Genomic DNA, 461,373 nt, shown 5'->3' with positions numbered 1-461,373 from the left:
GTTCAAGAAGCAATAGTAATTTATAAAGTAAATGGTGTAAACTATAAACTTATAATCAAAAAGGATTATATTGCAAGCTTATATCCGGTTAAGTAGAAAGGCGGAATAATATGAATATTAAATTCACTATTTATATCTCAAATATAAAGCATGGTTCTTTTCATTTATTAACAAACGATTCTATTAATGAATTAGATTCTATTTTTGTAACTTCAGAGAAAATGCGATATATACCAATTACTGATTCAGAGGCTATTAAAGCAGCTGTTAAAACAGCTGAGGAACAAGAAGGTCCTGCTTTATATATTCCGGGGTATGTACAACTAACTATCGATAATAATGAAATTTTTACTGAAGATGATTGGACCACTGATATACTTATGACTTGGAAAGGTCTCTCTTTACTTTTAGATCGTGAATATTTTGATAGTTTTAGCAAAAAAGATGAGATAAATATTACATTACTTGATAATCAAACAGAATGCATGATTACTAACTTAGGTAAGGATATTCAATTAAAAATAGCTAGATTTTTAATGCCTGAAATTGAAGATACAACGATTGATATTAATACAATAGAAAATACAATTTTTGAATCACCATTGATTCCTAAAGAAGTATTTCTTAATGCAATTAAAGAAGAATTAGAGAATGTTTTTATATTTTTACAAAGTAATGAACTTTTTAAAGAAGATAGCTCTTACGAAACTATTTTAGAAATATATGATGATATATCTAAAAAATAAGTTGTTAATTAGACAGAATTAAGATTCAGTTTATTTTTGACAACTATTTAATTACCATAAAACGTGTTATCGGAAATAATCTTGTAGTAAGAGAAGCTTATTTCATAAGGTCAATCCCAAAAGTTGAACATAACTTCCCCAACCGTTTTTGGTTTCCAATAAAAGATTTGCTCTAACTCACTGCTGTTCAACTTATTTTTATTTTCTAGGCTTACTTCTCCTTTGCTTTTTCTTATATCTAAAGGTTCATTAAGTTCTTCTTTACTTAAAACTTTATAGAATGGCATAAAATCCTTTGATAAGACAAGATCATCAATAAAATTAATATGTTGAAATTCAAAAGTAGAAGCAAAAGCTAAAAAAGGATAATGTGCATTGAGTAACACATAGATCTCTCGGTTAAAAATATCTACTTTTAACTTTAAAAAATTAGTTGCTAAATTTGCTTCATCAGTCTTTAATATTTTTCCATGATTTTTTCTAACCAAATTGAAGCATATATTTTTAAAATGGTTCTCATCTATGTCATTCGGTTTATTATCTATTGAACTATAAAAACCCGTTACTCCATTAGGAAGATTCATTAAGTGAATAACTCCTTTCAAAATGCTTAGATACATATATTTTATATGTATAAAGGGTTCAATTCTAGTTAACATAATCCAGATTATCAGTAGTAATAAGCTGGATTGTTAGTTCTACAAGATTATGTAAATTTAAACCCAATTCCACCATCTACAATAATGTTTTGACCCGTAACAAAAGATGCATCATCAGAAAGTAACCATTTCACTGCTTTTGCTGCTTCGTATGGATCACCAATTCTCCCTAAGGCATTTAAGCTTTTATATGATTCATCTAGTTTTACCTTTTCTTTTGGAGACAAAGTTGAAAATTTTTCTTCTAGCATAGATGTACGAAATGCACCTGGACAAAGAGAATTAATTCTTATATTTTGATGGCCATATTCTTGAGCAACTGATTTCGTTAATGCAATAACACCACTTTTTCCAGCAGCATAAACGCCAGTTCCTGCCGAACATAAGAGAGCATCCATTGAGGATGTATTCACGATGGCACCATTATTTTGCTTTGTCATTACTTGTAGCTGATACTTCATACAAAGCCATACACTCTTTAAGGTAACATTAATTAAATGATCAAAGTCTTCTTCCTTAAACTGATGGGTAGCAGCAGATGAAGCCTCTGTATTAGCTGCATTATTAAAGCCAATATCTATCTTACCAAATGTAGAATATGTTTGACTAACAAGATTCTTGACATCCTCACTAATCGTAACATCAGTTTTAATAAAAATAGAATTAGGTGACCACTTTTTTATTATAGAAAGGGCTTCTTCTCCTCTTTCAGCACTTCGAGAGGCTAGGACGACACGCATGCCCTCTTTTGCTAATAATTCGGCTGTAGCTAAACCGATCCCCGAAGTCCCCCCTGTAATGATCCCTACCTTTTCTTCAAACATATATTTCTCCCCTTTTGCATTCAATGAGATCCAAATAGATTAATTCTATTAAATTTTTGAATACCCTTTAGTGAAATACTACTTTAAGGGGTAGCGTCACATCGCCATCAACCTAATGAAAGCGAACTACAACCTAAAAAGTCGATTCTTGCTAAGGAATCGACTTTTTAATTTCACTTATTAAGCTAAACTCCATAGTTAGTTCACCAAGAATTTTCTCTTACATCCACTCTCTTCCGTGTTCGCGAATGAACCGAAGTTCCTCTTGATAATGCTCATAATGTCCTTCGTCAATCATTTTTTGAAAAGCCATATCGCCTTCTTTGGCTTTCCTTTGCATGGTTTTACATAATGCTTCTACTCGTAGCAATACCATATCTAAAAATCCTTTTTCTATACCCTCTATACCATAGGAATCAAAAAACAATCTAACCCTTTGTTTGATTCGCTCAGCATCCTTTGATGAATCGTAATAAATGGCTTCGCCTGCTTCCGTATGATACAACCTACTTAAAGGAACGCACGTGTAAAGCGTATAGGCGATATCCCAAAGTCTTGGACCAGGACCAGCCAAATCAAAGTCAATCACACCTACTGGTTTTTCATGGTTAAAAATAATGTTATAGATGGCAAAATCGTTATGGCATATTACCTCGAATGGCTGCGGAGTGTTATCAATGGGTTGCCAACGTTCTTCCATTGGAAAGTCACTCACCGCATCATGATACAGACGGACCATGGTTGCGATCTCTTTTAAAGCCTCATCCGACCACATATATTTTTTTAACGGGTAGTTTCCAGCTTCTCCTTCAATAAATGACAAGATCTCTCTGCCTTTTTCATCAATACCTAGAAACTTTGGCGTATAACGGAAATCTTTTTTCTCCAAATGTTTTAATAATTTATGAATTTTAACACTATCAGGCTTTAAGTCCCGGCGTACGGTATCTCCTGAACGATATACGTTTGAGACATTCCCTCCTGTTAGCATTTCTTCGTTTTCGTACTGATTCTTCATTAAAATTCCCCCTACTTAGGGACGCTATAATTGTGTCAATAGAGATGTATTTTTGCCCATAAATAAAAACAGATATACAAAGGTATCTGTTTGGCAATGGGAATGTAATTGTCCACACCATGAGTCCCTTGAATGATTTTTAGATAGACAAATAAACGCATCCTTAAGAATTAAGGACCGCAGCTGTCTCTATCCAATTACATAATCATTACAAGTTAATCCACATAGGTAGTATAGATTCCCCTTTCTTTACATCTCTACATTATATAGTACCAAAGATCATGAACTAAATAAAGGAAATTCCTCGTAGTTTTTTAATTATTCTTTCAATAAAATACTCGAAAAGGATGACGTTTTTTTATTGATTTCTTGCTTTCTGAAGAATTACACCTATTCTCACGAGAATTACAACGGTTTCTATCTCCAGTAGTGCTACACGACATTGAAACAAGTTGGCTTTGTGCAGCGATCTAGTAAGTACCAAGCCAACGAACTTATTGCCCTTTGTGTATGAAGTATGTTGTATAATGAGTTATTTTTATCTTGTACTGGCCCCGCCTACGCCACATACAATGACAGCCACGCGTGCTATCCAACCTAATTTCATTATAAATGAAAGCGATTACAAATAAAAGTATTTTATTTAAATATTCTGTCTATTAATTTTATTATATCTAACCTTTCTATTAGGAATAACAACAAACATGATGAGCACACTACGCAAGACACCGTGAGGCACCACACCAAATTGTCTATTTTAAACAGGGGAACCCCACTGTGCAGGAGCAGTAAGATTTTTCTCCTTTAGGCTGTATATAACATTTAGTTTTTGTCAACATAATTAAAATTCTAGGAATAAAATAATTGCTAGGGAGGATATTTTACATGCGAAAGAATGGCTAAACGAAAAAGGATTGCCATTCGCACTTCTTTTGGCTTTGATGAACATCGCCAGCCACTTGTATTACCTAACAATCTTCAAGCGCATGCTGCAATCTATTTTGATGCTCCAGATGGTAACTCAATTGAACTAATAACTCCAATTCGACTAGATACAGAAGAAGATTTTGAAGTGATGACATTTGAAGAGTAGTTGAAACGTCAGTAAAAGGTAATACCCTAATCTTTCTCTGCTAAGGAGAAAGATTAGGGTATTATATTCCAGAAAATGTATTACCGTATAACATCTGCATTTTGTCGTCAGGATCCCCTAATAATATAAGCCTTATCTCAAAATTGAGCCTCATTATGGAAGAAGTAAAAATTACTATTAATCATTTCATAATGGTTTAGCGTGTAACATGCAATATATTACTTTTTATTCAAACGATAGATTAGTTGCACAACGCCAGAGGAGAACATTCTTGTATCAACCATTTTTAAATTAAGTCGCTGATTTATGTCGATAAACATTGGTTTTCCTTCTCCCAAAATAAGAGGATGAACGGATAATCTGAATTCATCAATAAGCTCTAAATTAATAAAAGTTGTTATAAGGTTTGCTCCGCCATATAGCCAAATGTCTTTACCAGGCTTATTCTTTAATTTATTTACTTCTTCTAAAATATTATCATTTATAAATACTGCTTTATTTTCTGTCCCTTTTAGCGTTTTGGAAAATACATACTTTTCTTTACTATGAATGATATTCCACATTTCCTTGTCACTATCAGATCCCCCTGTTTTCGGAGTATATTCCCCCCACTCCACGTAACTTTTTCTACCATATAAAATAGTATCAATTTGGTTTAAGAAATTAATAAAATCCATCTCAGAATCCATGATACACCAATCAACTTCCCCATTCTTCCCCTCAATAAATCCATCTAAAGTTACTGCTAAATCTAAAATTATCTTTCTTTGTGCTGTGTTTTGGGACATAATTTTTCCTCTCTTTTATCTAATGAATATACGATATGTGTAGTAATGTAACCAAATATTACAGTAATTATTAACAGACACAAAATAGGAGAAAAAGTAATAGTAAATATTATCATCATAAAATTAGACTTTTATGTCCATTAATTATTGCATAAGTAATTTTTATTCCTACACAGACACCTAGTATAATACTTAATTACGACATATATTGTCATGATTAAGTATCTTTTACATAATTAATGTAATCACTAAATATGAAATACTGTCATAGCAGTGATTTAAAATTAGCTAGTAATAATAGACAATTGCTTCAAGACAAAACATCCTGGATGGAGTATAGAAACGATGATGATAGAAAAAAGCTTCTTAGGGAAAGAAAAAAATAGATTGCTGTATTCTTTCGTTATTTCAACTAAATTATGAAAAATAGCGCTGTACAGTAACCACTTACTTACAGTTAATAAAATAATAGAGGGCTGATAATTTTTCACCTGCTTTAAACCAAGCAAACGTCTTGCAGATTGGTGTTTCAGGAAGATGAAGTTCTAGCTGAACTAACAGATCTTTGGACCAAGCTTCTGTAGAAAGAACCAGTATGATTACTATTTATAAAGGAAAAAAATTATCCCCATTTCCCTTCAGCAATCTTCTCAACCTGTCCTCCTACATACACATCAATTCCATCACTTGTTTGCGAAGCATTTAAATGAAGAAGTGATGGTCTACCAATCTCGTAACCCTGTTCGACTTTTACTGATATTGAATGTTTATTAAAATAATTATGATGAACAAGATAAGAAGCTAAACAGCCGTTAGAACTTCCTGTAGCGGCATCTTCAGGAATTCCATAGTAATGGGCAAAATCTCGCGCATTAATATCATGCATAGAGTCATAGGTTTCCTTTGAGAATACGAACAGCGTCTTCCCTTCTGTTGTTTGAATAAGCTGATTATATTTTAACAGGTTGACCTTTGCTTTTCTCACTGCTTCTAACGAAACGAGTGGAACGATAATGGCAGGAAGTCCTGTTGATACGTCCTGAACTGGAAAACGATGATCAATTTCCTCGACTGCTAAGCCGAGTACATCTGCAGCGACCTTCGAATCTAATACCTTCCCAAAAGTAGGTTGGTTTTGCTTCATCCAGAATAGCTTTCCTTTTGCGTTATATGTAACAGGAATGGTTCCCGCTTTAAAGTGAAGCAAGATATCTTTTTCTTCACCATTTAAATAATCTTGCTGAATAACAAATGCCGTACCTAACGTTGGATGGCCTGCAAAAGGAACTTCTTCATTAGGTGTGAAAATACGGACAGGATACCCTTTTTCAGTAGGCTCATTTGATAGAATAAACGTTGTTTCAGAGAAATTAATTTCCTTGGCAATTTTTTGCATCTCTTCTGTTGATAAATGTCCTGCTTCTTTAAAAACAGCTAGCTGGTTTCCCGTATACTTTCCTTGTGAAAATACGTCTACAATTGAAAATTTCATTATTCTACCTCCCATCTACTTGCTGAGAATAATGATAAGTCATACGGTGTTTTACCTGTAGTCAAAAGATCACTTATTACTTCACCAACAGCGCTGCTGAATTTAAATCCGTGCCCTGAAAAACCTGCTGCGAACACAACGTTTTTATACAATGGGTGCGTATCAATAATAAAGTTTTCATCTGGTGTCATCGTGTACATACACGTTTTGCCGAACTTCAGCTTTCCTACTTGCGGCATATAGCTACGAAATAAGTTTTCCAGTTCTGCACGATCTCCATCGTTAAAAGGCGCCACCTCTTCATTTGGATTTTGGGCTTGCTGAATGCCATCATGACGGCCTAGTTTCAAACCAGCTCCGTCAATGCTTGGAAACCCATAGTACATCCCACTTTTTGTATCAAATGAAAACGCAGGGAATTTCCCTTCTCCGTAAAATTTTTCACCTGCTTCAAACCACGCAAAGGTCTTGCGGATAGGTGTTGCAGGAAGATTGAGTCCTAGCTTAGCTAACAGCTCTTTGGACCAGGCTCCGGCAGAAAGAACCAAACGTTTACCTTCATATACGTTGTCACCTGTATGCACCTTTACGCTATCTTCTGCTACTTTGATATCTTTCACAGGATGATTCGTTAACAGCTCAGCTCCGTATTTTAACGCAAACTCTTTGTAAGTGCGAATAGCATCTTCACATTTTAAAACGCCTGAGGTTGGTTCAAAACAGCCAATGAACGAATCCGGAACAGTGATTCCAGGAAATCTCGTATGTATTTCAACTGCGTTTAACACTTCAAGTGGTAGGTTATACGTTTTTGCACTTGCAATGACTGTTTGAATAAACGATGAGGTCTCTTCTCCTACGCTCAGTACTCCCGTTTTTAAAAAGAACGATTGTCCGCTTTCTTTTTCTAGCTCTTCCCACAGCTCTTTTGCTCGGAGTGCAAGCGGTACGTACTCTTCTCCTTCTCCGTATGCATAGCGAATAATGCGCGTCTCGCCGTGATGGCTTCCGCTCGTATGGGGTGGATCAAAGGCATCAATAAGTAAAACTCTTTGCCCTTTTTTTGCTAAAAAATAACCGGCTGCCATTCCCATCGAGCCGGCTCCAACTACAATTACGTCGTATTTCATAATAGCCTCCAATTTACTTAGTGAATATTTTTACTATTTTAACATATTTGAAGGTTATTACGTATAATAAAACTGCTTGCCATGAAACAAGGCAAGCAGCGAAAAGTTACGCACTTAATTTTGAACAGAGGGTATCTTTGAAAATACAAACCTATCCAACAAATATACCGCAATGATTGAAATTCCAACAAGTGGCATGACGATCCCGAGTCCAAGCATGATAAAGAAAACAACTCTTGTCACTTTGGAGTCCTTTGATTTAGGTGGTGCTCCGGAACTTTCTTGAGGTTTTCGCTTACGCCACATAACATACGAACTAACAATTAAACCAATTAATCCAAGACACGTAATGAGGCCAAGAATTTGATTTGCTACGCCAAATAGCCTTCCTTCATGAAGCGCAACTCCCATTGTAATTCCTTTTCCCATAATACCGTAATCATCAAAGCGAACATCGCTTAAAATAGCACCTGAATATTGATCAACGTGAAGAGTTGCATTATCGCCGGGCTTAGTATGAGATGTTGAAATGGTATAAACACCTTTTTCACCTTGAGGCATTGAAATTGTATATGGCTTTTGAATTTTTTCAGCTTGTGCTATATCAGTCACTTTCTCAAGAGAAAGCGGCACGTAGCCAGTAACAGATGAATTGGGAACTGGAATGTTTTCTGCAGCCCACGGTATATCCTCTGCTACGTCTTTTGTTTTAACAATTGATTCAGGCTTTTCACCAAAGCTATGTGCAAATGGTGGGTAGCCCGTGTTTGAATACGTAGCAAGTCGATTAATTTGCTCTCCCATCACTCCTGACCAAGGAAGTCCTGTTAGAATTAAAATTAACATAAATAAGGATAGCCAAAATGCAGGAACAGCGTGCATATCTCGCCAAAATATTCTTCCTTTTCGGTTAAACCTTGGCAAAACTGTTCCCCATATCGACGCTTTATTTCGTGGCCACCATATGTACAGACCCGTAATTAATAGAATAACAGCCCAGCAGGCAGCTAGCTCTACAAGTCGATTGGCAAGCGTTCCGCCAATGAGCAATTCACTATGAATCTTTTTGAAAATAGTCGTGAATTTCTCGTCATCTGAGAGAGTTCCAGCTACTTCTCCAGTGTACGGATTTATAAATGCTGAAGACATCTCTCCATTTGTCATAATCCCAATCTCAGCTGTACGAAGTGGATCATCATAATATTTTATTGAAGTAATAGCTGCTTCTGGATACGCTTTTTGGACCTCATCTATCTGTTTTGTTGAAGATAGTATATCTCCTTTTTCTTCTACGTAATACAGGTCGTGATAAAGAACTGACTCAATTTGTGGCTTAAATAAATACACCGCACCGCTAAACGCTAATATGATTAAAAATGGTGCAAAAATAAGTCCTGCATAAAAATGCCACCTCCACACTGTTTGATAAATAGCGGCTGAGGTTTTCTTTTTGTGTACCTCTCTTTGTCTTTTTGGTTTTGGTGTTAATTTAACTGCTTCCACCCAATGCTCCCCCTAGTATCAGATCTATACAAATTAAGTAATGAACGCAATAAGTTAACGCTTACAATATTGATATCATTACTTATTCACCTTTAGTTATACTAAATAAATGTGTGGAAAAAATGAAACCTAAAAAAATTGTTGCTTTATTTCGAAAATATACGAAAAACGAATTGACAGACGTTATAGAGATTTATAAAATAAAAGAGAACATACATATCGGGGCGTTAGTTCAGCGGGAGAATACTTCGCTGGCAGCGAAGGGGTCAGGGGTTCGAATCCCCTACGCTCCATAAGAAAAGAGAGGTCTTTCTATAGAAAGACCTCTCTTTTCTTATCATTTTTTTCTTAATTGAAATAGATTAGATTGATGAATTGAAAGCAAAATAAGCACTCAGACTCGAATTTAGTCTAGTTCTCTCACTTCAAAAGGAAGCAATTCTCTTTCAAGCTGAGCTCGATGAGTTTCATACTGCTTAGGCAGCATCAATTTTTCTCCCATTGTTTCGTGTGACTCATCATGTGCAAAGCCTGGTGGATCTGTTGCAATTTCAAATAGAATTTCGCCATGTTCTTTAAAGTAAATAGCATTAAAATAGTTTCGATCTCGAACAGCTGTGACTCCATATCCATTACTAGCTACGTGTTTTTGCCACTCTAACTGGTCCTCATCGTTTTCAGCACGCCATGCAATATGGTGAACGGTTCCAACGCCCATTTGTCCACGACCGATTGGCGTTAGCTTTAAATCAATGATATTTCCGATATCAGCAGATGATTGAAAACGAATGAAATCTCCTTCCTCACCTACTTTTTCAAGACCCATAACATCTTCTAATAACTTGGCTGTTTCTTCAGGACGAGCAGATAATAATGTTGCTCCCCCAAAGCCTTTAATCGCTACTTCAGGTGTAACCTCACCGAATTGCCACGTGTTTTTTTCACCAGCTTCTCTTTCAACAATTTCTAAATGTAAACCATGAGGATCGTCAAATTCTAAATATTGTTCTCCGAATCGTTCCATCTTTGTTATCGGAATATTAAATTTTGATAATCTCTGTTCCCAAAAATCCATGGCGCCCTTTGGCACTACGTATGAAGTTACACCTACTTGACCATCACCTATTACTCCTTGGCGTGCTCCTGCCCACGGGAAAAAGGTAATAATGGTTCCTGGCTTTCCAGCTTCATCACCAAAGTAAAGATGATACGTACCTGGATCATCAAAATTGACTGTTTGTTTGACTAAGCGTAAACCTAGTACACCAGCATAAAAATCAACATTTTCCTGTGGATGACCTACAATCGCTGTAATATGATGGATTCCTGTAGTTTTTTTTGTCATTCTTCATCTCTCCCTTACCATATTTTAATAATTATTTTAATTGTCCTTCATAAAGCAATGGAATATTCAATCTAACCAAAATTACCTAGGTACGCTATATAAAAGATATCCCTTTAACAAACTCAAATGATTAAACTGATAATATCTCGAATTCGAGATATTATCCAAAAATTCATATGTTTAACTTCTAGAGTAACAAAGTATACGTATCTAACTACTTTTAATAAATTATTCTTTACTTGACCATGTTTCCTTTTAGAAAATAAGGGCGTCGATTGCGTAGTATCCTGGACCGATTATAGCAATACTAATAGCAACAACTAATAATGTAAGGTTATATTCATAACCATTTTGTGTTGACCAGTAGCCGTTTGGACCATGTACCTTAATAATAGCTATTAACATTGTTCCCGCAATCATAAGAGCCGCAAGAGGTGTAAGAAAGCCTACAGCAAATAAAGCACCACCTACAAGTTCTGATAACCCAGCTATTAAGGCCATTCTAACACCTGGTTTCATTCCAATGGACTCAAACCACCCTCCTGTTCCTTTTAATCCATGACCACCAAACCATCCGAATAATTTCTGAGCTCCATGGGCCATAAATGACAATCCAATTACTAAACGAATTAATAATAAACCAATACTAATCATTTTTAATTCCTCCTATTTTTTTATAATTTTTATTAACTTTGATGATTATAGTTAGCAATACTGTATTTCCCCAAAATCCTAATGAGAGATTTCTTCTTCATCACTAAAAGCTATAATTAAATCTTCAATAACTTTTTGATTTTAAATTTAGAAGCTTTCTGAAGGGTTAAAAACGGTTTCTGCTAAACTTTTATTCAATATCATCACTTTCTACTTCTAATTTTAATTAAATTTATCTTTAATTAAAATATCTTTAATTCGAGATAATTATAAAACGAACGTCATTTCATTGTCAATATAAATTTTTATTTATGATGAGAATACCTTAATGAAGCTATGATTCCCCGCTTTTTATTGCTTATATTTCCTTTTATGCTCCCTGTATATTGCCAAAAAACGGACGTTACGAAATTCTTGAAGTATGTAGAATAGAACAGCTTTCCTTAATTAAAGGTAATATTGATCGTAAGTTATAGATAGACACCCTAAAACTATTTCGTTTAAATGTCGCTGCTCATAAAGCTAAAGAAATAAACGTTTTAGTTGGTTATTTCGTGACTTAAAACTTTGTTAGCCATTAACGATAAACTGAAAGGTTTAAAACGTTTTTTCATGGAATTAATACTACACCTTGAGACATAATGTCTTTAATGAAAATAGTTGAGCGTAGCAGTACGGCAACGTTACGTAGATACTTGCAATTTAGCGTAGAAGATATTAGCTTGCAACATAGCCGTTTTAGCCCTTCAAATAAGTTGTAATTACTCAACAAATAACAGGGCAGTTTTATGCTCCCGTTTTACATTCATATTCTATAGGAGATAACACGGTAAAAGGCTCACAGTTTAGACAAAAAAAGAGCCGTAACTTCTTGTATAAGCTACGGCGTTAAAACAGTTTGAAAGGTACCCAATGCATAAACACAATAATAGTTTAGCCACCGTTAAAATTAAACCATAACGTAATAAGAAGGCGAATTTCACAACTCCTTTTATAATTTTAAAGTAGCTGAAGGCTATGGCTTGTTATAAGCAATTTTGGGTCAGTAATATTACACATAGCACATTTAGATTGATAGTTATATAGAAATACTTTAGGTAGCTTATATTGACCTTGGTGTGCTTTAATTGTGCGGAATACGTCTTTTCCCTCACTTTCCGTTAAAGTAAAGTTAAATGAAGGCACTTTTTCTTCACTTAGTGCTAAATGATGCTCTTCAATATTTACTTTTATTAAGCTCTCTTTAGTCTTTTTTAACGTTAAGTTCGGGTATTTCACCTTACTATCCCCGTCAAATCCGTAAAATTTAATTACCACCTATACTTACCAACCATCTAATATCCGCTCTATATTACGGTTGCTTGTTCCTTTCCTCAAAAACTCGTATAAAACTTGAGCCTTTACGTCTAAATGAAAAATAAAAAGACTAATTGATTCTTCGCAATTTGACTGCGATTCATCAGTGTCCAGAGCTGTGACACTTTTCCTTTCATTACAATTCACAACTCTCTTTCAGCATGATCTTTTCAAAACGTAAAAATTCATACTCTTCATCTGATTCTGGCTCTTTCCCTTCGACATTTGGTCCTGGATTATTATGGTTATAAAACTCCACAATTTTAAAGCCACATTTATTGACGTAAAAATGAATATTACGCTTTTCAAAATACGGTGTGTGTAGTTCCCACACTTTCGTTTCTGGGAATGCTGCTTCGATTGCCTGCCACGCCTTTGTACCAAGACCTTTACCGTGTGCAGAAGCTAATGTATAGAGGAAATCCACTTCATTTCGCTGCGTTTCCTCATTAATTTTTAAAACAACTCCGCCGATTCTTTCACCGTTGTGTATCAGTTGACGCACGACCGAATCTTTGGCAGTAAGCGAATGCTCGAAGTCCTCATCGGCTGGGATTGGTCCCATTTCTGTTGGATTTTCCGCTTCTTGAAAACTATCTTGTAACCCTTTCATAAACGCTTCTTGTAATTCTTTTTTAAATGTTGCTAGCTCGTCCTGGGATACAGGTACTAACGTAATGTGTTCGTGTGTTGTCATTTATAAAAAACCCTTTCTATCTTTAATTAAAAAATTCAACCGACTGTTAAGAAGAGTAAACTCTATAGGAAATCACTTGTCCCTGTATACAGCGTGTATGTTTTTAAAGGCAAGTGCAAAATGCCACAAAAATATCCCATAAGGTGTCGCATACCAGGTAAAAAGTAGTTCGCAATGATGGCTAGGTCTCCGTATTTTTTAACCCAGTTCTCTGCCTTACCACTCAATATACCTGATAATCTAAACTATTTCCCAAACCAACCTAGTAATGGACGACCGACTCTTTCTCTAGCTCGTAACTCACCAACATGTCGATGAGTAAGCCACTAAAAACCGCCAGAAGGGACAAACTATAATGTAATATGCCGATTTTCATCAAATATCCAACTAGTAATATCAACTCTTCATTGGGAATCGGTATACCAAATAATCCAAGAGCAAGCACAATAAAGATTGCAACGTACCCCTAATTTTCAACTAGCTGATCAATGAAAGCCATGAACTTTTTCCTCAACTCCCTTTATTTTCTTAAAGTGAAGGAATTTAATATGTCTCACCATTAAATACATCAAAAGCTCAACCAAACCTAATCAAAAGAATAGCTGTTCCTGCTTTTTGTTTGAAAACGGCATAGCACAAGCGAGCTTACAAGGCGTAAGCATCGTTGGTAATAGATGAAGTGGTACTATTCTACTCCTCTCATCATTCAAGTCATAATAAATGAACAAGTGGTATCCTTTTACCGTGACTTCTTGCCTAATTTATTGGTACATGTTATCTTCACAATGAACAGTGTAAAGTATGGAGTTGCTCTAGAGTAAAGGGAGTAGTGAAAAGATATGAAAAATAACGTAGAAAAAACATTTTCCACAGGTGAATTTGCCAAATTACTTGAAATTAATAAAGATACGTTGCTCTATTACGATAAAATAGATTTATTTAAGCCTGCGGGCACCCATCCAAATGGCTATCGCTACTACACGTTTGAGCAGTTCGATCAATTTGTTGCCATTCAATCGCTTCGTACAGTTAAGTTGCCCATTAAGGAACTAAAGACGTATTTCGAGGCCCCTAATATACAGGCATTACAGCACTTAGCGATTGAACAACGCGACAGAGTAGCTGTTGAAATTCAAAAGCTACAAGATATTCAATTTTTCCTTGAGCGTGTCGTTACACTAACCAAAGAGATGGAAGACGTTTGTTTTGGGAAAGTAATCATTAAAAAGTTGCAAGAGGAACCCGTTGTATACAGTGAAGAAAAAATTGACTGGTCTGTATCCATGGAGGCGTTATACGATTCTTGCACTCATTTCCTAAAAACGCTTGGTGTAAAAAGTACCGCGGCACACGGAGTTGTTTATTCAAAAGAGGCATTTCTAAAGGGCGATGTAGAAGGATTAAACTACTTATTTTGTCGCTTAGATAATGCTTCAGCTAGGAAGAAGCCCGCAGGACATTACGCCATCATTTATCATCAAGGGTCATATGATGAGATCTATAAAGCGTACTCTGCTTTACTTAAACATTTAGAAAACGAGTGTTTCGAGCTAGATGGTGATATTTATGAGGAATATTTACTCCACTCAATGGTAGCAAAAGAGGAAAAAGATTATATTACAAAAATTAGTGTGAAAGTAAAATCGTTTGAGGTGAATTAGCAACCTCTTTAAAGCATGTCATACGTTACGTCTATCTTGTAGATAGGCGTTTTTAGTGTTTCAAAACCTCGCCCAAAATTATTTCTAAAATAACCCTTTACTCTAGAGTTACTCCATACTTTATACTCACGATTAGTCGTTTTCACAACGACGAATACTTTACCGGAGGTACAAAAATGACACAACTGTTTACTCCCTTACCCGAAAAAAACCGAACAATTGCTATTGACGTTCTACGAGGATTTGCATTAATTGGGATTTTGCTAGTAAATATGCCTACATTTCATAGCCCGTTTCTTTACTTAGACTCATCTACATATTGGCCGAGTATGATGGATCAATTTTTCTCTGGAATCGTTGACTTGTTTGCGCAATCAAACTTTTATCCACTGTTTGCCTTTTTATTTGGCTACGGAGCGATGATTATTGCAGAACGATCACAAATGAAAGGCATCTATTTCCCAACTTTTTTTGCACGTCGATTGACGATTTTACTCGTCATCGGCTGTATACACGCCTTTCTTATTTGGAATGGTGATATTTTAATTACGTATGCTATTACAGGTTTTTTCTTTATTTTGGTTTATCAATTTAGTGGAAAAATGTTGTTACGTATTGGGATCGCGATTTACTGTATTCCTGTTTTACTTACAACCTTTTCACCAATGCAATCTCAAGAGCATTTCGGCGAAAATTCGAAAGCCATCCAGACATCGATTCAAACCTATAAAAATGGAAGTATTTTAGAAATTCTAAAACAGCGTGCCACAGACTGGATATATATGAACGTCGAAATGAGTGCTGTTATACTTGGAATTGGTGTAATAGGGTTAATGCTACTAGGTGCTGCATTTGCAAAACAAAGGTGGCTTATTGATGTAGACAAGCACAAACGCTTATTGATTGGTTTATTAATAACTGGACTTCTTTTGGGGTTTGGCGCGAGAATAGCTTCTTCTTTTTATATCGATAACCTATTCCTTATAAACATACAAGAGCAATTTAGTGGTGCATTCATCGCATTATTTTACATGATGGTAATCGTATTGTCGGCACAAACGCAAGTTGGACAAAAGCTATTAAAACCTTTGGCTAATGTGGGACGTCTATCGATGAGTAATTATTTACTTCAGTCTATTGCCATGACGTTCATTTTTTATAGCTACGGATTGGGGCTATACGGTAGTATTTCTTATACAGTTGGCTTTGTCTTAGTATTTGGGTTCTTCATCATTCAAATACTTGTAAGTAAATGGTGGGTTACACGCTTTCAATACGGACCTGTTGAATACATTTGGCGTTGGGCAACATATGGGCAAAAGCCAATGTTCAAAAAAAAGCCCCATTAACTTCATAATTGTTTAATATTTTAATATCACGATTGAAGGTAAAAGACGATCCTCCACAATCAAACGCTTTAGTTGAAGAAGGTAATAAAATTGGACCACACATATTAGACATGTGTGGTCCATTAAGTGTCAACTGTTTCACTACATATAACCTATTATGACGATGAAAATGATAATCTCATTGAAGCCATTGGATATAAAATGAACAAGGGGTGTGGACATTTTTTGAAGTATTGTTCTGAGGATGATGTTAGAATGTTTGATGCCTTCAGCATGAAAAACTCTGATTACCCTTTACTTTTTACAGTCAAATTAAGAACTGAAGCTGAGGAAAAATGTAATGAATTCGTTGAGATTGTCATTCTGAAACGTAAGAAGGATTAAACTGATTCATCTTAAACAGGGCGTTAGCTAATTAAAGAATGAAGAAAACTCAATTTATTAGGGTCTCCTTAATTCTTATCTAATAATCAATAGTAAAGACTAACAGAGCTAATATCAAAAACAACTCTTCTAAACCATCATCTAATCGAACTGCTCTTAATTTACCGTCTTCTACAACTTCAGTTAAATCAACATTTCCGAACGCTATTTACGTATTTAACAAAACATATATAGCTGGCAGCGTAGAAATCAGTGGTTCATCCCTCCTACTATCCACCATAAAAAAAGAGAAGCCTTCTATAAAAAAGACTTCTCCTTTTTGTTTTTTAGCATTATTTTTATACTACTTATTAGTACCCACTGTTTTACTCAGCTACTAAAGAAACTACCACTCTTCCGTTTTCTTTTATAGTGGTGGTGACCATAACTGTCGTGACGATCATGACTTCTTCTATAGTCGTCACTACTACTGTAGCTCTTAAAAGATTTCGACTTTCTTCTCTTATAATCACTGCTGCTGTAATGCTTATTATTCGTTAATGAATTAAACAGCTTCTTAAACATAAATAGTCACTCCTCATACTCATTTTTAATCGATAAAAATAAAAAAACGCTTTTATCTCTTTAGTAGATAAAAGCGTTTAATTTATAAAGACACACTTTACCTAACTAAAAGCGTAGGCAAAGGTCTTGCTAACAATTAAGATTGCCAACAAAGCCGGAAACTCACTGTTTCGTAATGACGACTGTGTTGTACAGCTACTCCCCTTTGGAGTATTAAGTTTCTTCAATAGTAACGTAGAACATTTGTGGAAGTCAATTAATAACTAATAAGTTTATTGTTCTCTAAATGTTAGTATAACAGGAGGATATTTTGTATTTGGAATGCTGAATGTGCTTTTTTGTTGGAGCAAATGAAATTTCTATTTCTTCAATTCCTAAGAGCCTAGTGAAGAGTTTCTTTCTGGTGGTATACTAAGTGAGTTTTTGCACCGGAAATATAAAACCAATTAAATCGTTTTGCCTTGTCTTTTTTTCTATCGAAATCATTAATCTACTGCTTAATAGATTATTAGAAATTATGACATCTTTGTTAACAAGAAGGTATTCTCCTTTCTTACCTCGAAGTAAGCTATTTGTAGAAAAAAATGGTAAAGGAGAAAAAGCCTTATGCAAAAAATAAAGTCCTCTCTTACAGATCACCTGCGTAATTGTACAAAAGAAATGATGAAAGAGCTAAATGTACCAGGAGCAGCAGTCGCAATCGTAAAAGATGGAGAAATTGTTCTTTCTGAAGGGTTTGGATACCGTGACGTTGAACACAAAAAACCCGTTACACCGAGCACGCTGTTTGCAATTGGCTCATCTACAAAAGCTTTTGGTACCCTTTCTCTAAGTTTACTTGCTCAACAACGAAAGTTTGACTGGGATGAGCCTATTCAAACGTATCTTCCGACATTTTCACTTCATGACCCTCTTGTAAGCTCACAAACTACAGCTCGTGATTTAGCTTCCCATCGTTCTGGGGTAAGTCGTCATGAGTTATTATGGTATCAATCTTCATTCACGCGAAAAGAAATTATGGAGAAAATTAAGCACTTAGAGCTTGATGCACCATTTCGCACATCTTTTCTATATAATAATTTAATGTATGTAACTATGAGCTATATGGTAGAAAAAATCACGAACCAAACATGGGAGAAGTATGTAAGTGAGCATATTTTGCAACCTCTTCATATGGAAAATACAAATTTCTCAGTTACTACTTCACAAGAAAACGATAACCACGCACTTCCATACATTGAAAAAGATAAAGAAATCGTTAAAATTCCGCTGCGTAACATTGATACAGTTGGTGCTGCGGGATGCATAAACTCAACGATAGAAGATATGGCTAAGTGGATTTTATTTCATTTAAATCAAGGGAAAGCTGGGGAGCATGAACTTATTACACCAAATTTACTGCAGCAAATGTATGAACCGCATATTCCAATTCCTGATGATCCGCTGCTATCTACATCAGAAACAACGCTCACTTGCTACGGACTTGGGTGGTTTATTAGTGCATATCGCGGTTACAAAGTCATTCATCACGGTGGGAACATTGATGGATTTTCAGCGCTCATCTCTTTTATACCAGAAGAAAATATCGGCCTTGTTATTCTGACAAACGCTGGAACGACTCTACTCCCAACTTACCTTGCAAATCAAATTTATGATGAGATTCTGGAGCTAAATCCAATTGACTGGCATCAAAGATCTGCGGAAGATACAGCTAAGTTTAAAGAAATAATGAAAGAGTTAGATAAACCTTTTCCACAAGTAAAAGAAACAAGCCCTACACATGAATTAAAAGAGTATACGGGAGTATTTGAGCACCCTGCATATGGGGAAATTGAAGTTGATATACAAAATAACCTTTTACATTTAAAATGGGGATCCCTTCATATGGAGATGAAACATCATCATTACAATATGTTCACCGTAAAGTGGGATATTTCCTATTCAGAAATGAATTTATTAATTGCATATGAAATGGAAACCGAAGGAAAGCTATCCCAGTTAAAATTAAACTTATCACCAATGCTAAGTGCAAAACCGATTGTATTTACTAAACTCGAAGATAGAGATACAGCGTCATAAAATTAAGTGATGATGTACTAGAAAAACAGGAGTTTAACTTTATGCTTAGAAATGAATCACATCCTGAGGGTAACTCAGGTTGGTCTATATTGAGCGCATATAAAAGAAATGATGAAGGCCGTTTTTACAAAATCGATGACACTATTTAAACAATTGAAAAGGAGCGATTTACGCTCCTTTTTTGCTGTCGTTATTGTCTAGGTTAAGCCTTATATAACCCGCTTTTATTTCTGTTTTATTAACTCTTCTTCAAAGAAAAAAGTACTTGGATATTTATCCACGATATAAGAGTATCTTTTCATGTTTTTCACATACTGCCCTTTTAAAATTGTCACGGATTCGTTTGATGCTTTTATGCTTACGGTTTCTCCATCCTTAAACATTTTCTCAGCCATAACCGTTCCCCTTTCTTCGATTAAAATCATAAAGTTTTTTATTTGAATTCATAAGTAAAAAAGACTCCGAGGTGGAGTCTTTTTTACTTAATTTAATTATGCTACTTTGTGAACGTTAGCAGCTTGTGCGCCACGTGGACCTTGTTCGATGTCAAACGTTACTTTTTGACCTTCGTCTAAAGATTTGAAGCCTTCGCCTTGAATTGAGCTGAAATGTACGAATACATCTTCGCCGCCTTCAACTTCGATAAAGCCGAAACCTTTTTCTGCATTAAACCATTTTACTGTACCTTGTTCCATAGTATTGCCTCCTGCTGTGGAATACTCCACATATGTATTACTACCCTTGTCCAACCATACTATCTTAAGATTGAAATTTCGATAGAACAGATTTCTTTTCTCTTGATTCTATACCGAACAAAAATAATTAAGTTAATCGTACCATATAAAGCTCACGATAGCAAATACACGAATGGAAAATAAGTTTTATTTAGGATAAGTCTTACATTCTAAGTGGTATTAAAATGGCTATTCTTAACTCTCTCAAGGTTAACTTTTAATTGTACTTTCACTATTTTTTCATAAACCGTTGATATGATGATATTTTTTAGGAATTCTTCTTAATTTGTTTTTTAAAACAGAGAGGTTATTTAATTGAATTACGAACTTTTCAAGTCCATTCACGGAATGGCAGGACGTCTTGATTTATTAGACAAGTTTATGATTTTTTGGACAAACAATGCTATCTACATGTTTGGCCTTGCACTTTTACTTTTTTGGGTATTTAGAGATGATTATTATAAAAAGAGTGCTTTTTATGCAGGGTTCACTGGTATTATTGCTTTGTTTGTCAACTACCTAATTGCCTTCATTTATTATGAGCCACGTCCTTTTGTCTCTCATGATGTTAACACTTTAATCCCACATGCTGCAGACGCATCGTTTCCAAGTGATCATACAACGGGAGCTTTTGCCATCGCAATGTTCATATGGATGCGTCATCGTAAAGTGGGACTAGTTATGCTGTTCATGGCCTTATTAACAGGCTTTTCACGTATTTGGGTAGGACATCATTATCCTGGGGACGTATTAGGAAGTATAGTAGTGGCTACCTTTGTTGCTATTCTAGTCAATAAGATAACTAAGTGGTTAAATCCACTTGCAGAATTACTTATTTCAATTTATTCTTTTCTCATTCGAAAGAAAAAGAATCCGGACACAGCTAATTATTAACTAAGTTTTCTTTAGCTTAAAACTCACAAATTATATTGGTCCCTCACTTAAAATAAAAATTCCCTTTTTTTCTTTTTCCTAGTAAAATTAATATAAGAACAAATATTCGCCTATAAAAAGGAGTGAATTCATGAGGTTTTTACTGGAATATAAAAATTTTAAGACAAAGCAAACGAGTAACCCTACACTAGAAGTGCTTGAGGTATTTCTAAACCAACATTTAATCGGGACGTTTCATGGCGATGCGTTTGAATGCATCTACATTCACTTTGTTTCAAAAATACCACGTACTAAAAAAACGTTAAAATTACGCTTACTCTATGGAAGCATGGCAGAGATGGAAATCGTGCAGGAGTTTAAAAATGATCAAAAACTGAACCTGGAGGATTTTACCGCTAGTCTATTAGCGATAGAAAAAACCATTCATAAAGCTGAAGAAATAAACGTTAAAAAAGAATGTTACTATGACAAAGAAAGGCTATTATCTCAGTACGAACAGCTAAAGATACATGCTCCTTCTTCTCAGAAAGAGTTAAGCGAGTATGAGGCCAACTTAGAGTTCACCAAAAAGTGTAATTATGCCAAGCGTATCGACTGTATAATGGAACAAGACAAACTTACCAAAAGACCGCTCGATAAGTTAATTGAGGGTTTTACAGTGAATGATCCCTATGATTTATTTAAAGATCTCAGCTATCGCTATTCTGAACTCTTCTCTAATTTACTGCGTTCTGCTGGAGTATACTTACCTTCATACAGCCACATACATATCCATATCGCAGGAAGCTTATTAGAAGCTAAGCAGGAACTTGCTTTGGAGCCTTGGTACAAGATGACTTACGGAAGCATTGACTTAGATCGCTTTAATAAAGCCACAGATACGAAGCAGGAAAAAATGCTGCTCCAAAGCATTTCAGAAGGTTTATTACTGCTTGCAGAAGTTGATCATTTAGATAGAGATAAAATAAAAAGCGTCATCTCCCAAGTCGAAAAAAACGGCTTAAACCAAGAACTTACTTATTTTCAAAGAGAGAATAAAAGATACAAAGCTGAAGTTGTTTACCATATACCAAAGGACCACGTAACCAAAACCGCATTTCATTTAAGAGTTACTGACTTACAAACGAACCAAGTCGCTGAAATCTTTATCGATAACTTACTTACATTCTACGCAGGAGCAAGCTTATACAAGATTGCGATCAAAAAAGATGAAATTGTGATATCAGGCCGATCAGGATACCGAGCCGAATTAATGAGGAAAAGTGACAAACTTCCAGATAAATATCACTTTTTCTTGGAAGAATTGTTTAGTTAAAAAGTAAAACTAAGATAGATTTAATTTTACTATTCAAGGAGGAATAACATATGGTTGGCATTGCAAAAACCCCTGAACCTCCTTATTTTGCAGTGATTTTTGCTTCACAGAGAACCGAAGGAGACAAGGGATATGGAGTAATGGCGGATAAAATGGTAGAACTTGCTTCTAACCAAAAAGGTTTTTTAGGAATAGAAAGCGCCAGAGATAAAGACTTAGGGATTACAGTTTCATATTGGGATTCTTTAGAGTCAATAAAAGCTTGGAAAGAAAATTCATATCATAGAATAGCGCAAAATAAAGGCAAAACAGAATGGTATAAAAATTTTTCTTTTAGAGTTTGCAAAGTTGAGAGACATAGTTTTTCTGAGATGTAATTAACTATTTCGATTAGTATTAATAAAAAGCTCGTTATATCGACTAAGGTGTATGAAAAGAAACCTCCTAACAAAGTAACAGGAGGTTTTTAAGCTATTACAAGAATTTATATATAGTTTTGAAGAGCTCTATACCTTCAGGAAATTGTTTAGCGTATATTTTTAAAAGTTGCTACCAGACTTAAAACTTTTTCAGACATTCAAGATAACTGCCGATGCAACCAAGTAAGTTATTGAAAATAAGCTTACTAAAAAAACGAAGGATGCAAAAAGTAAAACATTGGCGTTTTTCTTTAGTGTGATTCCGCTTCGCGATAAGCTAGAGAAGCCTAATAGTGCTCCTCCTAAGATTGCTATTAATCCAAACAATGGATGAATTATACTTGCCATCCATATCCCCGCTCCAAAAATGATTAAAGCAAGAACTGGATTAAACATACGAGTTACAGTCATATCAACCCACCCTTCCTTCTATATAGTTACTATTTTAACAGAAAGTGGATGGTGGTTAATAGAGGTCTTTTTGCTTTCTAATTGTTTATCTTATTTACAGCTACTTTTCGTTCTCCACGTAACTTATATGTTTTCCAACCGATATATAAAGCAGTGATAATTACAAAGCCAATAAGCAGTACGGATTGGTAATCTGTAATGATTTTAATTACAGTTTCCGTATCGCCATCATAAAAATGACCTATACTTAAAAACAGAAAGGTTGTCGGAGCAATTCCGGCCATGGTTAGTAATGTATACAATCGAAGATTCATGTTGGAAGCGCCCGCTAGGAAAGGAACAACATTCCCTAGATGAAGAGGGCTTGAAATCATGACGCTCCAAATGCCATATTTGCTAAAATGAGCTTTCGCTTTTTTTAACCCTTCCCTTTTCGCAGGGCTTAATCTGTTCTCCAATGAATCTCCTAGTTTGTATCCAATAAAATAAGGAAGATAACTACCTACGGCATATAAGAAGCTGCCTAACAGAGAAATCACAACGATTTCAAACCAAGACAAATCTAAAATAAAGCCTACCGTTACGATAAAGAATGTTCCAATAAAGGGAAACGCGCTTCCTTCAATAAACAAAGAAAGGAGTACACCCCAAATCCCCCACTCTTCTACAAAATTTAATATAATTTCAGTCATACGATCTTCTCCAACTATGTTTTGTATGTACTAAGTATAGAGAAGAATTCAATGTTGAAACAGCAGCCCCAGCATCAATTTCAACTACGTCTTAGGTCTTAGTCAACGTTTAATTGTTAAGGGAGTTAGCACTTCAATATAAGGACATACAAAAAAGAACCGCTGGCTATTTCTATAAGCCATCAGCTCTCTTTTACTATCTTTCAGCTATGTTGGTTTCTATGTTAGAACACAATGAATACCGTTTTCGTTGAAGGCTAGTGGTGGAACAGTTAACAATTCAGCTTGAATAGTAGAAGATGAAGGTAGTAGAAGAAATGAATTAAGCGGTGTTTCTTAATGAACGTTTCTCCTATGCTCTCAGCTCATAATTGAAAAGCTGCTGCAAATAAAAGTTTTCCGTTTCTTCTCGTTTCCCAGTCAGGTATTCTTCTAACCCGACTTCTGTTAATCGAACAACTCCCTCACTTTTCACCCCCGGCATTTCTTTTCCAATGTCCATTACCATGACTAAATTATAATGAGAGGGCGTTACGAGATAGCGTGCAACCGTCACATCTTTGCGCTTTCCTACATGACCATAGCGTAATACGACTTTCCAATACTTCCATTCCATAAAAGCCCCTCCTCAAAATGTTAGTTTGTTTTCAAGCTTTCATTGTTGAGATTAACTTTGTAACCACTTTTATATTTCAGAAAATTCAATCTTTTAATAGTTAATTCCATTATAAACCAAAATACTTATTATCTCAATAAATAATCACGAAAAGAAAAGTTTATCGCTTTTCTTTATAAAAAAACCCATTACCTGCATAAGGTAATGGGTTCTCTTCTAACTATAGTATTCTCTCAATTATAAACTGATTCCTTCTCGCTTAAGCCAAGCGCATGTGAAGTTGATGCGTAAATCTTCTCGAAAAACGCTGGATTGTCAGAAAGCGACATGCCGTATGATGGAATCATTTCTTTGATTTTTGGCTCCCAAGCATTCATTTGCTCTGGGAAGCATTTTTCTAACACTTCAAGCATGACGTGAACAGCAGTTGAGGCTCCAGGTGAGGCACCTAAAAGTGCGGCTACGGTTCCGTCTGAAGAACTTACAACTTCTGTACCAAATTGCAGCGTTCCTCTTCCGCCAGCTTCCGTATCTTTAATAACCTGTACGCGCTGACCAGCTACAACAATATCCCAGTCTTCTCCTTTTGCATTTGGAATAAATTCACGCAGCTCTTCCACACGCTTTTCATTAGACAGCATAACTTGTTGAATTAAGTATTTTGTAAGGGCCATTTCTTTAACCCCAGCAGCAAGCATTGTTAAAATATTGTTTGGCTTCACTGAGCCAATAAGATCTAAATTTGAACCTGTTTTTAAGAATTTCGGTGAGAACCCGGCAAATGGTCCAAACAGCAGCGCTTTTTTGTTTCCAATATAGCGCGTATCTAAGTGAGGTACTGACATTGGTGGTGCACCCACTTTTGCTTTTCCATACACTTTGCCATGATGCTGCTCGATAACCTCCGGGTTGTTACAGACCATGAAGAGTCCACTTACTGGGAATCCACCGATACGCTTTGACTCAGGAATACCTGTTTTTTGTAAAAGCGGTAAGCTTCCTCCACCAGCTCCAATAAAGACAAACTTAGCTTGATGGTATTCAGTTATGCCCGTGTTTAAGTTTTGAACTTTAAGCTCCCAAAGTCCATCACTTGTACGTTTAATGTTTTTCACGCTGTGTCGATAGTTAAGCTCTACATTTTTGGTTTTCAAATGGTCAAATAGCATGCGCGTTAAAGAACCAAAATTGACGTCTGTCCCTTCATCAATTTTAGTTGCCGCAATTGGTTCAGTTACCTTACGACCATTCATAATAAGTGGGACCCATTCTTTTAACTTGTTTGGGTCATCTGAAAACTCCATTCCTTTAAATAACGGATTCTTTGAAAGCGCTTCAAAACGCTTTTTCAGAAAGGAAACGTTTTGATCCCCTTGCACCAGACTCATATGCGGAATCGGCATGATAAAGTCTTTAGGATTACCAATTAAGTTGCTGTTTACAAGATAAGACCAGAACTGCCTTGATAGCTGAAACTGTTCGTTAATCTTTACTGCCTTCGTAATGTCGATAGATCCATCTGCTTTTTCAGATGTATAGTTAAGCTCACATAATGCAGAGTGCCCCGTTCCTGCATTATTCCATTCGTTTGAACTTTCTTCTCCCGCGTCTGTCAGTGACTCAAATACTTTAATTTTCCACTCAGGTGCCAGCTCTTTGAGTAACGAGCCTAAAGTCGCGCTCATAATACCGGCGCCTATTAAGATAACGTCTGTTTTTGTCTGTACGTTGCTCATGATAACCTTCCCCATCCCCTAAATTTTCAAAAAAGATGTAGATGTTCCCTTTTTTAATTAGCTATGCTGAGACGTGATGTTGGAACCTATCTTTTTTGCCACTACTATAACTATATCACAGTCTAATTGTATGATGATTAGAAACTATTCAAAAGTGATGAAAAAGTAAAAAAATTTCGCATCTAAAACACCAAAATCACTTTTAAATAGAGTGTTGATAATAATATCATACTACAACTGTAGCATCTTTTTCCAAACATTTTAAGAAGTAAAACGTCTTTTATGTGCATTTTGTGCATTTTGTTCATTGAATTTTGTCGTTATCTAGCAATCTTCTACATAATCAGGTAGAATATAGAAAATATTAACACTGGAGGTTTTGCATGAGTGAATTAAATATTGATATCGCCTCCCTATTTAGCGTATTCACAAGGGCATGGTCGCTCCACTCTAGCTCAAAATGGACGAAAGAAAATCCAGCCAAAGGTCAGTGTGGGGTCACATCTTTAGTAATCCACGACTTGCTTGGAGGAGATCTTGTAAAAACACCCGCTGCTGAAGGTTGGCACTTCTACAATCGGATTAATGATGAATACTATGACCTAACCGCTTCGCAGTTTAATCAACCTATATCGTATCAGCATATTCCTTCAAGTCGCAGTGAAGCTTTTCAAGATACAAATGCCCAACAGTATGTCTACTTGAAAGAACAAGTTAAAATAAACCTTCTACATAAATGGGGTGAAGTAAGTGAATCGTGCTCCTATTATCCAAGGTGACAAAGTAATGCTTCGTCAACCCATTGATCGTGACGTTGATGATTATCTTCAAATAGAAACACATCCAGAGCTTGTCCGTATGTATGGCGGTACCTCATCCGATATTCAGCCCAAAACAAGAGAGCGTGCATTAAAATTTGTCGAAGCTATTCGTAAAAACAAACTTGAATGGTGTGTAGAACATAACGGCCGCTTCGTTGGTCAAGCCAGACTTGTGATGAATGAACACGACAACCGTGCCCGCTACGCGGTTGGGTTATTTGATCCGTCCGTTTGGAATCAAGGTCTCGGCACTGAAATTACGCGCCTTATCTTACAGTACGCTTTTCACGAACTGAAGCTGCACCGCATTGATTTACGCGTACTCGCTTTTAATAAGCGTGCTATTGCGTGCTATCAAAAGTGCGGCTTTGTGCAAGAGGGCGTTGAGCGTGAAGGTGCGCTCATCAACGGCGTATACGAAACGGACATTATCATGAGTATACTAGACCGAGAATTTGCTGGTTCGCTGTTATAGATTACAGTTACTATTAAATTAATTATGCCTAGCCTACTCACAACATAAAGGATTTTTCTAACAGTTATCGAAATAAATGCTTATTAAAGTTAAAATAAAAACTTATCAATTGGTAGCTATTAGTGGAGGACAAATGAAAAAAGTAATTGATATGATTGATTCAAGCACAAAGGTTTCCGGAGTGTCAAAGCTCCAATTGAAAAGAATAGAAAAAGAATTAGGCGCTTTATTCCCAGATGAATATAAAGAGCTTTTTCTAGAAACGAATGGCGCAACATTTGGTAATTGGGTGCTATTTTCTCTTCCAAGCGATGAACAGCTAGCAGTTTCATCTAACATCGTAAAACACAACACTGTAAAAAGACCTGAACACCTACCCAGCAATATGATTTGTATTGGTAAAAACTCAGATGGAGATAAATTATGTTACCGTGTTAGGAAAAAATTCATGCAGGAACAGATCTATGTTTGGTACGCTAAAACAACAAAAGTGGACTGTAAATCATTAAATTTATTTACTTTTATCGATTGGCATGTGCCTAAAGCGTATACTAAGAAGCCCAAAGTACTTGGGAACTTTACAGTAACTAGTGGAAAGTTAATTGTTTCTGATCCATCTTATATGCCGAATGAAGAACGGGAACTTCAAATCAAGCTGACCAATGTAAAAAACGGAAAATGGACGGCTGCACTATCATATACAGCAGAAGAAGTTGTCAAACATTTAACGGTATATCACGGAGAAAAGAAGCCAGCTGGAAAATGGGCTCTTTTTGACAAGTTAATTGGTGTTGACTCTGCTCAAGCTGGAATTTTTGACTATGCATCGTTGATCAGTAATGAAGTAAATTACGTAGAGGATATAGACGCTTCAGGTGTGCAAGGAATAGCAGTTTCAAACGGCGCAGTCTCAACATCTGGTTATGGTGACGGAATGTACGAAGTAAAAGTAAAATATAATCGCCTAAAAGAAATTGTTGGCGTGATGATTATTTTTGAAGATGAGGGATAACCATCTTCACTTTCTTACAAGCAAGTACTATTAAAACACAAAAAGGACGCTAAAAAATAGCATCCTTTTTGTGTTTAATTTCAACTATACTCGCTTACTTATTATGTATATGTTATTCGCTTTGTTTATCAGGTGATGTTTGCAGCTTCTCCAATGACTCTATCTGTTCATCAATTTCGCCTAAATCCTGCTCAATATCTGTTTTTAAACTATCAAACCGCTCCGAAATATCTTTTTTCATTCTCTCTAATTCTGCGATAATATCTTTCATCTTTTTTCCTCCGCTTTTCGTCAGTCTAACTCAACGTTTTTTGCGCTGATACCAAATAGTAAACCCGTAATTTTAAAAAAACGTTATGCTAAGAAGTAAAATTCCAACCATTATTTAAATGGGGAAACTTCCTAGGATTGGCTTATTATTTATCATTTTACAATTTTAGCATAAGTATCTCTTGTACAGTATGATTCAATTGAACCATATCATCTTACTGTGATAAGTAACTCAATTCCCTTTTGTAAACTTAAACATACTAGCCAGCACATGATACCTATGGCTAAAGCAGCTATAAGCGGAAGTTGATGCTTCAATGCGATGAAGACACCAACAAGCATGACGATAGTCGCAGGCAAGCCAATAATAACCCCCCATATAAACTGCTGAAGCTGAGCGGATGATTGCCCTTGAACAGTTAACCAAACTACGCTTAGCAAGCTGACTAGCGGAAGCGCAGCTAGAATGCCACCGTACAGAGGAAACCTCCTAGCAAGTTCGGTGATAAGTCCTATGATTAGCGCAGAAGTTAAGATTTTAACGGCCGTATACATCTTTAGCTACCTCGCTTAGTCGTTGAAACACATGCATTACCTTTTCTTGCTCAGCAGAAGTGAGTTGATTAATTACATGCTCTAGCTTCCCACTGTCTAACTGCGTATTTAAACGCATAACTTCTTCTCCTTCTTTCGTTAGCTGAATAGTAACAACTCGCTGATCTATTGATGACCTCGTCTTAGAAACCCAGTTATTTTTCTCCAGCTTCTTGATGTGTTCAGAAGCTGTATTATGAGAAATTGAAAATCTCTCTGCAATGTTTCTCACAGTTAATGCTCCTTCTTTTTCAAGCGTTTGTAAAATGCGGACGCTTTGATGTGATATCTTTTCATCGTGCTCAGGTCGTAAATAATAATAAATTGACGTGAAGTGTTCATTTAGCTTTTCCATGTCTGATACCCACCTTTATATCGCATAATAAGATTATATCTGTTAATACGATATAAAACAATAAAAAATGAACCTTCACTCCAATGTGAAAGCTCTTAAATGATAAAGAAATAGGCACCAAATATAAGTGAAATGATAATAATAAATACTCCAAGAAGTATCATACTGATGACGGGAGGACGAAATGTTTGATTATTGATATCTTTAATTTTTTTAACATATACAGCTGCAGATAAAATGATTGTAACAATCCCTACAGCTACAGATACTAGGCCAATTAAAGTTGCCAGTTGATTACCTAGTGGTGATAACGTTGATCTCATTGTAAAGTGTAGATTCGTTACTAAAAATCCTACACCAATAATTGAAATAGCCGTTCGGATCCAAGCTAGAAACGTACGCTCATTGGCGAGATGCTGCTGAATATACTTTGAATCTTTCGTTGTTTCTTTAGCTTTTATATCTTGATTATTCATCTCATCCCTCCTCCTTTTGATTGTCCTAGTAGCTTTAGCTTTTCTTGGATGTGTGGAATAAATTCATTTTATACCCATAAGGGTATATTGGTCAACAGATAAATTATTACTATGTTTCATTCAAGGTATAGATTTCATCTATTCCTTTTTCTACAAAATATGTATATTCATTACTTGTTTGTACATCTTAACATAGTGTACTTATCAGATAAGGAGTGATATGATGTTTTTCCACATAAAAGAACTTCAATATAAAGCAAAACCTACTCAACCAGATCCCGTTTATGCAAAAAAGCTCCAAGAAGTATTAGGTGGACAGTACGGAGAAATTTCTGTTATGATGCAATACTTATTCCAAGGTTGGAATTGTCGAGGAGAACAAAAGTATAGAGACATGCTTCTAGATATCGGCACAGAAGAAATTGGTCATGTTGAAATGCTGGCAACGATGATTGCACAGTTATTGGACAAAGCACCAGTAGAAGAGCAAGAACAAGCAGCTCAAGACCCTGTTATTAAGAGTATTATGGGTGGAATGAACCCGCAGCATGCAATTGTAAATGGTTTAGGAGCGAGCCCGAACGATAGCACTGGTTATCCTTGGACTGCTCGCTATACCATTTCTAGCGGAAACTTATTAGCAGATTTTAGAGCAAACCTTAACGCAGAAACACAAGGAAGACTTCAGGTCGTTCGTCTTTATGAAATGACAGACGACCCGGGAGTTAGAGACATGCTTTCTTTCTTAATTGCTCGAGACACCATGCATCAAAACCAATGGGCGGCAGCTATTGAAGAGCTGCAAGCAAAAGAAGGATTTGTTGTTCCTTCTACCTTTAATAAAGAATATGAAAAGCAAGAAGTATCTCACCAATTCTTGGATTTTTCTAAAGGAACAGAAAGTAAAGAAGGCAGATGGGCAAGCGGACCTTCCATTGATGGCCAAGGAGAGTTCACTTATGTTGAAGATCCTAAAGCAACTGGTCAATCTCCAGTGCTTAATCCAGCTCCTGGTTATATTCACGGAACACCGAAAACAAAATAAATTAAAAGAGGCTGGGACAAACCCCAGCCTCTTTCCTACTTACTTAAAGTTCTTCTCCATTACTTTCAATCACGCGCTGGTACCAATAAAAGCTATCTTTTTTCGAACGGTCTAGCGTTCCGTTTCCTTCATCGTCAAGGTCCACATAAATGAATCCGTAGCGCTTTGACATTTCGGATGTAGAAAAGCTGACTAAGTCGATCGGTCCCCAAGCTGTGTAGCCAAGGAGCTCTACTCCATCGGCAATCGCTTCTTTCATTTGTTCAATATGCTTTTTCAAGTAATCTATGCGATAGTCGTCATGAATGCTGCCATCTTCTTCGACGTTATCAAATGCACCAAGTCCGTTTTCCACAATAAACAACGGCTTTTCATAGCGCTCATAAAACATATTCAATAGGGTGCGCAAGCCAACAGGATCAATCTGCCATCCCCAATCTGATGCTTCTAGGTACGGATTTTTTAAATTAGTTAAAATGTTGCCTACTGCTTGTTCACCAGCTGTTTCAGGTCTTGCTGACACCGTTGACATATAGTAACTAAGCGAAACAAAATCTACAAGGTTGTTCTTTAAAATATGTTCATCTTCTGGATGGATATCAAGCTCAATATCGTGCTCTTTAAAGAAACGATTCATGTATGTTGGGTAATGACCCCGCGCTTGAACATCCGTAAAGAAAAACGTCTTGCGCTGATCCGTTAACGCCGCGTGTACATCTTCCGGGTGCGAACTGTCTGGATAATTAATCATTCCAAGTACCATACAACCAATTTGAGCATCTGGATTTATTTCATGGCATGCTTCTACTGCTTTTGCGCTTGCCACAAGCTGGTGATGAGCTGCTTGGAATGTTGCTTCTAATAACTTTCCTTCTTCAACCTGGTCTCGAAGCATACCTCCGCTAATGAAGGGACTCATTAAAATGGAGTTGATTTCATTAAACGTAATCCAATACTTTACCTTATCTTTATATCGTTCTAACACAGTTCTAGCATAGCGTGTAAAATGCTCGACTACTACGCGATTCTTCCAGCCTCCGTATTCAAGAGATAAATGTAGAGGCATTTCATAATGAGACAGAGTTACAATTGGTTCAATGCCGTTTTTTCTTAATTCATCTAATAAGTCATCGTAATAAGCTAGTCCAGCTTCGTTAGGCTCTTCTTCTACACCGTTTGGAAAAATACGCGTCCACGCAATAGAAATGCGAAACGTTTTAAAACCCAGCTCTTTAAATAACGCAATATCTTCTTTATATCGATGGTAAAAATCAATGCCATAGCGTTTAGGGAAATGTCTATTTTCTTCGTCTGCTAATGCGTCTTTAACTTCTTCTGATGTTGGGAAAGGCAGATGGAATTTCTTGCGGTCTTCCGGTTTCACACGTTCGATTATGTCATCAACTGATAACCCTTTTCCACCTACATCAAATGCACCTTCAATTTGATTTGCTGCCGTTGCTCCTCCCCATAAAAAGTTATCCGGGAACTTTAATGTTACGTTTGCCATATGTGAGCACCACCCTTTTATAATCTAGTGTCATTGTATAAATTTTTGCTGTAAGAATATAGATTATTTTGCAATTTAGACACGTATCTCTCATAATGAAACTTGTTACATAATAAAAACATACTGTTACACAGGGAGATGACTTATGTTTTCAAGTGAAGTTATTTCAACATTTAATGACTTAGATTATAGCGTCTACAATTATATTTTAAACAATGGTAATCAGGTCATCTATATGCGTATTCGAGACTTGGCAACAGCCACTCACGTATCCACCTCAACAATCTTACGTTTTTGTAGAAAAGTAGGCTGTGACGGATTTAGTGAATTTAAAGTAAAGCTAAAGCTGTATTTAGAAAGAGAAAGTGAAGAAGATGTAAAAGGAATGAAAGAGTTCGCGTATGAATTTATGGAGCGTACATTAAAGGGAAATCTTGATGAAATTATTACCGAGGCAGCTCAGGCAATAGTAAAAGCTCACCATGTTTTACTCGTTGGATTTGGAAGTTCAGGTATACTAGCGCAGTACGGAGCACGCTATTTCTCAAGTTTAGGAAAATTTTCAATTGCGATTAATGACCCCTACTTTCCAATTAACGCTCAGCAGCTTGATAATAGTATCACCATTGCTCTTTCTGTGTCAGGAGAATCCCCTCAAACAGTGGGCCAAGTTACACGGTTAAAAGAAGAAGGAAGTAAAATTATCAGCATTACTAACACAAAATCTTCTACGTTAGCCCATCTATCTCATATCGTCATTCCGTACTACGCGACGGAAGAGCGTAGGAAAATTGCTAACCTTCCACTTAACATCACTACTCAGCTTCCTGTCATGTACATACTTGAAGCAACGGCTAGAGAAGTATACAAGCTGACGTAATATGCGTCAGCTTGTTAAAAATAATAGTAAATCCATTCAGGCGTATTCACCAATGACTTTTCCCAAATAGGAATGTCATCAATGATTTCCCTTGTGAGCTTTCTGCTACCTTTCATATCGTGCTTCAGCTCTTTTTTCACCTGTTCAATAAAGTGTTGATCATAAATGAGGCAGCTTGCTTCATCATTTAAGTAAAAACTACGCGGATCCCAGTTAGCTGTACTAACGTTTGCTACCTTGTCATCAATAATCATTACCTTTCCGTGAAAAAAGCCTTTCGTGTACAAATAAACAGCGGCTCCATCATTAAAAAGCTCTTCTATTTTAGGGTAGCTAGGTGGCTTAGTAAACCAAGCGTCCGTATGGTCTGGCACAATTAAGGTAATTGCTACACCACGTTTTTTCGCATCTTTAAGCGCATCCATTATTGTATCGCTTGGAATAAAATACGGAGTGGCAATAATAAGTTCATGTTTCGCTTGTTTTATCAGATCTAACACTTGATTTTCTAGGGTTTCTCCTGTTGTAAAAACAAGCTGATAGGCTGACTGATTTTTCGAAGGAACTGTTCTATTTAAAGCATTGGGGCTTTTAGCATCTCCCGTATCTTCTTCCCAATCTTTTAAGAACTGCTTTTCAATTTCATACGTACCGTTTCCTTGAATACGAAGATGATAGTCCCGCCAATATCCTAGCTTTTCGTTGTTGCCTAAATACTCTTCTCCAATATTAAATCCGCCAATATAAGACGTATGTCCGTCAATCGCAACAAGCTTTCGATGATTTCGGTGGTTAAGACTATAAAAAAGATGAGGAAATTGCAACGGTCGACTAAAAGCAAACTCAATGCCGCTCTCTTGCATCTCTTTAATTAACGATGACGAAATGTCTTTCCCACCAAAGCGATCCACCGAAAATTTCACGTCGACGCCACGTTTGGCTTTTTCTTTTAGTAATTCAATAAACTTCATGCTAATTGGATCATCTCTAAAAATAAAAAATTGAAGGTAAATATAGCTTTCCGCTTCTTTCATATCTGTGAATAATGATGTGTATAGCTTACTTCCTTCCGGAAACATTGTTAGATGTCCGGTATACGATGTAGTTTCTGTGTATGGATGAGCCTTCGTATACTCTTTATATCCTTGTTTTACATCCCATTGAAAAAACAGAAAAAAACAGGTAACCAAAAGGAATATAACCATTATTTTTTTGAACATGCCCTACCTCTTATATGGTGTAGATACGTATAGAATTTGAAAATGAGTGTAGTTTTATAAGCGGGAATATAAGGGAGCAAAAAACCACGGCAGTCGCCGTGGTTCGTTTAATGTAGATTTTCAAATAAAGTAGAAATGCGTTCAAATTCATCATCGTCTTCAATACTAGCCCATTCACCGTTTGGTTCAATGTAAAAGAAAAAGATGTCAATATCTTCTTCTGATTCAATCAATAGCTCTTCAACAAACGCAACAGCGATGTAGTCTTTTCCGTCTACCGTTAGCTTTCCTAAAACTTCGACATCCTGCTCTTGTTCATTTTCATCCACAATGGTAAAAATTTCACCTGTATTCACCGTTTCCATTTGCATTCTCTCCTTTAAAAATATTTTGTTCTTACTGTTTGTATACCCTGTATCCATTGTTTCATTCAGAGAGAAAATATAAAAAACCTACTTATTTAGAATAAGTAGGCCTTGAGAAACAAAGATTAATTAATAAAGCAAATGGTGAATTTAGTATAGCATAGCAGAACACCATTTAGCTAATGACTTAAAGACTATAAAATGCGAACTTTAACCGTTTTACGTCCCCATTTTAAGGCTTCTTTTTGGTTTGGAATAAACACATCGATTTTATTTCCACGAATTGCGCTTCCTTTATCACCTGCAATTGCAGTTCCATAACCTTCTACCCATACTTTAGACCCCAGCTTAATTACTTTTGGATCAACAGAAATGACTTTTAAGTTAGGGTTTTTCTTTAAGTTAATGCCTGTTGCTGTAACTCCACTGCAGCCTTTGCAACTACCTGTATAAGCAGTCGCTGTAACCGTAAATTCTTTTTTCGCAGCAGGAGCAGACGCTTTTGCTGCAGGCTTAGCACTCGGTTTAGCTGCTTGTGGCTTAGCTACTTTTAACACTTGATTCGGACGAATTGTTGCTGATTTTAAGTTATTCCATGACTGGATGTCTTTTACTGACACTTTATGTACAGAAGCAATTTTATATAATGTATCTCCACTTTTTACTTTATATGTAGTTGACGCCGCAGATGTTGCAGTTGCTGTTCCAAACAATGATAATAGAACTAAACTTGACGTAATAATTAGTTTTTTCATCAAAATTTTCCCCTTTTTCCAATTCAGTAAATAAAGAATACTATAGTTTTATTACAGAATTATTTCAAAGGGGTATAAATTTTGTTACAACTTGTTGAAATGATGTCTTTTATGTCATATAACTTAGTTCTAACGACTCTTTATGATTAACTTAAAGCTTTTTTATTACATTACAATATCATTTTTAATCAAATAGTCCCCATTTTGTTTTCTTTAAACGCACTGCGTGTAAGATCAATAAAGGCTTGTAAAGGTGGTGTCATTACTTTACCTTTATGCCATGCTATGTGAGTAAATATAGGCGCTAAATGCGGATGCCAAGGAATCTCTTTCATTTTACCTGCTTCTAGCTCTTTACGAACTGCCATGTCAGGCAAGACAGCAATGCCTATTCCAACCATCACACATTGTTTAATGGCTTCAATGCTGCCGAACTCAAACTTATTCAGTGGGTGAATCTTTGCCTCTGCGAATGCGTCTTCTAAAAGGGTTCGATATGAGCAACCTTCTTCCGTAAGCAAAAACGTCTCCTTTTCAAGGTCCTGCACGCTGAATTTTTTACGCTTCTGAATTGGATGATTGGGAGCCGTCACAATTTTAATCTGTTCTTGAATTAACGGTTCGATGGTAATCATATCGTGTGGTTTTGCTTCATCCATGATAAACGCAAAATCAAGTACCCCTTCAGTTAGATGCCTTCTAGCTCTCTCATTAGAATGAGCAGGCTTAAAAACAATCTCCATATGAGGATACTGCTTTTTAAACTCTAATAAGACCATTGGAAGTCGGTACGTACACTGACTTTCCTGTGCACCAATAGTGAGCTTACCAAAAAATGCAGTTCCTCCTCTTAAAGCCGTTTTTGCCTCTTCTTGTAGAGTGACCATCTGATTGGCATATTGCTGAAACTTACGGCCGGCTTCTGTTAAGACTAATCGTTTTCCTAGTCGTTCAAATAAAGGTGTTTCAAGTTCTGCTTCTAATGCTTTCATTTGTGCCGTTACGCTTGATTGCGCAAAGTTTAACAACTGAGCTGTTTTAGTAAAGTTCAGCGTATCCGCTGCAAGAATAAATGTTTGAAGTTGTTTACTATCCATATCTCGCTCCTTATAATCGGTTTTATCGATTGATATTATTAAAATAATTCGTTTCAATGATTAGTTAATTCATTATAAAATGGAAGTATAGAAATCACAACTACGGAGGAATGAACCATGAGTATTGCTGTTTTATATGGAGGAAATCGACCAGGTGGTAACACCGAAACATTAACTAAAAAAGTTATAGAAGGAATCGAAGTCACAGAAATATACTTAAAAGATTACAGCATTCACCCAATTGAAGACATGCGTCACGATGAAGCTGGTTTCCCGGAAGTCAACGATGATTACAATCACGTTATAGATGAAGTATTGCGTCATGATACGCTTGTTTTTTCGACGCCAATCTATTGGTACACGATGACTGGTGTGATGAAGAATTTCATTGATCGCTGGTCACATTCAATGAGAGATGCAAACTATCCAGAATTCAAGAAACAAATGGCTGGCAAGCATGCCTATGTTGTTACGGTTGGAGGCGACAATCCATATCTAAAGGGACTTCCTCTTATTCAACAGTTTCAGTATATCTTTGATTTTATGAATATGAACTTTCAAGGTTATATCATTGGAGAAGGAAATAAGCCAGGGGACATATTAAGCGATAAAAGAGCATTATTTGCTGCTGATGAAATAAATAAGAAGCTAAAAAGTCACGTATAAACCCTTTATAATCTGCCCATGCTGTGGATAAAAAAAGGTGTGAAGGTATGGCTTCAGAAAACGTCACAAAGCTCATTATTCAGCAACCTCAGCGAAACCGCGTTGCAACGCTATCACTTTTCTTTGGGGTGTTTGGCTTTTTACTAGGCATTATTCCCGTTATCGGCTGGCTAGCAATTCCCATGTTACTACTATCCTTCGTCTTAGGACTTGTAGGATTGTTAGGAAAAGTAAACAAAGTGGCTGCGTTTTCAGGTATTATGCTAAGTACTCTGATGATTGCGTATAAGCTTTGGTTTGTTCAGTTCTTTCTATTATAATGCCCAAACAAAAAAAGTGAGCAATGAGCTCACTTTTTTGTTTTAGGAATAAGAAAATATGTTGAGAAGAGTATGTGTGAAAATGAATGTAATTCATCTATATATATTCGTATATCCTGTGCCTTTTACTAAGAAGATGCTAGTAAAGCTCATTTGTCGGGGAGACAAATAAAACCAAACAAAAAAACATCTGTTTAGTTAAGATGTTTTCCTATCGTTTATTGCACTTCGTCTTCTTCATTCTTTACATATTGAAAGAATGAATCAATCATTTCGTTTAAAAAATCATTGCGATCATCAAAGTCCATGATTTCAAGAAACTCCACTAACTTCTTATCTAACTTAACGGAAGCTGGGGAATAATGCGAAGGTTTTTTCTTAGGAGTAAAAGGAATCACATTATCTCTATTTTTCATAAAACACCATCCTTTTAATATGCTTTACTAGTGTAAGCTTTCTATAAAAGAAAAGCAACCTCGTTTTAGGAAAGAAAGGCATTTTTATTTTTATGAAAAGGGTAGTTATTATGAATAAATTATGATATTGTGGAAAGGTTTTAAGTGCTAAGGTTTTGATATAATATTGTTTATTTAGAACATAGTTTAATAAAATAATTAGTCCTAAAAAAAGAATCAGTATTAACTCACTGATTTTTACTTTATTTGAAGAGTCATTTGAACGGTTTGTAGGAGATGCCCATCAAAATCCTCATCAAACTCATCTGTAACTGAAAACCCTTGTGTACGATAAAAGGACATGCCGTTTTGGTTTTCGCGCTCAACATGGACAATTACTTTTTTGACATGACGGCTTCCTTTTTCAAAAAGTGCTGTGCCAATTCCTTTTCCTTGATACTCTGGCAGTAAGTAAATCGCCAGCAGTTCGCTGTCCCCTTTTTCATTAACTGGCGTAAAGCTTGCAAAGCCTACTACTTTCGTTTCTACGAGCGCTACCCACAGCTCCGACTCTTCCATCCGCTTTTTCAACATGTCTGTGCTATATGCAGCTCGCAAGAAATTGTTTTGTACGTCCAAAGGGATAATGTCTTTATATGTATGATGCCAACTTTCTGTGGCTACTTGTTGCACAGAGTGAATATCTTTCATTTTCATCTTTTCAATTACATGCTTCATTTTGTATTACTTCCTTTCTTGTGAAATTACATTTATCTAATTATAAAAAAACGTGTATTCAACCGTCTGTTCAGGTGTAATTTCGTTATAGTCTTCATCTTCAGTATAGCCGAAAACTAGCTTAACAGAGTTGATATCTTCATTTTTTAAAACAAAACCATCGGTATATTCTTTTTTAACTTTACCGATAAACTGTGAATCTGAATCTCCATCATCAGAAATAAAATCTTTGAGCTGTCCATCGATTTGTTCACCTTTATCTGTAACAACATTCATAATATCGTACCATTCAATATTGCTGTCAGATGTATTTTCTGCAGTGTAATTAACCTGAACGTAAGAAGTTTCTTCTGGGTTAATTTTTGTGTCAGCCATCCACTCTAGACCTTCAGCAAACTCTTCGTCTAGATCTGTTAATTTAATTACTTTAATATCTTCAATTGTCACTTTTAGTGGTGAAATATCAACTGTTTCGTTTACTTTTTTTATTTTTAAAAGTTCTGCCGTAGCACCGTCTTCTTTTACCTTTTGACCAGGAACCTTCAGTATGTAATTCCCGCTTTCATCTTTCTCTGGTTTTGGAACATTATTCTTTAATGGTTGTTGCTCCGATGCCTTTGGCTCTTCTTTTATTTCTGCTGCACTATTAGAACTATCAGAATTGCTACCGCAGCCAGCTAGTAATCCTCCTACAATTAAACTTGATGTTAGTATTTTTTAAAACTTACTCATTACGTATATTGCCCCCTACATAAACTTTTTCACAGTGAAACATTATACTTTGTAAATATTTCTATGTAAATATATTTTTACAATAAAACTAAAACTTTTAGCATAGATATATTTTCATAAGCGAGTTAAGAGGGGGCTATTCTTAACTGTTAACTACCTTCACACCCGTTCCGTACGCCACAATTTCAGAAGCGTTACTGGCAATAGCTGAACTGACTAAACGGAAGCCGACAATGGCGTTTGCGCCCTTTTCTTCAGCATCTCTAACCATTCGGGCAACCGCGATTTTTCGAGCATCATCCATCATTTCCGTATATTCTTTAATTTCTCCCCCTACGATATTCTTTAAGCCTGCTAAAATATCACGACCGATATTTTTAGACTGCACCGTACTTCCTTTTACATACCCAATTGTTTCTGTTACTCGATAGTTTGATACATTATCAGTAGTCACGATAATCATTTGGATCCTCCTCTTTTGTTTTCCGTTTTTTTATAATCAATAAAGGAACTAATAGAATAATTGTTGCCACATAGTAGATAAAAGCCTGAAGGGCGAGCTTGGCATCTATAAATAAAAGAACAATTCCCGTCAGCTGTGCAACAACAGCAATAGTAAATATAATTAAAATCAGTTTATTCATGGAGTTTACTTCCCTGTGTTTGTTTCGTAAGCCATCTTTTGATTACGTCCCGTAACTCTGGAGCAATTGGATCTGAAAACGTCTTCTTATATTGCTTCATCAGCTTCAGCATGGAAGGCTCTTGTGTTTGTATCTTTAATACGTGATTCATATCTTTAATGATTGTTGTTTCAATCGTAGGATACTCATCCAAAGCTTGAAGTGCGTTAGGATCTGCCTGCACATCCTTTGAGCCTGTTATAGCTAAAATGGGTATCGATAATTTTTCATAATAGTGATGCGGATTTACCATCATATGCTCTCTCCACCATGCTGCATTCATGCGAACAAGCTGCACGCGCACAACGTCTTCTTTTGCTTCTTTAAAACGCTTTAAAAGATTATCAGCTTTTTGTCGGTCTTTTTCAATAACCTTTAGCTTTTTAAATAACCAACCTTTAAACCCGCTTTGAGCTGCAATTTCTTTATAAGCGCGTTCCCGCTGATACTCAGTTGCTTCGATGAGGTTTTGTCCTGCACCAGCTAGCAGGATTAATCCGCTAGTCTGAAGCTCTTCAGCAACCACGGTCGCAATTATTGCTCCTTCACTGTGTCCTGCAATAAATAGTTGCTTATCATCTACTTCATCCTGATTTTGTAAAACGTGAAAAGCTTCTTTTGCATCTTGAATGAGGTCCGTTAACGTCGTTTTATAAAACGCATCAAGATTTCGCTTGTCATAACGAAGCGTAACGTAGCCCATTTCTGTAAAGACAGCTGCTAAATCACGATAAACGTTGCTTGCAAACTTTTTGGTGTTTCCGTTATAGTCTACTGGACCACTACCACTAATAATTAATACAGCAGGTTTCTTACCTGATTTCTCCTCAGGAATTGTTAGCATGGCCTTAACAGCTGTAAGCTGAAGTTCTTTTTCCCGCATCTTAGTTCTCTCCTCTTTGACGTTCTGGAATGAATGAAACGGCCATCGTACGCTTACGGCGATCTTCTCGCGGCTTAAACTGATACTTACCTACCAGTTTTTTATAGTCTTCTAAAAACGCCTGCTGCTCACTGTCGCTTAAATGAAGGGGAAGCTGGTGATATCCAAATCCATCTTTCTCAAAGTTAACGTTGCCTTCTAAATATGCTTCAAACTCTTTGGCGAGCATTGTGTAAAAGTTCATAAAGTGCTGTAAGTGCTCTTCTTTTGTTAAATGCTGGACTTCATCTCCTGATAAGATAGCACTCGCCTGTGCTAATGCGTACGTTTTTTCAACTGTTCCTCTAATCTTTTGTTCTTTAATTACCTCAACAACTTCTGCTTTTTTTAACGTGTTTAAGTGTCGATATAGCGTTGCTTGAGGAACATCTTGAAGATACTGAAGTAGCTCTTGTACTGTACAAGGTTTACTGGCTAACTCCTGTATAATTCGCATTCGGATTGGATGTAAAATCGCATCTGCTTTTGATGAACCCATCTTAATCTTCCTTTCATTATTATCATATATGATAATAATAACACATCTATGATAATAATCAATCATTATTATCATTTATGAGAACATTTTAATTCGTTAATCCGCTTCTTTTTGTTATAGTGATTATTTAGAACATAGTTTTATTAATAAATATACTTCAAAAAAATACCCGTTAGCTAATGGGTTTAGGATGTTTCTTTCATATCTACAATTATTAAGTGATCATTTTCATAGTTTGCGGTATATGACTTGTTAAACGTCACTGTTTGTAAACTTTTCCCCTCTTTTGTTTGTTCAAAAGACTCTTCTACTTTAATTACATAACCATTATCTGTTTTTTGGAGGTCCATTAGCTTCACATTCAAAAGTTTATACGAGATTTTCTTTGACTTTAGCTTATTGATTTTTGCAAGCTCTGCATTGTATAAAACACTATCTTTTTTTAAAAAAGAACTTACTTCTTCAATTGACCCTGCTGTCACGGCTTTGGCATAAGCTTCTGCATATTGCTTTATATACGAGTGGATATTTTCATCCGCTGCTTGAACTGGAGGCTGTTTAATTGGTTGTGATGGTTTCGGAGCAGTCACCGTTTCTTCAACTTCTTCCTTAGAATTTGTGGGTGGAGCTTGCTTTTTCTCATCTGCCTGATCTTGGCATCCGGTCAATACAGCTGCTAGAGTGAAGATACCTATAAAGTGCTTCATTCTTTGCACACTCCTTTCTTTTTCATTATTTTCCATCCTACGTGATTTGATTCCTGCTTCCGAAGGTAAGAAATAATAAAAAAGCCCAAATCATGTGAGATTTGGGCTTTCAATGAATGCTATTTTTTATGTTGTTGCTAATTCTTGTACTTCTTTTACTCGTTGTGCAAATTCCTCGTCTGTTAAGCCGTGCTCTTTTACATAGCGGTTGCGAGGATTTACGCGACACTCGTGAGAGCAGCTGCGTAAATATTTGTGCTCGTTTTCTTCAGAAGCTAAAATCTTACGGTTACACGCTGGGTTTGCGCAGTTTACATAGCGCTCACAAGGTTGGCCGTCAAAGTGATCTTTACCAACAATTACGTGTTCTTTTTGGTTTACCGGAACGCTGATACGCTCATCAAATACGTAGCATTGTCCGTCCCATAGTTCACCTTGCACTTCCGGGTCTTTACCGTATGTTACGATTCCGCCATGAAGCTGACCTACATCTTCAAAGCCTTCTTCTTTTAACCAGCCTGAGAACTTCTCGCAGCGGATACCGCCTGTGCAGTATGTTAAGACTTTTTTATCTTCAAACATTTCTTTGTTTTCACGAATCCATTCTGGAAGCTCGCGGAAATTACGGATATCTGGGCGTACTGCACCTCTGAAGTGACCTAAGTCAAACTCATAGTCGTTTCGCGCATCAATTACAATCGTATCTTCCTGCTGCATTGCTTCAAAAAACTCTTTCGGACTTAAATAGTTGCCTGTTGTTTCAAGTGGGTTTATGTCGTTTTCAAGACGTAATGTTACGAGCTCTGGACGATGACGAACGCGTAATTTTTTAAACGCATGCTCATCGGCTTCATCTATTTTGAAGACCATTTCGCTAAAGCGAGGGTCTTGCTTCATTACTTCCATGTAGCGATCTGTTTGTTCTACTGTTCCTGAAACTGTTCCATTAATTCCTTCAGAAGCTACTAAAATTCTTCCTTTTAGTTCAAGCTCTTCGCATAGCGCAAACTGCTCATCGCGAAATTCCTCTGCGTTTTCAATTGGAACATACATGTAATAGAGAAGAACTCTATAAGGTTTGTTAGTACTCATTTTTTGTTTCCACCTATCTGTTCATATTTGCAAGATATAATGCATATAGGTTGTTTTACATTGAAAATCTTACATTTACGTTACGATGTGTAACCTTATATATAATACTAAAAAAAAGAACATCTGTAAAATCAAATGTTCTTAATTCGAAAATTTATGGTACTAAAATAAGTTTTCCTGTCGTTTTTCTTCCTTGCAATAACCGATGAACATGCGCTGCATCTTCAAGTGGATACGTTCCACCAATCAGCAATTCAAGCTCTCCGTTTTTCATATAAGTTAACAGCTCTTGTAAACTTTGCTGATACAAACTAGGCTTTGCCATCATTTGTGGTAAAAAGAACCCCATTACGGACTGGTTTTTCTCCATCAGCCTGCCTGGATTAAATTTCACAGGCTGGCCGCTTGCCATTCCGTAGAATACAAGACGGCCAAACGGTGCAAGACACTGCAGAGAATCGTAAAAAATAGACCCTCCAACCATTTCTAGAATTACATCGGCTCCGTGTTTTGTTTCTTCCATCACTTTGTTTTGCCAACCTGCTTCCGTATAGTTAATAAGAACGTCGGCTCCTAGACGCTTGGCAATAGCTAGTTTTTCATCTGAACTTGCTGTAGCAATTACGTGAGCACCAAATTTTTTTGCAAGCTGCACAGCAAGCGTGCCAACGCCTCCTGCAGCAGCGTGTACCACAACGGTTTCTCCTTTTTCAATTCGCCCCATCGTTTTTAAAATGTGATACGCCGTTAAGCCTTGAAGCGGTAAAGCAGCTGCTTGCTTAAGGTCAACTCCATCTGGCAGCGGAATAAGTCCTCTTGAATCTGCAAGCGTATACTCAGCATATCCAGTTGCTCGGTGTGACCCAAGCAGCGTAACAACTTTCATTCCAACTTTTATTCCTTCTACTTCTTCACCGAGCTCAACAACCTCTCCTGCCACTTCAGAACCAGGAATAAATGGAAGCGGCGTATCAACAACGTATGCTCCTTCTCTTCTAGCAGTATCAGCGTAGTTAACACCAATCGCTTCTACTTTTATTAAAACGTCCTTCTTTTTTGGCACAGGTCTTGCCAAGTTAATCACTCTAAGCACATCTGGACTACCATATTGTTTGAATTGAATCGCTTTCATTTTTACTCCTCCTTTTTAGTTAACACGTATAACGACCACTTTCAATTAATTCATCTGCGACTCTTCGCGTTTTAGTAAACGTGCCTTCGTATTGAAAATCGCGCATTAACGTCTGAAGTTCATAATGAAGAGCTTGATGCTTTTTAGCAGTAGCAATACCATTAATAAGCTGCATTGCTTCATCTCTTACCTCGCGCATCGTTAAATCCACTACTAGCTCTGTCAGATCAACTTTCAGCTGTTCGTTTTCTTTCCCATTTTTCCTGACTGCTTTTTCCGTTCGGATGACGGCTGATTCCATTGCATATAAACCAATAGCAAGGTTTGAAAGCTTCATTAAGGCTTCCTGCTCGTGGACTATATGCTCTTTTGCTACTTTTAATGCTTCACTTAAAAGTAATAGAAGAAGATAGCGCACTGTGTGAACAGCTTTCTTTTCAAGAGGAAGGAGGTGATTTTCTTCTTTTATAGCACTATATGCTTGTTCAACCGTTTCCTGATTTAAAACCAGCTCACCACTTTTCACTTTTCGCAGAAAGTGCGTGGGTAAGACCAGTCTATTAATCTCGTTCGTTCCTTCAAAAATTCGATTAATACGTGAATCACGATAAACCGATTCAATTTCATAGTCTTGAATAAAGCCAGCTCCGCCGTGAAGCTGAAGGGCTTCGTCCACCACCGTGTCGAATGCTTCAGAACTATATACTTTACACACTGAGCACTCCATCGCAAACTGTGCTAAGCTTTTTGCGGCTTCTTTCGGATCATTGTTTTCGTAAGCACCTGCCAGCACGCTTTCTAATAAGCCGCCCGTTCGATATTGTAATGATTCAGCAGCATAAATGCGGGCATTCATCAAAGCTAGCTTTTCTTTCGTTGCAGGAAAATGAGCGATAGCCGTTTGAAATTGTTTTCGTTCTTTCGTATAAGAAAGCGTAAGCTCTAGCGCATGTTTTGCACCTCCTACACACGCAAACCCAAGGTTATAGCGACCGAGATTTAACACGTTTAATGCAATGACGTGCCCCTTGCCAACTTCACCTAGTACGTTGTCAACAGGAACTAAGCAATCTTCATAAATAACAGGGCAAGTGGACGACCCTTTAATGCCCATCTTTTTTTCTTCGGGTCCAATAGATAAACCTTGAAAGTTTTTTTCGACAATGAAAGCTGTAAAATGCTTGCCGTCTACTTTTGCATACGTAATGAACGTGTCTGCAAACGCAGCGCTTGTAATGTATTGCTTGGTTCCGTTTAGAATGTAGTGCGTTTTTTCATTATTTAACACTGCTGTGGTTCGAGCGGAAAGCGCATCTGACCCAGCTTCTGGCTCCGTTAAGCAGTAAGCACCGATATATTCACCACTTGCAAGCTTTGGCAGGTAGCGTTTCTTTTGCGCTTTTGTTCCAAAATACGTAATCGGAAGCGTTGCAATGCACGTATGATTTGCGTGAGCAACGCCATAAGAACCCGTTTTCCCAAGCGCTTCACCCACGATTCCTTTCGTTACTTTATCAAGACCAAGTCCTCCGTATGCTTCGGGCACGCTATGAGCCAATAAGCCAATCTCTCCTGCTTTTTTCATCAGCCTTACCACTAGCTCAAAGTTTTGTTCATCGATTTTTTGTTTATAGGGATATACGTCTTTTTCGGCAAACTGACTAGCAGTTTGCGCAATTAGCTCTTGCTCATTTGTTAAGTCTTCTGGGGTGCATGCATCAGACGCAGCCTTCACTATGAACGTACCGCCAAACGACGATAATTTTACGTCTTGAAACATTGTTTCCACTCCCTTTCCTAAACAGTTTGTAAATAATTCTGTAAAAACGCACACACATCATCTGGAAGCGGTACGCTTTTTTGTAACTCAAAATCAAAATGGACAAGAACTGCTTCGCCTCTAGCAATTAACTCACCTGTCTTACTGTCCGTAATTTCGTGACCGATCGTAAAGCTTTTATGACCGATGCGCGTTACGTACGTAGAAACAGCAAGAGTTTGATTAAAATACCCTTGAGCAATAAAATCACATTTAGTGGAGGCAATTAAATATGACCACTTGCTTGAATCCATTTTCACGCCCATTTTTTCAAAGAAATCAATTCGAGCTTCCTCTAAATAAATGAAGTAGCTTGTATTGTTAATGTGCCCCAGTGCATCCGTCTCGCAAAATCTCACTTTAATTTTCGTATCGCTCATGTTTAACCTCTCCTCTTCTTTGGTGATTGCTCGTTATTTTTTGATATGCTCTTTTTCATACGTATAAAACCCTTTTCCTGTTTTACGCCCAAGCTCTCCTTTTTCTACTTTTTCTTTTAAGAATTGAGGAGGCAAATCGCTTGGATCTCCCGTTTCTGTATAACGTTGATTCATTACGTAGTAGCCAACATCAATACCGGATAAATCCATCAATTCAAATGGTCCAATTGGATGATTAAGTGCTTTTTTACAAATTAAATCAATATCTTTGAAGTCCGCATAACCATTTTCATAAAGAAACATCGCTTCTTTATGAAGAGCGCCTAGAATACGATTAGCGACAAAACCAGAGATCTCTTTTTGAAGCAGAACTGCCGTACGGTTCATTTGCTTACATACGTTCATGGTAATCGCCGCTGTTTCTTGACTTGTTTCTTCACTCATGACAACTTCTACGCAGTCCATGACAACTGGCGGGAAGAAAAAGTGCATATTTACGACTTTATCAGGTCGAGTCGTTGCGGAAGCTAGTAATGAATTAACGATTGTTGAGCTATTGGAAGCTAAAATAGCGTGCTTTGGCGCATACTCATCAAGTTCGGCAAATACGCTTCTCTTTACTTCAAGCTTTTCAACAACCGCTTCAATTACAAAGTCAGTAGCAGCAACAGCTTCTTTTAAATCGGTCGTATACGATAGCTTAACAAGCGCTTCATCCTTTTGCTTTACGGTTAATTTACCTTTAGCAATCCAGCGATCTAACAGCATATGAAGCTGGTTTCTTGAATTATTGAGTGAATGTTCATTCATATCATGAATCGTCGTTTCATATCCTCCTAAAGCCGCTAAGATGGCAATTTGATGACCCATTTGCCCCGCGCCTACAACTGTTATATGCTTAATAATCATCTTTCTATTCCCCTTTCGACTGTAGTCCATCTACTAGCATGTTATAAAAAATCGCTGCTACTTCTTTTGCTGAACGTTCTCCGCTTGGCTGGAACCAGAAATAGCTCCAGTTTGTGATGCCTAAAATTCCAAGCGTTACGATATCAGCTGGCAAGTCATTTCTAAATTCACCGGCTGTTATTCCCGCTTCAATTAAATTTTGAAGATTCATTTTAAACTGATCACGCTTTGGCACAATGCTTAAAAGGTGGTTATCACTCAAATGGCGCATTTCGCGAAAAAACACTTTAGCTCGCAGTCCTTCTTTTTCAATATCGTAAATTAATTTAAAAATCATCTCATAGAGTTTTTCTCCGCAAGACAGCTCATCAGCACGCAAAATGGTTTCTTGGTTTTCAACTAAGTGCTCAATATACGAGCGGTGAATATCAAGCAGCACTTCTTCTTTGCTTTTAAAATAATAGTAAAAGGTTCCTTTGGTCACGTTCAATTCAGCTGCAATATCTTGAATGGACGTTTCTTTAAAGCCTTTTTTCGCAAATAGTAAAATGCTTATTTCCATGATGCGTTCTTTCATTTTCTCCGCCGCCTTTTAAGATTTTAGAAAATTATGTTGCGAGCAAACCACCATCTACAACTAAAACATCACCTGTGACGTAATCAGAGGCTCTTGATGCTAGAAAAACAGCTGCTCCCTTTAAATCAACGTCTGTACCAAAACGCTTGAGCGGCGTTTGTTCTAAAAAGTAATCTCTTCCTTCTCTCATCGTCATCGCCGCCATTTTCGTGGGGAAGAAGCCTGGAGCGATTGCATTTACTTGAATGTTATGTTGTCCCCACTTTACGGCTAAATCCTTCGTGAACGTAATAAGTGCTCCTTTACTTGTATTATAGCCAATAGAATTCATATATTCGGGATGTGAACCTCCAAATCCAGCGACCGATGCGATATTGATAATCTTCCCTTTTTTAGCACCTATCATATGTTTTCCAGCCTCTTGAGCCATTAAAAATGTGCCTGTTACGTTTGTTTGAAGCACTTTCTGCCAAGCTTCTAAAGGCATCTCTTCCACCTTTGATCCCCACGTTGCTCCGCTATTATTGACTACTATGTCAATTTTGCCAAATCGGTCAACAACCGTATCCACAACGTTTTTAACATCTTCTTGACTTGTAATGTCACACTGCATTGCTAGTGACTCAACGCCTAGCTCTCTCAGTTTTTTGGATACGCTTTCACAAGATTCCAACTTTCGAGAGCAAACGATAACGTGAGCGCCCGCTTCAGCTAATCCGGTTGCAAACTGTTCACCAAGGCCTCGGCCTCCTCCCGTTACGATTGCGACCTGACCTGTTAGGTCAAAGAGCTCTTTCACATGCATCTCTTTCCCTCCTCGCAGAATTGTCTATACTTACTAACCGGTTGGTATGTTTCATATTTATCATATACCGAATCATTTTATAACAGCAAGTATTTTTTAGAAAATTTAAACAGTTATTATTTTAAAAAAGCGACTCCTTTTTGATAAGGAGTCGCTTTTCGATTTAAATATTAAAGAAAATACCTATTAATGAATAGATAATAATTGTTGAAAATAACACCGTCATATGAATTAGTGAAAAAATAAACATTGATTTTGCCCATTTTTCTTTATCCATTTTTCGGTACCCCGTAATGCTAAGCACAAACCAAGCTACGCTTAATAGCAAGGCAACGAGCATTAAACCTATGCTTAACGTTCCGAATAAAAAGCTAATGACAACTAAAATTGCGAGGTAAATATTTGTTTGAATGTACGTGCGTTCAAACCCTTTAACTACTGGAAGCATTGGTACATTAGCTGCTTTGTACTCATCGTGTTTACGAATCGCAATGGCATAAAAATGTGGCATTTGCCAAATTACAGTTACAACGAATAATCCTATAATAGCTGGATGAGTCACGTCTGGATAAATAGCTGCCCATCCGATTAACGGAGGCATTGCCCCTGAAATACTTCCGACTTCTGTATTATAAATTGTGCGGCGCTTTGTCCACATTGTATACGGAACCACATAAAAAAACAGCCCTAGAAATCCTAGCAAGGCAGCGAGTGGTGTCGTTAATGCAAGAGCTCCAATTCCCAGAATGGCCATGCTGCTTGCAAGTGCTAATACAAATGTTGGTTTCACTTCACCGGTTACAGTCGGTCTGCTTTTTGTTCTTTCCATAATAGCATCGATGTCGCGATCGTAGAGGTTATTAAAAGCCCCAGCTGCGCCGATCACAAGGAAAGAGCCAATAAAAGCTAAAATAATTTCAGGAATATTATCAAACAGACTCATGTCATATGTGTACAAAGCTAAGGTTAACCCGGCAAACATAGGTATTAAATTAGATTTAATAATGCCTGTTTTAATGGTTTGGGATAAAATCGCCACAAACGTTTGCTTTGGTAACGATGCTTGTTCAGCATGATGATTTGTTTTTGTAGTACTTTGCATGATTGTTTGTTTCATTCCTTTGTCAATTTTACCGCCTTTGCAGTAAAAAAGTAGTTTTAAGTAGTCTCCTACTCCATGCTCTTCTTAAATAATAACAACTCACTATTTATTTGACTAACTTCTAAGAAGAAGTTCACAAAAAATACATTTTTGTACAAGTGTTAACTTATTTTAGTCTTTCTATTCTTTTCAACGTTAACAAACCCTTAGTCACAAAGCAGTTCTAATGAAGCAAGACGAACATAATGATTTTATTTTATCATAAAAATATTCATTTCGGATAGGTATTCATAGCATTTAATGACAAAATTCGACTTTTGTTCACATTTTCACAACAGAAAAAAGCGCAGAATAATTTCTACGCTCACAAAATATCAATCCATATTTTAATTGCCGTTGCTAAAATTAATAGTGCAAGAGCGATTTGTAAAACCTTTGTCTTGATTTTTTGCCCTGCCTTTGCTCCAAGAGGAGAGGCGATTAAGCTTGCAATAACCATAATAAGAGCTGGACCGTAATCAATTTGCCCAGTTGTTACTTTTCCTACCGTTGCGCCAATTGATGAGATAAACGTAATGGCTAGAGAAGAGGCGATTGTCATACGTGTTGGAATTTTAAGAACAACAAGCATAATCGGTACCAATAAAAAGGCTCCCGCTGCTCCGACAATACCAGATCCTACTCCCACAATGAAAGCTAAGCCAGCAGCTAACCATTTATTAAACGTTACTTGATCAAGTGGCAGGTCATCAATGCCTTTCTTCGGAACAAACATCATAATGGCAGCCACCAGTGCTAAAATGCCATATACAAGATTGATTCCTTCTTCTGACATCATTTGTGAGCCAAACCCGCCAATAAAACTACCAGCTAAAATGCTAGCACCCATGTAGAGGATAAGATTCTTATTTAAATAACCTCCTTTTCGATACGCCCATACGCCCCCAATTGTCGCAAAGAACACTTGGACAGCGCTAATTCCTGAGACTTCATGTGCTGAAAAAGCTGTAAGACCAAGTATCGGAGGAATATATAAAAGCATCGGATACTTAATAATTGAACCACCAATTCCAAGCATTCCAGATAAGTATGAACCAATAAACCCAATTAAAAAGATAACCGTTATAAACCAAAGATCCATGTGATAGACTCCTTTCATTAGAAAAGGGAACCGTGCGTGGTTCCCCTCTATTTGTTACGCTTTTTGAATCCAAAATTTGAAGACAGATCCTTCTTCCTCGTGTTTAACAAGCACATGGCCCATTGATTTTGCCCAAGCAGCTAAGTCACTTTTTGCTCCTTTATCTGTTGTATGAATTTCTAGAATTTCACCTGAATTTAGCTCATTCATTGCTTTTTTTGTTTTTACGATTGGCATTGGACATGCTAATCCTGTCGCATCTACAAAAGTTCCCATTATTTCTCCTCCTCTTTATCGAACGGCACAGCGGTTTGGTCCAATTTCCATTTCGCGCTGCTTATCTTCATCTGGAGTCATTTTTCCCATATTTGTTTGACGAATTTCTTGATACGCATTTGGCTGAGGAGGCAGATTCTCCGTTACTAACTTACGGAATTCCTCTTCATCCTCAATGTTTAAGCCGTGATTGTTTGCATATAGCTCATGAAGCGGTTTTGCTACGCTTCCATCTTCATTTAGCTCATCCATAATCATAAAATGAGCCGGCAGAACAATTAATTGAGCTGATAGGTTACGATAGCGAGCGTATAGACTTTCACGAAGATCAGCTACCCAATCTTCAGCCATACCAGCTAAGTCAGGACGACCAATTGAATCAATAAATAAAATATCTCCTGATAATAAGTAGCGATTATCAACGATGAAAGATGTAGATCCAATTGTGTGACCTGGTGAATAAAGCGCGTGAATGTGAATCATTGTATTTCCGATTGTCACGTCGTTACCGTCTTCAAGCGCTTCATATGCAAAAGTGACTTCTGTTGCGTCTTTTGACGGCAACCAATAAGCAGCTCCTGTTTTTTCCGCAATCATGCGTCCACCTGAAATGTGATCTGCGTGTAGGTGCGTATCAAATACGTGAGTAATTTTCACTCCTAGCTCATCGGCAAACTGTAAATACGTATCCGTCATGCGTGTTGAATCAATAATTGCTGCTTCACCGTTTGACACAACCATGTATGATAAACAGCCTTTACCGATACGAACAAACTGATATAGCTCTCCCCCGTCTTTTAATTCGCCTAGCTTAACTGGCTCTAAATGCTCACTCCAAGCGCGCATACCACCAGCTAAATAAAATACGTCTTTTCCTTCATCTGAAAGCATTTCTGCTACCATAATCGATGAGCCTTCTTTTGCACAGACAACTAATATGTCTTTATCTTGTGGAAGTTGATTTAGAATACCTTCTACACCGTCCAATAAGTCAAAGTAGGGAATATTTAAATACATAAAGTTTTCACTTTCAATTTTCCAATCTTGGAATGCATCTTCGTTACGAACATCTAAGATAAATAAAGCCTCTTTGTTAATTGCTTTTTTTGCTACCTCAGCAGCACTCATTTGATTTACTGTCATCCTAATTACCTCCCAGGGTATTTATTTTGATAAAAAAACTTATGCTAATGATTTCGTTTCTCCTGACCATTCACTCATACCAGGTACAACATTTTTTACGCTTGTAAATCCGCTTTCGCTCAGCTTTTGAGCTGCTAAATCACTTCTGCTTCCTGTACGGCAAACAACAAATACCTCTTTACCTTTATCAAGCTCATTCATACGCGCCTCTAGGTCTCCTAGTGGAATATTAACTGCATTCGGAATATGACGGAATCCATATTCTGCTTCTTCTCGCACATCTACTACAAGAATCGATTCGTTAGCTGCTAATTTTGCTTCTAGTTCATCGTTACTAACAAGGTATGGATGTTTCTTTTCAATTCCTTCTTCATTAGATGATTTGCGCAAGAAGTGCTTTAACACGTCGCCTTCTTCAATGACGCCTAAATACTGGTGACCTGTACGCTCTGCCCACGCCTGTAAGTCCGCTTTTGAACCTTTATCCGTTGCCTGCACTTCGAGCACCTGTCCTGGTTCTACATCATTCATTGCTTTTTTTGTTTTGACAATCGGCATTGGGCACGCTAGCCCCTTTGCATCTAAAACTACGTTGGCTTTCATCCTCATTACCTCCTAGGGTATATTAACCTGTAAATTTTTTTATTCTGTTGGTCCTTCCCATGCAAGCATACCGCCCGTCATGTTCTGAACCTTAAATCCTTGATTTTCTAAAAAGCGAACTGCTTGAGAGCTGCGCCCACCTGAGCGACACACCACCGTGTACTCAACTTTTTTATTAAGTTCGTGCAACCGGAATTCAATTAATCCTAACGGAATGTGAAGAGCGTTAGGAATTTTACCTTCCGCTACCTCAGCTGCTTCACGCACATCAAGGACTGTTAGCTCATTTAATTTATTTTCAACTTCTTTTGCTAAAATCTCTTTCATGAATAGTCCTCCTCATTAAATGAATAAGTTTACATTACCTTCTTCAGCGTCTGCTAAATAAGCAGCTACACCAGCATAATCGATTCCATCTACTAACTCTTCTTTTTGTAATCCTAATAAGTCCATCGTCATTGTACATGCTACAAGTTTCACATCTTGTTCCTTTGCCATATCAATTAGGTCTGGTAATGGAACTGCATTATGCTTTTTCATGACGCTTTTAATCATTTTAGGTCCCATTCCTGCAAAGTTCATTTTTGAAAGCCCCATCTTATCTGCGCCGCGAGGCATCATTTTACCGAACATTTTTTCCATAAATCCTTTTTTAGTTGGGACCATTGCTTCTTGACGAAGAGCGTTTAACCCCCAGAACGTATGGAAGATGGTTACTTCATGATCATATGCTGCTGCTCCGTTTGCAATAATATAAGCAGCCATGGCTTTATCGTAATCACCGCTGAATAATACAATTGTTGTTCTTTTCTTTACCATTTCTATGTCCTCCTTAAATTACTAATACTATTAGGGGTATATTTTATTCTAAAAAAATTTAGCCTTTTTGAATCCAAAATGATAGTACGTTATCTGTTTCTTCTGCTTTAACGATTCTGTGTCCCATTGACTTCGCCCACGCTGTTAAGTCACTTTTTGCTCCTTTATCAGTCGCAATAACTTCTAGTACTTCACCCGTTTGTAATTCGTTCATTGCTTTTTTTGTTCGTACAATTGGCATTGGACATGCTAAACCTTTTGCGTCTAATTGTTTTGTTACGTTCATTTCCCATTCCTCCATTTACCTACAGGGGTATATTTTATTCTAAAAAAATTAGCGACTTTTCACTAGTAATCCAACGGCTTCTTGGATCATTTCATCTACAGACTCGCCTGTTCTTTCTGCTTCAAGCGCACATTCTACTAGGTTTGTGCTCACCACAAGACCCATTGTACGGTCAATCGCTGATCGTGCTGCGGAAAGCTGCGTTATAACTTCCTTGCAGTCTTTTCCTTCTTCCATCATGCGCAAAACGCCGCGAAGCTGACCCTCTATACGCTTAACACGATTTTGAATTTGAGTCGTATATTCCATCAGCGTTCCTCCTTTTTTGAAGTGCTGTGTTTCGTTACTCATATAATATACCCCTACAGGTATAATTGTCAACATATTTTTTAAAATGATAAATGTGCCGACCATTTACACCTTTGTTAAAGCTTGATCATCCATAAAACAAAGCACTTATATCATTGATATAAGTGCTTCTAGGTTAAACGTCTTCATCTAAAAAAATACGGCTTCCGGTTGCGTTGCGCTGTTTTTGATACTTTCCTTTATAAGGTTGTTGAGCTGCTTGATCCATCTCTGCAAGCACAAGTTGGCAAATACGCCGACCGCTCACAAGCTTAATTGGCAACCGATTGGCATTATATAATTCCAGCGTAATTTGACCTTCAAACCCTGGGTCCACCCATCCTGCATTTTGAATGAACAAGCCCATTCGTCCAATGGAACTTCTTCCTTCTACAAAAGCAGTAACGTTCTCAGGAAGACGAATGTATTCAAGCGTTGTTGCCAGCAAGAAGGAATGGGGTGGAATGATCACCTCTTCATTTTCAAAATGCTCATACTGTATTTCTTCATCTAAAGACATAAGTCCAACTTGATGTTCTTTCACCTTTAAGTAGCTAAATCCCAGGCGTAAGTCAACAGATGCAGGCTGGATCTGCTCACTTGTAAGAGGTTCAATGGATAGCTTCTTACTATGCAGCTTTTCACTAATCGTTTTATCTGATAAAATCACGCATTATTCTCCTTTTTATGCTTTCTGTAGCTCCCATGTAAAGGGATCCTTTAAATCCTTCCAGTTCCCTTTCATTTCTTCTTCTGTCAATAAACATGCATCAATTTGCTTCATAATTTGTTCAGGGTTTAAATCAATTCCAATAAAAACAAGCTTTGTATGGCGATCACCATATGTTTCATCCCACGTGTCTAGCAAATGCGGATTGGCGCGAATAATCTGCTCTTGTTCAAGGGCTGGAAGCGATGCTACCCAATATGAAACGGGTTCAATACTAACAGATGGACCGGCTTGTGACATTAGAAGCGCAACGTTATTTTGCGTAGCACACCAAGCAATTCCTTTTGCTCTGACAATTTCTTTTGGCAGATTATTAACCCATGTCACAAAGCGCTCAGAGTGAAACGGACGCTTGATATCATATACAAATGAACCAATTCCGTACTCTTCTGTTTCAGGCGTATGCTCATGATGTCCTCCTTCTAATTCACGAAGCCATCCTGCTGATGCACTTGCCGTATCAAAATCAAATAAGCCCGTATTTAAAATCTCGGTAGGATCAACTTTTGAATGAGTTGTGCGAATGATTTTGGCAGTTGGCTGAAGTGTACGAAGCACTCCTTCGAGCTTTTGAAGCTCTTTTTCATCAACAAGGTCACACTTATTTAAAAGCAATACATCACAAAACTCAATTTGATCAATTAATAAATCTGCAATCTCACGCGCATCCTCTTCACCGAGCGCTTCTTTACGGTCTAACAATGAATCTCCAGATTGAAAGTCATGCCAAAAGCGATTGGCATCTACAACGGTTACCATCGTGTCTAATGTACAAAATTGTGTTAAATCAATGCCTAGCTCTTCATCTATATACGAAAATGTTTGAGCAACTGGAACCGGCTCACTAATTCCTGTTGATTCAATTAATATGTAGTCAATGTTTCCTCTTTGAACAAGCTTTTCAACCTCAACTAACAGATCTTCTCGAAGCGTGCAGCAAATGCATCCGTTTGACATTTCAACGAGCTTTTCCTCTGTCCTCGATAAATCCCCACCTTGCTTCACCAACTCTGCGTCTATATTTACTTCACTCATGTCATTTACTATCACCGCTACGCGAAGGCCATCACGATTCTGGAGCACGTGATTTAATAACGTGGTTTTCCCCGATCCTAAATAACCACTTAGTACTGTTACCGGTATTTTTTTCATATCAAATACCTCCTCATTAATTTAAATCGTAATCATTACGATTTAAATTATACTATACTATGTTTTTTTTGTGGAACGCAAGAAGTATTTGTGGAACGCCTTTTAACAATCAACCGCTTTCAGTCTAAAAAAAGAGTGTACATAAGCATAAAGACTCATTATAATTAGAAAGCATTTATACTTTTTTTACTAGAGAGGAACAAAGAAATGAAATCATCAACACCTTGTCCGGGTTGCCAGAAAGATATTACGGTTGAACACTTTGAAGAGTTTTCAACTCCTTTTACCATGGCATGCCCTCACTGTAAGGCTAAATTAAAGGAAACAAAAATGACGCCATTCCTGTTAGCAGGTGCCGTTATTATGGTTCCACTTTTTATTTTTCTTGGCATTTTTATAAAAGAGTTTCTAACAGGTTACTTTCCAATTGTGGAAAAAGTGCCGACCGCTATTGTGTTCTTGGCATTTGGATATCCTGTTTATGCCCTGTATGAATCAATGAATGCTAAAATTTTATTTACTAAAGGCAACCTGCAGCTGAAGAAGCGTGCTTAAACAACGTGGTGTACGCCACGCTTTTTATCTTGATAGCAGATCTATTCCGTTTTATAATAAAGCTAGTTACATACCTTAAAAGCTGCAATTCCTGCAGCAGGTGGATTTTTTACTGCTATTTTTCGCCACCCATCTCCTCGGAGATGGGTGGCTTTTGTATTGTTTAAAGGAGGATTTTTATGAATTTATGGTTTTATGCTCTCCTTGTCTTTTTAGGTGGGTGCTCGTATGGTGTTGTCTCAACTTTTGTGAAGCTTGGATACGCTGCGGGGTTTGGTGTGAATGCCTTAACAGGAAGTCAGTATCTACTAGGTGCACTTCTGCTTTGGATACTGGCTAGCTTTGTGCCCAAAAGTCCTCTTCGGAAAAAAAATTGGGCTGTTTTACTGCTCAGCGGGACGCCAATGGGACTAACAGGGATTTTTTACAACTACGCGCTTAGCTACATCAACGCGTCGTTTGCCATTATTCTTTTACTACAGTTCACATGGATCAGCATGATTTTACAATACGTGTTTGACAAGAAAGCACCTACTTCTAAGCAGCTAGTAGCAGCGGCTATTATTATGGTAGGTTCACTCTTAGCATCCGGCGTTGCTGAAAGTACGATTGCTTTTTCAGGTCTAGGAATACTCTTTGGTCTGCTTGCTGCCGTATCGTTTTCATTTTTTATCTTTTTTAGCGGACGCACGTCTATTTCGATTCATCCAATCCGCAAAAGTGCCATCATGACAACCGGTGCTGCGCTTCTTATCTTTATTGTTATGCCACCGACGTTTATGGTGGAAGAACTCGTATCTACACATCTATGGATGTATGGGCTATTAATGGGGTTATTCGGGTCATTGCTTCCTCCGATTCTGTTTAATATCGGCATGCCAAAAGTCGGTGGAAATCTTGGTGCTATTTTAAGTGCTTCAGAACTGCCAACCGCTGTGTTTATGTCCACTTTTGTGTTACATGAATCGGTTGCTTCTATTCAATGGATGGGCGTTATTCTTATTTTAGTTGGCATTGCTTTTCCAAGTTTAAAGCGCAAAGAGCGCTATGAAGTTCGTCTATAAAAAGAAAATATTTACAACTACTCACCCTTCCCTTATAATAATTGGAAAATAAAGGTAAAAAGAAGGTGCGTTATTGAGAAAAAACATGATGCTCGGGTTGCTTACTGCCATTATACTCTCAGCTTGTAATAGCTCTACAGTAAGCATAAGTGAAGTGAAAGGCGCTCCAAAGTCTATTGAAAAAGAAGCAAAGGCTGCATATGATCTTCAGCTCATTCAAGACGGTGACAATCAAACGTATCTTGTTTATCAAACATCTAAACGAGTATCAGCAGACCTTAAACAGAAAGATGACGTCATTACCATTGAGCTGGATGAGTCAGAATCAGAAAGCAAAACAAAAAAGCCGTTTATCTATAAACTTAGCTTAGATTCGCCTAATCATACGCTTAAAGTCTTTATAAATGGTAAAGAAACGCCGTTTGATAGGATTAAAGGTTAATAGAAATAAGCAGCTGGCTTCTGCCTCGCTGCTTATTTTTATTTAGCCTGTATATCTGCCTCATGCAAAATCATGAGCTGATGAAAAAGCTCCGCTCCAAGGAGCTCATTCAATTCCTTTAGCTTCTTATCGCCTATATCCATCGGATACATATGAAACTGAGTGAGTGCAGACACATGTTTAACGAGCTCGTCTTCGTACCCAAGCACCGTCAGCCAATAAGCTGCCAGCTGGGAAGAAACATAGTCATGACCGATAAAGCTCGCATATTTTGTTTCTTCCCCTTTGTAGTTCACAAATGACTTACACGTCCCTTTTCCGAGATCATGAAACAGGGCTGCCCACAAAAGAACCAGCTTGTTAGGGCCTGAATAGTGCTCTTGTATATACTGATAAACATAATACGTATGTCGACTAACAGAGAAACTGTGATACTTTGAGTCTTGCGGTAAATCAATAATCGCGTTAAAGTCTGGTATATAGCGCGCTAGTTCTGAAAATAACTCATCATGGGGCAAGTATTGGATAAAAAGCTTTTCACAAGCTTCTTTATGTTCATTAAGTTGACGCTCCTTAGCTGAAACATAGACCACTTCGTCCCAACCTTCGTTTTCAACAGGAATATGAACACTTTTATACATCCTGTTAATAGATTCCTCTTTCACCACTCTCGAACGCTGTTGATTGCGTGATTTCACTTCGTCAATATGTTCATTTAAATAGTACGCTTTTTTTTTACTTGCTTTGAACACTTGAGTAATCAAATGCTTTCTCCGTTTGCGATGAACGTTTGTCGCATCATATATCACATGCTGACCGCTTTTTAAGAGCTCCATGGCTCGCTCATTCATCACTTCAAATATCCTTCTATTTTCGTCTTGATTATTCACATCGCCCGTCAGCTCTTGTCTGATGTTATCAGAAGATAAGTGAACATATTTTTTAGTGGCCCTTAGTTCTTCAGCTAATGTGGATTTCCCACTTCCAGGAAGACCCACCAGCATAATTAATTCCCCGAGCTTATTTTCCATCTTACTCACCTTCTTTTGTTTCTGAAACGAATTCACGGTACCCTAACTCTGACATTTTCTTGTAGCCAAGCTTGCCTTTTTTCAGCAAGTTATATTTCACATCTAAATACTCGCTTCGCACATACGGCTTAATGTGCTGAGGAACATTTTGTTCTACCCAAATCATAAACTCTTTCTGCGTCTTCTTGGGAGCTTTTGCGTACCACTCATTAATTTGTTGTTTTGTCTTTTTTAAATAGGTAAAAATAAGGTTTGCGACGTTATTCACTCGCTCTTTGTAGCTATCTGGAATCTTTGACACTAAATCATCAAACGCTTCGTTCGCAATGGCTTCAATAATGACGTTCACAGACGAAACTCGGTCTAATAAGCGGTGCATGTTCACATAGTCATCGCATTTAACCTTTACGTAGTGACCGTCTACGTTTATAACCCAACCTTCTTTTTCGTTTGATCTTACCTGCTTCATTTCTACAAGCAGCTGTTCTAACGTTTTTTGTTCCAGATCAACTACTTTAATCTCGCAGTGGTCGGCTAGCTCAATTAGCTTGTGATAAGGGAGGTGCTCACCCGTTTCTACGCTCCTTGCTCCAATTAAATGCATGCCTTCATTTTTTTCTTCATACACCACAACATGAGCATCTTTTTTGGAAATGTACTCAAAGATGAACGTTAAATGCGGACGAGACTGAATCATACGAACATAGCTTTCAGTCAGCATCGCGTAGCCTTCAGCCAATCGCCAAGAATCTCTTGCATCAAGCGCCATACTTCCCGCTACGAAAAGTTGACCATTATACCAACGCGCATTTTGCATCGAACCGTCCAGCTTATTGGCTACTTCAACAGTCTGTGCTGAACGAAATTTCTCAGCAATCCTCTCTAGCTGATTTTCCTCCACCTCATTTAAGTTAAAAAACTTGCGAAAAGGCGTTAACACCAGCTCTTCTCTTTTTACATCAATCACAACGCTGCGACACTCTCGGTAAATTGAATTGGGATCTTCCCACATTTGCTGTTGAACTTCCGTTAAGTCGTAGCGAATGAGCATAAACTCATCTTTTTGATTTATATGCAAACAGTCAAATATATCGTGATACTCCTGCTTGCCAAGCTTTGCAATCCACGTTTTAAAATCATATGTATCCAAGCCAAACGAAGCTACGTACTTTCTTTTAATCTCTGTGACTAGCTGTAAAACTGGATTCCAAGAAGCCATGTTCTTCTCTCCCTTATTCTAAATCATTCCGTTGTTTCGTTATGAAAATAATAACATATTTTTAATTTAATAGAATATTGCTCTTTATAGGTGTTTAGCCATTATACTGTTTTATAAATTTTTTATATTCTTCTGGTAAGGTTAGATTGTTTTTTCACTTATTTCGTGCTTCTCATGAAACCTAAATATTAAATCAACATTCCATTATGATAACACCTTTATGAAATTTGAAGTCCAACCTGGTCTCATTCATGTTGTTCTTACTTCACCAAAAACAAAAGCACCTGTTGCCTAAAAGGTAACCAAGTGCTTAATTGTTTACTTTTCTTCAAATTTCTTCATTCTCTCTATTAAATCTAAATCTAGCTGTTCTTTATTTTGACTTACATATTTATATTCAAAATACTCAATTCTAGCTGCCGGACCAAATTCGCTATCATGCCAATTTGAGTAATCAAAATGTACATTTAGTTTTCCAAATGAATTAAGTAATAATGTCACTGAAAACCAAGGTTCTTGGTCATTATCAATAAAAACCTGTTGCAGTTTAACTGTTAGTTCAAACAATTTATGCATCTCTTCATCATGGACACTCTCATCTATAGGATAAATATCTGGGATATCATGAGAATAAACTGGTTCATTACTGTCAATAGGGGTAAAAAAGAAGAATACCCCCCCTTCTTTATCCTTCACTTCTCCATTGAAATAAAAGTCGCTCCATTCAATTGGAATTAAATCGTTAACTTGCTGAGCTATCTGTTTATATAATTCATTTAGTTCATTTTCAAAACTCATATTCTCAACCTCCTGATTTATTTTGTATCACTAACCTTACTTGTCGTTTTCCTTCAATTTGATATCTTATAGTAAATGAATCTGGTCGCATTGAGTTACTTGAATAAATTGGTTTAATATTAACGGAGACATTCTTAGGAGGCACCCCTTTTAATGCATTTGCCCATTCTGTCTCCATATTATACCAAACTCCACCTCTCCTATTAATCTGACTATTTTGTGGTACAAGATTATCTATATCCGCAGGGCCATTAAATTGAGCTCCTATTAAATGACCACCATCATCATCTGATAATCTATCTTTATCTCCTACATTCGCTTGTGCATATTTATTTCTATCAGCCTTTTTTAATATAAGTTCAGGAGCCTCAACATGGACTATACGCCCAAGTTCATCGGTAGTATATTTATAATCATCATTAGTTACATACTTTGCATTTGGAAGTAACTGTTTTTTTCCGTTTTTACCTCTTATTATATGTTTTCCGAAATCAATTTCTTTTATTTCCTTTATAATATTATCTTTAACTGTCCCCCTAGAAACACCCTGAACACTCTCAACATTCCAAACGCGCTCAACCTCTTTACCCTTCTTCTCCACTCCAACGGGTTTCTCCACACGCTCCACGTTCGGATTCGCCACAAATCTCCCTGTCTCTGGGTCTTGGTGCCGCTTGACTTTTGGGTTGTAAATGGGCGTAATCATCTGCATCGCTTGCTGCTTGACGTTCTGCAAGGTTTCCCTTACCGTCTGCTGGGCAAGCGCTGGACCGGCTGGCGCTAGTTTAGGCATGAACCTTGGCATGGTGCTGCCTAGAATGCTCGTATACGTTTTATGTAGGGATTGTGCCCACGATGCGGGCGCGGTTTTGACGCTTTGGTACGCTTGTTTGGTTATGTTGGAAACGGTGGTTGTCCGCAAAATGTTGATTTGAACCTAAGTGATTATATATATTTTAATTTGTAAATCTTCATAAAGAAAGCACTTCATTGCCTAGATAGACAATCAAGTGCTTTCTTTTAATTTTATAACGTAATTCATTACTAATTCTATCTATAAACCCACGAGGCTCTTTAATTTCGTAAGATTTTGGTTTGTTCCCTGTAATAAATACAGCGTATGTTTAAAATGTCATCTCGCCCAATTATCGTACTTTTTTTACTATCCAAGTATTAAAACGATACTCCATGATGGTACAACCTTCATGAGTTATGAATTTCATACAATCTTTTTAAATTACCCCTCATCTATTAATTATGTGAAAAAACCTTGAAGGAACTCACTTCCATTCAAGATCAACTTTATCGTCCATAATATTTCGAAAGTTATAATACAATATCTTGATAACCTACTTCTTCTACCATTTCACATTCGATTTTTATTCCCATTCCATTGTCAATATCCCAGGAAACATCACAAAGCAAACCTAATCTTCTTTTTCCATTCTTTCTTACTCTTCTTACAATTAATTCAACTGGCTTTACTATTCCTTTTAAATCTGAGATAGAATCAATCTTTGGTGCAAATTTATCTGCTTCTGATTCATTACCTAACATCTCTCTATACTCTTCATAGTTCTCAATATAGTAATCGTAGACTTGCTTTTCAGCCTCATGTATTATGTTTTTCATTTCTTGATTAAAGTTAATAAATGCTTCTCTTTGTACATTTGAAAAATCAGCATTTTCATGTGCATCAACACTTAAAAGTATTTCCCTTTGTAAATCAAACATTCTAATGGTTGTTTTTCCTCTCCAAAAATTGTTTTTATATTCAAGCTTTCCAAATAATTCATCATTAATTATGGCCATCCTAATTACTCTCCTAACTTAACTTTTATATTATATTCTCCAACTCCACCCAAATGTTTAAAAACACTATTGATTTTACTTGGCACCAATTGTATTGTTTCCAAGTCGTTAAGTTCATGCCAAGTATATTTATTATCTTCTCGCCAATCAGCTATATCTTCTGCTCTCCATTTTTGTTCTGGTGTACTCCACTTTTTAGCCAATTCTTCATCAGCAGTCGAAAAGTTTGATTTTCTATCATTAGTCATATTTTCTAATTTAATTTCACCTTTGGAAAATGGAGAAAAGTCTGGCATTCCGTTTTTATACTCAACTCCATCAACACCAGCTTCATCAAGGTTTTTTTTTATTTCACCGGTCTTATCGGAGATAAATAAAGATTCTGCTCGTTCGTTACTCCATTCACCTTTGTTAAGAGGGGTAGTTTTTACCCTTTGTTCATAAGAACTGTATTTAGGGTCTACGTCAAAACCTCTTGTAAACTCTATTTGGCTATTATTACCCGTACCCTTAGAACCGCCCTGAACCAGCTCAACCTTCCGAACGCTCTCAACCTCTTTACCCTTCTTCTCCACTCCAACGGGTTTCTCCACACGCTCCACATTCGGATTCGCCACAAATCTCCCTGTTTCTGGGTCTTGGTATCGCTTGACTTTTGGATTGTAGATGGGCGTGATCATCTGCATCGCTTGCTGCTTCACGTTCTGCAAGGTTTCCCTTACCGTCTGCTGCGCAAGCGCTGGACCGGCTGGGGCTAGTTCAGGCATGAACCTTGGCATGGTGCTGTCTAAAATACTCGTATACGTTTTATGTAATGACTGTGTCCACGATGCCGGCGCGGTTTTGACGCTTTGGTACGCTTGTTTGGTGACGTTGGCAACGGTGCTTGTGCGAAGCGTATTGCGCATTTGCGTGAGCTTTTTCTGCTTATTTGAATGGTAAATCTAAGCATTATATATTTTAATTTGTACTTTTATATAAAGAAAGCACTTGATTGTCTATTTAGGCAATCTAGTGCTTTCTTTTAATTATATAACGTAATTCATTACTAATTCTATCCTTAAACCCACGAGCAAGTTTAATTTCGTAATTTTTTGGCTTGTTCCTTGTAACAATACTTCATAAGTTTAAAATGTCTAATCTCCTATCATTGCTGCTTCTAAATATTTATATATTTTTTAATTGTCTTGAAGGCCTATTACAATCCATTCATCTACAATATCCCAAAAATCCACATTATATTCAGGCTTATCATTGGTAAACCACAATGTCGCTACATCACCTATACAGTTGTTTAAATCTATAGCAACATATCCTCCCATGCCATTTTCAAAAAAACCATATGTTGTAGCCATATTAACTCCTAATGGCCCATCTAATTCTTCAAGTATTCCCCATTCATGATCCTCAAAATGAGTAATGCGTTCTACTGGTACAAGTCCCATAGCTCTACTTGGCAGATAATAAAAACCATTGTGTAATTTTTCATAGAACTCCTTTATAGATTCTGGAACATTTGACCAATCGTGTTGCATTTCTGGAATAGAATTAGTCGGTATACCACCTTCATAATAAAGTATTTCGTCATTTTCACTTTTTACGCTGTATAGTACTGCATATTGTCCATTATCTACAATTAGTTCAAATTCTAATAAATTCTCTTTCAAGTATGATATAGTATTACTCAATTCTTTTTCACATACACTATTCCATAAAGCTATTAATTTATCTTTCTTTCTAGTTTTATCTGTTTCTTTAAATATCTCTATCCATTTTTCAGGCATATTTTCCTTTTCAATATTGAGTAAGTCTCTGTTAGACACAAACTCTATACTTTTTCTATATTGTTTTAAAAAAGATAATTTATCCACCCGAAATCACTCCTTTTTATTTATCCTATTAAATTCATCTATAATTTTTTGGATCTCAATTTCTAGTTCTTTTTCTTTTAATATCATTTTTTCCCTAAATACAGGGTTTACCGGAATATTTTCTTTTTTGTAGATGTACCAATCTGCAAATGACTTTGAACCTTTAGATGTATTAGCTGCTTCACTAAGACCTATAAAATTCTCTACAAAATTGGCAATTTCCTTCTGTTGATTGTAAGTTAATGTCTCAAAACCTTCCATACGAGCTATTTTCTCTAGGGAAACAATATGATCTGCATGCAGTTTTTTATCAATTATTTTTCCAGGTAAGGCAAAATCCTCAGTTCCAATAATATCATCAATATTTTTGTTAAATACTTTTTGCCCTTTCTGTACTGTATAGCTAAACATGACTCCCCCACCTAAATAGCCACCTTGTTCTGCTTTTTTCTTTCTGCCTATACTCAACTTTAATGCAATTTCGAGCCTTTGATATTGATCTAACAGCTCTAACATGCCATTCACAAAAAAATCATTTGGTTCATGTGTTTATATGCTGTAATTTGGCTGCTCAATCGTTTTAACATCTGCGCCGTATTTTTTAACTCTCGTTGTATCAATACTTTTGCCATATCAGAGCGCCACAAACGAGACGTATTCAGTGCAATTACCTGACTTACTTGATGATATTCTGTATCTGCCAATAGCTCTTGCAAGCCTTCTCGCTCAACAGTTAATCCATCTTCCTCAACTGTCTCTCCACTGATTCCTCTATCTTCATATATGTGAAGCTGTTGGAGTTTATTTTCGTCACAATACCTTTCAATTTCTTCTACTTGATACGCTAAGCTATACCCTTCACGTACTTGCCCTTTAGTTGAAACTCCTACATAACCAACTACCTTCTCTTTCATAATGCTCCCTCCCGTTACAGCAATTAAAGTCCCTGTAACGTTTACCCGTTTTTTGCAGATAACGTGTGCATAACGTCCATCCGTTAAAACGTACTTTACGATGACTTCAAAAAATAATACAACCCTTTATCTTTCCCTCTACTATCGTCGTACGCTGTTCACAGCCACTACAGTCTATAAAACAACAATAAAAATTTAACACTTAGCGCACTTATAAAATTATAATGTGTCTACTCATTTGTATCCTAAAACGCAAAAAAGCACTTGTTTCCTTTAATTGACAATCAAGCTCATTAAGTTCATCTATTTTTAAGTAGCATAAATTTGTAAGTTTTGTAGTAACAATATGACACTTTTTATATTTCATAACAAATACTAAACTTACGAGTTTGTACGAGTTCGTTAGTTTAATATACATTCCATGTGTTTATATTCATTGCCCAGTAAAATGTCATCTCGTCTAATTATCGTACTTTTTACACTAACCAAGTATTAAACAAAACTCCATGGTGGTACAACCATCATGAGCTATGAATTTCACATAAGCAATTTCATATCGTCCAACTTAAGTCTATTTTATTATATTGTTTCATTCATTTTCTCATGTACAATGTATCTCTCCCTTTATCACCACGAGCTTTGTCATTCGTATATCGCTTACCATCATAAGTATTTGATTCAATTGTTAGTTTATTTTTAACCATAAAATTTTATATACCAAAAGCTTTGAAAGGCATATAGCCAATCAAGGTAAAGTAATATATTCGGTTTAATTTACTGATAAATCAAGGGAATACTTATCATTTTCTTCTTTTTTTCTTAAAAATTAGCAGTCTTATCCGTACCCTATGTTGTAATCTAAAAATAAAAAGCACTTGTTGCCTCTAGTTGACAATCAAGTGCTTTAAGTTTCATTGCATCAGAAAAACAGTATGATACCTTTTGTGTCTCGTGCCAAGTACTACCTTTAAAACTTACGAGTTTGTGTTTAGTCGTTAGTTTTTTATGCGTTCCATGTCTTTGTACCCGACAACAAATAAAATGTCATCTTGCCTTAGCTCGTTTATGCTAGCTAACTAAAAAGCTCTTGATTAAGGATACTTCAATCCATTAATAAATTCCTTAAAACTCCCAGCGATTTTATACGTATTTTCTTCTTCACTTGATTCCGGGAAATAAAAAGAGTGATCCCAATAATATACACCATGGTTTTCAGTATCGGTAATGAGTACAATTAATCCTGAACCCGGATCATCACCTATTATTAAACTATTTGTTAACATATCTTCTTCAAACTCTTCATAGCATTCACTTAAATCAAATGTTTTTTTTACACCTAAACCATATAAGACATCTAATGGAATTTCCTGATTTAATTCTTTAACATAAAATTTACTATACCTAACTTTTGAAGTCCCTCCGTTATATTCACTTAAAAATTTTTTATAATCTTCAGGAAGTAAAAATCCTAAAAACTCTTCAAATTCTTCAATCGATTCTTTTGTTGCTTTACCAAAAGCATTTAAATTCATTTTATTTCACTCCCCTTTAATCTTTTTATTTCTTAGATAATGACATTCCACCCATGTGTCGGAATCTTCTGTGCATCTCTTTATCAATTTCTTGCATAGTAGTTAAATCTTGATGATGGTGCCATGTATTTTCATCTGATTTAGGACCATTTGGGGCTAATTCATCAGCCTTAGCAAAGTCAAGATCATATCTCTCAAACTTACCTATTGGAACTTCTTGTTTTACCATCCCAGCAGATTTGAAATCTGGAAAACCACCTGGATAAGAAACACGATTTGGTGGTATCTCCCAATCAGTATAAGTCCACGTTCCTTCCTCATCAATTTCGATTTTCCCACCTTTTTTCTGCCATTTGTCAGGATCTCTAGAATATGGTGGTTTAGTAGATAATTGTTCCTTTGTAAACTTCACTACTTCTTGGTTCTTACCCGTACCCTTAGAAACATCCTGAACACTCTCAACCTTTTTACCCTTCTTCTCCACTTCAACGGGTTTCTCCACACGCTCCACATTCGGATTCGTCACAAATCTCCCTGTCTCTGGGTCTTGGTATCGCTTGACTTTTGGGTTGTAAATGGGCGTAATCATCTGCATCGCTTGCTGCTTCACGTTCTGCAAGGTTTCCCTTACCGTCTGCTGCGCAAGCGCTGAACCGGCTGGGGCTCGTTCAGGCATGAACCTTGGCATGGTACTACTCGTATACGTTTTATGTAGGGATTGTGCCCACGATAAGGGCGCGGTTTTGACGGTTTTGACGCTTTGGTACGCTTATTTGGTTATGTTGGAAACGGTGGTTGTCCGCAAAATGTTGATTTGAACCTAAGTAATTATATATATTTTAATTCGTAAATCTTCATAAATAAAGCACTCATTGCCTAGATAGACAATCAAGTGCTTTCTTTTAATTTTATAACGTAATTCATTACTAATTCTATCTATAAACCCACGAGGCTCTTTAATTTCGTAAGTTTTTGGTTTGTTCCCTGTAATAAGCACAGCGTATGTTTAAAATGTCATCTCGCCTATTTATCGTACTTCTCACAAAATCCAAATATAAAATCAATACTCCATGATGGTACTACCTTCATGAGCTATGAATTTCAGTAAAGCAATATCCAATATCGTACACAGTTAAGATTTCTAAAAAGAAAACAAAAACACCTGATTCCTAATAAGGCAATCAAGTGCTTATAGTTAATTCTGTAACATACTCCCGAATATTACTGAACTGGTCCCATAAATTCAGTAATAATAAGAATATGTTCCTTCAGTTTGACTTTTTTTAGATTCTCTACTTTTTCTGCTCCACCTAAACCTAATAGCGGTGTATAGCCGAAGCACTCATCATAATCCAACTCACTATATTGTTTAAGGGCTTCGGGGTAAGGTTGCCAAGACAAATCCTCATCTCTAAATTCCAAATCATTAATATTTTGAAAGAAAAATTCAAATGTAAACATAATTGTCTTTACCACACCATACCTGTAATTAAGTAGTCTAACATATCCATCTGACCAAATAACTAGGTCACCCATACCTGTAGCAAACAACACAACTGAATCCTTGTATCTTTGACTACTCTCTCCCAAAATCTCTTTAAATTCCTCTGGATTTACACTTTTAAAATACCCTTGCATAAATGTACCAAATCCATAATTACTCCATAAATCTATAATTTCGTTTGGTACCAGTTGCATATATTTTTCAATGATTTCACTCGGAACTTTTTTATGCAATTTAAAATCTTTTAAGTATTTTTCCATTTATACTCCTCCCACTAATGTGTTAATTTCACATTCAAATAAGTATTTTTTAGTTGTTCTGGTGTCATACTTTTTGCTAATTCCTTGATTTGTTCATCAACAATATCAATCCTATATCGCCATTGACTACCTATTGATGAATTTATTCTCTTATCTCCCAAACCTCCTATTACTTCTGCCTTTCCTCCTGCTATCTGGTCTGGGTTGTGAAGTGCAGCTTGAGTATCTAACCACTCCTTAGCTTGTTTCTTAGCTTTCGATAACGTTAATCCTTCTCTTTGTAGTTCATTTATCTTTTGTACATAAGCTTCTTCCCTAGCAGCTTGTTGTGCAGCGTTACCTTCAATTGCACGCCCTTGTTCAATATACTTCTCACGATTTTTTAAATACTCATCAACTGTTAGTTCATTCATACCTTTTTCTTGGTCTTTCAATTGTCTTGCAAACTCTTCGGAGTCATGTTTATCATTTCTTTTAAAATTAACTTCAACTTCTTTTATTCTTGGTACATCATCTAAATGCTTTACATTACCCGTACCCTTAGAAACATCCTGAACACTCTCAACATTCCGAACCAGCTCAACCTCTTTACCCTTCTTCTCCACTCCAACAGGTTTCTCCACACGCTCCACATTCGGATTCCCCACAAATCTCCCTGTCCCTGGGTCTTGGTACCGCTTGACTTTTGGGTTGTAAATGGGCGTAATCATCTGCATCGCTTGCTGCTTCACGTTCTGCAAGGTTTCCCTTACCGTCTGCTGGGCAAGCGCTGGACTGGCTGGGGCTAGTTCAGGCATGAACCTTGGCATGGTGCTGTCTAAAATACTCGTATACGTTTTATGTAATGACTGTGTCCACGATGCGGGCGCGGTTTTGACGCTTTGGTACGCTTGTTTGGTGACGTTGGCAACGGTGCTTGTGCGAAGCGTGTTACGCATTTGCGTGAGCTTTTCGGTTCCTTTTGTCACCACGGCTTGACCCATATTGGCTGCGTAGCGCGTCGATAGGGCACCTGCGCCTGCAATGCCGAGCGATTGGAACAGGCTGTTTTGGCGCTGCTCTTCAGAAATCGCATTGCCAAACATGTCTTTTCCCGTTGTGAATTCGTACATGCCGTTTGCGGCGACTAGGCCGTAGAGACCTTTTTCTGCTTGTTCAAGCGCTTTAAACGATTTGGACGTTTTGTACGCATCAAGCGCATGATCAGCAGCGTTGACACCTTTGGCGGTAACATAGATGGCTTTTCCGCCTTTAGCTGCGCGACCTGCCCAGCCGACAACGGAAATAAAGCGAGTAATTGCTAAAAGAAAAAGGCATTTTTCAAACCAACCAACAAGAAATATTAGTTACTTTCATGAAAAAACACACTGCTTTGATTAAGATACAGTGTGTTAACTTCTATAAAGTACTTTCTACTCGATAAAGTTCAAGATTATTGCTTTACATTGAATTTGTTATTCAAATCCGGATGGTACAACCTTAATGAATTCTAGCTTTTTCACAGCATATTATATTTTAGATAGCAACGTCTTGAAAACCTACTTCAGTTACTTTTTCGTTTAACAAACGAACCCCTAGCCCATTTTCTGTATCCCATGTACAATTAAATGTAATTCCAATATCCCGACCGTCAAAAATATCTGCATAGGGAACAACAATCCCTTCTATACTTATCATTTCTAATATTTCATTAGTTGTTTCAACTAATGGATACTTTTTACTCACTTCAATATCAAATCCTAATTCATTTCTCTTTTGTCCGTAATAAGTTAGAATAGATTTTAATATATATTTTTGTATGTCGTTCCAATTTTTCATTAATGATTGATATGCTATATACTGACCTTCATCAAACTGACCATCCTCCTCACCATCTATTAATAAATTGACTTCTGTTGTATTTCCAAAAAAGTCTATAATGATAACTCTTGACCACCCAAATTCATACTCAATTTCACCAAAAACTTCATCTTTTATAGTCATTATATAATCTCCTCTCCTTACTTATTGGCAAAGCCTCCAGGTCCAAACGCTCCTGCATTTATTTCGCCGACACCACCAAGGTGTCCAAATTCACTATTAACTTTTGTTGGCACAAGTTGCATTGTTTTAACATCATTTAATTCATGCCAAGTAAAATTATTTATTTCTCGGTATTTTTTTATATCTCTTGCTCTGATTGTACCAGGTTCCATTCCAAACTGCCTTGCTAATTCAGCCGAATTATTTAGCTTTTCAGCTAATTTTTGATCTGATTGTATAAAATTAGCACGTCTAGCTTTACCTCCATAAACACTCTTTCCACCTAAAATATAGTTAATTTCCACTTGAGCTTTTGCAACTGGCGAAAAATCAGGAACTCCATTTTTATATTGAATACCTTTAATCCCAGCCTCATCTAATATACGTTTCAATTCAGGATCTGGTGGTGGATTAAGCGTACTTAAAGATTCTCCTCTGATTCCTTCAAATTCAACCTTCGAATTAATGGGTGATGGTGTCTGATTAAGGCGTGCTTCATACGAACTAGCAAATTCATTTTGTCTGAAAGCAGCTGGAATGTCATTACCCGTACCCTTAGAACCGCCCTGAACCGGCTCAACCTTCCGAACGCTCTCAACATCTTTACCCTTCTTCTCCACTCCAACAGGTTTCTCCACACGCTCCACATTTGGATTCGCCACAAATCTCCCTGTCTCTGGTTCTTGGTAGCGCATACAATAAAACAGCACATCTTTACTTTACCCATTGGTTATCGTCACGAACTTTGTCATTGTCGTTAGTTTATTAGCCAATTCCATGTCATGCTACCCCTACCATATAAAATGTCATCTCCCCTAATTATCGTACTTTTTTTACTATACAAGTATTAAAACGCTATTCCATGATGGTACTACCATCATGAGCTCTCAATTCTCAAACAAATTATTTTCTTATTGTCTCACTCAAGTATCAGTTAATTTATTATAAATTAAAGAAAAAAACCTTGAAAGGCGTAAAACCATTCAAGGTATGTTTTATTATCGTTCTTTAATCAACTAGTAACTCCAAATAATATTTATCATTTTCTTCTATCTTTCTTAAAAATTCTTCTAGAGAAGTCGCAATTTGAATATCATAATAGTAAACTACACTTCTATTATTTTCATTCAATTCTATTGACATTAAAGCTGATTCACTGCCTTCAAAAAATATTAGTTTGTTATTCTCAAATTCATCATAGATTTCTATGTCAGGATAAAACTCAAAATCATTAACTCTTAATCGAAAATCCCTTACTGAATATGGGTCCATAATACGATTAATATTAAACTCTGAACCTTTAATAAATCCGTAGCCAACCTCTATATAAAAATTAACTAACTCCTTAGGAAATTTTAAATCGAGTTCCTTCTCAACCTCTTTTATTTCGTTTTCATTCACTTGATAAAAACTATTTTCTTGGTTTTCCTTAATAAATTCATAGCTCATTATTTTTTACCTCCTTTAAATAGTGTATTTGCTGGTGAACCAGCTCCATGAATACCAGCTTGATGCTCATTTGGGAATTTTGCAGGATGCATATTCCACCATTCATGTTCTCCGCCAAAAGTATTTTCAATTATATGATGAGCATCATACTTATCTCCTTGTTTCCTAATTATTTTACCTGTTCTTTCCGAAATAACATTTTCATTATACACAGGCCACTTTTGCCCAGTATTTTCTTCCCACTCTTTAATTACTTTATTTTTTACTTTATCAAATTCTGCCCTATGCTTAGCTGTATCTATTGGTGACATTTTTTTATATTCTTTATTTCTTAAGGCTTCCTTTAACTTCTCTATTTGGTTTTTAGATAACTCTCTGCCGGTTCGTCCTTCTATATCTCTAATATATTTTTTTATTGTATCAGAATCTATCTTATTACCCGTACCCTATGTTGTAATCTTAAAAGCTAAAAATAAAAAAATTCAGCCATTTTACCACCCAATTAAACTACTTCTTTCTCTTCTATTATTGGCAATTCGTAAGCAGTTTGGTGCTTCATCATGCCATAAACAATGTTCACAAGCCTTCTCATTATACATACCAATGCTTGCCCCTTTGTTTTACCTTCTTTAAGTTTGCGTTGGTAGTAAGCATAAAACACTGGGTTCCTTGGTAACTTACTTCCTTTAGCTACTTGCACTTGTTGTACAGCTAGATTGTAAAATAAAGCGTGAAGCGCCCGATTTCCCTGTTTGCTTTTTTGTTCCTTGCCTTTCCCACCAGACCCAAAGTAAACAGGCGCAATCCCCGCAAATCGTGCCAATTTGTTGGCATTTGGAAAACGTCTAACGTCACCAATCTCCGCAATTAAAGCGGAAGCTGTCACAAGGTCAATGCCTGGCATGGAGTCTAGTTGAAAGTCTAGTAAACTCATTAACTGTTTTAGTTCGCCTTCCACATAGTTCATTTCCTTCTTTTTAAACGAAATGTCTCGAACGATGCTTCTTACTAGAAAGTCTCGCGTTTCCTGATGTTCTTTTGTTGTGTTCCCATCTTCTATTACTAGCTTCAATATTTCATTCGCTTTTTTCACCGAACAAGTATTATGGCTCACTTCTAATAAGAAGGTGGTCAATTGTTTTATACTCACACCTTCTAAACAAGACTCGGAGAAAAACTTCTTATAGCTTGGATAATGATGGCTCAATTGAATATGCAGTTGGTTTTTTAAAGCACCTTGAGCTTTCACCAATGCATTTCTTCTAGTAACCAATTGTTGTATCGACCAAAATAAATCATGTGGTTTAGCGTTAGGCAATTGGCTAAGTTGTCTTACCAATATTCTAGCGACACATTCCGCATCCCAGCTATCACTTTTTTGTACGGTAACATAGCTTTTTCGTTCAGCATAAGAAAGAGCTGGGTTAACCTCTTTTACAACTTGTCCATGGTCCGTTAGAAATTGTGCCAATGCTCGACCGTAACCACCCACATCTTCTAAACCGAATATAGGTGTCAAGCCTTCTTCTGTCAGTGCATCAATATCCAGTAAAAACGTGGAGAAAGCAGAGGGTTTATTTTCAAACTTTATTTCATCTAGTTTTTCCTGCCAACAATTAATAATCACTGCCACATGGTGCTGTTTATGTAAGTCTACACCCACATAAATATGTTTCTGCTTTTCATGCATGGCTCATCCTCCTATTCAGTTGTCAATGATTGAATGAAAATGCCGGCAACCTTAGTTCGAGCGTTCACCAATTGGTGCGCATTGGTACGAAAGCCTATCCATTTTCATCGCTTCATAAGAACTTATTAGAAAATGAATCCCTTTTTTAAGTAACCTATTAAATTATTGCTTCATGTTTGCCATTTGCTTGTATTTGTCCGTATGTATAGATCCCTTGATAAAAACTTTCTCGGTCTAAAATACGTTTCACTTGTACTTTCGTAAATGCTTTACCTTGAGTTGTTCGATAACCTTCATCATTTAATGCTTCTGCCAACCTAGACAGTGACCATTTTCTATGTATCTGTTTAAGCTCAAACAACCGTTTCACTACTTCTGCATGATTGTTATGTATCTTTAGTTCCTTTTCACCTTTTTGTTTCATATAGCCAAATGTTACCCTTCCCCCTGCATATCCACCTTCTTTTGCCTTTTTATTTCTTCCTTTCGTTAGCTTCAGCGCTATTTCAAGCCGTTGATATTGGTCTAATAACTCCATTAAGCCATTGACCAAAAAATCGTTTGGGTCTTTTTTGTGAATGCTGTAAAATGGCTGTTCAATGCTTTTAATATCACAGCCGTATTTCTTTAATTCTCGTTGAATCAGTACCTTGACAATATCTGACCGCCATAATCGACTTGTATTGAGCACCACCACATTATCAATTTGGACAGAAGAAAGGTGAGCCAACATCTCCTGTAAGCCCACCCTGTCTATTTCGAATGCTTCTTCATTTAGTTTTGCGCCACTAATTCCTTCGTCTCTAAAAATATGTATCAAGTTAAAATCCTGTTCTTCACAGTATGCTCTAATTTCTTCTTCTTGATATTTCAAGCTATATCCATCTCTTGCTTGCCCTTGAGTGGAGACTCGTATATACCCAACAACGTTCAACTTTTCACCCTCCCGTTACATAAATTTTAATTTTCGTAACGCTTTTTAGCGAATAGCGAGTATTATACGACCGTCTCTTGTAAAAATACAACCCAATTTTTGTCTGCCCTGTTGCTAAACTAGTAACCTTCTTACGTAACCTACCTTTTATCGCCACGAGCTTTGTCAATCTCGTTAGTTTGTCAACCATTCCATATCATAACTATTCCTGCCATGTAAAATGTCATCTCGCCTATTTCTCTTTCCTATTCATTTCCCGTAAAGTATTAAAACGATACTCCTTGATGGTACTATCTTCATGAGCTATGAATTTCACAAAGCATAGTCCAATGTTGCCCAAAGTTAACAATTTCTAAAACAAAAACAAAAGCACCTGTTGCCTAATAAGACAAACAAGTGCTTGTAGTTAATTCTAAAACATAATCCTGAATACTTCTGAACTCTTATACTAATTAAGACATTTCCACTTCAGTAATTTCCACTTTTTACCTCTTCGAACCAAAAATTGAAAATATCATCTGGTAAAAGCTCTTCGTCATTTGAATAAACTAAATCATATCTATATTTTCCTTTTAAACTATTCTGCTTCACATTATAATGTAACTTTATCTCTGTAGGCATTTCTTTTCCATATTCTTTACATTTTTCATGAATTTTTTCTAAATTTTCAAGTCCAATATCTAAAACAGCTTCTTGCCTTTGTTCAGAGGTATCATAAATCAATGCTTTCTTACCTTTTGTGCTTGTGCTATTTACTGCATCATTTAAGTTATGCTTAAAAACAAATTGACTATTTATTTTAAAAAATACGTCAAAAACATACATTTCTGGCTCATAGGAACAGTAAATGTAAATATCCTCTGCTTTATTTTCAACGTATTCTAAACAAATTGCTACCATATCTGCTTGTAATTCAGAAAAATAATCTTCAAATACTTTACTCAAGTCTATCACCCCTAATTTTTTAATTTTACTTTCTTAATAACACCATCTATATTATATTTTATTTCAAAGCTTGTCGGCCTTAATCCAGTTCCGTCATAATTGACTTTAACATTAACGGAAACCTTCTTCCCTTCTTTTATGGCTGTAGCCCATTGATTTTCTAACTTCTTGTATTTACTCAAATTCACATTACTTGATTGAGATACAAGATTATCTAAATCTGGAGAGCCCCCAAACCTATCACCAGCTAAATGTCCAGCATGGTCACCCGTTTCTTTTCCAGGCGTGTTTAATTTATGTGGTAATCTACTATCTCTTTCTGTTAATTTTAAATCATCTGCATTAAACTCTTTAAGTCTCCCCATATTGTCAGTCTCATATAAATACTCATATTCTCCTGTTTTATACTTAACATTCGGTTTCAAAGCACCATCTGTACTCATATGACTTCCGTCTCTAATAACACCATCTGGAATCTTATCTGTTTTATTACCCGTACCCTTAGAAACATCCTGAACACTCTCAACATTCCGAACCAGCTCAACCTCTTTACCCTTCTTCTCCACTCCAACAGGTTTCTCCACACGCTCCACATTCGGATTCCCCACAAATCTCCCTGTCCCTGGGTCTTGGTACCGCTTGACTTTTGGGTTGTAAATGGGCGTAATCATCTGCATCGCTTGCTGCTTCACGTTCTGCAAGGTTTCCCTTACCGTCTGCTGGGCAAGCGCTGGACCGGCTGGCGCTAGTTCAGGCATGAACCTTGGCATGGTGCTGTCTAAAATACTCGTATACGTTTTATGTAATGACTGTGTCCACGATGCGGGCGCGGTTTTGACGCTATGGTACGCTTGTTTGGTGACGTTGGCAACCGCACTTGTGCGAAGCGTATTGCGCATTTGCGTGAGCTTTTCGGTTCCTTTTGTCACCACGGCTTGACCCATATTGGCTGCGTAGCGCGTCGATAGGGCACCTGCGCCTGCAATGCCGAGCGATTGGAACAGGCTGTTTTGGCGCTGCTCTTCGGAGATCGCATTGCCGAACATGTCTTTTCCCGTTGTGAATTCGTACATGCCGTTTGCGGCGACTAGGCCGTAGAGACCTTTTTCTGCTTGTTCAAGCGCTTTAAACGATTTGGACGTTTTGTACGCATCAAGCGCATGATCAGCAGCGTTGACACCTTTGGCGGTAACATAGATGGCTTTTCCGCCTTTAGCTGCGCGACCTGCCCAGCCGACAACGGGAATGAATCCAGCCGCTGCCATTGCCCCTGCCGCTACGCGTTCCGATGTTGAAAGCTCACGTCCCGTAACGGGATCTACGCCTTCGGCTGCTCGTTTATAATCATAATATCCTGTTACCTCTCCTGTAAAGGTTGAAACCGTATCCCACGTTTTTTCATACCACTTTTTATTAGCTTCTTCAACCGCTTGGCGCTCCGCTTCTTTTTTCAGCTCGTGAACATTTTTCATTTCTTCATGATACGTCACGTAGTTCGTTGCGTACTCGCTTGCTTCTTTTTGAACTTTATACAACTCACTTGCATGATACGCTTTTTGATCAAATAAAACTGGATACGCCTGTCCGCCTTGCGTCGTAGCTCCGTGTAAGCTGTTGGTTGCAGCTTGTGTCAGCAAATAATTTGATTCCATTTGCCTATAACCTTCTAACCACTCTGCATCCAATTTTTCAACTGCTTCAACCGTTTCATCCCGCTTTTTTTCTGCTTTATCGATTGAATCGTTAAAATCTTCGGCAGAAAACGCAGACAGTGACACTAAGTCGTCCACTTTATGCAAAATCGTTTGAAGATCTTCTCGCTGCTGAGCAACGAGTTCTTTCGCTTGGCTTACGGACTGTTTAAGATCATGCTCTAAAAACGATAGGTCAACTACTGTGTTTCCTGCTAGGTTCGCGTCTTCTGCTTTTACGTACAGCGCTGAGAAATATGACTTGGTCATTTGGACTAAATCAATCCAACACTTTGCGTTATCAACTTGGTATTCATAGAACTTCTTAATGTTGTCGGCACCTTTTCCTTGAAGGCTATCATCCAGCTTAGACACGGCAGCTAGCGCTTTGTGCAGGGTCTGCAGCTGGTCTTCAAGATTTTTATACGCTTTTTCTCGTTCTTTGGAAAAGGTTGAAATGCCCTTTGCATCGTATATTTTCCCCATTTGATTCACCCTTTTTCATTATGAACGCACAATGGCTTCGTCTTGTTCTTTTAATAATTTCACGTTAGCTTTGGTGTCCTGTACGCTTTTTTCTAAGGCTGTGATGTACGTTTTTAAAAGCTTTCCCAGCTCTTCTTCCTGTGACTTCCACTCATTTGTGGTTGAAAGATTGTTATCCCCGACATCGGAGTTTCCTGGGAGCGATAATTTTTGAATGGCTGTTTCGACGTCTTCAAGCTTTTGCATGACGTCTTCATAGTTGAGCTTGATTGATGTCATTATAGCTTTCTCCTAATCTCACTAATTTTATTCTCTAAATCTGCGACTGCATCTTCCCCTTTATTTAAAAGAGATTCCGCTTCGTTTACAAGGTAGCTAACACCGCTATAAAAGCCTTTTTGAGCCTCGTACCACGTGATTTTATGGTTAATCGCATTTATATAGTCGTCATAATCGTTCGTGATAATATCGTTGATTTCGTTGTATGCTTGCTTTCTGTTATCATCAAAGTCTGTGGATATATCACCTTTCCAGTGATCTCCTAAGTCTGGTTCCTTTACTTCTTTTATTTCTACTAATGACCGTGTCTTTTCGTTTTCAATCTCTGTTTTTGCGGTTTTTAAACGCTGAATTTTCTCTTCAGCATCCGCAACGTTTCCTGAGATTGTGCTTGAAAAATTTTGAAGCATTTGTTCAAATCCCATGAGGTTCACCTCTTTACCACTTTTTCCAATATTTATAGTTTAAAAGTTGCTCTTGATTAGAGAAATAGGAAATTTTTCTCTTTTTTCCACAGTAAGACAACGGTCCCTTAAATCCGCCAAAATAATAGGTATAAAGAATCACAAATGAAAAGCCGCTCTTTAGTCAGCTCTTCTTTCTTTCCATTCCCTTTTTAGTAAGCTATACATATACAAATCATCAAATTTTCCGCACGTGTGCTCATATTCTCTCAGCAATCCTTCTTGATGAAATCCAAGCTTTTCAACAAGCTTCTGCGATGATATGTTTTCTGGTTCAATTAGGGCTTGGATGCGATGTAGCTTCCAGTTTGAAAATCCATACTCGATGACTGCTTTCATAGCTTCAGCTGCAATGCCTTGCCTCCAGTATTCCTGATGAAGCTCGTATCCAACTGACGCTCTTTCATGACTAGATTCATAATCTAAAAAACCACAGCTTCCAATTATGACGCCTTCTTCTTTTAATGTAATGCCCCATCTCATCCCGGTACCTTCATTGACTATATTTCTGTACCAGCTGAGCTCGTTTTTCACATCATCAATCGTTTGAAAAGGCTCTAACCCCATATGCTTCATTACTACAGGGTCAGATAAATACCTTAGCATATGAACGGCATCACTTTCTTTTGACTCACGGAGAGTGAGTCGCTTCGTATCCAATGTAGGTATGTTCATGTGTTTCTTCCTTTCTTAGCTAATATACTAAATCTAATTTTTTCACTTCACATTAGTAAAAAGCGAAACCAAATCCTTACATTAAGCGTATAAACTAGCACTAAGTCGTTTTCAAAAAATGAACGGAGGTGCTTTCTTGAAATTCCGATCTCATATCGACCGCTTTTTTGGTATGTTAATAACCACTTCTTTAGCAACCCTTGGCGTAGTATTTTTTCTTCCTCTTTTTTTAGACAGTGAAACAATTCTGCTTGATATTATTATTTCTATTGCATTATTTTTAGCTTGTGGAGGCGTCATGCTATGGTCTAGTTTTTTTGCGACGTATGAACTTCACTCTGATTATCTTATTGTTAAAGGGGGGGTATTTAAGATTCGTATTCCATATGAAGAAATCACAAAGATAGCCCCAACTCGTAATATTTTTACGGGATATAAAGTTCTCGCTTCAAAGGATGCTATTGAAATCTTTTATACATCTTCTCTTTTAGGAAGCGTAAAAATCTCACCGGCTAAGCGTGATCTTTTTCTTTCAGAGTTGAAAGCACGCTGCAACAGTAGCTCCTTTAAGTTTTAACGTATCTCTTTTATAAACCCAGTGCTTTTCGGCTGGTAGCCCATTTTTTGATAAAAAAGATGCGCAGCCAGCCGCTCATCTCGGTTGCCGCTATTTAATCCAATTGCCATGCAGCCTTGACTCTTCGCCCACCTTTCTGCTTCTTTGATCAACATTTTCCCGACGGCTTTTCTTCTAAATTTCTCATGAACAACAAATGCAACAATACGAGTATAAGAGCCATCGTATTCATAAAAATAGCTTTTACATAAGCCAGCCATTCCCGCTACTTCACCATCTATCTCTGCGATGAGCGTATGATAATCTGACGAAGCTTGAATAGCGGATAGCCTCACTTGCAGATCTTCAAAATTCGTTGGATAACCAAGCTGTTCCATAAGCGGAATTAGCTCTTTAACATCATGGTCTTGTAGAGATCGCACCTTCATCTTTGCACTCCCTTTTACACTATGAAATAATAAAACCAAACCCTAATAATTCCATTTTATCAAAAAAGCGGATGGGAAATAAACGTTTTTAAGAAAGGAGAATGAACGTGCGCAGTAAAGAAGAAGTAATGAATCTTATTTTGAGCTATGCGAAAAACGATGGCCGCGTACGCGCAGTTGGGATGTGTGGTTCACGTGTCAATCCCAAGGCACCTCGTGACCATTTTCAAGATTACGATATTGTTTTTATTGTATCTGAGATGGAAAGCTTCTTAAGTGACCCGACATGGGTTGACTATTTCGGAGAACGTTTTTTGACCCAAATGCCGGAACAAACAACGTTATTTCCGCCTTCATTAGGAGGAAAGTTCAGCTATCTCATGCTGTTTCAAGACTATACGCGAATTGATTTAACTCTTTGTCCGCTTTCACTTAAAGAAGACTGGAACCGTGGTGATGAAGGTATTTCAACCATATTGCTAGATAAAGATGATTTATTTAGGGCACCACAACTTCTAAGCGATAAACAGTATCATCTTCAAATGCCAACCGAAGCTAACTTTCTAGACTGTTGCAACGAATTTTGGTGGGTTTGTACGTACGTTGTCAAAGGCCTTTGCCGCAATGAATTTTTATATGCGGTAGACCATCTTACTTTTCACACACGAACAGAACTTCTTCGCATGATGTCCTGGCGCATCGGCACCGAGCGTGGCTTTACGTTTAGTTTAGGAAAAAACAATAAGTACCTGCCAAACTATCTCGAAAAGCATGAGTTTCTTGAGCTTCAAAGCACCTATGACGTATCGACGAATGAAAAGATTTGGCATGCACTCCAAGCTAGTCAAACGATGTTTATTCGCGAGTCTACGAAAGTGGCAAAAGCGCTTGATTTTCAAATCAATGAGCAGGAAGTAGCTAATAGCCTTACCTATACGCGTGAACATAAGAGAGTGTATGCGTGATGAGAACACAGGTAAACATTATTCAATGGTTTTTATAGAAAATAATTACTAAAATGATATAATAAAGCAACAAGGTGGCGGTGCTTTTTGGTGAAATATATAAAGTGGCCAGATTTACTATTTATGCTGATTCTAACTATTATTTTAGTTTTTGATTATTTTCCTAACCCAATGTTTACAAAAATCCTACCACAAGCTGCTTTTGTTTTATTCGTTAGCGTGATTGGGTTATTGTTTATACTGAGTATCATAATTAGAATCCGCTCGGAAGAAAAAATAGCTGAAGGCTTAATAGGACAACTTATTCTTACTGTCTACATTGTTGTAGTGATGACAATATTGTCGCTTTTAGGCGGTGAGTCTACTTCTGGTGTCTCTTTTAGCAACTGGATTTTCTGGGGCGTTCTCTCTCTTTCTCTGTTTGAAATTTATTCAAGATGGAAGAAAGTCAAACAAAAAGAAGCATAGGTATCGGACTTATGCTTCTTTCCTTTTATCATGCTCATCATTCTTTTCTATTACACTAGCTTATAATAAAACACCGTGGCATCCAGATTACCGTTGGCTGACAATGCATAGTTGGGAATTATCCCTGCTTTTGTGTACCCCATTGCTTGGTATAGTTCGTTTGATGGATCACCTTCTCTTGTATCTAATACAAGCAGTGAAATGCCATGCTTTTTCGCTTGGGCTTCAACTTTCTCCATTAATAAGCGGCCAATTCCTTTTCTTCGAAAACCAGGGTGCGTCATTAACTTTCCAACTTCAGCTCGGTGCTTTCCGTTTTCTTTTCTTTCTAAATATAGCTGAACGGTGCCCACTACTTTGCCTTCACTAGCTGCGATAAGCAGGACGGTATCATTTTGATTGACTCCACTCCAGTACATATTTGCTTGGTCGTTAGACAAAGGAGGCAAAAAGCCAATTGATGCCCCTCCTTCCACGCACGTCACTAAAAGCTCTGACAGATTTGATATATAGTCGGCTACGTTGTCTACTACTTGTAAATCAATCGTTTTAGTCATTCATTTTCTCTCCCAAATTATAAAGTAACATGCCCATTCACAAGGTCATGCTTTTTCATAAACGCTTCAACTTGATTATGAATATCTTCTGCATCTTTTCCAATCCACAGCAAATGTCCCCAATTATCAAGGAGGCAAAGCGTTGACGTTGGAATTGATTTTTTTGCGTGATGTGCATGCTCCAGGGAGACAGCTTGGTCGTTAAGGCTGTGCAGAATCAGAGTTGGGCTTTGGACCGTCGTCAGCAAGTGATTAAACCTCTTGGACGTATGCTGAAGATCTAAGATAAATCCTTCTCCTGAACGATAGCGATTATTCATACGCTGAAATGCTTCTAGATCTGAATCTTTCATCTCCTTCATAACCTCTTCTACAGAAAGTTTACTAAAAGACGGCACAAACTGTTTAAACATAAACTGTACGTAGCGGTTTGACAAACGAGCAACGAGCTTCCACGTCCACTTTTCAGTAAGTGGATGAAATGCCAGTTTCGCTAGCTTATAGTTGAGACTTCTTTTAGACAGCCACTCTTTTGTAATGGCACTTTGTAGAATTAAGCTATTTGTACGGTCTGGATACATTGACGCAAAGCTAATCCCGCTTGGTCCCCCTGCTGAAACTGCAATGATATGTACTTTTTTAATATGTAACTGATCTAACATCTTCCCGTAGCGGCGAGAAGCTAGTTCAAGCGTGTCGCCGAGTTCTTTTGAAGTAGCTCCGTATCCTGGCCTTGATGGTGTGATAATTGAAAAGCCGCTTTTCACAAGACGTTCATACCCTAACTCTTCACGGCAGTTCGAGTGCCCTCCGTGAAACAGCAAGATTGGAGTTCCTGTTCCAACAACTGAATACTCAAGCAGGTGCCCATCGACTTCCATATGATAAATGATTCGTTCCAACTGCTTCACCTCCATTTTCTATTCTTTACAAGATAGCCAAGAATACTAATCAATATTCGTTTATTCTTCTATTTCTCCTTTTCTGATCATCAGAAGATTGTTAAAATACCCCTATACTTCCAGATATCATTTTACACTGAAATGGTCAAATAAGTTAAACTAGAAAAAAGAAAGAAAAAATTACAATATACTGGTATATTGCTAGAAAAGGTAGGTAATGCAGCGTGTCTCACTTTGAAACAAAACTTCAGTTAAAAGCAAATCCTCCACATACATCTTTTCAACTTTTCGACTACATAACTACCCGCTCTCACTTATTTGCGATTGCTTTACACCAAGAACTTGGCTATCCTATAGAGCTTATGTGGAATCAGGAATTTAGATTTAAAGATGAAAGCGCACCAAGAGTTGTGCTTATTCATGCATACTGCGTGTTACCGAATCATCAATGGTTGGATGCAAGAGGCTACGTGACGCACAAACGAATTGTACAAGAAAAGCCACATCAGCACGCTTACTACGAACGTGTGTCTAGTAAGCAAATTGAAGAATTAACGAATCTTGGTCGACTTTGTAAAGAAGAAATGCTTGAGATTGACAGTTTAAGAAATTTTATTAAAGAGCATGTACACGTCTACTCATAAGCTATATAGGCACTTTGAAGTACCTATATCACTTTAAAGTGCGTACTTTTTATTTTATCACTCCTCCCGTATTATAAGTCGTGTATTTACTATTGGAGGTTGATAATATGATTACTCATTTACAAGATACAGTAACACTAAATAACGGCGTAAAGATGCCCGGGTTTGGTTTAGGCGTATTTAAAGTGGAAGAAGGACCTGAGTTAGTTGAAGCGGTAAAAGCTGCGATTAAAAATGGCTACCGCAGCATTGATACAGCAGCCATCTACGAAAATGAAGAAGGCGTTGGTGAAGGAATCCGACAAGGTTTAAAAGAAACTGGTCTTTCACGCGAAGAGCTATTCGTAACGTCAAAAGTATGGAATAGTGATTTAGGGTATGAAGAAACGCTTAAAGCCTACGAAACTAGTCTTCAAAAGCTGGGATTAGACTATTTAGATCTTTACCTTATTCATTGGCCCGTTGAAGGAAAATATAAGGACGCATGGCGTGCACTAGAAACGCTTTATAAAAAAGACAAAGTAAAAGCAATTGGCGTGAGCAACTTCCAAATTCATCATTTAGAAGACTTGCTACAAAATGCTGAAGTGAAGCCGGTTATCAATCAAGTTGAATATCATCCGCGCTTAACGCAAAAAGAGCTTCGTGCTTATTGTGAACAGCAAAATATTCAGCTAGAAGCTTGGTCTCCGCTTATGCAGGGCGAACTGCTTGATAACGATGTGCTGTCTGCGATTGCTGCTAAGCACAATAAATCTACAGCTCAAGTAATCTTGCGCTGGGATGTTCAAAACGGTGTTATTACGATTCCAAAATCAACAAAAGAGCACCGCATTATCCAAAATGCTGACATTTTTGATTTCGAACTAACGTCTGACGAAATGCAAGAAATTGATGCACTAAACCAAAATCATCGAGTTGGTCCAGATCCAGACAACTTTGACTTTTAAGTAAACAAAGAGGATTGATTGCTAATATATTCTCTTGAAAAGATAAAAAAGTAGATAGTAAATTGCTCACATATTCGCATACGTTTGATAGGTGCTTTTCATGGTTATATGGACATTTATTAAACTTGAAGAGACAAGACACCTATTTACTGCAATTTTTTATCGCCACACTAATTTAAAATTTTCACAGAAGCACCATAAGTAAAATATAGATTTATAACACCAAACATGCATTAGAAAGACAATTCTCTAACAATAATAAAACACCCTCATGCAAAGAATTGAATGAGGGTGTTTTATTTATTCTAAATTTGTAATAGCGTAATCAGCTTCTGCTTGTGTAAATTGCTCACCGTGTTGAGAAGTCAGTTGATCTCTTATAGCATCTGGTGACATACTCATTGTTTCCTGATAACTTTTTGCTTTCGCTAAAGCATTTTCACTAAAATTTGCTTTGACATTGTCAACTGCATATTGTGCCTCATCTTCAGTGAATTTTTCACCATGTTCCGAAATTAATTGTCCATAGATTCCTTGCTTTGACATGTTCATTGTTTCTGCATACGATTCAGCTTTTTTTAAAGCATTGGCCTTCCAGTCAAAGTCCAGGTTGTCCATTGCATATTGAGCAGATTCCTTGGAAAATTTTTCACCATATTCGGAAGTTAATTGTTCATAAATTCCTTGTTTTGACATGTTCATTGTTTTTGCATACAATTCAGCTTTTTTTAAAGCAGAATTGTATTCTGTCGGAACGTTATCTTCTGCTTTTGTGTCTTCTATCTTCGTGTCTTCTATCTTCGTATCTTCCGCCTTTAAATCTTCTGTCTTTAGATCTTCCTTTTTCTCATTTGAACCAGTTTTGTCTGATTCAGTAACAGCAGAATTATTTTCTTTTTTGTTTGTATCCGCTATATCATCATCTTTACTGTTTACACCAACAACAATAATAATAGCAATGACCCAAAACCACCATTTTTTATAAAATGGCTTTTTTATTCTTTCTTTTTTACTCACTAAAATGCCCCCTATAAAATTACTATATTTATTTTATCATAAAACCAATACTTTTTACCTATTTATTCTTTATAAATATTAAATATTTACTATTTATGTATAAACTTTTTTACATAAATAAAGAAACAGAATAGGTATATAGTAAACTCTAGCCTGTTTAAATTTAAGTAACCCTTATTAGCAATAAGAATTTGTTTGCTAAGAGGAATAATATTTTTTCATAATTTGATAATTAAATTCTTTAAATACTTTTAAATAAAACCAGAACAATTTAAATACTCTTCATTAATTAACCCCTTATACAAAGACTTGGCACACACTAAATCTATTCTCCTTTTATTACTCGCGCCTAAAATCATAAATGTCATTTGGAACGTGCAGGGAGTGACCGTTAATCTCGACCATATCTTCACTTTGCCAATGAATATCTGCACTGCTTTCTTTATAGTTCCAGTAAATGTTTTTTTCTTTCCTTCCTTTGTTAAAAACAAGCTCCCCTCGAACAGCATAGCCGGTAGTGGCTCCTCCGTCCGAGAGGTATGCTTTTAACGTATAGGTACCATCGGGTGATGTTGATTCGGTAAGATACTCTCCTTCAGGAAGACGGCTCATATCAAAGAATGTTCGATATATGCCGTATCCAAAAAGACTAATGCAACCACAGCACCCGATTAATACCCACTTCGCAAGCTTCTCTTTTGTTTTAATGACCTTTAACAACTTCCATCCTCCGCTTTAGTTCACTTTTAAAACTCCATCTTCAATGTATCTCAGTAAAATTTTTCGCTCTTCTTCAAACAGCATAAATAAATCATCCATTTTTGCTACAGGCTTCCATGCTACATCAACAATGAGGTTATCAGGATCTTGGAGCTTCTTTTCTCCACCTACTAACTGAACAGCAAAATATTTAATATGCACATCAACACCGTATGTGACCGTATCGTATTCATGGACTTGACCTAGGATTTCAACCTCGTATCCCGTCTCTTCCAAAACTTCACGAACGCAGCATTCTTCAAATGTTTCACCGCCTTCTAGCCCACCTGACGGAACAGACCATAGCTCTGGGTGATTTGGCTTCTCTTGCGCCACCATTAATAATTCGTTATTTTCATTGATGCAAATCGCTGCTGCGCCTTTCCAGTTTGACATGCAAAATCCTCCTCCATTCAGTTATAGCTTCTTCATTAACAACAGTTCATCTCGAATTGGAATTTCATCATAACCAACCAAAGGAATGCTTGGCTTTTGTTTTCTTGCTTCTTGAACTGCGTTTGGAAATAGGTAAGCTAAATGATAACCACGTCTTTGATAAAACCGAAGAGCCTTTACGTTATCATTTGTTGTAATGAGCGTTACCTTCGTGCAACCTAGGGATTTTGCTTTCTCTTCTACTGCTTTCATGAGGGCCGTTCCGTATCCGCTGTTTTCCTGCAAGCTATCTAACGAGATTATTTCACACTCTTTTTCTCGTATTTCATAGGTGACTAATCCAATGATGTTATGATGCTCATCATATAAGATAAACCCACACAGAGAGGAACAGTCATACGCACCAACAGAAGTAACCATTTTTGTACTTCCCCAATGCTTTTCTAAGAATCGACTGACTTCTTCTCTGTCTTCCATAACAACGCGGCGAATTTCCATTTTTCAACACCCCTATTCCCATTTTATACTATTGTTCTATTTTTTTACATCCCAAAAGTAAATAAATAACATCTATATTTATTCTTTCTACGACTAAAGATGTATTCCTTTTCATTCGTTGTACCGTCGCTGTTTTAACTGCATTCATCGTAAACTGACGATAAAAGGAGTGAATGAAGATGATTACCCACTATGCCAATCTCGAACTACGTACCTTATCCATTCAAGGTGTGAAGCAATTTTATGAAAAAGCACTACATTTAGAAATTACAAATGAAACAACTGACTTTATTCAGTTCAGACTAACTCCATATAGCACGCTTAGTTTCAAAGAATCCTACGAACCAATTAAGCCAGCACACTTTGCCATTCAAGTGTCCTATCAGTCGTTTACTAATGCTGTTACACTTTTAAAAGAATCTGGGGTGTTTTTGTTAGCTCAAAACGAAGAAAATCCTATTGATGAACATAATGGTCGAAAAAACGTATATTTCCGCGATTGTGACGGTCATTTACTCGAGCTAATTGCGCATGACTATATTCATGAAAATAAGTTAAAGGGGTATGGTAAGCTGAATGCGTTATATATAAGAGAAATAGGCTTTCCAGTAAAAGACGTTGGAAAGTTTCGAAGCTGGCTAAAAGAAAATTTCAACATGAAAACAGTCGAAGATAATGACTACTTTAACTTTGTGATTGGTGGAACAGCCTATGCGGTGGTTGTCTCAGAAAAGCGGCCATGGATTCCTATCGCCATGAAAGCTCTACCTCCTAACATAAAAGTAACGCTCGGTACGCCTTTTACATTAACAGATTCAAATCAATGCTTTGTATGGCATGATTATCAGCTCTCTCTGGTGCACACACCTGAGTTTCAGCACAGCATTCTGCAGGATTTACGGTTGCCACCTGTTTGCTATTAAGTGTATAATTGTAAAAATATAGAAGTTTCACAGATTAGGAGGCGCAGCATGCATACAAAAACAGATACACTTCGCTTACTCGAACAGCTGGCTCCAAATGCTTGGCCAGCTCATACAAATGAAAAACTTGGTGATTGGACGCTGCGCTACACGTTTGGCTATACAAAGCGCGCCAATAGCGTCCGTGCAGTGGGTTCACTGCCTCTTGATCCAAACTGGCTTCAAAAAGTTGAAAATTTTTATGAAAGCAAAAACGCATCATCATGTTTTCATATCTCTCAGCTTTCACCTGCACAGTTAGATGAAACACTGGCGTTAAAAGGCTATCAGAAAATCGATGAATGCTTTACGATGATGGCCGCATGTGAAGATGTGCTCCAAAACGTCAAGCTCGATATTCAGTATGATGCTGATTACTTATCCGAAGCAACTTCAGCTTGGGTTCATGAGTTTCTAACGTTAGAAGACTTTTCAAAAGATCGCTTTGACGCTTATACTCATATCTTTTCCAGCATTAATGCTCCTAAGACGTTTCTGCGCTTATCAGGCACTAATGAAACAATCGGTTTAGGATCCGTGGTAGTTGAACAAGGGTACGGATGCATCAGCAACGTAGTTGTACACGCTAAACATCGCCGAAAAGGCATTGCCAAAGAGCTGGTGAGCGCGCTCGTTCAATGTGCTCAAAGACAAGAAGCTGACTATGTTTACCTGCAGGTTGTAAAAGGTAATCAGCCAGCAGTTGATTTGTATGAAAAGCTTGGTTTTAAAGCAGTGTCTTCTCATCATTATCGTATTCTGAAGAAATAGGTGAAAAAGATGAATGAAATCGATCAATTTTGGCAGGAGTTTTGCCGGAAGAACAATCTTACGAACGTATCGTACAAAGAAGCATTTCAGTTCGGTGCATCTCCTGGTTGGCTTGCTTCCTTAGTTGTTGAAGGTAAAAAAACAGCTACCACATCCGGCTATGTTTTCTATGAACTTGAAAATGAAGAGTTACCGAAAAAAGGAGATTATTCAATTGTTTTAGACGAAAGCAATCAGCCAGTTGCCGTTATTCAAGTTCAATCGGTAGACGTTTTGCCGATGAACGAGGTATCAGAAGAATTCGCATTAGCTGAAGGTGAAGGTGACTATAACTTCTGGTGGCACGCGCACGAAGAATTTTTCACAAACGAGTTAAAGCCTTATGGAAAGACGTTTTCTCCTGATTTAATTGTGGTTTGTGAGCGTTTTGTAAACTTGACTTTAAAAAAGCCTAGCTGCTAAGTTATTAGCAGCTAGGCTTTTTGTGCCGTAATAAGGTTAGCTGACACTTTAATCTTTACATTTTTCTACTCTTACCTTTTTATAGCTTTATGAAACTTTCCCCTTTCCCACTGAGGACTATCAGACATCAAATTAACATCAACCAATAACAACTATTTATTAGAAGGTTAGGTGCCTGCGAAATTGAAGTTGTATTATACCCGACAATAAAGCTAGGTGGAATAGTTGCAGAGGCCCATCCTGTAATAAAAAATTGATTTGCAATCGTATTATTTGAACTGAAAATAGTAGTTGCCCCAACAGAACTTGAATCAATTCCAATGAGACCTTTTCCTGCGGTATTTTGAACAGTATTTCCATCCACTTCTATAAATCTAAATATATTCAAATTTGCGTTAAATAACAATACAGGTACATTTCCCTCATTAATTGTAGTGTTGTTAAGAATATACAATCCAAAATTGGAACCAACAAATTCTTCGATAACTAATAAATGCCTTAAAGTATTTGGCGAAAGAAGCTGTGTATTATTGCTTATTACCAAGTTTCCCTGAAGTGTTCCTGAACTAGCACTTACATTCGTAATAATGATAAACCTGCAACTATTATTACCTGCAGTAGATATAAAAGTATTGTTGTTAATAATACTCTGTCCTGAAGTAGAAGAAATAACAATGTAATAGTGACCATTAGGGCTTGAAGCAAGGGGCGCATAGGTAAAGCTACAGTTTGTTATTTGGAACTCAGTTGCTCTAATTGAAATCCCTAATTCACATATTGAAATTTCACAGCTGTCGACATATATTCCTGTTGCGGTCAAATTATTTATTGCAATTACCGACTCAACACTTAAAACAGATGGGAAATTTTGAACAATTGACATCTGTTGAAACACAACATTTGGAACTGTAACATTAAACATATTAGTTACGGTGTTCAGTGTAGTAATAACGGTAGTTGCCCCTATACCTTGCCCTTCAATCTTTACCGATTTGTTAACATTAATAGTGGAGGTAATTATAAAAGTCTCAGCATCAAGCAATAGTCTATCTCCATTATTAGCAGCAGCTAAAGCCGATTGGATTGTGGTAAAGGTTTGCGTTGAACCAACCGGAATCGTAGCGCCGGTTGGAGGAGGAATATCTCTAGTTGGAGGAGAAACAGGTTGAGAGAGTTTATAATAAGTATTACCTGTAAATAAGTCGATATAAATATCTCCTAAATCCCCAACATCACATGTTGGTGCTCCGACTCCTGTTAAAATTGGCGTACCTGGTGGACCTGGAATCCCTTGCGGACCGGTTTCCCCCTGTGGACCTGGAATCCCTTGCGGACCGATTTCTCCCTGTGGACCTGGAATTCCTTGCGGGCCGATTTCTCCCTGTGGACCTGGAATCCCTTGCGGACCGATTTCTCCCTGTGGACCTGGAATTCCTTGCGGGCCGATTTCTCCCTGTGGACCCGGAACCCCTTGCGGACCGATTTCTCCCTGTGGACCTGGAACCCCTTGCAGGCCGATTTCTCCCTGTGGACCCGGAACCCCTTGCGGACCGATTTCTCCCTGTGGACCTGGAACCCCTTGCAGACCGATTTCTCCCTGTGGACCTGGAACCCCTTGCGGACCGATTTCTCCCTGTGGACCTGGAATCCCTTGCGGACCGATTTCTCCCTGTGGACCCGGAACCCCTTGCGGACCGATTTCTCCCTGTGGACCTGGAACCCCTTGTGGACCGATTTCTCCCTGTGGACCTGGAACCCCTTGCAGACCGATTTCTCCCTGTGGACCTGGAACCCCTTGCGGACCGATTTCTCCCTGTGGACCTGGAATCCCTTGCGGACCGATTTCTCCCTGTGGACCCGGAACCCCTTGCGGACCGATTTCTCCCTGTGGACCTGGAACCCCTTGTGGGCCGATTTCTCCCTGTGGACCTGGAACCCCTTGCGGGCCGATTTCTCCCTGTGGACCTGGAACCCCTTGTGGGCCGATTTTTCCCTGTGGACCTGGAACCCCTTGTGGGCCGATTTTTCCCTGTGGACCTGGAATTCCTTGTGGGCCTCTTGGACCTGGAATCAAACAGCAACATGTATGGCAGTCACAACATGAGCAGCAGTACGAGCAGTAATTACTATGTTTATTTACATTTTTACTCTTTCGATTGAAATACACGAAATTATCTCCTTTCTATTTTTATAAAGTTTATATTTTTGCTAAGTTAAAAACCGTTTTCATAGTTTATTCATATACACAGGGACAGGTATGGACTTATGTTTATCTCCTTATAATAAAAACACTGTGTTTAATAACGTTGAATCATTTTATCAATTCTTTGATGAAAAAGTTTACATTATAAAAACAGCTTCGCTAAATAGCAAAGCTGTCTCCTAGTAAAACCCACTACTCTAACGGCAGTCTCGGCTTTTCATCCTGATAAATTGAATAAGTTTCTCCATACTTTTCGACATCTGTACACTTCTCATCACTACAGCCAAATAAATATGTACCTTCAGTTGTTTGAACGCTTACATTAAAATAATATGGATACCTGCCACCTTTATTTTTATCCATGCTGCTTTCTATAGCTTTAATATCTTTTGTTTTAGCAATCTCTTGATAGTCTTTACTTTCAATTGTTTTTTGAATCATTTCATTTAGAATGTTCTGTTCCTTTTCATCGGGATCATACATCCTATCAAAAGCATAATGCTTGACCAGCCAGTAAGCGTTCATTCCTAAACTAATAACCAGTAAAATCTTTACTACTTTTTTCTTCATTTTCAATCGTCCTATTCCGTTACCTTTTCTACAACATTTTTCTATCCATCAGGGCTTTCAACTACAATTAATTCGGTATTATTTATGACTACATAGCTATCAATTCATTCGTTACCATTACAGCCTGCTAGTAATATAGCAAAACAGAAGTTGATTAACAGGAGAAATTTTCTCATGCCGGTTCCTCCTATAAGTCAGAATGCATAGGTACGTTTCATTCCCATCTGTATTATTCTAACTCTAAGCTCATCACAACACGTTCTTCATTCAATTCAAACTCGTTTTTTTGAAAAAAAGCAGCTGGCTTTCGGTGACCTTTTTCAGTAGATAAATAGATTTGTGTTACTGCTTGCTGCTTTACCTGTACTTTTAGAAATTCTAATAAGGTTGTCCCAATACCGCTAATTTGAGCATCGGTATCCACACAAATTTCGTTAAGATAAAAATGCTTATTGTTTATCCATTGTTCTTCATTTCCCACGATAAAGCCTAGAAGCGGACCATTTTCTTCTTCAAAATAACCAATTCCTAGATAGCCAGGCGTTAAGCTAATATCCATTAACCGCTTATAAGAGCTTTGAAGCGTCCATGGTTCATTCCAAGGTTCCTCGTTAAATACACGCGCAAACAGCTTAGCTGCAGGCTTTAAATCTTTTATAGTAAGCTTTCGAATTGGTTGGTTCATTGTACACGTCCTCTCTTCTTTCTTATTGTGAAATGAGGTTATAATGTCTAAGGGCAAACTCCACGCCATCTTCATCTGATTTTTTCGTCACAAAATCAGCTATTTCCTTTAAGCGTTGACTACCATTTTCCATCGCAACACCAACACCTACAGTTTCAAGCATATCAATATCATTGTCACCATCCCCAAAAGCCATCGCCTCAGAAGGGTGTATTTTAAAGTACTCTAACACTTTTACAATCGCCTGCGACTTTGATACGTCTGTTTCCAATACGTTTACCACATATGGGTGCCAGCGGCAAAACGTATAGTGAGGAAACCTCATCTTATATTGATCCACCACTTCGTCTGTTCCAAACAGACAAAGTAAATAGATTTCTTCTTCGTAAATGGAAGGATGAGTGTCTGGATAGGTTTGAAGCGACAAGGTTTCGAATAAAGCAGCTAAAACACCCTCTTCCTGTACTCCGTTCATGTGAAAGCCTTTCGTGTAAAAAGATAGAGCATGTTGTTTGGAATCTGAGAATTCTACAAGCTCTTTTACGTTGGACTTGCTCATACTCACTTTATGTATAACTTCATTCTGATAAGTCACGTAACCACCATTTGCAGTAATAAACACATCAATACCTAACTCTTTTAATTCTTCGCACATAGAGAGTGGGCGTCCAGTAGCTGCTACAATAATAATGCCGAGATTTCTTAATAAACTGATGGCACGCTTTGTACTCTCAGGTATTTCGCCGCTCTTGTGATGCGTTAGCGTACCATCAACGTCGAAAAAAATGATTTTGCAGCTCATATTTCCATTTCCTTTCTTTTAGTTCCATTTTAATCCATATACGCATTTAAAAAAAGCAAATAATAGAAAAAGCACCAAAACCCTGTTGGTTCTAGTGCTTAGCTTACAATTATGAGAAGTGACGATCAATCGTCTCATCAATTTGAGTAAAGATTTTTTTGTAGCCTTCCTTATCTAAATAGCCGATACTTCCGAATAATAAATGATCAACAGGCTCAATTCCTGTAAAATCAAAAATCCCTACATCTGACGTGATTTTTAATCCTGCCGTCATGCCTATCTCATCATAAACAGCGCTTGGTGTTCCGTGGGTATTAATGATAAGACCTTTCTTTCCAGCTAGTAGCTTAGTAATACCTTCTTCACCAGTAGCATATGCAAAGCCGTACGCAAAAACACGGTCTACATACCCTTTAATAATAGCCGGAAGGCCTGCCCACCAGATTGGATAGATAAACGTAATAACGTCTGCTTGTGTAATATACTCTTGTTCTACTTTAATATCTTGAGGAGTGTTCCCTGCCTTCATTGCTTCCATATCTTCTTCTGTAAATACAGGTTGAAAGTTCAGCGCATATAAATCTCGAACAACCACCTCATGATTGTTTTTTTCTAAAGCTTTAACCGTCGCTTCCAATAAAGAGTGATTTAAGCTTTCTTGATGTGGATGTGCATAAATAATTAAATGTTTCATGTTTTCTTCCTCCCATGTTTTTTTTATATTTAAATTCAAGCGATAATTTCATATTATAGGGATAGAGGAATTCTGAAAAGTAGTCACTTTTTTATGACCTAGTCGTAAAAAAGTGACCTTTAAGAAAAGAAAGAGAGTTGTCTTATATGGCCCAAAGAGAAAATTGCCCCGTAACTCAAACCCACAATATTATCGCCGGAAAGTGGAAAATTATTATTCTGTGGCATTTAAGCACAAAAACCATTCGCTTTAATGAATTTCAGCGGCTGCTTCCTGGCATCTCCAAAGGAACGCTTTCCAATCAGCTTCGCGAGCTTGAAAAGGATGGTATGATTCACAGGGAAGTATACAATGAAGTACCACCTAAAGTAGAATACTCCCTCACTTTTTTAGGCGAAAGTTTTGTACCTATTCTTCAAAGCATGGGGGATTGGAGCAAGAAACATTTGCAGTAACCTGCTGAATAGCTTCTGTATAAGAAGTTATTCAACAGGTTACTTTTTTCTTTTATTATCTTCATATAAATTAAAAATCAACAAATGTAAGCGTTATCTTATAAAAATACGTGTCATCAATACACAAACTCATGAATATCTTTATATTAAAATACAATTAGGAGGCCTGATTGATTTGTTAATGTTAGAAACTGCTAAGCAAATCGTAAAACACGTATACCCGTTTGTCTGTGTAAACCGCCACGATATTTTTAAAGGAGACGTTACTTCCTTGCAGCTCTCAAAATATTTAGACCTTCACCCTGCCCACGTACCATACGTTACCACAACAATCATTTATTTACTTGAAGCAGACGGCTATGTGTCAAAACCGCTGGTGGAATACGGAGGTATTCGCAAATGTTTACATTAAAAGAAAAGGCGTACTAAGCTGATTAAGCTTGCTACGCCTTTTGTGATATTTTCATCGTAAGTCCTGATCTTACTTTCAGAAACTGGACAAACACCTCTGGATCACGAGGTGAAATTCGTATTGTTTTACGCTTGCTGTACTTGATTTGAACTTGTTGAATCGAAAGTGCGGGGGCAATGAAAGGCATTTTGACGAAGCGAATACTGTGAATTTCTTTTACATTTATTTTTTTCTTAAAAGGACCATAATAAATGGTTAACGTTTGGTCTGTGAGATAATACCCTGTGCGAAACCAAATCGAAAGTATGAAAGCTGCAAAAAACGCTAAAGCAGCTAGTCGAATGAAATAATGATCTTGAATAAACGGAACCACAAACACACCCCAACCCATCACAAAGATTCCATCTATTAAAACAGCGATACCCACTCCCCAAATTAAGCATGACATCCACCAATCTTTTTTGGATGGAAAGTACATGGCGTGTCCTCTCCCTTCATTTTTGACACTTTGAGAAAACAACTTCCTTATTTTTAGTCCTTCCAAATGAATAAACACCCAAAAATGATGTAGAAAATAAAGTAATGCTCCTTTTTGTTTCAATTATAGAAACTTTAGTTCTTTTTTTGATTTACTCATCAAAACCAATTAGGATAAACAACGTACGAAAGAGAGGTGAGCTTCTTGGAACAGTATGAAGTAGCTACGTTAAAAAAAGGGCTATTAATAATAGACGCTTTACAGCAGAAAGATATGACTTTAACAGATGTCATCCATACTTTTTCATTCAACAAATCAACGGCATTTCGATTGCTTTATACGCTTGAAATAATGGGCTATGTAAAGAAAGTTGGTCATGCATACACCTTAACAGGAAAAGTCGGCATGTCTTCAACTACCTATAGCCCAAAAGAAAATTGGCTATCCGTCCCCCCTTTATATGAATTAAGCAACGAAATTGGTGAAACTGCTTATGTTGGGATTTTATATGGGACAAACGTAGTCACAGCGCAAGTCGTTGATGGACGTCACTCGATAAGAACACATTCAGAAGTTGGGGATTACGCTCCCGTTCATTTAAGTGCTCTGGGTAAAGTTATTTTAGCTTTCTTAAATGAAAAGCAGCTGGACAGCGTCTTAAAAGAACTCCCCCTTCTTCAGAAAACCGAGAATACGTTTGCTGACCTTCATTTACTGAAGCAGCATTTAAAAGTAATCAAAGAACAAGGTTACGCTGTTGATGATGAAGAAACTGAAATTGGCTTACGCTGTATAGCAGCACCTGTCATTGTTAAAGACAAAGTCCTTGCAGCTATCGCTATTTCAGGGCCAAGTTGGCGCTTACATCGCAAAATGGATAAAGCATTGAGTAAAAAAGTCATTGAATGTAGTTCCAGGATTTCAGCTTTGCTTTCATAATACAACAAAGAAGGAGTCAAAAATGACACAAAAAGTATACCTCGCACTCATTTCATTAGCTATTAGCGCATTTGCCATTGGTACAACAGAATTTGTAATTGTAGGGTTGCTTCAAACAGTGGCCAATGATTTATCAATTTCATTAACAAAAGCAGGAACGCTCATTTCGGGCTATGCCATTGCAATTGCTGTTGGAACTCCTCTCGTTACAGCTTTAACAGGAAAGCTACCAAAGAAAGGACTTTTACTCATATTGATGGCAATATTTACGGCTGGAAATGCTATTTCTGCCGTTTCCTCAAGCTATGAGCTACTCATGCTTTCACGGGTTGTTACAGCTGTTTCACACGGTGTGTTTTTTGCTATAGCGGCTACGGTTGCCGCTGACATCGTACCTGAAAACAAAAAAGGAACAGCTATTTCTATTATGTTTACAGGTTTAACTGTGGCCACGATTGCTGGTGTTCCTCTAGGAACGTCCATCGGACAACATTTTGGCTGGAGAGCTAGCTTTGCAGCTGTTTCTTTACTCGGTGTCATAGGCTTAATTGCCAACGCTTTAATCATAGACAAAGTAAAGAAACAAAAACATGCACCGACAGTGAAAGATGTTAAAAATCTAATTAAAAATCCTCGAATTTTATTAGCGCTTCTTATGACTGCTTTAGGATTTGGAGGTACTTTTGCTCTTTTCACATATCTTACACCAATCCTTGAACACATTAGCGGCTACTCTTCAAGCTCGATTTCACTGCTGCTTTTAATTTACGGTGTTGCTGTAGCAATTGGAAATATTACTGGTGGTAAATTAGCTAATAATCACCCTGTTAAATCACTACGCATCGTTTTCTTATTACAAGGAATTGTACTGCTGCTGCAAATGATTTTATTGCCAAGCAAACTTCTAAGCATTATATCTATTATTCTCTTAGGATTATTTGCATTTATGATGTCAGCTGGTGTACAAGCCTATATGGTAGCATTAGCTGAAAAGCTTGTGCCTTCCGCAAAAGATATTGCCTCTGCTTTAAATATATCTGCATTTAATATAGGCATTGCTTCTGGGTCCACACTAGGCGGATTCGCAGTTGATTACTTAACTTATTTAGATACTGCTTGGATTGGAGCCATTATGGTCGCTCTTGCGTTTTTACTATCTATTCTTAACTATCGATTGGATAAAAAACAAAATTTATTTTAGAGGAGATTTACACCATGAAACTTGAACAATTAGAAGAACTAGAAAATGAACTACAATTTCAATCATTTACAAATGAAGATGCGCTTCAGTTAGGAATGACGCTTGTTCAGTATGCAAAAGAACATAAGAAAGGAATTGCCGTTCATATTGAACGAAACCGCGTTCCTCTTTTTACCCACTTGATGGACGGCACGTCCGAAGAAAACGTATTTTGGCTTCAACGTAAAAAACGCGTAGTAGACCATTATAACAGAAGTTCGCACTATATCTCAGCTCGCTTTGAAGAAAATGGAACAACCCACGACGAAAGCTCACTGCTTTCTCCAGCCGATTACCAAGCAATCGGTGGTTCGTTTCCAATTCGAATTCAAGGGGCGGGCGTAATTGGAAGTGTTACTGTAGCTGGGTTAACGCCACAGTTAGACCATGACTACGTAGTTGAAGGCATTAAACGTTATTTAACCAGCAAGGAGATAATTTAATGGTAACAGAGCAAGCAACCCTTATTATAAAACAAGACCTTGTCTCTGAATTTGTTGTAGCTATCGGTGAAGCTTTCCCTTTGTTAATTAACAACGCTGGTTATTTGTCTCATCAACTTATGCAAAGCATTGAGTTTCCCAATCATTTTTTACTTATTGTACAGTGGGCTACGCTTGAAGATCATGTAAACGGATTTGTCGGAAGTTCACAATTCTCCAAATGGGAACAGCGAATTAAGCATTTTTTCAGTGAGGAACCAACTGTTCTTCACTACTACATGATTCAGTAGAAAAAAGGCGTACTATGCTTACTTTAGCTAGTACGCCTTTTTTTCATATTTTCCCGTTCTTTTCAAACTGTTCATCCAAAGCAAATCCTGGCTCCTCAGTGGATAGAAATTGAAACCACCTTTTTCGAAACTGAATTTGTGCCATATCTGCCTGCACGTGTGCTTCCATTTTTAATGCTTCTGGTATTGGTCGAGGATGCTGACTTTCTACAACGTCTTGATCTTCTTTTAGCACCTTTAAATTGTAGTAACGCATAAAAAAGTCAATAAATGGAGCTCTTTTCAAAAAACTTCTACCGCCGTACCCCAAAATCAACGTCTCTTCTTCATCTAAGGGTGTAAATGTTAAATACTGAAAGAAGCTTTGCTTTTCTTTATCCTTGGATTTCAATATCCATTGATGAGGAAACATGTACTCTAAATACGCTCCTCCCCCAGAAAAAGAAAAGAAATCGAGGTTTCCTTCCACTTTGTAGTCCGGCACTACGCTCGGCATATTTTTCCCAATCGTTTTCTTATGAACATACGTCAAGTGAGCGATATCTAAAATGGACTCCACTGTTCGTGTGAAATGTGCTTTCCACAAGGATTGAAAAGGAACAAGCTTATAGCCGTCTTGATTGATTTCTTCAAAAATAGTAAGCTCTTTTACCTCTTTTTCTGTCTTTGTATGATCAGGAAAAATCCATACAAGTCCTGCTTTTTCCTGAACAGGATATGAGCGTGCATGAGCGAATTTCGGCACGGTTTGATCTGGTTGAGATGGAATACAAGCACATGTTCCATCTCCTTCAAACTGCCAGCCATGATACGGACACGTCAGCTTTCCATTTACAACAGAACCAAGAGATAAATCAGCTCCCCTGTGTGGGCAATAAGGGTGAACAGCCGAGATATGACCTTTTTCATTTCGGAATAATACTACGTCTTTTCCAACAATTTTTCTCTTAACAGGCTTTTCCGATACATCGCTTGAGTAACAAATTGCGTACCATTCATAAGGAAAAACTCGATCAATATTCTGTTTCATCTTTATTCTCCTCCTTTGAAGTTACACTTACTTATCAAATGATAAGTAAAGGGTAAAGAAGAAAGCATGAACGATTTATTCACGCTTTCTTGTTATCTCTGAAAGTAGTTGAAATGCCAAACATTATAAATTCCGAAAGAAACTGTGCTTTTTCTTTTACTTCTGCTTCGCTCTCTAGTTTCTCCATCTCGGACTGACTAACCAAGCTCATTAATAAATAAGCATATTGTTTTACTGATGTATTGGCCGGCACATGAACACTTCCTTCATCAGAAGCTGTTTGTAGTAAAGCAGAGATAGGAGCCAAACAAGCCTCTTCCCACCACTGTCGAAGTACTTTTTGATTCTCATCAGCTATTTCATGTTTTATATCATGAAAGAGTTGGTTTAAATTATACGGATACGTTTTTAATAAATAATAAATTATATGCTCTAAGCATTCCTGCAAATCTCTTTTGCTGTTAATAATACTTAATAAGCTCTGCTTCATTTGTTCTAAATTAATCCTCAGCATTTCTAAATAAATAGTTTGCTTATTTGAAAAATGATGATAAAGAGCGGGCTGTGTAATCTTACACACCTCTGCAATTTTGCGTGTTGATACAGCACGATACCCATACTCCATAAATAGTGAACGCGCAGTTTCCATAATGAGCTTGCGCGTCTTTTCGCCATCTTCTTTTTTTAAAGTCTTTGGCTGTTTTGACATATCATTCACCCTTATATATATTCGAGCTTATCAACTGATAAGTTACTATATTTTTTTATTCTTGTCGATTTTGAATGTGCTCGTTTTTATTCCTATTCTATCCCTTAAAATTTGCTGATGCAAAAACAAGCTATAAAGCTTATAGTTCAAATGTGCACAAAAAAAGTAGACCTTCTGTTAAAAGGTCTACTACATCCAAGCATACATTCCCGTCACTAACAAAATGACAACAACAATTGCAGGCAGCAAATTCGCCACCTTGACTTTGATAATGCCAATTAAATTTAAGCCAATTGCTAGAATCATAATACCACCGGTTGCCGTCATTTCGATAATAAGCTGATCCATCAGTGCATCTGGAACTATTCGATCAATCTGTGCAGCAAAAACAGCTATTAATCCCTGATATAAAACAACAGCTATGGCTGAGAAAATAACGCCAATCCCAAGCGTTGTACTTAGTAACAGAGAGATAAATCCGTCCATCACGGCTTTTGTATACAATACGTCATGATTGCCGCGAATGCCACTATCAAGAGCACCGATAATGGCCATTGCTCCAACAACGAAGATTAATGTTGCTGTTACAAAGCCTTCAGCAACACTGCCTTGACCACTTCCGACCTTGCTTTCGATCCATGAGCCAATTGAGGAAAGCTTCTCTTCTAGCTTCAACGCTTCACCCGCTACTGTACCGATAACAAGGCTTAAAATCACGAGCAAAAACTGTTCGCTTTTCATACCCATCTGAATTCCCAAAACCGCAATTGCTAATCCGATTGCCTGCATAACGGTGGTTTTCATGCTTTCGGGAATGTTTCGACATAAGCTTCCTAAAAGCGTTCCGACAACAATGCCTAACCCATTTGCAAGCGTTCCTAATAAAACCATCTCTATACCTCTTTCATGCTGTATGTACATTCAACATCATACTACAAATTATTACATTTCGAAATGTTTTTATTATTTTCACAATACTTTAAGAAGAATCTTTCCTTCGTAGTTCCGGCTTTCAACTAATCGATGAGCGCCGGCTGCGTTTTTTAAATCAAATACCTGTTGAATAGAAAGATTAACTTCTCTTTTAGCAAAAAGGTCAATCACTTTTGCAGCAGCAGGAGCTAGCCTCTCTGGAGCATGCTTTCTAGTCGTTCCTAAACTAAAACCTTTTACGCTACGACAACTGCTGTGAACATCACTTGTTTTAAAGCTTCCTGCTTTTCCACTGCTGTTTCCAAACTGAACGAGTGTACCATAAAGCGCTAAACATGCTAAACTTCTTTCCGTAACGTCTCCTGCCATCGAGTCAAAAATAACATCTGCTCCTTGGTCTTTTGTCTGCTTGAAAACTTCTTCAGAAAATGTATCGTATGTAAAAACAGCATCTGCTCCAAGCGATTCAACGTATTCTTTTTTATCTAGGCTTCCCACCGTTCCCATCACGTTCTCAACCCCAGCTTGCTTGGCTAGCTTGTACAAGCATGGAACCCACTCCTCCTCCAGCGCTATGAATTACCACTGTATCCGAAGCCTTCACTCGTCCAATTTCATGAATTAGCATATATGATAAGATAGCTACTGTTGGCATTGCTGCTGCCTGTTCAAACGAGAGCTCGTCAGGAATTTTAAAACCAAGGGCTTCGCTTGCAATAGCGTACTGAGCGTATGAACCACTTTTTGGAAAAGCAATAACTCGATCCCCTGGTGAAAATACTGAACTTTCAGAGGCTTCTTCTACCATACCGGCTGCGTCTAAACCAAGTGTAAAGGGAAACTCTGCTTCCCCCTTGCCACCAACTCGTGTTTTAAGGTCTGCATAGTTTATGCTTGCATATGCGACTTTAATAAGAACTTCTCCTTCTTGTCTGCTCGGTCTTGGGATTTGCTCGCATTTTAAAACGTCTGCACTTCCAAACTCATGTTGAATAACTGCCTGCATCATGACTTCTTTTGACATCTATAATCCCCTACTTTACTTATTTTCTGCTAGTTTTAGGTTCAGCACTTCTTCTTCGTTTTTATAGATAATTTTCATTTTAAATACATCTTCTTTATATGTTCGATCATTAAGCGTACCGACTAAAAAAGACACGGTATTATCTTTATCGTCCAATTTATTCACCATGGCTTTTACATTTCCTGTTACCGTATCACCTTCACCCGTTTGAAGCTCAACCGTTATGTATTTCAATTGTTCTGGCGTTATCTTAATCGATTTTGGCCCTAGCCTTACCCAATTTGTCTTGCGCTCTTGATAAAGCTTGTGGTCATATATGTATTCAGCACTCCACTCTTTTCCTTTATCAGAGAAAACAGCTTGTCCTTCCACTGCTGTTTTCCCACCAAAAGAACAGCCTACTATACATATAAAAACAAAAGCTACGAGTAGTACTTTCTTCATTTATAATCCCCTTTATATCATCTTACTTCTCTATTTTTCTCATAAGAATAAACCCTTTATAGCCAATAAAGGGTAACTTTCCCAGTCACGTAAAGCAGGCGTAAATATCGGCTTATTCAAATAATGGAAAATTTACACACCTCATTATAATCAGATTTTTCAATAGTTTCAATAAGACAAAGTAAAATTATTGATATATTTTCAAATTATTGTAAAGTTAATCTATCACTAGAAAAATAGAAAACAGTATAAGGGTCTTCATTGATTAATGAAAATGAGTTTGAGACATAGAAAAACAGCTGCTTCTAAAAGATGAAAAACAGTTCTTCCTATTTCTTTCGTTTATTTGAACCCGTTCGTTCCATCACGCTACGCTCCATTCTAAACTATTTTTTCCTAATCAACAAAAAGCCTGAACGATTAAAAGTTGTGAACTTTTAATTGTTCAGGCATAGTAGGGATTGAACTACTTATGTATCAATACCTTTACAACACTCCACTACTTAGAGTGCTTCACTTTATCAACATGTAAGTAATAACCGATTCCAGCTCCGATAAGGCCGCTGGCAGCACATATTCTCATTAAAACCATAAATACGTCAATAAGTTCCATGTATGACGTTTCGATGAACCCTTCTCCTGAGTCCAATACTTCTTTATAAGGTACGAAAAATACGCCTATACAAAAGCCTAAAACAAGGCCATATATAAACCCTTTTTCTACAAACTTTGCCAACTGAATCTCCTCACTTCACTCTTCCCATTATAAACACATCATGATATTCACCTGCATAGAAGTGCGCTTTTTTTAGTTGTCCCTCTACTTGAAACCCTTTTTTCTTATAAAGCTTCATGGCTTTTTCATTTGATACATTCACCTCTAGTTCTATGCGAATGAGACCTAAATAGTTATCTGCAATATCTAAAAGTGAATCTATAAGAGCACCACCAATACCTTTTCCGTGGTACTTCTCATGAATCGAGATACCCAGTACAGCAATATGACGCTGTTTTCCTGGTTTAATATGAAGGCCAGCTATCCCAACGAGTTTATCTTCAACTGTAGCTACCATTAGATGCGCATCTTGACTTATGCTTTCCATAAAATCTTTTGAACTTTTCACACGCTCTGAAGGTATCGCTAACGTATGGCGTGCAACTGATGGCTGAATTCTAATTTCATGAACAGCTTCTGCGTCACTTGGATGTACCGGTCTAATTTTAATATCAATCATTTCACACTCTCCCCTTCACGATATGAGTAGTCCGATTTCTTTTTCACTTTCATCATCGTCAACCCCATGCCTCCAAAGATGAGGACAATGCCAACGCTTTGTAGAATATCTGGTCTAAACCCTGTTAACAGCGTATCTAATAAAATAGCTACCGCAGGATCTAGAAACACGAGAACTGAAATGACGTTTGATGATAAAAATCGTAAACTATCAAAAAACAGTAAATAGACGATACCAGTATGTACGATGCCTGTTATAGCTACAACCATCCAGTTAATCGCAGATAGTTCAAAAAAAGAATGAAAGGTAACGAGTGGCATCAGCATAAAAATTCCAACCAGAGTTTGTAAAAACGTCGTCGCATAGGGACTTAGCTCTCTAATCCCTTTACCTGCTAGGGTAGTGAATGCGTAAAAGAGCGCAGCTAAGAGTCCCCAAACCACCCCTGAAGAAAGTAAATCGTTCATTGATGTACCAGCACTAACCCCTGAAATCAAAAGAGTACCGATAAAACAAATCGCCAGTGACACAACTGATATAGGGGTTAGCTTTTCTTTATATAGGATAGCTCCTAAAAATAAAACAAACACCGGTGCCAAATGATAGATTGAAATAGCGACCGTAACGGACGTTTGTTCAAATGCTTTAAATAAAAACACCCAGTTTAATACAAGAAAAACGCCGCAGATCAACGTCTGGATAACATCTCTTTTACTCCACTTTTCTTCTTTATACTTTCCAGTTAACATCCAGCAAGCGCTTAAAAATAGAGTCGCACACACACACCTAACAAAAACAAGCTCCACTGACTGTAGATTAGAGCGCTCTGAAAAGAAGCCGATTGAACCAAAAATAACCATGGATACAATCATCTTTAGCTTAGCAGATGAAGAGTTGAGAGATGCTTGATTGTGATTCATTCCTTGCACCTCCTATAAAATTGAATCTATTTTACCATAAATATCCTAAACAGAACTGGTAAATCTAAAAAAAGGATTTATTTTCTACATAGGGTTGCCGATTGTTTTTAAGCATGCTACAATTTTCACTAATAAACACGAGAGGAATGATGGATGAACAATGGATAACTAACCTAATTTTTTACGTTTGAAATTTCATAATTTCAAGTCTTAAAAACTTAGGATTAGTCTGCCCATTTTTTAACCATCCCTACAAGCTCTCTGCTTATAGGCTTCTTTATGCGGGACAATAATGCGGACTCGACTAATCCTTCCAATAAAATTGGGAGGATTTTTTTATTCTCCCTGTACCAAAGGGATGATTCGATGTTAGAACTACTACAATTAAAAGAATTGAAGCTTGAATTAAATGACTACACGCTGTTTAAAGATGTAAATGTAAGTATTCAGCAAGGTGACACTATCGGTATTATTGGTAAAAACGGTGCCGGCAAATCTACTTTGCTTCGCGTACTGACTGGAGATATAAATCCGACAGGCGGAAAAATTCAGCACTTTCAGCCCAACATTTCCATTTCTATGGTTGAACAAGAAGCTCGTTCTTACTCATTTGAAGACGTGTCGGCATCAGAAGAAACGCTTTTAAGGAAATGGAACGTGCCAACCGGCAACTTTCAGCGGCTGAGCGGTGGTGAAAAGCTGAAAGCCCGCCTTGCAAGAGGTTTAGCGAACTATTCGGATCTTTTATTGTTAGATGAACCAACAAACCATCTAGATGCTGACAGCACGGCTCTTTTAATCAAAGAAATAAAGAAATACCGAGGAACGATCCTTTTGGTTTCCCATGACCGCTATTTTTTAGATCAGGTCGCAACAAAAATCTGGTCTATTGAGAATCAAAAAGTTATTGCACACAGCGGAAACTACAGCGACTATATGAAACACCGTGAACAAGTTCGTCTCACCCAACAGCGAGAATACGAAAAGCAGCAAAAAATGAAAGAGCGCATCAACAATCAAATGAATCAGCTTACCGCTTGGTCACAGTCAGGTCATGCACAATCAACAAAAGAAGAAGGTTTTAAAGAATATCACCGCGTCAAAGCCAAGCGTTTAGATTCACAGGTGAAGTCAAAACAAAAGCGTCTTGAAAAAGAGCTGGAAAAGTTTAAAACAGAAGCTCCCGCTGAGGAGTATCAGGTACAATTTTCATTTACTTCAACTCATAAGCACGGCAAGCGCTTTTTGGAAGTAAAAGACCTGGAAAAATCATTTATAGACCGTGCCTTATTTAAAGAAGCAAACTTCACGATTCAGCACGGTGAGAAAGTAGCGATTATAGGTCCTAACGGCAGCGGGAAAACGACGCTTTTACAAATGATAATGAAAAACGAAGCGCCGACCAAAGGCGAACTATGGATTTCCCCTTCCGCTCAAATTGGGTACTTAACGCAAGAAGTATTTGACCTTCCGCTTGACCAAACGCCAAAAGAGCTTTTTCATCGAGAAACATTTGAAGCTCGAGGGCATGTTCAAAACTTAATGAAGCATTTAGGCTTTGTCGCGTCACAGTGGAACGAGCCAATTGCGAACATGAGCATGGGTGAACGCGTAAAGTGTAAACTGATGAAGTACATTCTAGAAGAAAAAGACGTTCTGATTTTAGATGAACCCACCAATCACCTTGACTTACCTTCTCGAGAACAGCTTGAAAAAACGCTAGAACAGTATAGCGGAACATTGCTGATCGTTTCCCATGACCGCTACTTCGTTGAAAAGGTTACTACTGTACAGCTAATTATTGAAAATGAACGCATGAACAAGCAGCTACAAACATCAGGCGATAAGCCAAGCAACATCGATGATAAAGAAAAGCTTCGCTTAACACTTGAAACCGAGCGTCAGGAAGTGCTTGGGAAGCTAAGTTTTCTCACACCGAATCATAAGGATTATACAGAATTGGATTTGAAGTTTGTGGAACTAACGAAGAGAATTAAAGGGTTACAATAAGCATTCACTACTAGATAAAAGCATGTGCAAAAACTCTTCATTATGGCAAAAAGCCTTACTTTTTAGTAAGGCTTTTCTTTTACAGAAAATACACAAGCCCTGCAGCGCTTAACGCCACAATTCCTACCAAACCAAACACCATAGATACTTTTGTTTTAACATTACGGTGTTCAGCCGTTTCAGAGTGAAAGTTCGCTCTTTGCTGCTCTCCATTTACCCAAGCTCCAATCGAAATTCCAGAAATGATGATAGAGATTATACCAATTACTAGAAATAACTTCACCATACAGGATCCTCCTTATATAAACAATTCTATAATTCCTACCAATATACCAATCACAGCTCCTGAACATAGCCCCCACCATAAAAATAAACTGATTGGGTTTCCTAGATTCATTGCCTCGTGCCAAGATGCTTTGGTACGGTTATGTAGCTGATATCGTTTCAGTTGAATAAATTGATATATGTTGAAAGCCACAGACATAACAAGTAACACAACTAGTCCAGCTAAAAGCTGATTATTCATGTTCAACATATCCATTTTTAGTATTTATTTACATATACGTATTTTAGGTTTGAAAAGTTTCACCACTATCCAATTATTCACTTTTTCTAGTAAACTTGAATGACAAGAAAAAGCGATTAGAAACTAAAGAGTCTAATCGCTTTTCTCTGTTTGAGCTATTCATTTAACCTTCGTTTCTCACTTTATGAAATAAAGACATAATCAGCCAAATCACTGCTGGAAAGACAGTTCCTCCAATAATCATATAGGCTAGCAGACGAGCCGAGTCATAATCACCGAATACCAAGACAAGAACTGCCATTATGACAAGAGCAGCTGGTATAATTTTCAACAAAGCAACCGAACCCTTCTTTTCCTCCACTTTCCATTTATTATTATAGGATGCGATGGCAGTCAAAGTTGCTGGAAAGGCAACAACTGTTAGCACGATACCAATCACAGTCAGCAGCGAATGTAAAACTCCAGAGCTCATTATCGTTCCCAACCACGCAAGCGCTGTGAGTACTACTAATGAAATCGCGATATACCCCATGGAATTAGATAAGCTTTTATATTTTTCAACTAACGTCTCAGAGTCGCTATAAATCGCTTTTGTACCAGGTTCTGCTCGAAACAAATGAATATCTCCTTCTGAAGTTACGTGAGACCACCCGGCGGATGCAAAAACATCAAAGTATTCATCTTCTTCTCCTACTTCAAGGGATCGGTAGTCTACGCTGTAGATATAGTCTGAGCTTTCTCCTTTTTCAAGCGTGTACCCCGAAAATTTAAAACCAGTAACGTGCCATCCTTTTAAAGAAAATCGGCGTAATTTTTTCATATCCTTCTCTTCAGCAAAAGCAAGGCCACCTGACATGATGTACTTGGTTTGTTTCATTCTTCATCCTCCCCCAATCCCGTTTCAGCTAGTTCAATCATTATTTTTCTAAGGGTTACATCTTCTCTAAGCACAGTTCTTCCTACATCGGTAAGGAAATACGTTTTACGTCTTGAATCCGAAGCATCGTATAAGTAAATCCATTCTTTTTCTAAAAGCTTTTTAATAATGGTATACATGGAAGCGGGCCCTATTGTAATGGTGCCCTTTGATGTTTCTTCGATTAAATTCATAATAGCATAGCCGTGTCTTGGCTTTGTTAAAGCTGCCATTATGTAAAACATTGAATCTGTTAACTGCTCTGTTTTTCCCAAATCCTCACCTCTTATATCACTTCAAGATATATCACATTGCGATATAACTAAATAAAATATATCATAATGTGATATAACTGTCTAGATTAAAATTGGATTTTATTTCAATATTAATGAAAGCAGAAAGTAGGTCTTCCAAATACAAAAGTGCGTTCTCACAAGAGAGCGCACTTGAAGATTACCTTTATAAAGGTTAACACTTTTATATAAAAGCAGTTTGTTTTTATTCCTCTTCTTCATCAAACCAAAAATCTAATAATACTGCGGCTATTTCTTGATTATCATATTGAACGTAAGCTGGATAGTAACCGTCACCTATGCCGGACATCGACACAACTCCACCAGGGACGATACTAGCTTCATATTCAGAAGATGCGACTGCATCGCAGCAAGCTACATAATACGTAAGACCTTCTTCATCCATATTAATCTCATGCACATTTTCCACTTCATATGTAATTGCGTCGTCTCTTCCATAAACAGATGCATCAAATATTCCTGCCGTGGCTGAATCTACTCCAACTTCTTTTCCAGTTTCAATCCAAGTATCAGTCATTTTAAAATCAGTGTGCGTAGCTACTAATTTACTTATCGTAAAATCATCTTAATAGAAAACTGTTGCGGTCCACTCACCCCTTTTAGCAGGTTCTAATTTCCATGCAAAATCGTCGCTGTCGTCTACCGCACACTCAATTGGATAACACGGATCTGAGATGATAAGCTGAAGACTAGTCACATGAAAGCTACCTAATTTTTTACTATTCATCTTGTATTCCCCTAACTATTTATCTTACTTCTAATAAAAATGGCACTATAAAAACATAGTACCATTTTTGAGTTATCTTTTTATGAATTATTAAAAATTATTAAATTAATGGCTTTTACCTTTGAGCGCTTTCACTACTTCTTTTGTTGCTTCTGCAATAAGCTTGTCGTCATACGAAGCATCTTTTTCATTACGACTTGAAAGCACTGCAAGAACAATAGGATCACCTTTCTTTGGCCAAATGACGGCAATGTCATTACGCGTTCCATATAATCCTGCCCCTGTTTTGTCCGCTACTTCCCAATTCTTTGGTACTCCTGAACGAATCAATGCATCTCCTGTAGTATTTCGCTTCATCCAGTCAATTAAAAGCTCACGTTTTTCAACAGGAAGTGCATCTCCTAAAGTAAAAGCTTGAAGACTTGTAGCTAGCGCTTTCGCCGTACTCGTATCAGCGATTTCGCCTGGCTGTACATCATTAAGCTCCGGCTCAATTCGCACAGGATTTGTCACGTCATCTCCTAGTTCTCTAAGAGCTTTTTTAAATCCTATCGGTCCACCTATCTCTTCAAGAATAAGGTTTCCTGCTGTATTATCACTATAGCGAAGCGATGCATCAGATAGCTCTTTCAGCGTCATTCCTGCATCAACATATTTTTCTGTAATGGGGTTATAGTTCACTAAATCATCTCGCGTATATGTAATTCGTTTATCAAGGTCTTTAATGTCTTTTTGCTGCAGCAATACTCCCACAGCTAAAGCTTTGTGAGTTGAAGCATATCCAAATCGTTCATCAGGACGATATGAAATTACTTTGTTCGTACCTGTATCAAGCGCATAGACACCAAGCTTAGCGTCGTATGTATCCTCAAGCTTAGCAAGTTTTCTTTCAATTGTAGTCTCGTTTTTCATTTCAGCTGATGAGATATTTGCTCCAGAAAAGCCAATAAGCGATACGCATGAAAAAATTAAAACGGGTGCGACTGCTTTAAATTTCAAGCGATTAGAAATCCACTTCTTTAGCATCATAATCATCCAACCTTTCCCTAATTAGTCATTTTACTGATAGCTTTATGGTACCATTTCTTAGGAGTAGTCGATGTGAGATATGTATGATACTCACATGATATAAATCTGAATATTCTTTCTATTAATGGTGCTAATCCATAAAAAAACTCTTTCTTTTAATAGAAAGAGCTCTATTAATTTATAAGCTTGGACTTCTTCACTCTGCACAATGAAGGTAAAAGTGATCAAGAGTGTCCAGTATCTTCTTTTTACCTGCTAGCTGTTCAATCCACTTTGTTGGTATGCCATGCATTTCATAATACATACCTGCAAAAACTCCTGTTAAAAGAGCAACCGTATCGGTATCATTGCCAAGGTTTACAGCCATTAATACTGCATCAGCATAGTCATCAGCATGTAGCAAACACCACACCGCCGCTTCTAACGAATGCACCACATAGCCATCTGACTTGATGTCACCTCGGTGTAAATGAACAAGATCTGATTCAAGCAGCCTTGCATAATGCTGAATTTCGTTCTCATACACTGTTCCCACTATGTGTTCTTGGCAAAACTCACTTAGCATCCGATTCGCTTCAAGCGGTGTCTTATCATTGTAAAGTGCGTTCATAAACTCTAGATATAAAATACATCCCAAGGTCGATCGCGGATGACGGTGAGTCACTTCGGCTATACGTTTAATCTCACCAATTCGTTTTTTCACACTTTTTTCTTGAATGAGCGTAAAAAATAAAGGCGCAATTCGCATGAGCGCTCCGTTTCCATTGTCGTACTCAGAACTTCCTCCCCATTCTTCAAGTGGTAGTCCTTGCTTATAGCGATAAATTGCTTCATTTGTTGCAATGCCGATATCAAACATTTTGCCGTATGGGGTCCAGTATCCATTATCACGATAATGGGCAAACTTGTGCATCAACCCTACGTCATCTTCATTTTCTAGTATATTTTCAACTAAACACATCGTTAATGACGTATCATCAGACCACGTCCCAGGAGGTTGATTATATGTACCATACCCTGTCATTTCAGTAACCTTAAATGAATCTCGATTTTTGAATTCTACCGGTACTCCCAGTGCATCTCCTACAATCCCGCCTAACATCGCAGGATACAGCTTCCTTTTTAATAGTTGCTTATTATCTTCTTTACTTCCCACTGTATCAGCCCCTTATACTACCTTTTTTTTCGATCATATCATAAGTAAAAATATGCAGTCTCTTTGACTTATACTTAAAGAAGGCTCTTCTTTTTTAAGAAGAGCTTTTATGTTTCTTCTCTAAGAAGTAATAATATATATTCACCAGTGAAAAATAAACTACCGCTGAACCAAAAATAAAGGCTAAAAACTCTTTTAACTTTTTCCCTTTCAGCATTTCTTCTGTTTTTAAGTAAAGCTCCATATTTTCATTCAGTGACACTAACGTTGTGAAGATTGAAAGGAGCATTCCAGCAATAGCAAAAATCCCGTACAGATTTAGAACGCTTCTAATCGTTAGCTTCTTTTTCACTACGACTTTTACTGGTTTAGACGTTTGGAGATTTGAATTCATGACATCTCTCCTTATCGAAATGTTATATTTTACTATTTTAGCATAAATAGTAAAAAAAGGAGCTACTCCTTACGAGTAGCTCCTTCTCTTTACATCTTTTTCAACTCATTGGCTAAAAACTCAACGTCTGTGCCGACAACTATTTGAAGGTCTTGGCCACTTAGCTTTAGTACACCTTTCGCTCCCAACCTTTTTAGCTCAACTTCATTTATGATACTCGTATCTTTGACTTTTAAACGAAGGCGCGTCACACAATTATCCACTTCAAGCAAGTTTCCTCTTCCGCCAAGTGCTTCTGCGTAAGCTTTCGCAAGGTCACCGTAACTACCTGTTAACGCTCCGCTTTCTTCAAATTCTCCTTCTACTTCATCTTCACGCCCAGGTGTTTTTAGATCAAGCTTAATAATTAAATAGTAGAAAATCATAAAATACAGCAACGCATAAATGAGACCAACACCGGCTAAAAGCAGCGGCTTCTGTGCAATCCCAAAGTTTAAGAAGTAGTCAATGGCTCCCGCTGAAAACCCAAAGCCGTGATGAATATCAAGCAGGTACGTAATCGACATAGCAGAACCGGTTAAAATAGCGTGAATCACGTATAGGACCGGTGATAAAAACATAAATAAAAACTCAATTGGCTCGGTAATCCCTGTTAAGAACGAGGTAAGTGCTAAACCTATAAATACGCCCATCATTGCTTTTCGACGCTCTTTTTTCGCAGCTGCAACCATCGCAAACGCAGCCGCTGGAAGACCAAACATCATGATAGGGAAAAAGCCCGTCATAAACATTCCCGCAGAAGGATCTTTTGCCAAGAAGCGCCAGAGGTCTCCTTTTATAACTTCACCCGCAGCGTTTGTAAATTCTCCAAACTCAAACCAAACGAGCGTATTTAAAATATGATGCAATCCAAGCGGAATGAGCATGCGGTTTAAAAACCCAAATACTCCTACTCCCGCTGCACCAGCTCCAATAATCCACTCACCAATATTATCAATAAAGTGCTGAACAAAAATCCAAACATATCCAAACACAAAAGCCAACACAAGCATTACAAGTGATGTAACGATTGGTACAAAGCGCTTTCCGCCAAAGAAGCCAAGCCAGTCTGGTAATTTAATAGTATGATAGCGGTTATACAGAAGACCGGCAATGACCCCAGCGACAATTCCTCCTAGAACACCCATATTAATCTCTTCATTAATAGCTGCTGCTCCTTCTGTCAAAACAAAGTACCCGACAGCACCTGCTAACGCAGCGGCTCCGCTGCCATCTTTTGAAAACCCAATTGCAACTCCTATCGCAAACAATAAAGCCAAATGCCCGAAAACAGCGTCACCCGCTGCCGATATAAACGGTATACCTAAGAAATCATCTTGACCTAGCCGGAGCAAAAGCGCAGCAGCAGGCATAATTGCAATCGGAAGCATCAACGATTTACCGATTTTTTGAAGAAAACCTAACATAACAAACACCTCTCTTTTTTAGGATATACTACATATTTATGTAAGCGTTTTCTCTATTAGCCCATGCTGTATGCCTAGACAAGTTGTTTTTTTTGCCAAATACATGAAACCTTTCAATTCTCTCTTCGTATAGTCTAGTATAAAGCTCTAAAAAAGGAGGAATTCTTATCGAAGAAGCGATTGTTCCTTTTATCATTTTGATTCCTTTTCTTATTCTCGCATTTGTTCTTTCAAAAGGAAAAGGCGGTTTTTTGATCGCCGGCTATAATACCTTACCCGCTGAGAAAAAAGCCGAATACGATGAGGTGGCTCTATGTAAATTTATGGGCAAGATCATGTATGCCATTTCGTTTGGAATATTGTTGCTGGGATTAAGCGACGTGCTAGCAAATCAGCCGCTGTTCATTATCGGTATGATAGTGTTTGTTGTATCAATTGCGTTTGCACTTATTTATTTAAATACAGGCGATCGGTTTAAGAAAAGATCGACATAAAAAACCCGCTCAGATTTCTAGTCTGAGCGGGCTTTTGTGACTTCTTACTTGTCTTACTAATAAAACGGTGCGAATTTACTTTTAAATTGCCTTGTTTTAGTTTCCATAAATATTTCCTGTTGTTGACGTCAAAACCCCATTTTGAGCATTGAGTTTGTACTGAAAGCCATTACTACTTGACCAGTTAGAAAAAGAGAAGGTATCACCTGTTTTTAACTTCGTCATTTCAATATCTTTCATTGTTAATGGTGAACTTAAACTGCTTGTTGGTGCACTTGTCGTACGTCCAACATAAACGGCCGCATTTGTACTACCAGGCTGAGAAACAACTTTTGCTGAGCCATCTGCTTCCACTAATAAAGCTGTTTGTTCATTAACAGCAATTCCTTTCGCTTGTGTTGTCCAACCATCCATTATATTACGAGCCATAAAGCCAACAAATCTCCCCATACGATCACGTTGTTCAAAATGTGAATCTGTGATAGTGCTTGTTAAATAAGGATTACTTAAAAAATTGCGCGTAAATGTCATGTACCGATTACTTGGATTACTTAACGCTTCATTTGAATATACTGAACCGTTTGCAGCATCGTAGACAAACTGCCCTTGAATGGCAAGTCCAGCACTCGTACCGCCTATTGGAACCTTATTAATAGAAATTAAATTGTTGAGTGTGTCTTCAAGCGGCGTATCCTTTATGTAGTTTACATATAAAGACTGGTCGCCACCAGCGAAGAAAACAGCTTCTGCTTTTGATACCTTATCAAGTACAAATGAGTCAGAAGCAGCATTACGGTTATTTAATACAATGGTTTCAACTGAGTTTAGGCCAGCACCGTTTTGTGCTGCTAAATCGTATAAATATTGATTGTATCCATCACTACCAGAAGTTCTTAAGACCACAAAATCTCCACCGTTGGCTTTCTTTGCCATCCACAGCATTGCTTCATCTACATCTGTTGATCCTCCCATTAAATTAACTCCATACGTGGTTGATTTTGTAACATTTGCTGTATCTCCATAACTATAATACGTATAATTTTTTCCCGCCGCTTCAACAGGTGCATGTCCAGCTAGTAACCCTATAGAAAGACCAACAGTTGTAACCATCTTTACTAATTTTTTCATTTCTTTTACACTCCCCACATTTTTAATATTTAAGAACGTCGATTTGCGCTCATTAATAAATAATGCAAATATTATGCCAATTCAAAAAATAACAAATAATTAGCTTTTTCGTTTTTTGGTGGATTTCTTTTGGGTTTCTTTGGTTGTTTTAGGTTCATTAACAAAGTCCGTTAAGTTAAATTCTTTCTGTTTGGCAAAGCGAGGTTCTTTTTTACATAGGTCAGGAGATATTTTACATGCATCATGCTAAGTAGGGCCTTTTTATTTCAACAATCAGTTAGAAAAGAAAAAACCCGGCTCCAAAGAGCAGCGGGTTTTCATTTCGTTTAACTATGCGTATGTTTCTTTTAAACTTCTTATCAACTCCTCCTCGTTACTGTTTTCAGTAAGATGAATAATAGTCTTTGATTGATCTTTCTTCCTATAGTTATTCATGAGATTTAAAATAACCGGTTTAACATGTTGTTCAAATGTACATATTTTATCTGTTGCTCGATCTACTATCTTTCGTTTTATGTCATTAGTTAAGCTCCTGTTTAGTAAACGGCTATGCATCCTCTCCATACAAACAGACAGAGGAACGTCCAAAAAAATAATTATATTTGATTCTTGAAATCGGCTCTCATAAACAGCTCGAGGGCACCATCCCTCTATAATCCAACTGTCTTTTTCCATTAACTTACCTAGTTCTCGAGAAAAATGTCTGATTTGTTGTCGCGTTGGAAAAGGTGTTGTTCTTAAAGTCTTTAACTCTTCGTCAATACTATAGAATGGAATATTTAGCTTCTTACTAAGGTTTTTACTCAGCGTCGTTTTTCCAGCACATGCATTTCCAAGGATAGAAATTTTATAAATGCTAAGCACCTCCTTAGTAATACATATTGCTTTAACCTTGTACAAATTATCTCTTTTTACAAGTTAATTCTATATGGCGATATGGTTTTGTATGTTTGGGAGATTAACTAAAAATAGCTTACATTAAGAATATCCATGGTAGTGTTCTGAGAAATCTTCTCTTTGCTTCTGATGTTTATACCGACAAGCTGTAGGTCCTCTTATATATGTACAGCATGATTATGGCTTCTGTTTATAATAATTTTTAATTTTTATAACAAACTAAGTAAAAAAGGGGTTTTTATTTTGAAAAGCGTGCTTGTTTCACTTGTTATTGTATTCGTGACAGTTTTAGCTCCATTAAAATCTGAAGCTTCTACTCAGAACGAAATTTATCTAAGAGATGATTTAATCTTACAGCTACTCGAGCCCCAACTTTCTATAGAATTAGAACACCACTTTGGTGGTACCACACAATATAATTGTGCTCAAATCTTACGTATAAAAAAAGCTGAAGCAGGCAGTTATCTGTTTACAGTTGATGTACAGGTCATCACCTTTGAAGGCCCTCATAACCCTCCAAACTATATTGTTAATATGACTTTCAGTAACAGTGGACCTGACTGGAAATGGCGCATTATGAAATTTAAAAGTACTCCTTTAGATACTAATCAAAAAATCCCTTGTAGAGAACCTTTATAAGAGCGGTCTTCTTTTTGTTCATCCGAATAAAAGTTCTTTTGTCTATCGAAACAGATACGGCATCACATAGCCCGTATAGAAAAACCACTCTCTAAAAAAGATAAAAATTAGAAAATCACATACAGAAAGCTTTAAAAATAGTGCTATTTTCTGTTTAATCTTTATCTCGCTCCTTTGTATTCTATATAGGCTTTTTCTATAATTATACTAAAGTTACTTATTATGTGATGAATACACTCAATGTTCTCTCATAGCCTGCATTAATAGAAAAAAGCTTAGGCACGTTGATTAACCACATGCCTAAGCTTTTATTTTTCATCCAAAACAAGATGAGTACTCCACCACTCCGCTTACATGCTCTAAAGCATTTGGACGCAGCGGTTAATCGTTAAAATTCTCTCCTTTTTGCTTTCGCATCTCCTTTTCAACTTTCTTTAATGCCTTTTTCGAACCACGCTCAAAGTCGTGCTGCATCTTTCGCTCTTTATGCGAAACAAAAAGTGAGTTTAGGTCGTAACCAGGTGGATACAGTTCGCTTGCTGGCAATTCGAGCTCAATGCGTTTAGTGTTTATTTCTTTAAACGCTCCATTATAGAACACGGTCACGTTATTGTAGCTATCTCTTTTTTTATAAATAAGAGCAGATTCTTTCTCATCTAACAGCGTTACTTTATCACCTATTTCATAGTCATACAGCTTTTCTTTCTGTTGTTCCACTACTTTTGGCTTTCGTTTCTTGTTTTCATCGACAAGCGTGAAGTTGTATTCTTTATGTGCCATGTACGCTTTTGCTCGCTCAATGACTGCGTCACTCACATTCATTTTTTTCGAAATCCAAAGCGCATTGCTCTCACCTGATGCTCCAATGACTAGCTGATAAAGTGGCTCTAACGTTTCGCTGTTAAACTTCATGGCCGCGTTCATAAAGTCAGGATGCATTTCAGAGAATCGCTTAATCTCTCCGTAGTGCGTCGTTGCAACGGTCATGCATCCTTTATGGTAAAACTCTTCAATGATTGAAATGGCAAGAGCAGCACCTTCGTTTGGTTCTGTACCGCTTCCAATTTCATCAAATAAAAGCAGCGTCCGGTGATTTGCACTTGCTAAAATGTCCGCCATGTTTTTCATATGAGATGAAAATGTACTTAGCGCGTTTTCAATACTTTGGTGGTCACCGATATCGACAAAAATTCGTTCAAATAAAGAAACTTCTGTTCCTTTTCCCACCGCAATATGAAATCCTGACATCGCAGCAAGCGTAAGCAATCCAATCGTTTTTAATACAACGGTCTTCCCACCCGCGTTTGGTCCTGTAATAATGAGCCCTCGATATTCTTCACCTATTGTAAAGTTCAAAGGTACAACATTTCCTTTTAAAAGCGGATGTTTTCCATCTACTATGCTGATATAACCGTGATCATTTAATCCAGGCTCAACCCCGCTGATGCTGCGGCTATACTTTCCTTTGGCGAATACCATGTCATACTGCGCAATAAGCTCAACGTTGATTTTAATGGCAGGAAGCTGTTCCATTACCAGACCTGAGAGCGTCGCAAGCACTTGGTACTCTTCTACAGATTCCTCTACCTTTAACGTCGCAAGCTCGTTGTTTAATTTTGCAACGACGGTTGGCTCCATAAAGACCGTTGTTCCTTTTGATGAGACTTCAATAATTGTTCCCTGCACGTGCTTTTTATAAGAAGCTTTTATAGGAATTGTGTAGCGATCATCTTTTTTACTCACAAAAAATTCTTGGATATAGTCTTTGTTCGCACCGCTTCGCAAAAATTTCGCTAAGCGTTCTTGAATGGTTGCTTCTGTTGATTCAATATGGCGACGAATTCGCTTTAACTCTTTACTCGCTTCTGAATCCACTCGATTGCCTTTAATCGCTGCGTTAATTTCTTCTTCAATAGTCCGAAACTCCGTCATGGACTTCGCATACGACGACAGCATCGGGGCAAAGAATTCTTTTTCAAGCATAAACGTCTTCACTCGGCGACACCCTCGTAAAAAGTCAGACACCTCAAGTAAATCACTCGCTTCTAAAAGCATGCCTTTTTCAGCCTTTGTCATAATATGCTTAATTGCTGAGATTCCCATTAAAGGTACGTGGCTTTCTGCATCTAATAATCTTCTTGCTTCTGTCGTTTCACGCAGGCGCGTTTTGACAACGTTAAGAGATGCGCTTGGCTGTAAGCGATCAAGCAAATCCTTTCCTAAATCGCTAACGCAATAAGATTTCACAAGTTCCTTTAACTCACGATATTGCAATGTTTCAAATGTCATTTCATTCATCTTTTTTACTCCTCACTATGATGGTGTTCATAATGAAGATACCTACTCAATGAGAAGCCAATGAGCAACATATAATACTAAAAATAAACAAAAAAGCTGCAGAATCAGTTAGATCCCACAGCTTTCGCACGTATACAAGGCATAAATGTATCACCAAACAAACGCAATTGCTTGCGGTGGATACGCTTTGTATGGGGTGTAGGTATCTTCATAGGCGTCTAAATGAATTCAACACAAACTAAAGGTTACGCATTTTTCTTTTAAAAACGCACCTTCGTCTCGTGTATTCATTTAGCTAAATTAATCCTATTTCGATACTACCCCGCTCATAAAAGCACCTCGTCTAGTTTTGACTTCGTCTCATTGACGTTTTCATTGTTGCTATTATCATATTATATTTGTCTTTTCATGTAAATAGGCAGCTGCCCTTTTTTATCCATGATATGATGGGGTAAACGAAAAAAGGAACTGATACCATGCCCAAAACAATCGCTTGCCTACATGCACACCACTCAAACATCGAAGTCATTGAAAAAATGCTTAGCTCCCATCAAGCTGAACTCATTCATTTCGTCGAACCCGGATTCGACCGACAAAAAGCTGATGCTTACTTTAAACCAGAATTTATTCAAAGTAAGCTCGCCAATACAATGAGATGGATTTCTTCTTGTCACGTGGATGCTATTTTAGTCACATGCACCTTTTTCACAGCCCACCTACCGCTAATGGATTTCTCAGTTCCCATTATTAAAATTGACGAACTATTATTTTCACATCTAAAAGCTGAAAAAAAGCCTGCTATTCTTGCCTTTACTAATCCTCAAACAGTTGACAGTACCATGCAAGCATTAGCTAAATTTGACTCTTCTATAGAAGCTAAGTCTCATCTACTTCTTAATACTTTTCATCTGATTATGAACGGGAAAAAACGAGAGTATCTAGATGCTGTGTCTCAAGGTTTAGCGGCGCTAACAAAAGCGTATCCAGACCACGTAATTTATGCTGCGCAGCTGTCGATGGTGGATGCTGCGGTGATTGCGAGAGAAATTGACGGGGGTGAGGTTGGGCATTATGGGGAATTGGTTGGAGAAAGACTAGAGATAATTAACTTAGACTAAGAACTATTTCAACAGTTCTTAGTCTATTATGCACGTATGCAACTTACTTGTGATTTACTTAATTTTAAACCGCTCTCTCTTCTTCCCACTCTGCTGATCAAACTTTGCCTTCAGCGCCGCAAGCTCCGTATCTAATGTTTTCATAATGGTCGCGACCTCTTGGTCCGTGTATTCGTAGTTATTTCTGTTTGAACAGTTTCCAAGCAGCTCCATTAAAGCAATAATTTTGTTTGTTCTGGCTTCCGCTACGCGGATGAAGCGCTCGCTTTTTGTCTCTTTCATTGATATTCTCCTACCTAACTTTTTATCTATTTATTCACTTACTATCCAATATACGGAATATATTGATTTCACTCACGACTTATTTACTATATTTCACGTATGAGGTAACGTATTTCATATCCGTTTTTAATTATATCGGACCTTTTTCCATACTTTTTTACCACTTAATTTAGCAGATATTACATTTTAATCAAAAAAACTAATACTTATTTCTGGTGTGATAAAAGCATTTAGTAGGTGATAAACTTACCGGTATTTTAATAAAATGGAATGATTAAGAGGGAGCATGAGTTAAAAGAAATTATTAAAGAATGTAATTTGTTAGTTAAAGCTGAACGCTTTGATGAATTAATGGAGTACTATACTGAGAATACTATTTTAGCAATCAAGCCGGGAAAGATAGATCGTGGAAAAGAGGGAATTAAGCGGGCATTCATTAAAATTGCTCAGCACTACAACCATACAATTGTTCCAAAAAAATCAAGATGTAACTGGCTATGCGTCATTGATAACTCATACGGAACATCATTAATTGGAAGTGAAGAAAAAGTTTAATACTTATGTTTACCATAAAAAATCCCGCTATCAACTTTATGTTAATAGCGGGATTTTCAACTTCTCTACTACTCTTCATTACTTATAAGGTGGACCTTTCGGCACGCTCCCAAAAGGTGAAGTAGAATACATCATTTCTCTGTATGTAATCATCATGCTCTGGCTTTTTATTGCATCGACTTGTTCATTGTAAGATGAAACAAGCTTTTCAATTTCTTCTTCTACCGTTTCTAAAAGCGCAATGCTTTTTGTTTTTTGTTCCTTTGCTTCTTCTACAATTGCGTTTATTACTTTACCTTTGCTATCGTCTTCCACTACAATTTTCTGGATTTTCTTTTCCAATGCGTCGTCAATAGCGGCAATTTTATCCGTGAGCTCTGTAAATTGTTGGGTTCTATCCGTCAAGTCTTCTTGCGGCGAGACGCGCTCAAACATAAACGCTGTTTTGCTTTCAGTTCCTTCCATCTGTTATCCTCCAGGCACATAGTTAAATAGAATACTAAGATCTCGGTCCTTGCTGAAAAGCTGTTCGATATTGGACTTTGCTGACTCTAAAAAGTCTTCGTTATCCGTCAAGCTTTTAGTTAAACCTTCCATCAAGTGAGAAATATCCATGCCGCTTAAACCGTTAAACTGTTCAGTTACTTCTACTTTATCAATTTGCACAGGTGAAAAGTAAGGTAAAAACACGTGCTTTCGTAAAAGCGGAAGCTGACCGCACGGGTTCGTTTCAATATTACGGATATCGCTTAGCACCTTTTGCTTTTGGTTTTCATAATCATCAATAATATGCTCTTGAAACCTTTCAGCAATTTTAGTGATATACGTTTTCTTTTTCTGAAGTTCCTGCTGTCCTTCTTGGTACATGCGCACCGCAGCCGAAATATTAACTTTAATTTCTTGGTTTCCACCAGTCATCAGCACCAAATCATTACCTGAATATCCTTGATTTTTAGAAGCACCTAGCGCATTTAACATCTCGACGATTCCGTGACTTGCAATAATTTCTTCCATAACTGACCCTAGCTCTTCATGTAATCGCTTAGCGCTTGCTTGCATATTTTGCACTTCATGATAAATAGCAATAGCCGCATCCACATCACCAGCCATTACGTTAAACCCGCTGGCCATAGCTGCTTGCCCCGCATATGGACTGTACTTGGTACCTTTCATCATTTCTTCTGACATCTTGCGGTTCTCGTCGATGCTATTAATTTTTTCTTTAATGATTTTTAATGACTTTTCAATGTTCGCAAGCTCTTCCACTGCGACTTGCTTCTGTGCGTTTGTAATATAGCCTGCGTTTTTCAATTCACCAAAAATCACATCTGCATTCGACGTGATGTTCGTAACCTTTTCAAGCAAAGGCGGCACTTTTTTATTGACGTCTGAAATCATGTCATCAAGGTCTTTGCTGAAATACGTGCCAACAGCAGCTCCTACTCCGTCGTTCATAATTTTATCAACGACGTCCATATTCACACCCGTTAAGTCTTCAATCCCTTGATTGTTTCCACCGTTCTGAAATCCTTCTGCATACACTAATGCAAAATCTTGTAAGCTTTTAACCTCTGAATCTGGAATTTTGTCAATAATAGCTTTTAGACCTGGCTTGTCAGGATTCGTATCAATCATGGTGACATCACCCAATGTGAAAAACCCTCGAATATTTGCCAGGGCGTTCAATGGATCATCAGAAGAAATAACCTGGTGAATCACCGTACCTTTTTCTTTATAATACGCTTCTGCGAAAGTTTTAAGTTCGTCTTGAGGCAGAGAGTAGATGGCTTTAGAATCTGCTAAACTTATGTTGAATTTTTCTTTCACTGCTTCTCTAAACTCAAAATCTCTTTGGTAGAGTTGAAAATATGTTGACTGCGCACCGTTGACGCTATAAATTTCGTCAAAGTTTTCAGTTAGCAATTGTGACACAGTGTTATTATTGTGAGCTAATGAATGTGATAAGCCAATGATACTAGAAATATCTTCTATTGATTCCTTTTTTTTAAACTCTTTCTGTGCTTCCTTTACAAAGATTTCCGTACTCTTTGCTTGGCTAGTGTCTATCCCAGCCTGCATTGCTCGTAGGTTATACAGCCAATCGTCAGTGTCCGTTGTCCCTTGAGATACTACGTACATTTCGTTTACGTCCTGCTCTTTGGAATAGATGTGTATAGCCGTTCCATCGTATGAAGAATTATTATATTTATTTACTCGATCAAATTCAGAAGAGCGCACAACGCTTATTTCACCTTTTAAGGGTTTACCTGTTTCTTCAATATAAATCCGCTGTACTTCTCGGACAAACTCTTCTTTACTTATATCCTTGTAACCTAAGTCTGTAATTCTTAACCATAGTTCATTTGTTTTTACAAGTTGGTTATCACTCATTTATTGTTCACTTTCTTTCTTCTTTGAAAATTCAACTGAGGAAATTAACTTATACGCACGCTTTTTAAACTCTTCCTCTTCAGGACCACATGACTTTGGATTATCCATACAGCTTCCAGTATAAATAATCTCTACTCCCCCCCAGCCTTCCTTAGGATGGATGTAGGCACCGTAACCATATAAAACACCATTTTTCTTCGTAAATGGAGCTACGTACGTCACTTTTCCTTTGCCATCAATTCGGTCAAACTTCATCTCTTCACCTATGTTATTTGTTAAGAACTCTTTAGCGTATTCAATTCCCGTTTCATCATTGAGTAGATTTTTTGTATACTGAATGCTAAGCTGCGCTTCCGCTTTATCATCATACAGAAGACCTACTAGAAAAGATTCACCATTGTCACCATCTCGTGTATAACCAATCCCATCGATCTCTCCACCAGTTGGAAACAACATTTCATACACACCGGTTTTGGATTCAAGCGTATAGTATCCTTTTTCCGTTTCTTTTGTCGACTTGATCATATCTCGCGTAAATTCATCTTGAAGGGCTCTTGTATTTGGCAATTCCTCCACGGCCACTTCGCTTGGCTTCTGTTCTACTGGTTTTGTTTCGTTTGATTGTTCGTCACTCATTTGACACCCTCCTATGACAAGGCTACTGAGAAGTAAGGCTACAATTCCTTTTCGTTTTATAAACATCTGGTGCCTCCTACTTTCTTTCTATGTATACATTCTTCTATTATAGAAAAACTTGGTTAGTTTTCACATTGGGCTTTTTACTTAAAAATGGATTTTCGTAGGTTTTTGGAACTATCATCATTTAATTCTTACAGAGTAAATTTACTTATGTACTCTAACTAATTTTCTGTTTATTTGGTTCTTACTCATCTGCATTTTGATTGGATTGTGCTAGTTCGAGTACTATCATTTATTGTTTAACCTCCTTTTTGTTTAAGAATTCAACCGAGGAAATTAACTTATACGCACGCTTTTTAAACGTTTCTTCTTGTGGATCACATGGCTTTGTCTTGTCTGCACAACGTGTTAAGTAAATAATTTCCACTCCTCCCCAACCTTTATCAGGATGAATATAGGCTCCATAACCATATGTACCAAACTCCTTCGTCTTAAACGGCGCTACATACGTAACTTTTCCTTTTCCATCAATTTGGTTAAACGTCATGTCTTCACCTACATTATTCGTTAAAAACCTTTTGGCGTATTCAATGTCCTTTTCATCATTTGATAGTAGTGTCGTATACCTAACGCTAAGCTCCGCTTCCGCTTTATCATCGTACAGAATACCAGCTAGAAAAGACTCACCATTCTCACCATCTCTCGTATAACCAATGCCATCAATTCCTCCACCAGTTGGAAACAACATTTCATACACACCGGTTTTGGATTCAAGCGTGTAATATCCTTTTTCCGTTTCTTTTGTCGATTTAATTATTTCTCGTGTAAATTCATCTTGAAGGGCTCTAGTATTTGGCAATTCCTCTGTCGCCACTTCGCTTGGCTTTTGGTCTAGGGACTTTGTTTCAATTGATTGTTCGTCACTCATTTGACAGCCGCCTACGACAAGACTACTGAGAAGTACGAGTATGATTCGTTTTCGTTTTATGAGCATTTGGTGCCTCCTGATTTTATGTTTGTGTAATAACGTGTAACACTTATTTTTTAGCCTCATTTTTGTTTAAGAATTTTACTGAGGAAATCAACTTGTACGCACGCTTTTTAAACGTTTCTTCTTGTGGATCACATGGCTTTGTCTTGTCTGTACAACTTGTTGAGTAAATAATTTCCAATCCCCTCCAACCTTTATCAGGATGAACGTATGCACCATAACCATACGAACCAGTTTCCTTCATCTTAAAAGGCGCTATGTACATTACCTTTCCTTTTACATCAATTCGTTCAAACGTCATGTCTTCACCTATGTTTTTTGTTAAGAATCTTTTGGCGTATTCAATATCTGTTTCGTCATTTGATAGAATTGTATTATAATTAATTCTAAGTTCTGCTGACGATTTATCCTCATACAAAATACCAGCTAAAAACGCCTCACTGCTTTCACTCTTTCGCGTATAACCAATGCCATCGATTTCTCCACCAGTTGGAAACAACATTTCATACACACCGGTTTTGGATTCAAGCGTGTAGTATCCTTTTTCCGTTTCTTTTGTCGACTTGATCATTTCTCGCGTAAATTCATCTTGAAGGGCTCTTGTATTTGGCAATTCCTCCACGGCCACTTCGCTTGGCTTCTTTTCTACTGGTTTTGTTTCGTTTGATTGTTCGTCACTCATTTGACAGCCGCCTACGAATAGGCTACTGAGCACTAAGGCTACAATGCCTTTTCTTTTTATAAACATATGATGCCTCCTACTACTAGCTATGTATATATGATAAGGTTACTACTTCACTTTGTACCACTAAACTAATGATTAATACTACTTATTTCTTAGTCTAATTTTCATTTAAAAACTTCACTGAGGAAATCAACTGGTTCTGGTGCAAAAAACTAAAACCACCTGTAAATAACCTCTAAATCTTGGACAAACTGATACTAGTACTCTAAAACGAAGGATGTGATTAGTATGAAAAAGGAAAATCTATTCAAATGGAAACAGTATCAGCCAGATATTATTTTATTAACCGTAAGATAGTACCTACGGTACAATCTCAGTTTTCGTAATGTAGTCGAAATGATGGAAGAACGCGGACTATCGATTGCTCATACAACCATCATGCGCTGGGTTCATGAGTATGGTCCTGAATTAGATAAGCGAGTACGTCGTCATCTTAAGCCAACCAATGATTATTGGCGAGTCGATGAGACGTATGTGAAAGTCAAAGGTCAATGGATGTACCTCTATCGTGCCGTTGATTCAGAAGGAAATACGATTGATTTTTATTTAAACAAAACAAGAGATCATAAGGCTGCAAAACGCTTTTTCAAGAAAGCTTTGCGATCTTTTCATGTTTCCAAGCCCCGTGTGATCATACTAGACAAGAACCCAGCCTATCCTATGGCGATTGAAGAGTTGAAGAAAGAGAAAAAGATGCCGGTAGGCATCCAAATACGGCAAGTAAAATATCTGGGTAACATCGTAGAACAGGATCATCGATTTATTAAAAAACGAGTGTGCTCTATGTTAGGGTTAAAATCTTTTCGTACAGCTACATCTATTATTATTTGTCGAATAGAAGCGATGCATATGATAAAAAAAGGGCAACTTATTTCACGAGACAAGTCTGCCCAAAATCAAGTGGAGTTCATCCATGAACTATTTGGAATTGCTACTTAAGACTAGATTCTACTAGGGAGCTTTTCACCTCTTTACATCTTTCTTCAGTATTTGCACCAGAACCAGATAAACTCTGTCTTCAAAGTCCTTTACTCTTTACTTAATGCGTGGAAGTAACTCTTCCCTGTTCTGAATAAGCAAATGGTTTTCTATATTGCTACAATCAACTTTTCCAGAAACAGAGATAGGAAACTTTTCTTCTATTAAATTAGTAATTGCTTGACTCTTTTCGTTCGAAAGGATTACTGTATTTTCTCCAAGCGTTTCAATACATTCATCAAATAATTGATGGTCACTACCTTTCGTGTTTATTTTGAGGGCTTTTAAGTTCTGTTCTAACTTCTACTGCCTTACTATTTTATTATCCACTTAATCTCATCTCTTTCCACAAGAAAAATTTATAAAATAACTATAGCATATAGCCAGAGAAGACGTTAAAAAGCTTATCTTATAGAGCAAAAGAACTCCTACCTTTTGGAATTCTTCTATTTCCATATAAGCTGTTTTCGATTTCACTTAAAGGTAATTGATGACATTACCTTGTGTGCTCGATCTTTTATTTTTTCATTTGATGGTTCACACTGGACCTGAAGCTGATTACACCCTACTGAATATACTACTCTCACTCCACCTTTTTGACTTTTTGGATAGACATATGCCGCATAACCAACTGCGTCTTCGTCCACCTTGAATGGTGCTATATACAATGTTCGATTTTTCAAGTCTACTTTTTCAAAAGCTGATGAGATTCCTAAATTATTCGTTAAAAAATCAATAGAATAATTTACTCCTTTTTTATCGTTATAAAGCTCTTGGTTATAGTTGATACGGATTTGCGCTTCTACTTGATCACCGTATACTGCGCCTATTACATAGGATTCAATTTGGTTTTCTGTATATGAATAAAGCTTCTCAGAAATTCCCCCACCAGCCGGAAACAACATCTCATACTCCCCCGTTTTGGATTCAAGCGTGTAGTATCCTTTTTCCGTTTCTTTTGTCGACTTGATCATTTCTCGCGTAAATTCATCTTGAAGGGCTCTGGTATTTGGCAATTCCTCTATCGCCACTTCGCTTGGCTTTTGGTCTAGGGACTTTGTTTCAATTGATTGTTCGTCACTCATTTGACAGCCGCCTACGAATAGGCTACTGAGAAGTACGAGTATGATTCGTTTTCGTTTTGTAATCATGTGGCTCCTCCCAACTTCGTTCTACTTATATCCTTTATTACAAAGACAACATACAGCATTAATAAAATGAACTATTTTACCAACTGAACTAGTTCATTAATCGCATATTCTAATTCTTCTTTGGTGTTATAAAAATGTGGTGCAATCCTTATGACGTCTTTTCTTGATGAAACTAGTATCCTCTTTTCTTTTAGCTTTTTTTCAACCTTTGAAGCCTCATCAATAAAAAAAGGTGTCATGCCAGAATACATACTAGATGCTGTTGGAGTAGCAACTTTTAAGCCGTTTGCTATTCCAAATTCTCTAGTAAACTTACCTAAATCTTGTAGGTAAGAATGAATATGTTCTACTCCCACATTAAGCAGCAACTTAAGAGCTTCATATGCAGCATAAATGCTAATAAAACAAGGCGTTCCTGTTTCAAAACGCTTAGCTCCATAAGCATAAATAGAATTGTAAATATCAAATTTCGCTTTATCTTCTTGACCAAACCATCCTGTATGTCTAGGCTGCAATTGTTCAGCTAGCTCTTTTTTGATATAAAGAAAAGCTACCCCTGGTATTCCTAACATGTACTTTCGTGTTCCTGTGCAAAGCATATCAATATTCATTTCTCTTACATCAATTGGAACCTGACCTGCGGATTGATATGCGTCAACAAATAATAGAGAACCTTTGTGATGCACGATATTGGAAATTTTTTTAAGATTTTGTGTAAAACCGTTATGATAGGAAACGTGACTAATAAAGGTAAGTAGTGTACGCTCTGTTACTTCCTTTTCATATTGCTCTAATGGTAACATTCCATTTTGGGAACGAATGAATGACACATCAGCTCCATGATGCTTTTGTGCAAACCAAATATGGCCAGCAGTAGGAAACTCGAGATCAGTTAAAGAAATTCTGTTTTTAGTATGATGATATGAAAGAGTAGTAGCTACGGCAGAAATAGCATCAGATGCAGAAGCGACTATCGCAATTTCATCCGGTTCTGCGTTTATAAATTCTGCAAATTTTTTTCTTGTAGCTTCAACTTTCAAAATAGATTCTTCCCAATTTGTACCTACTGAAAGCAAGCTCGCATGATACTCTTCAATTGCTTTTGAAATCGGTTGAGCTATCGCCCCTTGGGAACACTAGCTAAATGTACGTAATCACCTAATACAGGAAAAAGCGAACGATAAGAACTAAAACAAGTATTCATTCTCCACCTCTTTTCTATTAATACCTCAGCCATTGTAACAATCACGAAATGAGCAAGTTAAATCGTTTTCCAAGCTTGGTCTATTTTTAAAACTTCACCGATGAAATTAACTTGTACGCACGCTTTTTAAACGTTTCTTCTTGTGGGTCACATGGCTTTGTTTTATCCGTACAACGTGTTGAGTATATAATTTGCACACCTCCCCATCCTTCATTAGGATGAATATAAGCACCATACCCATATGAGCCAAACTCTTTTGTCTTGAACGGTGCTACGTACGCCACTTTTCCTTTTCCATCAATTCGGTCAAACGTCATGTTTTCACCTATATTATTCGTTAAAAGCTCTTTAGCATATTCAATGCCAGTTTCGTCATTCGATAAAACGTTTGTATACTTAATCCTAAGCTCTGCTTCCTCTTTGTCATCATACATAATACCAGCTAAAAATGTTTCATTACTTTCACCTTTTCGCGTATAACCAATGCCATCAATTCCTCCACCAGTTGGAAACAACATTTCATACACACCGGTTTTGGATTCAAGCGTGTAGTATCCTTTTTCCGTTTCTTTTGTCGATTTAATCATATCTCGTGTAAATTCATCTTGAAGGGCTCTGGTATTTGGCAAGTCCTCTGTCGCCACTTCGCTTGGCTTTTGGTCTAGGGACTTTGTTTCAATCGATTGTTCGTCACTCATTTGACAGCCGCCTACGAATAGGCTACTGAGAAATATGAGTATGATTCCTTTTCGTTTTATGAACATTTGGTGCCTCCTTTTTTTCGTTCCATACATACATTGTTCTATTATAGAAAAAAATTGGTTAGTTTTTACATTAGGCTTTTTACTTAAAAATGGATTTTTGTAGGTTTTTGGAACTGTCATCGTTTAATTCTTACAGAGTAAATTTACTTATGTATTCTAACTAATTTTCTTTTTATTTGGTTCTTACTCATCTGCATTTTGATTGGATTGTGCTAGTTCGAGTACTATCATTTATTGTTTAACCTCATTTTTGTTTAAAACTTCACCGATGAAATTAACTTGTACGCACGCTTTTTAAACTCTTCCTCTTCAGGACCACATGACTTTGGATTATCCATACAGCTTCCAGAATATACAATCTCTACTCCTCCCCAACCTTTGTCAGGATGGATATAGGCAGCATAGCCATATAAACCTTCGTCCATCGTGAACGGTGCTATGTACGTTACTTTTCCTTTTCCATCAATTCGGTCAAACTCCATATCTTCACCTATACTATTCGTTAAGAGTTCTTTTGCATATCCAATTCCAGTTTCATCATTAAATAGAGCATTTGTATATTTAATTCTAAGCAACGCTTCCGTTTTGTCATTATACAGAATACCAGCTAAAAATGCCTCACTGCTTTCACCTTTTCGCGTATAACCAATGCCATCGATTTCCCCACCAGCCGGAAACAACATCTCATACTCACCCGTTTTGGATTCAAGCGTATAGTATCCTTTTTCCGTTTCTTTTGTCGACTTGATCATATCTCGCGTAAATTCATCTTGAAGGGCTCTGGCATTTGGCAATTCCTCTATCGCCACTTCGCTTGGCTTTTGGTCTAGCGGCTTTGTTTTCCTTGATTGTTCGTCACTCATTTGACAGCCGCCTACGAATAGGCTACTGAGAAGTAAGGCTACAATTCCTTTTCCTTTTATGAACATTTGGTGCCTCCTTTTTTTCGTTCCATACATACATTGTTCTATTATAGAAAAACTTGGTTAGTTTTTACATTAGGCTTTTTACTTAAAAATGGATTTTTTCAGTCTTTTAGAACTACTTGGGTAAGGGGGATTACAGTGATTATTTTCTTAATTTTTTTACATGAAAATAAGCCCATTTACATTGTAAATGAGCTGCTTTGGATATGATTGGTCTACATCTTAGCAGTCTTTATCGTTCTGTTTGAAGGAATTATCCTAAAACTTCAGCTTACAAAATGTTTCTAAATGCATTGGGGTCTTCTATAAAGGGACAGTATGCACAGGTGTTAAAAGAGAATAGCTTTTTTTGAAGAAGCGTCTAGTTTTTCATAAAATCGTTTGGCTTCTTGATAACTTGTTGAATAGTCATCCGCTCCATGTATGATAAAAACGGGCATTTCAATCTTGGGTGCTAATAAATAGACATCTGATTTTGCGATTGCTCCTGATAAAGCAAAAATCCCTTTTGGTATATTAACACGTTCTTTACAAGGATCTTCGCTCCCCTTACTTTTGTATAAATCATCATTAGAAGTGACAGAACGTGAAAGCCTTGTTTTTATGCCTACTTCTTAAATTCCACAGATGAAAGTACTTTTTCAACTTTCTTCATGACTTCTTGATTGCTAGGGCTACAGGGACTGAAAGACTCTCTACACTCTGTTGTGTAGATAAATTCAATTCCTCCCACATCTCTACTCGTGTCGTATATGTATGCGCCATATCCATAATAACCATTTTCTGATTGAAAAGGAGCTAAATAGAACGTATTACCATTTTTCTCAATATTTTTAAATTCATCTTCAATACCTAAATTTTTCTTAAGAAATTTCTGTGCATATTGAATGCCCGTTTCGTCGTTAGATTGTTTTTGATTAAATTGTACTTTGATTCTTGCCTGAGTTTTATCTTCATATAACACTCCAGCCATAAAAGCTTCATTTACACCTTGATTGTTAGTATAACTGCCGCTACTAATTTCCCCATCAGCCGGAAACAACATCTCATACTCCCCCGTTTTGGATTCAAGCGTATAGTATCCTTTTTCCGTTTCCTGTGCGGATTTCAGCATGCTGCGCGTAAATTCATCTTGGAGTGCTCTTGCTTTTATTTGTTCTTCTGTTGTCGCTTCCGGTTGCGTTTCTTCCTGTTCGTTTACGCTTTGACAAGCTGTGAGGCTCAACGTTACTATCAGTAAAGCCGTGAATCTTTTTAAATTTAAACGCATTGTATACCCTTACCTCCTGTTGTTACAGATCATCAAGTGAAACGACTTCTCCAGTTATAGCATTTACAGCGTAATGGCAGTCTAGCTTTCCGCAAAGAACGTACCTTCCTTGTTTGCGGTCATAAACATAACATGGCGTCAGTATCATGAAGTCGCGAAGCCTCTTTAAGGCTTCTTGTTTCGTTATTATTACTTTATCCGCTGCTCTAAATGCTAAATACAAGTCAATAAAAGACTTATTGTCCATATAGTTTAAGACTTCATATGTATTGGAATGAATAAATAGTTTAAGTTGTCTTTTAAACACCTGTTCAGCTTCATGCTTTGCTTGTAGTTTTGCAAGCAAATAGCCCTCAGAGCGGCTTAGAGATTGTAAAACCCATTTCCCAGAATCGCTGCTATATACTTGTGCCAAAAATTGCTGAACCGCTACCACACTATTTTTAATCTCTTTCTCCGTTATTTTTCTTAAATCAGGATGCGGTTCTTGATTTTCTATTTGATTCTGTGAAAGACTCTCTGTTGCGTTTATTTCTTTACGCTGAAACGCTTTATCAATAGCGTGGCTCCATTCAATTATTTTATGAACGTCAACATGTGATCTTTCATCTTCGACTAATTGAAACGGTATCAGCGACAAATCGCGATTTCGTATGTATACTTCTTCAATTGCATAAGCAGGCGTCATTTTTTCCGTCTCCATATTTGGAAATTCAGCTAACTTTAGCTGCTCAGCCACAATGTGCTTCACTTGCGGTAGAGTAAGCTCATACTTTTCTCTGTTAAACGTCTCTTTCTTTGAAAAGTCTCCGTAGATTGAGAAAAACGTTAAATTCCCCGCTTCATCCACTTCAACTTCAATAGATCCAGATGGCGATACGGAAACACCGTTTAGGATTTTTCTAAAGGACATTCTCTTGTCCTCACGCTTATGAAATACAAAATGAGTGCCTTCTTGAAGTCCCGTTTCGCTCTCAATCCAACGAACAACAGCATTCGAGTCTTCAATCGAAAGCTTGACACCTTCAGCATAAGAAATCCCGCTAACAAAAATGACGCTTGTAAACTGGCCTGTATGAAGGTTGACTTCGACAACAGCTGTCCCGTCAGGATTAAGGTCTTCATCTAACAAGTCTTTTTCATAATTCGGAAACCATTCCATTGAAAGTGTATAGATGGTGTCTCCTAGAATAGTAGCACTGCGCCTAACGTCTGAACGATATAAATAGTAGTCTTGCAAGCCCAATTTTTCTTTTGTATGTTGAATGAGTTCATTTATTCTTGATTTCATTTGATTCTCCTTATCCTATTCCATAGTTTGGTAGATTTACCCACTATGATAAGGGAGAAACGCATTTTTTACAATTATTTTCCACAAACACTTTTAGAGCTTCCCTTTCCGATAAGCAAGTGGCGTCATTCCCATCATTTTTTTAAACTGATCAATAAAGTAGCTGGTGCTGTTAAATCCCACTTCAAAGGCTACGTCCGTAATGCTTTTTTCCTCTTGCTTTAAGAGCAGAATACTTTTTTGAATGCGATACTTCATCACGTACTGAAGCGGCGTAACGTCTAGCATCCGTTTAAAATAGCGGCAGCACTCAGATCGGCTTATTTGACCGGATGCTGCAATATCATCGAGAGTAATTTTTTCGCTATAGTTCATATGCACCCACGTCAACATAGCTTTTATGCGCTGATTTTTCACTTCTTCTGTGTACACGTACTGCTTCTGAAAAGCGTGAACCAAGAGCTGTTTCCAAACCTTAATAAGATTAGCCGTAATCTCAATTTCAAACAGCGGTTCTTTCGTTTGCACAAGCTTGCGAATGACAAATAAAGCTTGTTGAATAGCTCTGCTCCACTCTTTGCTTCCATCAATCAATACATACGATAAATTGGTGGATTGAACGTAAGGCAAAACGTAAGTTGTATAGAGCTCTTGAGGTAAAAAAAGATGCGGAAGCACGTTTAAACAAATATACACGCAGCCCGTTTTCTTGAGATCTTCTGCCATATGCAAGCAGCCGCTGTTAATAAAGAGTCCATCCCCGCTACGCAGCTTAATTTTTTCTTCGTTCACTTGAAAAATCGCTTCTCCTTTTAAAACGTAGATGAGCTGAATTTCATCGTGCCAGTGAAGCGGAATGTAACCGCTGGCGTGTTCTAGTATTGTCGTCTCATAGCAAGCAATCGGCAGCGCTCCCGTGTAGTGCTTCGTTAGCTCTTTTAAGTTTTGTTCATTGATTAAAAACTGCTTAAACTTCATAGCCCACCTCAATATTTTTATATTTTTAAGCTCGATTTGAATATAAATACGCGTTTTTTCTCTTTATGATTATACTATCATGATATTTTGTAAAGGTAGGAAATCAAATGAAATCTAATCGACGTGCTGGCTTATTATTCGTGATTGTGGGCGCAACGTTTTGGGGAATTGGAGGAACAGTAACAAAAAAGCTGTTTCAAGACTATGAAATTGACGTCAACTGGCTAGTGACCACGCGTTTATTACTAGCCGGATTGCTGCTTTTACTTTTAAGCTGCTTTGGTAAAAATCGCCGGGAAGTCCTTTTCATTTGGAAAGAAAAGCAGACGGCTCTTCAGCTCGTCACTTATAGCATATTGGGCATGCTTGGCGTGCAGTATACGTATATGGCAGCTATTCATCATGGAAATGCAGCCGTCGCAACGCTGCTTCAATATTTAGCACCCGTCATTATTATTGTATACTTGCTGTTTCGAAGACAAATGCGTTTTACTAGACAAGACGGAACGATCCTTTTATTAGCTTTAACCGGATGCTTCTTCCTTCTTACAAACGGGTCGCTCTCAACGCTTTCTGTGCCCTATCTAGCCATCGTATGGGGACTGCTTTCTGCGGTATGCTCCGCTTTTTATACGCTGTATGCAGTTCGGCTTCTTAAACGATTTGACTCTTTGGTTGTTGTTGGATGGTCAATGGTGGTTGGCGGAGTTGCGCTTAGCTTTATTCGAGCGCCTTGGGAAGCTCATTTTGATACATTTACGTTTGCTGCGTACGGCTACTTGCTCTTTGTCATCATCTTTGGAACGATGCTGGCGTTTTGGCTGTATATTAAAAGCTTAGATAGCCTCCCTCCAAAAGAAACAAGTTTGCTAGGAAGTCTGGAGCCTCTTGCTGCTGTATTGACAACGGTCTTTTGGCTTCAGCAGCCGTTTGGGTTCTTTCAGTGGCTGGGAGCTGCTTGTATCTTTGGCGTTGTTTTTTTACTTACGCTTCAAAAAGCTCCTAAAGCAAAAACGCTTGAACAAGAAAATCCCCCTCTCAAAATCTCTTAAATGATGAGAGGAGGATCTTTCTCTATAGTTTATTCAACTGGTGTTTGAACGTCTTTGGTGGTTTCAATACTTTTAATTTTAAGCTTATCTTCACCTTTTAGCTCCACGCGATAGATTCGATTCTTTACAAACTTCGTACTGGCATCATACGAATCAGTAAACGTGTACTCTTCTGTTGCATACACCGAATACTTACCTTCACCCGTCTTTTCAACTTTACTAACAAGCAGTTGATCATTGGCAAACGACACGTTTTTTCCAGCTAAAGACGTAATATACGCTTCTAAATCACTATACACTTGCGCATCTTCATCGATATAAGGTGCCATTCCGCTAAAGTCGCCGCTGTTTAAGCTTGAAAAATAAGCGGCTTTATAAGACCCTACAAAGTTGTGAATCTCTGTTTCACTCACGTCTTTTACAGGCTTTGGTTCATTTTCTGCTGATTGCTTATCTTTTGCCTCTGCTTTTTCTGTCATAGCTGGTGCAGTATTATCATCCGTAACCCCGCGGCCAAAATTCATATACACAATAAAAATGAGCACAATTGCAAGAACTGCCCCTACGAAAAAGGGAAACGTTCGCTTTGTTTTTTGCTGCTTTTCCAGAACCGGATAGTCGGCTGTAGCTGGAACGCTTAGCTTTTCTTCTTTCACTTGCAAACTAGCAAAATAAGAAGGAAGAGAAGCAGCTGACATAGGTTCCGGCCCGGTAAGCATTTGTACTTCTTTAGCAACTTCAATAAATTCAGTAATAGCTGAGCTTCGGTAAAGATCTGCTACTTGGTCGAATGCTTCAATTTCTTTTCCGTGAAAAAACGTTCGCGAAGCGTCCATAAATGATGATAACCATTTATAGTGAGAATCCATTTCTTCGACGTAGGTTACTCTCTCGATTTGTTTTTGTAGCTGTTGTTGAGAACGCTCGCTATCGTCTATTATTTCATTAATTTCTTTTTCAATAGCCCGCAGCGCCTCGATAGCGTATGCTTTCATATTAGCTTCAAGATTCGCAAAACTGTTCTTCAAACCAGGTAAGTCGATTTCTATGAGCTGTTTATTTGCGACGATAAGACGACGAAGACTTTCATTGTACTCGTGCTGCTTCGTACGAAAACCAGTTGCTGTTTGCTTTGTCACGTACTGCTTTTTTCGGAGCTGATTCCATTCTTCAAGCAGTTCACTTTCTTGCTTTTGAACAGTTAAAGCATTTTCTTTTAACCCTTCACGCTTTTGATAAAAAGCCATAAACGCTGGCAAATATTCTGCGCACTTCGCTTCAAGATTCGCTAGCTTGTTTGTTTGACCATATGCTGACATAACATCGAAATAACGATTGAACAAGCTGGTCATGTCAGACGATGTGTTAATGTTTGTTTCAAACAGAGTTAGTATCTCTGTATGCAGTTGTTTTAACTTCTCTACTCGGCGCAAGTTTTGACTGCGCGCTTCCAGAAAAGCTGGATACTCTGTTGAAAGCAAAGTCGTCACTAAGAACTCTAAGTTAGTCATGTCATACTGCTTGCGCTCTGCTTTTACTACTTTGTAAACCGCGTTCAGCTCTTTTGAAACCTCTAATATAAACGCTTCTTCCGTCAGTTGATGAAGCTTGTCCTTTACATTATGTAAATGGCGTGAACGCAGCGGTTCTTTTTCGTTATATAAATTCAGCCATTTTTGCAGCATCTCATAAGCTGCTTCGTTCCATTTCATTGTGCTCATGTAGTTATTCACCTGTTAATTCAATATTTTCTACTATCACTATACAGGAATTTCACGAGATTTCCAGACAAAAATAGCTATACGATAATCCGCATAGCATCTCGACATTAATATTCATAAGCTTTTAACTCTTCTTCAAATACCATTTGCATCGCGGTAAAATCATCTGGATGGGCCTTCATCGCATCATGCAGGTGGTTTAGCTCAAACTGTGAAGTAATTTCGTATTCTTTTAAATACTCATAGCTTTCAAGCTGTTCTTTAACCGCGTGCTCCTGCATCGTTTTGTTCTTAGGGTATTTCTCTTGGGCAGCTTGATAAACCGCTTGCTCGACTTCTTTTTCATCTAGCGAAACAATCGGATTCGTAAGCGTAGCTGAAAAAGCAGTTGGCGTATTCTGACTAGTTTCTGTTTGACCTACGAGCTTATCCTCAAGTTCAGACAGCTTCATTTTTACATGTTCAAGCTGTTTTACAGCCTGATTTTTTTCTGCGAGGACTTCTTTCTTTTCTTCTGTCAGCTCAGTAACCTCTTCTTCTAGCAGTGAAATTTTTTGATAACTCGTAATAATAAGTGCAGAACAAAATAAAAAGACAATCGTTAGCGCAAGCATCAGCGCAAGAAACCACCATTTTTTATAAAGAGGTATTGGAACTGTTGACATGTAAAATCCCTCCTTTATAGCTTGGCACACTCTTTTAATACCCATGTATATGCGTAAAGAAGGGATTTTATTTATTGATAGACGGCTAAAACGTTTTTAATATAAACTCTTTGAAGTTCTGCACGGCTGGTGAAATATATCTTCCTTCAACCCAAGCTAGACCGATAAGACGTTCACATTTTGGATAGCGAATAGGAATTTTCACGATATGACTTTGATCTACTCCTTTTAAATCTGGCAAAATTGATACGCCAAGACCCGCAGCAACAAGACCCGCAACCGTGTCAGCTTCTTCTCCTTCAAAAGTTACATGAGGATTCACGCCCACTTCATGTAGACACTGTTCAACTGTGACGCGTAGACTAAATCCTTTTTTCAAATGAATAAACGGCTCTTCTACTAGCTCTTCAATCGTAATAGCTTCTTTTTTAGCAAAAGCATGGTTCGTCGGCACAATCGCAAATAACTCTTCTCTCCAAAGCTCTTTCCACACTACGGGTTCTTTAATACCCATGGGAGAGATTAAGCAAATGTCTAACTCTCCTTTCTCCAGCTGTTCTAGTAGAATGTGCGTTGGGCTCTGTCGAAGTGAAAAGTTGACTTTGGGATACTTCCTTCGGAACTCCACAAGCAAATCGGGTATAAGGTTGATACTCAGCGTATGTAGAAAACCTAGAGAAACCTGTCCTTGTTCAGGGTCAAGTAAATGCTGAATTTCTTGCTTTCCTTTCTCAAATTCGTTCATCATATTTGTAACGCTTTTTAATAGAATTTCACCGTACTGATTTAAGCGAATAGATCGCCCTTGTCGTTCAAAGAGCGAAACACCGATTTCTTCTTCAAACCGAGCTAGCGACCTGCTTAAAGCAGGTTGTGTAATCGAAAGCTCCTTCGCTGCTTTTGTCATATGCTGTAAGCGTGCTAAAGTCTGGAAATATTCAAACTGCTGCCATTCCAACTCGTTTGCCACCTCTCCCATTCATTACATAAATGCATCAAAATTATGATAACTATGCATTATACATTATATATCAGAAGTGATAGGATATACAGGAGAGAAATTCTCCTATAGCTATAGAAACGAAATTAATAATCAAAAGGATGGATAAAATATGTGTGGAGAATATGATCATGAACAAGTGATGACAGTATGAGCTATATTAAGCAGGGAACAAAAACGTTTCGCAAAATGAGCTTTGCATTTTTTGCAGCTGGCTTCAATACTTTTGCCATTCTTTATTGCGCTCAGCCCTTAATGGTAACGTTTACAAACGAATTTGATATTTCACCGACTATCGCAAGCTTGTCGCTATCCATCACAACTATTACCCTCGCCATCAGTATGCTTGTCTTTGGTTCTCTTTCTGAAGTATGGGGCCGAAAATCTGTGATGGTTTATTCAATGTTTGCTGCTTCTGCACTTTGCATTTTAACAGCTTTTAGTCCTAATTTTTATGTGTTACTAGTATTTCGTGCACTCGTTGGAATTGCTTTAGCAGGCTTACCGGCCGTTGCAATGGCTTATCTTGGCGAAGAGATTGAAAGAAAAAGCTTAGGTGCAGCCATGGGCTTATACATTAGCGGAAACGCCATTGGAGCCGTAGCGGGGCGTGTCATTTCAGGAGTTGTCAACGACGCAGCAGGCTGGCATTTCTCCATTGGATTAATTGGCATTATTAGCTTAATTGCTACGGTTCTTTTTTGGCGCAGCCTCCCTCATTCTACACACTTTACACCGCGTAGCCTCAATGTCATCAGCTTAGGAAAGTCACTAATTGATCACTTAAAAGACCCTGGCTTACTCTTTTTATTTTGCATTGGCTTTTTACTATTAGGAAGCAATGTTGCTTTGTTCAATTACATTGGCTACGTGCTAACCGCTAAGCCTTACGGACTCAGCGAATCCGTTATCAGCTGGATTTTTATTATCATGATGATTGGAACATTCAGTTCAATTTGGAACGGAAAGCTCATTGATCACCACGGTAAACAGCCAATTCTGCTGATTAATCTACTCGTTGCGTTTGCAGGTGTCTGCCTTACTTTAGAGAGCCACTTACTATTAAAAATTATCGGTATCGGCCTCTTTACTTTTGGCTTTTTCGGCGCTCATTCCATCGCTAGCAGCTGGGTAGGACAGCGAGCCCTGCGCAACAAAGCACAAGCCTCATCTCTATATTTATTTTTATACTATACGGGGTCAAGCGTTGGCGGGACCTTAGGCGGAATATTCTGGTCCCACTACGGCTGGCACGGCGTCATCGGAATGATTGGCGGATTTATACTAACTGCCGGAATATTAACCGCTTGCTTATCAAAAGTAAACGTCAAATCGTCTGTTCTTGTAAAAGCAAATGAAAGCTATTAGAGAAGGTGCTATAAACAGTAAAAAGCTCTGTCATAGTGATTCACAGAGCTTTTTCCGTTTGCTATGGTTTCATATAAGAAAATTAAATTTCTTTGAGAAAGCTTAGTGCTTTGTAAAGTGACTACCTTCTTTTCCGCTTCACACCTCAGATAATAAAAGTATCGAACGATTTCATAATCACTTTTTATACAATAAAGTAGCAGATTTTTCCTCTTTACTCAAACCATTTATCACCGTCGGAAATCCACTTGTTTTGATGCAAGTCCAAGCAAAGGTCGTGGTCGTGGAAGCTAAAGTAACTTGGAAGCTTAATAGAAGAACCACCCGCTTCTAACCAACAGCTATAAAACCAGCTTGCAATAGCCTTATGTTCTGCTTCTTCAACCTCTTCGTTCTCCTCATAAAACTCCCAAAATGCGTCTTCTTCCTCTTCCAATAGATAATTGTAGTTTACTTCTTCACTAATCGTAAAGCTTCCAGCAAACTCATCGCTTCTGCACTCTTCTCCAAACACTTCATTTGCATCACGGTCCATCGAAAACATCGTAATGGACAAATCCAATACCTGTGGAAAAGCAGTAAAGTCGAGCAGATCGATTTCTGAATGGAAGGTAAATTGAGTCACCTTCCTTAGCTCATTCACAACTGACTGTGAATACTTTTCAAGCTCACGCTGGATGTGAGAAGCGTGCTGTTCACTTGTATACATAGAGAAACACCTACTTTTTTATTATATTGAATATTCTACCATATAATTTCGGGAAATATAGCATGATTTGTCGAATTAATATAAGGTATATTTACCTATTTTTATGATAGAATCTAGAAAAAGTATTCTTTATATAGGTATTTAATCTTCATTTTTGTTCTTGAAAGAAAACAAACTTTTATTTTTCAGCCAAAGGCAAACTAATCGAAAGGTTAGGACGCAAAACCTCAGATCTAACGCTTAATAGCTATGATGGCTGGGTTTCCTGATACCGTTGGAGGGGTATTAACGATGAACAGCGAAAGCATGCGTACAGGAAGTATTGGCGCTTCGTACATGAAGCCTCGAATTGTAGCTTTTATTCCAGCTCACAATGAAGAAAAGTCAATCCGAGATTGTTTGGAAGGATTAGGAGATCAACTTTTACCTAATCGAGTAGACTTGGATGTATTTGTAATTGCTGATAACTGCACCGACCGCACAAAAGAACGTGCAGAACAAGCTGCTAAAGACTTTAATTTAAACGTTAAAGTTCTTATTACGGAAAATAATAAACAACGCAAAGTTGGTGCACTGAACACAGCTTGGAAACGTATTTACGGTGATACGCTTGACTTGTATTCTAAAACTCTCACAACTTATCAACAGCTGTATAAAGAATCCATTAAAGCGATATTAGGGATGGATGCAGACAGTCGTCTGGCTCCGCAAGCCCTTATTAACCTTTGGGAAGATTTGATGACATCTCGAAATATTGGTGGTGTAATGGCAAAATATACAATGCGCATGCCCAAAAAGAAAAGCCAGCTGTCTAAAGACGATGTTCAATATGAGCAAAAGTTAGCAAGTGGTGAATACGGTGGCCCACTTACTCGTTGGTGGACCCATCAACAAAAGCAGGACATGGCTAGCTGGCTTTTAGATTTGCAATATCATGGTGGAAGTACGTACGTATTGGGAGGACAAGCAACATTATTTCGACCTGAAGCTTTACAAACAGTTGTTGAACAAAATAACCTCGATGGTCCTTGGCAAAATGATAGTGATGTTGAAGATATGCTGTTAACTTGGCAGCTTCAAAAAGCAAATTGGAAAACGTTAATTAGCCCTTCTGCCAGATGCTTTGTTGACTCCATGCGCTCCTACCATACGTTTCGTGAACAGCGAAACAAATGGAAGTCAGGAACCGTTGATCTGCTTACTAATTCTAACTTAGGTGTTAAAACACGACATAAAGGTAAGCTATGGCGCTCACAGCTAAAAACGCTTAGTGATTTGCTCATTCGCCTTTTATTTGTACTTTTGCTGGCGGTAGCGCTGGCAACAGACCAATTTTATTGGACTTGGATATGGGCTATTCCTATTGGTCTAGCTTCTATTTTAAATGTTATTTTAGCTCTGAAAACCCCAATGCATCGACCCATTGACGTTATTTTATCTGGCTTATTAATCAGCCCTGAAATTTATCTTTGGGTCAATCTCGTTACCTTTAATCAAGTATGGATAGAACGCCTTGCAGCAACTAAAAAAGACGGCTGGGCAAACCAGTATGCTGCTGAAAACGGGAAAACGAAAAGTAAGTTAACACAAGGCTTACTAAGTTTATGCCTATTTATAGCATTTGTTGTAATGTTATGTATCTATTTTAGAGATTTTCTTACATCAACACCTGTACAACAATCAATCTATCCATATTTAATGAATGGATGGATTTTATTAACCTACCTAACTATTTATCAATCCCTTTATATGATTTATCAAATTTGGACGCTTAGAAAGCGAATTGAAGCATAAGTACTCGTGAAACATCATTATGGTAAAAAGCCCAGTTTATTGTTACTGGGCTTTTTTGTAATTTACATATCATTCTACTCTTGGCAAGCTACGGACCAATTGAATGCCAAAAATGTTTTCTCTGCTAGCGGCTCTTTATCATCTTGGATACACATATTTTTTGCATGTATAAATGATTGAAAATTTAAAGTAACTGCTATTACGAAAACTCCAAAAATCATGATGGCTACTGTATAGAATTTTTTACTTTTGCGCACATGGACTCCTCACTTTTCATGCATATTTAACTTGAACTGGTGCCAAGTAGTACTTTATACTCCTCTTCTGAAAACACTTCAATGGAATGTCTTCTTAACAAAGCTGTTGTCACTCCCATTCCTACAACTTGTGTACCTTGAAACACGCCGTTGTAGATCATCGAACTTCCACATGAAGGGCTGCTTTCTTTTAACACCACGACAGTTGCGTTTAGCTCTTTTGCTATTTTAAGTGTTTGGTAAGCTCCTTTTATGTATAAACTCGTCACGTCCCTACCCGACTTTTCAATTACGCTCGCCGTTCCGTCTAACACATCTTCACCGCTTCCTCCAACAATTTCAGCTGGTTCGCGCGGCGTGGTAAAACCTCCTAAAAGCTCTGGACAGACAGGAACGGCTTTTTTCGCGTGAATCAACGATTGTATGACTGACTGTTCACAAGACGTACCGTTATACCGCACCGGCATTCCTGCTAGGCATGAGCTGACTAAAATCATCTGTCTTCCTCCAATTCTTTCAATCTCGTTCTAGAGTTTGTTCTTTTTTCTATTCAGCTTAAAACCTTTTATTCCTTACGTCACTTTAATCCCCGCTCCGCAAAGCGGAATCACGACTTTCTCTGCTGATTCACAATCATATCGCAAATACCCAGCATAATTCGCAGCTGTCGTTGGCTCAACGTAAAATCCTTTTTCAGCAAGCAACGTTCTTGCTTTTTGAATATCTTTTTCACTTACACTAATAACGTCCCCACCTGTATCTCGAATAGCTGATAAAATTTGCTTAGAGCGAGCAGGAGCAGCAATAGCGATTCCTTCTGCTAAAGTAGGCTGTCCTGAGATTGGAGTGGCTGCTTTTTCTCCTCTGTTAAATGCTTGGTGAATTGGAGAACAGTTTTTGGCTTGTACAGCGACAATTTTAGGTACTTTTTCTATTAATCCGTTGTCTTTTAGCTCATTAAACCCATAGTATGCACCTAGAAGCAGCGTTCCGTTTCCAACCGGCACAATGAGTGTGTCTGGCGCTCCGTTTAGCTGCTCCCAAATTTCGTACGCATATGTTTTAGTACCTTCATAGAAATAGGGATTATACACATGACTTGCGTAGAATTTCCCTTCATCGTGAACTGCCTTCTGAGCAGCTGCAGCAACATCTTCTCTCGTTCCGCTTACTTCTCGTATACGCGCTCCGTGAGCTTTTATTTGCGCCACCTTTTTTGGAGACGTACTACTTGAAAGAAAAATATCACAGGCAATGCCGGCTCTTTGGGCGTAGGCTGCAATGGCTGTTCCAGCATTTCCGCTGCTATCAGCAATGACACTTTCTACCTTTAGCTCTTTTGCTTTTGCAATCAATACCGCTGCTCCGCGATCTTTAAAAGAGAGTGTAGGCATCATGTAGTCAACTTTCACATACGTATTGGGTGCGTTTGGTTCCAAGCAAATAAGCGGCGTATTCCCTTCTCCCATCGTTACTTGCTTCCAGGTGTCTGCTGCTTTTGAAAAAGGTAGTGCATCAACATAGCGCCACATCGTTGGCAACTGATGATGAACGCTTGTATGTTGAAAGACTACCTTTTCTTTTAGCAAATCCAACACTCCCCCACACTTGCACTTCCATGGCATGTCCTTTACGGGGTACGTCTGATGACAATCACTGCATATGTAAGCTTCATTCATGAAAATCTCTCCTTTCATTTAACTACCTATATTATACAATAGCAGAAAAATTTCTCGCTTGTTGTCAAATTTTTCTTACCGCGCTAGTATATAGTAATATAGGCGAAAAAAAGGGGAGATTTTATGAGACAAAACCTTGTAAAGCTTGGTTATTTACTAGGTATTTCGTTACTATTGGCAGGAATACTGTATTTCTTTGCATCAAACTGGCAAGGGTTTGACCGCTATACAAAAATCGCCTTGAGCATAGCCATGATGCTGCTATTTTATGGAAGTGGCTTCATTGGTAGAATGCTGTTACCTCATCAAGCGTTTCTTAGTCATTGGCTACTTGTTGCTGGTTCTATTTCATTCGGTTTAAGTACTGCGCTCGTCGGCCAAATCTATAACACGCATGCGGACGCTTATTGGTTATTTTTCATTTGGTTTTTACCGACTGTCCTATTTAGTTTACTTACAAAATATCAGCCATTTTATGTTCTTTCGTTTCTTTTACTTCAGCTCACCATGTACTTTTATATTTCACCTACTGCCGTTTTCCAGCGAACAGAAAATGAAGAAATTTTTCTTTACCTTACAATGGCATTTGTGAACGCACTTATCTTTCTATTCGTAAAAAAGCAACATGTAAAGTCAACTATTGTAATGTACGCTGCTTTTACTATCATTCACTTTATCTTTTTAAGCATTTCACAGCCAAATTATACTGTGTTAAGCGTAAGCGTTTTGATTGCTTACATCGTTCTATTAATTGTGTCACTGTTTTATTTTTCAAAAGTGCAATCACATAAAGGATTGCTAGGAATTTCAATCGTTGCTGCTGCACTGCTCGTTGTTCAGCAAGTTTTGTGGTATCTGTTTGACAACTACAGTGAACTCACCTTATTTTTGGTACTTGGATTTGTGTTTTTATTTGTTGCAGCTAGCGTTTGGTTCATTAACTGGCTTTCTCACCACACCAATGCTCAGCAAAGATCGCTGCGTGTAATTAAACAAATTATTATCATAGGAATTACGGCAATCGCTTCTATTTTAGGTAGCATATCTATCGGTGGGCTTGTAACGCTCTTTAGCGGAGAGTATTCACAAAACTTCATGATGCTGATTGGAACAGCCATTATGCTTTCGTTTTTCTTTATTAAAGCAGCTATTCCAACCGTTAAGTATACCCTTTTTATGACGGGATTTTTAATAAGTGGGGTGTCCGCATTCTTTGTATACGATGTGCTGTTTTTTATCTATCTAGCACTCTTTGTTTCACTTATGTGGTTTGCTAAACAAACATCCTTGCGCGTAGCCATCTACACGCTTGCTCAGCTGTTGATACTTATTAAACTACCAACAACTTATTACGAAGCCATTCAATTTGATTACGTTTTAATTGCGCTTATTCTGTTAAATGTCATCGTGTATTGTTTGACAGCTTCCTTACCTTTTAAAAGAAGCTCGCTTTTGCTTACGTTTATCTTTTCACTTTCCCTTATTGGAAGCGTGAATTCACCTACTTTAAACATAACCTACAGCATCTTGTTCTTTGTGTTTTCTACGGTATTTCTCTTTAAAAGCGTGCGCAGCGGTAAAAAATTTGAGTTTACGGTTTCGATGGTTTTTTGGTTTATCTTTTTAGGAACAAAGTATTATGATTACCTCTGGGACCTTCTTGATAAATCGTTCGCGCTTTTACTATTAGGTGCATTATTTGTTGCATTTAGCTATAAGTTTGACTCTGTGGAAAAGCAACAGCCTTCTTTTATCGATCAACATAAAAAAAGAATCTTATTTATCATTGCTTTACAGCTTGTGATTCTTGGGGGATTGTTTATGAAAAATGAACTACTTCTCCAAAGTGGAAAAGAAGTGAAGCTCGAGCTAGCTCCATTAGATCCGCGTTCACTTTTGCAAGGAGATTATGTGGAATTGAACTATGAGATTTCGGAAATTGAATTAGATGATGTGAAAGACGGTGAACGGATACAGCTTGTACTTCGTAAAAATGAACAAGGGATCTTTGAGTATGCAGAGCATTATAAAACTCATGACAAATGGAATTCTCCTTATCAAGCAAAGAAAGATGATGTTCTCATAACAGGTACGTACTACAGCTGGGGAATCCAGTATGGCATTGAGCATTACTTTATTCCAGAAGGAACCGGTCAAAGAGTAGAACAAGAAGCAAAACATGCTAAAATCAAGGTTGGAAAAAATGGAGATGCGATTTTAGTAGAGGTAACACCATAACCAAGAGAACCATTCCCTGCATTCATTCGGCTAGGGAATGGTTTTTTTACTATTTTTTACCTATTGTGTTAAAATAGTCTATAAAAAGGTGTGAAGTTAATGAGTATCAATACGTATTTAATAAGGTGTTCCTTCATGATTATGCTGATATTTGGCGGTACGTTAATAATTCGCTACGCAAAAACGAACGAAGTGCTGTTGGATTCACTCTTAGCATTTAGTATGGGCGTTCTTTTTCTGATTAGCGCACTTATTTGGCGAAAAAGATGATAAAAAAGCATAGCTAATAAAGGGTAACCTCTTCTTACTCAGCTAGATATTAGATAATTAGGATGAAGCTTTTCATATAGTAAAAAGATATATAATGGAGGTGTATACATAGAGACTCGTAATAAAACTCCCGAAGATGACTAAGAAAGGATGCGTCAAACTGAAATAAAGCAGAATCCGACTGGAAACCTGCGAGACGCTATGCACCGTGCAGAAACCGGAGCTGTAGGCACTGATTGAAAAAGCACAGGAACTCTACTCCTTAGTTTGTTTATTGGATCCTTTATAGCCGCAATTATTCTTAACTAATCTCCATTGAAAAACAACGAATATACATGCTAGAAAACGTGTAGAGACGTCTCTACACGTTTTGCGTTGCTAGCACCTTTTTATAAGTTGATATTTTATGAGTTAACATCTCTTCTGTAGCAATTAAGGTTTGGAGCTGCTCTTGGATCGAGAGGTGATGATTCTCTAAAAGTTCAAGGCGAGCCTGAGCCGTCTTCTCTCCTTCTTTAAAAAGCTCCGCGTACTGTCTTATTTTCGCAAGCGGCATTTTCGTCTCTTTAAGCTTGATCACAAACTTTAGCCACGCTACGTGGTCTGCTGTATATAACCGCTCTCCGCTTGAACTTCGATCAGGCGTAATAATTGATTCTTTCTCATAATACCGTAAAGTGTGCGCGCTGATGTTTAATTCTTCTGATACTTGGCTAATTGTGTACATATATCCGCTCCTCAAAAAAAGTATATTTACGGGTTGACTTAGAGTTAACTCTAAGCAGTATACTCTTTTTATCATTAAAAAACTAGTTATCTCAAGGAGGATTTTTATGAAATATACAGTGATTACGGGCGCAAGCTCAGGAATTGGTTACGAAGCTGCGCTTGAATTTGCAAAAAGAGGGAAGCATTTAATTATCATTGCACGTCGCCAAGACAAGCTTGAAGAATTAAAAACCGCAGTGAAGGATATAAACGCAGAAGCTGATGTTGTGGTCTATACAGCAGACCTAGCCACAGTAGAAAATGCGTATACGCTATACGAAGACTTGAAAAAGTACGAGATTGAAACATGGATTAATAACGCTGGCTTTGGTAATTTTGCATCGGTTGGTGAGCAGGACTTAAACAAAATCGGTAAAATGCTTCACTTAAACATTGAAGCATTGACCATTTTATCTTCACTGTACGTTCGCGATTATGAAAACGTGGAAGGCGCGCAGCTACTCAACATTTCATCAGCTGGTGGATATAACATTGTGCCAAACGCCGTAACGTATTGTGCAACAAAGTTCTACGTAAGCGCGTTTACAGAAGGCCTTGGCCAAGAACTTCAAGGAAAAGGTGCAAAAATGCAGGCAAAGGTATTAGCACCAGCTGCTACTGAAACAGAGTTTGCCGATCGTGCTCGCGGGACTAAAGGATTTGACTACAGGGGAAATGTGCCTCAGTACCACACGGCAAAAGAAATGGCAGGCTTCTTGTTAGACCTATACGATGGAGATAAAATCGTTGGAATTGTAGACGGTCAAACGTATAAATTCGAGCTTCGCAACCCCATTTTCTCCTATGCAGGAAAGCGATAAACAAACAAGCAGCTGAATGATTCAGCTGCTTTTCTATTAGCATAATTGATCAATCAACAAAAGGTACCGGCGTAATGTTGCCTAGTACAACTGGATAATTTGCGCCAGTTGCTTTTGGCGAATTACTTGGATTCTTATGGTACGTTTCGTTCGCTAACAGCGCAAAAGCCACCGCTTCTTTTGCTTCGGATGAATAACCGATTTCCTCTTGTGTTAAAACGGCAATGCTTTCACCTACTAAACTCTTAATCATCTTCATCAGGGTAAGGTTATAGCTTCCGCCACCGCCAATAATGATTTCATCAATATCATGATTTGGTAAAATAAAACGTTGATAATGGTCAACAATTGACCTTGCTGTAAACATTGTTGCAGTTGCGATGATATCTTCACGTGGTACATCAGAGAATGTAGCCAGCAGTTTATCTACGTATTCTTTACCAAACAACTCTCTACCAGTTGATTTCGGAGGAGAGACGTTCATGTAATCATGCTCTAAGCAGTAGCCCAACATTTTTTCGTTCACTTTACCGCTCGCTGCGATTTTTCCTTCTTGATCATAAGGAATAGTAAAGAGCTGTTGGCATAGCTCATCAATGATCATATTTCCTGGTCCCGTATCAAAAGCATACATATCATCAAACAGGGCGTTTTGAGGTAAAACCGTTACGTTCCCAATTCCGCCGATATTTTGAAGCAACCTGCCTTTTTGCTTATCCCTATATAAAATGTATTCTGTGTATGGAACAAGCGGAGCTCCTTGCCCCCCAGCTGCCATATCCATGGTACGGAAATTAGATATAACTGCTGTCTTCGTCTCATAAGCAATTATAGCAGGCTCTCCTATTTGAAGCGTTGAAGCTACCAAATTGTTTTCACTAAAAGGTTGATGATAAATGGTTTGGCCGTGTGAACCGATTAAATCTAGTTTTTCTAGAGGAAAGTTTGCTTTATCACACACTTTTTTTACCGCTTCAGCAAATGCATACCCTAGCTTAAAATTTAGGCTACAGATTAACTGCACATTTGATTTTTCAACTGACAAAGCAGCTTTAATCTCGCGTTCAAGCTCTTTCGAAAAAGGGTATGTGACAAAGTCAATAATAGTTAATTCTGTATTCATGCCGCTGCCTTCTACATGAATAAGCGCTGCGTCAATTCCATCTAAGGATGTTCCAGACATCAGACCAACAATATACACATTAATCTCTCCTTTTTAAATAACCCGATCTGTGTGCAACTCTCCTATTTGTGATGATATCTTAAATCTTTCACCAGCATAAACAGAGATAACGTACTCGAAAGGCTTATTGTTTGTAAGATACGTAACCGTTTTAATCAGCAGTAACGGTGCATTCTCTTTCAAATTTAGATAATTTGCTTCCTGCTCGTTTGCAAGTGTAGCTTCGACTGTTTGTTTCACATTACCAATCTTTACGTTGAAATTTTTTTCAATAAAGTTATGGAGTGAATCTTTAATATTCGCTTCAAGCGTGTAGTCCTTATACTCCACGGGTAAAAAGACTGTTTCAAGGGCTACTGGCACGTCGTCTCCGTAGCGTATTCGCTTAATTGATATCACTTGTGAATCCTCACCCAGCGCTAAATTACGCTTAACTGACTTTGAAGGAATCATTTGCTCAATTGATAAAATATTACTGCTAGGAACTTTTCCTTGCTGCTGCATCAATGATGTAAAGCTAGTAGCCGTGACTAATTTTTGTTCAATTTTTTTATCTAATACAAATGTTCCTACTCCTCTTTCTTTTGCCAAGTACCCTTCATCCACTAATTCTTGAATTCCTTGCCTTACGGTTAATCGACTTACTGAAAATAACTCACAAAGCTTTTTCTCAGAGGGGATAGCATTTCCTGTTTTCCATTCTTTTGAAATAATTTTTTCTTTTATAATTTCTTTAATTTGATAATAGAGAGGAATAGAAGAGCTTTTATTAATCATTTGAAACTCTCCTTTTGTTACGTAGTAATGTTGTGAAATGTTGATTTCAACATTGTCAACGTACTCTTTTTTACTTTTTATGTTTTTCCGTCAATTTAGCAACCGCATCTCTAGACTGGTGTATTTCTTCAATTGTATCTTCAAAGTAATTCGATACGTATGCATAAAACAAGATATCAATTGTTAAGAATTGCGCAATCAACGACGTTGTGGCTGCGCTTCTATTTTTTGCTTCTGGTGCCCGAACGTGGTGCAGTGAAATATCAACCTTATTGGATAGTGTATTATGACCAAATCGTGAAAGTCCCACTGTCGTAATCCCCGACTCTTTCGCAATGTCTACAAGCTGGAGAACTTCTCTTGTCTCACCGCTATTTGATACGCAAAAGAATAGCGCATTTTTGTTGGATGAAGCAAGAGCTGTTGCTGTAATGTGAGAGTCTTGATGAGCACTGATGACCTTTCCAACACGTAGCCACTTGTGAGAAATATCCTCAGCAACTAACCACGAGGCTCCTACACCATATACGTAAATAACCTGCGCTTCTTTAATGGTTTTGATAAGTTCTAAAACAGTTTTTTCCTGTAAGTTTAGAGCCGTTTCTTGAATGACTTGTATGGAATTGGACACAATTTTATCTTTTATAGAATCAATCGTTTCATTTGGTTCTATATCATAAAAGCCTGTTTTTTTATCCGTGGAGATATGGGAAGATAATGATACTTTTAATTCGGCAAAACTTCCAATTTCAATAGAGCGACAAAGTCTTGTTACTGCTGAGCTACTTGCATCAGCCTGTGCTGCCAACTCGTGAATTGTCATTCGAACGACTTGTTCTGGATGATCTAAAATATATTGTGCAACCTTCCGTTCTGATTTCGGGAGCTCGTATAATGAGCTCTCAATTCTTAATAAAACATTTACAACATTCACTACAAATCACTTCCTTAGCTTTCTCTTTTAATCTTGCTACGCGCTAAGTAATAACCGCCTAACGTCGATGATTGGTCTTCTAATACAAATCCTATATCCAACTGATGGCTTTGAATCTCTTTTATAAATGCCTCTTGAACCATAGAGATTTTAGTTAAAATACTTCCTTTAATAGCAATTTTTATACTATCATGAAAACCGCATTTTCGGTAAACAGAAAGCGTTACTTTAGCTAAATGTTCTCCTGCCTTTAACAGTAACGTTTGTGCAAAGTGATTTCCATTTTGTGCATGCTGTACAATTAACGGAACAAAAGCTGCAATTTCTGCTTTTGACGCACTATAGATAAATTTTTTTATGTCAGCAATATTCTCATATTTCAATTGAGTTAAGATATCTTTGCTTAACAAGCTTACAGGCAAACCTTCATCATATTCTCTAGTCATCTGAATAAATGCTTGTAAGGCAATCCAATAACCACTACCTTCATCTCCAAGAATATGTCCCCAACCACCTGAGAGATATCGAGAGCCCTGATGAATACCTACACTTACAGATCCCGTACCTGAAATAGTTAAAATTCCATCTTCGCCTTTTAGGAGTGCAGCATGTGCAATTACCCCATCGTTTACGATTTCTAGAGGAACTTTAAACACTCCTTTTAAGGTTTCCTTTATCTTTTCCTTATGTTTAAAGCCTTCATACCCAGCAAGGCCCATATAAATAAAAGCGCAGTTGCCGTGAGGTAGTACCGACAAACATTTGTTTACAGCAGCAATAATATTAGAAGTAGCTTGTTCCTCATTGATTAATAAATTTCCATACCCAGCTTCTCCCTGGCTAAGTACCTTTCCATCTAAGGTGTAAGCAACCGCCTCTGTTTTTGTGCCTCCACCATCAACCCCAATAATAAAGTCCACGTTATCTTCTCCTTTTATATAATGAAAAGCGGAAGGAAATCTTTATTTTCCCCTCCGCATCATCACAGTGAAACACATTTGATTCTATCTGATTGAGAATGCAAACTTCCCCCAAGGCTCTAAATAATCAAGCAAAAAGATTTCCTCTTCCACTATGCGACCCACAACATTTGTTTTCCCAGAGTTCTCCATGTCCTGTAGTGCGATCTGCAACTCACCTTTATACTGGCCGTAAAGCTCGTTTTCGATTAGTATATCGCCTCGCTTAATAGGAGGTGTATAAGTAGGTTTGAACTCTTCTGCTTTATATTTCACGCGTGACTGAGTAGAGCGAATAAGATAATCAGACACGTCGCCACGGTAAAAATGCGGCTCTTCTAAAACGATTTTTTTCTCTAAGTCCGTAATCGTTTCATGCAACTGGATAGCAAAAGTTAGCTTTTCTTTGTTGATTTCACTCAGAGCCTGTAACTCTTCTTCAGAAGCATAAGCATTGGCAATGATCACTTCATCGATGAGACCAGTAGCATATAAGTGCTTTGCTTGCGTAACAATCGGCAGTTCTCGGTGCATCTCCACCGTGCATAACCCTTCTGTCACTGGCCAAGGACCGAAAGTAGCATCATGTGAACTAATAAAAGCAGCGGTAGGAATATTATGTTCCTTAAACTGTTTGCTACATTTGACAAAGTGTTTATAGCTTAACCCTGCATAGCGGTGTGGATAAAAGTTATGCGAGCCTACTAAGTTGCTTACTTTTGGCTTGTAGGCCATAATGTTATCCAAATAGCTTGTAGCGTTGCTCATAGGAATTTCAATTTTCAAATCATAGGGATTATACGTCATCATGGATTCTTCATTTCCTGTAAAACCCATGTCTAAGCGCAAGCCCCAAACGCCTAACTCGTGAAAGAAGGACAAGTCATTGTAAGAAATGCCAAGCTGATTAAAAATACGAGGAGCAATGTCCACCATCACTTCCATACCCAGCTCGTTAGCATAATCGATGCTTTCTTTAAAGCTCTTCATGACTTTCTCTTTATCCCCTTCTACTGAAAGTAAGCAGGTGAAGATTTTTTTAAATCCGTACTGATGTGCCAAAGCAATGTACGCTTTATCTTTTTCTACCGTTGAATGTTCCGGATAAATGGAAATACCTAGTTTTTTCATTGCTGATTCCGCCTCTCCTGATATGCTTTTTGCTTATGTACGAGATACTTTTTTGACGATTCGAATCATATGTTCAATCAACTTTTGTTCACTGATAGCCGTCATTAAGTGATCTTGAGCGTGAATCATGAGCAGCGTTTTATCTGCAGGGTTCCCATTAAGCTCTGCTTGAATAAGCTTTGTTTGCGTTTTATGCGCTAATCCTAGTTCATCTGACGCTTCTTTAATCAAACGTTCTGCATCTTCAAACTTTAGCTCTTCAGCCGCTTCAAGCGCTTCATACGCTAAGCTTCGTGCGTTTCCTGCGTGTGAGATAATCTCAAAGATTTCCATTTCGTTGTTATGGCTTAATTCTGTTGTCATTGGTGAATCCCCCTAAAGTTATCATTTTAATAATATGAGTGAAAAACCTAATCAAGTTAGGAGCTATTAGTTTTGTTTAACATGCTCTTTTGATTGATTAAAAAAGGCTGGTAAATACGGTTCATGTGCTTCTAAAAGAGACTGAAGCACGCGCTCAGCCATCTCATCACTTGGAATTAATGGGTTGATTGTTAATGCTAGCAATGCCTTTTCATACGAGCCGGTAACGGCTGCTTCTGCACCGAGTCTCTCAAATGATTTAATTTGCTGTACAAGACCTTGAAGGTGTACAGGCAATTCTCCAATCGTAATAGGAATTGGACCATTTTTTGTCACAATGCAGTTAACTTCTACTGCTGATAAATAGTCAATCTGTTGAATCGCACCTTTATTTTGCACGTTTAATACTTGAACATCTTTTTTATCATTATAAATAGAAGAGATAACGTTACAAGCTGCATCGCTATAGTAAGCACCACCACGCTGCTCTAACTGTGGAGGCTTGATGGTTAAGGTAGGATCTTTATAAAGCTCAAACAATTCTTCTTCTAATTTTTTCACAACTTCTGCTCTTGTTTTACCATTCTTAAACGCTTCCAATTCTTCATCCAATATATCCTTAGTTTTGTAGTAGTAGCGGTGATATGGACATGGTACAGCTCCCAATGCTTTTAAGAACTGCTGATTCCATGGAAGCGGAGCAATATTTTTCATGCTTAATTGAATAGTTGGGTCCCCGAGCATCTCAAGAACTTTTTCTGTAACATCTTGGTCATCTAAGTAGACATGTAATCCAAAAAGCATATGGTTTAAGCCGGCAAATTCAATATAGACACGCTCCATCTCAACATCTAGCATTTTAGAAATAGATAGGTGCATATTAAACGGGACGTTGCATACGCCAATAACTTTCTTGTGAGCGCTATAGCGTAAAAGAGCTTCCGTTACCATTCCGGCTGGATTTGTAAAATTAATAAGCCATGCATCTGGACAAAGTTCCTGCATTTCTTCCGTAATTTCTAGAAGTATAGGAATTGTTCTCAATCCTTTAAACAACCCACCAGCACCGTTTGTTTCTTGACCAATCATTCCCATCTCAAGCGGAATGCGCTCGTCTTTTATTCGTGCATCCAGTAAACCAACCCTCATTTGAGTTGTGACAAAATCTGCATTCTTTAGCGCTTGACGGCGATCTAGCGTGATATGTACATCAATAGGAACGCCCGCTTTCTTTACCATTCTCTTCGCTAATTCCCCTACAATTTCAAGCTTTTCTTTTCCTGCTTCGATATCTACTAGCCATAATTCTTTGATTGGCAGCTCATGATATCGTTTAATGAATCCTTCTACTAGCTCTGGCGTATAGCTAGAGCCTCCTCCAATTGTAACGACTTTAAGCCCTTTGTCCATCCTTGACACCCCTTGTTTTTCATTTATAAACAATAAAATAACCAGCTATTGCACTTAAAAACAGCAATGAGAAAAATAAGGTATAACACTGCTTCTTACCTTTGATCTTACCTTCAACAACACTAAGAATGAACGTTAAACTGCCGCTAATGGCAAACATGTTACCAATATAAAGAGCATGATTATACCCAACACCCAGCGCGTTCATGACATAGTTAAAAATAAGATTAAAGATAAGAATAAAACCAAAAAATAAAAATGCACTTCTATAGCTAAAAAAATGAATCCCAGATGTATTGTTCACCGTTTCCTCCCCTAAACTCAACATAGGAAGTATGAAGTAAACATTCATACTTCCTATCGTTTCATTTATAAAGCAATATTATTTTCTTTCGATGTCTCAATCGTTCCCTCTTGTTCAACTAACTTTCTATCATACATTTTAAAGAATGGAAGATAGATAAAGAACGAGATTGCAATATTAGTTAAACATAAAACAATCGCTCGCCAATCTCCTCCCGTTGACAAGTATGCACCAATTGGAGCTGGTAACGTCCACGGCACCATTACATATGTTGGATTTACTAGACCCATAGCCGTTGCAACGTAAGCTACTGTTGCGCCAACTAAAGGCGTAACAATAAATGGGATAATTAAAATTGGATTTAATACGATTGGCGTTCCGAAAATAACCGGTTCGTTAATGTTAAAAATACTAGGAATGATAGTTGCTCTTCCTAAAGTCTTACTGTATTTTGATTTCGCCGCAATTAGCATTGCTAATACTAAACCAATCGTTGCACCAGATCCTCCAATCCAAATAAACCATTGGAAAAATGTTTCAGGTGCTACGTGAGGAATCGCTTTTCCAGCTGCTACTGCTGCAGAGTTGTTCGCTAGGTAAACTTCCCATACCGGTCTAGCTACTGCACCTACAACCGATACGCCATGAATACCAAATGACCAGAAGAACGTGATTAAGAATACTGGAATCAATACGCCAGGAAGCGTATCTCCCGCTTTAATTAGCGGTGCTACTGCTTTATCTACCAGCGAATGCATGTCGATGTTAAACGTAACCGTAATAATCGTCATGATAACCAGTACAATGGTTACTGGTATTAAAGCTTCGAATGAACGTGCTACTGATGTAGGTACTGAATCAGGCATTTTAATCGTGACATTTTTTGCTTTACAGAACCTCAACACTTCAACAGAAAAGATTGAAACAAGCATTCCAACGAACAAACCGTGTCCTCCTAGATTTGTCATTGGCAATACGAACCCAATGTTTTCCACTGTTTCAATACCTATTGTGAATAGGAAAGATGCTACTGATAAAAGACCGCCAGATAGCGGATCTAGTTTATAGCTTTGCGAAAGGCTATACCCAATACCAAACGTTATGTATAGCGTCATGATAAACATCGTTAAGCGATATGGAATTAAGATTTCCGCTGCGTGTTTAGCTGCCCATTCCCCTAATGCTGAATCAGCTGCAACTGGTGGAAATGCGATGATAAGAAACAAGCTTCCAAAAATGATAAACGGTAAAGCCGAAACTACCCCATCCCTTATCGCTCGCAAGTGCTTTTGTTCAGATAATTTAGCCATAGGCGTTGATAAATTATTCTCTAAAAAAGCAACAAACTTGTTCATGTATTGTTTTCCCCTTTGTTTAATTAATAGTTACATACATTTATTTGCTTACAAGCTCGTTAACTAGCTTTAATAGAGTAGGTCCTCCAAGCGGACTGTATGCTTGCGGCGGAATAACCTGACAAGGAACTCCAGCTTCATCAGCAGACTGCTTAAATGTATCAAAACGATGTCTCACTTGAGGTGCTACCATTGAAACATCCCATCCGTTACGAACCTCTGCATCAAACTCTTGAGTGCCTACTGCTAGAACTTCTAAATCAATATTATGTTTTTTACCTTCATTTTTTAAAGCGTTTACAACAATTGCACTGGACATTCCACCTGCACATACAAACAATACTTTCATTCTTAATTCCTCCCCAATACTTTTATCAGAATTGTTAAAACCCTGAGATTTTCATGATAAATCTAGCAATAACTTTACTCTTTCTTAACTCTTTGTAGCGAAGCTTATCTTAAAACGTTAACTAGATGCTTTCTATGCTGTAATGTGGAATCAACCCCTATCATTCACCTCCACCAAATGATGTAGCAACAGGCATCGCTAGTTCAAAGAGATATTGCTAACTTTTATCTTTAATTGAAAATATATCATTTTTAAAATTAATTATCAATGTATTTTATATTTTTTAAAAATAAATTTTAATTAGTCTATCAATCTAGTAACTTGTAAAGTATAATATCTATTGAAAACGCTAACAACTTTATAGGAATGAGGTTATAAGATGATTAAGAAGAAAAAATTTAGAAGTTTATTAATCGCGTCAGTTATAGGTAGTTCCGTGTTATTACCATCTGCTACGATTGGATACGCAGATACAATACCATCTCAAGGGGCAGATCAATCTAAATATGTAAAACACGAACTAAGAGCAGCATGGATGGCTAGCGTATTAAATATTGATTGGCCATCAAAACCTGGTTTATCAATCCCTCAACAAAAAGCTGAGTTCATTCAATACTTAGATGAACAAAAACAGATGGGGATGAATGCGGTTGTTATGCAAATAAAACCGACTGCCGATGCGTTTTACCCCTCTAAATACGGATTATGGTCCGAATACTTAACAGGAACGCAAGGGAAAGACCCTGGATATGATCCTTTAGCATTTATGGTTGAAGAAGCTCACAAGCGAAACATGGAATTTCACGCATGGTTTAACCCTTATCGAATCACAATGTCTCTTGGAAAAGAAGCTAACCTCTCAGACCTTCAAAAACTGCCTGAAAACCACCCTGCTCGTCAGCACCCTGAATGGGTAGTTCCTTATGGACAGCAGCTATATTTTAACCCTGGAGTACCAGAAGTACAGAAATTTGTCATTGATGGAATCATGGAAGTCGTAAAAAACTATGACATCGATGCCGTTCATATGGATGACTACTTTTACCCATACAAAATTGCTGGAAAAGAGTTTCCTGATCAAAACACCTATGAACAATACGGAAAAAATAAATTTAGTAATATAGCAGACTGGCGTCGTGATAATGTTAACAATCTCGTAAAAGATATCAACGAAGCAATAAAAGCTGAAAAGTCCTATGTGAAGTTCGGTATTAGCCCATTTGGAGTGTGGAGAAATAAAAACGTAGATCCTACAGGCTCAGATACAGCTGCGGGACAAACAAATTATGATGATTTGTACGCAGATACGCGAACGTGGATTAACAATGGAGATATTGACTACATTGCTCCTCAATTATACTGGAACATCGGACTTCCTGTAGCGGATTATGCTAAGCTCTTAGACTGGTGGTCAAAAGAAGTAGAAGGCAAAGATGTTCAGCTCTATATTGGACAAGCTACTTATAAAATTAATACAGAATCAAATGGTGTTCAAAATTGGTTTAATCCAGAAGAAATGCCAAACCAAATTAAACTTAATCGTACGTACGAAGCTTTTAAAGGAAGCATGCATTTTAGTGCGAAAGACTTAAGAAAAAATCCACTTGGCGTTGCGGATCGCCTTTCCAATGAACTTTATAAACAGCCAGCGATTGTTCCCTCTATGCCATGGATTGACGATACGCCACCAGAATCACCAAAAGCAATTAATGTAAAGCAAAAACAAGAAGGCATTGAATTTAAAGTAAAAGAATCTAAGCACGATGACGCATCTTATTATGCAATTTATCGTTTTGATGGCAAAAAAGCCGGCGACATTAATGACTCTAATAACCTCTTAGATACCGTACGGTTAGAGCACTCCGATCAAACTTACCTTGACAAAACTGCTGTCAAAGGACAGGAGTATACATATGTAATCACAGCACTAGATCGTACTCATAATGAAAGCTCTCCATCAAGACCAATACCTGTACGAGCAAAATAATCAGTAAAAACAAAAAGCTGTTAAACGTAACAGCTTTTTGCTTTTTATAAATAACTCGCTACCAATGCGACAAAACCTCAAAATGCAAAGCTCGCAATTAGCTCTCCTTTATACTAATCTCCATGCATAGTGTAAATTCTTTCAGTAAAAAAACTATCCTAATATACATATCTAGCAATAGATATTCAGAACAATCGACAAATTCATTTAAAATACTACTTTTTCTTCAGTACAAACAATTACAAGCGCTCACCCTCTCCAAGTTTAGTTATTACAGTTATTCCAATAGTTTACGATACAAAATAGGTATTTCAAGAAGTAATTCCTTTATTTATGGATTGGTTTCGTTTAGTGATTCGTTCTATGCATGTGAATCCCGAAAATTATTTTACATTCTTTTACAAGTGAATTTTTTTACTAATTACTATTCATATCATTAAAATTTAAACATTTATTACTACCTTTTCACATAATTTAAGTGTAGGATTAAAAACAATCCTGTTCATTCGAAACACCTTGAGGAGGAATATATGAAAAATCTAGGAATTGTACGAAAAGTAGATGAATTAGGTCGCGTTGTCATTCCAGTTGAAATGAGAAGAGTTTTAGGAATCAATATAAAAGATCCTCTGGAAATTTTCGTGAAAGACGGAGAGATTACATTAAAAAGGTTTGAACAGGATAATAGATGTCTCGTAACCGGAGAAGTAACGCCACAAAATAAGCGTTATGCAGAAGGTCTCATTTTAAGCCCTGTAGGTGCAAAGCTTTTATTTAATCAAATAAGAGAAGATTGGGATATTTAAAGAACAAACGGCTTTTGTTTTTTAAAATCATCAATAAAATAAATAGAATTAAATACCCCCTCTTGTAAAAGCACTCATATTGAGTGCCGTTTTTTGGAATATAATATTCATTTTAAATGCATCTTTTTAGTGAAAATTGCTCCATTGTATATTTGGAAACTATTCGCCTTCTTCCCCTGCTTTCTTCCAACCTTGCAACAGCTCTTCAACTCGCGTTAACACCTCTTTTTTTAACGTACATTCTGTCAACTTTAAATAATTATCACCGTATAAAAAGTCATCAATTAAATCACTAACCTCTACAAATGATGCTAGTTGTTTTGGAGAATCTAACTCATATATGATGAGGGTAGACAAATCATATACCTTGTTGAAAAGATCATCTGGCTGATTCATTAGTTCTTCAAGCCTTTTATATACGACATATGTGGTGCATTCTTGTTCAGTTGGTACTTTTAGTTCAAGCTCTTCCACAGCTCTTCGAAAATAGTGTTCCGCTTCAAAAATATTATAAGGTTTTTGAAGCGCCGCCAGAATATATAAAGATGGAGATTCACAGTCACTCTCTATCATAGAAAAAGCCCATGGCAAATAATGATCAGCAACGCTTACATTATTTTGATAAATATGATAGTGTAACTCTAGCATGTTCATACTACTTTCTCTCCTATATCTTCAGCCAGTCGTAGCAAATAACCGTCTGGATCCATAACTAAAAACTCTTGTTGTCCATAAAGTTTATCGTCAACCCGATACCAGCTTTCTGTAAGTTCATACTTAATAGGATAAGCGTGAGCTTTTAACCGCCTGTAGATAACCTCAACATCCTCCACCATAATTTGAAAATTAATACCACGTCCATATGGATAAGCTAACTCACCTGTGCTCCAATATCCGTTTACCTGTTCAATCATAATTTCACATCCACCTAAGATCAACATGGCAAACTTGTCCTCTTTTCGTTCATATTTTACCTTGAATGTTAATAAGTTGATGTAAAAGTCCAAGCTTTTCTCTATATTTGAAACTGATAGCTCGGGTGTTAGTGTAGGTCCTGTAAACATATGCTGGTTTCCTTTCATTGAGAGCTACTTTTAATTATGCAAAAGCGTCCCACTCGGTTTTTAAAATGCCCATTTTCACTGCGTCGTAATATTTTCCATCTACCATTCTAGCATCTCGAATTCTCGCTTCTTCTTTCATTCCAATTTTATTGGCGACCTTGAGCATTCGATAATTTCCAGACCAAGTTGACATACCTAAACGGTGCAAATTTGTATTCTCGAATAAAAAATCAATCCAAACTCGATAAGCATCCGTTCCATATCCACCACTCCAATAGTCAGAATTATAAATAACGATTCCCGTTTCTACCCAGTTAGTATTCTGGTCAACCCAATAGGCCCCTACCGTTCCAATAAATTGACAGTCTCCTTTAATAGCTAACTCTCTCGGAACGCCTGGTAATAGCTCATTTACTTGAGCCCCTAGCTGTTTAAACTCTTCTTTTGACTTCCAAGCTTCCGGAATATACGGCCCGTTCCATTTTTTAGCTTCTTTTTGCTCTTCTTCGAATTTCCAATAATAATATTCGTCTAAATCGCTATCACTTAGCTCAGTTAGTACGGTTTTTTCTCCAAAAACTTGAATCATCTCTACGTAACAACCTCCTCCATATACTCATTTTTATAACTTTTACCATATCCTAAGCTAGTTGGTATCAAAATACACTTATAGAGCTGCGTAGTAATAACCTAACTACTCGCATAGGTCCATTCAAAACAAAAAGGGTCCTCACTTCCATAGTTTAAGGTATTTCTTTTGATACTTTACATCAGTTTCTGCTTCTATTAGATTTAGTGCTTGCTGCTTTAACTTCTCATCATTTGTTTCATCATATAGATTTCGTAAGCTTTGAAGGACGTCATAACGAATAAGAGTAGCATTTTTTTCGTCTTTGCATGTATGAAAGCGATTAACTAAATGATGTAGAACTAACATCTTTTGTTGGTCTCCTGCTAAGCCTACTTTCCAGATTGCCTGTAGAGCGTGACGCGCCGTGACAAATTTTTCATCCTTGGTTACGTTCCACAAGGAAACAAAATCAGTCAGTATTCGTTTTTCTTGATCGCTTTTTGCAAGACCTGCAAGAATTTGAGCACCTCTTGCTCTTTTATGGTTATCAGCATCTCCTAACCAGCTTACTAACTCATCCCACACTTCATAGGCCCAATCCACCTGTTCAGAAGTTGCGTTTATAATTTTTTGAAAAGCTTCATACTGAAGTTGTTTATCAGTTGCTTCTAAGTTTTTGAAATAGCTTCTAATAGACTCGTTCATTGGTTCCTCCATTGATACTATTTAATTTTATATCCTTCATATATTTTACCATATGAAATTTTCCGCCTTCTACTTATACATAAAAAAATCTCCTTTTAACCAAACTAAAGTTTAGGAAGAAATAGGAAAGGATGAGAAGATGAATTTTATATGGCAGTCGCTTATTTTAATCCTAGCGGGCATCTTTTTACTGAGGATAGCCGGCAGGAAATCAATTGCTCAAATGACATTAGCTCAAACCGTTGTAATGATTTCATTAGGGACAATTATCGTTCAGCCTATTGTAGAAAAAAGCATGTTTAAAGCAATTGTAGGAGCTGGTGTTTTTGTACTAGCTATTTTAGTTTTAGAATACGTACAGGTGAAATCCAATGCATTAGAAAAGTTTATTACCGGCAAATCAAAAGTTGTAATTGAAAATGGACAGCTTGATATTAAACAGTTAAAAAAACTACGTTTAACCGTTGATCAATTAGAGATGCGACTTCGCAATCAAGGCGTGGCAAAGCTAGAGCACGTAAAATCTGCCACGATTGAACCCAATGGACAACTTGGCTATGAGTTAAAACAACTAGAAAAACCATTAACAATTGGAGAATTTAAAAACTTAATGAATCTTTATTTTCCTCACTTAGCCCAGCAGTTAGAGAACAAGCCACCTAGTGACAAAGGAACTCAACAGGATCTTTTTCAGGAGATTAACCATCCAAAAACGGATACGCCTCGTTATTTACAATGAACTCTCATAGAAAATGCACCTCAGCTAAAATTCTGAAGTGCATTTTTATGCTTATTAGCGCTTTACAACCGTTACATACGAAAGTTTACTCACATTTCCAGCTACATCTTTTGCCGTTACGTTTAGAAGAGTTCCTTTTTTCTGTGCCGCAATTTTTACTGAATACACGCCTTTAGAGTTCGCTTTTGCATACCCCAATCTGTTTTTACCAACATTCACCGTTACCGTTGAATTTGCTTCCGCTTTACCCGTCACTACTTTATCAGTTTCTTTTACTTTATTAACCGTTGGTTTTGCGGGTGGCGTCACATCAGCTTTTACAACTTTGACATAGGATAAGCTGCTCACGTTTCCAGCTGCGTCTTTTGCCGTTACGTTTAGCGTTGTTCCTGCTTTTTGAACAGGAATACTAACAGAAAATGATCCGTTTGAGCTGGCTTTTACATAGCCAATTCGATTTTTACCAACGTTTACCGTTACCGTTGAGTTTGCTTCTGCTTTTCCTGTAATGACCTTATCGTTATCATCAACTTGATTAACGATTGGCTTCGCAGGTGGGGTCACGTCAACGCTTGCTACTTTTACATATGCTAAACTGCTCACGTTTCCAGCTGCGTCTTTTGCCGTTACGTTTAACGTTGTTCCGACTTTTTGTGATGGAATTGCAACGGAGAACGTTCCGCTCGCATTTGCTTTCGCATAGCCAATTCGATTTTTACCAACATTCACCGTTACTGTTGAGTTTGCTTCTGCTTTTCCAGTGATTACTTTATCATTGTTCGTAACTTGATTCACTACAGGCTTTGCTGGAGCAACATTATCAAAAAACGCGGCTGACAAAATATAAATATCTTCTTCCGTATTATCATCAAGGTCATCAATATTATCAAAGTCAATGACTGGAACATAATAAGTACCAGCTTTGCTTACTTGATAAACCTGCGTTTCAATTTCTTCGTCAAACTCGCTTCCTAAGTAGCTTACATTATTATCTTTATAATCTTTTTCCGTAACCGTAAAGCCTAATTCAATTGCAGGTGAAGAAGCCCCCCCTGCTATAATAAATGCGCCAGCTGTAGGAACATTCACTTTATACATGTCCAAATCGTAAAGGGGTAAAAGCTGTCCGATTAATGTGTTACCATAAGACATTGTATTTGCTGTATGAAAATCATCATTTGGCTCTGATTCAAAAACAATTTCTTCATTGTCAAAACTTGCACTTGATCGCTGAAGGCTTTTTGCTGATCTATTCGAAAATGGTACTGGCATATTTAACGACTTCAAAACATCTGACTTTACTGCGTTCATCACGTCTGGCTTCACAATGTTTTTTTCTAGTTTTTTGCTCGCTTCTGCTTGCTCTTCGATTGCTTTTTTTGATACATCGTAATTATTCTCTTGTGCGTAACCTGTCCCCATTGATAACGAAGAAACCAATAATCCTGCAGTTAATGCTGTAACAACCTTCTTCTTACTCATCAAAAATCCCCCTAAACCCTATTTGGTTACTTTTTACTCACGACTATAATACTACTATTTTTCTAATAAAACTATTAATTTCTACATCTATTTTTCGACAAAATCCTACCTTAATTTATGTAAAAGCTTTTTAATGATAAGAATATTAAATATACAATGATTTACAATTTTGTAATCTAGTACTAACATTTAATAATATAACCTAGTCATAGAGAAAGGTGTTTTAAAATGAATTCTTCAGCACGTATTACCGCTATTGGGACCTATGTTCCTGAAAATAAACTAACTAATGACCAACTTGAACAACTTGTTGATACTAGCGATGAATGGATTGTACAAAGGACAGGTATGAAAGAAAGAAGAATTGCAAGCAGTGAGGAGTACTCTTCTCATCTAGCGTTTAAAGCAATTGAAAACTTAGTAGCAAGCTATCACAAAAATATCCATGACGTCGACTGTATTATCGTTGCCACTACGACACCTGACTATGCCTTTCCGAGCGTAGCTTGTCAAATTCAAGATTACTTTGAGATTAATAGTGCAGGAACATTCGATTTTAACGCAACGTGCGCTGGCTTTACTTACGGATTACATATCGCTAATAGCTTTATCACATCTGGATTACACCAAAAAGTCTTAGTCGTTACAGCAGAGACGCTATCAAAAGTAACGGATTATAAAGACCGCTCTACCTGCATCTTATTTGGCGACGGAGCAGCAGCTGTATTAGTTGAACAAGATTTTGAAAGTCCAAGCTTTATAGTAACTCATATGGGATCAAAGGGCAGCGGTGGTAAGCATGTGTATCGAACAAACTTATCTGTAACGATGAACGGAGAACAGCTTAAAACCCCTGGGAAAATGGTTCAAAATGGACGTGAAGTGTATAAATGGGCTACCAGAACCGTTCCAGCAGGTATTGATTCGCTTTTACAACAAACCAATCTTCAAAAAGAAAACATTGATTGGTTCGTCCCGCACAGCGCAAACTTGCGTATGATTGAATCCATTTGTGAAAAAGCTGAATTCCCCCGCGAAAAACTATTAACAAGCGTCGAGTATTACGGCAATACATCAGCTGTTTCCATTCCTCTCGCTTTACAGCTTGCCTTAAAAGAGGGTAAGTTGCAGAAAAATCATCTTGTACTTCTGTATGGGTTTGGAGGAGGACTAACTCATGCAGGTCATATCATTAGATGGAGCCTCGATGAACGTTAAACCTTTTTTTCATATTGTTTATGGAAGGAGTTAAGGACGATATCTACGAATAAAGAATCAAAGTTAGACAAATGGCGTGCTAAATACGGAACAATAACTATCGGATGCAGCAGCTTAGTAACTACCTATTCGAACTGGGGCAGCAACTGGTTTTGGACGATTCTTGGCGTAATTGTAGGGCTAACATGCGTCACTATGGGCATTTTCGACCTTAAAAAACACACAACGAAATACAAAAAAGCACAGCCATAAAAGCAGCTGTGTTTTCTATATATCTAGTGGACGCAAATTCGCCTCAATTTCTGCTCGACGCGGTTCTAAAAATGGTGGTAGAGCGAGCTTCTCTCCCATCGTTTCTTTTGGTTCGTCGGTTGCAAAGCCAGGCGTATCGGTTGAAAGTTCAAACAAAATGCCGTTTGGCTCTCTAAAGTAAATCGCTTTAAAATAGTAGCGTTCGACTTCGCCTGAATGAGGAATACGAGCCTGCTTTAAGCGCTCAAGCCAGTAGCGGTATTCTTGCTCATTTGGAATACGAAACGCAACGTGATGAACGCCACCTCTTCCTAGCCTTGCTTTTGGCACACCAGGTTCTTCTACAATATGTACTTCAGCTCCGCTTCCCCCTTCTCCTGTTGCATACACTTCCATTGAATCATAAGATCTTACATGACGAAAGCCCATAACGTTTGTTAAGATATCTGCTGTTAGCTTCGCTTCTGCAACTGTTAAGGTAACAGGGCCTAAGCCAATAATCGCATGATTCTCCTCAATATCTTCTCGCTTCCAAGGAACACCGGCACGTACACCTTTTTCTCCGTCATCTGCAACAAGCATGAGGCGTGTGCCTTCGTAATCACGAAACGCAAGTGCGTTGCGACCTGCTTGAGTTGTCAGCTCATCGTGATCGATTTGTAGCTCTTCAAAGCGCTGTTTCCAATAGTAAAGCGACTCCGTCGTGGGCACACGCAAGGATACGGTTGAAATATCTGTTGTTCCAGGATAGGTTCTACCAAGACCAGGAATATCAAAATAAGTGACTTCCGTTCCCGGTGTCCCTTCTGCATCTGCATAAAAAAGATGATAGGATTGCGGATTATCTTGATTAACCGTCTTTTTTACAAGACGCATCCCCAGTACATTGGTAAAGAAGTCATAATTTTTTTCGGCTTTTCCCGTTAAAATTGAAACGTGATGCAGACCTAGTAGTTCCATTACTTTCACGCCTTTCTATTCGTTCCATTACTGAACTGCTTCTAATTCTTTTTCTTTAATTAGTATACCCAACCTTGCATTGTAATTTTCTCCACCCTGTCCGTGGTGAATGTGACTATGGCAAATGGGACAAAGTGCCGCAACTTGATCCACTTTGTTTAACCCGCTGTCAGTTAAGTGGTTGATGTGGTGAATCTCTAAATACGGCATTCCTTTTTTATCTTTAAATGATGCTGGTGCTCCGCATGATTCACACTTTCCGTTCGCTCGCACTTTCACATAATGATTAAGGAGTGCTATCTTTTTCGTTAAGCTCTTTTCCTCATAGAACCGTTCTAATAACTCTTCTTTTACCGTTGAGTCAATGTTAACTGCGTTCGCTTTCTCTTCTAATATATGGTTGCGTTTTAGTTCAAACATAATCGCTTCCCGAAAGCTTCCGTCTGCATCCCACATCAACTCAAGCTGATGGTTTGCATACGTCATCTCGTCTAAAAACCCGACAATCCCAGGCTCTACGTACTGAAATAAATAGATGGTTTCGCCGTTCGCTGCGTGTTCCATCACGGCTTTATTTCCTTTAATTAGCTGCATCGTACCGCGCTGTCCTTCTCCAGTGTAAAAAAAGGTTGTTTGATCATCGTTCCACCCATGAGAAGTACCGTATTCTTCACCACTCATCTTTGTAAAAATAAAGATATATGGGTGCTCTTTTGGCGTTGAAATTTCACTTTGCTCCTGCCCTTTATAAAGATCATGAATTTGCTTGCGGCGATATCGCTTTCCTCGTACAAAAGCCTCACCAAACTGTAAATCTGTAATCACAATTGTGCCCCCTGATGTAGATCTCTTTTCTTAGTTTTAGTGTACCATAAAAAAGCACAACTTGAGGTTAGTTGTGCTTAAAAAGGTTTGTATAGTAAGAGTTATTGATCTTCCACTTCTACTAAAAAAACTCTATTATTAAAGCCGCCTTTCTCATCCGCTTTTTGCTGACGCACATGTTCCAACTGCTCAGGAGTTGCGCCATTTAACGCAGCAAGCGCATAAACAACTTCTAGTAAGTCCGCAAGCTCTTCTACAGCCTCGTGCTCCGTTTTCGCTTCTATATATTCGCCCCATTCTTCTTCAGCTTTTTTCTTTAATTCCTTTTTGTATTCATCAATAGTTAAGTTGCTTGTTGTATATCTCTTTCCACTTTGTTCGATAATCTGCGGAATATAATCACGGACTAGCTTATTATAAATAGGCATTGGATCGGCTCCTTTTCCCTTAATAATATGACTAATTATACTAAAGAGTGGAAATAAGTTGTAGTAAAGCGAATCGTCATAAATGGTATATTTTCTCTATTGTGCTATTGACGAAACAAACACACACGTTCTGTTATTAAAATATAACGAAAAAACTAAGCACCGTATATGCCTAGTTTTCCGCTACGTTATGAGAGTCGTTTTGAAATAAAAAAGGAAATTGTTGCTGCTAGCATTGCGACTACAAGCGGAAACATGTAGGCACTATCACCAAAGGTAACAGTACTTCCTAACGTTCCAACTTTTTCTCCCACCTCTGGATCGTACAGCATGGTTAGCAACATACCACTACCTACTTGAAATACAAGCATTAAGACGACAAAGCTAGCAATAAAGACTATGTAATTTTTCAATGAATATCGCCTCCCCTTTATTTCTATTACGAACGAACATTCAAAAAGGTTCATTTCGTGGAAAATAAAGTAATTTATTCTTCACTACTGTTCTTCAACAAGTTTTGAATATAAGAAGCATCTTCCACAGGAATTGTAGAATAGTCAACTTCATCCCACGTCTCACCCGTACGTTCCGCTATAACAGCTCCCTTATGGTTTAACCAAAGGCGAGATTCAACTAATAATGCTGATTGCTTCGGACTATTAAATGCTACGTAAAGATCCGGATTATTTATATCTACATTCGCGGTATCAATGCTTTCTCTGTGAGCGTAAATCATTGATAAGTTATCGACAGCAGCCTGATTTTCTAAGTCTGTAATGACCTTTTGGACTTCTGCTTCTCCGTTTTTCCCTTCACCAACCCAAATTTCCCGCGTGACTTGATCAGACGTCGACTTTCCAAATACATACCCTCCTAGAAAAATTAAAAGCGCACCTATTATAATCGCAAATGGCTTAAAATACCCTTTCATACAATAACCCCCTACAGTACTAATAAATTCAGTATATCATTATTTTTATAAGATTCGTTATTTTCTTCCTTTTAGCACTTTATAAGCTAAATAGGCTACAAAAATTCCGACTAGAATTGATAGCCCGAGCAAGTCCGGTAAAAATTTCAGCATCCAGATGCTGGCCATAACTGTCGAAACCGTTAAGTACTCAAGCCATTTTTCCCGGCTCAACTTTTTCTTGTTCGTTACAATTATGATGTATCCAATGGGCGGAGTAATAAAACAGATGATCATTAAACATTTATTTTGTAAGTACCAAGGCATCTTATTCAACAAAATCCCCCCTAACGTTTCCATAAAAAAACCTCTCTGAAACAGAGAGGTTTTAAACGATAGCAACAAACAAACTAAACACGACAATTGGAGCTACAAAAAAACCAAGTACGTGCTTCCAATGATATGGAGTCTTTTTTAATGCTAACAAGCGATCCACGATAAAGAAAAAAAGCAGCATTGGAATGAAAAAAAGTGATAAAACAAAGTGTAAAACACCCGTAATCCACCACTTGTACTTGCCTTCCCAACGATTTGTAATCGTTTGCGCAATTAGCTCTACCACAAAAGAGGTTAAAATAACGGCTGAGCCTACAATAAAAAAGTAGTACCCAAGTGCTAAAAAACTACCTTCTTTCTTAAACTCTCGAATAAAATTAAGGATAGTAAAGTCAGCTGGTTTATCCGCAGGCATGATCGCTGTTACAAACGCTAAAACACTGATGGCAACAATCATAATTAACCCTGCAATAAGCTTACGGCTAATTAAATAGCCCATCGACTTTACAGATGAGGTTTCATTCATATATTCGTTCCTTCCTTATGTATCTTCTCTACTTTTAGTAAGTAGCAACAATAATTCACTAAAAGTGTATGAAACAACCTGTCAAAAGTCAATGAAAAACGTCCTATCCACCAGGAATAGAACGTTTTTCATCCCTTTTTACTTCTCAACAACTGGATTTGGCTGGACTACTCGCTTTCCTACCGTTAACGATAAGACGAAACAAACGAATAAAACGATAGCCGCTGCTGCATATGGAAAGTTGATATCAATATCAAATAAAATCCCAGCAACAAGAGGCCCCGCGATGTTTCCTAAGCTGGTGTAAGCAGAATTTAAGCCGGCTACGTAGCCCTGCTGTTCTTGAGCAAGTTTTGACATTTGTGTACTAATAGCTGGTCGCAAAATATCGATTGCTAAAAACAGCGTAAACGTTACGACAACAATTAGCCAGTATGCATGCGTGAACAAAGTTAAAAGTACGAATAAGCCCGCTACGAACAGACAGGTTGAAATAACCTTTTTCTCGCCAAATTTATTAATAATCCAACCAAAGATAGTGAGCTGAACAACTGCTCCTGCAATGGAGCCAAATGTGATAATAAATGCTATATCTTTTGGCGTAAACCCAAATTTCTGATCTACAAACAAGCCAAACACCGTCTCATAATTCGCTAAGCCAAACGATGCAACAAATACAATAATTAAGCTTAAAAAGTACGGTTCCTTATAAGAGTTGCGTAACTGTGTAAATAAGCTCTGTTTTTCCGTTTGAAGTGGATCAGCCTTTACGCGTTCTTCCATCGGTGATTCAGGGAGAACAAATAGTGTAAGTAAAGCTGCGAAAGCCCCCGCCACCGCCGCTGAATAAAACGGTACTCGCATACCAAATTCAGCAATGAATCCACCGATTCCAGGGCCAATGATGAAGCCGGTTGTGATGGCTGCATTGATGTATCCCATTCCTGTTGCCCGCTCTTTTGGAGTTGTAATATCAGCTGTATACGCCATAACAGCTGGCATAATTAATGCAGCGCTAATCCCCCCCAGCATACGAGCGCCAAACAATAGTGCAGGTGCATTTGCAATTCCAAATAGCCACTCTGACACAGCAAAGATTACCATGCCGATCACAATCATTTTTTTACGACCAAAAGAATCGGATAATCTACCTGCAACAGGTGAGAAGATAAGCTGTGTTAACGAAAATGCAGCGACAAGCATTCCGACAATACTTCCGCTAATTTGTAGCTCAATCATATAGGTTGGCATAATAGGAATCACAAGACCTATTCCCATAAACACCAAAAAGATGTTAAGCATTAAGAGTAGCATAGCCCCTTTATTTCTTAACAGTAATGACATAAATAACCCTCCAACTTTCTCTTGTGTTCTCTATAAAACACGAAAACTATTTTTGTTTTTTTAGTTTTTTCAGCCGATAAAAGAGACTGACTTCACAAAATAAAAGGTCTGTCAGACTCTGTCACATGCGCTCTATTTAAAATGTTGATTTGACCTTACTTGTTAAAAGGCCGTGCAATAACATATCAACAATCGTATCGAGCGCATCTGATACGGTTAGTCGATTTTCTAAAAAGAAACTTCGATCTAAGGTCGAATTTACAGCATCAATAATTACCTTCATCATTAAATCAAGGTTTCGATTTACAATAATCCCTTCTTCTATTCCTTGCTTCATTAGCTCTCTCAGTGAGTCCCACTGGTTCAAAGCAACGTTCAGCTGTTCCCACTGTGCCGGGTAATAGCGCTTCATTTGTTCAATGATACGCAAGTCATAGAAGTCATTATACTCTGGAATAACGGTAATCACTCGCTTGATTTTGTCCACTAAAGATAGATTTTCATTATTCATAATCGCTTCGGTCTTCTGATCAAAATCCTGTAGCGTTTGAGTGATAATGGTATCTAAAATCTCTACTTTGGACGAGAAATGTTCATACAGCGTCCGTTTACTAATGCCTAGCCTTTTGGCTAAGTCATCCATTGTAAATTTCATTCCTTTATGATGAATTTCTTCGATAAATGCCTGCATAATTCGATCTTTCATTATCAGTCCTCCTCGTGATAAACTCATAAAACATTTTTAGTTTTTCTATTTTATCATTCTATCGCACTTCTTATATAAGTACAAGAAAAAAACCCACTCGCTAACATAAGCAAGCAGGTTTCCTCTCAACAAATCGAATCATTTGGTTTTGGGTTCTTTAATCCGAACAATGGTCGGATAAACAGAGCTAGCGTTGTTCCTAGCATTGCCATAACCATCCATACCCAGCCGTGTAAGCTAAACGATGCAATTCCGCCAAAGTAAGCACCAATATTACAACCAAATGCTAAGCGAGAACCATAGCCCATTAATAAGCCACCTACAACTGCTGCTCCTGCAACTCCTGGCTTAATTTTACCAGGCTTAAACGTTCCTTGAGCCGCTGCTGAGATAAATGCACCTAAAATAATGCCAAAGTTCATTACGCTTGTTGAATCGGCAAGAACCGTTTGCGTTAATGCTTGACCATTTGCTCCTTGGAAATAACCCCAAGTCGAAACATCAATCCCTGTTGCCATTAACGCTTTACCACCCCATAAAGCAAATGCTGACGTAATGCCCCAAGGATTACCGCGTACTGTTAGCGTTAGAGCATTTAAAAGCGCTAAAACGATTGCTGCCGCAAATAATGGCCAAGAACCACGAATAACTTTTTTCCATCCTGTTGTTGTCGGAAGCTGTTTCATCATTGGCGGATTTTTCTTTTTAGCAATTTGAACTGTAATCCAGTAAATAACTGCAAATGCTACCATTTGAACAGCCCACGCGCCAAAATAACCAAGATTAGTTGATTCAGCTAACGAAATTGGTTGGAATGACGGCATGTCCTCCATCCAAAACGTGAAGTGATACGCGGCAAGCAATGAACCTGCAATAAATGAAACGAGTGTAATGATCATAGAAGACGAACCGCCACCGAGGTTATAGAGGGTACCGGACGCACATCCGTTTCCTAACTGCATTCCAATTCCGAATAAGAATGCTCCTACAACCACACTCACGCCTACTGGTGACACATAACCCGCTGGTGTTGTACCTGTAAAGCTAAATCCGGTACTTAAAATAATAGCAAATAGCGTTGAAGCTACCGCTAGCATAAGCATATGTGCCTGTAGGCCTTGTACATTTCCGACCGACATTAATCGTCTAAACGCTGAAGTAAAACCGAATCGTGCATATAGTAACGTCGCGCCAAGAGCGAGACCGATAATAAATAATACACCTTGCGTCCAATTTGTTGTATTGACAATCGCTGTTAGTAATATCACCGAAATTAAAATTCCGACAATAACTAACGGCTTTTGCATTGGACTAAGCTCCGTAACAACCGTTGTGCGAGCTGAATTAGTATGCTTAGAAGTTTGCACAGTTGTTGATGTCACGATATACACCTCATATCTTATAGATTTAGTAAGAATTAAACTTTTTTTATCGTACAACACATTTTCTATCCTGTAAACCTCTTTGCTCTCTTTTCATCGAAAGAGTTGATTTTCAACGCTTTATCCGTTACTTTTAACATTAGGTGATAAAAGTGAAAGTAGAAAAGTTGAAAAAAACGCTAAAAACTGTAGGTGTTGTAATTTTTGTTTTAATGTTTATTGTGAACTTAATTATTACTAAAGGAGCTATTGTGGATACGTTGATTCGCATGTCCTCCCTTATCATTCTCTTGCCTATCTTTTTATTTTTCGTCTATCAGATGGGCAAAACACACTACAAACGTTTGGAACAAGAAGAAAACGAGTAGGGAATTCCCTACTCGTTTATTATTAAATCGAATAATACACTTTTCCTGAAAGCTGTGGTAGCCAATCACCGTGCTCTTCAATTGTTAAGAGCTGCTAACTGCTGTGATAGATCTGAGGTATAACCTGGAACAATGCGCTGCAATCAACAATGCATAGGACTTCTACGCACGCTTTTTGCGGCAAGTTGCTAATTAGACCACCTGTGTTTAATACGTTATCTGTCAATACAACGGAAGCATGCGCTCCAGGTTTTTTAATCTCTTTTTTATGCTTTTTTCTTTCAATTATACTGTTTATGCACCGCTAGCCATCCGATTCATTGTTAAACCACTGCTATCTCGAATTACTAATTTTGTAGGTACCGTCACCTTTAGCGGAATCTTGCGCCCATTCATTTGTTCCATTAATTTCTAGCTTGCTTCTTCACGTTTTAATGGTGCTGATTGACGGAATGTTTGATTCAATCCGTCTCTTACGTACTGCTCATGTTTCATGATCCATGTTTTCATTAACACAACATACACAAGGGCTGCAGGGATTAAACCTAAGAACCACGAAAGATCTACGTTAATAAATGCAAGAGATGTACCAACAATGGTGGCGATGATGGCAGCAGGGTTCCATCCTTTAAATGCTGCAAATAGCTTGCCTTCATATAGAGGAGCGACATTGTAATTACCTTTATGAATCAAGTAAAAATCCGCTACCATAATCGCAAAAATCGGACCTAAGAAAGCAGAAACCACTGCGATAAATGTTAAGAATAATGAATCAGTCATGATAAACCATGGACATGTTACTACGCCTAGTATTCCAACAATCACGCATGCTTTTTCCCATGAAATTTTAAATATATCCATTGCCACAAGTACTGGAGGCATAATATTAGCTACTAAGTTTGTAGTGACTTGAGCTAGAGCAATAAAGATTAACACAATTATACTGGCTGCTACATTCGAAATATGATTTGAGATAATATCAACAGGATTCCAGACGCCAACGGCCGCTGCTCCTAAAATTCCAACGAACGGGAGTAAAATCATAGGTGGAACGATTCCAACAACATGAGCTCCTACAAACGTACCCGCTGTAGATTTACGCGGAAAGTAGCGAGTGTAATCTGAAATATTAATGAGCAATGCAGCAAATTGACCAATTAACACTGTCATCGCCAGCCAAAATGGAATTCCCCAGGAGCCTTCAGTGTTAGCAACTTTCTCAACTTCGAATCCAAAGGTTGATAAAAAGAGAAAAATCAGGTACACAATGCCCAGCATAATAATGACAGACCCTACAATTTCAATCCACTTAATCGATTGAATGCCTTTTGCTGATAGAAAAATTTGGAGCGCTTGAAATGCGAAAAACCAAACCCAAACGTTATCAAAACCGATCAGTCCCATAAACACTTGATTCAGCGCTTGCGCTCCCAGCCAGGATTGGACTCCATACCAGAATAACGCAGGGACCGCTCTCATTAATGCTGGAATTCGAGAGCCTACCGGACCAAAAGAAGACCTCAGCTGAACAACCATAGGAATCCCGTGTTTCCATCCTACTCGTCCATTTAGCGCAAATAACAATGCAGCGAGAATATTCGCTAAAATTAAAGCGATAAAAGCTTGAGTTAAATTCAGCTTTCCAAAAGGTGGAATTAAACTTGACCCTAACATAAATGAACCAACCATTACGGCATCTCCCCACCACATTGCTACATATGCTTTTGGACCTAAAATTCGATATTTCTCATGCGCAATCGGACGCAAATCAGCGTTTTGTTCCATTTGTTACTCATCCCCCTAAACCTAACTTTTCATGTTATAAAACATAACATTTAGTTTTTTTTAGTTTACAGGATGCTTAGTGTTAATTCATTAGAAAAAGAGTGAATTTTCAGTTTTTTATTTGTATATTTTCAACAAAAGAACTGCTAAATTTAATGTACATAATGACTTTGCTGAAGGCGTGTTCGGGTTCAATAATTGTACAAAAAAGCCGTTATAGCATAACGGCTTTTCCAAACAATTATTATAAATAAACACGTTCGATTGTTCTGTTCGCTTTCAACTGAAAGTTGGAATGACGTAGTCGCCACGAATTGGTTCTATACCGTTTTTAAACTGAATTTGCAGCGACTCACTTGTAAAGAGATGATGATCATTCATAACCTGAAAGTGAATATGAGGCTCTGTTGAATTACCTGAGTTTCCACAGCTTCCAATCCACTTCCCTTCATAAACAAAATCTCCTTCTTTTACTAAAATGCTTCCTTGCTTAAAGTGGGCTAATAAACTATATTCGCCGTTTCCATGATCAATTATCACATAGTTCCCTGCTGGGTGTTCTGTATCCACATCGCCGATTGAATTATCTTTTAATCCATCTACTATGGCAACGACTTTTCCTTCAGCCGGCGCCACTACCTTTTGGTTAAATGCATAATAGTCTTCTAGTTCATCACCATACTCTTTGTACGTGCTTTCATCACGCTGAATAACTAAATCATAAGCATAGCGCTGTGAGAGAACTGGATAATGATAGTTTAACAGCGCGTTCGTACCTCCCCATAGCACAAACCACTCTTTGTTAATAGGCATTCTATATGTACGCGATGTTTTGCATATGTTCTCTTGCTGTTCAAGTAGCTGAAGCTCTAAACCAACAATTGTTCCATCACTTTCAACAAATAAGCTAATTCCTTTATGTCTCTTACCATCAACCCAGATATATTGTTGAACAGACGACGTGATGGAAAGAAGCGTTTCTAAACTATATTTCTCAACTCCTTGATTGAACTCTTCGCTCATATGTAAAAAGTCTGCAAACGGTATTTCTGACTGAAATTCTTCGCTTAATTGATGATAAATAACGGCAAACTCACCAGCTAAAAAAAACTCAGCAAACTCTTCGATTTGAAATTTTGTTTTGGTATGTTTTGGTTTCATTACATTATTCCCCTTTTCAACACACATTGTTTATCTTTTTCTTCCTTACTTAGTAATACGAATAACAACTTTAAAAAGTTTCTTATTTTGTAAAATTTATCTATGTTTTTCCTGGTATGTTGAAACAGAGGTAAAAATAAAGAGCTCATTTTACAAGTTGGCTTGACTAAAAGATCCATCGTTCCATTAGCCATTATGAAATGATATGACGTAAATGAAACGTTCATGAAGGCTGTGCAGGCTCAGCTATACGATGCAAGGTTAAACGACTTTGTTCCAGAAGAGCCAACCTTTGAAATTCAACTCCACCAAAAGTAAATGCTGACTTTACCATACGGAATAACGAAAAATATAGATTGAATTGTTTTAAACATGGATGACAAACATGCTTTCGGGGTATTGAAATGTATTAAATAGAAGCTGAAAGAAGCACTGGAATAACCCAGTGCTTCTTTCGTTTTTATTTACCTTTTTTAAGCATATAGTTGTCATTTGAATGTTTAATAACAATATCAAAGTCCTTATGAAGCTCATGCATAAATACATTATATTGAATTCTACGTTCTTGATGGGTCCTCCTTAAATAATTGAGATCCATTCCTCTTTCGAACACATCGCGTTCACTTCTCCTCACTAGCTCAGTTTCTCCATCAGTATATAAATAAATTTTCAAATCGTACAAACTCAAATCGGTAAAAGCTACGCTCATTCCTTCTATAATATTCACCTGTTTTTTCGAAGAAATTAGGATACTCTTTGAATAGCTCGTTCCGATTGTATAAAAGTCTAAAGATTTTTTTATCATTTGAATATCTCTTTCTAAAGCATAGCGATTATGAGCTGCAGGATGACAAGCCGTCACCTTGCTCTCATGTAATCTCCCATTATATTCATAGCTCATTAGAGTGTTTTTCCTAAGTTCAGAGTCAACAATATAAGGATCCGTATTAATATAGTTGGTTTTTTCTTTTCCAAGCACATTTATGAGACTTTGAGCAAATGTTGTTTTTCCAGATGCACCGTGACCTGAGATTCCAATTATCATCTTTTCATTCTTACCCTTAATTAAGCTGGCTACGTCTCGAACAACCTGATCCATAATTTCCTCCACATTTTTTGATTTTATCAATACAAGAGTTTATCAACCTGTAAATAAAGCGCTTTCTTATTTTATCAGTATACATACTAATAAACTACAGCAAAAAAAGCTGAGAATATCTATTCTCAGCTTTTCTATTGATATCTTTTTAGCAATTAATCTCTCTTTTATTACTTTGCTTTAATTCCCTCTTCACCATATACTTCACCCAGATCCTTTTTAAATAACCTGGCTGGGTATGCAAAATAATAAACAATTGAAGCAGCAAAGATTCCTACAATAATATAAATGAGCGGAATCGCACGCTTAAAAAGTATTAAATCTGTTGTCAGAACGCTGTATTTCACGATGCTAAATAAACATAGTACGCCTAACGAAAGTGCAATGATTGGAACAGCAGGATAGTTGACCTTAAACGGTCTTACTAAGTTTGGCTCTTTCTTTCGTAAAACAAAGAGGGACACTAAGCTAATGCAGTACATCGTCATTGCACCAAACACGGCTAGAATGATAAGTGCATTTGCAAACGTCGCGGACCCTGCACAAATCACACCGACTGCCCCTGGAATAAGCAGTCCTCCTACTGGCACACCCTTCTTATTGGTTTTTGCAAGAAATTTTGGAAAGTAGCCTTCTCGCGCTAGCGCATACGTTTGACGAGAGAACCCCATAATAATTCCATTTAAGCTTGCAATGAGCCCGAATAATCCAATGATTGCAATTGTAATAGAAAGTGCATTACCATCATAGACAAGCGCTAATGCCTGTGGAAGTGGATAATCTGCCGAAGCTCCTGTGCCGCTTCCTCCCCCTAATCCTGCTGTCACAAATAGCGTGAAAATAGTAGCCGTTGCTAGTGTAATAATGGCAGCAATAAACCCTTTAGGAATGTTCTTTTGTGGATTCTCAACTTCTTCTGCCGCCATAGCTCCACCTTCAATCGCCAAGTAAAACCAAACAGCAAAGGGAATAGCAGCTAAAATACCCGAAGGCCCGTTTAAGAACGATTGTTCATTAAATAGATTGCTTGTTTCGATATGCGGCAGTCCGCTCACATAGAAGATTGCTAAGCCAATAAGTGCTAGAATCGTAGCGCTTAGCTCGATTAAAGCCACTTCCTTAACACCGATTAAATTAACGAGAATAAAAAAGATAAAGACACCAACGGTTGCATATACGGGATTAATCGATGGAATTAAAAAATTCAGATACGCACCTGTTGACACGGCAATAGCGGGCGGTGCAAACACAAATTCAAGTAAACAGGCAATTCCAGCTATAAATCCTCCAAACGAGCCCATTGCTCTCCTTGCGTAAGCTGACGGTCCACCTGCTTGCGGAATTGACGTTGATAGTTCGGCATAGCTAAACATAAAAGTTGTATAGAAAATCGTTACGATTAAGGTGGCAACTGCAAGGCCTAAGATTCCCCCTGCTTCAAATCCATAGTTCCACCCAAAATATTGTCCTGAAATAACCATCCCTACTGAAATAGCCCAAAGGTGAATGGGTTTTAGATGTTTTTGTAACGCCATTCTAACTCCTCCTTTTATCTGTGTTATGTTGACTGATAAAAACGATTAAATAACGAGGTGAACACCGCTTGTTTGCTGCTGAATCATTTGATGAATAACTGTACCGATATGCGCAGCTGCTTCTAACGGAGGAGTACCGCCGCGATGAATATTAGAAATCACCATGCGGTCGGACTCTTTTTTCCCTTTTTGTGGCTGATAGCACATGTATGCACTCATCGACTCTGCGCTGACAAGTCCAGGCCGTTCTCCAATAAGTAAAACGAGTGCTTTTGGAGCTAAAATATCACCGATATCATCCATGCATGCAACCCTCCCTCCTTTTACAAAGAAAGAAGTACCAACACTGAGATCATACGAACCCAATGAATCAACCAAAGCTGGATAAACATCGCGAATATTTGCTTCGATTGCATTTGCGCTCAATCCGTCAGAAACAACGATTTGAACGTCTGGCTGCTTTCGACAGTTACACTTTAACTGTTCTTTTGCGATCTCTGACAGCAACCTTCCTTGGTCAGGGAATTTTAGATAATGTTCTTTTGACGTACTCTTTGTATCAACCGAAAACAATTCTAAATATTCCAATAATTTATGATCCACTTCACTGTACACCGCATCGACAGCAGCTGCATGATCTGTTCGAAAGGCTAATACATCAGCAGTTAGTGGCCTTGTCCCTGTTCGTCCTACACCGATTCGGGCTGGCGTAAAACCTTTTAAGCGAGCTAGCAGCTGTTCTTTTTCATTTGTCATCATTTCATCCCTCCTAACACACCGTTCATAAAAATGGTTGGGTCACCCGCTTTGGACGTAAATCGATTGTTTTCCATAATGCCATACTCTTCTAACCACTGCTTAAAGATAGGGGTCGGGCTCTGGTTTAAAATCCGTCGAACCGTCGCGATATCATGATAGCTTAGCGATTGATAGTTTAGCATGCAGTCATCAGCCATCGGTACACCGATTACAAAGTTTACGCCCGCTGTGCCAAGCAGCATACTTAAGTTATCCATATCATTTTGGTCAACGTTCATATGATTCGTATAGCACACGTCCACTCCCATTGGTAAGCCGTGCATTTTTCCCATAAAATGATCTTCTATACCTGCTCTTGTTACTTGCTTACTGTCGTATAAATACTCTGGACCGATAAACCCAACAACCGTGTTGACTAAAAAAGGGTTAAACTGACGCGCCAATCCGTAACACCTTGCTTCAAGCGTGACTTGATCAATATCATAATGAGCTTCGGCAGAAAGCTCAGATCCTTGACCAGTTTCGAAATACCAGCGATTTGGCCCTACCGCGGTACCTTTTTCATTAATCAATGCAGTTGCTTCTTTTAACATCGAAAGCGAAATACCAAACGATTCGTTTCCTGCTTGGGTTCCCGCTAAGCTTTGAAAGATTAAATCTGCTGAAGCGCCTTTTTCAATCGCACGCATTTGAGTGGTCACATGTGCAAGAACGCAGTTTTGGGTAGGAATTTGAAATTCATGAATAATTGACTTTGTTTCATTTAATAGCGCATAAATATTTTCAGTTGTATCAATAACAGGATTAATACCGATAACCGCATCGCCAATACCATAGCTGAGTGCTTCATATAAAGACGCACGCATTCCGGCCAAATTATCTGAGGGATGATTTGGCTGCGCTCGAGATGCGAGTACTCCTTTCATACCAATAGTTGTCTGACAAGTTGTCTTCACTTCGATTTTAGAAACGGCTTGAATTAAATCTAGGTTCGACATAATTTTAGTGACTGCTGCAATCATTTCACTTGTTAGTCCTTTGGCGATATAAAGTAAGTCTCCCCCTTCATGCTGATCTTCTAGTACATACTCGCGAAGATCCGCCACCGTCCAATTTTGAATGACTTTAAAAATTCCTTCATGTACCTGTTCTTCAATAAGTGCTGATACATCGTCTTGTTCAGGACTTAAAACTGGGTATTCTCGAATTTCTTTTAGTGTCAAGTTTGCTAATACTTGCTTAGCTGCCATTCGCTCTTTCATCGAGCTTGCTGCAATTCTTGCTAATTCATCTCCCGAGCGCGCTTCGTTTGCCTTTGCCATAATTTCCTTTAAGCTTCTAAATACAAACTGTTCTCCTAATACTGTACACGACTTAATCATCGTTTCATCCCCTTTTAAAAAGCTAATGTCTTTACTGATACAGTGACTGCTTCTCCAACGGTTTTCATGCCGATATCAATGTAATCTCCATACGTAAAATCAATGCCATCAAGCACTATAACTTTCAATGCTTTGTTACGCTTTTGAATAGCTTGTCCAAGCGCTTTTGCTAAATCTTGCTCACATAAAACGATGAGGCAAGGTGCCTGTGAGAAAAAGTACGTATAGCTCTTGTATAGAGCTTCTGCTAACTCTTGTAGCATAGTGTACGTGCAGGTAGTAAAAGCTTGCAGCGCAATAGCTGCTACTTGTCCTTCACAATCAAATATGGTGTTCGCATGGGATAGCGTACTTTGTAGTCTTTTCACAAAAGACGGTTCGTTCCATACTCCATTTTTCTCTACGTCTACTTTAACAATTGGAATGTTTTTCAGAGGCAAACAATCTTCTGCTATGTATACTGTCGCTCCGCTTACTTCCGTATTTTGCATGCCTGCACCAATGACCGTTGCTCGAGCTGTTTCTGGTGCTGCCTCTCCTCCTCTTTTTCTTAAGCTTGCTGCTAAAAGTGGACCAATGTCACCGAATGTCGCAGTTTCCTTCAGCGTAGTAGGCGAGTGTTCATTCATCATCTTTCCAACTCCACCTGAAACAAGCACTTTTTCAACGGCTGGTAAAGGTTGCTTTAGAGGTTCTAAAAGAAGCACAGAAGATGTCCGGTCGCACCCTCTTAGAAAACTTAGAAGTTCATCTGCTAAGCTGTCACTCAGCATCGCAGCTTGTCTAAAATCTATCATTTTACCAACCTGCATAGTAGATTGATGTTCCTGTAAAAAAGGATTTAAAAACGGTGAAATATAGTCCAAACGACCACTTTCTTGAATTCGGACTAACCGTCCTCCGATGTGAAATGTAAATGTGCCAATAACCTTTCCACCTTCACACAGAGCAACGTTAGCCGTTCCTCCTCCGACGTCAACATTAGCGATGACTCCTTCTGTTTCTTTGGACAGCGCAACCGCACCGGAACCTTTGGCTGCCAACATCCCTTCTAAGTCCGCACCAGCTGTTGCTACGACAAAATCTCCAGCTCGATTAGCTAAATAATGTAAGATTTTTTCTGCATTTTCTTTTCTGGCCGTTTCTCCTGTAATTATGACGGCACCCGATTCCACATCTTGAAGAGCTACGTTTACTTTTTGATACTCTACCTGAAGCAATTCACTGAGTGCTTCAACATCAATTTCAGTCTCTGTTTTTAAAGGCGTTGTGTAAATCTCGCTTTGATAAGTAACCTTTCGATCCACAATATCACAGCTAGGTAGCGAAAAGGCGCCGTTGACCTGATTGACTAAAAGCTCACTTACAATCAGCTTTGTGGTACTTGTTCCAATATCAAGCCCAATGCTTGTAATCCACCGTGTTGTCATATAATCATCCTTTAATTGGTTACGTTATGTTAACATTAAACTAAATAAATGAATCCAACAGCAAAGATGTAAGAAAACATAACATGATTTTTTGTCACCTTCTCTACCATCACTTTATAAAAAAGAGGATGGACATAATAAAACAGATTTTTAAAAAGACGAATAACCTCTTTTCTCATCCCCTTACGTTGTCAGAACACGTTCGTTCCATTGCGCTGCGGGATCTCAGCTTTCCCTCTCTTTCCCGCAGGAGTCCCGTACCCTATGCTCCATTCCCCCCCTGTTTCAAACACTGTTTTCCCCACCAACAAAAAACCTGAACGATTAAAAGTTATGAACTTTCAATCGTTCAGGTTTTTTGTTGACTGAATTACTTATGCCCCAGCCTCTTTCTATTATTCTTCCAGGGCTAAATTTTTAGTAATAACATAGTATTCACTTTTCGTCATTTGCCACCCTTTCACATTTTCCTTATATGCAACAAAATTATTTGGATGGACAATGGCGGAGTGTAAGGCTTCATCATTAATTATTTTACCCGCTTGCCTTGTTAACCCCACGCGCTTTTGCTCGTCAACAGTTTCGTTTAACTGCTTAATTAAACGACTAAGCGCTTGATTATCATAATGACCTACGTTATAAAAACCATCTTTTCCATAAACACTATTTAAATAATAAGAAGAATCACCGCGTGGGGCTGTAATTAAGCTGTATGTAGCTATCCCCCAATCAGAATTTGTCGTCATATATTCATCCATATTTTCAACTTGCTGTATGTCAACTTTGACCCCAATTTTTTTCGCTTCCGATTGGATAAGCTGGGCCATTAAGGGCAGTTCTGGGCGATATGGGTATGTTAAAATCGTGAACGATAGCTGCTTACCTTCTTTGACTGCTTGGTTGTTTTCAACTTTGTAGCCTGCTTTTTTTAAGTATTCTTTAGCGGAATCTGGACCAGATTCTTTTTTAGGAGCATCGTAAGCAAAAGAAAACTCCTTTAAAAATGGGCCGTTTGCTGCTACGCCTTGTCCTGCAAGCGTATAGTCTACAACGTCTTGACGATTTAAAAGGACATCAAACGCTTTTCTCACGTTAACGTCTTTAAACGCTTCGATGTTCGTGTTGTATAAAAGCATTTGCGTGCGCAAACTGGGAACGACGTCGACTACAAGTGACGGATCTTTCTTTAGTAGCTCTAAGCTTTCAATTTCAGGGCGATACACGATATCAGCTTCTCCAGATTGCAGAGCAGCTGTCCGTGCATTTGCATCTTCATTGTATAACATTGTAACGCGATCTAATTTGGGGTCACCGTCCCAGTACTGATCATACTTTTTTAGCTCTAGTTTACTGTTTGGCTGAGAAGATACCGCTTCAAACGGTCCCGTTCCCACTGGGTGTGCTTCAATATTCTTTTCTGTTACGTCGATAATAGCAGTATTTGGGTGAACAAGTTCAGACGGCAATGAAACAACAGGCTCTTGTGTTAAAATCATTAGTTTTTGACCATCTGCTTTCATTTCTTTTATTTTTAATGAAGCTTTCATTGCTTCACTCACCTTCACCGTACGTTCTAACGATGCTTTTACCGCTTTAGCGTCCAACGCTTTTCCATTTTGAAACGTAACCCCATCTCGAATGATAAACTCCCAAGTTGTTCCGTTATCTAACGCTTTCCAGCTTTCAGCTAACCAAGGCTCAATGTGTGAATCTTCTGTTGTTTTTACTAATGTTTCCACAACGCCTGCTCGCAGCGGCGTATAGTTAAGCTGGGGGTCTAGCGTATCTGTTGGAAAGTTAGATAAAAAGGTAAGCGTATTGGAATTAGAAATTGCAGAGCTGTTTGCTTGATTTCCAGAGCAAGCTGTAAGCATGCACACCGCTACTCCCATCATGATTGCTGTTTTCCATATCTGTCTTTTCATGTCGTAATCCTCCAAAGTATGTATCTTAGCAAATAATGCTAATCATAATTTCAAAAGTTTACGAGTTTTCTAACTTTTTGTCAATTAGCTTTTTGCTTAACTTTTGAACTCGGGAGCGCTCTTGATACGTTGTTCCAATAATACCAATCATAATAGCTATACCGCCAATCCAATGAAAATAAGACAAGTGCTCATGTAAAAATGCTACGCCTGCTACTACGCCAATTAGCGTAGCTAAATTGGTAAATACGCTCATCTGTGCTGCTTGAATAGTTTTTAATGCATAGTTGGATAAAAAAGCTGTAATAAGAGAAGAAAATATACCTAAATATGCTACTGATAGCAAAAATCCCAGTTGAAACAGCGGTTTAAAGAATGTTGCCAGCGAGCCATTAAGGCTATGATGAACAACTGCCACTCCGTTAAAGCCAATAAACCCAACGAACATCATAACGTATGTAAGCTCAATGGTAGAATAAGAACGTGTCAGTTTACGAGCCAGTACGTTGTAAGAAGCATTTGATAAAGCTGCTAGTAAAATAAACAGAGCACCTAAGCTTCCACTGGCTGAGAAATTTACGCCTTTCATTGCCAGTATGTATACAATGCCAGAAACGGATAATAGAATCGAAAACTTTTGACGAGGTGTTGACGTTTCTTTTAATAGATAAGTAGCAAGGAGCAAAGTAAAAATTGGAACTGACGCTTGAATAATGCTTGCTTCAGAGGATGTGGTATATAAAAGACCAAGCGCTTGAAAGCCAAAATAACATATTGGAAATAAAAGACCTAAAGGCAAAATCCGAAGAACATCGTGCCTATTCACCTTCATTTTCTTTTTGTTTACAAGCAGAAGCAGCGAAGCAACTATAAAGGATAACGTAAAGCGGTGAGCAAGTACGTCAATGACCCCTGCATAATTTAGCGCTACTTTTACAATCATGAGTGCAAACCCTGTAATGATTGCATATAAAAAAGCTGAGCCAAATGCTTTTTGAACATTTGTCAAATAATCCTCTCCTTTTGAAGCAATTGTGCGGATGTACTTCACTAATCTTTTATACAAGTATACAAAAAAGCCCTTGTTTTACAACAAGAGTTTTTCTTACGCTTCAATCAGCGTGAGCTTTTCCATAATTGCTTCACGCGGCTTAGGTGCCGGAACGTCATCAAATTTACCTAACATGAGTACACCGACAATGGCTTCATCTTCTTTTACATCTACTATTTTTCTGAATCCAGGTTGATGAATAAGCTTTCCTGTTTTCCACAGAACTCCAATTTCTTGTTCCCACGCTAGCAGTAAAAAATTTTGGATAAAAGCAGACACAGCGCTGAAATCTTCTTCTTGCTTCATTTCATTTTCATCTTTAGGGACCGTAACAACAATATTGGCCTGTGATTGGGAAAATTTTTCTGCCATCTTTCCTATTTTTTTTGCTGCCCCTTCATCAGAAACTTGTTTGGACAAGTTTCTCATCCCCTCACTTAGTGATTTGTTGCCTTTTCCATAGAACATCACAAGTCGCCACGGCTGACGTAGCTTATGGTTTGGAGCCCATGATGCATCATCTAAAAGTTGGATAATAGTCTCTTTCTCAATTGGATTATTGTTAAACATACGAATGGTTCTTCTTTCTCTTATTACGTCTCGAATGGATGCTGACATTTTAATCGTTCCTTTCACCTATAGATTTGTATTAGCTATTTTGAATTAAAAATCGCACGGCTTGCGAAATATCCATGTTGTGTTGTTCACAAAATGTAAGAAGTTTATCATATGTATTGGCGTCTAAGCGTACATGAATCGATTCAGTAAGCTTTGCATTATCAAGATCCTTTGAAACTTTCCGCTTGTCTTCTTTAAACATACCTCGGTGTACGGATAACGTCGCGCTTCCGCGATCAGCAATTTGCTTTTCACATTCTCTCTCATTCCAAAACTCTTCAACTCGCTTCATGCGTTCATCAAGTCGCTCTTGAAACTCTGTACTTTCAAAATTTGCTCCGTTACGCTTGGCTTTATGGATAAACTTTTGAAACATAAATTCCCGGTATTCTTCGTAGCTTTTAAATGATATCACTCTCATATGATTACCCTCACATTTGTTCTACGATAATCATTCTCAATTGATTATCTACCCTTATATTACTGAATTTAAGACATTTCTGTCAATCTTTTTCTCAATTAAAAAAGAAAAGGCGCTTTGCCTTTTCTTTATGCAGCTTGCTTTTGCTTCTTTCTCTTGTACTTCCACATTATATACCGATAGCGTATCGTACAGCCGATGCAGTATCCCATTAAAGCTACTCCTGCTGCAATAAGCACCATAATACTAAAAGCTGCTGATATAACCGGTAGATTTGTGATAAAAAACAACAGTGATAATCCTAAACAGATTGTCGCAATCCATTGGTTGAAAAGCTGCTGACCGCGCTCTTCTAACGGATAGGACGAAACTTCTTGTCTAAGAAATTGTTTTCCTATCTTCATAATGGGATTTTGTTTTGTTAAGAGAGTAATGATTCCTACAATAAATGGAGCAAGCAGTACCCATGTTGTTGTGAAAAATGATAACATTACGCATACGACAATAAAAGCTTGATTGAATTGAACAAGTGGTTTTGGAATCCCCATGACAAATAACCCCCTCTTTATATCTCATTATACATAGTGTATTAGTAAGAATAAAGATGGGAGCTTTTGAAGTTTATGAGTTTTTCAACTTTCTTAAACAAAGCTTTATGCATTCATTTGCCTCTTCGATAAGCTGATCATTTTCTGTTTTCAAGCGAATTTCAAGCGACTGTTGAAAATAATGATGGGCTTTTGAAAGATTTTGTTGATCTAATAAACACTTGCCGTACTGTTGATACAAAAAATCTGCGTATGTATGTAGCGATGAATTTATGTGAAGCTGATTGAGGAGTGTTTCGAACATTTCATTTGCTTTACACCAATTGCTTTGCCAATGGAATGTTTGTCCTAAATAAATGGAGCTTTTAAATACTTGCTTGTGCTCTTGATACCTTTCATATAAATAAATGGATAGCTGCAAATGCCTTACGCTGCTTTTTAATTCGCCTACAATTCGTTCATATTTACCAATTATCCGGTATATGCCCGCAGCTATTCTCTCATCTTCCTCTGAGATTGCTTTCTTTTTTAAATGAGCAATTCCTTTTCGGATATCAGCTTCACTAAAAGGCACTTCGCGGAGCTTCTGACTAAAACCATAATTCATATTAAAGGGAATACGCTTTATATCCATAAAGACCCCTTCCTTATATATCCATTTTACATAATTGTACCCTAAAGTCTCGGTACATACAATATATATGAAAACCCCTTTCATGTGTAGAAAGAGGTTTTCATCACTATGCGTTTCGCTTCATATAATAAAATGGTTTTCCACTAATATAGCGTGTACCCGTCACGTGAAAATCCATTTTTTCATAAAGGGCACGAGCTCCTTCATTCTCAAATTCAACATTTAGGGTTAATGGAAGCTGTCTACTTTCTGCTTCTTGAAAAGCACTCTGCAGCAGCATAGATCCAATGCCTTTACCTTGATAACTTTGACTTACAACAATTGAATCAAGATAAAAGTCTCCTGCTTCTGTTTCCCTATCTGGAAGCCATGTGCTGTTTCCTGTTTTTTCACGAACGTACGAAATCATCGGCTGATCAAAAGCTTCAATATGTTCACCCTCATAGCAAATCATTACTCCCGCGATTACCTCGTTAAGCTCAGCAACGGTAATATTTTTATAGCTATATCGGCTGCAGTCTGACGCTACATATGTTTGTAACACGCGAAGAGCTTCGTCATCCGTTGAACTAGCAGTATGGTCTCTGGCAATTTGACCAAGCATGCTATATAAAAGTTCACTTATAATGCCCGCTTCTTGTTTTTTTGCTTTTCTGATGTTCATACTATCAATGCTCCTTTTTATCCTCTATTTCTACTTTACCACATCTGCTTATCTTTGAAAAAAATATACATTTCATCAAAAAAACAATATAATAAAATAAATAACCAAAAGATGGTAGGTGCTCAGTTGATGCCAAGAAAACAAATGCGTAAAAAGAAAAAATTAGGTAATCGAGATAATATTTTTGATTTTCTTTTTGATTTACTCTTGGAGGTTCCTCAGCTTTTACTTTGGCCAGTGCGATTACTTATAAAAAGCATAAAGCATCTCTTTAATGCGTTTTAGTAAGTATCATTACATATTGATACTAGCCATGCTTGGAGCGGAATTCTTCCAAGCATGGCTGCAGTTTTTTATTATTCTTACTTCAGTGGAAACTCATGCTTCTGCTTGTGCTTTGCATTTTTTCTTACTTCTTTCCACCAGTAGTATAAAGTAGTTCCAACAAAAATCCCCACTAGCATTCTTATCATAAACGGCGTCATCTTACACTCTCCCTTCTTCCTTTACAAATAGCGCTTGAATGAGCCTCTTTCTTTCAAAAAATAAAAGAGCTAGGCACATTAGTGTTAGTACCGTACTTAAATCCTGTACGCCAATATCAAAGAAATAGTTAATCATCATGACATTTATAACAATTGGGAAATAACAGATTGCTCCAAATAACGCAGTACGCGGAATCATAATGAGAATAGCAGCTACTACCTCTCCAATCCCAATTATAATTTCATATTCTTTGGAGTAACCAAAAAATCTCCATGCCATAACAAACCCTTCACCATTTAGCGCAAGTGCTTCAGGAGTAGGCTCTCCAAACTGACCGAATACAATCTTTACAGAACCGTAAATAAGAAACACAATCCCTAAAAAAATCCGAAACGTTGCTGGAATTGATTGACGAAAAATTGAAATCCATTTAGAATCTTTCATTTGTCCACTCCTTTACCTCTTTTTCTGTTAAAAATCGGTTTTTTTCTTCTGCAGTAGGCAGCCGGCAAGCTTTGTTTTTCATCAGTTTGTACCTGCGTTTAGCTACGTAATCATACACTTTATCTCGAAGGCGTCTAGGCACAAGAATAAAGGCATATGCATATTTAATTGGTCCTGTCAGCTCTTTCACAATACGTAATATTGCCGTTGACTTTGTATAGATTAACTCGCTTTGAAGTAAGACAATTGACTTGTACTCTTGAGGAATTCTGTGATTAGTTCGCATCTTTTCAGCAAAAGATGATTGCAGAGAAGCAAAATAAAACGTAACTTTTGGGTCATGGTTCATTATAAATAAAATAGTTTGATTACACATATGACAGTCTCCGTCAAAAAAAATGATGCTTTTTCTCACTTCTATTGGTAAAACCTCCCTTCTTTTAAATTGTAATACCTTTTCCCAGCCGTAACGATGTCGCTATCTTACATTTAGCTTACAGTTTTGTAAGTAAAGCGTTTTTAAAGTGCACAAACTACTGTTATAAAAGGAATAAAAACCAGTCGTTTTCCCTAAAATAGATTTGTCTTTATTCAACTTTTTTATCGACTTTGAAAACCAGTGTTTCTTACTGAAAACGTTTCTATAGATTCACTTGGTTGTCCACTGTTACGATGAAAGTCATCTAACGGAAAGGAGTTTTTTCTATGAAGCGCTCATCTTCAAACATTGCTTTTTTATCTGTCGCTAGCAATTCCTTTGTTGTGCTTATGAAAGTAATTGTTGGCATCCTTACGGGGTCAGTAGCTGTGTTGTCCGAAGCTATTCATTCAGCTCTAGATTTATTAGCTTCTTTTATCGCTTTTGTTTCTGTTAAAGTATCTGGTAAGCCAGCAGATGACGACCATCCTTACGGTCATGGGAAAATCGAAAATATCTCAGGAACAATTGAGACGTTGCTTATTTATGTAGCAGGTATTTGGATTATCTATGAATGTGTACATAAACTAATTTCACCTGAACCCATCAAACTTCCGCTTCTAGCGATTGGTGTTATGCTTTTAGGTGCTCTTATTAATTTTGTAGTTTCTAGAATTGTTAATAAGGAAGCAACTCGCATTAACTCCGTTGCAATGAAGTCAAATGCCTTTCATCTTCTTACAGATGTGTATACATCGCTTGGTGTAGGACTTAGCTTAATCTTAGTTGCCTTAACGGATTGGACGTTTCTAGACCCTATTATTGGGATTGCTTTAGCGCTTTATATTATGATTGAAGCAACGAAGTTAATGAAAGAAGCATTCCCGCCACTGCTTGACGCTCGTTTAAACAAAAACGAAGAAGAGGAGGTTTTAGAGGCCATTCGTACTTTTCAAAGTGAATATATTGAAATTCAGTCTTTTAAAACAAGAAGAGCTGGTGCCCACGAACATATTGATTTTCACCTTATCGTATCGCCTGAAGATAGCATCAAAAGCATTCACCACTTATGTGATCGCATTGAAAATAAAATTCTGGAAAAGTTTCCGAACGCTCACATTATGATTCACCCAGAGCCGGACGGTTTACAAAATCGTTAAAATCATAAAAAAGAGCCCTACAATAAGTTGGACTCTTTTTTTTATAAATTATACTACCTTATCTACTGCCGTTATTTCAGAAATAGTATCACTAGCTATTTGCTTTTTTGTTAAAAAATCGAAGGAGTCACAGAAAATAAGATCTTTGCGTCTTCATTAAAGTCGTTTTCCCATTTATGCTTCATGTAAGGAGGAATTTTAACGCTGTCTCCTTCTTCAAGAACATAACGTTCTCCTTCCAGGTATAGCATGATTTTCCCCTGCAACACGAATGCAACTTCTTCCCCTTTATGATCTAACAATTTTTCTGACGATTTTTGCTGCGGTGGCACGATCATAATAGCGGTAGCTAGCGTTCCTGTAAATCCTGGAGAAAGCAGCTCATATGATAAGTTGTCAATAAACATTTTTTTCCGCTCTTTTGACCTAACAACTAGATCTTTTGTATTTGTATCTTCTAATAAAAAGCTGAATGTAGGCACTCCTAAAACCTTTGCCAGAACCTTCAACGTTTGAATGGATGGATTAGCGGTACCACGTTCAATTTGACTTAACATGGACGGTGTAATAGCTGCTAATTTGGCTAATTCACGACTTGTCATACCTTTTTCTTTTCTACTTTTTTCAATTTTTTTACCTATATTGATATCTTCCACTTTACAAACCTCTCTTATTAAATATAAATTGATTTTATTTAATTAAATTAAATAAAAATTCATTCTTTATGTTAATATTAATTTAATATAGTTTAATTATATTTTACAACTTCTATTTTAACAAAGGAGTGAACATTTTGAATGACTTATTAACGTTTTTATTACTATCTTCTTTTGTTGTCATGAGTCCTGGTGTTGATACTGCGCTTATTACAAAACGCACCGTTAGTGAAGGGCGCACCTCTGGTTATCGAATGGCCATGGGTATTACTGCCGGTTCATTAGTCCATACGTTTGCCGCAGCATTTGGCCTTTCAGCCATTCTCATGCAGTCTGCTTTAGCATTTGAAATTGTAAAATACGTGGGAGCTATTTATTTGATTTACCTCGGCGTTTCTTCATTTATGACAAGAAAAAAACAAGAAACAGAAGAGAATTTAAAAGACCAAATAAAACCTGGTCAGTCTGCATTTAAGCAGGGATTGTTATCAAACGTATTAAACCCAAAAGTAGCGATGTTTTTTCTGACGTTTTTACCTCAATTCGTCACGCCAGGTTCAAGCTCTATTCAGCAATTACTAATGATGGGTGTTATATATACGTTTCTATCTATTTCTTGGTTTTTTGTTTATGTCTTTTTCATTAACTATTTGCGAAGCTGGCTGTTATCGGCCAAGGTGCAGCGCGCAATGGATAGGGCAACTGGCTTAGTACTGATTGGCTTTGGAGTTAAGCTTGCGTTTTCAAAACAAAATTAATTAAAAAACGACTAACCAATTGGCTAGTCGTTTTTTATTTATCCCATAATGAAGCGAACTGCGGCCATTAAGGCTACTCCGCTTAAAACCGTAACGGATAAGCTCTTGCTTCGAATCGCAATGAAAATTGTTGGGATAATTACAATGATAACTTCCCAGTTTATTTGAAGAGCATTTTCTGTTTGTACGGTGAAGTTTTCTACTACCAAAGCGGTTAAGATACAAACGGGAATATATGAAAGCCATTTAAGAACCGGTTCTGGCAACGTCATGTTTCGAACAATTGCAAATGGTACAACCCGTGGAATAAACGTTACAAGTGCACATCCTAAAATAATCAGTAGCGTTGATAAATCCAGACTCATTTTTCAGTCATCACTCCAATCGTTGCAACAATGATAGTTGACACAATAACGGCTACGTGCGAAGGCATAAAAAACGATAGCGTAATCATCGCAATAGTCATGTATGCGATTAGGGTAAGAGAATGTCTAAGTTTTTTTGGAGCAAGACTTTGCAGCTGTAGAACAAGCAGGGCAACGAACATAGCAATCAAAGCAAAATCAAGACCTAAAGCTTGAGGATCTGCAATCACGTTTCCAAATAACGCTCCCACAACACAAGCACAAATCCATGAAAGGTATGCCGTGATGTTTAAGCCATTCATCCAGCGATCTGTTACATGTTCACCCTTTGCAATTTTATTAGCTGCAACACCAAATGATTCATCTGTAATAAGAGCTCCAATACCTATATTCTTTATTAATGAATAGCGCGTAAAGTGTGGAGCAAGCGTTGCACATAATAAAAGGTGCCTTAAATTCACGATGAAAATAGTTAAAATAATAGCTGATGCCGGACTATCAGCGACAAGCAGCGCACAAATAATAAACTGAGCCGCTCCTGCATAAACAAATATCGCTAATAGTGCGACTTCTAAAACACTAAGCTTTGAAGCTACTCCTACTACTCCACAAGCAATACCAATACTTATGTATCCTAATAGCGTGGGAATACAGTCTTTAATTCCTTGTGAAAAAGTGGGAACTGCACTTTCACTTTGAACAAATGCTCTTTCTGTAATCACATTACCCCTCCTTTGTTCATTATATTATACAATCAACTGTTATAACAAACAACTGTATGTTATACTGTTTGTATAAAAATGTTAAAGGAGACCTATTATGGACCATATTCAACAAACGATTGCGGCTAACTTAATCAGCATTCGAAAAAAAAGAAATTTATCCCTCACGCAAGTTTCTGAGCTAACAGGTGTCAGTAAAGCGATGCTCGCGCAAATTGAAAATGGAAAATCCAGCCCAACTGTTACGACGCTATGGAAGATTGCCAATGGCCTCCAAGTATCCTTTTCATCGTTTATTCAAGAGCAAAAGGCCCAGGTGAAAAAAGTTCAGCTAAAAGATCTTAAACCTATTACAGACAATGAAGGCAGCTACGTTGTTTATCCATTCTTTCCTTATCACCCTGAAAAAAAGTTTGAAGTATATATTGTGACGCTTGCTCCTGGCTGTACGCACGGAGCAAAATCTCACCTTGGAGAAGAATACCTGCTGGTAAAAGACGGAGGTCTGTCTGTTATAATAGACGGAGAAGAACACGTACTAACATCTGGAGATGCGCTTCAATTTCCAGGCTCCTCACCTCATAGTTATATAAACCGAACAGAAAAAGAAGCGAGCTTTTTCTTGCTGATGTATTATCAGGAGCCGCAATAATTCTAACAGCGTACGTACTGAACTCGTACGCTGTTTTACTTTTTATGTACTATGTACTTTGCTTTAATTATTGCAGTCACTAATAGGAGAATGGGAATAATAATCTGAAGTGGCAAATGTACATAGTAAGGAACTATTTCTAGGCCTATATACAAATGTTCAATGTGATTTGGTGCAATAGCAAAAGACAAAATTAAAATCAGTAGGGCTATTGGCAAAATGAAATGCTTCATTTTTTTCTTTTTAAAAAGATCTGTAGCTCCTCGAACAGCACAATAGAAAAAAATAATTAGCTTATATAAACCAAGGGTTACCAACGTAATCACAATTAACGATTCTAAACGTGTGATAAAGTTGGCTATGTTAATAAGAGAAATAGCTGACAATAAAGGAAAGGTCGATTCTGCAACCGTTTCTTCATCTAAAATCATGATATTCGTTATGGATGAAAAGGCCAAATAACTAGCACTTACAATAATTCCGTACACTCCTACCTTTTTGAGATTCCTTTGTTTACTAATAAAAGGAAACAGCATTACAAACGTAATCATTTCTCCAAACGGAATTGTCAGTACCTTTGGAAAAACTGTTGTGAAGGTCGGCATCCAATCTCTCGGGTAGATGGGCCTTATATTATCTATTTGTTCAATCCCCCCAATAATTTCAAATAAGTGCAAAAGAAAAAAAATAGTAACAAGCATTCCAATACTCATAAGCGCAACTCGTCCAATTGTCTGGATACCTTGATTTACTGCGTAAATGCTAACAGCAACCATAAGTGCAGCAACTACTACTGAAGATGTATTGCGATATGAAGTGATGATTAAAAGGTCTGTAAAGTCGCGAAGAATACGTGCTGCCATGTACATAAAATAAAGTACATAAATCAGCGCAACTATCCAGCCAACATATTTTCCCCAGACTGACTGAATTAACTCAGTAAGAGTAAGGTTTGGATAGTAATGATAAAGCTTAAGATAAGCTAAGTAAAGTACACAGCCTAATAACCCTCCCATTAGAATGGCAATCCATGCATGTCTACCTGCTGCGCTCCCTATCTCCAATAAAAGGGCACTACCCAGCTCAAATAGTACGATAAGGCAAAAGAATTGAAAACTACTTATTTTAGTTATCATGACCACTTCCTCTTTCGTAAAACTTAATAGAATTTTTTCTAGCTCCCTCTGTTTTAATTGAAATATCTACTCGGACATTTGTTTCAGCATTCTTATAAATAGATCGCCAAGAATCTTTAAACTTACTCCATTGTGTAGGATGTTGAATGGCTAATTGTTCTCCGTATCCAAAGCTATCTACACCCAGCTTCTGTGAAAACTTGAACATTTGTTGAATTTCTTCTTCAAGTTTTTTCTCAATTACTTTTTCTAAAGGTTTTAAATCTTCGTTATTAGCTAGTTCGTAAGGCCCGATAATTTCAGAAATTGTAGCATTTCCTTTTACATCCATTGTTAATTGAGCCTTACCATTTTTTATTTTTGCATATCTTTTAGATTTCATATCTAAAAGACGTAACGTGATAAATTCACCTTCGCTAAAAGGAGCTGTTATATACATCACTTCTCCTTCATTGTAAGCAATTACTAGAGCCCTGGTACTTTGTCCACCTTTCCATCCAACCCAGCGATCTTCTTTAAAAAAAGCCGTTCCGTCAATTTCTGGCTTGATTGGATCAGTCCTTTCGATATTCGCGACCTCGCTCATTTTTTTACTTTTGCTTTTTAACGTAACTGTTGAAATCGTGATATCTTCTTCAGCATTTTTGGTATATTGAATAACTTTACTAATGGTTAATCTCGAATTAGTCCCAACAACTTTTTGAATATTTTCCACATTTGTCACTAACGCTTCACTCGTTATTTTATTGAGGGGTGTAAGCACTTTTAAAATTGAAGCAGCTGATGTATTATGACTCAACAAAACCGTGGTAGATAAGCGTAGTTGAAAGTCACGTTCAAATACTTCCAATATGTTCAAAATACCCTCTTTCGCTAACTCTTCACTAATAACTAAAACCTCTAAATGTGGAAAGCTAACATAACGGGAAGTCTTTTTAAAACTATGCCAAATAGCTTCTCCCGGCGTTTTCCCTTCACCTTCAAAATTAATAATGCTAGGTCCTCCACTTGAGCTAGTAGCGGTTGATACATTTGAGGGGTTAACAACTTGAAGTGTTGCTTTGTACGGACTGTTTTCTCCCTTATCTAAAGCAATGCCTAAAACAAAGCTCAGCTCATTAATTTCACGATAGTCAGCGCATCCACTCAATAAGGTGAAAACAAAAGCTACTAGTACACATTTGCTTATTGCTTGACTATAACGCTTCACATCAATCACCCTCTTCTTACTTTTTATCCCTAACGACGTTTCTCTTTCTTTTCATCATCTTCCAAGGTAAACGAATAAAGTTATCTTGCTGAGCAGCTGCATTGAATGGAGAAATAGGTGAAAAGTAAGGTACACCAAAGGAAGAGAGTTTTGCAAGATGAAAAACAATAACAAATAAAGTGAGAATAATACCATATAGTCCTATGAAAGCTCCCATCACTAGCATGACAAATCGTAACATTCGAGCTGAGCCACCGATGTCATATTGAGGAACTGCAAAACTACTTATGGCTGTCAAAGCTACAATGATAGTAGATATAGCGGATACAAATCCAGCTTCTACGACCCCTTGTCCAATAATTAACGCTCCAACGATTGATGCAGCTTGCCCTGATGCCCGAGGAATTCGTATGCCTGCTTCACGTAATATCTCAAACGTAATATCTAACAAAAAGATTTCTACAATTGTTGGAAACGGTACTCCTTCTCGCTGGGCAGCGATACTAATAGCTAAACCTGTTGGTATCATGCCAATGTGATGGGTAACAAGAGCCACATATAAACCAGGTGTAACAAGAGATAACACAAAAGCAAAGATTCGAATTAACCTTACCATTGAACTGATATCAGCTTTTTCATAATAGTCTTCAGCCGTTTTAAAAAAATCCATAAATAATGTTGGCAATATCATGGCAAACGGGGTACCGTTGATTAAAACAACAATTCGCCCTTCAAGAAGGTTTCCTACAATTACATCTGGTCGCTCTGTAGTGCACGTTAAAGGAAATGGAGAATACTCCTCTCCTTCTAAGAAACTTTCTAAGTATCTTGACTCTAAAACACCATCTATTCTAATATCGGCTAGCTTTTTTTTTACACTCTCTAGAATTGATTGATCTACTACGCCATCAATATACATAACGGCTATATCAGTTTGAGTTGTTGTGCCTAATTTTGATAGCTCAACCTTTAGTTTGGAGGACTGGATGCGTGAACGAATAAGCGCAATATTTGTTTGAAGCATTTCAGTAAATCCATCTTTAGGACCTCGAACAAGCACTTGAGTCGTTGGTTCCGTTACGCTTCTTGATTCAATAGACTTTGTTCCAACCACAATTACTTCCGGGCTTTTCGGTACAAATATAACCGTATTTCCTGATACTAAAGCATCGAGAACGGCTGTCCAGGAGTCTATTGTTTGTATTCTCGCCGCAGATAAAGAATAATTTCTTAAATGTTGCACCAGTTCATGATGTTGTTTTAAATTTCCCACTGAAGAATGTTCAAATAGTTCGTTAATAGGCTTAACAATTGCAGATTGAATAACGTGGATGTCACAAATACTTTCAATATAGGCAATAACTAACTCTGACTTTTTATCTATGGTAAAAACGCGAGTAATTAAGTCCGAATTCGCACCTAAATCTTCAGCCAATTGCTGTTGAAACTGCTTGCTATCCACTAGTAATTTATTTTCTGATGTTTTCAAAGTCATCATCCTTTTTAATGTATACAAAGGTTTTTCTATTCTTAGATTCTCCTCATTACCAACTCCTATTCATGAAAAGCCTTGCTACTTGTTACAAGATAAAACCCACTTCTTTACTAAAGAAGTGGGTTTATATGTATACTATTTGATTGGATGATAAGCACCGTCATTCCTCCATCACTTCCTGACGTGTGCCATTCGCCTGTTTCCCAAAGCGCTGCTTGTCCTTTTTTGATTGGTTTCCTTACTTCATCATCACCTGTTACCCAGCCTTCCCCTTCAATCACCAAAAACAGCTGTTTACTTGCTGCTTCGTGATGGCCTATAATTCCATCTGGTTCAACGTACATTATCCCTATAGAAGTATTTTCCAATGTAGCTACCTTTAAATAACTTGACAGCTCAGATTCATATTGCGTAACTGGAGCCGCTTGCGGTTGTTCAAATAAAAGTATCTTCAACAAAATGTTCTCCTTTTCATCTATTAGTCTTAGTTAACATAATAATATTATCATTAATATAAAAGCATTGTATCTTTTAAAAGATACAATGCTTAAAAAATGGAGACAAGCTCTTTTGTATAGGTGTTTCGCTGTAAATGAAACAGCTCTTCAGTCGGAAACATATCCACAACCTCACCATGCTTCATTACCATGATGCGTTGACTCAGCTCTTTTACCGCTGTAAGGTCGTGTGAAATAAATAAGTAGGATAAATCAAGATGATCGCGAAGATCTTCTAATAAGTGTAAGATACTACGCTGCGAAATGACATCGAGACTTGCAGTGGGTTCGTCAAGTATCACAAGCTCAGGCTCAATACTAATCGCACGAGCAATAGTTACACGCTGCTTTTGCCCTCCGCTTAGTTCATGGGGATATCGATCAGCAAAGCTAGTAGGCAACCCAACGATGTTGAGCAGTTCAGACACAAACTGTTCTTTTGATGAAAATGAAAAATAGCGAAGGTTTAACTGCTTTTCATATTGTATATACGGATCTAGCAGTGATTCCTTTATTTTTAATTTGGGGTTCAATGCCGCTGTTGGATTTTGGAATACAATTTGAAAACCTTTCCGAATCGGCATTAGCTTACGGTTGCTTAAGCTTTGAATTTCTTGGTTTTTAAATAAAATTTTTCCGCTATTTACTTCTTCTAATCTCATTAAACAGCGTGAAAGCGTACTTTTCCCACATCCGCTCTCGCCTACAAGCCCCAAGCACTCTCCCTTTTTCAATTCGAACGAAACGTTCTTTAAAACCTGCTGACCAGCATATACTTTATTAAGGTTTTGAACAGATAAAAAGCTCACCTTATAACACTCCTTCTTGCACAGCTAGCTCGCTTGCTTTTAATACAGGTGCCGCTGCGATTAGCTGCTTTGTGTATTCATGCTGAGGACTCGTGAGCACCTTTGTTTTATCACCAGATTCCACAATCTTACCTTCCTTCATAATGGCTAAGCGGTCTACATATTTTCTAACATGTCGCCAGTCATGCGTAATAAATAAAATTGCACAGCCCGTTTCTTGCTGTTTTTCTTTTAATAATTGTAAAATTCGATGAGCTGATACGCTATCAAGGGCTGTTGTGATTTCATCGGCAATAACGAGTTCAGGTGATAGTAAAAGAGATAACGCGATTGACGTGCGCTGAAGCTGACCACCGCTTAGCTGGAACGAATAGCGTTTGTAAAACTCCTCATCTAATCCTACTGATTCTAGAGCTTGAATCGCATTACTTTTCCGAGTTTTTCTATCATTCACGCCATGTACTTTTTGATACTCTTGAAAATGCTGTCCAATGGTTCGAAACGGTGTAAATGAACCTTGATAATCCTGAAAAATATATGCAATTTTCCGACCTCGAATTTTTTTCATATCGTTTCGTCCAAAAGAAAGAGTGTTTTCTCCGTTAAAATTGACTTTGCCTTCAGCTTTTAAGTTAGGCGACAGCATTTGACCAATCGTTTGTGATAAAATGCTTTTTCCGCTACCACTTTGTCCTACAAGGGCATACCACTCACCTTTTTCAAGCTGTAGTGATACGTTATCAAGAATTTTTTTTTCCTTACTTTTTACTGACAGCTTTTCAATCGACAGAATCATTTTTGCACTTCCTTTTTTACATCAAATTGATCACGCAGATAATCACCGATAATATTAGTAACAAGCACTACGCCTACAATTGCTAAGCCGGGATAAATCATCAGCTCAGGATTAGATTGAAAATATGGGCGCGAGTCATTGAGCATTGCTCCCCACTCTGGTACAGGAGGTTGCGCACCTAATCCAATATAAGATAAAGACGAAATTAAAAGAATAATCTTCCCTAAGTCCAAACTTGCCATGACAAGCACATGCCCAATGATATGTGGAGCTAAGTGCTTTTTCATAATGCGCAAAGGGGATAATCCGTTTGTACGAGCTATTAATACATATTCTTTTTGTGATTCGGCTAACACGGTACTTCGAACAAGTCGCGCGTAGTTCACCCATTTCACCATCACAATTGCAAAAACGAGATTTCCGATCCCAGGGCCCAATAGACCACTTAGTACAATGGCTACTACCGTATCAGGAAACGCTAAAAAGCTGTCTGCAATTCTCATAAACAATCGATCTATCACTCCGCGCTTATAGCCTGAAATAAGGCCAATTGGAATTCCTACGAGCAAAGCTACTCCTAATGCAAGCGCGCTAAACCCAATTGTTTGCTTAGCACCGAGCAACAAGCGAGTTAAGATATCTCGCCCTAAATGATCGGTTCCCAAAGGATGTGCCATGCTCATTCCTTCCAGTCTCTTCTCTAAGTTCGTAAGACTTGGATCATACTTTAAATAGCAAAATGCATAGATAGATGCTGCGATAACAATAAAAAAAATAAAGGCGAGCGGCATGATGACTTTACGCTGTTGTTTCATAAGTGGCAAATATGATAAAGACTCTTTCATCACTTACTCTCCTTTTCTCTATATTTCATTTCAGGATTTAAATAACGGTATGACAGGTCTACGCATGTATTCACGATAAACACAATCATTCCCATAACAAGTATATATCCTTGAATAAGCGGATAGTCACGCTGGCGAATTGCATCAACAATGAGCTTGCCGATTCCAGGGTATGCAAACAGCACCTCTATAACTACAACCCCACCTATTAAACTGCCTAGGCTAACACCAAACACCGTAATGACAGGAGGGATACTGTGGCGAAAAGCGTGCATAAAAAAGATTCGTGCTTCTGATAACCCACGAGCTCGTGCTGCGCGAATAAATTCTTCGCTGTAAGAGTCCAATAAACTTGAACGAAGCAAGCGAACATAAACGCTTGAAATTGCTAAGCCTAACGTAATGGAAGGTAAAACGAGCGACAATAACCCGTCTCTTCCCATCGTAGGAAACCAGCTTAGACGAACGCCAAATAAATCAATAAAAATAAGCCCTAACCAGAAGCTTGGAATTGCTGCTCCAACAATTGAAAGCGTTCGGCTTACTTTATCTATCCAGCTGTCTCGGTAAAGTGCTGATAGCGAACCTAACGGAATCGCAACGACAAGCATGACAAAAACGGCTCCACTTGCTAGCTCTAAGGTAGCGGGGAGAGCAGCCATAATTGTACTCATCACGTCTTGTCCCGTTACGAACGACTGCCCGAAATCCAACTGAACAAATTTCGCTAACCATAACCCATACTGCACAAGAACGGGCTCATTAAAACCCATCTCTTCACGAAGTGCTTCTACTTGCTCTTGACTGACTGAGAGCTCATCAACGTTCAAAATGGTTAGCACGGGATCTCCCGGTGCTAACCGAATAAAGATAAAACTTACAAATGTTATAAACAATATAAAAAATAGAACTTCCGAAAACTTTCGGAAAAGAATCTTAATCATTCTTTCACATCCAACTTATTGGTAATCATGTAGTATTCACTTTTAGCCGTAAACCAGTTTTTCACTTTATCCTTGTTGTAAGCAACGATTGTTGATGGATGTAACATAAACGAGTTAATGACGTTGTCATCTACATAGTCCGCTGCTTTTTCTGCTAACTCAGCGCGTTTCTTTTGATTTACTGTACGATTTAATTCGTCAATAATACCCGTCAACTCTGGCTCATCTGCTTGGCTAAAGTTTAGTGCTCCTTTTGGATGATACGTTGCGTTTAAATAGTAACCAGCATCTCCGCGCGGTGCCGTTAAGTTACTATACGTTGCGATATCCCAATCGCGATGTGACGCCATATACTCTTCCGGTGTTTCAATTTGTTTTATCTTAATATCAATTCCGATTTGCTTTGCATCTGATTGAAGCACTTGTGCAATTAGCGGTAGGTCTGCTCTAGCTGGATAGGTTAATAACGTCAAGCTCAGCTGCTTTCCGTCTTTTTGCATCTTTCCGTTCTTTAACGTATAACCAGCTTCTTTCAAATATTGAACAGCTACATCTGACCCCGTTTGGCGCTTATCATACGTTGGGGCAAAAGGTAATGAAGGTAAAAATGGGCCTCTTGCTGCTTCAGCATGACCTAATAGAATTTTATCTACAATCTTTTGGCGATCAATTAATGCATCCAGCGCTTTTCGTACATTGATATCTTTCATTTCTTCTCTTTGCATATTCATGGTTAGCTGATGCACGCGGAACGTTGCCGTTGATTCAACTTTCATTTTTGAATCTTCTTTAAGTGAATCTAAACTTTCTACCTCTGGACGATAGACAATGTCTGTTTGTCCAGATTTTAATGCTAAGGTACGCGCATTGGCATCTTCATTAAACGCAAATGTTACGGAGTCAAGCTTTGAAGCACCGTCCCAATAATCGTCAAAACGCTCAAGCTCTAGTTTGCTTCCTGGTGTAAACGAAGCAAGCTTAAACGGACCTGTGCCAACTGGTTTATTTACAACATCTTCTTCAGATACATCGATAATGGCAACGTTTGGATTAACAAGCTCCGAAATAAACTCTGGAAACGGCTCTGTCGTTTTAATCGTAAGCGTAAAGCCATCAGCTTTAATTGTATCAATCTTCAGTGCATTCTGGATAGCAACATTTTCTTTTAACGCTCGTTCTAACGATTTTTTCACAGCTTCAGCATCCATCTGTTTGCCATTTTGAAACTTTACATCTTTACGCAGCTTAATTGTCCAGTTTTGACCATCTTCTCCACCCCAGCTCTCAGCTAGCCAAGGTTCAATGCTTAAATTCTCTTCATCAAGTCGAATAAGTGTTTCTGTAATACCCGCTCGTAGCGGTACATAGCTAGAATCAACATGTGGATCTAGTGAATTTGTAGAGAAGTTATACAAGAAGTTAATGTGCTTGCCTTCGTTTTTAGAGGTTGTTGAATCTCCGCCTCCCATACAAGCGCTTAAGAGCATAGCGCAAACGATTAAAATCCCTACTTTAGGAACGTTATGCTTGATGTATGTAAGTACGCCTATGTTTTTACTTTTATCTACTAGTCTTTTAATCACGTTTCACTGCTCCTTTTTAGTAAATTCGTAATAATTCCGTTTTAAATTTTATCGTAATAGTTACGATTTATCAATGATTTTTTCGTAACTATTCTTTTTTGCTTGTATTATCCATTTTATAGATTACATGACAAAATAAAAAAGGAGACCACATTTGCGATCTCCTTTTTCTTTATCAAAAGCATTGGTTATAAAGTTATCACTGCCGTTTTAATACGGGTATCCATATTTCACTTTTAAAAGTTGGTGAGGTTACATCTTTATGTTCATTCCATAAAATTTCTGGTCCGTCTACCTGCTCATAACTTGAGGATGGAAACCATTCAGAGTAGATTCGCCCCCAGACATCTTGTAAAGTATCAGGAAACGGCCCAATTGCTTCAAATACAGCCCATGTTAAAGCCGGTACTTCCAGTTGCATTAAATTATCGGGACAACCCTTAGTTGTTGCTACACCGATATAGTGGTCAAGCTCACCTTTTTCCTCCATTCGTCCTTCTGAAAAATTCACAGATGCACTAAGCATCCCCAGTGGTTTAACATTAGAAAGTTTTTTTAATTGATTTATCGTTTCATGGGTTAAGCTTTCCCACATAGCTGCAATCTTTGGGTTAACTCCATGAAAAACGATAGGTACTCTTTCTTTAATTCCGACTATACGAAATGCTTCTTTTTCTTCAATGCGATAGTTCATTTCGTTTCCTCCTTTTATAGATAGCTGAAAGGTCATTTTCGGATAAGCTTTGAGTGAATAACCATTCTTTTTAGCTTCTGAAGGAGTTAGACCATGTAGATTCTGAAAAGCTCTAGTAAAGGAATCTGGTGAGTTATATCCGTATTTAATCGCAATATCAATAACCTTCATATTATTATTTTTAAGTTCGAATGCTGCCAGAGTAAGACGCCTTCTTCGAATATATTCTGATAAAGTAATGCCTGCAAGAAAAGAAAACATCCTTTTAAAATGATACTCAGAGCACAGAGCTAACTTTGCTACTTCTTTAAAATTGATATCATTGGTTAAGTTCTCTTCAATATAGTCTAAAGCTTCATTCATATTCTTAAGCAAATCCATTCTTATGACCTCCCTTGTTATCAGAATAGCAGGGTTGAAACAGACTTATCCGACATTTCATGCACACTTATGTAGGTTTTTCTTTATAATCTTATGTAAAGACTATACAGGCCTAGTTAACATACCCCTTCAAATAACTAAAAACAAACCCCCTTTGATGCCCAAGGGAGTTTTTGCAATCTTCTTTTATCATTTATGTAGCCTTTTAGACAAGGGTAAATGTGGTATAAATGTGCTTTTTGCATTATACCTACTGAATAACCCCTACCATCTTTCCAAACGTAATAAATACAAAACACCACAAAAAGGCACCTATGGCCGCAAAAGCAATATACGTTTTAAGCTTCATTTTACCAATGCCAGAAAAATAGCACATCAAGTGCCTAACCCCTGGGATAAAATAGCCTAAAATGATTGAATAGGGCCCATACTTTTTCATCCACTTTTCAACTTGGATCATTCGCTTTTCTTTCAAACCGACCCACTTGCCGTACTTATCAATAAATGGCCTCCCAGCTTTTCTTCCAATCATATAGCTGATCATCATCCCTAGAAGTGAACCAAAAAAACTGATGATAATAGCAGCTCCGTAGTTAATAAAATCTGTATTGGTGAAATAGCCTACCGTCGTCATCATAACTTCATCAGGAATAGGTAGCCCAACAATCCCCAAAGTTAGCATGAGAAAAATGGCCAGATAGCCATATGTCATAATAAAGTCTTGCATCACTTGCATATTTATTATCTCCTATTTGTTCCGTCTTTATCTTGTAGTATTTATGAAACTTCCACATTCTTAATTATATAGTCAAAAAAATCTATCTACTTTATTGTAGATTAAAAGTGAATAGTTTGAAACATTAAATTTTAGTACATACTAAAAAACCGCTATGCGTATCAATCTCTATAACGCATAGCGGTTTTTTTAGCTTATTCTTGAATCTCCTGTTTCCACTGACTATATCCACCTGTTAAATTGTAAACGTCCGTTATGCCTTTGGATTGAAGAAGGCTAATCGCAATCGCAGAACGAACACCCGAACCACACTGAACAATTAGCGGACGCTGAGCTGGCACCTCATCGATTCTATCTAGCAAGGTTCCAAGCATAATGTGAATGGCGCCTTCGATATGACCTGTTTTCCACTCTTCTAAGCTTCGAACATCCAGTACTTGTGCTTTGTTTTGATCAAGCATGTTTTTTGCTTGTTTAGGAGTAATGTTTTCATAAGACTGCGTAGTAGAAGCTTCTACTACTGCTTTTTTTGCATCATAGTAGCCAACCAGCTGATCAATCCCAACAGAATGTAACACTTTTTCAAGTTTACCAATCTGTTCATCTGCTGTTAGCACATATAATGGATGGTCATAATTCACAATCCAGCCGGCCCAATTTGCAAATGAATTGTTAAATGGAATATTAATCGTTCCTTCTACGTGACTTTCAGCAAATTCCGCTGCGCTTCTTGTATCAATTACTTGGTACCCTGCTTGAATTTGTTTTTCTACTTCGGCTACATTTGCTAGCTTATTAACCTTTGGAAGCTTTGATAAGCTGTTTGCCCCTACTTTGTTCACTTTTTTCATCACTGCAAAATATTTAGGTGGCTCTGGCTGACCATCTAACAAAGCTTTTACAAACGCTTCTTTTTCCTCATGCTGTAGCGCCCAGTTAAAGCGTTTCTCATACCCCACAGTTGAAGAAGGCACGGCACCCAGAGCTTTTCCGCAAGCGCTTCCTGCTCCGTGTCCAGGCCAAAGCTGCATAAAATCAGGAAGCTCTTTAAACTTTTGAAGAGATTCAAACAATTGATATCCGCCTGACTGTGCTGTTCCCTGTGCACCCGCTGCTTTTTCTAATAAGTCCGGGCGCCCGACATCTCCCACAAACACAAAGTCTCCTGTGAAAACACCCATTGGTTCATCTGCTTTGGCCCCGCCGTCTGTTAACGTAAACGAAATGCTTTCCGGCGTGTGTCCAGGCGTATGCACTACACCAAATGTTAGATTCCCAACCTTAAACTCGTCCCCACCTTTTAGCAATTTATGAGGTAAGTGATCAATGTTTTGATACTTCCAGTCTGCGTCTCCTTCATCTGATACGTATAACGTAGCCCCTACTCTTTCAGCTAACTCACGACCTCCAGACACAAAGTCAGCATGAATATGGGTTTCTAAAGCACCAATGATTTTCATTCCATTTTTTTCTGCTTCTTCAATGTATGGTTGAATATTTCGAGCAGGATCTACAACAATAGCTTCTTTTGCAGCTTGACACCCTACCAGATAAGAAGCCTGTGCTAATTTTTCATCATAGAAATATTTAAGTAACATATCCATTCTCCTTTACGTTCAGTGCTTTATCATTAATTTCCATTCACCTTACCCCATTAGGTATATGAAAATGTATGCTAAGCTTATGCTCCACAGCCAACTAGCTCTACTTCTCTTTTACAAGGGCAAGTAGCTAGATAATAGCTTGTAACGGTATATCCTTTTTGGCGTAAAAAGCGAATTCCTAAGCGTAGTTCTACTTTATCTTGTGCAATGATGTGGATGTGTTGGTCTGGTATTTCAGAATAGAAACGTTTTAAATACGCATAAGGAATGTTCATTACGTTTAGATTTTCACCTTCGGTTCTTTCATTATAATTACGAATATCCACACATAGTAGTTTATCTTGTATCCCTTTACAGTTCTTAACGCATTGAACACCTTTAACGAGATAATAACGCCTATACACGACAGCTCCTAAAATAAGTATCAGAGCACTTACCGCTAAATAGCCCATTAAACACACCGCCTTTTCATTAATCTATACCCACACTATATACCCCTATAGGTATACAGTCAAGTGTTAAAATCACGAAATTTTCCCCTTCGAAATTAATTTCCCCAGCGCACCTTCAACTAAACAGTTTTTTTCACTTCTATTACTTATTCAATTTCACTTTTCAGCACACACTAAAGAGAGCTGTTGCGTGCTTGATTTTACTATACTTGATATGATGTTAACGACTCTTAAGATTTAATATAGAAAGGATTGCTTTTATTGGTATTTTTAGCATTTGGTATTTCAGCTGCTATTACGGTGTTTCTAGCCATTCGATTATCTATTTATGCAGATGCTATCGAGCGAAAATCTGCTTTAAGCGGCGTACTGATTGCTCTTTTACTGGGTGGAGCCACATCATTACCAGAGATTACAACAAGCGTTACGTCCATTATTATTTCAAACCCTGATTTAGCTGTAGGAAATGTTCTTGGAAGTAATTTATTTAACGTGATGATTTTAGCTACGTTAGATTTATTTTTTCGAAAGCACGAAATTATGACCTATGCTAGCAAAGAAAATCGATATACTTCTTTGTTGACCATCTTTCTCTCTTTTTTAGTTGCAGCTTCTTTATTCTTTAACATTCCTTACCATATTTTTGGAGTTGGAATTGATACTGTTATTTTAATTATCGTCTACTTTATAGGCGTGAAAATCATTTCTACCTATGCAGCAGAGCATAGTGAAGGAGAGAAACAGGAAGAAAATCTTCAAGATAGAGGGCCGACTTTAAAAAGAGCCGTTGTTGGCTTTTCCGTAGCAGCAGTGTTTATTATGGTCTTTGGGAGTATTTTAACGATTTCAGGTGATCGTATCGCTGTTATTACAGGTTTAGGCGCTTCCTTTGTTGGTTCTTTTTTAGTTGCAGCCAGCACGTCACTTCCTGAAGCCGTTTCTGTTGCTATCGGTATTCGCTTAAAAAATTACAAGTTAGCGATTGGTGGAATCGTCGGAAGTAACTTATTCAATTTATTGATTTTAGCAGGAACAGACGTCTTTTATCGCAAAGGCGCACTGTTAAGCGCAGCCAGCAGCAGTCACTTATATACAATTGTTGCGTCAATGATACTCATCTCCATTAGCCTATTTTCAATGTCCAGAAAGAACATCACGTCTTCATGGTTTTATGTTATTCCATCAATTTTAATTATTGCCTGTTACTTTATAGCAAGCTATATCATTTACTTAAACTCAGCCACATAAAAGCCGCATGCATATGCATACGGCTTTTGCTCTTTTCAACCTATTACTTCGTTAATAGCGTTTACGCAGCTATTAATAGCTTCATCTAGTTCTTCTTCATCAATAGTTAAAGGTGGATTAAAGTATAGAACATCCCCTAGTGGACGCAGGATGAGTCCTTTCTTCAGCGCTGCTTTGTAAATTTGATAACCAATTCGATGTTCTGAGCTAAACGGTTCTTTCGTTTTCTTATTTTTCACAAGCTCAACAGCATGTATTAATCCTATGTCACGAATTTCACCAACATGAGGATGGTCTAATAACGCTTCATTTATTCTTTTATTTAAATAAGCTGCTCGAACGGATGCCTTTTCTAACACTTTATCATGCTTCAGAATATTCACCACCGCTAAAGCTGCAGAGCACGCTAATGGGTTACCGCTGTAGGTGTGGCTGTGCATAAAAGCTTTTCCTTCTTTATATTCTGCATAAAATGCTTTATAAATTTGATTACTCGTAATAGTAATCGCCATCGGCATATAGCCCCCGGTGAGTCCTTTTGAAATACACATAATATCCGGCGTAATCTCCGCGTGATCGCATGCAAACATCTTGCCCGTTCGTCCAAAACCCGTTGCAATCTCATCAGCGATTAACAGTACACCATACTCATCGCATAACGCTCTTAGCTTTTGAAGATAGCGAGGTGGATATATCCTCATTCCAGCTGCTCCTTGTAAGATAGGTTCTACAATCATCGCACACGTTTCATGACCATGCTTTTCAAATGCTTTTTCTGCTTGTACAAAGCATTCGACCTGACAGGAATCTCTTGTTTTTCCGTAAGGACATCGATAGCAATCTGGCGCTTCAATTCGAATTGTATCCATCAGCATTGGATTGTAAATTTGCGCATATAAGTCTAAGCTCCCCACAGATAAAGCACCAATCGTTTCACCATGATAGCCGTCTGTGAAGCACATAAACCTTGTTTTTTCTTTATGACCAGTTTGATATTGGTACTGAAACGCCATTTTCAATGCGCATTCCACAGCCGCTGAACCGTTATCAGAGAAGTTAAATTTGCTTAGTCCTTCAGGAATAATTTCCATTAGCGATTCACACAGCTTAATTGCAGGCTCATGCGTAAAGTTGGCAAAGATAACGTGCTCAAGGCGGTCAAGCTGAGCTTTAATTTTATCGTTAATGATGGGATTGCAGTGACCTAGAAGATTGCACCACCACGAACTCACAACATCTAAATAAGAGTTTCCTTCCGTATCATATAAGTACACGCCCTCTCCTTTTTCAATAACAATGGGCTTAAGTTCTTCATAGTCTTTCATTTGTGAACAGGGATGCCAAATATATTTTAAGTCTTTTTCCACTAAGTTCATGTTTTCAATTCTGTTCATTATGCAAACAGCTCCGCTACTTTTTCTGCTTTCATTGCAAGCTCTGTATCATTTTGCTTCACCAAGCCGATTACTGAAACACCTGTTAGTACTTCCACCATTCTTTGATTGTCTTCTTCCATAATGTTTCCTTCATGTGAACGGTTAAAAATAATTCCTTTCACTTCAATATCGCGCGCTCTCAAGTATTCGATTGTCAATACGGTTGCGTTTATCGTCCCAAGTCCAGCATCTGCAATCACAATCGTAGATAAGTCTAGCTCTTTCACAATATCTTCTAGCAAAATATGCTGATCATCCCAGCGAATCGGACAAAGAATTCCTCCGCTCCCTTCAACCGCTACATAGTCATACTTAGCCTGAGCCCTTTGGTAATCTTTCTTAATAACCTTAATATCTACAGGATTTCCTTCAAGGTTAGCAGCCAAATGAGGCGACACGGCTTGCTTATAGATATAAGACACCGTATTTTCTGGTTTCTCATGAATTCCTGCAGTTTCAAGCACGTGCTTAGCATCCCCTGGAACTAATTGTGCGTGTTCTACTTTTGCTCCGCTAAGCGCAGGTTTATAATAACCGCACTCATAGCCGTTTTCACGGAGTTTTTTCACAAGCAAACCCGTTACATATGTTTTTCCAACATCTGTTCCTGTCCCAGTAATAAATAAGCCTTTCCCCATAATTTCTTCTACCTCCTATACGTTGCCAATGTACTTTTTAATTAAGCGAGCTGCTTCTGAGAGTTCTTCCTTTGAATGATTAGCCATTAGTGATACGCGAAGACGTGCACTTCCTTTAGCAACGGTTGGATATCGAATCGCTGAAATAAAATAGCCCTTTTGAAGAAGCTTCGCTGACACATTCATTGCTACTTGTTCATCTCCCACAATAATTGGAAAAATTGCTGAATGTGAATGCGCAGGAATTTTATTTTGCTGTAAGCACTTATTAAAATAAGCAATATTATTCTGCAATTTTTTTAATAGCGTGTAGTCGTTCATTACTATTCTCAGTGCTGCCAGAGACGACGCAATTGTTATCGGTGATAGCGAAGTGGAAAAGATAAAACTTCGTGCTTTATTTTTCAAGTATTCTATGAGCAGCTTATTCCCACATACAAACCCACCTTCACTACCGAGCGCTTTGCTAAGGGTTCCCATGATAATGTCTGGCTTTTGCTTCAGTTGAAAATGTTCGCAAATTCCGCGACCGCGCTCGCCAAGAACACCCGTTGAGTGAGCCTCATCCACCATTGAAAATAAACCGTACTGATTCGCTAAACGCATCAGCTCAGGCAAGTTGACAATGTCTCCATCCATGCTGAAAACCGCATCGCTCACAATTAAACCATTCTCACAGGGATGAGCTAGAATTTTCTCTTCTAAATCTTTCATATCATTATGCTTGTATACAACGGTTTTCGCTTTGCTAAGGCGACAGCCGTCAATAATGCTTGCGTGATTTAGCTCATCGCTAAAAATGACGTCTCCTTCAGAAAACAAAGATGAAATAACACCAATGTTCGCCATGTAACCCGTATTAAACACAAGCGCTTCTTCTGTTTCTTTAAATTCCGCAAGCGCTTCTTCTAGAAGACGATGAAGTGAAGTAGTACCTGTTGTTAATCTAGATCCGCCTGAACCAACGCCGTACGCTTCACCCATTTGAAGCACATAACGTTTTATATCCGAATGGTTACATAAATTTAGATAGCTGTTTGAAGCAAGCATTACATACTCTCGGTCATTCATCTTGACACGAGCATCTTGTGCACTTTGAATTTCTTTAAGAGATCTGTAAAGATGATTTTTTTGCAAAAAGTCTAGGTCTCTTTTTACTTTTTTCCATTTATCTCCCTGCTTAGCTTTATTTAATCTTGATTCGTCGCCTATATGTACAACTGCTGTTTGCTTTTCTAAATAGGTAATTGTTGCACTCACGCTACTGTCGGATTGGCGATATAAGAAGATGCGACCACCACAGTGGCTTCCTTTCTCTTTTAGCTTTGTAATTCGAACGTAACCAATCTCTTTGGCAGCGACGTAGCCCGTAACGTATTCAGGGTCATCAGAGATACAAATTTCACCAATAATATTGGGCGCATGGGCTACTTTTGTCGCTAATACAAGCGCTTCTTGAAAATGATTTTTCTTTTTCAGGTCTTCTTGAAAGCAGTCATGGTTTGCATCCATATACGTTGCTCGAATTCCTCGTTCTTGATTTGGCTCTATACGCTTCATTGTATCAACGTCTAATAAGATTGCGCCGCGCATAGAAGAACATGAACCCAGCATTTCAATGATTTCATCAGCTTGCTTTAAACCTAAGTCGAAAAGCAGCTTTTTTGCTTCTTCTATCCCTTCCTGATGATGAGTAACTTCTACTGTTGTAACGGGTAAAGCGTCTAAATGTTGAATATCACCTGGCTGTATGGTTTCGACTTTAATCGTAACTTCATCTGCTTCGCCTTTGGAATGATGGAGTGCTCTATGTAATAAAGCATTGGTATAGGTAGGTAATTGACTTTCATTTACCAGTTTCTCCGCTCCCGAAAGATGACCAACATTACGATTAGAAGCTCTCATCTTCAAGCTAAACAGATTCATACTTTCTCGTTCCTCCTTTTTTCTCACTATCTACAACAAATTCCTGAAAAATCGTTGACTTCATATTTTTTTTTATAATGGGATACATAATACCTGATGAAATAGCTGTGAAAATCATTCCTGGCAAAGCGGCAAGCAGCAACACCGTCACATCAACGCCCATTACAGCTGCTAATACGTAGCGAGCAGCGATCGTTCCTAAAGGTCCTGCTACCATCACAACGACTAACGCTGTACCAAATATGCCAATGATTCCTCCAGCTACTAGCCGAAAGATCATGGCAACTAAAACATGGATCAGCGTATGGGTCCCTAGTAGCAAGCTTATAATACTGGCAATAATTCCTGCGCAAAAATAACGTTTAAACCCAAACGTAGCGGCGATAACGATAGCGATGGGCGCTGAAAGCTGAAACTCTGTCCCAACGAAAGGTGACGGAATTTTAAACATTCCGCTTATCGCAATTAACACGGCAAGCATTGCCATCAGCGTTATTTCTTTTGTTTTACTCGTCTTCAATACCTCATCTCCTTTCCAAGATTATGAAAATAGTTTATAACAATCTACCATTTATGTAAACTTAAAATAAAAATAAGTTAACATATAACTTAAAGAAAAACAGATGCTATAGCACCTGTTTTTCTTTAAATAGTTAGGTTCTTTATATCCAACCCATGAGCTTAGCCGTTTGAAATACAATGAATGGTACGATAATAGCAAGAGCTGTGGGAATTAAAAAGGCAAAAAACGTCCATTTTTTACTTTTGGTTTCTTTATATATGTTTAATAGCGTTGTACCGCAAGGATAATGAAGCAGTGAAAATAACATTACGTTTAGGGCCGTTATCCAAGTCCAGCCTTGATCGATAAAGATTTGCTTTAAATCTACCAGGTTATCAACTTCAGTCAGTGCTCCCGTCGACAAATAGCCCATTAACAAAACGGGTAAAACAATTTCGTTAGCCGGCAGTCCTAGAATAAATGCAAGTAAAATGTAGCCATCTAATCCAAGCATCCGAGCAAATGGATCTAAATATCCTACTAAATGCTGCAATACGCTTACGTCACCTATATGAATATTAGCAATAATCCACGTTAAAACCGCAGCAGGAGCGGCTACTTTCACTGCTCGAACTAACACTGTCCAAGACTTTGTTAAAGAAGAACGTACTATGGTGTCAAAAAACTTTGGACGACGGTAAGGTGGCAGTTCTAACGTATAGTGAGTTGGCACGCCTTTTAATAACGTTTTTGATAATAGCCATGATACAAAAAACGTAACAATAATACCAAATAGCACAAGCCCAACAAGTACTCCTGTTGTAACGAGAGGCTTCAATCCACTCGCTACGTTGGCTGCCATAAATAAAGAGGCTAATACGATGAGCGTTCCCCATCGGCCGTTACAAGGTACAAAGTTGTTCGTTAAAATTGCAAGCATTCGTTCTCTCGGAGACTCAATAATACGTGAAGACATTACGGCAGCTGCGTTACAGCCAAATCCCATCGCCATCGTTAATGATTGCTTCCCATGAGCGCCTACTTGTTTGAACAAGCGGTCCATGTTAAACGCAACTCTTGGAAGATAACCATAGTTTTCGAGAAGAGCGAACGTTGGGAAAAAAATGGCCATTGGAGGTAGCATAACGCTAATAACCCACGTCGAACCACGATATAATCCTAAAACTAAGACGCCGTGTAGCCAATCTGGAGCGTTGACGGCATTAAAGAATGCTGTGATATACCCTTCGATATAAGAAAAGAAAGAAGCTAACAGTGAAGAAGGTACGTTCGCGCCGGCAATAGTGATGTAAAAAATGACTCCTAGCATCGCAATCATAATCGGAAAACCCCAAATAGGCGACGTGAAAATTTGATCTAGCTTTTCTGTTTTTTTATCTGTTTTTGTTTTATTATACGAAACGCTTGCGCTGCAAAGCTCTCGGCTTCTTTTATAAAGATGATGCACAATGTCATCTCGAAGTTCTTCGGATGAAAGAGCTTTAGCCTCTGAGTATATGCTGTTGATATCCATGCTGCGTTTCTCCTCCTTCTCCTAAACGATTCGTCAATTCTTCCATTAGCGACATATCTCCGTCTAATAATCTTAAAGCTACCCAACGCGCAGAAAGGTGATTAATATCTAAACGTAAAAGCTTTGACTCTATCTTGGCTATTTTTTCTTCAATTTGCTCACTATAGACTGTCTGAACAGGCTGACATTCAATGACTCCAGCGATAACGCGATCAATCGTATCAAGCAGAACATTAAACCCAACTTTATTTCGCGCAGAAAGCTTAATGACTGGTATCCCAGTTCGTTTCATTAAGACTTTCTCGTTGATTTTAATTCCTTTTCGTTCTGCTTCATCAATTAAATTAACGCAGATGATAACATTCTTTGCCATCTCCATCACTTGCAGTGCTAAATTGAGATTTCTCTCTAAGGACGTTGCATCTACCACAACAAGCGTAATATCGGGCTGTTCAAACAAAATGTAATTTCGTGCTACCTCTTCATCAGCCGAGTTTGAAAACAGTGAGTACGTCCCTGGCAAATCGATTAGTTTATATTTTTTATCTTTATGTGTAAACGACCCTTCTGCCATTGAAACGGTCTTCCCAGCCCAGTTCCCCGTATGCTGTTTTAATCCTGTCAATGCGTTAAATAGCGTGCTTTTTCCAGTGTTTGGATTACCTGCTAAGGCAATTCGATATGCACTATTCATGATGAACTAAATCCCCCTCGATTAATCTACTTTCTTCTTTTCTAAGCGCAATGATTGTTTGGCTCACTCGAAAGGCAATCGGATCTCCAAGCGGACTCTTTTTTACCACTTCTACAAATGCACCTGGTACAAAACCTAAATCTAATAGCCTTCTTCTCATGGTTCCTTCTAATAACAAGGAAGTAATTTTTATTACGTCTCCTTTCAACCCTTGGCTCAATAAAACTTTTTTAGATTTGTACATGTATATTTCCCCTTATCTAATATTTTTCCCTAATGCAAATTCAATGCTATACTATGCCCGCATTTCAAAATTGTCAAATATATTGTTTACTATGTCTTATCTCTTTTAAATAACCAAAGTACAGAAACATTCAAAGACACAAACCCTCGAACATTTTTTAATATATTTTCTCTTTGTACTCCTTACACTTGATTCCATTCGTTTATATCCCTCTTTACATGACTAATAATAGAAATTACTTAGAGGTTTATAGACATCTCTCCTTCTTTTTAAACACTCATCACATACAAAACGACAATGTTGTCATTTTTATATTGACAGCCATATCTTAATGATTTATATTTATAAAAACGACATAGTTGTCGTTTATTTATAAAGGAGGCTTTACACATGCTAATTACAATGCTATCTACCGGTACACGTGGAGATACCCAGCCATTTATCGCGTTAGGTCTTGAGCTTAAAAAGAAAGGATTTAAAGTACGCATCGCAGCGTCTACATCTTATCAACAACTTGTTGAAAGCTATGGGTTTGAACATGCTCCTCTCCGTGGAGACATCAACAAAATTCTTGAAAGTGGCGTTGTAAAAGATTCAGATAGTCCTTTCAAATTTTTCACAAGCCTTAATTTTAAAAACGATGAGTTGACTGAGTTAATGATTGGTGGTCAAGAAGACATGCACAAAGCTTGTGAAGGTGCTGATGCAATTGTTTACCACCCTGGCGCTACCATCGGCTACTTTGTAGCAAAAGAAATGGGAATTCCAAGCATATTAGCTTGTCCATTTCCTATGACACCAACTAAAGAATATCCTGCTATCTTGTTTTACGACCGACTTCGACTTGGGAAAGCTTATAATAAATTAACGCATAAAGTTTTTGAGACTGGATTTTGGAAAATGGCCAATACTGGACTTAAAAAATACTGGACTCGCCAATATGGTCAGCTGCCTACGGCGTTTTCAAATCCTTATCCAAAACAGCGTACAAAAACGCATCCAACCATTCTTTCGCTAAGTCCAAGCGTATTTTCAGTTCCAAAAGATTGGCCCCAACACGTTCATTCGTTTGGCTATTGGTTTATTGAGGACCATTCTAATTATCAACCATCAGAAGAGTTAGCAACATTTCTAAAAGAAGGTCCTCCTCCTGTTTATGTAGGGTTTGGAAGCGTAGGAGACAAAAAGAATGCAGCTCAAGCAACAGATTTAGTATTAAAAGCTCTTAAAAAGAATGGAAAGCGCGGTATTATTAATGCCGGCAGCGGAATGGAAGAAAGAGAAAACTCAAAGGATGTTTTATTTGTTAAAAGCGTTCCTCATGAGTGGCTGTTTCCTCAAATGGCAGCTGTTGTTCATCATGGAGGCGCTGGAACGACTGCTGCGGCACTTCGCTCTGGAGTTCCCCAAATCATTATTCCTTTTGGCAACGATCAGTTCGCTTGGGGGAAAAGAATGAATGAGCTTGGGGTTGGTGCAGAGTCTATTCCGCGTAAGGAATTGACAGCTGATAAGCTAGCAAACGCCATTGCATTTACTCAAACAGATATCGTATTAAAGAAAGCGAAAGAGCTTGGTAGTCGTGTCCAAAAAGAAAAGGGAGCCGAGAAAAGCGCAGAGCTTATTATTCAAGCAATAAACACTTTCTATCAACGCTAAAGGAGCGAATATATTATGCCTAAAGTGAGCCAAGAATATATTGAAAAAAAGAAAGCAGAAATTTTAGATGTTGCCCGAAAGGTATGTAATGAAAAATCCATTCATGACGTATCAATGAGGGATATCGTCATCGCAACTGGCATGAGTCAAGGTGGCGTTTATAAATACTTTGCGAACATTGATGAAATATTTAGCGGTTTATTAAACGAAGAAACGCTAAATAGCCAAGTGAAAGCCAAAGTGGATGAAATTTATGCTAGTGATGTTACTCCTGTTCTGAAGCTTGAGAAGTTTTTACTCTATATTGGTGAATATATGGAACACTCTCTACTCAACAAGGGGACCATTTTTTATAAGCTTATGGATTTATATTCTAGATATCCAGACCGTTATGAAAAAGTAAAAGACCAGCTTCATGAAGTGTCTAACTTGGAATATTTACAGAAACAATTTCAGAGTTTCTTAACAAAAAATATTAGCGAGAATGTCTTCAATCCATCACTTTCAATTGAAAACGTCGTCACTTTGATTACAACTTATCTATCTGGAGTTATAAATGAAATCAACGTTGGAAATAAAGCCGTACAGGAGATGTCTGCCGAAATAAAGGTTAAAGTGCACGTCTTATTTCTAACGCTTAGAGATTTATTGGTGAAATAGCCATGAAGAAATTTAGTCAAGATTTTAAAATTCTTGTATTTGGTCAAATCATATCCATTTTTGGTTCTTCCATTTTAAGATTTGCCTTATCACTCTATGTTCTTGATTTAACGGGTTCCGCTACAATATTCGGAACCATTATGGGGCTTTCAGTAGTCCCTACTATCTTTCTATCTCCTATCGGAGGCGCTATTGCCGATCGCTTTGATAAGAAAAAGATGATGGTTATTCTCGATTTCTGTAGCAGTGCCTTAATTATTATATTTGCAATCATGCTGTTAAGCGGAAACGTAACGGTTCTTTCGATCGGTATCCTTTTAATGGGATTAACATTAATTAGCTCTATGTATCAGCCTGCTGTTCAATCCAGCATCCCTGTGCTTGTAACTAATGAACAACTGTTAAAGAGCAACGGCATCATTTCTGGGGTCATGTCGATGGCTAATTTCGTCGGCCCTATCGTTGGAAGCTTATTATACAGCTTTATGGGGATTAAAATAATTGTAATCGCAAGCGCATTACTGTTTTTACTAGCTGCTGTTATTGAGCTATTTATGAAGATTCCTTACGAAAAAAGACCACCTGAACCCTTTATACAGATGGTAACAAAAGATCTTAAGCAAGGAGCTTTTTACATTATTCGCGAAAATCGCTTTATTTTAAAGAGTATAATCGTTGCATTTGTTGTGAGCTTGTTTATTGCTCCTATGTTTTTTGTAGGATTACCTTATATGATTAAAGTTCTTTTCAACATGCCTGACACCTTCTTTGGCTTTACTCAGTCTGGCATTTCCATTAGCATTATCTTTTCAGCTATGACCATTGGGCTTTTAAAAAGCAAAATCAGAAGTGATAACCTCTATTTATGGGTTCTTGGCTGTGCGGGGATCTACTTTGGGATGGCTCTTGGAACAAGTGGCCTCGTTGAAAGTTCATTCACCAAATATATCGTTGTAACGATAAGCTCAATGCTCGTCATGTTTGCCTTAACCGTCATTAACATTTATTTGAATACAATTATTCAAGAAAAAACGCCAAAAGATTTGTTAGGAAAAGTAATGTCTATCCAAACCGCAGCGGCTACAACAGCTGTACCAATTGGGCAAATTTTATTTGGATTTTTAGTAGATTCATTCTCTGCTACTATTTATCTATTAATTGTAATAGTTGGGATCTTCACACTCATCATTAGCTTCATGGTTAAACAAGTATATAAAGTCAAAAATGTTCAAAGAGCCGTTTAAGTATAAAATCAATTGGAAGGTACTGTATGATGACTATAAATATAATCAAGAAAAGCATTATTTTGTTACTAAGTATTCTGCTCATTCCCATAAGCATAGGCGTAGTTTTTGGTGGAGGATATATTGCCATTTCACTACTAAGAGGGATTCCCTTCAACGAATCTATCAGTCAGCTAACTTACTTTAGCGAAGTAATTCAGCCTTATTTTAAATACGTAATGATTGTTTCGTTAGTGCCACTAGCGATCAAACTATTAAAATCGAATAGAAAGAAAAGAGGATTGTAAACGAATAGAATTGCGACTTATTCGTAAACCGAAGTTGTTGCCCTGTAATTTATAGTGCGTTAAGCCCCTAGTATAATGGGGACTTAACGCTTTTTTATAAAAGTTGATATCTCTTGAGCTGATAGGTTTCTATAGTTATCTTTCGTTACGTATTCGTAAATAAAAATGATTGCAATAAAGATTTCCAGTAAGAACAGCAACGTTATAATTCGTTTTACAATAGCTTTTGATTTCACCATAAATACCTCCTTTAGCTTCTACTATAGCAAAAAAGGTTATTTTTGGTATTTTATAATTATAAACATTTGAAGATATAAACACATAATGAAGCATATATACACTGAAATACATTGAACAAAAAACAAACAAGCCTCAAAAACATAGTTTTGAGGCTTGTTAAATAAAGAAACTTTTTCTGTTACATCGTACTTGTATCAATAACAAAACGATACTTAACATCTGAAGCTAGTACTCGCTTGTACGCTTCGTCAATTTCGTCAGCTGAAATGACTTCAACCTTTGGAACGATTCCATGTTCTCCGCAGAAATCTAGCATCTCTTGAGTTTCGCGAATACCTCCAATCATTGACCCCGCAAACGAGCGACGATGACCGATTAACGACATCACGTTCAGCGATAGAGGCTCACCTGGAGCACCTACATTGACTAGCGTACCGTCTAGCGTAAGTAGTGAAAAATAAGCATCCATATCAATTTTTGCGCTTACTGTGTTGATAATTAAGTCAAACGAACCGCTAAGCTTTTTAAACGTTTCAGGATCGTTTGTAGCATAATAATCTTTCGCACCAAAGTTTAAACCGTCTTGTTGTTTGTTTAGGGTTTGTGACAGCACGGTAACCTCGGCTCCCATAGCGCTTGCGATTTTAACAGCCATATGCCCTAAACCACCCATTCCTACGATAGCAACTTTCTTTCCAGGACCAGCTTCCCAACGGTTTAGCGGAGAGAATGTGGTAATGCCTGCACATAGTAAAGGTGCTGCAGCGTCAAGCTCAATGTTGTCAGGAATTTTTACAACAAAGTCTTCCACGACTACAATATGCGTTGAGTAACCACCTTGAGTAGGTTCACCGTACTTATCAACTCCAGCATAGGTAGGCGTCATTCCATTTAAGCAATACTGCTCTTCTCCCTGACGACAGTTTTCACATTCGCCGCAGGAATCCACCATACACCCAACTCCTACACGATCACCAACTTTATATTTTGTTACTTCCGTTCCAACATCCGTTACAATCCCAGCAATTTCATGACCTGGGACAAGCGGATAGTTCACATCTCCCCATTCACCGTGCGCAGTATGAATATCAGAGTGACAAATACCTGCGTATTTAATTTCAATTAACACATCGTGTGTATCTAAGCTACGTCTTTGAATTTCAGTTGCTTTAAATGGTTTATCTGGGCCATGTACGGCACGTGCTTTAGCAGTAATCATCATTATTACCTCCATAGATATAAAATGCGTATTCGTTGCTGATGGAACGAGTATACTTACAGATTTTTTAGTTATTAAATTGGCAGCCTACAAATTAAATAAGGCTTGTAAAACGTTATACCCTCATGTCTCGGTAAATAAAACGTTCAAACTCTTTGAAAGATGCTTCTACTTGAAAAGCTTTTACTATTCTAGCCTCTCAACCCTTACCTCTCCTTGAAGCTTTGGTATACTTTCAAGACCTGACTCTACTTCTCCAAGCTTAATAAGACCACTTGAGTAGCTGAAATCTTCATAGAAAATGGCTAAATTACCCCATGGAGCATAATACGTCACGTCTCCAACACGAGGTTCAATACCAGAAGGGGCTCCTTCTTCGGATAGTTGGCGAGGTGGATTACTAACTTTTTCCTTTCTAGCATAATCCTTAAATGTTAAAGTGAGCGGAAGCAGTTCTAGAAAATCTCTGCTCGTTGAATTGTCATTCATTTTCACAATAAGTTCTTCGTTATGAACGCTTAGCTTAATTTTCATCTCTTCCATAACACCTTCCTCTTTTTTCTCACTTACGTTCGGCAAATTACTTTTATGCTGCAAATCTGATTCATTGCTGCATGCTGTCCCTCCTAAAAGCAGAAGCGGAATAACAAATATCCTCCTGAACATATAAAGAACAAACTCAAGATATCTTTTCATCAGAAGTTGATTAATCAACATCTGTTTATTATTATGAAAGAGAAATGTTATCTCCTCAATAGTTAAAATAAGAGGATTTGTGGTTTAATCAACAGTTTAACTGGATTTGTTCATTATGATCTAATTTTTTTATTATGACAGATCATTTAATCTAATTTATAAACAAATAAATCATCATTAATTAATCAACACCTGTTTATTATCATAGACAAAAGATGATTACGTGTGTAACATTGCATATATCAAGAAAGGTGTGTGAATATGCTCATGCCAAAAGTAGATAGAAGAATTCTTAAAAGTCAAGAAGCTATCAAAAATGCTTTAATTGAATTAATGGCCGAAAAAAGCTTTGATAAAATTACGATTAAAGATATCTCTGATCGAGCGAACGTTAACCGGGGAACCATTTATCTTCATTACATAGATAAATTTGATTTACTAGATAAAATTATGGAAGAACATATCCTTAACATGGCGAATGTTTGTGAATCAGCAGCGGATATGGATTGGGTGCAATCAACCGTTCATTGTATGGAATACTTGGAAGAAAACTATTTATTTTTCTCTACAATGCTGGCAAGCGAAGGTGCTCGGTACTTTCGCAGTCAATTCTTAAAATTCAACATTCAAGAGTTCAGAAAAGAAGTAGATATTACTAAGGGGAAAAATAACGGTCAAAACGAAGAGATTGTTGTTCAATTTGTAGCGAATGCATACGTAGGTATTGTGGAATGGTGGTTAAAAAATGAAATGCCTTCCCCTCCTCACGTAATGGCTGAAAAAGTTGGGGAATTGATTGAGCGTGTTATATAATTCTTCAAGCAAAAAGTGGCTGCTATGCTAGAAGCTACTTTTTTTAGCTCTGTATTTCAGGAAAATGAGGAATTACGTCTTCTCCAAGCTCCTGAATGACTTCTTCAGCTGGTCTTTGGCTGTCAAATAGCGCAAAGAATAAATGATTCACTCCAGCGCTTAATTGTTACTTCTTGAGGTTCTAGTGCAAATATTTGAAGAAAATCTAAAAAATACAAATATTTCCATTTGTTGTTCATCTTAAGCAATCAATCCAAACAGTTGATCGATGAATTCTTTTTGATTTTGGACAGACTTCTCCTTTTGGATAGGCTGGATTCTTGTCTACTGTGATAACACGGGGCTTGGAAACATGAAAAGACCGCAAAGCTTTCTTGAAAAAGCGCTTTGCAGCTTTATAATCTCTTGTTTTGTTTAACTAAAAATCAATCGTATTTCCTTCTGAATCAACGGCACGATAGAGGTACATCCATTGACCTTTGACTTTTGATAGATGTATGCAGGATGCATTAGGAATAGGCTCTGCTGCATGGAAAGAAATAAAAGGTTTAATTGACGCCAAACAATATCTTTCAGCTGCTGGCGCTATAGCAATCGCAGGTGGTATAGCAACCAACCCGATTGCAATTGCTATATTCGTTGCTACTTGTGGATCATCTTCTGCAAGTTAAAATAAATGGAAATGTCTAGTTAACTATAAAAGAGTCTCTAAGTCTACTATACTAAATAATAGATAATAGACTCTTTTTTGTTACATATAATAGTATATGAAAATAAACTATAAAGTCTGAAGGGGATGATTAATTGAATACTTTTTTAATAAATATAAAAGATTTAACTTTTTTAATAATACTGATTTCTAGCGTTCTTTACTTGAGAAACCTCAAATTAAAAAAGTGGAAAAGTGGCCTTTCTATAGGAGAAAGAATAATTTATATACTTACTAGTATCGCCATTCCTGTTTACGGTATTATTTACTTTATGATTCTTATAGAAACATAAATATAACAATGACTGTTGTGGACAGGCTACACTCAGTTGGACAGAATTTTTAAGGTTAAGTAGACTACAGGTACTATACTAAAGGAGCATCTACAATGACCAGGAGAACGTCGAACATTTACAAAGGAATTTAAACAACAGATGATGCAGCTTCATCAGAACGGAAAGCCCAAAAAAGAGATGATTCGTGAATATGACTTGACTCCTTCGTCTTTAGATAAGTGGATAGAGCAAAGTCAAACATCTGGTTCGTTTAAAGAAAAAGATAACCTGACCGTGGAAATGAATTTCAAAGCAACCTCTTAGATAAAGCACTAGAGACGTTTACGATTGGACGATGGTTAAGCATGAAAGATTGTCCATATAACAATGCGGTCGGGTCGCTGAAGCCACCTTTAAAATCTTTAAAACGAAATTTGTGAACGGGCGAAGTTTCACTAGTCTAGAAGAATTAACAAGGGAATTGCAGGAGGTTTAATCACTTGCGTATCCATGGAACACTGAGTTATGTCAGTCCGGTTGATTATAAACTTGAACACCTTAAAAAATCTGTCTAGTTTAGGGTTGACATACCAGTAATAGTGGATTTTATAGGCGAAGATCATAGACCGATTTACCCTAATCGAGTAAGTCATGATTATAACTTTATTCTAATACCAAACACACAAAATAGGCCGCTGAGCAATTTTATGCTCAACGGCCTATTTTGTGTGTTGACGTCATCAATTCTTCGACTGACGATACCCTGCTTTCTCTGCTTCTTCTTCCGTACAGAACCACTGCACGTTGTTCATCTTCTGGTCATAATGTGCACCAGTTGGGACGTGGTAAATCTTTGAATTTTTGTTGCCTTTAATTTTATTTTCACAGCGCTCGTTTAGCTCCGCTGATTCGTCTTCTTCTTTTTCTTTTATACCTCTGGCTACTTCAGAGTTATAGCCTTTTTCTTCTACATAGTTTTCAATGCTCCAGATGCCCAGCTTGTTTTTTCGAGCTTGGTCCTGCGTTTTACGAAATTCGTCCACGTATTTCGTATTGGGAGGAAAGACCGCTACGCGTGCCAGACCTTTTGCCACAAGCTCTTCATTAAACAACTTGCTGTCTATCCATATGTACGCAAGCAAACGACCGTAGCGATCGCGCTCTTCTGCATCAAACTCAAGCGTGACCTCTTGGTTTGTTAAATGCTCAGTCGTGTAGTCAGATGCTTCTGGTCCAAACGGTTGAACCTTCAGCTGCGGATGCTTTGTTTCAGGGGTGTCTACAAGAATGAGGCGTACCGTTTCTTCCTTCCCATTTAAAAGTTCTACTTTGACTGTATCACCGTCAACTACTCGCGTAACAGTAGCTGCGACTCCAATAACGCCTTCACGTTTCAGTGAAGACTCCACTGCATTTTCATCCCCGGACTGATTTACATTTGTTTCTTCCGCTGCCGGCTGCGTTGCTTTCTTTTCATTTGACTCACTTGTTTGCGTTCCACACCCGCTTAGAACGGCGAGCATCAAAATCAAAAGTAAGCCAAACATCTTTTGTAACCTATTCACTTCATTCCACCTCTTACTTTTACTTCCATTTATGCATAAAAAACAAAAAACTCGCGAATCGCTTATCACGAGTTTTTGTCTATAACTTTGTTAAAAAATTGATCGTATGACGTTAAATGATAGTCTGCTTCAAGCGTATCGTTTTGAAAAGCACACGTTTTAATGCCAAGCTCACGCGCAGGCTTTAAATCTAACTCACGGTCACCAATAACTAAATCAAGATGATATTTATCGTGAAGATACGCATAAGCTCCTGTATCCGGCTTACGCTTGTATCCATCGTCTTTTGTAATGATTTCTGTAAAATAGTCTTCCATCCCAAAGTACGCTAAAATAGCAAGAGTAGACTCGCGTGATTTATGCGTTACAATCACGTTTTTATCCGCCCACTTTAGTACATCTTCTACATGAGGAAACGCAGGCTTGTCTTCAGGACTTAGCTGATGCTCAAGCACATGGAAGTTTTCATCAAAAACTGACTTTTCTACGTTAAAGTGTTTGATTGCAACTTCCGACGAAATCTTCATTTGTTTTAAGATTTCAGCTTCTGTAACGGATTCGTCTTTTACAAGCTTTTTAAATGCTTTTACTATTGTTGGATATGTATCAAAAATGGTACCATCAAAGTCCCATAAAATGTTCATCGTGTCAGCCTCTCCTTTTCAAAACCGTTCTAATCATACCAGACTTTTGGCTCCTTGTCATTTGAATTTCGAATTCGTTTTTAATTATCACTTTTTTGTCATTTTCGTTTTTCAACTTTGATTATTCGCTTTTAGAAAATAATGTTGTGGATGCAACCAATCTTCAATTACAATAGAAGAAACATCTCGGTTTTACATACAGTTACCTTTTAAAGGAGGAGCTACGTTGAATACGAAAGAAGACGAACGCTTACTAGCCCAATCGCTGTTAGCCAAAGGAATGAAACCAAAAGACATTGCCAATCAGCTTCATGTTCATATCTCAACGATTTACAACTGGAAAAAAGAAATGACTGTTAAAAACGAAAGCCGAAAAAATTTTAATAATTTTGTTTCGAAAACTAAAGAAGAAATGAAAACCGAATCGAAAAACGACAAACGTACGATAGATCTTCAACAAGAAAACCAAGCATTAAAACAAAAAGTACGAGATTTAGAAAATATTATTGCTGATTTAGCAATCAAACTCAAACGAGAAAACAAAGAATGGCTAAAGTAATAAAGTGAGTGTTAGCTTAGCTTTAGTAAACTCTAATCTAGAAATCCCTAGTATTACCTCTTAATTTGAATAGATAGCTCTGTTGTATTAATGCTAACTTAGCAGAGGGAATATCAACACTTCCCTCTGCTTTTTTTTACAATTCGCACCAATAAATACGCATGAAATGAGGTGATGTAATGTTGCCAGAAACAATTAGAATACAAGGGTTCACAAGAGAAAATAGATATAAAATGATTGATTATGCCGTTAGCAGCATATCAAAATGTGCTGGCTGGGTTACAAATCATACAATGTATTCAAACAAAGTAATTGTTATCAACTTTGAAATAGAAATTAGAGGTGTTAGACAGTTACTGCAGTTATTAAATCAAAATGGACTTTCATTGTTTGAAGAAAGCAATAAAATAATTCATCACTTTCCAGAGGACTATGGTGCAAATAACCCAAAGAAAGAAATGATAGGTTCAATAAATATTACATTTATAAACGACGAACCGAGCACAAGAAACCACATTCCAGCTATTCCAGGATAAATCTCTCCCTGCTTCACTCTTCGGATTCTAATCAAAGGTTTAATAAGAAAATGAAAAGAGGACATAAGGTCGTGTACGGACCTTATGTCCTCTTTTTCGATACTTCTCCATTCTCATTTGAACAAAATATTCTGACAATTAAGTTAAACGAGAAGGATTTTTTGTTTTGGGAATAAATAATAAACCAATCACAACGCCAATCACTGCTGGTACAACCCACCCTAACCCTTGAGCGTGTAAAGGTAACCAAGCAAATATCGATGGCATTCCTATTGATACAAGCCCATCGTATACGCTAACGATTCCTGTCAATAAAAGCGTCGTAATATAGATCACGTTTGACCCTTGAAAATAAGAGTGGAAAAACGAAAGCACAACAAGCATGATCGTTAACGGATAAATCATAGTCAGTACCGGAATAGACAGAGAAATGATTTGATTAAGTCCCACATTTGTTAGCAGTAAACTCACAATCGTTAGTACTGTAACAATTTTCTGATAAGAAACTCCTGGCAAGACGCTTGTAAAATACTGAGCGCACGCTGTAATTAGCCCAACACACGTTGTAAAGCAAGCAACTCCTACAGTAGCTCCTAATAGAATAACACCCGCTGCTCCGTAAAACTGCTCTGCTGCTGCCGTTAAAAGCTCTCCTCCGTTTTGGAACGTAGACGTACTTCCCATTCTCGCTCCTAATACACCGATGAGTATGTACACGCTACATAAGGCAATGCCGGCAATGACACCTGTTTTAATCGTTGTGTTCATAATGGCCTTTTTCTCGGTAATGCCTTTGGCTTTAATTGCCGTAATTACCACAATCCCAAACGCTAATGAAGCGATGGTATCCATCGTTAAATACCCTTCCATAAAGCCTGTAAAAAACGGGGCATTTTCATATTTTTCTGTTACATTCCCGAAGGATGGTTCAAGGTTAAACAACCCTGCAAAACCAATTAAAGCAATTGTCAGTAATAAAAAGGGAGTTAATAAACTGCCGATTCGATCTACGATCTTCGCTGGATTTAAGCTAAGCCAATATACAAGTGCAAAAAAGGCGATTGAAAAAAGCACTAGGGAAACTCCACCTACGTTCGCGCCTAAAAATGGTGCTAGTCCCATCTCATAAGCTACATTTGCACCGCGCGGAATGCCCATAAACGGCCCAATCATTAAATATAATATGGTTGTAAAAATAAGTCCAAATAGTGGGTGAACCCTGCCGCTTAGTGCTTGAACTCCGTTATCTACTGTAGAAATTGCAATCACACCTAATATCGGCAGTCCTACTCCTGTTAAAACAAAGCCAATCATCGCTGGCCAAAATGCTTCTCCTGCTTCCTGTCCTAAAAAAGGCGGGAAAATTAGATTTCCAGCTCCAAAAAACAACGCAAACAGCATGAAACCAATTACGATAATGTCTTTAACAGTTAATTGTTTCATTTCGTTATATGCTCCTTTTACACAATAAAACTCGTCTCTCGAATGAGACGAGTGTATTGTCGAAAAATGTAGATATTTCATACACAAAAAGTAATTCTAACGAACAACCTTTGAACTGTCAATACGTATATTGTTATTTTTCAAAAAATTCGTTACGAACTACCGCATCCGCTGCCACAGCTGGAACTTGAACAGCTTGATCCTCCGCTATCTCCCCCACTGTCAAAGGACGAGTCATTGCTGTCATGACCCCCATGTCCGTGCTTATGGTGGGAATCATCCATTGGCGTGGAACAAGCATAGCCGCTGGAGTATGTGCCACTATCTGATGTTTCTGGCCTCTTCATCAACATACCCATATGGTAGCCAAAGTCTTCAGCTTCATATAAGGAATAAAAAATAAAGGCTTGAAACAGCGTAACTTCTGTTACTTTCTTTGACTTTTTAGAAAACGGCTCTTGCTTAGCATTTTGCTTCAAGTGTTCAGCTTGCTTAATTTCTCCTTTTAATTGGCGAACAAGCGCTTTCTTAAGCTCATCCCACTCATCAGAAGGTGTAAAGTATTTATCAATCAGTTTTTCTTCGGACAATTGGTGAAAGTCCTTCAGTATAGAACGTGGGATAGGGTGTTGAAAAAACCTTCCCCATAAAAGACGACTATTATCTTTTACATCAAACAAATGTGTGTAAACCCAGTCAAAGAACGCACGCTTTCCTGGCTCAGAGCTTGCTTCACTGTTCGTATTGGGCTGATGGTGTAAGAATCGACTATAAAACCCTTTGGTAAAACGCTCATAGTCCATCGTAAACATAATCATTTCGTGCCATATATCATCTACTTTTGAGCTAAACATGGGCACATTTTTAATAACAGCATTTATTAAAAAGTATCGTTTAAGTTCAAAAGTTGCCCACTCAATTTCATGAGGCTTCATTCCGTGCTCTTTTGCTACCCTTTCCTTCACCTGTTTCATATATGAAGTAGATAAAGAGCGTTCGAAACTCTCTTCAAGCGCAGCTCCTTTTTCACCATATCGGATACCAAGATGGTTTGGCACTTCTCGGTCATAAAGAAATGAGCGCTTCGGCTTTTGGTTATTGGTTGATTTAACAATAATAATCACAGCAATAATAACCGCTGCTACAATAATTAGAACTCCCACTTTTATTTTCTCTCTCCTCACTCTTCAATCTCTATGGTGTACCTTTATTGTATATTTTACCATATATTAAACATGTCAAAGCAACCATCTTTTTAGCATAAGAGCTATAGTAAAATATGGGTATCTCACTCTAAGTTTATCACAGGGACAATACTTTCAGAACAAACAACCATCAATCAACTTACCAACAGTGTTCCGCCTATCTACCAAAGTAAGTTTAAATAATGGTAACCTAGGCATTTAAAATTGACCGCTGAACTCTATGGATTTATACACAAAAACGCTCGGATTGAACACCCAAGCGCTTTTTATTTCTTATTTTAACTACGTTTATTCACCACGGCTAATGGTATCATTCAACTTTTTTCGGTATTTATCCTTCCACGTTTGCTCATCATGAACGAGATCATCACAAAAAGCAGCTACGTCCTTGCCTGTAAGGTCCGTTACTTTTTTCCCTTCTGCTGCTCCTTCTTCAAAAAGATCAATAATCCCGCCAAAGATACGTCGGTTTCCTTCCCAATCTGTCGGACCTCCACCAGCTGTCCACATGTATTTCTGAATAGCTTTATAAGCGTTTCGATACTCGGTTGGAAGTGCTTTTGCACGAGATTCCATCGCTCGCCATTCTCTCTTTTCATCCAAATTTCCAATGATTTTCTCAAAGAAATTCATTTCACTTACCTCCTTTTATGCTTCTTGCTCTTAATTCATTCATTCTGCTCGATACGAAGTCCCATTTCGTCCAAAACTCTTCAAGCCGCTCTTTTCCCGCTTCATTGAGTGTATAAAATTTTCGAGGTGGTCCCATAGTGGATGGTTTTTTCTCAATTTCCACCAGCTTATTTTTTTCAAGCCGCATTGTAATGGTATATACTGTTCCTTCGACTACATCAGTGAAGCCAAGGTGACGTAAGTGCTGCGTAATTTCATACCCGTATGTTTCGCCTCGGCTGATAATTTCAAGGACACAGCCTTCAAGCACCCCTTTTAGCATTTCCGTAATATTTTCCAATCGTTCAGCCTCCAGTTACTTACATTTGTACTTCAATGAATAATGGCTTTATAAAGCACTTTATGAAAATCCTCTAATAAGTATTACTGACTACCAGTATATAGTATCACAGAATAGCTGTTTGTCAAGAAACAACCCCGCCTTTCTTTTTTGAAGAAAGACGGATGCGAAGCAGCTATTTTTCTTTTGAAATGACTGTAAACATTCCAGTCATGCTCGGAGAGTAGTTTTTGAAATCGTATTTTTCGTAAAAACCTTCTTTACCTTGTGATGCAAATAAACCGATAAATGCTTTATCCGGAGCATTCTGTTTTAAATAGCTAAACAATAGGTTCATAATACCTTTGGCGATTCCTTTATTCTGGTAATCTGGATGAACCACTATATCTTGAATATAAAAGTAGATAGCACCGTCACCAACAATTCGTCCCATACCTATAATTTGTTCATGGTCGTAGGCTGTAATGCAGTGAATAGAATTTGTTAAAGAAGTTTTCACTACCTCAAAGTTCATATAATTAGTCCACCCTACAGCCTCACACAAATATTTGTATTCTTCCAATGTTGGAGCGCTATTTTTTAACTCATACTTTCTCACCATATGTCCTCCTAACCTGCTATTTCAACAAGTCTATACATTCGACAGCATTTTGTTTCTTCCTTTCACATCATGAATTTTCCTTTAGCTCAGTAAAATTATAAAAAAGACCAAATCGTTGTGATTTGGTCTTCTACTTGCTATTTACGCTTAAACGCTTTATTCTTCAGGGATTTCATCAACCTCTTCAACTTTCACAATACCGTTTGTACTAAACTCTAAATCAAAGTATGCTTTGACGATATCACCTTTTTCAAGCCCTTTTGGCAGCGGTTCGTTTACCTTTGCTTCTAAAAATGAAATACCAGTACCTTCTTTTGTTGTTCCATAGTAGCGTCCATCTTCTACTTTATCAATTGTAATATAGTAAACTCTGTATTTACGCTCTTCTTTATCACCTTTTATTTTTTCATTAACCGTTTCTTGCGCTGGCAATTTATCTAACGTTTCTTCAGCTTGCTTGGCAGTTGGCGTTGTTCCTCGATTCGTAAACTGCACGACAAGTAGGCCTAAACAAACCACTAGTAAAATAAGTAATATAATTTTCTTTACTCCTAAAGACAAAATGTGTGCCTCCTTACACCTTTATGTATATCGTGATCATGTTGCACAAAAGTGATTATACACGATAACGACTCAAAAATATGTGTAAAATTTGTAACATAATCAAAATATGAGAAAGTACCTATGTAAACACTTAACCATAGATTACCATAAAACTCCTGCTTAAAACGCACTATTTTGTTATTTTATCGTTGCTAATACAAGGTTTTATAGTTATCTAACGTATCTAACTAAAATTATTGGATAAAGAAGGATTGTCTGGTTTTCTTGTCGAACCTATACATAAATTGTAATCATATTGTTACTTGACGTCACGTAATATGCTTTTTGAAGTGAAAAGGGAGGGACCGAAATGAACTTACTAATCATCAGCTTTTTAGCAGCAGCTGTTCTTGCACTGCTAGCAAGCCTTTGGTTTCTAAAAACGCGCCCACGCTCAGATGACCAAAATGTTCATAAGCCTATCGTTTCAGTTACTGGGCAAGTAAAATCAGCAGAAGGAATTGATCAGGTTGCTATTTCAAAAATTGAAATGTATGAAGAGCATTTATTAATTAATCAAGTAGCCATGATTCCTCTTCAACGTATTCAGCGTGCTGAATTTGTCAAGCACGTCAAAAATGAAAAAGGCGCTAAAGGCTCACCTGTCCAACGTTATTTTGGAGAACTGACAATCCATTTCACAGATAAAAATGGAGCGGAAGCGTCAATTGTTTGCAGCACGCCGAAAAAGAATCAGTTCAACCATATCTATCAATATGATGTAATGAAAAAAGCAGTTAACAAAGCGTTAGGTATTGAAGATTTACAAAATCATCTCGCATTCCGCGAGCCGTACGAACTATAATCTGGTATTTTTTCCTATTTGTATCATAAACCTCCTTTTATTGCACAAGCTATATCCTATACATACCCAATCTAAGGAGGTTTTCACCATCGATCCGATTCAATTCTTAAAGTACTTTTGTTCCTTCGCCGGAGCAGGATGCTTAGCCTTTACGTATTATCATATGTTTAAAGGAAATAAAAAAGAAGACAAAGAAAGCAGTACGGATTGAGTACTGCTTTTTTTCGATTATTCATTTGTTTAAGTATGGTAGAATAAATATACCCTACACTGAACGGAGCGCTGCAAATGGATATTTATGATTATTTAGACCTACTGCAAAAAGATATACAGGCTTTCCCTATAGAGGAAATTGAACAGCGTTATTTTGACATTTGTACACAGCTTTGCGGAACTGATCTTGTAAAAGCTATTCAGCTCGTTTCGCTAAAAGACTACCAACAGTCATTACGAGATCTCTTGACTCAAGGTTTAACAACTGCACATTCTGCAAGTGCCAAAGCCATTTATTTTGAATACGACTTAGATAATGATTGGAACAGTACGATTTTTATCTGTGAAAATTACAGTCCACTTGAAGAAGATGATGATGAGTGGGCATGCGAGTGGATTGATGAAATAAATGGACCAAGCCTAGAATCGTTTGGCAAACTATACGAATCTCATGGCTTCGACGATACAAACGAAGCCATAGGCTCCACACTTTATCTCGTTGTACGGACAGTGTTAGCATACATGAGAGCATACCATGAGGTGAATGCTTCGGCTATAATGAACGTTTGTATTGGATTTCATGATCAAGATCCGGTGATGAGAATTAATGAAGCTGGCGTTTTATACTATGAATCATTATGAGTTTTCATCTCAAAATTTACATATTCTTATTACGCTTGCTATAAATCAAAAAATTCCCCATAAAGCCTTGGTCGATTGGTGCTCTTTCTACATATATGAAGCAGATAAAGAGGATGATCAAGTTCTATTGTTAGATGATAAAGCAAGAACTGTAATGCTAGATATAGACGCTCAGTGGGAGTTGTTTCTCACAAATACATTCACGGTATCTGAGTTACAAACTCTTAACTTAGACTTGATTAAACTGCCAGTTCAATGGCTAGAAGACTGGCTAGAAAAGCTTTAATTTATCTAGTATACAAAAACAAAACCACACCTATAAACGATGTGGTTTTGTTTTTATTAAAACGCCCAGTTCCCTTTTCTAAACACAGGCTCGCTTGTACCGTCAGCTTTAATGCCGTCGATATCCATTTCAGCTGAGCCAATCATGAAGTCAACGTGGGTGATGCTGTCGTTTTAGAGTGGAAAATTAGAATTCTGTGACCAATCCGTGACCACTGTGTGACCACAAAATTTATGCTCTTAAGCTTGTTATTAACGGTTTCCTAACACAACTCTTCATAAATACACTAAATAAAAAGGCGAGCAAATTGTTTTTGCTTTCCTTTTTTACTAGTTTTATTTTTGTTATATGTTTTTGTACTGCTCTATTGGAATTGCTTTGCTACCTCAAGTATTTTATCTTTGTACAACGAAATCTCATTTACATCATTTAGTCTATAAATAGTTTTTTCCTCATCGTTTAATTGTATATATTTATTAGCTGTATTGAACCCTAGCCTGCAAACCCATTTTCGAATGCTGTTGTCTAATAGCACATTAAAATAGCTTTTATTATCTCGGTAATGAACTCTACTTGAGTCAACCTCATCCTTTAATAGCAATTTTACAAAAACATATCCTTCTATTTCCTCTTCGGTTGTAACAATAGTTTCGATAGTAACTTTATCGTCAGCAACATGTTCATCCTTTAGAGCTTCATCTTTTTCCACTATATGTTCTTCATTGGCAGCTGAAGAATTTAAAGCTTTTTGAAGCTTGTCATTTACTTTTTCATTCACAAATTGTGCTAAAGATTTTTGAACGATTTCTCTAAAGTTATCTATGACTTTCTTTGTTTTTACACCTTGATATACATCACTCAAGATAAACTTAATAAACTCATCATTTGGTTCTTCCCATTGTTGATTTAGAAATTGCTTAATTTCACTTGTGTATTTTAATTCTGACGCTGTAGTAAGAACGTTGTCAACGTTAAATACGTTTTTTCTAAACTTTGCTATCTCATGTATATCATTGTCTCTAAATTCAAGTAGATTAAAAACAAAGAAAGGCTTAATATCCATTCTATTTGGTTCTTCTAAGTCTGTATAAAATCTATATTCAATGCCATTCGTTAGAATAGCAAATTTAGCTTTAGTCGTTCCAAAGTATCTAAATAGTTGAGAATCATGCTTTAGAAGTTTTTCATGTACACTTTTCGCTTCAATTAATATTACTGGATTTCCACTATCCATGATTGCATAATCAATCTTTTCACCTTTTTTTATACCAACGTCCGCTATAAATTCCGGCACAAACTCTTCGGGATTAAAGACATCATACCCTAATGCTTGTATCAAAGGCATAATCAAAGATGTCTTTGTTGCTTCTTCAGTCTTAATGTTATCTTTAATTCTTTCAATTCTGCTAGAAAGAGTTTTAATTTGTTGAATGAAATTTTCCATTTTATCTCCTCCTTATGTACTATTACTATGCTTAAGAAGGGAAACTATGAGATCATTTCAGTGTCTATTAGCAAATAAAAAATACACCTTAATTTTAACTTACTTATAGACTATCTTTTTAATTCTAAGTTTATGCAATTAATACATAAAAAATCAATCTCCTAGAACCTACACCTAGAAAATTGATTTTTATTAAGAACCTGTTGCTTTGACAATAAAACTAATGTTTCCTGAAAATTATTTCTATAAACTCATTGTCAGTTAACAAGTAAATCACAAAAATTCAAGTAACGATTAAATAATAATATACAGGTGTCTTTATCGTTAAGTGCTTCGTAAGTTTTTATCATATTTAAAAACCCTGCATGTCCACTAGATTCATATAAATAATCTAATATTTCTTGCCTTGTATTTACATTCTTTATGGCTGAAGCAAGACCATAGTGTAAGAACTTAGAATTACCTGTCCAAAAATTAGTACTTGGATAATTACTCTGTTTTAAATAATTCATAAATAATTGGATGTTACCTTTTATTTCACTAGTCTTGTTAATCAAAATATCCCAAGAGCTGAAATCTGTTAAAATGATTCTATTTTGATAGTTTTCAAGTTCTCTATAAACCTCTTCAATACCATCCTCAGTCGTTAATTTTTTAACTCTTTGAATAAAGTCATTCGCTGTTTTTCTTGGGTTATTTAGAGATTCTTCTTCTTCTTCAATTTCAAGGTTGAAATTTTTTCCATACTTTACACATAGTTTTTCGAACGTTTTCTTATCATTGACAATTTGAAAAGAATCTTCAACATTATTCCTTTTAGCATCTTCTATTTGTTTATAAGCTTTGTTAAAGGCTACAAGCTTTTCTTCTTCTGTATAAAGTTCTTGTTTTGCAATTTCTAGATATACTTGAAATTTTTGTTCATAGTAATCAGCTTTAGATTTGCCCTCATAACCATATTCAGGTTTATACTCTTTCATTCCTTCTTCAATACTTTCAATTGGAAGACCATTTTGTGCTTTACTACGTAATATTGATGTAATTGCTCTGTTTAAAATATATCTATGTCTATTTTTTCTAGGTAAAAGATCTTTGAATTCCTCAGCTAAATCAATGCCATTATTCTTAGAAACAGTTTTTATTACCTCATAAGGACCTTCACTCGTATGATCTCCGTCTGTAATTTCATATAGGCGCAAGGTGAGTTTGAAAACTTTCCTAGCATATTTCTTTTTTTCTACTTTAGAAACCCAGTTGTTTCTCCATATAACTTCTAAAGCTTCCGTTAATAAAGAACTGACAATAGTGTCTTTACGCCAACCATGTCTTAAAAGTCCCTCGTTCAACCCTTTTCTAAAAAAGTAATTGGCCTTTTTATTATCTACTACTGAAAAAAACGTACTTAAATTAAAGCATGTATCGATATATGAGGAGTAATCATCATGCCAAGAAGAGAGCTCTTCTTCAAATACTGCCAATTCATCTTCACCGACAAGATTTTTAAAATTATTTAAATTTAAACTATATAATTTTTTATAGAAGAGAAAAGGAATAATCTGATTTTCTTCTTTAATTAAAACATCTCTTAATTGATTTAAAGTCTGCTTACTAATGCTACTCATAGAAAAGATATGAGACCATAGCTCTGTAATACGATGCTTAAGAGACTGAGGTCTATTGTCAAAATATAAGTTAATATATCGAATATAATTTCTTACTACCAGACCTATATTTCTTTCCTTCATTAATAAAAGAACAAATTCTTTAAATAATGAGGCATACAGATCTAACTCACTGTAATAATCATTAAAATAATCGTCTCCTTTCCACGATTTAATATAGTTGTCAAGTGAACATGCATCTGTAATAAATGCCATAGTAGAAAATTCTAGATATTCATTATTCATAGACAAATCTAAAGTTCTTTTTTGTCTTAAGCTGCGAATTTTTTCATTAGCTATTTCTAATTCCGTTTTTGATAAATTCAAACCTAAAATCTTTTTATAAAAGAGAATAAATATATTATTTTTTATAAACTCTTCAGACAGTTTTGATACAAATTCTTTTATCTGAGAATGTATTGATCTAAACTCAATAAAGATAGGAAGGTACTCTTTTGTTTTTAAAATGTCTAGAAGAGCTATGGTTTCATATTGCGAAAGACTACTTAATATCTGAAAGAACTCCTCTTTTTTTTCTCTTAGACACACTCTGAAAAAAGACTTTACTAATCTTTCAGAACCAAATTCTTGTAGAATATCATAACCTTTTGATTCTGGTGTTTCAGGTATTTTATATCTATCTTTTACTACGTTATTAAAAACTTCTTCGACACTTTTTCCATCAATGACGATTTTTAAATAGAAAAAATCCTCAACAGAAGTCCAAAATGGATCCCTTAACCTTTTGCCATCACTTGGTTCTTCAAGAAAACCATTTTTCTTGTATAAATCGACAACATCATTTAATTGTTTATGCAATTGACGAGAAGTTTCTTCTTTCCTGTTCTTCCAAAAAACCACTATATTCTCTATCAAAGAAGGGATTTTATTTTCCCAAACATTTCTTAAATAGTTATTTGAGTAAGGTTGAGCTTTTTCTTCCTCGTACAACTTAAATTGGTTATTTATCTCATTAATATCCAGGAAAAGCTTTTCTTTTAACTTTAATTCCTCAAATATATTTTCATAGTTATCTATTTGTTGATTTGTAAGAGCGGGAAAAAACTCTTCTGAATTTATATAGGGTGAATCATCTACTCCAAATCCTCTATCATTTCCTAAATAAACATTGAATAGATTTAATTCGACCAGACCGGCAATATTATTTTCTTTGACATATTCTTTCCTAAGATATTTTAAAAATAACTCTTCTAAATATTCTCTATCATGTAATATCCCTAGTTCTCTTATGATTTTAGGTTTCTTTTCATATTCACTTTTCAACTTTTGGGTGAAAAAGTACTCTTGATACCTTCTATGTTGATAAATATAAGTAGAGTTTGGATTAGAGCTATCTACATATGAGCTTTCAAAAAATAAGTCTGTAATGTAATTAATAATGTCGTTCACATCTTTATAATTTAAGCGGTCTAATTTCTTAAGAATTATCTCTTGAAGATCTGTAATCGAGAACTCAAATTGGAATTTTTTTTGGTTTTGAAATGAAATTTCTTGGTTAATATCTATTATTGCTTTTTTCTTAGGGTTTAGAATATTTAACTCTTCAATATTTTTTTTATGTAAAGGATCCTCGATAAGCAAATCAATTTTTTTATTAAATAAGTCTAGAACAGCACTCTTTTCGTCTAAATTCATGATAGTGTCCCATAATAGTCTAACTAGTAATATATCCTTAACATCATCTATGAGCTTTTCATTGTCTTGTTTTAAAGCAGCCAACTTTGCTTTTTTATTCTCATTTTTTTTCACTTCAAAAAATTTATTTATGTACGTATTATCTAAATCAGCAATTTTATATTCTTTTATTTCATTAAAATAAATTCGTGCCTTAACCTTATTTAAATTTCCTTGTCTACAAGAAAAGATAATTTTTTTGGTATTACTTTTCTGAGACAACTCATGTATTTGAAAGAGAACATCTTCCGCCACTTTTTCACTTAACTCATCAAGCCCGTCAAAAAGGTAAATAAAATCAAGTTTTTGATTATTTAGCTGACTGTCGTTCTTTCTATGCCTAATAATATTTTCAAAGCTGTCATTAACACAATTTTTTAAATTTATTAGAACTGGCACCGCATTATTTTGAAGTAAAACTTCATGCATTTCTTTTTTATCTTGTTTATCTAAACCTCCAAACACTTGTAATAATTTATTAATTAGAATACTTTTTCCAGATCCAGGGTTTCCCGATATTAGAAATACATTTTGTTCTTCAGAAAGAAGGACTTGTGGTAAATCTTCTACCTTGTCACCGTATGTTGTTATAATCGGTAATGAAAGATATTCAGATGACTGTACAAATGTTAATAAGTTAGCATTTACACTATTCTTAATAAATCCATGTTCATCTCCTAGACCAAAAAAGAGTTGAGCCAGATCAAAATTTGCTGGCTCAGAAAGTTTTTTCATAAAGCTTTTATTCGTAACATATTCAATAGTAATCTTCTTAGCTTTGGATTTTCTATCGAGCTCTTTTTCTATTTTGGTTTTTTCTTTTCCGTTCATAGTTCGATCTTTATTTGAATAAACAAAGATTTTATCTAACTCTGGAAATGTATCTATAGCTTTATTTATCGAACTTTTAATTTGTTTCCAATCAAATTTGCTATCGAAAAATTTGGATTGGAATCCATACCTTTTACCGTTTACTTCAACTGGTTCTGTCTCTATCCCTGGCTGATTCTCGTAAGCAGTTATTTTGGGCACATTTAATTCTCTACAAAATAAATACATACATAGATCTTCAAATGTTTTTTGTTTGCTTTCCCCTCTCAAACCTAATTTATTCCAATCAATCTGTTCCATTTGATTTATTCACCTCTTAATTAACTCATTTTCACTAATATAATTCCTTAAATTATATTTTTTTCTATTTTTATCACTTATTATTTTATCATATAGAGATCTTAGGTTAGTTGATATATTCCCTTAAGATTACGAATCAGTAACTTTCCTCTAGCAAATATTCACGGGGCGTTTTGGGCTACCTCATGATTCAAATTAAGCTGACCTCCTAGTTCATCTTGAGCTAGCTTGTTATGACCCAGTTCATTTTGAACCACCTCAGTGTAGTCGTTTAACATGTAAATTGAAGTGTGTCCAGGTCGACTTTTTATTTCTAATAACTTTAACTTTTGAAGTTCCTTTAAAATTCTTTTCACAGTTGAAGTGGAACAACAAACTGCTTTAGCAATTGTTTCATGAGAAGGAAAGATAGAAGAACAATTTTTTAAAGAATATAGATAAAGGTAACAAAGCTTCTGGGTAGCACTATCAAATATTGTTTCTTCTTGAAGAAGCTCGTTTGTAATGACTGTAAATGGTTGTCTCGTATTATTTATAAAGTTTTCCATACTGTTTCTCCTTTTGACACGCCAAAAGAAGACATGCTAAGATTATGTTATAGCAGAGGTCTAAGCTTTTGTTTGAATTATGATAGGAGATGGTAGAGTGGCCAAACTCAATTACCATCTCCTATTTAATTATAATATTTTTCCCAATATTCTTATATTTTAAAGTTGAGCTATCTTCAATTTAAAGCATTATCAGAGAATAAAAATATAGCTTTCATAAGTAGCTCTAAAATATTGTACATAAATTTCTCCATTTAATTTAATAATTTTATTTTAGAATATATAAGCATTTCTAATCATATCCCTTACCCCCTTATAACACGATAGAATATACTTAGGAAGCCTTTTACAAGTTTAAGAGCAATACAGGAGGCTCTTAAGATGCAAGGAAGTATTAAAAAAGATAAAACAACAGGTAAATATTATTTCATAGTAGATATTGGTAGAGACGAACTAACAGGTAAGCGAAGACAAAAGAAAAAACGTGGCTTTACAACGAAGAAAGAAGCGGAAAAAGCTTTAGCGGTTGTACTAAATGAGTTGAACTTAGGTACTTTTATAGAACCACAGCTAATTGATTTAGACAGTTTTATAAAGGAATGGTTTGTAGAAAGACAGACTCAGCTAGCTAAAAGTACACTAAAGAATCATAAGTGCTTATATAGAAACCACCTTAAACCTAAGTTAGGTCATTATAAGCTACAAGATTTGAATCCAATCGTTCTTCAAAAGTTCACTAACAGTTTGGTAGCAGATTCTTCTCTTAGTCACAATTCTATTCGGAAGCTTTTATTTTTAATGAATCAGCTTATGAAGAAGGCACATGGTTTAAAGCTCATCTCTGAGAATCCATTAATACATGTGAATATACCACGAGAAGTAAAGTCAGAAATGAGTACTTGGGACTTGAAGCAAGTAAATTACTACATTGCTCATGCTAAACAAAATAGATATTATACAATTGTTCTTATGGCTCTTCTCACTGGAATGCGAAAAGGAGAAATTCTAGGGCTACGGTGGAGAGATATTGATTTTGAAAAACAGGTTATCTATATTAGACAAATCTATGACGGGTATGCAAAAGAACTTAAGGTAGGGGCTAAAACAGCGTCTGGTGTGCGTTCTATTCATATTCCTGATATGCTCGTTAATCAATTGAAAAAACAGCGTAAGAAAGTATTAGCTAATAAACTTAAACAAGGTATAGCTTACAACGACCATGACTTAGTGAACTGTACAAAGTTTGGCAACCCTTTAGATTCATCTACTTTATCGAAGAGATTTAAGAACCATGCTAAAAAACTTGGACTACCTGTGATACGATTTCATGATTTACGTCATACGCATGTAACAATGCTAATTCAGCAAAATGTGAATGTGAAGGTTATTTCCGAACGTGTTGGACACTCTTCCATTCAAATCACATTAAATCAATACAGCCACGTCTTGCCGAGTATGCAACAAGAAGTGGCTGATAAATTGAATACCTTATTCGTTAATATGTGACCAGCTTGTGACCAATTAAAAGGTTAAGGTGGTTAAAACCTTATTATATCAATATTTAATTCAAAACGCCCAGTTCCCTTTTCTAAACACAGGCTCGCTTGTACCGTCGGCTTTGATGCCGTCGATGTCCATTTCAGCTGAGCCAATCATGAAGTCAACGTGGGTGATGCTGTCGTTTGCTCCATTTTCAGCTAGCTCATCTTTTGACATCGTTTTTCCGCCTTCTAAGCAGAAGGAATAAGCACTGCCGATTGCCAGATGGTTGGATGCATTTTCATCAAACAATGTGTTGTAGAAGATAATATCTGATTGCGAAATTGGTGAGTTATGTGGCACTAGCGCTACTTCACCTAGATATTTTGCTCCTTCATCTGTATCAATAAGCTGTTTAAGCGTTTCTTCTCCGTGCTCTGCTTTAACACCTATAATTTTACCGTTCTCAAACGTAAGGGTAAAGTTCTCAATAAGATTACCTGCATAGCTTAGTGGCTTTGAGCTTGTCACTTGGCCGTTCACGCCGTCTTTTTTTGGAACAGTGAATACTTCTTCTGTCGGCATATTTGCCATAAAGTCATGTCCCTTTTCGTTTACACTGCCTGCACCTACCCAAATGTGCTTTTCAGGTAGCTCAATTGTTAAATCTGTACCCGGTGCTTTATAGTGTAATTTTGCAAAGTGCTTTTCGTTTAGAATATCTACTTTTTCATGTAGATTATCGTTATGCTTTGTCCAAGCTGCTACTGGGTTTTCTTGATCCACACGTACTGCTTTAAAAATAGCTTCCCATAGCTTTTCTTCTTGCTGATCTTCGGGTGCGTCTGGGAATACCTTTGCTGCCCATTCTTTTGATGGTACTGCTACAATTGACCAGCTAATTTTGTCAGACTGAATAGCTTCTCTGAACTTTTTCATCGCTTGACCACTCACGCGTTGGAACGTTGCAATACGCTTCCCATCAACGCCTTTTAATAGATCTGGACTGCTTGAAATAACGGATAAAACCGCTCCACCGTTTTCTACAAGTGCTTCGCGTTCTTGAACTCGCCATGCTGGAAATTCTTCAAAAACTTCATCAGCTGCTTTTTCATACTTTAAGCGAACAAGATAGTCATCTTTAAAATCAACGTCTACTGATTTTGCACCAGCTTCGTACGCTTTTTTAGCAATTTCACGTACGAACGATGCTGAAGCAACGTCAGCAGAAATATGTAAAACTTGCCCTGGTTGAATATTAACGCCAACCTTAACCGCTAGCTCAGCGTATTTTTCAATATTACGTTCAAAATTTAACATAATCTGTCCCCTTTACTAAAAAATTCTTCCACTATTATTTTAGCATAAACGAAGAGCGCAATGATAATATTTACGTTGTTAGTTTACATAATAAAATTACAGAAAATAAAAAACCTAATCACATCGATTAGGTTTTTTATTATTTCATGAGCACGCGTCGCTCGTTAAAGAAGAGCTTATAGCCTAGGTAGATAAAATATAAAATAGAAGCCAAAAGCACAGCAATCCACATGTAATAGAGACCTTCTGCTCCCCATACGCCTGTTAAGTTAAAGAGTGCTGGAATGGTAAGCGTAATCCACGACTGAACAACGGCGACTTTTCCCACATATTCTGTAATATCTCGCTCCTGCGTGTTGATAAAGTAAAATAAAAACCAAAGAAATGCCCACAGCAACCAAGTTAAGCCGTTTACAACGTCGCCATACCTTGTAAAGGCGATTGTCATATAAACAAGCGCTAAAATCGATACCCAAAGCGAATAATAGCCAAGGCCTGTACCTTCCATTCCTTTGATAACGGTTACACCAACGTACAAATACGTTAAGCCAAATAAGAAAATAGCGGCTTTTTCGTAAAGCACCCAGTTTGTTTGATCTGAAACAATAATTAAATAGAACGGCGCAATCATTTGAAAAACTCCGACAAACAGATTAAAAACCCCGACGTTTTTGTCGTTTGCTTTTCCTAAAAGCATCAGTCCGTTTAAAAAAAGCGCTGCTCCTGATAGTAATAATCCAATGCTGTCCATGTTATCGTAAAGAATACTAGATTCTTTACTACCTCCTTTACATGTGCTCGAAGTATTGTATGGTTCTTATCTTTCCACAAAAGAAAAAAGCAATCCTGCCCGCAGCAGAAATGCTTTTCCTTCTTCATTTGTTTTATAAAATAAAGCTTACAATAATAGCTGATAATACACTTACTAACGTTGCACCGTACAATAAGCGTAAACCAAAGCGAGCCACCGTGTTCCCTTGTTTTTCACTTAAGCCTTTAACAGCTCCAGAAATAATACCGATTGAAGAGAAGTTTGCGAATGATACTAAGAATACTGAGACAATCCCTAGCGTACGCTCACTAAACTGTCCGGACATATCTGCTAAGTTCATCATTGCTACAAACTCGTTCGTTACAAGCTTTGTTGCCATAATTCCACCAGCAGCTACCACTTCTGAACCTGGAATACCCATAATAAACGCAAATGGTGCGAACACATAGCCAAGAATTTCTTGGAATGAAATTCCGATTACCATTTCAAAAACGTTGTTAATGGCTGCGATTAGGGCAACGAAACCAATAAGCATTGCTCCTACAATGATGGCTACTTTAAATCCATCCATGATATATTCGCCAATCATTTCAAAGAACGTTTGTTTTTCTTCATCTTGCACTTCTAAAATATCTTCATCTGCGCTTACTGTATACGGATTAATAATGGACGCGATGATAAAACCACCAAATAAGTTGATAACGATTGCTGTTACTACGTATTTCGGCTCAATCATCGTCATATAAGCACCAACAATTGACATGGACACCGTTGACATTGCGGACGCACATAACGTATATAAGCGGTTTGGTGGTAATTTATCCAGCTGTTTCTTTACTGTGATAAAAACCTCTGATTGACCTACAATGGCAGAAGCTACTGCATTGTAAGATTCCAATCTTCCCATCCCGTTAATTTTACTTAACACAAGACCAATACCTTTCATGATAAAAGGTAAAATCTTAAAGTGCTGTAGAATCCCAATTAATACCGAGATAAATACGATTGGAAGCAGAACCGTTAAGAAAAATGGCGCCGTTCCTTCGTTCGCTAAGCCACCAAATACAAATTCAATTCCTTCAGCAGCATATTCCAATAATTTATTAAACGTTGTTGCAATGGCATCAATGATGATAAAACCAAACTTTGTGTTTAATAGAAGCATTGAAAGTAGTAGCTGAAGTACAACCATAATAAGGATTGGCTTATATTTAATCCCTTTTTTATTGTTACTTGCTAAAAATGCTAAACCAAACACAATTAATAACCCTAGTATTCCAATTAAGTATTGCATGTAATAGACTCCCCACTAGTTGTATAAATTCCCATTTAAATCCTACTTATATAGGCCTTAAACAGCTGCTGCCGAGAGCGTTTTTTTCAAAACAATTCTTTACTTTTTTTGTAAATCTTTTGATGAAAAGAACCCTGGTAACAACTCATTAATATTCGTCACAACGTGATCGCCCTTTAAATTAGCTAAAATCACGACTGTGTCTGGTGAAAAGAACTCAGCTAAAACCTGACGACAAGCTCCACATGGAGAGATCGGTCCTTCTGTATCTCCAACAACTGCGATTGCTTGAAACTCTTTTTCACCTTCTGAAACAGCTTTAAAAATCGCCGTGCGCTCTGCGCAGTTTGTTAAACCATAGGAAGCGTTTTCGATATTACATCCGTGATATAGTTTTCCGTCCTTTGTTAAAAGAGCTGCACCTACATGAAAATTTGAATATTGAACATATGCTTGCTTACTTGCGACGATTGCTTCTTCAATTAATTTTTTCGGTTCCATTCATTCATCATCCTTTTTCATGGTTTAAAGCAGGCTAGCTCAGTATATGAGCTAACCTGCTAGACATTCTCTTTAGATTGTAATTGAATTAGTATGAGCTGTTGCTAATTTCGCCCTTAGCAATTGATACGCCAGAGCTTGCCCCAATACGCGTAGCACCTGCTTCAATCATCGCTTTAGCGTCTTCTAATCCTCGTACCCCACCAGATGCTTTTACGCCAAGGTCTGGTCCAACTGTTTTTCTCATTAACGCGATGTCTTCAACCGTTGCGCCACCTGTTGAAAATCCAGTAGATGTTTTAACAAAGTCTGCACCTGCTTTAACAGATAGTTCACAAGCTTTTACTTTTTCTTCATCTGTTAATAGACATGTTTCAATGATTACTTTCACTAATGCTTTGCCTTTTGCAGCATCAACAACCGCTTTAATATCGCGCTCTACTAGCTCGTAGTTTTTGTCTTTTAACGCCCCGATATTAATAACCATATCAACTTCGTCTGCACCGTTTTCAATTGCATTTGTTGTTTCGAATGCTTTTACTTCTGGTGTGTTTGCTCCTAGTGGGAAACCAATTACTGTGCATACTTTTACTTCTTGTGCATCGCGTAATAACTCAGCAGCTTTTTTAACCCAAGTTGGGTTCACACATACTGATGCAAATGAATACTCTTTTGCTTCTTTTGCAAGTACTGTAATTTGCTCTTCTGTTGCGTTAGCTTTTAATAAAGTGTGGTCAATCATTTTTGTAATTTCGTTGCTCATGTTTAATTCTTCCTTTCAATCCTCTTATAAAGTGAAATTTTAATCTGTAGAAGTCTTGTTACTCTTCTACTGAATACCTAGTTGAACCATTGTGGCCTTTAGGCGCAATAGAATTAATGAATTTCTTTATAGATGAGCGTTGGTGCATTTACTTGTTCAGATACAATTGTATAAGAATCATAAATAACATTCATTACTTCATCTACGTTTTCAGAGTTGCTATGAATTGTTACAAGCGCATCGCCCTTCTTAACAGCATCTCCTACTTTTTTGTGCAATACTACACCAACAGCTAAATCAATGACTGATTCTTTTGTTGCGCGACCTGCACCAAGCTTCATTGCTGCTACGCCGATTTGCTCAGCAACAATTTCTGCTACATAGCCATCTGCTTTTGCTGGAACCGAAATTTTATAAGAAGCATCTGGAAGCTGTGATGGATCATCGACTACGGATGCATCTCCACCCTGTGCTTCAAGGAATGTTTTAAATGTTGCAAGTGCTTGTCCGTTATCAATCACTTCTATTAATAGCGCACGCGCCTCTTCAAGGCTGCTTGCTTTCTTTGCAAGCATAACCATATGACTACCTAACGTCAAGCATAATTCTGTTAAATCCTCCGGCCCTTCTCCTTTTAACGTATCGATTGCTTCTTTCACTTCTAGCGCGTTTCCAACCGCAAATCCAAGCGGTTGACTCATATCAGAAATGATAGCTTTTGTGTTTCGTCCAACACCTTTTCCGATTTCAACCATTGCTTGTGCTAATGCTTCTGCATCTTTTAAGTCTTTCATAAACGCACCGTTTCCAGTCTTAACATCTAAACAAATTGCATCTGCACCCGCTGCAATCTTCTTACTCATAATTGAGCTTGCAATCAGTGGAATTGAATCAACCGTTGCCGTTACGTCACGTAGTGCGTATAGGCTTTTATCCGCTGGTGTTAAGTCACCGCTTTGCCCAATAACTGCTAGTTTATTGGTATTTACCAAGCGAATGAATTCATCATTCGTAATTTCAACGTGAAACCCTGGCACAGCTTCCAACTTATCAATTGTTCCACCCGTGTGACCAAGACCGCGACCTGACATCTTAGCAACCGGTACGCCTACGGCTGCGACAAGTGGACCAAGTACAAGCGTTGTTGTATCTCCTACGCCTCCTGTACTGTGCTTATCTACTTTAATACCTTCAATGTCACTTAGATCAATTTGATCACCTGAGTTTACCATCGCTGTTGTTAAATGAACGCGTTCTTCCTGCGTCATATCTTGAAAGTAAATTGCCATTGCTAGTGCGGACATCTGATAGTCAGGCAAGTTACCATTTGTATATTCAGAAATAATGAAGTCAATTTCACTTTTTGTTAATTCTAAGCCATTTCGCTTTTTTTCAATTAAATCTACAACTCTCATTGATATGGCCTCCCTATGCGCTTTCTTTTCATGATTGTAACGCTTTCAACATCTTATATCTTCACTATATCTTAACCTTGAACAAATGTAAATATTTATTTTTACATTTGTTCAAGGTTTTTTTATGATGTCTCTTTTTCAAGCAGCTGCTGAGCGGTGAATGGGTCTGTGATCAGTGTATTAACATACCCTCCTTTTATCGCACCAAAAATACCTTCTACTTTGTGCGCTCCTCCCGCTACGAGGATGGAATAATCTTTTTGCTTAAGGTCTTCTAAATCTAACCCTAGCGTACGTTCATTTAAGCTCGGATTGCAAATGCATCCATGTTCATCGAAAAAACGTGAACAAATATCACCGACTGCGTGTGGATCTAACTGTTTTAAATCTTCTTCTGTAAAGTAACCTAGCTGAAACAACAAAGAACCTGTCTTAATAGGACCCGTTGTAAAAACCGCAATATTTGCTTTTTTACCAAGTTCCAATATTCCTTTTATATGACGGTCAGCTTCCATTGCTTGCTTTACTACCACATGATCAACAATTGCCGGAAGCGGTAAATACAGAGGAACGGTGCTATAAGCATTTCCGAATAGATGCAGAATTTCAGAGGCATACGTGTTGGTTTCAGAATGACTGACTCCACCTTTTAGTTGTACAACTTTCACATCTTTTACACGCTTTTTTTTGAGCTTCATTCCTACATGGTAAAGTGTTGTTCCCCACGTTACGCCAATAATATCCCCATCTTTTACAACTTCATCCAAGTAATCTGCTGCTGCTTCTCCTAAACCTTCCTTTACAAGGTTTCGGTCTTCATGAGGTATAGAAGCAACAATTGCTTTATTTAACTTGAACGTTTTTTCAAGCTGAGCTGACAGCTCTTCCACATCAATCGTAGAGTCAATAATTTTAATCTGTACAATACCTTCAGACTTAGCTTGCTGTAGTAAGCGTGAAACGGTTGGTCTTGATACTCCAAGTTTTTTGGCAATTTCATTTTGATTATAGTCAAGCAGATAATACATCTTTGCTGCTTCAATTACTTTCGTTAACTTGTCGCTTTCCATAAGCATCCCCTTTACGTTGGTGTAGCGTTTTCATTTTTCTATCTTACCAAACAATGAACATTTTTATAATATCACTTGAACATTTTTTCAAAAAAAAACCTCTCTTCTAATTGAAGAAAGGCTTAGCGGTTGACAGCATATACAACAAACAACACAATATTCAACATAATAAGAGCAACCCCGGCAAGGAGCCACTTTGTTCCCTGAGACTTCTTTTCTCCTTCTTGCATTTCGAAGCCTCGAATAGCAAACACAATCCCCAGTGTAAAAAATAAAAAGAATGTTTGGCGATAATCAAAAAAAGCCAAAACCAAAAAAATGGCTGTGAAAAATACCATAATCATTTCTAATGCCATATACGGCTGTTTTTTACATACTAACAGTTTCAAATAACACACCTACCCTTTATCCAAGTTCTATGACAACTTATTTTACTATTTTTTCACGAGCAGGTGTCAACGTTTGATGTACTGTTCACGTATTTGTAACAAAAGCGCTTCCTTATTAGGAAGCGCTTTTGTTATTCGTTCATATTTGGATTCATCGGATTATCAATTCCAGTTTTCTCTTGAATCTTTTTATAAATAAAGTACGTATAGATTGCAATTAAGATTGAGAACGCCCACGTCACTGCTTGACGAAAGACAATCATGTTGCCATAACCTTCAACACCGTACTTTTGAATAAGAATGTATTTTACAATCGCTAAAAACACATAGCGCCCCGCAAACAAAACAGTTAACCAGTTCATCATTTTAAAGAGATCTTGCTCAAAAAACAGTCTTTTGGAGTCCTCACGTTTATATCCCATTAGATAAGCCGTATCAACAAAGAAATACAGCCCAATTGGACGCTTCACTAAAATCGTTATCAAAGTAAAAATAGCTAGTCCAATCATAAAATAAACTTGATTAATCAGCATGGTTTCTGCATTACCTGACAATAAGTCTACGATTGTTCGCGCAAGCAATGTAATAACAAGAAACAGTCCCGTTACGTTAAATTGACGCTCTTTAATAAACGTATAAATAGTATAAAAGAATGCAGGTGCTGTCGATAACAAAATGGCGTAATAGTCACCGATAAGGTCTTTTCCCTGATTCCAGATGAGGTACGGGATTGCAATGTAAAAAAGCAAGTCAAACCATACTCGTTTTGAATTGTTCATAGCGCTCTCCTTTTTCCACTATTGTTAGTGCAATTATATGGGAAAATGATGTAGAAGGAAAGGTTATTTCATTTGCAAAAATGAAAAGCCTTCCTCGTTTTCATTTAAATCATATACATCTTCACCTTTCATTAATAAAACGCCATGGAAAATTTGAAGATCATCATCACACGCTTCACAAAATTCTTTCTCACAGTCATTCCAAAAGGTAAACAGAGATAGCTTTTTCATATACACATGGCGATAACCCGTCTGATGTTCATGAATAAGCCTTGTATAGTGCTCAAGCGCTTCTTTTTTATGGTCGAATTCAATTGTTTCAATGATGTCTTTTTCCCAACCATCTAGAAAAAGCCACGGTTCACAGTCAGTTTTAATTTTATGGACTTTCCATTTTTCATTCATAGTACTTCGCTCCTTACTTATTCTTACAGGATGCTTACTCTTTTATTATTCAAGAAAAACACCTGCGAATCAAGTAATACGCTAAAAGCGCACCAGCTATCTTTGAACTGATGCGCTTTCACACTTGCTATGAAGCGATTCGCTTTGTATCTATTTGTTTTTTCAGCCAATCTTTACCTTCTACAATGCGTGAAACAAGCATAGAAGACACGTTATCTCCCGTTACGTTCACCATTGTAGCAGGTGGATCGACGATCATGCCTAACGCCGCCATCACCGGAAGTGCTTCAATTGGCAAGCCAAACATCGTTAAAATTAACATCTCACCAACTGCTCCTCCGCTCGGTAGACCCGCAATGACAACACCGCATAAAATAGCAACAACGATAGCTTTCACAAACGTATCGATGCCGCTGAAATCCATATCAAATAGCGTAAAGGCAAACGAAATCTTTAAGATGGCAGCCAAGCAGGACCCGTCCATATGTACGGTTGCTCCAATTGGAATGACCGTTTCTCGCACATCTTTTGGAACACCTGTTTGTCTAGCTGCCTCTAGGTTCACAGGTACGCTGGCTACGCTGCTTCCCGTTCCTAAAGCCGTAACTGCTGGCGTTAAAATATTTTTCCAAAAACGAACAATTCCTTCTTTTCCTCCTGCTAAAAAAGCATAGAACGTAAATCCAACAAAGAAGTATAAAAGAGCTACCGGATAATACACGGCTACTGCTTTTGCATACGTTCCTAATAACTCAGGACCAAATACACCAACTAAAGACGCAAAGTAAGCAAACAGCCCAATTGGTGCCACGTACATCACAAGCGTTACCATCTTCATGAACACCTGTGAACCTGATTGTAGTACTTTCACAAAAGGCTTTCCAGCTTCACCAATTAACGTTGCTGATAATCCTAACAGTACAGCAAAAACAATAAGTGCCAGCATATGTTCACGAGACAGTAAATCCACAAAGTCAGACGTTGTAAATGCTTGTACAAACTGGTCAGCAATATTAATATCTTCTACCTGACCTGGCTTTTCAATTGTAATTGGTGACGCATCAACTGATAAGAATGCCTTAACGGCAAAAAGCATTAATAAAGATGAAATAATGCCAGTCAAAATAAAAACGCCAAACATTGAGCCAATGATTTTTCCAAAGCGGTTCATATTCGCAGTGTTTGATACGGCAGCTGCAATGCTAAAAAACACGAGCGGCACAACAACCATAAACATTAAGTTTAAATACATGTCCCCCAGCGGCTTTAGCACTTCTGCTTTCTCTCCAACAAAGAACCCTACTGCTCCACCAGCAAAAATAGATGCTAGTAATATGAGCGGAAAGCGATATGGTTTTAACGCGTGCATAAACATCCTCCTTTTAATAAAACGCTCACAAAAAAAGCGCCAGCATGCGCGCTGTCACTTTTTTGATTTTACTACAGTTTTAAAATTGGTCAATCCAGCTTTAGCCCCTTTTAACAAATTGTATACTTCCGACTTTTCCAATAATTACAGAGATACGATCACAAGGAGCGCTAGAAATAATAATGCTCCTAGCACTTCATGCAAGTAGCTCTTTGACTCTTTATCAGTCAGCCACTGTTCAATTCCGCGTAAAATTGAAACCAAAATGTAGCAAACTGGTATTGGTAGTACTTGAATCCATATTGGGACCTCAGCACTTCTCTCTGACAATGTGACAACTATAAATAGATAAATAGTTAACAAGAAGAGGGTGCCTTCAATCACTTTGTATATTTTTTTCCTACCTTTAGTAAAGGGGGTTACGGGCTTTTCATGAATATTGAGCCGTTTCTTTAAATAAAACTGACTAATTAAAAAGTAAAATATAAAAAGAATAATGATACGGATTAAAACCTCAGAACCCATTCTTATTTCTCCTTTAGCAATCGATAATCTATACATATAGTATCACAATTAAAGGATTAAATGTAATTTATTGTATAAAAAACCTCTACTTTCAAAATAGAAAGTAGAGATCTCTATGTACGCTAACAAGCGATTAATCTCGCTCTCTTGCTCGTTGCGTATCTCGAATATTCTTTTGAATTGTCACAACTGCAAATAAGCTCAGCACAAATGACATACCGTAGAAGCCTTTTTCGCTTAGCGTAATACTACCTGCGTTGTATAAACCAATAACCATTAATGAAATCGATACAATAAGTGCAAACCAGCTAATTCCATAATAAATACCTGTAACTGGGATATCTTCTTCTTTGTCTCGCACAGCTTTTTGAAGAGATACTGCTGAATACAATCCAAATACTAAAACAGCAAAATAGTAGCCTTTTTCATTTAGCTCCATCGTTGCGTTGAATAACCCGACTAAGTATGCAACAACTCCGATAAGTAGCGCTCCCCAAGATGCACCTTTAAAAGCTGGCGTTGGCTCTCCTTCTTTCCGCTCTACCTTGACTTTAGGCTCATCTTGCTGTCGTTTTTCTGTAAACAATTCATGATTATTCGCCATTTGAGTGGTCGCCTCCTCTTCTCTCTTAATCTAAACAAATATGCAATTATATGTTCACTTATACCATTATATAGAAAAAACTTAAAATTAATAGGTCACTTTTTCATAAGCCTTTATACTCAATCTAACTTAAAGTCATTGTTTTGTTTCAGTAAAAAAGGAGATGGCCTTATAGGCCATCTCCTTTTTTATGTAGCACGCTCTAAGCGCTTAAATATTCTTTTTCATCCCACAGTTAACGCATTCTCGCAAAAACTTTCCTTCTCCCACGCTGCTTTTAAAATGAACGCTCGCACAGTTGTCGCAGCGACCCGCAACTTTATCAGGGAGATCTTTGTATTCATATACTTTATCCAGATCAATATTGGCATATAAATCTTCTTTTTCTTCCACCTTAAACACTCCGATTTCATTTGAGATTGCTTCTATATCATACCAACATTAATTTAAGAATAAAAGACATCTTCCTTATTTTCTATCGGTTCGATTACCTGCAACATTTACTTTTCTCTTAGCTGCCTGTTTTATTTTATATTTATTATTTAGAACATAGTTTTTTTAGATACTTACTTGCATAACAAGCACTCATAAAAAAACCACCGCATTCGCAGTGGTTTCATCTTACGCTTCAAAATATTCTTTGTAAAAGCCACCAACTTGACCTGTGTTGTCGACTACAAAGTAAAACTCTTCCGTTTCATTTTTCACATCGTATACTTTTCCTGCTGTTAGTACGTTTTCTACCATGTACTTTTTCGCATTCGTATGTACACATTTTACTTGTTTAACGGTTGGACGATCATTCCACTCTAAATGAATCATATTTGGTCTCTCCTTTTGAACAATTGGACGCTAACTCTGCCCTTCGTTCATTTTACCCCAACTGCTTTTTTTTTCGCAACCGTTGCTTTAACAAAACGTGCCGTATGTTCAATAATTTGGTCTTTATCATAGTCCATAGACGCTACGTGATACGAATTAGGAAGCATAACTTGATGAGCACTTTTTGAACGAATATTCTCCAAAATGTAAGCTGAGTTGCTTGGTGGAACAACATGGTCCACTGTGGATGTTAAAACTAACGCTGGACACGTTACGTAAGATAAACGCTCCTTCGCTTCATCCATTAAAGATAATAGCTCGCGCATTGAACGAACGGGTACCTTGTCATACGTAATTTCATGTACGTTAGGATCTTTAATGTCGGGTTTATCCTCTTTTATATAGCGAGGTGTATGTGCATTTCTGTAGACTTCCATTGAAGGAATTGAAGCCATTGCGGGATTAATAGCAATGACACCTGACAGTTCTAAGTCTTGACTTGCGGTATGAAAGGTTAGCGTTCCACCCATTGATTGCCCTAGAATGAAAACGTGCTCGCATTTTTCTTTTAAAAAGCGATATCCTTCTACAAAATCTGCTTTCCAATTTTCATAGGTTGCCTGTTCAATATCCCGATAGTGAGTTCCATGACCCGCTAGACGAATTCCATAAACCGTATAGCCTTTAGCTGCCAAGCCTTCACCGATATATTCCATGCTTTGTGGCGTTCCCATAAATCCGTGAGAGACTAAAATGCCAACTTCATTTCCTTTATGATAAAAAGCTTCCGCTCCTTGAATAACATCATAACGTTCCATTATTCTTCACCCTTTACGCTCGAATTTTCTGACAAGATTGATTATTTACATAATACACCTATAATTCCTATAAGTCAACTAGGTTTTTAAAAACAAAAAAAACGGCCGTTTGGCCGATTTTTTACGCAAACTGCTTCACACTGCTTTTTAAAAGGGGGAAAACTAGCTCTGCAAATGTGTAAGCTTCCTCTAGGTGAGGATAGCCAGATAAAATGAACGTATCAATTCCGATCTCTTCATACTCCTTTAATCGCTCTGCTACTATTTCAGGACTTCCAACAATGGCAGTTCCTGCCCCTTCACGCGCTAAGCTGATGCCTGCCCACAAGTTAGGTGAAATTTCTAAAGATGAGCGATCTTTTGCCCCTTTATGCAAGCTTGACTGCGTCTTTTGCGCAGTGGAATCAAATTTAGCAAATTTATCTTGAAACGCTTTAATTACGTTATCATCTACGTGCTTAATTAAGTTATCTGCTGCAGCCCATGCTTCCTCTTCCTCCTCACGTACGATGACGTGTAAACGAATGCCAAAGCGAAGTTCTCTTCCCTCTAATGCTGCTCGCTCTTTCATCTCTTCAATTTTCTTTTTAATAACTGCAGGCGGCTCTCCCCATAGTAAATATACGTCCGTATGACGCGCTCCAACTTCTTTACCAGCAGGAGACGACCCGCCAAAATAAAGAGGTGGATACGGTTTTTGCACGGGCAACGTAGGAATATACGCCCCGGTTACGTCGATATGCTTTCCTTTTAAATCAACGCTTTCTCCTTGCATGACCTTGCGCCACACCGTTAAAAATTCTTCTGTCACTTCGTAGCGCTCATCATGACTTAAATAGTTACCAAACGTAGCTTGTTCAACTGGATCTCCACCTGTAACGATGTTTAGCATAAGGCGTCCGTTGGAAATCTGATCAAACGTCGAAGCCATGCGCGCTGATATTGTGGGAGACATCACCCCAGGGCGAAGAGCAATTAAAAATTTCAGACGCTGTGTAACTGATGCTAGAGCTGATGCTAAAACCCAAGAGTCTTCACAGTTTGAACCTGTTGGTAACAGCGCTCCATCATAACCTAAATAATCTAATGCACCTGCAATTTGTTTTAAATAGTGAATATCACTTTTTCTTTCCCCAATTTGTGTACCTAAATAATGTCCATCTCCCGCTGTTGGAAAAAACCATAATATATCCATAACTATTCCTCCCCAATTGTCTTAAATTATGTAAAGAAAGGCACGTGCTTTTAAAACACGTGCCTTCAGTTCGTCTGATCAGCGAAGTTCATTAACTTTATGATAAAACTTATTATCCCTATTAGTCAAGTAGGTTTTTTATTTTTTCACAGAATTGTTAAAAAACGTTTACTTCATTAGAGTATGCTTCTAATGTTTCATAGTCATATACAATGACGGATGCAGCCTGCTTTCCTACATAGCGCAGGTGCCAAGGTTCATATTTGTAGCCTGTTATATATTCTTTTCCTTCAGGGTAGCGAACAATAAAGCCATATTCAGCAGCATGTGCCTTCAACCAGTTTGCCTCCTTTGTTCCTCCAAAACAGTCCGATACCGCACACGTTCCATCTCCTCCTGTTACGTCAATCGCTAAGCCAGTTTCATGTTCACTCGTTCCAGGAAGCGCGCTGTACGTGAGCGCTTTTTCTTCTCCATCACGCTTAGAATAATAGGCAAACAAAGCTTTTTGACGTTCATGAGACCGATAAGCTGATACGCCAAGCAGGTAAATCCCATTTTTCTTCGCTTCCTGAAACATTTCTTCGAGCGCTTCTGCAGCAGGTTGTCGCAGCATGCGTTTTTCAATTCGGTCGCTAAACGTAAACGAAACATTCGGATATACTAAATCCGCTGGCTTATAAGTGTTAGGAAGCTGGTGGTGTTTATTGACTAAAGCAGTGAGCGATTCGGGTTCTGCAACAACAACTGGGCTTTTTACAGCTGGTTCAGATTCACCGTTTTGAGCTTGTCCACTGTTTCGTCCCACATCTTCTTTTACTACACTTTTGCTTTGTTCATTGGGTTTATCTACTTCCTTTACTTTTTCTTTATCAACTGCTTGTATAGAATCATCCTGTATTTGTTCTGTGGAGATCTCTTGTGAACAGCCACCTATAATCATCGCTAGCGCGAGAGAAAATGTTATGAGTGTATTTCTCATGGTGTTAGCTCCTTTCAACTACAGCTTCTATTTCAATAGCTTATAGAAAAAGAGTACACAACCTTTATTTCAAAACCATATAGACTTGTTTCGAAATTGTAAACAATCATAGTAAAGAAAGAAAAAAACTGCCGAAGCAGTCTACTCTAATGAAATAACATAGGTATGAACTTGATTATCTTGGACAGTTGATGCAGCTAATTGTTTCCCAGATGGACTCCAACTTAGTTGGTCAGCAGCATACTCTAGAGGGACATTTAAATGCGTTACGTCTCCTGTTATGCTATCCGCAACAAAAATCCCTTTTATTTCTCCATCTTCAGCAATATAATTGTAAGCCAATTTTGAACCATCAGGAGACCAGCTAACGCCAAAAATTTGAGTTGAATCCGCTAATTGAAAAGCTTCCGTTCCTTTTAAGTCCGTTATAGATAACGTTTTAGTGCGTTCATTCCTTTGCTGTACGAGGGCAAGCTGCTTTCCGTTAGGAGAGGGTATGACAGATACAGCATCACTTTGAACTTTTTCAGCACCCCTTTGAGACTGAGGAACAAAATACAATTGGTTATATACAGCGATATAATAAAAACCTTTTTGCCCTTTCATAATATCTACAGCTCGCTCTTTTGTAGGTAGTAACGTTTCACTATTGTCTTTACTATTCACTTGTACTACCTTTCCTTCTGCCGTAACAAGACCAACCTCAGAAGAATTTAACCAATCTCCTCTTGACCCTGGATACAAAAGTTTATGAGTTAATTTCTTCGTCTTTTTACTCTTTATGTCCAGCACATAACCAAAAGAATCAACGCCTTCATCCACTTTATAAAATAACTGCTTATTATCAGGAGAAAGTTTGGCAGAATGCTGAACTTGATTGTTTGGCAACAAAGGTTGGAAGTGGTTATTTTTCAAATGATAAATCCCTAGGTTTTGTGCATATACCTCGTTTGTTCCAAAACCTTCGGCACGTATTTCTTTGTTTTCTTTAGTAACTATTAGCTTCCTGTCAGTTAAAAATTGAAATGCTCGAACATCCTCAAGACGCTGAATATTTTTAACTTTTAGCTCGTCCTTTGCATCTGCTTGATCTACAATTGTAATGTTATCGTTTGGTTTGTTCGTGCCTTCTTCACTTCCGCAAGCAGAAAGAATCAAGATACTAATAGTAAGACACATCGTTCGTTTATACCGTTTCAATAACGGCTCACTCCTTTTACTTGCTTTCTTCATTGAGCTTTCGTGGGAACGTCACTCTAAAAAGCGTCCATTCCGTATCAGAACGGCGTAGCTCAACATACCCTTGCTGTTTTTCAGTCAGCTTTTTGACTAGAGCCAACCCAAGACCTGTTCCTCCCGATATACGTGATCGGTCTTTGTTCACCGTAAAAAATGGCTGGAACAATTTTTCTCTCGCATCCATTGGAATACCCGCTCCTGTATTTGCCACATCAATCGCTACATGCTCATTATCCTGATGAGATGTAACGACAATTTCACCACCCGCTTCATTATATTTAATAGCATTATCAATTAAGTTCATAAAGATGTGAAATAAGCTTTCACGGTCTGCAAAAACAACGGCTTTATGGACATTCAGCTTAAGCTTCAAATTGAATTTTATCGCTTTTCCCTGCATCCTCTTGCACACGTCTGCCACAACTTCATCTAACTGTAGATGCTGTGGAATCTGTTCAAAGTCATATCTTTCAAGTTCCGCAAGCCTTAATATTTTGTCTACCATTTCATGAAGGCGACCTGTTTCTTTTCGAATATTTTCAACTCCGTCTTCTAAAAGTTGAGGATCATCTCGATACATATCCAACAAATCAACATACGCTTTAATAGAAGTAAGCGGCGTTTTAAATTCATGGCTAATGTTTCCAATAAATTGTTTTTGCTGCTGCTCAAGCGCTTGTAGTTTTACAACGGCGAGCTCAAGCTTTCTTTTCTCTTCGTTTAATTCAGCTATGCTGCGTTGAATAGCAGTACTCATCACATATAATCCGCTACTCAGCTCTCCTAATTCATCTTTTCCCTGAAAAGGAGGTGAATTCAAAAAAGTGCCGTTTTGCAACTGGAAAGAAGCGTTCTTCAACATTGTTACTCGATTTGCTATTCGATAAAAATACAAATATCCAATGAGAATGGCAGCTCCTGCAGATGCTATTCCTCCTATTAAGAAGAGCCGTTTAATTTCGGCTAAAAACTCCTGATTATCGGCCAGCGAATAATCAAATCGAATGGCTCCTATTTGCTGATTTTCAATGGAAAGAGGAGCCACATAAAAAAGTGAAGACCCTTTCGTTTCATAAGCGACTTGTCCTTTTAACGCGTAGCTTAACGTATCAGCAATCTCTACATCACGCTGACCGATGGGGAGTGAACTTCCTTCTTCTATGCCTTTTTGATTATAGATCACTGTTTGAAGGCCACTCTGGAGAGCAATTGATGAGGCTAGGCGCTGAGCTTTTTGTTGCAAAAAAGACTCAATACTGACGGAATTATCCTCAGTAAGATAGCTTTGACGAATGGACTGCTTTGCAACTTCACTTTTTTGAAGAAGCTCTTCCTCTACTCTATTTCGCTGATTATTTTCAATTCCTTTTAACACCAGTACACTGAGCCCTGCTACCGTTAAAATAATGAGAAGAGCTAGCACTACACTGATTTTAAATTTGATGCTCATTTTCATTCTTCAATCCCTGCTGTTGCCTTATAGCCCACTCCATACACGGTTTGAAGCAAGTAAGGTTCTGCTTCTCCCACTTTTTTTCGCAGGCGCTGCATATGAATATCAACTGTGCGCGTGCCTCCCATATAGTCCATACCCCAAACAAGGTCCAGTAAGTCTTCCCGCGTATACACCCGCTCTAGGTTTGAAAGTAACAGAGCCATTAAATCAAATTCTTTAGGCGTCAGCTTGACTAATTCACCGGCGACGTACATGGTTCTCTGTATAAGGTTTAGCTTCACTTTTCCGATTAGGATGTCACCTTTTGATTTCGTTTCCGCTCTTTTTTCTAGTCGTCGTAAAAGTGCTTTTGCTCTGGCTACTAGTTCTCGGATATCAAAAGGCTTTGTCATGTAATCATCCGCTCCCAGCTCTAAACCAAGCACTTTATCTACAATGTCATTTTTAACTGTTAACAAAATAATGCCAAGACCTTGACGATTTTCAAGCTTACGGCATACTTCATATCCAGTAAGTCTTGGCATCATGACGTCTAATATCATCACATCAGGTTTAAAAGCGGCGGCTTTTTCAAGCGCTTCTTCACCATCAGCAGCCGTTTCAACTACATAGCCTTCTCGCTTAAACGCATATGATATGGCCGTTGCGATACTTCTTTCGTCGTCTACCACTAAAATTTTCTTATCCAACTGATCACATACTTTCGTTTCAGGTTTTTACTAATCTTATCAAATAGTCTTCCTCAAGAATATATCGAACTTGTTTCAAAAATGTAAACAAGAGACAAAAAAACACCTCTTATTATTAAGGTGGTGTTGGTAAGGATGCTCTTATTCAAAAGAAACGCCAGCACTCGTCTAAGAGTACTGGCGTTTTTTATTAACCTTCTAATAATAATGTTTCTGGATCTTCTAACAGCTCTTTCACTGTTACTAAGAAACCAACGGCTTCTTTTCCATCAACAATACGGTGATCATAAGATAAAGCAATATACATCATTGGACGATTTTCAATACGATCTTCGTCAATTGCAATCGGACGAGTTTGTATTTTGTGCATTCCTAAAATCCCTACTTGTGGACCATTTAAGATTGGTGTTGACATTAATGATCCGAATACTCCACCGTTTGTAATTGTAAATGTTCCTCCTTGTAAGTCACCGAGCGCTAGCTTATTGTCGCGCGCTTTTTTACCAAGCTCAAGGATACTTCCTTCAATACCTGCAAACGTTTTGCGGTCTGCGTCACGAACAACTGGTACAACAAGTCCATCCGGTGCAGATACGGCAATACCGATATCATAGAACTTTTTAATAACAAGCTCATTGCCCTGAATTTCAGCATTTAATAATGGATACTTTTTCAGCGCTGCTACAACGGCTTTTGTAAAGAATGACATAAAGCCAAGTTTTACATCATGCTGTTCAAAGAATTTGTCTTTACGACGCTTACGAAGTTCCATAACAGCCGTCATATCAACTTCATTAAATGTTGTTAACATCGCAGCCGTCTGCTGTACTTCAACTAAGCGATTTGCAATCGTTTGGCGACGGCGTGACATGCGTACACGTTCAACTGGTTTATCACTGTTCTCACTTACTGCTGGAGAAGGTACCGGTTTAGATTGACGAGCACTTTGAGCTTTTGCGTCAGCTTTTTGCTCTGCTGTTTTTTGGCTAGCAAACGAATCGATATCGTGCTTACGAACGCGCCCTAACGGATCCGCAGTTGGCACTTCATCAAGCTTGATGCCTCGCTCTCTTGCAGCTTTACGCGCAGCTGGAGATGCAATTAACCACTGCTTTTGTGGAACCTCTTCCTTTGCTTCTGCCGCAGGTGCTACCTCTTGTTTTGCTTCTTTTTGTTGAACAGGCTCTTCCACTTTTACTTCTTCCTTCACTTCTGCTTTTGGCGCTGGCGCTTGGCCATCAGCTGCTAAGCGAGCAATTGTTTCCCCTACCTGAACGGTATCGCCTTCACCTGCTAGAAGCTCCGTTAGTACACCTGAATCTTCCGCTGTAATCTCAACGTTTACTTTGTCAGTTTCTAATTCAACAATATAGTCGCCTTTTTCAACAAAGTCTCCTACCTGCTTAAGCCACTGTGCTACTGTTCCCTCTGAAATTGATTCTGCTAGTTCCGGTACTTTAATTTCTCCCATTGTTCATTCCCCTTCCTTATCGTGTCACTACATCATTAGCGATTTGTGTTTTCGTTAATGCTTCTTGTAATATACGCTCTTGTTCTTGTCTATGAGTGGTTGGGTCTCCTTCTGCTGGGCTTGAACGTCTTCTGCGGCCAATATAATCAACGCTTACGCCTTCTGGTGCTACTTCGCGAAGCTTAGCCTCAACATAATTCCAAGCGCCCATGTTCTCAGGCTCTTCTTGCATCCAAGCAATCTCTTTTAAGTTTGGATATTTAGCAAATAAATCAGCTACAATTCGTCTTGGGAATGGATAAATTTGCTCAAGGCGTAGTACGTGTAACCAATCTAGCGACTTATCGGATTTTTGAATACGATCTGTTAAATCACCGCTAATTTTACCGCTGCATAGAACGATACGTTCAACTTCTTCCACTTTCTCACCTAAGCTTGGTTGCTCGACAACTAAGCGGAAAGAACCGTTTGTGAATTCTTCCATATTCGATACGCTAAACGCACTTCGAAGCAAACTTTTTGGTGCCATAACGACAAGTGGACGTACCTCTTCTTTTTTTAAGATAGCCGCTTGACGACGTAATAAGTGAAAGTACTGCGCCGCACTCGTTACGTTTGCCACCGTCCAGTTATTTTCAGCAGCTAGCTGTAAGAAGCGTTCTAACCTTGCGCTTGAATGCTCTGGACCTTGACCTTCATGCCCGTGTGGAAGCAGGAGAACCATACCTGATTTTTGTCCCCATTTCGCGCGACCTGCTGAAATAAATTGATCAATGATAACCTGACCAGCATTTGCAAAGTCTCCGAACTGAGCTTCCCAAATCACAAGTGTTTCTGGTGCGAATACATTATATCCGTAGTCAAACCCTAATACTGAGCCTTCAGAAAGTGGACTGTTACGAATATCAAAGGAAGCGCTTACGTTCTTCATTGTGTGCAGTGGTGAGTATACATCCCCTGTCTCATAATCATGCAATACAAGATGACGATGAGCGAATGTTCCACGTTCTGAATCTTGTCCTGTAATGCGAATCGGCGTACCGTCACGTAAAATACTTGCAAATGCAAATGCTTCACCTAATGACCAGTCTGCTTTCCCGTTTTCTTCAAACGCTTTCGCACGTTTTGACAAAATACGATCTAGTTTTGGAAATACTTTAAAGTCTTCTGGGTACGTCACAAGCTCTCGGTTAATCTCTAAAAGCTCTTCTTTTGGCACAGACGTGTCTAAAGTTGGAATACCATTAAATACTGCTTTTGGCATTTCCATAATTTGATGACGTTTTTCTGCTTTTGGTGGTACTTTATCATAAGCAGTCTGCAATTTCTTTTGAAGTTGCTCACTAATTTCATTCACTTGTTCGTTAGTGACTACTTGTGCTTTTTCCAATTGTTCAGCGTAAAGAGCTCGAACTGTTGGACGCTTTGTAATAATTTCGTACATCTTTGGCTGCGTTACAAATGGTTCATCCATTTCATTATGACCAAATCGGCGATAGCCAATTAAATCAATTAAGAAATCTTTATTAAAACGGCGACGATACTCAATTGCAAAATAAGCCGCTGCCAGACATGCTTCTGGATCGTCTGCGTTTACGTGGACAATCGGAATTTCGAATCCTTTTGCTAGATCGCTCGCGTATTTTGTTGAACGAGAATCTACGCTTTCCGTTGTAAACCCAATCATATTGTTGGCGATAATATGAATAGTTCCACCCGTTTGGTATCCAGAAAGCTGATTTAAGTTTAGGGTTTCCTGAACAATTCCTTCACCTGGAAATGCTGCGTCACCGTGAATTAGAATCGCAAAAGATTTCGTGATGTCTTGCTTTGGATAACCGTTAGTTTGGCGATCGTCCTGAGCAGCTCTTGTAAACCCTTCCACAACTGGATTGACGAATTCCAAATGACTTGGGTTACTTGCCAATGTCAAACGAGCTCGAACTGTGTTTTCAGCTTTAATTTGTTTATCTGCACCTAAGTGATATTTTACGTCCCCTGTCCAACCATAGTTAATACCAATTGAACCCTCAGATGGTACAAGTTCTTTATTCGGTGAATGTTGGAACTCAGCAAAAATCATTTCATACGGCTTGCCTAGTACGTGTGCTAACACATTTAGACGTCCACGGTGCGCCATTCCAATATTAACTGTTTTCGGACTTTTTTCGACAGAGCGCTCAACTAATTCATCGATTAACGGAATAAGCATATCTACGCCTTCAATTGAGAATCGTTTTTGTCCGACAAATGTACGATGTAAAAATTGTTCGAACCCTTCTACTTCCGTTAGACGCTTTAATACTGAAATACGCTTTTCATCAGAAAGAGGTTGAAAAATTGCTCCTGACTCCACCATTTCAGTAAGCCACTTATTCTCCTCCATGTTATGTACATGATGGAATTCAAACGCCATTGTCTTCGTGTATACATCCGTTAAATACTCAATTGCAGCCAGACCATCTTTTACGTGTCCAGGCGCATTTGCGCAAAGAATTTCAACCGGTACTGCTTTTAAATCTTCCTTCGATAATCCATAGTCTTCTAGATGTAGAAGCACAGGATCTTTTTTACCGCTTTCCAACGGCTTAATTGCTGCATATAAATGACCGTATGCACGAATATTTTCTGCTAGCTTAATGGCAGCAGCAATTTTAGCTGTATTAGCTGCTGGAACATGCTGTGTGTCTGCTGCTTCAGCATAGCTGCTATCAAGTAATGGCGGTGCACCCCAATAATCAAATAGTTCTTTTAGTTCTGGATCTATTAAATCCGACTTTTCTTCATATAACTCATACTGTTCTAATACATAGCCATAGTTTGGGCCCAAAAACCCTTTCCAAGGCTCACCTCTGTTTGACGTTTCGTTACCCATTTAAAAACCCCCAACGAGTTATAATAAGTGAAATCTTTATTCAACTTTTAATGTCTTACTAGAATTAAAGTGTTAAAAGTGATTGATTTCGCATTTTCAAAATACTGATTGCCTTATGGTCAGACATCTTTACAAGATGGATGTTCTTCCAGTACTTGTATTTGATATCTGTCTCTATTTTACCACTGTTGAGCCTGTCAATCAAAATGAAATCGCTATATTTCTTTAATTTTTTTTACTTTTTTAATAGTCTTACGACTTTTTGAAAGCGCTTTATAAGTAAAGTGAATTACTTATCAAAATAAGTCTTAATGAATGGTTATCACACAACTATCCATGCAACTTAATTGCTTAAAATTTAATTTTAAATTTCATAACTTAGCGATATAACTGCCATTTCTTTCAGTCATAGTTATAGTTTCAAATACAAAAAAAGAAGCTTATATTTCATTAAGCTTCTTTTTCCTCTATTGTACCCTCTAATTCAATTTTTACGTTTCCTTGGATTGCTCGTGAAATCATGCAGGAGGTTTCTGCTTTTTCCATCAGGCGCTGAACGATACTTTTTTTCTCCATGTCTTTTGAATTTAATACAACCTGTGGACGATGAATGATTTTTTCGTAGGTAAACACACCTTTTGTGACGTCCACCACTGCTTCTGAGTTCATTGTGAGGGATGCTTGTACAATACCACTTCTTTCAAGCATTGCTGCAAGCGTAATAATATAGCACGTTGCAGCTGCTCCAAGTAGCATCTCATCTGGATTTGTGCCGATTCCAGGTCCGTCCATTTCTGGTGGAATCGAGATTTGTGTTTTTAACTGCCCAGAGTGAATTTCACCTACTTCGTTTCGTCCTCCTGGCCAATTTGCGTTGAGATGAAAATGATGCTTCGCCATTTTATTCCACTTCCTTCATTATAATTACTTCTAGTATAACGCCACTGTCAGTAAGTTAACACCATTCTGCTCATCAAAAAAAGACTACGAATCCGCAGTCTTTTCTTAATATAACGGAACAATTTTTGCTTCAGCGACTTTTTTCTTAATTAAAGGCGGTAGCCATTCGCGCACATCTGAAAACTCATAGCCCCAAAAACTAGCCTTTTCATTGCTCATGGTCCACGAATGATCTAGCCCATAAGGCGACGCGTTCTCATCCGTTACTCTCTTTGTGATTTTTGCCTGCTGATTTGTTTCAGCTTCTATTAAACTCATTAACTCTTTTAGCGAAATGGCACCGTTGGAGCATGCATTAATTGGGCCTTTTAGCTTTTGCTCTCCGCACCATGCTAAGAACGCTCCAGCTTCTTCTCGTGAAATAAAATTAAGCTGTGCATCAATATCAGGAAAACCGATTTCTTCTTGATGCATCACTTTATCAATATGGAAGCGAAGACGATTTGTATAATCATTATCACCTAATACAATCGGAATGCGTACAGCTGTCACTGAAAAAGATGCTTTTTGAAAAAGGACGGCTTCAGCTTGTCGCTTTCCTTCTTGATAAGAGATATTTTCTTTTCTAGCATACGATATTGGGTACGTATATGGATCAAAATCTTCTTCGTAAAAATGTTCTTTTGAAGAACCATATACAGATAAGGTAGATGTTAGTACATAGTGGTCTGTACTATTTTGAAAAGCGTCTACAGCTACTAAAGCGCCATGAGATGAATAACAAATTTGATCAAAAACCACATCCCACTTACGACCGCGCGTTGCTTCTATAATGGATTGTTTCTCAACGCGATCTAACTTAATTCGCTCTACTCGATCACCAAACGAATCTTCACGCTGTCCACGATTTGCAATGGTAACCTGTACTTTTTTTGCGAGTAATTCTTCAACAAGATTCGTGCCAAAAAAACGTGTACCGCCTAAAACAAGTGCTGTTTTCATCTTTTCTCCACCTTTCATAATATCCTCTTTCTTATCATACCATTATTATCCATGGTTGCGTACTTTTTAGTTGTGAAACTTTTTTATCATTTTCAATGGATATATTGTCCTTCCCTTCATTTATTCATGATAAGATAGCCATATTGTTCTGTAAAACGGTAGACTTTTAGGCTACGATATTAATTGAAAAGGAGTTGAATTATGATTGAAAGGTTCACCAATTAAACCAAGTGAGCGAATCATTACGTTAGATGTCATTCGAGGTTTTGCGTTATTAGGCATCTTGCTCGTCAATATGCCCGCTTTTCATTCACCAGATTTCATTCATCAGCTATACGCTATAGATGTAGGTTACGAAGGGTTAGACGCCATTATATACGCATTTTTACAGCTTTTTGTTCAGGTTAAGTTTTTTACAATTTTTTCATTCCTATTTGGGGTAGGCTTTTATTTATTCATGAAAAGAGCTGAATCGAAAGGATTAAAAATGAGAAGCTTGTTTTTTAGAAGAGCTTCTATTCTATTAATTATTGGTTCGCTTCATTTAATCTTTTTATGGTTTGGAGATATCCTACACCTTTATGCAGTAGGTGGATTTTTACTATTGGCTTTTTATAACCGCATGCCCAAAACTCTCATTAAATGGGCCTTTAGCTTGTTAGCTATTTATTTAGCTCTTTTATCCATAACGTTTTTTATTCCAGTTGATATGATGGACGAACTTGGACTAGGAAATGCAGATGATGTGCTGCCTACATACATTTATATGTATGAAAGCGCTCCTTATCTAGAATGGCTTGCTTATCGAGTAAAAGTTGAGGTCATTCCCATTTTACTTAATATCCCATTCACGTTAATACCCGTGTTTGCTTTCTTTTTATTCGGCTTATATGCAGGAAAAAAAGGTATTTTTGAAAATGCCGATTGCGCTCCTTTTATTAAAAAGGTTCAGATAGTAACAGGTTCGCTAAGTATACCTTTTGTCATTTGTTTATTTTTGTTGCTGCAAGGTCTATGGGACGTCGGTGTATACAAATCTTCCGCTACTGACCTCTTTAAAAATTTAAGTGGATTTTCTCTTTGTTTTTTCTATATGGCCACTTTAACTCGATTACTGCAGCTAGATACCTGGAAGAAGCGGCTTGGCTGGCTTCAATTTGTAGGCCGGATGGCGTTAACCAATTATTTAGCTCAGACCTTCATTTGTTTTATCTTGTTTAACGGCTTTAATTTATACAATCACGTTAGTTTGACCTTGGGTACTGCAATTGCTATTGTAATTTTTATTGCTCAAGTCATTTGGAGCAAAGCATGGTTTAGATTTTTTCAATTTGGTCCAATGGAATGGCTATGGCGTATCCTCACTTATGGGCATAGTTCTCCTCTTAAACGTCAACCAAAAGCAAGCTAAAAAAAAGCGCTGTAGTATGGAAACTACAGCGCTTTTTTCTTTTTTAATGAAGAAAGAAAAATAAAGCTAGACCCAAAAAGAAAAGTGAAAGAATGAATTCAAATGTCCACTGCCACTTTTCTCGTTTTAAAATGATATGTTCAATTGCAGAAAGAAATGAGGTTGCGCTTACACACACTAAAATAAAGCTAAGCTGACTTACGGTAAACTTTGTTATGAAGCTGATAATAAGCAAAGTAGCAACAACTAAAAACAAAGTGAGCTGAACGGCAAATACCCATTTAATTCTTTGCTTGTACCCATCCTTTAACGCTTGTAATAAATCATTGCTAATCACAACTTTACTCCTTTATACATTTAAAACGACTACGATTTTATCGAGACATAAATATCAACCTGACTGAAATCTGGATCAATGCAGCGCTCATCATAGAGCTCGAAATCCAAAACGAACGCTCGCTCATTCTTATTGGACCACTCCCATATGTATGACCAAGCATCTAAAACCACTTGCTTAGCGGGACCGATAGCTGTAGTAAACACCATATACTCACCCGCTGGAATGGTAAACTCTTGCATTTCTTCTCTTAGCTCTCCACCTGGTGTAACTTCATATCCAAGTGCAAACGTAAATTCAATTGGATTCAACAATTCATAATCTGCATATAACGCAAACATCTTTCCATTTACTTTATTGGCAATTTTATTAGCCATTTGTTGCTTGTAAAACATGTCCCAATGGGCTGGAATTGTTCCCGTTCCTTTTTCTTCTGCCCGATCCGTTGTACGAATAGGAACCCCTACTACGGTTAGTTCATCAATATAAACTTTCCGCTGGTCTATCACTACATTCGCCAACATGACGACCCCCTGTCACTTCCAAACTCTTTTAATCTCTAAATGAGGGAATTACTTCTTTAATATGAATTTTATTTGTATTCAAACAAAACGTCAACTGGCTAAGTTCACTCTGCTTATAAAAAAAGAGTCTATTTTTAAAGTTTCCTCAATAGGTATAGGATACAAACAAGTAAATCGATAGAGGTGAACTGATGAAACTTATTGAACTAGCAAATATTATTAAGCATAGTGAGCTCACTACTATAGAGCACTTCCCAAAAGAGTTCTATACTGAATATACAATTACTAACCCTATTATTCATATCTCATTAAAAACAAGTCAAACCAAACAGCACGTTATTTCTTTTACTATCTATCTGAAAAAGGAAAAACAATATTGGGCTTCATATGACCACAGCACCGATTCAATTTATGAACTATATTGTAATCTTCATCTACCAGCTTCAATTAAAGAAATTTTCCTTCACATGGCTAATTGCTAGCTTATACAAATAGACTTAACGTTTGTTTATCAATTTTTCTCGCATTATCTTTTTCATAGGTTTTGTGAATATGGCGCTTAATTTGTTTTAAGAATGACATTACTTCACCACTTGACATAAAAGCATGATTTAATGATAACGAGTACTTATTGGCCACCCGAAGTTCTTCAGCTCCTACAGATATTGGAACATATTGAAAAAGGTTCCATGGATAGTAGAGTGTTGTAAATGACTTTGAAAAGTAAATTCCCTCTGCGCATATCGTAATTCCTTCTGTTTTTTGATGAGGGTATGTGCTTAAATGCGCAACAATACGGTTTGTTTTTGCTACAGGTAAGCGATTTTTAATTTCTTTTGTCATCTCTTCACCTAACTGATCTGTTGTTGCCAATACCTGCTCCGCTTTTAGCAGTGGATTATGCTCTTGAAAAGAGGCACAAATTGATGTTAATCCTTCTAGTGAAATAGCTGGGTATGTATGCTCCTTACACATAAACTCATGTGAGTGATGACACAATAGCTGCTGAATTTTTCGCAATAGGTCTATTAACTTCCCCGCAGAATATGCGTTTTCATTCAAGTGAAAAATTTCTTCACCATTAAAGCAGATAATGTGTTCTCCTCTAAGGGAGATCGATGTAAGCCGTTGAAACTCATTCCAACTTATCGACCCTTTCTTTTTGCGCCAACACTTCCAATAAAGCCCGTCCGTTGTTAAGTAAAATCCTCTCTTACCATAAAACCCGATTAAAGACGTATCTAAGTATGCAATTACTTTTTCTTGCCTTTTCATTTGAAAATATTTTATCGCCGCTTTTTCGCATGAACGTGGAATGGATGTTGCATAAAAACTTGCTTCTTGATACATTAAACATAAATCTCTTAGATACGTTGTTTTCGTTAGTGCCACGTTCATCCCCCCTTTTTCTACTACCTTATTAAACGTCACAAATTAGAAAAAGTTTCATATTTTTATACATTCCCTAAAAAACTTTTTTTATTCCGAAAAATAAGATAATTAAAAGTGCAGAGCGAAACCTAAAAAAGCGTACAGAATTCCAATACGCTTCTTAACCCGTTTAATTTACTTTCTCTTCTTTTACTTTCGCTGCTTCCAGCGACTCAACTCGCTTAATAAGCTGATGCATTGCTTCTAGTAGCGCACGATCATTTTCTGTTTTTGTTTTCATAAAGCTAATAAAAGAAACGATTAAATACGCTAATGTTGCAAAAATTGCAATGTAGATTAAAATAGGAATAAATGCTAAAATGGCCATTGTTTTCAACCCCTTCCATACATACCTATACATAAGCTCTATACTACATTACTATCCTCCAGTTTTCAATTTGGTGTAAAGGAGCGTTACTATGATTATTCGAAGTTACGCAAAAGCTGATGCAGATATGTTATTGAATTTGTTTCAACAAACCATTAAAACAGTTAATCGCGAGCATTATTCAACCGAACAGCTTGATATTTGGTCTGGTCAAGCAGGGTGGATAAACCGCTTAGAACATAACGTTACGCTTGTTGCCACTATTCAATCCTATATCGTTGGATTTATTACCATGAAAGATGATGGTTTGATTGATTTACTATATACACATAAAAATTTTCAACGCCAAGGCATTGCTTCTGCGCTGTTAAAAGCCGTAGAAGCAAGAGCCTATACGCTTGGCCTCACTGCTCTCCAAACAGAAGCTAGCATTACAGCAGAACCATTTTTTGAAGCACAAGGTTTTCGTATTGTTAAAAAGCAGCAAAAAAAAGTGCAAGAGATTGCGTTTACAAATTACTATATGACGAAATCACTCATATAAAGAATAGTTAGGTTGTCAAAATACGTTCGTTTCATTGCACTTCAGACACAAACTTTCCTCTAGTTCCGGCAGGCATCGAATATCTCCCCCTACATTCCGCTAGTTTTTAATGATTTGCTAGATCAACAAAAATCCGAACTATAAGGGAACTAACCCTCAATAGTTCGGATAGATTATTAACGAAAAGACTGTATTCCAACTTCTTTTGCTATTTTGCTAACGTAGAAGGAACAGACTCTTTGCCATACTCATTTACAGCCGTCACATAATAACGAGCTCCTTTTGTATTTTCATCTTCAAACGTTTTTCTCTCATGCTCTGAAACACTACCGATATGAACAAATGAACCATCTTGTTCCTTTTTATAAATACGATACCCAATAACATTTCCTTCACGAACCGCATGCCAAGAAATAAAGTTACCTGCTATTTGTATATTAGTAGGCGCAGTAGGAGTAGGCGGCTCTGATTCTAATTCTTTCGCTTGCTTTTCTATAAGCTCTGTATAAACAACTAACCGCTCTTCATGCGTACCTTCCGCACGATCAAATGTACCCGTACACGTAATTAGATTGAGGCTTCGACCATCACTGTAGCCAAAGATATCGTTTAGAGGTGCCTCGCTTCTCGGATAGCTTTGAATCTTTTTTACAATGAAGATCAGCTTTGTTCCTCGCTCACCTGTTACTTGCACTTTGTCACCTTTTTTGAGATTTTTTAAGTTATAAAAAATGGCTGGACCGCTTTTACTGTCAACATGTCCTGCTAGTACTGCATTCCCTTTAGCACCTGGCTTTGCTCCTAGTTCATACCACGCGACACCGTCTTCAGTTGATGGGGCTGCCATTTCTCCGCTATCTAGTAATCCTACCCGTTCAATCGAGGCTTCCACATTAATAGCAGGAATAGTGACTTGAGTAGGAGTAACTCCTTTAAACCGTTGATTTAATTTTGAAGGATCTGTCTTATGAGATTTCATGACGGTGAACTCTTCTTGAAGCGTCACTTTACTCTTTAGATCTTCTTTGCTTTCTTTACTGAGAGAACCTTCACCTGTTGCTTCTTCTGCTTGAGCAAGAATTTCTTTCACATAAAGGGTACCACCAATTGCTAATAATGCAAATAAAAGAATATATGCAGTAATAATTGCTTTTCTCATCTGCTTCCACCTCGATTCTATTACACAATGGCGAAAAGAAGAGAGATTGCTCCCTCTTCTCTTCTCTTTATGGCTTATTTACTTGCTTGCACTTTTCGACGAACAACTACAGCTGCTGTTAATGCTGCTAAAGCTCCTAGTGCTGTCCATACGATTGTTAATGGATTGGTTGTAGATTCAGAAGCTCCACCCAAACCAGTTTTCGGCATATCTGTTGGCATTTTTGTCTCTGCAAATTGGTCTGGTGATTGCTTAACGATTGCATCACCAAGCGCTTGACCAACACCAAACATTAGCTTATACCCTTCACGAAATGTATCATAACTTCCGTTATAGTTACCTGAAGCATATTGTTCAAACGCTTTAATCACCGTTTGCTCATGTGCTAATACAGCATCTTTCGCTGCGCCAGATGGTAGGTTTTCTTCAGTTGCAGCTCCTAAAAACGCTCCAAATTCATCAGCAAATTTTTTCAATTTTTCTTGAGCTGCTGCTTCTGCTTCTTTATCACCTTTCACTTTTGCACTAGCAAGCTCTGCTTGTGCGTTAATGTGGTCTCCTTGCCAAATCTTTTCAAACTGTGCAGCTCCTTCATCTCCATAAATAGATGCAATAGCTGCTTTGAAGTCCGCAGTATGTGCGTCTTCAGCCCAGTTTACAAAATCATAGTCTGCTGCACCGTCAAATCCTTTTTGCATACCAATTGCTGCTAGGGCAAAATGCTCTGAAGCTAAGCTGTTTAACGTAGAACGTAAATCTGCTGCTGGCGTATCTGATTTTGAGTTCTCGAACTTTTCAGGCATTTGTGTAACGATTGCATTTGATAAAGCATCGCTAATGACATACATATGCTTAAATCCTTCACGGAAAGACTGGTAAGCGCCTTCATAGTCTCCTTCAACATAATCGTCAAATGTTTCTAAAACTTGATTTTCGTGAAGTCTTACTGCTTCTTTCGCTGTTTCTTCAGGAAGTTTACCTTCCGTTGCTGTTCCTAAGAAAGCTGAGAATTCATCAACAAATTCCTGTACCTCTTTTTCAGCTTCTGCTCGGGCACTTTCATCTTTTTCTTTCGCAGCTTTTACAAGGTCATCTGTATAGTTATTATGTTCTCTGAAAATTCGTTCAAATTCTTTCGCACCTTCGTCACCATATACAGATGCAATAGCTGGGGTCATATCAGCCGCATTTTCATCTAGTGCTTTAAACGCTTCATTTGCATCTTCTGCACCATCATAAGCTTTCGTCATTGCAGTTACTGCTAAAACGAAATGTTCAGACAGTAGCTGATCAAGAGTGGAACGTAAATCCGCTGCAGGAGTCTCCACTGTCGGCTGCATTTGTGTTGGTTCTGCTGCGCTTACCATTGTTGGTACAAGAAGTGATGCACCTAATACCGGGGCTATTAATTTTTTGCTAATTTTCATTTTTACACACTCTCCTCTAGTTTTGTTTTTTCTACATTCTCTAACGAAATTTTTTTATTCTTAGATCACTTTTTTCTAAAAAAATTTTTTCTTTTTTGACTGTGACCTATATTCGCTACTTACCTAACGAATGAAGTTTAAATTGAGATCACACTTTTTTTATTTTTCATCATAAGTGCGCTCTCTATTTTCCTAACGAATTCATTATCAGTTTGGATCACCTTCTTTTTAAAAATTTCTTAATAAGTTGTTCTTACTAAATAAACGCACACTGTTGATAATTGGATCATTTTTTCTCAAAAAAAGTTTTTCTGCTTCTTATCACATAGTTCAAGCACTCCGCAGCATAGATAATAAAAGCATTTCTATTCTACTTACGGAGGGAACTCATATGGCTCATCTTTATTCTAAAGGCTGGTTTATTAAAGAGCTAAAAGCTGTAAACGTTACAAAGATTGAAGGAAGAAAGCTTGAAATTTTTAAAACATACATCCTTCGTAATCTCTATCTTGAGCTCGTAGAAGATGGCACAATTAAACCTCCTTTACCATCTGAATAAACAAGAAACAGCCTTTGAGCTTTCGCTCAAAGGCTGTTATTGCATAGATAAAGATTGATCTAGAAACTCCGTTACCCGCTTTACATATTCATTTGGATACTCACTATACCCTTTTACATGAGGCACATCTTTAGGCACCCAAAGTTTAAATTCATCCGGATGTGTTTTGACCATCTTTTGACTTTCTGTGTACGGAATAGATGTATCTCCGTTACTGTGGATAAATAAAATAGGACGAGGATAAATATCTTCAACTGCTTGTATTGGACTTGCATCGTCAGGATTTAAATCAGCAATATACGGAACCGTTGCGAGCGTAAGCGGCGTAAATGGAAAGTCTGGAAGTTTTGACCATACTGATAGATTATCTTGAAGATAGGTTTTCAAATCACTAAACGGACTATCAGCAATGACTGCTTGAACAGCTTCTTCTTGACCAGCCGCTAGTAGTGATGTTGCTGCTCCCATTGAAATTCCATATAAAACAATGGGTTCATCTGTTTCTTCTTTCACTTGATCAATAACTCCAAGCAAATCCAACTGCTCTTTTACGCCAATTGTTGTTTGGTCTCCTTCCGATTCTCCAGCATTTCGAAAATCAAAAGTCACCACTCGGTATCCAGCTTCTATTAAACTTTTACTTAAAGGAAGAAAGCCTCCATTTACATCATGACGATTTCCTCCGTAGCCATGCGACATAATAATAGTAGCTTTCGGAGAGCTTTGTGGTTCCATCATCCATCCTTTAAGCTCTGTTTCTCCGTCTCTGCTTGTAAATACCTCATCATGATATGTTAAACCATATGTACTTGGATTTTCTGTTACAGGTTGTCGCTCTTTTTTAGTCAAGCTAAGCCCTACATAAATTGAAATCGCTGTACACAGTACAATCACTAGCAAAATTAACGAAAAGCTTCCAATCCATATCATTTTTCTTCTTCGGCTGTTCGAAACCTGAGTTTGTTTAATAACGGGTTTCAAGCGTGCACGCTCCTTCACTTTTACTAACAAAGGTTATTTTACACGATTTTGTTTTGAGATAAAAGGTAATCTCTTTACTTTCTAAGCGCTTTCTGATTAATCATTTGTATAAAAGAAGTTTTTCCTTCTACATATTCTGCTGGACTGTATTGATACTTTTTAGCTAGCTCTTGTTTTAAACATGCGTACTCCTGTGCCTCATCTGGGTGTTTAATTAGGTAATCTCTAAATCTCAAATGTCTACCCACTTCGGAATGGCCTTGTTCATACATGTGAACATGATGAGTTCTATCTTCTCCTCCTTTTTGAAAATACCTTCTTCCTTCTATGCCGTTTTCTCCCTTACACTCGTAGCCTCTTTTTATCATTTCATCATTATATGTATGAATAAACGCAATATTTTTGACTTCTATCAAAATATCGATGACTGGCTTTGCTGCTAATCCAGGTACGGACGTGCTGCCGATATGATGAATATCCACAATTTCATCTTGGAAAACTTCTTCTATTAACTGCTTTTCTACTTCATATTGATCCTTCCATTCTCGCTTGTAAGGTACTACTTTCATTTCTCTCATGATAAGCCTCCTCTTAAAAAAATCCTTTTGTATAGCGTACTATACAAAAGGATTTTTGAGAATTCTTTAGAAAATGATGGAACATCTAAAACTTATACCGCGCTGAACGGTAAAGGTAATTGTTGCGGTTGATGTTTGACCAGCACTATTTGTTACGCTCACCACAACCGAATCTGTTCCTACAAAATTCGGGTTTGGCGTATACGTGATTACACCCGTAACTGAATTAATAGACGCAACTCCATTTTGCGGTGGAGTTACAATTCCATAGGTAAGCTGTAACCCTTGTGGATCTCTGGCAACAATTTGAGCTTGAACGGTTTCGTTGACGTTTAGCGTAAATGTTTGATTTTCAATAATAGGTGTATCTGGCTGATTTTCTCCGACCGTAATTGTTGCAATGGCAGTTGCTGCTGCTCCTGTATCATCCGTAACGAGTACGGAGAACGTATCGGTTCCAACAAAGTTTTCGTTCGGCGTATAGACAAACCGTCCGTCAGCAAGCAGCGTCACTTGACCGTTTGCTGGTGATGTCCGAAGTGTAAATAATAATGGACGACCTTGCGTATCCGTTGCCGTAAATAAACCGCTCGCTTCAACTCCTGATATTGTTTGAAGCGCAACATCATTCGCCGTAATTACATTGGCAGCCTGCGTCACGTTAATGGTGACGACCGAAAATGCTTCTTGACCTATATCATTTCGAACGACAACAATGAACTGATCGATTCCCACAAAGCCAAGATTCGGCGTATACGTGTACGCACCGCTTGTCGTTAAAACCACGGTTCCTGAATTAGGAGGTGTAGAAACCGTATACGTGAGCGGGCGACCTTGAGAGTCACTTGCTATAATTTGCCCTTGCAACACTTGCCCGGATACAACCGTTACGTTTTGATCTTCAGCTGTCACTTCGTCATCTACATTAGCAATAACAATAGATACGACCGTCGTAACCGAATCTCCTAGATCATTACGAACAACGACTGTAAAGCTATCAATACCAACAAAGTCTTGATTTGGCGTATACGTAAACGTTCCGTCCGGATTAAAAACGAGCCCTCCGTTCGCTGGTGCAATACCGACGGAATACGTTAGCGGACGTCCGAGCGCATCCGTCGCAATTACTTGACCGCTAATGGGCTGATTTTGCTGTCCCGATACCGTAAGCGGCTCTACCGTAATTTCGTCTTGGAGCTGTTCAACCACAATTCTGACGACTCCTAACGCTGAATCTCCTCGGTCGTTTTGAACAAATACCGTAAAAGAATCTGTTCCAAAGAACCCTGGATTTGGCGTATACGTAAACGTTCCGTCTGGATTGACCACTGCCGCTCCGTTCTCAGGCAGTGATCCTTGCGAATAGCGAAGCGGGCGACCTTGTGAATCTGTTGCTAATACAACGCCTTGCGTGCTTTGATTTTGAACCGTTTGAATCGTCGTATCAGGAACGGTAATCGTACTTGCTGGATTATCAACCACAACCGTTACTTGCGCGATCGCTTGGTCTCCCTGATCGTTTGTAACAAGTACATTAAACTGGTCTTGACCTGTAAAGCCAGCGTTCGGTGTATAAAGAACCGAGCCATCTGGATTGACAACAGCCGTTCCGTATAGCGGATTTGTATTTAACGAGTAAGTTAACGGACGTCCAAGCTGATCTCTTCCCACGACTTGCCCGGTCGCCGGCTGATCTACTAATGTTCTAATCACTAAATTCTCGGCTACCACTTGATTTGGAAACGGCGATACAACGACGGCAATTGTTGTTGTCGCAGTTAAGCCCTGTGGATTTTCAACAAGAACGCTAAACGCATCGTTCCCAACAAATCCGGGATTTGGCGTATACGTAAAGCTGCCGTCTGGATTCAACACAACCGCTCCGTTCGCTGCTCCGCTTCCAAGCAGCGTATACGTTAACGGCTGACCGTTCGGGTCTATGGCAATAACAGCGCCTAGCACCGGCTGTTCTTCAATCGTTTGAATCGTTTGATCCGTCACAATTGGCTGATCAGCAACGGGACCCTGAACGACAAGAACAACTGTAGAAGAGGCAGTATTTCCAGCTGTATCCGTGATCAGCACCGTAAATTGATCTGAACCAAAGAAACCAAATGCGGGTTGATACGTATAGGTACCGTCTGGATTGACCGTGACCGTTCCGTTTTCAGCTGGACTTTGTAGCGTATAAAGCAGCTGAAGTCCTGCTGTACTAAACGCCATAATCTGCCCATTAATTGGCGTATTAAACTCACCTGATTCCTCAGAATCCATCGTAAGAATAGCGCTTGATGATGCTAATACGGTAACGACAACAGTCCCAATTCCTTGCGTACCGTTACCATCGGTGACCACTACATTAAATACATCTTCACCTACAAAGTCTGGATTTGGTGTATACGTAAACGTACCATCTTGATTAATAACTGCTGTTCCGTTAAGCGGTGCTACGCTAATTTGATAAGATACAATATTTCCTTCCGGGTCATTTACTGCTACGTCCCCGTCTACAGGCTGATTTACAAGTGTTGTTACATTTGACCCTAATACGGTAAATGGAGGATTATTTGGGGGAGTAATCGTCACGTTTACTGTTCCAAATCCTTGACCGCCTCTTGTATCCTGTACTACCACTGAGAAATTATCGTTGCCAATATACCCAATGTTTGGGGTATAAGTGAATACTCCGTTACTATTTACCACTACGCTACCGTATAACGGTGCTAAATTTAATCTGAACGTAATTGGGTCTCCGTCAGGATCCGTACCAATTAATTGTCCAGTTGCTGGCGTTCCTTGCTGAGTTGTAATTGACAAGTCGTTGACAGTAGGTGGGTTATTTGTGCTAATTACATTTACAGTACCCAGTGAGTTTGCGACGCCGCCTGCTGTATCTCGAAGCTGGATAACAAATGAATCTACGCCCACAAACCCTGGATTTGGCGTATACGTGTATAAGCCAGTGACGCTATCTACCACAAGGATTCCATTAAATGGCGGTCCGGATACGAAATACGCAATTTGATTTCCATCAGGATCAAACCCCGGTGTTTGCCCACTTATTGACGTATTTTCAGGCATACTAATGGTAAAGTCATTTGTAACGGGCGCACGGTTTGCCGGTGTAACCGTTATATTGACAATGGATGTTGCCGTTAATCCTGTCGTATCTGTTACAGTGACGGTGAACAAATCACTGCCGACATAGTCGACGTTTGGTGTATAAATAAACGTACCGTCTGGGCTAACTGTTGCAATTCCATTTTGGGCCCCTTGCCCTAAGCTGTATGTGAGTGGCTCTCCGTTTGGATCGGTTCCTACAACGCTTCCCGTTACGCTTTGATTTTGAATCGTTGTAACCGAATAATTTGGTACAACAGGAGGTTGAGGCACTGGTGTAACCGTTACTAATACGTTTGTGATAACAAGGTTCCCACCCGAATCTGTAATGCGAACGGTAAACGTATCTCCACCTGTAAAATTCTCATTTGGTGTATACGTAAACACTCCGTTATTATTAATGGTGACCGTCCCGTTAAGCGGTGCATCTTCAATTGCATACGTCAGTGGCAACCCCTCTGGATCTATCGCCACAATTTGACTGGTAATCGGCGTTTCTTCCGGCGTAGAAATCATGATTTCATTTGGCGCAATTGGCGGATCGTCTACCGGTGTGACCGTAATCGTAATAACCGATAAAGCCGTGCCTCCTTGCCCATCGCTCACATTCACTCCAAAGTTATCTTCACCAACGAAATTCAAGTTCGGCGTGTACGTGAAGCTTCCGTCTGCGTTCACCACCGCTATGCCGTTGCTTCCTGGATAAGCAAGTGTATAGGTAAGTGGATTTCCATCTACATCTGTTGCAACTACTTGGTTTGATAAAATCGTGTCTTCAAGAATGGTATACTGATAGTTTGGTACAATTGGTGGGTCATTAACTGGGATAACCGTTACGTTAATGTTTACAATAATAAAGTTTCCTGTTGTATCTGTTACGCGTATTGTAAACGTATCTGCTCCCGTATAGTTTAGGTTTGGCGTATATAAAAATGAGCCTTGAGGATCTACAACGGCGGTGCCATTGGTTGGCGCATCTTCAAGCGTATAAACTAATGGATCGCCATCTGGGTCAACTGCGTTTACAGAGCTTGTAATTGCCGTGTCTTCATTCGTTACAATGGCAATTTCATTCGGTGCAATTGGTGGGTCGTTCACCGGCAATACGTTAATAGTTATCGTGGAAACGGCCTGCCCTCCGTTAGGGTCCGTCACAAGAACAAAGAAATTATCGGTTCCGTTAAAATTGGAATTTGGCGTATACGTGTAGGTACCGTCTGGATTCACAACTGCTGTTCCATTAACCGGCGGTGAGAACAAGCTGTACGTTAATGGATCGTCGTCTATATCTGTTCCAACAACTCGATTTGACAGAATGGTATCTTCATTGATACTAAACTGATAATCAGGAACAGTTGGCGCATCGTTGACTGGATTCACAATTGCCTGCACGTTCACAATCGCAAATGCTCCTGCTGCATCCGTAACTCTTACTGTAAATGTATCTGTACCTGTAAAGTTGGGATTTGGCGTATAGACAAACGTTCCGTCTGCGTTTACCACAACTGTTCCGTTTGTCGGTCCGTCTTCTAGTGCATAAACGAGCGGATCTCCATCCGGATCAATGGCGTTCACCACGCCCCCAACCGCTACGTCTTCATTCGTGGTAACTGTGATTAAATTCGGTGCAATCGGTGGATCATTAACGGGCACAACCGTAATTAAAATCTCTGAAATTGCAACGCCGCCTCTTGAATCCAAAACGTTCACAAAGAAATTATCTTGACCTGTAAAATCTGGATTTGGCGTATACGTAAACGTGCCATTTGGATTGACAACGACCGTTCCATTTGCGGGCGCAGCTGCTAGTTCATACGTCAGCGGGTCTCCATCCACGTCTGTTCCGACTACTTCACTATTTAAAACCGTATCTTCGTTAATCGTATAAGAATAGTTCGGTACCGTCGGCGGATCATTAACTGGAACAACCGTTATTAATACGTTTGTGATGATAAAAGCACCCTGCGCGTCGCTGACGCGAACGGTAAATGAATCAAATCCTGTGTAATTTAAGTTCGGCGTATACGTAAACGTGCCGTCCGCATTCACAACGGCCGTTCCGTTCACAGGAGCATTTTCAAGCACATACGTTAATACGCCGCCTTCAGGGTCGGTTGCTACGACCTGCCCTGGCACAGTCGTATCTTCGTTTGTGACAAGCGTAATATCATTCGGCCCAACCGGCGGGTCGTTTATTGGAATAACATTAACCGTGATGATGGAAGTAGCAGTTCCTCCCTGACCGTCATCTACAAGAACGGTCAATGTATCCGTCCCGTTAAAGTTTGCGTTTGGCGTGTATGTGTATACGCCGTTCGGATTCACTACGGCCGTTCCGTTTGTTGGTGCAACCAACAATGAGTACGTGAGCGGATTCCCTTCCACATCGGTCGCAATAACTTCGGATGTGATAGGTGTGTCTTCGTTTGTTGTAATTTGATAATTCGGTACAACTGGAGCATCATTAACAGGAGTCACGGTAATAACTTGAGAAGACGTCGCGTTCCCTCCTTGACCATCCGTTACGAACACAACAAACGTATCATTTCCTACAAAGTTTTGGAACGGCGTATATGTGTAAGCACCTGTTGCTTGATTTAATACAACCGTTCCAAAATCTGGTGGATCAATCACCGTATACGTGAGCGGATTTCCTAGCGTATTTGTTGCAATTACCTGACCTGGAACTGGAATTTCTTCAGGCGTTGTTAGCTGTCCATCAGGCGATGTCGTATTCCCGTTCGTTTCCAGAACGACCACGCTAACCGTTGAAAGTCCAGTCGCACCTTGAGGGTCTGTCACAAGTACTGTAAAGACATCATTTCCAATAAACCCTGCATTTGGTGTATACGTGTACGTTCCATTTGCATTTAAGACAACCGTTCCGTTCGCTGGTGCTTGGTTAAGAGTATACGTTAACGTTCCGCCTTCAGGATCGTTAGCAGTAATCGCACTCAAGATTGGAATGTCTACGGTCGTTGTAATCGTATGATCACTTACAACGGGAGGGTCGTTAATTGGTAAGATCGTAATAAAGACTGTAGAAAGTGCGGTGCCACCTTGGTCATCTGATACTAAGACGCTAAAAACATCCGTTCCGTTATAATTGAAGTTTGGCGTATACGTAAACGTGCCGTTTGCATTTAACACAACCGCCCCATTGGAAGGAAGAGTGGTGAGCGTAAAGGTGAGTGGATCTCCTGAAGGGTCCGTTGCTGGAATTTGGCTACTAAGCGGCGTATCTTCATTAATCGTAAACGTCAAGTCTGCCGTTACTGGTGGATCGTTAACCGCAATAACGTTAATGGTGACCGTTGAGACCGCGGTGCCTCCCTGACCGTCACTTACTAACACCGTAAAAACATCCGTTCCGAAATAGTCTGGGTTTGGCGTATACGTAAAAATTCCGTTGGCGTTGACAACCGCTACTCCGTTTGCAGCCTGCGTTTGCAGCGTATATGTGAGCAGATTTCCATCCACATCAACCCCGACAATCGCACCGGTAACAGAAGAATCTTCTTGCGTTGTAAACGTATAGTCTGGAACCGTTGGAGGATCGTTAACTGGCACAATGGTAATGTTCACCGTTGAAACCGCTGTCCCTCCTTGACCATCATTTACGAGCACGGTAAAGCGGTCCGTTCCCGTATAGTTCAGGTTTGGCGTGTACGTAAACGTGCCGTCCGCGTTCACAACCGCTGTTCCGTTTAGCGCTGGATTTTGCAGCGTATACGTGAGCGGGTTCCCGTCTGGATCAAACGCAACAACCTGATTGGCTATCGTCGTATCTTCATTAATTGTGAACGTTAAATCAGACGTCACCGGCGGGTCGTTAAGCGGTAATACGTTAATCGTTACCGTTGAAACCGCGGTGCCTCCTAACCCGTCGCTAACTAAAATGGTAAATACATCGGTTCCGTTAAAATTTAGATTCGGCGTATACGTAAACGTGCCGTCTGCATTTACAACCGCTACTCCGTTTGCTGCTTGAGACTGGAGCGTATAGGTTAGCGGATTGCCGTCCGCATCCGTTGCTACAACGTTAGCAACGACCGATGCGTCTTCTTGAGTAGAAAACGTATAGTTCGGTATGACTGGACCATCATTTACAGGTGTAATTGTAATAAACACCGTTGAAACGGCAGTGCCTCCTTGACCGTCACTCACTAACACCGTGAACTGATCACTTCCGCTGTAGTTGAGGTTCGGTGTATACGTAAACGTCCCATCTGAATTCACCAAAGCCGTTCCGTTAACCGGCGCATTTTGCAAACTATACGTCAGCGGATTGCCGTCCGCATCCGTTGCGGTGACTTGCCCAGCGATTGTCGTATCTTCTAAAATTGTAAAAAACAAATCTCCCGTTACCGGTCGATCGTTGACTGGCAGTACGTTAATGGTCACCGTTGAAACAGCCGTGCCTCCTTGACCATCACTCACTAATACAGTAAATACGTCGGTTCCATTAAAATTCAAGTTTGGCGTATACGTAAACGTGCCGTCTACATTCACAATCGCTACGCCGTTCGCTGCCTGAGATTGTAGCGTATACGTCAGCGGATTTCCATCAATATCATTTCCAACAATGGTTCCAACAACCGACGCATCTTCCTGCGTTGAAAACGTATAGTTTGGTACCGTTGGCGGATCGTTGACCGGCTGCACATTAACCGTCACTGTAGAAACAGCTGTGCCTCCTTGACCGTCGCTTACGAGAACGGTAAACACGTCGGTTCCATTAAAATTTAAGTTTGGCGTATACGTGAACGTGCCGTCTGCGTTTACCAAAGCCGTTCCGTTAGTGGGCGCATTCTGCAAGCTAAACGTCAGCGGGTCTCCGTCTGGGTCGGTTGCCGTTACCCGATTTGAAAGCGTCGTATCTTCGTTAATCGTAAATGATAAATCGCCAGTCACTGGTGGATCATTGATTGGCAACACAGTAATGGTAACGGTGGAAACTGCCGTCCCTCCTAATCCATCACTTACTAACACCGTAAACACATCCGTTCCGTTAAAGTTCGGATTTGGTGTATAAATGAAGTTCCCATTTGCATTTACTCCCGCTACTCCGTTTGCAGGAGGTGTTTGAAGAGAATATGTGAGCGGGTTTTGGTCTGGATCATTTCCTACAACAGCTCCAACTACTGCCGTATCTTCCTGCGTTGTAAAAGAATAGTTTGGAACAGTTGGTGGATCGTTTACAGGAATGACTGTAACTGTAACAACAGAAAGGGCTGTGCCTCCCTGCCCATCACTTACCAATACTGTAAACTGGTCGGTTCCGCTGAAATTGGCAGTTGGCGTATACGTATATGTGCCGTCTGTATTGACAATTGCCGTCCCGTTCGTCGGTGAATCCTGTAGGGTGAACGTCAGCGGATTTCCATCAGCATCCGTTGCAAATACTTGACCGTTTAACGGGGTATCTTCTGTTGTTTGCACTGCATAATTTTGCGTAACCGGACCGTCATTTACAGGCGTAGTAATGATGGTAACGGTTGAAGTAGCTGTACCACCTTGACCATCACTAACTATGACGGTAAAAGTATCGGTTCCGTTAAAGTTTGGGTTTGGCGTATAGACAAACTGACCGTTTGGATTCACGCTAACGGTTCCGTTGGTTGGCGCCGTTCCTAGCTGATACGTGAGCGGATTTCCATCTACGTCTGAACCTACTACTTGCCCAACTGCCGGCGTATCCTCAGGATTTGTGACCGTATAATCCGGAACAGTCGGCGGCGTGTTAACTGCCGCAATCGTATTAACTGCTGATGCTGCAGAACCCGTTACGGTATTTCCAGGAGTGCTTTGAAACTGATATTGTATAAACAGCTGATTTGACAACTGGGTAACGTTTGTTAACGGTCCCGCTACGCGCACTTGATACGTGAGCGTCACTGTTTGGTTGACCGCAATTGTCCCGAGCGAAATCCCAGCTTGAATATCGACGTTGGTTTGCTGTGCTCCGTTTACAAATAAACTGTTTGGAACAAAATCAGTCGCATCTGATAATGCATCGGTTGCCACCACGAGATTAGCCGCTGCTGTTCCCGTATTTTGAACGGTTACCGTATACGCAACGAGATCTCCCGTTCGTGCAGATGCGACATTAGCCATTTTATTAATCGTAAAAACAGGCGCATTAATATCGATTTGAAGTCCTAACGAGTTAATCACATACGTATCGCCGCTCGTGCTTCCTCGAACCGTTGCCGTTGACTGGTTGTTTTGCAACCTTGATGACACGTCAATATTAGTGATGTCCCACCCTTGACGCGCTCCGGAAATATTCGTGCCTACAGGGTGGTTCACGTTGCCAAACGTACCGGACGTATCAATCGTTCCCGCATCATTATTAATTTGAGATGCAAAAAAATTCGAAATCGGATTATTAGGACCTGAAACGGCTTGAAGCGTTGCGGTAGTTGGACCGAATAAGAGCTGATCACCTGTAATAATGGAGTCACCTTCAATGGAACTAACTAGCAATCTCCCATTTACTGCTCCAGTCACGGGCGTACCAAACCCTGAAACGGTTGCGGTTGTACTTCCCGTTCCGCTCGTTAATTCTGCTCCAACAAAAATCGATAAATTGCGGGAGCGCTGAAGCGGATCTTCATACACAACGGCGAGCGTCCATCCTGCTGAATTTAACGTATTATCTCTATCACCTTGCGTACCAGGCACACCAAGAGCCGTATACGTACCGGCGGTGGTTATTAAATTCGTCACGTTTGCGCTTCGTACATAAAAGAGATTGGGAGATGCCGTTAACGTGGAGCGGGTAGCCGTATCGGGCGCAACCGTAAAGCTCCCTGAAGGCGTGCGAAACGTAATCGAATTATTAATAAACGCGCTGACGTTTTCATCCGTTGACGTATACAAGCCGCCCCAAATTAATTCAGCATATAAAATTCGTGTCGTTGTAGACGGTAAACGTAAAACCGCACTTGAAGAATTTTGGCGCCAATCAGCCGTAGTACCTAATGGATAAGACCCATCGACGGAGCTTGCATTCGCGCTAAAAAAAGTTCCAATCGAATGAGCAGTTCCAGGGGCGTTAACGTTGTTTTGCTTACTGAGACCAAAGGTGTTTCCAGTAAAAGTAATGGCCCCGTTAGCATTCCCTAAAAACCGATTAATATATGGCACAGTATTATCACCTCATTTTCTAAAATACACTTAACAATATATAAAGTTTTTTGCAAAATGTTCCTAAAAATTAGAAAAAACCAAGACACTTACCCAGCACACAATCTACCGCAAGTTGAGTATACTAACTCATAGATTCTAGTAGAAAGGAATGAATAAAGCATTGTCATCCTCTTTATCCTCTCGCCAAACTCATTGTGTAAATGCATTTCACGTTTATGACTGGATTCAAAAGAAGTACGAGGGTGCGCTAGACGTCTTTAGAAGTAATGGAACAGACGGAATTATTAGCGGCATTAACTTATGCGACCTTCTGTTACAGCGCAATCGCTTCTTTATTGAAGCAATGATTGTTGATGAAAATGGATGTCCAATCTCACCCGAGCGCGGCATAGCTATCACTGAATTAACGAATTCAATGACGCGCTCAAAAAAACGCTTGAATGACGAAGAAAACTGTCCCGTTCTCCATCGAGCAGTAATTCAAAAACAAGGGCAATATCTTTTGACGCTCGTTGATAAAACAACTGGGCAAATTTGCAAATCTAATCCAATCCCCTTTACGATTCGAGAAACCGTATATCTTTATGCACCTCTAGATACAACTATTCAGGTTGACGTAACAAGCGTTGAGTTTAACGTTACACCTTCGTGCATTAACAACGTTCAAGAACTTCGTGTAGAAGTAAGTATCTGTCAAAGCATTACCAGTGGCTATACTAAAACAATTGAAATTGAGGGATCTTACATTACCCCTCGGGAAGATTTACAGCCAAGTCATTGTAAACACAAAAGCTGTTAGCATACCAAAAAGCACTGTTTCCAACTAAGAAACAGTGCTCTTTTATTGTTCTTTGGCAATCGCTTGCTGCATTGTACTTTTATGAGAAGAAATTACGCGTTTAACTTCTTTTCTAATGGTCCTGCCATAGCGCATGGTTCCCATTTTTTCATGAACCCTGTAATATAAAAGCGGATTATCAATATAGTGGATTGGAACCTGCTTAATAATTCTTAACCACATATCATAATCATGAGTGTAAAGTAAAGTTTCATTAAACGTACCTACGCGGTCGAACACTTCTTTTTTTATCATAACGGTACATCCATTGATAAAGTTTCCTTTACTCATCTCTTGAAGCATTCGTAATCGACTCTCATAAAAAACTCCAATTGACCTTGATGTAATCGCACCTTTTTTATTAATTAAGTGATAATCTGTATATGAGAAAGAAGCATTCTCTTTAAGCATAAATGTTAATTGATCTTCAATTTTATTCGCTGGGTAAACATCATCTGAGCTTAACCAGCAAATATATTCTCCAGAAGCGCGACGAAGTCCTACGTTTAAAGCACTAGCCGTTCCTCCATTTTCTTTTTCAATATAAATAATACGATGCAGATAAGGGCTGATTCTATCAGAATGTTCCGTTGCTCCATCGTTCACTACAATAATTTCGACATTTGAATATGTTTGCTTCAATAAGCTATCAAGAGCTTGATCAATGTAGGCGCAGTTATAAAAAGGTACGATAACTGATACTTTGCACACTTTATAAATCACTCCTTTTTACTACCCTATGAAATCGAAACAAATACGTGATTATACAGAGTTTTTATCGATAATGAACATAAACCTTTTCCTCATCATATATGTATGAAATAGCATGAAAGAAATGAAAACGCGTACTTGTATGCACAAATTGAAAAGAGGAGGTCCTCTCATATGCTTCACTCTTCTTACGCATCATTTTCTGGTAATGAACAGCTACAAGCGAGTCCACCAACTTCTGATGCTATTTCAAATACGTTTACAATTGAATTTTGGGTGCGTCCAACTAAGGAACAAACTCTTAGGAAAGAGAGTCGCTCCGGCGTATCCCCTCTTGAAAATCAACCTTTTGTAATTGCACCTGCTGACGATCAAGCTCTTACAGTCGCTGAAGCGTTCATTGCCATTTCCGTTGGCACCAATGGCATTTCTGTTTATGAAATTGGCAAAGATCATTTTACACCAACGCTTGTATATCCTTGTTCAATTGAGGGCTGGACACACGTAGCGCTCGTTTATCATCACCGTACTCCCTCTTTATACGTGAATGGTGTCCTAGCTAAAACGGGAATTTTAAGTCGCCGAAGAAAAATCATTCCTCACTTTTGTTTTGGTGGACACCCTTCATATGGGTACTTTCAAGGTGATTTACAAGAAGTTAGACTATGGAATATCGTACGAACAGAACCACTTATTCAAGCTTTTTATCAAACTATTATCGATCACATAAAAGGTCACATGATTCAGTATTGGCCGCTTTGTGAAGAAACAACCGTTCAAAGCTGTGTTGAAACAGGTGCTCACGTTATAGAAAACCCTGTAAAGTTACACAAAAAAAAGTTATTGTTTACGTTTTATATTCCAAGTGGAGGGGTTGAAACATTAAACCGGCAGCGCTTTTACGCTTTATCTGAATCAAGTATTCAATGTGATTTTTTATATACACAGCCTGGAACGGGCCTCCAAAACAAAGTCAATGCTTCTGTATTTGTGACCAATGAAGATGTGAAAATAAAAGAAATTATTTCAAAAGAAAACTATGATGCTATTATCGTTAATACAGATTATCTTCTTTTAAAAAGACTGCGACAATTAGGCTATAAAGGTCATTTAATTTATGAAGTGCAAGGATTAGGAACAGATAAAGAGTATACGAATGCTTATTTAAAGGGTCATGCACACTCTTATATTAAAAACTATAGCGATGCCATTCTATACCCTAACACTCCCCATCTTATCGGTGCTTTCCAACAGTATTTGTCTTCAAAACAACAATTTTGCTTTCATAACTGTTTTGATACAAGGCAATTCCATTATCAACCGCTGCCAAAACAACCTACCCCAATTATTGGATGGGTAGGAAGGCTTGAGGACAATAAAAACTGGCGTGACTTCCTTCGCATTGGATCTCATATTATAAAACATTCAGCTGATGTAAAGCTTTGGATGTTCGAAGACAATACGCTTTCAACCCCCGCTGAGCGTGAAGCATTTGAGTGTTTAGTTGATCAGCTTAACCTCAGAAGTCATTTAACTATTTACGCCAATCAACCTCATGCCAAAATGGCAGAGTATTTTTCAATCATTGGGGATTCGGGAGGATTTTTATGCTCCACTTCTAAAGTAGAGGGATTTGGCTATGCAGTATTAGAAGCAATGGTTTGTAAATGTCCCGTTTTATCTACGGATTCAGACGGTGTAAAAAGTTTTATTATCCATAACCAAACTGGAAAATTCTTTACATTGGGTAACATTGAAGAAGCCGTAAAAGAAGGAATAGAACTCCTTACCAATAAATCGCTGCGTGAAACGATTCGACACCAGGGTGTCACCCATATCATTCAGCACTTTTCACCCCAGGAATATGCAGCCAACTTTAAGCAAATGCTCTCTCAAATATAAAAAAACCCCCTTCCACTTTCTAAACTTCAATAAGTGGAAGGAGTTCACGTTATGAAACAGGGCCGATTGTAGTACCGGTAAACGTTAAAGGACCGGTAACGCGTGCTTGTGTTAAAAGTGGATTTAACAATTCAGCAGTAATCGTATACGCATGATAGCCAACAGGAGCATTTGAATCTACAATTTGAAATGCAGCAAGTCGAATTTCATTTACTGCCAGCGTACTTATTTGAGCAGACCCGATAATACCACCATCACGTAATACGCTAACTAAGATGTTGGGTAATCCTAAGAAAGAGCGAATCCCAATTGTACAATCTAATAACACGGTGGATCCTGGACGAGGAACTGCCAGTCCAAATTCAGCTAAAACAATAGTGCCGATAGTTGGAATAGCTCGGTCTAAACTATTATTAAAGTTACTCGGTACACTTGCATTAAAATCATCAATAGGTCTCAATTTGTTTCCTCCTTATATAAAAATATACTGACAATTTATTATATGAAATATAGTAAATTATGCTTGGACAAAAAAACCAATTTTTACCAAAATTCTTGTAATTTCACTTTTTCTACTTGTCTTTCATACTATGTAACTAGCTCTTAATTTAAAGCACGTCAGGAAGAAGGGATTTGCAATGGAAAAAGTATCAATTATTATTCCTTTTTATAATTGTTCCTATGTTCAACAAGCAATTGAAAGTGCTCTGCAGCAAACCTATTCAAATATTGAAGTAATTGTTGTTAATGACGGCTCCACAATTCACACTGAAAAAGTGACTCCTTATTTAGATCGAATTCGCTATATTGAAAAGAAAAACGGGGGAACTGCCAGCGCTTTAAATGTTGGCATTCAGCATGCAACTGGTGATTACTTTGCATGGCTGAGCTCTGATGATTTATTTGTTCATGATAAAGTAGAAAAGCAGCTCCGCTTTATGAAGGCTCATAACGCCTATATAAGCCATTCAAACTACGCACTTATTAACAACAATAGCGAAGTTACTGTACCTTTAGCAGGCGTTTATTTTGACCGGAAGTTAGATTTTATTGAGCACCTTCAAATCGGCTGTAGCGTTAACGGCTGCACCATCATGATGAAAATGGACGTTTTTTCTACCCTCGGACTATTTAATGAAACGCTACGATTTACACAAGACTACGATTACTGGCTGCGCTGCGTTCCTGCCTACGAGTTTTATTATCTTAATGAACCGCTTGTTCACTATCGTGTTCATGAAGAAATGGGAACTAAGAAGCATACAAAAGAAATTGAGCGTGAAATTAAGGCAGTCCAAGAATCACACCGTTCCGTGCTCAACAACATGGTACAGCTTGAAAAAGGTTCATCACCTGGTCTTATTAATTCTTTGGCATCGCAGTCCTTTTCTCAGCCTGCAAACAAGCCTTTAAACATTACGTTTCCTATTTTAACGCTGTGCAAAGGTGGCGCTCAGCGCATGCTTGCTGATATTAGTAACGGCCTTGTTGATTTAGGGCATAATGTAACCATTTTAATGCCTCCACAAGGTGACATAGAGTATGACGTAAAAGCAAAGATTACAAGGACTCCTGGTGCTGTGATAACGGAGCAAGACTATCCAAACAGTGACTTAATTATCTCAAACTTCTACTCAACCGTTCCGTCTGCTGCGGCTGCAAGCGCTCAAGGAAAAGGCATTCACGCGCGCTTTAGCTTATGCTATGAGCCCGTGTTTCTTCCTGAACAAAGCGTTTCTTTTCAGTCTTACAATACAACACCTTATTTGCTTGTTATCTCACGCTACCAGCAAGAATTAATCTCATTACTTCATGGTATTAAAGGTGAACATATTCCTATTTATGTAAATCCTAACTTTTCAAAGCTGTCATTATCCAATAAAAGAAAACCGCTCACAATCTCTGCTATTGTGAGGATACCAGAAGGTGGATATTCTTGGCAGCGTGACCAGGATTATTTAATTGAGCAACTAAAGGTTGTCAAAAAACAGTTTCCAAGTGTACGAATCAATCTGATTTGTCCACCAAATGAGTTTGCTCAGTCTCCTATGTTACAAGACTTGCGAAATAAGGAAGGCTTTTTATTCTATTCTCCAAAAGATGACTATGAACTGTGCGCTTATTACAACCGAGCAGATATTTTTGTGACTTCTTCCATTTATGAAACAGCTGTTTTACCGGGGCTTGAAGCCATGAAGTGCGGTGCAGCAATCGTAGGTGTCTATGCCGGTGGAAATACCGAATACGGCCGTCATGAAGAAACCTGCTTAATGTCTTACCGGTATGAAAATCGACTCGGTGAGGATATCATCCGCTTAATTCAAGATCCTGCACTCCTTGCAAAGTTGAAAAATAACGGTGAACAAGAAGCTGAAAGATGGCAGCTTTCAAACAGCGTCGCAGCATTTGAAAAAGCATGCTATTCCTTTTTACAAGATGCACACAAATAAACAGGCACATTTCACTGTGCCTGTTTATTTGTGTTGATGTTCATATAAGGAAGCTGTGCATTCCTATACGATTAAGATTCACATAATTATCCCTTTGTCCCTCCGGCTGTTAAGCCTGAGATAAAGTACTTTTGACAAACTAGGAATAAAAGAGCAATCGGAACGGCAATGAGTACAGACCCTGCCGCAAAAGCTGTAAACTGATTTCCGAATTGTCTTGAAATCATATCATATAAACCAACTGCCAGCGTGTAATTTTCGCCTGAACGAAGCAATACCTTTGCTAAAATGAAATCTCCAAACGGAGCTGTAAACGTAAATAATGCAATAACAGCAATGATTGGTTTGGCTAACGGCATAACGATTTGGAAAAAGATACGAAGATGCCCAGCTCCGTCCATCTTTGCGGACTCATCTAGCTCTTTTGGAATCGTATCTAAATACCCTTTCATTAACCATGTATTCATTGGAATAGCTCCACCTACATAGATTAAAATTAACCCAAGGTGTGTATCAATTAACTTTGTAACCGTCGCAAGCACAAAAATAGCAATTAATGCTGCAAAGTTTGGAATCATTTGTAACACTAAAAACGTTAATAATCCATTTTTTCTTCCAACAAATCGATAGCGAGAAAATGAATAAGCGGTTAGGCTAACTAAAATAAGAGATAAAATCATGGTTGAAATACTAATTTTCAACGAGTTCGCATACCAGATTAAATAATTACTTTGGCTCGTATCAAATAGAGCTGCATAGTGCTTGAACGTAGCGTTTTCCGGAAACATTTTTGAACCAGACAAGCTATCTCCGGGATTTAAAGACGAACCAATAATCCAAAGAATTGGATACAAGATAATGGCAAACATAACTAGTACAACTGCGTATGATAAAGTGAGACGAATGGTTTTTTTTGTTTTTATACTCATAGTTACATCATATCCTCTTCTTGGAATGATTTTGTGCGCTTAAATTGCCATAGCGCAACAGTGATAACAATCACTGACAATAACATTGTAATGGCTGCAGCTTTTCCATATTGCTGAGTCGTCATCGTCAGCTTATAAATCCATGATATTAGAATATCTGTACTTCCAGCTGTTTGACCTGATACCGCAGGTCCACCAGCATTAAATAAGTAAATCACGTTAAAGTTGTTAAAGTTAAACGTATACTGGGTAATTAAAATTGGTGCCGTTGCAAAAAGAACAAGCGGTAACGTAATTTTCGTGAATTTTTGAACAGCCGTTGCCCCATCTACCGTTGCCGCTTCGTACAACTCTTCTGGAATTGATTGAAGCACACCTGTTGTCATTGCGAAGATAAACGGAAATCCTAACCACGTCTGGATCATAATTAAAGCCACTCGGCTCCAAAGTGGTTCCGTCATCCAATTTATTCCTTCAATTCCTAAAAAAGCGAGGATGTCATTATTAATCGCTCCGAAGGTCTCGTTAAACATTCCTGCAAACACTAGGATGGAAACAAAGCCTGGTACCGCCCAAGGTAAAATAAATACAGTACGAATAATTGCTTTCCCTTTTAAATCTTTTTGATTAATTAAAATAGCTAAAAAGATACCCAATGCTACTTGAAGGGTTGTTGCGCCAAATGTCCAAATTAACGTCCATGCAAACACGCTGATAAACGTTTCTCGCCAAATTGGCACCGTTGCCATATCAATAAAGTTCTTAAATCCTACCCAATCGACAAGCTTTGCTGGCGGTGAGTGGTAGAGATCATAGTTTGTAAATGCTAATAAAATAACAAACAAAATTGGAAAAATGACAACAAAAACAAGAAGAACAAAACCTGGTGAAATCATGAGATACGGAAATCCGTTATCTAGTAAATTGTGATATTGCTCTTTTACCGTACTGATACGTAGGCCTAAATCACGCTTCTCTCCGTTTTTATAGGCATCACGTAAGTTAAAAACATAAAACCCGAGTGCAAACACGAGTAAAATAACGGACAAGATTCCGTATACTAGCAAGAAGATTGAATGGTCTCGCGGCAGCACTTCACCAAGTGTCACAAGTCCCCATAAACCAATGTTCAAAAAATCTTTAAATACAACAACGAAGGAAATAGTAAGTAGAAGAAACAACATTCCTTTTAGAATTTGACGATTATATAGCTGACCTAACCCGGGGATGATGGATAATCCTAACGCTATTTTACGATGGTTGCTACCTTGAAATGTTTGCTCGGGCTGATTTTCAGCATGTTTTAGCTCCATGTATGGCCTCTCCTTTTCATTCTAAATAAGCAAAATAGTAAGTCTTTTCATAGCGCAAACGCTTGCCTTATTAGTAAGGAAAGAGTACCCCTGAAGAATCAAAGGTACTTCTTTCCTTTAACAGATTGTTTATTTACCGCTGTGGTTTGCTTTGATGTTTTCTTCAATTGTTTTACGTGCTTCATCTAGAGCTTTTTTAGAATCCGCTTTACCCGTAATAACGGTTTGAACTGCGCTTTGCATTGGAGGCCAAACTTCTGACATTTCAGGAATCGACGGCATCGGTACTGCATCTTGAGATTGCATAGCAACTGCAGAAGCTAACTCATTGTCTTTAATAATTGGATCTTCAAGCAATGCTGTATTTGGTGGAATTTCTTGTGTTAACTCATAGCGTTTCTTTGCATTCTCATCGTTTGTGATATGGTCAATAAATTTTTCAGCCCATTCTTTATTAGTTGAGAATGATGTAACGTTCCAACCTTTTACACCCATAAATGTTTTAACTGGTTCACCATTTGGTAATTTTGGCATTGGAGCGGCACCAATATCAATTCCTGCTGCTTTATAGCCTTGGAAAGACCATGGACCATTCATAACAGAAGCTACTTTACCTTCGTTAAATAGACCGTCTAATGCGCTACCACCGTTTTCTCCAATAATACCATTTGGTAACAGCTTGTCTTTGTACCAAGTGTTGATGTAGTCAACTGCTTCAACTGCTTGAGCATTGTTGATACCTAAATCTTTTGTATCAAATGAACCGTCTTTTTCACCGAATACGTAACCACCGTAACCGCTTAGGAAACCATGTGCAAAATAATAATTATCCAGTAGCGCTAAAAAGCCATACTTCCCGTCTTTTGTGAAATCTGCTGAAAAGTCTTTAAGTTCGTCCATTGTTTTTGGAGCTTCTTTCATCAATGCCTTGTTATACACAAGTACTGGCGTTTCCGTTGCTTTTGGCAAACCGTAAAGTTTACCATCAAACGTCATTGCATCAATTGATGATTCACTAAAGCGAGATGTTGTCTCATCTGAAGTAGTTGTCAACTCTGCAAGCAACCCTTTCGTAACAGCTGGACCGATGTTATCATGAGGAATTGTTACAACGTCTGGAGCTGTTCCAGCAGGCCCGTCCAACGCTAGCTGCTCCTGAATTTTTGTTGTTTCTACTTCTTTATACTCAATTTTAATACCATGTTCTTTTTCAAAACTTTTAATTGCATAGTCTAGTGCTGGTCCTTTATCTTTATCTTCCCAAACAACTAGCTTTTCTGGTTTTTCTCCCCCACTCCCAGATCCTGGTGTCGTACTTGTTGCACCTTCTTCTGGACCACACGCTGCTAACATACCTACTGTTAGCGCTGAAGTCATCAAAACTGATAACGCTTTCTTCATTTTAACCCCTCCGTTGACCTATTCTGTTTGACTTGTGCAACCGTTTGTACAATCCCTAAAAATAGAACGCTTTCATTTTATGGTGAAAACGTTTGCACTATCTACAATCTCTATTATACTTATAATCAACCATTTGACAACTACTCTTTTTCAGATTCGTATGAAAAACCAAATTTTATTTTCGAGACAGAGCTTTATCACTATATTTTTTACATATAATATAAAAAAAGTAAGTTTTTCTCACACTTTATCTAGCCAACAATCACATTCGCTATACCTATTATGATTTTTGCTCGCTTTGTATTAGAAATTCAACTTGCTTAAGCGTTTATTCACAAAGTCATAATACCTGCTCAATCAGCTGTTTTTTAGATAAACAAATCAGAATCTAATTGCGGTCATATTGTTTTGAAAGAGCATATGTAACGTAGAACCAGCTGCTTTTGGAATATGTATAAAAATAAGAAATTGATTATTTACACTCCCCTCCTTATAAAAAGAAAAGCTGCCTTTTTAGACAGCTTTCTTTTGTTTATTGATTTATATGAAGACGTGTACTACTTTAATCCTTGGTTTGTCGATGAAATGTCAGAATATCTAAAAGCGATTTCTCAAGCGAATAGTTTGGTTTCCAGCCTATAAGTTGAAGCGGTGACGTATCTGGTATTAAGAAAGGTTCACTGTTTGCTGTATCACTTGTAATCTGAAAATCTACGTGAGCAAATGTTCTCAGCATAGAGGCAACTTCTTTTAATGAATAGCAGGCAGAGGCGGCGATTTCATAAACTTCCTTACTTTGACCAAATAAGAATAAATGTTCATATGCTGCAACAGCGTCTCTCACGTCAATAAAATTGCGCCTGGCTTCTAAATTATTAATGTGAAGTTCTTTTTTTTCATTGTCTTTTTCCATACCAGCAATTTTTTTAGCGAAAATCGAACAAACACCGTTGGAATGCCCAGGTCCAATTAAGTTTGAAGGCTTTGCAATAACCACATCGAGATTATAGAGTTTTGCCCATGCCTCTGAAACTAAAATCTGCACCGTTTTTGAAAAGCTATATGGATGAGTAAGTGTTGAACTGTCAGAAGGATTATACTGGAGTGCAGATCCCGCTACTACAATGCGAGCAGCCGGCACTTTTTTTCTCATTGCTTCTAATAGATGCAGCGTTCCAATTACATTGCTGTTAACGTAAGACAAAGGCTGTTCCCATGAGCTCCCCACATGATTTTGACCAGCAAGATGAAGAATATAATGAGGATTTGTATCTTCAACGAGCTTTGTGACCTGAGATTCCTTTTCTAAATCACAGCTAACTACACGTACACCTTCACAAGGTACTTTCTTACGCATTGCAGCAGTTACTTCATAGCCTTTTTTCATAAAATGCGTTACGGCATGCTGTCCTGTAAAGCCGTTTGCTCCCGTAATAAGGATTCGCTTTCTCATTGCTTTTGCATCCAATCTTTCATCTCTTCTAGCATGACTCGGTAAGTAGGCGGCGTGTAAATATAGTCTGTTCGCGTATTTTTAATCGTCCGATCCAGTACAAATGCTTCATCTGCTTCAATCGTAACATCATCTTTTTGAAATACTTCTTTCATAAGCTGAAGCAGCTCGAATTTGGAGATTTTCGGCTCGGTCGCAAGGTGATAAAGACCCGTCACGTTCTGTTGAATAAACACTTCAATTGCCTTAGCAAGCTCTATTGTCGTTACACCGTTCCATAGCGCTCGCTTATAGCCTTTGATTTTTCCTGTTTGCTTCATAAACCATAGAAATAGGCCAATTCCGTCAGTTTTTAACTCAGGTCCAATGATTGAGGTGCGAACTGTTAAGTGCTTATCGCTAATAATTTCACCCAGCTGCTTGGATTGAGCATAAATGGAGGTTCCGTCAGGAGCATCACTTTCCGTATAGTCGCCTTTGTCCCCTAAAAAAACGCAATCTGTACTAATGTGAATCAGCTTTCCTTGGTAGCGCTCCGTTAGTTTGACGAGTTGGTGAGGAAGAACGCTATTAACGTGAAAAGCAAGCTTACTATGTTGCTCCGCATGATGATTTAAAATACCGATACAATTAATTGTAATATCAGGCTTTTCTTGTTCCATTAATTTTTCTAGATCAGTAGCGTTTGTTACATCAACATACAATCCTTCTTTGTCATCTAAATCCCTTGATGTATAGACTACTTCGTACTGAGGTTTTTGTTTAAAATAAGAAGTGATAACGTGACCAGCCATTCCTTTTCCACCAAGGATTAGTATTTTCATTTAGATAAACCGTCCTTTCTCTAACATCTCTTTAATTTCTTCTTTCGTCATTAACTCTTTGCTAGAATTATAGTTCACAAGGTTTACAGGCCTAAAGTTTGCATAGTGCTCTTTTAAACCTGGAATATGAATTGGCGGTAAAATGACAAAATACTCTTCGTCATAAGCAATCGTTGTTGTACTTTCGTATTCCGACAGCAACAGCTCATGAATTTTTTCACCAGGACGAATACCTAGTATTTCGATATCGACATTTTCTTTGTTTGAAGCATCAATTAACACATAAGCAAGGTCAATGATTTTGCATGTTGGCATTTTCATAACGAAAATCTCACCGCCAAGGCTTTCAAATGTTGCTTTAAAGACAAGCTTGATTGCATCTTCTAGCGTTAAGAAAAAGCGTGTCATATCTAAATCTGTGATTCCTACTTTTCCTTTTTCTTGAATTTGTTTTTTAAATACGTGAATAACGCTTCCATTTGTTCCAAGTACATTTCCGCCTCGGATACACACAAATTTTGTCTTCGTGTTTAGTGTATTCGCATGAATAATTAAACGTTCGCCCATCGCCTTTGACAGCCCATAAAAATTCGATGGATTCGCCGCTTTATCAGTTGAAATGTAAATTACGCGCTTCACGTTACAAATAATAGCTGCGTCGATAACATTTTGCGTACCGTGTACGTTTGTTTTTAGTGCTTCTAACGGCTGATCCTCACAAACTGGAACATGCTTTAAAGCTGCAAGATGAAACACATAATCCACGCCTTGACATGCTTCAATCAATGAATCTTTTTCTTTAATATCCCCTATTAGGAACTGAAGCTTTGGGTCGTTGTCAAACTCTTGCTTCATTGTAAATTGATTGGATTCATTGCGTGAAATAATTCTAATTTCCTTCGGATCAAGAGTTAATAACTGCCTTACTAATTCGTATCCCCATGAGCCTGTGCCACCTGTAACTAAAATCGTTTGATTTTTAAACACTGTTAAGTCCTCCTAAAATTACTTTTATTACTTTATCCGAAACATCCGGATGATCGTACCCTTCTGGATAAGACCATTTACTCGATTGGTTTACCATGACTTTGACGCAGTTTACAATTTGATCTGCGTTTAAGCCTGACAGCATATTGCTACCACAATCGATCGTTTCAGGACGTTCTGTTGTTTTTCGAACCGTTACCGTTGGAACATGAAACAAGCAGCATTCTTCCTGAACGGTACCGCTATCAGTTAAAACACAAAGCGCATTTTTTTCAAGTTTTACAAAGTCAAAGAACCCGAACGGTTCATGAAACTCAACGAGTGGATGAACTCGAAGAGAAGGATGCTTATCAATGCGTGATTTTGTTCGTGGATGAATGCTGCAAATAATGCGCTTTTGAAATTCTTCAGCTACCTTATTAAGACCATTCATAATTTCAACTAAACGTTCTTCATAGTCAACGTTTTCAGCACGGTGTATCGTGACTAAGAAATAATCATTTTTTTTGATGCTTAGCGTTTCTAAAATAGAACTTGCGTTAATTTGAGGCGTGTAATGGTTTAACACTTCAAAAATAGGATTTCCTGAAACCACAATTCGGTTCTTTGGAACACCTTCTCGAATAAGGTTTTCTTTACTTTGAGGGGTATAAGGAAGATTAATACTTGAAATAGCGTCAATTACTTTTCTATTCTTTTCCTCAGGCACTTCGAGGTCAAAGCAACGATTTCCAGCTTCCATATGCATGACTGTAATTCCCATACGCTCTGCTAAAATTGCACTTAGTCCGCTATTTGTATCACCTAACACCAAGACTTTATCAGGCTTTTCTTTCAAAAAAATTGTTTCTAACTGAGCATACATCGTTGAAAGCTGCTGTCCTAACGTGGCTTGCTGATTAGCAAGCACATAGTCTGGCTTTCTAACCTGTAACTCTTGAAAAAATACGTCGCTAAGAGAAGCGGTAAAATTTTGACCTGTATGAACTAAAATATGTTTAGCTGCATAGCGGTCTAGTTTGTCAATAATTAAGCTTAGACGTATAATTTCAGGCCTGGTACCTAAAATGGTCATCACTTTCATTCTTTACACATCCTATACATAGTTTGGACTCCGTCTTCGCTGTATCCTCTTATTACTTTATGCGGGCAAATAAGACTTGCTATAGGCGAGATTATTATCTTTATGCTATTAACCTACCTCTCATCATGAATCCAAACCTCATAGAATATATATACGTTGTATGCATAGAAATCTCTTAAAAATGATTATTCCGCCTGTAATTGACTAAGTTAAAAGGAGAATATTATGGAAAATATGCACATTTTTCTCTGTGGATATGAAAGTCCACATGTAGTTCAGCAGCTTTTAGCAAAATTGAGCGACGAGGCGTCTATTACTGTCATTGCCAAATCAGAAATTTTGCAATCGATTCCTCACCATGCAGATACAATACTTCTATCTAGTTATATAGGAAGCCAGCTAAACCAAAGAATTCAAAATTTAAATGGTGGGCACGTATTGTTTTTATTTAAAGGAGACGACGTAAACCTTCCGCTTTTAAAAAAGCAAACGTTAGATAAAATAGAGCTATCTACTTATTCATTAACAGCTGGAGAGTTAAAACTGCCTCTATTTTTTAAAAGCACGGATTTGAAATCATTTCTATTTCCTGAAATACATGCATTTCCTTCTGTTGAAGCGATGTTTGCATATTGGGTACGCAGCCTTCCTTCAGATCAATGCATACCCGTGGATGCAAAAAAAGCGGTGAGAATGGGAATTCAAAAAGAAACCCGCCTTACCTCTGCTTTTTTAGAACCTAGCCAACTCTATCAGTTTACTACTGAGCATAAAGCCACCTCTTCTCTATCAATCATGCTAGCAGCTTATAACGCAAAGCCATATATTCATACAGCCGTTTCTTCATGCTTCATTCAAAGCGTTCCTTTTCAAAAGAAACAACTTTTTGTAGTTGACGACGGCTCGACGGATGGAACTGCTGAAGACTTAGCTTCTCTTCAATCGCAGCTAGGCTTTCAGCTTATTCAAAAAGAAAATGGAGGAAAAGCACGTGCTCTAAACACCCTTCTACCTTTAGTTGATACAGAATTTGTACTAGAGCTTGATGCAGACGACTGGCTTGATCCCAATGCTTTATCTGTTATTTCAAATCACTTAATTTCTATTCCTTCAGACGCTGCTGTTTTATATGGAAATTTACGAAGGTGGAAAGAAAAACCACACAATGAATTAAAGCTAATGGGTGTTGCGAACGGACGGTCCATTCGCTCAAAAAATGAGCTCCTAAGCTACGCATTTCCGATGGGACCACGCGTTTACCGCACGTCTTTTCTAAAAGCCATTGGCGGATTTCCTGTTTTTTCTTTTTTAGATGGGCGTATGTACGAAGATGTCAGCGTATTAAATGCGCTAATGAAGCGCTATTCGGTATGCTACCGAGATTTCACCGTATACAACGTTCGTGATCATGTGAAAAGCATAACAAAAAAAAATCGCTCCAGCTGGAGCGATTTCATTAAAAATTTGGATTAGTTAAACAGTGAAGAATCGAATTGTGTTAATAGCAGATATAGGAACAAATACAGGCGTAGCACCATACCCCATTGACTCAACAACCGTGATGTAATCAGGACCAACAAGCGTAATAACGCCATCAATAATTCGATTGTCTAATCCAATTTCAGCTCGCTGACCAACATATTTTGCCAATTGAGAAAGTAATAAACTTTCAAACATACCATTATCCCTCCTTTTAATTAAAGTGGTGTTACTGTTTCAATTTGAGAAATTAAAACGAACGTTACAGCTAAATCATCTTCAACAACTACCACATAGTCTGTGCCTACAAATGATAAAACGCCTGTAATCGTCGGCTCTAAACCTGATGAAATTTCTAAAGTTACGCGCTCATTTACTAGTGATAATAAAACGCCTACAAGTGGTGTTGGGGAAGTTGGTGGTTCAACAGGCTCAGTAGTTCCTCCATTACAGCAAATAGCACGAAGTGCAACTGCTCTTTTCATAAAAAATCGTCTCCTTTCATCTGTTAACATCTAGGGAAATATTGAATTTTCCACTAGATATTCTCTACAGTCTATGTAGCTTAAACGCGTTGTGCTTAGATGCTTGACCTATAAAAACAAATATTTGTAAAAAAACGGCAAGAGCGGATTATTCACTAATTCCACTCTTGCCGTCTTTTTAATACTATTATTTAAATGCTTGTTTAGCTAAGTTCATCACCGTCATGTCATCCATCGGTGGGTTATGAAGGCCTGCTCGTACGTCGCGATAATAGCGCTGAAGAGGGTTTTGTCGCTGCAAGCTTCGTGCACCAACAATTCTCATCGCTTTGTCTACCACCTGAAATGCACTATTTGTGACCACGTGCTTTACAGCAGCTAATTCTCCTGCCAATTCTTCACGATTTTGTCCTTCATCCCATTTGCGCGCCACGCTGTACATGAAATGTCGTGCTTTCATAAGCTCAAGTTCTATTTCCCCCATTTGCATTTGCACGTTGGGAAGTTCACTGATTGTTCCTTCTATACTGTTCGGTGAGTAGCTTTTCGCAAATTCTACCGCGTAGTCTCTCGCTGCAATGGCAATACCAATGTAGCATGCTGGAATATGCAATAGCCATCCGCTTGCGCCAGGCTTTTTACTTCCACCGATATATTCAGCTAAATATGCATCAGGAATACGGACGTCTTCAAGTACTAAGTCGTGACTTCCAGTTCCTCGCATTGCAATCATATCCCACGTTTCTTCGATTGAAAGCCCAGGGGTATCTCTTGGAATAATAAATTGTGCTACTTGGTTTGCTTCTTGCACAAAAGCTTTAACTAAGAAGTAGTCCAATGCAGGAGACATTGTCGTAAACGTTTTTCGGCCATTTAACACCCAGCCATCTTTTGTACGTTCCGCTTTGGTTTCAGGAAGTCCTCCTCTAGTAGGGCTTCCTGTTTTCGGTTCAGTGGCCGCACTGTTAATAAGCGCTCCTTTTTGAATTTCTCCAAATAAAAAGTCAAGCGTTTCTTTCTTCCACGGCTGCTTATCACGAAGATCCATCGTAATGCCCATATGCCACCCGATACTGAGCGCCGTGGATGAATCGCCTTGAGCAATTAACTCTTGAAACAGTAGAAAGTCATACAAAGATAAGCCTTTTCCTCCACTCGCTTCACTTAGCGACCAAGTTGTATAACCAACACTTTTTAAGTCGGCAATATTTTGAAAGGGAAAGATACTTTTTTCATCAATTTCTTGAGCACGCTCTTTAAAAGCTGGAATGAGAGCTGCAAGCTTTTGGTACGATTCTTTGTTTGCATCAGTGATAAATGAATTATGCATCATCAATCGCTCCTTTTTCATTAAATCTCTACTACGCCCATCGGTTTAATACTTATTATCATAGCACATCTATTTTCTATGGTGCACTTTCGGTGCTCATGATTACGAAAAGAAGGATAGGCACCCATTAGGCGTTTGTAACATATGTATAATTAATCCTCTCTCTCAATCGCTTTTTCCAAATATGGAAAAGGCGATTTCATTTGTGATATGCACCTATTTTTATTGCATTCATAAGCTACATAAACGGCATTTTTCGCCAAAGGAGGGTCGCTATGTTCCCGTTTGGAAAATCACCTTTTAAAGAGAATGGATTTGGAAAGGTGAATATGAAAGATATCGACCAATATGTACAGCAAGTGTTATCCAATGCAATGGGGCAATCTTTTCCACAGTATATGAAAGAAAACGATTTCTTTAAGCATGCACATCAAATGTACAATCAACCACTTTCTTCCGAGCAACAGCGAGGTCCGTTAACGTCAAACGTTTTTCAAACGCACGATGAATGTATCGTCCAGCTTTCTTTTCCAAAACCTGATAAAGTTGAAGAAATCAAGGTTGCCTATACACCTTACTCATGTACAATTACAGGTACGTATGATGGTGAAGATTTCACAGAAGAATGTCAACTTCCTTGTACGGTCAGCCGAAAAGGAAGTAAAGCTACGTGCAGAAACGGCATTCTTGAAGTCAAGCTCATAAAGTATACAAATTTACCTGAAACAGAAATTGATGTTCATCGCTTTGACTAAAAATGCTCGCTGTTTACACGGCGAGCATTTTTCATTGCATAACAAGGTGATATTTTTCAACTTCTCGTTTTATAATAGATTTAATTTTTTTAGTACCCACTGTTTCTGTATCCGTATTTCTAACAGCACAAGCTGCAAAATTCCCTCGATTGATTCCCAACCCTCCGAGCTGAGCACTTACTTCCATTGCTGTTTCTAAAAGGGCTTCATCTTTAAGAGGCATATCCGTAACAACTACGACGTTCACCTGTTCCTTACTTTTTGTAAACAAGAATAACCACGTATATACTTCATCTTCGTAAAATGAAATTCGTGTAAAGCGATGATCGATTCCAGACCACGAAAGTAAATCGCTGCTTTTCTCTTCGTCTGTGTACTGAACGATTTGCTTACACCAATGGATACCCTTTCCGCTATCTCCCGTAGAAAGGGTGCGCAGGGACTGTTCAAAGCTTACTGACAGACACCGTTCATTTTCTATGAGCGTATATAAGTTGGAAAAAGCTTGTAGTACCTTCTCTTCTTTCGGGGGAACATATGCAAGCTGCCTTTTATGGACTCCAGGATGATAAAGCACGTGTAAATCCACCCCATAGACATGCTGAAGAGTTTGCTGGTTACTAAAAATCTCTTCAATACCTCTTGCATAAACCTCTCCATCTTTTAACAGGATGGCGTCATCAGCAAATAGTGCTGCAATGTTTAAATCATGTAAAATCGCCACAATGGTTAAGTTTTCTTCTCGCTGCAGCTCTTTTAATAAATGCAGCAGTTCCATCGCATGCTTTACGTCTAGATGATTTGTCGGTTCATCTAACAGCAAATATTCAGGTTCTTGCGCTAAAGCTTTAGCTAAAAGAACGCGCTGTTTTTCCCCACCGCTCAAAGCATTGAATGAGTGATGACGATATCGCCACACATCCGTTCTTTTCATCACTCTTTCAATTACTTGTTTATCATAAGGTGATTCATTATTTAAAAACCGTTTCGTTTGGAAAGGATAGCGACCAAGCGCCACAATTTCACGAACGGTAAACTCTAGACCGATTTGGTTTTCCTGCGTCATAACCGCTATTTTTTGCGCTAACTGCGTAGCTGAATAGGAGGAAATTGACTTTTGTTCTAACTTAATTTCTCCTGCTGTTAGCGGAAGCACTCCCATCATTAAACGAATGAGCGTGGTCTTTCCGCTGCCGTTTGGTCCAAGAAGTGTGCAAAACGAGCCTTTTTCAACGGTAAAGGCTACGCTTTTAACAGTAGGACTATGTTTTTTGTAACCACCAGTTACGTTACAAACCTCAATCATTCGATCCCTCTTTTCCGAATCCGTTCTTTAATAAGCAATAGCGTAAAAATAGGTGAGCCGATGAGCGCAGTTACCACACCAATTGGAAGCTCCTGCGGATTTAAAATGGTTCGTGCTACAAGATCTGCGAGCACTAAATAGCTACCCCCAATAAGAATGGAAAGAGGAAGCACATGCTTGTGATTTGCACCTACCACCAACCTTACTAAATGCGGAATAACAAGCCCTACAAAGCCGATTGCTCCAGAAACTGATACGGATGCACCTGTCAAAATAGCTGCTGACACCAAAATGATACGCTTTCTGCTTTTTACGTTAATTCCCATGAACTGCGCAGACTGGTCACCAAATGCAAACCCGTTTAGCTCACGAGTATTTGCAAGTAAGCCAATCGTACCGATAATGAAAAACGGGAGTAAAAGCTGAACATGCCCCCACCCTCTCATTGATACGCTTCCCATTAGCCAGTACAAAATTTCACGAACTCCTTGTTCTGACGATAGGGCAACCATAAGGGAAATCATCGCGCTCATGAATGATGACAAAATGATGCCCGCTAAAATAATGGTTTCGTTAGCTAATGTCCCACTCGCTAACTTTGTGATACCAAATACGAGTAAAAGCGTTAAGAAGCCAGATACAATTCCAATAATCGGTAGCGTATAGGTATGCATGCCAAATAGCTGCCAGTTAAAAAAGATAGCAAGCACTGTGCCAAGAGTAGCTCCAGATGATACTCCGATTGTATAAGGGTCTGCTAACGAGTTTCGAAGCAACCCTTGAAAAGCTGCTCCGGCGATGGCAAGAGCTGCTCCAACTAAAAAAGCAACGACCACGCGCGGAAATCGAATTTCCCAAATAATGAGTTCCATGTTACTCGGGCCATGATATAAAGTTAATCCAGATATATTTTGAACAATAATTTTAATAACGTCCGTAACGGTTAGAGACACCGTGCCTATAAAAACACCCGTAATCACGGTAGTTAAAACAAGGATTATACTAAAGAAATAAAATAAGACAGTTTTGTTTACGATTTTTTTCATTTTACATCAACTCCCTCTATTCAAAACCGAGGGCCGGGATGTTAATCTTTTGTAAAGAATCTCTTACAGATAGCACGCCCAACCGTTTTATCTTGAATTGCTTTTATACTCACTCATAATTTTATAAATTTTTTTCATATCAATTGCTTTTCGAACGTGTGCAGCCAACTTTTGAAAAGACTCTGCCTTTCGTTCCCTGCTATTAAATGTTGTCTTAATCGGATCTAATCCTTTTTGCCGGCGAATATCGTTTAAATACGCGCGTCGAAAGCTATCATTATGAAAAATGTCGTGTACGTATGTACCAATTATGCGAGTGAAAGTCACCCCTTCTTTTATACCGTTTAGCTCCGCAAAATGTGAAATTGGCTCCGTAGACGTTGTTTCGCCCATATGAATTTCATATCCTTCAATTTGATAGAGCTGATTGCGCAAAATAGCATGTCCTGATACTCGTTTTGTTCGCTTCTTTGTTTTCATTACGGTATGAATAGGTAAAAGACCTAGCCCTTTAATCGATTTTTGGGCTGATTCCACTTCATTCGGGTCAGTTATCACTTCACCTAAAATTTGATATCCACCGCAGATTCCAGCAATGTTTACCTTATTTTTCATCGCCAAAACAGCTTCTGCTAATCCTGTTTCATGCAAGTACTTTGCGTCTTCCAACGTGTTCTTACTGCCAGGAAAAACGATTAAATCAGGTGTTCCAAGCTGAGAAGGCTTTGTCACAAGCCTTACGTGGCAATCATCCTCAAAACGAATGGGATCTAAATCTGTAAAATTCGACATGCGAGGATATGAAATAACGGCAACATCAAGTTCTTTAGCTGGATTTGGAAGTGTCGGATACGTAGTTAAAGCCAGTGAATCTTCTGCATCAATTTCCACATCATCCAGATAAGGAACCACACCTAAAACAGGAAGTCCCGTATATTCTTCAAACCAATCAAGCCCCGGCTGCAACAGCGATAAATCACCTCGAAACTTATTAATAACCACTCCTGCTATTTTAGATTTATGCTCTTTGGAAAGCAGCTGAATGGTTCCTACTAAGCTAGCAAAAACCCCACCTTTATCAATATCTCCTACTAAGATAACGGGAGATTGTGCAATATCAGCTACTCGCATATTAACAAGTTCACGATCGTTTAAGTTAATTTCAGCAGGACTTCCTGCTCCTTCTATAACAACACACTCGTATTCAGAAGCAAGCTCTTCATACGCTTTGGTAATAATCCTGCGCCCTGTTTCAAAGAAGTCTTTTCTATACTCATACGCATACATATTTTGTAAAGGAACACCATGAACGACGATTTGAGCCTCATACTCTCTTGTTGGCTTGATTAAAATTGGGTTCATATTGGTTGTCGCTTCCACTCCTGCAGCTTCAGCTTGAATTCCCTGAGCACGGCCAATTTCTTTTCCGTCTTTTGTGATATAAGAGTTGAGTGCCATATTTTGTGATTTAAATGGCGCTGTTTTGAAACCATCTTCTGCAAAAATCCGACAAAAAGCAGTTGTAAGTAAGCTTTTTCCAGCGTCGGAATGCGTTCCTTGAACCATAAGAGGAAGTGCTTTTTTCATCTTCATCACGCCTTTCATAGCAAAAAGCCTTGGCTAAAGACCAAGGCTTCATGACAACATCTTCATTCTTTGGATGTGCACGTCACCTATTTTCCCCGCCGAAAAATAAGAGTTAATGTTTAAAAGCAGGTCTCCTGGCTTGTGCTTCACTTTACTTCTGCACCTTCCTAGCTTATTGCTAGCGGTTAATTGCAGGTTCATCCACACTCACAGTAGCGGGGGCTGCATCGGATTTCCACCGATTTCCCTATTATCCTTAAACGAATAAGGCACTTTTAAAACATAATCGTTTATAAGTATTGTTTACGAAGCTGTTCTTGTAGGTTCTTTGTTCTTGACTGTGTCAATATACTTGCAGTTACAAAAACCAATAATGATAGAACAACGGGAAGCACAACTGTATGCATGCCAAATGGGTTAGGAGCATAGGTGTGAATAAAGATATACGTTAAAAGCCCCGTCACCATCCCCGAAATTGCTCCGTATTTATTTCCTTTTGCCCAATATAATCCTAACACAATTGGCCAAATAAATACTGCTTCAAGTCCACCAAATGAAAATAAGTTAAACCAAATGAGTAGATCAGGTGGATTAATAGCAAATAGAAACACTAAGATTCCAATAATCATGGTTGTTAGGAAGCTCCATCTTTTCACCTGCTGCTCTTTTGCTTTTGGATTAACGTAATTTAAATATAAGTCTTTTACAATAGCAGAGCTAATAATTAATAAAATAGAATCAACCGTTGACATAATCGCTGCCATTGGTGCAGCAAGTACAATTCCAGCTAACCAAGGTGGTAATACTTTAAGGGTTAGCGTTGGCATCACGGTATCTCCTACTTCAATTCCAGGAATTACGGCACGAGCAAATACACCAATAAGGTGCATTCCTAACATGATTACACCAACTACCACCGTACCGATAAGCATTGCTTGATGCATCGCTTTCGAATTTTTATACGACATCGCTCGAACGGCTACCTGTGGCAGTCCCACAACTCCTACTCCAACTAAAATCCAGAATGATGACACGTAAAGAGGTGTTAATGAACGGTCAGCTCCGTACGGACTTACAAGGTTTGGATTTTCGTTAACTAAATCTTTTATGATTGCTTCGATACCACCGCCAGCATAAACAGTAGCAATTAGCAAAATAATCGTTCCAACAAGCATTACAATTCCCTGCAGAGCATCGGTTAATACAACAGCACGAAACCCACCAATTGATACATAAACAAGGACGGTGACTGCAAAGATAACAAGTGCACTTTTGTATGAAATTCCGACAAATCCTTCAATTAATCTAGCCCCTCCAACCCACTGAGCAGCTAATGACGCAAATAAAAAAAGGACAATACTTACAGCAGAAACAATGACCACGGTATTGCTTTCATATCGTTTTTTCAGAAAATCAACAAGCGTAACGGCATTCATCTTTCGCGAAACAATGGCAAACTTTTTACCAAGAGTTGTGAGAACAAAATAACCTGTCACAACTTGAATCACAGACAACAATACCCAGGCAAGTCCAATTTGATAAGCGGTACCAGGACCACCAATAAAACTGCTTGCACTTCCATACGTTGCCACCATTGTCATGGCAAGAACAAACCCTCCAAGTTCCCTGCTTCCTAGAAAGTAATCATTAATAAATGAGTTTGCTGTGCTTGTTCTTTTAGCGGTAATAAACCCTATAGCAAAAATCAATAGGACAAACACAATAAGTGGAACAATGACGGCCCAATTCATTTGCTCTCACCTCTTTCTTCATCTTCTAAAGGAAGATCTGAAAAGAAAAAGCGAACAACAATCCAGACCAGTAAAATAATGAGTGGAATTCCAACTATGCAACTATAAAAAAACCAGGCTGGAAATCCCAATATGTATGTATACTCTGACACGGGCTTTGAACCAAGTCCGTATGTAAAACCAAACCACCATGCAAAGTGGAAAATAGCCAGGCCGATACCAATTAAAGCTTCTTTATGTGCGATTCGATACCGCCAATCGGCTCTTTTCTTCATGTTCGTTCTCTCCTTCTTTGAAATGTTGCAGAAGATGTGCATTATGATTATAACGTTCCAAAACATATGAAGCTATCCTTTTTGCTAAATTCATGACATTTTTTCCTATTTAACGCTTAAATATTAAATAAAGACTACCTTGTATGCCAATTACTGCATTATACTAAATAGAAATAAACGATGGGAGTAGCCTATGAAAAGAAAACTTATCTACGTATTTACTTCTTTACTGCTTGGATACGTATTGTTCGCTTCGTATCATATTTACTCTGCAGCTAGTTCACCTCCTCCAAACAACGCAGATTACATTATGATTCTTGGAGCTAAGGTAAATGGAAAAGAGCTATCGTTAAGTTTACGAGAGCGTATGATTACTGCGCTACGCTATTTAGAAGATAACCCTTCAACAATCGCAATTGTCTCAGGTGGACAAGGTGATGATGAAGACATTTCTGAAGCGGAAGCGATGTCTACTTTTTTAGTAAATAATGGAATTGATTCTGCTCGCATTATCCAAGAAAATGAATCTACTTCCACTTATGAAAACTTTCTCTATACCAAAAATCTTATCGATATCACTGACAAAAAGATTGTACTCGTCAGCAACCAGTTTCATCTATACCGTGCATCACTGATTGCCAGAAGGCAAGGATATAACGTATATCCATTAGGTGCAGAAACACCAAACGTTGTGAAGCTTCAATCATACGGTCGTGAGTATGTGGCAATTATTAAAACTTGGATATTTGATCGTGAATAAGCCATTTCATTTTTAGATAGATAAGCAGTTTATTAACGAGTTTCCCTCAGCAGTTTCACTTTACTACTCCTTTTGCTAAAAGGCACGGTTATCCATTTGACACTCAGATACTTACTTTATGTAAGTATCTTCTCTTTGGTCGTGAAGTTTTAAGAAGTGTAGTGTCCATTGCTTTGTGCTATAATGTGTAGTATAGGAGTGAAACAAATGAATCAATCAACCTTATGTCCACGCTTTGAAAAAGCAATGACGATTTTAAGTCAGCGCTGGACCGGGCTCATTATTTATAAGCTTCTGTCTGGACCACAGCGCTTTTGTACCATCGAGTCATCCATTTCAGTAAGCGGTCGTGTCTTATCAGAACGCTTGAAAGACCTTGAACAACAAGGGATTGTTAAGCGTGAAGTTTTTCCAGAAACGCCCGTACGCATCGAGTATTCCTTAACTGAAAAAGGAAAAGCGCTTGAACCTATTATGAAAGAAATTGAAAAATGGTCACAGCACTGGTTGGAAGAAGACAACTTGTCATAACGCAAACAAAGAAAGCCCCCTATAAAAGGGGGTTTTCTTTACTTTATTTTATTGTGCTACTGCCGCTAGCTTTTCACGATACTTCTTCGTAACGTTTACCATCTGAGTTAAAGCATCGATTACCTGCTTTTCATTTCTTGTTTTTAAACCGCAGTCTGGATTAACCCAGAACTGTGCTGGATTTAATGCTCGAAGGGCACGGTCAAGATTATTTGTCATTTCTTCAAAGCTTGGAATGCGAGGGCTATGAATATCGTAAATACCAAGTCCAATTTCTTTATCGTATGAATATTGCTCAAATGAAGAAATAATATTGCCATGACTTCTTGATGCTTCAATTGAAATAACATCTGCGTCTAATGCAGAGATTGTATCAATCATATCATCAAACTTTGAATAGCACATATGTGTATGAATTTGCGTTGTATCTTCCACTCCTGTTGTTGCTAAACGGAATGCTTCAACAGTAGCCTTTAAATAAGCTTCTTGCTTTTCAGCTCGAATTGGTAAGCCTTCTCGCAGAGCAGGTTCATCCACTTGGATCATATGAACGCCCGCTTCTTCAAGCGCTTTAACTTCTTTTCGAATGGCCAATGCAATTTGATTCATGCTTTCATATTTCGAGATATCTGTGCGTGGGAATGACCAGTTTAAAATCGTGATTGGTCCTGTCAGCATTCCCTTCACAACTTTTTCTGTTAAGCTTTGTGCATAGACAATTTCCTTGACTGTCATTGGTTCGACTAAATAAACATCTCCGTATACCACAGGTGGTCGTACGCAGCGAGATCCATATGATTGAACCCAACCATTTTTCGTTGTTAACATACCACCTAAACGCTCACCAAAAAATTCAACCATATCTGTACGTTCAAACTCACCGTGAACCAGCACATCAATTCCAATTTCTTCTTGAATCTCGATCCAACGCTTTGTTTCTTCCTTTATAAATGCTTCATACTGTTCGTTTGTTAACTGACCTTGTTTCCATTTTAAGCGCTTCGAACGAACCTCTGCTGTCTGTGGTAAGCTCCCAATTGTTGTAGTTGGTAATAGCGGCAAATCAAATTTTTCTTTTTGCAAACGCTGACGCTCAGCTACAGAAGCACGTGTTACGGCTTGTTCATCAATTTCTTCTAGCTCTGCTCTCGTTTTCGCATGAACGCGATTTGCAACCTTTGAAAATGCCTCAATCTCTTGCTGATGTGCTTTTACTGCTTCGCTATTCCCATTTAAAAGGTCTTTTAAAAGCTCTAGCTCAGTAAGCTTTTCTTCAGCAAAACTTAAGCCAGCTCGAATATCAGCTGCTAGTTCTTGTTCAGTTTCTACCGTTACAGGAACATGAAGCAGTGTACTAGACGGCTGAACAATTACCTCTTCTTTTCCTACTAATTTTTGTAATTCACTTACAAGCGCAGCTTTTTCAGCTAAGTTACTTTTCCACACGTTGCGACCATCAATAACGCCTGCAAAAAGCTTTTTTCCTTTTGGAAAGCCGTTTGCTTTTATCGCTTCACTATTTTTTCTCTCATCATGTACAAAGTCTAACCCAAAAGCTTTCACAGGAAGGTTCACAACAGATTGATAATTATCCAATGCTTCAAAATACGTTTGAACGATGAGATTAGCACCCGGCACTTCCTCTGAAACGCGTTGATAAAATGCTTGAATTTCTTTCCAGTATCCCTCTGCTTTGTTCGTCACAAAAATTGGTTCGTCGATTTGAATCCATTCTGCGCCTGCTTCATGTAATTCCTTAATGACTTGAATGTAAAGCGGAGTTAATTGAGCGAATAAAGTTGATACTTCTTCCGACTTAAATCCTTTACCTAATAAGATGAAGGTTGCTGGTCCAATTAGGAACGGCTTACCGTTAAGTGCTAATTCGTCCTTTGCTTTTTGCCAATATGCTAACGGTCTGTTTTCATTTAATACTGGCTTTACGTCAGTAAACTCTGGGACAATGTAGTGATAATTGGTATTAAACCACTTAGTCATTTCACATGCCTCTGCTTCTTTATTCCCTCTTGCCATTGCATAATATGTATCAAGAGAAGATAGATTTTGCTGTTTAAAACGGTTTGGAATAATATTAAACATAACCGCGGTATCAAGCATGTGATCGTAGTAACTAAAATCACCTACTGAAACAAAATCAATCCCCTTATCTTTTTGAATACGAAGTTGATTAACATATAACTCATGAAGCTCGTTGTGCAACTCTGCTTCTGTTAATTCCTGCTTCCAATAAGACTCAATTGCTTTTTTCCATTCTCTATTTCTACCGATTCTTGGATATCCAATTGTTGCTGTGTTAATTGTCATTTCAATCTCCTCGTTTCGTCTATTTTTCTGCAATAAAAAAACTCTCTTGAAAGAGAGTTAGACGACAGCTTTAAGAAGTATTGAACAACATATACTTTTGTTTCAATACCAAGCTAATCACCTCTCCCTATTACGCGTAGGTTGTGAGTGCAAACAACAGGCAGGTCTCCTGACTTAGAATCATCGCTTATTATCACCTTCCCATTTCATAAACAGTGGTTTACTGATAATAAGCTCCTCTTTACAGTGGCGCGACCGTGTCGGATTTTCACCGATCTTCCCTTTTAAGCTAAAACAAGCGTCTTAGCACCTCTTGCATGAACATATTCACTTTATACACTAATTCCCTTTCAGAAAGGAATTGAACATAACGATACATGATTTCGATAATTAAATCAAGTCTGATTTTTCTAATTTTTATAAAGAATACGCTTTCATATAACTAAGCTTTTATAGAAAATAAAAATAGCAGGCTATAGGTATAGCCTATAGCCTGCTTGCACGCTTACTTTAGTTAATGTTCATAAATCATCTTGCGGGTCATTCCACCATCTACAACTACGTTCGTTCCCGTTACAAAATCATTGTCTGGGTGCGTTAGATAAAGACACGCTTTTGCAATATCTTCTGGAGTACCAACTCGATTAGATGGATGCTGAGCATGATCAATATCTCGAAGTTCTTCATATTGCTGGGTCTCAATCCACCCAGGCGAAATTGCGTTGACGGTAATCTTGTCTGGTCCAAGTGAAATGGCAAGAGCATGCGTTAGCGCCACAATACCACCTTTTGTAGCAGCATATGCTTCAGTATTTGGCTCTGACATAACAGTACGAGTAGAAGCTAAGTTTACAATGGAACCACCCATTTTGTTATTCCGCATCACTTTTGCTGCTTCTCTTGAGCATAAAAATACGCTTCGTAAATTAAGATTTATGATATCGTCCCATTCATCTAGCGTTAACTCATAAGGAGACTTCCACTTTGTTATCCCAGCATTATTAACCAAAATGGTAATTGAGCCATACGCTGAAACAGTTTCTTTGATGAGGTTGATAACATCCTCTTCTTTTCTTACATCTGTGGGAATAAACATTGCTTGCACGCCTGTTTCACGCAGCGTTTTAGCATGTTTATTCCCTTGTTCTTCATCAATATCTGCAATCACTACTTTAGCACCTTTTTTGGCGTAGGCGCTTACCACACCTTTTCCAATTCCACTTGCGCCACCGGTTACCACAACAACCTCACGTTCAAATGTCAAAGTTATCCCTCCTCTATACTTAATTCATTCACCTTTTTCTTCTGGTTGAAACAAGTGATCCGTTACAAATAATTTAAATGTATCGCTCGTTAATTTGCAGCCAGATGCTTTTGGATGACCTCCACCGCCAATGTGACCAACGATTTCAGCTAAATTAATCTCATCTTTCACCGCTCGAAATCCTAATTTTTTTCTTCCCATATCAACCATTACTGAAAAGTCGATTTCTTCGTGCTCTAAACATAATGCATTTCCCAGCTCTGACTGATAGGTGTCTGCGAAAACAATCCCTACTTTATATTTTTGCTCGGCAATCTCTACTTCTGCTTGCATCATTTGCTTTTGCTTGTCATAAATATATTTTTCAATTCGCTTTTCTTCCGCTTCAAGTAAAATTGCGTGCTTTTCTGTAAATTCAAAGCTTTGACTGGCATCAGTGTAAGATGCTTGTAATGTTTCATAAATCGTATCTTTAAACTCTTCATGGGAAATTAAGTAGTAAAGATGATTAAGTCTTTTTGCTTTTTCATTTTTCTCGTGAAACCAATCCCATGTATCAAATAAGCGTACGAGCTCTACGTATTCATCCATCATCTCCGTACGTTCTAAGAGATTATTTTCTAGTAAATATGTATAAAAAAGCGAAGTAGCTGCTGTTTTCGTTCCATTCTGATCTTCTGGTATCACATGAACCCAGTCGTATTTTTCAGCAAGCGGAAGTGCAGAAATATGATGGTCGATAAGCGTCACCTTTTGACCATTTTTCACAAGTTCATCCAGCTTAGCTGCTACTTCATCGTTTACGCTAATATCCGTTATGTATAAGTCTTGACCGTCGTTATCTTCTTCTATAAAATGTAGCACCGTGTCATTTATGCGTCCGATTCCTACCGTATCGTAATCAAGGTTCTCATCACCAAATGCTAAGCGAGCTAATAAAGCTGGGCTTACGCCATCTAAATCATTATGTGAAATTAATTTTACTTTTGTCATCAAAAAACTCCTTTAAATCATTATCAGTTACTCATTTACTTTAGTATGCGTGAATCTTTTTCCATTATAGCAAGGAATGAAAAAAAATGCGTACATCCTCACTTTTCATAAGAATGTACGCACAACATTCACGATGCTTGCTTCCTCGCTTTTTCTTTTGATTTCTTCTCATATGAGTCTACAACAACAGAAGCTGCAGCATCCCCGACGATATTAACGGACGTACGGAACATATCAAGAATACGATCAACTGCAGCAATTAAAGCAATTCCTTCAACTGGAAGGTTGACCGCTGCTAGTACCATTGTTAACATAATCATCCCGGCTCCTGGAACACCTGCAGTACCAATTGATGCAATTGTAGTTGTAAACATAATTAGTAAAATTTCACTCATACCGAGATCAATTCCATAAAATTGTGCAATAAATAGGGCTGCAACACCTTGGTAAATCGCACTACCGTCCATATTCATTGTGGCTCCTAACGGTAATACAAAGCTTGCTGTTTCTTTTGAAACGCCAAGGTTTTCCTGAACGTTTTTCATTGAAACTGGTAGCGTTGCACCACTGCTTGCTGTACTAAAAGCGACAAGACCGGCTGGTGCAATTCCTTTTAAAAAAGTAAAAGGACTCATTCCAGCAAAGCCTTTAACCGCAAGAGAATACGCAACGAGAAGCTGTGTTAAGCAACCTAGCGCTACGGCAATAATCACCTTAGCAAGAGGTGCTAAAACAGCTAAACCATATTCACCAATAATAGGTGCTACCATTCCAAAGATACCGATTGGGGCAATGACCATAATACCACTTGTAATTTTAAACATGACTGTGGAAAAAGATTCAAATAGCTTTTGAACTGGCCTTGCTGGCTCTCCTACAAATAAAATCCCTAGACCAATTGCAATTGCCATAAAGATAATTTGGAGGATATTCCCTTCCATTAACGCTGCAAATGGATTTTCGGGAATCATGTTTAGCAGCGTCTCCGTAATCGTTGGTGCTTCTCCACTAGGCACAGTGGCTCCTTGGGGTAACGACACGTTAGCTCCTGTACCAGGTGCTAAAATTACGGCATATACAATACCAATTGTCACAGCAATTAATGTTGTAAAGAGGTAAAAAACAATCGTTCGTCCTCCCATACTAAAAAGCTGCTTCGTATCTTGTAAACTTGTTACGCCCACAATAAGCGTCGTTAAAATTAAAGGCGCCATAATAAATTTAATGAGCCTTAGAAACAAATCGCCAAGCGGCTGCACGACAGACATCTTATCCCCAAAGATAAGACCGAGCGCAACAGCTACGACGAATGCTACTAATACCTGCGTTAGTAACGATGGTTTCTTCATAGTTGTTCTCTCCTCATAATGATATTCCCGCTATATCCCATCGCCTTAACTGCTACGCAGCAACTCCCCTTTTTTGCATATTTATACATATTTTGTTTACTGCATATTATACACTTTCGGTTTATCACACTACCATCTTATTCTCCATAAGGACACGTGTCAACCCTCAAAAAAACTAAAAAACGAACGAAAAATAACCAATAATCATTTTTGTTCGTTTTTTTAGATTAATCAGGAGAAATCCCTTTAAAAAAGATATGTAAAATTTCCAAAGACTTATTTTTATCGAAAGAAGCTATATCATTGGGAGATAGCTGATCTATCTGTGTTTTTAAAGCTTGAATATAAAATAAAATTGTATCAACAGATAATTTTGGATTAATTTCTCCTTTTTGCTGGGAAATCTTAATAAACTTAATCAGTAGAGGCAACAATTGTTCCGTATAGAAAGATTGAAACCATTTTTGCAAGGGTTCGTCTTCCAGAATTAACTCTTGCAAAAATTGAGGATTAATTGTATTAAAAGACTTTGATTTTTCAAACATAATATTCTTTAGTTTTGTTTCAAACTTTGAATTGCTTAAAAGGAGCTGTTCATATAATTCAAACTGTTTCTTCAGATAAGCCTTTATTGTTTCTCGAATAAGCTGCTCTTTATTCTCAAAATGATTATAGATGGTTACCTGGGATACTTTTGCTTCTTTTGCAATTTTAGCGATATTCATACCGCTTGGACCAAACTGATTAAATAGTTTTAGCGTTGCGCTTTGTATATCTTGCTGTTTTTTCTGCTTTCTTCTTTCAAATCCATTCATCTTTACATCACCAAGCTTATTTTATCAAAAATATGAAATACATATAAGCAATTATTTCAAAAAGTATTGCAAGTTATTTCAAATCAGCATACAATAATTTTGAAATATTTTATTGTTAATATTTCAAAATTACCTTTTCACACAAAGGAGTTAATATGTATGATTCATTTAGAAAGCTTAACCAAGCAGTTTTCAAATCAAAAAGGCATTTTTAATGTTTCACTACATGTAAATGAAGGTGAAGTTCTTGGCTTTTTGGGCCCTAACGGAGCAGGAAAGTCTACTACTATTCGTCATTTAATGGGATTTATCCAACCAGATCAAGGGAGCTCTTTTATCAATGGGCTTAATACATGGAAAGAAGCCAATAAAGTTCAAAAAATAGTAGGTTATCTTCCTGGAGAAATTTCGTTTTTAGACGATATGACCGGCATGCAGTTTTTAGAATTAATGACGAAAATGAAAGGGATAAAAGACATCAGTTATCGAACCTATCTCATTGAGCTTCTTCAGTTTGATCCGACGATTTCCATTCGAAAGATGTCTAAAGGTATGAAGCAAAAGGTGGGGATTGTTACTGCTTTTATGAATCGCCCTAACGTTTTAATCTTAGATGAACCAACATCTGGTCTTGACCCGCTCATGCAACAGATATTCATTGATTTACTCGTTGAACATAAAAAGATGGGCACAACCACCTTTATGTCTTCTCACATTTTTTCAGAGGTTGAAAGAGTTTGCGATAAGATTGTCATTATTAAAGATGGAAGAATTGTAAAAGATGCACCTATTGAAGAGGTTCAAAGAAATAAGCGCAATACGTTTATTGTAGCAGTCTCTACTCCTGAAGAAGTACAACGTATTGTTCATTCTCACTTAGATGCAACGCAGCTTGGAGAACTTGAAGTACAAATCGCTGTAACAGATTCTTTCCATGAGTTATTTCAGCTGTTATCTGACATGAACGTAACAAACTTTAAAAGCAAGAGTGAAAGATTAGAAGATTTATTTATGAACTATTACCAAGAAGGGGGAAAATCAATATGAACGGACCCTTACTTACAACGATGCTAAAAAGTCACGCAAAATCCATCTTAAGCTACACGCTAGGTTCCACTTTTTACTTGTTGCTCATTATTTATATTTATTCTTCAATCTCCCAAGTAGAAGGACTAAACGACCTTATAAAATCAATGCCAGAGAGTTTGTTAAAAACATTTGGCATTGAAAATGGATTATCGTCTTTAAGTGATTTTATAGCTGGTGAGTATTACGGCTTATTGTTGTTGGTATTGCTGAGTATTTTTTGCATCTTAACATCTGCTTCTCTCATTGCAAAGCTTGTTGACAATGGTTCTATGGCATACCTTTTGTCAACTCCAGCTTCACGAATGACCGTTGTTCTTACTCAAGCTGTTGTAGGAGTAATTGGATTGTTTATTATTATTTTTATAACAACAGCTTGTGGCATTATTGTCACAAAGTTTTTCACATCAATAAGCGAATTTGATATGTGGGGATTTGTGAAGATGAATATTGTTGTCTTTTTATTATTTTTCTTTATTTCTAGCTATTGCTTTTTATGTTCAAGCGTATGCAATGAATCAAAAAAAGCTTGGAGCATCCCAACAGCTATCACACTTTTATTTTACGGAATTGACCTTATAGGTAAACTATCTGACAAGCTGGAATCCCTTCGCTACGCTTCAATTTTCTACTATTTTAACCCAATTGAAATTGGACGTGGAAACGAAGATATTTTTGTCACTTGCTTGCTATTTGGAATAGCTGGTGTACTTCTATATACAATAAGCGCTTTCTTATTTTCCAAACGCGACCTGCCTTTATAAAAAAGAGTTTGAGACATAGCAAAATGCTTGCTTCTAAGAGACGAACAATAGCTGTTCGCATCTCTTTGGTTTGTCTAAACAAGTTCGTTCCATTGCGCTATAGCCTACTCGCTTTCCGCGGGGAGGGACCTGAACTTTCTCGCTGCGCTGCGGAATCTCAGGTTTCCTTCTATTTCCCGCAGGCGTCAAATGCCCTATGCTTCATTCCATCCTGTTTCCAAACTGGTTTTTCCTAATCAACAAAAAACCTGAATGATTAAAAGTGGCAAACTCTTAATTATCCAGGTTTATCGTTGGCTGAATTACCTATATGCCAGCCTCTTTTTTTATCCTGCCTTCATAGGTATATTGCGATCTTGTTGGTAAATGTCATAAACTAAAAAACTAAATGCGTAGTAAAATGCAATGATTGCAATCGAATCTGACATAATATATATAGCTCCCAAACCAATTCCGACAACTAACGTCTGAAGGCTTAAGCGATCTTTTTGAAACGCCAGCTGTGACATGAAATAACCTAAACCAATTAAAATAGCTAATAACCAGCTATTTTGAATTTGCAAAATATCATGAATATAGATATAAAGACTTGGAAAATACACTAGCGTTTCTACTATGCTTGAAGTTCCACTATATGTAAGCCACCACTTGCGTTCTCGGTTCGTTTTTGGGACTGTTGCTTCAATTGAAGTCGGCATCTCCTGTTCCATAAATACCGTTTCTCCATGATCTTTCATCCATTGAAGCATAACCGATAATACAATAAATCCTAAAAAGATAAGCAATAATAAGTACTCAACCCAAGCTGGAAACATATTCTTCTGCTGTATGGTATCCAGATATACTGTTTGAAGTCCCCACTTCTCTACAGGCAGCGCATAGTATAGCATAATGACTGCGTAAAGAAGTAAAATGAGCACATAAAAAAACGACTGTTCTTTATAGTACCGAACTTTTTTCTCTTCAGATATTATTCGCCTGACCATAATACTTTCAAAGTAGGGACGAACAATACTGATAATTACGACTAAACAAGTAAATGCAATCATAAACCGCTTTAATCACCTTTTCACTTTTCATTATGTAATCAACTTTCCGTATGGTTCCTTATACAAAAAAGCAGCTATTCTTATCAATGGTTTCCTTTTCCTATAGTATCAAATATATGAAGTTATTTACAATGAAAATATTATGTGGAAATTAAGTTTGCCATGTTTATACCACTGATTGTAACCATTGGGGACCCACCTCCTGGATGAGTTGTTCCACCGACAAAATAAAGGCTTCTTACGTCTTTTGAAACGTTGCTAGGTCGAAGAAAGCTGTCCACTTTCCGATTAGCACTAATACCGTAAAGAGCCCCTTTGTACGCTCCAAATTGCTTTTCAATCCAGCTTGGGTTGATGATTTTTTGACAAGCTAAGGTAGATGTAATATCGACACCAAACCTTTTTAGCTTTTCATATATAACTTGTTCATAACCATCATCATTAGTCACTCCTGCTGGTGCGTTAACAAGAATAAATAAGTTATCACCAGGCGCTACGTTTTTATCTGTATAAGAAGAATTACAGATGTAGATTGTTGGATCTGACGGCAGCTGCTTTTTCTTAAACAGTTCATAGAATTCGTTTTTATAATCATCGGAAAAATAAACTTGATGATGAATAAGCGAATCATTTCTATTCTTTGTTCCAGCTAAAATAACATAAGCAGAAATAGAAGGTTCAAATTTGCTCACCATCTTGTTTGTGAAATGGGGACGGTCCGCTTCATCTACGAGAGACGGATAAGCTTGCAGTAGGTCACCATTCACAATAACGGAGTCTGCAGGCAATTTTTCACCGCTCTCAAGCTCAATCCCTACTGCCTTCTTATTCTCCACCTGTACTTTTTTAACTGCTTCATTTAGTATCAAGGTCCCTCCTGCCTTTTGAAACACTTCAGCAAATCCTTCAGCAATCCTAGGATTCCCCCCCTTAACATAGTAAACTCCTTCATTCATCTCTAAATGGCCAATCAATGAGAAAGTAGCAGGTGAAACATATGGTGAAGAGCCTATATACGTGGCGTAGCGGTTAAACGCGTTAATCACATTTTCATTGTCAAAAAAACGTCTGTGAAAAGAATCGATTGTTTCAAATGGCTTTACTTTAAGAAGACTCGTAAACAAAGACGGATTCATATAATCTTTCCATGATGAAAACGTTCGATAAAAAAACTCATCTTGTGCGATGGTATAGAGTTTTTTAACGCTTTCTAGGTATTGCTCATAGTTCTTTGCCCCTTTAGAATCTATTTGTTCCAGCTGGTGAATCATCTTATTTCGATTCGTTGTCATCATAAACGTTGAACCATCATTAAACCAATTTTTTGTATGATCATTTAATTTCATTAGAGGCATATAATCGTCTGGATTTTCTCCAGCCTCTTTAAACACTTGTTGAAAAACGTGTGGCATCGTAATTGTGTTTGGGCCAAAGTCAAAAGAATATTCTCCTAGCTTCATTGGCATCATTTTGCCGCCTACATGCCCATTCTTTTCAACAATTGTAACGTCAAAACCTCTCACTTGTAACAAAACACCCGCGGCTAATCCTCCTAAACCAGCTCCTACAATGATAATTTCCTTCATTTATAATGCCTTCCTTTCCATTGATAACCTTTGTGCTGGACGCTTTGTTTCATCGAATGGTTCATTAAGAATAGCAAGGTAATAGCAGAGATGGGCATCGTAATAAACAAATACCATTTTTGCTTAGCTGCTAGATCAATAAGTAATCTTTGAAGAAAAAGAAGCAATAATGGCAACAGCAAAAGTACCTGTTCAGACACAATACCATATAAAAATAGCGGTACTGGAAGAACATAATAAACAATAAAAAACACCATGAGAGCAACGAGTTTATTAAGTGATCGCCCTAACCCTGTATACACATTTTTTGCAAAACCATTCCATACCTCATCATCTTTTTCATACATGTAGCAGTTGACATGAGACGTTACGTTAGCCAAAATTACTTTTTCACCTTTCTCTTTCAGTGCTCTTGCAATATGCACATCTTCGACTAACGAACTCTTAACGGCTTCATGTCCTCCTATGCTTTCATATGCTTCTCTTTCAAAGAACATAAACGCCCCGTGTGCTGCAGTTGCAGCTGGGTATTTCCCCCCGTTTGCAATGATGGTTGGTAAATACGAAAACACTACAACATGCTGAAGAGGAACTAGGAGCGATTCCATTCGTTTCTTTACCGGAAATCTTGGAAAGCCCGTCACTAGCTTTGCTTTCTTTTTTTTAGCTAAGGCTAATACGTGTTGAATTGTATCCTTCTCTAAAACAACATCTGCATCAATAAATAGGTAGTAGTCACCGCTTGCTCGTTTTGAAAGCTGATGACAAGCGTGTACTTTACCAACCCAGCCTTCCTCTAAAGGCTTTCCTTCTATAACAGAAAACCTCTTATCACATTGTATTTCTTGTTCCAAAAGCTGTCGAGTTTGATCTGTCGATTGATCATCTAAAATAATGACTTCAATGCGCTGATAAGTAAGTCCTTTTAATGAACGTATGATGGACTTAACATTTCGTTCTTCATTACGCATAGGAATTAAAATAGAAACAAGTGGATCAACTTTGTTTTTGTTAAGCTGGTAGCTCGCTAAACGTGGCATCGTAAATATGTTAATAATGGTACCTATTATCATTATGATAAATAAAGCGCTATAATAAATCATCGCTTCACCTTCTCTTTCCACCAAGTTAACCACTCACTCAACGTTTTTCTCCCCGCCATAAACACGTCAAAAGTGGAAAGATCCTCGCTAACAAGCTTACTTTTAATACTATCTAACTCAGCAATTACAGCCTGTTCTAGCTTATGCGTTAATTCACTTCGACTGGTTTCTGTATTTGCTTCTATAGGTTTACCTACTTTAATAAATAGCTCTGGACGCTGATCATGACGAAAACTATAGCAATATGCAATTGGAATGGCTTGTACACTCTTTTCTTTTAACATGATAAAAGCCGGGCCGTCTGAAAATTGCAGAGGTCGCTTCTCTAAGTGTTCTTCCTTTCCCTGAGGAAAAATCCATACGGATTTTTTTTCTCTTAGCAATTTCCTGGTATACAAAAGCGATTTCATAACATGCTTGGGCGAGGATGGATTAACGGAAAATGCTCCAATTTTTCGAAAGAATGGAAAAGAATTCATACCTTCTTCAGACATCATTGCGTAGCTATCATGCTTAAGTAACACTCGATTTATATAAAAGCTAATTAAGCCGTCCCACCAACTTGAGTGGTTGGCAATAAATAGAGTCGGTTTATTATTCTCAACTGCTTCCTCCATATCGATGTAAATACGATAAAACTGCTTTTTCAACTGATAGTGTACAAACAGCTGCAAAACTCTCTCAAATCGTTTGTCTTTCTCCGGATAAATCATATTCTTTTCTCCTTTTGGTATAAAACAAAAAGAATGCTATATGGAATTAACGTCATAAGCACAACTAACCACAAACCGTTGACCGCTGCCACAATGACAAACATCATAACAATGGCACTATATAAAACAACCATTCGACTTTCCCACTTTGGCTCTTCTTTTTTTTCTAAAGTCTCTAGCCAGAAGTAGAGGATAAACTGAATAAAAAATGAAAGTATAAACCAGCCTGAGAAATTAGAAAGTGGAATATCATAATAAAAGCTGTTTCCTTCCCATACCCAGTACTGCTTTACTACATAGGCCACTGGGTCAATCGCTAAATCCATAATAACTGCAAATATAGATGAGATTGTTGCGTATACTAGCCCCTTTACAAGATAAGGTAATTCCATCCTTTTCATAATACCAAGTGCAAGTACACGGCTAGTCACAATTACCATTAGCCACGCTGAACCAATGGTGAGCGGTACACCTAAAATTTTGGTACCAAAATCTTTCTCATAATCATATGAACCAAATAAAAAGTCATAGTGTACACCTAGACTTTCAATAACAATGGTTGCAACCATCACAAACATTGCGACGAGCAGTGCCGTCACCATTCGATATGATTTTGCCATATAGATAAAAGCAATGAAGCCACTTACATGTAAAAACACTACGTTTGCCCATTCAAGCCATGGCGGTAACCAATCAAAAGCAAGCAGAACAACTCCACATATGTACCAAATAATAAAAAATTGATAAATCTTTTCTGTCAATCTTTTTCCTCCTCTCAGTTTCTTTATTAACTGTAAAATGTAGCTAGTCGCTACTAAAGAAAGCTTTTTTCTTTTTAATATATCTATTGTACTTTATACCCCCGCACTCTCTTATTCATGCTAGAACATCATTATTATAAATCCTTTACCTCTTATGCTCTATTTTCAATATGTTCTTTACTATGTTATGTACAACCTTATTAATATTTGACATAAAAATAGACATGAATGATAAGCTGAACAATTCAACTTTCATTTCATGTCTATGGTGTAGCATTTGCTTTTTTAGCTAGTAAAAGCTGAATTGGCAATCCAACTATAAGTCCTGGAAGCACAGACAGCATCGGTAGCCAAATTGGCCCAAGCAATACCCCATTAATTTTCACTACTGAAGCATACATGATACCTACGGTTACGAAGTAAGCACAGCACGCAAACGGTATAAATGAGTAAAGAGGAGGTGCAGTAGCTTCTGCATCTTTAAAGCCATCCCACATTGCAAAAAAATACAAGCATGGGTAAAACATAATCCACTGCATGTCAACAGTGGCTAATGCCTGTTCCGTTTCACCTAAAAAACTTAATCGTATTGCAGAGTTAAAATGTGCGCCCATATTAATTAAAAATTCCAATGCTATAAACACAATCCCTTTTACGTACTGCTTGTTTAATAATTGACTAAACCCTGGTAGGGCAATATTCCACAGAATTGCTTCTAGTCTAGTCAAAAAATCGACTCTCACATTTTAGAATATGTACAGGGGGCACTTGGCTTCGTAATTGTTTTCTCATCCTTATCTACCTCGCATTGATTTACGAATAGTTTTAGTAAAGGAGAAAAATTTATACTCTGAAATGTAATTTTCTGTAAGGTTTTTTAACGCTATGAATCAAAGCAAGCTTTTTAATATTTACGAAGAGAAACAATATCTAAGCCTAACAGACGCTTTCTCAGGAACTGAAAGCATCTGTTAATAATTCTTTCAAGGGTTTTTGTATCATTTCCTAAAATTCTAATGGCACATCCATTTATCGCCAATTTTGAAATACCTATATATCCATTCTGCTCTTCGCTTATTACTTCATCATACAACTCGTCAATGACCGAATCGATAATTCCTTCAGCAATTGCTAAAAAAGAACCGAAATGCGTATAGCCCTCCATTTTCATAATCGCATGGATGTCTTCATGAGGAGATAAAAACAAGTGATCAAAAACCATTAACTGATTTTTTCGATAAATTTTCAACTTTGAGCGCACTGAATGATACTTAAATGTCTGTCCATCAGGTGACCAGCCTGGTGTAATGATATCAGAGATAAAAAACGTTGCTTTTTCTTCCATATGTACAGTTGTTTCTTGTATAAAACGCGCACCTTCGTATAAAATAAGTGGATCTGGAAGGTATTCAACCACTGCTCCTTTTCTTAAGAACAGCTCTGTTTCTTGAAACACAGGTTCGTGTGGCGTTCGGTATACTTTTGTTGCAGCCTGTGTGGTCAAGCAAACATGTGCATCCTCTTTAGCTGTGATGCACGCTTTATAATGGTCCCCTCCAACATATCCACCTCCTAAATGTAGAAGGTAGATTGTCGGGATATGCTCTTCCATGTAGATTGGACGAGCTACTTTAAAAGCTCCATCATGATAGGTGTTATGAACAACCGTCTTATTTTTTACCTTGTGCGATTCAAGTTTTAAATAGCCTGTATAACTCATGATTCAATGCCGATAAGTAATACTTCTTTTTTAATCCACTGAATGACGTCAGCCAGCCCTTGATCCTTTTTCAAATTTGTAAATACAAAAGGCTTCTTGCCTCGTGCTGCAATTGTATCTTCTTTCATCACGTCTAAGCTTGCACCAACATACGGAGCTAAATCCGTCTTATTAATAATAAACAAGTCCGATTTAATCATCCCTTGTCCACCTTTACGGGGAATCTTTTCACCCTGAGCGACGTCAATGATATAAATAGAAAAATCCACAAGTTCTGGACTAAACGTTGCCGCTAAATTATCTCCGCCGCTTTCCACAAAAATCAGCTCAACGTCAGGATGTCTTTCAACCAGTTCATCGATTGCGGCAAAGTTCATAGAAGCATCTTCTCGAATAGCAGTGTGCGGACAACCTCCTGTTTCCACACCGATGATGCGTTCTTGAGGTAATACGCTGTTTTTCACTAAAAACTGAGCATCTTCTTTTGTATAGATATCATTTGTAATAACCGCCATGCTTAGCTCACTTTGTAATGCTCTGGTTAGCCTTTCTACAAGCATTGTTTTCCCCGCCCCTACAGGACCTCCTATACCAACTCTCATTGCATTCATTTTTTCGCCTTCACTATGAAGGCTTCCCTCCCTTATATTATTTTGTATTAAGACATAAATAAGCGGACGTGCAGACGTTCATGCTGCATTTGAGCAATTTCAAGCCCTGGCGTCATTGAACCAAGCTCACTCGAATCCGCACGAAGAATGTTCGTGACTGCTTGATCAATCTTTTCATGAAAAGCAAGTGAAATTCGCTGACCATCCGTTTGCCCAATTGGAATGCCACGAACTGCATTTTGAATAAGCGATGACACTGTAGCATACAAGTGCGTAGAAACAGCCGTTTGTTTACACACCCGTAATTGTTGAGCTATAATCGCAAAGACAATTGATGGATGACCAAAGCATTCTTTCCGTTGAATTTCGTGTTCATAGCATCTTAAAAGCTTGTTATTAAACAAATCAACACAAAGCTTTACCATTCTCTGACCAATTCTCCTTGTCCCTTCCCTTGTTTCTTTTGATAGCGTCAGCGCATACAGCTCTTGATCTAGCTCTATTATTTCCTGAAGATTCGCTTCTGACGCAAATTCGTATGCCAGCCGGCAAGCTAACCCATCTGTATAAGTAAGCTGCGTTTCTGTATACGTACTAAGAGCTTCAGAAAATGTATCGGCATTTGTGATTCGCTCTTTTTGGATATAGGTTTCCATACCAAACGAATGAGAAAAAGCCCCCGATGGAAAATTCGAATCACACAGCTGTACAAGCGCTAACAGTTGGTTAGTCATGACTATGTCCAATATGTCTAAATGCTTTTTGAACCGCTCTCTTTTCACGCTTATATGGAATTCTTAGTTCGTTAAGAAGCTCTTCAACTAAATAATCATATTGAACAAGCATTTCATTCTCTTCAAACTGCGCTGGCAAATGCCGATTTCCAAGTTGATGAGCAATCTCCCCCATCTGCTTAATACTTGTAGGTTGAATTGTTAATAAGTCATCTGCTACTACTTGAATGACAATCATATTTTTCTCATCCATATAAAGCACGTCACCATCTACAAGTTCACGACTTTCTTTTAGGCGAATTCCTAACTCTTTACCATGATCGGTGACAACTCGCTGCACGCGCTTTAACAGATGATCACTTTCCAAATACACTTTTTCAATATGCGGAGCTTTCTTTTCTAACGTAGCGACATTCCCAACAATTTGTTCTATTAACATTGCTTTCACCTCAAAATAAAAAGTATCGTTGTGCCATAGGTAATACTTCTGCTGGCTCACACGTAATTAATTCATCATCCACTCGTACTTCGTATGTTTGTGGATCCACATCAATTTTAGGCATTTCACCATTTAGCTTCATATCTGTTTTACTTAGTGAGCGAATCCCTTTTACAGGCTTAATCTGTTTCTGTAAATTCAAGTTTCTATGCACTCCTCGATTGTATGCAGCTTGCGAGATAAACGTTATGGCGGTTCTATGGCGCGCTTTTCCATAAGAAGCAAACATCGGACGGTATAAAACAGGCTGAGGCGTAGGAATTGAGGCATTAGGATCACCCATTTGACTGTGAGCAATCATTCCGCCTTTAACGATTAATTCTGGCTTTACGCCAAAGAATGCTGGGTCCCAAACGACTAAGTCTGCAAGCTTACCAGCTTCTACTGAGCCTACGTATTCTGAAATCCCATGGGTGATAGCTGGATTAATTGTATACTTTGCAATATATCGCTTAATGCGTTCATTATCACCAATACCACTATCGCCGTTTAACTTTCCTCTTTGCTTTTTCATCTTGTCTGCTGTTTGCCACGTTCTCGTAATCACTTCACCAACGCGGCCCATAGCTTGTGAATCAGAAGAAATCATGCTGAAAACTCCAAGGTCATGCAAAATATCTTCAGCTGCAATGGTTTCTTTACGAATACGAGAATCCGCAAATGCAATATCTTCTGGAACGGAAGGATCTAAATGATGACAAACCATCAGCATATCCAAATGTTCTTCTAGGGTGTTAATCGTATAAGGTCTGGTTGGATTTGTTGATGACGGGAGAATATTTTTAAAACTTGCCATCTTCATAATGTCAGGTGCATGTCCACCGCCTGCTCCTTCCGTATGATACGTATGAATGACACGATTTCCAATTGCTCTCATCGTATCTTCGACAAATCCGCCTTCGTTTAGCGTATCTGTATGGATTGCAATCTGCACATCATATTCATCCGCAACTTGAAGGCTTGTATCAATTGCTGACGCGGTGGTGCCCCAATCTTCATGAAGCTTAAGACCAATCGCTCCAGCCTCAATTTGTTCGATAAGAGGCTGCTTGGATGATGCGTTCCCTTTACCTAAAAAACCTACATTCATTGGAAAAGCCTCAGCTGCTTCTAACATCCGCTCGATATACCAAGCTCCAGGTGTGCACGTCGTCGCGTTTGTTCCCGTTGCAGGACCAGTTCCTCCTCCAATCATCGTTGTAATTCCAGAAGATAAGGCGGTTTCGATTTGCTGTGGACAGATAAAATGTATATGCGCATCAATCCCTCCAGCCGTCACAATTTTCCCTTCTGCAGCAATGATTTCAGTACTAGCTCCAATTACAATATCAACATCATCCATCAATAGTGGATTTCCTGCTTTTCCAATGGTTTGGATCATGCCATCCTTTACTCCAATATCCGCTTTGTATATCCCCGTATAATCCATAATGATGGCATTCGTAAAAACAAGATCTGCCGCTTCACTTCTTGTTGCAAGAGGATGCTGTCCCATTCCATCACGAATAACTTTTCCTCCACCAAACTTTACTTCATCACCATAGGTTGTAAAATCCTTTTCAATTTCAATAAAAAGGCTGGTATCAGCTAGCCTTACAGCATCTCCAACCGTCGGCCCAAACATATCTGCATACTGTTTTCTTGACATTTTAAAGCTCATGTTCGACCTACTCCTCTTTTAGCTCCCCCGTGGGTCCATTTGTTTTATTGTTTAATCCATATACATGCTTTGTTCCTGAAAAAGGTACAAGCTGGACCGTTTTAGGATCACCTGGTTCAAAGCGAACGGCCGTACCAGCAGGAATATTTAAGTGATAGCCAAACGCTTCTTTTCGATCAAATTCTAACCCGTAATTAACTTCGTAGAAATGAAAGTGAGATCCTACCTGAACAGGACGGTCCCCTCGGTTGGTTACCAAAACCTCAACTATCCCCTTATCTTTGTTACATACAATTTCATCTTTACGTAACTTGTATTCTCCGGGAATCACTTCTTCCCCCTCCTCTATCGAATTGGATCATGTACCGTCACAAGCTTTGTTCCATCTGGAAATGTTGCTTCCACCTGAATGTCATGAATCATTTCAGGAATACCTTCCATCACATCATCTCGCGACAATATTTGTGTTCCAAGCTGCATTAATTCAGCAACGGTACGACCATCCCTAGCTCCTTCTGTCATTTCATATGTAATAATGGCAACCGCTTCTGGATAGTTCAGTTTTAACCCTCTCGCTTGCCTACGCCTTGCGAGGTCTGCGGCGACAACCACCATAAGCTTTTCTTGCTCTCGCTGTGTGAGTTTCATTTAAGATCTTCCTTTCTGTAGAACATGCATGACGACCAAAAAACAACTTCTAACAATAAATGTTACTTAACCTAACATATAATTAATTATAGTGAATCTTCAGATTAAATCAAACTCTTTTTCTATTTTTATACAAAATAGAGAAATAAAAAAAGAGATGTCTGCAATGAGACATCTCTTTTTCTTATCAACTATTAATTTAATACTGTAACGTTAACTGTTTTACGACCCCATTGCTCTGCATCAGCTTGTGCAGGAACAAATACGTCGATTTTATTACCTTTAATCGCTCCGCCAGTATCAGCAGCGATTGCTTCTCCATATCCTTCAACATATACTTTTGAACCTAATGGGATTACGCTAGGATCTACAGCAATTACTTTTTGGTTTGGATTTGCTTTTAAATCTACTCCCGTAGCAGTTACACCACTACATCCTTCACAGCTAGCTGTATAAGCAGTTGCTTCAACTGTTAACTGCTTACCGCTCTGTTGTGATTGTTCAGCAGGTTGTTCCTCTTTAGCTGGCTCAGGTTGTGGCGCTGGTGCAGCCGCTTCCTGAACTGGCTCTTGTTTTTGCTCAGCTTCTGGTGCCGGTTGTTCGGCAGGCTCTTGAGCTGGTTCTTCCTTTGGTGCCGGCGCAGCTTCTTGCACAGGTTCAGCTTTTGGTGCTGGAGCTGGTTGTGCTACAGCTTGTGAACCTCCATTTGTTTCAATGGCAAAGACCTGTCCTGGAATGATAAGGTCACTTCCTAATCCGTTCCAAGCTTTAATTTGCTCTACTGTTACGCCATATTCTTGGCTAATTGACCATAATGTATCGCCGCGCTCAACTTTATGTGTAATCTCTTTTATAATTGATACATTTAAATTTTGTTCTGGATGAATAATCGTTGATGTTAAGTTATTTGCATCTTTTAATTCGTCAACGCTCACATCATGGTTTTGAGCGATGCTCCACAACGTATCACCTTTTTGTACTTGATACGTTTCGTTTGCACTTGCAGATGCTCCACCTGCAAGCCCCGCTGAAAGGATTGCTGTTGTTCCTAGAGTAAATATAAATTTCTTCATTTACGAATACCTCCTTATTTACTCAATGACTGAATGATATCACCTAGAGATTGCACAGCCATTACAGGAACATTCAACTTCCATTACAAAAATAACGCTTTTTTAACATGAAACTGTAATTTTTCTGATAATTTGTCCATATGCTTCAATAATTTCCATTTATTTGGTGTTTTTTACAAACAAATCTTCCTATTCCTTTTTATCCATAAAAAAAAGCACCCTAATTGTTAGATAATTCTATCAATTAGGATGCTTTTCATCAATTGCATCCATGTGGTTATTTATTTTTTATTAAAGCCTTGTTTCTCTACGTACTTTTTCATATACATACGCGTCGGGTTCGATAGCATATGAGCCATTTGACCAGTCCACGTATCGTTTCTGTTTCCATTTGTACGCTCATTATAATAAGAAGAAATCTGTTCATTATAAGCTTGCAATTCTTCAATAAACTTATTGTGATCTTGCTCGTATACTTCTTCATGATACACATTAGCTTGAGGTAAACGAGGCTTTTTATCCGTATCGGTAGCCGGATACCCAATCGTTAAACCAAATAGTGGCAGTACGCGACTAGGGAGCTTTAATAATTCTTGAACATCTTGAAGCTGATTTCGAAGTCCACCGATATAACAGATTCCAAGCCCCATCGACTCCGCAGCAATTGATGCATTTTGAGCTGCTAAAGCTGCGTCGATTAAAGCAACCATGAATTTTTCAGTACTTTCAAGGGACTCAGATAAATCTTTGCCCTCCATTTCAGCAATAACATCGTGCCTATGCAAGTCTGCACAAAAAAGAAGCAAGTGACCATTTTGGGCAACATAAGGTTGATTACCCGCTAGTTCAGCCAAGCGATTCTTAGTTTCTTGATTTTTAATTCCAATTATTGAATATGCTTGTATATAGCTTGAGGTAGAAGCTGCTTGGGCACTTTCTACAATTTTATGAACCTGCTCATCTGTTAAAGGTTTATCTTGATATTTCCTCACTGAGCGATGACTTAAAATTGTTTCAATAACTTCGTTCATTTTTTAGAACCCCTTTTTCATTTTAATTCATTCACTTCTTAGTATAACGAATCTCTCCTTTTTTCAACATTTTTCTGCTTTATAACCGACTCTTTGTTGTTTCGTATTCATATAAATGAAACCGGTTCGCCAGCACATCTGAAACGGAATACTCAATGCTTTCAATGTACTCATCCATTCTTCGTAGTAGCCGGTTGCGCTGCACATCATTTTCAAGTACTTTCACCAACTGCTCTTCAAGCAGATAGGCTTTATCCAGAGGCATTAATAAGCCTTTTCTTTTTAACGTTTGAATATTAATTTGTTCTTGCCCTGGAAGTGAAGAGTGAATAAAAATAGGTAGGCGTTTACGTAAGGCTTCACTAATCGTAACACCGCCTGCTTTTGTCACAACTGCACTAGCTTGTTCATATAAGCTATTCATTTGCTCTCTGCACGCAATATAAGGAAGAGGTGTAATGCTTGGATGATTTAACATTACCAACTCTTGAAATAGCTTTTTGTTGTTTCCACACAGCACTACGTATCGGTAAATACTATCGTAGGGAACGGAGCGAAGCATTTGTTTTACATTGCCAAGCCCTGCATTCCCTCCAGCTATTAGAATCGTTCGTTCAGACCTTGAATCTATTCGTTTATTTTTAAAAGCAGCATGAACAGGAATTCCAGTGACATAAATATTGTGAGTAGGCACATTATGAATACTTTCTAAAAAGTTTTTTGTCTCCTTATCAGGTACGCAGTGAATATCCACGCCACTTTTTCCCCATACATCGCTTACTAAAAAATCAGTATAAATATTAACAACGGGTGTATTAATAATGCCTTTTTCTTTTAACCCACTGATGACGCGCGAAGGAAAGCTATGAGTACAAACAATAACGTCTGGTTTTTCTGCTTCAATTAAACGCTTCATGTTATATTCAATAATTGGCCAGCTTTTAACAACAAAATCATCACACGTATGATTTTCCTCTTTATAAACGTGCCCGTGATAAAATTTTTCAAACTGCCTTGGAAACATAGAGATCCATTTCATATATAGAGATGATATTAATTGCTCAAGAGGTTTGCTCCAATAACTTAAACAATCAATCTTTTTCACTGAAATTTGCTTATAATTTGCCACCAGCATTTCCATTACAGCGTCTGCCACCTGATGATGTCCAGATGCCATCTTAAACAAGGGCAAAAATAAAATCTTTTTCATCAATGATCACTCCCTTTAAAGCGGGTGTTTCGCTTTTTTCGCAGCTGTAGCATAACGTAAACAACAAAAAATAAAATGGCTCCTCCAACAATAATTGAAATATGAACCTGATCTCCAACAAAATAACCTAACAATAAAAAAGATAGCACCCATACAATTCCGCCTATTAGCGAAAAACAAACATATAATAAAAAAGGATAATGACTAATTCCTGCAAGGTACGGGCTAATTTGACGAAGACCAGGAACAAACAAGCCAAATAAAATTGTCCACTTCCCATGTCTATGAAACTTCTCACGAGCAGCTTTTAATTTAGGTTCAGTTAATCCCACATACTTTCCATACTTACTAAAAAAGGGAACGCCTGCATACCTGCCGAGCAAATAAGCAACCAGCATTCCAATAATAACACCTAAGCAAGCATAGATTGTTGATGAATATAAAAGCAGCTGTCCTTTTGCAATAAACATTCCAAGAATAATTAAAAATGACTCTTCAGGCGCTGGAATTCCAACAATCCCGCAGAATAAAATTAAAAATATTGTGATATAACCGAATGTATTAATATAATGCGACACCATTGTTAATTCCACGTGCTTGTTCCTTCCTTTTTTAATTCAGAGAGTGTTTTACTATTCATCTGGCGCTGCTTAGCATACGGAATGAATTCTCTTAAAGCGCCTATTGTCTGCTCTGGTGCTCTTTCATCTGCTCCTTTTGTTTCTCCATTATCATGCAACACATAGATTGCGCCACGCTTTAATTTACTCTTCATTTCAGCTTCTAATGCTTTTTTTGTTTTCTTAAGCGACCAATCTCCAAATATATTAGACCAAATAATTGTATGGTAAGGTTTTGCACACCAAACACTAAATAAATTTAAATGTCCCCAAGGAGGGCGATAAAATATAGGCTCTACGCCCGTTGCTTCTATAATAGCATCCTTACACATTTGAATTTCTTTCTTTAATTGTCCTGGTGTTAAGAACCACGCGCTAACATGCTTATGATGATGAATACCAACTTCATGCCCTTCTGCTACCATTCTCTTTAACAAATCCGGCCGTTCATTTGCGATTGTCCCAACTACAAAAAAAGTTGCTTTCATCTCATGCTCTTTTAATAAATTCAGAATTTGCGCAGTATATTCTCTATGCGGTCCATCATCAAATGTTAAAGCAAATGATTGAGTTTGTTTTAAGTGCGTACATACGCGAGGGTGAAACCAGCGATACAAATAAGTCGGTAGTACTGCGTACAACAGCCAGAAGCAGCTAACTACTAACAAAACAAACAAAAGCCATTTTATTACAATCATTCCAAATTACCTCATCTTTAATATTCTTTCATTATAACGTTTTTCTAAGCCTTTTGTTTCATTTTTTAAACATTTTAATCCTAACAAGCCTGATGGCACCGCGCAACTATAAAAAGAGAATGGAACATAAAATAATTCCCTCGATAAGAAGAACCATGACGTTTCTTCAATGGTTAGGTTGAAAAACGCATTCGTTTCATTGCTTTATAAACACTCGCTGCTCCCTACCGAGAGAAATCTAATCCTCTATTTCTTGGGAAAATTGAGTGTCCTACGCTCCATTCTTCTCTTTTTTTAAACCAATTAAAAAATATCCGAACGCTTACAAGCTAACTCGCAAGCGTTCGGATAGATCATTAGCTGAAATGCTTATGTCTCAGCCTCTTGTCATTTATTTGTTTCCATAAATACGTTCATACCATGTTTTGGCTGCTTCTACTTCTGTTCGCGTAAGCTGATGACCAAAAGATTCCCAGTGAACGTCAACGGTAGCTTGTGCACCTTGAAGCAGTGTTGTTAATTCTTTCGTCTCATCCGCTGGGCAAATTGGGTCGTTTATTCCTGCACCAATAAAAATTGGAATACCTTGTGCATTAGGTACTTCAATATCTCTTCTTGGTACCATCGGATGAAAAAGTATTGCGCCTTTTAATGATTGTTCATAGTGAAACAGTAGGCTTCCTGCAATGTTAGCGCCATTTGAATAACCGATTGCTACTATATTTTCCCGATTAAAGGCATACTTTTCAGCTGCTTCTCCTAAGAAATCATTTAGTTCTTTTGTTCGAATTGCTAAATCTTCTAAATCAAAAATACCCTCTCTTAAACGCTTAAAAAATCTCGGCATCCCTTGTTCTAACACGTTACCTCTAACCGATAGCACAGATGCTGTTGGATCAATCATTTCTGCAATCGGCAACAAATCCTCTTCTGTTCCACCCGTTCCGTGAAGCATTAGCAAAACTGGCTTTTCGCTATTTGTTCCTTGTTTAAAGATATGTTTCATCTTTTTTCTCACTCCTCTGCATATTAATATCTCGAATTAAAGATATTTATTATTATACGAACTCTTCATATAATTGTAAAGTTACTGCTCTTTGAATGATTTTAAATAAATTGAACATACTAACAAGCATTTAAACCAACAAAGCTTTATCCATGTGAACTAAAAAACAAGCACTGAGTAGTCCATACATTGCACGACCAATTATTCAATACGAGCTTTCACCTTATCAAGTAGCTTTACTGTTGCTCAACATTTCGCATCTTTTTGTAATAATCTCCCTTTATCTTGTTAATATTTTCTATATTGTACCGATAGTAGTAAATGACCTAGTGTTGAAAGATTACTTTTAGCACTTAAAATAACGTACGAAGAAGGATTCCTCAGGGTGTCGCATATTGCTTTATTTGACAAACCAAGATTTATGGGTACACTAAATGCAAGATGTATCCGTCTTGTTTAAGCTTTTTGTAAATGAGAAAATTTCAACTACTTTTGTTGCAGAAGGTTGTACTATACAACAAGACTACGTTGCTAGGTATAATTCATTTCTTCAAAAGTGCGCGTAACGTTCATATCAGGTGCAAACCAACCTTAATACTTTAAAAGCGTAACTAGTTAAACTATCTAGTGAAACAAGCAAACACCGTTGTCAATAAGCTACATAAAGGACATGCACTGATTTAGGTCATAAGAAAAACCCTTTATCTTCACGCTTGCATCCTATGTGATAACTTACTAAAAGGATAGAAATTAATCTATCTTATTGAACGCGGAATTATTAATTAGTGGAGTGAGAAACCATGAGAAAATTTATTCTCGCTGTTTTAACCGTTGTCCTAGTAATCCTTCTAGGCGTCACTTATGTGTTAAAACAATTTGAACAAACAGCTAGCTTATCATACAGCAAGCTGCAAGCTGTCCAGAGCACTGTCATTTATGATAAAAACAATCGACCGCTTGATGAATTATATAAGACGGTCCCAAGACAAAATGTATCCATCGATGAAGTGCCTGACCATGTCAAAATGGCATTTGTGGCAACAGAGGATCGCCGCTTTTACGATCATTTTGGAATCGACATGCAGGGAATTGCCCGGGCTATGTTTAAAAACGTTATTACAATGAGCAAGGCTGAGGGTGCAAGTACCATCACCCAACAGCTTGCACGAAACTTATATCTCTCTAACGATAAAACCTTTAAGCGCAAGTTTGACGAAATGTTTTTATCAGTTGGACTTGAAAAACAGTTTTCAAAAGATCAAATTCTAGAACTATATATGAATCAAATCTATTTTGGTAGCGGCGTATACGGTATTGGGGCAGCATCTCAGCTGTACTTTAACAAAGATGTATCCCAATTGAGCGTTGGCGAAGCGGCTCTGCTAGCTGGACTTCCAAAAGCGCCAAGCACATACTCACCTGCTAGCAGCACAGAAGAAGCAACCAAACGCCGAAACGTAGTTCTTCAGCTCATGTTAGACCAAGAAGTCATTACGCAAGATGAGTATAATCAAGCTATCAACGAACGCGTTATCAAACCAGACGTAACGTTTAAGCAACGAAATAGCCATCAAGCTTTTGTCGACTATGTTGTCCGTGAAGCTGAGAAAACGTATGGTGTTACCGCTGAAGATTTATACAAAGGCGGCTACGAAATCTATACTGATTTTGACCCACTTCTTCAGGAATCCATTAATCGCTCTGTAACTAATCACGTGTTTGCAGACGATACGGCATCACACAAAGTAGAAGTTGGAATCGCGGCTATCAATCCAAAAACAGGTGGTGTATCGGCTATTTACGGCGGCCGAAATTATCAAACAAACGGACTAAACCGAGCTACAATCGGTTATCAGCCTGGATCAGCTATTAAACCACTTGCAGTATATGGCCCTGCTCTTGAAACTGGTGACTATAGCCCAACAACTACTCTTGTGGATGAGCCCGTAGATTTTAGCGGCTATAAGCCTCAAAATGCAAACGGTCGCTATCTTGGAGAAATACCGATGCGAGAAGCCATTGCTCGCTCAGTCAACACAACAGCTGTATCGCTTTTAAACGAAATTGGCTTTAGAGATTCATTTAACTTTATGGAAAAAGCAGGCCTTCCATTAACTGATGAAGATCGCAATTTATCGCTAGCTTTAGGAGGAACTACAACAACATTCTCTCCTCTTCAATTAGCACAAGGCTACTCAGTCTTTGCGAACGAGGGTAAAGTGACAAAGCCTTATGCGATTAAGAAAATTCAAATGCGCGGCGGCGAAGAGCAAGAGCCGGAAATTGAAACAGAAGAAGTAATGAGTCCACAAAATGCTGATACAATGACGTCTATGCTAGAAGACGTTATTGAAAAAAGCTATGGTACAGGAGCTAACGCTCGTTCTTCTAAAGATGCAGCTGGTAAAACTGGCACCACCCAAGATTATGGAGATGCTTGGTTTGTTGGTTATACAGACGAGGCCGTCATCTCTATTCATACAGGGTTTGAAAAACAGGAAACTGATGAAAAAAGAAAGAAACTGACCAGTGGTGGTGGCGAAGACCCTGCTACATTATTTAAATCCATTATGGATAGTTGGTAAATCAAAAGCGGAAAGCATCTATTGCTTTCCGCTTTTTTTATAGAACTGTCTTATGCTTCTTAAGAGAAAAAAACGAAACGTTAATAACTCGACAAATTGTGACGTAGTGTAAAAGCGTCAATACAACGATACCAGCATTCATTCCGATAATAATTCCTGTCATACCGATAGTTGGCTGTGAACCGAGTACGAACATAAGTGAAAAGGAAACAACGTGAGACCAAATCGTATGAAACAGCGCATCTTTTACGTAGCCTAATCCAATTAAGTAAGCTTGAAGCGGGATTGCAAAGAAATGAAAGAGAAAATATGGCCACAGTGCCTGTAAATAAAAAACGGCTTCTGTAGAATGAAAGAATAAGCTTGTTAGCGGCTCTGCAAAAATATACATAGCCAAAACAGATGGAATACCGTAAATAAACGTAAGCTGCATACTTTGAAGAAGAAGCTTTTGTAATTGCTTTTCTTGATCTTTTGCATGCGCTTCAGACACGGCAGGAATAAGCGCTACTAAAAGAGAATGAGCAAAAAATGCTGGAAAAAAACCAATGCTCATCGCAACTCCTGTAAGCATTCCAAAGTGCTGCGTTGCACCGCTAAGCGTCATGCCTGATAGAATAAGAGCATGCTTAATCAAAAATGGTTGGATAGCATTACAAACCGCATTAAACAAACGTAACCCAGTTGTTGGCAAAGAGACGCTCAGCAGCTTCTTTCGTACATCCTGAGGTGTTAATAGCGCTCTATGCCCTTTTGTAATAACGTTTAATTGCGTCACATATGTGATTAAAAAATAAAGTAAGATAACAGCTTCTGTTCCAATTAGGGTACAGATAGCGATGAAAAGAGAAGTTTTTACATCTGTGAACTGAAACATCTGAAAGATGACAAATAGAATAGTTAATTGAAAAGCTTTTCGGATAAAGTTTGAAACCGCAATGGTTGACATACTGTTTTTCCCCGTAAAATATCCCCTCAGTACGGCTGAAAACGATACAATTGGAATAAAGATTAATACAGCCCACTTTAAGTAAGGATGGTAATGAGTAAAGAAAGGAAAAAACGAAACAACGCCAAACGTCACGAAGAAAATAACGAGACTTAATACCGTTGCAAATGTGATGGCATGCTTCATCATATTGCGATGCTCATGCCGATTATGCTCTGCAATAAATTTTGAAATAGAAATGGGCAGCTCTAAGTTGGCTACGGTGGCAACAAGAAAAATAATGGGCAGAACCGTCATATACATCCCCATTCCTTCTTTGCCAAGCTCTCGTGCTAATACCATATTTACTAAAAATTCAATCAGCTCGCCTGCAAAGGCAGCTCCTGCTAAGATAAATGTTCCTTTTAGAAAAGTGTTCATCTACTAATCTCCTCAATTCTTGTCCTACATACATGTATGACAACAATCTAATTATCAATTTCTCTACTCAATCTCCCTATACTTTGTCCTACTTTCATGTTATGTTCACCTTATGAAAAATAGAGCAATTTTATACCTGTTTAACACAGAGCATTCCATTTTCGTAAATTAATCATTGCAAGAAAAGAACAAAGTAGGTTAAAATTTTTCCAGATTCATATTTTTAGCGACCACCTTCTCTTAGGTGAAAGGAGAAAGAGCTATGACAACGATGACAACAATAAACTTACCATCAAAGCAAGAACGCCATAAATTATTCGGTTCAGTAGAACCCGGCCCAAAAACAAAGCCTACTAAAAAAGAAGAAATGGCTGATCTACAAAATAAAAAGAAAGATTTTTTATTTGATATTCAAGCGGTTGGTGTTTCCAACGTTAAAATACCTGTAACCATATTTGCACCAAGTGGAGCTACGCCTACAATTGCTACTTTCACTCTCACTTCTTCTATTCCAAAGGATTCAAAAGGAACAAACATGAGTCGCTTTACGGAACTTTTAGAAGAGTATCGCAAGCGCGGTGAGTTGAACTTAACGTTTGCTGCACTAACTTCATTTGTAGAGGAGCTCTCTGAGCGCCTACGTATTCCCGATGCTAAAGTAGAGATTGCATTCCCTTGGTTTTATGACCAAGCAGCACCTTCTTCAGGATTATCAGGTCTTAATCATTCTGAAGCTCGCCTAAAAGTTGCTTACACAAAAAAAGCTGGTGTAACGTTTGAAGCTGGATTAACAGCTGTTGTAAAAACGCTATGTCCTTGTTCAAAAGAAATCAGTGAATATAGCGCTCATAACCAGCGTGGTTACGTATCCGTAGATGTTCGTTTAGCTGCTTCAATCAATGATGATATTGACTGGAAGCATGCTTTACTAGAAGCCATTGAATCAAATGCAAGTGCTAAAATTCATCCGATTCTTAAACGTCCAGATGAAAAAATGGTTACTGAACAAGCGTATGAAAATCCACGATTTGTGGAAGATATGGTCCGCTTAGTAGCTGCTGATTTATACGAGTATTCATTCGTAGAAGCCTTCACTGTGTCCTGTCGTAATGAAGAGTCCATTCACTTACACGATGCTGTTGCAACCATTACTTTTGATAAACATTCAGAGTAATTAATGAGGCTGGGACATAAGTATTTTAGCCAATGATCTATCCGAACTGTTGAAAGTTAACTCTTTTCGATAGTTCGGATATTTTTATTAATCGAAAAGGGCATAAGACACGTGACCCCTGTAGGCAATAGAAGAATGCACATATCTCCCGCACAGTGGAGAGAAACTTTGATTTTAACCTAACAATTTTAAAACCTTCATGTCTCAGCCCCTTCATTTATGTAGAATAAAAAGAATGGTGACAAAAGTTCACTTATGCCTCACATATTTCCGATATACTAGAAAAAGAACTTAAAAATGAGAAAGGGCATGATGAAAATGCAAAAGCCAACTATATTAATTGTTGATGATGAACAACAAATGCGACATTTGATCCAGCTATCCCTTCAACGCGAAGGCTATATGTGCCTAGAGGCTTCAAACGGAGAAGAAGCGCTAGATGAATTAGCTCATATGCTTCCTTCCCTTATTCTTATTGATGTAATGATGCCAATTATGGACGGATTTACGTTAGCTGAAAGGATACGCAGCGTCCATCCATCGATTCCCATTATCTTTTTGACTGCGCGTGGTGATGAATTAGATCGCATACACGGATTAAAAATCGGAGGGGACGACTACATTGTTAAGCCGTTTAGTAACGGTGAATTAATAGCACGTATTGAAGCTGTTCTTCGTCGCACAACTGCACTTCCACGTTCAGTTGAAGTTTATCAGCATTTTGGACATGTAAAAATTAACAAGCTTGGTCGAACCGTATATGTAAACGATGAAGCTATATCGCTTACCTTAAAAGAATATGAACTACTCATCTATTTATGTAATCACCTTGGACGAGTTTTCACGCGCGAACAGCTTTTACATCAAATTTGGGGGATTGATTACATCGGAAGTGAACGGACAGTTGATACTCATATCAAAACGTTGCGTTTAAAGTTAAAAGCAGGAGGCGACCTAATTCAAACGGTTTGGGGTATTGGGTATAAAGCGGAGGCATGAAGAAGTTGTCCTTCGCTTTAACAACTAAGCTACGCCTTTTAATCAGCAGCTTGCTTTGCTTTGCAATTGTATTTTCATTTTTATTTATCCAATTTCTTTACGAATCACTCTATGTAGACAAAACAGAAAGCTCGCTTGTAGCAGAAGGTCAACAAATTGCTGCTCATTATCATACCGGTGAGATTTCCGATTTTTTAATTGGAAATGTAAATTGGCATAATACGGTTTCTGAGGCAGAAATCTTAATTTTTAATAATCCAGAAGAATTAAGCGGTTACTCTCCGTTCTCTAAAGAAGATAAACCGATCATTTCAAAAGCTGAACGAGAAAAACTCTTAAAAGGTGAATACATTGTTAAAAAAGGTTACGAAGAGAAATTTGAGCGCAACCTTATTGGTGCCATTGTCCCCCTAATTGATCAAAAAACAAACGAACTAGCAGGAATTGTTTATCTATATGTTCCTTTAGCTTCATTAAATGAAGTGTTTACAAAAGCAGCCAATATTTTGGCGATTGTGGCAATCATTACGTTTATTTTTCTTTATTTAATTGGAAATCGAATGACCAAAGCAATTGTAACTCCATTACAGCGAATGAAAGCTGTCTCAAACGAGATCGCGAAAGGGAATTTTTCTATACGCATTCCTTCCAATAGCAATGACGAAGTTGGTCACTTAGCAGAAGCGTTTAACTCTATGGCATCTTCCTTAAAAAAAAGTGATGAACAAAAGCGTGAATTTCTCGCAAATGTAGCCCATGAACTACGCACACCTCTTAGCTATATAAAGGGGTATAGTGAACTTTTACAGAATTCAACTATGAGCCAAAAAGAACGAAATGAATACTTGCACGTAATAGAACGAGAAACAACAAGGATGAATGCTCTTGTTCATGACCTATTGGATTTATCTCAGCTCCAGTCCGAAACAGTGACTATGATAAAGTCTCCGCTTGTTTTGGCTCAGCTTATTAATGAAACAATCGATGTTTTGACCATTCACGCTGCTAAAAAACAGCTAACCGTCACAAGCAGATTAGACGAAGACATTATTATGAACGCAAATGAGCTTCGATTAAAACAGGTATTCTATAATTTAATCCACAATTCAATTCGGTACACAAACGAGGGAGGGCACATTGATATTTCACTTTCTCATGATGAGCACAAAGTTCAAATTAGCGTAACGGATACCGGAATCGGCATATCAAAAGCAGATTTAAGTCGCTTAGGAGAACGATTTTTCAGAGCCGATAAAGCTCGAACTCGTGAAAAAGGTGGAACAGGGCTTGGGTTAGCGATATCTAAAGAAATTATCCATTATCACGCTGGAAGCCTAGATTTTAAAAGCGAGATTGGTAATGGAACTACCGTTACGATTACGTTTCCTTACGAATCTTTTTAACAACAAAAGCCTCTTTAAAGAGGCTTTGTTTATTTTACTTCTATACGTATTTTAGGCATATTATGAGAGTCCTTGGCTGTCACATGGGATTGAACTGTATAAATGCCAGGTTCTTGAAAATCAGTTGCTACTTCATATATTCCACCTTTACGATGCTTAGCTTTTATCATGTCCCCTTGCCCTTCTGCATTTTCTTTCTCAATTTCAAATTGCACGTCATCTGCGTCTTCAACTTTTTCATTTCCATATGTAACTACAGCTTCAAAGATAACGGTTTCATTTTTACCTACTTCAGAAGGTCCATTCAGCTTTACATCTAACATTTTAGGATCTTCAGCACTCGCTTCTTGCTCTTGATTTACGCCACACCCCATCAAAAGACCACACATGCTTACTAAACATATTATTTTCTTTGCTTTCACGTTGACCTCTCCCTTCTATATTAGTCCCCTCATTATTTACTATAAACTGTAAATGTGAGAAAATCATGAAGTTTTTTCAAAATCTCATTCTTTACAAAAGATCAGCTCTCTATTATTATAAATAATAATTATTACGATTTATTCTCGGAAAAAGAAGGTGTTTGTATGTCTACTTTACTAGAAGTTCAAGGCATTTCAAAAACGTATGGAAATACAGCTGTTCTTCGCAACCTATCATTTACAGCAAGCGGAGGTGCTATTACAACAATTATATCCGCTGACTATAAAAAGTTAACTGCATTACTCGAGCTATTATCTCTTTCAAGCGATCCCGATATAGGGGACATTTTGCTAAACGGTAGCTCTTTGCTTCGTATTAAAGCAAAAGAACGCAGAAAACTGAAGTTAAAAATTCAAGAGCTGAACCCGCATCAGAGAATTAATGCTCACTCTCAGGAAACATGCACAGAATTTCTTAAAAAAATTATTCAAACTATTCCTGATAGTATTCAACCTACAAATAGTAATAAACTAATTTCCAATGCTATTACCCTATGCTCAGTTTCACAATCTTTATTGCATCAACCTCTGTGCTCATTATCAAAAGCAGATAAAGAGCAGCTTCTTTTGGTAAGTTGTTTACTCGTCTCACCTGCACTTTTACTAGTAAATAGCCTAGCATATGAGTACAGTGAGTCGTTTTACGAGGCCCTACATAAGCTAAGGCAAGGCCTCGACATTCCTATCTTATTTATAACACAGACGCTACCTAAACAACTTCGTACTTCTATTACTTACTTAGAAAATCATACACTTCAAGATTCCTTACCTATGCAATAGTTGCATAGGTTTTTTCATTAACTCGTATATAGCAGTACGGAACTGTTATAAAACGGGAAGTAAATGACCTCTGAACGCTTATTAATGTTAAGAAAACACCACCTCTCATTTTTAAATGTTGACGTATTTAATTATTTGCTAGCTCTATAAACAAATTCTATATTCTATTTTTTGGCTCAGTAAAACTAAAAAGTTAACTCTTCTTTCTGTTTAATGATTGATTAAAACGGGTAAGAAAAATGTAGATGAATAAGATACTCGCTATCGTTTCATATTAACAATGGAACAATTTACTAGGAGGTTTTTTCATGGCACGTATATTAGCCGTACTATCAAGCGGATACGAAGAAAAAGAATATAAAACTGGATGGTGGGCAGAAGAACTATTTGCTCCTCTTTTAAAGCTAGAAGAAGCAGGTCACACTGTTGACTTAGCATCACCTTTAGGCGGAAAACCAACATTAGATGAACGCAGTATTTCAAAAGACTTTGATCCAAACGGTACGTACAAAGAGCTTGTAGAAACTGGACGAGCAGATCAAACAATGAAACTAGAGGAAGTTAACGCATCAAACTATGATGCAATTTTAGTTGTTGGGGGTCATGGTGCAATGTTTGACCTTGCAAAAAATGTTCACCTTCATCAATTAATGAACGATGTCTATAACAAAGGTGGCATCTTAGCAGCAGAATGTCACGGCCCTTCTGTGTTTGCTTTCTTAAAAGACAAGAATGAGAAGCTATTAATTGAAGGCCTCGACGTGACGGGCTATCCTGATGCAATTGAACCTGACGAAGTACTTCCTTTTCTACCTTATAGCTTAGAACAAGAGCTTAGCAAAATTGCTAATTATTTACCTGAAATGGATAAAAAAGCTTATGCCGTTTGGGCTAACGACCAAATCGTTACAAGCCGTGACCCGTTCTCTTCAGAACTGATGGGTGATGAACTTGTGAAAAAGCTGAATGCTTAAACTGATTAACCCTCTTTACTTTCACCATGCTGAAAGTAAAGAGGGTTTTATAATTCAATCATTTTAGTTCTCGCTCTCAATTATTTTTAACTTTAGCAGCATCTACAATAATAGTCTTTCCAAAGTCCGGTTGTTGAGTGGACAAGAGCTCTAATGTTCCATTACGATACACGTGAATTAGCTTATACGATTTGCTGTTATAAAAAACGTTATCTCCGACCTTCATTGTCTATCCCTCCTTTTTTCAGTAAATGGTTTTAACGTTCACTTTATCATAGCCCTAGGTTGTCTCACAATAGCTTCGACAAAGATAGTGGTTTTCCACTAAAAAAAGCGCACTAGCACGCTAGTACGCTTCTTCTACATTATCAAGATTCTGTTTGGAACTGCTGTTGAACCAAGCGGCGATAAAAGCTGTGCGTGCTTAGAAGCTCTTCGTGTGTCCCCTTCCCCGTTACTTCTCCATCTTCAATTACTACGATTTGATCAGCATTTATCACCGTAGATAACCGGTGTGCAATGACAAGGGAAGTTCGCCCCTTCATGACTCGCTCAAGCGACTCTTGGACAAGCTTTTCAGACTCGGAATCAAGGCTTGCCGTCGCTTCATCAAGAAGTAAGAATTGAGGATTGCGAAGCAATGCTCTTGCAATCGCAATCCGTTGACGCTGACCTCCAGATAAGTTTACTCCTCTTTCACCAAGCATTGTATCATATCCATCATCAAAATTAGTAATAAACTCATGAGCATTTGCCTGTTTCGTTGCTTCAACAATTTCAGCATCTGAAATTGTTCTCTCTAGCCCATACGTTAGGTTTTCACGAATTGTTCCTGCTAAAATCGGCGAGTCTTGCTGTACATAACTAAACAGCTGGCGCCACGCTCTGAGATTAATTGCTCGGCTATCTGTATCCTCTAATAGAATTTGGCCAGAAGATGGGGCATAAAAACGCTCAAGCAGTGAAAAAACGGTTGATTTCCCAGCGCCACTTGGACCAACTAACGCCGTCACTTTGCCTTTTTGAGCTGAAAATGAAATGTTTTTCAACACCAATTTTTCCTCGTATTTAAATGCAACGTCTTTAAACGTTAACTCACCAATACGTTTGACTTGTTGTCCGTCTTGAAAAGACTCTTCTTTTTCTTCTAGAATAGCAAAAATACGCTCTGATGCACCTTTCGTTTGTTGGAAACTTGTAATAAAGCGAGTAAGTGAACCAACAGGCACCATAATTTGAAAGAGATAAAGAACAAACGCTACTAGCTCTCCTGCACTAATAAACCCTTGGCTAACGCGATATGCACCAAACCCTACAATTGCAATCATAACGCTTGTCATCACCGTACTAATAATCGGCGTTATAATTGCTTCAATCTTTGCACGGCGTATCCCAAATAAAAAAAGTGAGTGGAACGAGCGCTTCCCTTCTTCAATTTCTTTCTTCTCAGAGCTGGATACTTTAATTAAGCGTATTTCACTAAGCATTTGAGCTAAAAATGCCGTGAGCTTTGACATTTTATCCTGCTGCTCACGAGAAATTTTATGAATCTTTCGTGCAAGCGGCATAACAAGTAAAAACATTATCGGGATAACAGCTAGCAAAATGAGCGTCATCGGAACATCTAACGTAAACAAAATAATAATTGATATACTAATCGATAAAATATTTTTAACAAATTCTATCATTTCTGTCGATAGCAAGTTCATCACAATGGTTGTATCATTTGTAATTCGACTCACCATTTCGCCAGATCGGTTGCGGTCATAAAACGAAACCGGCAGTTTAACAAGCTTATCCCAAATGGTCGTACGCAGCTTCTCAACTACACCTTGACCCACTTGGGCCAGAAGATATAGAGATAAGGCACTCGTGATCATTTGAATAACAAATAAGCCTACTAAAGCTGCAACCATTTGTTTAGATACACCGCTATTAATTGTATCCATCAAATCTTTAATCATAAGAGGGATAACAAGAGAAGCTCCTGTATTTACTAGTGCAAAAAGTAAAGAGATACTCAGCTTTCCTTTTGATGGATCCGTTAGTCTCCAAAGCTTTTTAAATGAAAAGTTCGTTTTAGCTTCTTTATATTTGTTCATAATTTACCTTCTATCTTTTTAATTTCTACTTTTTCCGTTTCTATTGTACACGAAATGAAAGCAAATATAGAAATATTTGCTTTCCCTTTACACTTGTCTATACCTGATACAACAGCTTGTCATAAGATATAAAGAGTGTTCAAGAAAGGTTGATGGTTATGCCCGTTTGGATTAAATCCGTATATATTGGAAAAATCACCGGTGGAATCGTTAATTTTGGTGACGTATGCTATATTTCTCCTTTCACTAACTCAAAAGAAAATAGCGGCCCCCCCACAACAGGTGATGAACCAGCTGATAATAACCAATCAGCTGAAAGATTACCGCAACGAAAAAAGACTTTCAAACAACGTTGAAAGCCTTTTTTTCATTAAAAGGAAATGCTTGTAATCATAGCAATGTATAAAGAAAATACAAATAGTGTTCCACTTAGCAAGCTAAACCAAGCATTTATTTTTTTGTAAAAAATCACAAAGATATATGCAAGAAAAAAGATTGCTAAAAACGAGAAAATCGCGCCTACAATTGTAAACTGAAACGTAATTGGTAAAGTAATAGGCTGACCATAAATAAACGGAAGCAGAGAATTTGCTTCTGCATGTTGCAGATTCGTAGGCGGTGATTGATTGACCATCACGCCTGTTATAAAGAAAATAATCAGCAAGGTCACCGCTTCAACTCGTAGCCATCCAGTTGGGCGAAAAGTATGTGAGTTTTTCACTTTACGAAGCAAGATACCATTGATTACTGCAAACGCAACTAATAAAATAATGCTTATTTGCTTAAGTAATAAACCTTGTCCATAGTTTGTCGACCATGAATTTACGTAGTTAGGCAGCCCTACTATAATAAGCATAGCAATTACTCCACTTAGTGAAAGTAAAATAAAACATCCAATCGCAAAAGGCGTAAACCATGTTAAAAAAGCTTTCCAATTCACAGGTTTTTTTATAAAGAATGAAACCGTTAAAATAACTCCGCTCCAAAGACCAACAAACAGTACGTGAAGGAAATGTGAAAGCATACCGTTTACCGGTGATATTGATGCGGCGTGACCAGCATAAGAAACCCCTACCACTAGACCAATAGTTAGTAATGTATAGATATGAGGATGACTTTTTACAACAATTGTAAGAATCAATAACATGGAACAAAGTACAACAATCAACCATGCATGACCTGTTTTACTTCCAAACAATACCACCTGAAGAGTATCTGAAAAACCTCTAATTTTTGAAAATGCAAGCACAATTTCTAAAGCTGGGCCTATAGAAAAAATCCCTACCGTAAGAGCACTGGCAATTAACCACTTACTAGATATGCTTAAAATAGGCTTATTTTCTTCAGAAACATACTGTAAAACTGCTGTACCGAGTAACAACGCTAAGCTAATATACGTTAGCCATTCAAATAATGGTAAAACTATTGGCATTAAATCAGCCTTTCTTTTTTCTAAACACAAAGATAAGTGCTACTGCGACGATAAGTACTGCTACAATCATGATAACGAAGAAAGATGAATTTTCGTTTGTTGATTCAGCTTTTGTTTGCTCATCCGAAGAGCTGCTTTTTTCAGCTTCTTCTGTAGCAGGCTCTTTTTGTGTTTCTTTATTCTCAGGTAGTGCTTCGTCTTCAGCCACATTCACAGTAAATGAAATTGCATCTTCCATGACATGTCCATCTTCTCCTACAATGTTCCATTTCACTTCATACTCTCCATTTGGAAGCGGCTCTTGAAATGTACCTGTTAAATCATGACCTGATACTTCCTGTGCATCAATAGTAAGTTCTTGTCCATCTTTTTTCACAGTCATTGTACTTACTTTTTCAATATGCGTCTCAAAACTAAGTTTAATTTCAGTTAGCGGAGACGTAACCGTTGCTCCATTCTCAGGTACGGTTGTTTGAACATGCGTATGTGCAAAGCTCACCGTTGGAAGAGTAAATAACATTACCAATAAACACATTATTAATTTTTTCATTAATTTTCACCTTCATTTGCGTTTTCTTATGTATTTCTTATTATCCATTACCAAGTTTACGTTTTTCTTATCCTATTCTCAATAAACAACACAATTTTGCTACAAAAAATTCACAACTATATTTCCGTCATTGTTTGTGTAGCTGTTTTTTCAACATGATAAATCCTCCAATTAAAAACGGTAACAGCACACCACACATAGCTGAATATGACAACCATGTTGTTACTATAAAATCAACAAGGTAGACAGTATTGGGAACAAACGCTAGGCAAAGTGGTATAAAAGAGAAAGCAAGCGGTAGTGTCAGCAAACGGTGATCTTCTATTCCTACTACTGACGTTAGCAAAAAGTTAAAGATAAGAAAACAAAAAGCCACCTTAAAAAACACGCTAATAAACCAGATAATTGCCATAATAACTTCAATACGCTGAAAAAACCCTCCGATACTGATTTCCTGCCCCAGTAAATAGCTTGGGAATACTTCAGACGTCATTGTTTGAACACCAAATACTAAAAGAGCAATCACAATCACAATCGATAGCATTAACACTCCACCTGTACTACCTAGTACATATGCTTTTGTAGCTGCTTTTGAATTTCTTACAAATGGAAAAATCGCAATTAAGATACTCATTTCAAATACATAAGGAAGAAGCTGCATATTGGCTTCGAAAATTGGAGCGGAACCTTTCTGTAAAAACGGCTGAAAGTTTTCTAAGTGAACATTAGGGATATTGAATGCTATTAGCAAAATAAATAAACCAAAAAACCATGGAAATAAAATTTCCGATGCTCTAGACATCGTTTCTATCCCAAGCTTGACACCAAAGGAAATAACAACGAGAAGAGCCAAAGCGATACTTTCAATAGGTGTTTCCGGCAAAATAATTGTAATGAGGAAGGAGCCAATTTCATATACCATTAACCCAATGTCAACCAGTATGTACGCGATAAAAAACAATAGAAGTAATTTTGCGCTCCATTTCCCAACCTCTTTTTCCAAATAGTCTGGTAGGGACTGATTTTTCATGCCATTAGCTAGCCGGGCATAGCCCCATACGATTAAGAGTGTTTCTATAATACTAATGATACCAACTATCCAACTGTCTTCTTTCGCTGATGTAGCAACAATAGTAGGAACATATAAAATCCCATCTCCTACAAGAAACATAATTGAAATAATAAAAAACTGCTTGGAGCTAATAATCACTGACTCTTTCTGCATGTCTACTTTTGTAATAGCACGTCACCTCATCTCTCATTTACAATTAGGTGGTTAAAAGGCTTGAAGATTGCACTCAGCCAATCTAACGGATTAGGGAGCGGAAAGTGCATGCTATGTAAAATGTTTAGAGTCATGCTAAAAAGTAAAAAGAAAGAAAATAAATAAAGTTCTTTTTTCTGCCCTTTTTTTAACAAAGAAGGAAGCTCAATCGCCACAATAATACCGCTTAAAAATAAAATGCCAATCAGTAACTTCATCTTCCTTCTCTCCTTCTTCATCCTAGTTATTAATAGCATTTCTCTAACACAAAAAAATACACAAAAAAATATTTATTAAAATAAAAAGACTAGATACTGATTTGTATCTAGTCGATAATCTAGCAACTTATTAACGTGTCCATTAGATTTTGATTTCATAAGCTGATCTTTAATAATAGTTTTAACCACCCAAAGAAAGAAAGCCAAAGCGGAATACTCAAAGACGTTCCCCATAGTAAGCCCAGTAAGAAGTTTCCATTTTTATTCATACAAGCCACTCCTTCTTGCTTTTTAGAACGCATTTTATACATGTTATATTGAAACAGATCATACTATAACGATAATAGAAAACGCTTTCAAAAGATAGTGAAATAATACCTAAAAAAATGTAGAACATACTAAAATGTTTTTCCCAAAAGACGAATCACTACATTTCTATCATCGTAAGGATTTAAAATAAGCTTGTTCCAATGCGCTAGGGGGTCTCCGACTGTCCTTCTAAGTCCTGAAGGAATCAAGTTCCTTACACTACATTCCACTATTTTTATTATTTTCTAAAGCAATAAAAAAATATCCGAACTATCAAAAAGTATATAACTCGTGATAGTCCGGATAGGTTATTTACTGAAGTACTTATGTCCCAACCTCTTTATTTACTTGTGTTCTCCATGACGCTGAAGACGATTCTCAATAAACAGTCGCTCAACAAATTGATTTAACTGCTGCTGATACATCACACGTTCATTTGCTGAACGCGAGTCTCGAATTAGCTGTTTAAAATGTTTAATTTTTTTACGTTGTTCAACCGTTACATGATGAGAAAGAAGCATGTAATCCCCCCTCGTTTTCATTAACGCTTAAATTAAGTAAAACAATATTTTTCCATTATTCCAACATATTTGTCAGATATTCTAACAAATTATTTATCAGCATTTTTTCAAAACCTTTACTTATTAATCTTTGGCACCTACTAAAGCTAAACCAGGTCCGTATGGTGTTGTATGAACGTCTAGTAAAAGTTCTTTCGTATAGGGTAAGATTGCTTCTTCAATTGCTACTAGTATACCGTTAATAACTTGCAGCTCATCGTTTTGTTGAGCTTCTTCAAAAGACAATCCAATATTGGGGATATCACAGCTGATTCCTTTAAAGTAAAGACGAATACCTTCGATTTCTTGTTCAGATAAAATTTCCTCAATTAACGCTTTTGCTTCATTTGTAATAATCATTTAATCTCTTCCTTTTACTATATTCTCTTAGATATCTTAACATAACCCTTCAAGACTTCTCTTTTAAAAAAGGTTTATTTCTAAATTATAATAATTATAAATAAGTATTGATTATAATATAATAAATGATATAATTTATATATAAGCTACATTATTAGGAGGCTAAACAAATGAATTTAGAACAACTAGTAAATCAACAGATCGCTAATTTAAACGTACTTTACACGAAACTTCATCGCTTTCATTGGTATGTAAAAGGACCTCAGTTCTTTACTCTTCATGAGAAATTTGAGGAACTATATACAGAAACTGCTGCGGATATAGATGAATATGCAGAGCGATTGCTAGCAATTGGTGGACAGCCTGTAGCTACGCTAAAAGAATTTTTAAGCTTGGCTACTCTAAGTGAAGAAGGAAACGAGCAAACTGCTCGTGAAATGGTTGAAGCTGTTAGTAAGGATTATCAACTTCTTGTTCAACAGCTTAAAATGGGAATTAAAATTGCTGAAGAAGCACATGATCATGTTACTGCTGATTTATTCATCGGAACAGTTGGTCGCCTTGAAAAGCATATTTGGATGCTTAACGCTTCTTTGCCCGCAAAAGAATTAGTATAAATAAAAGACGAGCCTACTTTACTGGGCTCGTTTTTTATGTTGTAGCCATTTAAAAAATGTCATATCATCTTGAACATCTTCTACCAAGACTGCTTCATAGACATGCGCACTTTTGTAATAGCGATTATAACCACTCTGCTGTTTAAAAAATAAAATATGCTCTCTTTTCTTCTCTGTCATTTTCGCTTTTAGCTTTTGCTGTTTTTGAAGCATTTGCTGTATGACTGCTTCAGCAACAACATTAATATTAATTTTCCATTCATGCCCTTCAACATTTGCGTATATAGACCATGTCATCCCTTCTTCTTCGTCCTTATTACCAACAAACACCATTTTAACAGGATTCATTCTTATTGCTAGGTCTTTACCAAGAGCGAAGAATAAGTCTTCAATAACCTTATCGCTTCCAATGTAAACATCAAGATGACGAAACACCATAACATTTAAATCAAAGCTACCTGCAATGAGAGGATTACCATATTGTTTGCATAAGTGTAAAAGCTGATATTCTTCCAATAAACTTGTTGCTTCTGCTTGTAGTTGCTCCGACCATGCCATTAACTCATTCATTAAGCTATATCTCCAATCCTTAAAGTTAAAGTTCATATTCGATATGTGTTGTAAAATTCCTTTGATATCATCAATAAAATCTAAAACGTTTCAATAATTTTTCTTTTTACACGTATAAAGATGCTTCGATTCTTTACACTAAACAACGTATTTATTTATTTAGTAGGAGGATGAATATGAACCACGAACAAACACATATAAATATGCATACTGGTAAGGTGCCACAAGCGATGAATCACGGAGGACACGAACTCTTTGATGTTCACGAAACGCTAGCTGGTATGATCAATGTTTTAGATCAATTTATGATGTTTCGACAATACATTCAAGATGAAGAGTTAAAACAAATGTTAGACCGTCAATATGGCTTTATTTTAGAAGACTACAACCGCATTGTAGAATCTTTTTCAACTGGGCAAGACCCTTCTAGCCCAACGCAAACCTACAATATGGCAGAAACAAACGATTTTGTATACGGTTTGAAAGCTGGCCAACCTAAAAAGCCAAATCAATCGATTAACGACATTAGCGACAAGGGAATTTCAGGACATATGCTAGGATTATTAAAAGGTCATGCTTCACTCGTTACCATGACCGCGCTTGAAATCACAAACCCTATTGTGCGTCGTTTATTCGCTGATAGCGTTCCTAATTGGATTGAGATGGCATATGAAGTAGCTCACTATCAAAACAAGCGTCATAACTATCAAGTACCGCAGCTAGCTGCTCAAGATATGCAGCAAATGACGCAAGGGTTTGCAAAAGCTACACAATCCCCAGAGCTTCCAAACAATAAAACGTTACATTAAAAACCGCCTTCTTTTTAGTACTGGAAAGACCTAATTAAATAAGACAAAGGAAAAAGCACCCCCTGAATTGTGTCTAAATAATGCATAACCCAGGAGGTGCTTGTCTTATGAACATTGCATGATTAGCCATGTGTTTTCAAACTGCTTTTTTGCAAGAGCTTGCCTCTCAATACAATAGTATAAAATTCCAACGTCCCCCCACATCATATTAAGTTGGTCGTCAGAATCAATTTGAAACAATAACTGCCAATCGCCTTTTCTACCAGAAAAATCTTCACATTCTTCCAAGACATCCCCTTGGATGTTCCACGTCGTTCCTCCAATTTGATGAAATGGAATATTACCATTAATTTCTAACATAAGAGCATCGAATTGATCATACAACTGATCGTCTTCTATATATGTATCTCCAAGACGAATATCATAACTAAACTGTACCTCACACTGTGAGTATACATTTGAAACGTCTACTTTTATTGTACTTAAATTCTTTGCTGAGCCTTCATAAAAAAGTACGCGCCAACCATTTTGTTGATCTTCTTCGCCATATGCTTCACCGTCGTAAAAGAAGTACAAATAGCCAGTTTCAGGAAGAAGAAAGTCTTTCTTCCACGTACCTTCTAGCTGAGATAAATTAATTTGACCAATAAACTGTAGGTATTCCCCATCCTTTTCAGGCCAGCAAAACTCTGGCGGTAAGTCTGGATATCCTCCTAATTTTGATGTACCAATGTTAAGTTCTTCAGCACGAGTGGGATGTACCATAATGCATGTATACAAAGAGCTATATATCTCTTCCTTTAGTGTTTGAAGTCCATGTTTTAAGATTAAATTATCCAATATATTCATTTCTTTCACCTCTAGGCTAGTATAGCACAAACCCATAAATGAAAACGCTACTTTCTCTTTTTCAAACCGTGCTGGGCATTGTTTCAATACATGTTCTTTAATCGTTTAGATAACACTTACTATATACACGTACTGAATAGGTGGTGAAACTTTGACGATTTTAAATCTTTTTCTCGTTGCTCTCTTAATTGGCTTAACCGCCTTTTTTGTAGCAACTGAGTTCGCAATTGTAAAGGTGAGAAGCTCTCGTATTAATCAGCTTGTTGATGAAGGAAATAAAAAGGCAATAGCAGCTAAGCATGTTATCACGCATCTTGACGAATATCTATCTGCTTGCCAGCTTGGAATTACCATTACAGCTCTCGGCCTTGGTTGGCTTGGCGAACCAACGCTTGAACGAATCCTCCATCCCCTTTTTAACGATTTCAATATTAATGAACGCTTAGCAGGCATTTTGTCATTTGTTATCGCATTTGTTATTATTACATTTTTACATGTAGTGGTAGGTGAACTAGCACCCAAAACATTCGCTATTCAAATGTCGGAACGAATTACTTTATTATTTTCTAAACCAATTATTTGGTTTTATAAAATTATGTATCCATTTATTAAAGCCTTAAATGGGTCAGCACAGCTTCTTACTCGTATGTTTGGATTACAGCCTGCTTCTGAACATGAGGTAGCTCATAGTGAAGAAGAAATTCGGATTTTACTTTCTGAAAGCTTAAAAGGCGGAGAGATTAACCAGTCTGAGTATAAGTATATGAATAAAATCTTTGATTTTGATGATCGCTTGGCGAAAGAAGTAATGGTCCCTCGTACTGAGATTATAACTGCATCAAAAGATGATATTGTAGAAGTTTTTCTTCAAGTTGCAAATGTGGAAAAATATACTCGGTATCCAATTATTGAAGATGGTGACAAAGATAAAGTGGTTGGACTTGTAAATATTAAAGAAATTTACAATGATATTGTATTTAACCAAAAAGATGGCACAAACACTTTAGAATCTTATGTAAAGCCGATTTTAAAAGTAATTGAAACCGTTCCAATTCATGATTTATTAGTGAAAATGCAAAAAGATCGGGTACAGATGGCTATTTTATTTGATGAATATGGTGGTACAGCCGGCCTCGTTACAATTGAGGACATTGTTGAAGAGATTGTAGGTGAAATTCGTGATGAGTTTGATGCTGACGAAATTCCATACGTCCAGAAAATTAAAGAAAATCATTATATTTTAGATGGTAAAATGTTGATTAGTGAAGTAAATGATTTACTTGGCACAGATATTAGCGATAAGGAAGTAGATACAATTGCTGGTTGGGTGCTAACTGAACGATTCGATGTTGGGAAAAACGATATTGTACAACATGATGATTTTTATTTCAAAGTGTTAGTCATAGAAGATTTCCATATCAAATACGTAGAAGTGAAGAAACGAAAAACACCTTCTTCAAGTAGTGGTAACGGTAAACAAAAAGAAGGATGAACCATTTGAGGTTTCATCCTTTACTTTTTTATTACCACTCGTCTTCTCCGCCAAATAAATCACTATCAAAGAGATCCTCACTGTCTTCTATGTCTTCTTGTATGTCATCAAATGCCACGTCTTCAAACATATCATCCATCAATTCTCCTAAAAGCATACCACCTAGCATACCAGCTGCAAACCCTCCCATAGCACCTCCAAGACCACTCATGCCTCTTTTATACTGGCCCTTTTGATAATGAGAAGGCTGAAAGTATTCATAGTTAGTTGGATTGTTAATCATCTCTTCAATAATTTGGTGTAATGATTGATGAAGCTTCGTACCGTTCCCTAATTCTTCCTTCGACAAATAAATCTCTTGCTTTATTTCACGTTCTCGACCAAAGCCTGGTAAATCAAGTTCAAGCAAAATACGAAGGCCTTTATCTTCTATGGCCACCTCAAACTCTAATTCACGAATACGGCTTTGAAATTGAGATGTTGGAAAAAACTCAAACTCTTGTTTATAACCGTTAAACTGGCCAGATTGATGCTTTTCTCTAAATCCTAAGCTTTCAAGCGCCTCGACAAACTGATACAGTGTCTCAGGCGCTTTAATACGAATAGCATCTCGATCTTTTGCATCTGCTCCACCTTCAATATCTAAATGCGTTTGAAAGAAGTAGCTGCAATTGCTTGCTGAAATGGGAATATTCATTGGTAACTCATATTTAAATCCCCATTCCTGCTCTTCTCCTTCTCTAATTAGAAAAGAAGAAACGGTTGGGATACTGGTCACTTTATGAGTATGAAACTCCCCGTTACGGCCGCGCATTTCCAGCCATAGTTCTACATTTATAAGATTAATGTGCTGCTCAACTTTACCACCTTGGACTTTGATTTTTCCTTCTACGTGCTCACCTAATGTATATGTACTTTCGTTCAAAATGAGGTCGACTTTTGCAGCGCCGACACCCATCTTTGCAAATATTTTCTTTAACATGATAATCCCCCTTTTGAATTCCTTACACTTACTTTACTATATACGAACACTTTTTATATAAGTTTCAACAAAAAAAGTTCTCACTCTGAGAACTTTTTCACACTGCTATCTCTCTCATTTTTTGTAAAACGTTAAGGTCACTTACTTCACCAATAAACAAAACAATGTAGCCAATGACAATAATGCTAACACCAATCGTTCTAATTAATTGAGCCATGATTTCCTCATCAAGTAGTAATTCCTCAAGCCACTTCATGGGCATTTCCCCCTCAGATATAGCTTATAGTTCTCTATTCTATGCATCCGCCCAGTTAGAAGTGAATATTCATTGGTACTAGAAAAAAATTGATAGTAGATACCCACCCAGTGCAGTTGCAAGTACAACAATCCAGGGAGCTACTTTCCAGTACATTAATAAACCAAAAGCGACAAGCGCTAATGCAAAGTCTGGCGTTGTTTTGATTGCACTAGTAAAAACTGGATCATATAACGCTGCAAGTAAGATTCCTACAACAGCTGCATTTACGCCCATTAAAGCTGCTCGTACGCTTGGCTTTTTGCGAAGAACGTTCCAAAATGGTAAGGTGCCGAGAACAAGCAAGAATGACGGTAGAAACATTGCCGCAGTTGCAACTAAAGCACCAGACCAACCAGCCGTTACCGTTCCAAGATAACTGGCAAACGTAAATAAAGGACCTGGGACTGCTTGCGTTGCACCGTATCCAGCTAAAAATTCAGATTCTGTTACCATGCCAATTGGTACAACTTCACGTTCTAGCATCGGGAGAACAACATGGCCGCCTCCAAAAACAATCGAACCAACTCGATAGTAAATATCAATTATGCCCATCCAAACAGTAGGAAATGCAGTACGCAAAAGTGGTAATCCTACTAATAACGCTATAAATACAATCCATGCCAATGCGCCAACTTTTCGGCTGATTGTAATAGGCATGTCTTGCACATCATCCATTTTTATTTCTTTATATAGAACATACCCTACTATCCCCGCAGCGATGATGGTTCCAATTTGTCCAATTGCACTTGGAAAAAATAAAGTAATTAGCGCTGCGAGTATAGCCATTGTAATACGTGGTCTGTCTGGGGCTAAGTTTTTCCCCATGCCAAGAACCGCTTGGGCCACTACCGCAACAGCAACAATCTTTAGGCCATTAATCCAGCCTGCACTTGAAGCGTCGAATCCTTGTACTAAATATGCAAACAAAATAAGTACAATAACTGAAGGCATCGTAAAACCTATCCATGACAGCACGCCTCCAAAAATACCACCGCGCATCATTCCAATCGAAATGCCTACTTGGCTGCTTGCTGGACCAGGTAAAAATTGACATAAAGCAATTAAATCAGCATAACTTTTTTCGTCAAGCCACTTTCTCTTTTTTACGTACTCTTCTCTGAAGTATCCTAGATGCGCAATGGGCCCACCAAAGGAGGTTAAGCCAAGCTTAGTCGAAATAAGTAAGATTTCAATCCACCTTCGAAACACTGATTGATTCATGATGTATCCTCTCCTTCTTTTAATACTTCTCTTGCTAATTCACGAATTTGCTCTTTTGCACCTTCAAGCACCTCTTGACCTTTTTCGGTAATCGTATAATATTTACGAATTTTCCCTTTTACAGTTCGTTCTTCTTTTATTAAAAGCCCATCTTTCTCCAAATGATGAAGCGTAGGATAAATGGTTCCAGGACTAATATCGTAACCGTGGGAGTGCAGCTCTTCAATCATATATGACCCGTAAATTGGCTCGATGCTGGCATGGTACAAAATATGGATTTTAATACTTCCCAAAAAGAATTCGCGTAACATAAGGATCCCCCTTATCCAATATCATATTTTGATATCGGACATTGATATCATATCATGATAAAGTTAGTCATAATGTTAAGTGTTTGTAAACATTATTTTTTTTATTAAAATAAAAAAACCTTACCCAATGGAGGTAAGGTTTTTAAACTGTTAATATAGTAGGCGATTCCAATGATCTCCTTTTTTCTTATGGTGCGTACTTTTTTTATCATGATGGTTTTTTTCTTTTCGATCCTGTCTTTCCGCTCTACGCTCATCACGAATGCGGTGTCTTTCTGCACGATCTTCCTTCTTCTTGCAGTACCCTTTTTCTCTTTCTACTCGATCTTCCTTCTTTTTGCAGTGCCTTTTTTCTACACGACATTCTGCTTTGACATAACCTTCTTCTTTGCGCTTGCATCTTCTCTTCTTACATTTAGCTTCTGCTTTAAAGTAGTATTGATTTGATTGATGAAACTTTTTTTCTGCTTCTTTACGATGTTTTTCTGTCATATAAATTCACCTTTCAACATAGAATATTTTATTTATAGTAATAAACTATGTACAATCCTATAAGTACGTGCATTGTTGTATTTAAGTAACTGCGCCTTTTTTTAGTTAACTTTATATTTCTTCTCAAAAAAAGCCTTTACATCTTTTGGATGTAAAGGCTTTTTTCACTGAATCATACGTTTAATTATATTATCTGAATAAAACTCTAATATTTCTCTTCTACGAATAATACCGATAAAGACTCCTTGGTCATCGACAACAGGTACGAAGTTTTGTTCAATTGCCTTCGTAATAATCCCTTCAATTTCTCCGTAAATTGGAATTGGTTGATAATCTTGATAACGATCAACTTCTGTTAACTTAATATTTTCCGTATCTTGAAAGCGATAATCGCCTAGACTTTTTAACTTCCAAAGCAAGTCCCCTTCTGTTAAAACACCAACATATTTACCTTCATCATCTACTAAAGGTACAGTAGAATAACGATGATGTTCCATCTTCTCAAGCGCCTGCCTTAAGGTTGATTGAATGTTAAGGGTTACTACTTCTTGTTTTGGAATTAAAAAAAATGCCAAATTCATTTTTTACTCTCCTTTTTTCCCACTAAACGTCCTTCTTATCTGTTTACTTTTCTTGTTATTTATTTCGAACAGCAACAAATTACAGTTAATTATACATAATTACACGTTTTCTTCGTTACTATTCCCTAACAAGTAAATCATCAATCCTATTTTACACATTTTATTCACTCTAATCGAGAAATTACATAAGTTCGCGCATTTAGTATTCCCGCCCATTATCGTCACCTTTTTAAACGTTTTGCGTACAATAAAAGTGTAATATAAGGAAGGAGGCGTTACGAATGGGTTCTTATGGCGGTTACAATGGTGGTTTTGCATTTTTAGTCGTACTATTCATTCTTTTAGTTATCGTAGGTTGCAGTTGCTATGGTGGCTGGGGATACTAATCAATAAGTGAAGAGCTGACTCGTCAGCTCTTCTTTCCTTTATATTACATATTCTTTACACACCTCAATATTCCTGCTATCTAACGCTATTTATCAGAATTAAATGCCGTGATAGCATAGTAAAAAGCTCAGTATATAAACGGGACTGAGCTTTTTATTTTTTTTCTTATACACGCGAGAAATTTCCATTTTCCATAAAAAACTCCCACATAATTCTACTTGAATCAGGGCCCTTTTCATCCGTATAGCTTCCTTCTGTGCTTCCGCCAGACCATGCGTGTCCCATACCATTTATAATGTATTGATCAATTAAAATTTCTCCTCTGGAACTTGCGTATTGAGCATAAGTAAAATCTCTTCCAAAGTGCCTTTTTTCTTCTCTAACCGTTTTAGGCTTATTGTCAATCCATCCGTCAACCTTTCCATTAAACGCTAAATTATTTGTAGTAATCCACTGTTCTACAACTTGATCTGCATTTAAAACATTTACCGTAGAGTCAGCGTTTCCATGAAATACAATCACCGGCATCGGTTTAGCACGCTTACCCATTACTTGATGTGCAACTCTACCTTGTCTAACAGGTGGCGGACCTTGATGTGCCATGACTGCGTATGCATTAAATACGTTTAGTGCTGCCTGATACTCAAGTCCAGCTGCCACGCCGATTCCAGAAAATAGTTCAGGATACGTAACGCCCATAACGATGCTCATTGCTCCGCCAGCAGACAGTCCTGCAATAAACACTTTATCATGCTGAATAAAGTGCATGCGCTTTACTTTTTTAACCATCCCAGCAATAATAGCAGGCTCCCCCAAACCTCGTAGCTGATGAAGAGGCTCAAACCAGTTCCAGCACTTCTTTAAATTTGCATTGCTTGATTGCTGAGGGTAGATAACAATAAATCCTTTTTCATCTGCAAGTGTGTTCATATTTGTTCCTTTTGCGAAATCGTCTGCGCTCTGTGTACAGCCGTGCAACATAACCATAAGCGGATACGTTTTCAAAAAATAATAATTTTTAGGGAGATAAACTTTAAATTTCTTTCCTTGATAAGTATATGTTTTAAACGTACCACCAGATTGTGTTGCCAATTCCTGATCTTGATCTAAAGAGAGAAGTAACAAAGCCATAATAACAAAAGGTAGTGAGCCTGTCATAACATTCCACCTCTTTTTGTCAACGTTTTCATTTCTTCGTTTACATCTATATGTGAAAATTGTCACTAGCAGATGATAAAAGGACAAACAAATCGTTTGCCCAATTATAATTAAACGAACAAGAAAATCGTTATTGTACTTATTCTATACCCCGTTAGCTAGTCTTGAACACATTGATGTTCATATACTTCTATTCTATGAACGTTTTTTGACAAATATCATTTTTATTATGATAATCGAATGATGGTTAACGTGGCTCCAGCTCCGGTAGTCAATACGGCTGCACCCAGTAAACCAAACAACTGTAGTGAAATTGTTGAGCCTGCTGCTAAAGTGACTATACTCTCTCCCTTATAGTTTGATAAATTCACCAAGCCGCCTACAACTGTAGATGGCACTGCTGCACCATTGGTCACAATTCGTGCTGTCGCTAATAAGCCTGCTGTTGTATTAATTTGATAAGACAAATAGTATCTTCCTGCAGTTTGTACGGTGAAGACTGTATTTCCGCCACTTGGAATAATATCAGCTGAAATATTTTGAGTATCTGGAAGTGGAATATTTGTTCCTCCTAATACAACTGCAATTGTCGCTCCTCCAGTATTAGCTGCAAAAGCTGAAGTTGCTGTTGTGTTTGTACCAGCTTCACCAGTTGGACCTGTTGGACCTTGGATTCCTTGCAGACCTTGCTCTCCCGTTGGACCTACCGGACCTTGGATTCCTTGCAGACCTTGCTCTCCCGTTGGACCTACCGGGCCTTGGATTCCTTGCAGACCTTGCTCTCCCGTTGGACCTACCGGACCTTGGATTCCTTGCAAACCTTGCTCTCCCGTCGGACCTATTGGACCTTGGATTCCTTGCAGACCTTGCTCTCCCGTTGGACCTATTGGACCTTGGATTCCTTGCAAACCCTGTTCTCCTGTTGGACCTACCGGACCTTGGATTCCTTGCAGACCCTGATCTCCTGTTGGACCTGTCGGACCTTGGATTCCTTGCAAACCCTGTTCTCCTGTTGGACCTACCGGACCTTGGATTCCTTGCAGACCTTGCTCTCCCGTTGGACCTACCGGACCTTGGATTCCTTGCAGACCTTGCTCTCCCGTTGGACCTACCGGGCCTTGGATTCCTTGCAGACCTTGCTCTCCCGTTGGACCTATTGGACCTTGGATTCCTTGCAAACCTTGCTCTCCCGTTGGACCTATTGGACCTTGGATTCCTTGCAGACCTTGCTCTCCCGTTGGACCTTGGATTCCTTGCAAACCCTGTTCTCCTGTTGGACCTACCGGACCTTGGATTCCTTGCAGACCTTGCTCTCCCGTTGGACCTTGAACTCCCTGTAAGCCTTGTACTCCTGTTGCTCCTGTTACTCCCGTCGGACCTTGTACTCCTGTTGCTCCTGTTGCTCCCGTCGGACCTTGTGCCCCCACTGATGCAATTAAAGAATAATCAGCAGAGCTTCCAGGAAGACCTTGTGGACTTGGATTATTTGTAATGTACGTACTTCCATTAAACGTAACAATTTGTCCTGCAGGATACTGACTTGCTTGCCCTGCGTTATAAGGCACACTGCCTTGTAATCCAATTCCGGTTATGCCTCTTAAACCTTGAGGTCCTTGTGCACCTTGTGGACCTCTTAATCCCTGAGGACCTAATGGACCCTGCGCACCTTGTGGACCTGATAACCCCGCTGGTCCTGGAACTCCTTGAATACCTTGTGGGCCTGGAATCCCTTGAATACCTTGAAATCCTTGCGGTCCTTGTGGACCAGTAGCACCTGTTGGTCCAGTGGGTCCTGGTGGCCCTGGAGGACCTTGCGGGCCTGGTGGCCCAACAATATTTGAAATATTAACATTTTCTGGATTCGTAGAATTATTCTCGTTCATTCGTAGACTCCTTCTGCTTTATTTTTTGTTCTACACTGACTAATAGGTTGCTTGTCCAGATACGTACTACTTCTATGGAACTATTTATAAAAGATATGTTTTAGCACATTTTCAGCTTTGTTACATTATATGTAAACACTTAAACACTGACACTAATTTGCATTTATTGTTATCAATCTACTTTTTAACAATAACCAAAATAATAAGGCTACATAAACTAAACTTAGAAAGTGAGGGAGAAACAATGAGTGCTTCTATAAGTTTATGTATGATTGTAAGAGACGAAGAGGAAACGTTAGAACGCTGTTTGTTAAGTGTCCATCATTTAGTTGATGAAATTATTATTGTTGATACCGGTTCTGTTGATAATACTGTCAAAATTGCTGAAAAGTACACATCTAATATTTTTTTCCTAGAATGGAAAGATAACTTTTCATTCGCTCGCAATTTTTCGTTTTCAAATGCAACAAAAAACTATATCTTATGGCTGGACGCGGATGATTACCTAACAAAAAGGGATCAAACTGAACTTAAACAATTAAAAGACCAGCTCGATGATTCTATAGATAGTGTTACGATGAATTATCACCTAGCATTTGATGAAAACAATCAGCCAACATATAGCTTAAAACGTAACAGGTTAGTTAAACGTACTCGCCAATTTAAATGGATTGGTGCCGTTCACGAGTACTTAGAAGTATACGGAAAGATAATTGATAGTAATGTAGCAATTACACACGGAAAAGAAAAGAATACATCCAATCGAAATCTTCTAATCTATTTAAACAAACGAAAAAACGAAGAGGTATTTTCTACACGAGATCTTTTTTATTTTGCTAACGAACTAAAAGATCATCATCGATATAGTGAAGCACTAACTTATTATAAAAAATTTCTAAATAAACAAAATGGTTGGATTGAAGATAAAATCCAAGCATGCTTAAATAAAAGCTTTTGCTTTGAAAAAATGGGAGAAAAGGAAGAAGCAATACGTTCTTGTCTTGAGACTTTTACTTACAACACCCCCAGAGCTGAGGCTTGCTGTGCCATTGGAAGGCTATTCATGGAAAAACTTAATTGGGAAAATGCTATTTTCTGGTTTGAAGTGGCATTGCAACAACCTAAACCGAGCTCTATGGCGATTCTTCATGAACCATCATGGACATGGATTCCCCACCTGCAGTTGACAGTTTGTTATGAAAAGATAAACGCTGTGGAAAAAGCTTACGCTCATCACTTAAAATGTATGGAGCTGATCCCACAGCACGCTAGTACTTTACACAATGAATCTTATTTTCAACAACGAAAACCTTTGGTTTAGCTTGAGTTTAGAATAGAAAGCTAAGCGTTTTAATAAATTTATAGATATATTTGCGGTCGTTTTTGGAAACATTATGCATATACAAAGAAAAGGTGGCGATAGTGTTGGATATTCCAAAAAAAGCAGAGCCAATGTGGAGAGAGGAAGTTAACCTCCCAAAAGGCAACAAATTACAAGAAAATCGCAAGGTAGATGTGGTAGTAGTTGGTGGTGGGATTACGGGAATCACGACGGCCTATTTGTTGCAAAGCGAAGGGTTAAACGTGGCTCTTCTAGAAGCTAATGAAATTTTAAACGGAACAACTGGTCATACAACAGCAAAAATCACTGCTCAACATGACGTCATTTATGATGAACTGATTGGACATATTGGTGTGGAGCAAACAAAGCTTTATTATGAAGCAAATAATAGTGCTCTACAATTTATGAAAGGTTTAATTGAAAAAGAAAACATTGATTGTCAGTTTTCAACTCAAGACGCATACTTATACGGTGCTACATTAGAATTTGACCATCGAATACATAAAGAATTTCGTGCGTATGAAAAGCTTAACATTCCGTGTGACTTTAAAACATCACTTCCGTTTCAGTTTGATATTCGCGCCGCAACGATTATGAAAAATCAAGCTCAGTTTCACCCGCTTCAATATTTAGTTTACCTTGCTAAACAGTTTGTAGAAAAAGGCGGAGTGATTTTTGAAAACACGGTGGCAAATGATATCGAAGAAGGTACGTCCCCTACTGTCATTACGAGGGATGGTCATCGAATTTCATGTAAGCACGTTGCAATTTGTACACATTTTCCTTTTTATGATGGAGCAGGCTTGTTCTTCACTCGTATGTATGCCAAGCGATCTTACGTATTAGCAGCAAAAACTGAGCAGAAATTTCCTGGCGGCATGTATTTAGGAGCAGATCAGCCAACACACTCATTGCGTTCAGCTACTTTAAACGGCGAAGAAGTTGTTTTAATTGGTGGCGAAGGTCATAAAACCGGACAGGGAATAAATACAGAATATCACTACCAATCGTTACAGCGATTTGCAGAAGAAAACTTTAACGTTCTTTCTTATCCATATCGATGGTCAGCTCAAGATTTAATTACAATCGATAAAATCCCTTATATTGGTAAATTAAAAGAAAAGAAAGAAAACATCTTTATTGCAACAGGGTTTAAAAAATGGGGAATGACACACGGAACAGTAGCAGCGCAACTTATTACAGACCTTATTATGCAACGAAAAAATCCGTATGAAGAAGTATATAAACCTTCTCGTTTTCATGCTGACCCAAGTATCCGCTACTTCTTACGTCAAAATTTAGATGTTGCTGATCACTTTATTCGTGGAAAGCTTGATTTACCAAAAAAATCAGTCGAACAGCTAGAAAAAGGAGAAGGAAATATCATTTATGTAAACAGTAAACGAGCAGGTGCCTACAAAGATGAAAGTGGAAAAATTCATTGTGTTGATACTACTTGTACACATTTAGGTTGCGAAGTAAACTGGAATGCTGGAGATAGCACATGGGATTGTCCATGTCATGGATCTCGCTTTTCTTATGATGGTACAGTCATAGAGGGTCCAGCTAAAACGCACCTAAAAGCCATTAATCTAAATGACGAAGAAGAAAGCACACAGTAACGTGTGCTTTCTTTATGCTTCTTTCCGAAAGAATCGATTATAGACTAAAATCATTGCATACATCATTAAAAAGGAAGAAGTAAAAAAGACAAGCTTGCCCCAAACTGGAATATGGTTAAAATAGCTTGTTTCGTAAAATAAAACAAAAAAGCTAAACGGCAATAAAAATAATAGCCAAATAAAATCTCTATCTTTCAAGACCTTTAGAAAGAATAAAATTCCTCCAATATAGACAAACGTTAAAAACATTGTAATTCACCAAATTCTCTTTCGTACTTTCTTCCATTATATAAGATAGTTAAAAGAAAGCCTAGGTATATTCAATTTAAATATAAAATACCAATCTTTCCGCCTAGTTTTTATCCGTTTATTTACTTCCTTTAAGCTTATCTAGGTGAGCAAAGAATGATGGGTATGATACCGATACTGCTTCGCGGTTTTTAATGATTGTTTCACCTTCTGCGATACAAGAAGCAACTGCTAGCATCATGCCAATACGGTGATCTCCATGACTATCTACGCTTGCACCATGCAATGGCGTTCCTCCATGAATAATCATTCCATCTTCCGTTGCCTCAATATTAGCACCCATTTTATTTAGCTCATTAACGACCGTGTCAATTCGATTTGTTTCTTTCACTTTTAATTCAGCTGCATCTTTAATAACTGTTGTTCCTTGAGCCTGAGTTGCAGCTAGTGCGATAATTGGAATTTCATCAATTAAACGAGGAATAAGGTCCCCTCCTACTTCAGTGCCTTTTAAAGGTGCTGACTTTACAACTAAATTCGCAAAAGGTTCTGCTACATCTGTATTTAGATCCTTTTCTTCAATAGACGCACCCATATTAAGTAATACATCTAAAATTCCTGTTCGAGTTGGATTCATACCAACCTTTTTTAATTCAATTTGACTGTTTGAAATAATGGACCCTGCCACTAAGAAGAACGCAGCTGAGGAGATGTCGCCAGGTACTTCAATATGCGTACCTGTTAACGTTTGACCGCCTTCAATTGAAACAGATAAGCCTTCTTCTTTCACTTGAACACCAAAAGCTTCTAGCATACGCTCCGTATGGTCTCTTGACTTCTCTGGCTCAATAACAGTTGTAACACCTTCCGCTTGCAGGCCAGCTAATAAAATTGCTGATTTTACCTGTGCACTAGCTACTGGGGATTTATATGTAATTCCTTTTACATTTCCCCCTCTTAGAGCAAGAGGAGTAAAATTGCCTTCTTCACGTCCATCTAATTGAATTCCCATGCTACGTAAAGGATCTGTCACTCGCTTCATTGGGCGCTTTGCGATAGACTCATCTCCTATCAGCGTATGATGGTGTGCTGTATTTGATAAAATCCCCATTATTAAACGAATCGTTGTTCCTGAATTTCCAACATCTAATACTTCAGTGGGCTCTTGTAATCCTTTAATGCCACGACCTTTTACAATAACTGTTTCTTCATTTACAACTTCAATTTCGACGCCTAATTTACGGAAGCAAGAGATGGTACTAAGGCAATCATCACCCGGCAGGAACCCAGAGATGGTTGTTGTTCCTTCTGCAATTGATCCAAACATTACAGATCGATGTGAAATTGATTTATCACCTGGAACTTGAATTGTCCCGTTTAATCCTTGAAGTTTCATGTTCATTCTCCTTTATAATAGTTTATACGTGTAGGGAATCTCTGAACTGTTTAGCATCTGAAAAGTAATGAAATAATTCATGACTATCTCCCTTTTCAAGCAAGCTCTTCACTTGCTCCATTTCTTTCATCCAATCATCCAAAAGCGCTAACAGCGTGTAACGATTTTGTTTTAAGATATCTCTCCACATGTGTGGGCTACTTGACGCAATCCGCGTAAGATCTCGAAATCCACCTGCTGCCATCTCAGTGATAAGGGTATTCTTTGCTGAGTACCCTTTCACTTGACGAACAAGGCTCGTTGCAATTACATGAGGTAAATGACTGATAACTCCTGTTACCTGGTCATGTGTAATCGCATCTATAAAAACAAAGTGAGCTTGCGTTGGCGCAAGTAACTGCATAAGCGCATCTATCTTTTGTGGATTTTCGTCTTCAAAAGGGGTTAACATATAGCGAGCTTCATAAAATAGATCTGCTCGTGCATTACTTGCACCACTTTGATGAGACCCAGCCATTGGATGTCCACCAATGAAGGTTACTCCTTTTTCTTTTAACAAAAATGCTGCTTCCATTACTGCTGCTTTAGTGCTTCCAACATCTGTTATAACAACATTTTGTTTCAATGTCCACTTTGAAAGAACGTGTATCCAATTAGCTGTCTCTTCTACCGGCGTTGCTAAAATAATATAATCTGCCATTTCAGCTGCTTTTTTTACATCATCTGCTTGTTCATCAATGACTGAATGCATCATTGCTACTCGCATTTCTTCTATATTAATATCTGCTCCCACAATATGCACATTTTCATTCTTTTTAATAGAAAGTGCCAGTGAACCTCCGATAAGACCAACACCAATTAGTAATACACGTTTTTTCACCTTTCATTCTCCTTCATATGTTAAAATTGCGCTGCATGCTTTCGATGCTCATTAATATTTTGTTGCAACAAATTAATACGATCTGAACCAAACTGTTCCACAATAGCCGAAGCTAATTCCCATGCAATAACTGATTCAGCTACAACAGCGGCTGCTGGAACTGCACAACTATCAGAGCGTTCAATGCTTGCTGCAAACGGTTCTTTTGTATCAATATCTACGCTTTGAAGCGGTTTATATAACGTTGGAATTGGCTTCATTACGCCTCGCACAACGATTGGCATTCCAGTAGTCATACCACCTTCTAATCCGCCTGCATTGTTTGTTTTACGCGTGTAACCTTGTTCTTCACTCCATAAAATTTCATCATGTACTTCACTTCCTGGCTTGCGTGCTGCTTCAAACCCAACACCAATTTCTACACCCTTAAAAGCATTTATGCTCATAATGGCTGCTGCAAGTTTTGAATCTAGCTTGCGGTCATAGTGCACATAGCTTCCAACCGCTGTTGGCATCCCTTCTACCACTACTTCTACTACACCGCCAATGCTATCACCGTTTTCTTTTGCTTCATCAATTGCTTTCATCATCTTTTGTCCAGCTTCTTCATCCAAACAACGCACGGGTGATGCTTCTGTTTTTTCTTGTAGATCTCTTAAAGATTGGTATGATGTTTGCTCCGCTTTGACACCGCCAATTTCTAAAACATGACATGCGATATTAACCCCAACAGCTTTTAAAATCTGCTTTGCCACTGCTCCTGTTGCAACGCGAACTGTTGTTTCACGAGCAGATGAACGTTCTAAAACGTTTCTCATGTCACGGTGTCCGTATTTAATTGCACCGTTTAAATCTGCATGTCCTGGTCTTGGTTTTGTAATTTGACGCTTCACTTCCGCATCTTCATCCACAGGGTCCGCTCCCATAATATTTCTCCAGTGCGTAAAATCCTTATTTTCTACTACAAGCGCAATCGGTGAACCTAAAGTAGCACCGTGCCTAACTCCACCTACAATTTGAACGCGGTCTGTTTCAATTTGCATGCGACGACCACGTCCATGGCCTTTTTGTCTTCTAGCCAAATCTTCATTAATATGTTCTGCCGTTAATTCAAGCCCCGCTGGTACCCCTTCAACAATTGCTGTTAATTGTGGACCATGTGACTCTCCTGCTGTTAAGTATCTCATCGTTTCCATCCTCCAATTTGTAAAATTCAATCTTTTCACCTAATAAAATAAGCTCGCCCCTCTTTTAAGATAGGGACGAGCTTATTCTCGCGATACCACCCTAGTTGCAAGCTATTTGTACTTACCACCTTCATTGTTTAACGATCAGTCGACCGCTCTTTACAGAGTGCTCAAGGAGTGTACTTCACTCGCACCTTTGTACTGATTTACACCAACCATCAGCTCTCTATAACAGGAAGATGCTCGCTACTAGAGTCCTTTCATTGCATCGCTATATAATTATGATAACTTAACTGCTGCACCCTTTAATTCTTCCATGAAGTCGTGGAATTCAGGAATGTTCATTTGTTGTGCTGAATCTGATAACGCTACAGCTGGATCTGGATGAACTTCAGCCATAACCGCATCTGCACCAATTGCAATTGCAGCTTTTGCACAAGGTAACAATAAGTCTTTACGTCCTGTTGAATGTGTTACATCTACAACAACCGGTAAGTGCGTTTCTTGCTTTAAGATTGGTACTGCTGAGATATCTAATGTGTTACGAGTAGCACGCTCGTATGTACGGATTCCGCGCTCACAAAGGATGATGTTGCCATTTCCACGAGACATGATGTATTCAGCTGCGTTAATGAATTCTTCAATTGTTGCCGCTAAGCCACGTTTTAGTAAGATTGGCTTGTCAACTGAACCTGCTGCTTTTAATAATTCAAAGTTTTGCATGTTACGTGCACCAATTTGAATTACGTCTACGTACTCTAATGCTGTTTCAATATCTTGTGGTGAAACAATTTCACTAATAATTTGAAGACCTAACTCATCTCCAACTTTACGTAAGATTTGTAAACCTTCTACACCTAAACCTTGGAAATCGTATGGTGATGTACGAGGCTTAAATGCACCTCCACGCATTAGCGTAATGCCTTGTTCTTTTAAAGCTAAACCAACTTGCTTTACCTGCTCGTAGCTTTCTACTGCGCATGGTCCCATAACGAACTGTAAGTTTCCATCTCCAACTTTCGTTCCGTTCACATCGACTACTGTATCCTCAGATTTCTTTTTACGAGATACAAGAAGTGCTTTTCTATGGTCATCTTCTTGAAGCTCTAAGCTTGCCTTGAAAATTTCTTTGAAAATATGTTGAATTGTTGATGCTTCAAATGGTCCGTTATGATTTGCTAAAATGTGATTTAACGATTCACGCTCACGAACTGGATCAAAACGTTTCACACCTTGTGTACCTTTTAATTCTCCAATTTCTTTTGCAATCTCACCACGTTTATTTAATAATTCTAAAATTTCTAAATTTAATTGATCGATTTGTCCACGTAATTGCTCTAAAGTTTTTGTCATTGTTAAAATCCTCCTAGATTTTGTATGTTTTTTAGTAACTTACTACAGGTCCGCTGAGTGCGGAATATACAAAAAGTCCCTACTGATTGTGTCAGTAGGGACGAATTGATCGCGGTACCACCCTAATTGCAAGCAGATGCTTGCCTCTTCATTATGATAACGGCTATGCCGCTTTTGCTATGCAAAAGTAAGCTCCAAGAATGTAATTCACAACTAGTTTTTGTTCTGACTCGCACCGACCGTCAGCTCTCTGAAACAGGGAAACACGTTGCTACTATGCTCTTTTCATCGCTTTTTTCATTATTTAATTTTCGATAGGGCAGTAAATACAAAAAGTCCCTACTGATCTCACCCTCAAGGTAAGGTCAGTAGGGACGAATTAATCGCGGTACCACCCTAGTTGCAAGCATTTACTTGCCTCTTCATTACGATAACGGCTATGCCGTCTTTTCCTACTAAGAAAAGATGCTCAAGGAATGTACTTCGAATGGTTTTTGTTCTGACTCGCACCGACCGTCAGCTCTCTGAAACAGGGAAACCTTTTCTACTATTGCTCCTATCAACGCTCAATATAACTATGTATGTGTGTTTAAACGTTTGTCTTAACGTTTAGATGATGTTGTGTGATGTTGATTTGTATTATGAATGGTTTTATCTAAATCGTCAATACTTTTTTAGATTTTTTTTCAAAATCTCTCCCATTCTTTTTTCCATACAATTCCTTAAACCATTGAAACACAAGCATATAAAACGCTTTCAATAAACTTATTTTTTTTATAAATAATACTGTTTTTTATCATTCACCTATAAAAAAAAGACCTCAAATGTGAGGCCTAGCTTAAGCAAGAAAAATAGCACCATAGGCCAGAGCACCTACAATAACAATCGCTGGATGAACACGTAACTTCTCCATTAGTACAAAACTTGCAATGATTAAAAATAGCGTCTGCCATACCCCAGAATCTACATAGGAACTCGCAAAGAAATCATAAGCCATAACTCCAAGTAAAACAGCGATAACAGGACGAATAAAATTTGTCATTTTCTTTACGTTTGGTGAATCCTTATACTTATATAAGATCCGCAACAAGACAACTAGCAGTATGACAGAAGGAGCAATTGTAGCTAATAATGAAACAAACGCTCCTAGAATACCTGCTTCTTGATAGCCAATAAAACCTGCCATTTTTGTTGCTATTGGGCCCGGTAATGCATTACCAATTGCCAACATTTCACTAAACTCATTAACCGTTAACCACCCGTAGCGGTCAACAACTTCTTTTTGAATTAATGGAATTGATGCCGGTCCTCCTCCATAACCTAAAATATTTGATACAAAAAAAGCCATAAACAATTGCCAATAAATCATACAGTTTCCCTCTTTTGTTCCTGAACTTCTTTTTCTTTTTGCTTTCTTTTAACAGGAATCCATGCTGCAACCATTAATAAAATAATAATAATTGCTGGGTGAACATGAATAAACTCCATCAGTATCAAACTTACCAATGCCAGTAAAATAGCTTTCGTCCAACCTAATCCACCAGTAGATTTTTTCAAGAAATCCCACGTCATAACAGCTAACATAACGCCAACTACAGGTACAACGGCTTTAGTCATTCCCATTACCCATGCCTGGTCTTTAAACTGTGTAAGTGTTGTTAAAAGGAGAACCATAAGCAAGGCAGTTGGCGCTACTGCCGCAATTAACGCATTAATCATGCCTAATACTCCACCAACCTGATATCCGATATATCCAGCTAACTTTGTTGCAATAGGACCAGGTAGCGTATTAGCAATTGCTAATACGTCACCAAATTCATCGCTATCCATCCACTTGTATGTATCAACAACCTCTTTTTTAACAAGTGGAATAGCGGACGGACCACCTCCGTAGCCAAGCATACCCGAGCGAAAAAACGCGATAAAAATATGTAATTGCTGCATTTTATACGCTCCTTTCTTTGTTGTAATCTATCCTTAGTACGTTAGAACGGCTCCATCTGTTCGGGACTCCGTTCCTCCAAACAATACCCCTGTTTGAGGATCTCTGCGAATGATTTGCCCTCTACCAAATGAATGACGGCTTGTGGCTACTTGAACATCATGTCCCTTTCTCTCTAGAGCTTCCACAATATAACTTGGCATTTCTTTTTCTACAAGAACTGTTTTATCATTAATCCATTGCCATCTTGGTGCATCTAGTGAGGCTTGAGGATTCAAATCAAAATCAATCATATTCATAATTACTTGAACATGACCTTGAGGCTGCATGAATGCCCCCATTACACCAAATGGACCAACTGCTTGATTATCTTTTGTTAAAAATCCTGGGATAATAGTATGATATGTTCTTTTGCCTGGCTCTAGTCGATTATCGTGATCCTTATCGAGTGAAAAATTATGACCTCGGTTCTGAAGAGCAATTCCTGTTCCAGGAACAACTACGCCCGAGCCAAAGCCCTTATAATTACTTTGAATAAAAGAAACCATGTTCCCTTCGTCATCAGCAGTTGCTAAGTAGACGGTTCCACTGTGAAGCGGCTGACCAGCCTCTGGTAACCTTGCATGTTCACCGATTAAAGCTCGACGCTCATCAGCATATTCATCGTTTAACAAATCTTCTACAGCAATCTTCATATGCTTAGAATCTGTAATAAATTTCTTTCCATCTGCAAAGGCTAATTTCATCGCTTCAATTTGCTTGTGATACGTATCGACTGAATCTTTAGCTTTAAACTCATAGCCTTTTAAGGTATTTAGTGCTAAAAGAGCAATTAAGCCTTGACCATTTGGTGGAATCTCCCAAACATCATACCCGCGATAAGACACTGAAATTGGCTTAACCCATTCAGGTTGAAAAGCTGCCAAATCCTCTTTTCGAATAAAGCCCCCATGAACTTTAGAAAATGCATCAATTTTTTCAGCAATTCTTCCTCGGTAAAATGATTCAGCTTCCGTTTCCGCAATCTCAATAAGCGTATCTGCATGACTACTGGATGACCAGATTTCACCAATCCTTGGTGGCCTGCCATTTGGAGCAAATGTTTCAAACCAACCAGCAAACTCTTCCCCTTTTAATTCTTCTTTAAACTTTTCATATGCAACATTCCAATTGTAACCTAAAATCGGAGATACAGGGAACCCTTCCTGTGCATATGTGATTGCAGGCTGCAGTACTTCTGTTAAAGGAAGCTTTCCAAATCGTTTTGACAGAGCAGCCCAAGCGCTAGGAGCACCGGGTACGGTTACGGGTGTTAAACCATATTCAGGCATTTCACCTGTAATACCTCTTTCTTTTAACGCTTCCATTGAAAGTGATTGAGGAGCATGACCACTAGCATTCAACCCATGTAATTCATCATTAACCCATACAAGAGCAAATGCATCTCCCCCAATTCCATTTGATGTTGGCTCAACTACCGTTAAGCAAGCTGCTGTTGCAATTGCAGCATCAACTGCGTTTCCTCCCTTTTTTAGCATATCTAAACCTGCCTGAGCTGCTAAGGGCTGACTTGTTGCAACCATCCCATTTTTTCCAAATGTACACATTCTTTGTGAAGCGTATGGATGTGTTAAAAAAAATTCATTCATTTCTCCCACTCCTTAAAATGATCTATTTTCACACATTAACCAATTCACTCTCATAAACATCTAAAGCAGCTTGTAAGGCTTTCCCTGCATTGATTAAAGCTCCTTTTCTCAGTAAGACTGCTTCAAGACCTGCAAGCGTATATAGAACGTTATCTTGTCGGCAACTATACCCCATTGTACCTATTCTCCAAATCTTACCGTGAAGAGGACCAAATGAGCTTGCTATTTCAATTCTAAACTGATCTAATAATGTACTGCGAACATCTTCTCCATTAATACCATTTGGAATCATAACGCAGGTCACGGTTGTTAGCTTTGAAATCTCATCACCAAACAGCGATAGCCCCATCGCTTTAATACCTGCAACAAGTGCTTTTTCATGTAATTGATGGCGAGCAAACCTCCTATCTAAACCTTCTTCAAGCAAGATCCGAACTCCTTCATGAAGAGCATATAACATAGAAGTTGCCTCTGTATGATGATTCAGACGACGTTCACTCCAATAATCCTGCAGTTGACTTAAGTCAAAATAGTTACTGATAATATTCGGTCTTGTTCTTATGGCATTATCCGCTTCTGTAGCAATTCCTTTCTCCACTTTTTTCCGTTGAATAATATGACGTTCTACTCGTTCATTATAAGTGATTGGCGCCATTCCCGAAGGTACGGATACACACTTTTGGGTTCCGGCAATAAGTGCATCAATATACCAATCATCTACTTTGACATCTATACCACCAATTGTGGCAACAGCATCAACAACAAATAAAGCATCGTTTTCTCGGCAAGCTTTCCCAATTTCTTTTAACGATTGAACTCGGCCTGTTGATGTTTCACCATGAACCATAGCTACTATTTTAGGGTTTGTTCTCTTAATCTCACGAATAACTTGTTCTGGCTCAAATACGCTTCCCCATTCGCATTCAATATTGTGAACGACTGCTCCATAGCGCTCGGAAATCTCTGTTAATAAGTGACCAAAACGCCCAAAAATAGGCACGAATACTGTATCTCCTGGTTCAATAATACTTGCTAATACCGCTTCAAGCCCAGCTCTTGACGTTCCATCAATTGGAAATGCCCATTTATTTTTAGTTTGGAACAACTCTCGCAGCATTTCCATAGTCTCGTTCATAATGGTTGTAAATGCAGGATCGAATTGACCGAGAATGGGTGTTCCAAGCGCTCTTAGTACCCTAGGGTCTGCTTCTACAGGTCCAGGTGTCATGATTGTTCTTGGTGGAGCATTTAGTGGTTTTTTATTTAGCATCTTAACATCCTCCTAGTAGGCTAATTTGTAAAGTAACTCAATTAATACCTGAATTCCTTTCTCAAGCTGCTCAGCGCTTGTGTATTCTTTAGGTGAATGACTAATTCCATTTTCACTTGGTACAAACAATAAACAAGTGGGTAATTTTCTTCCAAACACTTGTGAATCATGGCCAGCCCCACTCACCATTTTCATGTATGAAATGTTCTTTTCCTCGGAAATATTTTTAGAAATTTCAGATAAATAATTATCCATTTGTACGGGTTTTTCATTCATCCAACGATGAATTTCCGTTGTTACACCTGCATTTATACCAACTTCTTTTAGTATCACATTCATCTCATCTTCAACTTTGTCTAAGACGCCATCTTCACCATGCCTAATATCAATGCTAAAGCTGACTTTTCCAGGTATGACGTTTGGCACGTTAGGTGAAACATCCAGCTTTCCCACCGTCGTGTATAACTTCTCTCCATATTTTTCACTCATGTCTAAGAGAGCGGTAATGAAACGACAACTTGCTGCTAAAGCGTCTTTGCGATGAGTCATCGGTGTTGTTCCAGCATGATTGCTCTCTCCTTGTACGGTTACAGTAAATCTTTTTTGTCCTGCAATACTTGATACAACTCCGATATCAAGCTGCTTTTTTTCAAGCTGCTCGCCTTGCTCAATATGTAGCTCAATAAAATGTGAAATATCTTTTCTGAACGGTTTTTTGTAGTGTCCTTTTCCAAATTGATATCGTTCCATCGCTTTCTTTAACGGAATGTTTTCTCGATCTTTAATCTCTTGACTTATATTTTCAGAATTATACAATCCAACGATGTTGCCAGAACCCCAATAGGTTAAAGGAAAGCGACTTCCTTCTTCTTCACAGAGAGACACTACTTCAATTGATTGTTTCGGCATTCCGTGCGTTTCTCGTAAGTACTCTACCGCTATAAGACCTGCGATAATTCCAAACGCTCCGTCATATTTACCTCCATATACAACTGTATCTACGTGTGATCCGACTAAAATTGTTTTATGCTCCTCTTCTATCCCTTGAAGCCTTCCATAAAGATTACCAACATCATCATAGTAAGCAGTTAATTGATTTTGCGTCATTTTCTCTTTTAATGCTTCTTGAGCAGCGTACCATTCTGGTGAATATAGTAAGCGCGTAACACCTTTTTTAGTATCTGCTCCAAATTGAGAAAGCCACTGAAGATCTTTTTCAACTTGTAAGCAGAGCTTTGATTTCCCCTTCATTTCAGCAACCATCTTTCCCACCTCTTTCTTTTCATTTTACGGAATCTAAAAGTAATTTTCATTGACAAATTCTCCAAAAAAAAGGCGTTTTTTTAGCTAATATAACTAATACCACCCAATTAAGTTTGCTACAACTAACAGTATAGCCCCAGCACTCATCCACAGTAGGAAAAGTGGAAGAATAAATTTCACCCAGCGATTCCACCCTACTCCAGCAATCGCTAGCGTAGCCATAAAGTATCCTGATGTAGGGAACAAGATATTGGAAAAGCCGTCTCCAAACTGAAAAGCTAGAATAGCTGTTTGTCTCGTAATACCTACTAAGTCTGCTAACGGCGCCATAATTGGCATCATAATAAGTGCTTGCCCACTCCCACTTGGTACAAAGAAATTAAATAAACTTTGCGTAATTAGCATTCCTATTACGGTAACACTTTCAGGAAGTTGTGAAATAACAGTAGAAATCCCATATACAATTGTATCCATGATTTGACCTTCGTTCATCACAACAGCTACGGCTCTAGCAATTCCACAAACCATTGCACCCACTAAAACATCTCGAAACCCCTCGTTAAATGATTCAGCGATTTCTTTAGAACCCATTCCTACAATTAAAGCAGGAATAATTCCCATTGCAATAAAATAGCCCCCTAGTGTCACCATATCCCAACGATACAAAATAACGCCTGCAATCATTCCTATAAAAAACAGAGCCGTTACAATGCCAGCAACCTTTTGTCTATTTGTAACATTACTCTTTAAAGTGTGTGATTTGATAGCATCCTTTGGCTTAGTACGAGTTTTTTCTGCATACCTCATGACATAAGCTATACCAATTATAATGATAATGAGAAAGCAAATTATTCGATAAATCATGCCTGAGTATAAGGGAAGGCCAGCAACCATCTGTGCTGTTCCTACTGTAAAGGGATTTGTAAGAGCCGCTGTAAAACCAGCGATGGTACCACATAATGAAATGGCTGCAGCTGTGACTCGGTCATACCCCAGGGACAGCATAAGTGGCATAATTACTGGGACATAGACAATGGCTAATTCAGGCGTTCCAATAAAGCAGGCTATTAATGCAAAAGTAAACATAAATACTGATATTAGTAGCTTAGGCTTATGAGAGAAGCTCATTGCAATCTTTCCAACCCCAAGTTCAATTACACCTGCTGATCGAAGTGTTACAAATACTCCTCCAATTACAAATGTAAAGAAAATTACTGGAGCCGCTTCAACCATGCCTTGTGGAACAGCTTTTAGCATACCTAGCAAACTTACAGGGCTTGATTCCAATTCCGTATAAGAAGTTGGATCAATCATTTCTCTCCCATCGTCTCCTTGAACCCGGTCATATGTTCCTGCTGGAATTAAATATGTAGCAATAGTCATCACACCAATAATAATAGCTAGCATGAAATAAATATGGGGGAACTCCCTTTTTTTCTTTACCTCTTTTAATGAATGTTCTTTTAAAATTGGTTGAGACATCCAACCCCTCCTTTTGTTATATTTCATAACATGTTACGTTATATAAAATATCTTACAAAAGAAAACATCTGGTTTCATCTACTTTTCGTACATTTTTTTCTGAATTTTTTATTTATTTTAACTAACTTATGGTTTAAAATAAGAGTATGTCAATATTTTATGTGACTTTTCATAACAAGGGGTGGGAATATGGAGTTACAAACACTATTAAGCAGTAGACCGTATGCTAGCGCATCTGTTGTAGCTGGAAAAAACGGCCTAACAAGAACCGTGCAAAATATCAACATGATGGACGCTCCAGATATTTTGACGTTTCTAAAAGAGGGAGAACTGCTCGTTACAACAGGCTATCACTTTAAAGAAAAAGAGGAAAACTTATTACAATTAGTAGAGGGAATGGCCAAAAAACAGTGTGCAGGTCTAGCGATAAAAACAAAGCGATTCTTCGAACAGGTACCTTCATCTATTTGTGAACTTGCAGAGAAGCTAAACTTCCCTATTATCGATCTACAAACAGACGAAGCACTGGGCTCCATCATCAACGAATCTTTAAGCTTTATCTTAGATAAAAAGACAAGCGACCTTCAACAAGCAATGATGACTCATCAACTCTTTTCTTCGTACATTCTACAAGGAAACGGTGTTGAAAAAATATTACATTCGCTTCAAACGTTATGCGACGCTCCAGTTGGGCTATTTGACCCTCACGGAAATTTATTGTTTCACACTGAAAAAAAAGAAGAAAAAGAATTATTTTCTTTAGAAAAAATATCTGTTCAGATAAATAATTTTTTTCATCTCAAAGCTAGTTACACTACGTTTTCTGTCACAAAAACCAAACAAGAATTAAGCTTATTCTTAATTCCGACACATACACATAAGAACAACTTTCTAGTTATTTATCGCAGCATGTTGCCAAACGATTCATCATTATTAACAATTGAACAAGCAGCAAATGTCCTTTCTTTTGAAATGATGCGTCAACATGCCTTAAAAGAAGCTGAGCGCCGAAAGAAAAATGAATATTTTCATCAATTAACCCATGAACACTTCAAAAATATAGATGAAGCCACTTATCATGGAAAGCAGATCGGACTCTCTCCTGATAAAAAGTACATTTGTGCGGTTGGAAAAATACCACCACAACACTATACATACACAGATAGCGAAATGATTTACGAGCTCATCGAGTACGAATTATTAAAACAACCTATTCCAAGCTTATTATTTACACAGGATAATCGCTACGTCATTTTATTTTTCCCTGACAGTTATGACAAACACCAATTTATCGCCAACCAGCTTATCCTTATTCAAAAGGTTGTAAAGAGACATTATAAACAAAATTTATGCTTTGGAATAGGAAATCAAAGCCAGACGCTATTAACCGTGATAGATTCATATCAGGAAGCGATTGAAGCACTTGAAAATATTCAAACTACCGATCAAGCAGCTAATATTCAGTTTTATCAACCAAAACAATTCCGAGAACTTTTAAGGCTTATTCCCTCAGCAGACTTAGAAGAATATCACGAAAAAGCGCTAGAAGGGCTTCTTCATTACGACCGGAAAGATCAATCTATTTTGTTAGATACATTATCTACTTATCTAAATTTAAATTGCCAAATATCCGAAACAGCTAAACAACTATTTATTCATAGAAACACCGTTATTTATCGAATTGAAAAGTGTGAAGAAATATTAGGAAAATCAATTCATACACCGGAAGAAACGCTCCGACTACGAATTGCATTTCAAATTCACACGCACTTACACTCTAACTTTATTTAGAAAAGAGCTCTTACATACATGTAAGAGCTTCTTTTTTGAAACTTTTTCATTATGTTTATCGTATATAAAAGAGAGAACTACTAGAGTTGAAAGGGGTATTCATATGAGTGAGCGGAAACAGCTTATTGATAAAGCAAACCGTATTATTAACATTCCTACACATTGGGTACTACAAGTATCCGTAGAATATACCAACGATTCAAAATCTATGTATATTTTTTCCTGGAACAACCCTGAGCATACGGAAGAAGCGATCAACATCATATTTAATGCCAAAACACAAGAAATAAAAGAACTAAACATTTGGGAAGATCACGCTATGAAACCTGGAAATCCGGAGTCTTTATTAATTTATTCAAAGGATTTTCTCCTATATTATACTGACTTACCTAATCTTGATATTTTAAATGTACAGTTACTTCAAGCAGCTACTAAAACTTCTATTTTATTTTTCCAAGAAGAAAAAGCCGAACCAGCGTATTCCTTTATCTTTAACGGCTCTCAATTAACGAAGTTTCTTTGCCATGATGAAATAAATACATACTCTTTATCATCGACTTCTCCGTAAATAACAACAAAAAACTAGCAGCTACTACTAGCTGCTAGTTTTGGTTCATTTTTAATTCAACAGCCTTTATTTTACCAGCCATTGTATGTTTTTTATCTCGTCGATCATCGATACGCAAATTGGTACAGACTCGCTCAATCCCATTTTCAAACGGAACTTCATGTAATTCTTGAACAATCTTCAACAAGAGACTTAGTTCACCTTCAATAAGCGTATTCATCGGAGTTAACTGGTATTCTACTTCCTCTTTATGTTTCTCCAATACTTTCTGAATATCTGCTACGTATTGACTGACGCTGGGTGTTTTAGTCCCTACCGGTATAATCGTTAAATCTACAATCGCCATAGTACTTCTTCCTCCTTTTTCATATTTATCATACCAAAAAGAAACAAGAGTCATACTTATCTTGTTTCAATGCCAAAAAAGGGGAGAGTATATCCTCCCCTTTTTAAAACTTATAGATAACGTTTTGCACCTAAATAACGAGGCTGCCAGTATGAGTTGCTCATAGAGCTAATCATAACACCTTTAGATGATGATGCATGAAGGAATTGACCTCCACCTAAGTAAATTCCCGCATGGCTTGCACCTGGCTGATACGTTTCAAAAAATACAATATCTCCAGGACTTGGTGTGCTAACACGCGTTCCTGTACTGTAAATACTCGCAACTGTACGAGGTAAACTAACTCCTGCAGCGTTACGATATACATAGTTTAAGAATCCACTACAGTCAAACCCACTCGGAGAAGTTCCTCCCCATACGTATGGTGTTCCAATGAAACGTTTACCGTATGAAATTACTTGTGATGCACTAGAACTTGATGGTGTACTGACACTTGGATTAGATGTAGTGTTATTTGAACTTGAGCTAGAACCTAACTTACTCATTGTAGCTGGTCCTGCGATTCCATCTGCTGATAAGCCATTTGCGCGTTGGAACGAGCGAACTGCGCTTGTTGTGATTGAGCCATAGTATCCCGTTACGTTTGCAGAGAAATAGCCTTTATTTTTTAATTTTTGTTGCAAGCTACTTACTGACGATCCAGACATACCCTGACGTAAAACAGATGACGTACCTGTTGAAGTTGAGCCTGAACCAGCGCTAGTCCCACCACTTTTCAATTTGTTAAGCGTAGCTGGTCCCGCAATTCCATCTACTGATAGGCCATTCGCACGTTGAAAAGCCATAACTGCATTTTTTGTAACTGAACCGAAATATTGAGTAGTATTTCCCTTGAAATAACCCTTGTTTTTTAACTGCTGCTGTAATGATTGAACAGCTGCACCTCTAGAACCAACACGTAATAATGTGCTAGATGTGTTCGATGTGCTAGAGCTGCTTCCCAGCAGTTTATTAAATGTGTTCTTACCAGCAATCCCATCTGCTGCTAATCCGTTCGCACGCTGAAAATTCATAACTGCGCTCTTTGTAATTGTCCCATAATAATTTGTAGTTGTTCCGTATGTAAAATAACCCTTGTTTTTTAATTGTTGTTGTAATTGTTTTACATCTGAATTACTCATTCCTGGACGTAAAGTTGTGTCGCCTAATGCCGCTTCACTAATTGTTGGTACTACTGTTAAAGATCCACATAATGCTAAAGAATATATTAACTTTTTCATAGAAAAGGTTCCTCCATTGTCATAATCTACTAATCTAAGACGTTTACATTGTAACAACACTGTATTACAAAATAACATCACTAATATTACATTTTTGTTACAAGAACCGACATTTTTCTTCCATTTCTGTGTCTAGAGAATGACATTTTTAGCACTACATAAGTATATAGATATATTTAATTAACTTTATTTAACATTTAAATTCCTTTTTAGAGGGTAAGGTTGGTTCTAAAATCACCGTTAACATTATGTTTATATTTCAATTATTTTTTTGTATAGTTCGTCGTATTTTTCACAAAACCTGAAACTTTTTTGTTTTTTTTTCGTTTATGTACCTTTTGAGGTGAAATAAAATGCATAAAATGATAAAACATGGAAAAAAATAGTGTACTGTAGTTACTTAAGCTGATTGGAGGAATACGTAAATGTCTAACAAAGACGGGATTCACGGTACGAACGTAACTGGAGCCGGGGATTCTGAAGATAAACGCTTTACTGCAGGTGAAAATGAACAGACATTAACAACACGTCAAGGACACCCCATTCGTGATAATCAAAACAGTCGCACAGTCGGAAATCGCGGCCCTGCTACTTTAGAGAACTATCAACTAATTGAAAAGCTGGCCCATTTTGATAGGGAGCGTATACCAGAACGCGTAGTCCACGCTAGAGGAACTGGTGCTCACGGCTACTTTGAAACATATGGAAAAGTAGGTAACGAACCTGTAGAGAACTACACGCGTGCAAAGGTGTTTTCAGGAGCAGGTAAACAAACTCCTGTATTTGTACGTTTTTCTACTGTTACTCATGGAAAAGATTCTCCAGAAACGATGCGTGACCCTCGAGGCTTTGCCGTTAAATTTTACACTGAGGATGGAAATTGGGACTTGGTTGGAAATAACTTAAAAATCTTTTTCATCCGCGATGCAATTAAATTCCCGGACCTTATCCACTCATTTAAACCAGACCCTGTAACTAACAGACAAGATACGGAACGAATTTTCGATTTCATTTGTCAAACGCCTGAATCAATGCACATGATTACCTTTTTGTTTTCTCCATGGGGTATTCCAGCTAATTACCGTCAAATGCAGGGCTCAGGAGTTAATACATATAAATGGGTAAATAAAAATGGTGATGCCTTTTTAGTTAAATATCACTGGGAGCCAAAACAAGGTATTAAAAACCTTACTCAGAGCGAAGCTGAAGCTATTCAGGCAAAGAACATTAGTCACGCTACGCAAGATTTATATGAAGCAATTGAAAAGGGAGATTATCCAGAATGGGAACTTTGCATGCAAATAATGGAGGATGGTGAGCATCCTGAACTGGATTTTGACCCTTTAGATGATACAAAGATTTGGCCTGAAGATCAGTTTCCATTCCTGCCTGTAGGCAAAATGGTTCTTAACAAAAACCCCAATAATGTATTTGCTGAAACGGAGCAAGTATCGTTCGGAACTGGTGTATTAGTAGATGGTCTTGATTTCTCTGATGACAAAATGCTTCAAGGTAGAACGTTCTCCTACTCAGATACTCAGCGTCATCGAGTTGGTACAAATTATTTACAGCTTCCAATTAATGCGCCCAAAAAACATGTAGCAACAAATCAGCGAGACGGTCAAATGGCTTACCATGTGGATGAAGCTCCAAGCCAAAATCCTCATGTTAACTATGAGCCTTCGCTATTAGGTGGACTAAAAGAGGCAGCAGACAGGCCTAAGCCTCATCAACCTAAAGTAGAGGGACATCTAAAAAAAGAAAAAATTGAACGTACAAATGATTTTAAACAAGCTGGTGAGCGCTATCGTTTACTCGAAGAATGGGAGCGTAAAGATTTAATCCAAAACCTTGTAGACGGCCTCAAACCTTGTCATCAACAGATTCAACAGCGTATGATTGAGCTTTTGACAAAGTGTGATAAAGACTATGGTCGACAAGTGGCAGCTGGTATTGGCTTTACGATGAACGATGACGGCACCTATGATATGGAAGCTGGATCTGAAATCACTCCATCATTTGGTGAATTTCCGGCTAAAGGGGGCTCTCCTTTAGGTAGTAATAAGGCTTCTGATGCTGTGCAAGAAGCTGAGCAAAAAGGGCACGATGCTCACCCCTATTAATCATATTTAAGCTAAAAAAAAAGACACCCTAGTAGTAGGGTGTCTTTTTTAATCGAAACGGTATTACCATTTGACAGCAAACACGCGGTAGTCATGTTTTAGCTGTGGCGCATTGTACGGTTCGCCATATAAATATCCTTCGCACACCATTGCCGGCTGCAGTGGTGCAACCCACTGTTCAACCTCTTTTACTGTGCTATCTGTTAAAATATACACACATTCAGAAACTGGTCCATCACTGTTAACATGATCGACTTGTAGTACTTCCACTAACACATCTTGGACACACGTTTTATTCTGAATTGACATAAGCGTATGATACGTAAGACCCATTGGTAGCTTTGCTTTCATTCGAAAATGCAAACTACTTTCGTCGAAGAAAGATGCTAAGGATACAATTGGTAACGTCTTGTTTTGCTCATACGCTTGAGATAGAATCTTGACTAAAACTTCCTCACTCAAGACGATCCCTCTTTCTAAAAAAACGCTTCATCACAATACATGCGAACATTGTCTAATTATGTTCATAGGATATTATACTACCACATTTTCTAATAACGTGTACTATTTTTTTTTGAAATCCAAATAGAATTTGTTACCACCTACTTCTTTCTACTCCCTGCAACTCTAGCAATTATTAATAAAACAAACACCAAAACGAATACTCCCGCTCCGACAAACATTTCATATAAGAAGTTAACCACCTGCGTATCCCCCTTTTATTCATAGCAAAAAGAACGCCATCAAAACAGCGTTCTATCGCGACTTATTAAAGAAAGCCTAACATATTTACAAATACAATGATGATTAATACAGGAGCTACATAGCGAATTACTAGTAACCAAAGTGCAAACCACTTTTTCACGTTGTTAGAACCTTGTTGAAACTCTTGAATCAAGACAGCTTTCTTCATCTTCCAAGGTACAAACAGTGCTAAAAGCAAGCAGCCTAAAGGCATTAAAATATTACTTACTAAAAAGTCGGCAGCATCGAAAATTGATTTACCAAAAACCATTACGTCTGCTAACGGTCCAAACGACAGCGCTGATGGTATACCGACAATGAAAATTAATACTCCAGATATCCATGACAACTTAACACGCTTACCAGATTTCCCTTTTGCTAACGATGCCACAATAATCTCAAGCATTGAGAAAGCCGATGTTAAAGTTGCAAATAAAAATAGCGCTAAAAACAGTGTTTGGAATACTAATCCAAAAGGAAGTTGTTCAAATATGGTAGGTAAAACTACAAATAGTAGCCCAGGTCCTTCTGCAGGCTCTCCTCCCATTGAAAAAACTGCGGGGAAAATTGCAAGACCGGCTAATAGAGATATAACAATATTTAAACCAGCAATAGAAACTGCAGACTTGGGCAAATTCTGTTGCTTTGTTAAGTATGAGCTATACGTTACCATTACGGAAACACCCACACTTAATGAAAAGAATGCCTGACCCATCGCAAATAAAATGGCTTCAGACGTTAGATTTTTAAAATCTGGATAAAGGAAAAACTTCACGCCTTCCATTGCGCCATCTAACGTTAAAGAGCGAATAATAATAGCTATAAACAGCACGAACAGCGCAGGCATTAAAATGTTATTTGCTTTTTCAATCCCGTTTTGAATTCCTCTTGATACTACAATAATGGTCAGAAGTAAAAATAAGAACTGTGCAATTACAGCGCTCACCGGATTAGCAATTGTGCTCCCAAATAACTCACTGTAGTCTTTCACTCCACTAAGACCACCTGTTACACTAGCAAATAAGTATTGTAAAATCCATCCACCAACTACGCTATAAAATGATAGCAAAATAAAACACGTAATAACTCCTAGATAGCCAATTCCCTTCCACATGGATTTGGGTGCTACAGCGTCATAAGCACGAATCGCTTCTTTTTGGGTATGACGTCCCAATACGAACTCTGCTAGTAATAAAGGAAGACCAATAATAGCTGTAAACAGAATAAATAGAAGAAAAAATGCTCCTCCCCCACTTGTTCCTGCTACATAAGGAAGCTTCCAAATAGCTCCAATTCCGATAGCGGAACCAGCCGAAGCTAAAATAAAGCCAATTTTTGATGTCCATTGTTCCTGTTGACTCATCTCATCTCACCATTCTCTATATTTTTTCTGATTTGTCATACTATATCACACAACTTTGGTTCCGAAAAGGTTTTTTATTGTTTTCCTGTAAAAGCTATGGTATGAATAATACAGAGAGTAAACGTTTAAAGTAAAAATACTCCTTACTTTTTCTAAAAGTTTTACAATTAGAGGTACAAGTGATGACAAATCAACAAGAAAACAAAAAAGAATGCTTATATAAGTTTCACAATTTTATTTTAGTTCAATGCCCAAGCTGTCAACTTTGTGCTCGCATCACATCAGTTAGCCATATTAATGGGTTACATCAGTGTAAATGCTCAAACTGCGGCTATAACGATAAGGTTTCACATAAAATGGAAACTTCTTTTGAAATTAAAGAAGGGTTCGATCCCTTTTTTAACTTACCTTTGTATTTAAAAACATCTTGTCCAAATCATTTACTATGGGCATATAACTTAGAACACTTACAATACATTGAATCGTATGTTAAAGTCGGCCACCCAAGACATATTCCTGAGCCTGACTTATTCCACGTCTACGTTCCTAGCTGGGTTACAAGCAGTGAAGATCAAAAAGAAGCGCTTGCTAAAATTGAACAGCTCAAATTTAGTGTTTTTCATTCCAAAAAGTAGCCAGTAACGATAGCTGACTACTTTTTAGTTTGTTTTATATTCCCTTCTGTAATCGCCTGCTTTGTCAAATTCATCTGCGCTTCCTACAAAGAAAAATTCAATTGTATAATTAGTATTTTCAGTACCTTCCGTTGCTCCATGAATCATTTTTCCTGGTTTTAACTCTTTTCTCTCGCCGCCGTCGCTTACATAATAATATTTATTAGTAGCCCAACCTTCATGTGTAAGCAACGTTTTTGTTCGGCTTCTCCCGTTTCTATCGACATGAAAAACTGTATAATCTCCTTCCATTTCTGTAGGCTGCCCATTATCTTTATCGTATTCAACCGCCACCCAGCCTCTGTATCCATCCGGAATTAGATAAAGGCTTGGCCTAGCTGTTTCATTTGAACGACTACAACTAATTAATAGGATAATCGTAAAGCTTAACAACAAAAATCTCTTTTTCATTTATTCACCCTCTTTATTTTATTCAGTATAAAAGGCTGTATTTAGTGTTTGTTTCGCGTACAAAACTATGCGAAACAAAGTAAGAAAAATATATGCGGGATGATACTTTCTCAAAAGAATTATTTTTATGAGTTTTTCACATAATAAATACAAGACTTTGAATAGTGGAGGAAAGCACATGGGCTATCTGTTTTTATTTATTTTGCTGTTTGTGATTCCTTTTTATATGCAGCAACGAATTGTTCAAGCTGATCGAGCTCACACAAAAGAGCTTCTTGATGCAGAGCAATCCCAAATACAAAAAAGCGATTCCCCTTAATTAAGGAATCGCCTTTGTCTATTTTGCATCCTTTAAAACTTTAAGTGAAGTTAATAAGTTAAACTTCCTGCAACAATAAAGCCAACGGCAACTGCAGCAGCAAACAAAGCAAAGCCAACGGCAATATTACCTTCTTCCACTTTCTTTGCCAAGTTTGTTTTAGGTGTCATAATGTATTCAATAATCCAATAAGCAATTACCTGTGTTGCAATTCCTACTATCCCCCAAACAGCTGCATCAATTAAGTTAAAACTATTGCTCCACACGGTATAGATAACAATTGCAAGACCAATTCCTTTTCCCCATAACTTAAGTGCAACGGCCAGATTGCCTTTTCTAATAAGTTCACGGTCATTGAACTTTGTTGTTAATTCAAATACGATGATTCCAATAAACAACAAAAGTAAACCTACAACTACGTGAGCTAGAAAGCTACCAATACTTCCCCATTCAATCCATTCAGTCAACGCCATTTTTTTTATCCTCACTTTCATTTTTTAGTCCAATTGGCAAGTAATACGATGCATTATCTGTAATCTGATTTCCTGCTCGAATACCAACTGCACTTGGCCTTCCGTTTAATAAAAAACACCCGTACATAATGTGCGCAGTTTGCTTTCCTTTCTCAGTGACGACTTCTGCTATGTCAAGTTCTAAGAATTGTTGATAAACAGGCACTTCATCTTCATACGTTCTTTGAGCGTCTTCAGCTACTTTTTCACCTGAACCTTTATATATTTCAACCGTATCACCCTCACGGCCAAACGAAGGTTTTTTTACATAAGCCATTTGATTCTGTATAAAAATGTCTTCTTCTAAATATGTAGGTAAGAAATAAGTATAAATCCATTCATGCTCTTCTTTTGTAAAAAATGAGTGATTTTGCTCATGTAGCCCCCAAATCACAACTTGAACTGCTTTCGATTGCAGTAAAAATGCAGATAATGGATTGATAATAGCGAGCTGCTTATCTTTTACAAGCTTTAAAAGCATCTCACCAACGCCTTCATCTGTAACTGGATCTCTATCGTTCACTAAGTGCTCAATGGGGTAAGTTTGTCGATACAGAACATCAATTTTTTGCCCATGTGTATCATATAATCCTGGCTCTAAAACCAGCTCTTCATTTTCATATATTGGCTCATCTACAATTCTAAGCTTATCTAACGGTTCATACCTTGCTTTTACATTTGCTTTTTCCATTAAGTATGTTGTTGTCCACTTATCTTCTTTATGGTCACTATGCGATGAAAAAACAACATGCGGATACGTCGTCTTCCCAAGTTCTTCATAAGCTTTAAAAATAGCTTCTGTTAACACACGAGATAAATGTTCTTCTTCATTTAGATTAGGATCATGTAACCCAAAATGCTCGCAAACACGACGGTTCACGTGGAATAATTCTTTAATAAAAGTAGGCGTGTCGGCATTCAATTCCATTACTTTGATACCAGATTCGTTAACAATGAAATCAATTCGAGAAATCACAGTTTCTATTTCCATAGTCTGAAGCCGAATATAAGGTAACACTTCTTTCGGAAATCCTAATGATTGCAACGTCTTATCGTCAAGCTTTCGCAACAGATGAGCTGTTTTAAAAAACACATGCCCTACTCGATCTGCAGCGGTTTTAATCTGCATAATTTTTTCTTTTTTTTCCACTTTTATATCGTATAAAGCATACTCTTCATCATATAAATCATGCCAAAACGATTCAATATTTTCATAAAATTGTTTGCGTATATCGGTCATGCTTATCCTCCGAAACCGCCTTTGGTTCCCGACCCAATTCCAGACTTATAGGATTTATAAGATGAGTCACTTGTTAAGGCTTTTTTAGAACTATACGTTTTCCCATTATGATAGTAATGCCCTCCACCAGTTGTACTTGATGAGCTATCACAGTAATAGGTTTGCGTATCTTTATCCCAATCCCAATCTCTACAGCTATCATCATTTGGTTTAGGAGGGCGATTTGACCCACAGCCAACGAGTGAAGTAACCATTACGGTCGTTAAAACGCCAGCCATCATTTTTTGTGTTTTTGACATCTTTCTTCCTCCTCAATACTTAACTCCTGTTTCAGTGACATATAGTACATATACTTTTCGATCTTCATCAATCTCCGCTGAATCACGTTCCCATTCTTGACCGTTGAAATAAGTATAAACAGCCCCTAGATACGAGAGCACTTCTAGATGGTTTGAGAAGGATTTTAGTGTAAGCAACGGGTGATTACGATATGAATTCAGTTCTCTAACTTCAAGCGTTAAGTATTCGCTATCACTTTCCTTCTCTTCTTTAGGAGCGTGCTCATACTCATCAACATAGATTACATGAATGTCATCTTCAATAGCAGAAGAACGCTGCTTATAGGTAACACCTTCTTTTACGAAAAATTCACATTCTCTTCGAGCGAGCACTTGATCTAGGTCAATAGATTCATAATGATAGATTGAATGATATGTTTCATTTGATTTTAATAAGCGGTATTCTAATAAACTCTTCATCTTTTCCACCTCCATTTGTGACATTTTTGTGACATTTTTGTGACATTACATCATTATATACGAGATATTAATATGAAGGTTTCAAATTTTTAACAACATTTCTTCAAAAAAATATCGATTCAGTTAGCTGAACCGACTAGAAACCATTGATTTTAACCTGACCATTTCTTCTGCACCTCGTACTAACAGAGTAGTGGCTACATAGCCTAACAGCTCCTACCTAATAATAACAAATTCTGTAATAGAAAAAAGGGTAAAACTTCCTATTGCGAACAGAAGTGCTCATTCGAATTCCACAAAACTTTGTTACAGGGTTTGTGGAATTCGCACATTCAACTAAAAAAGACTAGCTAAAAAAGCTAGTCTTTTTTTATTGTTTGTCGCCTCTAGATATTAGTTCAAAGCCTCCGCTAAAAGGGTCAAAAGCATACTTTAACACTTGCTCTCCACGCGCAACGGTTAGTAAATAGTGTCTCCTTTGAGAATTCTGTGGACCGCTTGCTTCATACACTTTATCCCCTTCCATGAATTGAGATAGAAGAAGCTGCTCTCGCTGGGCAAGTATATCTTTTGCTTCTTTGTAACTATAAAGTGGAAGATTGTTTGTATAAATAACTGGTACAAACACTAATACAATAATGGCAGCAGTAAAGAAGCCTTGTCTAGCTATTCGCATCATTCGATTTGGTCGTCTTGACAGCAAAATAGCTACTGCTATTACGATTATAAGAGGGACAATATAAAACTCTACCAATGGAATATTGGCAAATACAGATCGATTAATTCCTAAAACGATAATTTCAATTGCTGCTATAAGTACTAGAATAAAATAAACCACGAACTTCTTTCACACCTTTATATTCCAATGCAGATTATGTAATCTTCATTCGGTCATTTTTATCCCTATTGTACCATAGCAACACTAAATCAAGCATTATCTGATAAACGAAATTCGCTCACTAGGTTGTAAAACTTCTACATGCTCTTCTACACTCTCTGGGTATTTTATTCCTTGCCCAGTGTTTAAGCACACTACGTGCTCCATTCCTTTTAGCCAACCGTTCGCTTTTAGCTGCCTAACTGCTGCAAAAGTTGCTGCTCCTTCTGGACAAACGAAAGCTCCTTCTAGTTCAGCTATTAAAGACTGTTCCTTTGTAATTTCTGCATCCGTTACGGCAACGGCACATCCCTCTGACTCATACAGTGCGTCTAGAACTAAGAAGTCTCCAATAGCTTTTGGGACGTTAATCCCAAATGCTTTTGTTGTTGATTTCTCCCAGAAAACCGACTCTTTTTCACCAGTCTCCCAAGCCTTCACAATCGGTGCACATCCAGCTGCTTGTACCGCAACAAGCTTTGGCATTTTCCCTTCTACCCAACCAAGCTCCTGCATTTCACAGATGGCCTTATAAATACCAATTAGACCCACGCCTCCACCTGTAGGGTATAGAATAACATCGGGTAGCTTCCAATCCAACTGTTCGACAATTTCATACCCCATCGTTTTCTTTCCTTCAATCCGATAAGGCTCTTTAAGCGTTGAAGCATCATAAATTCCCGCTTCGTTCACGAGCTGACTAATAATTTTACCTGCATCGCTAATTAAACCGTCAACTAAATACAGGTTAGCTCCTGCAATTGCACACTCTTTTCTTGTAATTAGCGGTGCGTCAACAGGCATAACGATATGTGACTTAATTGATGCTCTTGTGGCATATAATGCCCACGCTGCCCCTGCATTTCCGTTTGTGGGCATTGCCAGTTCTTTAACTCCAAGCTCTTTCGCTTTTGAAACTCCAACAGCTGCTCCTCTAGCTTTAAATGATCCCGTTGGAACAAGCCCTTCATCCTTCATATGTAGCTTTTCTACTCCTAAACGACTGCCCAGCTTTTGCATTTCAATTAAAGGCGTCATGCCTTCGCCTAAAGATACAACATTACATTCATCTTGAATCGGTAAAACTTCGTGATAGCGCCACAAAGTTGGAGGACGTTTTTCAATTTCTTCTTTTGTTACACGATCTTTTATTGCTTGCAAATCATATGAAACTAAAAGTGGCGAACCGCATATGCAAAGCTGATGTACTTGCAATGCATCATACTTTTTTTGGCATTTTGGACAATATAATGATTCTACATAGCTAAACGGCATATAAATAGCTCCTTTCTTTTATAAAGCAAGAGATACATGCAGTTCCTATACATGATAGGAACTGTCCCCTTTAACTATTTACCACTTTATTTGAAAGGTTTCCTGCTTCTCTTTTTTCTTTTTGTCCTCTTCTTAGTGCTAGCGTAATGGAAGCAGCCCAAACAATTAAAATAAACGCATAGATAGCTGTTTGCATAAGAGTGGAAACAGAGCTAGACATTAGGAGAGTACGTGTATTAGTCAAGATAATAAAGCCACCTACCAGAGCCCCTAGTAAATGTGCAGGAATAATCCTTACAAGCCAAGCTGCAATTGGAGCTGCAATAATTCCACCAATCATTAAAGCAGCTACCCACATCCAGTTCACTTGTTCCCATCCAAGCGAAATTAAAAATCCTAAAGTAGCTGAAACCGCAATAGCAAACTCACTCGTGTCCACTGTACCGATAACTTTACGAGCACTTAATCCACGTTTTGTTAGCAAAACCGGAGTAGCGATTGGTCCCCATCCGCCTCCCCCAGTAGCATCAGCGAATCCTGCTATTAAGCCCAGAGGAATTGACTGTTTTGCAGATAATGGCTTTGCTTCCCTTTCTTCACTTGTTTTAAAGATAAATAGAAACCGTATTAAAACGTAAACCCCTAGTAGCAGTAAAAAGGTAGATATATAAGGTTTTACCAAATCACCTGGTATGTTGCTTAAAAAGCAAGCTCCAACAAACGCTCCAATTGACCCGGGAATTACTAAGCGTAATACGGTTGTCTTATCGACATTTCCAAACCTAATATGTGAAGCTCCTGATGCAGCAGTGGTTACTACCTCCGCTAAATGAACGGATGCAGATGCGACCGCAGGTGCGATTCCAAACGTTAATAATAAAGTTGTTGAAGTAACTCCGTAAGCCATTCCTAACGAACCATCAATTAATTGAGCGAAAAATCCGATAATTACAAACGTAAGTAATTTTTTCATTTTTATTCCCTTGCCCTTCCATGAAGATAAATTGTTTTCTTTTACTGTTAAAGTCTTTTTTGTTTTTGAGTAACAAAAAAAGACTCCTAACCTATTGTTAGAAGCCTTCGGTTTTTCCGATCAGCCCACTCATTGATAGCTACATTATATTCAGCTTTGATGAGATGGTTTCATTTTAATTCAAACTATTCCTAGAAGTCAACTGCGATTTTAAAAAATCATAAATACTAGCCGCTTTAAAGTTCCTCCAGTAAATCTTCAACTTCGTTACTATCTACTTTTTGATAAGCTTCAATCTCTTCTACTATAGGAAGCTTTCCATAGAATGGCTCTTCGCTTCTTCTTACTTTTTCAACCCAGTGAGGATCCAGATTTAAAGCTTGTTGAATCGTTACCATGGATAACTTTTCTCTAATTGCTTCCTCTACTTGTAGAGGTGTAAACAAGTTACCGCCGCTGATAATGGGAATACGTTGATTTACATGTTTAATGATTGCCGGCACAACTTCAGCTTCACCTTCTTTATGGTGGGCTGTTTTAGCATGGAAAGATTGAACTTCTAAATGAACATAGTCAACTTGTTCTTCAATTAACTGATCAATCCATTTCATGGTATCATCCACTGTATTGCCTCCGTACCCTTTTTCTTCTGGAGTCATTGCATAGCCAAGCAAAAAAGGTCTATTAGTAGCGCTTTTAATAACTTTTGAGACCGTACGAAGGACTTCAATGGAAAAAGATAGACGATGTTCCGCTGTTCCTCCAAAATTATCTTTACGATGATTCGCTTGCTTTGAAGTAAACTGCTGTAAAAGGTGTCCGCTCCCTCCTTCAATTTCAACCCCATCAAATCCTGCTTGAATGGCACGCTCGGTTGCACGGGCAAACGCATGTAACGTATGATCCATTTGGGTTTCATTTAATTCTTTTGGCTTTTTTCCTTTCCTACGAACTGCTACCCTACTAGGAGCAACTGCTTCCTCTCCAACTTTTAAATACTCAGCTGACAAAGCGCCACCATGAGAAATACGCAAAATGGTTTTAACCTTCATTCTTTTTGCCATAGCTGTAAATTCGTGTAGCTTTCTTGCTACATAATCTCTGTGAATTCCTAGTTGACCATCCATTACTTTTCCGCCTTCTTCTATATAAGCAGGCCCCACTATTACCATGCTAATGTCCTTGATTCGTTCTCGATAAAAAGCCATATCTTTTTCAGACAGCTCTCCATTCCCATGAGAACTCTGAGTAAATAGAGGCCCCATAACAAGGCGATTTTTCATTTCCATTCCATGTACAAACTTAAAATGTTTAAATAATTTCTCATATGAGGCGTTCAAAGGTTTCACACCCTTTTTTCTTTTAGCTTGGCTTTTATTTCAATCCTTTATAACGATTTATCACATAAAAAAGGAACGTTATTTAATAAACGTTCCTTACGTCCTGAATAGGATAAAAGACAAACTCCGCTTTTCCCACTATGTCATTAATATTAACATTCCCTAATCCATTTCGACTATCTTTGCTATATAATCGATTATCGCCCATTACAAAAATTGAATCTTTAGGAATCTTAATTGGGCCAAAATCTCCTGTTAACTGCATTTGCAAGTATTGAGCTGCTTGTAAATTTCGCTCTAAATACGGTTCTTTCACTTTCTTATCATTGATGTATAATTGATCATCTTTCATCTCGATTTTCTCTCCAGGTAACCCAACAACTCGTTTTACATAATGTTTAGCTGCTCCACTTCCATCAACAATAATAATATCGCCACGTTGCAAGTTATGAATGGCGTAGGACAGCTTGTTAACAAATAATCGTTCTCCATTTTCTAGCGTCGGGTTCATTGAAGCTCCCTGGACTATATATGGACCAAATATAAATGTACGAATGATATATATGAGTGCAACTATGCAGACTAAGGACTTAAACAGACTTCTTAGCTGATCACTTGTCGTCTTTTCAGTAGCCATGTTTTAAACTCCTTTATTAAAACATTCATTTATTTATTATTTTCTTCTTTACACATTTATTCTCATTACATGATAGAAAGACTACACCCACATATTAAAAAAAATAACCCCTAATTTAATATTAGAGGTTTCCATTACGCAAGTTACGTCTTTACACCTCTTATTATATCATCATGAAGCTAATAGAGACTAGCTTTTACATATTCTTTATCAAATTGTCACTTTTTTATCATACTTCATCATATTGCCTAATGAGGTGATAAGTAAAGAATAATGCATAATTTAGTACATCTGTTAAAAGCTAACCAATAACAAACAATCTGATGAAAGGAGTGATTACTATGAGAAAATTCATCCTTTTTGGAACAATATTAATGCTGCTGTTCATCTATACTTCTCCCTCATGGGCTGCTGAAGAACCACGATTTCAGTATCGTTATAACTACAGTGAACTAAGAGAGTTTTTACATATAAATAGTAAGGAATTTAAAAAGGAGTGGAAAAGCGGAGTTACGATTGCTCAAATGGCTGAAAAACGGGATATTAACGAACAGGAACTTTTATTATTTTTAGCAGATAAGCAATTTTCTCAGCTTGATTTAGCTCTTGAAAAAGGGGAAATTGATAAAGATTTTTATCACAACTATTCCATGACGTTAATGCGCGATAATATCTTGTCTTTCATTCACGCTAATGACCATAAATCAACCGCTAAAAAAGTAGATAAGCCTCTTAAAACGTTAGCAGGAAAAACTGCACACTGGCGTGGCAAAGTAGAATTTCTAAAAGAAGAAGGCGAAGTTAAAAGCTATACTACCGTGCAACCTATTCAAAAAGAAAATGCTGAACAACTGCTTTCTGTTGATACGGTATTAAGTAATAACCTTAAAGCTTATGACGTAAAAGACAGCAGCCAAGTAACAGAAGATATTACGTTTGCTATGATTGAAGTAACATGGGAAAAAGAAGGAAAAAAGAAAAAAGAAACAATTGTCGTAAAATAAAAAGGTAGGAGACAACGCAATGATTCCTTTCCACAGGCAAGTCATTGCGTTTCTATTATCATTAGAGGTAAAATTACGTTTATTCCACTACAGGGTCTCACTTTTCTTCGAAGAAGAGCCTAAGCCTCCTCGCTGTAGCGTCTCAGCTCTTCCTCTAGTTCCCCAAAAACCTTAGTGTTCGACGATTCATTACACGAATTTCTTGAATCATTCTCCAAATGAACAAAAAAGCCGAACCATAAAAAGAGATAATCTTCATAGCTCGGATATTTCATTAACTAAAATATGCTTCTCAGTCTGTTTACATAAAATTCTTTTCTTACACTTGTGCTCTTAGCATGAGTCGCGAACAGTATTCAATCACTTCTCTCCTTCTTACAATTCCAATAAATACACCTTGATCATCAATAATCGGTATAAAATTCTGTTCTGTTACTTGCCCAAATATATCTTCTATCTCATCGTTTATAGAAATAGGCTTATAATCTCTATAACGCGGTATCTGTTCCAAGTAGACATGCTCTAATTCATGAACACTTATATGTCCTAGTTTTTTTAATCCCCAAAGCACGTCTCCTTCTGTAATGGTACCTATATATTGACCGCTTTTATTAATTACCGGTACACATGAATAGCGATGGTACTCCATTTTTTCTAACACTTGTCGAACCGTAGCCGTTTCTAATAATGTTACTACTTCAACTTTTGGAATGATAAAAAATGCAACGTTCAATTTTAGCTCTCCTTTATGAGTTGCTATCGCCTTTTTCCATCCGATACAATATGAATATCGATGTTTTCTGTTTGACGCATAATCATTGTCACAATCGATCCTTTGCGTATTTCTTCCCAACGCGTCCTCGCTGATTGTCCTAATAAAACTTGTGTAATATGATTTTTAGTCGCCACATCCACAATAACTCGAGCTGGCTTCCTTCCGTTAGCTTGTTCAACAATAAGTTTTGCCTGAAATGTAGCTGCAAACTTACCCCAATCCTCGATACGCTTTTTTTGCTCTTCCGTCAACTGTTCGTTTGAAACAACATGCAACAACAGCAGTTCTGCCTTTAAGCGATTAGCCATCCGCCAGCCTCTCCTAATTAATTTCTCTGCTGTTTCACTATATTGAATACAAACTAAAATACGTTCACAGATACCCGTTATTCCAATTTCATGAGAATGAAGCAGCTGCTGGTCTATTTCAGCAGCTACTTCCCTTAAGCATAGCTCACGAAGTGCATGTAAATTAGATAGTTTAAAAAAATTTTGCAAACTTTGTTCAATTTTTGCTTCTCTATAGATTTTTCCTTCTTTCAATCGTTTTCGAAGAACTTCTGGTGTGACATCAACCAGCTGAATCTCTTTTGCTCTATGAATGATGGGATCAGGAACTAGTTCATTCACTTTGACTTTTGTAACGTTATACACAAAATCATTTAAGCTTTCAATATGCTGAATATTTACAGCTGACCAAACAGAAATTCCACGCTCTATTAAATACAAAACGTCTTGAAATCGCTTTTTATGAGGCATATTCGGAACATTTGTATGAGCTAATTCATCCACAATCACAACTTGAGGCTTACGACGAATAATGGCTAATAAATCAAGCTCATGAAATGTTCTCTTTTTGTATACAATCTTTTGTCTCGGAATGATTTCTAGATTTCCAATCATTCGCTCCGTATCTGTTCGTCCATGTGTTTCGATGTAACCTATAACAACATCTAGTCCTTCCTGCTGTAAATCATGGGCATCCTGTAGCATCTTATACGTTTTACCTACACCAGGAGCTGCTCCAATATAAAGCTTAAACTCTCCTAGCTGCTTATAATGAAACTCCTTTAAAAGTTCATCTGGTGTTTTCTTTCTAAAGTAGGGGTGAGCTTTGTCATCTTTCATCTTGTAAGCTCCTTTCCATATACAGGCCTTCTCGAAAAAGTGTTTATTTATTATTTCATGTCCTGTAATGCCATATTTAGCTCCAGTACATTTACATACTGAGGTTGGATTGTACCGCCCACTATATTCTCATTAATTAAGTTCGTTAACTTCTGTTTGGAAACATTCGTTTCTTTAGCAATACGCTCTACCTGAGCATAGGCAGCTTCCGGAGTAATATGCGGATCTAATCCAGAAGCTGAGTTTGTCACAAGGTCGATTGGAATTCCACTCTCTGGAACGCTATTTGACCTTTTCCAATCACTGATTGATTGTTCAACGCGCTTTGTTAACTCCTTGTTGGAAGGAGCAAGATTTAAAGAACCCGATCCTGCTCCATTATATTCAATGCTCGATATACGACCGTGAAAATACTTCTTCTCTGTAAAGGATTGACCAATCATGCTTGAACCTACGATTTTTTTATCCTCCGAATAAATTAGGCTACCATTCGCTTTTCCAGGCGCAATCACTTGTGCTAAACCAGTCATTGTCAACGGGTAAATAAGTCCACATAAAATCATTGTAACGACCGTTAAACGAATGATTACAAACCAGCTTGTCTTTTTACTATTCATCTTTATAGCTCCTCTACATGAAAATTGACAGTAATAAATCAATTACTTTAATGCCGATAAAAGGTACCACGACCCCACCTAGACCATAAATAAATAGATTTTTGCGAAGAAGAGCATTTGAACTCATGGGCTGATAGCGTATTCCTTTCATTGCTAGTGGGATTAACATAGGAATAATAACTGCATTAAAGATTAATGCCGCTAATACTGCTGTAATCGGTGAACTCAAATTCATAATGTTTAACGCTTCCATTTTAGGTATTGCAATCGTAAACATTGCAGGAATAATTGCGAAGTACTTAGCAATATCATTTGCAATACTAAATGTAGTCAAAGCTCCCCTTGTCATTAAGAGCTGCTTTCCAATCGATACAACTTCAATAATTTTTGTTGGATCGGAGTCTAAATCAATCATATTAGCAGCTTCTTTGGCCGCTGCTGTTCCGCTATTCATCGCTAGACCAACGTCAGCTTGAGCAAGCGCAGGCGCATCGTTTGTTCCGTCACCAGTCATCGCTACAAGCTTTCCTTGTTCCTGCTCATATCTAATAACATCGATTTTATCTTCTGGCTTACACTCAGCAATAAATTCATCCACACCTGCTTCTTTTGCAATTGTTGCTGCAGTGAGTGGGTTATCCCCTGTACACATAACAGTTTTAATTCCCATTTTACGAAGCTGGTCAAACCGTTCTTTCATTCCTGGTTTTACAGTATCTTTTAAGTAAATTAAACCATAGATTTTATTGTTGACAGCGACCGCTAGAGGGGTTCCTCCTTGACTAGCGATGTGATTGGCTTTTTGTTCTAAGTCAAGCGGTATGCTTCCTCCTTGGCTCGCCACCCAAGAAATCACAGCATCCACAGCACCCTTTCGGATAAGCGTTCCATCCTCTAAGTTCAGACCGCTCATTCTCGTTTGCGCTTGAAACTCAATAAACACTCCTTGTCTTACATCTTCTGTAATAGTTGGTTCTCCTTGCTTTTTAATAAATTCAATAACAGATCGACCCTCAGGTGTTTCATCATAAAGAGAAGAAAGAAACGCCCACTTATATAGCTCTTGTTTCTCCACTTTTTCTACCGTTTGTAGCTCATGTGCCATTCGGTTTCCAAAGGTAATGGTACCGGTTTTGTCTAAAATAATTGTATTAATATCCCCAGCTGCTTCTACAGCTTTTCCAGACATAGCTATTACATTAAACTGTGTTACTCGATCCATTCCAGCAATTCCAATAGCTGATAAAAGACCGCCAATCGTAGTTGGAATTAAACAAACTAGCAAGGAAATTAGAATGGCTGTATCCAATTTAAAACCTAAGTAGTTTGTAAAAACAGGCAGAGTAACCACAACAATTAAAAAAATCATCGTTAAGCTTGTCAAAACTGTATTTAATGCAATTTCATTCGGTGTTTTTTGACGCGAAGCTCCCTCAACTAATGAAATCATTTTATCGAGAAACGATTCTCCAGGATCACACGTAATTCGAACGGTAATCTCATCACTTACAATGGTTGTTCCTCCCGTAACAGAACTAAAGTCTCCACCTGCTTCTTTCATCACAGGAGCTGATTCTCCTGTGATGGCCGACTCGTCTACTGAAGCCATTCCCTTAATGATTTCTCCATCTAAAGGAACCATTTCTCCCTGTGAAATCACCACAATATCTCCTTTTGTCAGCTGAGAAGCAGGAACTTGCTTAATATCTCCATTTTTTTGCAACACGTGTGCAATAACATCTTCTTTGGACTGCTTCAACGAATTAGCCTGAGCTTTACCTCGTCCTTCAGCTAGTGCTTCCGCAAAATTAGCAAACAAAATGGTTAAAAATAAAATGATAGAAACGCCTAAGTTAAACCCCTTTCCAACCGTATCTACTCCAGAAGCAGTTGGGACAATGGTTAAGCATAACGTAATAAAAAAACCGATTTCAACCACAAACATAATAGGATTTTTTATCATTATACGAGGATCTAATTTGACAAAAGATTCCTTTAATGCTTTAATTATAATGGGATTCTTATAATCTTTTTCTACTTTTACTGTCGATGAATTCATTTCTAACTGAGTTTGACTTGATCCGATATGCTTATTCATGTCTTTCCTCCACTTTTTGTTATAACGTTAAAAACTCTGCTACTGGTCCTAATACCAATACTGGAAAAAATGTCAATGCGCCAACAACAAACATCGTTCCAATTAAGATTCCACCAAAAAGAGGTGTATCTGTTTTAAATGTTCCTGATGTTTGTGGAACGAGCTGTTTTTGAGACAACGAACTAGCAACAGCCAACAGCGTAATGAGCCCAAAAAACCTTCCAATATACATAACAAGACCCGTAGAAATATTCCAAAAAACAGTGGCATCACCTAGACCTTCAAACCCAGAACCATTATTCGCAGCGGATGATGTATATTCATACAAGACCTGAGTTAAACCATGGAACCCTGGGTTGGATATTCCGTCTAATCCTAATTTAGTTGTTAGCGCAACCGCTGTGAATCCTAAAATTAATAATGGCTGTAAAATTAACGTAACCGCGATAAGCTTCATTTCTTTGCCTTCAATCTTTTTGCCGACGTATTCAGGTGTGCGTCCTACCATTAGACCCGATAAAAAAACAGCGATTAATACATACATCATTACGTTAATGAACCCTGCTCCAACACCACCGTATACGGTATTAAGAAGCATATTACTTAACGCTAGCATTCCACTGATAGGTGTCAAAGTATCATGCATAGTATTGACTGCTCCTGTTTCACTAGCTGTTGTCACAATGGCATAAAGCGTTGACATTTCCACCCCAAAACGAACTTCTTTTCCTTCCAGATATCCATTTTCGCTATTCAATGTAAAATCATTAAAGGCTGGATTACCTTGCTGTTCACTGATAAGCGCTATTGATAAGAACACCACAAATAACAAACTCATTGAAGCAAACAGCATTCTACCTTCTCTTTTATTACCAATCATCCTACTATACGTAAACGGTAAAGAAACTGGTAAAAGCAGCATTAAAACAATTTGCAGCATATTGCTGAGACCATTTGGGTTTTCAAATGGATGAGCAGAGTTTACGCCGAAAAATCCGCCTCCGTTATTTCCAAACTCTTTAATTGATAGAAAAGCTGCTACGGGTCCTCTTGCAATTTCTTGCTTTTCACCTTCTAAAGTTGTTGCAGTTACTGTAGGATCTAAAGTTTGTGGTACACCTAGCAGCACAAATATAATTCCTGCCACAACTGCTACGGGTAATAATACGTGCGTGATACTTTTAATAAAGTCCGTGAAAAAGTTACCAATACTCTTACCTGTCATTCCTCTCATAAATGCAATTGCTACTGAAAGTGCACTAGCTGGAGCTGCAAACATCATAAACAAAATAGCAACCATTTGTGAGAAATATGAAAGCCCTGATTCTCCGCTGTAATGCTGAAGATTGGTATTGGTCATAAAACTAATTGCTGTATTAAACGCTAAAGCTGGATCCATGTTTTCAAGAGCACTTGGATTTAAAGGCAGCCATGCTTGTGTTCGAAACACTGTATATACGACTAAAATCATAAACGTATTAACAAACAACAATGAAATTGCATATTCCTTCCATGTTTGATCTTTAGGTTGAATTCCAATTACCTTATACAGCAATCTGTCTATTGGCATAAACATTCGACCTGCAGCATTTGGTTCATTAGAAAACACTTTTGCAATGTACACTCCGACTGGCTTAGCGACAGCCGCTACTAATAATAAAAGCAGTACTATGGTAAATAATATTGTATTCACTGAAAAACTCCTCCACTATTAAAATTCATCTGGGTTCATTAAGACATAAAGTAAATATAAGAAAATAAGTAGTGAAATCCCCAATAAAACCATGGACATTTACCGCTTCTCCTCCTTTTTTTCAAGGGTCTTTTCAGACCACTTGATAATTCCTATCATTATCAGTGATAAGCCAACTAAACTGCCGATCATTAGCACATCCATACGTACACTTCCTTACTCTTCTATTAGTAAAAATGCCGCTTTAGGACTTCTTGAATAAATAACGTACTTCACTCCTAGCAGCTGAAAAAACCGCGTTGAATAATTTGAATTCTGGGTAACCAAAATAATTGGAGCTCCAGTAGTAAGCTGAATTGTTTCAATCATCCTTGATAACCGCCCAATGTCTTCTTCCCAAATAATTACTTTATCTACCTGGGCTAAAGGCGCGATTTCATTGTTTATATTAGATAAAAAAATCACTTCTGAGTCCGTTAGCAACAAAGCATCTTCCCTCACCGACTCATTTTCCGTTAACACAACAAAGCGGTGCTGATTACGAAAAGCTGATAGCATCAAAACTTGCTCTTCTCTTTGAATACAAACGATAATTTGCTTCGTTTCCACTAGCATCCCTTCTTTTCCACAAATAAAAAACCACGGAAGAGGGAGCTCTTCCGTGGTTTTTGCACGACAAATAAGCCGTGGTAGACACGAATTTTTTACTCCCAAAACGCTTACGAGGTTAGCTGTCGGATTCGGGTTATGGAAGTAACCCTACTCTTTAAAAAAGAGACTCACCCCAAGGACGGCATCATTGCCGAACAAAGTTGGTTCCCCCGCTCTATAAAGCAGATTAAGCGAATAGTTATTTACTATTTTCGTAGAGATAAACGCTTTTCATTTTCAATAATTGAACAAAAATGCTGATGCGTTAGCTGTGCCACACAGCGATTCGCTTTCTCAAATGAATCCTGCTCATACTGAGCACGGTGTTCAATTAACTGAATCATAGGCTTAGATAGCTGCATTGGTTTACTCCTCTCCCACTGAATTTCGTTCAGGAAAAAAGTATTGTTAGCTGCTATTGTCATAGAAAACGACCACAAATGCACCTTCCTTTCCCCATACGCTTACGAAGTTAGCTGTCGGATTCGGATCTGGAAATAACCCTACTCGAAAAAGAGATTCACCCCAATAAATTGGTTCCTCCGTCCTTTGCTTACTATGCTTGAACTAGCAAAGGTTCAGCGTTCACTGGTGGAACGTTTCATGAGAGTAATCTTACTCCTGTTAAAATTTACTGTCAACACTTTTTTTTACGTATTTTTTCCATCTTTTTTATTATACAAACATAACAAAAAAGCCATGATTCAACGATAGAATCATGGCTTTTTTTTAAATGCTATTTATCTCTTTCACTAAGACAGAGATAGCGTCTGTTTTTGTCGCTTCACGCATTGTACGCTTCATTTCACTTGCTTGTTTTTGAAGAAGTTCTAATTCTTGTAAAAATGTTTCTTTTGTAATTTCCTCTTCTTCTAGAACCGTGCAGTAACCTTTCTTTTGAAAGGCTTTTGCATTCAAAATTTGATCTCCTCTACTTTGAGCTTTAGATAAAGGAATAATCATCATTGGCTTATGAAGGGCTAGAAATTCGAAAATAGCATTAGATCCTCCGCGCGTAATGACATAATCAGTTGCAGCTAATACATCAGGCAACTCTTCGTTCACATACTCCAACTGGCGGTAGCTCGGAATATTCATTAAACTCTCATCAACGTTTCCTTTTCCACACAGGTGCACAATTTGAAATTTCCTCTGAAGTTCAGGCAGCGATTCACGAACAACTTCATTGATTTTTCGCGCACCTAAGCTTCCACCCATAATTGTCAGAACCGGCTTTTTATCATAAAAACGAAGCCAACTTTGACCGTTGTTTGCTTTTCCATGAAATAATTCTCGACGAATTGGCGAGCCCACAACCTGAACTTTTTCTTTCGGGAAATAAGCAGCTGCTTCATCAAATGATGTAAAGATTTTTGTCGCAAAACGCTGAGCAATTTTGTTTGCCAGTCCCGGCGTTAAGTCACTCTCGTGAATAAATACAGGAATATTAAGGGACTTAGCCGCCATGATAACAGGTACGGTTACAAATCCACCTTTAGAGAATACAAGCGATGGCCTTAGCTTCTTTAAAATCCGTCTTGCATCTCCTACTCCCTTAACTACTCGAAAAACATCTTTTACATTTTCCATATCTACATATCGACGAAGTTTTCCACTGGAAATTGGGTAGTACGGAATATTTAAGTTTGTAATTAATTCTTTTTCAATCCCATTATGAGAGCCTACATAGTGAATATCCCACTTTTCTTTATCTAGCTCTTTCATAATAGCGATATTTGGGGTAACGTGACCAGCCGTTCCGCCACCAGTAAATACGATTACATTCTTACTCATCTTATTTCCTCTCTTTACACTGCATTTCAGTCATTTTTAATTTTCTATTCATTGAAAAATTCCTTGCCTTTATATAAAAGATACAGGCTTAACTCATCCATTATAACACCTTATATCTATATATACTGTTTAAAATATAAACGATGCGGAAATTTATGATACAATCAACATGTTTAGTTTTCAAAAAGGGCGTGGTTTTCATTAAGAACGTTAAAGGAAAAATGATTGACCAAGAAACGCGTTGTGTTCATTATCATTCCGATAAAGATATTATTGCAATAAAATTTTATTGTTGCAAAGACTACTATCCTTGTCATAAATGTCACGAAGAAACAGCAGATCACTCAGCTAAAGTTTGGCCAAAAAAGCTGTTTGATACCAAAGCCATTATATGCGGGGTATGTCATAATGAGTTAACTGTTACTGAGTACTTATCCTGTAAATCACAATGTCCAAACTGCCAAGCTCATTTTAATCCAGGTTGCAGTTTGCACACTCACCTCTATTTTGAAGTCTAATTACTCCACCATTAAGAAAAGCTGAACTAATTGTTCAGCTTTTTATAACAATTCTTCGTTAATATGAAGAACTGCTGGTAGTAATCCTGGAAACAGCTCTTCTAAATCTTCTATTCGCAACGAGTAAAAGTGCTGTGTTCCTTCAATTCTAACCTTAATAACTCCTGCTTCGCGAAGTACTTTAAAGTGATGGGATAGCGTTGATTTTGATACGTTAAGCGTCTGATAATAAGAACAATGACTCTCCTTTCTTTTCCCTAAACACTGTACGATGCGCAAGCGATTGGGATCGCTCAAAGCATGTAAGATAGAAGTTAAACGAATTTCTGATTTGGATGGTTGATATGGAATTTTCATATGTAAAAGGTATCACATTCTTATACCTCTTTTCAATGTGGGAGAACCTTCAAATCTAAATGCTTGCATGGCTACTTTTCAAGTGTTATAGTGTTGATTGTTCGATGATTTTCGAACTAACAACATCAACGTTTTAAAATACTACTAGAGACCTTTTTATTTTAGGAGGAATAAATATGATTACTATCCAAGCTTATATGAAAATTAACCCTGCAAAACGCGATGCTTTTTTAGAAGCTATTCAAACATTAATTAAACATTCTACCGAAGAAGAAGGGAATGTAAGCTATCAATTGTTTGAAGATGCATTCGAAAAAAATTCATTTGTAATGCTTGAAGAGTGGAAAGATGAAGCTTCTATTCAAGCTCATAATCAATCTACGCACTTTGTATCATTCGTCCAGTTTGCCAAAGATGGCGTGTTAGTAGCTCCTTTAGAAGCAAAAACTTCATTTTCTAAACCCGAATGACGAAAAGTACAGATTTCAATTCAATGCAAAAAGTCTAAGTGAATGATCACTTAGGCTTTTTTTCCTTTCTTTTTCCAGGTTCTATGCCTATAATAGTCATAGTCAATTATTAAGAAGGTGATTAACGGTATGATTATTTTAAACGTAATACAAGTAGGAACGTTTCTTTTATTATTCGTTGCTTTTTTATGCTTATTTTGGACAATCAGACGCCCTAAACCATGGAAAAGCATTGCGCTACTTGCTAGTTTTTTTGTTTGTTCTGCTCCTTTGCTTTATGCTTTATACGACGAATCCAAACATAACTATTTAGACGCAAACATCGGTCTTGGGTTAGCCTATATCTTCACTTGGGGATTAACCACGTTGCTTGCAGTTGTTGCACTATTTCGCACGTTTTTCCTACGCCCTCATCGCTAAAATAGCCATTATCTAGATGTACTACTTACCAGCAAAGTAGTACATCTTTTCGTATAGTTATTTTTAATTTGTATACGCTAATAGTTGAACAGTTTCCTTACATACAACTGTCTTAAGACGAAATGAGGAGTGAAAGAACATGAAACGCCTATTAGTTATACTCACTGCGATTATGCTGATTGCCATAAGTCGCACACTCGTATTTGCTGCTGAAACAAAAGAGCCTAACGAAACAGCTCCTTCAAAGAATGCTGATGTTCGCATTGTACATGCTTCTCCAGATGCGCCTGCAGTGGATATCTTCTTAGATACAAAACCCGCTGTAGAAGGTGTAAAATTTAAAGATGCTACGGACTTTTTACAAGTACCGGCTGGATCACATCAAGTAGAAGTTTATGCAGCTGGTACAAAAGGAACAAAAGAACCTGTAGTAAAAGCAACGCTTGTTGTAGAAGGTGGAAAGTCTTACACGATTGCTGCTATTAACAAAGTAAATATGTTAGAACTAAAAGCAATATCCAACAATACGGTCGGAACGCCCGATAAAGCAAACGTTCGTGTTGCTCACTTTTCACCTGATGCTCCAGCTGTTAATGTTGGACCAAAAGGAGCGGCTCCACTGTTTACAAATTTAGAATTTAAAACGGTATCTGACTACCAGGCTCTTGCTCCTGGTGCTTATGATCTAAGTGTCACAACCGCAGATGGCAAAGAAATACTTGGACTTCCAGGTACTAAAGTAGAAAGCGGTAAGAATTATACGGTTTTAGCCGTGAATACTGCAAACCAACTTGAAACCATTATTTTAGAAGATACAAAATAACTATTAAATAAGCCAGCGCATAATTGCGCTGGCTTATTATTTCGTATTCACCGACTGTAAGTTTTTAGAAGAAACATACGATTGAATATAAGCTTGCTTACCCTCTTTATATTGACTAGAATCATTCCAATAAGAAGAAGCAAGTTTATGTTTCATTTCAATATAGCCTTCCTGGAATCTTTCACTACGCTTTAACTGATCTTGGAACAGTAAGCAATCATTCCAAAACGTTGAATTAATGGCTGTTACATAAAGGTGTGCGTGCTGAATATGATTTGGTATTTGGCAATAGAAGTCATTTTGCTTTATATATTTTGGATAATGCGACAAAGAAGCCTCATCCTTCAAAGCAATAAATATATTACTTTCTTCTATATATACATATGGGCCATTTTGCAATATTTCAATGACTGATTTTAAATCTTCAGATCGTTGAACACCTATTAATACATCAATAATTGGAGAAGACAACATATTAGGGACAGCTGTACTTCCGATATGATGAACTTCAATTGAAAAGTCTTTAAGCATTGAGGTTACCTTTTCTTTTTCAAATGCATAAAGGACCGGCCATTTTGTTTCGTAATTCACAAGTTCAACCAATGGTCTCCACCTCTCTTTAGCTTTCTTTATAATTTACCATTAAATTGATTAAAAATAAATAATTTTCAAACAATTATTTTTATACAATTTTCTCTTTCAAAGATTTTATGAAAACTGATTATTTTCATTCTGAGCCATGTGGACTAAATTATTAATAAATACTCCATTTACTTGTTAATATTCGCTCATATATACTTCTTTTTTATGAAGTAAAAGTTAAAGATAAAAAAATCGCCCTTTTTATCTTCCATTTGTTTAGGACAAATTCATTATACCGCCACTGTTCGACATATAGTATCATGGATAATGTAGGTAACTTAAGAGAAATATAGTTTTACCTTGAATTTTTGGTTAAGTTGCCGATATATGCTTTGAAATCCATTTTATTTTTAAGAAAATTTAGTAGAATGCAAGGAGGAAAAAATGAATAATAAACACATGATGTATGCAGTTTGTACAACTGCTGCTCTAAGCTCTTCGGCTCTTTTCTTTAATTTAGAAGCTGAAGCTGCTCAACCAGCGACTGTGAATGCCACATCATTAAACGTGCGTGCACTTCCAAGCACAAGTGGTGCAATCGTTGGCAAACTGTATAAAGGAAACACAATTAATGTATTAACAGAACAACAAGGATGGGCAAAAATCCAACTTAACGGCAAAGACGCTTGGATATCAAGCGAATACATAGAGAAAAAAACATCATCCACTTCTCCCACAAATGTTGTCTCAAAACAAGCAACGGTTAACGCGAGCTCTTTAAACGTTCGTTCTGCTGCTAGCACTTCCGCTTCCATCATTACCAACTTACCTCGCAATGCGAAGGTTACCGTGATTAAAGAAAACGGCGAGTGGGCGCAGATTAAAACAAGCGATGGTAAAACTGGATGGGTTGCCGATCGATACTTACAAATGGGAGCTACTTCTTCTTCTGAAAGTGGCGGCACTTCCGTTTCCAAACAAGCAACGGTTAATGCAAGCTCTTTAAACGTTCGTTCTGCCGCTAGCACTTCTGCTTCCATCGTTACCAACTTACCTCGCAATGCGAAGGTTACCGTGATTAAAGAAAACGGCGAGTGGGCGCAGATTAAAACAAGCGATGGTAAAACTGGATGGGTTGCCGATCGATACTTACAAATGGGAGCTACTTCTTCTTCTGAAAGTGGCGGCACTTCCGTTTCCAAACAAGCAACCGTGAATGCGAGCTCTTTAAACGTTCGTTCTGCCGCTAGCACTTCTGCTTCCATCATTACCAACTTACCGCGCAATGCGAAGGTTACGGTAATAAAAGAAAACGGTGAGTGGGCGCAGATTAAAACAAGCGATGGTAAAACTGGATGGGTTGCTAAACAGTACTTACAAATGGGAGCTACTTCTTCTTCTGAAAGTGGCGGCACTTCCGTTTCCAAACAAGCAACCGTGAATGCGAGCTCTTTAAACGTTCGTTCTGCCGCTAGCACTTCTGCTTCCATCGTTACCAACTTACCGCGCAATGCGAAGGTTACCGTGATCAAAGAAAACGGCGAGTGGGCGCAGATTAAAACAAGCGATGGTAAAACTGGATGGGTGGCTAATCGATATTTACAGGTGAGTGCTACTACTCCTGAAAATGGCGGCACTTCCGTTTCCAAACAAGCAACCGTGAACGCCAGCTCTTTAAACGTTCGTTCTGCCGCTAGCACTTCTGCTTCCATCATTACCAACTTGCCGCGCAATGCGAAGGTTACCGTGATCAAAGAAAACGGCGAGTGGGCGCAGATTAAAACAAGCGATGGTAAAACTGGATGGGTGGCTAATCGATATTTACAGGTGAGTGCTACTACTCCTGAAAATGGCGGCACTTCCGTTTCTAAACAAGCAACCGTGAACGCCAGCTCTTTAAACGTTCGTTCTGCCGCTAGCACTTCCGCTTCCATCGTTACCAACTTGCCGCGCAATGCGAAGGTTACGGTAATAAAAGAAAACGGTGAGTGGGCGCAGATCAAAACAAGCGATGGTAAAACTGGATGGGTTGCCAATCGATATTTACAAGTAGGATCCAATCAGCCGGAAACAAACCAACCAACTGAAAAAATTACGATTACGAAAGCTGCTAACTTACGTACACAGCCAAGTTTAAGTGCAAGCATTCTCCGCGTAGCACAAGCTGGGGAATCATTTAATAAAGTAACTGAGTCAAATGGTTGGGTTCAAATTCAATATTCTAGTTCTCAAACAGCTTGGGTATCAAAAGGACTAACGAGTACTGAAGCACCTTCAACACCAGGTGAAGTGACAAACCCAACTTCCGGTTTAGAAAAGAAGCTAATTGTTATTGACCCAGGTCATGGTGGTCATGATCCAGGAGCCGTTGGTCAAGACGAGCTTGAAAAAAACTTAGCACTAAGAACAGCTAAACTGGTAGCAGCACAAGTTGAAAGCGCAGGAGGTACTGTTTTATTTACTCGTTCTGATGATACCTTCATTTCTTTAGATGGGCGAACGCAAATCAGCAACGCAAGCGAAGCTGATGCATTCGTTAGCATCCACTATAATGCAGGAAGTTCATCTGCTACTGGTATTGAAACCTATTACTATTCGGCCCGTGATCAAGAACTTGCAAAATACATTCAAGAGAGTATGGTACAACATACAAATATGAGAGATCGTGGTGCACACCAAGCTAATTTCTATGTTTTAAAACATAATAACAAGCGCTCTGTTCTCGTTGAACTTGGGTTTGTATCGAACCCAACTGAAGAAGACCGCATTGCAACTGAACAATATCAGCAACAAGTTTCTCGCGGTATTGCAGAAGGTATTGCACGTTATTTCGCAGCGACTAAATAAAAAAAACTCTCCTATAAGGGAGAGTTTTTTTACCAACTAGCTTTTTTCACACCAGGAACTTGCCCTTTATAAGCTAACTCTCGAAATGTAATTCGAGACATTCCGAATTGGCGTAAATACCCTCTCGGTCTTCCTGTTACACGGCAACGATTCTTTAAACGAGTCGGCGATGAATCACGTGGTAATTTTTGTAATGCTTCATAGTCTCTTTTTTCTTTTAGTTCTTGTCGAAGAAGTGCATATTTTTCTACCATCTGTTGACGTTTATGTTCTTTTACAACTTTTGATTTTTTAGCCAATGAATATTCATCCTTTCACACTTTTAGTTAAATAGTAATAATTACGATTTTCATTTTGCATTTTATGAGCAGTTTTAATATTAAAACATAGATAAAGGTTGAACGCAAGCACAAAAGCTTATTATTTTATCAAAATAGCATTTGAAATTTTTACCATTTTTTAGGTATTGTTTATAGATAAAGAAAACATTTCAATAATATTACAGTTCATTTACATCTCGATAACTTCGCTTTTATTTGTCGAATTGTAGTATATAATCATTTGTAGAAATTCCAAAAATAATATTTCTAAAGTAAAGGTGATTAAAACATGAAATCGACTGGTATTGTAAGAAAAGTTGACGATTTAGGTCGTATTGTAATTCCTAAAGAACTACGACGTGTACTTGAAATAGATGTAAAAGATCCTGTAGAAATTTTTGTAGAAACTGATCGCATTATTCTAAAGAAATATGAGCCTAATGGAGCTTGTGCAGTTACAGGAGAAGTAGCATCTGACAACGTAACGCTTGCTGATGGAAAACTAACATTAAGCCGTGAAGGCATGGAACGTTTACTAGAAGAGTTAAAACAACATAACATTTAATTAATTTGAAAGGGAATCGCTAAGTAGCGATTCCCTTTTTACTTACTATTTTATAATATGCCAAACGTATGCAAATACACAATAATAATAACAATTGGAATAATGTAACGAAGTAAAATCATCCAAGCTTTAAACAAATGCTGCGCTGTTCTGGAGCCCGATGTAAACTCTTCATATACCGCTTTTTTATCCATGCGATATGAAACAAAAAATGAGATTAACAGAGCACCAAATGGCATTAAGATGTTAAGGGTTAAATAATCAAGCGCATCGAATAATATTTTGCCACCAAACGTTATATCTGATAAAACACCAAAAGATAGAGCTGAAGGAACTCCAACAATAAAGATTAAAATCCCCATAACCCAAGACGCCTTCGTTCGCTTATCACTTTTACCTTTTGTTACTGCTGCTACAATTGTTTCAAGTAAAGAAAATGCAGATGTTAATGTAGCAAACAAGAATAGCGCTAGAAAGATTGTTAAAAACAAGCCACCAAACGGGATTTGTTCAAATACAGCTGGTAATACGTTAAATAGTAATCCCGGCCCTGCTGTGGGCTCCAATCCAATTGAAAACACAGCTGGAAAAATTGCTAGCCCTGCAAAAATTGAAACTAAAATGTTTAGTCCTACAATCATTCCACCTGAACGTTGCAGGCTTTCCTCTTTACTTAAGTACGAACTATATGTGACCATGATTGAAATTCCGATACTAATAGCAAAGAAAGATTGACCCATAGCATATAAAATGCTTTCAGATGTTAGCTTTGTAAAATCAGGATTTAAGAAAAATGCTACACCTTCCATCGCGCCATCTAATGTTAATGAACGAATAATTAATGCAATAAATAAAATAAATAGTGCTGGAAACATGTATTTGTTTGCTTTTTCAATTCCATTTTGAACACCTTTAGCAACGACTATAATCGTAATAATCATGAAGATTAATTGTCCTATGACAGGTGAAAAAGAGCTGGAAATTGTATTGTTAAATAAGGCTGCGTAATCATCTGTTGAACCTACTAATTGATTTGTAACGCTTCTGTATAGATATAGTACAATCCAACCACCAACAACGCTATAAAATGATAAAATGATGAAACTTGTAATAACTCCTAGACGCCCTATCCATACCCAAGCCGTTCCTGGAGCAATTTTTTCATATGCGGAAATAGCATCTTTTTGTGTGCTGCGTCCAATAACAAATTCAGCTAATAGTAAAGGCAAACCAATTAATAACGTAAAAAGTAAAAAAATTAATAAAAACGCGCCTCCTCCACTTGTTCCTGCAACATATGGAAACTTCCAAATCGCTCCGATTCCAACTGCTGAACCTGCTGCTGCCATGATAAAACCTAACTTTGATGTCCATTGATTTGTTTGATTCATCTTGATGTTCCTTTCTTTCTAAATTTCTTCAATAAAAAAAGCTGGCCTAACGTCTCTTTACAATAAGAGACGTTAGGCCAGCTGACCTCCGCGGTACCACTCTTTTTGATATTAATCCATCGATTAACATCCACTTTACTTGTACACCATGTACAAACCTTATAACGGAGGTTATACGTTAAGATATAGTAAGAAGCAAATTCTGTTCCATCTTAAGGGCTCCTGGGCGAGTTCAAGGTCATATTATACTGCTTCACACCAACCAACAGCTCTCTGTGATAATTAGATCCTTTACTACTCCCAATCAACGCAAAATATCTATTAAAGAATTTAGTCAATTTATTTCGAAAATTTATAATATACGTATCATAAGTCTTTTTTTTTAGAGTGTCAACCATTTTTTTATTTATTTTTCTATTTTTCTACAAGATTCGTCATTTTATGCATATGTTTTTGCCTTATCTAATCATGATGGTATACTGGTTATGTAGTAAGAATTTACATATTAGGAGTGGTAATAATGTCTGCGTCTCAGCGCCTTTTACATCATTTTTTAGCTCATCGTAACGTAACAAATATGTTGATTGATAAAATTGAAGAACACCATTATGATTATCAACCAACACCGACATCTATGTCAGCATATAAGCTCACTACACATATGCTTACTTCTTTTTATACATTTGCCAAAATAGCACAAGAAGGCAATCTTACCCCTTTAGAAGAAAAGCATAATATTGAACAGAAAAACTTATCAGAATTAGCTTCTCATTATACTGAAAAAACAAAAGAAATCTTAGCTTCTTTAACAGATGATCAGTTAAACCGCATTATTGATACTTCTGCGGTATTCGGTCAAAAAATGCCTGCAAGCCAATTAGTGTCAATGGCAATTGATCATGAAATTCATCACAAAGGTAACTTGTTTGTATATGTTCGAGAAATGGGACACACAGACCTACCTCTATTTGTAAAGTGGGGATAATTCAGCAGCGTAATTGACTAACAGTCAATTACGCTCTTTTTTTAAAAAAGAACGGCTTGTAAATAAAGATAGAAGGTCCGTTCTATTTTGTCAGAATTATGATATAATTTTACTAATCAATCAATTGTTCCTTGCGTATCTTTCTCCTTAAGCTGTATTGATTGAACGACATGTTCTCTAACTACCTTTAATAAGGAGGCAGTATCAATATGAACCGGACACTTTCACAGTCTTCGTTTATTTCGTCTTTTGGTGGAAATGTAATGAACGTTCTCTCTCCTCAAGCTGGTGAAAACATCTTAGAAATCGGCTCAGGTAACGGATACATGGCAAATCAGCTTAGTTCTCTAGGTGTGAACATAACAGGTATTGATTCGTCTGAAAATATGGTTGAGCAGTCACAGCATCATTACCCTCACCTTCAATTTATGCACGTCAATGCACTTGATTTAGACTATGAAGATCAGTTTGATGCTGTGTTTTCCCAAAACACGCTTCACCTTATTCACCCTCCTAGTGTTGTTATTAAGAATATTTATCGTGCACTTAGACTGCAAGGACGTTTTGTGACAGAATTTAATGGTAAAAACCATCTCTATCCTGTTTTTAACGAAGTAATGCGACAGCTTGCTGTTTTCAATATTATTTCATCTGATTTTTCTCTCCCTTTTTATTTTCCCAGTATTGGAGAATACACTTCCTTGCTTGAGCAGCATGAATTTCATGTTCAAAGCGCTATTTATTTTACACACCCTCTCGTTTTGCAGCACGAAGATGGCCTTCGTAACTGGCTTGATACACATGCATCATCTCTTTTCAAGAATATAACAGCTGAAACAAAACAGATTATCTTCAATAGAGTTGAAGATAGGTTACAAGAAACATTTTTTAAACACGATGAATGGTACTTGCCGGCAGCCTCTATTCGCGTACAGGCTGTAAAAATAAGCTAATGTTTCAAACAAGCCAAAAAGCCATGTGGTATTTCACCACATGGCTTTTAGAGCGACAAAGACATTATTTAAAGTGAAGCATATACCCTTTGCCTCGTACTACCTGAATATCAAGCGTTTTTCCTATTTTTTTACGAACTCGGTACATCAAAGAATTAAGCTCTTCTGGATTAACAAATACATCATTTGTTTCCATCACTCGTTCTGGCCATACTTGTTTTTTGAGCATTTCTTTTGAAACGAAGCTATCGTGCTGTTGAAGCAAATACGATAAACACGCATATTCCTTCTCTGATAATACATATACTTCATCTTTCACTTTAATCTTTTGAAGTACGGGATCAAGCTCGTATTGCTTAGGTGTATGAATTTCATTTAATAGTGGACCTAAATCTAATGTTGCATCCATATCTTGGCTAATAAATGTTAAGACAGCTGTATCATTTGCAATCGATATTTGATCCTGGTGCTGAAGTGTATATGAGTGAGTCGGAATAAGCTGTTGTCCATTTATTTGTGTACCATGTTTGCTATTTAAATCAATAAGCTGATAGTTGTTTTCAGTAGTAATAATTTCAAAGTGCTTGCGAGAGATGTATGCGCTTTGAAACGCTAAATCAGGCAACCATCCATCTCCTTTTCGTCCAACTACAATAGTAGATTGTTCAAGAGGGACAGACGTTCCATTTACAAACGGAGCACCATGCTGAATAATGAGTGTACCATTCATCTGCATCACCTCTTTTTTTAGAATTTTCTTTATTTTGTTATGTAATTATGATTATCGTATTTATTGCGATTGTATGTTACTTTCGATACTATCAACTTATCCACTCTTTTTATAATATATGTTCAATTTGTACAAGTAAATAATTTCAGCAAAGTTTAAGTGGATAGTCATAATTAAACTCAGTAATTAAATTACAGTGTATTTTTGATAAACAATAATTAGTTATTTTGGCATATGTATATGTGATTACCTTCACAAATCTTATCTCTAAGCAAGTTACTGGAGGAAACGAAATGAACCGTGTAGCACAAGAAAAAGAAATTAAAGCCATTAAAAGACGTGTTGCTGTTGTACTACTAATTATGGGATCGTTTTTATTAACCGGCATAAGCTATGGAATTTATTCTATTATGATGCTGAACCTACATATATGGTGATGTAAAAAAAGACATACTGAGTATGTCTTTTTTTATTATTCTTTGTTTGCAACACCGGCATCTGCAAATGTCGCCATTTCTGTAATCATTAAGCATGCTGAATGAAGAAGTGGAAACGCAATGGCTGCGCCGCTTCCTTCACCAAGACGCATCTGTAAGTTTAACAACGGTTCTTTTTTTAAAATGGACAGTGCGAATCGATGACCTGGTTCAACAGATTGATGACTGGCAAACATATAATTGGAAGCCAATTCATTCATTTGGACAGCAAACACTGCCGCTGTGGTACAAATAAACCCGTCCACAATGATTGGTATTCGATGTGAAGCTGCTGCCAACATTGCACCAACCATTCCTGCAATCTCAAGCCCTCCAAAAGCTGCCAAAATGGCAATTGGATCCCTGACATCATATTGTCTATTCTCTAATGCCTGCTCAATTTTTTTTATTTTATGCTTTAGTTGTTGAGAATTGATTCCTGTACCGCTGCCGACTAGCTCGTCTACTTTATGACTTGTTAAAGCAGCTAGTAAAGCCGTGCTAGAAGTAGTGTTACCAATTCCCATTTCTCCAACAATTAAGCATTTTATTCCTTTTTTAATTAGATTTGTTGCTTCATTTATACCTATTTCAATCGCTTTTTCTACTTCATTTCTTGTCATTGCATGCTCTTTGCAAAAATTACGCGTACCCGTTCTAACTTTTTGGCACGAAAGCTCACTGTGTTGAACTGAAGAGGCAATCCCAATATCCACAAGCTGGAATTGAGCTCCAATTTGTTTACTAAATACGTTAATTGCCGCTCCTCCTGCTAAAAAGTTAAGCGCCATTTGAGCCGTTACGCTTTGCGGGAACGCCGAAACTCCCTCTTCAACAACTCCGTGATCAGCTGCAAATACCAGTACTCCAGGCGGTGTAACGGTTGGAAAGGTCTCTTGTGTAATGCCAGCCAAATTAATTGCTAGCTCTTCTAACCTTCCTAAACTTCCTTGAGGCTTTGTTAACGTGTCTATATACTTTGCTGCTGCTTCTGCCGCTTTAACGTCTAAGGGCTGAATTTGTATGCTTGTCAAAATGTTGTACACTCCTTATTTTTTCTATATTCCTTACTTTATCAAATACTAAATTAGATTGGCTATATTTTTTGCATGTCTCTTGTTACAGCACAACTACTCCACTTCCTTTATAAATAGCCAGTGTATATAAACCCTTTTTTCAACACAATTTATAGGAAAGGCTAAATAAGAAAGGAAGAAAAATGTGAAAGAACAACTCTCCTCTTTTGTTAAACAACTTAAAGATTCAGTCACTAACGCTGCTAATGAAATTCAACAAAAAGCAAAAGTAATGTTATCTACTGATTGTACCACTGTTTTTGAGCTATATGAGTGGGTAAAGGAGCATCCTGGAACCCATATCCAAAAACAATCCTTGCTTAACTTCAATTATTGTTTTTATTCCCTTAAGCTGGACAGTGCTAGTTATTATATGGAGACAAAAGATAGCTATTTGCTGTACATGTCGATACAGCAGTCCACAGGAGATTTTTTCACTTACCATTCTTACAAGAATTCTATCCATGATAAAATTAGCATGCCATTTCCCTCAACTCAAAAAAGCACGATTTCATAAACGAAATCGTGCTTTTTACTCATATATCTGTTACTTACCTTTGCGAACTTTAAAAAGAAAGAAAGCAACGAGAAACCCGCCAATCGCGGTTAAAAGTTTCCACATATGTACAATTGGATTGCTCTTCAATTCGTAAGTTTCTCCTTTCCTTTCATAACAACTAACGTACAACCTCATCCATTTCCATACTATACCATAATTTGTTTATAAATTGCAATAATCGATTATTTTTCATAATGTAGCCATCTTGATTTTTCCCCGCCCATTTTCTCATAAAAGTTCTGAGCAACTTCATTATCAGTGGCTGTTTCCCAAGACAACCCCACTAAATCATGTTCTTTTACGTACGTTTCACATGTCTGGAATAACTTTTCTCCTACTTTATTTCCGCGATTCATTGGCAAGACGTACAAATCATTTAAAATGGCTGTTTTCTTTAGCTTTAGTGTGCTGAAAGTTACATAAATGGTTGCAAAACCAAGTAAGCGATTTTGTTCCTCGGCTACGTATTGAACTCCTTTTGATGGATCAGCTAATACTAACTCAATATGAGAAACTATCTCTTTTCGTGGGGGTTCAGGCTGATGGTAAAAATCAACAATATATTCTTTCATCAACGTTGCTAGTCGTTCAACATCTTTTTCAACTACACGTCTAATAACGACCATATGCTCACTCCTCTAGTTAAATAGTATGAAAATCCAACTATTTATTATAGCATAAATTGGATATTTTACAGAACAATCTGATAGATTAATAATCTCTCTAAAGAAAGGCATACACTGGACAAACTTCCCATATATTATCAATGTACTAGCTTTTTAACAAATAATGAATAACTTTTTATATAGGGTGAGGATTATTTTTACTCGTGCAGTCGTCATTTTTTGTGGTAGTTTATTAATCGGCTTAGGACTTAACGGATTTATTGCACCCCATCATTTATTAGATGGTGGACTTATCGGCTTGGGCTTAGTTATTTATTACATGATTGGTTTACCAATCGGCATATCTATTTTAATAGTTAATATCCCTGTTTTTATTTACGCTTTTTTTTACCATCGCAAACATTTTTTTTATGGAAGCGTTGGGCTACTCTTTTCTTTTTTTATGACAGAAAAGCTCAATGTTTTTGATGGAAGTATGGAAATACCTTTACTTTTTAGTTCCATAATTGGAGGCGTGCTAATTGGTATGGGAATCGGTTTAATGCTTCGATATGAAGTCAGCTCAGATGGACTTGATCTTATCGCTTTGATCATTTCAACAAAATGGCCGATTAATATTGGCCTCGTTATTTTTCTATTGGACAGCTTAATTATGCTTATCGGCTTACATATCGTAGGTTTTACGGCTTTTTGCTACTCGATGATTGTCATCATGATGAGCAGCTTTATGATTATTACCTTCACTTCAAAGAAATGGATACCATAATAAAAAGCGCCAGCTACAGGCGCTTTACATATTACCAACATACATATCTAAATGATGAGGAAGAACCGAAATTGTTGCGGGCGTAGCTGTTTCTTTTTCGCCATCACAGTCTACAGTCTTCTGTGGAGTAGCCTCAATCGTTACTCGTTTTGTTTTAAAATGTAATAGTTGACTTGTTGGGTCCATCTGCTCTTCTCCAGGCGCTGTTTGAAGCCATTTGATGAGAGGTTCAAGAGCCATTTGTTTGACCACATATACATCTAAAAGACCATCTTGAAACGAACAATTTCCTAAAACAGCCCTGTTTCCACCAAGGAAAGGGCCATTTCCAATTAAAACCATTACTGCTTCACCCTCATACGTTGTTTCATCACTATCAACTTTTACTTCAAAAGGTTCTACTTGACTAATCGTTCTACCCACACTCATATAATATGAGAGCTTGCCAAACTTTTCTTTCCCATCTTCTAAAATGTTTTCAGAAACGTCTGCTACAAGACCGATTCCCCAGAAATTCAAAAAGTACTGTTGATTATGCTGGCCGATATCAACCGCTGTTTTCTTTTGCTCAATAATTTGCTCTACTGCTTTCAATGGATTTTGATTCATACCAATTGCACGAGAAAAATCATTGCATGTTCCTCCTGGAAGAATTGCAAAGATAGGTCGCCGTTCAAGAGGGGCAAGTGCATTTATTAGTTCATAAATAGTTCCGTCTCCTCCAGCTCCAACAATAACATCTACATCAGAAGCAATTTCTTTTACAATTTCTCTCCCCTGACCTGGGGCTTCGGTTTCATATAGCTTTACCTCTGAAAAAATTGTTCTCAATCTATTACAAATAAGGTCAATGGACTCAATTAATTTTTTATTACCTGCGTTTGGGTTTAAGATAACTGCTATTTTCATGTTTGTCTCTCCTATACATGACGTTTATTTGTCATTGTTCCCCTATCTTTATTAAATTGAAACATCAACTTTTCCTAATGTGAATTTTGAACGTTTTATGACACTCTGTAAAATAAAATATTCTTCTTCTAAAAGCTGATATAATGTTTTCCTAGAGCATGGCATTATCTGAAGGAGATGAAGTAATTTATGTCAATTAAATATATGACTCAGCTATTTGCAGCTTGTTTCATATTTCTTTTATCAATAGCTGCAACATGGTATGAGGGTTCCAACTTAATTGATGATTCATTTGAATGGGGAGACTCAGCAAAGTACACTTCTGTTGCTAGTTCATCTATTCAATCAGGATACGACATTTCACAAGTGGATTATTTTATTTATGCGGCTAAATTTTACCCATTTTTCCCTATAATGATGCTTACGAGCGGCTTATACTTACTTACTCTCCTGTTATTTGTTGCTTTTAAGAACCGCTGTTCATATATGAGTTTTTGTTTATTTATACTAGCAATGCTGCTGTTTTCCCTTGGGTATAAACTATCGGCAAGTCCGACTGTAGGAGCAGGATCGCTTATGAAAACTTGCTTAACAACCGGGTCGTTTGTGTTAATTTTCAGCTTTTACTATGGTTTAAAGTATTTAAAAACTCACAAAATCCCTTTCTTATCTTCATAACCTTTTGTTCCTTACTTAGATAAAAAAGCACAAGGATCCTAGTATATTCTTTGATTCCTTGTGCTTTTCTTTTATAGAACAATATCAAAATATTCTTTTAGCTTTGCTCTAAATTCACCCTCTGAGTTAATAGCTGTTTCCCTTTTATTCAGTCCGTTTGTAATTTTCAACGTATTGGATGACAATGAGATTTTTCCATCCTTAGTCGCTACGCTACAGAGCTTCTTTTGGCGAAAAAATGAGGTTGAATCTTGTTCATAATACCTGCAGGCACCATAAAAGTCTTCTAGTTTTCTTGATTGAAGAGAAAATTTAAAAAGATCCTGCCAATTATTGTTTTTTTCTTGAACAATCCATTCGTCATTACGCTTTACCACTCGATATTCACCATTATGATCTTTATACGTATATCGGTCCTCAATTAGTAAAGGTTCAAAAAAGCCACCTCCAATTCCAATATCGGCTAAGTAACTTTTTCCACTTATCTCTACACAGAGCGCGAGATGCGTACAGTCTTTGTTCCAACTCTCTTGCGTTTCGTTCCAAAATGCGCCTGATATCAACCTTACTTCAAACCCAATTTTTGTTAAGATTGTGTACAATAAGCTGTTTGTTTCAAAACATAACCCGCCGCGTTTGTTTCGTACAACTTTATCAAACACTTCCTCTGGGTTCATTGATAAAGGCTTATTTAAGTGAATATCAAGATTCTCAAAAGGAATTGTAAGGACGGATTGCTTATGTATGTGTTTTAATAGTAATGTTTGATCTGTTTGTGGATGTACGTGAATATGCTCTAAAAATTGTTGAACATGAACCATTTTTTCTCCTCGCTTATCTTCTATTTAAATACTGTTTAATACGCTCTGCCACCTGTTGATAAAAACTAAGTTCATGAGGGACTAAACTGTTGTAGGTGATGTCATCTTTGAAGATAGACTTCACACCGCCCTGGCATATGAATCCTTCGGCAAGAAAACTATTTGTTTTCCCAAAACAAAAATTGTAAAAATGATTAAAATCCACACAAACAATTCCTGCTACCTCTTCCAACTGTAACTGATAGTCGCTTATTTTATATGGCGTTTCGTATATAAACACATGCGCAATCTCTTTATCTATGAACTCTTCTTTGTAAGCTTCGTAGTGAATTTTTCCAATTGAAATTAGTTCTTCCCTTTTGACTTTTACACCTAGTTCTTCTTCAACTTCTCGAATTCCATCTTCAACGGTCTCGTCAACTAAAAGATGTCCTGCAGCAGTGATATCAAATAAATCTGGATAATCTTCTTTATCGAGACTTCTAAGCTGTAAATAAATATAGTCTTTAGCTGCTTCATGACTAATAAACCAACAGTGAAACGTTTCATGCCAATATCCAAGTCGATGAACTTCTGCCCGTGATGCTTGTCCAATTAACTGATTGTTATCATCAAATATCCTTAACATTTCATTTTTCATAACGACGCTCCTTTACTTATAATCATAAAAAAGCACCACACTGGTATAATCTTACACCATTGTAGCGCTGATGAACATTATTTTACTCTGATTATTTCGAGAGGAAATCACGATTAGCAGCTAAAGGGGGCTGCTCAAGCCAGCCTTTTTTAATACTAATTTTCACGCCATCAAGAGCAAATTTAGCTGTTTCTAATGATAATCGACCGAAGTCAATTGTAATGTCTTTACGAGCAACTTTTGAAAGGGCTGTTCCATAATTAGAAAGTCCGTTTGTGCTTGCAATGCCTGTGTGATACATCATTAATTTATCTGAAAAAGGTGCAATTCGAGACTCAGAGACTTCCGGATCCCATAGCTGTGGTGAGGGAAGGTCTTCATCCGTCAATAAATTGATAAACAGTTCAATATGCTTGTGAGCAATCTTTCGGCCTCGCACTAAATATTCTCTTAAGTCATCTGATTCAGCCGCTTGGCTAAACGCAATCATTAAAGACTTTCCAAGCATATTCGTATCTAAGTTCACATACACGGCTTTAATTTCTTGTGCTGTAATGGGACGCTGCTTTCCTCGCAGCTTTCCTAAAAACGATTCGCTTTCAACAAACTCTATTTTACTAGGAATAGGGATACTCGGTGTTCGAATAACAATTCCCTTTTCCAACAAATATTCAATCGTATCGTGAAAAATGTCTATATACTCGTTCATGTTTTGAATAAAAAACTCTCTCATATCGCGGCGATGCGAACCAAATAGCGCATCTGAATATTGTATAATTGAGCCTCTGGCCATTTCCTTTAAATAGAATAAGTAAAACTTATCTGAAAACATTCGCGGAGCATTCAAAAAAACATCTGCTTCACTAAAACCTGCTGGAGCTATCATTTTCTCTTGCTCAAAAATTAGCTGATAACGTGCAATTCGAGCGTGCAAAAGGTCGGTATTTTTTGTTAAAATTCCTTTTACATTCCCATCGTATACATGTTGTGAAAAGTGTTTCATTACGCATAAGAGCATTGTTTCACCAATATACCCTTCCCATAAAGAGCCCACTTCCCCTGATGTTAGTGTTACAACTCTTCCATTGTTATCCATAACGTCACCTCTACGTCATAGTATGAAGCAAAGAAAAACATATTATGTAAATCCTGAACTTATCATTAAAAATATTAATGATTGAAATAAAATAACAATATTTCACTAATAATTAAATTTCCTTTAAGCTGAAGAAGTATAAATGATATTGGAGTGAAAAAACATGAATAGAAATAATTTTATAAAAAATGGACGTTTTTTGGCATATACCGGTGGTCTTACTTTTACTTTTGCTGTTGCAATAGGAGGATATTTACTTGCATCTCTCTCAATTTTTCAAATGATAGGTCCCCTTGCTTGTGCACTATTGATTGCAATTATTTATCGTAACTACATTGGGTATCCCACTCAATTTAAGCCAGGCATTAAATTTGCATCTACGTTTTTACTTCGTGGTGCTATTATCTTATATGGTCTTCAGCTTCAGATTGATCAAATATTTGCCGTAGGGATTGGTATTTTTTTCAAAGATGCATTGGTTATTATCTTATCAATTACCTGTATGTTACTGATTGGAAAATGGCTAAAAGCAGATTTGGCCATTTTATTATTACTCGGTGTAGGAACAGGCGTATGCGGAGCAGCCGCCATTGGGGCCGTTTCGCCTATTTTAAAATCAAAAGAAGAAGACATTGCAATAAGTGTTGGGATTATTGCGCTAATTGGAAGCATTCTCTCCATTGCCTACCCTTTTCTTCAGTCAATTTTAGACCTTTCTCCTGAAGAGTACGGAATATGGTCTGGCATGAGTTTACACGAAATCGCTCATGTAACCCTTGCTGCTATGCCTGCCGGCCAAGAAGCTCTATCACTTGCTATTATAGCTAAACTTGGCAGAGTTCTATGGTTAATTCCACTTAGCTGTTTGTTTGTTTTATTTATGAAAAGGAAGGAAAAACAAGAGACATCAACTGTCATTAAATTCCCTTGGTTCTTAGTGGGCTTTCTCTTAATGAGCATTTTCAATAGCTATATTTTAGAAAGATATGTATACATTCCTAATGCAATAGTGAGCACCATTCCTACCTTAACTACGTTCCTTTTAACAATGGCAATGGTTGGTCTAGGATTAAACGTTAACATTAAAACGTTATGTTTCAAATCTGCTCGACCACTAATAGCAATTATCATTACCTCATTGCTTCTATCAACTATTACACTAGTGATGATTTAATTCACAAAAAGAAGCGACTCTTCAACAGCCGCTTCTTTTTGATTCGATTGTTTATTGTTTTTGTTCAACTGGAGTATAACCAATATAAGATGACTGTGGACGATAAATCCGATTATCTTCTGACTGTTCAAGTACGTGTGCAGTCCATCCAACCAGTCGACTTGCCGTAAATGTTGGCGTAAACAAATCTGCTGGAAGCTCTACTGCTTTCATAACAGCTGCAGCAAAATATTCCACATTCGTGTAAATCTTTCTTCCTGGCTTATATTCATTTAACAATCGAATGGTTGTATCTTCAATTTTCACAATAAAATCAAACCATTCGTTATCATTTGATATTTGTTTGGAAACTTCTTTTAAAGCTTCTGCTCTAGGATCATGAGTTCTGTAAACACGATGTCCAAAGCCCATAATTTTCTCTTTTTTCTCAAGCTTCTGTCGCACCCAAGTTTCAATGTTTTCTGGAGACCCAATTTCTTGAAACATACTAATAACACCAGAAGGAGCACCGCCATGTAAAGGTCCTTTCATTGCACCAATCGCTCCACAAATCGCAGAGACCATGTCTGATTCGGTTGACGCTACCACGCGTGAAGAAAATGTTGATGCGTTCATACCATGCTCAATAGTAAGTACAAAATAAGCGCTCAATGCTTTAACAAGGCTTGAATCCGGTACTTCTCCTGTAATCATATACAAATAGTTAGCCACGTGATCTAAATTCTCATTCGGCTCCACCACTTCTAAATCATTCATTTTACGATACCAGTAAGCAATAATAGTTGGCGTAACTGCAGTTAATGCAACCGCTTGATTTTTTGTAGGCGGCCAACTGTAAGATGGATCCCCCAGTGCTGAAATGCATGTACGAAGAGCACTCATTACTTCTGTATCTCTAGGTAGACAATCCATTAAAGCTACGATATTTTTAGGTAATACTCGATGCGCTTTCATCTCTTCTTTAAATTCATTAAGCTGTTCATGATTTGGTAACTGTCCGTTCCAAATCAAATAAGCTACTTCTTCAAATGTATAGTTAATTGCTAAATCTTTTGCCCAATATCCACGGTAAATTAGCTGACCTTTATCTCCATCAACATGCCCAACTTTTGTTTCAGCTGCTACAATTCCTTCTAAACCTTTTACATATGTCATTATGACCACTCTCCCCTTTTTATTTTCTCTTTATTTACGAGGTGTTCTTGTAGTCTGATAAATTTCATCTTTCTATATTTATTCTTATTCTTTGTATGTAAGAACAAATCAATGATGATAGATGGGGAACAACTGTTATTATTTCTGTAAATCGGAGGCTCTAACAATCAGTATTTCTGAGGGTATAGCTATCAATGATAACGCTTTCAACATTGTGTTCTTATACAAAGTACGAAGGACCATTTTTGTAAAAAAAGATGAATTATCATTCAGTTTCCTTATGTAAGAGTTTACATTTTATTGAAACATAAGTAAAATAGATAAATAGAATAAATAGTATGAAAACAAAGAATATTAGTGAGGGGCTTGATTATGGACATTCGTGAACTGCAACACTTTATGGAAGTTGTAAACCAAAAGAGTTTTACTAAGGCTGCATCTGCTATTCATTTATCTCAACCAGCTTTGAGTAAAATTGTGAAAAAGCTTGAAGAAGAATTGGGTGTAGATTTATTTGATCGCTCGACTCGCAAATTGACTCTTACAGATGCAGGTCAAGTTGTATATAATCAAAGTCAAAAATTAGTTTCGACATTGCATGAACTTCATGCTTTATTAGATGATCTTAGACACTTACCAACCGGAGAAATTAAAATCGGTATCCCGCCTTTAATTGGCACCATTGTTTTTCCAATGATTGCCAAAAAATTCACTAAGAAGCATCCACAAGTAACCCTAGAGCTCGTAGAATTAGGTGCTAAGCGTATCGTTGAACTTGTTGAGTCTGAACAGGTGGACCTTGGAATCATTGTACTTCCGGTGCAAAATCCTATGTTTCATGTTTATCCCTTTGTACAAGAAGAATTTAACTTATATATTCATCACAAACATCCACTTGCTCAAAAGCAGGTCGTGTCTCTATCGGAATTAAAAGAGGAACCTTTCATTTTATTTAGTAAGGATTTTTCGCTTCATGACCGTATTATCCATGAGTGTATCGAAGCCGGCTTTCAGCCAAAAATTGCATATGAAAGCTCGCAGTGGGACCTCATCATTGAACTCGTGGCTTCTGAGCTAGGGATTGCTATTTTGCCAAAATCAGTTTATCCAAAGATTAATAACCCGCTCATACGTAGCATTCCTATTTCATCCCCAACACCAATGTGGGAGCTAGGTATTATTTTAAAGAAAGAACGCTATATGTCATTTGCTACGCGAGAGCTTCTTAGCTTCTTAGTAGATGAAGAAATTATCCTACCGTCCCATATGATGAAAAAAGAAGAAGCTCAAAACTTACCTACTCCGTAATTTATTAAAAATAAGAGGGAACAAAACGTCATAATTTCTTCTCAAAGATAATTCATGACGCTTCTACAGTGGTTAAATTGTAAAAATAAGTTCAAAACCAACAAAAGATATCTGAACTATTGAAAAGAGTTAACTTTCGACAGTTCGGATATCCCGTTGGGTTAATTATTTCTTTTCCAGCTTCTTTTATATAAACATATTCTTATATCAAAACATAAAAAAACACCTTCATAGTAAGAGAAGATGTTAGGAATCGTCTGTACTTGTTTCTTTATAGATTTTATGCAACATGCGATTAACAAGGATCATGCATACTCCTGCAAGTGCGAAAAGTGCGAACCATTCTTCCATTACCATAACTTTTCCTCCTTTGAAAATCGACTTAGTAGATTGTCTTACAAGATAATTCGAACAAATATCCTGTAAGACAATAATAGCAATTGATACCTAAATTGTAAATAGTATGCGCTTACATTTTTAAAATCTTCGGTCTATTCAATGATTTGTGATGACTTCTACTGGTCCATGATCGTCACAGTGACCGTCATGCACATGATGTAGCCTTCCATTTACTAAATAGTCCATATGATCTCCATGGGGAACCATCTCATGGCCGCAATCTTCTTCATGATTACATCCACACTCAATTGGCTGACATGCATCAGGGTTAGTTTCATTTACTGGAATTACACACTCATCCCAATGATCATTATGTTTATGGTGTAGATGACCGTTATGAACATAATCAATATGACCATCATGCATAATTTTCGTATGTCCACATGCTAGGCTATGCTCATGCTTATGTAACCCACTATGTTCTTTATGCTCCATTTTTTCACCTCCCTACTCTGTCTGTATTATACACATTTCCCCTAATTAAAAATCAGCATAACATTTTAAAGAACAAAAAAAAGCTGTGCACGTGGCACAGCTTTTTTATCCAACAGAATGTTTAATGTTTACGAGATCACTTAAATTATTCATATAGATAATCTGATTACCAAATGAATTTCCCTTTAACATTTCTGTATGAGATGGTTTCATTCCTATGATATAACAGGTAACTCCCATAATATCAAACGAACGCATAAAGGATGAAAAGGCGTGGATGCCTTCTGGTTTCAGTTCATTAATTCCTGAAAAGTCAAAGAGCATAATGGAATAATGACCATCATATGTAGCATCTTGGAGCACTTTGGAATTTTCTGCTACGAGCTGCTCATCTAAATCGCCAAACAGCGGAATAAGAGCTACCTTTTCAGAGAGCTTAATGAAAGAAGCTGATAGCTGCTTAATTCGTTTTAGAGACGCCTCTAAACGCTCTTTTTGCTGTAAGAGCTCAAAGTCCGTATGTGCCAATCTTTTTTGATGAGCTTGGACCATCTTTGTTAGCTCTTTGATACGTTCGTCTTGGTGAAGGCAAACTAAGTGTCCGACTCCTTCATCCCACTGTATAAAACATTCAAATAAAGCATAAGGTGATTGCTCAGTCTGTAACACTAGCTCTACCTTCTGGGCGGTATACTCTTTTTCTTCCAAGAGCGTTGTGCGCTTCCGGTTTTCCTTTTTTTCGTTGTCGTCTTTTGCAATATACTCTGTTCTTAAATATTTCTTTGCTTTTTCTTTGCTGAACGTATCAACAACTTCTAAGAAGTTATCGACCGACGCAAAAGTCGTCATCGCTAGCTTGGAACGATTTAAAATTTTAAGATTTCGGTCCACAGTAAAATATGGAACAGGAGCACTTTTAAGCATCGACATGTATGTCCACCCCTTTTTTATAACGTAATAACCATTCATTTAGTTCGTTTAAACTTGGTATTTGTTTTGCGTTGTCAACCACACTGTTTGCAACATGATTTGATGCAATGAGCCTTCCGCCAATTAGCGTAATGGGTTTTGGATCTAAACTCTCTAACAAATTTACATATTGCGGAAGTTGATCTAGGTGAAATGAAATGGTAACGGATAATGCTACAATATCGGGCTGCCAGTCCGTTGCCATAACCTCCGCTGCTTCTCTTGGCAAATCTGCTCCTAAAAACCGCGTGTCAAATCCATGTTCTTCAAATAGAAGTGAGACCATCTTTAATCCAATAAAATGCTGTTCTTCTTCTAGACAAAACAACATCACTTTTCCGTGCTTTTTGTTTTTCTTACTTGTTACCTCTTTATAAAATCCATAGCGTGTTAATAAGTAATCACAAGTTGTAGTTGCTACATGTTCATCAGCAACCGTAACGATATTCTTTTCCCACAGCGTACCAATATAGCGCATAGCAGGGGTCAACAGACCTTCATAAATATCTAGGCTACTTGCGCCTTTTTCTACTGCTTTCTCTACTATATTCCACGCACTATCTTGATTTCCTGAAAGTAGCTCATCAACTAACCTCAGAGTTTGAGATTCCAATGTTTCTCACCTCAGTCCATCATTTGTAGCTTTTTACCAATAAAAATAAGAAAGCGAGAAAGCCTAAAGAACTTTCTCGCTAAAGGTGATATCTTTCCATTTATAAATTTCAGTTTTATTCAACCTTATCATATAAATACTGGGTCAACAACTGAAACTACTGTATTTATGAATAAATAGTATAAATCACCCTATTTATCCATCTTTAACGTAGACTTATTCCCTTTTTTAAAAAAATTACTCTTTATTTTAACTAATTTCACATTATCTTTTATTTTTCGCCAAAACATGCATAACTTGGTTTAATCGCGGGTATCAAAAAGATATAAGATTAAAATACACTATTAGGAGGTTGTTATTATGTCATTTATTTGGATGCTTATTGTAGGTGGACTTATTGGTTGGTTAGCTGGCATTATTACTGGAAAAGGTGTTCCTGGAGGTATCATTGGTAATATTATCGCCGGTTTTATCGGAGCTTGGTTAGGTGGACTTATTTTTGGAAACTGGGGTCCTGAGATGGGCGGATTCGCCATTGTACCTGCGATTATCGGCTCTATAATTTTAGTATTAATTGTAAGTTTCGTTATGAGAAAAATGCGTAGAAATCATGCTTAATATCAAAAAACGCTGCTTTATAAAGCAGCGTTTTTTTCGTGAGTCAAAATATTTGAATCAAAAATATCCTTCTTGTACACTGAGTTTATCCTTACTTAAAAGGATTGAATACAAGGACTTTTTTTGAAGGAGATGAACGAATAATGACTCGCTATTCTAAGCTATTTGAACGAACAAAGTTAGAGAATTTACAATTGAAAACAAGAACTGCAATGGCTCCCATGACACGATGCTTTGCAGATGATGAAACAGGCGTTGTAAACAAGGAGATTGCCCAGTACTATCGTCGTCGCGCTAAAGACGGCATTGGTCTTATTATCTCAGAAGGTGTTGTAATCAGTGACCGCGCGAAAGGAAATCCAGGTGTTCCAGGAATTTATACGCGAGAGCAAATTGAAGCGTGGAAAGAAGTAACAAATGCTGTTCACGAAGAAGGAGGGACGATTATTGCGCAAATTTGGCACGTAGGACGTTTAAGCCATCATGAGTTAATTAAGGGTCAACAACCTCAAGCTCCTTCTGCTATCGCTGCTGATGGTCAAGTTCCTCGCTTCCGTAAACCTTATGAGACACCGGAAGAAATGACAAAAGAAGATATTAAAGAGGTTGTTTCTCAATATGCTCAAGCTGCTAAAAATGCTATAGAAGCTGGATTTGACGGAGTTGAAATTCACGGTGCACATGGCTACTTAATTGATCAGTTTAACTCTGAGTTTTCTAATAAGCGCACGGATGAATACGGTGGAGATTTAAAACAACGATTAACGTTCATGAAAGAAGTAATTTCTTCCGTGATTGATGCAATTGGCGCAGAACGTGTTGTAATTCGTTTCTCTCCGCATAAAGTTGATGCACCTGACTATAGATGGGATGATGCGGAAAAAGCAATTCAAACCTATGTCGAAGCATTTAAAGAAGTCGGCGTGAAAATAATTCACCCTTCCATGCTTAATTTTTACGAAGATGTAAAAGATGGTAAGAACCTGTATGAAATCGTTCGAAACTACTGGAGTGGCCCAATTATCGGCGTAGGTGATTTAACGCCAGATTCTGCAGAACGTGCTTTAGAAGCTGGCTGGATTGACGTAGCAGCTATCGGGCGTCCACTTATTGCAAACCCTGACTATTTACATCGTATTAAACAAGATGAACCCCTTGTAGAGTACGACCCTGCTACACACTTACCAAAACTTATTTAATAATACCAAAAGAGCGGGAATGACCCGCTCTTTTCTTGCTTAAATTTGTTTTTCACTCCCCTTTTCTTAGCCTCTTTTTTAAAAACACACTGTATGGTTTATAAGAGTAATATCTAGGGTACCATACACATATCTCGCTTCCCATTGACTATTAACTCATTTACAATTACAGCGCTGAACATGGAGATGAGGTGGAAAATTGAATAGTTTTAATCGACTTCTTTTAGTTCTAATTGGAGTAGTTGGACTTATTTCTGCAGGTTTATTAGCCCTAACTGTTTATGATGTTCCAAACTTATCTAATTGGTTACAAACTTGGCAGCAGCAAGAATGGTTCTACTATACAGTTTTAGCTATAAGTGCCTTTTTAGCAGTAGTATTTCTTATCTTGCTATGTACAGGCTTATTTACTAGCTCTCCTGACCGAGAGTTAATCATTGTCACTAGTGAAGGAAAAATAACGATTTCCAAAGCTACTATTGAATCAACTGCGTTAAAAGCCATTCAAAGCGTTCAAGGAATTCGTTCACCAAAAGTAGAAGCGCTAATTAATCCTCGAAAAGAATATGTGAGCGTATTGGTCAGCTGCTCTTTATTTGGTCGTGAAGGGTTACCTTCAATCGGTAAGGACATGCAGGCAGAGATTAAGCGCGCTGTTGAATCTTTGCTAGAACTTCCTGTTCATTCTGTCCGCATTCATTTAACTGATACAAAAACACAAACGAAAGAACGCGTTGTGTAATGAAGGAGGCATTAACATGAGTGGACTTGATAAGTTACTTCCTTACCGCGGACGCTTGTTTGGCTTACTACTTGGACTTATTTTAGCAATTTTATTATTAACAATTGGCTTTGGCCCTACAATTCTTGTAATTGGGTTTATGGGTATTGGGTACTTGATTGGAAAGTGGCGAGATGGACAATTAGATATTGAAGCTTGGCTGCGTTTTTTTACTCGCAGACCTTAACTAACAAAGGAGAGAACTAACATGGCAGAATCTACTACACAAACAATGAAACATGAAAATAAATTAACATTTGAAGATCAGGTGATAAAGAAGATTGCAGGTATTGCTGCTAACGAAATCAAAGGTATCTTATCGATGAGCGGAGGGTTTATGAGTGGTTTAACAGATCGGTTCCGAAACTCAGAAGATATTACAAAAGGCGTGCAGGCAGAAGTAGGAGAAAAACAAGTAGCGCTTGATTTAAAAGTGATTGTTGAATATGGTAAGAATGTGCCAACAATCTTTAATGAAACGGTTACAAACGTAAAAAAAGCAGTGCATGAAATGACTGGGCTTGAGGTAGTTGAAGTGAACATGCATGTGGAAGACGTAATGACTCGTGAAGAGTTTGAAACAAAAAATAATAATGCCGAAAAAGAGCAAGACTCTAAGCGAGAGATTCAATAATGATGAAATAAGCTTCGTGCGTGTGCACGAAGCTTTTTTTGTTTATAATAAACGATTGCTTTTAAAATACTTCCACATTCCCCATGTTAACGCAATAAGTATCAGTAAGATAACAAGCGTAGAATAATGTGAGTCCTGATAGGGAATTGGAACATTCATTCCAAAAAAACCCGTTACAAAAGTGAGCGGAAGCATAATGGTTGATATTATTGTTAACATGTTTAATTTTTCTGATGACTTAGCACTAATAATAGAATAATACGTATCAAGGGCACTGTTTACTAAGTCACGAAAAGTCTCAGTTGAGTCTACAATTCGCTCTAAATGATCAATTAAATCAATAAAGAACGGGGTGTTGTCTTCATTAATATCAAACTTCCACTTTCCATTTACCGCCAAGAAAATACGACGCTGAGGTAAAATAACACGACGAATCAAGATAATTGTTCGCTTTAACGCAAGGAATTCTTCCGTTACTTCTTTTACTTCTTCGTCATACATTTCATCTTCTAACTCCTCAATCCGAATACCGATACGGTCAAGAATTGGAAAATATTCATCCGTAATACCATCAATAAGTGCATAAAGCAAAAAGTCGGCACCTTTATTCATATACTTAGAGCTTCGAGAACAAATAGCATCCATTTGTCCCAACCACTTTAACTTATGCTTATGAATCGTCACCACATAATTTGGACCTACAAACACGTTAAGTTCTAACGTGGTAATTTCGTTATCGCTTTCTTCATTGTATCGTAAAGCATGAAATACAAAAAACTTGTAGTCTTCGTAATCATCAATTTTAGCTCTAGGACTATCGTGTAGACAGTCTTCAATGGCTAAAGGGTGAAAACCAAATTTTTTCGCTACTTCATTTAACTCTATACTTTCAACATCATACAAATCAATCCACAAAAGATTCTGAGGGTTTTTTAGTTGTTCAATTGCCTCTGTTAATGGCATACCGACTTTCGTTTGTTCATCTTGCTGATTATAAAGATATGTTTTAATCATATTCATTCACCTCATTTTAAAAGTGAGGCATCATAAGGAGCGCTTCTTCACGTGCGAAAAGAGACATGGAACACCTAATGCTGCCTCTAGTTATATTTTTATACAATTTGGGGTCATCAGTGCCCATCCACCTTCACCTCGCATATTGATACTTTATTTCATTATAAATACTTTTTAAGTGTAAACCATCTCTAAAAAAAAGCAATAAAAAAAACGAAGCCAGAGATCCCCTCGGCTTAAAGGGTCCTGGCTTCATCTATATAATATAAGGGGTTAAATAAAACGTACCTTTATTATAGCACACAACTAATGGTCATATTTTCCTCTTATAGAAAATAGTTCTTATTTCGCACCTTTTTCCAGTTCCCTTTCTTTACGAACCTGCTTAGCAAAGAATAATTCATATACAACTGGAATGATAATTAGCGTTAATAAGGTAGAAGATGTTAAACCACCGATAACCGTAATTGCCAAACCTTTAGAGATCAATGTTCCACTTGATGTTGTTAAAGCAAGTGGAATCAGCGCTGCAATAGTTGCAAAGGCTGTCATTAGGATAGGACGTAAGCGCGTTTTACCAGCTTCAATAAGCGATTCGCGGATTGTCATCCTTTTTTGCTCTCTATTTTGGGTAATTCGGTCTACTAATACAATGGCGTTTGTTGTTACAATTCCAATTAACATTAGGAAACCAATCATTACGCTAACAGATAAAGGCTCTTTTGCGATAACTAGCCCAATTAGTGAACCAATCGGAACAAAGATTAACGATGATAAAATAATGAATGGAATACGAGCTTTACCAAACGTAATCAGCATCGTTAAGTACACAAGGCCAATAGCTGTTAAAATAGCTAATCCTAAAGATTGGAAGATTTCTACGGTTTCATCACTACCGCCTCCACCTTCAAGACTTACACCTTTTGGTAAATCAAGTTTTTCTACACCAGCTACTACATCTTGCGTCACTTTTTGAATATTTTCATCTTTAATATCTGCTTCAACACGAGCAAATACTTTTCCATCTAATTTTTGAATGGACGTAAATGTATCGATTTCGCTTACGCTGGCAATATCTTTTACTGCTACTGGCCCTCTTTGTGTAAAGATTTGCAGATCTTCAATTTCTTTTGTTGAACTAATATCTTCATCATAAGAAAGCTGAACTGCACGATCTGTTCCATCTAGCGTTAAGTCACCTACTGATACAGGTTTTGTTTGATCTGTAATTGTTCCTACAAGTTGGAATCCAGATACACCATACTCAGATGCTTTATCTTGATCAACTTCAACCACAAGCTGCTTTTGTTTATCAGAGAAATTATTTTTTACATACTTTAAATTATCATAGGTATTTAAATAGTCTTCTACTTCTTTCGCCGCTGTTTGTAAGTCATTCAAGTCAGATGAAAATAAATCGACCGTTACGTTGTTATTAGTTGGTGGGCCACCCGTTGATGCTTCAGATACGCTTAGCGTTGCTTTTGGAGACTCTTTTCCTACAATGTCTTCTATCTTACTCTGCAGTTCATCAATATACGTATCTACATCTGCGCCATCTTTCAGATTTAAGAAATAACCAATCTGATTTGGACGCTTTACGCCTGTTGCAAAATCACGTGAACCTACTTCTGTTGTAACATCTTTAATTTCATCTTCTGCTGCAAATAGCTCCTCTACTTTTAATGACACTTCATTTGTACGTTCTAAAGAAGTAGACGAAGGAAGCTGGATATTTGCCTGTAATAGTTTTTGCTCTTCGTTTGGAATGAATGTAAAACCAAGCGATGGAACAAGAGCAAATGAACCAAATAGTAATAAGAATGATAAGATTAAAATCTTGATTTTATGATTTAATGACCATGCAATTGCTTTTGCATATCCACGTTGAATTTTACCTTCTTTCTCTTCTGCTGGTACCTTCTTAAACGCAAACTTTGCTAAAATAGGTACAATTGTAACAGCAACAAGAAGTGAAGCTAAAAGTGAAAATACTACCGTTAACGCAAATGGTAAGAAGAATTCACCTGTAATTCCACCGACAAAACCAATTGGTAAAAATACAACAACGGTTGTAATAGTCGATGACGTAATGGCCTTTAATATCTCTTTTGTTGAAGATTCAACTAGTTCATTAGAAATGCCTTCTTCTGATTTTCGAACACGTCTAAAAATATTTTCAATAACTACGATACTATCATCGACAACGCGTCCAACTGCTACTGCCATTCCACCTAATGTCATGATATTTAACGAGATATCCAGCCCATTTAAGAAAATAGCTGATACAAGAAGCGACAATGGAATTGAGATAATTGAAATAATTGTAGCACGGAAATTACGCAGGAAGATTAGCACCGCAATGGAAGCGAACAACGCCCCAAGCAACCCTTCTTTTACTAACGTCTCAACTGACTTTTCAATTCCTTCTGCTGAATCAAATCCAATAGCGTAGTTAATATCATCATCGTATTTTTTCAATACTTCTAATGCGTCGTTGGCAACTTGCACCGTATTTGCATCTTGTTTCTTTGTAATTGCCATTGTTAGCGCTTCTTGTTGGTTATAGCGCGTATATTCACCTTGCTCGCTTACTTCTTCAACAGTTGCAATATCTCCAAGTGAAACTGGTGGAGCTTCTGGATTAACTGTAGATTTTAGCTCAACTTCTTTTAATGCATCAATTGTATCTAGTTTCTCTTCCACTCGCACAGGAATTTGAAGTTCTTCACCGTTTACAGTCCCTGCTGGGAAAGATACAGACTTTTGATTAATCTGTTCCTTAATTTGCTCAAGCGTTAGGCCTGCTGCAACTGCTTTTTCTTTATCAAGCGTAATCTGTAACAGATCCTCCTTTACTCCGCCAACCGATACAGAGTTGATTCCTTCAATTTTATTTAATTCTGGAATAATTTCGCTATCTAAAAGCTTTTCAACTTCCGCATCACCTTCAGCAAACAAAGAGATATTCATAATTGGAAAAGAGCCAAAAGAAAAGCGGTTCACATCAACTGTTGCTGATTCTGGTAAATCTAAGTCTTTTGTTATCGTGTCAATTTGTTGCTCAATATCGTCTAAATCTGTATTAAAAGGAAATTCTAGATTAATAATTCCTACGTTCTCATAAGAAACGCTCTGAACGCTTTTAACACCTTCAAGACCTTTTAATTGATCTTCTAACTTTGTTGTTACTTGTTCGTTCACATCATCAGGAGAAGCACCAGGATATACGGCTTCAATCGACAACTGTGGAAATTCAATATTAGGTAATAAATCGATTTTTAATTTTGAAAATGAGAATAAGCCAGCTAAAATAAGAAGAAAAGACAAAATAAATACTGCTACTGCATTCTTCAAGCTAAACTTTGTCAAGAAATTCATAAAGAGCCTCCATCTATTTTATTAGTCGTATTTATATGTGTAATAAATGAGTACCAGTGGGTCAGTTTATATCACTAAGCGCCTCACCTCCTTTATGTTAAAAATTAATAAACATTTTTCGGGACGTAATCCATTGAACCCCCCGGCAATGAAATAAAAGAGAAACCGTTCTCTCCGTGAAGGTCCCATCCTTCAAACATTGCACTATCTTGAAATAGATCCAATAGATAGTCTTCTGTCAGATATACTCTTAGGATGTTTAAGTCTTCATACCAAACAATATTGTTAATCTGCTTCCCTAGTAATTTCTTTGTGATATGATAACGCCATTCAAACGAAGTATTCAACTTCCAATCCGCTTGACCTGCAATCACATCATCTGCTTTTTTTAACCGCCATGGACATTCAATAACAAGACCACCATTAGAAAACTCTAAAGATAACGGATTGTCATATTGATGAATGATATTTATAACTTGTTGTCCATAAAAGTACGTAAAATCCATCGCTTGTTGTTCCTTATTCATTGAGAACCTCCCATACAATTTAACTTCAGTACCCACGGGTCAGTTTTTTAAAAAAAGAAATCAGTAACAACCTTCTAAAAAAAGGTCAACTGTAAACGTTGCATAACGTTCAATTTCTTTTTCTGACACATTTTGGTTAGATACGATATCCATTCTATACCCGTTTAGCATGCTACAAAACGCTTTTGAATGTAAAGCTGTATCTTCAAGTCCCTCTTCTTTCATCAGGTCTGATACTAAGGAATGATAATCATTAAAAAAGCGATGCAATCGCTCCATCATTCCTGGCATCTGATGAGGAGCTTGCCAAAACGAATCTGGGTACTTTCTTGTGTTATAAAAGAAGTATAGGTGATGCCTTGCTATTGAATAAAGCTTTTGCCTAAACGTTTTGCATCGATCGGTTTCTCGCTTTGCATTAGCAATGAAATAGAGAAAAGAGCGATCATTAACCGCAATATATAAGCTTTCTTTTGAAGGAAAGTAAAGGTAAAGTGTCCCTTTTGACACACCTGCTTTTTTAGCAATATCAATCATTTTAGCATCATGGTAACCATTTGCTCCAAATACCACAAACGCTGCATCCAGGATATTTTCCTTTTGTTCTATTCCTTTTGTCATATTTCCAAACCCTTTCCTGCCTCTTATTGCACGTGTAGAACAGGATCAACGCATCGAGACTGAACGTAAATAAAAGTACAGTTTCATCATTTACTATATATACTTATAAAAGATAACGTTATACCTTGTCAACACATAGTGTGCTTTTTTTTTATTATGTTTTGAACCTTTTGTGAAAACGACCATTGATGCTTGTAACGATTGCATCTACATGGTACATTTTTCACGATAGTTGAAAAAAACATACATTTGGAGGGTAAACCATGATGTTAAAATCATCGATTGGCCGCTTGCGCTTGTTAAGTATTGTAGAAGGCATTTCATATTTACTTTTACTGTTTATTGCTATGCCATTAAAATATTTGGCTGATATTCCTGAGGCTGTATCCATTGTTGGAGCTGCCCATGGTGCTCTGTTCGTATTATACATACTTGCTGCTGTGCACGTGAAATTTGAGCATAGAAAAACAATTTTATGGGGTATCTATGCATTTATCTTATCTATTATTCCTTTTGGAACGTTCTATCTAGACAAGCAGTTAAAAGATGAGCAATAAATAAATCACGCCAAAGAACTGGCGTGATTTATTTATCGTTAAGAAAGCCTGTTAAACTGTTCAATCGTCTTCCACCATTTAAAAGAATGTGGCTTTAAAAGCTTTCCTATTTCCTCAGATGTTATGTGTTGCTCAGAAAGCATTTCATACATAGTTTCAAACAGTCCAATCGTTATGCTTTCTTTTACTTCTGCTTCACCTTCTGTATATAATCTTTCAATGGTTTCAAATATCTCAGGTTCATGGGCTAATTGATTATTGAATTCTAATGAAATTAAGTGAGATGCAAAGCGCTTGAGCTCTTGCTGCAAACCTTCTATTGTTGTTGTATTCACTTCTTCATCATATTGGAACGATGGACTTGCATCAGTTAACAATGGAATAACTTCGCCCTTTGTAATCATATATTTCCCTACCTTATTTGTAATCTAAATATAGTGATACTTTCTGTTTACCCATTACTGTTATAGTTAAACGTAAAAATTAAATATGCTGTTTAGAATGAATAAAGAGGGCTTACTAATACAGGTTTTTATGCATTACCCTACATTAAGCGTAAGTGAACCAACGGCTGCTATAATTGGAAATGCACTTATCAAACCTATTTCTATCATCATGAATTTCGTTAGGAATCCACGAAACTGCTCTTTTTTTAAGTTGCTTGCTACCCGTTGATGAGTTTGATAAATGCGGAGCATTGCTCCAATCCAAACGACCGCCAAAATAATTAATGGACTCATGCTTGATGCAGGTTCTGGGTTCATAAATGCTAGTACGATTAAAATCAACGGAACAATTTCTACTACGGCGTGCTTGATAAAAAACATGGTTTGAATACGAACAAGATCTTGATAAATTTCATTGTCTGTTTTGTCTTCCTGTAGCTTACCTTCAATTGTATAAATGGTTGACTGATAAATAAACATCATTCCGATAACGGCGATTAATGCTCCAATGATAAAATACCATATACTCATTACAAATCTCCTTTCTAATAAAAAAACGGTAGATCTCTAGAAAATCTAACGTGAACATTGTATCATTTTATGCTTCATTCGTCTTATAGATTTATAAGAAAGAACTGTTTATAATGAGAAATGAACTATTTTACTAGAAAGTTTGTCTACTGGAGGAAATTATTATGATTTTAAACTATAAAAACCAAGCAACGGGTCATCGTATGAATAATGGTTGGAATTTCTTTTATGCAGCTAACCTAACAATGTGGAGAAAAGATGAGAAATATTTACTATTAGATGAAAATCAAGATATCGTACTCATTTTCGGCTTCAAAAAAGATGAAATTATTCTTGAAAAAATTCAGACATGGGGATATACCTTTAATATTCATCCAGAAAAAAAGCAGATTTCTTGTCTGCAGCGTCAAGAAGAAATTGGCGAGCAAGAAATGAATTAAGTAAAAAGCGCGCAGACTGCGCGCTTTTTCAGTGCTCTTCCGGTGCATTATCTCCATATAGCATGGCTTTTATATGCTGTTTCTCTTGGTCTTTTACAATATAATACCATGTTCCGTCTACTATTTGTGTTTCTCCTTCTACATGCACCGTTTCAAACGTTGGTTTACCTTTTTCCATTGCCTTATATACCGCTAACGCGTCTTTAATCGTTACATTTGTATCAACGTATTGCTTTGTAATGTTTAAGAGATTAGGCAGGTTCGCTACTGTTGACATACTCATTCCTTTGTCTAAAAGCGCTTCTACTACTTGCTTTTGCCTCTCGTTTCGGCCGAGGTCGCCTTTAGGATCTTCGTGTCTCATCCTTACATAAGCTAAAGCCTTTTCACCATTTAAATTTGTTTCACCTTGGGGAAATAAATAAGATGCAAATGTAAATGGAAATGGGTTATTAACCGTCACACCACCTACCTCGTCCACAACCGCTTTAAATCCTTCCATATTTACTTTCACATAATAATCGATTGGCATGTTTAAAAATTGTTCCACAGTATCAACAGTTAGCTTAATTCCACCATACTTATAAGCGTGATTAATCTTTTCCATTTCTGCTTTCCCCTTAATTTTCACACGCGTGTCTCGAGGGATGGGCATCATTTTTAAATGTCCATTTTCAGAGTTAAAATGAACAACCATCAGTACGTCAGAACGTCCCGTATCGGCTTCTCGTTCGTCTACTCCCATTACGAGCATGTTAAATTCCTTTGCTTCAACTTTTTTTTCACTAAAAACATATACGACCCCAGTTAAGACGCAACCAAGGAATATGAGTAAGGAAAGTAACGTGTATTTGAGCTTCATACCTTATGTCTCTCCCTTCTGTCCCTTCGCTTCTTTTATTAGCTTATTTACTTCCTATATGCCTTTTTTTTCAAAGATTTATACCTGCTAAGTATAATTAGAAGGGGAAAAACAAATTGACAAAAGGCTTTGACCCAAAAAACCGGATTGAGTTTTTCAATCCGGCTTCATTTTACTGAATATGCTTTATTGCTTCCACAGAACGATCTTCTCTCTGTTTCCACTCATAATCAATCATGCTCATTTCAATTAAGCTCCAATACTGTCCATTCACGTGTTTCACATCTCGCATCATCCCTTCACGTAAAAATCCGATGCGCTCGTATGACTTAATAGCTGCCTCATTAAAGTCAAACACGCCAAGAGAAATGCGATGAAGCCCTAAGACATTAAAGCCAAAGGACAAAACATAATTAAACATCTCACCACAGTATCCTTTTCCTCTTTCCTCTTCTTTAAGCAATACTCGACCAATTCTTCCCGTTTTGTGATGATAATCAATATGAGCAAGAGAAATATGACCAACTAGCTGGCCGGTTTGTTGATGAAACACGGAGAAAGCGTAAGTGTGAGCTCCTTCATAATTGGCATAGCGGATATACTCTTTAAGCTGGCGAGGCGTAAGTGGATATGAAAACGTGGAGCCACTCCACTGAATCATAAAAGCTTCTGAGGGAATCCATTCAATGAGTTCTTTTATATCTTTTTTTGTGAACGGTCTTAAGTCAATCATCGCATTCCCACCCCATCATAAAAATTTGATTTTTCTAAATATATTACATTTGATTGAATAAACTGTCAAATTATCAAAAATTTTTTATTTGACGAATCACGTACTAGTGAAAAAGCAATGAAGGGGGCTGTCAAGTTTATTTGATGCTGATGTTGTTTTGTACTAAATGACTATAAACAATGAGGTATTAATAACTGAAAATCTTTTGTACAGACGGTGCTTACACAAAATCTAGATATTAAACATATGTTTGAAGGTTGAAAACAAGTTGCGATCTGATAAATACAAAACGAAATGAGCAGTATGTGGAAAGCGCGTATCTAAAGAAGGGTTTACACAAACAGATAAGGGTGTAACAAAGCTAAACGCTGAGGGGAAAATTAACTACTTGGCTAATATGCCTGATAACACTTCCATGTTTGAAACATATAAAAAATAACGAAGAAGAAAGCTCCGATATTTCTATACGGAGCTTTCTTTTATAATTCTAATTCTTTTCGTAAATTAGTGATATCATAGGTAAATTCAAAAAAATAAATTTTGTTTTCATTGTCGTATAGCATGAGCACAGGCTGTTCGTTTGGGCTTAATACCACAACTGCTTCACTAGCTAACACCTCTAAACCTTTTTGCTGGACTTGTACAGCCGGGTCCAGAGGTACCTTTACTAAATAACCGGTTTTAGGTAAAGGGTTTACTTTTTTGTAAATTCCAGTGATAGAAGCAATGCTTTTTTCTACTTCTTTTTGAACAACTTCAGTTTTATCAGCTACTCGAATGACTTTACCCGTATCAAGTTGAAACACTTCCACTTTAGGTTGTTCTCCCATTGCCACATGTGAATGAATTCCAATGAAGCATAAAATAAGTGCTATACACACTTTTTTTATCATGAGTTCCCACCTCCGTTTGATGAATACAAATTTGTATACCGCAAGCTAAATATCCATTTTTCTTGCACAAACGTTATGTTGGTTTCAACCTTATCGTTTGTGTAATTACTTGAGATTATCCATGTTGATTTCAACCTTCCCCGCAAAGATTCACCTTTTGATTTAGTCATTTTTTGTGCTCTAACTTCTTTTTCACCATAATCACTAGTTGCTGCACACTGTCAAGCAAACCGCTGGTTGACTCTAACTATTTTTTACTTTATTTCACCATTCTCGTTAATTTTTGTCATGTTCATGCCTTTTGATCGATACAATGATACAAGGACACGCTTTAAGAGGTGAAAATATGTCATGGATTGAAGCATTAATTTTAGGAATTATTCAAGGGCTAACAGAATTTTTGCCCATTAGTAGCACAGGACACTTGTATTTAGGCAGACACTTATTTGGATTAGATAGCGCTGGTCTGTATTTAGATACGATGTTGCATATAGGTACCTTGCTAGCTGTTTTCGTGTTTTATAAAGACGAGCTGTGGCACATGATTCGTCATCCGTTTAGCAAGCTTACCTTTTTGCTAATCATTGGTACGATTCCAGCTGTTATAGTTGGCTTATTATTTAAAGATTATTTCGAAGAAATTTCAATTACTGGTTCTACAATTGGTTGGGAGTTCCTTGTAACAGGCCTTTTCTTATGGTTTGCTGATTCAGTGAAAAAAGGAGCTAAAAAGATGCACGATATCTCCTATAAAGACGCACTGTTTATCGGTACCTTTCAAGCAGCAGCCATCTTCCCTGCTGTTTCACGTTCTGGTTTAACAATGGCTGCTGCTTTAATGCGCAAGTTAGATCGAGAAACCGCTGCTTATTTTTCTTTTTTATTATCAACGCCAGCCATATGTGGAGCCGTTCTTTTACAGCTTAAAGATGTCGTTGGTGGTGGCGTAGAATACATTTCATTTTTCTCCTTATTTGTCGCAACATGTTCAGCTGCACTTTTTGGCTATATGGCCGTAAAATGGATGATTCACTACTTAAAGCACCATTCCCTAAAGACATTTGCTGTTTACGTATGGATTCTTGGCTTAATTGTTTTAGTATGTCAATTTACGGGGGTCTTTTAAGATGACATCAGCTCGTATGCTGTTTTTAGGAATTTTTTTTATTGGAATAATCGTTGTGATTAGCTACATGGACAACGAATCTCAGGAATACTTTGAAACCGTTTCTCCTCTTTCTTTAGACAGCGGTGAGATAGAGGCTTCAAGTAGCGAAGAAAGCATTGAAATGAGCTTAAAAAATGTACTTATAACAACTGAGAGAATTAATGGGTTTGATGTTGAAGTTTATGAAGAATACGAGGTATATACAAATGAAGATGGCGAAGTGGTTGACCGAGTCGCCACAGGTCATTATCAAACACTTCGATATAAAGCTTCTGCCAATGAATAATAAAAAAGCCACTTACTTTTGCGTAAGTGGCTTTTTGTATTAATGGTTAAAGTGATCTGCTAAAATCCAAAGCGTACCAACAACAATACATAGTGCAATAAAGAAGCTATAAAGCATATTTGCAACTTGTACCTTGCCGTTTTCACTTTCAGTCATGTGCATGAACATTACAAGCTGCATAGCTGCTTGTAAGAACGCAAGAATTGAGATTAGTGTCATCGTTACGCCTCTTGATAAGTCAGCTAACATAACTAATCCAAGCGCTGCAAACGTTAGTGCTAAAGAAAGGATAAGCCCCATTACATGACTAAGCGGAAATCCTGCTTTTTGGCCTTGTTTGTTTTCCATGTCTTATCCCACCAATCCGTTCAAGTATACATACGTAAAGATGAAAATCCATACTACGTCAAGGAAATGCCAGTATAAACCGATAATAAATACTTTTCTTGCTGTAACAGGCGTTAAGCCGCGCTTTACTAACTGGATAATAAGTAAAATTGCCCAACCAATACCCATCGTTACGTGAAGTCCATGTGTTCCTAACAGCGCAAAGAATGAAGACAAGAATGCACTAGTTTGCATTGTTGCACCTTCGTGTGCTGCGTAAAGAATGAACTCTTCAATTTCATAGTACAAGAATCCTGCACCTAGTAATAGCGTAATAACAAGCCAAGTGATTAAACCTTTTAAGTTATTGTTACGCATATGCCAGACAACGATTCCCATTGTGAAACTACTTACCAATAGTAAAACCGTTTGAATCATAAATGTTTCAACAACGTATAAATCTTGTGGTCCAGGGCCTCCAGCTGTACGAGTGTGATACGTTAAATACGTGACAAACAGCGTAGAGAACAGTGCAATTTCCGCACCCAAGAAAATCCAGAAGCCGAGAATATTCATTCGGCCCTGGTGATCTTGATACTCGAGTGGTAAAGATTTATCTAAATGTCCACCCATTATTTGTCACCCCCTGTAATACCTTCTGTTTGTTTAATTTCATCTACCGGAACATAGAAGCCTTCATCATAGTCAAATGAACGTGCAACTAGACAAGCTAAAATTCCGATTAATCCGAAGATAGCCATTGGCATCCATTCAAAGACAAGTCCAAATCCACCGATGAACCAGAATACACCTGAAATGAATGGGATACCTGAGTTGCTTGGTAAGTGAATTGGTTTAATGTCTTCTTCTTTAATTTCTGTTTCTCCGCGTTTTTTCATGTGCCAGAACTCATCCATTTCTTTCACATGTGGAACTACCGCAAAGTTATAGTGTTGAACTGGTGATTTAGTCCACCATTCAAGCGTACGTCCATCCCATGGGTCGTTTGCAGTGTCGCGTTTGTTTTTCCAAGCGCTCCAAAGTAAATTTACAACCAATACGATAAAACCTGCACCCATTAAGAAAGCACCGATTGTTGAAATTAAGTTTAATGTTCCCCAACCTAATGTTTCTGAATAAGTTTGCATACGACGAGTCATACCATCTAGACCTAGGAAATATTGTGGGAAGAAACATACGTTAAATCCAACAACGAAGATCCAGAAAGAGATTTTTCCTAGTTTTTCGTTCAACGTGTGACCGAAAATCTTTGGATACCAGTAGTATAATCCAGCGAAACATGCAAATACTGTTCCTGAGATTAATACGTAGTGGAAGTGAGCTACTAGGAAGTAACTATTATGATACTGATAGTCAGCTGAAGCCATTGCAAGCATTACCCCAGTTACCCCACCGATAACGAAGTTCGGGATAAATGCTAATGACCATAGCATAGATGTTGTAAATTTAATACGGCCTTTATACATCGTAAAGAGCCAGTTAAATATTTTAACCCCGGTTGGAACGGCGATTAACATCGTTGTAATCGAGAAGAACGAGTTAACAGCTGGTGCGTTACCCATTGTAAAGAAGTGGTGAACCCATACAATGTAACTTAAGAACGCGATACCAACCATTGAGATAACCATCGCTTTATAACCGAATAGGTTTTTACGAGAATGTGTACTAATGATTTCAGAGAAAATACCGAATGCTGGTAAAATTACAATATATACTTCAGGGTGTCCCCAAATCCAGAATAGGTTTGCCCACATCATTGGGAGACCGCCGTTGGCAACGGTAAAGAATGCTGTGCCAAATACACGATCAAGCGTCATTAACGCAAGCGCTACTGTTAATACAGGGAACGCAAAGATAATGATAATTGACGTAATTAAAATTGACCAAGTAAACATTGGCATTTTCATTAACGTCATGCCTGGTGCACGCATTTTTAAAATTGTAACTAAGAAGTTAATACCTGTCATTAGCGTACCAACACCGGCAATCTGAATAGCAATTGCGTAATAGTTGTTCGCTATACTTTCACTAAATTCTTTTCCGGCCAGTGGAAAATACGATGTCCAACCGGCATCTGGAGCTCCTCCAATAACGAAAGAGATGTTAAATAACATAGCTCCCATAAAGAATGTCCAGAAACTTACTGCATTTAAGAACGGATATGCTACGTCACGCGCTCCAATTTGAAGCGGAACCACAACGTTCATTAAACCAATCAAGAATGGCATTGCCATGAATAGAATCATGATAACACCATGAGCTGTAAATACACCGTTATAGTGATGCGGGTTCAGGATATTCATATCCGGGAACGCTAACTGCATACGCATCATAAGTCCGTCTACACCGCCACGGAAAAGCATTAAGACGGCTGCAAGAATATACATTACACCAAGTTTTTTATGGTCTACTGTTGTTAACCATTCTGTCCATAACCATTTCCATTTTTTGAAATATGTTAAGACAAAAATGATACCGATGGTTGTCAAGACAATCGCTGCGTCAGCTGCATAAATGACGGGATCGCCAGTGACAAAGAATTCATCTAGCTTCATTATGTCTTCCCCCAATCGTACGTTTATTTAGGCCCTTATTAATGACCTGCATGTTCATCATGACCTTCATGCTCGTCATGGCTTTCTTTTTTGCTATCGTCGCTTCCATGGTTATGATTTCCATGTCCCATGTTCATACCGCGCTCGTCTACTTTACCAGGGATGTATGCATCTTTCGCATGGTTAACCCACTCTAAGTGTGTACCGTTAAACGTCATACGACCTACTACACCTGGTTCAATAATTTCATCATACTTCTCTTCAGTTAATGGCTTAGCTGTTGCTTTAACTTCGTCAACCCACTCTTCATAGTCTTCATGAGTTTGGGCTAACACTTCAAATTCCATATCTGTAAAGTGTTCACCTGAGAAGTTAGCACTTCGTCCGATATAAGAACCTGGGTTATCTGCTTGAAGGTATAAATCCATTGCCATGTTGTTCATTGAATACTTCTGTCCACCAAGCTCCGGTACCCAGAATGAGTTCATTGAACCTTGAGACGTCAATTCGAAACGAACTGGACGATCTTCTGGAATGTTTACATAGTTAACTGTTTCAATATTTTCTTCCGGATAACTGAAAATCCATTTCCAGTTTGCTGAAGTAACATGAATTGTTAACGGTTCTTCAATTTTTGTTTGCTCATTTTTTGGTGGTTCTTCAAGAGCATAAATCGATTTTACAGTTGGGATTGCTAAAAGAATTAAGATAATAATCGGGAACGCAGTCCAGATAATCTCCATCTTTAAGTTACCCTCTTGCTCTGGTGGCTCATAGTCCATGTTGTCAGGTCTTTCACGATATTTAATAAGTACATAAGCAAAGATTGCAAATACTACTACGACCACAATCGCCATCATCCAAAGCGACCAAACAATAAGGTCAGCTTGTTCTTTAGCGACAGGACCTTGAGGATTCAAAACGGCTAATTCTGAACAGCCGCTCAAGAAAAATACTGAAAGTGCAGAGAATAAACCTGCTAGCTTCCAAAATCCTTTTTTTGGTTTCACTAAAAACTCTCCTTTCTAACAACTCATGATGCGAAGCCTCTTCATTAGATCATCTCTAAAACTTTCTATCTAGTTAACTATAGAAAGCTTTAATACAAAATCTCTTTAAACTCATGTCATACATCAACCATTACTATTGTAATACAAAGTGACAATTTTTTCGTCACTTTTTGTCGATTTTCTTATTTTGAAAATATTCTAAAATAGTGTAAAAACATGAGGTCAAAGAACACTTCAATCCTTGCGATATTTTAGCATATATTCGACAAGGAATAAATGTAAATAAAAGGATGAATGTTGCATTTTCTTACCGAAACTTACCTTTTTGAAGGTAATTCATGTAATGTAAACGCAATCACCCTTGATACAAAAGGGGTTTCAACTATTATTGAATATTTTGTGACAAAATTCATACAGAAATGTGTCAATCACTATTCAAGTTTATTAGGTTTGATGACCGCCCATTTACAGTATATTACACATTAAATACTTTTGTTATATACTTCACAAAAAGTTCAAAAATTGACATGTATGTTGTCTACACAATAAAGAAGCTGCGCATTATTCGCGCAGCTCTTGATCCATATATTCTTTAATAGTTATGTCATCTCCTGACTTATTCAATAGGATAAGATCCGCTGGAAATGGCTTTTTAACGTATTTTGGCACAGGTTGATATGAAATAAAATATTCTCCTCTGGGAACTTTAATATCAAACGTGTAATTTTCATTTACAAGCGAGGCCTTCACTCGATGTATCTGTTTGCTTGGATTCTTCCCTAAAAATAGCGCATACGTTCCTTTGCTTGTATGTATGTCATCATATTCAACAAGATTGTTCATTTTTGTCATCACTTCAATTCGTAACCTTTTGCTCCATCCTTCTTTTAAAATGGCCATTCCTTCTCCGTTACCAGGAATAGTGAAGAGCGCAACATATGTGTCCGAACCGCTAATTTTTTGAATTTCTCGAATGTCAAGCTTTTTGGAACCGTTAATGTCCCCCATCCCTTTCCATTTTCTTATATGTTCTTCAACATCCTTAGCGCTGCTTTGAATTGGATATCTAAAAAATTCAATACCTCCCACAACAACACCTATAAGAATGATTAGAAATAAGAATCGCTTAAACTTTCGAATTGGTGTTCACGCTCCTTTCCATTTAATGAGTGACGTTAAAAAATAACATGTACGAATTATGCATGAAAATCAAAAAAAAAGCTATCAGACTTTCGTCAGATAACTTTTCTACTCATCGACTTTTTACTAATAAAGCGATTGCTTCTTCTACGACTTTTGCAGTCTCTTCTCCAGCTTGCTGTCTTTCAACAATACATTGTTCTAAGTTCAGCGCAACAATCTGAGCAATTGTTCGGTCGACTGCACTTCGAACAGCTGATAATTGTGTTACAACGTCCTTACAATCTTTATCTTCTTCCATCATACGCAGCACGCCTCGCACTTGACCTTCAACCCGCTTTAACCGATTTTTAGTCTGGTCAGTATAATTCACGCAGTATCCCTCCTATACTTTGTGCGTTACTAATGACTTAGCCTTCACATGCACAGCAATATCCCTTCACTTGATAACCATACTTTTGCAACTTACGAATGCTTAAGTTTCTTGCAATTGTATCGGGTACAATAACCACTACTTGTTTTGATGGAATTTCAACATGCTGCCTTTCCAAATACGGTAGTGGAATGTGTATGGCTTTCTGACAAGGTTTATGTTTCATTTCATGAAAATGCCGAACATCTACAACTGCAATTTCCGTAGTCTCACAGTCGAGCGTAGAAAGCTTCTTAATTCCATGAACGGGCACATGACGATTATATAAACTAAACATAATGGCACAACAAACTAAGCTTACACCAATATAAAGTAGTATCATTGTATCCTCCCCGACGTAACTTCATACCCATATTAGTATCATCATAGCTGTCCTTTAGAACATACGTCAATAAAAAAGTTTCTTCATAATATAGTTTTAATATAGAAAAGACGTGAAGAAAAAATAAATTAGCTTTTATCTAAATCACCATCTGTTAAAATTAAATTTTTTCAAAGAGCACCGACTAAGATTCCTATAAATGCTAATACAATACCTCCAATATAACTAAACGCCAAATAAGGAAATAAGACGGTATGCATTTTCTTTTCATGAAGGTGTATATTTTCCAGTTTAAACGTCGAAAATGTTGTAAATGCTCCCATAAACCCAACTCCCAAAAAAGAATACAGCCCAGACCCTACTCCTTTTCCAACAAGGATTCCAAGTAGAAATGAACCGACTAAATTGACACATAAAGTACCAACTGGAAAACCTGTAGTCGATTTTTGATTCATCCACGTACTTAGTACATACCGAGCTATCGCCCCTAAAAAACCTCCCAAAGCAATGAGTAAAGCCGTCATAGAAGCTGTTCTCCTTTCTTTTTCAATTTATTTGCTGAACGGTTTCCTACTTGGTAACCAAACCAAGACATCAGTAAACCACCAAATAAACTAAGTCCTACATAAAGAAAAGCCAACAGCAAAGTATCATTCTGTATTAAAGTAACCGTTTCAACGCTAAAGGTAGAGAATGTCGTGAAAGATCCCACGATTCCTGTACCAATACCTGCTAAAACGGCAGGAGGAAATGCGTTCATTTTAATCATTCGATATGTAAACCACCCTAAAATAAAGCAGCCAATTAGGTTCGTTATTAACGTTCCTAATGGAAAAGTGTATGCCCACCATGAGTGTGTAAATACACCCAGATAATAACGAAGCAGGCTTCCAAAAATTCCTCCTATACCTACTAATAAATAGTTCATCTTCTTCACCTCTTCCTTAATTATGAACAAAAAAATAAACTCCTACCCTGTATATGGATAGAAGTCATTAGCTCTGCAGCAGTTTTGGCGAACTCCATCGCCTTTTATTTTCCATCTTACATTCATTTTTGCAAAATCCACTTCATTTATAAAGAGCTAACCATGGAAACCCAAAGAAAGTAACGGTTTCAATCTGCAACGCAAGGTTGGGTTGAGAAGTCTTATGATTTTAGAATCACTATGTAGTACATTTAAATGCCTGTATATTTAAAATAAAGTAAAAGGGATTATTATTCTTTCAGTTGCTCTTTTTTACATCTCTCGTACCCAAAAGTTAATTTTGTTTGTTAGTTGCTCCGCTACCTCTCCGCTAACTCTAGAAGCTAACGATGCCCGTAGTCGGTCTTTGCACTCTTGAATTTCTTCTTCATAAGGGATAATGGTTGACCATTCCACATCTGGAATTGCAATTAGCGTTTGTTCTTCTTTTTTATTTTCATGAACAAATACATTTTCAATGACTTTTTCGTCTATGCGAATATGTGCTTTACGAATTTTCATCTACTTATCACCTCTATATAAGCTTTATGTGTATCATACGACACACATAAAGAAACATCAATGCGCATTAGCTTCTTTTTCAATGTTAAAGGGTTTAAAAACAGGGTATAGAATACTAGTTAAAGAGAAAGTAATGTTTCATATTTTAAATCTTTGTGAATATCTTGCAATGTTTATTGTATATATGCATTTTTTTGGTATGATGAGTATATTGAGATGTACCTAACTAAATGGAGGTTGAGGTAAACAATGGATCGTTCCCCAAAAGAAAAACGGCAAAAGCGCAAACAGTTCGTTGAGCGTTTAAAACTAAAAGGGATAAAAATTGAGCTTACAAAGCCTCGTTCTCATTTTTCAACCCTTTCATTACTAAAGCCTTAAAACGTAACGGTAACGAATATCACTACATACGCTCTTTTTCTCCCCTTTTTTAGCTACCTTAAATAGAGAGCGGTAACATTTACGAATAAAGACAGCTCACCTCTTTTTTAATAGAAAAGAGGTGAGCTGTTTTTTTAATACATTAACTTCCCGTGCATAAGTTATTTTTTTCCATATAAAAACTTTAATATCTAGTATTGTAAAAATATTACTCATAAATTATAATCTTCTAGACTACATAAAAAGGAGAATACGAGATGAAAAAAGGTGTTTCAATTTTATTGGCTTTATTACTGATGGTTAGTAGTTTTCCTGGTGTATCGTTTGCTGCTCAATCCAAGACGTTTGAAGCAGACTTGAAGAACTACTTAACAACTGCAAGCACTACTCGTGGGTTTGATGTTTCCAAAGAAGATATCGAGTTTTCACTTTCACTTTATGATGAGGAATTATCAAACTTTGATACAGTGGAAGAATTAAAAGAGTTTTTAGGTGAAGTCATTAAGAGTGACTTAAGTAATTTAAGCTTTATCTATGAAAACTATGACTTAAATCAAAAATCGCTTCAATCACTATTAGAAGAAAATGGTGAAGATTTAAATGACTATGTATTTGTTGATGATTTAGATCAAACAGTTTTCTTCTATTTAGAAGATGAATTCGACTACGCTGATGATGAAGAATATACGGACGAAATTAGCACTGACGATTTTGAATCCGCTTTACAAATGTTAGAAGACGAGTTTGGGTTAACGCGTGAAGAGTTAGAGCGTATTAACGACCACTTAATGTCAATTGAAGATGAGCTTGCAAATGAAGAAACGTTAAATCGCTTAATGGCACTTGCTGAGCGTCTAGCAGCTTTTGAAGATTTTGATACAACAACCGAACTAACTTCTGATCAAATTGCGGAATTAATGTCAATTTACAACGAAATGCTTTCTATCTTTAAAATGAAAGCAACTTATACGTTGATTCAAGATGGAACTGAAAAGCCGCTTTCTTTATTCGATTTAATGAATATGAAAGAATTAAAAAATGCTAGCTTAAAGATTAACCTATATACAGCTGACGGCAAATTTTTAGCTGATATGATTATCACAGGGGAAATGGTTGATTCAGATACGGTTGCAAATACAGGAAAGAGCATTGAAAAATCTGCTCAAAACGTAAATAACGTTGTAAAACAAGCACCTGTTAAAGAAAAGACTCAAAAAACAGAAGTAAAAAAAGCTGAAGTAAAGAAGACTGTTAAAGGGGCTCGCTTACCAAATACAGCTTCAAACTATTTATTAAACACTTTAATTGGAGCATCTATTGTTCTGTTAGCATTTGTTGCATATCGTAAAGTGAGACGAGCATAACATGAAACCAAGAAGTTCAAAAGGAAAAATCAGTCGCAAAAAGCGATTGATTTTTCTTTCCATTACTGTAGGAGTGCTTTGTTTTGGCCTATGGTTCACAACTACTAACGCTTATAAATTTGCCAAAGGATACTTTGCTTATAAAACAGGAGCTGTTGAACCGCAAGTAACAGAGCCAACTGAAGCAAAAACAGAACAGCCTCTAACGAAAGAAAGCAGTAATTCAGTAAAGCAAATAAAAAAAAGCGATGCATCCTATCCTTCACAGCCTAAAATAGGAGACTTGATGGGTGAACTAGAAATTCCTAAGCTAAATGCCACTCTTCCCATTTATCATGGTACTAACGAAGATGAGCTAGAAAAAGGCGTTGGTCATTTTGCAGACAGCGTGTTGCCTGGAGAAAGCGATAATTCCGTGTTGTCGGGCCACCGTGATACTGTCTTTCGAAAACTAGGTGAAGTGGGTGAAGGAGACTTGTTATTAGTTCATACAGCGGCTGGTTCATTTACCTACCGAGTTAATAAAGTGCGAATTGTCGATGCCGATGACCGTACGGTAATTGTTCCTAAGCCCCGAGCCACACTAACGGTCAGCACTTGCTACCCTTTTAACTTTATAGGCTCTGCGCCAGAACGCTACATCTTAGTAGCACATCTTATTTCATCAGAAACCACATAAAAAAGATAGCGTATAAATGACGCTATCTTTTTTTATTCAATGAAGAGAAATTGATTTTTTAAGTAAATCAAACCAAATTTTTAACGAAGTTGCGGTAATAACTATCGCTAAAACGACTTGGAGCGAACTCACTTTTGTCTTTTGACCAACAAAAGCTCCGACTGGCGCTGCTAATAAGCTTGCACCAATAATCATCAGTGCAGGTAGTAATAAAACTTGTCCCGTAGCCACTTTTCCGAAGGTTGTCCCAATGGAAGATAAAAAGGTTACTGCTAACGAACTAGCAATTGTCACTCTTACTGGTATTTTTAATATGGTAATCATAATTGGAACAAGCAGAAAAGCACCACCTGCTCCCACAATCCCTCCACATATACCTACGGATAGAGAAAGTGGGACAGCTAGTTTTTTTGAAAACCAGACGTCCATTTCGTACTCTCCTTTTGTTGGCCCCTTAGGTGCAAACATAAGGATTGCTGCAATCGTAGCCATTACTCCATAAATTAAATTAATGACATCTTCTGAAAATGAATTAGACAGAGTTGAACCGATGAGGCTTCCAAGCAATACGCTCGTTCCCATATAAATGATAAGTGATTTATGTAAAAAGCCGCCTTTTTTATAGGCAAGCGTTCCAGAAATTGATGCAAATAAAGACTGTACTGCTCCGATTCCCGCTACCTCATGCGCTGTAAATGCCCCTACTCCAATAAGAGGTGGTACAAAAAGTAAAACTGGATATAAAATAACGGAGCCTCCAATGCCAAGCATACCCGCTAAAAATGAGCCTAAAAATCCTAATGCAAATACTGTCAGTAATAATTGTACGTCCATCTTGTCACCTTCTAAATTACAAAATGCAGCCTTATTAGTAGTTCATACTTTCTTATTATAGCACTGTCTTGTTTTCATGTAGGATAATTCTTACCATTTATTTAACTTTTTATGTCTTAAAAATCATTCTGAACCATATAAAAATTCAAAAAAATAGTTTATAAATATGCTATGATGAAACTATATCTATAGCCTATTCTTATTGATTTCGGAGGTTGTTTTATGTTCGAGTATAAAATTGATAATGAGATTAGTTTACAGTTAATTGAGCCAAGTGATGCATTTCCACTTTTATCTCTTGTAAATGAATCACGACCTTACCTGCGAGAGTGGTTACCCTGGGTTGACAGCATGAGAAGCATCTCCGACTATGACGATTTAATTCCCGAATGGCGAACTCAATATTATAACAATCAAGGTTTTCAAGCAATTATTCGCTACTATGATGAAATTGCTGGCATGGTTGGATTTCATGCAATTAACTGGGGGAATAAAAGCACGAGCCTCGGCTATTGGATTGGTGAACAATTTCAAGGAAAAGGCATTATGACTAGAGCTGTACAAGGTTGCCTTACTTATGCCTTTGATACGCTGAAACTTCACCGTGTCGAAATTCGCTGTGGCGTTGATAACTACAAAAGCCGTGCCGTTCCCACACGATTAGGCTTTACCGAAGAAGGTATTTGCCGTGATGGAGAGTATTTATATGACCATTACCATGACCTTGTGATTTATGGACTTCTTCAGCATGAATGGAAGAAGCTAAATTCAAAAGAAACAACATTATAAAAAGCCACGCTGGCGCTGTCATGCGCTAACGTGGCTTTTTACCATAAATTAAACCATGCTTTATTCAGAATGTTTACTACTGAAAATCGTATATATATAATAAGCTAACATCATAGGAGTGAGCTCAATGATCTCTTTACATGCATGGAACTTATTAGTGGTTGCCTTATTTTTCATCTATCTACTAATTAAAAACTTATGTCCTTTATATCCGTTTAACGATCTTCAAAAGAAAACGTCCGTCCATCGCAAAAGCGAACTGTTCTATCAATATCTCCCTCTTTTAGTCATTGGATGCTGTCTGTACATCAACTCACCTTTTACCACTAAGCTAGCTTTTATTATTACTATTATCTTATTTATTTCTCACATCTTTACTTGGTGGTTTCCGTACATCTTAGGTGCTCACCGAGTAACAAAACATGAATATGAGCAACTTTATAGTAAAACCAGTAAACTACTGCCCCCAATTAGAAAAAATCTTGTTCCCGATAACCAACACCTCATTGTAACTCTCTTCTTGCTATTATTACTTATTCATGAGTTTATCATCATTTTCTAAAAAGAAGGTTGAATGCGTTCAACCTTCTTTTTTATTGTTTATTACAAGCTTTAGTAATTCTTCTGGTAAAGGAAATTTGACGTGATTAATCTCAAGCTCATTTGCTTCTTCTTGTTCACCATCTACAAGCTTTAAGTAATTGATTTCTTCATGAAGCTTTTCCATTTTACGATCTAATTCTGCTGCTGTAACTGCCGCTTCTTTTAATTCATCTATCAGCTGCTTTGGAACCTTTTTATTATATTTATAGTAAATTTTATGTTCAAGGCTGGCCCAGAAGTCCATAGCAATAGAACGGATTTGAAGCTCGATAAATACATTTTCTTGCCTATCGGACATAAAGACCGGGATTTCGATAATAAGATGCAGGCTTTGATATCCATTTGTTTTTGGGTTTTCTATGTAATCCTTACATTCAACGATTTTAATATCTTTTTGACTTTGAATCATATCGCGAAGCTTATATATATCAGAGATAAAAGAACACGTTACTCGAATGCCTGCAATATCTTTTAAATTTTCTTTAATCCAATCTAAAGATAACTCTCCGTTCTTTCGATACACTTTTTTTAGAATGCTTTCGGGCGATTTTAAACGGGTTTTAATATGTTCAATTGGATTGTAATCATGTACATATTCAAATTCTTGTTTTAATACATTGATTTTCGTGCTCATTTCATCTAAAGCAAACTTATAAGCCATCATAAATCTTGTTAATGTTTGCTTCATTGTCTTTAATTGTGTTACATCAACGGAATGATTCATCTTCATGCTGCCTCTTTTCTTCTTTTAGCTAATACACTACGCTTTTATTTTACCAACTAGGAAACGCTTTACACAAATTTCTGCTCACCTTTTCTATTTTCCAAATATACATTTTATATTCATTCTAAGATTCCAATTATACACAGAAAAGTTAAACTAATTTAAATTATCTTACTTTTTATAATTGTGTTAGAATCTCTTACAATTATAGATACAAAGCGTTTTTTTTGTAGTACAATAAGACTTGTGATATCGGAAAATGAGAATTTATATACAAAAAAATTAATTTATATACAAAGGGGTAGTAAAAATGAACAGGGTGAAACAATGGGTATGGATTACAGTTGGATGCTTTTTCGTTGCAGCTGGCATTCAA

General features: G+C 37.6%; 501 protein-coding genes, 1 tRNA gene, 11 pseudogenes, 6 riboswitches and 4 other annotated features (1 of these 523 only partly in view). Of the genes and pseudogenes, 133 read left to right on the top strand and 380 right to left on the bottom strand.

Annotated features, from left to right (window positions below):
- The first annotated feature begins 110 nt into the window (after positions 1–110).
- A complete protein-coding gene (locus V2145_RS08850; RefSeq protein ID WP_330987577.1) occupies positions 111–746 on the top strand; it encodes a hypothetical protein in 636 nt (211 codons plus the stop codon).
- Between the two features lie 110 nt (positions 747–856).
- Here V2145_RS08850 and V2145_RS08845 read toward each other — a convergent pair whose 3' ends face one another.
- From V2145_RS08845 to V2145_RS08835, 3 genes are all read right to left on the bottom strand, one after another.
- Entirely contained in the window at positions 857–1,330 is a 474-nt protein-coding gene (locus V2145_RS08845) for a hypothetical protein (RefSeq protein WP_094912960.1), read from the bottom strand.
- A gap of 122 nt (positions 1,331–1,452) precedes the next feature.
- Complete coding sequence (locus V2145_RS08840; RefSeq protein WP_094912959.1) at positions 1,453–2,229, bottom strand: SDR family NAD(P)-dependent oxidoreductase; 777 nt, start codon at positions 2,227–2,229, stop codon at positions 1,453–1,455.
- 220 nt (positions 2,230–2,449) lie between these two features.
- Positions 2,450–3,247 carry a phosphotransferase gene (locus V2145_RS08835; RefSeq protein ID WP_311858081.1) on the bottom strand — a complete coding sequence of 266 codons (798 nt, stop codon included), beginning with the start codon at positions 3,245–3,247 and terminating at the stop codon, positions 2,450–2,452.
- 360 nt (positions 3,248–3,607) lie between these two features.
- On the opposite strand from V2145_RS08835, the pseudogene V2145_RS08830 reads away from it, so the two are divergent.
- Together V2145_RS08830 and V2145_RS08825 are read left to right on the top strand one after the other, a co-directional pair.
- A pseudogene (locus tag V2145_RS08830) lies at positions 3,608–3,758 on the top strand (IS4 family transposase); the annotation flags it as partial.
- Between the two features lie 384 nt (positions 3,759–4,142).
- Positions 4,143–4,340 carry a hypothetical protein gene (locus V2145_RS08825; RefSeq protein ID WP_131887663.1) on the top strand — a complete coding sequence of 66 codons (198 nt, stop codon included), beginning with the start codon at positions 4,143–4,145 and terminating at the stop codon, positions 4,338–4,340.
- A gap of 218 nt (positions 4,341–4,558) precedes the next feature.
- On the opposite strand, the gene V2145_RS08820 is transcribed toward V2145_RS08825, so the two are convergent.
- The 4 genes from V2145_RS08820 to V2145_RS08805 all read right to left on the bottom strand — a co-directional run bounded on the left by V2145_RS08820 (position 4,559) and on the right by V2145_RS08805 (position 9,253).
- Entirely contained in the window at positions 4,559–5,128 is a 570-nt protein-coding gene (locus V2145_RS08820) for a dihydrofolate reductase family protein (protein WP_311858078.1), read from the bottom strand.
- Positions 5,129–5,750: 622 nt separating this feature from the next.
- On the bottom strand, positions 5,751–6,620 hold the full coding sequence (locus V2145_RS08815; RefSeq protein ID WP_311858076.1) for a PhzF family phenazine biosynthesis protein: 870 nt from the start codon (positions 6,618–6,620) through the stop codon (positions 5,751–5,753).
- Positions 6,620–7,762 carry an N-methyl-L-tryptophan oxidase gene (gene solA / locus V2145_RS08810; RefSeq protein ID WP_330987576.1) on the bottom strand — a complete coding sequence of 381 codons (1,143 nt, stop codon included), beginning with the start codon at positions 7,760–7,762 and terminating at the stop codon, positions 6,620–6,622. The genes V2145_RS08815 and solA overlap by 1 nt, the downstream gene beginning before the upstream one ends.
- 102 nt (positions 7,763–7,864) lie before the next feature.
- On the bottom strand, positions 7,865–9,253 hold the full coding sequence (locus V2145_RS08805) for a PepSY-associated TM helix domain-containing protein (protein WP_119543743.1): 1,389 nt from the start codon (positions 9,251–9,253) through the stop codon (positions 7,865–7,867).
- A gap of 221 nt (positions 9,254–9,474) precedes the next feature.
- Between V2145_RS08805 and V2145_RS08800 the strand changes: the two genes are divergently transcribed.
- Positions 9,475–9,546: transfer RNA gene (locus V2145_RS08800), tRNA-Ala, on the top strand.
- 113 nt (positions 9,547–9,659) lie between these two features.
- Here the strand turns inward: V2145_RS08800 and V2145_RS08795 are convergent.
- The 5 genes from V2145_RS08795 to V2145_RS21450 form a co-directional block, all read right to left on the bottom strand.
- Entirely contained in the window at positions 9,660–10,598 is a 939-nt protein-coding gene (locus V2145_RS08795; protein WP_330987575.1) for a ring-cleaving dioxygenase, read from the bottom strand.
- A gap of 255 nt (positions 10,599–10,853) precedes the next feature.
- The gene (locus V2145_RS08790) at positions 10,854–11,252 is read right to left on the bottom strand and encodes a DoxX family protein (protein WP_094912951.1); all 399 of its coding nucleotides are present in this window, start codon (positions 11,250–11,252) and stop codon (positions 10,854–10,856) included.
- Between the two features lie 999 nt (positions 11,253–12,251).
- Positions 12,252–12,530, bottom strand: a complete 279-nt coding sequence (locus tag V2145_RS08785; protein ID WP_330987574.1) for a hypothetical protein — start codon at positions 12,528–12,530, stop codon at positions 12,252–12,254.
- Positions 12,531–12,744: 214 nt separating this feature from the next.
- A complete protein-coding gene (locus tag V2145_RS08780) occupies positions 12,745–13,305 on the bottom strand; it encodes a GNAT family N-acetyltransferase (RefSeq protein WP_330987573.1) in 561 nt (186 codons plus the stop codon).
- Between the two features lie 62 nt (positions 13,306–13,367).
- Positions 13,368–13,532, bottom strand: coding sequence for a DedA family protein (locus V2145_RS21450; RefSeq protein WP_430487462.1), 165 nt, complete (start codon positions 13,530–13,532; stop codon positions 13,368–13,370).
- Positions 13,533–14,144: 612 nt separating this feature from the next.
- Here V2145_RS21450 and V2145_RS08775 point away from each other — a divergent pair.
- From V2145_RS08775 to V2145_RS08765, 3 genes are all read left to right on the top strand, one after another.
- On the top strand, positions 14,145–14,966 hold the full coding sequence (locus V2145_RS08775) for a MerR family transcriptional regulator (protein ID WP_330987572.1): 822 nt from the start codon (positions 14,145–14,147) through the stop codon (positions 14,964–14,966).
- A gap of 176 nt (positions 14,967–15,142) precedes the next feature.
- Positions 15,143–16,315 (top strand): DUF418 domain-containing protein, encoded by a 1,173-nt coding sequence (locus V2145_RS08770; RefSeq protein ID WP_330987571.1) that lies wholly within the window; start codon positions 15,143–15,145, stop codon positions 16,313–16,315.
- A gap of 126 nt (positions 16,316–16,441) precedes the next feature.
- The gene (locus tag V2145_RS08765; protein ID WP_330987570.1) at positions 16,442–16,699 is read left to right on the top strand and encodes a hypothetical protein; all 258 of its coding nucleotides are present in this window, start codon (positions 16,442–16,444) and stop codon (positions 16,697–16,699) included.
- Positions 16,700–17,068: 369 nt separating this feature from the next.
- Here the strand turns inward: V2145_RS08765 and V2145_RS08760 are convergent, their stop codons facing one another.
- Complete coding sequence (locus tag V2145_RS08760; RefSeq protein ID WP_330987569.1) at positions 17,069–17,263, bottom strand: hypothetical protein; 195 nt, start codon at positions 17,261–17,263, stop codon at positions 17,069–17,071.
- A gap of 606 nt (positions 17,264–17,869) precedes the next feature.
- Between V2145_RS08760 and V2145_RS08755 the strand changes: the two genes are divergently transcribed.
- Together V2145_RS08755 and V2145_RS08750 are read left to right on the top strand one after the other, a co-directional pair.
- Positions 17,870–19,342: a serine hydrolase gene (locus V2145_RS08755; protein ID WP_330987568.1), complete on the top strand. Its 1,473-nt coding sequence runs from the start codon at positions 17,870–17,872 to the stop codon at positions 19,340–19,342.
- 2 nt (positions 19,343–19,344) lie between these two features.
- Positions 19,345–19,491: pseudogene (locus V2145_RS08750) on the top strand (immunity protein Imm33 domain-containing protein); the annotation flags it as partial.
- Positions 19,492–19,566: 75 nt separating this feature from the next.
- Here V2145_RS08750 and V2145_RS08745 read toward each other — a convergent pair.
- Entirely contained in the window at positions 19,567–19,737 is a 171-nt protein-coding gene (locus V2145_RS08745) for a hypothetical protein (RefSeq protein ID WP_165932551.1), read from the bottom strand.
- A gap of 96 nt (positions 19,738–19,833) precedes the next feature.
- Entirely contained in the window at positions 19,834–20,037 is a 204-nt protein-coding gene (locus V2145_RS08740; protein WP_131887682.1) for a cold-shock protein, read from the bottom strand.
- A 354-nt stretch (positions 20,038–20,391) separates the two neighbouring features.
- Between V2145_RS08740 and V2145_RS08735 the strand changes: the two genes are divergently transcribed.
- The 3 genes from V2145_RS08735 (at position 20,392) to V2145_RS08725 (ending at position 22,662) form a co-directional block, all read left to right on the top strand.
- Positions 20,392–20,970, top strand: coding sequence for an undecaprenyl-diphosphatase (locus V2145_RS08735; RefSeq protein WP_330987567.1), 579 nt, complete (start codon positions 20,392–20,394; stop codon positions 20,968–20,970).
- A 130-nt stretch (positions 20,971–21,100) separates the two neighbouring features.
- Positions 21,101–22,285 (top strand): hypothetical protein, encoded by a 1,185-nt coding sequence (locus tag V2145_RS08730; RefSeq protein WP_330987566.1) that lies wholly within the window; start codon positions 21,101–21,103, stop codon positions 22,283–22,285.
- 50 nt (positions 22,286–22,335) lie between these two features.
- On the top strand, positions 22,336–22,662 hold the full coding sequence (locus tag V2145_RS08725; RefSeq protein WP_330987565.1) for an antibiotic biosynthesis monooxygenase family protein: 327 nt from the start codon (positions 22,336–22,338) through the stop codon (positions 22,660–22,662).
- Between the two features lie 192 nt (positions 22,663–22,854).
- Here V2145_RS08725 and V2145_RS08720 read toward each other — a convergent pair whose 3' ends face one another.
- From V2145_RS08720 to V2145_RS08705, 4 genes are all read right to left on the bottom strand, one after another.
- Positions 22,855–23,115, bottom strand: a complete 261-nt coding sequence (locus tag V2145_RS08720; protein ID WP_210608020.1) for a hypothetical protein — start codon at positions 23,113–23,115, stop codon at positions 22,855–22,857.
- 77 nt (positions 23,116–23,192) lie between these two features.
- Complete coding sequence (locus V2145_RS08715; protein WP_131887687.1) at positions 23,193–23,807, bottom strand: DedA family protein; 615 nt, start codon at positions 23,805–23,807, stop codon at positions 23,193–23,195.
- Between the two features lie 352 nt (positions 23,808–24,159).
- A complete protein-coding gene (locus V2145_RS08710; RefSeq protein WP_094912937.1) occupies positions 24,160–24,423 on the bottom strand; it encodes a hypothetical protein in 264 nt (87 codons plus the stop codon).
- A gap of 233 nt (positions 24,424–24,656) precedes the next feature.
- Positions 24,657–26,159, bottom strand: coding sequence for a malate:quinone oxidoreductase (locus tag V2145_RS08705; protein WP_330987564.1), 1,503 nt, complete (start codon positions 26,157–26,159; stop codon positions 24,657–24,659).
- Positions 26,160–26,542: 383 nt separating this feature from the next.
- On the opposite strand from V2145_RS08705, the gene V2145_RS08700 reads away from it, so the two are divergent.
- From V2145_RS08700 to V2145_RS08690, 3 genes are all read left to right on the top strand, one after another.
- A complete protein-coding gene (locus tag V2145_RS08700) occupies positions 26,543–26,938 on the top strand; it encodes a YunG family protein (RefSeq protein ID WP_094912935.1) in 396 nt (131 codons plus the stop codon).
- Positions 26,910–27,455: a GNAT family N-acetyltransferase gene (locus V2145_RS08695; protein WP_311858054.1), complete on the top strand. Its 546-nt coding sequence runs from the start codon at positions 26,910–26,912 to the stop codon at positions 27,453–27,455. The genes V2145_RS08700 and V2145_RS08695 overlap by 29 nt, the downstream gene beginning before the upstream one ends.
- Before the next feature lie 133 nt (positions 27,456–27,588).
- A complete protein-coding gene (locus V2145_RS08690) occupies positions 27,589–28,467 on the top strand; it encodes an SMI1/KNR4 family protein (RefSeq protein ID WP_330987563.1) in 879 nt (292 codons plus the stop codon).
- A gap of 112 nt (positions 28,468–28,579) precedes the next feature.
- Here the strand turns inward: V2145_RS08690 and V2145_RS08685 are convergent, their stop codons facing one another.
- From V2145_RS08685 to V2145_RS08670, 4 genes are all read right to left on the bottom strand, one after another.
- Positions 28,580–28,738, bottom strand: coding sequence for a hypothetical protein (locus V2145_RS08685; RefSeq protein WP_179289291.1), 159 nt, complete (start codon positions 28,736–28,738; stop codon positions 28,580–28,582).
- 209 nt (positions 28,739–28,947) lie between these two features.
- Positions 28,948–29,292 carry a DUF3147 family protein gene (locus V2145_RS08680; RefSeq protein ID WP_094912932.1) on the bottom strand — a complete coding sequence of 115 codons (345 nt, stop codon included), beginning with the start codon at positions 29,290–29,292 and terminating at the stop codon, positions 28,948–28,950.
- A complete protein-coding gene (locus V2145_RS08675; RefSeq protein ID WP_330987562.1) occupies positions 29,276–29,686 on the bottom strand; it encodes a MarR family winged helix-turn-helix transcriptional regulator in 411 nt (136 codons plus the stop codon). The genes V2145_RS08680 and V2145_RS08675 overlap by 17 nt, the downstream gene beginning before the upstream one ends.
- A gap of 95 nt (positions 29,687–29,781) precedes the next feature.
- On the bottom strand, positions 29,782–30,162 hold the full coding sequence (locus V2145_RS08670) for a YidH family protein (RefSeq protein ID WP_094912930.1): 381 nt from the start codon (positions 30,160–30,162) through the stop codon (positions 29,782–29,784).
- 223 nt (positions 30,163–30,385) lie between these two features.
- Between V2145_RS08670 and V2145_RS08665 the strand changes: the two genes are divergently transcribed.
- Positions 30,386–31,207, top strand: a complete 822-nt coding sequence (locus V2145_RS08665; RefSeq protein WP_210608009.1) for a manganese catalase family protein — start codon at positions 30,386–30,388, stop codon at positions 31,205–31,207.
- 43 nt (positions 31,208–31,250) lie between these two features.
- On the opposite strand, the gene V2145_RS08660 is transcribed toward V2145_RS08665, so the two are convergent.
- Positions 31,251–32,717, bottom strand: coding sequence for a glycoside hydrolase family 1 protein (locus V2145_RS08660; RefSeq protein WP_330987561.1), 1,467 nt, complete (start codon positions 32,715–32,717; stop codon positions 31,251–31,253).
- A gap of 145 nt (positions 32,718–32,862) precedes the next feature.
- Here V2145_RS08660 and V2145_RS08655 point away from each other — a divergent pair, with 145 nt between their 5' ends.
- Entirely contained in the window at positions 32,863–33,597 is a 735-nt protein-coding gene (locus V2145_RS08655; protein ID WP_330987560.1) for a MurR/RpiR family transcriptional regulator, read from the top strand.
- Positions 33,598–33,611: 14 nt separating this feature from the next.
- On the opposite strand, the gene cls is transcribed toward V2145_RS08655, so the two are convergent.
- The 4 genes from cls to V2145_RS08635 form a co-directional block, all read right to left on the bottom strand.
- Positions 33,612–34,817: a cardiolipin synthase gene (gene cls, locus V2145_RS08650; protein ID WP_330987559.1), complete on the bottom strand. Its 1,206-nt coding sequence runs from the start codon at positions 34,815–34,817 to the stop codon at positions 33,612–33,614.
- A 107-nt stretch (positions 34,818–34,924) separates the two neighbouring features.
- Complete coding sequence (locus V2145_RS08645) at positions 34,925–35,182, bottom strand: DUF1292 domain-containing protein (protein ID WP_131887707.1); 258 nt, start codon at positions 35,180–35,182, stop codon at positions 34,925–34,927.
- Between the two features lie 194 nt (positions 35,183–35,376).
- Positions 35,377–35,937, bottom strand: coding sequence for a 3D domain-containing protein (locus V2145_RS08640; protein WP_131887708.1), 561 nt, complete (start codon positions 35,935–35,937; stop codon positions 35,377–35,379).
- Positions 35,938–36,125: 188 nt separating this feature from the next.
- Positions 36,126–37,034, bottom strand: a complete 909-nt coding sequence (locus V2145_RS08635) for a LysR family transcriptional regulator (RefSeq protein WP_131887709.1) — start codon at positions 37,032–37,034, stop codon at positions 36,126–36,128.
- A gap of 117 nt (positions 37,035–37,151) precedes the next feature.
- Here V2145_RS08635 and V2145_RS08630 point away from each other — a divergent pair, with 117 nt between their 5' ends.
- Complete coding sequence (locus V2145_RS08630) at positions 37,152–37,700, top strand: flavodoxin family protein (protein WP_131887710.1); 549 nt, start codon at positions 37,152–37,154, stop codon at positions 37,698–37,700.
- A gap of 47 nt (positions 37,701–37,747) precedes the next feature.
- Positions 37,748–38,020, top strand: a complete 273-nt coding sequence (locus tag V2145_RS08625; RefSeq protein ID WP_094912921.1) for a hypothetical protein — start codon at positions 37,748–37,750, stop codon at positions 38,018–38,020.
- A gap of 218 nt (positions 38,021–38,238) precedes the next feature.
- Here V2145_RS08625 and V2145_RS08620 read toward each other — a convergent pair whose 3' ends face one another.
- From V2145_RS08620 to V2145_RS08495, 26 genes are all read right to left on the bottom strand, one after another.
- Complete coding sequence (locus V2145_RS08620) at positions 38,239–38,436, bottom strand: hypothetical protein (RefSeq protein WP_094912920.1); 198 nt, start codon at positions 38,434–38,436, stop codon at positions 38,239–38,241.
- 237 nt (positions 38,437–38,673) lie between these two features.
- Positions 38,674–39,153, bottom strand: a complete 480-nt coding sequence (locus V2145_RS08615) for a GNAT family N-acetyltransferase (protein WP_131887711.1) — start codon at positions 39,151–39,153, stop codon at positions 38,674–38,676.
- 36 nt (positions 39,154–39,189) lie between these two features.
- The gene (locus V2145_RS08610) at positions 39,190–39,600 is read right to left on the bottom strand and encodes a hypothetical protein (protein ID WP_330987558.1); all 411 of its coding nucleotides are present in this window, start codon (positions 39,598–39,600) and stop codon (positions 39,190–39,192) included.
- Positions 39,601–40,027: 427 nt separating this feature from the next.
- Entirely contained in the window at positions 40,028–40,348 is a 321-nt protein-coding gene (locus tag V2145_RS08605; RefSeq protein ID WP_094912917.1) for a YbjQ family protein, read from the bottom strand.
- Complete coding sequence (locus tag V2145_RS08600) at positions 40,329–40,529, bottom strand: hypothetical protein (RefSeq protein WP_330987557.1); 201 nt, start codon at positions 40,527–40,529, stop codon at positions 40,329–40,331. The genes V2145_RS08605 and V2145_RS08600 overlap by 20 nt, the downstream gene beginning before the upstream one ends.
- Complete coding sequence (locus V2145_RS08595; protein WP_330987556.1) at positions 40,522–41,451, bottom strand: alpha/beta hydrolase; 930 nt, start codon at positions 41,449–41,451, stop codon at positions 40,522–40,524. The genes V2145_RS08600 and V2145_RS08595 overlap by 8 nt, the downstream gene beginning before the upstream one ends.
- Before the next feature lies 1 nt (position 41,452).
- On the bottom strand, positions 41,453–41,989 hold the full coding sequence (locus V2145_RS08590; protein ID WP_330987555.1) for a helix-turn-helix domain-containing protein: 537 nt from the start codon (positions 41,987–41,989) through the stop codon (positions 41,453–41,455).
- Between the two features lie 185 nt (positions 41,990–42,174).
- Positions 42,175–42,696, bottom strand: a complete 522-nt coding sequence (locus V2145_RS08585) for a TcaA NTF2-like domain-containing protein (RefSeq protein WP_131887715.1) — start codon at positions 42,694–42,696, stop codon at positions 42,175–42,177.
- Between the two features lie 126 nt (positions 42,697–42,822).
- Positions 42,823–43,788 carry an oxygen-dependent tRNA uridine(34) hydroxylase TrhO gene (gene trhO / locus V2145_RS08580; protein WP_094912912.1) on the bottom strand — a complete coding sequence of 322 codons (966 nt, stop codon included), beginning with the start codon at positions 43,786–43,788 and terminating at the stop codon, positions 42,823–42,825.
- Positions 43,789–43,942: 154 nt separating this feature from the next.
- A complete protein-coding gene (locus V2145_RS08575) occupies positions 43,943–44,920 on the bottom strand; it encodes a quinone oxidoreductase family protein (protein ID WP_094912911.1) in 978 nt (325 codons plus the stop codon).
- A 19-nt stretch (positions 44,921–44,939) separates the two neighbouring features.
- Positions 44,940–46,700: an acyl-CoA dehydrogenase family protein gene (locus V2145_RS08570; RefSeq protein WP_330987554.1), complete on the bottom strand. Its 1,761-nt coding sequence runs from the start codon at positions 46,698–46,700 to the stop codon at positions 44,940–44,942.
- 17 nt (positions 46,701–46,717) lie between these two features.
- Positions 46,718–47,119, bottom strand: coding sequence for an acyl-CoA thioesterase (locus V2145_RS08565; RefSeq protein WP_094912909.1), 402 nt, complete (start codon positions 47,117–47,119; stop codon positions 46,718–46,720).
- A 33-nt stretch (positions 47,120–47,152) separates the two neighbouring features.
- Positions 47,153–48,028: a 3-hydroxyacyl-CoA dehydrogenase family protein gene (locus tag V2145_RS08560; protein WP_094912908.1), complete on the bottom strand. Its 876-nt coding sequence runs from the start codon at positions 48,026–48,028 to the stop codon at positions 47,153–47,155.
- Positions 48,029–48,032: 4 nt separating this feature from the next.
- Positions 48,033–48,605 carry a TetR/AcrR family transcriptional regulator gene (locus V2145_RS08555; RefSeq protein ID WP_094912907.1) on the bottom strand — a complete coding sequence of 191 codons (573 nt, stop codon included), beginning with the start codon at positions 48,603–48,605 and terminating at the stop codon, positions 48,033–48,035.
- A gap of 31 nt (positions 48,606–48,636) precedes the next feature.
- Positions 48,637–49,410, bottom strand: a complete 774-nt coding sequence (locus V2145_RS08550) for an SDR family oxidoreductase (protein WP_094912906.1) — start codon at positions 49,408–49,410, stop codon at positions 48,637–48,639.
- Between the two features lie 163 nt (positions 49,411–49,573).
- Entirely contained in the window at positions 49,574–50,512 is a 939-nt protein-coding gene (cyoE, locus tag V2145_RS08545) for a heme o synthase (RefSeq protein ID WP_094912973.1), read from the bottom strand.
- 364 nt (positions 50,513–50,876) lie between these two features.
- Positions 50,877–51,653, bottom strand: coding sequence for a sulfite exporter TauE/SafE family protein (locus tag V2145_RS08540; protein WP_330987553.1), 777 nt, complete (start codon positions 51,651–51,653; stop codon positions 50,877–50,879).
- Positions 51,654–51,707: 54 nt separating this feature from the next.
- Positions 51,708–51,929, bottom strand: a complete 222-nt coding sequence (locus tag V2145_RS08535) for a sulfurtransferase TusA family protein (RefSeq protein ID WP_025907960.1) — start codon at positions 51,927–51,929, stop codon at positions 51,708–51,710.
- A 15-nt stretch (positions 51,930–51,944) separates the two neighbouring features.
- Positions 51,945–53,072, bottom strand: a complete 1,128-nt coding sequence (locus V2145_RS08530; protein WP_330987552.1) for an MBL fold metallo-hydrolase — start codon at positions 53,070–53,072, stop codon at positions 51,945–51,947.
- Between the two features lie 39 nt (positions 53,073–53,111).
- A complete protein-coding gene (locus V2145_RS08525; protein ID WP_330987551.1) occupies positions 53,112–53,675 on the bottom strand; it encodes a sulfurtransferase TusA family protein in 564 nt (187 codons plus the stop codon).
- 39 nt (positions 53,676–53,714) lie between these two features.
- Positions 53,715–54,002 (bottom strand): rhodanese-like domain-containing protein, encoded by a 288-nt coding sequence (locus V2145_RS08520; RefSeq protein ID WP_330987550.1) that lies wholly within the window; start codon positions 54,000–54,002, stop codon positions 53,715–53,717.
- A gap of 15 nt (positions 54,003–54,017) precedes the next feature.
- Entirely contained in the window at positions 54,018–54,494 is a 477-nt protein-coding gene (locus V2145_RS08515; protein ID WP_094912901.1) for a DsrE/DsrF/DrsH-like family protein, read from the bottom strand.
- Between the two features lie 58 nt (positions 54,495–54,552).
- Complete coding sequence (locus tag V2145_RS08510; RefSeq protein ID WP_094912900.1) at positions 54,553–54,780, bottom strand: sulfurtransferase TusA family protein; 228 nt, start codon at positions 54,778–54,780, stop codon at positions 54,553–54,555.
- A 48-nt stretch (positions 54,781–54,828) separates the two neighbouring features.
- A complete protein-coding gene (locus V2145_RS08505; protein ID WP_094912972.1) occupies positions 54,829–55,089 on the bottom strand; it encodes a metal-sensitive transcriptional regulator in 261 nt (86 codons plus the stop codon).
- A 175-nt stretch (positions 55,090–55,264) separates the two neighbouring features.
- The gene (gene dcd / locus V2145_RS08500) at positions 55,265–55,798 is read right to left on the bottom strand and encodes a dCTP deaminase (RefSeq protein WP_094912898.1); all 534 of its coding nucleotides are present in this window, start codon (positions 55,796–55,798) and stop codon (positions 55,265–55,267) included.
- A 15-nt stretch (positions 55,799–55,813) separates the two neighbouring features.
- A complete protein-coding gene (locus tag V2145_RS08495; RefSeq protein WP_210607986.1) occupies positions 55,814–57,010 on the bottom strand; it encodes a GTP-binding protein in 1,197 nt (398 codons plus the stop codon).
- A gap of 207 nt (positions 57,011–57,217) precedes the next feature.
- On the opposite strand from V2145_RS08495, the gene V2145_RS08490 reads away from it, so the two are divergent.
- The 3 genes from V2145_RS08490 (at position 57,218) to V2145_RS08480 (ending at position 59,071) form a co-directional block, all read left to right on the top strand.
- Entirely contained in the window at positions 57,218–57,565 is a 348-nt protein-coding gene (locus V2145_RS08490) for a hypothetical protein (RefSeq protein ID WP_094912896.1), read from the top strand.
- A gap of 179 nt (positions 57,566–57,744) precedes the next feature.
- Positions 57,745–58,629, top strand: a complete 885-nt coding sequence (locus tag V2145_RS08485; RefSeq protein ID WP_094912895.1) for an EamA family transporter — start codon at positions 57,745–57,747, stop codon at positions 58,627–58,629.
- Positions 58,630–58,702: 73 nt separating this feature from the next.
- Entirely contained in the window at positions 58,703–59,071 is a 369-nt protein-coding gene (locus V2145_RS08480) for a hypothetical protein (RefSeq protein WP_076513629.1), read from the top strand.
- A gap of 38 nt (positions 59,072–59,109) precedes the next feature.
- On the opposite strand, the gene V2145_RS08475 is transcribed toward V2145_RS08480, so the two are convergent.
- From V2145_RS08475 to V2145_RS08355, 24 genes and pseudogenes are all read right to left on the bottom strand, one after another.
- Entirely contained in the window at positions 59,110–60,102 is a 993-nt protein-coding gene (locus V2145_RS08475; protein ID WP_119542725.1) for an AAA family ATPase, read from the bottom strand.
- 1 nt (position 60,103) lies between these two features.
- Positions 60,104–61,321 carry an RNA ligase gene (locus tag V2145_RS08470; protein ID WP_330987548.1) on the bottom strand — a complete coding sequence of 406 codons (1,218 nt, stop codon included), beginning with the start codon at positions 61,319–61,321 and terminating at the stop codon, positions 60,104–60,106.
- A 318-nt stretch (positions 61,322–61,639) separates the two neighbouring features.
- Positions 61,640–62,119: an immunity protein YezG family protein gene (locus V2145_RS08465; RefSeq protein ID WP_094912892.1), complete on the bottom strand. Its 480-nt coding sequence runs from the start codon at positions 62,117–62,119 to the stop codon at positions 61,640–61,642.
- A 4-nt stretch (positions 62,120–62,123) separates the two neighbouring features.
- Positions 62,124–62,636, bottom strand: a complete 513-nt coding sequence (locus tag V2145_RS08460; RefSeq protein WP_442956798.1) for a DNA/RNA non-specific endonuclease — start codon at positions 62,634–62,636, stop codon at positions 62,124–62,126.
- An 809-nt stretch (positions 62,637–63,445) separates the two neighbouring features.
- The gene (locus tag V2145_RS08455; protein WP_078989700.1) at positions 63,446–63,931 is read right to left on the bottom strand and encodes a DUF6985 domain-containing protein; all 486 of its coding nucleotides are present in this window, start codon (positions 63,929–63,931) and stop codon (positions 63,446–63,448) included.
- Between the two features lie 5 nt (positions 63,932–63,936).
- Positions 63,937–64,839: an HNH endonuclease gene (locus V2145_RS08450; protein WP_330987547.1), complete on the bottom strand. Its 903-nt coding sequence runs from the start codon at positions 64,837–64,839 to the stop codon at positions 63,937–63,939.
- A 270-nt stretch (positions 64,840–65,109) separates the two neighbouring features.
- The gene (locus V2145_RS08445; protein WP_222483127.1) at positions 65,110–65,802 is read right to left on the bottom strand and encodes an SMI1/KNR4 family protein; all 693 of its coding nucleotides are present in this window, start codon (positions 65,800–65,802) and stop codon (positions 65,110–65,112) included.
- 6 nt (positions 65,803–65,808) lie between these two features.
- Positions 65,809–66,318, bottom strand: a complete 510-nt coding sequence (locus V2145_RS08440) for a hypothetical protein (RefSeq protein WP_330987546.1) — start codon at positions 66,316–66,318, stop codon at positions 65,809–65,811.
- A gap of 5 nt (positions 66,319–66,323) precedes the next feature.
- Positions 66,324–66,716 (bottom strand): recombinase family protein, encoded by a 393-nt coding sequence (locus V2145_RS08435; protein WP_330987545.1) that lies wholly within the window; start codon positions 66,714–66,716, stop codon positions 66,324–66,326.
- A 1,091-nt stretch (positions 66,717–67,807) separates the two neighbouring features.
- Positions 67,808–68,248 (bottom strand): SMI1/KNR4 family protein, encoded by a 441-nt coding sequence (locus V2145_RS08430; protein ID WP_078990064.1) that lies wholly within the window; start codon positions 68,246–68,248, stop codon positions 67,808–67,810.
- 25 nt (positions 68,249–68,273) lie between these two features.
- Complete coding sequence (locus V2145_RS21445; protein ID WP_078990564.1) at positions 68,274–68,660, bottom strand: HNH endonuclease; 387 nt, start codon at positions 68,658–68,660, stop codon at positions 68,274–68,276.
- Between the two features lie 809 nt (positions 68,661–69,469).
- Positions 69,470–70,012, bottom strand: coding sequence for a T6SS immunity protein Tdi1 domain-containing protein (locus V2145_RS08420; RefSeq protein ID WP_061786728.1), 543 nt, complete (start codon positions 70,010–70,012; stop codon positions 69,470–69,472).
- A 14-nt stretch (positions 70,013–70,026) separates the two neighbouring features.
- A complete protein-coding gene (locus V2145_RS08415; RefSeq protein ID WP_226638941.1) occupies positions 70,027–70,512 on the bottom strand; it encodes a polymorphic toxin type 15 domain-containing protein in 486 nt (161 codons plus the stop codon).
- A gap of 1,015 nt (positions 70,513–71,527) precedes the next feature.
- A complete protein-coding gene (locus V2145_RS08405; RefSeq protein WP_076513995.1) occupies positions 71,528–71,995 on the bottom strand; it encodes a DUF6985 domain-containing protein in 468 nt (155 codons plus the stop codon).
- A 17-nt stretch (positions 71,996–72,012) separates the two neighbouring features.
- The gene (locus V2145_RS08400) at positions 72,013–72,654 is read right to left on the bottom strand and encodes an HNH endonuclease (protein WP_330988129.1); all 642 of its coding nucleotides are present in this window, start codon (positions 72,652–72,654) and stop codon (positions 72,013–72,015) included.
- 388 nt (positions 72,655–73,042) lie between these two features.
- Positions 73,043–73,483, bottom strand: coding sequence for an SMI1/KNR4 family protein (locus V2145_RS08395; RefSeq protein WP_076513623.1), 441 nt, complete (start codon positions 73,481–73,483; stop codon positions 73,043–73,045).
- Positions 73,483–73,929, bottom strand: a pseudogene (locus V2145_RS08390) (LXG family T7SS effector ribonuclease toxin YxiD); the annotation flags it as partial. The gene V2145_RS08395 and the pseudogene V2145_RS08390, both read right to left, overlap by 1 nt.
- Before the next feature lie 56 nt (positions 73,930–73,985).
- Positions 73,986–75,173 (bottom strand): IS110 family transposase, encoded by a 1,188-nt coding sequence (locus V2145_RS08385; protein WP_318757652.1) that lies wholly within the window; start codon positions 75,171–75,173, stop codon positions 73,986–73,988.
- A 157-nt stretch (positions 75,174–75,330) separates the two neighbouring features.
- Positions 75,331–76,107 (bottom strand): recombinase family protein, encoded by a 777-nt coding sequence (locus V2145_RS08380; RefSeq protein WP_311857968.1) that lies wholly within the window; start codon positions 76,105–76,107, stop codon positions 75,331–75,333.
- A gap of 468 nt (positions 76,108–76,575) precedes the next feature.
- Positions 76,576–77,052 (bottom strand): DUF600 domain-containing protein, encoded by a 477-nt coding sequence (locus V2145_RS08375; protein ID WP_311857965.1) that lies wholly within the window; start codon positions 77,050–77,052, stop codon positions 76,576–76,578.
- Positions 77,053–77,063: 11 nt separating this feature from the next.
- Positions 77,064–79,229, bottom strand: coding sequence for a T7SS effector LXG polymorphic toxin (locus V2145_RS08370; RefSeq protein WP_330987543.1), 2,166 nt, complete (start codon positions 79,227–79,229; stop codon positions 77,064–77,066).
- 18 nt (positions 79,230–79,247) lie between these two features.
- Complete coding sequence (locus V2145_RS08365) at positions 79,248–79,508, bottom strand: DUF5344 family protein (RefSeq protein ID WP_094910186.1); 261 nt, start codon at positions 79,506–79,508, stop codon at positions 79,248–79,250.
- Complete coding sequence (locus tag V2145_RS08360) at positions 79,508–79,933, bottom strand: YwqH-like family protein (RefSeq protein WP_131887733.1); 426 nt, start codon at positions 79,931–79,933, stop codon at positions 79,508–79,510. Before V2145_RS08360 ends, V2145_RS08365 begins: the two co-directional genes overlap by 1 nt.
- Positions 79,934–80,092: 159 nt before the next feature.
- Positions 80,093–80,647, bottom strand: coding sequence for a GNAT family N-acetyltransferase (locus V2145_RS08355; protein WP_131887734.1), 555 nt, complete (start codon positions 80,645–80,647; stop codon positions 80,093–80,095).
- 136 nt (positions 80,648–80,783) lie between these two features.
- Here V2145_RS08355 and V2145_RS08350 point away from each other — a divergent pair, with 136 nt between their 5' ends.
- Positions 80,784–81,224: a PH domain-containing protein gene (locus V2145_RS08350; protein WP_094910189.1), complete on the top strand. Its 441-nt coding sequence runs from the start codon at positions 80,784–80,786 to the stop codon at positions 81,222–81,224.
- Here V2145_RS08350 and V2145_RS08345 read toward each other — a convergent pair.
- Positions 81,221–81,652: a GNAT family N-acetyltransferase gene (locus V2145_RS08345; RefSeq protein WP_062686879.1), complete on the bottom strand. Its 432-nt coding sequence runs from the start codon at positions 81,650–81,652 to the stop codon at positions 81,221–81,223. The two genes, V2145_RS08350 and V2145_RS08345, sit on opposite strands and share 4 nt — an antisense overlap.
- A 107-nt stretch (positions 81,653–81,759) precedes the next feature.
- Between V2145_RS08345 and V2145_RS08340 the strand changes: the two genes are divergently transcribed.
- A complete protein-coding gene (locus tag V2145_RS08340) occupies positions 81,760–82,617 on the top strand; it encodes an aminoglycoside 6-adenylyltransferase (protein WP_157803607.1) in 858 nt (285 codons plus the stop codon).
- Positions 82,618–82,704: 87 nt separating this feature from the next.
- The gene (locus V2145_RS08335; protein WP_025907991.1) at positions 82,705–83,085 is read left to right on the top strand and encodes a hypothetical protein; all 381 of its coding nucleotides are present in this window, start codon (positions 82,705–82,707) and stop codon (positions 83,083–83,085) included.
- Between the two features lie 50 nt (positions 83,086–83,135).
- Here the strand turns inward: V2145_RS08335 and V2145_RS08330 are convergent, their stop codons facing one another.
- Positions 83,136–83,642: a GNAT family N-acetyltransferase gene (locus V2145_RS08330; RefSeq protein ID WP_025907992.1), complete on the bottom strand. Its 507-nt coding sequence runs from the start codon at positions 83,640–83,642 to the stop codon at positions 83,136–83,138.
- Between the two features lie 17 nt (positions 83,643–83,659).
- On the bottom strand, positions 83,660–84,544 hold the full coding sequence (locus tag V2145_RS08325; RefSeq protein ID WP_094910191.1) for an alpha/beta fold hydrolase: 885 nt from the start codon (positions 84,542–84,544) through the stop codon (positions 83,660–83,662).
- Positions 84,545–84,768: 224 nt separating this feature from the next.
- On the opposite strand from V2145_RS08325, the gene V2145_RS08320 reads away from it, so the two are divergent.
- Both V2145_RS08320 and V2145_RS08315 read left to right on the top strand, forming a co-directional pair.
- Positions 84,769–85,188, top strand: a complete 420-nt coding sequence (locus tag V2145_RS08320) for a hypothetical protein (protein ID WP_094910192.1) — start codon at positions 84,769–84,771, stop codon at positions 85,186–85,188.
- Between the two features lie 107 nt (positions 85,189–85,295).
- A complete protein-coding gene (locus V2145_RS08315) occupies positions 85,296–86,138 on the top strand; it encodes an aldo/keto reductase (protein ID WP_131887737.1) in 843 nt (280 codons plus the stop codon).
- Positions 86,139–86,438: 300 nt separating this feature from the next.
- Here V2145_RS08315 and V2145_RS08310 read toward each other — a convergent pair whose 3' ends face one another.
- From V2145_RS08310 to V2145_RS08295, 4 genes are all read right to left on the bottom strand, one after another.
- Entirely contained in the window at positions 86,439–87,155 is a 717-nt protein-coding gene (locus V2145_RS08310; RefSeq protein ID WP_330987542.1) for an Ltp family lipoprotein, read from the bottom strand.
- A 339-nt stretch (positions 87,156–87,494) separates the two neighbouring features.
- The gene (locus V2145_RS08305) at positions 87,495–87,875 is read right to left on the bottom strand and encodes a DUF5412 domain-containing protein (protein WP_094910194.1); all 381 of its coding nucleotides are present in this window, start codon (positions 87,873–87,875) and stop codon (positions 87,495–87,497) included.
- Between the two features lie 15 nt (positions 87,876–87,890).
- Entirely contained in the window at positions 87,891–88,310 is a 420-nt protein-coding gene (locus V2145_RS08300) for an NUDIX hydrolase (protein WP_025907998.1), read from the bottom strand.
- 21 nt (positions 88,311–88,331) lie between these two features.
- Positions 88,332–88,808 carry a GNAT family N-acetyltransferase gene (locus tag V2145_RS08295; protein WP_131887739.1) on the bottom strand — a complete coding sequence of 159 codons (477 nt, stop codon included), beginning with the start codon at positions 88,806–88,808 and terminating at the stop codon, positions 88,332–88,334.
- A 179-nt stretch (positions 88,809–88,987) separates the two neighbouring features.
- Here V2145_RS08295 and V2145_RS08290 point away from each other — a divergent pair, with 179 nt between their 5' ends.
- The 3 genes from V2145_RS08290 to V2145_RS08280 are packed head-to-tail and all read left to right on the top strand — an operon-like array spanning position 88,988 to position 91,003.
- Positions 88,988–89,731, top strand: a complete 744-nt coding sequence (locus V2145_RS08290; protein ID WP_094910196.1) for a VOC family protein — start codon at positions 88,988–88,990, stop codon at positions 89,729–89,731.
- A gap of 48 nt (positions 89,732–89,779) precedes the next feature.
- Positions 89,780–90,541 carry a GNAT family N-acetyltransferase gene (locus V2145_RS08285; RefSeq protein WP_330987541.1) on the top strand — a complete coding sequence of 254 codons (762 nt, stop codon included), beginning with the start codon at positions 89,780–89,782 and terminating at the stop codon, positions 90,539–90,541.
- Between the two features lie 9 nt (positions 90,542–90,550).
- On the top strand, positions 90,551–91,003 hold the full coding sequence (locus V2145_RS08280; protein WP_311857945.1) for an ASCH domain-containing protein: 453 nt from the start codon (positions 90,551–90,553) through the stop codon (positions 91,001–91,003).
- A 127-nt stretch (positions 91,004–91,130) separates the two neighbouring features.
- Here V2145_RS08280 and V2145_RS08275 read toward each other — a convergent pair whose 3' ends face one another.
- From V2145_RS08275 to V2145_RS08255, 5 genes are all read right to left on the bottom strand, one after another.
- Entirely contained in the window at positions 91,131–93,170 is a 2,040-nt protein-coding gene (locus tag V2145_RS08275; protein ID WP_330987539.1) for a collagen-like protein, read from the bottom strand.
- Positions 93,171–93,398: 228 nt separating this feature from the next.
- Positions 93,399–93,776, bottom strand: a complete 378-nt coding sequence (locus V2145_RS08270; protein WP_094910199.1) for a hypothetical protein — start codon at positions 93,774–93,776, stop codon at positions 93,399–93,401.
- A gap of 229 nt (positions 93,777–94,005) precedes the next feature.
- Positions 94,006–94,461, bottom strand: a complete 456-nt coding sequence (locus V2145_RS08265; protein WP_311857940.1) for a GNAT family N-acetyltransferase — start codon at positions 94,459–94,461, stop codon at positions 94,006–94,008.
- A gap of 22 nt (positions 94,462–94,483) precedes the next feature.
- Entirely contained in the window at positions 94,484–95,263 is a 780-nt protein-coding gene (locus V2145_RS08260) for a Cof-type HAD-IIB family hydrolase (RefSeq protein WP_330987538.1), read from the bottom strand.
- Positions 95,264–95,372: 109 nt separating this feature from the next.
- On the bottom strand, positions 95,373–95,957 hold the full coding sequence (locus V2145_RS08255) for an NAD(P)H-dependent oxidoreductase (RefSeq protein ID WP_094910202.1): 585 nt from the start codon (positions 95,955–95,957) through the stop codon (positions 95,373–95,375).
- Between the two features lie 146 nt (positions 95,958–96,103).
- Here V2145_RS08255 and V2145_RS08250 point away from each other — a divergent pair, with 146 nt between their 5' ends.
- On the top strand, positions 96,104–96,412 hold the full coding sequence (locus V2145_RS08250) for a winged helix-turn-helix transcriptional regulator (protein WP_210607968.1): 309 nt from the start codon (positions 96,104–96,106) through the stop codon (positions 96,410–96,412).
- Positions 96,413–96,593: 181 nt separating this feature from the next.
- On the top strand, positions 96,594–96,824 hold the full coding sequence (locus tag V2145_RS08245; protein ID WP_247600339.1) for a hypothetical protein: 231 nt from the start codon (positions 96,594–96,596) through the stop codon (positions 96,822–96,824).
- A 31-nt stretch (positions 96,825–96,855) separates the two neighbouring features.
- Here the strand turns inward: V2145_RS08245 and V2145_RS08240 are convergent, their stop codons facing one another.
- Positions 96,856–97,302: a PH domain-containing protein gene (locus tag V2145_RS08240; RefSeq protein WP_131887745.1), complete on the bottom strand. Its 447-nt coding sequence runs from the start codon at positions 97,300–97,302 to the stop codon at positions 96,856–96,858.
- A gap of 204 nt (positions 97,303–97,506) precedes the next feature.
- Here V2145_RS08240 and V2145_RS08235 point away from each other — a divergent pair, with 204 nt between their 5' ends.
- Genes V2145_RS08235 through V2145_RS08220 form a run of 4 tightly spaced genes read left to right on the top strand, consistent with a single transcriptional unit; the run spans position 97,507 to position 100,214 of the window.
- Positions 97,507–98,241: an IclR family transcriptional regulator gene (locus V2145_RS08235; RefSeq protein WP_330987537.1), complete on the top strand. Its 735-nt coding sequence runs from the start codon at positions 97,507–97,509 to the stop codon at positions 98,239–98,241.
- Positions 98,242–98,263: 22 nt separating this feature from the next.
- Positions 98,264–99,442: an MFS transporter gene (locus V2145_RS08230; RefSeq protein WP_131887747.1), complete on the top strand. Its 1,179-nt coding sequence runs from the start codon at positions 98,264–98,266 to the stop codon at positions 99,440–99,442.
- Between the two features lie 14 nt (positions 99,443–99,456).
- On the top strand, positions 99,457–99,924 hold the full coding sequence (locus tag V2145_RS08225; protein WP_131887748.1) for a heme-degrading domain-containing protein: 468 nt from the start codon (positions 99,457–99,459) through the stop codon (positions 99,922–99,924).
- Positions 99,924–100,214 (top strand): antibiotic biosynthesis monooxygenase family protein, encoded by a 291-nt coding sequence (locus V2145_RS08220; RefSeq protein WP_210607964.1) that lies wholly within the window; start codon positions 99,924–99,926, stop codon positions 100,212–100,214. The genes V2145_RS08225 and V2145_RS08220 overlap by 1 nt, the downstream gene beginning before the upstream one ends.
- Positions 100,215–100,257: 43 nt before the next feature.
- Here the strand turns inward: V2145_RS08220 and V2145_RS08215 are convergent, their stop codons facing one another.
- From V2145_RS08215 to V2145_RS08175, 9 genes are all read right to left on the bottom strand, one after another.
- Positions 100,258–101,244, bottom strand: coding sequence for an aromatic ring-hydroxylating oxygenase subunit alpha (locus V2145_RS08215; RefSeq protein ID WP_131887750.1), 987 nt, complete (start codon positions 101,242–101,244; stop codon positions 100,258–100,260).
- Positions 101,245–101,323: 79 nt separating this feature from the next.
- Entirely contained in the window at positions 101,324–101,953 is a 630-nt protein-coding gene (locus V2145_RS08210; protein WP_330987536.1) for a TetR/AcrR family transcriptional regulator, read from the bottom strand.
- A gap of 189 nt (positions 101,954–102,142) precedes the next feature.
- On the bottom strand, positions 102,143–102,844 hold the full coding sequence (locus V2145_RS08205) for a DUF554 domain-containing protein (RefSeq protein WP_330987535.1): 702 nt from the start codon (positions 102,842–102,844) through the stop codon (positions 102,143–102,145).
- Between the two features lie 78 nt (positions 102,845–102,922).
- Positions 102,923–103,432, bottom strand: coding sequence for a quinone oxidoreductase family protein (locus V2145_RS08200; RefSeq protein WP_330987534.1), 510 nt, complete (start codon positions 103,430–103,432; stop codon positions 102,923–102,925).
- On the bottom strand, positions 103,401–103,910 hold the full coding sequence (locus V2145_RS08195) for a quinone oxidoreductase family protein (protein WP_330987533.1): 510 nt from the start codon (positions 103,908–103,910) through the stop codon (positions 103,401–103,403). The genes V2145_RS08200 and V2145_RS08195 overlap by 32 nt, the downstream gene beginning before the upstream one ends.
- A gap of 15 nt (positions 103,911–103,925) precedes the next feature.
- Positions 103,926–104,354: a hypothetical protein gene (locus V2145_RS08190; protein ID WP_330987532.1), complete on the bottom strand. Its 429-nt coding sequence runs from the start codon at positions 104,352–104,354 to the stop codon at positions 103,926–103,928.
- A 499-nt stretch (positions 104,355–104,853) separates the two neighbouring features.
- Positions 104,854–105,090, bottom strand: a complete 237-nt coding sequence (locus tag V2145_RS08185) for a hypothetical protein (RefSeq protein WP_094910210.1) — start codon at positions 105,088–105,090, stop codon at positions 104,854–104,856.
- Between the two features lie 10 nt (positions 105,091–105,100).
- The gene (locus V2145_RS08180) at positions 105,101–105,589 is read right to left on the bottom strand and encodes a GNAT family N-acetyltransferase (RefSeq protein WP_094910211.1); all 489 of its coding nucleotides are present in this window, start codon (positions 105,587–105,589) and stop codon (positions 105,101–105,103) included.
- Entirely contained in the window at positions 105,586–106,509 is a 924-nt protein-coding gene (locus tag V2145_RS08175) for a DMT family transporter (protein ID WP_330987531.1), read from the bottom strand. The genes V2145_RS08180 and V2145_RS08175 overlap by 4 nt, the downstream gene beginning before the upstream one ends.
- 366 nt (positions 106,510–106,875) lie before the next feature.
- On the opposite strand from V2145_RS08175, the gene abc-f reads away from it, so the two are divergent.
- The gene (gene abc-f / locus V2145_RS08170) at positions 106,876–108,519 is read left to right on the top strand and encodes a ribosomal protection-like ABC-F family protein (RefSeq protein ID WP_210607956.1); all 1,644 of its coding nucleotides are present in this window, start codon (positions 106,876–106,878) and stop codon (positions 108,517–108,519) included.
- A 79-nt stretch (positions 108,520–108,598) separates the two neighbouring features.
- Here the strand turns inward: abc-f and V2145_RS08165 are convergent, their stop codons facing one another.
- The 9 genes from V2145_RS08165 to nagE form a co-directional block, all read right to left on the bottom strand.
- Positions 108,599–108,805 carry a DUF5316 family protein gene (locus V2145_RS08165; protein WP_210607955.1) on the bottom strand — a complete coding sequence of 69 codons (207 nt, stop codon included), beginning with the start codon at positions 108,803–108,805 and terminating at the stop codon, positions 108,599–108,601.
- 12 nt (positions 108,806–108,817) lie between these two features.
- A complete protein-coding gene (locus V2145_RS08160) occupies positions 108,818–109,045 on the bottom strand; it encodes a hypothetical protein (protein ID WP_330987530.1) in 228 nt (75 codons plus the stop codon).
- A gap of 163 nt (positions 109,046–109,208) precedes the next feature.
- Positions 109,209–109,922, bottom strand: coding sequence for a DUF2812 domain-containing protein (locus V2145_RS08155; protein WP_094910215.1), 714 nt, complete (start codon positions 109,920–109,922; stop codon positions 109,209–109,211).
- Entirely contained in the window at positions 109,919–110,236 is a 318-nt protein-coding gene (locus tag V2145_RS08150) for a PadR family transcriptional regulator (protein WP_094910216.1), read from the bottom strand. Before V2145_RS08150 ends, V2145_RS08155 begins: the two co-directional genes overlap by 4 nt.
- A 223-nt stretch (positions 110,237–110,459) precedes the next feature.
- The gene (locus V2145_RS08145) at positions 110,460–110,792 is read right to left on the bottom strand and encodes a DUF4241 domain-containing protein (RefSeq protein ID WP_330987529.1); all 333 of its coding nucleotides are present in this window, start codon (positions 110,790–110,792) and stop codon (positions 110,460–110,462) included.
- 315 nt (positions 110,793–111,107) lie between these two features.
- Positions 111,108–112,037: a class A beta-lactamase gene (gene bla, locus V2145_RS08140; RefSeq protein ID WP_179289193.1), complete on the bottom strand. Its 930-nt coding sequence runs from the start codon at positions 112,035–112,037 to the stop codon at positions 111,108–111,110.
- A 190-nt stretch (positions 112,038–112,227) separates the two neighbouring features.
- Positions 112,228–113,187 (bottom strand): ADP-ribosylglycohydrolase family protein, encoded by a 960-nt coding sequence (locus V2145_RS08135; protein ID WP_330987528.1) that lies wholly within the window; start codon positions 113,185–113,187, stop codon positions 112,228–112,230.
- Positions 113,188–113,281: 94 nt separating this feature from the next.
- A complete protein-coding gene (locus tag V2145_RS08130; protein WP_025908018.1) occupies positions 113,282–113,581 on the bottom strand; it encodes a hypothetical protein in 300 nt (99 codons plus the stop codon).
- Between the two features lie 89 nt (positions 113,582–113,670).
- Positions 113,671–115,047 (bottom strand): N-acetylglucosamine-specific PTS transporter subunit IIBC, encoded by a 1,377-nt coding sequence (gene nagE / locus V2145_RS08125; protein WP_094910218.1) that lies wholly within the window; start codon positions 115,045–115,047, stop codon positions 113,671–113,673.
- A gap of 197 nt (positions 115,048–115,244) precedes the next feature.
- Here nagE and V2145_RS08120 point away from each other — a divergent pair, with 197 nt between their 5' ends.
- Positions 115,245–115,541: a DUF3784 domain-containing protein gene (locus V2145_RS08120; protein ID WP_330987527.1), complete on the top strand. Its 297-nt coding sequence runs from the start codon at positions 115,245–115,247 to the stop codon at positions 115,539–115,541.
- Between the two features lie 96 nt (positions 115,542–115,637).
- On the opposite strand, the gene V2145_RS08115 is transcribed toward V2145_RS08120, so the two are convergent.
- Positions 115,638–116,669: a cyanophycinase gene (locus V2145_RS08115; RefSeq protein WP_330987526.1), complete on the bottom strand. Its 1,032-nt coding sequence runs from the start codon at positions 116,667–116,669 to the stop codon at positions 115,638–115,640.
- A 330-nt stretch (positions 116,670–116,999) separates the two neighbouring features.
- Entirely contained in the window at positions 117,000–117,569 is a 570-nt protein-coding gene (locus tag V2145_RS08110; RefSeq protein ID WP_330987525.1) for an AAA family ATPase, read from the bottom strand.
- Positions 117,570–117,818: 249 nt separating this feature from the next.
- Between V2145_RS08110 and V2145_RS08105 the strand changes: the two genes are divergently transcribed.
- Entirely contained in the window at positions 117,819–118,205 is a 387-nt protein-coding gene (locus V2145_RS08105; protein ID WP_330988128.1) for a DUF3888 domain-containing protein, read from the top strand.
- Between the two features lie 381 nt (positions 118,206–118,586).
- Here V2145_RS08105 and V2145_RS08100 read toward each other — a convergent pair whose 3' ends face one another.
- Entirely contained in the window at positions 118,587–120,503 is a 1,917-nt protein-coding gene (locus tag V2145_RS08100; protein WP_330987524.1) for an endonuclease MutS2, read from the bottom strand.
- Positions 120,504–120,979: 476 nt separating this feature from the next.
- Between V2145_RS08100 and V2145_RS08095 the strand changes: the two genes are divergently transcribed.
- On the top strand, positions 120,980–121,621 hold the full coding sequence (locus tag V2145_RS08095) for a hypothetical protein (RefSeq protein WP_330987523.1): 642 nt from the start codon (positions 120,980–120,982) through the stop codon (positions 121,619–121,621).
- A 54-nt stretch (positions 121,622–121,675) separates the two neighbouring features.
- Here the strand turns inward: V2145_RS08095 and V2145_RS08090 are convergent, their stop codons facing one another.
- Positions 121,676–121,903: a hypothetical protein gene (locus V2145_RS08090; protein ID WP_210607947.1), complete on the bottom strand. Its 228-nt coding sequence runs from the start codon at positions 121,901–121,903 to the stop codon at positions 121,676–121,678.
- Between the two features lie 270 nt (positions 121,904–122,173).
- On the opposite strand from V2145_RS08090, the gene V2145_RS08085 reads away from it, so the two are divergent.
- Positions 122,174–122,458, top strand: coding sequence for a hypothetical protein (locus V2145_RS08085; protein ID WP_330987522.1), 285 nt, complete (start codon positions 122,174–122,176; stop codon positions 122,456–122,458).
- Between the two features lie 78 nt (positions 122,459–122,536).
- Here the strand turns inward: V2145_RS08085 and V2145_RS08080 are convergent, their stop codons facing one another.
- From V2145_RS08080 to V2145_RS08060, 5 genes are all read right to left on the bottom strand, one after another.
- On the bottom strand, positions 122,537–122,923 hold the full coding sequence (locus V2145_RS08080) for a hypothetical protein (RefSeq protein ID WP_330987521.1): 387 nt from the start codon (positions 122,921–122,923) through the stop codon (positions 122,537–122,539).
- A 3-nt stretch (positions 122,924–122,926) separates the two neighbouring features.
- Positions 122,927–124,849: a DUF6792 domain-containing protein gene (locus tag V2145_RS08075; protein ID WP_330987520.1), complete on the bottom strand. Its 1,923-nt coding sequence runs from the start codon at positions 124,847–124,849 to the stop codon at positions 122,927–122,929.
- Positions 124,850–125,485 (bottom strand): hypothetical protein, encoded by a 636-nt coding sequence (locus V2145_RS08070; protein ID WP_330987519.1) that lies wholly within the window; start codon positions 125,483–125,485, stop codon positions 124,850–124,852. It abuts the gene before it with no gap.
- A 295-nt stretch (positions 125,486–125,780) separates the two neighbouring features.
- Positions 125,781–126,482, bottom strand: a complete 702-nt coding sequence (locus V2145_RS08065; RefSeq protein ID WP_330987518.1) for a hypothetical protein — start codon at positions 126,480–126,482, stop codon at positions 125,781–125,783.
- 43 nt (positions 126,483–126,525) lie between these two features.
- A complete protein-coding gene (locus V2145_RS08060) occupies positions 126,526–127,227 on the bottom strand; it encodes a hypothetical protein (protein ID WP_330987517.1) in 702 nt (233 codons plus the stop codon).
- A gap of 225 nt (positions 127,228–127,452) precedes the next feature.
- Between V2145_RS08060 and V2145_RS08055 the strand changes: the two are divergent.
- Positions 127,453–128,163 (top strand): annotated as a pseudogene (locus tag V2145_RS08055) (IS6 family transposase).
- Positions 128,164–128,259: 96 nt separating this feature from the next.
- Here V2145_RS08055 and V2145_RS21440 read toward each other — a convergent pair.
- From V2145_RS21440 to V2145_RS08020, 8 genes and pseudogenes are all read right to left on the bottom strand, one after another.
- Positions 128,260–128,475 carry a CDI toxin immunity protein gene (locus V2145_RS21440; protein WP_442956797.1) on the bottom strand — a complete coding sequence of 72 codons (216 nt, stop codon included), beginning with the start codon at positions 128,473–128,475 and terminating at the stop codon, positions 128,260–128,262.
- 200 nt (positions 128,476–128,675) lie between these two features.
- On the bottom strand, positions 128,676–129,353 hold the full coding sequence (locus V2145_RS08050) for a hypothetical protein (protein ID WP_330987516.1): 678 nt from the start codon (positions 129,351–129,353) through the stop codon (positions 128,676–128,678).
- Positions 129,354–129,424: 71 nt separating this feature from the next.
- A pseudogene (locus V2145_RS08045) lies at positions 129,425–130,557 on the bottom strand (aminotransferase class V-fold PLP-dependent enzyme).
- Between the two features lie 86 nt (positions 130,558–130,643).
- Positions 130,644–131,321 carry a hypothetical protein gene (locus V2145_RS08040; RefSeq protein WP_330987515.1) on the bottom strand — a complete coding sequence of 226 codons (678 nt, stop codon included), beginning with the start codon at positions 131,319–131,321 and terminating at the stop codon, positions 130,644–130,646.
- A gap of 254 nt (positions 131,322–131,575) precedes the next feature.
- Positions 131,576–132,250 carry a hypothetical protein gene (locus V2145_RS08035; protein WP_330987514.1) on the bottom strand — a complete coding sequence of 225 codons (675 nt, stop codon included), beginning with the start codon at positions 132,248–132,250 and terminating at the stop codon, positions 131,576–131,578.
- A gap of 604 nt (positions 132,251–132,854) precedes the next feature.
- On the bottom strand, positions 132,855–133,517 hold the full coding sequence (locus tag V2145_RS08030) for a hypothetical protein (protein ID WP_094910233.1): 663 nt from the start codon (positions 133,515–133,517) through the stop codon (positions 132,855–132,857).
- A gap of 22 nt (positions 133,518–133,539) precedes the next feature.
- Positions 133,540–134,808, bottom strand: coding sequence for a hypothetical protein (locus V2145_RS08025; protein WP_131887780.1), 1,269 nt, complete (start codon positions 134,806–134,808; stop codon positions 133,540–133,542).
- 93 nt (positions 134,809–134,901) lie between these two features.
- Positions 134,902–135,786, bottom strand: a complete 885-nt coding sequence (locus V2145_RS08020) for an AraC family transcriptional regulator (RefSeq protein ID WP_061784949.1) — start codon at positions 135,784–135,786, stop codon at positions 134,902–134,904.
- A gap of 107 nt (positions 135,787–135,893) precedes the next feature.
- On the opposite strand from V2145_RS08020, the gene V2145_RS08015 reads away from it, so the two are divergent.
- A complete protein-coding gene (locus V2145_RS08015; protein ID WP_131887781.1) occupies positions 135,894–136,838 on the top strand; it encodes an EamA family transporter in 945 nt (314 codons plus the stop codon).
- A 29-nt stretch (positions 136,839–136,867) separates the two neighbouring features.
- On the opposite strand, the gene V2145_RS08010 is transcribed toward V2145_RS08015, so the two are convergent.
- The 3 genes from V2145_RS08010 to V2145_RS08000 all read right to left on the bottom strand — a co-directional run bounded on the left by V2145_RS08010 (position 136,868) and on the right by V2145_RS08000 (position 140,182).
- Entirely contained in the window at positions 136,868–138,559 is a 1,692-nt protein-coding gene (locus V2145_RS08010; protein WP_330987513.1) for a TcaA NTF2-like domain-containing protein, read from the bottom strand.
- Between the two features lie 107 nt (positions 138,560–138,666).
- A complete protein-coding gene (locus tag V2145_RS08005) occupies positions 138,667–139,224 on the bottom strand; it encodes a hypothetical protein (protein ID WP_094910238.1) in 558 nt (185 codons plus the stop codon).
- Between the two features lie 85 nt (positions 139,225–139,309).
- A complete protein-coding gene (locus V2145_RS08000; protein WP_330987512.1) occupies positions 139,310–140,182 on the bottom strand; it encodes a LysR family transcriptional regulator in 873 nt (290 codons plus the stop codon).
- Between the two features lie 192 nt (positions 140,183–140,374).
- Between V2145_RS08000 and V2145_RS07995 the strand changes: the two genes are divergently transcribed.
- Positions 140,375–141,592 carry an MFS transporter gene (locus tag V2145_RS07995; protein ID WP_330987511.1) on the top strand — a complete coding sequence of 406 codons (1,218 nt, stop codon included), beginning with the start codon at positions 140,375–140,377 and terminating at the stop codon, positions 141,590–141,592.
- Positions 141,593–141,806: 214 nt separating this feature from the next.
- On the opposite strand, the gene V2145_RS07990 is transcribed toward V2145_RS07995, so the two are convergent.
- Positions 141,807–142,301: a hypothetical protein gene (locus V2145_RS07990; RefSeq protein WP_311857878.1), complete on the bottom strand. Its 495-nt coding sequence runs from the start codon at positions 142,299–142,301 to the stop codon at positions 141,807–141,809.
- Positions 142,302–142,485: 184 nt separating this feature from the next.
- Positions 142,486–142,570, top strand: a riboswitch (cyclic di-GMP riboswitch).
- 22 nt (positions 142,571–142,592) lie between these two features.
- On the opposite strand from V2145_RS07990, the gene V2145_RS07985 reads away from it, so the two are divergent.
- Positions 142,593–144,095, top strand: a complete 1,503-nt coding sequence (locus tag V2145_RS07985; protein WP_330987510.1) for a glycosyltransferase family 2 protein — start codon at positions 142,593–142,595, stop codon at positions 144,093–144,095.
- 283 nt (positions 144,096–144,378) lie between these two features.
- Here V2145_RS07985 and V2145_RS07980 read toward each other — a convergent pair whose 3' ends face one another.
- Together V2145_RS07980 and V2145_RS07975 are read right to left on the bottom strand one after the other, a co-directional pair.
- Positions 144,379–144,849 (bottom strand): DUF523 domain-containing protein, encoded by a 471-nt coding sequence (locus V2145_RS07980; protein ID WP_094910243.1) that lies wholly within the window; start codon positions 144,847–144,849, stop codon positions 144,379–144,381.
- A gap of 75 nt (positions 144,850–144,924) precedes the next feature.
- Complete coding sequence (locus V2145_RS07975; RefSeq protein ID WP_330987509.1) at positions 144,925–146,031, bottom strand: threonine synthase; 1,107 nt, start codon at positions 146,029–146,031, stop codon at positions 144,925–144,927.
- Between the two features lie 123 nt (positions 146,032–146,154).
- On the opposite strand from V2145_RS07975, the gene V2145_RS07970 reads away from it, so the two are divergent.
- The 3 genes from V2145_RS07970 to V2145_RS07960 all read left to right on the top strand — a co-directional run bounded on the left by V2145_RS07970 (position 146,155) and on the right by V2145_RS07960 (position 148,779).
- The gene (locus V2145_RS07970) at positions 146,155–148,269 is read left to right on the top strand and encodes a GDYXXLXY domain-containing protein (protein ID WP_330987508.1); all 2,115 of its coding nucleotides are present in this window, start codon (positions 146,155–146,157) and stop codon (positions 148,267–148,269) included.
- Positions 148,270–148,404: 135 nt separating this feature from the next.
- Positions 148,405–148,539, top strand: coding sequence for a hypothetical protein (locus tag V2145_RS07965; protein WP_256993274.1), 135 nt, complete (start codon positions 148,405–148,407; stop codon positions 148,537–148,539).
- Positions 148,540–148,689: 150 nt separating this feature from the next.
- Complete coding sequence (locus V2145_RS07960) at positions 148,690–148,779, top strand: DUF6366 family protein (protein WP_256993275.1); 90 nt, start codon at positions 148,690–148,692, stop codon at positions 148,777–148,779.
- A 121-nt stretch (positions 148,780–148,900) separates the two neighbouring features.
- Here the strand turns inward: V2145_RS07960 and V2145_RS07955 are convergent, their stop codons facing one another.
- A complete protein-coding gene (locus tag V2145_RS07955; RefSeq protein ID WP_330987507.1) occupies positions 148,901–149,266 on the bottom strand; it encodes a MerR family transcriptional regulator in 366 nt (121 codons plus the stop codon).
- Positions 149,267–149,372: 106 nt separating this feature from the next.
- Here V2145_RS07955 and V2145_RS07950 point away from each other — a divergent pair, with 106 nt between their 5' ends.
- Positions 149,373–150,128 (top strand): SDR family NAD(P)-dependent oxidoreductase, encoded by a 756-nt coding sequence (locus V2145_RS07950; RefSeq protein WP_330987506.1) that lies wholly within the window; start codon positions 149,373–149,375, stop codon positions 150,126–150,128.
- Positions 150,129–150,177: 49 nt separating this feature from the next.
- On the opposite strand, the gene anmK is transcribed toward V2145_RS07950, so the two are convergent.
- The 10 genes from anmK to V2145_RS07900 form a co-directional block, all read right to left on the bottom strand.
- Positions 150,178–151,329, bottom strand: coding sequence for an anhydro-N-acetylmuramic acid kinase AnmK (gene anmK, locus V2145_RS07945; RefSeq protein ID WP_330987505.1), 1,152 nt, complete (start codon positions 151,327–151,329; stop codon positions 150,178–150,180).
- Between the two features lie 15 nt (positions 151,330–151,344).
- Positions 151,345–152,088 carry a GntR family transcriptional regulator gene (locus V2145_RS07940; protein WP_330987504.1) on the bottom strand — a complete coding sequence of 248 codons (744 nt, stop codon included), beginning with the start codon at positions 152,086–152,088 and terminating at the stop codon, positions 151,345–151,347.
- A 70-nt stretch (positions 152,089–152,158) separates the two neighbouring features.
- A complete protein-coding gene (locus tag V2145_RS07935) occupies positions 152,159–153,022 on the bottom strand; it encodes a MurR/RpiR family transcriptional regulator (RefSeq protein WP_094910249.1) in 864 nt (287 codons plus the stop codon).
- A 14-nt stretch (positions 153,023–153,036) separates the two neighbouring features.
- Positions 153,037–153,942, bottom strand: a complete 906-nt coding sequence (locus V2145_RS07930; protein ID WP_094910250.1) for an N-acetylglucosamine kinase — start codon at positions 153,940–153,942, stop codon at positions 153,037–153,039.
- A gap of 84 nt (positions 153,943–154,026) precedes the next feature.
- Positions 154,027–155,112 carry a DUF871 domain-containing protein gene (locus tag V2145_RS07925; RefSeq protein WP_094910251.1) on the bottom strand — a complete coding sequence of 362 codons (1,086 nt, stop codon included), beginning with the start codon at positions 155,110–155,112 and terminating at the stop codon, positions 154,027–154,029.
- Positions 155,113–155,145: 33 nt separating this feature from the next.
- Positions 155,146–155,475: a PTS lactose/cellobiose transporter subunit IIA gene (locus V2145_RS07920; RefSeq protein ID WP_094910252.1), complete on the bottom strand. Its 330-nt coding sequence runs from the start codon at positions 155,473–155,475 to the stop codon at positions 155,146–155,148.
- 66 nt (positions 155,476–155,541) lie between these two features.
- Positions 155,542–156,885, bottom strand: a complete 1,344-nt coding sequence (locus V2145_RS07915) for a 6-phospho-beta-glucosidase (RefSeq protein WP_330987503.1) — start codon at positions 156,883–156,885, stop codon at positions 155,542–155,544.
- A 19-nt stretch (positions 156,886–156,904) separates the two neighbouring features.
- The gene (locus V2145_RS07910; RefSeq protein WP_094910254.1) at positions 156,905–157,189 is read right to left on the bottom strand and encodes a hypothetical protein; all 285 of its coding nucleotides are present in this window, start codon (positions 157,187–157,189) and stop codon (positions 156,905–156,907) included.
- Between the two features lie 65 nt (positions 157,190–157,254).
- Positions 157,255–158,544, bottom strand: coding sequence for a PTS sugar transporter subunit IIC (locus tag V2145_RS07905; protein WP_094910255.1), 1,290 nt, complete (start codon positions 158,542–158,544; stop codon positions 157,255–157,257).
- A 40-nt stretch (positions 158,545–158,584) separates the two neighbouring features.
- Entirely contained in the window at positions 158,585–158,893 is a 309-nt protein-coding gene (locus V2145_RS07900) for a PTS sugar transporter subunit IIB (protein WP_094910256.1), read from the bottom strand.
- A 379-nt stretch (positions 158,894–159,272) separates the two neighbouring features.
- Here V2145_RS07900 and V2145_RS07895 point away from each other — a divergent pair, with 379 nt between their 5' ends.
- Positions 159,273–160,880, top strand: a complete 1,608-nt coding sequence (locus tag V2145_RS07895) for a glycoside hydrolase family 10 protein (protein ID WP_330987502.1) — start codon at positions 159,273–159,275, stop codon at positions 160,878–160,880.
- 530 nt (positions 160,881–161,410) lie between these two features.
- Positions 161,411–161,686, top strand: coding sequence for an AbrB/MazE/SpoVT family DNA-binding domain-containing protein (locus V2145_RS07890; RefSeq protein ID WP_094910258.1), 276 nt, complete (start codon positions 161,411–161,413; stop codon positions 161,684–161,686).
- A 159-nt stretch (positions 161,687–161,845) separates the two neighbouring features.
- On the opposite strand, the gene V2145_RS07885 is transcribed toward V2145_RS07890, so the two are convergent.
- The 4 genes from V2145_RS07885 to V2145_RS07870 all read right to left on the bottom strand — a co-directional run bounded on the left by V2145_RS07885 (position 161,846) and on the right by V2145_RS07870 (position 164,026).
- Entirely contained in the window at positions 161,846–162,340 is a 495-nt protein-coding gene (locus V2145_RS07885) for a hypothetical protein (RefSeq protein WP_330987501.1), read from the bottom strand.
- The gene (locus V2145_RS07880; RefSeq protein ID WP_210607919.1) at positions 162,337–162,750 is read right to left on the bottom strand and encodes a bleomycin resistance protein; all 414 of its coding nucleotides are present in this window, start codon (positions 162,748–162,750) and stop codon (positions 162,337–162,339) included. The genes V2145_RS07885 and V2145_RS07880 overlap by 4 nt, the downstream gene beginning before the upstream one ends.
- Before the next feature lie 34 nt (positions 162,751–162,784).
- Positions 162,785–163,339, bottom strand: a complete 555-nt coding sequence (locus V2145_RS07875) for a GNAT family N-acetyltransferase (protein WP_311857848.1) — start codon at positions 163,337–163,339, stop codon at positions 162,785–162,787.
- A gap of 141 nt (positions 163,340–163,480) precedes the next feature.
- The gene (locus tag V2145_RS07870) at positions 163,481–164,026 is read right to left on the bottom strand and encodes a hypothetical protein (RefSeq protein ID WP_330987500.1); all 546 of its coding nucleotides are present in this window, start codon (positions 164,024–164,026) and stop codon (positions 163,481–163,483) included.
- Between the two features lie 139 nt (positions 164,027–164,165).
- Between V2145_RS07870 and V2145_RS07865 the strand changes: the two genes are divergently transcribed.
- On the top strand, positions 164,166–164,765 hold the full coding sequence (locus tag V2145_RS07865; protein WP_094910263.1) for a DUF421 domain-containing protein: 600 nt from the start codon (positions 164,166–164,168) through the stop codon (positions 164,763–164,765).
- A 54-nt stretch (positions 164,766–164,819) separates the two neighbouring features.
- Here the strand turns inward: V2145_RS07865 and V2145_RS07860 are convergent, their stop codons facing one another.
- Positions 164,820–166,247, bottom strand: coding sequence for an Ig-like domain-containing protein (locus V2145_RS07860; protein ID WP_330987499.1), 1,428 nt, complete (start codon positions 166,245–166,247; stop codon positions 164,820–164,822).
- Between the two features lie 228 nt (positions 166,248–166,475).
- On the opposite strand from V2145_RS07860, the gene V2145_RS07855 reads away from it, so the two are divergent.
- Positions 166,476–167,465: a ketoacyl-ACP synthase III gene (locus tag V2145_RS07855; protein WP_330987498.1), complete on the top strand. Its 990-nt coding sequence runs from the start codon at positions 166,476–166,478 to the stop codon at positions 167,463–167,465.
- A gap of 267 nt (positions 167,466–167,732) precedes the next feature.
- Here V2145_RS07855 and V2145_RS07850 read toward each other — a convergent pair whose 3' ends face one another.
- From V2145_RS07850 to V2145_RS07805, 10 genes are all read right to left on the bottom strand, one after another.
- On the bottom strand, positions 167,733–168,677 hold the full coding sequence (locus tag V2145_RS07850) for a ring-cleaving dioxygenase (RefSeq protein ID WP_330987497.1): 945 nt from the start codon (positions 168,675–168,677) through the stop codon (positions 167,733–167,735).
- A 27-nt stretch (positions 168,678–168,704) separates the two neighbouring features.
- Complete coding sequence (locus V2145_RS07845) at positions 168,705–169,502, bottom strand: HNH endonuclease signature motif containing protein (RefSeq protein ID WP_330987496.1); 798 nt, start codon at positions 169,500–169,502, stop codon at positions 168,705–168,707.
- A gap of 101 nt (positions 169,503–169,603) precedes the next feature.
- Entirely contained in the window at positions 169,604–169,930 is a 327-nt protein-coding gene (locus V2145_RS07840; protein WP_078989660.1) for a nucleoside triphosphate pyrophosphohydrolase, read from the bottom strand.
- A 188-nt stretch (positions 169,931–170,118) separates the two neighbouring features.
- Entirely contained in the window at positions 170,119–170,343 is a 225-nt protein-coding gene (locus tag V2145_RS07835; protein ID WP_094910264.1) for a hypothetical protein, read from the bottom strand.
- Positions 170,344–170,417: 74 nt separating this feature from the next.
- Complete coding sequence (locus V2145_RS07830; RefSeq protein WP_094910265.1) at positions 170,418–170,861, bottom strand: hypothetical protein; 444 nt, start codon at positions 170,859–170,861, stop codon at positions 170,418–170,420.
- A gap of 57 nt (positions 170,862–170,918) precedes the next feature.
- Positions 170,919–171,200 (bottom strand): hypothetical protein, encoded by a 282-nt coding sequence (locus tag V2145_RS07825; protein WP_256993276.1) that lies wholly within the window; start codon positions 171,198–171,200, stop codon positions 170,919–170,921.
- Positions 171,201–171,228: 28 nt separating this feature from the next.
- Positions 171,229–171,702, bottom strand: a complete 474-nt coding sequence (locus V2145_RS07820; protein WP_094910267.1) for a hypothetical protein — start codon at positions 171,700–171,702, stop codon at positions 171,229–171,231.
- Positions 171,703–171,840: 138 nt separating this feature from the next.
- Complete coding sequence (locus V2145_RS07815) at positions 171,841–173,046, bottom strand: MFS transporter (protein ID WP_131887798.1); 1,206 nt, start codon at positions 173,044–173,046, stop codon at positions 171,841–171,843.
- 136 nt (positions 173,047–173,182) lie between these two features.
- Positions 173,183–173,752: a TetR/AcrR family transcriptional regulator gene (locus tag V2145_RS07810; RefSeq protein WP_311857830.1), complete on the bottom strand. Its 570-nt coding sequence runs from the start codon at positions 173,750–173,752 to the stop codon at positions 173,183–173,185.
- Between the two features lie 125 nt (positions 173,753–173,877).
- Positions 173,878–175,059, bottom strand: coding sequence for a YeeE/YedE family protein (locus V2145_RS07805; RefSeq protein ID WP_094910550.1), 1,182 nt, complete (start codon positions 175,057–175,059; stop codon positions 173,878–173,880).
- Positions 175,060–175,286: 227 nt separating this feature from the next.
- Between V2145_RS07805 and V2145_RS07800 the strand changes: the two genes are divergently transcribed.
- Positions 175,287–175,502 (top strand): hypothetical protein, encoded by a 216-nt coding sequence (locus V2145_RS07800; protein WP_094910270.1) that lies wholly within the window; start codon positions 175,287–175,289, stop codon positions 175,500–175,502.
- Between the two features lie 83 nt (positions 175,503–175,585).
- Here the strand turns inward: V2145_RS07800 and V2145_RS07795 are convergent.
- From V2145_RS07795 to V2145_RS07725, 15 genes and pseudogenes are all read right to left on the bottom strand, one after another.
- Positions 175,586–175,719: pseudogene (locus tag V2145_RS07795) on the bottom strand (alpha-glucosidase/alpha-galactosidase); the annotation flags it as partial.
- A gap of 194 nt (positions 175,720–175,913) precedes the next feature.
- A complete protein-coding gene (locus V2145_RS07790) occupies positions 175,914–177,287 on the bottom strand; it encodes an NCS1 family transporter (protein ID WP_311857820.1) in 1,374 nt (457 codons plus the stop codon).
- A 279-nt stretch (positions 177,288–177,566) separates the two neighbouring features.
- On the bottom strand, positions 177,567–178,448 hold the full coding sequence (locus tag V2145_RS07785; RefSeq protein ID WP_330987495.1) for a M23 family metallopeptidase: 882 nt from the start codon (positions 178,446–178,448) through the stop codon (positions 177,567–177,569).
- 460 nt (positions 178,449–178,908) lie between these two features.
- A complete protein-coding gene (locus V2145_RS07780) occupies positions 178,909–179,547 on the bottom strand; it encodes a uridine kinase family protein (RefSeq protein WP_330987494.1) in 639 nt (212 codons plus the stop codon).
- A gap of 170 nt (positions 179,548–179,717) precedes the next feature.
- Complete coding sequence (gene eat / locus V2145_RS07775) at positions 179,718–181,082, bottom strand: ethanolamine permease (protein WP_131887801.1); 1,365 nt, start codon at positions 181,080–181,082, stop codon at positions 179,718–179,720.
- A gap of 45 nt (positions 181,083–181,127) precedes the next feature.
- Positions 181,128–181,841 carry an ethanolamine ammonia-lyase subunit EutC gene (gene eutC, locus V2145_RS07770; RefSeq protein ID WP_094910274.1) on the bottom strand — a complete coding sequence of 238 codons (714 nt, stop codon included), beginning with the start codon at positions 181,839–181,841 and terminating at the stop codon, positions 181,128–181,130.
- Positions 181,838–183,223, bottom strand: coding sequence for an ethanolamine ammonia-lyase subunit EutB (locus V2145_RS07765; RefSeq protein WP_094910275.1), 1,386 nt, complete (start codon positions 183,221–183,223; stop codon positions 181,838–181,840). Before V2145_RS07765 ends, eutC begins: the two co-directional genes overlap by 4 nt.
- A 14-nt stretch (positions 183,224–183,237) precedes the next feature.
- Positions 183,238–184,653 carry an ethanolamine ammonia-lyase reactivating factor EutA gene (locus tag V2145_RS07760; protein ID WP_094910276.1) on the bottom strand — a complete coding sequence of 472 codons (1,416 nt, stop codon included), beginning with the start codon at positions 184,651–184,653 and terminating at the stop codon, positions 183,238–183,240.
- Positions 184,654–185,048: 395 nt separating this feature from the next.
- Positions 185,049–186,578: a nickel ABC transporter substrate-binding protein gene (gene nikA, locus V2145_RS07755; RefSeq protein ID WP_131887802.1), complete on the bottom strand. Its 1,530-nt coding sequence runs from the start codon at positions 186,576–186,578 to the stop codon at positions 185,049–185,051.
- Positions 186,579–186,636: 58 nt separating this feature from the next.
- Positions 186,637–187,587 (bottom strand): DMT family transporter, encoded by a 951-nt coding sequence (locus V2145_RS07750; RefSeq protein WP_205687716.1) that lies wholly within the window; start codon positions 187,585–187,587, stop codon positions 186,637–186,639.
- A 96-nt stretch (positions 187,588–187,683) separates the two neighbouring features.
- A complete protein-coding gene (locus V2145_RS07745) occupies positions 187,684–188,247 on the bottom strand; it encodes a nitroreductase family protein (protein WP_330987493.1) in 564 nt (187 codons plus the stop codon).
- Positions 188,248–188,278: 31 nt separating this feature from the next.
- The gene (locus tag V2145_RS07740) at positions 188,279–188,668 is read right to left on the bottom strand and encodes a hypothetical protein (RefSeq protein ID WP_330987492.1); all 390 of its coding nucleotides are present in this window, start codon (positions 188,666–188,668) and stop codon (positions 188,279–188,281) included.
- Between the two features lie 128 nt (positions 188,669–188,796).
- Positions 188,797–189,216, bottom strand: coding sequence for a DUF4395 domain-containing protein (locus V2145_RS07735; RefSeq protein WP_330987491.1), 420 nt, complete (start codon positions 189,214–189,216; stop codon positions 188,797–188,799).
- 73 nt (positions 189,217–189,289) lie between these two features.
- The gene (locus V2145_RS07730; RefSeq protein ID WP_330987490.1) at positions 189,290–189,850 is read right to left on the bottom strand and encodes a hypothetical protein; all 561 of its coding nucleotides are present in this window, start codon (positions 189,848–189,850) and stop codon (positions 189,290–189,292) included.
- 106 nt (positions 189,851–189,956) lie between these two features.
- The gene (locus V2145_RS07725) at positions 189,957–190,514 is read right to left on the bottom strand and encodes a GNAT family N-acetyltransferase (protein WP_330987489.1); all 558 of its coding nucleotides are present in this window, start codon (positions 190,512–190,514) and stop codon (positions 189,957–189,959) included.
- 129 nt (positions 190,515–190,643) lie between these two features.
- Between V2145_RS07725 and V2145_RS07720 the strand changes: the two genes are divergently transcribed.
- Positions 190,644–190,799, top strand: a complete 156-nt coding sequence (locus V2145_RS07720) for a hypothetical protein (RefSeq protein ID WP_165932559.1) — start codon at positions 190,644–190,646, stop codon at positions 190,797–190,799.
- 77 nt (positions 190,800–190,876) lie between these two features.
- Here the strand turns inward: V2145_RS07720 and V2145_RS07715 are convergent, their stop codons facing one another.
- From V2145_RS07715 to V2145_RS07705, 3 genes are read right to left on the bottom strand one after another with little or no spacing between them, the layout of a single operon-like run.
- Positions 190,877–190,999, bottom strand: a complete 123-nt coding sequence (locus tag V2145_RS07715) for a hypothetical protein (RefSeq protein WP_256993280.1) — start codon at positions 190,997–190,999, stop codon at positions 190,877–190,879.
- Position 191,000: 1 nt separating this feature from the next.
- On the bottom strand, positions 191,001–191,444 hold the full coding sequence (locus tag V2145_RS07710) for a hypothetical protein (RefSeq protein WP_094910283.1): 444 nt from the start codon (positions 191,442–191,444) through the stop codon (positions 191,001–191,003).
- Positions 191,431–191,859, bottom strand: coding sequence for a thiol-disulfide oxidoreductase DCC family protein (locus V2145_RS07705; protein WP_286175418.1), 429 nt, complete (start codon positions 191,857–191,859; stop codon positions 191,431–191,433). The genes V2145_RS07710 and V2145_RS07705 overlap by 14 nt, the downstream gene beginning before the upstream one ends.
- Before the next feature lie 290 nt (positions 191,860–192,149).
- On the opposite strand from V2145_RS07705, the gene V2145_RS07700 reads away from it, so the two are divergent.
- Positions 192,150–193,022, top strand: coding sequence for a cation diffusion facilitator family transporter (locus tag V2145_RS07700; RefSeq protein ID WP_330987488.1), 873 nt, complete (start codon positions 192,150–192,152; stop codon positions 193,020–193,022).
- 110 nt (positions 193,023–193,132) lie between these two features.
- Here the strand turns inward: V2145_RS07700 and V2145_RS07695 are convergent, their stop codons facing one another.
- Complete coding sequence (locus V2145_RS07695) at positions 193,133–193,678, bottom strand: cupin domain-containing protein (RefSeq protein WP_131887809.1); 546 nt, start codon at positions 193,676–193,678, stop codon at positions 193,133–193,135.
- 137 nt (positions 193,679–193,815) lie between these two features.
- Between V2145_RS07695 and V2145_RS07690 the strand changes: the two genes are divergently transcribed.
- On the top strand, positions 193,816–194,436 hold the full coding sequence (locus tag V2145_RS07690; protein ID WP_131887810.1) for a LysE family translocator: 621 nt from the start codon (positions 193,816–193,818) through the stop codon (positions 194,434–194,436).
- Between the two features lie 38 nt (positions 194,437–194,474).
- On the opposite strand, the gene V2145_RS07685 is transcribed toward V2145_RS07690, so the two are convergent.
- Positions 194,475–194,801 carry an AzlD domain-containing protein gene (locus V2145_RS07685; RefSeq protein ID WP_131887811.1) on the bottom strand — a complete coding sequence of 109 codons (327 nt, stop codon included), beginning with the start codon at positions 194,799–194,801 and terminating at the stop codon, positions 194,475–194,477.
- Entirely contained in the window at positions 194,798–195,523 is a 726-nt protein-coding gene (locus V2145_RS07680) for an AzlC family ABC transporter permease (RefSeq protein ID WP_330987487.1), read from the bottom strand. The genes V2145_RS07685 and V2145_RS07680 overlap by 4 nt, the downstream gene beginning before the upstream one ends.
- Positions 195,524–195,620: 97 nt before the next feature.
- On the opposite strand from V2145_RS07680, the gene V2145_RS07675 reads away from it, so the two are divergent.
- Positions 195,621–196,175: a helix-turn-helix domain-containing protein gene (locus tag V2145_RS07675; RefSeq protein ID WP_330987486.1), complete on the top strand. Its 555-nt coding sequence runs from the start codon at positions 195,621–195,623 to the stop codon at positions 196,173–196,175.
- A gap of 35 nt (positions 196,176–196,210) precedes the next feature.
- Here V2145_RS07675 and V2145_RS07670 read toward each other — a convergent pair whose 3' ends face one another.
- The 13 genes from V2145_RS07670 to V2145_RS07610 form a co-directional block, all read right to left on the bottom strand.
- Positions 196,211–197,311, bottom strand: coding sequence for a GerAB/ArcD/ProY family transporter (locus tag V2145_RS07670; protein ID WP_330987485.1), 1,101 nt, complete (start codon positions 197,309–197,311; stop codon positions 196,211–196,213).
- Positions 197,301–198,521: a Ger(x)C family spore germination protein gene (locus V2145_RS07665; protein WP_330987484.1), complete on the bottom strand. Its 1,221-nt coding sequence runs from the start codon at positions 198,519–198,521 to the stop codon at positions 197,301–197,303. The genes V2145_RS07670 and V2145_RS07665 overlap by 11 nt, the downstream gene beginning before the upstream one ends.
- A gap of 16 nt (positions 198,522–198,537) precedes the next feature.
- The gene (locus tag V2145_RS07660) at positions 198,538–200,010 is read right to left on the bottom strand and encodes a spore germination protein (RefSeq protein ID WP_330987483.1); all 1,473 of its coding nucleotides are present in this window, start codon (positions 200,008–200,010) and stop codon (positions 198,538–198,540) included.
- Positions 200,011–200,126: 116 nt separating this feature from the next.
- The gene (locus V2145_RS07655) at positions 200,127–200,471 is read right to left on the bottom strand and encodes a cupin domain-containing protein (protein ID WP_330987482.1); all 345 of its coding nucleotides are present in this window, start codon (positions 200,469–200,471) and stop codon (positions 200,127–200,129) included.
- Positions 200,472–200,563: 92 nt separating this feature from the next.
- Entirely contained in the window at positions 200,564–201,322 is a 759-nt protein-coding gene (locus tag V2145_RS07650; protein WP_330987481.1) for an ABC transporter ATP-binding protein, read from the bottom strand.
- A 1-nt stretch (position 201,323) separates the two neighbouring features.
- The gene (locus V2145_RS07645) at positions 201,324–202,118 is read right to left on the bottom strand and encodes an ABC transporter ATP-binding protein (RefSeq protein WP_330987480.1); all 795 of its coding nucleotides are present in this window, start codon (positions 202,116–202,118) and stop codon (positions 201,324–201,326) included.
- Positions 202,115–202,909, bottom strand: a complete 795-nt coding sequence (gene nikC, locus V2145_RS07640; RefSeq protein ID WP_434223165.1) for a nickel transporter permease — start codon at positions 202,907–202,909, stop codon at positions 202,115–202,117. Before nikC ends, V2145_RS07645 begins: the two co-directional genes overlap by 4 nt.
- A gap of 53 nt (positions 202,910–202,962) precedes the next feature.
- A complete protein-coding gene (gene nikB / locus V2145_RS07635; RefSeq protein ID WP_330987478.1) occupies positions 202,963–203,907 on the bottom strand; it encodes a nickel ABC transporter permease in 945 nt (314 codons plus the stop codon).
- Positions 203,904–205,394 carry a nickel ABC transporter substrate-binding protein gene (gene nikA, locus V2145_RS07630; protein ID WP_330988127.1) on the bottom strand — a complete coding sequence of 497 codons (1,491 nt, stop codon included), beginning with the start codon at positions 205,392–205,394 and terminating at the stop codon, positions 203,904–203,906. Before nikA (V2145_RS07630) ends, nikB begins: the two co-directional genes overlap by 4 nt.
- A gap of 295 nt (positions 205,395–205,689) precedes the next feature.
- Positions 205,690–206,565, bottom strand: a complete 876-nt coding sequence (locus V2145_RS07625; protein ID WP_330987477.1) for an AraC family transcriptional regulator — start codon at positions 206,563–206,565, stop codon at positions 205,690–205,692.
- 250 nt (positions 206,566–206,815) lie between these two features.
- Positions 206,816–207,301: a DedA family protein gene (locus V2145_RS07620; RefSeq protein ID WP_094910300.1), complete on the bottom strand. Its 486-nt coding sequence runs from the start codon at positions 207,299–207,301 to the stop codon at positions 206,816–206,818.
- Positions 207,302–207,495: 194 nt separating this feature from the next.
- Positions 207,496–208,899: an MBL fold metallo-hydrolase gene (locus V2145_RS07615; RefSeq protein ID WP_330987476.1), complete on the bottom strand. Its 1,404-nt coding sequence runs from the start codon at positions 208,897–208,899 to the stop codon at positions 207,496–207,498.
- Between the two features lie 83 nt (positions 208,900–208,982).
- Entirely contained in the window at positions 208,983–209,357 is a 375-nt protein-coding gene (locus tag V2145_RS07610) for a hypothetical protein (RefSeq protein ID WP_094910302.1), read from the bottom strand.
- Between the two features lie 261 nt (positions 209,358–209,618).
- Between V2145_RS07610 and V2145_RS07605 the strand changes: the two genes are divergently transcribed.
- Positions 209,619–210,605 (top strand): sodium:calcium antiporter, encoded by a 987-nt coding sequence (locus V2145_RS07605; RefSeq protein WP_094910303.1) that lies wholly within the window; start codon positions 209,619–209,621, stop codon positions 210,603–210,605.
- Positions 210,606–210,640: 35 nt separating this feature from the next.
- Here the strand turns inward: V2145_RS07605 and bioA are convergent, their stop codons facing one another.
- The 7 genes from bioA to V2145_RS07570 all read right to left on the bottom strand — a co-directional run bounded on the left by bioA (position 210,641) and on the right by V2145_RS07570 (position 217,579).
- A complete protein-coding gene (gene bioA / locus V2145_RS07600; protein ID WP_330987475.1) occupies positions 210,641–211,999 on the bottom strand; it encodes an adenosylmethionine--8-amino-7-oxononanoate transaminase in 1,359 nt (452 codons plus the stop codon).
- A complete protein-coding gene (bioD, locus tag V2145_RS07595; RefSeq protein ID WP_330987474.1) occupies positions 211,999–212,679 on the bottom strand; it encodes a dethiobiotin synthase in 681 nt (226 codons plus the stop codon). Before bioD ends, bioA begins: the two co-directional genes overlap by 1 nt.
- Before the next feature lie 15 nt (positions 212,680–212,694).
- Positions 212,695–214,605, bottom strand: coding sequence for an 8-amino-7-oxononanoate synthase (gene bioF, locus V2145_RS07590; RefSeq protein ID WP_311857765.1), 1,911 nt, complete (start codon positions 214,603–214,605; stop codon positions 212,695–212,697).
- Complete coding sequence (locus V2145_RS07585) at positions 214,592–215,125, bottom strand: hypothetical protein (RefSeq protein WP_311857764.1); 534 nt, start codon at positions 215,123–215,125, stop codon at positions 214,592–214,594. The genes bioF and V2145_RS07585 overlap by 14 nt, the downstream gene beginning before the upstream one ends.
- A gap of 142 nt (positions 215,126–215,267) precedes the next feature.
- On the bottom strand, positions 215,268–216,641 hold the full coding sequence (locus V2145_RS07580; protein WP_330987473.1) for a nucleoside recognition domain-containing protein: 1,374 nt from the start codon (positions 216,639–216,641) through the stop codon (positions 215,268–215,270).
- Positions 216,610–217,335 (bottom strand): FeoB small GTPase domain-containing protein, encoded by a 726-nt coding sequence (locus tag V2145_RS07575; protein ID WP_330987472.1) that lies wholly within the window; start codon positions 217,333–217,335, stop codon positions 216,610–216,612. The genes V2145_RS07580 and V2145_RS07575 overlap by 32 nt, the downstream gene beginning before the upstream one ends.
- Positions 217,328–217,579: a FeoA family protein gene (locus V2145_RS07570; protein WP_131887828.1), complete on the bottom strand. Its 252-nt coding sequence runs from the start codon at positions 217,577–217,579 to the stop codon at positions 217,328–217,330. The genes V2145_RS07575 and V2145_RS07570 overlap by 8 nt, the downstream gene beginning before the upstream one ends.
- 390 nt (positions 217,580–217,969) lie before the next feature.
- Here V2145_RS07570 and V2145_RS07565 point away from each other — a divergent pair, with 390 nt between their 5' ends.
- The 3 genes from V2145_RS07565 to V2145_RS07555 are packed head-to-tail and all read left to right on the top strand — an operon-like array spanning position 217,970 to position 221,142.
- Positions 217,970–219,238: a glycosyltransferase gene (locus V2145_RS07565; RefSeq protein ID WP_131887829.1), complete on the top strand. Its 1,269-nt coding sequence runs from the start codon at positions 217,970–217,972 to the stop codon at positions 219,236–219,238.
- Between the two features lie 15 nt (positions 219,239–219,253).
- The gene (locus V2145_RS07560; RefSeq protein ID WP_131887830.1) at positions 219,254–219,898 is read left to right on the top strand and encodes a TetR/AcrR family transcriptional regulator; all 645 of its coding nucleotides are present in this window, start codon (positions 219,254–219,256) and stop codon (positions 219,896–219,898) included.
- A 2-nt stretch (positions 219,899–219,900) separates the two neighbouring features.
- Positions 219,901–221,142: an MFS transporter gene (locus V2145_RS07555; RefSeq protein WP_330987471.1), complete on the top strand. Its 1,242-nt coding sequence runs from the start codon at positions 219,901–219,903 to the stop codon at positions 221,140–221,142.
- Between the two features lie 370 nt (positions 221,143–221,512).
- Here the strand turns inward: V2145_RS07555 and V2145_RS07550 are convergent, their stop codons facing one another.
- The 3 genes from V2145_RS07550 to V2145_RS07540 all read right to left on the bottom strand — a co-directional run bounded on the left by V2145_RS07550 (position 221,513) and on the right by V2145_RS07540 (position 223,431).
- Entirely contained in the window at positions 221,513–221,668 is a 156-nt protein-coding gene (locus tag V2145_RS07550; RefSeq protein WP_179289198.1) for a hypothetical protein, read from the bottom strand.
- A 179-nt stretch (positions 221,669–221,847) separates the two neighbouring features.
- Positions 221,848–222,888 carry an NAD(P)-dependent alcohol dehydrogenase gene (locus V2145_RS07545; protein ID WP_131888466.1) on the bottom strand — a complete coding sequence of 347 codons (1,041 nt, stop codon included), beginning with the start codon at positions 222,886–222,888 and terminating at the stop codon, positions 221,848–221,850.
- Between the two features lie 186 nt (positions 222,889–223,074).
- Positions 223,075–223,431, bottom strand: coding sequence for a cyclophilin-like fold protein (locus V2145_RS07540; RefSeq protein ID WP_131888467.1), 357 nt, complete (start codon positions 223,429–223,431; stop codon positions 223,075–223,077).
- Positions 223,432–223,851: 420 nt separating this feature from the next.
- Between V2145_RS07540 and V2145_RS07535 the strand changes: the two genes are divergently transcribed.
- The gene (locus V2145_RS07535; protein WP_330988125.1) at positions 223,852–224,397 is read left to right on the top strand and encodes a TetR/AcrR family transcriptional regulator; all 546 of its coding nucleotides are present in this window, start codon (positions 223,852–223,854) and stop codon (positions 224,395–224,397) included.
- A 304-nt stretch (positions 224,398–224,701) separates the two neighbouring features.
- Here the strand turns inward: V2145_RS07535 and V2145_RS07525 are convergent.
- Positions 224,702–224,884 (bottom strand): annotated as a pseudogene (locus tag V2145_RS07525) (DDE-type integrase/transposase/recombinase); the annotation flags it as partial.
- 10 nt (positions 224,885–224,894) lie between these two features.
- Here V2145_RS07525 and V2145_RS07520 point away from each other — a divergent pair.
- The 3 genes and pseudogenes from V2145_RS07520 to V2145_RS21435 all read left to right on the top strand — a co-directional run.
- Entirely contained in the window at positions 224,895–225,068 is a 174-nt protein-coding gene (locus V2145_RS07520; protein ID WP_330988150.1) for a hypothetical protein, read from the top strand.
- A gap of 436 nt (positions 225,069–225,504) precedes the next feature.
- Positions 225,505–225,681 (top strand): annotated as a pseudogene (locus V2145_RS07515) (transposase); the annotation flags it as partial.
- 115 nt (positions 225,682–225,796) lie between these two features.
- Positions 225,797–225,877, top strand: a pseudogene (locus V2145_RS21435) (hypothetical protein); the annotation flags it as partial.
- A gap of 244 nt (positions 225,878–226,121) precedes the next feature.
- Here V2145_RS21435 and V2145_RS07510 read toward each other — a convergent pair.
- The gene (locus tag V2145_RS07510) at positions 226,122–226,946 is read right to left on the bottom strand and encodes a thermonuclease family protein (RefSeq protein WP_330987470.1); all 825 of its coding nucleotides are present in this window, start codon (positions 226,944–226,946) and stop codon (positions 226,122–226,124) included.
- Between the two features lie 65 nt (positions 226,947–227,011).
- On the bottom strand, positions 227,012–227,590 hold the full coding sequence (locus V2145_RS07505) for an HAD-IA family hydrolase (RefSeq protein ID WP_131887839.1): 579 nt from the start codon (positions 227,588–227,590) through the stop codon (positions 227,012–227,014).
- A 226-nt stretch (positions 227,591–227,816) separates the two neighbouring features.
- On the opposite strand from V2145_RS07505, the gene V2145_RS07500 reads away from it, so the two are divergent.
- Positions 227,817–228,149 carry a helix-turn-helix domain-containing protein gene (locus tag V2145_RS07500; protein WP_330987469.1) on the top strand — a complete coding sequence of 111 codons (333 nt, stop codon included), beginning with the start codon at positions 227,817–227,819 and terminating at the stop codon, positions 228,147–228,149.
- A 182-nt stretch (positions 228,150–228,331) separates the two neighbouring features.
- Positions 228,332–228,685, top strand: coding sequence for a hypothetical protein (locus tag V2145_RS07495; protein WP_131887841.1), 354 nt, complete (start codon positions 228,332–228,334; stop codon positions 228,683–228,685).
- A 138-nt stretch (positions 228,686–228,823) separates the two neighbouring features.
- On the opposite strand, the gene brnQ is transcribed toward V2145_RS07495, so the two are convergent.
- From brnQ to V2145_RS07465, 6 genes are all read right to left on the bottom strand, one after another.
- Positions 228,824–230,128, bottom strand: coding sequence for a branched-chain amino acid transport system II carrier protein (gene brnQ / locus V2145_RS07490; protein ID WP_330987468.1), 1,305 nt, complete (start codon positions 230,126–230,128; stop codon positions 228,824–228,826).
- Positions 230,129–230,280: 152 nt separating this feature from the next.
- The gene (locus V2145_RS07485) at positions 230,281–231,291 is read right to left on the bottom strand and encodes a hypothetical protein (RefSeq protein ID WP_286175422.1); all 1,011 of its coding nucleotides are present in this window, start codon (positions 231,289–231,291) and stop codon (positions 230,281–230,283) included.
- Positions 231,292–231,621: 330 nt separating this feature from the next.
- A complete protein-coding gene (locus V2145_RS07480) occupies positions 231,622–231,966 on the bottom strand; it encodes a DUF1048 domain-containing protein (protein WP_131887843.1) in 345 nt (114 codons plus the stop codon).
- A gap of 1 nt (position 231,967) precedes the next feature.
- The gene (locus V2145_RS07475) at positions 231,968–232,306 is read right to left on the bottom strand and encodes a PadR family transcriptional regulator (protein WP_131887844.1); all 339 of its coding nucleotides are present in this window, start codon (positions 232,304–232,306) and stop codon (positions 231,968–231,970) included.
- 175 nt (positions 232,307–232,481) lie between these two features.
- The gene (locus V2145_RS07470) at positions 232,482–232,904 is read right to left on the bottom strand and encodes a GNAT family N-acetyltransferase (RefSeq protein ID WP_131888469.1); all 423 of its coding nucleotides are present in this window, start codon (positions 232,902–232,904) and stop codon (positions 232,482–232,484) included.
- Between the two features lie 159 nt (positions 232,905–233,063).
- Positions 233,064–233,468, bottom strand: coding sequence for a hypothetical protein (locus V2145_RS07465; RefSeq protein ID WP_094910327.1), 405 nt, complete (start codon positions 233,466–233,468; stop codon positions 233,064–233,066).
- 352 nt (positions 233,469–233,820) lie between these two features.
- On the opposite strand from V2145_RS07465, the gene V2145_RS07460 reads away from it, so the two are divergent.
- The 3 genes from V2145_RS07460 (at position 233,821) to V2145_RS07450 (ending at position 235,456) form a co-directional block, all read left to right on the top strand.
- Positions 233,821–234,315 (top strand): hypothetical protein, encoded by a 495-nt coding sequence (locus tag V2145_RS07460; protein WP_311857722.1) that lies wholly within the window; start codon positions 233,821–233,823, stop codon positions 234,313–234,315.
- A gap of 288 nt (positions 234,316–234,603) precedes the next feature.
- On the top strand, positions 234,604–235,170 hold the full coding sequence (locus V2145_RS07455; protein WP_330987467.1) for a hypothetical protein: 567 nt from the start codon (positions 234,604–234,606) through the stop codon (positions 235,168–235,170).
- The gene (locus V2145_RS07450; RefSeq protein ID WP_142299139.1) at positions 235,157–235,456 is read left to right on the top strand and encodes a hypothetical protein; all 300 of its coding nucleotides are present in this window, start codon (positions 235,157–235,159) and stop codon (positions 235,454–235,456) included. The genes V2145_RS07455 and V2145_RS07450 overlap by 14 nt, the downstream gene beginning before the upstream one ends.
- Positions 235,457–235,512: 56 nt before the next feature.
- Here V2145_RS07450 and V2145_RS07445 read toward each other — a convergent pair.
- The 4 genes and pseudogenes from V2145_RS07445 to V2145_RS07430 form a co-directional block, all read right to left on the bottom strand.
- A pseudogene (locus V2145_RS07445) lies at positions 235,513–235,629 on the bottom strand (aminopeptidase); the annotation flags it as partial.
- A gap of 191 nt (positions 235,630–235,820) precedes the next feature.
- Positions 235,821–236,900, bottom strand: coding sequence for a type I restriction endonuclease (locus V2145_RS07440; protein ID WP_330987466.1), 1,080 nt, complete (start codon positions 236,898–236,900; stop codon positions 235,821–235,823).
- Between the two features lie 257 nt (positions 236,901–237,157).
- The gene (locus V2145_RS07435; protein ID WP_330987465.1) at positions 237,158–241,387 is read right to left on the bottom strand and encodes an NACHT domain-containing protein; all 4,230 of its coding nucleotides are present in this window, start codon (positions 241,385–241,387) and stop codon (positions 237,158–237,160) included.
- A 161-nt stretch (positions 241,388–241,548) separates the two neighbouring features.
- Positions 241,549–241,935 (bottom strand): helix-turn-helix domain-containing protein, encoded by a 387-nt coding sequence (locus V2145_RS07430; protein ID WP_330987464.1) that lies wholly within the window; start codon positions 241,933–241,935, stop codon positions 241,549–241,551.
- Positions 241,936–242,316: 381 nt separating this feature from the next.
- Here V2145_RS07430 and V2145_RS07425 point away from each other — a divergent pair, with 381 nt between their 5' ends.
- The gene (locus V2145_RS07425; protein WP_330987463.1) at positions 242,317–243,441 is read left to right on the top strand and encodes a site-specific integrase; all 1,125 of its coding nucleotides are present in this window, start codon (positions 242,317–242,319) and stop codon (positions 243,439–243,441) included.
- A gap of 60 nt (positions 243,442–243,501) precedes the next feature.
- Here the strand turns inward: V2145_RS07425 and V2145_RS07420 are convergent, their stop codons facing one another.
- The 25 genes from V2145_RS07420 to V2145_RS07300 all read right to left on the bottom strand — a co-directional run bounded on the left by V2145_RS07420 (position 243,502) and on the right by V2145_RS07300 (position 268,069).
- Positions 243,502–244,734: an aminopeptidase gene (locus tag V2145_RS07420; protein ID WP_330987462.1), complete on the bottom strand. Its 1,233-nt coding sequence runs from the start codon at positions 244,732–244,734 to the stop codon at positions 243,502–243,504.
- A gap of 139 nt (positions 244,735–244,873) precedes the next feature.
- Complete coding sequence (locus tag V2145_RS07415) at positions 244,874–245,485, bottom strand: AmiS/UreI family transporter (RefSeq protein WP_094910332.1); 612 nt, start codon at positions 245,483–245,485, stop codon at positions 244,874–244,876.
- A 133-nt stretch (positions 245,486–245,618) separates the two neighbouring features.
- Positions 245,619–246,800, bottom strand: a complete 1,182-nt coding sequence (locus V2145_RS07410) for a NupC/NupG family nucleoside CNT transporter (protein ID WP_094910333.1) — start codon at positions 246,798–246,800, stop codon at positions 245,619–245,621.
- A gap of 99 nt (positions 246,801–246,899) precedes the next feature.
- Positions 246,900–247,301 carry a cytidine deaminase gene (locus V2145_RS07405; RefSeq protein ID WP_131887849.1) on the bottom strand — a complete coding sequence of 134 codons (402 nt, stop codon included), beginning with the start codon at positions 247,299–247,301 and terminating at the stop codon, positions 246,900–246,902.
- An 88-nt stretch (positions 247,302–247,389) separates the two neighbouring features.
- On the bottom strand, positions 247,390–248,064 hold the full coding sequence (gene deoC, locus V2145_RS07400) for a deoxyribose-phosphate aldolase (RefSeq protein WP_094910335.1): 675 nt from the start codon (positions 248,062–248,064) through the stop codon (positions 247,390–247,392).
- A 113-nt stretch (positions 248,065–248,177) separates the two neighbouring features.
- On the bottom strand, positions 248,178–249,479 hold the full coding sequence (locus tag V2145_RS07395) for a pyrimidine-nucleoside phosphorylase (RefSeq protein ID WP_094910336.1): 1,302 nt from the start codon (positions 249,477–249,479) through the stop codon (positions 248,178–248,180).
- A gap of 122 nt (positions 249,480–249,601) precedes the next feature.
- Positions 249,602–250,549 carry a sugar-binding transcriptional regulator gene (locus V2145_RS07390; protein ID WP_165932563.1) on the bottom strand — a complete coding sequence of 316 codons (948 nt, stop codon included), beginning with the start codon at positions 250,547–250,549 and terminating at the stop codon, positions 249,602–249,604.
- Between the two features lie 122 nt (positions 250,550–250,671).
- Positions 250,672–250,938, bottom strand: a complete 267-nt coding sequence (locus V2145_RS07385) for a hypothetical protein (RefSeq protein WP_247600266.1) — start codon at positions 250,936–250,938, stop codon at positions 250,672–250,674.
- Positions 250,939–251,069: 131 nt separating this feature from the next.
- Positions 251,070–251,717: a VC0807 family protein gene (locus tag V2145_RS07380; protein WP_131887850.1), complete on the bottom strand. Its 648-nt coding sequence runs from the start codon at positions 251,715–251,717 to the stop codon at positions 251,070–251,072.
- A gap of 63 nt (positions 251,718–251,780) precedes the next feature.
- Positions 251,781–252,122, bottom strand: coding sequence for a DUF1033 family protein (locus V2145_RS07375; protein ID WP_094910339.1), 342 nt, complete (start codon positions 252,120–252,122; stop codon positions 251,781–251,783).
- A gap of 127 nt (positions 252,123–252,249) precedes the next feature.
- Positions 252,250–253,491 carry a dicarboxylate/amino acid:cation symporter gene (locus tag V2145_RS07370; RefSeq protein ID WP_094910340.1) on the bottom strand — a complete coding sequence of 414 codons (1,242 nt, stop codon included), beginning with the start codon at positions 253,489–253,491 and terminating at the stop codon, positions 252,250–252,252.
- Positions 253,492–253,635: 144 nt separating this feature from the next.
- Positions 253,636–254,016 carry a DUF4181 domain-containing protein gene (locus tag V2145_RS07365; RefSeq protein WP_165932564.1) on the bottom strand — a complete coding sequence of 127 codons (381 nt, stop codon included), beginning with the start codon at positions 254,014–254,016 and terminating at the stop codon, positions 253,636–253,638.
- A 133-nt stretch (positions 254,017–254,149) separates the two neighbouring features.
- Positions 254,150–254,620 carry an inner membrane protein YiaA gene (yiaA, locus tag V2145_RS07360; protein WP_311857705.1) on the bottom strand — a complete coding sequence of 157 codons (471 nt, stop codon included), beginning with the start codon at positions 254,618–254,620 and terminating at the stop codon, positions 254,150–254,152.
- Between the two features lie 210 nt (positions 254,621–254,830).
- On the bottom strand, positions 254,831–255,013 hold the full coding sequence (locus V2145_RS07355; protein ID WP_094910343.1) for a hypothetical protein: 183 nt from the start codon (positions 255,011–255,013) through the stop codon (positions 254,831–254,833).
- A 228-nt stretch (positions 255,014–255,241) separates the two neighbouring features.
- A complete protein-coding gene (locus V2145_RS07350; protein ID WP_094910344.1) occupies positions 255,242–255,442 on the bottom strand; it encodes a DUF6501 family protein in 201 nt (66 codons plus the stop codon).
- A 47-nt stretch (positions 255,443–255,489) separates the two neighbouring features.
- A complete protein-coding gene (locus V2145_RS07345) occupies positions 255,490–256,260 on the bottom strand; it encodes an alpha/beta hydrolase (RefSeq protein WP_094910345.1) in 771 nt (256 codons plus the stop codon).
- Positions 256,261–256,381: 121 nt separating this feature from the next.
- A complete protein-coding gene (gene ssuD, locus V2145_RS07340) occupies positions 256,382–257,455 on the bottom strand; it encodes an FMNH2-dependent alkanesulfonate monooxygenase (RefSeq protein WP_094910346.1) in 1,074 nt (357 codons plus the stop codon).
- Positions 257,456–257,612: 157 nt separating this feature from the next.
- The gene (locus tag V2145_RS07335) at positions 257,613–258,437 is read right to left on the bottom strand and encodes a M15 family metallopeptidase (RefSeq protein WP_330987461.1); all 825 of its coding nucleotides are present in this window, start codon (positions 258,435–258,437) and stop codon (positions 257,613–257,615) included.
- Between the two features lie 141 nt (positions 258,438–258,578).
- Positions 258,579–259,637 (bottom strand): TolB family protein, encoded by a 1,059-nt coding sequence (locus tag V2145_RS07330; protein ID WP_330987460.1) that lies wholly within the window; start codon positions 259,635–259,637, stop codon positions 258,579–258,581.
- Between the two features lie 16 nt (positions 259,638–259,653).
- The gene (locus V2145_RS07325) at positions 259,654–261,132 is read right to left on the bottom strand and encodes a sensor histidine kinase (protein WP_094910349.1); all 1,479 of its coding nucleotides are present in this window, start codon (positions 261,130–261,132) and stop codon (positions 259,654–259,656) included.
- Positions 261,129–261,821, bottom strand: coding sequence for a response regulator transcription factor (locus V2145_RS07320; RefSeq protein WP_094910350.1), 693 nt, complete (start codon positions 261,819–261,821; stop codon positions 261,129–261,131). The genes V2145_RS07325 and V2145_RS07320 overlap by 4 nt, the downstream gene beginning before the upstream one ends.
- Positions 261,822–262,011: 190 nt before the next feature.
- Positions 262,012–263,292 carry a 2-oxoglutarate dehydrogenase complex dihydrolipoyllysine-residue succinyltransferase gene (gene odhB / locus V2145_RS07315; protein ID WP_094910351.1) on the bottom strand — a complete coding sequence of 427 codons (1,281 nt, stop codon included), beginning with the start codon at positions 263,290–263,292 and terminating at the stop codon, positions 262,012–262,014.
- 16 nt (positions 263,293–263,308) lie between these two features.
- On the bottom strand, positions 263,309–266,167 hold the full coding sequence (gene sucA, locus V2145_RS07310) for a 2-oxoglutarate dehydrogenase E1 component (RefSeq protein ID WP_330987459.1): 2,859 nt from the start codon (positions 266,165–266,167) through the stop codon (positions 263,309–263,311).
- A 450-nt stretch (positions 266,168–266,617) separates the two neighbouring features.
- Entirely contained in the window at positions 266,618–267,067 is a 450-nt protein-coding gene (locus V2145_RS07305) for an OsmC family protein (protein WP_094910352.1), read from the bottom strand.
- Positions 267,068–267,172: 105 nt separating this feature from the next.
- A complete protein-coding gene (locus V2145_RS07300) occupies positions 267,173–268,069 on the bottom strand; it encodes an NAD-dependent epimerase/dehydratase family protein (RefSeq protein ID WP_094910561.1) in 897 nt (298 codons plus the stop codon).
- A gap of 205 nt (positions 268,070–268,274) precedes the next feature.
- Between V2145_RS07300 and V2145_RS07295 the strand changes: the two genes are divergently transcribed.
- Positions 268,275–269,480: a DUF418 domain-containing protein gene (locus tag V2145_RS07295; RefSeq protein WP_330987458.1), complete on the top strand. Its 1,206-nt coding sequence runs from the start codon at positions 268,275–268,277 to the stop codon at positions 269,478–269,480.
- 43 nt (positions 269,481–269,523) lie between these two features.
- Here V2145_RS07295 and V2145_RS07290 read toward each other — a convergent pair whose 3' ends face one another.
- Both V2145_RS07290 and V2145_RS07285 read right to left on the bottom strand, forming a co-directional pair.
- Complete coding sequence (locus tag V2145_RS07290) at positions 269,524–269,817, bottom strand: hypothetical protein (protein WP_131887858.1); 294 nt, start codon at positions 269,815–269,817, stop codon at positions 269,524–269,526.
- Positions 269,818–269,846: 29 nt separating this feature from the next.
- The gene (locus V2145_RS07285) at positions 269,847–270,341 is read right to left on the bottom strand and encodes a GyrI-like domain-containing protein (protein ID WP_094910355.1); all 495 of its coding nucleotides are present in this window, start codon (positions 270,339–270,341) and stop codon (positions 269,847–269,849) included.
- A 191-nt stretch (positions 270,342–270,532) separates the two neighbouring features.
- Here V2145_RS07285 and V2145_RS07280 point away from each other — a divergent pair, with 191 nt between their 5' ends.
- A complete protein-coding gene (locus V2145_RS07280; RefSeq protein WP_094910356.1) occupies positions 270,533–270,823 on the top strand; it encodes a hypothetical protein in 291 nt (96 codons plus the stop codon).
- A 1-nt stretch (position 270,824) separates the two neighbouring features.
- Here the strand turns inward: V2145_RS07280 and V2145_RS07275 are convergent, their stop codons facing one another.
- On the bottom strand, positions 270,825–271,733 hold the full coding sequence (locus V2145_RS07275; protein ID WP_094910357.1) for a hypothetical protein: 909 nt from the start codon (positions 271,731–271,733) through the stop codon (positions 270,825–270,827).
- 169 nt (positions 271,734–271,902) lie between these two features.
- Positions 271,903–272,100, bottom strand: coding sequence for a hypothetical protein (locus V2145_RS07270; protein WP_094910358.1), 198 nt, complete (start codon positions 272,098–272,100; stop codon positions 271,903–271,905).
- A 91-nt stretch (positions 272,101–272,191) separates the two neighbouring features.
- Between V2145_RS07270 and V2145_RS07265 the strand changes: the two genes are divergently transcribed.
- Positions 272,192–272,644 carry a GNAT family N-acetyltransferase gene (locus tag V2145_RS07265; protein ID WP_131887862.1) on the top strand — a complete coding sequence of 151 codons (453 nt, stop codon included), beginning with the start codon at positions 272,192–272,194 and terminating at the stop codon, positions 272,642–272,644.
- A gap of 208 nt (positions 272,645–272,852) precedes the next feature.
- Here V2145_RS07265 and V2145_RS07260 read toward each other — a convergent pair whose 3' ends face one another.
- The gene (locus V2145_RS07260) at positions 272,853–273,803 is read right to left on the bottom strand and encodes a class F sortase (RefSeq protein ID WP_094910360.1); all 951 of its coding nucleotides are present in this window, start codon (positions 273,801–273,803) and stop codon (positions 272,853–272,855) included.
- 74 nt (positions 273,804–273,877) lie between these two features.
- Positions 273,878–275,230: a copper amine oxidase gene (locus tag V2145_RS07255; RefSeq protein ID WP_094910361.1), complete on the bottom strand. Its 1,353-nt coding sequence runs from the start codon at positions 275,228–275,230 to the stop codon at positions 273,878–273,880.
- Between the two features lie 391 nt (positions 275,231–275,621).
- Between V2145_RS07255 and V2145_RS07250 the strand changes: the two genes are divergently transcribed.
- Positions 275,622–275,789 carry a YflJ family protein gene (locus tag V2145_RS07250; protein WP_094910362.1) on the top strand — a complete coding sequence of 56 codons (168 nt, stop codon included), beginning with the start codon at positions 275,622–275,624 and terminating at the stop codon, positions 275,787–275,789.
- A gap of 36 nt (positions 275,790–275,825) precedes the next feature.
- Here the strand turns inward: V2145_RS07250 and V2145_RS07245 are convergent, their stop codons facing one another.
- The 3 genes from V2145_RS07245 to V2145_RS07235 form a co-directional block, all read right to left on the bottom strand.
- Positions 275,826–276,770, bottom strand: a complete 945-nt coding sequence (locus V2145_RS07245; RefSeq protein WP_094910363.1) for an alpha/beta hydrolase — start codon at positions 276,768–276,770, stop codon at positions 275,826–275,828.
- A 74-nt stretch (positions 276,771–276,844) separates the two neighbouring features.
- Positions 276,845–277,348, bottom strand: a complete 504-nt coding sequence (locus V2145_RS07240) for a GrpB family protein (protein ID WP_094910364.1) — start codon at positions 277,346–277,348, stop codon at positions 276,845–276,847.
- Between the two features lie 66 nt (positions 277,349–277,414).
- On the bottom strand, positions 277,415–287,620 hold the full coding sequence (locus V2145_RS07235) for a tandem-95 repeat protein (RefSeq protein WP_330987457.1): 10,206 nt from the start codon (positions 287,618–287,620) through the stop codon (positions 277,415–277,417).
- A gap of 151 nt (positions 287,621–287,771) precedes the next feature.
- Here V2145_RS07235 and V2145_RS07230 point away from each other — a divergent pair, with 151 nt between their 5' ends.
- The gene (locus V2145_RS07230; RefSeq protein WP_131887871.1) at positions 287,772–288,422 is read left to right on the top strand and encodes a hypothetical protein; all 651 of its coding nucleotides are present in this window, start codon (positions 287,772–287,774) and stop codon (positions 288,420–288,422) included.
- Between the two features lie 42 nt (positions 288,423–288,464).
- Here V2145_RS07230 and V2145_RS07225 read toward each other — a convergent pair whose 3' ends face one another.
- The gene (locus tag V2145_RS07225; RefSeq protein WP_330987456.1) at positions 288,465–289,172 is read right to left on the bottom strand and encodes a glycosyltransferase family 2 protein; all 708 of its coding nucleotides are present in this window, start codon (positions 289,170–289,172) and stop codon (positions 288,465–288,467) included.
- Between the two features lie 174 nt (positions 289,173–289,346).
- On the opposite strand from V2145_RS07225, the gene V2145_RS07220 reads away from it, so the two are divergent.
- On the top strand, positions 289,347–291,074 hold the full coding sequence (locus tag V2145_RS07220) for a glycosyltransferase (protein ID WP_330987455.1): 1,728 nt from the start codon (positions 289,347–289,349) through the stop codon (positions 291,072–291,074).
- Positions 291,075–291,123: 49 nt separating this feature from the next.
- Here the strand turns inward: V2145_RS07220 and V2145_RS07215 are convergent, their stop codons facing one another.
- Positions 291,124–291,534, bottom strand: coding sequence for a hypothetical protein (locus V2145_RS07215; protein ID WP_094910374.1), 411 nt, complete (start codon positions 291,532–291,534; stop codon positions 291,124–291,126).
- Positions 291,535–291,712: 178 nt separating this feature from the next.
- Here V2145_RS07215 and V2145_RS07210 point away from each other — a divergent pair, with 178 nt between their 5' ends.
- Positions 291,713–293,524 carry a glycosyltransferase gene (locus V2145_RS07210; RefSeq protein ID WP_256993290.1) on the top strand — a complete coding sequence of 604 codons (1,812 nt, stop codon included), beginning with the start codon at positions 291,713–291,715 and terminating at the stop codon, positions 293,522–293,524.
- A gap of 86 nt (positions 293,525–293,610) precedes the next feature.
- Here V2145_RS07210 and V2145_RS07205 read toward each other — a convergent pair whose 3' ends face one another.
- The 7 genes from V2145_RS07205 to wecB all read right to left on the bottom strand — a co-directional run bounded on the left by V2145_RS07205 (position 293,611) and on the right by wecB (position 301,515).
- Positions 293,611–294,453 carry a sugar ABC transporter permease gene (locus tag V2145_RS07205; protein ID WP_025910245.1) on the bottom strand — a complete coding sequence of 281 codons (843 nt, stop codon included), beginning with the start codon at positions 294,451–294,453 and terminating at the stop codon, positions 293,611–293,613.
- 2 nt (positions 294,454–294,455) lie between these two features.
- On the bottom strand, positions 294,456–295,766 hold the full coding sequence (locus tag V2145_RS07200; RefSeq protein ID WP_330987454.1) for a carbohydrate ABC transporter permease: 1,311 nt from the start codon (positions 295,764–295,766) through the stop codon (positions 294,456–294,458).
- 129 nt (positions 295,767–295,895) lie between these two features.
- Complete coding sequence (locus V2145_RS07195; RefSeq protein WP_210610667.1) at positions 295,896–297,167, bottom strand: sugar ABC transporter substrate-binding protein; 1,272 nt, start codon at positions 297,165–297,167, stop codon at positions 295,896–295,898.
- Positions 297,168–297,729: 562 nt separating this feature from the next.
- On the bottom strand, positions 297,730–298,620 hold the full coding sequence (locus V2145_RS07190; RefSeq protein ID WP_330987453.1) for an NAD-dependent epimerase/dehydratase family protein: 891 nt from the start codon (positions 298,618–298,620) through the stop codon (positions 297,730–297,732).
- A complete protein-coding gene (locus tag V2145_RS07185; protein ID WP_094910378.1) occupies positions 298,617–299,444 on the bottom strand; it encodes a dTDP-4-dehydrorhamnose reductase family protein in 828 nt (275 codons plus the stop codon). The genes V2145_RS07190 and V2145_RS07185 overlap by 4 nt, the downstream gene beginning before the upstream one ends.
- The gene (locus V2145_RS07180) at positions 299,445–300,431 is read right to left on the bottom strand and encodes a polysaccharide biosynthesis protein (RefSeq protein WP_094910379.1); all 987 of its coding nucleotides are present in this window, start codon (positions 300,429–300,431) and stop codon (positions 299,445–299,447) included.
- Positions 300,424–301,515 carry a non-hydrolyzing UDP-N-acetylglucosamine 2-epimerase gene (gene wecB, locus V2145_RS07175; RefSeq protein WP_330987452.1) on the bottom strand — a complete coding sequence of 364 codons (1,092 nt, stop codon included), beginning with the start codon at positions 301,513–301,515 and terminating at the stop codon, positions 300,424–300,426. Before wecB ends, V2145_RS07180 begins: the two co-directional genes overlap by 8 nt.
- Before the next feature lie 225 nt (positions 301,516–301,740).
- Here wecB and V2145_RS07170 point away from each other — a divergent pair, with 225 nt between their 5' ends.
- Entirely contained in the window at positions 301,741–302,988 is a 1,248-nt protein-coding gene (locus tag V2145_RS07170; RefSeq protein WP_330987451.1) for a glycosyltransferase family 2 protein, read from the top strand.
- Here V2145_RS07170 and V2145_RS07165 read toward each other — a convergent pair whose 3' ends face one another.
- The 3 genes from V2145_RS07165 to V2145_RS07155 form a co-directional block, all read right to left on the bottom strand.
- Positions 302,989–303,192: a hypothetical protein gene (locus V2145_RS07165; RefSeq protein ID WP_330987450.1), complete on the bottom strand. Its 204-nt coding sequence runs from the start codon at positions 303,190–303,192 to the stop codon at positions 302,989–302,991.
- Positions 303,193–303,212: 20 nt separating this feature from the next.
- The gene (locus V2145_RS07160) at positions 303,213–303,479 is read right to left on the bottom strand and encodes a hypothetical protein (protein WP_094910383.1); all 267 of its coding nucleotides are present in this window, start codon (positions 303,477–303,479) and stop codon (positions 303,213–303,215) included.
- 187 nt (positions 303,480–303,666) lie between these two features.
- Positions 303,667–304,809 (bottom strand): acyl-CoA dehydrogenase family protein, encoded by a 1,143-nt coding sequence (locus V2145_RS07155; RefSeq protein ID WP_094910384.1) that lies wholly within the window; start codon positions 304,807–304,809, stop codon positions 303,667–303,669.
- A 275-nt stretch (positions 304,810–305,084) separates the two neighbouring features.
- Here V2145_RS07155 and V2145_RS07150 point away from each other — a divergent pair, with 275 nt between their 5' ends.
- Complete coding sequence (locus tag V2145_RS07150) at positions 305,085–305,564, top strand: Hsp20/alpha crystallin family protein (RefSeq protein WP_330987449.1); 480 nt, start codon at positions 305,085–305,087, stop codon at positions 305,562–305,564.
- Positions 305,565–305,595: 31 nt separating this feature from the next.
- Here V2145_RS07150 and V2145_RS07145 read toward each other — a convergent pair whose 3' ends face one another.
- The 5 genes from V2145_RS07145 to V2145_RS07125 form a co-directional block, all read right to left on the bottom strand.
- A complete protein-coding gene (locus V2145_RS07145; RefSeq protein ID WP_330987448.1) occupies positions 305,596–306,870 on the bottom strand; it encodes an ABC transporter ATP-binding protein in 1,275 nt (424 codons plus the stop codon).
- A complete protein-coding gene (locus V2145_RS07140) occupies positions 306,867–307,916 on the bottom strand; it encodes a FecCD family ABC transporter permease (RefSeq protein ID WP_094910387.1) in 1,050 nt (349 codons plus the stop codon). Before V2145_RS07140 ends, V2145_RS07145 begins: the two co-directional genes overlap by 4 nt.
- A gap of 87 nt (positions 307,917–308,003) precedes the next feature.
- Positions 308,004–309,503 (bottom strand): cobyric acid synthase, encoded by a 1,500-nt coding sequence (locus V2145_RS07135; protein WP_330987447.1) that lies wholly within the window; start codon positions 309,501–309,503, stop codon positions 308,004–308,006.
- 107 nt (positions 309,504–309,610) lie between these two features.
- Positions 309,611–309,795: riboswitch (cobalamin riboswitch) on the bottom strand.
- A complete protein-coding gene (gene panF / locus V2145_RS07130) occupies positions 309,794–311,254 on the bottom strand; it encodes a sodium/pantothenate symporter (RefSeq protein WP_330987446.1) in 1,461 nt (486 codons plus the stop codon). (Overlaps the previous riboswitch by 2 nt.)
- Complete coding sequence (locus V2145_RS07125; RefSeq protein ID WP_094910389.1) at positions 311,251–311,529, bottom strand: YhdT family protein; 279 nt, start codon at positions 311,527–311,529, stop codon at positions 311,251–311,253. The genes panF and V2145_RS07125 overlap by 4 nt, the downstream gene beginning before the upstream one ends.
- A 193-nt stretch (positions 311,530–311,722) precedes the next feature.
- Between V2145_RS07125 and V2145_RS07120 the strand changes: the two genes are divergently transcribed.
- Both V2145_RS07120 and V2145_RS07115 read left to right on the top strand, forming a co-directional pair.
- Entirely contained in the window at positions 311,723–312,289 is a 567-nt protein-coding gene (locus V2145_RS07120) for a YdcF family protein (RefSeq protein WP_094910390.1), read from the top strand.
- A gap of 207 nt (positions 312,290–312,496) precedes the next feature.
- Positions 312,497–312,820 (top strand): winged helix-turn-helix transcriptional regulator, encoded by a 324-nt coding sequence (locus V2145_RS07115; protein ID WP_094910391.1) that lies wholly within the window; start codon positions 312,497–312,499, stop codon positions 312,818–312,820.
- A 48-nt stretch (positions 312,821–312,868) separates the two neighbouring features.
- On the opposite strand, the gene metE is transcribed toward V2145_RS07115, so the two are convergent.
- The 5 genes from metE to V2145_RS07090 form a co-directional block, all read right to left on the bottom strand.
- On the bottom strand, positions 312,869–315,145 hold the full coding sequence (metE, locus tag V2145_RS07110; protein ID WP_131887882.1) for a 5-methyltetrahydropteroyltriglutamate--homocysteine S-methyltransferase: 2,277 nt from the start codon (positions 315,143–315,145) through the stop codon (positions 312,869–312,871).
- A gap of 142 nt (positions 315,146–315,287) precedes the next feature.
- A riboswitch (cobalamin riboswitch) is annotated at positions 315,288–315,474 on the bottom strand.
- A gap of 185 nt (positions 315,475–315,659) precedes the next feature.
- Positions 315,660–316,409 (bottom strand): SDR family NAD(P)-dependent oxidoreductase, encoded by a 750-nt coding sequence (locus tag V2145_RS07105; RefSeq protein ID WP_330987445.1) that lies wholly within the window; start codon positions 316,407–316,409, stop codon positions 315,660–315,662.
- Positions 316,410–316,433: 24 nt separating this feature from the next.
- Positions 316,434–317,402, bottom strand: a complete 969-nt coding sequence (locus V2145_RS07100) for a DHH family phosphoesterase (protein ID WP_094910394.1) — start codon at positions 317,400–317,402, stop codon at positions 316,434–316,436.
- Positions 317,403–317,530: 128 nt separating this feature from the next.
- Positions 317,531–318,751 (bottom strand): dicarboxylate/amino acid:cation symporter, encoded by a 1,221-nt coding sequence (locus V2145_RS07095; RefSeq protein ID WP_131887885.1) that lies wholly within the window; start codon positions 318,749–318,751, stop codon positions 317,531–317,533.
- A 227-nt stretch (positions 318,752–318,978) separates the two neighbouring features.
- The gene (locus tag V2145_RS07090) at positions 318,979–319,566 is read right to left on the bottom strand and encodes a TetR/AcrR family transcriptional regulator (RefSeq protein ID WP_131887886.1); all 588 of its coding nucleotides are present in this window, start codon (positions 319,564–319,566) and stop codon (positions 318,979–318,981) included.
- A 159-nt stretch (positions 319,567–319,725) separates the two neighbouring features.
- Here V2145_RS07090 and V2145_RS07085 point away from each other — a divergent pair, with 159 nt between their 5' ends.
- Positions 319,726–320,613, top strand: coding sequence for an ABC transporter ATP-binding protein (locus tag V2145_RS07085; protein ID WP_094910397.1), 888 nt, complete (start codon positions 319,726–319,728; stop codon positions 320,611–320,613).
- Positions 320,610–321,416 carry an ABC transporter permease subunit gene (locus V2145_RS07080; RefSeq protein ID WP_330987444.1) on the top strand — a complete coding sequence of 269 codons (807 nt, stop codon included), beginning with the start codon at positions 320,610–320,612 and terminating at the stop codon, positions 321,414–321,416. Before V2145_RS07085 ends, V2145_RS07080 begins: the two co-directional genes overlap by 4 nt.
- A gap of 326 nt (positions 321,417–321,742) precedes the next feature.
- Here the strand turns inward: V2145_RS07080 and V2145_RS07075 are convergent, their stop codons facing one another.
- The 19 genes from V2145_RS07075 to V2145_RS06985 all read right to left on the bottom strand — a co-directional run bounded on the left by V2145_RS07075 (position 321,743) and on the right by V2145_RS06985 (position 338,138).
- The gene (locus tag V2145_RS07075; protein WP_094910399.1) at positions 321,743–322,465 is read right to left on the bottom strand and encodes a hypothetical protein; all 723 of its coding nucleotides are present in this window, start codon (positions 322,463–322,465) and stop codon (positions 321,743–321,745) included.
- Between the two features lie 140 nt (positions 322,466–322,605).
- Complete coding sequence (locus V2145_RS07070) at positions 322,606–324,051, bottom strand: phytoene desaturase family protein (RefSeq protein ID WP_330987443.1); 1,446 nt, start codon at positions 324,049–324,051, stop codon at positions 322,606–322,608.
- Positions 324,048–325,154, bottom strand: coding sequence for a glycosyltransferase (locus tag V2145_RS07065; RefSeq protein ID WP_131887889.1), 1,107 nt, complete (start codon positions 325,152–325,154; stop codon positions 324,048–324,050). Before V2145_RS07065 ends, V2145_RS07070 begins: the two co-directional genes overlap by 4 nt.
- The gene (locus tag V2145_RS07060; protein WP_330987442.1) at positions 325,151–325,867 is read right to left on the bottom strand and encodes a lysophospholipid acyltransferase family protein; all 717 of its coding nucleotides are present in this window, start codon (positions 325,865–325,867) and stop codon (positions 325,151–325,153) included. The genes V2145_RS07065 and V2145_RS07060 overlap by 4 nt, the downstream gene beginning before the upstream one ends.
- Entirely contained in the window at positions 325,864–326,628 is a 765-nt protein-coding gene (locus V2145_RS07055; RefSeq protein WP_256993292.1) for a carotenoid biosynthesis protein, read from the bottom strand. Before V2145_RS07055 ends, V2145_RS07060 begins: the two co-directional genes overlap by 4 nt.
- Positions 326,629–326,891: 263 nt before the next feature.
- Complete coding sequence (locus tag V2145_RS07050; protein ID WP_094910403.1) at positions 326,892–327,356, bottom strand: hypothetical protein; 465 nt, start codon at positions 327,354–327,356, stop codon at positions 326,892–326,894.
- Between the two features lie 176 nt (positions 327,357–327,532).
- Entirely contained in the window at positions 327,533–328,348 is an 816-nt protein-coding gene (locus tag V2145_RS07045) for an urease accessory protein UreD (protein ID WP_330987441.1), read from the bottom strand.
- Positions 328,345–328,959 (bottom strand): urease accessory protein UreG, encoded by a 615-nt coding sequence (gene ureG, locus V2145_RS07040; RefSeq protein WP_094910405.1) that lies wholly within the window; start codon positions 328,957–328,959, stop codon positions 328,345–328,347. Before ureG ends, V2145_RS07045 begins: the two co-directional genes overlap by 4 nt.
- 47 nt (positions 328,960–329,006) lie before the next feature.
- On the bottom strand, positions 329,007–329,693 hold the full coding sequence (locus V2145_RS07035) for an urease accessory protein UreF (protein ID WP_311857643.1): 687 nt from the start codon (positions 329,691–329,693) through the stop codon (positions 329,007–329,009).
- On the bottom strand, positions 329,686–330,132 hold the full coding sequence (ureE, locus tag V2145_RS07030) for an urease accessory protein UreE (protein ID WP_094910407.1): 447 nt from the start codon (positions 330,130–330,132) through the stop codon (positions 329,686–329,688). The genes V2145_RS07035 and ureE overlap by 8 nt, the downstream gene beginning before the upstream one ends.
- A 10-nt stretch (positions 330,133–330,142) precedes the next feature.
- Complete coding sequence (gene ureC / locus V2145_RS07025; protein ID WP_330987440.1) at positions 330,143–331,852, bottom strand: urease subunit alpha; 1,710 nt, start codon at positions 331,850–331,852, stop codon at positions 330,143–330,145.
- A 7-nt stretch (positions 331,853–331,859) separates the two neighbouring features.
- Entirely contained in the window at positions 331,860–332,183 is a 324-nt protein-coding gene (locus V2145_RS07020) for an urease subunit beta (protein WP_311857639.1), read from the bottom strand.
- 14 nt (positions 332,184–332,197) lie between these two features.
- Positions 332,198–332,500, bottom strand: a complete 303-nt coding sequence (locus tag V2145_RS07015) for an urease subunit gamma (RefSeq protein ID WP_210610637.1) — start codon at positions 332,498–332,500, stop codon at positions 332,198–332,200.
- 194 nt (positions 332,501–332,694) lie between these two features.
- Positions 332,695–333,573 (bottom strand): LysM peptidoglycan-binding domain-containing protein, encoded by an 879-nt coding sequence (locus V2145_RS07010; protein ID WP_311857634.1) that lies wholly within the window; start codon positions 333,571–333,573, stop codon positions 332,695–332,697.
- Between the two features lie 281 nt (positions 333,574–333,854).
- On the bottom strand, positions 333,855–334,604 hold the full coding sequence (gene nfsA, locus V2145_RS07005) for an oxygen-insensitive NADPH nitroreductase (protein ID WP_330987439.1): 750 nt from the start codon (positions 334,602–334,604) through the stop codon (positions 333,855–333,857).
- 79 nt (positions 334,605–334,683) lie between these two features.
- On the bottom strand, positions 334,684–335,814 hold the full coding sequence (locus V2145_RS07000; protein ID WP_094910418.1) for an MGDG synthase family glycosyltransferase: 1,131 nt from the start codon (positions 335,812–335,814) through the stop codon (positions 334,684–334,686).
- A complete protein-coding gene (locus V2145_RS06995; RefSeq protein ID WP_330987438.1) occupies positions 335,814–336,407 on the bottom strand; it encodes a DedA family protein in 594 nt (197 codons plus the stop codon). The genes V2145_RS07000 and V2145_RS06995 overlap by 1 nt, the downstream gene beginning before the upstream one ends.
- Positions 336,398–337,132, bottom strand: a complete 735-nt coding sequence (locus V2145_RS06990; RefSeq protein ID WP_330987437.1) for a polysaccharide deacetylase family protein — start codon at positions 337,130–337,132, stop codon at positions 336,398–336,400. Before V2145_RS06990 ends, V2145_RS06995 begins: the two co-directional genes overlap by 10 nt.
- A 391-nt stretch (positions 337,133–337,523) precedes the next feature.
- Positions 337,524–338,138 carry an alpha/beta hydrolase gene (locus V2145_RS06985; RefSeq protein WP_131887896.1) on the bottom strand — a complete coding sequence of 205 codons (615 nt, stop codon included), beginning with the start codon at positions 338,136–338,138 and terminating at the stop codon, positions 337,524–337,526.
- Positions 338,139–338,938: 800 nt separating this feature from the next.
- Between V2145_RS06985 and V2145_RS06980 the strand changes: the two genes are divergently transcribed.
- Positions 338,939–340,723 carry a transglycosylase domain-containing protein gene (locus V2145_RS06980; RefSeq protein ID WP_131887897.1) on the top strand — a complete coding sequence of 595 codons (1,785 nt, stop codon included), beginning with the start codon at positions 338,939–338,941 and terminating at the stop codon, positions 340,721–340,723.
- A gap of 37 nt (positions 340,724–340,760) precedes the next feature.
- On the opposite strand, the gene V2145_RS06975 is transcribed toward V2145_RS06980, so the two are convergent.
- The gene (locus V2145_RS06975) at positions 340,761–342,092 is read right to left on the bottom strand and encodes a polysaccharide biosynthesis protein (RefSeq protein WP_131887898.1); all 1,332 of its coding nucleotides are present in this window, start codon (positions 342,090–342,092) and stop codon (positions 340,761–340,763) included.
- 262 nt (positions 342,093–342,354) lie between these two features.
- Between V2145_RS06975 and folE2 the strand changes: the two genes are divergently transcribed.
- The 3 genes from folE2 to V2145_RS06960 all read left to right on the top strand — a co-directional run bounded on the left by folE2 (position 342,355) and on the right by V2145_RS06960 (position 345,668).
- Entirely contained in the window at positions 342,355–343,266 is a 912-nt protein-coding gene (gene folE2, locus V2145_RS06970; protein ID WP_286175427.1) for a GTP cyclohydrolase FolE2, read from the top strand.
- A gap of 318 nt (positions 343,267–343,584) precedes the next feature.
- Positions 343,585–344,265: a response regulator transcription factor gene (locus tag V2145_RS06965; protein WP_179289209.1), complete on the top strand. Its 681-nt coding sequence runs from the start codon at positions 343,585–343,587 to the stop codon at positions 344,263–344,265.
- On the top strand, positions 344,262–345,668 hold the full coding sequence (locus tag V2145_RS06960; RefSeq protein ID WP_094910424.1) for a sensor histidine kinase: 1,407 nt from the start codon (positions 344,262–344,264) through the stop codon (positions 345,666–345,668). The genes V2145_RS06965 and V2145_RS06960 overlap by 4 nt, the downstream gene beginning before the upstream one ends.
- A gap of 29 nt (positions 345,669–345,697) precedes the next feature.
- Here V2145_RS06960 and V2145_RS06955 read toward each other — a convergent pair whose 3' ends face one another.
- On the bottom strand, positions 345,698–346,090 hold the full coding sequence (locus tag V2145_RS06955; RefSeq protein ID WP_094910425.1) for a FixH family protein: 393 nt from the start codon (positions 346,088–346,090) through the stop codon (positions 345,698–345,700).
- A 165-nt stretch (positions 346,091–346,255) separates the two neighbouring features.
- Between V2145_RS06955 and V2145_RS06950 the strand changes: the two genes are divergently transcribed.
- The gene (locus V2145_RS06950) at positions 346,256–346,930 is read left to right on the top strand and encodes a hypothetical protein (protein WP_131887899.1); all 675 of its coding nucleotides are present in this window, start codon (positions 346,256–346,258) and stop codon (positions 346,928–346,930) included.
- Positions 346,931–347,238: 308 nt separating this feature from the next.
- On the top strand, positions 347,239–347,904 hold the full coding sequence (locus V2145_RS06945) for a type 1 glutamine amidotransferase domain-containing protein (RefSeq protein WP_094910427.1): 666 nt from the start codon (positions 347,239–347,241) through the stop codon (positions 347,902–347,904).
- Positions 347,905–347,980: 76 nt separating this feature from the next.
- On the opposite strand, the gene V2145_RS06940 is transcribed toward V2145_RS06945, so the two are convergent.
- Together V2145_RS06940 and V2145_RS06935 are read right to left on the bottom strand one after the other, a co-directional pair.
- Positions 347,981–348,130 (bottom strand): hypothetical protein, encoded by a 150-nt coding sequence (locus V2145_RS06940; protein WP_153301153.1) that lies wholly within the window; start codon positions 348,128–348,130, stop codon positions 347,981–347,983.
- A gap of 142 nt (positions 348,131–348,272) precedes the next feature.
- Positions 348,273–350,006 (bottom strand): ABC transporter ATP-binding protein, encoded by a 1,734-nt coding sequence (locus V2145_RS06935; RefSeq protein WP_330987436.1) that lies wholly within the window; start codon positions 350,004–350,006, stop codon positions 348,273–348,275.
- 158 nt (positions 350,007–350,164) lie between these two features.
- Here V2145_RS06935 and V2145_RS06930 point away from each other — a divergent pair, with 158 nt between their 5' ends.
- On the top strand, positions 350,165–350,362 hold the full coding sequence (locus V2145_RS06930; RefSeq protein WP_210610625.1) for a spore germination protein: 198 nt from the start codon (positions 350,165–350,167) through the stop codon (positions 350,360–350,362).
- A 14-nt stretch (positions 350,363–350,376) separates the two neighbouring features.
- Here V2145_RS06930 and V2145_RS06925 read toward each other — a convergent pair whose 3' ends face one another.
- From V2145_RS06925 to V2145_RS06900, 6 genes are all read right to left on the bottom strand, one after another.
- Positions 350,377–351,438 (bottom strand): copper resistance D family protein, encoded by a 1,062-nt coding sequence (locus tag V2145_RS06925; RefSeq protein WP_330987435.1) that lies wholly within the window; start codon positions 351,436–351,438, stop codon positions 350,377–350,379.
- Between the two features lie 4 nt (positions 351,439–351,442).
- Complete coding sequence (locus V2145_RS06920) at positions 351,443–351,988, bottom strand: copper resistance CopC family protein (protein WP_094910431.1); 546 nt, start codon at positions 351,986–351,988, stop codon at positions 351,443–351,445.
- Positions 351,989–352,115: 127 nt separating this feature from the next.
- Entirely contained in the window at positions 352,116–353,213 is a 1,098-nt protein-coding gene (locus V2145_RS06915) for a GerAB/ArcD/ProY family transporter (protein WP_311857610.1), read from the bottom strand.
- Between the two features lie 26 nt (positions 353,214–353,239).
- The gene (locus tag V2145_RS06910; RefSeq protein WP_094910433.1) at positions 353,240–353,470 is read right to left on the bottom strand and encodes a hypothetical protein; all 231 of its coding nucleotides are present in this window, start codon (positions 353,468–353,470) and stop codon (positions 353,240–353,242) included.
- Positions 353,471–354,123: 653 nt separating this feature from the next.
- Positions 354,124–354,300 carry a hypothetical protein gene (locus V2145_RS06905; RefSeq protein WP_165932567.1) on the bottom strand — a complete coding sequence of 59 codons (177 nt, stop codon included), beginning with the start codon at positions 354,298–354,300 and terminating at the stop codon, positions 354,124–354,126.
- Positions 354,301–354,423: 123 nt separating this feature from the next.
- Positions 354,424–354,699, bottom strand: a complete 276-nt coding sequence (locus V2145_RS06900) for a Fe-S cluster assembly protein HesB (RefSeq protein WP_094910434.1) — start codon at positions 354,697–354,699, stop codon at positions 354,424–354,426.
- Between the two features lie 170 nt (positions 354,700–354,869).
- Between V2145_RS06900 and V2145_RS06895 the strand changes: the two genes are divergently transcribed.
- Positions 354,870–355,316, top strand: coding sequence for a Dps family protein (locus V2145_RS06895; RefSeq protein ID WP_311857608.1), 447 nt, complete (start codon positions 354,870–354,872; stop codon positions 355,314–355,316).
- Positions 355,317–355,334: 18 nt separating this feature from the next.
- On the opposite strand, the gene V2145_RS06890 is transcribed toward V2145_RS06895, so the two are convergent.
- Positions 355,335–355,886: a hypothetical protein gene (locus V2145_RS06890; protein WP_311857605.1), complete on the bottom strand. Its 552-nt coding sequence runs from the start codon at positions 355,884–355,886 to the stop codon at positions 355,335–355,337.
- A 176-nt stretch (positions 355,887–356,062) separates the two neighbouring features.
- Between V2145_RS06890 and V2145_RS06885 the strand changes: the two genes are divergently transcribed.
- A complete protein-coding gene (locus V2145_RS06885) occupies positions 356,063–356,695 on the top strand; it encodes a spore coat protein (protein WP_311857603.1) in 633 nt (210 codons plus the stop codon).
- Between the two features lie 105 nt (positions 356,696–356,800).
- On the opposite strand, the gene V2145_RS06880 is transcribed toward V2145_RS06885, so the two are convergent.
- Complete coding sequence (locus tag V2145_RS06880; protein ID WP_179289204.1) at positions 356,801–357,544, bottom strand: YwqG family protein; 744 nt, start codon at positions 357,542–357,544, stop codon at positions 356,801–356,803.
- 151 nt (positions 357,545–357,695) lie between these two features.
- On the opposite strand from V2145_RS06880, the gene V2145_RS06875 reads away from it, so the two are divergent.
- Positions 357,696–359,036, top strand: a complete 1,341-nt coding sequence (locus V2145_RS06875) for a hemolysin family protein (RefSeq protein WP_311857600.1) — start codon at positions 357,696–357,698, stop codon at positions 359,034–359,036.
- Positions 359,037–359,067: 31 nt separating this feature from the next.
- Here V2145_RS06875 and V2145_RS06870 read toward each other — a convergent pair whose 3' ends face one another.
- The 6 genes from V2145_RS06870 to V2145_RS06845 all read right to left on the bottom strand — a co-directional run bounded on the left by V2145_RS06870 (position 359,068) and on the right by V2145_RS06845 (position 362,921).
- Positions 359,068–360,018, bottom strand: coding sequence for a sporulation protein (locus V2145_RS06870; RefSeq protein ID WP_131887907.1), 951 nt, complete (start codon positions 360,016–360,018; stop codon positions 359,068–359,070).
- A 97-nt stretch (positions 360,019–360,115) separates the two neighbouring features.
- Positions 360,116–360,274 (bottom strand): hypothetical protein, encoded by a 159-nt coding sequence (locus tag V2145_RS06865; protein WP_165932569.1) that lies wholly within the window; start codon positions 360,272–360,274, stop codon positions 360,116–360,118.
- A gap of 78 nt (positions 360,275–360,352) precedes the next feature.
- Entirely contained in the window at positions 360,353–361,537 is a 1,185-nt protein-coding gene (gene chrA, locus V2145_RS06860) for a chromate efflux transporter (protein ID WP_330987434.1), read from the bottom strand.
- Complete coding sequence (locus tag V2145_RS06855; protein ID WP_131887909.1) at positions 361,534–361,848, bottom strand: PadR family transcriptional regulator; 315 nt, start codon at positions 361,846–361,848, stop codon at positions 361,534–361,536. Before V2145_RS06855 ends, chrA begins: the two co-directional genes overlap by 4 nt.
- Positions 361,849–361,998: 150 nt before the next feature.
- Positions 361,999–362,340, bottom strand: coding sequence for a hypothetical protein (locus V2145_RS06850; RefSeq protein ID WP_131887910.1), 342 nt, complete (start codon positions 362,338–362,340; stop codon positions 361,999–362,001).
- A gap of 164 nt (positions 362,341–362,504) precedes the next feature.
- A complete protein-coding gene (locus tag V2145_RS06845; protein WP_094910443.1) occupies positions 362,505–362,921 on the bottom strand; it encodes a CBS domain-containing protein in 417 nt (138 codons plus the stop codon).
- Positions 362,922–363,202: 281 nt separating this feature from the next.
- Here V2145_RS06845 and V2145_RS06840 point away from each other — a divergent pair, with 281 nt between their 5' ends.
- Positions 363,203–363,307 carry a YjcZ family sporulation protein gene (locus V2145_RS06840; protein WP_076512409.1) on the top strand — a complete coding sequence of 35 codons (105 nt, stop codon included), beginning with the start codon at positions 363,203–363,205 and terminating at the stop codon, positions 363,305–363,307.
- Positions 363,308–363,473: 166 nt separating this feature from the next.
- On the opposite strand, the gene V2145_RS06835 is transcribed toward V2145_RS06840, so the two are convergent.
- A complete protein-coding gene (locus V2145_RS06835) occupies positions 363,474–364,466 on the bottom strand; it encodes an extracellular catalytic domain type 1 short-chain-length polyhydroxyalkanoate depolymerase (protein ID WP_311857595.1) in 993 nt (330 codons plus the stop codon).
- A 227-nt stretch (positions 364,467–364,693) separates the two neighbouring features.
- Positions 364,694–365,890: pseudogene (locus tag V2145_RS06830) on the bottom strand (BclA C-terminal domain-containing protein); the annotation flags it as partial.
- 703 nt (positions 365,891–366,593) lie between these two features.
- Between V2145_RS06830 and V2145_RS06825 the strand changes: the two are divergent.
- Both V2145_RS06825 and V2145_RS06820 read left to right on the top strand, forming a co-directional pair.
- Entirely contained in the window at positions 366,594–367,670 is a 1,077-nt protein-coding gene (locus V2145_RS06825) for a glycosyltransferase family 2 protein (RefSeq protein ID WP_330987432.1), read from the top strand.
- 131 nt (positions 367,671–367,801) lie between these two features.
- Positions 367,802–369,313 carry an FAD-dependent oxidoreductase gene (locus tag V2145_RS06820; protein WP_330988123.1) on the top strand — a complete coding sequence of 504 codons (1,512 nt, stop codon included), beginning with the start codon at positions 367,802–367,804 and terminating at the stop codon, positions 369,311–369,313.
- A 12-nt stretch (positions 369,314–369,325) separates the two neighbouring features.
- Here the strand turns inward: V2145_RS06820 and V2145_RS06815 are convergent, their stop codons facing one another.
- From V2145_RS06815 to V2145_RS06765, 11 genes are all read right to left on the bottom strand, one after another.
- Complete coding sequence (locus tag V2145_RS06815; RefSeq protein WP_094910448.1) at positions 369,326–369,562, bottom strand: hypothetical protein; 237 nt, start codon at positions 369,560–369,562, stop codon at positions 369,326–369,328.
- Positions 369,563–369,680: 118 nt separating this feature from the next.
- Positions 369,681–370,964 (bottom strand): 3-phosphoshikimate 1-carboxyvinyltransferase, encoded by a 1,284-nt coding sequence (gene aroA / locus V2145_RS06810; protein ID WP_397428342.1) that lies wholly within the window; start codon positions 370,962–370,964, stop codon positions 369,681–369,683.
- A gap of 16 nt (positions 370,965–370,980) precedes the next feature.
- Positions 370,981–371,838 carry a prephenate dehydrogenase gene (locus tag V2145_RS06805; protein WP_210610609.1) on the bottom strand — a complete coding sequence of 286 codons (858 nt, stop codon included), beginning with the start codon at positions 371,836–371,838 and terminating at the stop codon, positions 370,981–370,983.
- 20 nt (positions 371,839–371,858) lie between these two features.
- Positions 371,859–373,025, bottom strand: a complete 1,167-nt coding sequence (gene aroC / locus V2145_RS06800; RefSeq protein WP_094910451.1) for a chorismate synthase — start codon at positions 373,023–373,025, stop codon at positions 371,859–371,861.
- Between the two features lie 68 nt (positions 373,026–373,093).
- Positions 373,094–373,298 (bottom strand) — a binding site (T-box leader).
- Between the two features lie 6 nt (positions 373,299–373,304).
- Positions 373,305–374,378, bottom strand: a complete 1,074-nt coding sequence (locus V2145_RS06795; RefSeq protein WP_094910452.1) for a bifunctional 3-deoxy-7-phosphoheptulonate synthase/chorismate mutase — start codon at positions 374,376–374,378, stop codon at positions 373,305–373,307.
- Positions 374,379–374,471: 93 nt separating this feature from the next.
- Positions 374,472–374,676, bottom strand: a binding site (T-box leader).
- A gap of 69 nt (positions 374,677–374,745) precedes the next feature.
- Positions 374,746–374,950: a binding site (T-box leader), on the bottom strand.
- Between the two features lie 266 nt (positions 374,951–375,216).
- Positions 375,217–375,747, bottom strand: a complete 531-nt coding sequence (locus V2145_RS06790; protein WP_094910453.1) for a chromate transporter — start codon at positions 375,745–375,747, stop codon at positions 375,217–375,219.
- Positions 375,744–376,322 (bottom strand): chromate transporter, encoded by a 579-nt coding sequence (locus tag V2145_RS06785; RefSeq protein ID WP_311857587.1) that lies wholly within the window; start codon positions 376,320–376,322, stop codon positions 375,744–375,746. Before V2145_RS06785 ends, V2145_RS06790 begins: the two co-directional genes overlap by 4 nt.
- 33 nt (positions 376,323–376,355) lie before the next feature.
- Positions 376,356–377,969 (bottom strand): gamma-glutamyltransferase family protein, encoded by a 1,614-nt coding sequence (locus V2145_RS06780; protein WP_311857585.1) that lies wholly within the window; start codon positions 377,967–377,969, stop codon positions 376,356–376,358.
- 28 nt (positions 377,970–377,997) lie between these two features.
- Positions 377,998–379,239 carry a pyridoxal-phosphate-dependent aminotransferase family protein gene (locus V2145_RS06775; RefSeq protein ID WP_094910456.1) on the bottom strand — a complete coding sequence of 414 codons (1,242 nt, stop codon included), beginning with the start codon at positions 379,237–379,239 and terminating at the stop codon, positions 377,998–378,000.
- A gap of 12 nt (positions 379,240–379,251) precedes the next feature.
- The gene (allC, locus tag V2145_RS06770) at positions 379,252–380,502 is read right to left on the bottom strand and encodes an allantoate deiminase (RefSeq protein WP_094910457.1); all 1,251 of its coding nucleotides are present in this window, start codon (positions 380,500–380,502) and stop codon (positions 379,252–379,254) included.
- Between the two features lie 93 nt (positions 380,503–380,595).
- The gene (locus tag V2145_RS06765) at positions 380,596–381,984 is read right to left on the bottom strand and encodes a YfcC family protein (RefSeq protein ID WP_286175428.1); all 1,389 of its coding nucleotides are present in this window, start codon (positions 381,982–381,984) and stop codon (positions 380,596–380,598) included.
- Positions 381,985–382,173: 189 nt separating this feature from the next.
- On the opposite strand from V2145_RS06765, the gene V2145_RS06760 reads away from it, so the two are divergent.
- Both V2145_RS06760 and V2145_RS06755 read left to right on the top strand, forming a co-directional pair.
- Positions 382,174–383,775 (top strand): PucR family transcriptional regulator, encoded by a 1,602-nt coding sequence (locus tag V2145_RS06760; protein ID WP_094910459.1) that lies wholly within the window; start codon positions 382,174–382,176, stop codon positions 383,773–383,775.
- 103 nt (positions 383,776–383,878) lie between these two features.
- Positions 383,879–384,343: a YcdB/YcdC domain-containing protein gene (locus tag V2145_RS06755; RefSeq protein ID WP_094910460.1), complete on the top strand. Its 465-nt coding sequence runs from the start codon at positions 383,879–383,881 to the stop codon at positions 384,341–384,343.
- Positions 384,344–384,377: 34 nt separating this feature from the next.
- Here V2145_RS06755 and V2145_RS06750 read toward each other — a convergent pair whose 3' ends face one another.
- Together V2145_RS06750 and V2145_RS06745 are read right to left on the bottom strand one after the other, a co-directional pair.
- Entirely contained in the window at positions 384,378–384,689 is a 312-nt protein-coding gene (locus V2145_RS06750) for an MTH1187 family thiamine-binding protein (RefSeq protein WP_094910461.1), read from the bottom strand.
- Between the two features lie 110 nt (positions 384,690–384,799).
- Positions 384,800–385,969 (bottom strand): C40 family peptidase, encoded by a 1,170-nt coding sequence (locus V2145_RS06745; protein WP_094910462.1) that lies wholly within the window; start codon positions 385,967–385,969, stop codon positions 384,800–384,802.
- A 425-nt stretch (positions 385,970–386,394) separates the two neighbouring features.
- Between V2145_RS06745 and V2145_RS06740 the strand changes: the two genes are divergently transcribed.
- Entirely contained in the window at positions 386,395–388,092 is a 1,698-nt protein-coding gene (locus tag V2145_RS06740; protein ID WP_330987431.1) for a catalase, read from the top strand.
- A 63-nt stretch (positions 388,093–388,155) separates the two neighbouring features.
- Here the strand turns inward: V2145_RS06740 and V2145_RS06735 are convergent, their stop codons facing one another.
- Entirely contained in the window at positions 388,156–388,554 is a 399-nt protein-coding gene (locus V2145_RS06735; RefSeq protein ID WP_094910464.1) for a hypothetical protein, read from the bottom strand.
- A gap of 307 nt (positions 388,555–388,861) precedes the next feature.
- Positions 388,862–390,199, bottom strand: coding sequence for a sodium-dependent transporter (locus V2145_RS06730; RefSeq protein ID WP_094910465.1), 1,338 nt, complete (start codon positions 390,197–390,199; stop codon positions 388,862–388,864).
- A gap of 182 nt (positions 390,200–390,381) precedes the next feature.
- Between V2145_RS06730 and V2145_RS06725 the strand changes: the two genes are divergently transcribed.
- Entirely contained in the window at positions 390,382–390,834 is a 453-nt protein-coding gene (locus V2145_RS06725) for a hypothetical protein (protein WP_094910466.1), read from the top strand.
- 24 nt (positions 390,835–390,858) lie between these two features.
- Here V2145_RS06725 and V2145_RS06720 read toward each other — a convergent pair whose 3' ends face one another.
- Positions 390,859–391,284 carry a DUF6843 domain-containing protein gene (locus tag V2145_RS06720; RefSeq protein WP_094910467.1) on the bottom strand — a complete coding sequence of 142 codons (426 nt, stop codon included), beginning with the start codon at positions 391,282–391,284 and terminating at the stop codon, positions 390,859–390,861.
- 178 nt (positions 391,285–391,462) lie between these two features.
- Here V2145_RS06720 and V2145_RS06715 point away from each other — a divergent pair, with 178 nt between their 5' ends.
- Positions 391,463–391,603, top strand: coding sequence for a hypothetical protein (locus tag V2145_RS06715; protein WP_179289206.1), 141 nt, complete (start codon positions 391,463–391,465; stop codon positions 391,601–391,603).
- A 50-nt stretch (positions 391,604–391,653) separates the two neighbouring features.
- On the opposite strand, the gene V2145_RS06710 is transcribed toward V2145_RS06715, so the two are convergent.
- The 9 genes from V2145_RS06710 to lepB all read right to left on the bottom strand — a co-directional run bounded on the left by V2145_RS06710 (position 391,654) and on the right by lepB (position 399,215).
- Positions 391,654–392,070 carry a DUF350 domain-containing protein gene (locus V2145_RS06710; protein WP_131888474.1) on the bottom strand — a complete coding sequence of 139 codons (417 nt, stop codon included), beginning with the start codon at positions 392,068–392,070 and terminating at the stop codon, positions 391,654–391,656.
- Complete coding sequence (locus V2145_RS06705; RefSeq protein ID WP_094910468.1) at positions 392,063–393,355, bottom strand: glutathionylspermidine synthase family protein; 1,293 nt, start codon at positions 393,353–393,355, stop codon at positions 392,063–392,065. Before V2145_RS06705 ends, V2145_RS06710 begins: the two co-directional genes overlap by 8 nt.
- Before the next feature lie 2 nt (positions 393,356–393,357).
- Entirely contained in the window at positions 393,358–393,654 is a 297-nt protein-coding gene (locus V2145_RS06700) for a hypothetical protein (protein ID WP_094910469.1), read from the bottom strand.
- 12 nt (positions 393,655–393,666) lie between these two features.
- The gene (locus tag V2145_RS06695; RefSeq protein ID WP_094910470.1) at positions 393,667–394,113 is read right to left on the bottom strand and encodes a hypothetical protein; all 447 of its coding nucleotides are present in this window, start codon (positions 394,111–394,113) and stop codon (positions 393,667–393,669) included.
- A gap of 370 nt (positions 394,114–394,483) precedes the next feature.
- Positions 394,484–394,951 (bottom strand): hypothetical protein, encoded by a 468-nt coding sequence (locus V2145_RS06690; protein WP_094910471.1) that lies wholly within the window; start codon positions 394,949–394,951, stop codon positions 394,484–394,486.
- Between the two features lie 96 nt (positions 394,952–395,047).
- On the bottom strand, positions 395,048–396,265 hold the full coding sequence (locus V2145_RS06685; protein WP_094910472.1) for a threonine synthase: 1,218 nt from the start codon (positions 396,263–396,265) through the stop codon (positions 395,048–395,050).
- Between the two features lie 70 nt (positions 396,266–396,335).
- Positions 396,336–397,238 (bottom strand): sulfite exporter TauE/SafE family protein, encoded by a 903-nt coding sequence (locus tag V2145_RS06680; RefSeq protein WP_094910473.1) that lies wholly within the window; start codon positions 397,236–397,238, stop codon positions 396,336–396,338.
- A gap of 236 nt (positions 397,239–397,474) precedes the next feature.
- Positions 397,475–398,578, bottom strand: a complete 1,104-nt coding sequence (locus V2145_RS06675) for an oxidoreductase (RefSeq protein WP_094910474.1) — start codon at positions 398,576–398,578, stop codon at positions 397,475–397,477.
- A gap of 82 nt (positions 398,579–398,660) precedes the next feature.
- Complete coding sequence (gene lepB / locus V2145_RS06670) at positions 398,661–399,215, bottom strand: signal peptidase I (RefSeq protein ID WP_094910475.1); 555 nt, start codon at positions 399,213–399,215, stop codon at positions 398,661–398,663.
- A gap of 341 nt (positions 399,216–399,556) precedes the next feature.
- On the opposite strand from lepB, the gene V2145_RS06665 reads away from it, so the two are divergent.
- Positions 399,557–400,219, top strand: a complete 663-nt coding sequence (locus tag V2145_RS06665; RefSeq protein ID WP_094910476.1) for a hypothetical protein — start codon at positions 399,557–399,559, stop codon at positions 400,217–400,219.
- 319 nt (positions 400,220–400,538) lie between these two features.
- Here the strand turns inward: V2145_RS06665 and V2145_RS06660 are convergent, their stop codons facing one another.
- The 9 genes from V2145_RS06660 to V2145_RS06625 form a co-directional block, all read right to left on the bottom strand.
- Positions 400,539–400,952 (bottom strand): CBS domain-containing protein, encoded by a 414-nt coding sequence (locus V2145_RS06660; RefSeq protein WP_094910477.1) that lies wholly within the window; start codon positions 400,950–400,952, stop codon positions 400,539–400,541.
- A gap of 23 nt (positions 400,953–400,975) precedes the next feature.
- Positions 400,976–402,121, bottom strand: a complete 1,146-nt coding sequence (gene kdpDN / locus V2145_RS06655) for a KdpD-like non-kinase potassium sensor (RefSeq protein WP_094910478.1) — start codon at positions 402,119–402,121, stop codon at positions 400,976–400,978.
- A gap of 50 nt (positions 402,122–402,171) precedes the next feature.
- Positions 402,172–402,738: a potassium-transporting ATPase subunit KdpC gene (gene kdpC / locus V2145_RS06650; protein ID WP_094910479.1), complete on the bottom strand. Its 567-nt coding sequence runs from the start codon at positions 402,736–402,738 to the stop codon at positions 402,172–402,174.
- Positions 402,739–402,751: 13 nt separating this feature from the next.
- On the bottom strand, positions 402,752–404,797 hold the full coding sequence (kdpB, locus tag V2145_RS06645; protein WP_311857803.1) for a potassium-transporting ATPase subunit KdpB: 2,046 nt from the start codon (positions 404,795–404,797) through the stop codon (positions 402,752–402,754).
- Positions 404,798–404,855: 58 nt separating this feature from the next.
- The gene (kdpA, locus tag V2145_RS06640) at positions 404,856–406,520 is read right to left on the bottom strand and encodes a potassium-transporting ATPase subunit KdpA (protein ID WP_397428345.1); all 1,665 of its coding nucleotides are present in this window, start codon (positions 406,518–406,520) and stop codon (positions 404,856–404,858) included.
- 27 nt (positions 406,521–406,547) lie between these two features.
- Positions 406,548–406,622 (bottom strand): potassium-transporting ATPase subunit F, encoded by a 75-nt coding sequence (locus V2145_RS21430; RefSeq protein ID WP_397428344.1) that lies wholly within the window; start codon positions 406,620–406,622, stop codon positions 406,548–406,550.
- 123 nt (positions 406,623–406,745) lie between these two features.
- Positions 406,746–407,138 carry a hypothetical protein gene (locus V2145_RS06635; protein WP_142299141.1) on the bottom strand — a complete coding sequence of 131 codons (393 nt, stop codon included), beginning with the start codon at positions 407,136–407,138 and terminating at the stop codon, positions 406,746–406,748.
- 93 nt (positions 407,139–407,231) lie between these two features.
- A riboswitch (cyclic di-AMP (ydaO/yuaA leader) is annotated at positions 407,232–407,384 on the bottom strand.
- 2 nt (positions 407,385–407,386) lie between these two features.
- Positions 407,387–407,542 (bottom strand): hypothetical protein, encoded by a 156-nt coding sequence (locus V2145_RS06630; protein ID WP_165932572.1) that lies wholly within the window; start codon positions 407,540–407,542, stop codon positions 407,387–407,389.
- Between the two features lie 83 nt (positions 407,543–407,625).
- A riboswitch (cyclic di-AMP (ydaO/yuaA leader) is annotated at positions 407,626–407,774 on the bottom strand.
- A 135-nt stretch (positions 407,775–407,909) separates the two neighbouring features.
- Positions 407,910–408,974, bottom strand: coding sequence for an undecaprenyldiphospho-muramoylpentapeptide beta-N-acetylglucosaminyltransferase (locus V2145_RS06625; RefSeq protein WP_094910483.1), 1,065 nt, complete (start codon positions 408,972–408,974; stop codon positions 407,910–407,912).
- A 155-nt stretch (positions 408,975–409,129) separates the two neighbouring features.
- On the opposite strand from V2145_RS06625, the gene V2145_RS06620 reads away from it, so the two are divergent.
- Positions 409,130–409,492, top strand: coding sequence for a CHY zinc finger protein (locus V2145_RS06620; RefSeq protein WP_094910484.1), 363 nt, complete (start codon positions 409,130–409,132; stop codon positions 409,490–409,492).
- A gap of 42 nt (positions 409,493–409,534) precedes the next feature.
- On the opposite strand, the gene V2145_RS06615 is transcribed toward V2145_RS06620, so the two are convergent.
- Entirely contained in the window at positions 409,535–409,849 is a 315-nt protein-coding gene (locus V2145_RS06615; protein ID WP_094910485.1) for an ArsR/SmtB family transcription factor, read from the bottom strand.
- Between the two features lie 176 nt (positions 409,850–410,025).
- Between V2145_RS06615 and V2145_RS06610 the strand changes: the two genes are divergently transcribed.
- The 3 genes from V2145_RS06610 to V2145_RS06600 all read left to right on the top strand — a co-directional run bounded on the left by V2145_RS06610 (position 410,026) and on the right by V2145_RS06600 (position 411,562).
- Positions 410,026–410,319, top strand: a complete 294-nt coding sequence (locus tag V2145_RS06610; RefSeq protein ID WP_094910486.1) for a putative quinol monooxygenase — start codon at positions 410,026–410,028, stop codon at positions 410,317–410,319.
- Between the two features lie 129 nt (positions 410,320–410,448).
- Positions 410,449–410,739 (top strand): hypothetical protein, encoded by a 291-nt coding sequence (locus V2145_RS06605; protein ID WP_094910487.1) that lies wholly within the window; start codon positions 410,449–410,451, stop codon positions 410,737–410,739.
- A gap of 139 nt (positions 410,740–410,878) precedes the next feature.
- On the top strand, positions 410,879–411,562 hold the full coding sequence (locus V2145_RS06600) for a DUF4397 domain-containing protein (protein ID WP_094910488.1): 684 nt from the start codon (positions 410,879–410,881) through the stop codon (positions 411,560–411,562).
- A 36-nt stretch (positions 411,563–411,598) separates the two neighbouring features.
- Here the strand turns inward: V2145_RS06600 and V2145_RS06595 are convergent, their stop codons facing one another.
- Positions 411,599–412,165: a GrpB family protein gene (locus tag V2145_RS06595; RefSeq protein WP_179289207.1), complete on the bottom strand. Its 567-nt coding sequence runs from the start codon at positions 412,163–412,165 to the stop codon at positions 411,599–411,601.
- Positions 412,166–412,588: 423 nt separating this feature from the next.
- Here V2145_RS06595 and V2145_RS06590 point away from each other — a divergent pair, with 423 nt between their 5' ends.
- Positions 412,589–414,991 carry an SH3 domain-containing protein gene (locus V2145_RS06590; RefSeq protein WP_330987430.1) on the top strand — a complete coding sequence of 801 codons (2,403 nt, stop codon included), beginning with the start codon at positions 412,589–412,591 and terminating at the stop codon, positions 414,989–414,991.
- 29 nt (positions 414,992–415,020) lie between these two features.
- Here V2145_RS06590 and rpsN read toward each other — a convergent pair whose 3' ends face one another.
- Positions 415,021–415,290: a 30S ribosomal protein S14 gene (gene rpsN, locus V2145_RS06585; protein ID WP_311857553.1), complete on the bottom strand. Its 270-nt coding sequence runs from the start codon at positions 415,288–415,290 to the stop codon at positions 415,021–415,023.
- 310 nt (positions 415,291–415,600) lie between these two features.
- On the opposite strand from rpsN, the gene V2145_RS06580 reads away from it, so the two are divergent.
- A complete protein-coding gene (locus V2145_RS06580) occupies positions 415,601–415,876 on the top strand; it encodes an AbrB/MazE/SpoVT family DNA-binding domain-containing protein (protein WP_094910492.1) in 276 nt (91 codons plus the stop codon).
- Between the two features lie 50 nt (positions 415,877–415,926).
- Here V2145_RS06580 and V2145_RS06575 read toward each other — a convergent pair whose 3' ends face one another.
- On the bottom strand, positions 415,927–417,267 hold the full coding sequence (locus V2145_RS06575; RefSeq protein WP_094910493.1) for a sodium-dependent transporter: 1,341 nt from the start codon (positions 417,265–417,267) through the stop codon (positions 415,927–415,929).
- Between the two features lie 62 nt (positions 417,268–417,329).
- Positions 417,330–417,584 (bottom strand) — a binding site (T-box leader).
- A 203-nt stretch (positions 417,585–417,787) separates the two neighbouring features.
- On the opposite strand from V2145_RS06575, the gene V2145_RS06570 reads away from it, so the two are divergent.
- Together V2145_RS06570 and V2145_RS06565 are read left to right on the top strand one after the other, a co-directional pair.
- A complete protein-coding gene (locus V2145_RS06570; RefSeq protein WP_094910494.1) occupies positions 417,788–418,252 on the top strand; it encodes a DinB family protein in 465 nt (154 codons plus the stop codon).
- A gap of 209 nt (positions 418,253–418,461) precedes the next feature.
- Positions 418,462–419,205 (top strand): class I SAM-dependent methyltransferase, encoded by a 744-nt coding sequence (locus V2145_RS06565; protein ID WP_094910495.1) that lies wholly within the window; start codon positions 418,462–418,464, stop codon positions 419,203–419,205.
- Positions 419,206–419,269: 64 nt separating this feature from the next.
- Here V2145_RS06565 and V2145_RS06560 read toward each other — a convergent pair whose 3' ends face one another.
- Positions 419,270–419,935 carry an FHA domain-containing protein gene (locus tag V2145_RS06560; RefSeq protein WP_094910496.1) on the bottom strand — a complete coding sequence of 222 codons (666 nt, stop codon included), beginning with the start codon at positions 419,933–419,935 and terminating at the stop codon, positions 419,270–419,272.
- 293 nt (positions 419,936–420,228) lie between these two features.
- On the opposite strand from V2145_RS06560, the gene V2145_RS06555 reads away from it, so the two are divergent.
- The gene (locus V2145_RS06555; RefSeq protein WP_165932574.1) at positions 420,229–420,372 is read left to right on the top strand and encodes a hypothetical protein; all 144 of its coding nucleotides are present in this window, start codon (positions 420,229–420,231) and stop codon (positions 420,370–420,372) included.
- A 35-nt stretch (positions 420,373–420,407) separates the two neighbouring features.
- On the opposite strand, the gene cobT is transcribed toward V2145_RS06555, so the two are convergent.
- The gene (gene cobT, locus V2145_RS06550; protein WP_330987429.1) at positions 420,408–421,445 is read right to left on the bottom strand and encodes a nicotinate-nucleotide--dimethylbenzimidazole phosphoribosyltransferase; all 1,038 of its coding nucleotides are present in this window, start codon (positions 421,443–421,445) and stop codon (positions 420,408–420,410) included.
- A 187-nt stretch (positions 421,446–421,632) separates the two neighbouring features.
- On the opposite strand from cobT, the gene V2145_RS06545 reads away from it, so the two are divergent.
- Positions 421,633–422,004, top strand: a complete 372-nt coding sequence (locus V2145_RS06545) for a hypothetical protein (RefSeq protein WP_330987428.1) — start codon at positions 421,633–421,635, stop codon at positions 422,002–422,004.
- Between the two features lie 224 nt (positions 422,005–422,228).
- On the opposite strand, the gene V2145_RS06540 is transcribed toward V2145_RS06545, so the two are convergent.
- Positions 422,229–422,672: a GNAT family N-acetyltransferase gene (locus V2145_RS06540; RefSeq protein ID WP_094910498.1), complete on the bottom strand. Its 444-nt coding sequence runs from the start codon at positions 422,670–422,672 to the stop codon at positions 422,229–422,231.
- 163 nt (positions 422,673–422,835) lie between these two features.
- Here V2145_RS06540 and V2145_RS06535 point away from each other — a divergent pair, with 163 nt between their 5' ends.
- Positions 422,836–423,438 carry a YitT family protein gene (locus V2145_RS06535; RefSeq protein ID WP_094910499.1) on the top strand — a complete coding sequence of 201 codons (603 nt, stop codon included), beginning with the start codon at positions 422,836–422,838 and terminating at the stop codon, positions 423,436–423,438.
- Between the two features lie 24 nt (positions 423,439–423,462).
- On the opposite strand, the gene V2145_RS06530 is transcribed toward V2145_RS06535, so the two are convergent.
- The gene (locus tag V2145_RS06530; RefSeq protein ID WP_330987427.1) at positions 423,463–424,347 is read right to left on the bottom strand and encodes a diacylglycerol/lipid kinase family protein; all 885 of its coding nucleotides are present in this window, start codon (positions 424,345–424,347) and stop codon (positions 423,463–423,465) included.
- Between the two features lie 189 nt (positions 424,348–424,536).
- Here V2145_RS06530 and V2145_RS06525 point away from each other — a divergent pair, with 189 nt between their 5' ends.
- Entirely contained in the window at positions 424,537–425,025 is a 489-nt protein-coding gene (locus V2145_RS06525) for a DUF4306 domain-containing protein (protein ID WP_330987426.1), read from the top strand.
- Positions 425,026–425,096: 71 nt separating this feature from the next.
- On the opposite strand, the gene V2145_RS06520 is transcribed toward V2145_RS06525, so the two are convergent.
- The 3 genes from V2145_RS06520 to V2145_RS06510 all read right to left on the bottom strand — a co-directional run bounded on the left by V2145_RS06520 (position 425,097) and on the right by V2145_RS06510 (position 427,582).
- Positions 425,097–425,846, bottom strand: a complete 750-nt coding sequence (locus V2145_RS06520) for an arylamine N-acetyltransferase family protein (RefSeq protein WP_330987425.1) — start codon at positions 425,844–425,846, stop codon at positions 425,097–425,099.
- 13 nt (positions 425,847–425,859) lie between these two features.
- Entirely contained in the window at positions 425,860–426,486 is a 627-nt protein-coding gene (locus V2145_RS06515) for an NUDIX hydrolase (protein WP_330987424.1), read from the bottom strand.
- Positions 426,487–426,577: 91 nt separating this feature from the next.
- Complete coding sequence (locus V2145_RS06510; RefSeq protein WP_094910504.1) at positions 426,578–427,582, bottom strand: DUF3231 family protein; 1,005 nt, start codon at positions 427,580–427,582, stop codon at positions 426,578–426,580.
- 163 nt (positions 427,583–427,745) lie between these two features.
- On the opposite strand from V2145_RS06510, the gene V2145_RS06505 reads away from it, so the two are divergent.
- Positions 427,746–428,756 (top strand): YeiH family protein, encoded by a 1,011-nt coding sequence (locus tag V2145_RS06505; RefSeq protein WP_094910505.1) that lies wholly within the window; start codon positions 427,746–427,748, stop codon positions 428,754–428,756.
- A 51-nt stretch (positions 428,757–428,807) separates the two neighbouring features.
- On the opposite strand, the gene V2145_RS06500 is transcribed toward V2145_RS06505, so the two are convergent.
- Positions 428,808–429,911, bottom strand: coding sequence for a citrate synthase/methylcitrate synthase (locus tag V2145_RS06500; RefSeq protein ID WP_094910506.1), 1,104 nt, complete (start codon positions 429,909–429,911; stop codon positions 428,808–428,810).
- A gap of 372 nt (positions 429,912–430,283) precedes the next feature.
- Between V2145_RS06500 and V2145_RS06495 the strand changes: the two genes are divergently transcribed.
- On the top strand, positions 430,284–431,219 hold the full coding sequence (locus V2145_RS06495) for a LysR family transcriptional regulator (RefSeq protein ID WP_094910507.1): 936 nt from the start codon (positions 430,284–430,286) through the stop codon (positions 431,217–431,219).
- A 495-nt stretch (positions 431,220–431,714) separates the two neighbouring features.
- On the opposite strand, the gene V2145_RS06490 is transcribed toward V2145_RS06495, so the two are convergent.
- The 3 genes from V2145_RS06490 to V2145_RS06480 form a co-directional block, all read right to left on the bottom strand.
- The gene (locus V2145_RS06490) at positions 431,715–432,053 is read right to left on the bottom strand and encodes a hypothetical protein (protein WP_094910508.1); all 339 of its coding nucleotides are present in this window, start codon (positions 432,051–432,053) and stop codon (positions 431,715–431,717) included.
- Positions 432,054–432,158: 105 nt separating this feature from the next.
- Positions 432,159–432,983, bottom strand: coding sequence for a hypothetical protein (locus V2145_RS06485; RefSeq protein ID WP_311857531.1), 825 nt, complete (start codon positions 432,981–432,983; stop codon positions 432,159–432,161).
- Positions 432,970–433,635 carry a cobalamin B12-binding domain-containing protein gene (locus V2145_RS06480; RefSeq protein WP_094910510.1) on the bottom strand — a complete coding sequence of 222 codons (666 nt, stop codon included), beginning with the start codon at positions 433,633–433,635 and terminating at the stop codon, positions 432,970–432,972. Before V2145_RS06480 ends, V2145_RS06485 begins: the two co-directional genes overlap by 14 nt.
- A gap of 360 nt (positions 433,636–433,995) precedes the next feature.
- On the opposite strand from V2145_RS06480, the gene V2145_RS06475 reads away from it, so the two are divergent.
- From V2145_RS06475 to V2145_RS06455, 5 genes are all read left to right on the top strand, one after another.
- On the top strand, positions 433,996–434,253 hold the full coding sequence (locus V2145_RS06475; protein WP_061785287.1) for a GlsB/YeaQ/YmgE family stress response membrane protein: 258 nt from the start codon (positions 433,996–433,998) through the stop codon (positions 434,251–434,253).
- A 143-nt stretch (positions 434,254–434,396) separates the two neighbouring features.
- Entirely contained in the window at positions 434,397–435,452 is a 1,056-nt protein-coding gene (locus tag V2145_RS06470; protein ID WP_413691792.1) for an alkene reductase, read from the top strand.
- A 199-nt stretch (positions 435,453–435,651) separates the two neighbouring features.
- Complete coding sequence (amaP, locus tag V2145_RS06465) at positions 435,652–436,194, top strand: alkaline shock response membrane anchor protein AmaP (RefSeq protein ID WP_094910512.1); 543 nt, start codon at positions 435,652–435,654, stop codon at positions 436,192–436,194.
- A 16-nt stretch (positions 436,195–436,210) separates the two neighbouring features.
- Entirely contained in the window at positions 436,211–436,420 is a 210-nt protein-coding gene (locus V2145_RS06460) for a DUF2273 domain-containing protein (protein WP_131887952.1), read from the top strand.
- A 21-nt stretch (positions 436,421–436,441) separates the two neighbouring features.
- Positions 436,442–436,867 (top strand): Asp23/Gls24 family envelope stress response protein, encoded by a 426-nt coding sequence (locus tag V2145_RS06455; protein ID WP_094910514.1) that lies wholly within the window; start codon positions 436,442–436,444, stop codon positions 436,865–436,867.
- A 42-nt stretch (positions 436,868–436,909) separates the two neighbouring features.
- Here V2145_RS06455 and corA read toward each other — a convergent pair whose 3' ends face one another.
- From corA to V2145_RS06435, 4 genes are all read right to left on the bottom strand, one after another.
- Complete coding sequence (gene corA, locus V2145_RS06450) at positions 436,910–437,881, bottom strand: magnesium/cobalt transporter CorA (protein WP_131887954.1); 972 nt, start codon at positions 437,879–437,881, stop codon at positions 436,910–436,912.
- Between the two features lie 342 nt (positions 437,882–438,223).
- The gene (locus V2145_RS06445) at positions 438,224–441,262 is read right to left on the bottom strand and encodes an efflux RND transporter permease subunit (protein ID WP_330987423.1); all 3,039 of its coding nucleotides are present in this window, start codon (positions 441,260–441,262) and stop codon (positions 438,224–438,226) included.
- 104 nt (positions 441,263–441,366) lie between these two features.
- A complete protein-coding gene (locus V2145_RS06440) occupies positions 441,367–441,789 on the bottom strand; it encodes a DUF6188 family protein (protein WP_094910517.1) in 423 nt (140 codons plus the stop codon).
- 60 nt (positions 441,790–441,849) lie between these two features.
- On the bottom strand, positions 441,850–442,410 hold the full coding sequence (locus V2145_RS06435) for a TetR/AcrR family transcriptional regulator (protein WP_094910518.1): 561 nt from the start codon (positions 442,408–442,410) through the stop codon (positions 441,850–441,852).
- Between the two features lie 266 nt (positions 442,411–442,676).
- Here V2145_RS06435 and V2145_RS06430 point away from each other — a divergent pair, with 266 nt between their 5' ends.
- Entirely contained in the window at positions 442,677–442,967 is a 291-nt protein-coding gene (locus tag V2145_RS06430; protein ID WP_142299143.1) for a DUF3817 domain-containing protein, read from the top strand.
- A gap of 38 nt (positions 442,968–443,005) precedes the next feature.
- On the opposite strand, the gene V2145_RS06425 is transcribed toward V2145_RS06430, so the two are convergent.
- Together V2145_RS06425 and V2145_RS06420 are read right to left on the bottom strand one after the other, a co-directional pair.
- A complete protein-coding gene (locus tag V2145_RS06425) occupies positions 443,006–443,371 on the bottom strand; it encodes a DUF7674 family protein (protein WP_094910520.1) in 366 nt (121 codons plus the stop codon).
- Positions 443,372–443,506: 135 nt separating this feature from the next.
- The gene (locus V2145_RS06420) at positions 443,507–443,944 is read right to left on the bottom strand and encodes a hypothetical protein (RefSeq protein WP_094910521.1); all 438 of its coding nucleotides are present in this window, start codon (positions 443,942–443,944) and stop codon (positions 443,507–443,509) included.
- 164 nt (positions 443,945–444,108) lie between these two features.
- Between V2145_RS06420 and V2145_RS06415 the strand changes: the two genes are divergently transcribed.
- The gene (locus V2145_RS06415; protein ID WP_094910522.1) at positions 444,109–444,384 is read left to right on the top strand and encodes a hypothetical protein; all 276 of its coding nucleotides are present in this window, start codon (positions 444,109–444,111) and stop codon (positions 444,382–444,384) included.
- A gap of 28 nt (positions 444,385–444,412) precedes the next feature.
- Here V2145_RS06415 and V2145_RS06410 read toward each other — a convergent pair whose 3' ends face one another.
- From V2145_RS06410 to V2145_RS06400, 3 genes are all read right to left on the bottom strand, one after another.
- Positions 444,413–445,246, bottom strand: coding sequence for an LCP family protein (locus V2145_RS06410; RefSeq protein ID WP_094910523.1), 834 nt, complete (start codon positions 445,244–445,246; stop codon positions 444,413–444,415).
- A gap of 172 nt (positions 445,247–445,418) precedes the next feature.
- Positions 445,419–445,979, bottom strand: coding sequence for a GNAT family N-acetyltransferase (locus tag V2145_RS06405; protein WP_094910524.1), 561 nt, complete (start codon positions 445,977–445,979; stop codon positions 445,419–445,421).
- Positions 445,980–446,458: 479 nt separating this feature from the next.
- A complete protein-coding gene (locus V2145_RS06400; RefSeq protein WP_094910525.1) occupies positions 446,459–446,872 on the bottom strand; it encodes a hypothetical protein in 414 nt (137 codons plus the stop codon).
- Positions 446,873–447,218: 346 nt separating this feature from the next.
- Between V2145_RS06400 and V2145_RS06395 the strand changes: the two genes are divergently transcribed.
- Both V2145_RS06395 and V2145_RS06390 read left to right on the top strand, forming a co-directional pair.
- Positions 447,219–447,998, top strand: coding sequence for an undecaprenyl-diphosphate phosphatase (locus V2145_RS06395; protein WP_330987422.1), 780 nt, complete (start codon positions 447,219–447,221; stop codon positions 447,996–447,998).
- A 1-nt stretch (position 447,999) separates the two neighbouring features.
- Positions 448,000–448,326, top strand: coding sequence for a hypothetical protein (locus tag V2145_RS06390; RefSeq protein WP_131887959.1), 327 nt, complete (start codon positions 448,000–448,002; stop codon positions 448,324–448,326).
- Positions 448,327–448,365: 39 nt separating this feature from the next.
- On the opposite strand, the gene qoxD is transcribed toward V2145_RS06390, so the two are convergent.
- The 10 genes from qoxD to V2145_RS06340 all read right to left on the bottom strand — a co-directional run bounded on the left by qoxD (position 448,366) and on the right by V2145_RS06340 (position 455,623).
- A complete protein-coding gene (qoxD, locus tag V2145_RS06385) occupies positions 448,366–448,674 on the bottom strand; it encodes a cytochrome aa3 quinol oxidase subunit IV (RefSeq protein WP_025909958.1) in 309 nt (102 codons plus the stop codon).
- Between the two features lie 3 nt (positions 448,675–448,677).
- The gene (qoxC, locus tag V2145_RS06380) at positions 448,678–449,286 is read right to left on the bottom strand and encodes a cytochrome aa3 quinol oxidase subunit III (protein ID WP_094910528.1); all 609 of its coding nucleotides are present in this window, start codon (positions 449,284–449,286) and stop codon (positions 448,678–448,680) included.
- Entirely contained in the window at positions 449,286–451,229 is a 1,944-nt protein-coding gene (gene qoxB, locus V2145_RS06375; protein WP_094910529.1) for a cytochrome aa3 quinol oxidase subunit I, read from the bottom strand. The genes qoxC and qoxB overlap by 1 nt, the downstream gene beginning before the upstream one ends.
- A 38-nt stretch (positions 451,230–451,267) precedes the next feature.
- Positions 451,268–452,239 carry a cytochrome aa3 quinol oxidase subunit II gene (gene qoxA / locus V2145_RS06370; RefSeq protein WP_131887960.1) on the bottom strand — a complete coding sequence of 324 codons (972 nt, stop codon included), beginning with the start codon at positions 452,237–452,239 and terminating at the stop codon, positions 451,268–451,270.
- Positions 452,240–452,800: 561 nt separating this feature from the next.
- A complete protein-coding gene (locus tag V2145_RS06365; protein WP_256993295.1) occupies positions 452,801–453,328 on the bottom strand; it encodes a hypothetical protein in 528 nt (175 codons plus the stop codon).
- Between the two features lie 163 nt (positions 453,329–453,491).
- Positions 453,492–453,752, bottom strand: coding sequence for a metal-sensitive transcriptional regulator (locus tag V2145_RS06360; RefSeq protein WP_025909953.1), 261 nt, complete (start codon positions 453,750–453,752; stop codon positions 453,492–453,494).
- A gap of 37 nt (positions 453,753–453,789) precedes the next feature.
- On the bottom strand, positions 453,790–454,134 hold the full coding sequence (locus V2145_RS06355; protein WP_330987421.1) for a rhodanese-like domain-containing protein: 345 nt from the start codon (positions 454,132–454,134) through the stop codon (positions 453,790–453,792).
- A gap of 170 nt (positions 454,135–454,304) precedes the next feature.
- Positions 454,305–454,658 (bottom strand): fluoride efflux transporter CrcB, encoded by a 354-nt coding sequence (crcB, locus tag V2145_RS06350; protein WP_094910533.1) that lies wholly within the window; start codon positions 454,656–454,658, stop codon positions 454,305–454,307.
- Positions 454,655–455,062 carry a fluoride efflux transporter CrcB gene (gene crcB, locus V2145_RS06345; protein ID WP_094910534.1) on the bottom strand — a complete coding sequence of 136 codons (408 nt, stop codon included), beginning with the start codon at positions 455,060–455,062 and terminating at the stop codon, positions 454,655–454,657. Before crcB (V2145_RS06345) ends, crcB (V2145_RS06350) begins: the two co-directional genes overlap by 4 nt.
- 51 nt (positions 455,063–455,113) lie before the next feature.
- Positions 455,114–455,173, bottom strand: a riboswitch (Fluoride riboswitch).
- A gap of 201 nt (positions 455,174–455,374) precedes the next feature.
- Positions 455,375–455,623 carry a YueH family protein gene (locus tag V2145_RS06340; RefSeq protein ID WP_131887963.1) on the bottom strand — a complete coding sequence of 83 codons (249 nt, stop codon included), beginning with the start codon at positions 455,621–455,623 and terminating at the stop codon, positions 455,375–455,377.
- Positions 455,624–455,872: 249 nt separating this feature from the next.
- Here V2145_RS06340 and V2145_RS06335 point away from each other — a divergent pair, with 249 nt between their 5' ends.
- From V2145_RS06335 to V2145_RS06325, 3 genes are all read left to right on the top strand, one after another.
- Positions 455,873–456,004 (top strand): hypothetical protein, encoded by a 132-nt coding sequence (locus tag V2145_RS06335; protein ID WP_256993296.1) that lies wholly within the window; start codon positions 455,873–455,875, stop codon positions 456,002–456,004.
- Positions 456,005–456,261: 257 nt separating this feature from the next.
- The gene (locus V2145_RS06330) at positions 456,262–457,368 is read left to right on the top strand and encodes a processed acidic surface protein (protein ID WP_094910536.1); all 1,107 of its coding nucleotides are present in this window, start codon (positions 456,262–456,264) and stop codon (positions 457,366–457,368) included.
- A gap of 1 nt (position 457,369) precedes the next feature.
- Positions 457,370–458,047: a class D sortase gene (locus V2145_RS06325; protein WP_094910537.1), complete on the top strand. Its 678-nt coding sequence runs from the start codon at positions 457,370–457,372 to the stop codon at positions 458,045–458,047.
- A 36-nt stretch (positions 458,048–458,083) separates the two neighbouring features.
- On the opposite strand, the gene V2145_RS06320 is transcribed toward V2145_RS06325, so the two are convergent.
- On the bottom strand, positions 458,084–458,881 hold the full coding sequence (locus V2145_RS06320; RefSeq protein WP_094910538.1) for a sulfite exporter TauE/SafE family protein: 798 nt from the start codon (positions 458,879–458,881) through the stop codon (positions 458,084–458,086).
- 222 nt (positions 458,882–459,103) lie between these two features.
- On the opposite strand from V2145_RS06320, the gene V2145_RS06315 reads away from it, so the two are divergent.
- Both V2145_RS06315 and V2145_RS06310 read left to right on the top strand, forming a co-directional pair.
- Positions 459,104–459,670 carry a GNAT family N-acetyltransferase gene (locus tag V2145_RS06315; protein WP_094910539.1) on the top strand — a complete coding sequence of 189 codons (567 nt, stop codon included), beginning with the start codon at positions 459,104–459,106 and terminating at the stop codon, positions 459,668–459,670.
- A 127-nt stretch (positions 459,671–459,797) separates the two neighbouring features.
- Positions 459,798–460,232: a hypothetical protein gene (locus tag V2145_RS06310; RefSeq protein WP_094910540.1), complete on the top strand. Its 435-nt coding sequence runs from the start codon at positions 459,798–459,800 to the stop codon at positions 460,230–460,232.
- 18 nt (positions 460,233–460,250) lie between these two features.
- Here V2145_RS06310 and V2145_RS06305 read toward each other — a convergent pair whose 3' ends face one another.
- Positions 460,251–461,003 (bottom strand): GTP pyrophosphokinase, encoded by a 753-nt coding sequence (locus V2145_RS06305; RefSeq protein WP_094910541.1) that lies wholly within the window; start codon positions 461,001–461,003, stop codon positions 460,251–460,253.
- A 304-nt stretch (positions 461,004–461,307) separates the two neighbouring features.
- Here V2145_RS06305 and V2145_RS06300 point away from each other — a divergent pair, with 304 nt between their 5' ends.
- Positions 461,308–461,373: the beginning of a YitT family protein gene (locus tag V2145_RS06300; RefSeq protein WP_094910542.1), read on the top strand. 564 nt of this gene lie beyond the right edge of the window; only the first 66 of its 630 coding nucleotides appear in the window; the start codon lies at positions 461,308–461,310; its stop codon lies off the right edge, out of view.

Origin of the sequence: Priestia sp. GS2, from assembly GCF_036409025.1 — a bacterium.
GTDB lineage: Bacteria > Bacillota > Bacilli > Bacillales > Bacillaceae_H > Priestia > Priestia aryabhattai_A.
The sequence above is the reverse complement of the archived record's forward strand: the minus strand, read 5'-3'. Positions and strand labels throughout refer to the sequence as shown.

Bases quoted from the DNA above. Each gene is read 5' to 3' on its own strand.
- V2145_RS08850 (WP_330987577.1), top strand. From the start codon at position 111: ATGAATATTAAATTCACTATTTATATCTCAAATATAAAGCATGGTTCT.
- V2145_RS08845 (WP_094912960.1), bottom strand. From the start codon at position 1,330: ATGAATCTTCCTAATGGAGTAACGGGTTTTTATAGTTCAATAGATAAT.
- V2145_RS08840 (WP_094912959.1), bottom strand. From the start codon at position 2,229: ATGTTTGAAGAAAAGGTAGGGATCATTACAGGGGGGACTTCGGGGATC.
- V2145_RS08835 (WP_311858081.1), bottom strand. From the start codon at position 3,247: ATGAAGAATCAGTACGAAAACGAAGAAATGCTAACAGGAGGGAATGTC.
- V2145_RS08825 (WP_131887663.1), top strand. From the start codon at position 4,143: ATGGCTAAACGAAAAAGGATTGCCATTCGCACTTCTTTTGGCTTTGAT.
- V2145_RS08820 (WP_311858078.1), bottom strand. From the start codon at position 5,128: ATGTCCCAAAACACAGCACAAAGAAAGATAATTTTAGATTTAGCAGTA.
- V2145_RS08815 (WP_311858076.1), bottom strand. From the start codon at position 6,620: ATGAAATTTTCAATTGTAGACGTATTTTCACAAGGAAAGTATACGGGA.
- V2145_RS08795 (WP_330987575.1), bottom strand. From the start codon at position 10,598: ATGACAAAAAAAACTACAGGAATCCATCATATTACAGCGATTGTAGGT.
- V2145_RS08790 (WP_094912951.1), bottom strand. From the start codon at position 11,252: ATGATTAGTATTGGTTTATTATTAATTCGTTTAGTAATTGGATTGTCA.
- V2145_RS08780 (WP_330987573.1), bottom strand. From the start codon at position 13,305: ATGACAACACACGAACACATTACGTTAGTACCTGTATCCCAGGACGAG.
- V2145_RS08775 (WP_330987572.1), top strand. From the start codon at position 14,145: ATGAAAAATAACGTAGAAAAAACATTTTCCACAGGTGAATTTGCCAAA.
- V2145_RS08770 (WP_330987571.1), top strand. From the start codon at position 15,143: ATGACACAACTGTTTACTCCCTTACCCGAAAAAAACCGAACAATTGCT.
- V2145_RS08760 (WP_330987569.1), bottom strand. From the start codon at position 17,263: ATGTTTAAGAAGCTGTTTAATTCATTAACGAATAATAAGCATTACAGC.
- V2145_RS08755 (WP_330987568.1), top strand. From the start codon at position 17,870: ATGCAAAAAATAAAGTCCTCTCTTACAGATCACCTGCGTAATTGTACA.
- V2145_RS08745 (WP_165932551.1), bottom strand. From the start codon at position 19,737: ATGGCTGAGAAAATGTTTAAGGATGGAGAAACCGTAAGCATAAAAGCA.
- V2145_RS08740 (WP_131887682.1), bottom strand. From the start codon at position 20,037: ATGGAACAAGGTACAGTAAAATGGTTTAATGCAGAAAAAGGTTTCGGC.
- V2145_RS08730 (WP_330987566.1), top strand. From the start codon at position 21,101: ATGAGGTTTTTACTGGAATATAAAAATTTTAAGACAAAGCAAACGAGT.
- V2145_RS08725 (WP_330987565.1), top strand. From the start codon at position 22,336: ATGGTTGGCATTGCAAAAACCCCTGAACCTCCTTATTTTGCAGTGATT.
- V2145_RS08720 (WP_210608020.1), bottom strand. From the start codon at position 23,115: ATGACTGTAACTCGTATGTTTAATCCAGTTCTTGCTTTAATCATTTTT.
- V2145_RS08715 (WP_131887687.1), bottom strand. From the start codon at position 23,807: ATGACTGAAATTATATTAAATTTTGTAGAAGAGTGGGGGATTTGGGGT.
- V2145_RS08710 (WP_094912937.1), bottom strand. From the start codon at position 24,423: ATGGAATGGAAGTATTGGAAAGTCGTATTACGCTATGGTCATGTAGGA.
- V2145_RS08705 (WP_330987564.1), bottom strand. From the start codon at position 26,159: ATGAGCAACGTACAGACAAAAACAGACGTTATCTTAATAGGCGCCGGT.
- V2145_RS08700 (WP_094912935.1), top strand. From the start codon at position 26,543: ATGAGTGAATTAAATATTGATATCGCCTCCCTATTTAGCGTATTCACA.
- V2145_RS08690 (WP_330987563.1), top strand. From the start codon at position 27,589: ATGAAAAAAGTAATTGATATGATTGATTCAAGCACAAAGGTTTCCGGA.
- V2145_RS08685 (WP_179289291.1), bottom strand. From the start codon at position 28,738: ATGAAAGATATTATCGCAGAATTAGAGAGAATGAAAAAAGATATTTCG.
- V2145_RS08680 (WP_094912932.1), bottom strand. From the start codon at position 29,292: ATGTATACGGCCGTTAAAATCTTAACTTCTGCGCTAATCATAGGACTT.
- V2145_RS08675 (WP_330987562.1), bottom strand. From the start codon at position 29,686: ATGGAAAAGCTAAATGAACACTTCACGTCAATTTATTATTATTTACGA.
- V2145_RS08670 (WP_094912930.1), bottom strand. From the start codon at position 30,162: ATGAATAATCAAGATATAAAAGCTAAAGAAACAACGAAAGATTCAAAG.
- V2145_RS08665 (WP_210608009.1), top strand. From the start codon at position 30,386: ATGTTTTTCCACATAAAAGAACTTCAATATAAAGCAAAACCTACTCAA.
- V2145_RS08660 (WP_330987561.1), bottom strand. From the start codon at position 32,717: ATGGCAAACGTAACATTAAAGTTCCCGGATAACTTTTTATGGGGAGGA.
- V2145_RS08655 (WP_330987560.1), top strand. From the start codon at position 32,863: ATGTTTTCAAGTGAAGTTATTTCAACATTTAATGACTTAGATTATAGC.
- cls (WP_330987559.1), bottom strand. From the start codon at position 34,817: ATGTTCAAAAAAATAATGGTTATATTCCTTTTGGTTACCTGTTTTTTT.
- V2145_RS08645 (WP_131887707.1), bottom strand. From the start codon at position 35,182: ATGGAAACGGTGAATACAGGTGAAATTTTTACCATTGTGGATGAAAAT.
- V2145_RS08640 (WP_131887708.1), bottom strand. From the start codon at position 35,937: ATGAAAAAACTAATTATTACGTCAAGTTTAGTTCTATTATCATTGTTT.
- V2145_RS08635 (WP_131887709.1), bottom strand. From the start codon at position 37,034: ATGGATAGTAAACAACTTCAAACATTTATTCTTGCAGCGGATACGCTG.
- V2145_RS08630 (WP_131887710.1), top strand. From the start codon at position 37,152: ATGAGTATTGCTGTTTTATATGGAGGAAATCGACCAGGTGGTAACACC.
- V2145_RS08625 (WP_094912921.1), top strand. From the start codon at position 37,748: ATGGCTTCAGAAAACGTCACAAAGCTCATTATTCAGCAACCTCAGCGA.
- V2145_RS08620 (WP_094912920.1), bottom strand. From the start codon at position 38,436: ATGAAAAATAGAGATAATGTGATTCCTTTTACTCCTAAGAAAAAACCT.
- V2145_RS08615 (WP_131887711.1), bottom strand. From the start codon at position 39,153: ATGAAGCATGTAATTGAAAAGATGAAAATGAAAGATATTCACTCTGTG.
- V2145_RS08605 (WP_094912917.1), bottom strand. From the start codon at position 40,348: ATGATTATCGTGACTACTGATAATGTATCAAACTATCGAGTAACAGAA.
- V2145_RS08600 (WP_330987557.1), bottom strand. From the start codon at position 40,529: ATGAATAAACTGATTTTAATTATATTTACTATTGCTGTTGTTGCACAG.
- V2145_RS08595 (WP_330987556.1), bottom strand. From the start codon at position 41,451: ATGCGGGAAAAAGAACTTCAGCTTACAGCTGTTAAGGCCATGCTAACA.
- V2145_RS08590 (WP_330987555.1), bottom strand. From the start codon at position 41,989: ATGGGTTCATCAAAAGCAGATGCGATTTTACATCCAATCCGAATGCGA.
- V2145_RS08585 (WP_131887715.1), bottom strand. From the start codon at position 42,696: ATGAAGCACTTTATAGGTATCTTCACTCTAGCAGCTGTATTGACCGGA.
- trhO (WP_094912912.1), bottom strand. From the start codon at position 43,788: ATGAGTACTAACAAACCTTATAGAGTTCTTCTCTATTACATGTATGTT.
- V2145_RS08575 (WP_094912911.1), bottom strand. From the start codon at position 44,920: ATGAAAGCGATTCAATTCAAACAATATGGTAGTCCAGATGTGCTTAGA.
- V2145_RS08570 (WP_330987554.1), bottom strand. From the start codon at position 46,700: ATGTTTCAAGACGTAAAATTATCGTCGTTTGGCGGTACGTTCATAGTG.
- V2145_RS08565 (WP_094912909.1), bottom strand. From the start codon at position 47,119: ATGAGCGATACGAAAATTAAAGTGAGATTTTGCGAGACGGATGCACTG.
- V2145_RS08560 (WP_094912908.1), bottom strand. From the start codon at position 48,028: ATGATTATTAAGCATATAACAGTTGTAGGCGCGGGGCAAATGGGTCAT.
- V2145_RS08555 (WP_094912907.1), bottom strand. From the start codon at position 48,605: ATGAAAGAACGCATCATGGAAATAAGCATTTTACTATTTGCGAAAAAA.
- V2145_RS08550 (WP_094912906.1), bottom strand. From the start codon at position 49,410: ATGCATGTGAAAGAGCTCTTTGACCTAACAGGTCAGGTCGCAATCGTA.
- cyoE (WP_094912973.1), bottom strand. From the start codon at position 50,512: ATGCAAAGTACTACAAAAACAAATCATCATGCTGAACAAGCATCGTTA.
- V2145_RS08540 (WP_330987553.1), bottom strand. From the start codon at position 51,653: ATGGATCTTTGGTTTATAACGGTTATCTTTTTAATTGGGTTTATTGGT.
- V2145_RS08535 (WP_025907960.1), bottom strand. From the start codon at position 51,929: ATGGGAACTTTTGTAGATGCGACAGGATTAGCATGTCCAATGCCAATC.
- V2145_RS08530 (WP_330987552.1), bottom strand. From the start codon at position 53,072: ATGACAGTAAATCAAATGAGTGCTGCTGAGGTAGCAAAAAAAGCAATT.
- V2145_RS08525 (WP_330987551.1), bottom strand. From the start codon at position 53,675: ATGAAAGCCAACGTAGTTTTAGATGCAAAGGGGCTAGCGTGCCCAATG.
- V2145_RS08520 (WP_330987550.1), bottom strand. From the start codon at position 54,002: ATGAAAGAGATTTTAGCAAAAGAAGTTGAAAATAAATTAAATGAGCTA.
- V2145_RS08515 (WP_094912901.1), bottom strand. From the start codon at position 54,494: ATGGTAAAGAAAAGAACAACAATTGTATTATTCAGCGGTGATTACGAT.
- V2145_RS08510 (WP_094912900.1), bottom strand. From the start codon at position 54,780: ATGAACGTAACAAAACAATTAGACGCAAAAGGTTTAGCATGTCCAATG.
- V2145_RS08505 (WP_094912972.1), bottom strand. From the start codon at position 55,089: ATGGAATATACGACTCAAATTCAAAATCGTGTTAAGCGTATAGAGGGT.
- V2145_RS08495 (WP_210607986.1), bottom strand. From the start codon at position 57,010: ATGAAAAAAATACCGGTAACAGTACTAAGTGGTTATTTAGGATCGGGG.
- V2145_RS08490 (WP_094912896.1), top strand. From the start codon at position 57,218: ATGAAATCATCAACACCTTGTCCGGGTTGCCAGAAAGATATTACGGTT.
- V2145_RS08485 (WP_094912895.1), top strand. From the start codon at position 57,745: ATGAATTTATGGTTTTATGCTCTCCTTGTCTTTTTAGGTGGGTGCTCG.
- V2145_RS08475 (WP_119542725.1), bottom strand. From the start codon at position 60,102: ATGGAAAATAAGCTCGGGGAATTAATTATGCTGGTGGGTCTTCCTGGA.
- V2145_RS08470 (WP_330987548.1), bottom strand. From the start codon at position 61,321: ATGGCTTCTTGGAATCCAGTTTTACAGCTAGTCACAGAGATTAAAAGA.
- V2145_RS08465 (WP_094912892.1), bottom strand. From the start codon at position 62,119: ATGAGTTTTGAAAATGAACTAAATGAATTATATAAACAGATAGCTCAG.
- V2145_RS08455 (WP_078989700.1), bottom strand. From the start codon at position 63,931: ATGGCCATAATTAATGATGAATTATTTGGAAAGCTTGAATATAAAAAC.
- V2145_RS08450 (WP_330987547.1), bottom strand. From the start codon at position 64,839: ATGCGCAATACGCTTCGCACAAGCACCGTTGCCAACGTCACCAAACAA.
- V2145_RS08440 (WP_330987546.1), bottom strand. From the start codon at position 66,318: ATGTTAGAGCTGTTAGATCAATATCAAAGGCTCGAAATTGCATTAAAG.
- V2145_RS08435 (WP_330987545.1), bottom strand. From the start codon at position 66,716: ATGAAAGAGAAGGTAGTTGGTTATGTAGGAGTTTCAACTAAAGGGCAA.
- V2145_RS08430 (WP_078990064.1), bottom strand. From the start codon at position 68,248: ATGAATTTAAATGCTTTTGGTAAAGCAACAAAAGAATCGATTGAAGAA.
- V2145_RS08420 (WP_061786728.1), bottom strand. From the start codon at position 70,012: ATGGAAAAATACTTAAAAGATTTTAAATTGCATAAAAAAGTTCCGAGT.
- V2145_RS08405 (WP_076513995.1), bottom strand. From the start codon at position 71,995: ATGACTATAAAAGATGAAGTTTTTGGTGAAATTGAGTATGAATTTGGG.
- V2145_RS08395 (WP_076513623.1), bottom strand. From the start codon at position 73,483: ATGAGCTATGAATTTATTAAGGAAAACCAAGAAAATAGTTTTTATCAA.
- V2145_RS08385 (WP_318757652.1), bottom strand. From the start codon at position 75,173: ATGCATGAAAAGCAGAAACATATTTATGTGGGTGTAGACTTACATAAA.
- V2145_RS08370 (WP_330987543.1), bottom strand. From the start codon at position 79,229: ATGGGGAAAATATACGATGCAAAGGGCATTTCAACCTTTTCCAAAGAA.
- V2145_RS08365 (WP_094910186.1), bottom strand. From the start codon at position 79,508: ATGACATCAATCAAGCTCAACTATGAAGACGTCATGCAAAAGCTTGAA.
- V2145_RS08360 (WP_131887733.1), bottom strand. From the start codon at position 79,933: ATGGGATTTGAACAAATGCTTCAAAATTTTTCAAGCACAATCTCAGGA.
- V2145_RS08355 (WP_131887734.1), bottom strand. From the start codon at position 80,647: ATGAACATACCTACATTGGATACGAAGCGACTCACTCTCCGTGAGTCA.
- V2145_RS08345 (WP_062686879.1), bottom strand. From the start codon at position 81,652: ATGAAGGTGCGATCTCTACAAGACCATGATGTTAAAGAGCTAATTCCG.
- V2145_RS08330 (WP_025907992.1), bottom strand. From the start codon at position 83,642: ATGACTAAAACGATTGATTTACAAGTAGTAGACAACGTAGCCGACTAT.
- V2145_RS08315 (WP_131887737.1), top strand. From the start codon at position 85,296: ATGATTACTCATTTACAAGATACAGTAACACTAAATAACGGCGTAAAG.
- V2145_RS08300 (WP_025907998.1), bottom strand. From the start codon at position 88,310: ATGTCAAACTGGAAAGGCGCAGCAGCGATTTGCATCAATGAAAATAAC.
- V2145_RS08295 (WP_131887739.1), bottom strand. From the start codon at position 88,808: ATGGAAATTCGCCGCGTTGTTATGGAAGACAGAGAAGAAGTCAGTCGA.
- V2145_RS08290 (WP_094910196.1), top strand. From the start codon at position 88,988: ATGATTACCCACTATGCCAATCTCGAACTACGTACCTTATCCATTCAA.
- V2145_RS08285 (WP_330987541.1), top strand. From the start codon at position 89,780: ATGCATACAAAAACAGATACACTTCGCTTACTCGAACAGCTGGCTCCA.
- V2145_RS08280 (WP_311857945.1), top strand. From the start codon at position 90,551: ATGAATGAAATCGATCAATTTTGGCAGGAGTTTTGCCGGAAGAACAAT.
- V2145_RS08270 (WP_094910199.1), bottom strand. From the start codon at position 93,776: ATGAAGAAAAAAGTAGTAAAGATTTTACTGGTTATTAGTTTAGGAATG.
- V2145_RS08265 (WP_311857940.1), bottom strand. From the start codon at position 94,461: ATGAACCAACCAATTCGAAAGCTTACTATAAAAGATTTAAAGCCTGCA.
- V2145_RS08260 (WP_330987538.1), bottom strand. From the start codon at position 95,263: ATGAGCTGCAAAATCATTTTTTTCGACGTTGATGGTACGCTAACGCAT.
- V2145_RS08255 (WP_094910202.1), bottom strand. From the start codon at position 95,957: ATGAAACATTTAATTATTTATGCACATCCACATCAAGAAAGCTTAAAT.
- V2145_RS08250 (WP_210607968.1), top strand. From the start codon at position 96,104: ATGGCCCAAAGAGAAAATTGCCCCGTAACTCAAACCCACAATATTATC.
- V2145_RS08245 (WP_247600339.1), top strand. From the start codon at position 96,594: ATGTTAGAAACTGCTAAGCAAATCGTAAAACACGTATACCCGTTTGTC.
- V2145_RS08240 (WP_131887745.1), bottom strand. From the start codon at position 97,302: ATGTACTTTCCATCCAAAAAAGATTGGTGGATGTCATGCTTAATTTGG.
- V2145_RS08230 (WP_131887747.1), top strand. From the start codon at position 98,264: ATGACACAAAAAGTATACCTCGCACTCATTTCATTAGCTATTAGCGCA.
- V2145_RS08225 (WP_131887748.1), top strand. From the start codon at position 99,457: ATGAAACTTGAACAATTAGAAGAACTAGAAAATGAACTACAATTTCAA.
- V2145_RS08220 (WP_210607964.1), top strand. From the start codon at position 99,924: ATGGTAACAGAGCAAGCAACCCTTATTATAAAACAAGACCTTGTCTCT.
- V2145_RS08215 (WP_131887750.1), bottom strand. From the start codon at position 101,244: ATGAAACAGAATATTGATCGAGTTTTTCCTTATGAATGGTACGCAATT.
- V2145_RS08210 (WP_330987536.1), bottom strand. From the start codon at position 101,953: ATGTCAAAACAGCCAAAGACTTTAAAAAAAGAAGATGGCGAAAAGACG.
- V2145_RS08205 (WP_330987535.1), bottom strand. From the start codon at position 102,844: ATGGTTTTATTAGGAACGCTTGCAAATGGGTTAGGCATTGTTGTCGGA.
- V2145_RS08195 (WP_330987533.1), bottom strand. From the start codon at position 103,910: ATGTCAAAAGAAGTCATGATGCAGGCAGTTATTCAACATGAGTTTGGA.
- V2145_RS08190 (WP_330987532.1), bottom strand. From the start codon at position 104,354: ATGAAGAAAGTACTACTCGTAGCTTTTGTTTTTATATGTATAGTAGGC.
- V2145_RS08180 (WP_094910211.1), bottom strand. From the start codon at position 105,589: ATGATTGATATTAAAATTAGACCGGTACATCCAAGTGACGCAGAAGCT.
- V2145_RS08175 (WP_330987531.1), bottom strand. From the start codon at position 106,509: ATGAATCACAATCAAGCATCTCTCAACTCTTCATCTGCTAAGCTAAAG.
- abc-f (WP_210607956.1), top strand. From the start codon at position 106,876: ATGTTAGAACTACTACAATTAAAAGAATTGAAGCTTGAATTAAATGAC.
- V2145_RS08165 (WP_210607955.1), bottom strand. From the start codon at position 108,805: ATGGTGAAGTTATTTCTAGTAATTGGTATAATCTCTATCATCATTTCT.
- V2145_RS08160 (WP_330987530.1), bottom strand. From the start codon at position 109,045: ATGAATAATCAGCTTTTAGCTGGACTAGTTGTGTTACTTGTTATGTCT.
- V2145_RS08155 (WP_094910215.1), bottom strand. From the start codon at position 109,922: ATGAAACAAACCAAGTACATCATGTCAGGTGGCCTTGCTTTTGCTGAA.
- V2145_RS08145 (WP_330987529.1), bottom strand. From the start codon at position 110,792: ATGACTGATACTTGGATTGAAACTGGAAAAGAAGTTGGAGTAGATTCA.
- bla (WP_179289193.1), bottom strand. From the start codon at position 112,037: ATGATTATGATGCTAAAGAAGTGGATTTCTAATCGCTTGAAATTTAAA.
- V2145_RS08130 (WP_025908018.1), bottom strand. From the start codon at position 113,581: ATGAATTCAAATCTCCAAACGTCTAAACCAGTAAAAGTCGTAGTGAAA.
- nagE (WP_094910218.1), bottom strand. From the start codon at position 115,047: ATGTTAGGTTTTCTTCAAAAAATCGGTAAATCGTTGATGCTTCCGATT.
- V2145_RS08115 (WP_330987526.1), bottom strand. From the start codon at position 116,669: ATGAAAAAATTAGTAAAGATGGTTACAACTGTTGGTCTTTCTATAGGG.
- V2145_RS08100 (WP_330987524.1), bottom strand. From the start codon at position 120,503: ATGAATGAAATGACATTTGAAACATTGCAATATCGTGAGTTAAAGGAA.
- V2145_RS08095 (WP_330987523.1), top strand. From the start codon at position 120,980: ATGCCCAAAACAATCGCTTGCCTACATGCACACCACTCAAACATCGAA.
- V2145_RS08090 (WP_210607947.1), bottom strand. From the start codon at position 121,903: ATGAAAGAGACAAAAAGCGAGCGCTTCATCCGCGTAGCGGAAGCCAGA.
- V2145_RS08085 (WP_330987522.1), top strand. From the start codon at position 122,174: ATGATTAAGAGGGAGCATGAGTTAAAAGAAATTATTAAAGAATGTAAT.
- V2145_RS08080 (WP_330987521.1), bottom strand. From the start codon at position 122,923: ATGGAAGGAACTGAAAGCAAAACAGCGTTTATGTTTGAGCGCGTCTCG.
- V2145_RS08075 (WP_330987520.1), bottom strand. From the start codon at position 124,849: ATGAGTGATAACCAACTTGTAAAAACAAATGAACTATGGTTAAGAATT.
- V2145_RS08070 (WP_330987519.1), bottom strand. From the start codon at position 125,485: ATGAGTGACGAACAATCAAACGAAACAAAACCAGTAGAACAGAAGCCA.
- V2145_RS08065 (WP_330987518.1), bottom strand. From the start codon at position 126,482: ATGCTCATAAAACGAAAACGAATCATACTCGTACTTCTCAGTAGTCTT.
- V2145_RS08060 (WP_330987517.1), bottom strand. From the start codon at position 127,227: ATGTTTATAAAAAGAAAAGGCATTGTAGCCTTAGTGCTCAGTAGCCTA.
- V2145_RS08050 (WP_330987516.1), bottom strand. From the start codon at position 129,353: ATGATTACAAAACGAAAACGAATCATACTCGTACTTCTCAGTAGCCTA.
- V2145_RS08040 (WP_330987515.1), bottom strand. From the start codon at position 131,321: ATGTTCATAAAACGAAAAGGAATCATACTCATATTTCTCAGTAGCCTA.
- V2145_RS08035 (WP_330987514.1), bottom strand. From the start codon at position 132,250: ATGTTCATAAAAGGAAAAGGAATTGTAGCCTTACTTCTCAGTAGCCTA.
- V2145_RS08030 (WP_094910233.1), bottom strand. From the start codon at position 133,517: ATGCGTTTAAATTTAAAAAGATTCACGGCTTTACTGATAGTAACGTTG.
- V2145_RS08025 (WP_131887780.1), bottom strand. From the start codon at position 134,808: ATGAAATCAAGAATAAATGAACTCATTCAACATACAAAAGAAAAATTG.
- V2145_RS08020 (WP_061784949.1), bottom strand. From the start codon at position 135,786: ATGAAGTTTAAGCAGTTTTTAATCAATGAACAAAACTTAAAAGAGCTA.
- V2145_RS08015 (WP_131887781.1), top strand. From the start codon at position 135,894: ATGAAATCTAATCGACGTGCTGGCTTATTATTCGTGATTGTGGGCGCA.
- V2145_RS08010 (WP_330987513.1), bottom strand. From the start codon at position 138,559: ATGAGCACAATGAAATGGAACGAAGCAGCTTATGAGATGCTGCAAAAA.
- V2145_RS08005 (WP_094910238.1), bottom strand. From the start codon at position 139,224: ATGTCAACAGTTCCAATACCTCTTTATAAAAAATGGTGGTTTCTTGCG.
- V2145_RS07995 (WP_330987511.1), top strand. From the start codon at position 140,375: ATGAGCTATATTAAGCAGGGAACAAAAACGTTTCGCAAAATGAGCTTT.
- V2145_RS07990 (WP_311857878.1), bottom strand. From the start codon at position 142,301: ATGTATACAAGTGAACAGCACGCTTCTCACATCCAGCGTGAGCTTGAA.
- V2145_RS07985 (WP_330987510.1), top strand. From the start codon at position 142,593: ATGAACAGCGAAAGCATGCGTACAGGAAGTATTGGCGCTTCGTACATG.
- V2145_RS07980 (WP_094910243.1), bottom strand. From the start codon at position 144,849: ATGATTTTAGTCAGCTCATGCCTAGCAGGAATGCCGGTGCGGTATAAC.
- V2145_RS07975 (WP_330987509.1), bottom strand. From the start codon at position 146,031: ATGAATGAAGCTTACATATGCAGTGATTGTCATCAGACGTACCCCGTA.
- V2145_RS07970 (WP_330987508.1), top strand. From the start codon at position 146,155: ATGAGACAAAACCTTGTAAAGCTTGGTTATTTACTAGGTATTTCGTTA.
- V2145_RS07965 (WP_256993274.1), top strand. From the start codon at position 148,405: ATGATTATGCTGATATTTGGCGGTACGTTAATAATTCGCTACGCAAAA.
- V2145_RS07960 (WP_256993275.1), top strand. From the start codon at position 148,690: ATGCGTCAAACTGAAATAAAGCAGAATCCGACTGGAAACCTGCGAGAC.
- V2145_RS07955 (WP_330987507.1), bottom strand. From the start codon at position 149,266: ATGTACACAATTAGCCAAGTATCAGAAGAATTAAACATCAGCGCGCAC.
- V2145_RS07950 (WP_330987506.1), top strand. From the start codon at position 149,373: ATGAAATATACAGTGATTACGGGCGCAAGCTCAGGAATTGGTTACGAA.
- V2145_RS07940 (WP_330987504.1), bottom strand. From the start codon at position 152,088: ATGATTAATAAAAGCTCTTCTATTCCTCTCTATTATCAAATTAAAGAA.
- V2145_RS07925 (WP_094910251.1), bottom strand. From the start codon at position 155,112: ATGAAAAAACTAGGTATTTCCATTTATCCGGAACATTCAACGGTAGAA.
- V2145_RS07920 (WP_094910252.1), bottom strand. From the start codon at position 155,475: ATGACAACAGAATTAAGCCATAACAACGAAATGGAAATCTTTGAGATT.
- V2145_RS07915 (WP_330987503.1), bottom strand. From the start codon at position 156,885: ATGGACAAAGGGCTTAAAGTCGTTACAATTGGAGGAGGCTCTAGCTAT.
- V2145_RS07905 (WP_094910255.1), bottom strand. From the start codon at position 158,544: ATGAACAAGTTTGTTGCTTTTTTAGAGAATAATTTATCAACGCCTATG.
- V2145_RS07900 (WP_094910256.1), bottom strand. From the start codon at position 158,893: ATGAAAGTATTGTTTGTATGTGCAGGTGGAATGTCCAGTGCAATTGTT.
- V2145_RS07895 (WP_330987502.1), top strand. From the start codon at position 159,273: ATGATTAAGAAGAAAAAATTTAGAAGTTTATTAATCGCGTCAGTTATA.
- V2145_RS07890 (WP_094910258.1), top strand. From the start codon at position 161,411: ATGAAAAATCTAGGAATTGTACGAAAAGTAGATGAATTAGGTCGCGTT.
- V2145_RS07885 (WP_330987501.1), bottom strand. From the start codon at position 162,340: ATGAACATGCTAGAGTTACACTATCATATTTATCAAAATAATGTAAGC.
- V2145_RS07880 (WP_210607919.1), bottom strand. From the start codon at position 162,750: ATGTTTACAGGACCTACACTAACACCCGAGCTATCAGTTTCAAATATA.
- V2145_RS07875 (WP_311857848.1), bottom strand. From the start codon at position 163,339: ATGATTCAAGTTTTTGGAGAAAAAACCGTACTAACTGAGCTAAGTGAT.
- V2145_RS07870 (WP_330987500.1), bottom strand. From the start codon at position 164,026: ATGAACGAGTCTATTAGAAGCTATTTCAAAAACTTAGAAGCAACTGAT.
- V2145_RS07865 (WP_094910263.1), top strand. From the start codon at position 164,166: ATGAATTTTATATGGCAGTCGCTTATTTTAATCCTAGCGGGCATCTTT.
- V2145_RS07860 (WP_330987499.1), bottom strand. From the start codon at position 166,247: ATGAGTAAGAAGAAGGTTGTTACAGCATTAACTGCAGGATTATTGGTT.
- V2145_RS07855 (WP_330987498.1), top strand. From the start codon at position 166,476: ATGAATTCTTCAGCACGTATTACCGCTATTGGGACCTATGTTCCTGAA.
- V2145_RS07850 (WP_330987497.1), bottom strand. From the start codon at position 168,677: ATGGAACTACTAGGTCTGCATCACGTTTCAATTTTAACGGGAAAAGCC.
- V2145_RS07840 (WP_078989660.1), bottom strand. From the start codon at position 169,930: ATGCCTATTTATAATAAGCTAGTCCGTGATTATATTCCGCAGATTATC.
- V2145_RS07830 (WP_094910265.1), bottom strand. From the start codon at position 170,861: ATGAAAGGGTATTTTAAGCCATTTGCGATTATAATAGGTGCGCTTTTA.
- V2145_RS07825 (WP_256993276.1), bottom strand. From the start codon at position 171,200: ATGGAAACGTTAGGGGGGATTTTGTTGAATAAGATGCCTTGGTACTTA.
- V2145_RS07820 (WP_094910267.1), bottom strand. From the start codon at position 171,702: ATGAATGAAACCTCATCTGTAAAGTCGATGGGCTATTTAATTAGCCGT.
- V2145_RS07815 (WP_131887798.1), bottom strand. From the start codon at position 173,046: ATGTCATTACTGTTAAGAAATAAAGGGGCTATGCTACTCTTAATGCTT.
- V2145_RS07810 (WP_311857830.1), bottom strand. From the start codon at position 173,752: ATGAAAGATCGAATTATGCAGGCATTTATCGAAGAAATTCATCATAAA.
- V2145_RS07805 (WP_094910550.1), bottom strand. From the start codon at position 175,059: ATGCAAAAGCCGTTAGTTATTGTCGGAATTTTAATTTCGGTGATATTA.
- V2145_RS07790 (WP_311857820.1), bottom strand. From the start codon at position 177,287: ATGGAACAAAACGCTGATTTGCGTCCGATTGCGCATGAGAAATATCGA.
- V2145_RS07785 (WP_330987495.1), bottom strand. From the start codon at position 178,448: ATGAAACCAAAACATACCAAAACAAAATTTCAAATCGAAGAGTTTGCT.
- V2145_RS07780 (WP_330987494.1), bottom strand. From the start codon at position 179,547: ATGGATCAGGTTGTTCGAGACGTAGCCAGCTTAATTAAGGGTAAGAAT.
- eat (WP_131887801.1), bottom strand. From the start codon at position 181,082: ATGGCGTTACAAAAACATCTAAAACCCATTCACCTTTGGGCTATTTCA.
- eutC (WP_094910274.1), bottom strand. From the start codon at position 181,841: ATGATGACAAATGAAAAAGAACAGCTGCTAGCTCGCTTAAAAGGTTTT.
- V2145_RS07765 (WP_094910275.1), bottom strand. From the start codon at position 183,223: ATGATTAAGTCGTGTACAGTATTAGGAGAACAGTTTGTATTTAGAAGC.
- V2145_RS07760 (WP_094910276.1), bottom strand. From the start codon at position 184,653: ATGACAACACGGTGGATTACAAGCATTGGGCTTGATATTGGAACAAGT.
- nikA (WP_131887802.1), bottom strand. From the start codon at position 186,578: ATGAAAAGACAGATATGGAAAACAGCAATCATGATGGGAGTAGCGGTG.
- V2145_RS07745 (WP_330987493.1), bottom strand. From the start codon at position 188,247: ATGTCAGCATCCATTCGAGACGTAATAAGAGAAAGAAGAACCATTCGT.
- V2145_RS07740 (WP_330987492.1), bottom strand. From the start codon at position 188,668: ATGAGAGTGATATCATTTAAAAGCTACGAAGAATACCGGGAATTTATG.
- V2145_RS07735 (WP_330987491.1), bottom strand. From the start codon at position 189,216: ATGGGGATTCCAAAACCACTTGTTCAATTCAATCAAGCTTTTATTGTC.
- V2145_RS07730 (WP_330987490.1), bottom strand. From the start codon at position 189,850: ATGGATATAAAGCGTATTCCCTTTAATATGAATTATGGTTTTAGTCAG.
- V2145_RS07725 (WP_330987489.1), bottom strand. From the start codon at position 190,514: ATGAACATCAGAAAAGCAAAAAAACAAGAAGCGGGCATTATAAGTGAA.
- V2145_RS07720 (WP_165932559.1), top strand. From the start codon at position 190,644: ATGCCAAGAAAACAAATGCGTAAAAAGAAAAAATTAGGTAATCGAGAT.
- V2145_RS07715 (WP_256993280.1), bottom strand. From the start codon at position 190,999: ATGACGCCGTTTATGATAAGAATGCTAGTGGGGATTTTTGTTGGAACT.
- V2145_RS07710 (WP_094910283.1), bottom strand. From the start codon at position 191,444: ATGAAAGATTCTAAATGGATTTCAATTTTTCGTCAATCAATTCCAGCA.
- V2145_RS07700 (WP_330987488.1), top strand. From the start codon at position 192,150: ATGAAGCGCTCATCTTCAAACATTGCTTTTTTATCTGTCGCTAGCAAT.
- V2145_RS07685 (WP_131887811.1), bottom strand. From the start codon at position 194,801: ATGAGTCTGGATTTATCAACGCTACTGATTATTTTAGGATGTGCACTT.
- V2145_RS07675 (WP_330987486.1), top strand. From the start codon at position 195,621: ATGGACCATATTCAACAAACGATTGCGGCTAACTTAATCAGCATTCGA.
- V2145_RS07670 (WP_330987485.1), bottom strand. From the start codon at position 197,311: ATGATAACTAAAATAAGTAGTTTTCAATTCTTTTGCCTTATCGTACTA.
- V2145_RS07645 (WP_330987480.1), bottom strand. From the start codon at position 202,118: ATGATTCTGTCGATTGAAAAGCTGTCAGTAAAAAGTAAGGAAAAAAAA.
- nikC (WP_434223165.1), bottom strand. From the start codon at position 202,909: ATGCCGCTCGCCTTTATTTTTTTTATTGTTATCGCAGCATCTATCTAT.
- nikB (WP_330987478.1), bottom strand. From the start codon at position 203,907: ATGATTAAGATTCTTTTCCGAAAGTTTTCGGAAGTTCTATTTTTTATA.
- nikA (WP_330988127.1), bottom strand. From the start codon at position 205,394: ATGCTCTTAAGCGCTTGTATGGGAGGCGGAGATTCAACAACCTCTAAA.
- V2145_RS07625 (WP_330987477.1), bottom strand. From the start codon at position 206,565: ATGGATTTGCTTAAGAATATGAATGAAGCTTTAGACTATATTGAAGAG.
- V2145_RS07620 (WP_094910300.1), bottom strand. From the start codon at position 207,301: ATGCAAGTGATGCAAGACTTTATTATGACATATGGCTATCTGGCCATT.
- V2145_RS07615 (WP_330987476.1), bottom strand. From the start codon at position 208,899: ATGTTACTTAAATATTTCTATGATGAAAAATTAGCACAGGCTTCTTAT.
- V2145_RS07610 (WP_094910302.1), bottom strand. From the start codon at position 209,357: ATGGGCTATTTAGCGGTAAGTGCTCTGATACTTATTTTAGGAGCTGTC.
- bioA (WP_330987475.1), bottom strand. From the start codon at position 211,999: ATGAACAGAATTGAAAACATGAACTTAGTGGAAAAAGACTTAAAATAT.
- bioD (WP_330987474.1), bottom strand. From the start codon at position 212,679: ATGGGGAAAGGCTTATTTATTACTGGGACAGGAACAGATGTTGGAAAA.
- bioF (WP_311857765.1), bottom strand. From the start codon at position 214,605: ATGAATCTGTTTAGCTTGAAGATGAGAGCTTCTAATCGTAATGTTGGT.
- V2145_RS07580 (WP_330987473.1), bottom strand. From the start codon at position 216,641: ATGGATATCAACAGCATATACTCAGAGGCTAAAGCTCTTTCATCCGAA.
- V2145_RS07575 (WP_330987472.1), bottom strand. From the start codon at position 217,335: ATGAATAGTGCATATCGAATTGCCTTAGCAGGTAATCCAAACACTGGA.
- V2145_RS07570 (WP_131887828.1), bottom strand. From the start codon at position 217,579: ATGTACAAATCTAAAAAAGTTTTATTGAGCCAAGGGTTGAAAGGAGAC.
- V2145_RS07565 (WP_131887829.1), top strand. From the start codon at position 217,970: ATGCTAATTACAATGCTATCTACCGGTACACGTGGAGATACCCAGCCA.
- V2145_RS07560 (WP_131887830.1), top strand. From the start codon at position 219,254: ATGCCTAAAGTGAGCCAAGAATATATTGAAAAAAAGAAAGCAGAAATT.
- V2145_RS07555 (WP_330987471.1), top strand. From the start codon at position 219,901: ATGAAGAAATTTAGTCAAGATTTTAAAATTCTTGTATTTGGTCAAATC.
- V2145_RS07550 (WP_179289198.1), bottom strand. From the start codon at position 221,668: ATGGTGAAATCAAAAGCTATTGTAAAACGAATTATAACGTTGCTGTTC.
- V2145_RS07545 (WP_131888466.1), bottom strand. From the start codon at position 222,888: ATGATTACTGCTAAAGCACGTGCCGTACATGGCCCAGATAAACCATTT.
- V2145_RS07540 (WP_131888467.1), bottom strand. From the start codon at position 223,431: ATGGAAGAGATGAAAATTAAGCTAAGCGTTCATAACGAAGAACTTATT.
- V2145_RS07535 (WP_330988125.1), top strand. From the start codon at position 223,852: ATGCCAAAAGTAGATAGAAGAATTCTTAAAAGTCAAGAAGCTATCAAA.
- V2145_RS07520 (WP_330988150.1), top strand. From the start codon at position 224,895: ATGCAGGATGCATTAGGAATAGGCTCTGCTGCATGGAAAGAAATAAAA.
- V2145_RS07505 (WP_131887839.1), bottom strand. From the start codon at position 227,590: ATGAACATTTTATGGGACTTTGATGGTACCATTTTTGATACATATCCA.
- brnQ (WP_330987468.1), bottom strand. From the start codon at position 230,128: ATGAAACAATTAACTGTTAAAGACATTATCGTAATTGGTTTCATGCTG.
- V2145_RS07480 (WP_131887843.1), bottom strand. From the start codon at position 231,966: ATGAATTTCTTTGAGAAAATCATTGGAAATTTGGATGAAAAGAGAGAA.
- V2145_RS07460 (WP_311857722.1), top strand. From the start codon at position 233,821: ATGAACTTACTAATCATCAGCTTTTTAGCAGCAGCTGTTCTTGCACTG.
- V2145_RS07455 (WP_330987467.1), top strand. From the start codon at position 234,604: ATGGATATTTATGATTATTTAGACCTACTGCAAAAAGATATACAGGCT.
- V2145_RS07450 (WP_142299139.1), top strand. From the start codon at position 235,157: ATGAATCATTATGAGTTTTCATCTCAAAATTTACATATTCTTATTACG.
- V2145_RS07440 (WP_330987466.1), bottom strand. From the start codon at position 236,900: ATGGAAAATTTCATTCAACAAATTAAAACTCTTTCTAGCAGAATTGAA.
- V2145_RS07435 (WP_330987465.1), bottom strand. From the start codon at position 241,387: ATGGAACAGATTGATTGGAATAAATTAGGTTTGAGAGGGGAAAGCAAA.
- V2145_RS07430 (WP_330987464.1), bottom strand. From the start codon at position 241,935: ATGGAAAACTTTATAAATAATACGAGACAACCATTTACAGTCATTACA.
- V2145_RS07425 (WP_330987463.1), top strand. From the start codon at position 242,317: ATGCAAGGAAGTATTAAAAAAGATAAAACAACAGGTAAATATTATTTC.
- V2145_RS07420 (WP_330987462.1), bottom strand. From the start codon at position 244,734: ATGTTAAATTTTGAACGTAATATTGAAAAATACGCTGAGCTAGCGGTT.
- V2145_RS07415 (WP_094910332.1), bottom strand. From the start codon at position 245,485: ATGGACAGCATTGGATTATTACTATCAGGAGCAGCGCTTTTTTTAAAC.
- V2145_RS07410 (WP_094910333.1), bottom strand. From the start codon at position 246,800: ATGCAATACTTAATTGGAATACTAGGGTTATTAATTGTGTTTGGTTTA.
- V2145_RS07405 (WP_131887849.1), bottom strand. From the start codon at position 247,301: ATGGAACCGAAAAAATTAATTGAAGAAGCAATCGTCGCAAGTAAGCAA.
- deoC (WP_094910335.1), bottom strand. From the start codon at position 248,064: ATGAGCAACGAAATTACAAAAATGATTGACCACACTTTATTAAAAGCT.
- V2145_RS07395 (WP_094910336.1), bottom strand. From the start codon at position 249,479: ATGAGAGTTGTAGATTTAATTGAAAAAAAGCGAAATGGCTTAGAATTA.
- V2145_RS07390 (WP_165932563.1), bottom strand. From the start codon at position 250,549: ATGGAAAGCGACAAGTTAACGAAAGTAATTGAAGCAGCAAAGATGTAT.
- V2145_RS07380 (WP_131887850.1), bottom strand. From the start codon at position 251,717: ATGAACAATTCAAAACGAGTATGGTTTGACTTGCTTTTTTACATTGCA.
- V2145_RS07375 (WP_094910339.1), bottom strand. From the start codon at position 252,122: ATGAATGAAAAATGGAAAGTCCATAAAATTAAAACTGACTGTGAACCG.
- V2145_RS07370 (WP_094910340.1), bottom strand. From the start codon at position 253,491: ATGCACGCGTTAAAACCATATCGCTTTCCGCTCATATTACTAGCATCT.
- V2145_RS07365 (WP_165932564.1), bottom strand. From the start codon at position 254,016: ATGGGTTCTGAGGTTTTAATCCGTATCATTATTCTTTTTATATTTTAC.
- yiaA (WP_311857705.1), bottom strand. From the start codon at position 254,620: ATGGCGAATAATCATGAATTGTTTACAGAAAAACGACAGCAAGATGAG.
- V2145_RS07350 (WP_094910344.1), bottom strand. From the start codon at position 255,442: ATGATTCATTTAGAGTGGAATGATCGTCCAACCGTTAAACAAGTAAAA.
- V2145_RS07345 (WP_094910345.1), bottom strand. From the start codon at position 256,260: ATGGAACGTTATGATGTTATTCAAGGAGCGGAAGCTTTTTATCATAAA.
- ssuD (WP_094910346.1), bottom strand. From the start codon at position 257,455: ATGGATATATTATGGTTTTTTCCAACAGCGGGAGATGGACATTATTTA.
- V2145_RS07335 (WP_330987461.1), bottom strand. From the start codon at position 258,437: ATGAGAAATACACTCATAACATTTTCTCTCGCGCTAGCGATGATTATA.
- V2145_RS07325 (WP_094910349.1), bottom strand. From the start codon at position 261,132: ATGAAAATGAGCATCAAATTTAAAATCAGTGTAGTGCTAGCTCTTCTC.
- odhB (WP_094910351.1), bottom strand. From the start codon at position 263,292: ATGGGAGAAATTAAAGTACCGGAACTAGCAGAATCAATTTCAGAGGGA.
- sucA (WP_330987459.1), bottom strand. From the start codon at position 266,167: ATGGGTAACGAAACGTCAAACAGAGGTGAGCCTTGGAAAGGGTTTTTG.
- V2145_RS07305 (WP_094910352.1), bottom strand. From the start codon at position 267,067: ATGGCGAAGCATCATTTTCATCTCAACGCAAATTGGCCAGGAGGACGA.
- V2145_RS07300 (WP_094910561.1), bottom strand. From the start codon at position 268,069: ATGAAAACAGCACTTGTTTTAGGCGGTACACGTTTTTTTGGCACGAAT.
- V2145_RS07285 (WP_094910355.1), bottom strand. From the start codon at position 270,341: ATGTTGGCGAATGTAGTGATAGACCAGCGGAAAGTTTATATTGATGAA.
- V2145_RS07280 (WP_094910356.1), top strand. From the start codon at position 270,533: ATGAAACTTATTGAACTAGCAAATATTATTAAGCATAGTGAGCTCACT.
- V2145_RS07270 (WP_094910358.1), bottom strand. From the start codon at position 272,100: ATGGCCATTTTAGCATTTATTCCTATTTTAATCTACATTGCAATTTTT.
- V2145_RS07265 (WP_131887862.1), top strand. From the start codon at position 272,192: ATGATTATTCGAAGTTACGCAAAAGCTGATGCAGATATGTTATTGAAT.
- V2145_RS07260 (WP_094910360.1), bottom strand. From the start codon at position 273,803: ATGAGAAAAGCAATTATTACTGCATATATTCTTTTATTTGCATTATTA.
- V2145_RS07255 (WP_094910361.1), bottom strand. From the start codon at position 275,230: ATGAAAATTAGCAAAAAATTAATAGCCCCGGTATTAGGTGCATCACTT.
- V2145_RS07250 (WP_094910362.1), top strand. From the start codon at position 275,622: ATGGCTCATCTTTATTCTAAAGGCTGGTTTATTAAAGAGCTAAAAGCT.
- V2145_RS07240 (WP_094910364.1), bottom strand. From the start codon at position 277,348: ATGAGAGAAATGAAAGTAGTACCTTACAAGCGAGAATGGAAGGATCAA.
- V2145_RS07230 (WP_131887871.1), top strand. From the start codon at position 287,772: ATGAATAAAGCATTGTCATCCTCTTTATCCTCTCGCCAAACTCATTGT.
- V2145_RS07220 (WP_330987455.1), top strand. From the start codon at position 289,347: ATGCTTCACTCTTCTTACGCATCATTTTCTGGTAATGAACAGCTACAA.
- V2145_RS07210 (WP_256993290.1), top strand. From the start codon at position 291,713: ATGGAAAAAGTATCAATTATTATTCCTTTTTATAATTGTTCCTATGTT.
- V2145_RS07205 (WP_025910245.1), bottom strand. From the start codon at position 294,453: ATGAGTATAAAAACAAAAAAAACCATTCGTCTCACTTTATCATACGCA.
- V2145_RS07200 (WP_330987454.1), bottom strand. From the start codon at position 295,766: ATGGAGCTAAAACATGCTGAAAATCAGCCCGAGCAAACATTTCAAGGT.
- V2145_RS07195 (WP_210610667.1), bottom strand. From the start codon at position 297,167: ATGAAGAAAGCGTTATCAGTTTTGATGACTTCAGCGCTAACAGTAGGT.
- V2145_RS07190 (WP_330987453.1), bottom strand. From the start codon at position 298,620: ATGAGAAAGCGAATCCTTATTACGGGAGCAAACGGCTTTACAGGACAG.
- V2145_RS07185 (WP_094910378.1), bottom strand. From the start codon at position 299,444: ATGAAAATACTAATCCTTGGTGGAAAAGGAATGGCTGGTCACGTTATC.
- wecB (WP_330987452.1), bottom strand. From the start codon at position 301,515: ATGAAAGTGATGACCATTTTAGGTACCAGGCCTGAAATTATACGTCTA.
- V2145_RS07170 (WP_330987451.1), top strand. From the start codon at position 301,741: ATGGAAAATATGCACATTTTTCTCTGTGGATATGAAAGTCCACATGTA.
- V2145_RS07165 (WP_330987450.1), bottom strand. From the start codon at position 303,192: ATGTTTGAAAGTTTATTACTTTCTCAATTGGCAAAATATGTTGGTCAG.
- V2145_RS07160 (WP_094910383.1), bottom strand. From the start codon at position 303,479: ATGAAAAGAGCAGTTGCACTTCGTGCTATTTGCTGTAATGGAGGAACT.
- V2145_RS07155 (WP_094910384.1), bottom strand. From the start codon at position 304,809: ATGCATAATTCATTTATCACTGATGCAAACAAAGAATCGTACCAAAAG.
- V2145_RS07150 (WP_330987449.1), top strand. From the start codon at position 305,085: ATGTTCCCGTTTGGAAAATCACCTTTTAAAGAGAATGGATTTGGAAAG.
- V2145_RS07145 (WP_330987448.1), bottom strand. From the start codon at position 306,870: ATGATTGAGGTTTGTAACGTAACTGGTGGTTACAAAAAACATAGTCCT.
- V2145_RS07140 (WP_094910387.1), bottom strand. From the start codon at position 307,916: ATGAAAAAAATCGTAAACAAAACTGTCTTATTTTATTTCTTTAGTATA.
- V2145_RS07135 (WP_330987447.1), bottom strand. From the start codon at position 309,503: ATGAAAAAAGCACTTCCTCTTATGGTTCAAGGAACGCATTCCGACGCT.
- panF (WP_330987446.1), bottom strand. From the start codon at position 311,254: ATGAATTGGGCCGTCATTGTTCCACTTATTGTGTTTGTCCTATTGATT.
- V2145_RS07125 (WP_094910389.1), bottom strand. From the start codon at position 311,529: ATGAAGAAAAGAGCCGATTGGCGGTATCGAATCGCACATAAAGAAGCT.
- V2145_RS07120 (WP_094910390.1), top strand. From the start codon at position 311,723: ATGAAAAGAAAACTTATCTACGTATTTACTTCTTTACTGCTTGGATAC.
- V2145_RS07115 (WP_094910391.1), top strand. From the start codon at position 312,497: ATGAATCAATCAACCTTATGTCCACGCTTTGAAAAAGCAATGACGATT.
- metE (WP_131887882.1), bottom strand. From the start codon at position 315,145: ATGACAATTAACACAGCAACAATTGGATATCCAAGAATCGGTAGAAAT.
- V2145_RS07100 (WP_094910394.1), bottom strand. From the start codon at position 317,402: ATGACAAAAGTAAAATTAATTTCACATAATGATTTAGATGGCGTAAGC.
- V2145_RS07095 (WP_131887885.1), bottom strand. From the start codon at position 318,751: ATGAAGAAACCATCGTTACTAACGCAGGTATTAGTAGCATTCGTCGTA.
- V2145_RS07090 (WP_131887886.1), bottom strand. From the start codon at position 319,566: ATGAATGGATTTGAAAGAAGAAAGCAGAAAAAACAGCAAGATATACAA.
- V2145_RS07085 (WP_094910397.1), top strand. From the start codon at position 319,726: ATGATTCATTTAGAAAGCTTAACCAAGCAGTTTTCAAATCAAAAAGGC.
- V2145_RS07080 (WP_330987444.1), top strand. From the start codon at position 320,610: ATGAACGGACCCTTACTTACAACGATGCTAAAAAGTCACGCAAAATCC.
- V2145_RS07075 (WP_094910399.1), bottom strand. From the start codon at position 322,465: ATGATTGCATTTACTTGTTTAGTCGTAATTATCAGTATTGTTCGTCCC.
- V2145_RS07070 (WP_330987443.1), bottom strand. From the start codon at position 324,051: ATGAAGGAAATTATCATTGTAGGAGCTGGTTTAGGAGGATTAGCCGCG.
- V2145_RS07065 (WP_131887889.1), bottom strand. From the start codon at position 325,154: ATGATTTATTATAGCGCTTTATTTATCATAATGATAATAGGTACCATT.
- V2145_RS07060 (WP_330987442.1), bottom strand. From the start codon at position 325,867: ATGATTTATCCGGAGAAAGACAAACGATTTGAGAGAGTTTTGCAGCTG.
- V2145_RS07045 (WP_330987441.1), bottom strand. From the start codon at position 328,348: ATGAGTTATACAGGCTATTTAAAACTTGAATCGCACAAGGTAAAAAAT.
- ureG (WP_094910405.1), bottom strand. From the start codon at position 328,959: ATGAATGCAATGAGAGTTGGTATAGGAGGTCCTGTAGGGGCGGGGAAA.
- V2145_RS07035 (WP_311857643.1), bottom strand. From the start codon at position 329,693: ATGACTAACCAACTGTTAGCGCTTGTACAGCTGTGTGATTCGAATTTT.
- ureE (WP_094910407.1), bottom strand. From the start codon at position 330,132: ATGTTAATAGAACAAATTGTTGGGAATGTCGCTACGTTAGAAAAGAAA.
- ureC (WP_330987440.1), bottom strand. From the start codon at position 331,852: ATGAGCTTTAAAATGTCAAGAAAACAGTATGCAGATATGTTTGGGCCG.
- V2145_RS07015 (WP_210610637.1), bottom strand. From the start codon at position 332,500: ATGAAACTCACACAGCGAGAGCAAGAAAAGCTTATGGTGGTTGTCGCC.
- V2145_RS07010 (WP_311857634.1), bottom strand. From the start codon at position 333,573: ATGAAGAAATTTATATTTACTCTAGGAACAACAGCAATCCTTTCAGCG.
- nfsA (WP_330987439.1), bottom strand. From the start codon at position 334,604: ATGAACGAAGTTATTGAAACAATTTTAAGTCATCGCTCAGTGAGGAAA.
- V2145_RS07000 (WP_094910418.1), bottom strand. From the start codon at position 335,814: ATGAAAAAGATTTTATTTTTGCCCTTGTTTAAGATGGCATCTGGACAT.
- V2145_RS06990 (WP_330987437.1), bottom strand. From the start codon at position 337,132: ATGATTGTAATAAAATGGCTTTTGTTTGTTTTGTTAGTAGTTAGCTGC.
- V2145_RS06985 (WP_131887896.1), bottom strand. From the start codon at position 338,138: ATGAAACATATCTTTAAACAAGGAACAAATAGCGAAAAGCCAGTTTTG.
- V2145_RS06980 (WP_131887897.1), top strand. From the start codon at position 338,939: ATGAGAAAATTTATTCTCGCTGTTTTAACCGTTGTCCTAGTAATCCTT.
- V2145_RS06975 (WP_131887898.1), bottom strand. From the start codon at position 342,092: ATGAACACTTTTCTAAAAGGAACATTTATCTTAGCAGGAGCTGCCTTT.
- folE2 (WP_286175427.1), top strand. From the start codon at position 342,355: ATGACAACGATGACAACAATAAACTTACCATCAAAGCAAGAACGCCAT.
- V2145_RS06965 (WP_179289209.1), top strand. From the start codon at position 343,585: ATGCAAAAGCCAACTATATTAATTGTTGATGATGAACAACAAATGCGA.
- V2145_RS06960 (WP_094910424.1), top strand. From the start codon at position 344,262: ATGAAGAAGTTGTCCTTCGCTTTAACAACTAAGCTACGCCTTTTAATC.
- V2145_RS06950 (WP_131887899.1), top strand. From the start codon at position 346,256: ATGTCTACTTTACTAGAAGTTCAAGGCATTTCAAAAACGTATGGAAAT.
- V2145_RS06945 (WP_094910427.1), top strand. From the start codon at position 347,239: ATGGCACGTATATTAGCCGTACTATCAAGCGGATACGAAGAAAAAGAA.
- V2145_RS06940 (WP_153301153.1), bottom strand. From the start codon at position 348,130: ATGAAGGTCGGAGATAACGTTTTTTATAACAGCAAATCGTATAAGCTA.
- V2145_RS06935 (WP_330987436.1), bottom strand. From the start codon at position 350,006: ATGAACAAATATAAAGAAGCTAAAACGAACTTTTCATTTAAAAAGCTT.
- V2145_RS06930 (WP_210610625.1), top strand. From the start codon at position 350,165: ATGCCCGTTTGGATTAAATCCGTATATATTGGAAAAATCACCGGTGGA.
- V2145_RS06925 (WP_330987435.1), bottom strand. From the start codon at position 351,438: ATGCCAATAGTTTTACCATTATTTGAATGGCTAACGTATATTAGCTTA.
- V2145_RS06920 (WP_094910431.1), bottom strand. From the start codon at position 351,988: ATGAAAAAATTAATAATGTGTTTATTGGTAATGTTATTTACTCTTCCA.
- V2145_RS06915 (WP_311857610.1), bottom strand. From the start codon at position 353,213: ATGCAGAAAGAGTCAGTGATTATTAGCTCCAAGCAGTTTTTTATTATT.
- V2145_RS06910 (WP_094910433.1), bottom strand. From the start codon at position 353,470: ATGAAGTTACTGATTGGCATTTTATTTTTAAGCGGTATTATTGTGGCG.
- V2145_RS06905 (WP_165932567.1), bottom strand. From the start codon at position 354,300: ATGCTTCTTTCTCATCATGTAACGGTTGAACAACGTAAAAAAATTAAA.
- V2145_RS06900 (WP_094910434.1), bottom strand. From the start codon at position 354,699: ATGATTATTACAAATGAAGCAAAAGCGTTAATTGAGGAAATTTTATCT.
- V2145_RS06895 (WP_311857608.1), top strand. From the start codon at position 354,870: ATGAATTTAGAACAACTAGTAAATCAACAGATCGCTAATTTAAACGTA.
- V2145_RS06890 (WP_311857605.1), bottom strand. From the start codon at position 355,886: ATGAATGAGTTAATGGCATGGTCGGAGCAACTACAAGCAGAAGCAACA.
- V2145_RS06885 (WP_311857603.1), top strand. From the start codon at position 356,063: ATGAACCACGAACAAACACATATAAATATGCATACTGGTAAGGTGCCA.
- V2145_RS06880 (WP_179289204.1), bottom strand. From the start codon at position 357,544: ATGAATATATTGGATAATTTAATCTTAAAACATGGACTTCAAACACTA.
- V2145_RS06870 (WP_131887907.1), bottom strand. From the start codon at position 360,018: ATGTTAAAGAAAATATTTGCAAAGATGGGTGTCGGCGCTGCAAAAGTC.
- V2145_RS06865 (WP_165932569.1), bottom strand. From the start codon at position 360,274: ATGAAGTGGCTTGAGGAATTACTACTTGATGAGGAAATCATGGCTCAA.
- chrA (WP_330987434.1), bottom strand. From the start codon at position 361,537: ATGAATCAATCAGTGTTTCGAAGGTGGATTGAAATCTTACTTATTTCG.
- V2145_RS06855 (WP_131887909.1), bottom strand. From the start codon at position 361,848: ATGTTACGCGAATTCTTTTTGGGAAGTATTAAAATCCATATTTTGTAC.
- V2145_RS06850 (WP_131887910.1), bottom strand. From the start codon at position 362,340: ATGACAGAAAAACATCGTAAAGAAGCAGAAAAAAAGTTTCATCAATCA.
- V2145_RS06845 (WP_094910443.1), bottom strand. From the start codon at position 362,921: ATGAATTTGGCATTTTTTTTAATTCCAAAACAAGAAGTAGTAACCCTT.
- V2145_RS06840 (WP_076512409.1), top strand. From the start codon at position 363,203: ATGGGTTCTTATGGCGGTTACAATGGTGGTTTTGCATTTTTAGTCGTA.
- V2145_RS06835 (WP_311857595.1), bottom strand. From the start codon at position 364,466: ATGACAGGCTCACTACCTTTTGTTATTATGGCTTTGTTACTTCTCTCT.
- V2145_RS06825 (WP_330987432.1), top strand. From the start codon at position 366,594: ATGAGTGCTTCTATAAGTTTATGTATGATTGTAAGAGACGAAGAGGAA.
- V2145_RS06820 (WP_330988123.1), top strand. From the start codon at position 367,802: ATGTGGAGAGAGGAAGTTAACCTCCCAAAAGGCAACAAATTACAAGAA.
- V2145_RS06815 (WP_094910448.1), bottom strand. From the start codon at position 369,562: ATGTTTTTAACGTTTGTCTATATTGGAGGAATTTTATTCTTTCTAAAG.
- aroA (WP_397428342.1), bottom strand. From the start codon at position 370,964: ATGAACATGAAACTTCAAGGATTAAACGGGACAATTCAAGTTCCAGGT.
- aroC (WP_094910451.1), bottom strand. From the start codon at position 373,025: ATGAGATACTTAACAGCAGGAGAGTCACATGGTCCACAATTAACAGCA.
- V2145_RS06795 (WP_094910452.1), bottom strand. From the start codon at position 374,378: ATGACAAAAACTTTAGAGCAATTACGTGGACAAATCGATCAATTAAAT.
- V2145_RS06790 (WP_094910453.1), bottom strand. From the start codon at position 375,747: ATGATTTATTGGCAATTGTTTATGGCTTTTTTTGTATCAAATATTTTA.
- V2145_RS06785 (WP_311857587.1), bottom strand. From the start codon at position 376,322: ATGCAGCAATTACATATTTTTATCGCGTTTTTTCGCTCGGGTATGCTT.
- V2145_RS06780 (WP_311857585.1), bottom strand. From the start codon at position 377,969: ATGAATGAATTTTTTTTAACACATCCATACGCTTCACAAAGAATGTGT.
- V2145_RS06775 (WP_094910456.1), bottom strand. From the start codon at position 379,239: ATGCTAAATAAAAAACCACTAAATGCTCCACCAAGAACAATCATGACA.
- allC (WP_094910457.1), bottom strand. From the start codon at position 380,502: ATGGTTGCTGAAATGAAGGGGAAATCAAAGCTCTGCTTACAAGTTGAA.
- V2145_RS06765 (WP_286175428.1), bottom strand. From the start codon at position 381,984: ATGTCTCAACCAATTTTAAAAGAACATTCATTAAAAGAGGTAAAGAAA.
- V2145_RS06760 (WP_094910459.1), top strand. From the start codon at position 382,174: ATGGAGTTACAAACACTATTAAGCAGTAGACCGTATGCTAGCGCATCT.
- V2145_RS06755 (WP_094910460.1), top strand. From the start codon at position 383,879: ATGAGTGAGCGGAAACAGCTTATTGATAAAGCAAACCGTATTATTAAC.
- V2145_RS06750 (WP_094910461.1), bottom strand. From the start codon at position 384,689: ATGGCGATTGTAGATTTAACGATTATACCGGTAGGGACTAAAACACCC.
- V2145_RS06745 (WP_094910462.1), bottom strand. From the start codon at position 385,969: ATGAAAAAGTTAATATATTCTTTAGCATTATGTGGATCTTTAACAGTA.
- V2145_RS06740 (WP_330987431.1), top strand. From the start codon at position 386,395: ATGTCTAACAAAGACGGGATTCACGGTACGAACGTAACTGGAGCCGGG.
- V2145_RS06730 (WP_094910465.1), bottom strand. From the start codon at position 390,199: ATGAGTCAACAGGAACAATGGACATCAAAAATTGGCTTTATTTTAGCT.
- V2145_RS06725 (WP_094910466.1), top strand. From the start codon at position 390,382: ATGACAAATCAACAAGAAAACAAAAAAGAATGCTTATATAAGTTTCAC.
- V2145_RS06720 (WP_094910467.1), bottom strand. From the start codon at position 391,284: ATGAAAAAGAGATTTTTGTTGTTAAGCTTTACGATTATCCTATTAATT.
- V2145_RS06715 (WP_179289206.1), top strand. From the start codon at position 391,463: ATGGGCTATCTGTTTTTATTTATTTTGCTGTTTGTGATTCCTTTTTAT.
- V2145_RS06705 (WP_094910468.1), bottom strand. From the start codon at position 393,355: ATGACCGATATACGCAAACAATTTTATGAAAATATTGAATCGTTTTGG.
- V2145_RS06700 (WP_094910469.1), bottom strand. From the start codon at position 393,654: ATGTCAAAAACACAAAAAATGATGGCTGGCGTTTTAACGACCGTAATG.
- V2145_RS06695 (WP_094910470.1), bottom strand. From the start codon at position 394,113: ATGAAGAGTTTATTAGAATACCGCTTATTAAAATCAAATGAAACATAT.
- V2145_RS06685 (WP_094910472.1), bottom strand. From the start codon at position 396,265: ATGCCGTTTAGCTATGTAGAATCATTATATTGTCCAAAATGCCAAAAA.
- V2145_RS06680 (WP_094910473.1), bottom strand. From the start codon at position 397,238: ATGAAAAAATTACTTACGTTTGTAATTATCGGATTTTTCGCTCAATTA.
- lepB (WP_094910475.1), bottom strand. From the start codon at position 399,215: ATGGCTACTGAAAAGACGACAAGTGATCAGCTAAGAAGTCTGTTTAAG.
- V2145_RS06665 (WP_094910476.1), top strand. From the start codon at position 399,557: ATGAGAAAATTCATCCTTTTTGGAACAATATTAATGCTGCTGTTCATC.
- kdpDN (WP_094910478.1), bottom strand. From the start codon at position 402,121: ATGAAAGATGACAAAGCTCACCCCTACTTTAGAAAGAAAACACCAGAT.
- kdpC (WP_094910479.1), bottom strand. From the start codon at position 402,738: ATGAATAGTAAAAAGACAAGCTGGTTTGTAATCATTCGTTTAACGGTC.
- kdpB (WP_311857803.1), bottom strand. From the start codon at position 404,797: ATGAATTCATCGACAGTAAAAGTAGAAAAAGATTATAAGAATCCCATT.
- V2145_RS06630 (WP_165932572.1), bottom strand. From the start codon at position 407,542: ATGCAGCTATCTAAGCCTATGATTCAGTTAATTGAACACCGTGCTCAG.
- V2145_RS06625 (WP_094910483.1), bottom strand. From the start codon at position 408,974: ATGAGTAAGAATGTAATCGTATTTACTGGTGGCGGAACGGCTGGTCAC.
- V2145_RS06620 (WP_094910484.1), top strand. From the start codon at position 409,130: ATGATACAATCAACATGTTTAGTTTTCAAAAAGGGCGTGGTTTTCATT.
- V2145_RS06615 (WP_094910485.1), bottom strand. From the start codon at position 409,849: ATGAAAATTCCATATCAACCATCCAAATCAGAAATTCGTTTAACTTCT.
- V2145_RS06610 (WP_094910486.1), top strand. From the start codon at position 410,026: ATGATTACTATCCAAGCTTATATGAAAATTAACCCTGCAAAACGCGAT.
- V2145_RS06605 (WP_094910487.1), top strand. From the start codon at position 410,449: ATGATTATTTTAAACGTAATACAAGTAGGAACGTTTCTTTTATTATTC.
- V2145_RS06600 (WP_094910488.1), top strand. From the start codon at position 410,879: ATGAAACGCCTATTAGTTATACTCACTGCGATTATGCTGATTGCCATA.
- V2145_RS06590 (WP_330987430.1), top strand. From the start codon at position 412,589: ATGAATAATAAACACATGATGTATGCAGTTTGTACAACTGCTGCTCTA.
- V2145_RS06580 (WP_094910492.1), top strand. From the start codon at position 415,601: ATGAAATCGACTGGTATTGTAAGAAAAGTTGACGATTTAGGTCGTATT.
- V2145_RS06575 (WP_094910493.1), bottom strand. From the start codon at position 417,267: ATGAATCAAACAAATCAATGGACATCAAAGTTAGGTTTTATCATGGCA.
- V2145_RS06570 (WP_094910494.1), top strand. From the start codon at position 417,788: ATGTCTGCGTCTCAGCGCCTTTTACATCATTTTTTAGCTCATCGTAAC.
- V2145_RS06565 (WP_094910495.1), top strand. From the start codon at position 418,462: ATGAACCGGACACTTTCACAGTCTTCGTTTATTTCGTCTTTTGGTGGA.
- V2145_RS06560 (WP_094910496.1), bottom strand. From the start codon at position 419,935: ATGAATGGTACACTCATTATTCAGCATGGTGCTCCGTTTGTAAATGGA.
- V2145_RS06555 (WP_165932574.1), top strand. From the start codon at position 420,229: ATGAACCGTGTAGCACAAGAAAAAGAAATTAAAGCCATTAAAAGACGT.
- V2145_RS06540 (WP_094910498.1), bottom strand. From the start codon at position 422,672: ATGGTCGTTATTAGACGTGTAGTTGAAAAAGATGTTGAACGACTAGCA.
- V2145_RS06535 (WP_094910499.1), top strand. From the start codon at position 422,836: ATGAATAACTTTTTATATAGGGTGAGGATTATTTTTACTCGTGCAGTC.
- V2145_RS06530 (WP_330987427.1), bottom strand. From the start codon at position 424,347: ATGAAAATAGCAGTTATCTTAAACCCAAACGCAGGTAATAAAAAATTA.
- V2145_RS06525 (WP_330987426.1), top strand. From the start codon at position 424,537: ATGTCAATTAAATATATGACTCAGCTATTTGCAGCTTGTTTCATATTT.
- V2145_RS06520 (WP_330987425.1), bottom strand. From the start codon at position 425,846: ATGGTTCATGTTCAACAATTTTTAGAGCATATTCACGTACATCCACAA.
- V2145_RS06515 (WP_330987424.1), bottom strand. From the start codon at position 426,486: ATGAAAAATGAAATGTTAAGGATATTTGATGATAACAATCAGTTAATT.
- V2145_RS06510 (WP_094910504.1), bottom strand. From the start codon at position 427,582: ATGGATAACAATGGAAGAGTTGTAACACTAACATCAGGGGAAGTGGGC.
- V2145_RS06505 (WP_094910505.1), top strand. From the start codon at position 427,746: ATGAATAGAAATAATTTTATAAAAAATGGACGTTTTTTGGCATATACC.
- V2145_RS06500 (WP_094910506.1), bottom strand. From the start codon at position 429,911: ATGACATATGTAAAAGGTTTAGAAGGAATTGTAGCAGCTGAAACAAAA.
- V2145_RS06495 (WP_094910507.1), top strand. From the start codon at position 430,284: ATGGACATTCGTGAACTGCAACACTTTATGGAAGTTGTAAACCAAAAG.
- V2145_RS06490 (WP_094910508.1), bottom strand. From the start codon at position 432,053: ATGGAGCATAAAGAACATAGTGGGTTACATAAGCATGAGCATAGCCTA.
- V2145_RS06485 (WP_311857531.1), bottom strand. From the start codon at position 432,983: ATGTCGATGCTTAAAAGTGCTCCTGTTCCATATTTTACTGTGGACCGA.
- V2145_RS06475 (WP_061785287.1), top strand. From the start codon at position 433,996: ATGTCATTTATTTGGATGCTTATTGTAGGTGGACTTATTGGTTGGTTA.
- V2145_RS06470 (WP_413691792.1), top strand. From the start codon at position 434,397: ATGACTCGCTATTCTAAGCTATTTGAACGAACAAAGTTAGAGAATTTA.
- V2145_RS06460 (WP_131887952.1), top strand. From the start codon at position 436,211: ATGAGTGGACTTGATAAGTTACTTCCTTACCGCGGACGCTTGTTTGGC.
- V2145_RS06455 (WP_094910514.1), top strand. From the start codon at position 436,442: ATGGCAGAATCTACTACACAAACAATGAAACATGAAAATAAATTAACA.
- corA (WP_131887954.1), bottom strand. From the start codon at position 437,881: ATGATTAAAACATATCTTTATAATCAGCAAGATGAACAAACGAAAGTC.
- V2145_RS06445 (WP_330987423.1), bottom strand. From the start codon at position 441,262: ATGAATTTCTTGACAAAGTTTAGCTTGAAGAATGCAGTAGCAGTATTT.
- V2145_RS06440 (WP_094910517.1), bottom strand. From the start codon at position 441,789: ATGAATAAGGAACAACAAGCGATGGATTTTACGTACTTTTATGGACAA.
- V2145_RS06435 (WP_094910518.1), bottom strand. From the start codon at position 442,410: ATGACAAAAGGAATAGAACAAAAGGAAAATATCCTGGATGCAGCGTTT.
- V2145_RS06430 (WP_142299143.1), top strand. From the start codon at position 442,677: ATGTTAAAATCATCGATTGGCCGCTTGCGCTTGTTAAGTATTGTAGAA.
- V2145_RS06425 (WP_094910520.1), bottom strand. From the start codon at position 443,371: ATGATTACAAAGGGCGAAGTTATTCCATTGTTAACTGATGCAAGTCCA.
- V2145_RS06420 (WP_094910521.1), bottom strand. From the start codon at position 443,944: ATGAGTATATGGTATTTTATCATTGGAGCATTAATCGCCGTTATCGGA.
- V2145_RS06415 (WP_094910522.1), top strand. From the start codon at position 444,109: ATGATTTTAAACTATAAAAACCAAGCAACGGGTCATCGTATGAATAAT.
- V2145_RS06410 (WP_094910523.1), bottom strand. From the start codon at position 445,246: ATGAAGCTCAAATACACGTTACTTTCCTTACTCATATTCCTTGGTTGC.
- V2145_RS06405 (WP_094910524.1), bottom strand. From the start codon at position 445,979: ATGATTGACTTAAGACCGTTCACAAAAAAAGATATAAAAGAACTCATT.
- V2145_RS06400 (WP_094910525.1), bottom strand. From the start codon at position 446,872: ATGATAAAAAAAGTGTGTATAGCACTTATTTTATGCTTCATTGGAATT.
- V2145_RS06395 (WP_330987422.1), top strand. From the start codon at position 447,219: ATGTCATGGATTGAAGCATTAATTTTAGGAATTATTCAAGGGCTAACA.
- V2145_RS06390 (WP_131887959.1), top strand. From the start codon at position 448,000: ATGACATCAGCTCGTATGCTGTTTTTAGGAATTTTTTTTATTGGAATA.
- qoxD (WP_025909958.1), bottom strand. From the start codon at position 448,674: ATGGAAAACAAACAAGGCCAAAAAGCAGGATTTCCGCTTAGTCATGTA.
- qoxC (WP_094910528.1), bottom strand. From the start codon at position 449,286: ATGGGTGGACATTTAGATAAATCTTTACCACTCGAGTATCAAGATCAC.
- qoxB (WP_094910529.1), bottom strand. From the start codon at position 451,229: ATGAAGCTAGATGAATTCTTTGTCACTGGCGATCCCGTCATTTATGCA.
- V2145_RS06355 (WP_330987421.1), bottom strand. From the start codon at position 454,134: ATGATACTACTTTATATTGGTGTAAGCTTAGTTTGTTGTGCCATTATG.
- crcB (WP_094910533.1), bottom strand. From the start codon at position 454,658: ATGACGGCTTTACTCATTGCTTTGGGAGGTTTTTTAGGGGCGATAGCT.
- crcB (WP_094910534.1), bottom strand. From the start codon at position 455,062: ATGAACTATTTATTAGTAGGTATAGGAGGAATTTTTGGAAGCCTGCTT.
- V2145_RS06340 (WP_131887963.1), bottom strand. From the start codon at position 455,623: ATGAAAATTCGTAAAGCACATATTCGCATAGACGAAAAAGTCATTGAA.
- V2145_RS06335 (WP_256993296.1), top strand. From the start codon at position 455,873: ATGGATCGTTCCCCAAAAGAAAAACGGCAAAAGCGCAAACAGTTCGTT.
- V2145_RS06330 (WP_094910536.1), top strand. From the start codon at position 456,262: ATGAAAAAAGGTGTTTCAATTTTATTGGCTTTATTACTGATGGTTAGT.
- V2145_RS06325 (WP_094910537.1), top strand. From the start codon at position 457,370: ATGAAACCAAGAAGTTCAAAAGGAAAAATCAGTCGCAAAAAGCGATTG.
- V2145_RS06320 (WP_094910538.1), bottom strand. From the start codon at position 458,881: ATGGACGTACAATTATTACTGACAGTATTTGCATTAGGATTTTTAGGC.
- V2145_RS06315 (WP_094910539.1), top strand. From the start codon at position 459,104: ATGTTCGAGTATAAAATTGATAATGAGATTAGTTTACAGTTAATTGAG.
- V2145_RS06310 (WP_094910540.1), top strand. From the start codon at position 459,798: ATGATCTCTTTACATGCATGGAACTTATTAGTGGTTGCCTTATTTTTC.
- V2145_RS06305 (WP_094910541.1), bottom strand. From the start codon at position 461,003: ATGAAGATGAATCATTCCGTTGATGTAACACAATTAAAGACAATGAAG.